389 protein-coding genes, 3 tRNA genes, 1 other RNA gene and 4 pseudogenes (1 of these 397 running past the window's edge) are annotated in these 406,618 nt (G+C 66.8%); 180 read left to right on the top strand and 217 right to left on the bottom strand.

The window, feature by feature from the left end; genetic code table 11:
- Window positions 1-539: 539 nt before the first annotated feature.
- Window positions 540-1,739 (bottom strand): tyrosine--tRNA ligase, encoded by a 1,200-nt coding sequence (gene tyrS / locus ACIGFL_RS15730; RefSeq protein ID WP_397497809.1) that lies wholly within the window; start codon window positions 1,737-1,739, stop codon window positions 540-542.
- 181 nt (window positions 1,740-1,920) lie between these two features.
- Between tyrS and ACIGFL_RS15725 the strand changes: the two genes are divergently transcribed.
- A complete protein-coding gene (locus tag ACIGFL_RS15725) occupies window positions 1,921-3,348 on the top strand; it encodes a peptidoglycan DD-metalloendopeptidase family protein (protein ID WP_397497808.1) in 1,428 nt (475 codons plus the stop codon).
- 3 nt (window positions 3,349-3,351) lie between these two features.
- A complete protein-coding gene (locus tag ACIGFL_RS15720; protein ID WP_397497807.1) occupies window positions 3,352-4,443 on the top strand; it encodes an anhydro-N-acetylmuramic acid kinase in 1,092 nt (363 codons plus the stop codon).
- 49 nt (window positions 4,444-4,492) lie between these two features.
- Here ACIGFL_RS15720 and erpA read toward each other — a convergent pair whose 3' ends face one another.
- The 4 genes from erpA to argC form a co-directional block, all read right to left on the bottom strand.
- Window positions 4,493-4,843, bottom strand: coding sequence for an iron-sulfur cluster insertion protein ErpA (gene erpA, locus ACIGFL_RS15715; RefSeq protein ID WP_021443725.1), 351 nt, complete (start codon window positions 4,841-4,843; stop codon window positions 4,493-4,495).
- Window positions 4,844-4,916: 73 nt separating this feature from the next.
- Window positions 4,917-5,327: a polymer-forming cytoskeletal protein gene (locus ACIGFL_RS15710; RefSeq protein WP_021443726.1), complete on the bottom strand. Its 411-nt coding sequence runs from the start codon at window positions 5,325-5,327 to the stop codon at window positions 4,917-4,919.
- 9 nt (window positions 5,328-5,336) lie between these two features.
- Window positions 5,337-6,059 (bottom strand): DUF6776 family protein, encoded by a 723-nt coding sequence (locus ACIGFL_RS15705; protein ID WP_256679243.1) that lies wholly within the window; start codon window positions 6,057-6,059, stop codon window positions 5,337-5,339.
- The gene (gene argC, locus ACIGFL_RS15700) at window positions 6,056-7,090 is read right to left on the bottom strand and encodes an N-acetyl-gamma-glutamyl-phosphate reductase (RefSeq protein WP_397497806.1); all 1,035 of its coding nucleotides are present in this window, start codon (window positions 7,088-7,090) and stop codon (window positions 6,056-6,058) included. Before argC ends, ACIGFL_RS15705 begins: the two co-directional genes overlap by 4 nt.
- Before the next feature lie 133 nt (window positions 7,091-7,223).
- On the opposite strand from argC, the gene hemJ reads away from it, so the two are divergent.
- The 5 genes from hemJ (at window position 7,224) to ACIGFL_RS15675 (ending at window position 11,748) form a co-directional block, all read left to right on the top strand.
- A complete protein-coding gene (hemJ, locus tag ACIGFL_RS15695; RefSeq protein WP_397497805.1) occupies window positions 7,224-7,652 on the top strand; it encodes a protoporphyrinogen oxidase HemJ in 429 nt (142 codons plus the stop codon).
- A gap of 10 nt (window positions 7,653-7,662) precedes the next feature.
- Complete coding sequence (locus ACIGFL_RS15690; RefSeq protein ID WP_397497804.1) at window positions 7,663-8,625, top strand: NAD(P)H-dependent flavin oxidoreductase; 963 nt, start codon at window positions 7,663-7,665, stop codon at window positions 8,623-8,625.
- Window positions 8,622-9,887 carry an alanine racemase gene (locus ACIGFL_RS15685; protein WP_397497803.1) on the top strand — a complete coding sequence of 422 codons (1,266 nt, stop codon included), beginning with the start codon at window positions 8,622-8,624 and terminating at the stop codon, window positions 9,885-9,887. Before ACIGFL_RS15690 ends, ACIGFL_RS15685 begins: the two co-directional genes overlap by 4 nt.
- Window positions 9,888-9,984: 97 nt before the next feature.
- The gene (locus ACIGFL_RS15680) at window positions 9,985-10,950 is read left to right on the top strand and encodes a DUF805 domain-containing protein (RefSeq protein ID WP_021443139.1); all 966 of its coding nucleotides are present in this window, start codon (window positions 9,985-9,987) and stop codon (window positions 10,948-10,950) included.
- A gap of 9 nt (window positions 10,951-10,959) precedes the next feature.
- Window positions 10,960-11,748 (top strand): SDR family NAD(P)-dependent oxidoreductase, encoded by a 789-nt coding sequence (locus ACIGFL_RS15675; protein WP_397497802.1) that lies wholly within the window; start codon window positions 10,960-10,962, stop codon window positions 11,746-11,748.
- A 149-nt stretch (window positions 11,749-11,897) separates the two neighbouring features.
- Here ACIGFL_RS15675 and ACIGFL_RS15670 read toward each other — a convergent pair whose 3' ends face one another.
- Complete coding sequence (locus ACIGFL_RS15670; RefSeq protein ID WP_397497801.1) at window positions 11,898-13,379, bottom strand: AAA family ATPase; 1,482 nt, start codon at window positions 13,377-13,379, stop codon at window positions 11,898-11,900.
- Window positions 13,380-13,469: 90 nt separating this feature from the next.
- Between ACIGFL_RS15670 and ACIGFL_RS15665 the strand changes: the two genes are divergently transcribed.
- Together ACIGFL_RS15665 and coq7 are read left to right on the top strand one after the other, a co-directional pair.
- On the top strand, window positions 13,470-13,808 hold the full coding sequence (locus ACIGFL_RS15665; RefSeq protein ID WP_021443136.1) for a histidine triad nucleotide-binding protein: 339 nt from the start codon (window positions 13,470-13,472) through the stop codon (window positions 13,806-13,808).
- A gap of 85 nt (window positions 13,809-13,893) precedes the next feature.
- Window positions 13,894-14,541, top strand: coding sequence for a 2-polyprenyl-3-methyl-6-methoxy-1,4-benzoquinone monooxygenase (coq7, locus tag ACIGFL_RS15660; protein WP_021443135.1), 648 nt, complete (start codon window positions 13,894-13,896; stop codon window positions 14,539-14,541).
- 47 nt (window positions 14,542-14,588) lie between these two features.
- On the opposite strand, the gene ACIGFL_RS15655 is transcribed toward coq7, so the two are convergent.
- Window positions 14,589-15,011, bottom strand: coding sequence for an OsmC family protein (locus ACIGFL_RS15655; protein WP_122110129.1), 423 nt, complete (start codon window positions 15,009-15,011; stop codon window positions 14,589-14,591).
- Window positions 15,012-15,246: 235 nt separating this feature from the next.
- On the opposite strand from ACIGFL_RS15655, the gene crp reads away from it, so the two are divergent.
- The gene (crp, locus tag ACIGFL_RS15650; RefSeq protein WP_021443133.1) at window positions 15,247-15,891 is read left to right on the top strand and encodes a cAMP-activated global transcriptional regulator CRP; all 645 of its coding nucleotides are present in this window, start codon (window positions 15,247-15,249) and stop codon (window positions 15,889-15,891) included.
- Between the two features lie 57 nt (window positions 15,892-15,948).
- Here crp and trpC read toward each other — a convergent pair whose 3' ends face one another.
- From trpC to ACIGFL_RS15600, 10 genes and pseudogenes are all read right to left on the bottom strand, one after another.
- Window positions 15,949-16,788 carry an indole-3-glycerol phosphate synthase TrpC gene (trpC, locus tag ACIGFL_RS15645; RefSeq protein ID WP_397497800.1) on the bottom strand — a complete coding sequence of 280 codons (840 nt, stop codon included), beginning with the start codon at window positions 16,786-16,788 and terminating at the stop codon, window positions 15,949-15,951.
- Window positions 16,785-17,831, bottom strand: a complete 1,047-nt coding sequence (gene trpD / locus ACIGFL_RS15640; protein ID WP_122110127.1) for an anthranilate phosphoribosyltransferase — start codon at window positions 17,829-17,831, stop codon at window positions 16,785-16,787. Before trpD ends, trpC begins: the two co-directional genes overlap by 4 nt.
- Window positions 17,828-18,424, bottom strand: a complete 597-nt coding sequence (locus tag ACIGFL_RS15635; protein WP_397497799.1) for an aminodeoxychorismate/anthranilate synthase component II — start codon at window positions 18,422-18,424, stop codon at window positions 17,828-17,830. Before ACIGFL_RS15635 ends, trpD begins: the two co-directional genes overlap by 4 nt.
- Before the next feature lie 12 nt (window positions 18,425-18,436).
- Window positions 18,437-19,915, bottom strand: a complete 1,479-nt coding sequence (gene trpE, locus ACIGFL_RS15630) for an anthranilate synthase component I (protein ID WP_397497798.1) — start codon at window positions 19,913-19,915, stop codon at window positions 18,437-18,439.
- A 66-nt stretch (window positions 19,916-19,981) separates the two neighbouring features.
- Window positions 19,982-20,802, bottom strand: a pseudogene (locus ACIGFL_RS15625) (phosphoglycolate phosphatase).
- On the bottom strand, window positions 20,799-21,473 hold the full coding sequence (gene rpe / locus ACIGFL_RS15620; RefSeq protein ID WP_021445645.1) for a ribulose-phosphate 3-epimerase: 675 nt from the start codon (window positions 21,471-21,473) through the stop codon (window positions 20,799-20,801). Before rpe ends, ACIGFL_RS15625 begins: the two are co-directional and overlap by 4 nt.
- A gap of 94 nt (window positions 21,474-21,567) precedes the next feature.
- Window positions 21,568-23,025, bottom strand: a complete 1,458-nt coding sequence (gene gabD / locus ACIGFL_RS15615) for an NADP-dependent succinate-semialdehyde dehydrogenase (RefSeq protein ID WP_397497797.1) — start codon at window positions 23,023-23,025, stop codon at window positions 21,568-21,570.
- A 63-nt stretch (window positions 23,026-23,088) separates the two neighbouring features.
- A complete protein-coding gene (locus tag ACIGFL_RS15610; RefSeq protein ID WP_397497796.1) occupies window positions 23,089-24,468 on the bottom strand; it encodes a hypothetical protein in 1,380 nt (459 codons plus the stop codon).
- Window positions 24,469-24,545: 77 nt separating this feature from the next.
- On the bottom strand, window positions 24,546-25,694 hold the full coding sequence (locus ACIGFL_RS15605; protein ID WP_021488783.1) for an iron-containing alcohol dehydrogenase: 1,149 nt from the start codon (window positions 25,692-25,694) through the stop codon (window positions 24,546-24,548).
- Between the two features lie 177 nt (window positions 25,695-25,871).
- Window positions 25,872-27,242: a sigma-54 interaction domain-containing protein gene (locus ACIGFL_RS15600; protein WP_397497795.1), complete on the bottom strand. Its 1,371-nt coding sequence runs from the start codon at window positions 27,240-27,242 to the stop codon at window positions 25,872-25,874.
- 259 nt (window positions 27,243-27,501) lie between these two features.
- Here ACIGFL_RS15600 and ACIGFL_RS15595 point away from each other — a divergent pair, with 259 nt between their 5' ends.
- Complete coding sequence (locus ACIGFL_RS15595) at window positions 27,502-28,479, top strand: alpha/beta hydrolase family protein (protein ID WP_397497794.1); 978 nt, start codon at window positions 27,502-27,504, stop codon at window positions 28,477-28,479.
- Here ACIGFL_RS15595 and ACIGFL_RS15590 read toward each other — a convergent pair.
- Genes ACIGFL_RS15590 through ACIGFL_RS15580 form a run of 3 tightly spaced genes read right to left on the bottom strand, consistent with a single transcriptional unit; the run spans window position 28,476 to window position 30,932 of the window.
- Window positions 28,476-29,237, bottom strand: coding sequence for a DnaJ domain-containing protein (locus ACIGFL_RS15590; protein ID WP_397497793.1), 762 nt, complete (start codon window positions 29,235-29,237; stop codon window positions 28,476-28,478). The two genes, ACIGFL_RS15595 and ACIGFL_RS15590, sit on opposite strands and share 4 nt — an antisense overlap.
- A gap of 1 nt (window position 29,238) precedes the next feature.
- Window positions 29,239-29,910, bottom strand: a complete 672-nt coding sequence (gene murU, locus ACIGFL_RS15585) for an N-acetylmuramate alpha-1-phosphate uridylyltransferase MurU (protein WP_397497792.1) — start codon at window positions 29,908-29,910, stop codon at window positions 29,239-29,241.
- On the bottom strand, window positions 29,907-30,932 hold the full coding sequence (locus tag ACIGFL_RS15580; protein WP_397497791.1) for an aminoglycoside phosphotransferase family protein: 1,026 nt from the start codon (window positions 30,930-30,932) through the stop codon (window positions 29,907-29,909). Before ACIGFL_RS15580 ends, murU begins: the two co-directional genes overlap by 4 nt.
- A gap of 125 nt (window positions 30,933-31,057) precedes the next feature.
- Between ACIGFL_RS15580 and ACIGFL_RS15575 the strand changes: the two genes are divergently transcribed.
- The 12 genes from ACIGFL_RS15575 to ACIGFL_RS15520 all read left to right on the top strand — a co-directional run bounded on the left by ACIGFL_RS15575 (window position 31,058) and on the right by ACIGFL_RS15520 (window position 45,816).
- Window positions 31,058-33,838, top strand: a complete 2,781-nt coding sequence (locus ACIGFL_RS15575; RefSeq protein ID WP_397497790.1) for an LPS-assembly protein LptD — start codon at window positions 31,058-31,060, stop codon at window positions 33,836-33,838.
- Window positions 33,819-35,111 carry a peptidylprolyl isomerase gene (locus tag ACIGFL_RS15570; RefSeq protein WP_122110119.1) on the top strand — a complete coding sequence of 431 codons (1,293 nt, stop codon included), beginning with the start codon at window positions 33,819-33,821 and terminating at the stop codon, window positions 35,109-35,111. Before ACIGFL_RS15575 ends, ACIGFL_RS15570 begins: the two co-directional genes overlap by 20 nt.
- A gap of 100 nt (window positions 35,112-35,211) precedes the next feature.
- Window positions 35,212-36,210 carry a 4-hydroxythreonine-4-phosphate dehydrogenase PdxA gene (pdxA, locus tag ACIGFL_RS15565; protein WP_397497789.1) on the top strand — a complete coding sequence of 333 codons (999 nt, stop codon included), beginning with the start codon at window positions 35,212-35,214 and terminating at the stop codon, window positions 36,208-36,210.
- A 130-nt stretch (window positions 36,211-36,340) separates the two neighbouring features.
- Window positions 36,341-37,150, top strand: a complete 810-nt coding sequence (gene rsmA / locus ACIGFL_RS15560) for a 16S rRNA (adenine(1518)-N(6)/adenine(1519)-N(6))-dimethyltransferase RsmA (protein ID WP_021444781.1) — start codon at window positions 36,341-36,343, stop codon at window positions 37,148-37,150.
- Window positions 37,151-37,178: 28 nt separating this feature from the next.
- Window positions 37,179-37,559, top strand: coding sequence for a Co2+/Mg2+ efflux protein ApaG (gene apaG / locus ACIGFL_RS15555; RefSeq protein WP_021444782.1), 381 nt, complete (start codon window positions 37,179-37,181; stop codon window positions 37,557-37,559).
- Window positions 37,559-38,383 (top strand): symmetrical bis(5'-nucleosyl)-tetraphosphatase, encoded by an 825-nt coding sequence (locus ACIGFL_RS15550; RefSeq protein ID WP_021444783.1) that lies wholly within the window; start codon window positions 37,559-37,561, stop codon window positions 38,381-38,383. The genes apaG and ACIGFL_RS15550 overlap by 1 nt, the downstream gene beginning before the upstream one ends.
- On the top strand, window positions 38,380-38,709 hold the full coding sequence (gene glpE / locus ACIGFL_RS15545; protein WP_021444784.1) for a thiosulfate sulfurtransferase GlpE: 330 nt from the start codon (window positions 38,380-38,382) through the stop codon (window positions 38,707-38,709). Before ACIGFL_RS15550 ends, glpE begins: the two co-directional genes overlap by 4 nt.
- A 359-nt stretch (window positions 38,710-39,068) precedes the next feature.
- Entirely contained in the window at window positions 39,069-40,991 is a 1,923-nt protein-coding gene (locus ACIGFL_RS15540; RefSeq protein WP_021444785.1) for a PrkA family serine protein kinase, read from the top strand.
- A 74-nt stretch (window positions 40,992-41,065) separates the two neighbouring features.
- Window positions 41,066-42,337 carry a YeaH/YhbH family protein gene (locus tag ACIGFL_RS15535; protein WP_122110114.1) on the top strand — a complete coding sequence of 424 codons (1,272 nt, stop codon included), beginning with the start codon at window positions 41,066-41,068 and terminating at the stop codon, window positions 42,335-42,337.
- A 12-nt stretch (window positions 42,338-42,349) separates the two neighbouring features.
- The gene (locus tag ACIGFL_RS15530) at window positions 42,350-43,915 is read left to right on the top strand and encodes a SpoVR family protein (RefSeq protein ID WP_021444787.1); all 1,566 of its coding nucleotides are present in this window, start codon (window positions 42,350-42,352) and stop codon (window positions 43,913-43,915) included.
- Window positions 43,916-43,976: 61 nt separating this feature from the next.
- A complete protein-coding gene (locus tag ACIGFL_RS15525) occupies window positions 43,977-44,489 on the top strand; it encodes a DUF4136 domain-containing protein (protein WP_122110113.1) in 513 nt (170 codons plus the stop codon).
- 97 nt (window positions 44,490-44,586) lie between these two features.
- Window positions 44,587-45,816 (top strand): multifunctional CCA addition/repair protein, encoded by a 1,230-nt coding sequence (locus ACIGFL_RS15520; RefSeq protein WP_122110112.1) that lies wholly within the window; start codon window positions 44,587-44,589, stop codon window positions 45,814-45,816.
- Between the two features lie 52 nt (window positions 45,817-45,868).
- Here ACIGFL_RS15520 and folK read toward each other — a convergent pair whose 3' ends face one another.
- Complete coding sequence (folK, locus tag ACIGFL_RS15515; RefSeq protein WP_122110111.1) at window positions 45,869-46,402, bottom strand: 2-amino-4-hydroxy-6-hydroxymethyldihydropteridine diphosphokinase; 534 nt, start codon at window positions 46,400-46,402, stop codon at window positions 45,869-45,871.
- Entirely contained in the window at window positions 46,393-46,749 is a 357-nt protein-coding gene (folB, locus tag ACIGFL_RS15510; protein WP_021444791.1) for a dihydroneopterin aldolase, read from the bottom strand. Before folB ends, folK begins: the two co-directional genes overlap by 10 nt.
- Window positions 46,750-46,824: 75 nt before the next feature.
- Between folB and plsY the strand changes: the two genes are divergently transcribed.
- Window positions 46,825-47,394 carry a glycerol-3-phosphate 1-O-acyltransferase PlsY gene (gene plsY / locus ACIGFL_RS15505; RefSeq protein WP_122110110.1) on the top strand — a complete coding sequence of 190 codons (570 nt, stop codon included), beginning with the start codon at window positions 46,825-46,827 and terminating at the stop codon, window positions 47,392-47,394.
- Here plsY and tsaD read toward each other — a convergent pair.
- Window positions 47,391-48,416, bottom strand: a complete 1,026-nt coding sequence (tsaD, locus tag ACIGFL_RS15500; protein ID WP_397497788.1) for a tRNA (adenosine(37)-N6)-threonylcarbamoyltransferase complex transferase subunit TsaD — start codon at window positions 48,414-48,416, stop codon at window positions 47,391-47,393. The two genes, plsY and tsaD, sit on opposite strands and share 4 nt — an antisense overlap.
- Window positions 48,417-48,619: 203 nt before the next feature.
- On the opposite strand from tsaD, the gene rpsU reads away from it, so the two are divergent.
- The 10 genes and pseudogenes from rpsU (at window position 48,620) to ACIGFL_RS15450 (ending at window position 62,444) form a co-directional block, all read left to right on the top strand.
- Entirely contained in the window at window positions 48,620-48,835 is a 216-nt protein-coding gene (gene rpsU / locus ACIGFL_RS15495; protein ID WP_003296736.1) for a 30S ribosomal protein S21, read from the top strand.
- Between the two features lie 147 nt (window positions 48,836-48,982).
- Window positions 48,983-50,965 carry a DNA primase gene (gene dnaG, locus ACIGFL_RS15490; RefSeq protein WP_122110108.1) on the top strand — a complete coding sequence of 661 codons (1,983 nt, stop codon included), beginning with the start codon at window positions 48,983-48,985 and terminating at the stop codon, window positions 50,963-50,965.
- Window positions 50,966-51,032: 67 nt separating this feature from the next.
- Window positions 51,033-52,880 (top strand): RNA polymerase sigma factor RpoD, encoded by a 1,848-nt coding sequence (rpoD, locus tag ACIGFL_RS15485; protein WP_031303673.1) that lies wholly within the window; start codon window positions 51,033-51,035, stop codon window positions 52,878-52,880.
- Window positions 52,881-53,154: 274 nt separating this feature from the next.
- Window positions 53,155-56,889: a bifunctional diguanylate cyclase/phosphodiesterase gene (locus ACIGFL_RS15480; RefSeq protein WP_397497787.1), complete on the top strand. Its 3,735-nt coding sequence runs from the start codon at window positions 53,155-53,157 to the stop codon at window positions 56,887-56,889.
- Window positions 56,890-56,905: 16 nt separating this feature from the next.
- A tRNA-Ile gene (locus tag ACIGFL_RS15475) sits at window positions 56,906-56,982 on the top strand.
- A 127-nt stretch (window positions 56,983-57,109) separates the two neighbouring features.
- A pseudogene (locus ACIGFL_RS15470) lies at window positions 57,110-57,199 on the top strand (integrase); the annotation flags it as partial.
- Between the two features lie 189 nt (window positions 57,200-57,388).
- Window positions 57,389-58,303 (top strand): hypothetical protein, encoded by a 915-nt coding sequence (locus ACIGFL_RS15465; RefSeq protein WP_397497786.1) that lies wholly within the window; start codon window positions 57,389-57,391, stop codon window positions 58,301-58,303.
- A gap of 3 nt (window positions 58,304-58,306) precedes the next feature.
- Window positions 58,307-60,292 (top strand): hypothetical protein, encoded by a 1,986-nt coding sequence (locus ACIGFL_RS15460; protein ID WP_397497785.1) that lies wholly within the window; start codon window positions 58,307-58,309, stop codon window positions 60,290-60,292.
- The gene (locus ACIGFL_RS15455; RefSeq protein WP_397497784.1) at window positions 60,292-61,179 is read left to right on the top strand and encodes a hypothetical protein; all 888 of its coding nucleotides are present in this window, start codon (window positions 60,292-60,294) and stop codon (window positions 61,177-61,179) included. The genes ACIGFL_RS15460 and ACIGFL_RS15455 overlap by 1 nt, the downstream gene beginning before the upstream one ends.
- Window positions 61,180-61,214: 35 nt before the next feature.
- Window positions 61,215-62,444 carry an Eco57I restriction-modification methylase domain-containing protein gene (locus ACIGFL_RS15450; protein ID WP_397497783.1) on the top strand — a complete coding sequence of 410 codons (1,230 nt, stop codon included), beginning with the start codon at window positions 61,215-61,217 and terminating at the stop codon, window positions 62,442-62,444.
- A gap of 326 nt (window positions 62,445-62,770) precedes the next feature.
- Here ACIGFL_RS15450 and ACIGFL_RS15445 read toward each other — a convergent pair whose 3' ends face one another.
- From ACIGFL_RS15445 to ACIGFL_RS15430, 4 genes are all read right to left on the bottom strand, one after another.
- Window positions 62,771-63,871: a GGDEF domain-containing protein gene (locus tag ACIGFL_RS15445; protein WP_397497815.1), complete on the bottom strand. Its 1,101-nt coding sequence runs from the start codon at window positions 63,869-63,871 to the stop codon at window positions 62,771-62,773.
- Window positions 63,872-63,967: 96 nt separating this feature from the next.
- The gene (locus ACIGFL_RS15440; protein ID WP_397497782.1) at window positions 63,968-65,263 is read right to left on the bottom strand and encodes a TRAP transporter large permease; all 1,296 of its coding nucleotides are present in this window, start codon (window positions 65,261-65,263) and stop codon (window positions 63,968-63,970) included.
- Window positions 65,253-65,729 (bottom strand): TRAP transporter small permease, encoded by a 477-nt coding sequence (locus tag ACIGFL_RS15435; RefSeq protein WP_397488790.1) that lies wholly within the window; start codon window positions 65,727-65,729, stop codon window positions 65,253-65,255. Before ACIGFL_RS15435 ends, ACIGFL_RS15440 begins: the two co-directional genes overlap by 11 nt.
- Before the next feature lie 154 nt (window positions 65,730-65,883).
- On the bottom strand, window positions 65,884-66,885 hold the full coding sequence (locus ACIGFL_RS15430; protein ID WP_397497781.1) for a DctP family TRAP transporter solute-binding subunit: 1,002 nt from the start codon (window positions 66,883-66,885) through the stop codon (window positions 65,884-65,886).
- 298 nt (window positions 66,886-67,183) lie between these two features.
- Here ACIGFL_RS15430 and ACIGFL_RS15425 point away from each other — a divergent pair, with 298 nt between their 5' ends.
- From ACIGFL_RS15425 to ACIGFL_RS15415, 3 genes are all read left to right on the top strand, one after another.
- Window positions 67,184-68,644, top strand: a complete 1,461-nt coding sequence (locus tag ACIGFL_RS15425) for a sigma-54 interaction domain-containing protein (protein ID WP_397497780.1) — start codon at window positions 67,184-67,186, stop codon at window positions 68,642-68,644.
- Window positions 68,645-69,197: 553 nt separating this feature from the next.
- The gene (locus tag ACIGFL_RS15420) at window positions 69,198-70,583 is read left to right on the top strand and encodes a GntP family permease (RefSeq protein ID WP_122110217.1); all 1,386 of its coding nucleotides are present in this window, start codon (window positions 69,198-69,200) and stop codon (window positions 70,581-70,583) included.
- A gap of 63 nt (window positions 70,584-70,646) precedes the next feature.
- Complete coding sequence (locus ACIGFL_RS15415; RefSeq protein WP_397497779.1) at window positions 70,647-72,206, top strand: acyl CoA:acetate/3-ketoacid CoA transferase; 1,560 nt, start codon at window positions 70,647-70,649, stop codon at window positions 72,204-72,206.
- A 223-nt stretch (window positions 72,207-72,429) separates the two neighbouring features.
- Here the strand turns inward: ACIGFL_RS15415 and speB are convergent, their stop codons facing one another.
- Both speB and ACIGFL_RS15405 read right to left on the bottom strand, forming a co-directional pair.
- Window positions 72,430-73,401, bottom strand: a complete 972-nt coding sequence (gene speB / locus ACIGFL_RS15410; protein ID WP_397497778.1) for an agmatinase — start codon at window positions 73,399-73,401, stop codon at window positions 72,430-72,432.
- Between the two features lie 10 nt (window positions 73,402-73,411).
- Entirely contained in the window at window positions 73,412-74,491 is a 1,080-nt protein-coding gene (locus ACIGFL_RS15405) for a polyamine ABC transporter substrate-binding protein (protein ID WP_397497777.1), read from the bottom strand.
- Window positions 74,492-74,606: 115 nt separating this feature from the next.
- Between ACIGFL_RS15405 and ACIGFL_RS15400 the strand changes: the two genes are divergently transcribed.
- Complete coding sequence (locus ACIGFL_RS15400; protein ID WP_397497776.1) at window positions 74,607-75,503, top strand: LysR family transcriptional regulator; 897 nt, start codon at window positions 74,607-74,609, stop codon at window positions 75,501-75,503.
- Here ACIGFL_RS15400 and ACIGFL_RS15395 read toward each other — a convergent pair.
- Complete coding sequence (locus ACIGFL_RS15395) at window positions 75,500-75,664, bottom strand: hypothetical protein (protein ID WP_021442510.1); 165 nt, start codon at window positions 75,662-75,664, stop codon at window positions 75,500-75,502. The genes ACIGFL_RS15400 and ACIGFL_RS15395 overlap by 4 nt on opposite strands.
- A gap of 221 nt (window positions 75,665-75,885) precedes the next feature.
- Between ACIGFL_RS15395 and ACIGFL_RS15390 the strand changes: the two genes are divergently transcribed.
- The 5 genes from ACIGFL_RS15390 to ACIGFL_RS15370 all read left to right on the top strand — a co-directional run bounded on the left by ACIGFL_RS15390 (window position 75,886) and on the right by ACIGFL_RS15370 (window position 80,022).
- The gene (locus tag ACIGFL_RS15390) at window positions 75,886-76,440 is read left to right on the top strand and encodes an NADPH-dependent FMN reductase (protein ID WP_021442511.1); all 555 of its coding nucleotides are present in this window, start codon (window positions 75,886-75,888) and stop codon (window positions 76,438-76,440) included.
- Window positions 76,441-76,494: 54 nt separating this feature from the next.
- Window positions 76,495-77,421: an ion channel gene (locus tag ACIGFL_RS15385; protein ID WP_397497775.1), complete on the top strand. Its 927-nt coding sequence runs from the start codon at window positions 76,495-76,497 to the stop codon at window positions 77,419-77,421.
- A gap of 76 nt (window positions 77,422-77,497) precedes the next feature.
- Window positions 77,498-78,073 (top strand): TetR/AcrR family transcriptional regulator, encoded by a 576-nt coding sequence (locus ACIGFL_RS15380; RefSeq protein ID WP_397497774.1) that lies wholly within the window; start codon window positions 77,498-77,500, stop codon window positions 78,071-78,073.
- On the top strand, window positions 78,070-78,957 hold the full coding sequence (locus ACIGFL_RS15375; protein WP_397497773.1) for an alpha/beta fold hydrolase: 888 nt from the start codon (window positions 78,070-78,072) through the stop codon (window positions 78,955-78,957). Before ACIGFL_RS15380 ends, ACIGFL_RS15375 begins: the two co-directional genes overlap by 4 nt.
- Before the next feature lie 405 nt (window positions 78,958-79,362).
- Window positions 79,363-80,022 (top strand): endonuclease, encoded by a 660-nt coding sequence (locus ACIGFL_RS15370; RefSeq protein WP_397497772.1) that lies wholly within the window; start codon window positions 79,363-79,365, stop codon window positions 80,020-80,022.
- A gap of 33 nt (window positions 80,023-80,055) precedes the next feature.
- Here ACIGFL_RS15370 and hutC read toward each other — a convergent pair whose 3' ends face one another.
- From hutC to hutI, 6 genes are all read right to left on the bottom strand, one after another.
- Entirely contained in the window at window positions 80,056-80,769 is a 714-nt protein-coding gene (gene hutC / locus ACIGFL_RS15365) for a histidine utilization repressor (protein WP_122110207.1), read from the bottom strand.
- A gap of 189 nt (window positions 80,770-80,958) precedes the next feature.
- Window positions 80,959-82,494 (bottom strand): histidine ammonia-lyase, encoded by a 1,536-nt coding sequence (gene hutH, locus ACIGFL_RS15360; protein ID WP_397497771.1) that lies wholly within the window; start codon window positions 82,492-82,494, stop codon window positions 80,959-80,961.
- Window positions 82,495-82,496: 2 nt separating this feature from the next.
- Window positions 82,497-84,167, bottom strand: a complete 1,671-nt coding sequence (gene hutU, locus ACIGFL_RS15355) for a urocanate hydratase (RefSeq protein WP_397497770.1) — start codon at window positions 84,165-84,167, stop codon at window positions 82,497-82,499.
- A gap of 39 nt (window positions 84,168-84,206) precedes the next feature.
- Window positions 84,207-85,532, bottom strand: coding sequence for a YjiH family protein (locus tag ACIGFL_RS15350; protein ID WP_397497769.1), 1,326 nt, complete (start codon window positions 85,530-85,532; stop codon window positions 84,207-84,209).
- Window positions 85,533-85,623: 91 nt separating this feature from the next.
- The gene (gene hutG, locus ACIGFL_RS15345) at window positions 85,624-86,559 is read right to left on the bottom strand and encodes a formimidoylglutamase (protein WP_397497768.1); all 936 of its coding nucleotides are present in this window, start codon (window positions 86,557-86,559) and stop codon (window positions 85,624-85,626) included.
- On the bottom strand, window positions 86,549-87,766 hold the full coding sequence (gene hutI, locus ACIGFL_RS15340) for an imidazolonepropionase (protein ID WP_397497767.1): 1,218 nt from the start codon (window positions 87,764-87,766) through the stop codon (window positions 86,549-86,551). Before hutI ends, hutG begins: the two co-directional genes overlap by 11 nt.
- A 244-nt stretch (window positions 87,767-88,010) precedes the next feature.
- On the opposite strand from hutI, the gene ACIGFL_RS15335 reads away from it, so the two are divergent.
- Window positions 88,011-88,604 carry a HutD family protein gene (locus tag ACIGFL_RS15335; protein WP_397497766.1) on the top strand — a complete coding sequence of 198 codons (594 nt, stop codon included), beginning with the start codon at window positions 88,011-88,013 and terminating at the stop codon, window positions 88,602-88,604.
- Window positions 88,605-88,689: 85 nt separating this feature from the next.
- On the opposite strand, the gene ACIGFL_RS15330 is transcribed toward ACIGFL_RS15335, so the two are convergent.
- From ACIGFL_RS15330 to ACIGFL_RS15320, 3 genes are read right to left on the bottom strand one after another with little or no spacing between them, the layout of a single operon-like run.
- Window positions 88,690-90,072 carry an aspartate aminotransferase family protein gene (locus tag ACIGFL_RS15330; RefSeq protein WP_397497765.1) on the bottom strand — a complete coding sequence of 461 codons (1,383 nt, stop codon included), beginning with the start codon at window positions 90,070-90,072 and terminating at the stop codon, window positions 88,690-88,692.
- A 60-nt stretch (window positions 90,073-90,132) separates the two neighbouring features.
- Window positions 90,133-91,554 carry an APC family permease gene (locus ACIGFL_RS15325; RefSeq protein WP_397497764.1) on the bottom strand — a complete coding sequence of 474 codons (1,422 nt, stop codon included), beginning with the start codon at window positions 91,552-91,554 and terminating at the stop codon, window positions 90,133-90,135.
- Between the two features lie 58 nt (window positions 91,555-91,612).
- Window positions 91,613-93,106 (bottom strand): aldehyde dehydrogenase, encoded by a 1,494-nt coding sequence (locus ACIGFL_RS15320; protein WP_397497763.1) that lies wholly within the window; start codon window positions 93,104-93,106, stop codon window positions 91,613-91,615.
- A 204-nt stretch (window positions 93,107-93,310) separates the two neighbouring features.
- On the opposite strand from ACIGFL_RS15320, the gene ACIGFL_RS15315 reads away from it, so the two are divergent.
- The gene (locus ACIGFL_RS15315; RefSeq protein ID WP_021442256.1) at window positions 93,311-94,225 is read left to right on the top strand and encodes a LysR substrate-binding domain-containing protein; all 915 of its coding nucleotides are present in this window, start codon (window positions 93,311-93,313) and stop codon (window positions 94,223-94,225) included.
- 184 nt (window positions 94,226-94,409) lie between these two features.
- Window positions 94,410-94,811: a GFA family protein gene (locus tag ACIGFL_RS15310; RefSeq protein WP_397497762.1), complete on the top strand. Its 402-nt coding sequence runs from the start codon at window positions 94,410-94,412 to the stop codon at window positions 94,809-94,811.
- A gap of 41 nt (window positions 94,812-94,852) precedes the next feature.
- On the opposite strand, the gene argE is transcribed toward ACIGFL_RS15310, so the two are convergent.
- The 15 genes from argE to bioB form a co-directional block, all read right to left on the bottom strand.
- Window positions 94,853-96,010 (bottom strand): acetylornithine deacetylase, encoded by a 1,158-nt coding sequence (argE, locus tag ACIGFL_RS15305; RefSeq protein WP_397497761.1) that lies wholly within the window; start codon window positions 96,008-96,010, stop codon window positions 94,853-94,855.
- 143 nt (window positions 96,011-96,153) lie between these two features.
- Window positions 96,154-96,828 (bottom strand): DUF1028 domain-containing protein, encoded by a 675-nt coding sequence (locus ACIGFL_RS15300; RefSeq protein ID WP_397497760.1) that lies wholly within the window; start codon window positions 96,826-96,828, stop codon window positions 96,154-96,156.
- A 10-nt stretch (window positions 96,829-96,838) separates the two neighbouring features.
- On the bottom strand, window positions 96,839-97,261 hold the full coding sequence (locus ACIGFL_RS15295; RefSeq protein ID WP_021442260.1) for a RidA family protein: 423 nt from the start codon (window positions 97,259-97,261) through the stop codon (window positions 96,839-96,841).
- A gap of 4 nt (window positions 97,262-97,265) precedes the next feature.
- On the bottom strand, window positions 97,266-98,606 hold the full coding sequence (locus ACIGFL_RS15290; RefSeq protein ID WP_397497759.1) for a flavin-containing monooxygenase: 1,341 nt from the start codon (window positions 98,604-98,606) through the stop codon (window positions 97,266-97,268).
- 299 nt (window positions 98,607-98,905) lie between these two features.
- A complete protein-coding gene (locus ACIGFL_RS15285) occupies window positions 98,906-100,684 on the bottom strand; it encodes an acyl-CoA dehydrogenase C-terminal domain-containing protein (RefSeq protein ID WP_397497758.1) in 1,779 nt (592 codons plus the stop codon).
- Between the two features lie 163 nt (window positions 100,685-100,847).
- Entirely contained in the window at window positions 100,848-102,641 is a 1,794-nt protein-coding gene (locus ACIGFL_RS15280; RefSeq protein WP_397497757.1) for an acyl-CoA dehydrogenase C-terminal domain-containing protein, read from the bottom strand.
- Window positions 102,642-102,745: 104 nt separating this feature from the next.
- A complete protein-coding gene (locus ACIGFL_RS15275; RefSeq protein ID WP_122110071.1) occupies window positions 102,746-104,032 on the bottom strand; it encodes a GGDEF domain-containing protein in 1,287 nt (428 codons plus the stop codon).
- 150 nt (window positions 104,033-104,182) lie between these two features.
- Complete coding sequence (locus tag ACIGFL_RS15270) at window positions 104,183-105,988, bottom strand: phenylacyl-CoA dehydrogenase (RefSeq protein WP_122110072.1); 1,806 nt, start codon at window positions 105,986-105,988, stop codon at window positions 104,183-104,185.
- Window positions 105,989-106,156: 168 nt separating this feature from the next.
- Window positions 106,157-106,852 carry a putative metalloprotease CJM1_0395 family protein gene (locus ACIGFL_RS15265; RefSeq protein WP_397497756.1) on the bottom strand — a complete coding sequence of 232 codons (696 nt, stop codon included), beginning with the start codon at window positions 106,850-106,852 and terminating at the stop codon, window positions 106,157-106,159.
- Window positions 106,853-107,146: 294 nt separating this feature from the next.
- Window positions 107,147-107,446 carry a hypothetical protein gene (locus ACIGFL_RS15260; RefSeq protein ID WP_397497755.1) on the bottom strand — a complete coding sequence of 100 codons (300 nt, stop codon included), beginning with the start codon at window positions 107,444-107,446 and terminating at the stop codon, window positions 107,147-107,149.
- 98 nt (window positions 107,447-107,544) lie between these two features.
- A complete protein-coding gene (bioD, locus tag ACIGFL_RS15255; protein WP_397497754.1) occupies window positions 107,545-108,231 on the bottom strand; it encodes a dethiobiotin synthase in 687 nt (228 codons plus the stop codon).
- Between the two features lie 82 nt (window positions 108,232-108,313).
- Complete coding sequence (gene bioC / locus ACIGFL_RS15250) at window positions 108,314-109,144, bottom strand: malonyl-ACP O-methyltransferase BioC (protein WP_397497753.1); 831 nt, start codon at window positions 109,142-109,144, stop codon at window positions 108,314-108,316.
- A gap of 30 nt (window positions 109,145-109,174) precedes the next feature.
- On the bottom strand, window positions 109,175-109,903 hold the full coding sequence (locus ACIGFL_RS15245) for an alpha/beta fold hydrolase (RefSeq protein WP_397497752.1): 729 nt from the start codon (window positions 109,901-109,903) through the stop codon (window positions 109,175-109,177).
- Window positions 109,896-111,065 carry an 8-amino-7-oxononanoate synthase gene (gene bioF, locus ACIGFL_RS15240; RefSeq protein ID WP_397497751.1) on the bottom strand — a complete coding sequence of 390 codons (1,170 nt, stop codon included), beginning with the start codon at window positions 111,063-111,065 and terminating at the stop codon, window positions 109,896-109,898. The genes ACIGFL_RS15245 and bioF overlap by 8 nt, the downstream gene beginning before the upstream one ends.
- A 92-nt stretch (window positions 111,066-111,157) precedes the next feature.
- Complete coding sequence (gene bioB / locus ACIGFL_RS15235) at window positions 111,158-112,213, bottom strand: biotin synthase BioB (protein ID WP_021444586.1); 1,056 nt, start codon at window positions 112,211-112,213, stop codon at window positions 111,158-111,160.
- 207 nt (window positions 112,214-112,420) lie between these two features.
- Here bioB and ACIGFL_RS15230 point away from each other — a divergent pair, with 207 nt between their 5' ends.
- The 5 genes from ACIGFL_RS15230 to rarD all read left to right on the top strand — a co-directional run bounded on the left by ACIGFL_RS15230 (window position 112,421) and on the right by rarD (window position 116,433).
- Complete coding sequence (locus ACIGFL_RS15230; protein WP_122110078.1) at window positions 112,421-112,714, top strand: hypothetical protein; 294 nt, start codon at window positions 112,421-112,423, stop codon at window positions 112,712-112,714.
- Between the two features lie 42 nt (window positions 112,715-112,756).
- Window positions 112,757-113,488 (top strand): ComF family protein, encoded by a 732-nt coding sequence (locus ACIGFL_RS15225; protein WP_397497750.1) that lies wholly within the window; start codon window positions 112,757-112,759, stop codon window positions 113,486-113,488.
- 60 nt (window positions 113,489-113,548) lie between these two features.
- The gene (locus ACIGFL_RS15220) at window positions 113,549-114,313 is read left to right on the top strand and encodes a TOBE domain-containing protein (RefSeq protein WP_122110080.1); all 765 of its coding nucleotides are present in this window, start codon (window positions 113,549-113,551) and stop codon (window positions 114,311-114,313) included.
- A 56-nt stretch (window positions 114,314-114,369) separates the two neighbouring features.
- A complete protein-coding gene (locus ACIGFL_RS15215; protein WP_397497749.1) occupies window positions 114,370-115,344 on the top strand; it encodes a serine/threonine protein kinase in 975 nt (324 codons plus the stop codon).
- Window positions 115,345-115,539: 195 nt separating this feature from the next.
- Window positions 115,540-116,433: an EamA family transporter RarD gene (gene rarD / locus ACIGFL_RS15210; RefSeq protein WP_122110082.1), complete on the top strand. Its 894-nt coding sequence runs from the start codon at window positions 115,540-115,542 to the stop codon at window positions 116,431-116,433.
- A gap of 239 nt (window positions 116,434-116,672) precedes the next feature.
- Here rarD and ACIGFL_RS15205 read toward each other — a convergent pair whose 3' ends face one another.
- Window positions 116,673-117,191, bottom strand: coding sequence for a glycine cleavage system protein R (locus tag ACIGFL_RS15205; protein WP_021442080.1), 519 nt, complete (start codon window positions 117,189-117,191; stop codon window positions 116,673-116,675).
- Between the two features lie 34 nt (window positions 117,192-117,225).
- Window positions 117,226-117,675, bottom strand: coding sequence for a GNAT family N-acetyltransferase (locus tag ACIGFL_RS15200; RefSeq protein WP_021442081.1), 450 nt, complete (start codon window positions 117,673-117,675; stop codon window positions 117,226-117,228).
- Window positions 117,676-118,178: 503 nt separating this feature from the next.
- Here ACIGFL_RS15200 and ACIGFL_RS15195 point away from each other — a divergent pair.
- Entirely contained in the window at window positions 118,179-120,356 is a 2,178-nt protein-coding gene (locus ACIGFL_RS15195) for a malate synthase G (RefSeq protein WP_397497748.1), read from the top strand.
- Between the two features lie 97 nt (window positions 120,357-120,453).
- On the opposite strand, the gene pgaD is transcribed toward ACIGFL_RS15195, so the two are convergent.
- The 4 genes from pgaD to pgaA are packed head-to-tail and all read right to left on the bottom strand — an operon-like array spanning window position 120,454 to window position 126,791.
- Window positions 120,454-120,969, bottom strand: a complete 516-nt coding sequence (gene pgaD, locus ACIGFL_RS15190; RefSeq protein WP_122110085.1) for a poly-beta-1,6-N-acetyl-D-glucosamine biosynthesis protein PgaD — start codon at window positions 120,967-120,969, stop codon at window positions 120,454-120,456.
- A complete protein-coding gene (gene pgaC / locus ACIGFL_RS15185; RefSeq protein ID WP_122110086.1) occupies window positions 120,966-122,318 on the bottom strand; it encodes a poly-beta-1,6-N-acetyl-D-glucosamine synthase in 1,353 nt (450 codons plus the stop codon). Before pgaC ends, pgaD begins: the two co-directional genes overlap by 4 nt.
- Window positions 122,315-124,318: a poly-beta-1,6-N-acetyl-D-glucosamine N-deacetylase PgaB gene (gene pgaB / locus ACIGFL_RS15180; RefSeq protein ID WP_397497747.1), complete on the bottom strand. Its 2,004-nt coding sequence runs from the start codon at window positions 124,316-124,318 to the stop codon at window positions 122,315-122,317. Before pgaB ends, pgaC begins: the two co-directional genes overlap by 4 nt.
- Window positions 124,319-124,328: 10 nt before the next feature.
- A complete protein-coding gene (pgaA, locus tag ACIGFL_RS15175; protein ID WP_397497746.1) occupies window positions 124,329-126,791 on the bottom strand; it encodes a poly-beta-1,6 N-acetyl-D-glucosamine export porin PgaA in 2,463 nt (820 codons plus the stop codon).
- A 229-nt stretch (window positions 126,792-127,020) separates the two neighbouring features.
- Here pgaA and ACIGFL_RS15170 point away from each other — a divergent pair, with 229 nt between their 5' ends.
- Window positions 127,021-128,952, top strand: a complete 1,932-nt coding sequence (locus tag ACIGFL_RS15170; protein ID WP_397497745.1) for a putative nucleotidyltransferase substrate binding domain-containing protein — start codon at window positions 127,021-127,023, stop codon at window positions 128,950-128,952.
- Window positions 128,949-129,653, top strand: a complete 705-nt coding sequence (locus tag ACIGFL_RS15165; RefSeq protein WP_397497744.1) for a PolC-type DNA polymerase III — start codon at window positions 128,949-128,951, stop codon at window positions 129,651-129,653. Before ACIGFL_RS15170 ends, ACIGFL_RS15165 begins: the two co-directional genes overlap by 4 nt.
- Before the next feature lie 108 nt (window positions 129,654-129,761).
- On the opposite strand, the gene yegQ is transcribed toward ACIGFL_RS15165, so the two are convergent.
- From yegQ to ACIGFL_RS15130, 7 genes are all read right to left on the bottom strand, one after another.
- Entirely contained in the window at window positions 129,762-131,069 is a 1,308-nt protein-coding gene (yegQ, locus tag ACIGFL_RS15160; RefSeq protein WP_397497743.1) for a tRNA 5-hydroxyuridine modification protein YegQ, read from the bottom strand.
- Between the two features lie 148 nt (window positions 131,070-131,217).
- Window positions 131,218-131,724 carry a hypothetical protein gene (locus ACIGFL_RS15155; RefSeq protein WP_397497742.1) on the bottom strand — a complete coding sequence of 169 codons (507 nt, stop codon included), beginning with the start codon at window positions 131,722-131,724 and terminating at the stop codon, window positions 131,218-131,220.
- A gap of 91 nt (window positions 131,725-131,815) precedes the next feature.
- Window positions 131,816-133,585 carry a sodium:solute symporter family protein gene (locus ACIGFL_RS15150; RefSeq protein ID WP_021442140.1) on the bottom strand — a complete coding sequence of 590 codons (1,770 nt, stop codon included), beginning with the start codon at window positions 133,583-133,585 and terminating at the stop codon, window positions 131,816-131,818.
- Window positions 133,586-133,591: 6 nt separating this feature from the next.
- Complete coding sequence (locus ACIGFL_RS15145) at window positions 133,592-133,852, bottom strand: DUF4212 domain-containing protein (protein ID WP_021442141.1); 261 nt, start codon at window positions 133,850-133,852, stop codon at window positions 133,592-133,594.
- 411 nt (window positions 133,853-134,263) lie between these two features.
- A complete protein-coding gene (locus tag ACIGFL_RS15140; RefSeq protein WP_397497741.1) occupies window positions 134,264-134,566 on the bottom strand; it encodes a hypothetical protein in 303 nt (100 codons plus the stop codon).
- 48 nt (window positions 134,567-134,614) lie between these two features.
- Window positions 134,615-135,958, bottom strand: coding sequence for a cell envelope integrity protein CreD (creD, locus tag ACIGFL_RS15135; RefSeq protein WP_397497740.1), 1,344 nt, complete (start codon window positions 135,956-135,958; stop codon window positions 134,615-134,617).
- Between the two features lie 182 nt (window positions 135,959-136,140).
- On the bottom strand, window positions 136,141-136,638 hold the full coding sequence (locus ACIGFL_RS15130; protein WP_397497739.1) for a phage infection protein: 498 nt from the start codon (window positions 136,636-136,638) through the stop codon (window positions 136,141-136,143).
- Between the two features lie 236 nt (window positions 136,639-136,874).
- Between ACIGFL_RS15130 and ACIGFL_RS15125 the strand changes: the two genes are divergently transcribed.
- The 3 genes from ACIGFL_RS15125 to ACIGFL_RS15115 are packed head-to-tail and all read left to right on the top strand — an operon-like array spanning window position 136,875 to window position 141,510.
- Window positions 136,875-138,506: a VRR-NUC domain-containing protein gene (locus ACIGFL_RS15125; protein WP_397497738.1), complete on the top strand. Its 1,632-nt coding sequence runs from the start codon at window positions 136,875-136,877 to the stop codon at window positions 138,504-138,506.
- Complete coding sequence (locus ACIGFL_RS15120; protein ID WP_397497737.1) at window positions 138,503-140,812, top strand: ATP-dependent DNA helicase; 2,310 nt, start codon at window positions 138,503-138,505, stop codon at window positions 140,810-140,812. Before ACIGFL_RS15125 ends, ACIGFL_RS15120 begins: the two co-directional genes overlap by 4 nt.
- A complete protein-coding gene (locus ACIGFL_RS15115; protein ID WP_397497736.1) occupies window positions 140,737-141,510 on the top strand; it encodes a hypothetical protein in 774 nt (257 codons plus the stop codon). Before ACIGFL_RS15120 ends, ACIGFL_RS15115 begins: the two co-directional genes overlap by 76 nt.
- A 190-nt stretch (window positions 141,511-141,700) precedes the next feature.
- Here ACIGFL_RS15115 and ACIGFL_RS15110 read toward each other — a convergent pair whose 3' ends face one another.
- Window positions 141,701-142,198, bottom strand: a complete 498-nt coding sequence (locus ACIGFL_RS15110) for a hypothetical protein (RefSeq protein ID WP_397497735.1) — start codon at window positions 142,196-142,198, stop codon at window positions 141,701-141,703.
- A 395-nt stretch (window positions 142,199-142,593) separates the two neighbouring features.
- On the opposite strand from ACIGFL_RS15110, the gene ACIGFL_RS15105 reads away from it, so the two are divergent.
- Window positions 142,594-143,037 (top strand): hypothetical protein, encoded by a 444-nt coding sequence (locus ACIGFL_RS15105; protein WP_397497734.1) that lies wholly within the window; start codon window positions 142,594-142,596, stop codon window positions 143,035-143,037.
- Between the two features lie 572 nt (window positions 143,038-143,609).
- On the opposite strand, the gene creC is transcribed toward ACIGFL_RS15105, so the two are convergent.
- The 4 genes from creC to ACIGFL_RS15085 form a co-directional block, all read right to left on the bottom strand.
- Window positions 143,610-145,034 carry a two-component system sensor histidine kinase CreC gene (gene creC / locus ACIGFL_RS15100; protein ID WP_397497733.1) on the bottom strand — a complete coding sequence of 475 codons (1,425 nt, stop codon included), beginning with the start codon at window positions 145,032-145,034 and terminating at the stop codon, window positions 143,610-143,612.
- Window positions 145,035-145,037: 3 nt separating this feature from the next.
- A complete protein-coding gene (creB, locus tag ACIGFL_RS15095) occupies window positions 145,038-145,724 on the bottom strand; it encodes a two-component system response regulator CreB (protein ID WP_397497732.1) in 687 nt (228 codons plus the stop codon).
- Between the two features lie 498 nt (window positions 145,725-146,222).
- Window positions 146,223-148,253, bottom strand: a complete 2,031-nt coding sequence (locus ACIGFL_RS15090; RefSeq protein WP_397497731.1) for a methyl-accepting chemotaxis protein — start codon at window positions 148,251-148,253, stop codon at window positions 146,223-146,225.
- Between the two features lie 276 nt (window positions 148,254-148,529).
- Window positions 148,530-149,042 carry an ATP-dependent zinc protease gene (locus tag ACIGFL_RS15085; RefSeq protein WP_397497730.1) on the bottom strand — a complete coding sequence of 171 codons (513 nt, stop codon included), beginning with the start codon at window positions 149,040-149,042 and terminating at the stop codon, window positions 148,530-148,532.
- A gap of 165 nt (window positions 149,043-149,207) precedes the next feature.
- Between ACIGFL_RS15085 and ACIGFL_RS15080 the strand changes: the two genes are divergently transcribed.
- Window positions 149,208-150,098 carry an acyltransferase gene (locus tag ACIGFL_RS15080; RefSeq protein WP_397497729.1) on the top strand — a complete coding sequence of 297 codons (891 nt, stop codon included), beginning with the start codon at window positions 149,208-149,210 and terminating at the stop codon, window positions 150,096-150,098.
- A gap of 128 nt (window positions 150,099-150,226) precedes the next feature.
- Here ACIGFL_RS15080 and fdhA read toward each other — a convergent pair whose 3' ends face one another.
- The 8 genes from fdhA to ACIGFL_RS15040 form a co-directional block, all read right to left on the bottom strand.
- Entirely contained in the window at window positions 150,227-151,426 is a 1,200-nt protein-coding gene (fdhA, locus tag ACIGFL_RS15075) for a formaldehyde dehydrogenase, glutathione-independent (protein ID WP_397497728.1), read from the bottom strand.
- 277 nt (window positions 151,427-151,703) lie between these two features.
- Window positions 151,704-152,567, bottom strand: a complete 864-nt coding sequence (gene purU / locus ACIGFL_RS15070; protein ID WP_122110102.1) for a formyltetrahydrofolate deformylase — start codon at window positions 152,565-152,567, stop codon at window positions 151,704-151,706.
- Between the two features lie 145 nt (window positions 152,568-152,712).
- Window positions 152,713-153,342 carry a sarcosine oxidase subunit gamma gene (locus ACIGFL_RS15065; RefSeq protein ID WP_031303135.1) on the bottom strand — a complete coding sequence of 210 codons (630 nt, stop codon included), beginning with the start codon at window positions 153,340-153,342 and terminating at the stop codon, window positions 152,713-152,715.
- Window positions 153,335-156,352 carry a sarcosine oxidase subunit alpha gene (locus ACIGFL_RS15060; protein ID WP_397497727.1) on the bottom strand — a complete coding sequence of 1,006 codons (3,018 nt, stop codon included), beginning with the start codon at window positions 156,350-156,352 and terminating at the stop codon, window positions 153,335-153,337. Before ACIGFL_RS15060 ends, ACIGFL_RS15065 begins: the two co-directional genes overlap by 8 nt.
- Window positions 156,349-156,675: a sarcosine oxidase subunit delta gene (locus ACIGFL_RS15055; RefSeq protein WP_397497726.1), complete on the bottom strand. Its 327-nt coding sequence runs from the start codon at window positions 156,673-156,675 to the stop codon at window positions 156,349-156,351. The genes ACIGFL_RS15060 and ACIGFL_RS15055 overlap by 4 nt, the downstream gene beginning before the upstream one ends.
- Before the next feature lie 55 nt (window positions 156,676-156,730).
- A complete protein-coding gene (locus tag ACIGFL_RS15050) occupies window positions 156,731-157,981 on the bottom strand; it encodes a sarcosine oxidase subunit beta family protein (protein ID WP_397497725.1) in 1,251 nt (416 codons plus the stop codon).
- A gap of 66 nt (window positions 157,982-158,047) precedes the next feature.
- Window positions 158,048-159,301, bottom strand: a complete 1,254-nt coding sequence (gene glyA / locus ACIGFL_RS15045; RefSeq protein WP_397497724.1) for a serine hydroxymethyltransferase — start codon at window positions 159,299-159,301, stop codon at window positions 158,048-158,050.
- Between the two features lie 855 nt (window positions 159,302-160,156).
- Window positions 160,157-160,456 carry a hypothetical protein gene (locus tag ACIGFL_RS15040; RefSeq protein WP_122109618.1) on the bottom strand — a complete coding sequence of 100 codons (300 nt, stop codon included), beginning with the start codon at window positions 160,454-160,456 and terminating at the stop codon, window positions 160,157-160,159.
- Window positions 160,457-160,686: 230 nt separating this feature from the next.
- Here ACIGFL_RS15040 and ACIGFL_RS15035 point away from each other — a divergent pair, with 230 nt between their 5' ends.
- The gene (locus tag ACIGFL_RS15035; protein WP_397497723.1) at window positions 160,687-161,727 is read left to right on the top strand and encodes a low specificity L-threonine aldolase; all 1,041 of its coding nucleotides are present in this window, start codon (window positions 160,687-160,689) and stop codon (window positions 161,725-161,727) included.
- Window positions 161,728-161,817: 90 nt separating this feature from the next.
- Here the strand turns inward: ACIGFL_RS15035 and ACIGFL_RS15030 are convergent, their stop codons facing one another.
- Together ACIGFL_RS15030 and gbcB are read right to left on the bottom strand one after the other, a co-directional pair.
- Window positions 161,818-165,882, bottom strand: coding sequence for an autotransporter-associated beta strand repeat-containing protein (locus ACIGFL_RS15030; protein WP_397497722.1), 4,065 nt, complete (start codon window positions 165,880-165,882; stop codon window positions 161,818-161,820).
- 277 nt (window positions 165,883-166,159) lie between these two features.
- Complete coding sequence (gene gbcB / locus ACIGFL_RS15025; protein ID WP_397497721.1) at window positions 166,160-167,263, bottom strand: glycine-betaine demethylase subunit GbcB; 1,104 nt, start codon at window positions 167,261-167,263, stop codon at window positions 166,160-166,162.
- A gap of 324 nt (window positions 167,264-167,587) precedes the next feature.
- On the opposite strand from gbcB, the gene gbcA reads away from it, so the two are divergent.
- A complete protein-coding gene (gbcA, locus tag ACIGFL_RS15020; RefSeq protein WP_021443787.1) occupies window positions 167,588-168,877 on the top strand; it encodes a glycine-betaine demethylase subunit GbcA in 1,290 nt (429 codons plus the stop codon).
- A gap of 351 nt (window positions 168,878-169,228) precedes the next feature.
- Here the strand turns inward: gbcA and typA are convergent, their stop codons facing one another.
- Window positions 169,229-171,052: a translational GTPase TypA gene (typA, locus tag ACIGFL_RS15015; protein ID WP_100547281.1), complete on the bottom strand. Its 1,824-nt coding sequence runs from the start codon at window positions 171,050-171,052 to the stop codon at window positions 169,229-169,231.
- Window positions 171,053-171,181: 129 nt separating this feature from the next.
- Window positions 171,182-172,636, bottom strand: a complete 1,455-nt coding sequence (thiI, locus tag ACIGFL_RS15010) for a tRNA uracil 4-sulfurtransferase ThiI (protein WP_397497720.1) — start codon at window positions 172,634-172,636, stop codon at window positions 171,182-171,184.
- 329 nt (window positions 172,637-172,965) lie between these two features.
- On the opposite strand from thiI, the gene glnA reads away from it, so the two are divergent.
- The 5 genes from glnA to ntrC all read left to right on the top strand — a co-directional run bounded on the left by glnA (window position 172,966) and on the right by ntrC (window position 178,506).
- The gene (gene glnA / locus ACIGFL_RS15005) at window positions 172,966-174,372 is read left to right on the top strand and encodes a glutamate--ammonia ligase (RefSeq protein WP_021443784.1); all 1,407 of its coding nucleotides are present in this window, start codon (window positions 172,966-172,968) and stop codon (window positions 174,370-174,372) included.
- 239 nt (window positions 174,373-174,611) lie between these two features.
- Window positions 174,612-175,178, top strand: coding sequence for a DUF4124 domain-containing protein (locus ACIGFL_RS15000; protein ID WP_397497719.1), 567 nt, complete (start codon window positions 174,612-174,614; stop codon window positions 175,176-175,178).
- Window positions 175,179-175,181: 3 nt separating this feature from the next.
- Window positions 175,182-175,799: a DUF4124 domain-containing protein gene (locus tag ACIGFL_RS14995; RefSeq protein WP_397497718.1), complete on the top strand. Its 618-nt coding sequence runs from the start codon at window positions 175,182-175,184 to the stop codon at window positions 175,797-175,799.
- A gap of 188 nt (window positions 175,800-175,987) precedes the next feature.
- Window positions 175,988-177,076, top strand: coding sequence for a nitrogen regulation protein NR(II) (gene glnL, locus ACIGFL_RS14990; RefSeq protein WP_021443781.1), 1,089 nt, complete (start codon window positions 175,988-175,990; stop codon window positions 177,074-177,076).
- Window positions 177,073-178,506 carry a nitrogen regulation protein NR(I) gene (gene ntrC, locus ACIGFL_RS14985; RefSeq protein WP_397497717.1) on the top strand — a complete coding sequence of 478 codons (1,434 nt, stop codon included), beginning with the start codon at window positions 177,073-177,075 and terminating at the stop codon, window positions 178,504-178,506. Before glnL ends, ntrC begins: the two co-directional genes overlap by 4 nt.
- Before the next feature lie 74 nt (window positions 178,507-178,580).
- Here the strand turns inward: ntrC and ACIGFL_RS14980 are convergent, their stop codons facing one another.
- A complete protein-coding gene (locus tag ACIGFL_RS14980; RefSeq protein ID WP_122109627.1) occupies window positions 178,581-178,979 on the bottom strand; it encodes a TM2 domain-containing protein in 399 nt (132 codons plus the stop codon).
- 136 nt (window positions 178,980-179,115) lie between these two features.
- Here ACIGFL_RS14980 and ACIGFL_RS14975 point away from each other — a divergent pair, with 136 nt between their 5' ends.
- Together ACIGFL_RS14975 and ACIGFL_RS14970 are read left to right on the top strand one after the other, a co-directional pair.
- Window positions 179,116-180,327, top strand: coding sequence for a putative DNA modification/repair radical SAM protein (locus tag ACIGFL_RS14975; protein ID WP_397497716.1), 1,212 nt, complete (start codon window positions 179,116-179,118; stop codon window positions 180,325-180,327).
- On the top strand, window positions 180,327-181,214 hold the full coding sequence (locus ACIGFL_RS14970) for a TIGR03915 family putative DNA repair protein (RefSeq protein WP_397497715.1): 888 nt from the start codon (window positions 180,327-180,329) through the stop codon (window positions 181,212-181,214). The genes ACIGFL_RS14975 and ACIGFL_RS14970 overlap by 1 nt, the downstream gene beginning before the upstream one ends.
- Here the strand turns inward: ACIGFL_RS14970 and ACIGFL_RS14965 are convergent.
- Entirely contained in the window at window positions 181,180-182,325 is a 1,146-nt protein-coding gene (locus ACIGFL_RS14965) for a PilT/PilU family type 4a pilus ATPase (protein WP_021443776.1), read from the bottom strand. The genes ACIGFL_RS14970 and ACIGFL_RS14965 overlap by 35 nt on opposite strands.
- Window positions 182,326-182,452: 127 nt before the next feature.
- On the bottom strand, window positions 182,453-183,487 hold the full coding sequence (pilT, locus tag ACIGFL_RS14960) for a type IV pilus twitching motility protein PilT (protein ID WP_397497714.1): 1,035 nt from the start codon (window positions 183,485-183,487) through the stop codon (window positions 182,453-182,455).
- Window positions 183,488-183,561: 74 nt separating this feature from the next.
- Between pilT and ACIGFL_RS14955 the strand changes: the two genes are divergently transcribed.
- The 11 genes from ACIGFL_RS14955 (at window position 183,562) to ACIGFL_RS14905 (ending at window position 192,577) form a co-directional block, all read left to right on the top strand.
- Window positions 183,562-184,257 carry a YggS family pyridoxal phosphate-dependent enzyme gene (locus ACIGFL_RS14955; RefSeq protein WP_397497713.1) on the top strand — a complete coding sequence of 232 codons (696 nt, stop codon included), beginning with the start codon at window positions 183,562-183,564 and terminating at the stop codon, window positions 184,255-184,257.
- A gap of 18 nt (window positions 184,258-184,275) precedes the next feature.
- Window positions 184,276-185,094: a pyrroline-5-carboxylate reductase gene (gene proC / locus ACIGFL_RS14950; protein WP_397497712.1), complete on the top strand. Its 819-nt coding sequence runs from the start codon at window positions 184,276-184,278 to the stop codon at window positions 185,092-185,094.
- A gap of 9 nt (window positions 185,095-185,103) precedes the next feature.
- The gene (locus tag ACIGFL_RS14945; RefSeq protein WP_397497711.1) at window positions 185,104-185,697 is read left to right on the top strand and encodes a YggT family protein; all 594 of its coding nucleotides are present in this window, start codon (window positions 185,104-185,106) and stop codon (window positions 185,695-185,697) included.
- Between the two features lies 1 nt (window position 185,698).
- Window positions 185,699-185,998, top strand: coding sequence for a DUF167 domain-containing protein (locus ACIGFL_RS14940; protein ID WP_397497710.1), 300 nt, complete (start codon window positions 185,699-185,701; stop codon window positions 185,996-185,998).
- 203 nt (window positions 185,999-186,201) lie between these two features.
- Window positions 186,202-188,184, top strand: coding sequence for a dynamin family protein (locus tag ACIGFL_RS14935; protein WP_397497709.1), 1,983 nt, complete (start codon window positions 186,202-186,204; stop codon window positions 188,182-188,184).
- Between the two features lie 96 nt (window positions 188,185-188,280).
- On the top strand, window positions 188,281-189,420 hold the full coding sequence (locus ACIGFL_RS14930; protein WP_021442011.1) for a homoserine O-acetyltransferase: 1,140 nt from the start codon (window positions 188,281-188,283) through the stop codon (window positions 189,418-189,420).
- A 2-nt stretch (window positions 189,421-189,422) separates the two neighbouring features.
- Window positions 189,423-190,019: a methionine biosynthesis protein MetW gene (metW, locus tag ACIGFL_RS14925; RefSeq protein ID WP_122109633.1), complete on the top strand. Its 597-nt coding sequence runs from the start codon at window positions 189,423-189,425 to the stop codon at window positions 190,017-190,019.
- 27 nt (window positions 190,020-190,046) lie between these two features.
- Entirely contained in the window at window positions 190,047-190,463 is a 417-nt protein-coding gene (locus ACIGFL_RS14920) for a DUF4426 domain-containing protein (RefSeq protein WP_021442009.1), read from the top strand.
- On the top strand, window positions 190,460-191,056 hold the full coding sequence (rdgB, locus tag ACIGFL_RS14915) for an RdgB/HAM1 family non-canonical purine NTP pyrophosphatase (protein WP_021442008.1): 597 nt from the start codon (window positions 190,460-190,462) through the stop codon (window positions 191,054-191,056). The genes ACIGFL_RS14920 and rdgB overlap by 4 nt, the downstream gene beginning before the upstream one ends.
- Window positions 191,053-192,237, top strand: a complete 1,185-nt coding sequence (gene hemW / locus ACIGFL_RS14910) for a radical SAM family heme chaperone HemW (RefSeq protein ID WP_397497708.1) — start codon at window positions 191,053-191,055, stop codon at window positions 192,235-192,237. The genes rdgB and hemW overlap by 4 nt, the downstream gene beginning before the upstream one ends.
- 16 nt (window positions 192,238-192,253) lie before the next feature.
- Window positions 192,254-192,577 carry a DUF3392 domain-containing protein gene (locus tag ACIGFL_RS14905; protein WP_021442006.1) on the top strand — a complete coding sequence of 108 codons (324 nt, stop codon included), beginning with the start codon at window positions 192,254-192,256 and terminating at the stop codon, window positions 192,575-192,577.
- A 123-nt stretch (window positions 192,578-192,700) separates the two neighbouring features.
- Here the strand turns inward: ACIGFL_RS14905 and ACIGFL_RS14900 are convergent, their stop codons facing one another.
- The 5 genes from ACIGFL_RS14900 to ACIGFL_RS14880 all read right to left on the bottom strand — a co-directional run bounded on the left by ACIGFL_RS14900 (window position 192,701) and on the right by ACIGFL_RS14880 (window position 196,434).
- A complete protein-coding gene (locus tag ACIGFL_RS14900) occupies window positions 192,701-194,044 on the bottom strand; it encodes a DUF1329 domain-containing protein (RefSeq protein ID WP_397497707.1) in 1,344 nt (447 codons plus the stop codon).
- Between the two features lie 173 nt (window positions 194,045-194,217).
- The gene (gene trmB / locus ACIGFL_RS14895) at window positions 194,218-194,934 is read right to left on the bottom strand and encodes a tRNA (guanosine(46)-N7)-methyltransferase TrmB (RefSeq protein ID WP_397497706.1); all 717 of its coding nucleotides are present in this window, start codon (window positions 194,932-194,934) and stop codon (window positions 194,218-194,220) included.
- A 10-nt stretch (window positions 194,935-194,944) separates the two neighbouring features.
- Window positions 194,945-195,739 carry a thiazole synthase gene (locus ACIGFL_RS14890; protein ID WP_122109636.1) on the bottom strand — a complete coding sequence of 265 codons (795 nt, stop codon included), beginning with the start codon at window positions 195,737-195,739 and terminating at the stop codon, window positions 194,945-194,947.
- A 20-nt stretch (window positions 195,740-195,759) separates the two neighbouring features.
- Entirely contained in the window at window positions 195,760-195,960 is a 201-nt protein-coding gene (gene thiS / locus ACIGFL_RS14885; RefSeq protein WP_397497705.1) for a sulfur carrier protein ThiS, read from the bottom strand.
- A gap of 102 nt (window positions 195,961-196,062) precedes the next feature.
- Window positions 196,063-196,434, bottom strand: coding sequence for a DUF423 domain-containing protein (locus tag ACIGFL_RS14880; RefSeq protein ID WP_021442001.1), 372 nt, complete (start codon window positions 196,432-196,434; stop codon window positions 196,063-196,065).
- Between the two features lie 233 nt (window positions 196,435-196,667).
- On the opposite strand from ACIGFL_RS14880, the gene mtgA reads away from it, so the two are divergent.
- A complete protein-coding gene (gene mtgA / locus ACIGFL_RS14875) occupies window positions 196,668-197,396 on the top strand; it encodes a monofunctional biosynthetic peptidoglycan transglycosylase (RefSeq protein ID WP_397497704.1) in 729 nt (242 codons plus the stop codon).
- 40 nt (window positions 197,397-197,436) lie between these two features.
- On the opposite strand, the gene ACIGFL_RS14870 is transcribed toward mtgA, so the two are convergent.
- The 5 genes from ACIGFL_RS14870 to ftsY form a co-directional block, all read right to left on the bottom strand.
- A complete protein-coding gene (locus tag ACIGFL_RS14870) occupies window positions 197,437-198,048 on the bottom strand; it encodes a hypothetical protein (protein WP_397497703.1) in 612 nt (203 codons plus the stop codon).
- Between the two features lie 61 nt (window positions 198,049-198,109).
- Window positions 198,110-198,964: an RNA polymerase sigma factor RpoH gene (rpoH, locus tag ACIGFL_RS14865; protein WP_031303194.1), complete on the bottom strand. Its 855-nt coding sequence runs from the start codon at window positions 198,962-198,964 to the stop codon at window positions 198,110-198,112.
- Window positions 198,965-199,075: 111 nt separating this feature from the next.
- Window positions 199,076-200,095 (bottom strand): permease-like cell division protein FtsX, encoded by a 1,020-nt coding sequence (gene ftsX, locus ACIGFL_RS14860; protein WP_397497702.1) that lies wholly within the window; start codon window positions 200,093-200,095, stop codon window positions 199,076-199,078.
- Window positions 200,095-200,763, bottom strand: coding sequence for a cell division ATP-binding protein FtsE (ftsE, locus tag ACIGFL_RS14855; RefSeq protein ID WP_021444353.1), 669 nt, complete (start codon window positions 200,761-200,763; stop codon window positions 200,095-200,097). The genes ftsX and ftsE overlap by 1 nt, the downstream gene beginning before the upstream one ends.
- Complete coding sequence (gene ftsY, locus ACIGFL_RS14850; protein WP_397497701.1) at window positions 200,760-202,211, bottom strand: signal recognition particle-docking protein FtsY; 1,452 nt, start codon at window positions 202,209-202,211, stop codon at window positions 200,760-200,762. The genes ftsE and ftsY overlap by 4 nt, the downstream gene beginning before the upstream one ends.
- A 142-nt stretch (window positions 202,212-202,353) precedes the next feature.
- Between ftsY and ACIGFL_RS14845 the strand changes: the two genes are divergently transcribed.
- The 4 genes from ACIGFL_RS14845 to ACIGFL_RS14830 all read left to right on the top strand — a co-directional run bounded on the left by ACIGFL_RS14845 (window position 202,354) and on the right by ACIGFL_RS14830 (window position 206,945).
- Complete coding sequence (locus ACIGFL_RS14845) at window positions 202,354-203,727, top strand: M16 family metallopeptidase (RefSeq protein WP_397497700.1); 1,374 nt, start codon at window positions 202,354-202,356, stop codon at window positions 203,725-203,727.
- The gene (locus ACIGFL_RS14840; RefSeq protein WP_397497699.1) at window positions 203,717-205,192 is read left to right on the top strand and encodes a M16 family metallopeptidase; all 1,476 of its coding nucleotides are present in this window, start codon (window positions 203,717-203,719) and stop codon (window positions 205,190-205,192) included. Before ACIGFL_RS14845 ends, ACIGFL_RS14840 begins: the two co-directional genes overlap by 11 nt.
- Window positions 205,192-205,803 carry a 16S rRNA (guanine(966)-N(2))-methyltransferase RsmD gene (rsmD, locus tag ACIGFL_RS14835; RefSeq protein ID WP_397497698.1) on the top strand — a complete coding sequence of 204 codons (612 nt, stop codon included), beginning with the start codon at window positions 205,192-205,194 and terminating at the stop codon, window positions 205,801-205,803. Before ACIGFL_RS14840 ends, rsmD begins: the two co-directional genes overlap by 1 nt.
- Before the next feature lie 155 nt (window positions 205,804-205,958).
- The gene (locus tag ACIGFL_RS14830; protein WP_122109645.1) at window positions 205,959-206,945 is read left to right on the top strand and encodes a hydrolase; all 987 of its coding nucleotides are present in this window, start codon (window positions 205,959-205,961) and stop codon (window positions 206,943-206,945) included.
- Window positions 206,946-207,000: 55 nt separating this feature from the next.
- Here ACIGFL_RS14830 and ACIGFL_RS14825 read toward each other — a convergent pair whose 3' ends face one another.
- Entirely contained in the window at window positions 207,001-207,660 is a 660-nt protein-coding gene (locus ACIGFL_RS14825; protein ID WP_021443410.1) for a TetR/AcrR family transcriptional regulator, read from the bottom strand.
- 224 nt (window positions 207,661-207,884) lie between these two features.
- Here ACIGFL_RS14825 and ACIGFL_RS14820 point away from each other — a divergent pair, with 224 nt between their 5' ends.
- The 7 genes from ACIGFL_RS14820 to ggt all read left to right on the top strand — a co-directional run bounded on the left by ACIGFL_RS14820 (window position 207,885) and on the right by ggt (window position 214,765).
- The gene (locus ACIGFL_RS14820) at window positions 207,885-209,315 is read left to right on the top strand and encodes a coniferyl aldehyde dehydrogenase (RefSeq protein ID WP_397497697.1); all 1,431 of its coding nucleotides are present in this window, start codon (window positions 207,885-207,887) and stop codon (window positions 209,313-209,315) included.
- A gap of 42 nt (window positions 209,316-209,357) precedes the next feature.
- Window positions 209,358-209,903, top strand: coding sequence for a twin-arginine translocation pathway signal protein (locus tag ACIGFL_RS14815; protein WP_397497696.1), 546 nt, complete (start codon window positions 209,358-209,360; stop codon window positions 209,901-209,903).
- Between the two features lie 129 nt (window positions 209,904-210,032).
- Window positions 210,033-211,625, top strand: a complete 1,593-nt coding sequence (locus ACIGFL_RS14810; RefSeq protein WP_021443413.1) for a GMC family oxidoreductase — start codon at window positions 210,033-210,035, stop codon at window positions 211,623-211,625.
- A gap of 1 nt (window position 211,626) precedes the next feature.
- The gene (locus ACIGFL_RS14805; protein WP_122109650.1) at window positions 211,627-211,998 is read left to right on the top strand and encodes a phosphopantetheine adenylyltransferase; all 372 of its coding nucleotides are present in this window, start codon (window positions 211,627-211,629) and stop codon (window positions 211,996-211,998) included.
- A 75-nt stretch (window positions 211,999-212,073) separates the two neighbouring features.
- Window positions 212,074-212,556: a pantetheine-phosphate adenylyltransferase gene (coaD, locus tag ACIGFL_RS14800; RefSeq protein ID WP_122109651.1), complete on the top strand. Its 483-nt coding sequence runs from the start codon at window positions 212,074-212,076 to the stop codon at window positions 212,554-212,556.
- Window positions 212,557-212,745: 189 nt separating this feature from the next.
- Window positions 212,746-212,997 (top strand): YfhL family 4Fe-4S dicluster ferredoxin, encoded by a 252-nt coding sequence (locus ACIGFL_RS14795; protein ID WP_004373873.1) that lies wholly within the window; start codon window positions 212,746-212,748, stop codon window positions 212,995-212,997.
- Between the two features lie 109 nt (window positions 212,998-213,106).
- Window positions 213,107-214,765: a gamma-glutamyltransferase gene (ggt, locus tag ACIGFL_RS14790; RefSeq protein ID WP_397497695.1), complete on the top strand. Its 1,659-nt coding sequence runs from the start codon at window positions 213,107-213,109 to the stop codon at window positions 214,763-214,765.
- A gap of 115 nt (window positions 214,766-214,880) precedes the next feature.
- Here ggt and ACIGFL_RS14785 read toward each other — a convergent pair whose 3' ends face one another.
- The 5 genes from ACIGFL_RS14785 to ACIGFL_RS14765 form a co-directional block, all read right to left on the bottom strand.
- On the bottom strand, window positions 214,881-216,719 hold the full coding sequence (locus tag ACIGFL_RS14785; protein ID WP_397497694.1) for a Na/Pi cotransporter family protein: 1,839 nt from the start codon (window positions 216,717-216,719) through the stop codon (window positions 214,881-214,883).
- 74 nt (window positions 216,720-216,793) lie between these two features.
- Entirely contained in the window at window positions 216,794-217,132 is a 339-nt protein-coding gene (locus ACIGFL_RS14780; protein ID WP_397497693.1) for a multidrug transporter, read from the bottom strand.
- A gap of 76 nt (window positions 217,133-217,208) precedes the next feature.
- On the bottom strand, window positions 217,209-217,787 hold the full coding sequence (locus tag ACIGFL_RS14775; protein WP_397497692.1) for a lysophospholipid acyltransferase family protein: 579 nt from the start codon (window positions 217,785-217,787) through the stop codon (window positions 217,209-217,211).
- A 177-nt stretch (window positions 217,788-217,964) separates the two neighbouring features.
- Window positions 217,965-218,777, bottom strand: a complete 813-nt coding sequence (gene mutM / locus ACIGFL_RS14770) for a bifunctional DNA-formamidopyrimidine glycosylase/DNA-(apurinic or apyrimidinic site) lyase (RefSeq protein WP_397497691.1) — start codon at window positions 218,775-218,777, stop codon at window positions 217,965-217,967.
- Window positions 218,778-218,843: 66 nt separating this feature from the next.
- Window positions 218,844-219,656: an HDOD domain-containing protein gene (locus tag ACIGFL_RS14765; protein ID WP_397497814.1), complete on the bottom strand. Its 813-nt coding sequence runs from the start codon at window positions 219,654-219,656 to the stop codon at window positions 218,844-218,846.
- 186 nt (window positions 219,657-219,842) lie between these two features.
- Here ACIGFL_RS14765 and ACIGFL_RS14760 point away from each other — a divergent pair, with 186 nt between their 5' ends.
- From ACIGFL_RS14760 to ACIGFL_RS14730, 7 genes are all read left to right on the top strand, one after another.
- Window positions 219,843-221,039, top strand: a complete 1,197-nt coding sequence (locus ACIGFL_RS14760) for a class I SAM-dependent rRNA methyltransferase (protein WP_397497690.1) — start codon at window positions 219,843-219,845, stop codon at window positions 221,037-221,039.
- A gap of 396 nt (window positions 221,040-221,435) precedes the next feature.
- Entirely contained in the window at window positions 221,436-222,554 is a 1,119-nt protein-coding gene (locus ACIGFL_RS14755; RefSeq protein ID WP_397497689.1) for an ABC transporter ATP-binding protein, read from the top strand.
- A gap of 34 nt (window positions 222,555-222,588) precedes the next feature.
- On the top strand, window positions 222,589-223,662 hold the full coding sequence (locus ACIGFL_RS14750; RefSeq protein ID WP_397497688.1) for an ABC transporter substrate-binding protein: 1,074 nt from the start codon (window positions 222,589-222,591) through the stop codon (window positions 223,660-223,662).
- Window positions 223,663-223,716: 54 nt separating this feature from the next.
- Window positions 223,717-224,952 carry an ABC transporter permease gene (locus tag ACIGFL_RS14745; RefSeq protein WP_021445658.1) on the top strand — a complete coding sequence of 412 codons (1,236 nt, stop codon included), beginning with the start codon at window positions 223,717-223,719 and terminating at the stop codon, window positions 224,950-224,952.
- Window positions 224,953-224,959: 7 nt separating this feature from the next.
- Window positions 224,960-225,814 carry an ABC transporter permease gene (locus tag ACIGFL_RS14740; protein WP_021445657.1) on the top strand — a complete coding sequence of 285 codons (855 nt, stop codon included), beginning with the start codon at window positions 224,960-224,962 and terminating at the stop codon, window positions 225,812-225,814.
- A 236-nt stretch (window positions 225,815-226,050) separates the two neighbouring features.
- Complete coding sequence (gene ilvD, locus ACIGFL_RS14735; protein WP_397497687.1) at window positions 226,051-227,889, top strand: dihydroxy-acid dehydratase; 1,839 nt, start codon at window positions 226,051-226,053, stop codon at window positions 227,887-227,889.
- A gap of 98 nt (window positions 227,890-227,987) precedes the next feature.
- Complete coding sequence (locus ACIGFL_RS14730; protein WP_397497686.1) at window positions 227,988-228,446, top strand: metallophosphoesterase family protein; 459 nt, start codon at window positions 227,988-227,990, stop codon at window positions 228,444-228,446.
- A 21-nt stretch (window positions 228,447-228,467) separates the two neighbouring features.
- On the opposite strand, the gene ACIGFL_RS14725 is transcribed toward ACIGFL_RS14730, so the two are convergent.
- The gene (locus ACIGFL_RS14725; protein ID WP_397486982.1) at window positions 228,468-229,001 is read right to left on the bottom strand and encodes a dihydrofolate reductase; all 534 of its coding nucleotides are present in this window, start codon (window positions 228,999-229,001) and stop codon (window positions 228,468-228,470) included.
- Window positions 229,002-229,145: 144 nt separating this feature from the next.
- Between ACIGFL_RS14725 and ACIGFL_RS14720 the strand changes: the two genes are divergently transcribed.
- The 3 genes from ACIGFL_RS14720 (at window position 229,146) to ACIGFL_RS14710 (ending at window position 233,290) form a co-directional block, all read left to right on the top strand.
- On the top strand, window positions 229,146-230,297 hold the full coding sequence (locus ACIGFL_RS14720; RefSeq protein ID WP_397497685.1) for a glycerophosphodiester phosphodiesterase: 1,152 nt from the start codon (window positions 229,146-229,148) through the stop codon (window positions 230,295-230,297).
- 104 nt (window positions 230,298-230,401) lie between these two features.
- Window positions 230,402-231,796 carry a DUF2868 domain-containing protein gene (locus ACIGFL_RS14715; RefSeq protein ID WP_397497684.1) on the top strand — a complete coding sequence of 465 codons (1,395 nt, stop codon included), beginning with the start codon at window positions 230,402-230,404 and terminating at the stop codon, window positions 231,794-231,796.
- Window positions 231,797-231,907: 111 nt separating this feature from the next.
- Window positions 231,908-233,290: a GTPase/DUF3482 domain-containing protein gene (locus ACIGFL_RS14710; protein WP_397497683.1), complete on the top strand. Its 1,383-nt coding sequence runs from the start codon at window positions 231,908-231,910 to the stop codon at window positions 233,288-233,290.
- Between the two features lie 44 nt (window positions 233,291-233,334).
- On the opposite strand, the gene ACIGFL_RS14705 is transcribed toward ACIGFL_RS14710, so the two are convergent.
- From ACIGFL_RS14705 to ACIGFL_RS14695, 3 genes are read right to left on the bottom strand one after another with little or no spacing between them, the layout of a single operon-like run.
- Window positions 233,335-234,129: a thymidylate synthase gene (locus ACIGFL_RS14705; RefSeq protein WP_397497682.1), complete on the bottom strand. Its 795-nt coding sequence runs from the start codon at window positions 234,127-234,129 to the stop codon at window positions 233,335-233,337.
- Window positions 234,126-234,929: a prolipoprotein diacylglyceryl transferase gene (lgt, locus tag ACIGFL_RS14700; protein ID WP_122109667.1), complete on the bottom strand. Its 804-nt coding sequence runs from the start codon at window positions 234,927-234,929 to the stop codon at window positions 234,126-234,128. The genes ACIGFL_RS14705 and lgt overlap by 4 nt, the downstream gene beginning before the upstream one ends.
- Before the next feature lie 10 nt (window positions 234,930-234,939).
- Window positions 234,940-235,722: a sulfite exporter TauE/SafE family protein gene (locus ACIGFL_RS14695; protein ID WP_397497681.1), complete on the bottom strand. Its 783-nt coding sequence runs from the start codon at window positions 235,720-235,722 to the stop codon at window positions 234,940-234,942.
- Window positions 235,723-235,872: 150 nt separating this feature from the next.
- Between ACIGFL_RS14695 and ACIGFL_RS14690 the strand changes: the two genes are divergently transcribed.
- Window positions 235,873-236,619: an NRDE family protein gene (locus ACIGFL_RS14690; RefSeq protein ID WP_021443807.1), complete on the top strand. Its 747-nt coding sequence runs from the start codon at window positions 235,873-235,875 to the stop codon at window positions 236,617-236,619.
- A 66-nt stretch (window positions 236,620-236,685) separates the two neighbouring features.
- Here ACIGFL_RS14690 and ptsP read toward each other — a convergent pair whose 3' ends face one another.
- Window positions 236,686-238,965, bottom strand: a complete 2,280-nt coding sequence (gene ptsP / locus ACIGFL_RS14685; protein WP_122109669.1) for a phosphoenolpyruvate--protein phosphotransferase — start codon at window positions 238,963-238,965, stop codon at window positions 236,686-236,688.
- A gap of 19 nt (window positions 238,966-238,984) precedes the next feature.
- Entirely contained in the window at window positions 238,985-239,464 is a 480-nt protein-coding gene (locus tag ACIGFL_RS14680) for an RNA pyrophosphohydrolase (RefSeq protein WP_122109670.1), read from the bottom strand.
- Window positions 239,465-239,607: 143 nt separating this feature from the next.
- Here ACIGFL_RS14680 and ACIGFL_RS14675 point away from each other — a divergent pair, with 143 nt between their 5' ends.
- Window positions 239,608-240,261 carry an HAD family phosphatase gene (locus ACIGFL_RS14675; protein ID WP_122109671.1) on the top strand — a complete coding sequence of 218 codons (654 nt, stop codon included), beginning with the start codon at window positions 239,608-239,610 and terminating at the stop codon, window positions 240,259-240,261.
- A 146-nt stretch (window positions 240,262-240,407) separates the two neighbouring features.
- Here the strand turns inward: ACIGFL_RS14675 and ACIGFL_RS14670 are convergent, their stop codons facing one another.
- Both ACIGFL_RS14670 and ilvA read right to left on the bottom strand, forming a co-directional pair.
- A complete protein-coding gene (locus ACIGFL_RS14670; protein WP_397497680.1) occupies window positions 240,408-240,848 on the bottom strand; it encodes a DUF2269 family protein in 441 nt (146 codons plus the stop codon).
- Window positions 240,849-240,861: 13 nt separating this feature from the next.
- Complete coding sequence (gene ilvA, locus ACIGFL_RS14665) at window positions 240,862-242,376, bottom strand: threonine ammonia-lyase, biosynthetic (protein WP_021442585.1); 1,515 nt, start codon at window positions 242,374-242,376, stop codon at window positions 240,862-240,864.
- A gap of 148 nt (window positions 242,377-242,524) precedes the next feature.
- Here ilvA and rpiA point away from each other — a divergent pair, with 148 nt between their 5' ends.
- Window positions 242,525-243,196, top strand: a complete 672-nt coding sequence (rpiA, locus tag ACIGFL_RS14660; RefSeq protein WP_021442584.1) for a ribose-5-phosphate isomerase RpiA — start codon at window positions 242,525-242,527, stop codon at window positions 243,194-243,196.
- 63 nt (window positions 243,197-243,259) lie between these two features.
- Window positions 243,260-243,595, top strand: coding sequence for a YegP family protein (locus ACIGFL_RS14655; RefSeq protein WP_122109674.1), 336 nt, complete (start codon window positions 243,260-243,262; stop codon window positions 243,593-243,595).
- Here ACIGFL_RS14655 and ACIGFL_RS14650 read toward each other — a convergent pair.
- From ACIGFL_RS14650 to ACIGFL_RS14630, 5 genes are all read right to left on the bottom strand, one after another.
- Window positions 243,592-244,506: an SdiA-regulated domain-containing protein gene (locus ACIGFL_RS14650; protein ID WP_397497679.1), complete on the bottom strand. Its 915-nt coding sequence runs from the start codon at window positions 244,504-244,506 to the stop codon at window positions 243,592-243,594. The two genes, ACIGFL_RS14655 and ACIGFL_RS14650, sit on opposite strands and share 4 nt — an antisense overlap.
- Before the next feature lie 73 nt (window positions 244,507-244,579).
- Entirely contained in the window at window positions 244,580-244,927 is a 348-nt protein-coding gene (locus tag ACIGFL_RS14645; protein ID WP_397487002.1) for a NirD/YgiW/YdeI family stress tolerance protein, read from the bottom strand.
- Between the two features lie 92 nt (window positions 244,928-245,019).
- Window positions 245,020-245,937 (bottom strand): SdiA-regulated domain-containing protein, encoded by a 918-nt coding sequence (locus tag ACIGFL_RS14640; RefSeq protein WP_397497678.1) that lies wholly within the window; start codon window positions 245,935-245,937, stop codon window positions 245,020-245,022.
- Window positions 245,938-246,097: 160 nt separating this feature from the next.
- Window positions 246,098-246,763, bottom strand: a complete 666-nt coding sequence (locus ACIGFL_RS14635) for a fumarylacetoacetate hydrolase family protein (RefSeq protein ID WP_397497677.1) — start codon at window positions 246,761-246,763, stop codon at window positions 246,098-246,100.
- A 116-nt stretch (window positions 246,764-246,879) separates the two neighbouring features.
- On the bottom strand, window positions 246,880-248,271 hold the full coding sequence (locus ACIGFL_RS14630) for an FAD-binding oxidoreductase (RefSeq protein ID WP_397497676.1): 1,392 nt from the start codon (window positions 248,269-248,271) through the stop codon (window positions 246,880-246,882).
- 181 nt (window positions 248,272-248,452) lie between these two features.
- On the opposite strand from ACIGFL_RS14630, the gene serA reads away from it, so the two are divergent.
- Window positions 248,453-249,682, top strand: a complete 1,230-nt coding sequence (gene serA / locus ACIGFL_RS14625; RefSeq protein WP_122109680.1) for a phosphoglycerate dehydrogenase — start codon at window positions 248,453-248,455, stop codon at window positions 249,680-249,682.
- Between the two features lie 72 nt (window positions 249,683-249,754).
- Here serA and ACIGFL_RS14620 read toward each other — a convergent pair whose 3' ends face one another.
- Entirely contained in the window at window positions 249,755-250,249 is a 495-nt protein-coding gene (locus tag ACIGFL_RS14620) for a DUF523 domain-containing protein (RefSeq protein ID WP_397497675.1), read from the bottom strand.
- A gap of 199 nt (window positions 250,250-250,448) precedes the next feature.
- Here ACIGFL_RS14620 and ACIGFL_RS14615 point away from each other — a divergent pair, with 199 nt between their 5' ends.
- Window positions 250,449-250,985 carry a DUF6160 family protein gene (locus tag ACIGFL_RS14615; RefSeq protein WP_397497674.1) on the top strand — a complete coding sequence of 179 codons (537 nt, stop codon included), beginning with the start codon at window positions 250,449-250,451 and terminating at the stop codon, window positions 250,983-250,985.
- 13 nt (window positions 250,986-250,998) lie between these two features.
- Here ACIGFL_RS14615 and ACIGFL_RS14610 read toward each other — a convergent pair whose 3' ends face one another.
- A complete protein-coding gene (locus tag ACIGFL_RS14610) occupies window positions 250,999-251,622 on the bottom strand; it encodes a 2OG-Fe(II) oxygenase (protein ID WP_122109683.1) in 624 nt (207 codons plus the stop codon).
- Between the two features lie 114 nt (window positions 251,623-251,736).
- On the opposite strand from ACIGFL_RS14610, the gene ACIGFL_RS14605 reads away from it, so the two are divergent.
- Window positions 251,737-252,504 (top strand): hypothetical protein, encoded by a 768-nt coding sequence (locus ACIGFL_RS14605; protein WP_122109684.1) that lies wholly within the window; start codon window positions 251,737-251,739, stop codon window positions 252,502-252,504.
- A 192-nt stretch (window positions 252,505-252,696) separates the two neighbouring features.
- Here ACIGFL_RS14605 and ACIGFL_RS14600 read toward each other — a convergent pair whose 3' ends face one another.
- On the bottom strand, window positions 252,697-253,638 hold the full coding sequence (locus ACIGFL_RS14600; RefSeq protein ID WP_397497673.1) for an alpha/beta hydrolase: 942 nt from the start codon (window positions 253,636-253,638) through the stop codon (window positions 252,697-252,699).
- A gap of 111 nt (window positions 253,639-253,749) precedes the next feature.
- Here ACIGFL_RS14600 and ACIGFL_RS14595 point away from each other — a divergent pair, with 111 nt between their 5' ends.
- Window positions 253,750-254,346: a DUF6436 domain-containing protein gene (locus ACIGFL_RS14595; RefSeq protein WP_397497672.1), complete on the top strand. Its 597-nt coding sequence runs from the start codon at window positions 253,750-253,752 to the stop codon at window positions 254,344-254,346.
- 155 nt (window positions 254,347-254,501) lie between these two features.
- On the opposite strand, the gene ACIGFL_RS14590 is transcribed toward ACIGFL_RS14595, so the two are convergent.
- From ACIGFL_RS14590 to ACIGFL_RS14440, 31 genes and pseudogenes are all read right to left on the bottom strand, one after another.
- A complete protein-coding gene (locus tag ACIGFL_RS14590; RefSeq protein ID WP_397497671.1) occupies window positions 254,502-255,092 on the bottom strand; it encodes a helix-turn-helix domain-containing protein in 591 nt (196 codons plus the stop codon).
- Between the two features lie 115 nt (window positions 255,093-255,207).
- Window positions 255,208-257,370 carry a hypothetical protein gene (locus ACIGFL_RS14585; RefSeq protein ID WP_397497670.1) on the bottom strand — a complete coding sequence of 721 codons (2,163 nt, stop codon included), beginning with the start codon at window positions 257,368-257,370 and terminating at the stop codon, window positions 255,208-255,210.
- Window positions 257,354-257,581 (bottom strand): hypothetical protein, encoded by a 228-nt coding sequence (locus ACIGFL_RS14580; protein WP_397497813.1) that lies wholly within the window; start codon window positions 257,579-257,581, stop codon window positions 257,354-257,356. The genes ACIGFL_RS14585 and ACIGFL_RS14580 overlap by 17 nt, the downstream gene beginning before the upstream one ends.
- Before the next feature lie 8 nt (window positions 257,582-257,589).
- On the bottom strand, window positions 257,590-257,820 hold the full coding sequence (locus tag ACIGFL_RS14575; protein WP_397497669.1) for a hypothetical protein: 231 nt from the start codon (window positions 257,818-257,820) through the stop codon (window positions 257,590-257,592).
- Window positions 257,821-257,822: 2 nt separating this feature from the next.
- Window positions 257,823-258,644 (bottom strand): phage BR0599 family protein, encoded by an 822-nt coding sequence (locus ACIGFL_RS14570; RefSeq protein WP_397497668.1) that lies wholly within the window; start codon window positions 258,642-258,644, stop codon window positions 257,823-257,825.
- Window positions 258,634-260,235, bottom strand: coding sequence for a hypothetical protein (locus ACIGFL_RS14565; protein WP_397497667.1), 1,602 nt, complete (start codon window positions 260,233-260,235; stop codon window positions 258,634-258,636). The genes ACIGFL_RS14570 and ACIGFL_RS14565 overlap by 11 nt, the downstream gene beginning before the upstream one ends.
- A gap of 108 nt (window positions 260,236-260,343) precedes the next feature.
- Window positions 260,344-261,252: a hypothetical protein gene (locus ACIGFL_RS14560; RefSeq protein ID WP_397497666.1), complete on the bottom strand. Its 909-nt coding sequence runs from the start codon at window positions 261,250-261,252 to the stop codon at window positions 260,344-260,346.
- Window positions 261,252-262,388, bottom strand: a complete 1,137-nt coding sequence (locus ACIGFL_RS14555; protein WP_397497665.1) for a hypothetical protein — start codon at window positions 262,386-262,388, stop codon at window positions 261,252-261,254. The genes ACIGFL_RS14560 and ACIGFL_RS14555 overlap by 1 nt, the downstream gene beginning before the upstream one ends.
- Window position 262,389: 1 nt before the next feature.
- A complete protein-coding gene (locus ACIGFL_RS14550; protein WP_397497664.1) occupies window positions 262,390-265,830 on the bottom strand; it encodes a phage tail length tape measure family protein in 3,441 nt (1,146 codons plus the stop codon).
- A 79-nt stretch (window positions 265,831-265,909) separates the two neighbouring features.
- Window positions 265,910-266,704 (bottom strand): DNA adenine methylase, encoded by a 795-nt coding sequence (locus tag ACIGFL_RS14545; protein WP_397497663.1) that lies wholly within the window; start codon window positions 266,702-266,704, stop codon window positions 265,910-265,912.
- Entirely contained in the window at window positions 266,674-266,880 is a 207-nt protein-coding gene (locus tag ACIGFL_RS14540; protein WP_397497662.1) for a Com family DNA-binding transcriptional regulator, read from the bottom strand. The genes ACIGFL_RS14545 and ACIGFL_RS14540 overlap by 31 nt, the downstream gene beginning before the upstream one ends.
- 373 nt (window positions 266,881-267,253) lie before the next feature.
- Window positions 267,254-267,760, bottom strand: a complete 507-nt coding sequence (locus tag ACIGFL_RS14535) for a DUF6631 family protein (RefSeq protein ID WP_397497661.1) — start codon at window positions 267,758-267,760, stop codon at window positions 267,254-267,256.
- Between the two features lie 3 nt (window positions 267,761-267,763).
- Window positions 267,764-268,531: a hypothetical protein gene (locus ACIGFL_RS14530; protein WP_397497660.1), complete on the bottom strand. Its 768-nt coding sequence runs from the start codon at window positions 268,529-268,531 to the stop codon at window positions 267,764-267,766.
- Window positions 268,532-268,542: 11 nt separating this feature from the next.
- Window positions 268,543-268,764 carry a hypothetical protein gene (locus tag ACIGFL_RS14525; RefSeq protein WP_397497659.1) on the bottom strand — a complete coding sequence of 74 codons (222 nt, stop codon included), beginning with the start codon at window positions 268,762-268,764 and terminating at the stop codon, window positions 268,543-268,545.
- Window positions 268,761-269,201, bottom strand: a complete 441-nt coding sequence (locus tag ACIGFL_RS14520) for a hypothetical protein (protein ID WP_397497658.1) — start codon at window positions 269,199-269,201, stop codon at window positions 268,761-268,763. The genes ACIGFL_RS14525 and ACIGFL_RS14520 overlap by 4 nt, the downstream gene beginning before the upstream one ends.
- Window positions 269,201-269,716 carry a gp436 family protein gene (locus ACIGFL_RS14515; RefSeq protein WP_397497657.1) on the bottom strand — a complete coding sequence of 172 codons (516 nt, stop codon included), beginning with the start codon at window positions 269,714-269,716 and terminating at the stop codon, window positions 269,201-269,203. The genes ACIGFL_RS14520 and ACIGFL_RS14515 overlap by 1 nt, the downstream gene beginning before the upstream one ends.
- Window positions 269,717-269,718: 2 nt before the next feature.
- Window positions 269,719-270,240, bottom strand: a complete 522-nt coding sequence (locus ACIGFL_RS14510) for a hypothetical protein (RefSeq protein ID WP_397497656.1) — start codon at window positions 270,238-270,240, stop codon at window positions 269,719-269,721.
- 12 nt (window positions 270,241-270,252) lie between these two features.
- The gene (locus tag ACIGFL_RS14505) at window positions 270,253-271,143 is read right to left on the bottom strand and encodes a Mu-like prophage major head subunit gpT family protein (protein ID WP_397497655.1); all 891 of its coding nucleotides are present in this window, start codon (window positions 271,141-271,143) and stop codon (window positions 270,253-270,255) included.
- 14 nt (window positions 271,144-271,157) lie between these two features.
- The gene (locus ACIGFL_RS14500; protein ID WP_397497654.1) at window positions 271,158-271,565 is read right to left on the bottom strand and encodes a hypothetical protein; all 408 of its coding nucleotides are present in this window, start codon (window positions 271,563-271,565) and stop codon (window positions 271,158-271,160) included.
- Window positions 271,566-271,568: 3 nt separating this feature from the next.
- Window positions 271,569-272,666, bottom strand: coding sequence for a phage protease (locus ACIGFL_RS14495; RefSeq protein WP_397497653.1), 1,098 nt, complete (start codon window positions 272,664-272,666; stop codon window positions 271,569-271,571).
- A gap of 217 nt (window positions 272,667-272,883) precedes the next feature.
- A complete protein-coding gene (locus ACIGFL_RS14490) occupies window positions 272,884-273,447 on the bottom strand; it encodes a phage virion morphogenesis protein (protein ID WP_397497652.1) in 564 nt (187 codons plus the stop codon).
- A gap of 3 nt (window positions 273,448-273,450) precedes the next feature.
- A complete protein-coding gene (locus ACIGFL_RS14485) occupies window positions 273,451-274,680 on the bottom strand; it encodes a PBECR2 nuclease fold domain-containing protein (RefSeq protein WP_397497651.1) in 1,230 nt (409 codons plus the stop codon).
- Window positions 274,670-276,235, bottom strand: coding sequence for a DUF935 domain-containing protein (locus tag ACIGFL_RS14480; protein WP_397497650.1), 1,566 nt, complete (start codon window positions 276,233-276,235; stop codon window positions 274,670-274,672). Before ACIGFL_RS14480 ends, ACIGFL_RS14485 begins: the two co-directional genes overlap by 11 nt.
- Window positions 276,229-277,887: a hypothetical protein gene (locus ACIGFL_RS14475; RefSeq protein WP_397497649.1), complete on the bottom strand. Its 1,659-nt coding sequence runs from the start codon at window positions 277,885-277,887 to the stop codon at window positions 276,229-276,231. Before ACIGFL_RS14475 ends, ACIGFL_RS14480 begins: the two co-directional genes overlap by 7 nt.
- Window positions 277,887-278,435: a phage protein Gp27 family protein gene (locus ACIGFL_RS14470; RefSeq protein WP_397497648.1), complete on the bottom strand. Its 549-nt coding sequence runs from the start codon at window positions 278,433-278,435 to the stop codon at window positions 277,887-277,889. The genes ACIGFL_RS14475 and ACIGFL_RS14470 overlap by 1 nt, the downstream gene beginning before the upstream one ends.
- Window positions 278,436-278,437: 2 nt before the next feature.
- Entirely contained in the window at window positions 278,438-278,734 is a 297-nt protein-coding gene (locus ACIGFL_RS14465; protein WP_397497647.1) for an ArsR family transcriptional regulator, read from the bottom strand.
- 7 nt (window positions 278,735-278,741) lie between these two features.
- Window positions 278,742-279,077: a DUF2730 family protein gene (locus ACIGFL_RS14460; RefSeq protein ID WP_101194145.1), complete on the bottom strand. Its 336-nt coding sequence runs from the start codon at window positions 279,075-279,077 to the stop codon at window positions 278,742-278,744.
- The gene (locus tag ACIGFL_RS14455) at window positions 279,077-279,238 is read right to left on the bottom strand and encodes a hypothetical protein (RefSeq protein ID WP_397497646.1); all 162 of its coding nucleotides are present in this window, start codon (window positions 279,236-279,238) and stop codon (window positions 279,077-279,079) included. The genes ACIGFL_RS14460 and ACIGFL_RS14455 overlap by 1 nt, the downstream gene beginning before the upstream one ends.
- Window positions 279,238-279,861 carry a lysis protein gene (locus ACIGFL_RS14450; RefSeq protein ID WP_397497645.1) on the bottom strand — a complete coding sequence of 208 codons (624 nt, stop codon included), beginning with the start codon at window positions 279,859-279,861 and terminating at the stop codon, window positions 279,238-279,240. The genes ACIGFL_RS14455 and ACIGFL_RS14450 overlap by 1 nt, the downstream gene beginning before the upstream one ends.
- Before the next feature lie 168 nt (window positions 279,862-280,029).
- Window positions 280,030-280,683, bottom strand: a pseudogene (locus ACIGFL_RS14445) (transglycosylase SLT domain-containing protein); the annotation flags it as partial.
- A gap of 14 nt (window positions 280,684-280,697) precedes the next feature.
- The gene (locus ACIGFL_RS14440; protein ID WP_397497644.1) at window positions 280,698-280,994 is read right to left on the bottom strand and encodes a putative holin; all 297 of its coding nucleotides are present in this window, start codon (window positions 280,992-280,994) and stop codon (window positions 280,698-280,700) included.
- Window positions 280,995-281,174: 180 nt separating this feature from the next.
- On the opposite strand from ACIGFL_RS14440, the gene ACIGFL_RS14435 reads away from it, so the two are divergent.
- On the top strand, window positions 281,175-281,714 hold the full coding sequence (locus tag ACIGFL_RS14435; RefSeq protein ID WP_397497643.1) for a hypothetical protein: 540 nt from the start codon (window positions 281,175-281,177) through the stop codon (window positions 281,712-281,714).
- Here the strand turns inward: ACIGFL_RS14435 and ACIGFL_RS14430 are convergent.
- From ACIGFL_RS14430 to ACIGFL_RS14415, 4 genes are read right to left on the bottom strand one after another with little or no spacing between them, the layout of a single operon-like run.
- A complete protein-coding gene (locus ACIGFL_RS14430) occupies window positions 281,687-281,890 on the bottom strand; it encodes a hypothetical protein (RefSeq protein ID WP_397497642.1) in 204 nt (67 codons plus the stop codon). The genes ACIGFL_RS14435 and ACIGFL_RS14430 overlap by 28 nt on opposite strands.
- A gap of 2 nt (window positions 281,891-281,892) precedes the next feature.
- Entirely contained in the window at window positions 281,893-282,390 is a 498-nt protein-coding gene (locus tag ACIGFL_RS14425; protein ID WP_397497641.1) for a hypothetical protein, read from the bottom strand.
- Window positions 282,391-282,407: 17 nt separating this feature from the next.
- Window positions 282,408-283,061: a hypothetical protein gene (locus ACIGFL_RS14420; RefSeq protein WP_397497640.1), complete on the bottom strand. Its 654-nt coding sequence runs from the start codon at window positions 283,059-283,061 to the stop codon at window positions 282,408-282,410.
- A 22-nt stretch (window positions 283,062-283,083) separates the two neighbouring features.
- Window positions 283,084-283,554 carry a helix-turn-helix domain-containing protein gene (locus tag ACIGFL_RS14415; RefSeq protein ID WP_397497639.1) on the bottom strand — a complete coding sequence of 157 codons (471 nt, stop codon included), beginning with the start codon at window positions 283,552-283,554 and terminating at the stop codon, window positions 283,084-283,086.
- A gap of 95 nt (window positions 283,555-283,649) precedes the next feature.
- On the opposite strand from ACIGFL_RS14415, the gene ACIGFL_RS14410 reads away from it, so the two are divergent.
- The 21 genes from ACIGFL_RS14410 (at window position 283,650) to ACIGFL_RS14310 (ending at window position 295,005) form a co-directional block, all read left to right on the top strand.
- Window positions 283,650-283,868 carry a DNA-binding protein gene (locus ACIGFL_RS14410; protein WP_397497638.1) on the top strand — a complete coding sequence of 73 codons (219 nt, stop codon included), beginning with the start codon at window positions 283,650-283,652 and terminating at the stop codon, window positions 283,866-283,868.
- A gap of 32 nt (window positions 283,869-283,900) precedes the next feature.
- Entirely contained in the window at window positions 283,901-284,482 is a 582-nt protein-coding gene (locus tag ACIGFL_RS14405; protein ID WP_397497637.1) for a hypothetical protein, read from the top strand.
- 100 nt (window positions 284,483-284,582) lie between these two features.
- Window positions 284,583-285,071: a hypothetical protein gene (locus ACIGFL_RS14400; protein WP_397497636.1), complete on the top strand. Its 489-nt coding sequence runs from the start codon at window positions 284,583-284,585 to the stop codon at window positions 285,069-285,071.
- Complete coding sequence (locus ACIGFL_RS14395) at window positions 285,064-285,324, top strand: hypothetical protein (RefSeq protein ID WP_397497635.1); 261 nt, start codon at window positions 285,064-285,066, stop codon at window positions 285,322-285,324. The genes ACIGFL_RS14400 and ACIGFL_RS14395 overlap by 8 nt, the downstream gene beginning before the upstream one ends.
- Complete coding sequence (locus tag ACIGFL_RS14390) at window positions 285,321-285,620, top strand: helix-turn-helix domain-containing protein (RefSeq protein ID WP_397497634.1); 300 nt, start codon at window positions 285,321-285,323, stop codon at window positions 285,618-285,620. The genes ACIGFL_RS14395 and ACIGFL_RS14390 overlap by 4 nt, the downstream gene beginning before the upstream one ends.
- Window positions 285,621-285,634: 14 nt before the next feature.
- Window positions 285,635-285,913 (top strand): hypothetical protein, encoded by a 279-nt coding sequence (locus ACIGFL_RS14385; RefSeq protein ID WP_397497633.1) that lies wholly within the window; start codon window positions 285,635-285,637, stop codon window positions 285,911-285,913.
- Entirely contained in the window at window positions 285,913-286,839 is a 927-nt protein-coding gene (locus ACIGFL_RS14380; protein ID WP_397497632.1) for a hypothetical protein, read from the top strand. Before ACIGFL_RS14385 ends, ACIGFL_RS14380 begins: the two co-directional genes overlap by 1 nt.
- A gap of 2 nt (window positions 286,840-286,841) precedes the next feature.
- Window positions 286,842-288,611, top strand: coding sequence for a DDE-type integrase/transposase/recombinase (locus ACIGFL_RS14375; protein ID WP_397497631.1), 1,770 nt, complete (start codon window positions 286,842-286,844; stop codon window positions 288,609-288,611).
- Window positions 288,611-288,856, top strand: coding sequence for a hypothetical protein (locus ACIGFL_RS14370; RefSeq protein WP_397497630.1), 246 nt, complete (start codon window positions 288,611-288,613; stop codon window positions 288,854-288,856). The genes ACIGFL_RS14375 and ACIGFL_RS14370 overlap by 1 nt, the downstream gene beginning before the upstream one ends.
- Window positions 288,853-290,022, top strand: a complete 1,170-nt coding sequence (locus tag ACIGFL_RS14365; RefSeq protein ID WP_397497629.1) for an ExeA family protein — start codon at window positions 288,853-288,855, stop codon at window positions 290,020-290,022. The genes ACIGFL_RS14370 and ACIGFL_RS14365 overlap by 4 nt, the downstream gene beginning before the upstream one ends.
- Window positions 290,023-290,024: 2 nt before the next feature.
- Window positions 290,025-290,498, top strand: a complete 474-nt coding sequence (locus tag ACIGFL_RS14360) for a hypothetical protein (RefSeq protein ID WP_397497628.1) — start codon at window positions 290,025-290,027, stop codon at window positions 290,496-290,498.
- A gap of 2 nt (window positions 290,499-290,500) precedes the next feature.
- On the top strand, window positions 290,501-290,848 hold the full coding sequence (locus ACIGFL_RS14355; RefSeq protein ID WP_397497627.1) for a hypothetical protein: 348 nt from the start codon (window positions 290,501-290,503) through the stop codon (window positions 290,846-290,848).
- A complete protein-coding gene (locus ACIGFL_RS14350; RefSeq protein ID WP_397497626.1) occupies window positions 290,845-291,099 on the top strand; it encodes a hypothetical protein in 255 nt (84 codons plus the stop codon). The genes ACIGFL_RS14355 and ACIGFL_RS14350 overlap by 4 nt, the downstream gene beginning before the upstream one ends.
- Window positions 291,100-291,193: 94 nt before the next feature.
- Window positions 291,194-291,607, top strand: coding sequence for a hypothetical protein (locus ACIGFL_RS14345; RefSeq protein WP_397497625.1), 414 nt, complete (start codon window positions 291,194-291,196; stop codon window positions 291,605-291,607).
- Entirely contained in the window at window positions 291,600-292,217 is a 618-nt protein-coding gene (locus ACIGFL_RS14340) for a DUF3164 family protein (RefSeq protein WP_397497624.1), read from the top strand. Before ACIGFL_RS14345 ends, ACIGFL_RS14340 begins: the two co-directional genes overlap by 8 nt.
- A gap of 1 nt (window position 292,218) precedes the next feature.
- Window positions 292,219-292,908 (top strand): DUF2786 domain-containing protein, encoded by a 690-nt coding sequence (locus ACIGFL_RS14335; RefSeq protein WP_397497623.1) that lies wholly within the window; start codon window positions 292,219-292,221, stop codon window positions 292,906-292,908.
- Between the two features lies 1 nt (window position 292,909).
- On the top strand, window positions 292,910-293,134 hold the full coding sequence (locus ACIGFL_RS14330; protein WP_397497622.1) for a hypothetical protein: 225 nt from the start codon (window positions 292,910-292,912) through the stop codon (window positions 293,132-293,134).
- 38 nt (window positions 293,135-293,172) lie between these two features.
- On the top strand, window positions 293,173-293,529 hold the full coding sequence (locus ACIGFL_RS14325) for a hypothetical protein (protein WP_397497621.1): 357 nt from the start codon (window positions 293,173-293,175) through the stop codon (window positions 293,527-293,529).
- Window positions 293,526-294,092 (top strand): gp16 family protein, encoded by a 567-nt coding sequence (locus ACIGFL_RS14320; RefSeq protein ID WP_397497620.1) that lies wholly within the window; start codon window positions 293,526-293,528, stop codon window positions 294,090-294,092. Before ACIGFL_RS14325 ends, ACIGFL_RS14320 begins: the two co-directional genes overlap by 4 nt.
- A complete protein-coding gene (locus tag ACIGFL_RS14315) occupies window positions 294,092-294,640 on the top strand; it encodes a hypothetical protein (protein WP_397497619.1) in 549 nt (182 codons plus the stop codon). The genes ACIGFL_RS14320 and ACIGFL_RS14315 overlap by 1 nt, the downstream gene beginning before the upstream one ends.
- Window positions 294,637-295,005, top strand: coding sequence for a Mor transcription activator family protein (locus tag ACIGFL_RS14310; RefSeq protein ID WP_397497618.1), 369 nt, complete (start codon window positions 294,637-294,639; stop codon window positions 295,003-295,005). Before ACIGFL_RS14315 ends, ACIGFL_RS14310 begins: the two co-directional genes overlap by 4 nt.
- A gap of 112 nt (window positions 295,006-295,117) precedes the next feature.
- On the opposite strand, the pseudogene ACIGFL_RS14305 reads toward ACIGFL_RS14310, so the two are convergent.
- Window positions 295,118-295,558: pseudogene (locus ACIGFL_RS14305) on the bottom strand (AraC family transcriptional regulator ligand-binding domain-containing protein); the annotation flags it as partial.
- A 116-nt stretch (window positions 295,559-295,674) separates the two neighbouring features.
- Between ACIGFL_RS14305 and ACIGFL_RS14300 the strand changes: the two are divergent.
- A complete protein-coding gene (locus tag ACIGFL_RS14300; RefSeq protein ID WP_397497617.1) occupies window positions 295,675-298,053 on the top strand; it encodes a penicillin acylase family protein in 2,379 nt (792 codons plus the stop codon).
- A gap of 283 nt (window positions 298,054-298,336) precedes the next feature.
- Here ACIGFL_RS14300 and ACIGFL_RS14295 read toward each other — a convergent pair whose 3' ends face one another.
- Window positions 298,337-298,792 (bottom strand): hypothetical protein, encoded by a 456-nt coding sequence (locus ACIGFL_RS14295; protein ID WP_397497616.1) that lies wholly within the window; start codon window positions 298,790-298,792, stop codon window positions 298,337-298,339.
- On the opposite strand from ACIGFL_RS14295, the gene trmL reads away from it, so the two are divergent.
- Window positions 298,779-299,240, top strand: coding sequence for a tRNA (uridine(34)/cytosine(34)/5-carboxymethylaminomethyluridine(34)-2'-O)-methyltransferase TrmL (gene trmL, locus ACIGFL_RS14290; RefSeq protein ID WP_397497615.1), 462 nt, complete (start codon window positions 298,779-298,781; stop codon window positions 299,238-299,240). The two genes, ACIGFL_RS14295 and trmL, sit on opposite strands and share 14 nt — an antisense overlap.
- A gap of 130 nt (window positions 299,241-299,370) precedes the next feature.
- On the opposite strand, the gene secB is transcribed toward trmL, so the two are convergent.
- Genes secB through ACIGFL_RS14275 form a run of 3 tightly spaced genes read right to left on the bottom strand, consistent with a single transcriptional unit; the run spans window position 299,371 to window position 300,563 of the window.
- Entirely contained in the window at window positions 299,371-299,862 is a 492-nt protein-coding gene (secB, locus tag ACIGFL_RS14285; RefSeq protein ID WP_397497614.1) for a protein-export chaperone SecB, read from the bottom strand.
- 25 nt (window positions 299,863-299,887) lie between these two features.
- Entirely contained in the window at window positions 299,888-300,148 is a 261-nt protein-coding gene (grxC, locus tag ACIGFL_RS14280; RefSeq protein ID WP_021442799.1) for a glutaredoxin 3, read from the bottom strand.
- 1 nt (window position 300,149) lies between these two features.
- Entirely contained in the window at window positions 300,150-300,563 is a 414-nt protein-coding gene (locus ACIGFL_RS14275; RefSeq protein WP_397497613.1) for a rhodanese-like domain-containing protein, read from the bottom strand.
- Window positions 300,564-300,709: 146 nt separating this feature from the next.
- On the opposite strand from ACIGFL_RS14275, the gene gpmI reads away from it, so the two are divergent.
- The 3 genes from gpmI (at window position 300,710) to ACIGFL_RS14260 (ending at window position 304,927) form a co-directional block, all read left to right on the top strand.
- Entirely contained in the window at window positions 300,710-302,242 is a 1,533-nt protein-coding gene (gene gpmI, locus ACIGFL_RS14270) for a 2,3-bisphosphoglycerate-independent phosphoglycerate mutase (protein ID WP_397497612.1), read from the top strand.
- Window positions 302,243-302,350: 108 nt separating this feature from the next.
- Window positions 302,351-303,592: a murein hydrolase activator EnvC family protein gene (locus ACIGFL_RS14265; protein ID WP_397497611.1), complete on the top strand. Its 1,242-nt coding sequence runs from the start codon at window positions 302,351-302,353 to the stop codon at window positions 303,590-303,592.
- 30 nt (window positions 303,593-303,622) lie between these two features.
- A complete protein-coding gene (locus ACIGFL_RS14260) occupies window positions 303,623-304,927 on the top strand; it encodes a S41 family peptidase (RefSeq protein WP_122109692.1) in 1,305 nt (434 codons plus the stop codon).
- Between the two features lie 127 nt (window positions 304,928-305,054).
- Here the strand turns inward: ACIGFL_RS14260 and ACIGFL_RS14255 are convergent, their stop codons facing one another.
- From ACIGFL_RS14255 to ACIGFL_RS14215, 9 genes are all read right to left on the bottom strand, one after another.
- Window positions 305,055-305,810 (bottom strand): ABC transporter substrate-binding protein, encoded by a 756-nt coding sequence (locus ACIGFL_RS14255; RefSeq protein ID WP_021443395.1) that lies wholly within the window; start codon window positions 305,808-305,810, stop codon window positions 305,055-305,057.
- Between the two features lie 129 nt (window positions 305,811-305,939).
- Window positions 305,940-306,695, bottom strand: a complete 756-nt coding sequence (locus ACIGFL_RS14250; protein ID WP_397497610.1) for a substrate-binding periplasmic protein — start codon at window positions 306,693-306,695, stop codon at window positions 305,940-305,942.
- Window positions 306,696-306,790: 95 nt separating this feature from the next.
- Window positions 306,791-307,525 (bottom strand): substrate-binding periplasmic protein, encoded by a 735-nt coding sequence (locus ACIGFL_RS14245; RefSeq protein WP_397497609.1) that lies wholly within the window; start codon window positions 307,523-307,525, stop codon window positions 306,791-306,793.
- 160 nt (window positions 307,526-307,685) lie between these two features.
- On the bottom strand, window positions 307,686-308,456 hold the full coding sequence (gene hisF / locus ACIGFL_RS14240) for an imidazole glycerol phosphate synthase subunit HisF (RefSeq protein WP_004374000.1): 771 nt from the start codon (window positions 308,454-308,456) through the stop codon (window positions 307,686-307,688).
- 76 nt (window positions 308,457-308,532) lie between these two features.
- Window positions 308,533-309,270, bottom strand: coding sequence for a 1-(5-phosphoribosyl)-5-[(5-phosphoribosylamino)methylideneamino]imidazole-4-carboxamide isomerase (hisA, locus tag ACIGFL_RS14235; RefSeq protein ID WP_012020037.1), 738 nt, complete (start codon window positions 309,268-309,270; stop codon window positions 308,533-308,535).
- Window positions 309,271-309,307: 37 nt separating this feature from the next.
- Window positions 309,308-309,562, bottom strand: coding sequence for a DUF2164 domain-containing protein (locus tag ACIGFL_RS14230; protein WP_397497608.1), 255 nt, complete (start codon window positions 309,560-309,562; stop codon window positions 309,308-309,310).
- Window positions 309,562-310,200 (bottom strand): imidazole glycerol phosphate synthase subunit HisH, encoded by a 639-nt coding sequence (hisH, locus tag ACIGFL_RS14225; protein WP_397497607.1) that lies wholly within the window; start codon window positions 310,198-310,200, stop codon window positions 309,562-309,564. The genes ACIGFL_RS14230 and hisH overlap by 1 nt, the downstream gene beginning before the upstream one ends.
- Window positions 310,201-310,794 carry an imidazoleglycerol-phosphate dehydratase HisB gene (hisB, locus tag ACIGFL_RS14220; protein ID WP_021443389.1) on the bottom strand — a complete coding sequence of 198 codons (594 nt, stop codon included), beginning with the start codon at window positions 310,792-310,794 and terminating at the stop codon, window positions 310,201-310,203. It lies immediately after the preceding gene.
- Window positions 310,795-310,935: 141 nt separating this feature from the next.
- Window positions 310,936-312,156, bottom strand: coding sequence for a sterol desaturase family protein (locus ACIGFL_RS14215; protein WP_397497606.1), 1,221 nt, complete (start codon window positions 312,154-312,156; stop codon window positions 310,936-310,938).
- Between the two features lie 94 nt (window positions 312,157-312,250).
- Here ACIGFL_RS14215 and ACIGFL_RS14210 point away from each other — a divergent pair, with 94 nt between their 5' ends.
- The 5 genes from ACIGFL_RS14210 (at window position 312,251) to ACIGFL_RS14190 (ending at window position 317,257) form a co-directional block, all read left to right on the top strand.
- Window positions 312,251-313,348: an NAD(P)/FAD-dependent oxidoreductase gene (locus ACIGFL_RS14210; RefSeq protein WP_397497605.1), complete on the top strand. Its 1,098-nt coding sequence runs from the start codon at window positions 312,251-312,253 to the stop codon at window positions 313,346-313,348.
- 85 nt (window positions 313,349-313,433) lie between these two features.
- Entirely contained in the window at window positions 313,434-315,659 is a 2,226-nt protein-coding gene (locus ACIGFL_RS14205; RefSeq protein WP_397497604.1) for an AsmA family protein, read from the top strand.
- Entirely contained in the window at window positions 315,656-316,723 is a 1,068-nt protein-coding gene (mutY, locus tag ACIGFL_RS14200; protein ID WP_397497603.1) for an A/G-specific adenine glycosylase, read from the top strand. Before ACIGFL_RS14205 ends, mutY begins: the two co-directional genes overlap by 4 nt.
- Window positions 316,720-316,992: an oxidative damage protection protein gene (locus ACIGFL_RS14195; protein ID WP_397497602.1), complete on the top strand. Its 273-nt coding sequence runs from the start codon at window positions 316,720-316,722 to the stop codon at window positions 316,990-316,992. Before mutY ends, ACIGFL_RS14195 begins: the two co-directional genes overlap by 4 nt.
- A 189-nt stretch (window positions 316,993-317,181) precedes the next feature.
- A tRNA-Phe gene (locus ACIGFL_RS14190) sits at window positions 317,182-317,257 on the top strand.
- Between the two features lie 119 nt (window positions 317,258-317,376).
- On the opposite strand, the gene ACIGFL_RS14185 is transcribed toward ACIGFL_RS14190, so the two are convergent.
- Genes ACIGFL_RS14185 through ACIGFL_RS14170 form a run of 4 tightly spaced genes read right to left on the bottom strand, consistent with a single transcriptional unit; the run spans window position 317,377 to window position 324,833 of the window.
- On the bottom strand, window positions 317,377-318,288 hold the full coding sequence (locus ACIGFL_RS14185; protein WP_397497601.1) for a restriction endonuclease: 912 nt from the start codon (window positions 318,286-318,288) through the stop codon (window positions 317,377-317,379).
- A gap of 28 nt (window positions 318,289-318,316) precedes the next feature.
- Window positions 318,317-321,502 carry a type I restriction endonuclease subunit R gene (locus tag ACIGFL_RS14180; protein ID WP_397497600.1) on the bottom strand — a complete coding sequence of 1,062 codons (3,186 nt, stop codon included), beginning with the start codon at window positions 321,500-321,502 and terminating at the stop codon, window positions 318,317-318,319.
- Window positions 321,502-322,854: a restriction endonuclease subunit S gene (locus ACIGFL_RS14175; RefSeq protein ID WP_397497599.1), complete on the bottom strand. Its 1,353-nt coding sequence runs from the start codon at window positions 322,852-322,854 to the stop codon at window positions 321,502-321,504. Before ACIGFL_RS14175 ends, ACIGFL_RS14180 begins: the two co-directional genes overlap by 1 nt.
- Entirely contained in the window at window positions 322,851-324,833 is a 1,983-nt protein-coding gene (locus tag ACIGFL_RS14170; RefSeq protein WP_397497598.1) for an N-6 DNA methylase, read from the bottom strand. Before ACIGFL_RS14170 ends, ACIGFL_RS14175 begins: the two co-directional genes overlap by 4 nt.
- Window positions 324,834-325,322: 489 nt before the next feature.
- Here ACIGFL_RS14170 and ACIGFL_RS14165 point away from each other — a divergent pair, with 489 nt between their 5' ends.
- The 15 genes from ACIGFL_RS14165 (at window position 325,323) to dctM (ending at window position 340,060) form a co-directional block, all read left to right on the top strand.
- Complete coding sequence (locus ACIGFL_RS14165; RefSeq protein ID WP_108232911.1) at window positions 325,323-326,096, top strand: ABC transporter ATP-binding protein; 774 nt, start codon at window positions 325,323-325,325, stop codon at window positions 326,094-326,096.
- Between the two features lie 15 nt (window positions 326,097-326,111).
- Window positions 326,112-326,864 (top strand): ABC transporter substrate-binding protein, encoded by a 753-nt coding sequence (locus ACIGFL_RS14160; protein WP_397497597.1) that lies wholly within the window; start codon window positions 326,112-326,114, stop codon window positions 326,862-326,864.
- Between the two features lie 53 nt (window positions 326,865-326,917).
- On the top strand, window positions 326,918-327,610 hold the full coding sequence (locus tag ACIGFL_RS14155) for an ABC transporter permease (RefSeq protein ID WP_397497596.1): 693 nt from the start codon (window positions 326,918-326,920) through the stop codon (window positions 327,608-327,610).
- Window positions 327,610-328,299, top strand: coding sequence for an ABC transporter permease (locus ACIGFL_RS14150; RefSeq protein WP_397487037.1), 690 nt, complete (start codon window positions 327,610-327,612; stop codon window positions 328,297-328,299). Before ACIGFL_RS14155 ends, ACIGFL_RS14150 begins: the two co-directional genes overlap by 1 nt.
- Window positions 328,300-328,379: 80 nt before the next feature.
- Window positions 328,380-329,594 (top strand): methyltransferase, encoded by a 1,215-nt coding sequence (locus ACIGFL_RS14145; RefSeq protein ID WP_397497595.1) that lies wholly within the window; start codon window positions 328,380-328,382, stop codon window positions 329,592-329,594.
- Between the two features lie 292 nt (window positions 329,595-329,886).
- A tRNA-Thr gene (locus tag ACIGFL_RS14140) sits at window positions 329,887-329,962 on the top strand.
- 133 nt (window positions 329,963-330,095) lie between these two features.
- A complete protein-coding gene (gene rfbB, locus ACIGFL_RS14135; RefSeq protein ID WP_397497594.1) occupies window positions 330,096-331,157 on the top strand; it encodes a dTDP-glucose 4,6-dehydratase in 1,062 nt (353 codons plus the stop codon).
- 12 nt (window positions 331,158-331,169) lie between these two features.
- Window positions 331,170-332,036: a glucose-1-phosphate thymidylyltransferase RfbA gene (rfbA, locus tag ACIGFL_RS14130; protein WP_397497593.1), complete on the top strand. Its 867-nt coding sequence runs from the start codon at window positions 331,170-331,172 to the stop codon at window positions 332,034-332,036.
- A 2-nt stretch (window positions 332,037-332,038) separates the two neighbouring features.
- On the top strand, window positions 332,039-332,587 hold the full coding sequence (rfbC, locus tag ACIGFL_RS14125) for a dTDP-4-dehydrorhamnose 3,5-epimerase (protein ID WP_397497592.1): 549 nt from the start codon (window positions 332,039-332,041) through the stop codon (window positions 332,585-332,587).
- The gene (rfbD, locus tag ACIGFL_RS14120) at window positions 332,584-333,447 is read left to right on the top strand and encodes a dTDP-4-dehydrorhamnose reductase (protein WP_397497590.1); all 864 of its coding nucleotides are present in this window, start codon (window positions 332,584-332,586) and stop codon (window positions 333,445-333,447) included. Before rfbC ends, rfbD begins: the two co-directional genes overlap by 4 nt.
- 52 nt (window positions 333,448-333,499) lie before the next feature.
- Window positions 333,500-335,314, top strand: a complete 1,815-nt coding sequence (locus tag ACIGFL_RS14115; RefSeq protein WP_397497589.1) for an ATP-binding protein — start codon at window positions 333,500-333,502, stop codon at window positions 335,312-335,314.
- Window positions 335,311-336,696, top strand: a complete 1,386-nt coding sequence (locus ACIGFL_RS14110) for a sigma-54-dependent transcriptional regulator (protein ID WP_397497588.1) — start codon at window positions 335,311-335,313, stop codon at window positions 336,694-336,696. Before ACIGFL_RS14115 ends, ACIGFL_RS14110 begins: the two co-directional genes overlap by 4 nt.
- Window positions 336,697-337,015: 319 nt before the next feature.
- Window positions 337,016-338,008 (top strand): C4-dicarboxylate TRAP substrate-binding protein DctP, encoded by a 993-nt coding sequence (gene dctP, locus ACIGFL_RS14105; RefSeq protein ID WP_397497587.1) that lies wholly within the window; start codon window positions 337,016-337,018, stop codon window positions 338,006-338,008.
- 142 nt (window positions 338,009-338,150) lie between these two features.
- Window positions 338,151-338,780 carry a TRAP transporter small permease gene (locus ACIGFL_RS14100; RefSeq protein ID WP_397497586.1) on the top strand — a complete coding sequence of 210 codons (630 nt, stop codon included), beginning with the start codon at window positions 338,151-338,153 and terminating at the stop codon, window positions 338,778-338,780.
- Window positions 338,777-340,060, top strand: coding sequence for a C4-dicarboxylate TRAP transporter large permease protein DctM (gene dctM, locus ACIGFL_RS14095; protein WP_397497585.1), 1,284 nt, complete (start codon window positions 338,777-338,779; stop codon window positions 340,058-340,060). The genes ACIGFL_RS14100 and dctM overlap by 4 nt, the downstream gene beginning before the upstream one ends.
- 289 nt (window positions 340,061-340,349) lie before the next feature.
- On the opposite strand, the gene ACIGFL_RS14090 is transcribed toward dctM, so the two are convergent.
- From ACIGFL_RS14090 to ACIGFL_RS14055, 8 genes are all read right to left on the bottom strand, one after another.
- Window positions 340,350-341,210 carry an ABC transporter permease subunit gene (locus ACIGFL_RS14090; RefSeq protein ID WP_122109706.1) on the bottom strand — a complete coding sequence of 287 codons (861 nt, stop codon included), beginning with the start codon at window positions 341,208-341,210 and terminating at the stop codon, window positions 340,350-340,352.
- A gap of 82 nt (window positions 341,211-341,292) precedes the next feature.
- On the bottom strand, window positions 341,293-342,174 hold the full coding sequence (locus ACIGFL_RS14085) for an ABC transporter permease subunit (RefSeq protein WP_177342867.1): 882 nt from the start codon (window positions 342,172-342,174) through the stop codon (window positions 341,293-341,295).
- A gap of 23 nt (window positions 342,175-342,197) precedes the next feature.
- Window positions 342,198-343,352 (bottom strand): polyamine ABC transporter ATP-binding protein, encoded by a 1,155-nt coding sequence (potA, locus tag ACIGFL_RS14080; RefSeq protein WP_397497584.1) that lies wholly within the window; start codon window positions 343,350-343,352, stop codon window positions 342,198-342,200.
- Window positions 343,353-343,404: 52 nt separating this feature from the next.
- On the bottom strand, window positions 343,405-344,499 hold the full coding sequence (locus tag ACIGFL_RS14075) for a polyamine ABC transporter substrate-binding protein (RefSeq protein ID WP_397497583.1): 1,095 nt from the start codon (window positions 344,497-344,499) through the stop codon (window positions 343,405-343,407).
- A 244-nt stretch (window positions 344,500-344,743) separates the two neighbouring features.
- Entirely contained in the window at window positions 344,744-345,838 is a 1,095-nt protein-coding gene (locus ACIGFL_RS14070; protein WP_397497582.1) for a polyamine ABC transporter substrate-binding protein, read from the bottom strand.
- A gap of 130 nt (window positions 345,839-345,968) precedes the next feature.
- Entirely contained in the window at window positions 345,969-347,330 is a 1,362-nt protein-coding gene (locus tag ACIGFL_RS14065; RefSeq protein WP_397497581.1) for an aspartate aminotransferase family protein, read from the bottom strand.
- 84 nt (window positions 347,331-347,414) lie between these two features.
- Entirely contained in the window at window positions 347,415-348,773 is a 1,359-nt protein-coding gene (locus ACIGFL_RS14060; RefSeq protein WP_021444035.1) for a glutamine synthetase family protein, read from the bottom strand.
- A gap of 41 nt (window positions 348,774-348,814) precedes the next feature.
- A complete protein-coding gene (locus ACIGFL_RS14055; protein ID WP_122109392.1) occupies window positions 348,815-349,567 on the bottom strand; it encodes a gamma-glutamyl-gamma-aminobutyrate hydrolase family protein in 753 nt (250 codons plus the stop codon).
- Between the two features lie 276 nt (window positions 349,568-349,843).
- On the opposite strand from ACIGFL_RS14055, the gene ACIGFL_RS14050 reads away from it, so the two are divergent.
- The 5 genes from ACIGFL_RS14050 to aguA all read left to right on the top strand — a co-directional run bounded on the left by ACIGFL_RS14050 (window position 349,844) and on the right by aguA (window position 355,536).
- On the top strand, window positions 349,844-351,223 hold the full coding sequence (locus ACIGFL_RS14050) for a glutamine synthetase family protein (protein ID WP_397497580.1): 1,380 nt from the start codon (window positions 349,844-349,846) through the stop codon (window positions 351,221-351,223).
- Window positions 351,224-351,334: 111 nt separating this feature from the next.
- On the top strand, window positions 351,335-352,393 hold the full coding sequence (locus ACIGFL_RS14045; protein ID WP_397497579.1) for an extracellular solute-binding protein: 1,059 nt from the start codon (window positions 351,335-351,337) through the stop codon (window positions 352,391-352,393).
- 110 nt (window positions 352,394-352,503) lie between these two features.
- Window positions 352,504-353,145, top strand: a complete 642-nt coding sequence (locus ACIGFL_RS14040) for a TetR/AcrR family transcriptional regulator (RefSeq protein ID WP_122109394.1) — start codon at window positions 352,504-352,506, stop codon at window positions 353,143-353,145.
- 354 nt (window positions 353,146-353,499) lie between these two features.
- Complete coding sequence (aguB, locus tag ACIGFL_RS14035) at window positions 353,500-354,381, top strand: N-carbamoylputrescine amidase (RefSeq protein WP_397497578.1); 882 nt, start codon at window positions 353,500-353,502, stop codon at window positions 354,379-354,381.
- A 48-nt stretch (window positions 354,382-354,429) separates the two neighbouring features.
- Window positions 354,430-355,536, top strand: coding sequence for an agmatine deiminase (aguA, locus tag ACIGFL_RS14030; RefSeq protein ID WP_397497577.1), 1,107 nt, complete (start codon window positions 354,430-354,432; stop codon window positions 355,534-355,536).
- A gap of 19 nt (window positions 355,537-355,555) precedes the next feature.
- On the opposite strand, the gene ACIGFL_RS14025 is transcribed toward aguA, so the two are convergent.
- From ACIGFL_RS14025 to ACIGFL_RS13960, 14 genes are all read right to left on the bottom strand, one after another.
- Window positions 355,556-357,304: a SulP family inorganic anion transporter gene (locus ACIGFL_RS14025; protein ID WP_397497576.1), complete on the bottom strand. Its 1,749-nt coding sequence runs from the start codon at window positions 357,302-357,304 to the stop codon at window positions 355,556-355,558.
- Window positions 357,301-358,164, bottom strand: a complete 864-nt coding sequence (locus ACIGFL_RS14020; protein ID WP_122109398.1) for an MBL fold metallo-hydrolase — start codon at window positions 358,162-358,164, stop codon at window positions 357,301-357,303. Before ACIGFL_RS14020 ends, ACIGFL_RS14025 begins: the two co-directional genes overlap by 4 nt.
- A 45-nt stretch (window positions 358,165-358,209) precedes the next feature.
- On the bottom strand, window positions 358,210-358,401 hold the full coding sequence (locus ACIGFL_RS14015) for a DUF2892 domain-containing protein (RefSeq protein WP_397497575.1): 192 nt from the start codon (window positions 358,399-358,401) through the stop codon (window positions 358,210-358,212).
- A gap of 14 nt (window positions 358,402-358,415) precedes the next feature.
- Complete coding sequence (locus tag ACIGFL_RS14010; RefSeq protein ID WP_397497574.1) at window positions 358,416-358,835, bottom strand: DUF6691 family protein; 420 nt, start codon at window positions 358,833-358,835, stop codon at window positions 358,416-358,418.
- 2 nt (window positions 358,836-358,837) lie between these two features.
- The gene (locus tag ACIGFL_RS14005) at window positions 358,838-359,272 is read right to left on the bottom strand and encodes a YeeE/YedE family protein (RefSeq protein WP_397497573.1); all 435 of its coding nucleotides are present in this window, start codon (window positions 359,270-359,272) and stop codon (window positions 358,838-358,840) included.
- Window positions 359,269-359,586, bottom strand: coding sequence for a helix-turn-helix transcriptional regulator (locus ACIGFL_RS14000; protein ID WP_021445356.1), 318 nt, complete (start codon window positions 359,584-359,586; stop codon window positions 359,269-359,271). Before ACIGFL_RS14000 ends, ACIGFL_RS14005 begins: the two co-directional genes overlap by 4 nt.
- A 139-nt stretch (window positions 359,587-359,725) precedes the next feature.
- Entirely contained in the window at window positions 359,726-360,115 is a 390-nt protein-coding gene (gcvH, locus tag ACIGFL_RS13995; protein WP_021445357.1) for a glycine cleavage system protein GcvH, read from the bottom strand.
- Between the two features lie 239 nt (window positions 360,116-360,354).
- The gene (gene gcvT, locus ACIGFL_RS13990) at window positions 360,355-361,452 is read right to left on the bottom strand and encodes a glycine cleavage system aminomethyltransferase GcvT (RefSeq protein ID WP_397497572.1); all 1,098 of its coding nucleotides are present in this window, start codon (window positions 361,450-361,452) and stop codon (window positions 360,355-360,357) included.
- Window positions 361,453-361,640: 188 nt separating this feature from the next.
- Window positions 361,641-363,257 carry an ABC transporter permease gene (locus ACIGFL_RS13985; protein ID WP_397497571.1) on the bottom strand — a complete coding sequence of 539 codons (1,617 nt, stop codon included), beginning with the start codon at window positions 363,255-363,257 and terminating at the stop codon, window positions 361,641-361,643.
- A gap of 121 nt (window positions 363,258-363,378) precedes the next feature.
- Window positions 363,379-364,380 carry an extracellular solute-binding protein gene (locus ACIGFL_RS13980; RefSeq protein WP_021444808.1) on the bottom strand — a complete coding sequence of 334 codons (1,002 nt, stop codon included), beginning with the start codon at window positions 364,378-364,380 and terminating at the stop codon, window positions 363,379-363,381.
- 94 nt (window positions 364,381-364,474) lie between these two features.
- Window positions 364,475-365,695 carry a 2-octaprenyl-3-methyl-6-methoxy-1,4-benzoquinol hydroxylase gene (locus ACIGFL_RS13975; protein ID WP_397497570.1) on the bottom strand — a complete coding sequence of 407 codons (1,221 nt, stop codon included), beginning with the start codon at window positions 365,693-365,695 and terminating at the stop codon, window positions 364,475-364,477.
- A gap of 43 nt (window positions 365,696-365,738) precedes the next feature.
- Window positions 365,739-366,923 carry a 2-octaprenyl-6-methoxyphenyl hydroxylase gene (ubiH, locus tag ACIGFL_RS13970; protein ID WP_397497569.1) on the bottom strand — a complete coding sequence of 395 codons (1,185 nt, stop codon included), beginning with the start codon at window positions 366,921-366,923 and terminating at the stop codon, window positions 365,739-365,741.
- Window positions 366,924-367,016: 93 nt separating this feature from the next.
- On the bottom strand, window positions 367,017-368,351 hold the full coding sequence (gene pepP / locus ACIGFL_RS13965) for a Xaa-Pro aminopeptidase (protein ID WP_397497568.1): 1,335 nt from the start codon (window positions 368,349-368,351) through the stop codon (window positions 367,017-367,019).
- 18 nt (window positions 368,352-368,369) lie between these two features.
- Entirely contained in the window at window positions 368,370-368,924 is a 555-nt protein-coding gene (locus ACIGFL_RS13960) for a YecA family protein (protein ID WP_021443352.1), read from the bottom strand.
- A 191-nt stretch (window positions 368,925-369,115) separates the two neighbouring features.
- Here ACIGFL_RS13960 and ACIGFL_RS13955 point away from each other — a divergent pair, with 191 nt between their 5' ends.
- From ACIGFL_RS13955 to ACIGFL_RS13940, 4 genes are all read left to right on the top strand, one after another.
- Window positions 369,116-369,325 carry a TIGR02449 family protein gene (locus ACIGFL_RS13955; protein ID WP_004373292.1) on the top strand — a complete coding sequence of 70 codons (210 nt, stop codon included), beginning with the start codon at window positions 369,116-369,118 and terminating at the stop codon, window positions 369,323-369,325.
- Entirely contained in the window at window positions 369,322-369,627 is a 306-nt protein-coding gene (locus tag ACIGFL_RS13950) for a cell division protein ZapA (RefSeq protein ID WP_397487072.1), read from the top strand. The genes ACIGFL_RS13955 and ACIGFL_RS13950 overlap by 4 nt, the downstream gene beginning before the upstream one ends.
- Before the next feature lie 65 nt (window positions 369,628-369,692).
- Window positions 369,693-369,871: non-coding RNA, 6S RNA (gene ssrS, locus ACIGFL_RS13945), on the top strand.
- A gap of 55 nt (window positions 369,872-369,926) precedes the next feature.
- Window positions 369,927-370,523 carry a 5-formyltetrahydrofolate cyclo-ligase gene (locus ACIGFL_RS13940; protein WP_021443353.1) on the top strand — a complete coding sequence of 199 codons (597 nt, stop codon included), beginning with the start codon at window positions 369,927-369,929 and terminating at the stop codon, window positions 370,521-370,523.
- Between the two features lie 55 nt (window positions 370,524-370,578).
- Here the strand turns inward: ACIGFL_RS13940 and ACIGFL_RS13935 are convergent, their stop codons facing one another.
- The gene (locus ACIGFL_RS13935) at window positions 370,579-370,710 is read right to left on the bottom strand and encodes a hypothetical protein (protein ID WP_021443354.1); all 132 of its coding nucleotides are present in this window, start codon (window positions 370,708-370,710) and stop codon (window positions 370,579-370,581) included.
- 197 nt (window positions 370,711-370,907) lie between these two features.
- Here ACIGFL_RS13935 and ACIGFL_RS13930 point away from each other — a divergent pair, with 197 nt between their 5' ends.
- Window positions 370,908-371,357 (top strand): EVE domain-containing protein, encoded by a 450-nt coding sequence (locus tag ACIGFL_RS13930; protein WP_021443355.1) that lies wholly within the window; start codon window positions 370,908-370,910, stop codon window positions 371,355-371,357.
- 51 nt (window positions 371,358-371,408) lie between these two features.
- Entirely contained in the window at window positions 371,409-373,253 is a 1,845-nt protein-coding gene (locus tag ACIGFL_RS13925) for a diguanylate cyclase (protein ID WP_397497567.1), read from the top strand.
- Between the two features lie 3 nt (window positions 373,254-373,256).
- On the opposite strand, the gene ACIGFL_RS13920 is transcribed toward ACIGFL_RS13925, so the two are convergent.
- The gene (locus ACIGFL_RS13920) at window positions 373,257-373,661 is read right to left on the bottom strand and encodes a flagellar basal body-associated protein FliL (RefSeq protein WP_031302947.1); all 405 of its coding nucleotides are present in this window, start codon (window positions 373,659-373,661) and stop codon (window positions 373,257-373,259) included.
- A 150-nt stretch (window positions 373,662-373,811) separates the two neighbouring features.
- On the opposite strand from ACIGFL_RS13920, the gene ACIGFL_RS13915 reads away from it, so the two are divergent.
- Window positions 373,812-374,792 (top strand): NADPH:quinone oxidoreductase family protein, encoded by a 981-nt coding sequence (locus ACIGFL_RS13915; protein ID WP_397497566.1) that lies wholly within the window; start codon window positions 373,812-373,814, stop codon window positions 374,790-374,792.
- Between the two features lie 77 nt (window positions 374,793-374,869).
- On the opposite strand, the gene ACIGFL_RS13910 is transcribed toward ACIGFL_RS13915, so the two are convergent.
- The 5 genes from ACIGFL_RS13910 to ACIGFL_RS13890 all read right to left on the bottom strand — a co-directional run bounded on the left by ACIGFL_RS13910 (window position 374,870) and on the right by ACIGFL_RS13890 (window position 380,054).
- Entirely contained in the window at window positions 374,870-375,838 is a 969-nt protein-coding gene (locus ACIGFL_RS13910; protein ID WP_397497565.1) for a CDP-6-deoxy-delta-3,4-glucoseen reductase, read from the bottom strand.
- Window positions 375,838-377,304 (bottom strand): 4-hydroxy-3-polyprenylbenzoate decarboxylase, encoded by a 1,467-nt coding sequence (ubiD, locus tag ACIGFL_RS13905; protein WP_397497564.1) that lies wholly within the window; start codon window positions 377,302-377,304, stop codon window positions 375,838-375,840. The genes ACIGFL_RS13910 and ubiD overlap by 1 nt, the downstream gene beginning before the upstream one ends.
- A gap of 132 nt (window positions 377,305-377,436) precedes the next feature.
- Complete coding sequence (rho, locus tag ACIGFL_RS13900; RefSeq protein WP_021443361.1) at window positions 377,437-378,696, bottom strand: transcription termination factor Rho; 1,260 nt, start codon at window positions 378,694-378,696, stop codon at window positions 377,437-377,439.
- Window positions 378,697-378,928: 232 nt separating this feature from the next.
- The gene (trxA, locus tag ACIGFL_RS13895) at window positions 378,929-379,255 is read right to left on the bottom strand and encodes a thioredoxin TrxA (protein ID WP_021443362.1); all 327 of its coding nucleotides are present in this window, start codon (window positions 379,253-379,255) and stop codon (window positions 378,929-378,931) included.
- A 94-nt stretch (window positions 379,256-379,349) separates the two neighbouring features.
- On the bottom strand, window positions 379,350-380,054 hold the full coding sequence (locus tag ACIGFL_RS13890; RefSeq protein WP_021443363.1) for a FadR/GntR family transcriptional regulator: 705 nt from the start codon (window positions 380,052-380,054) through the stop codon (window positions 379,350-379,352).
- 286 nt (window positions 380,055-380,340) lie between these two features.
- On the opposite strand from ACIGFL_RS13890, the gene ACIGFL_RS13885 reads away from it, so the two are divergent.
- From ACIGFL_RS13885 to ppx, 6 genes are all read left to right on the top strand, one after another.
- Window positions 380,341-381,126, top strand: a complete 786-nt coding sequence (locus ACIGFL_RS13885) for a transporter substrate-binding domain-containing protein (RefSeq protein WP_397497563.1) — start codon at window positions 380,341-380,343, stop codon at window positions 381,124-381,126.
- Window positions 381,127-381,146: 20 nt separating this feature from the next.
- Complete coding sequence (locus tag ACIGFL_RS13880) at window positions 381,147-381,812, top strand: amino acid ABC transporter permease (protein WP_021443365.1); 666 nt, start codon at window positions 381,147-381,149, stop codon at window positions 381,810-381,812.
- Window positions 381,809-382,459, top strand: coding sequence for an amino acid ABC transporter permease (locus tag ACIGFL_RS13875; RefSeq protein ID WP_397497812.1), 651 nt, complete (start codon window positions 381,809-381,811; stop codon window positions 382,457-382,459). The genes ACIGFL_RS13880 and ACIGFL_RS13875 overlap by 4 nt, the downstream gene beginning before the upstream one ends.
- Window positions 382,446-383,177: an amino acid ABC transporter ATP-binding protein gene (locus ACIGFL_RS13870; protein WP_397497562.1), complete on the top strand. Its 732-nt coding sequence runs from the start codon at window positions 382,446-382,448 to the stop codon at window positions 383,175-383,177. Before ACIGFL_RS13875 ends, ACIGFL_RS13870 begins: the two co-directional genes overlap by 14 nt.
- The gene (locus tag ACIGFL_RS13865; protein ID WP_397497561.1) at window positions 383,174-383,695 is read left to right on the top strand and encodes an ureidoglycolate lyase; all 522 of its coding nucleotides are present in this window, start codon (window positions 383,174-383,176) and stop codon (window positions 383,693-383,695) included. Before ACIGFL_RS13870 ends, ACIGFL_RS13865 begins: the two co-directional genes overlap by 4 nt.
- A gap of 86 nt (window positions 383,696-383,781) precedes the next feature.
- The gene (ppx, locus tag ACIGFL_RS13860; protein ID WP_397497560.1) at window positions 383,782-385,284 is read left to right on the top strand and encodes an exopolyphosphatase; all 1,503 of its coding nucleotides are present in this window, start codon (window positions 383,782-383,784) and stop codon (window positions 385,282-385,284) included.
- Between the two features lie 118 nt (window positions 385,285-385,402).
- On the opposite strand, the gene ppk1 is transcribed toward ppx, so the two are convergent.
- Both ppk1 and hemB read right to left on the bottom strand, forming a co-directional pair.
- Window positions 385,403-387,592 carry a polyphosphate kinase 1 gene (gene ppk1, locus ACIGFL_RS13855; RefSeq protein WP_397497559.1) on the bottom strand — a complete coding sequence of 730 codons (2,190 nt, stop codon included), beginning with the start codon at window positions 387,590-387,592 and terminating at the stop codon, window positions 385,403-385,405.
- A gap of 19 nt (window positions 387,593-387,611) precedes the next feature.
- Window positions 387,612-388,625, bottom strand: coding sequence for a porphobilinogen synthase (hemB, locus tag ACIGFL_RS13850; protein ID WP_021443371.1), 1,014 nt, complete (start codon window positions 388,623-388,625; stop codon window positions 387,612-387,614).
- 196 nt (window positions 388,626-388,821) lie between these two features.
- On the opposite strand from hemB, the gene ACIGFL_RS13845 reads away from it, so the two are divergent.
- Window positions 388,822-389,376 (top strand): DedA family protein, encoded by a 555-nt coding sequence (locus tag ACIGFL_RS13845; protein ID WP_397497558.1) that lies wholly within the window; start codon window positions 388,822-388,824, stop codon window positions 389,374-389,376.
- Here ACIGFL_RS13845 and ACIGFL_RS13840 read toward each other — a convergent pair.
- Window positions 389,344-390,594: a sterol desaturase family protein gene (locus ACIGFL_RS13840; protein ID WP_397497557.1), complete on the bottom strand. Its 1,251-nt coding sequence runs from the start codon at window positions 390,592-390,594 to the stop codon at window positions 389,344-389,346. The two genes, ACIGFL_RS13845 and ACIGFL_RS13840, sit on opposite strands and share 33 nt — an antisense overlap.
- Before the next feature lie 211 nt (window positions 390,595-390,805).
- Here ACIGFL_RS13840 and elbB point away from each other — a divergent pair, with 211 nt between their 5' ends.
- Both elbB and ACIGFL_RS13830 read left to right on the top strand, forming a co-directional pair.
- Window positions 390,806-391,465, top strand: a complete 660-nt coding sequence (gene elbB, locus ACIGFL_RS13835; RefSeq protein WP_021443374.1) for an isoprenoid biosynthesis glyoxalase ElbB — start codon at window positions 390,806-390,808, stop codon at window positions 391,463-391,465.
- A gap of 243 nt (window positions 391,466-391,708) precedes the next feature.
- A complete protein-coding gene (locus ACIGFL_RS13830) occupies window positions 391,709-392,176 on the top strand; it encodes a thioesterase family protein (RefSeq protein ID WP_397497556.1) in 468 nt (155 codons plus the stop codon).
- A 111-nt stretch (window positions 392,177-392,287) separates the two neighbouring features.
- On the opposite strand, the gene ACIGFL_RS13825 is transcribed toward ACIGFL_RS13830, so the two are convergent.
- Window positions 392,288-392,737 (bottom strand): YaiI/YqxD family protein, encoded by a 450-nt coding sequence (locus tag ACIGFL_RS13825; RefSeq protein ID WP_021443376.1) that lies wholly within the window; start codon window positions 392,735-392,737, stop codon window positions 392,288-392,290.
- A 66-nt stretch (window positions 392,738-392,803) separates the two neighbouring features.
- Between ACIGFL_RS13825 and ACIGFL_RS13820 the strand changes: the two genes are divergently transcribed.
- Window positions 392,804-393,577 (top strand): SDR family NAD(P)-dependent oxidoreductase, encoded by a 774-nt coding sequence (locus tag ACIGFL_RS13820; RefSeq protein ID WP_397497555.1) that lies wholly within the window; start codon window positions 392,804-392,806, stop codon window positions 393,575-393,577.
- A gap of 1 nt (window position 393,578) precedes the next feature.
- Here ACIGFL_RS13820 and ACIGFL_RS13815 read toward each other — a convergent pair whose 3' ends face one another.
- From ACIGFL_RS13815 to ACIGFL_RS13790, 6 genes are all read right to left on the bottom strand, one after another.
- The gene (locus ACIGFL_RS13815; protein WP_122109427.1) at window positions 393,579-393,914 is read right to left on the bottom strand and encodes an enhanced serine sensitivity protein SseB C-terminal domain-containing protein; all 336 of its coding nucleotides are present in this window, start codon (window positions 393,912-393,914) and stop codon (window positions 393,579-393,581) included.
- A 119-nt stretch (window positions 393,915-394,033) separates the two neighbouring features.
- The gene (locus ACIGFL_RS13810) at window positions 394,034-395,926 is read right to left on the bottom strand and encodes an FTR1 family protein (protein WP_397497554.1); all 1,893 of its coding nucleotides are present in this window, start codon (window positions 395,924-395,926) and stop codon (window positions 394,034-394,036) included.
- Window positions 395,927-396,093: 167 nt separating this feature from the next.
- The gene (locus ACIGFL_RS13805; RefSeq protein ID WP_122109429.1) at window positions 396,094-396,726 is read right to left on the bottom strand and encodes a LysE family transporter; all 633 of its coding nucleotides are present in this window, start codon (window positions 396,724-396,726) and stop codon (window positions 396,094-396,096) included.
- A gap of 58 nt (window positions 396,727-396,784) precedes the next feature.
- The gene (locus tag ACIGFL_RS13800) at window positions 396,785-397,552 is read right to left on the bottom strand and encodes a TerC family protein (protein WP_021444988.1); all 768 of its coding nucleotides are present in this window, start codon (window positions 397,550-397,552) and stop codon (window positions 396,785-396,787) included.
- A gap of 70 nt (window positions 397,553-397,622) precedes the next feature.
- Window positions 397,623-398,162 (bottom strand): mechanosensitive ion channel family protein, encoded by a 540-nt coding sequence (locus ACIGFL_RS13795; RefSeq protein ID WP_021444987.1) that lies wholly within the window; start codon window positions 398,160-398,162, stop codon window positions 397,623-397,625.
- Complete coding sequence (locus ACIGFL_RS13790) at window positions 398,162-400,072, bottom strand: ATP-binding cassette domain-containing protein (RefSeq protein WP_397497553.1); 1,911 nt, start codon at window positions 400,070-400,072, stop codon at window positions 398,162-398,164. The genes ACIGFL_RS13795 and ACIGFL_RS13790 overlap by 1 nt, the downstream gene beginning before the upstream one ends.
- A 38-nt stretch (window positions 400,073-400,110) precedes the next feature.
- Here ACIGFL_RS13790 and ACIGFL_RS13785 point away from each other — a divergent pair, with 38 nt between their 5' ends.
- A complete protein-coding gene (locus ACIGFL_RS13785; RefSeq protein ID WP_397497552.1) occupies window positions 400,111-400,551 on the top strand; it encodes a TIGR02444 family protein in 441 nt (146 codons plus the stop codon).
- Here the strand turns inward: ACIGFL_RS13785 and ACIGFL_RS13780 are convergent.
- On the bottom strand, window positions 400,548-401,516 hold the full coding sequence (locus ACIGFL_RS13780; protein WP_397497811.1) for an AlgP family protein: 969 nt from the start codon (window positions 401,514-401,516) through the stop codon (window positions 400,548-400,550). The genes ACIGFL_RS13785 and ACIGFL_RS13780 overlap by 4 nt on opposite strands.
- Before the next feature lie 136 nt (window positions 401,517-401,652).
- Between ACIGFL_RS13780 and ACIGFL_RS13775 the strand changes: the two genes are divergently transcribed.
- A complete protein-coding gene (locus ACIGFL_RS13775) occupies window positions 401,653-402,300 on the top strand; it encodes an FKBP-type peptidyl-prolyl cis-trans isomerase (RefSeq protein ID WP_021444669.1) in 648 nt (215 codons plus the stop codon).
- 94 nt (window positions 402,301-402,394) lie between these two features.
- On the opposite strand, the gene ACIGFL_RS13770 is transcribed toward ACIGFL_RS13775, so the two are convergent.
- From ACIGFL_RS13770 to ACIGFL_RS13750, 5 genes are all read right to left on the bottom strand, one after another.
- Window positions 402,395-402,868 (bottom strand): Rsd/AlgQ family anti-sigma factor, encoded by a 474-nt coding sequence (locus ACIGFL_RS13770; RefSeq protein WP_021444668.1) that lies wholly within the window; start codon window positions 402,866-402,868, stop codon window positions 402,395-402,397.
- A 307-nt stretch (window positions 402,869-403,175) separates the two neighbouring features.
- A complete protein-coding gene (locus ACIGFL_RS13765) occupies window positions 403,176-403,667 on the bottom strand; it encodes a disulfide bond formation protein B (RefSeq protein WP_021444667.1) in 492 nt (163 codons plus the stop codon).
- Between the two features lie 143 nt (window positions 403,668-403,810).
- The gene (locus ACIGFL_RS13760) at window positions 403,811-405,058 is read right to left on the bottom strand and encodes a heme biosynthesis HemY N-terminal domain-containing protein (protein ID WP_397497551.1); all 1,248 of its coding nucleotides are present in this window, start codon (window positions 405,056-405,058) and stop codon (window positions 403,811-403,813) included.
- Window positions 405,055-406,173: a uroporphyrinogen-III C-methyltransferase gene (locus ACIGFL_RS13755; protein ID WP_397497550.1), complete on the bottom strand. Its 1,119-nt coding sequence runs from the start codon at window positions 406,171-406,173 to the stop codon at window positions 405,055-405,057. The genes ACIGFL_RS13760 and ACIGFL_RS13755 overlap by 4 nt, the downstream gene beginning before the upstream one ends.
- A 13-nt stretch (window positions 406,174-406,186) precedes the next feature.
- A protein-coding gene (locus ACIGFL_RS13750; protein ID WP_397497549.1) for a uroporphyrinogen-III synthase crosses the window boundary here: on the bottom strand, window positions 406,187-406,618 show its 3' portion. It continues 342 nt past the right edge of the window; the window shows 432 of its 774 coding nt (coding positions 343-774); the start codon falls outside the window, past its right edge; its stop codon occupies window positions 406,187-406,189.

Raw genomic sequence — 406,618 nt, 5'->3', positions numbered from 1 at the left:
AGAAAACCCTAAACTTGGCTCAGCAATCGCAAAAAACTCTCGAATTCACGAGTGTTACTTGTGATGCTGATAATCAGTCGACTACCAGTCTTACCTCACAAGCACCCACACGAATTGCTTGATTCAGTTGTTAAAGAACAGTTGGTCAAGTCTTTCGCCTCAACCGAGGCGCGCATTCTACAGCACCTCATCTTTCCGTCAAGCTGTTTTTCGAATTTGTTTCCGGAGAAACTCTTTTCTACTCAACCGCTTGCGCCTTCGATCCGAACATCTTCTCGTCAGCGGGAGGCGCATTCTACAGCGTTCAAAACCGCTGTCAACCACCTCTTTTACCGCCTCGATCCATTCGACCGAAGCACCGACAGGATCCAACCACCACCCTGCCGACCGGCGCGCATTCTACACGCCAGATTCAGCTTTGCAACCCCTCTTTAAACTTAACTCATTGATTAACAAGAGGTTTTAGAAGAGCTTCAGCGCTGAAGTGGCGCGCATTCTACCGCCAGGAGAACGCGCGTCAAGCATAAATTGCAGTTTTCTTACTCAGCCTTGAGCGTGATGCGCGCAAAGGCCTTCTTGCCGGCCTGGCAAACGTGGGTCGCACCCACCTTGAACAGGAAGGCCCGATCGACTACTTCGCCATCCACGCGCACACCGCCAGAGCCCAGCAGATCGCGCGCAACGGCGGCGTTCTTCACCAACCCTGCCTTATTAAGGACGGAGGAAATCGGCATATCCTCGGCCGAGGCCAGCTCCACCTCGGGCAGATCCTCGGGCAGCTCGCCTTCTTTCATGCGGTTGCCGGCAGAACGATGCGCAGTGGCCGCCGCCTCTTCGCCATGAAAGCGGGCGACGATTTCTTCGGCCAGCTTGATCTTGATGTCGCGCGGATTGGCGCCCTGCTCGACGTCGCGCTTGAACTGCTCGATCTCTTCCATAGAGCGGAAGCTGAGCAGCTCGAAGTAACGCCACATCAGCGCATCCGGCATGGACACCAACTTGTTGTACATCACCCCCGGCGCTTCCTGGATGCCCACATAGTTACCCAGGGATTTGGACATCTTCTTCACGCCGTCCAGCCCTTCCAGCAGCGGCATGGTGACGATGCACTGCGACTCCTGACCATAAGCGCGCTGCAGCTCGCGCCCCATCAGCAGGTTGAACTTCTGATCGGTGCCGCCGAGCTCGACGTCGGCTTTCAGCGCCACCGAGTCGTAGCCCTGCACCAGCGGATAGAGGAACTCGTGAATGGCGATCGGCTGGTTGCTGGTGTAGCGCTTGTCGAAATCGTCGCGTTCGAGCATGCGCGCCACGGTGTACTGCGAGGCCAAACGAATGAAGTCGGCCGGCTTCAGCGCATCCATCCAGGTGGAGTTGAACGCGACCTCGGTCTTGGCCGGATCGAGTATCTTGAACACCTGCTGCTTATAGGTCTCGGCGTTATCCAGCACCTGATCACGGGTCAGCGGCGGGCGGGTGGCGCTCTTGCCGCTGGGGTCGCCAATCATGCCGGTGAAGTCGCCGATCAGGAAGATCACCTGATGCCCCAGCTCCTGGAACTGACGCAGCTTATTAATAAGCACGGTATGGCCGAGGTGCAGATCCGGCGCAGTCGGATCGAAACCGGCCTTGATCCGCAGCGGCTGACCCCGCTTGAGCTTCTCGACCAGCTCCGCTTCAACCAGAACCTCTTCCGCACCGCGCTTGATCAGCGCCAGCTGCTCTTCGACCGACTTCATGACAGGACTCGCGACCACTCGAAAATGAAAGGGAACCAACCATACAAGATCGCGAACTAATTACAAGTTTTGCCCGGGCAAGCGCCCATACGTCTCCGCTCGGCATGTCAAGGGTTGCCCCACGCCGATTTTGGTTATATTTTATACAGTTAATGCATATTCCAAGAAAACGCCTCACGCCATGACGCAAAATACTCCCAAAGCCCCGCCCTACCCGAAGAGCCATATCCTGGCCGCTAGCGGTGTAGCTGCGCTGCTGAGCCTGGCTCTGCTGGTGTTTCCTTCGCGCGAAGTCGAAGCGCAGAAGACCTTCCTCGACCTGGATCTCAGCAACGATGCCGAACTGGTACTGCAGGAAAAGGACGACCTCCGAGCGGGACAGCCCGCCACCGGCGCCGCCTCGCCTTTCGCCAAGATCGAGCAGGGTGCGGAGAACGCCGAACACAGCGCCGGACATGACGCTGATGATAAGAATCTCGCAACAGCCGACTCCCCCCCCACCGATCCCAGCCAACACAACGTCACCGTCAGCAATGGCGATACGCTGTCGACCCTGTTCGCCAAGGTAGGCCTGAGCGCCAACGACCTGCACGAAGCGCTCAACAGCAGCAAGGAAGCCAAGCGGTTCAGCCGCCTCAAGGTCGGCCAGGTGCTGGCGTTCGAACTGGACGAAGCCGGCAAGCTGAAGCACTTGCAGAGCAAGCTGAACGACCTGGAAACCATCCGCCTGAGTCGCAGCGACAAGGGCTTCGACTTCCAGCGCGACCTGGTCAAGCCGGAAGTGGTCACCACCTACAGCCATGGCGTGATCAACAGTTCGCTGTTCCTCTCCGCCAAGCGCGCCGGCCTCTCCCATGGCCTGACCATGGAGCTGGCCAACGTGTTCGGCTACGACATCGACTTCGCCATGGATATCCGCGAGGGCGACGAGTTCGAGCTGATCTACGAAGAGAAGGTGGTCAACGGCAAGCGCGTCGGCACCGGCAACATTCTCTCGGCGCGCTTCACCAATCGCGGCAAGACCTACACCGCGGTGCGCTACACCAGCAAGCAGGGCACCACCAGCTACTACAACGCCAACGGCGAAAGCATGCGCAAGGCGTTTATCCGCACCCCGGTGGACTTCGCCCGAATCAGCTCGCGCTTCTCCACCGGCCGCAAGCACCCGATCCTGAACAAGATTCGCGCGCACAAGGGCGTGGACTACGCGGCGCCGCGCGGCACGCCGATCAAGGCAGCCGGCGACGGTCGCGTCAGCCTGGCCGGCCGTCACGGCGGCTACGGCAACACCGTGATCATCCAGCACGGCCAGCGCTACCGCACCCTCTACGCCCACATGCAGGGTTTCGCCAAGGGCATCCGCAATGGCAGCACCGTCAAGCAGGGGCAGATCATCGGCTATATCGGCACCACTGGCCTGTCCACCGGACCGCACCTGCACTATGAATTCCAGGTCAACGGTGTGCACGTCGACCCGCTGAGCCAGAAGCTGCCGATGGCCGACCCAATCGCCGCCAGCGAGAAGCAACGCTTCATGCAACTGAGCAAACCGCTGATGGCGCGCATGGACCAGGAAAAGGCCACCATGCTGGCCGCCAACCAGCGCTAAGCCATGCCTCTCTATCTCGGCGTGATGTCCGGCACCAGCCTGGACGGACTGGACATCGCGCTGATCGAGCAAGAGCAGCACACGCGCCTGCTCGCCACCCTCTACCGGCCCATGCCGGATCGGCTACGCAGCGAACTGCTGGCATTGTGCGCCTCGGGCGCCGACGAGCTGGCACGCGCGGCGATGGCCGAACAACAGTGGGTCGAACTGGCCGCCGCCGCCATCAATGAGCTTCTGCAGCAGCAGAACCTGACTCCGCAACAGATTCGCGCCATCGGCAGCCACGGCCAGACTGTGCGCCATGAGCCGGCACGCGGTTTCACCATCCAGATCGGCAACCCCGCCCTGCTCGCCGAGCTGACTGCTATCGGCGTGGTCGCCGACTTCCGCCGTCGCGACGTTGCCGCCGGCGGCCAGGGCGCCCCGCTGGTACCGGCCTTCCACCAGGCACTGTTCGGCGATAGCGCACGACATATCGCGGTGCTTAACGTCGGCGGCTTCAGCAACCTCAGCCTGCTCTCGCCCGGGCAGGACGTGCTGGGCTTCGACAGCGGCCCGGGCAACATCCTGCTCGACGCCTGGATTCAGCACTGCCAGGGCCTCGCCTATGACCGCGATGGCGCCTGGGCGGCCAGCGGCAGGGTGCACCCCGAGTTGCTGAACCGGCTACTGAGCGATCCCTTCTTCGCGACACAAGGCCCCAAGAGCACCGGCCGCGAGCTGTTCAACCTCGCCTGGCTGCTTGGCCATCTGCAAGCACTGCCGCCGCTGGCCGCCGAGGACGTGCAGGCGACCCTGGTCGAGCTGACCGTGCGCAGCATAGTCGGCGCCCTGCGCAGCGCGCAGGGCCGTACCGACGCGCTGCTGGTATGCGGTGGCGGCGCGCACAACGCCTGCCTGATGCAGCGCTTGAGCGAGCTGCTGGCGGACACCGAAGTGAGCAGCACCGCCGCTCAGGGCGTCGATCCGGACTGGGTCGAAGCCATGGCCTTCGCCTGGCTGGCCCACTGCGCGCTGGAAGGCATTCCAGGCAACCGCCCGAGCGTTACCGGCGCGAAAGGATTGCGCATCCTCGGCGCCATCTATCCGGCTTGAAACGAAAACGCCGCGCTTCGAGCGCGGCGTTTGTCATCCTGCGAAAACTTCAGATCGAGAACGACGAACCGCAGCCGCAGGTGGTGGTGGCGTTGGGGTTCTTGATCACGAAGCGCGAACCTTCCAGACCTTCCTGATAGTCGACTTCGGAACCTGCCAGGTACTGGAAACTCATGGCATCGACCACCAGGCTGACGCCTTCGCGCTCGACTATGGTGTCGTCCTCGGCCACGTCCTCGTCGAAGGTGAAGCCGTACTGGAAGCCCGAGCAGCCGCCGCCCGTGACGAACACGCGCAGTTTCAGACGCGGGTTGCCCTCTTCATCGACCAGGGTCTTCACCTTGCTGGCCGCACCCTGGGTGAAGTGCAAAGGGGCGGGGGTGAAGGTTTCGACGCTCATGCTGTGACTCCCGGCGCCATGCGCCATACTGCGTTGGGCGTGCATTATCCGCTTGCCCTAGAAAATTGGTCAACTATTGCTCGGTGTCCAGCGTTTCGGGCAGCTCCAACGGCCGCACGCCGTCCTTCACATGGCACAGCCGGCCTTCGATCTGCGCGCCCATGGCCATTTCCATCAGGCTGTAATGCAGGTTGCCGCGCACCCGCGAGCGCGCGCCCAGCTCCAGATGGCCGCTGGCGAACACATCGCCGCTCACCTCGCCGTCGATCACTATATGGGGGGCGCGCACCTCGCCTTCAACCAGGCCGCCGACGCTCACCCGCACCAGCCCCTCGCTGGCCAGCAGATTGCCGGTGACCCGACCATCCACCTGTACCGCCCCCTGAAAACGCATATCGCCCACCAGTTCGGCACCGGCGGCGATCAGGCTGGTTTTGCCGCTGAAACGCTGCAAGTCGGGCTTGGCCTTGTCTTTATTCCACATTGGCGGATGTCACTCCTCATCAATCCATTCGAATGTACGGTCCAGCGGCTTGTCGCCCTTGACCTCGGCGCGAACCTTGACCTGACGCGGCTCGAAGCCTTCCGGCAGCTCCAGTTCGGCGAAGCGTCCGGCTTCGGGGAAGGACTGGAAGTGTTTGAAGGAGAAGGGAATCGCCGCCTCGCCCACTTCGTCGGACAGCGCCGACAGTTCCAGACTGACATCCTTGCCGCCCTGTCGCCCCTCGATGGTGACGCGCAGCTGCCCTTGCAGCGGCTCGTCGCCCGTGCCGACCCGGCTCAGCAGCAATTTGTAGCGGAAACGCCGCGGGACGTCCGTGGCCTGCAGCTCAAAGGCGCGAATGCGCAGGCCTTCGCGACGACTGGCAGGCGCCAGCACGCCCTTGTAGAAGGCCAGGTCCTGTTGCTGCTTGAAGATCTGCTCCTCGAGCAGCTTGATGGTACGGCGGTTCTGCTCCATGGCCTGCTGGGTGACCTTCTCGCTGCTGTCGACCACCGCCAGGCGCTGGCGCAGCAACTCCAGCTCCTGCTCCTGTTCGGCCAGGCGGGTGAGCTGGGCCTGGACCTCGGCCTGCTCGGCCTGTGTCTGCCGCTCGCCCCACCACAGGCCGAGGACAAAGGCCAGCGGCACGCTCAGCAGCAACAGGAGCAGCAGGACGCGGCGCCGGCGTTCGCGGCGCGGGTCGCTGACGCGGACCTCCCAGCCCGGTGTCACGGCAGCAGGGCCGCGTGCGACAGGCCGAGGCGCTCGTCGAGGCCGAAGAGGATGTTCATGTTCTGCACCGCCTGACCGGAGGCGCCCTTGACCAGGTTGTCGATCACCGACAGCACCACCACCAGCTCGCCGCCCTGCGGCCGGTGCACGGCGATGCGGCAAACGTTGCCGCCGCGCACGCTGCGGGTCTCCGGATGGCTGCCGGTCGGCATCACGTCGACGAAAGGCTCATTGGCGTAACGCTGCTCGAACAGCGCCTGCAGGTCGACCGCAGTGTCGGCCACGCGCGCATAGAGGGTGGCGTGGATGCCGCGGATCATCGGCGTCAGGTGCGGCACGAAGGTCAGGCCGACCTCGCCACCGGCGGCCAGGCGCAGACCCTGGCGGATCTCCGGCAGGTGGCGGTGGCCCTTGACCGAGTAGGCCTTCATGCTTTCGCCGGCTTCGCAGAACAGCGAACCGACGCTGGCGCCGCGCCCGGCGCCGCTGACGCCGCTCTTGCAGTCGGCGATCAGGCTGGCGCTGTCGGCCAGGCCGGCTTCCAGCAGCGGGATCAGACCGAGCTGGGTGGCGGTCGGGTAGCAGCCGGGCACGGCGATCAGGCGCGCGCCCTTGATCGCCTCGCGGTTGACCTCGGGCAGGCCGTACACCGCCTCGGCCAGCAGCTCCGGGGCACCGTGCGGCTGGCCGTACCACTTGGCCCACTCCTCGGCGTCCTGCAGGCGGAAGTCGGCGGACAGGTCGATCACCCGCGTGCCGGCGGCCAGCAGTTCGCCGGCCAGAGCATGGGCGACGCCGTGCGGGGTGGCGAAGAACACCACGTCGCAGGCGCCCAGGGTGGCGACGTCGGGCACGCTGAAGGCCAGCTCCGGGTAGTGCCCGCGCAGGTTGGGGTACATCTCGTCGATGCGCAGGCCGGCTTCGGAGCGCGAAGTGATCACCGCCACCTCCGCCTGCGGGTGCTGCGCCAGCAGACGCAGCAGTTCGACACCGGTGTAGCCCGTGCCGCCGACGATACCGACCTTGATCATCACATGCCCCTTTGCAAAAACCATTGGAAAGGTGCCGATGATAAAGCCGCATCGGCCAAGCTCCAACCGCGCAGGTGACGCAGGCCGTCGCCTGCCTCTACTATCGAGGACATTTTCTGCCCGAGGATCGGCAATGCTCTATCTGTGGCTCAAGGCTCTGCACATCGTCGCCATGGTCTGCTGGTTCGCCGGCCTGTTCTATCTGCCGCGGCTGTTCGTCTACCACGCCATGAGCACGGATGCCGCCAGCCACGAGCGTTTCTGCACCATGGAGCGCAAGCTCTATCGCGGCATCATGATGCCCTCGATGGTCGCCACCCTGGGCCTCGGCATCTGGCTGCTGAGCCTCAACCCCGGCTACTACTTCGCCCAGGGCTGGCTGCACGCCAAGCTCACCCTGGTGATCGCGCTGGTGGTCTATCAGCTCCTGTGCGGCGCCCAGCTCAAGCGTTTCGCCCGCGGCGAGAACACCCGTAGCCACGTGTTCTACCGCTGGTTCAACGAGGCGCCGGTGCTGGCGCTGCTGGGTATCGTCGTTCTGGTCGTCGTCCGCCCCTTCTGAGGAATCCGTCATGTCCCTGCCCGCCCTGCTCGAACAACGCCTGCGCCTGCCGCTGATCGCCGCGCCGATGTTTCTGGTGTCCAACCCGGCGCTGGTCGGCGCCTGCTGCAACGCCGGCATAGTCGGCAGCTTTCCCGCGCTCAATCAACGGGAAAGCGCCGGTTTTCGCGCCTGGCTCGACGAAATCCAGGCCAGCCTGAGCGCCGACGCCGCGCCCTACGCCGTCAACCTGATCGTCCATCACAGCAACCCGCGGTTGCAGGCGGACCTGGCGATCTGCGTCGAGCGTCGCGTGCCCATCGTCATCACCAGCCTCGGCGCGGTGAAGGAAGTGGTGGATGCGGTGCACGGCTACGGCGGCCTGGTGTTCCACGACGTGACCACCCGCCGTCATGCGGAAAAAGCCGCCGAAGCCGGCGTGGACGGGCTGATCGCGGTCGCCGCCGGCGCCGGCGGCCATGCCGGCACCTGGAGTCCCTTCGCCCTGCTCGCCGAGATCCGCCAGTTCTTCGACAAGACCCTGCTGCTGTCCGGCTGCCTCAACCACGGCCACGAGCTGCTCGCCGCGCAACTGCTCGGCGCCGACCTGGGCTACATGGGCACGCGCTTTATCGCCAGTCAGGAGAGCAACGCCTCCGACGATTACAAGCGCATGATCCTCGGCGCCCACGCCGCCGATATCGTCCACACCCCGGCGGTCTCCGGGGTGCCGGCCAGCTTCATGCGCCAGAGCCTGGAGCAGGCCGGCTACGACCTGAAGCAGCTGCAGAACAAGGCCGACATCAACTACGGCGAAAAACTCAAGCCGGTGGACGACGAGGCCAAGGCCTGGAAGACCGTGTGGTCGGCCGGCCAGGGCGTCGGCGGCATCGACGACCTGCCCGCGGTCGGCGAACTGGTGGCGCGCCTGGACGGCGAGTACCGTGCCGCCTTGCAGCAGGCCGGCAGGCTGGGGCAACGCTGGCCGCGATGAAACGCCGCCAGCTGCTCGGCCTCGCCGCCCTCGGCCTGCTCGGGGCCTGGGCGCTGCGGCCGCGCGACCGCGGCCAGGTGCACGACGCCTATTTCGCCGGCCTCAACCGCCTCATGCACGCCGAAGGCAACGGTATTGCGTCGCTGCTGCTCGATCTGGATCGCCTCGACGCCAACGCCGAACTGCTCGCCCAGCGGCTGCCCGAGCGCTTGGCGCTGCGTCTGGTGGCCAAGTCGCTGGCCAGCGCCGGGCTGCTCGACTACCTGGCCAAGCGCCTGCGCACCCAGCGCTTCATGGCGTTCCACCAGCCGCAGCTGAACCAGCTGGCGCGCAGCTTTCCGCAGGCCGACCTGCTGCTGGGCAAGCCGCTGCCGGCACAGGCGGCGCTGAACTTCTATCGCCAGCTGCCGCAGCACCTGGGCTTCGACCCCGCGCGCCAGCTGACCTGGCTGATCGACAGCGAGGCGCGCCTGAGCCAGTACGCCGAGCTGGCCAGGGCGCTGGGGCAACCACTGCGCATCGCCCTGGAAATCGATATCGGCCTGGCCCGCGGCGGCTTCGCCGATCCTCAGGCGCTGGGCCAGACCCTGCAACGGCTGCGCCGGCAACCGGGGCAGCTCCAGCTGCAGGGGTTGATGGGCTACGACGCCCAGGTCGCCCACGCCCCGCCCTGGCTGAGCCAGGAGCGTGCGTTCGCCCAGGCCAACGCGCGCTATCGCGAGTTCGTCGCGGTGGCGCGAGGCTTTACCGAGCTGTGGCCGGCGAAGCCGCTGCTCAACGGCGGCGGCAGCCTGACCTACGCCCTGCACAGCCGACTGGACAGCCCGCTCGGCGAAGTTGCCCTCGGCTCGGCCCTGCTCAAGCCGGGCGACTTCGATACGCCGCTGCTGGAGCAGCACCAAGCGGCACTGTGGATCGCCAGCCCGGTGCTCAAGGCGGTCGACGGCGCCCTGCCCTTCCTGCACGCGGCGCAACCGCTGCTCGCCGCCTGGAACCGCAATCGCCAGCGCGCCTACTACCTCCAAGGCGGCCGCTGGCCGGCGACGCCGGTATCGCCGCCCGGCCTCGCCTACGACTCGCTATACGGCCGCAGCGCCAACCAGGAACGCCTGATCGGCAGTGCCGCCAGCGGCCTGAGCACAGACGACTGGGTCTTTCTGCGCCCGGCGGTCAGCGAGGGCCTGCTCGGCGACTTCGGCGAACTGCAGCTGCTGCGAGGCGGCCGCCTGGTCGGACGCTGGGCCGCCCTGCCCGGCGGCTGAAAGACCGGCGCGAACTGCGGCGCAGGCCGCTTGTGTATTGGCCTGTCGGCACTCTAGGCTTAGCTGACCTCCACTTCCCGCAGACAAGGAAGCTCGCATGAATCAACCGCGCTACAAGATAGTGTTCGACGGCGAACTGATGCCCGAGATGACGCTGGAGTCGGTGAAGGACAACCTCGCCCGCCTGTTCAAGAGCGATATGGCGCGCATCAACGGCCTGTTCAGCGGCGCCCAGGTGGCCCTCAAGCGCGACCTCGGGGAAAACGAGGCCGACCAGTACCTCAGCGCCCTGCACAAGGCCGGCGCCAAGGTGCGCAAGGAGCTGGACCAGGCCGCCAGCCTGAGCCTGGTGTCTACCGACGACCACGCCGAGGCGGATGCCGCACCGACCGATACCGCCGCCGGCATGAGCTGTCCCAAGTGCGGCCATCGGCAACCCCAGGCGGACGAGTGCGCGGCCTGCGGCATCATCGTCGAGAAGTATCTCGCCCGTCAGGCGCAACTGAGCGCCATGAGCCAGCCGACGCCAGCGCCCGCCAGCGCCTCGCCCTACGCACCGCCGCAGGCCGACGTCGCCGAGCAACTGCCGCAATTCGGCGAGCTCAAGGCATTCGGCGTCAACGGCCGGATCGGCCGGGTGCGCTACCTGGGCTGGAGCATGGCCATGTTCCTCTGCGCGCTGCCGGTGCTGCTGCTGGGCATGGGCGCCGCCGCGCTGTCCGATGCCCTGGGCATGGTGCTGCTGGTGGCCGCCGGCCTGGCCATGATGGTGCTGAGTATCTGCTTCGGCGTGCAGCGCCTGCACGATATCGGCTGGTCCGGCTGGCTGTGGCTGATCAACTTCATCCCCCTGGTCGGCGGCGTGTTCGCCCTGCTGATGTTCATCGTTCCCGGCAACCAGGGGGTCAACCGCTTCGGCCCGCCGCCGCCGCCCAACAGCACCGCGGTCAAGCTGCTGGCCTGGTTGTGCCTGCTGGTGCCGATCAGCGGCATCCTCGCCGCCATCGCCATTCCGCAGTACCAGAGCTACGTCGAGCGCGCCGCCGAAATGCAGGGACAGTGACCCCGCGCCATGCCCAGTTATGCACTGATCACCGGCGCCTCCAGCGGCATCGGCCTGGCCCTGGCCGAAGCCCTGGCGCGCCGCGGGCGCAACCTGATCCTGGTGGCGCGGCGCCGCGACGCCCTGGAAAGCATCGCCTGCGAGTTGGCCCAGCGCTTCGGCGTCGAGGTGCTGTTTCGCCTCTGCGACCTCAGCGAACCGCTGCAACTGTCCGGCCTGCTGCTCGAACTGGAACAGGGCCAGTGGCGCATCGATCTGCTGGTGAACAACGCCGGCCTCGGCTGCGCCGGGCCCTTCCTCGAACAGGACTGGGGCCGCGAGCTGGAACAGCTGGAAGTCAACGTACTGGCCCTGACCCGGCTGTGCCACGCCATCGGCCAGCGCATGGCCGAACAGGGCGGTGGGCAGATCCTCAACGTCGCCTCGATCGCCGCCTTCCAGCCCGGCCCCTGGATGAGCAGCTACTACGCCAGCAAGGCCTATGTGCTGCATTTCTCCGAGGCGCTGCGCGAAGAACTGCGCGAGCAGGGCGTGCGCGTCTCGGTGCTGTGCCCGGGGCCGACGCGCAGCGCCTTCTTCCGCAGTGCGCAGATGAACGCCGCCCTTCTGGACGCCAGCAAGCTGCTGATGAGCGCCGAGGAAGTGGCGCTGCTCGCGGTGCGCGCGCTGGAGAAGAACCGCGCCATCATCGTCCCTGGCTGGCGCAACCGGCTGCTGACGCTGAGCCCACGCCTGGCGCCGCGCTGGCTGGTGCGCAAACTCAGCGGGCGGCTGACCCGGCCCTTCACCCGCGGTTGAGCAGCCCCAGAACCTGCTCCCGATCTCGCGAGCTAGAGATAAACAGCGGCGAAAGCGGCCGAGGAAGCGGAGTTTACGAAAGTAAATGAGCATTCCGAGGCTGTTTTCAACGCCGTTTAGCCGACGCGCAGCAGATCGTGAGCAGGTTCTCAGCCGGCGTTGACCGTGCGCCCATCAGCCCAGCGGCGCAGCGCCGCGAGCTGCTCGGCCATCACCACCGACAGCGGCGCCGTGCCTTGCAGCGCGTGCAGCAGCAGCGCCTGATCCACTGCCTGCTGCTGCGCCTGAGCGGCATACAGGGCGCTGACCACCGCCTGCTCGATCTCCGCCCCGGAAAATCCCGCGCTGGCCGCGGCCAGCTGCGCCAGGTCGAAGGCGCCAGGCTCCAGCTCGCGGCGCTGCAGGTGGATGCGGAAGATCTCCGCGCGCACCTCGGCAGCGGGCAGGTCGACGAAGAACAGCTCGTCGAAGCGGCCCTTGCGCACCAGCTCCGGCGGCAGGCGGTCGATGGCGTTGGCGGTGGCGACGACGAACACCGGCGCCTTGCGCTCGGCCATCCAGGTCAGCAGGGTGCCGAGCACGCGCTGGCTGACGCCGCCGTCGTGGTCGCCGCTGGCCAGGCCCTTCTCCACCTCGTCCATCCACAGCACGCAGGGCGCCATCTGCTCGGCCAGGCGCAGCGCCTCGCGCAGGTTGCGCTCGGTCTCGCCGAAGAACTTGTTGTACAGGCAGGCGAAATCCAGGCGCAGCAACGGCAGGCCCCAGAGCCCGGCCACCGCCTTGGCCGCCAGGCTCTTGCCGCCACCCTGCACGCCGACCAGCAACACCCCCTTGGGCGCATCGACGCCCTTGCCCTCGAGAAAGCCGACCTGGCGCTCGGCCAGCCAGCGCTTGAGGTTGAGCAGGCCGCCGACGTCGGCGAAGCGCGCGGTGTCGTACTCGAAACTGAGCACGCCCTCCAGATCCAGGAGCTGGAACTTGGTCTTGTTCAGTTCGGGGATGTCTTCCTGGGTGATCGCGCCGTCGTCGCAGATCACGTTGCGCGCCAGCGCCCGCGCCTCGGCGTGGCTGAGGCCGCGCAGGTTCTTCACCACCTGCTGCAGGGTGCGGTTGTCGGTGCGCACCCGCGCGCCGCGGTTGCGCTCGCTCCAGCGCGTGGCCTCGTCGCGGACGATGCTCAGCAGCTCATCTTCCGACGGTAATGCCAGGCTGAAGCGCGCGGCATGGCGCTGCACCTCGGCCGGCAGCCTGAGCGCGTGGGACACCAGCACCAGGGTCGGCTTGTGCGCCGCCTCGCTCATGGCGATCTCCTTGAGCAGGCGCACCAGGCGGGGATTGTCCTGCAGATACGGATGCAGGTCGCACATCACGTAGAGGTTCGGCTGCTGATCGGCCTTGATCAGCTTCAACGCCGCCTCCGGCTCCAGGCTCGCCTCCTCGCCCAGCGGCGCGCCGCCGAAACCCAGGCGCTGCAGGCCCTCGGTCACCGACCAGGTGTGCAGGCCGAGACCGCGCTTGACCGCCAGGCTGGTCAGGGTTTCCAGCACGCGCAGCTCGTCCCAGGACTCGATGACGACCAGCTTGACCTTGGAATCCAGCACCAGGCCGAGATCGTGGATATCGTTCTTCACCGCCGCTCCTTGTGGGCGCGCCGCCGATTGGCCGGCTTTGGCGCACGCGATTAAACTCAGGGCTTCCAGCAATGGCTCGGGAGCCTGCCCATGGACTGTCTGTTCTGCAAGATCGTCGCCGGTGAGATTCCGGCGCGCAAGCTCTACGAGGACGATCAGCTCGTCGCCTTCCACGATATCGGCCCGCAGGCGCCGGTGCATTTTCTGGTGATCCCCAAGCGCCACATCGCCACCCTCACCGACCTCACCGAAACCGACAAGGCGCTGGCCGGCCACCTGCTGTACACCGCCCAGCAGCTGGCCAGCGAGCAGGGCTGCGCCGAGGGCTTTCGCCTGGTGATGAACTGCAACGAGCTGGGCGGACAGACCGTCGGCCACATCCATATGCACGTGCTCGGCCAGCGCCAGCTGCACTGGCCGCCGGGCTGATGCGCCAGTCGGTCGCGGCGGCGAGGCGCACTCGCCGCCGCGCTTTGCAGTAAACTGGCGCCTTCGTGTTCCCCGGAGGTGCCCCATGGCCAGCGAACGCCAGTACTCCCCAGTCGACCGCCTGCTGCTGCAGGCCGATGCCGCCCTGCGCACCCTGCTGCCGTTCAGCGGCGCGTCGAGCCGTCCCTCGCCGGCCATCGTGGAGAACGAGGCCGAACTGTCCAGCGAGGAAACCCGCCATATCGCCGGGCTGATGCGCATCAACCACACCGGCGAGGTCTGCGCCCAGGCGCTGTACCAGGGTCAGGCGCTGACCGCCAAGCTGCCGCAGGTGCGCAGCGCCATGGAGCAGGCCGCCGATGAGGAGATCGATCACCTGGCCTGGTGCGAGCAGCGCATCCGCGAGCTCGGCAGCCAGCCGAGCCTGCTCAACCCGCTGTTCTATGGCCTGTCGTTCGGCGTCGGCGCGGTGGCCGGGCTGGTCAGCGACAAGGTCAGCCTGGGCTTCGTCGCCGCCACCGAGGATCAGGTGTGCAAGCACCTGGACGAGCATCTGGAGCAGATTCCCGAGCGTGACGCCAAGTCGCGGGCAATTCTCCAGCAGATGCGCATCGACGAGCAGCAGCACGCCGACAGCGCCCTGGACGCCGGCGGCCTGCGTTTTCCCGCACCGGTCAAGCTGGGCATGACCCTGCTGTCCAAGGTGATGACCAAGAGCACCTATCGCATCTGAACGACAAGGGCGCCGATTGGCGCCCTTGTCGTTTGCAGCGAAGCGATTCAGCCCAGCTCGATGATTTCGTAGTCATGGCTGATAGCCACCCCGGCACGGCCGAGCATGATCGAGGCCGAGCAGTACTTCTCCGCCGACAGCTCCACCGCGCGCTTGACCTGGGCCTCTTTCAGCCCGCGGCCCTTGACCACGAAATGCAGGTGGATCTTGGTGAACACCTTGGGCTCCTCGCCGGCGCGCTCGGCGTCGAGGAACACCTCGCAGCTCTCCACCGGCTGGCGCGACTTGCGCAGGATGCTGACCACGTCGAAGTTGCTGCAACCGCCGAGACCGACCAGCAGCATCTCCATCGGGCGGATGCCCAGGTTGCGGCCACCGGCTTCCGGCGGGCCGTCCATCACCACGGCATGGCCGCTGCCGGACTCGCCGAGAAACAGGGCTTCGCCGGCCCACTGCACACGCGCTTTCATCGATCCAGACTCCCTCGGTTGCAAAGATTCGCAGGTTAGCACAGGCGCCGAGCGAACCGATGGGCGGCCAGCGCGCTAAAGTTCCCCGGCGTTATGTTAGCCAGGTCGCAAAATACGCCCTGGTCATAGTATGTCTGTTAAGCTGGCGCCGGATTGCTGGCACACTGGTACGGATAACCAATAAGAAATTGCCTGTTGGACAAAGGCTTATCTTTTTTATATTCGGGACTCGGGCATGGTCGCTATTACCCTTACACCTAAAATCAAGAACCTCGACAAGCTCCTCGCACACTGTCACCGCCGCCGTTACACGGCGAAAAGCACCATCATCTATGCGGGCGACCGCTGCGAAACCCTGTTCTTCATCGTCAAGGGCTCGGTCACCATCCTGATCGAAGACGACGATGGCCGCGAAATGATCATCGCCTACCTCAACGCCGGCGACTTCTTCGGCGAGATGGGCCTGTTCGAGAAGGACGGCGCGGAGAAGGAACGCAGCGCCTGGGTACGCGCCAAGACCGAATGTGAAGTGGCGGAGCTGAGCTACGCCAAGTTCCGCGAACTGACCCAGCAGGACCCGGACATCCTCTACGCCCTCGGCAGCCAGATGGCCGAACGCCTGCGCAATACCACGCGCAAGGTCGGCGACCTGGCCTTCCTCGACGTCACCGGCCGCGTCGCCCGCACCCTGCTCGACCTGTGCAAGCAGCCGGACGCCATGACCCACCCGGACGGCATGCAGATCAAGATCACCCGCCAGGAAATCGGCCGCATCGTCGGCTGCTCGCGGGAGATGGTCGGCCGCGTGCTCAAGGCCCTGGAGGAACAGGGCCTGGTCCACGTCAAGGGCAAGACCATGGTGGTCTTCGGCACCCGCTGAAAAACAGCGCGTATAAAAAAGCCGGCAGGGATGCCGGCTTTTTTATGCACGCGGGTGTCAATCGGGATCCTTGCCGATCACCGCCGGCCGCCCGCGCTCGGGGAAGAACAGGCGCTGCAGTTCGCCGCCCGGGCTCTCGGCGCGCATAAAGGCCTCGCCGACCAGGAAGGCGTAGACCTCGTTGATCTCCATCAGCTCGACGTCGGCGCGGTTGAGTATGCCGCTCTCGGTCACCACCAGGCGCTCGCGCGGAATGCGCGGCAGCAGGTCCAGGGTGGTTTCCAGGGACACCTCGAAGCTATGCAGGTTGCGGTTGTTGATGCCCACCAGCGGCGTGTCCAGGGTCTTCAGCGCGCGCTCCAGCTCGTCGCCGTCATGCACCTCGACCAGCACGTCGAGGCCGACGTCCTTGGCCACCGCGGCCAGCTCGGCCATGCGTCCGTCGTCCAGGCAGGCGACGATCAGCAGTACACAGTCGGCGCCGAGGGCGCGGGCCTCGACGATCTGGTAGGGATCGACCATAAAGTCCTTGCGGATCACCGGCAGCGCACAGGCCGCGCGGGCCTGCTGCAGGTACGCATCGGCGCCCTGGAAGAAGTCGATATCGGTGAGCACCGACAGGCAGGTGGCGCCGCCGGCCTCGTAGCTGCGGGCGATATCGGCCGGCACGAAGTCGGCGCGCAACACGCCCTTGCTCGGCGAGGCCTTCTTGATCTCGGCGATCACCGCCGGCTGCTTGCGCGCGGCCTGCTCGAGCAGCGCACGGGCGAAGCCGCGCGGCGCATCGGCGCTACGCGCGGCGCGCTCGATCTCGGCGAAACTGACCTGGGCGCGACGCGCCGCCACTTCCTCGAACTTACGGGCGACGATCTTCTCCAGTACGGTTGGCACGCTCACCCTTCGTTCTCCTGTTTGAATACTGCGGTAAAGGACACCAGCTCCTCCAGCTTCTCCCGCGCCAGCCCGGTGTGCAGGGCGTCGTGAGCCAGCTGCATACCTTCGCGCAGGCTGCTGGCATGGTCGGCGGCGTAGAGCGCGGCGCCGGCGTTGAGCACTATCATGTCGGCGGCCTTCTGGCCGTTGTCGGTCTTGCGCCGGCCCAGCGCATCGCGGATCAGCTCCAGCGACTGCTGGGCGTTGTCGACGGTCAGGCCGATCAGGCTCTGGCTCTTGATGCCGAAGTCCTCGGGCTGGATGCGGTACTCGCTGACCACGCCGTCCTTGAGCTCGGCGACGAAGGTCGGCGCGGCCAGGCTGATCTCGTCCAGGCCGTCCTGCGCGTGCACCACCAGCACGTGCTGGCTGCCCAGACGCTGCAGCACCTCGGCCATCGGCCGGCACAGCGCCTGGCTGAACACGCCGATCACCTGATGCCTGGCACCGGCCGGGTTGGTCATCGGGCCGAGCATATTGAACAGGGTGCGCAGGCCCAGCTCGCGACGCGGGCCGATGGCGTGCTTCATCGCCCCGTGATGGGACGGCGCGAACATGAAACCGACGCCCACGCCTTCGACACAGCGCGCCACCTGCTCGGGCTTGAGCCCCAGGTAGACGCCGGCGGCTTCCAGCAGATCGGCGCTGCCACTCTTGCCGGAGACCGCGCGGTTGCCGTGCTTGGCCACCTTGCCGCCGGCCGCGGCGACGACGAAGGCCGCGGCGGTGGAGACGTTGAAGATGTTCATGCCGTCACCGCCGGTGCCGCAGGTGTCGACCAGGCGCTCGGCGTCGATCACCACCGGCGCGGCCAGCTCACGCATGACGCTGGCCGCGCCGACGATCTCGTCGATGGTCTCGCTCTTCATGCGCATGCCCATGAGGAAGGCGCCGATCTGCGCGTCGGTGCACTGCCCGGTCATGATCTCGCGCATCACGTCCTGCATTTCCTCGGTGCTCAGGTCGAGCTGGGCGACGATGCGGCCCAGGGCTTCCTTGATATTCATGCGCGCACGCCTCCGGTCTGCTTGAGGAAGTTGGCGAACAGTTCGTGGCCCTGCTCGGTGAGGATGGATTCGGGATGGAACTGCACACCCTCGATGTTCAGGGTCTTGTGGCGCAGGCCCATGATCTCGTCGACCGAGCCGTCGTCATGCTGGGTCCAGGCGGTGATTTCCAGGCAGTCCGGCAGGGTTTCGCGCTTGACCACCAAGGAATGATAGCGGGTCACGGTGAGCGGCTTGTTGAGGCCGGCGAACACGCCCTTGTCCTCGTGGAACACCGGGCTGGTCTTGCCATGCATCACCTGGCGCGCGCGCACCACGTCGCCGCCGTAGGCCTGGCCGATGCTCTGGTGGCCGAGGCAGACGCCGAGAATCGGCAGCTTGCCGGCGAAATGCAGGATGGCCTCGATGGACACACCCGCCTCGGTCGGCGTACAGGGACCGGGCGAGACCACGATGCGCTCGGGCTGCAACGCCTCGATCTCGGCAATGGTCAGCTCGTCGTTGCGGATCACGTGCACCTCGGCACCCAGCTCGCCGAGGTACTGCACCACGTTGTAGGTGAAGGAGTCGTAGTTATCGATCATCAGCAGCATGTCACGCTCCCCTTATTCGGCGGTCTGTTCGGCAAGGGCGACGGCGCGGAACATGGCGCGGCGCTTGTTCAGGGTTTCTTCCCACTCCAGGGCGGGCACCGAGTCGGCGACGATGCCGGCACCGGCCTGCACGTGCAGCTCGCCGTCCTTGATCACCGCGGTGCGAATGGCGATGGCGGTGTCCATATTGCCGTTCCACGCGTAGTAGCCGACCGCGCCGCCATAGACGCCGCGTTTGACCGGTTCCAGCTCGTCGATGATCTGCATGGCGCGGATCTTCGGCGCCCCGGACAGGGTGCCGGCCGGCAGGATGGCGCGCAGCGCGTCCATCGCCGACAGCTCGGGTTTGAGCTGGCCGGTGACGTTGGAGACGATGTGCATGACGTTGGAATAGCGCTCGATGACCATCTTCTCGGTGAGCTTGACCGAGCCGATCTGCGACACGCGGCCGGTGTCGTTGCGGCCCAGGTCGATCAGCATCAGGTGCTCGGCGATCTCCTTGGCGTCGGACAGCAGGTCCTCTTCCAGCGCCAGGTCGGCTTCTTCATTGGCGCCGCGCGGGCGGGTGCCGGCGATCGGGCGCACGGTGACCAGGCCGTCCTCGACCCGCACCAGTACCTCCGGCGAGGAGCCGACCACGTGGAAGTCGCCGAAGTTGAAGAAGTACATGTAGGGCGTCGGGTTGATGCAGCGCAGCGCGCGGTACAGGTCGATGGGCGCGGCCTTGAACGGGATCGACATGCGCTGGGAGATCACCACCTGCATGCAGTCGCCGGCGAGGATGTATTCCTTGATCGCACTGACCGCCGCCTCGTAGTCGTCACGGCTGTAGCTGGAACGAAACGCCGGCTCGGCGCCGGGCGGCGCGCCAAGATCCACGCCCAGACGCGGGGTGATCGGCTGGCGCAGCTGGCGCAGGATCTCGCCCAGGCGTGCCTGGCCCTGTTCGAAAGCATCCGGCTCGGCCGGATCGGCGAGGACGATGGCGTGCATCTTGCCGGCCAGGTTGTCGAACACCACCACGGCGTCGGAGACCATCAGCAGGATATCCGGCGTGCCCAGCGGATCGGGGTTGGGGCAGCTGGCCAGCTTCTGCTCGACGTAGCGCACGCTGTCGTAGCCGAAGTAGCCGACCAGGCCGCCGTTGAAACGCGGCAGACCGGCAATGGTCGGCACCTTGTAGCGCGCCTTGAACTGCTCGACGAAGGCCAGCGGATCGGCACTCTGCTGACGCTCGACCTCGACGCCGTCGGTGCTGACCAGGATGTCGTGGCCGTGCACGCGCAAGACGGTGCGCGCCGGCAGGCCGATGATCGAGTAACGCCCCCACTTCTCGCCGCCCTGCACGGATTCCAGCAGGTAGGAGTTGGGCGCATCGGCCAGTTTCAGGTAGATGGACAGCGGCGTGTCGAAATCCACCAGGGTTTCGCAGGCCAGGGGGATGCGGTTGTAGCCTTCGGCGGCTAAACGCAGGAATTCTTCATGGGTCATGATCAGCCTCATGGCTCGGGGAAAACGGTCGGGTACAAACGGGTCGCGCGCGGCGACCGGACGAAATCAGGCGCGCCAGCGCCAACGGGCCAGGGCCTTGATCACTTTCATCCAGAGTTTGCAGCTGACCACCACGGTGCGATCTCGACAGGCGGGGGAATAAGGAGAGCGGCCACGGTAGCGCAGCCGCTCGGCCTAAGCAACCGTCAGAGCAGTGCGGCCAGGCTATCGACCACCAGACTCGGCTGTTCCTCGGCAATCGGCCGACCGTGGTTGTAACCGTAGCTCACCGCCACGCAGGGCACGCCGGCGGCGCGCGCCGCCAGTACGTCATTGCGCGAGTCGCCGACGAACAGCGCCTGCGCCGCGTTGACGCCGGCCAGACGCATCACCTGCAGCAGCGCGGCCGGGTCCGGCTTCTGCTGCGGCAGGGTGTCGCCGCCGACTATCCAGCGAAAGTAGCCGCCCAGGCCGACCTGCTCCAGCAGCGGCGCAACGAAGCGCTCCGGCTTGTTGGTCACCACCGCCAGCTCCACCGCCGCCGTGCTCAGCGCCTCGAGCAGCTCGTGCACGCCCGGATAGAGCGCGGTCAGCTGGTGGCAGTCGGCGTAGATATCGAGAAAGCGCGCCAGCGCGGCGTCCGCTTCGGCCTCGCTCACCGCCGCATGCTCCAGGCCGCCGGCCAGGGCACGGCGCACCAGCACCCGCGCGCCGTTGCCGACCCAGTCGCGTACGCGATCGACGCCGGCCGGCTCGCGGCCCAGTTCGACCAGCATGCGGTCGACCGCAGCGGCCAGGTCCGGCACCGAATCCACCAGGGTGCCGTCCAGGTCGAACATCACCAGACGCGGCAGCTCGCCGCGGCACAGCGCGCGCAGCGGTTTCATCCGCGCACCTGGGCCAGCTCGGCGCGCATGGCGTCGATCACGGCCTTGTAGTCCGGCTGGTTGAAGATCGCCGAGCCGGCGACGAAGGTGTCGGCGCCCGCCGCAGCGATCTCGCGGATGTTCTGCACGTTGACCCCGCCGTCGATCTCCAGGCGGATCTCGCGGCCGCTGGCGTCGATCAGCGCGCGCGCCTCTTTGAGTTTATCCAGGGTGGCGGGAATGAACTTCTGCCCGCCGAAGCCGGGGTTGACGCTCATCAAAAGGATCATGTCGACCTTGTCCATCACGTACTTGAGCACGTCCAGCGGGGTGGCCGGGTTGAACACCAGGCCAGCCTTGGCGCCACCCGCCTTGATCAGCTGCAGTGAACGGTCGATGTGCTCGGACGCTTCCGGGTGGAAGGTGATATAGGAAGCGCCCGCCTCGATGAAGTCGCCGATGATGCGATCCACCGGCTTGACCATCAGGTGCGCGTCGATCGGCGCGGTGATGCCGTACTTGCGCAGCGCCGCGCAGACCATCGGGCCGATGGTCAGGTTGGGCACGTAGTGGTTGTCCATCACGTCGAAGTGAACGATGTCCGCCCCGGCGGCGAGCACGTTGTCGACTTCCTCGCCCAGACGGGCGAAGTCGGCGGAGAGGATCGACGGGGCGATGGCGAAGGGTTGCATGGCGCACCTCTGAGTGCTGAATCACGGTGGCGCGCATTGTAACGGTTGAGACGGCCGCTGGCAGCGCCACCAGACGGTGGCGCGCCAAAGTGACTCAGATACCCAGACAGAGATACTTGATCTCCAGATACTCATCCAGGCCGTACTTGGAGCCTTCGCGGCCGAGCCCCGAAGCCTTCATACCACCGAATGGCGCCACTTCGTTGGAGATCAGCCCGGTGTTGATGCCGACCATGCCGTACTCCAAGGCTTCGGCGACGCGGAAGGCACGGCCCAGGTCGCGGGTATAGAAGTAGCCAGCCAGACCGAACTCGGTGTCGTTGGCCTGACGCACCACTTCGGCTTCGTCACTGAAGCGAAACAGTGGCGCCAGCGGGCCGAAGGTCTCTTCGCGGGCCACACGCATATCCGCGGTGACACCGGCGATGACCGTGGGCTCGAAGAAATGCCCGCCCAACGCGTGCGGCTTGCCGCCCTGCAGCACCGTGGCGCCCTTCTCCAGCGCATCGGCCAGATGAGCCTGCACCTTGGCCACGGCATTGCCGTCGATCAGCGGGCCAATGACGACGCCTGCTTCATCACCCGGGCCAACCCGCAGTTTGGCCACGGCCGCGGCCAGTTTTTCGGCAAAGGCGTCGTAGACGGCCTCGTGCACATACAGACGATTGGCACAGACGCAGGTCTGCCCGGCGTTGCGGTACTTGGCCACCAGCGCACCTTCGACCGCAGCATCGAGATCGGCATCCTCGAAGACGATGAACGGCGCATTACCGCCCAGCTCCAGCGAGAGCTTCTTCAGGGTCGGCGCACATTGCTCCATCAATTTGATGCCAACGCCGGTGGAGCCGGTGAACGACAGCTTGCGCACGATGGGGTTGGCGCACAGCTCGGCGCCGACTTCGCGGGAACGCTCGGCATCGGCCGGCAGCACACTGAACAGCCCGGCCGGAATGCCCGCACGCTCGGCCAGCACCGCCAGCGCCAGGGCGCTGAAGGGTGTCTGCGGCGCCGGCTTGAGCACCATGGCGCAGCCAGCAGCCAGGGCCGGACCGGCCTTGCGGGTGATCATCGCCGCCGGGAAGTTCCAGGGCGTGATCGCCGCGGTCACGCCAATGGGTTCCTTGGTCACGATCAAGCGCTTGTCCGGCTGATGACCGGGAATGGTGTCGCCGTAGACACGCTTGGCTTCCTCGGCGAACCACTCGATGAAGGATGCCGCGTAAAGCACCTCACCGCGCGCCTCGGTCAGCGGCTTGCCCTGCTCGGCCGTCATGATCCGCGCCAGGTCTTCCTGATTGGCCAGCATCAGCTCGTACCATGTGCGCAGCCGCGCCGCGCGCTCCTTGGCCGTCAGCGCACGCCAGGCGGGTTGGGCAGCCTGCGCCGCCTCGATGGCCTGACGGGTCTGCGCGCCACCGATGTTCGGTACGCAGCCCAGCGACTTGCCGTTGGCGGGGTTGAAGATTTCAGTCACATCGCCATTGCTGGCGTCGCACCACTGGCCGTCGATATAGGCCTGGTGGCGCAGCAGATCGGGATCGTTCAGTTGCATGATTTTTCTCCTGCTGCCGAGGGAGGAGATCGTCCCTCGGCTGAATTAGGGATTGCAAAGGCCTCACTCGGCTGGCGGCAGATCCTTGGTAAAGGTCTGGTCGTTCTCGCCACGGAACATCCGTGCCCCATAGATCAGCGCGCACAGGCCCACGCCAATGGCGAAAGCCCAGCCGGCGCCCTTGATCGCCAGCACCGCACCGATCACCCCGGCGATGCCCAGGTCACGCTGGCTGCGTGCCTCCATGATGCCCAGACGCACGCTAACGTAGCCCTGGATCAACAGGGTCAGCGCCAGCGCAACGCCGAGAATCGGCTGCACCAGCGTCACCACCGGCAACAGCAGCAGACCGGTGTTGGTGCCCCAACGGAACGAGCCGACGCCGCCGTAGATGGACTTCATCGCTTTGGCGCCGCCCTTGAAGCGTTCGGTGATCACCACCTGCATGGCCGACCATTGCGGGCCACACATGGCCACGTCCGGCCCGAAGATGCTCATGAAGGCATTGCGCCCACCGAAGATCAGGTGCGAGCGGTTGGGGTTGAAGTCGACCTTCTCGTCACGCCGTACATGGTCGGCTTCGCCGAGGATCGCCCTGGCGCCGAGCACGTCGCCGAAGACCACCAGATAGGCGGCGAACACGGTGGGAATGGCAGTGACGAACATCATCAGTGGCGGCATGCCGAGGCCGAACACGGTGTATTCGCTCCACAGGGTGACGAAGTCCGGCTGGCTGATGCCCCACTCGATGCTGGGCCAGGGTGCCTCGCCGAAAATCGGCGCGACGATCACCGCCAGCAGAATGATCGGGAAGATGCCGAGCTTGGCGAAGTTCCACCAGAAGCGGTTGCGCTTCTTCAGATCCTGGAAATGGATGGAGAACACCAGGTAGAAGGCGATGCCGATGGCGATGGAAATGGTCCAGGGGAAGCTGTCGAAACGACCGCCCTCCTTGAATACCGTCACCACCGCGCTGAGGCCGGCGCCCATGATGATGCCGGCCTTGAGCGCAGAGGGCACCAAGGACACCACCTTGCGCGCCATGCCCGTCATGCCCAGCCCTATAGAGAACGCGCCCAGCATCAACTGGAAGGCAATCAGCGCATGCACCCGCTCCGGGCCCTCCGGAAACTGGCTGCAGTAGGCCATCAACAGAGGAATCGCCGGGGTGATCCAGCCCGGAACCACGGGGTCGCCCAGCAGGTGGTGGGTCAGGTACAGCAGGCCATTGAGTATGACCACCGCCAGCGCCACCTCGAAAGGCATGCCGAGGAATTCGGTCATCAGCGGAATCGCCGCCAGATCCACCGCGCACATGAGCAGGCCCTGCATGTAGTCGGAGACTTCGAAGCGGTAATGAATGAAAGGCAGACGCACCTTGAATGGCCCCACCGGCCAGTAGGGGGCTTCCACACCAAGGTCTTGCTGATGCAGTTCGGACATTTGGGTCACCCAACTTTATTAGAGTTGTATTTCAGCCGGTCCCAGCACACTGGGACCTTTCATCTTCGTTGCGGTAATCAGTAGGCAGCGCGGTAGATCTGTTCGATATCGCCTGCCGTCAGGCGCCGCGGATTGTTGCGCATCAGGCGGTCGATCTTGCTGGCTTCCTCGGCCATGGCCGGGATGGCGTCTTCCGGCACGCCGAAGCTGCGCATGCCCTTGGGAATGTCGACGCTGGCGCACAGCTCGGCCATGGCCTCGACGGCCAGGTCGGCGGCGGCCTTGTCGCTCAGGCCATGCGTTTGCACACCGAGAGCAGCAGCGATCTCGGCCATGCGCTCGACGCAGGCCAGCTTGTTCCAGGCCATCACGTAGGGCAGCAGCAAGGCATTGCTGACGCCATGAGCGATGTTGAAGCGCCCGCCCAGCGGATAGGCCAGCGCATGCACGGCGCCGACACCGGCATTGCCGAAGGCCATGCCGGCCATCAGGCTGGCGGTAGCCATGTCTTCGCGAGCTACCAGATCCGCCGGGTTGGCATAGGCCTTGGGCAGCGCCTTGGCGATCAGCTTGATCGCGCCAATGGCCAGGGCGTCGGTGATCGGCGAGGCATTGACCGACAGGTAGGACTCCACCGCGTGTACCAGTGCATCGACACCACTGGCAGCGGTCACGCCGCGCGGACAGGTCAGGGTCATCAGCGGGCTGACCAGGGCGACGTCGGGCAACAGATAATCGCTGACGATGCCCTTCTTCAGTTGCGCCTGCTTGTCGGAGAGGATCGACACGTTGGTCACTTCCGAACCGGTGCCGGCGGTGGTCGGGATGGCAATCAGCGGCGGCCCCTTGCGCTTGATCTGATCGACGCCGAACAGCTCTTCCAGCGCACCGTCATGCCCCACGTAACCGGCCACGGCCTTGGCGATATCGATGGCGCTGCCGCCACCGACACCGATCAGACCATCGTGACCGCCGTCGCGATAGACCTTGGCGCAGGCTTCGACGATGGCGATCTCCGGCTCCGGCTCGACACCGTCATAGATGCCATAGCGGCGCTCGCCGAGCTGCTTGAGGACATGCTCGACCGTACCGGACTTGATCAGGATGGCGTCGGTAACGATCAGCGGGTTGGTGATATTCAGTCGAGGCAGTTCGAGCGCCAGTTGCTCCACGGCCCCCTGGCCGGTCAGCAGCTTGTTGGCGATCTTGAATGCGGCAGTATTCATCAGCAGGCCCCTTATGCGTTGTTGTGCTGAACGGGTTCGGGGCTTGCCATAGCCATTCCTGTGCCAGCTCACTGAAAGTGGCGTGACAGAGGGCTTGCGTCGATTTGTCACAGCGCGCTGCGGGCTGCGCTTGATCAGAAAACCAATCAGAAGAGCCTATTTCGATCCATTTTCCAATCAACCCTGTTCCCAGCGCTTCATCTTCTGCACCAGCGTCGCCTGGCTCAGACCGAGCACCTTGGCCGCTTCGCGGGTGGTCTTGTGCTGCATCAGCGCACGGCGGATGAGGCGCCGCTCGAGGTTCTCCACCTGCTTGCGCAATGGCAACAGGTCGTCTTCGCTGGCGTCGCTGCGGGCGGTGCGCATCTCCTCCGGCAGATCGAACAGCTCGATGCATTCGCCACTGCAGGTGACCACCAGGCGCTCGACCAGATTGATCAGCTCGCGGATGTTGCCGGGCCAGGCGTAGTCGGTCAGTGCATCGAGCGCCTCGAGCTCCCAGCTCAGCGCTCGGCCATAACGCTGGTTGAATTCGCTCAGATAAAAGTCCAGCAGCGGTTGAATTTCCTCGGGGCGCTCGCGCAAGGCCGGGATGTGGATCGGCACCACGTTGAGCCGGTAGTAGAGGTCGGCGCGAAAACGCCCCTCGGCGACCATCGTGCGCAGGTCGTGGTGGGTGGCGGTGATGATGCGCACGTCCACCTCCTTCAACTCCAGGCCACCGACCGGAATGAAGCGGCTCTCCTCGATCACCTTGAGCAGCTTGACCTGCAGCGGCAGCGGCAGATCGCCGATCTCATCGAGAAAAACCGTGCCCTGGTGCGCCAGTTCCAGCAGACCGCGCTTGCCCTTGCTGCCGGCGCCGGTGAACGCGCCCGGCACATAGCCAAACAACTCGGCCTCGATCAGGTTCTCCGGCAGCGCACCGCAGTTCAGCGCCAGAAACGGCTGCGCCGCGCGCGGGCTGCTCTTGTGGATGTATTGGGCGACCAGGGTCTTGCCGACACCGGTCTCACCCTGCAGCAGCACCTTCACGTCGCTGGCCGCGACCTGCCGCGCCTGCATGAAGACTCGCCCCGAAGCGGGCTTGTCGGCAACCGGGGAGGCATCGAGCAGATCGTCACGCTGCCCGGCATGCAGCTTGGCCGTGCTGTTGCGCAGCTGCTTGAGTTGCTGCAGCTCGTCGCGCTCGTGCTTCATGCGCAGCAGCTCGGTCATGTCGCGCACGGTGCTGACCACGTAGCGCACCCGACCATCGGCAGCGAAGATCGGCGTGCCGCTGACCAGCAGGCGTTTGCCCTGGCTGACGCTCTGCATCAGCGACAGTGACTTGCCTTCCTTGAGCACGCGCAAGGACACCGACTGCGAGATCACGCCCTGCTCCACCAGCGCCTGCATGTGCTGGCCGACCAGATCCTCGCCACGCAGCCCGGTCAGGCGCTCATAGGCGCTGTTGACCATCAGGGTTATGCCGGCAGCGTCGGTGATGTAGACGCCGTCATGCAGCGCGTTGATCAGCTCGCAGAAGGCGGGAGCTTCTAGTTCCATCGTGTACCTCGGCAGGGTGGGACGCCGCCCCATCTTAACGCTTCCCGCCCCATTGCCCGGCAAGGCCTCGCCGCGCGCCCCTGCGTTCGCATAGCCCTAACGGCAAGACGAGGCAGGACGTTGTTTGGCGTGCCGCGGCAATGCGTGCGGATCCCACACCCCGCTCAGGTATTTGCCCGGATAAGCCCGAGTGGCCTGACAAGCGTCGGAGTGCAGATTAGGCTCAGCTACAAATCAGCACCGTTCCGGAGAGTTCCAGATGCTTCGCACGCCGCGCCTGCTGCCCGGTCTTTGCCTGCTCGTATCCCTGCAGTCATGGGCAGAGCCCCCCGCCACAGCAGAAACACCTTCCCCGGCCGAGAACTCTCTGTCGGCAGAGGAGGTTCGCCCTCCACTGCCCGAGCGCAGCGTCAGCGAGGCCCAGGCGCTGGAACAGCGTCTGGAGCAGCGCGAACAGCAGTGGCTGCAGGCCGGCGACGAGCGCTTCCTCGCCCTCTGGCTGCCGGCCAATGTCGGCGAACCCAGTGGCGCGGTGATCCTCTTGCCCGGCGATGCGGAAAACGCCGACGGCGCCACCGCCGTCGGCCCGTTGCGGCGCAAGCTGCCCGATGGCGGCTGGCACAGCCTGAGCCTGACCCTGCCCGATCCGGACCACGACGCTCCGCCGCTGCGTCTGCCTGAGCCGCCGACCAGCGCAGCCGCAGAGGCTGCGGTCGACGGCGAAGCCGAGACGGCGCCCAGCGCCGCGCCCGATCCTGCGGCGGACGACGCCGCCCGCCGCAGCGCCCATGCGCAGCGGGTGATGGCGCGCATCGACGCCGGCATCGCCTTCGCCCGCCAGCAGCAGGCCAGCCGCATCGTCCTGCTCGGCCACGGCAGCGGCGCCTACTGGGCCGCCCAATACCTGGCCGAACGCCAGCCGGAAGATATCCACAACCTGCTGCTGGTGGCCGCCGCCGTACCGGCCGGCTTTTCCCCGCCGCTGGACGAGCTGGTGCCGCAACTCGAACTGGCCACCGGCGACTTCTATTACAAGGACCAGGCCGGCGACCGCCAGGCCGCGCTCAGGCGCCTGCAGGCCAGCAAGAGGGTCAAGCACCCGACCTACGTGCAGGTGGCGATGAAGGCTCTGCCGGGCAATCGCGGCGTCGAGCAGGAACAACTGTATCGCCGCCTGCGCGGCTGGCTGAGCCTGAATATCCGCGCCGCGGCGCCGAGCGCGATGAGCGGCGGCTAACGCCAGCCACGCCGCTCGCGAATCAGCGCATAGGCCTGGTGCAGCTGGCGGGTGGTTTCGGTGGCTTCGCGCAGGCGCGCAGGCGACGCCCCGGCACCAGCCAGCTTGTCCGGATGGTGTCGACTGAGCAGACGGCGATAGGCGCGCTTGACCTGCTCGGGCTCGCTGTCCGCCGCCACCCCCAGCAGCCGCAACGCCTCCTTGTAGCTGCCGCCGGTGGCCACCGGCGGCTGACTGCGGCGCGGCGCGTACTCCTCGCCCAGGGCCTCCAGGCGAGCACCGTTCCAGCCAAGCCATTTGCCCCACAGCAGCATCAGCTCGTGCTCCGCCGCGCCGACCCGACCGTCGACCCAGGCCATGCGCCAGCAGGCGCGTAACAGGGCCTCGCCGCGCTCGGCCTGGCGCTGCAGCGGGGCGCGCAGGTTGTCGCGAGCGGTCTTGCCGCGGGAGAAGGCCTCGATGGCGCGGCGCTGGGCGAACTCGTCCAGGCCCAGGCGCTGCATCTCCGAGCGCGCCTGCTGGATATGGCTCGGCAGCACGCGGCCGTCGCTCTTGGCCAGGCGCCCGAGCATCAGAAACAGCAGCTCCTCGTCGGCCGGCGCCGGGCGCCCGCCGAGGCGCTCGCGCAGGCTGGCCCAGTCGTGCAGGCGCAGGCGGCGGTCCAGCACCTGGCCGAGCAGGCCGCCGAGCAGGGCGCCGGGAATGCTGGCCATCGCCAGACCGGCCACGGCGCCGAGCAGGGTCACCGGCCAGAGCACCTCAGCGCCCCTGCGCCAGCAGGCGCTCGACTTCGGCCAGGCGCTCGTGGGTGCCGACATCCACCCAGCGTCCGGCGTAGCGCTCGCCGCTCACCAGTCCCGCGGCCATGGCCCGGCGCAGCAGCGGCGCCAGCTTGAAGGCGCCCGGCTGGCAGTCGGCGAACAGTGCCGGCGACAGCACGGCCAGACCGCTGTAGGTCAGGCCCGTACCCGCGCCGTCGAGCTCGCCCACCCGGCCGTCGGCGAGGCGAAAATCGCCCTGGGCGTGGTGCGGCGGGTTGTCCACCAGCACCAGGTGGGCCAGCCCCTGCAGCGGACGGCGCAACTCGGCGAAGGGGTAGTCGGTGAAGATATCGCCGTTGACCAGCACGAAGGGCTCATCGCCCAGCAAGGGCAGCGCCTGGAAGATACCGCCGCCGGTTTCCAGCGGCTCGCCCTCGGCGGAATAGGCGATGCGCAGGCCGAAGCGCGCGCCGTCACCGAGATGCTCCTCGATCTGCCGGCCGAGCCAGGCATGGTTGATCACCAGCTCGGTGAAGCCGGCGGCGGCCAGGCCGCGCAGGTGATACTCGATCAACGGCACGCCGGCGACACGCACCAGCGGCTTGGGCGTATGCAGGGTCAGCGGGCGCAGGCGCTCGCCCTTGCCCGCGGCGAGAATCATGGCCTTCATGCGCGGGCGACCTCGGCCTGCGCCAGGCTGGCGAGCAGCGCGCCCAGCTCGGCCAGCTCTGGCCGGCGGGCCAGCACCGCCTCGATATAGGCGAAGAAGCGCGGCACGTCGCCGAGGTACTTGGGCTTGCCATCGCGGTGGCAGATGCGCGCGAAGATGCCGATCACCTTGAGATGGCGCTGCACGCCCATCAGGTCGCTGGCGCGCAGAAACTCGTCGAGCGAAGGCTGCACCGGGATGCCGGCCGCCTGCGCCCGCTCCCAGTAGCCCTGCAGCCAGCCCCGCACGCGCGCCTCGGGCCAGCTGAGGAAGGCGTCCTTGAACAGGCAGGTGATGTCGTAGGTGACCGGGCCGTAGACGGCGTCCTGAAAATCCAGCACACCGGGATTGGGCGTGCTCTGCATCAGGTTGCGCGGCATGAAGTCGCGGTGCACCAGCACCTTGGGCTGGGCCAGGGCGCTGTCGATCAGCAGGGCGCAGATGCGCTGCCAAGCCGCCTGCTGCTTCGCGTCGAACTCGTAGCCCAGATGGCGCTGCACGTACCACTCGGGGAACAGCTGCAGCTCGCGACGCAGCAGCGCCTCGTCGTAATGCGGCAGATCGCCGTCCAGCGGCAGGCGCTGCTGCAGCAGCAAGGCCTCGACAGCGTCGTCGAACAGGGTGTCGGCGTTGTGCTCGTCGATCACCTCCAGATAGGTCTGGTGGCCAAGATCGTCCAGGATCAGAAAGCCCTGCTCCAGATCGGCGGCCAGCACTTCGGGCACATGCACGCCAGCGCCGGCCAACAGCGCAGCGATGCGCACGAAGGGCGCGCAGTTCTCCTGCGGCGGCGGCGCGTCCATCAGGATCAGGCTGCGCTCGCCCGCCTGCCAGCGGAAATAGCGGCGAAAACTGGCGTCGCTGCTGGCGGGCGTCAGCTGCGCAGGCGGTACCGGGCCCCAGCCGCGAGCGGCGAACAGGGCGGGTAATTGCTGAGCGAGCCAGGTGTGCAGCTGTTGCAGACGTACATCGTGTTCAGGCATCAGGGGGGTCTCCGACGGCGCTAGCCGTTGCGCGGGTCATGCTTTATTATCCAGCATCTTTTTCAGCCCATCGAGAGGCGTGCGGCCCCTGGGCCGATAGCGCGCAGGAAGCCCGGACTAACAAGATGGCAGTAAAATACCCCGCGTTCCGCAAGAAATTCCCGCTGCTGGTCACCGGCAGCCTTCTGGCCCTACAACCCGCCGTCAGCCTACAGGTTTTCGCCGCCGAGCAGTTCGACTGCCAGGTGTCGCCCAGCGGCGGTTGGGCCTGCGCGCCCAAGGCCCCTGCCGCCAGCCTGCCGCCCCGTCCTCAGCACAGCACCAGCGCCGTCAGCGCGAGCGACGCCACCAGCGGCAAAGCCAGCGCCAAGCAGGAAACCACCACCCTGGTCACCGAGAGCAAGGGCCGCGCCCTGGCCTCGCGCAGCGCCGACTACAGCCACCTCGACTGGGTGCCGCGCGACAAGCTGACCGCCGCCCAGCTGGCCGAAGCCGGCCCTTACTGCGCCGGCGCCTATGTCGAGCCGCTGCGCCCGGGCATGGACGACGACACGCCGTTGGACGAAGCGCCGATGTTCGTCTCGGCCAAGGCCTCGCGTTACGAGCAGGAAAAGCAGGTGGCGACCCTCGCCGGCGACGTGATCCTGCGCCAGTCCGGCATGCAGGTGGAGGCCGACGAGGCCAGCCTGCACCAGACCGAGAACCGTGGCGAGCTGATCGGCAACGTGCGTCTGCGCGACAAGGGCATGCTGGTGGTCGGCGACCGCGCCGAGCTGCAACTGGACAACGGCGAAGCCAAGATCGACAACGCCGAGTACGTGATGCACGAAGCCCACGTCCGCGGCAGCGCACTCTATGCCAAGCGCGAAGAGACCGCGATCATCCGCCTCAAGGACGGTACCTACACCCGCTGCGAGCCGGGCGACAACGCCTGGCACCTGAAGGGCAACAACGTCACCCTGAACCCGGCCACCGGCTTCGGCACCGCGACCAACGTGACGCTGCGGGTCAAGGACATCCCGGTGTTCTACACCCCCTACATCTATTTCCCGATCGACGACCGTCGCCAGTCCGGCTTCCTGCCGCCGAGCATGGGCACCTCGAGCGACAACGGCTTCTCGCTGCAGACGCCCTACTACTTCAACCTGGCGCCGAACTACGACGCCACGCTCTACCCGACCTACATGGCCAACCGCGGCCTGTTGATGGAGGGCGAGTTCCGCTACCTGACCGAGAGCAGCGAAGGCCAGATCGGCGCCGCCTACCTCGACGACAGCGAAGACGAGCGCAAGCTGCAGTCCGAGTACGAAGACCAGCGCTGGCTGTACAGCTGGCAGCACAAGCAGGGCCTGAACTCGCGCCTGCTGGCCGAGGTCGACTACACCGACATCAGCGACCCCTACTACTTCCAGGACCTGGATACCGACCTGGGTATCGACACGCCCACCTACGTCAACCAGCGCGGCAGCCTGACCTACCGCGGCGACAGCTACCGCGCGCAGCTCAACCTGCATGCCTACGAGCTGGCCAATATCACCGACGTCACGCCGTACGACCGTCTGCCGCAGCTCACCCTGGACGGCAAGCTGCCGTTCAATCCGGGCGGCCTGGACTTCACCTACGGCAGCGAATACGTGCGCTTCGACCGCGACCTGCGCTCGGGCAACTTCATCAACGAAGACGGCGTGGCCGAACAGACCTGGTACGACACCCGTATTCGCGGCCTGGCCCGCGCCAACGGCGAGCGCCTGCACCTGGAGCCGGGCGTCGCCCTGCCGCTGGACTGGACCTGGGGCTTCCTCAAGCCGCAGATCAAGTACCGCCAGACCCACTACGACATCAGCCTGGATCAGCAGGGCAAGAACAGCCTGCTGGCCGAGCAGGAGTTCGACAGCACGCAGAACCGCGGCGTCGGCCTGTTCAGCGTCGACAGCGGCCTGTACTTCGACCGCAACACCCAGCTGTTCGGCAAGGACTTCCGCCAGACCCTGGAGCCGCGCGCCTTCTACCTCTATGTGCCGGAAGAAGACCAGACCGACATCCCGGTGTTCGACAGCGGCGAGCCGACCTTCAGCTACGCCTCGCTGTGGCGCGAGAACCGCTTCTCCGGCAAGGATCGCATCGGCGACGAGAACAAGCTGTCGCTGGGCGTGACCAGCCGCTGGATCGAGCCCAACGGCTTCGAGCGTCAGCGCTTCAGCATCGGCCAGGCCTTCTACTTCGAGGACCGCAAGGTGCAGCTGGCCGGTATCGACTACCGCACCCGTCCGGACGCCACCGCCGACGTCTCGCCCTATGCGCTGGAGTACCTGTACCGCTTCAACCGCGACTGGCGCGTGTCGTCGACCTTCAACTGGGACCCGGATACCCACCGCACCCGCTCGGGCAGCGCGATGTTCCACTACCAGCCGGAAGACAACCCGAACAAGGTGGTCAACCTCGGTTATCGCTACCGCAACGACACCGTGCGCTACGACCGCGACAGCGGCACCTGGACCACCAACCCGGACTACGGCAACCCGACCCTGGGCGACGGTTCGCCGAACCCGAACTACATCAAGAACTACTACAAGATCGACCAGCATGACTTCTCCGTCATCTGGCCGCTGGTTCCACAGTGGAGCCTGATCTCGCGCTGGCAGTACGACTACGGCCGCAACCGTACCCTGGAAGCCTTCGGCGGCTTCGAGTACGACAGCTGCTGCTGGAAGCTGCGCCTGATCAACCGCTACTGGATCGACTACGACGAAGTCAGCCTCAACCCGTCGCTCAACGACGAGGCCGACCGCGGCATCTTCCTGCAGATCGTCCTCAAGGGCCTCGGCGGCGTAGTGGGCAACAAGGTGGAAACTTTCCTCGACCAAGGCATTCAAGGTTACCGTGAACGTGAAGACCAAGCTTTCTGATTGCCTGCGCCCCCTGCTGTTGGGCGCAGCGCTGCTCGCGGCGACGGCCCAGGCCGACGTCCGTCCGCTGGACCGCGTGGTGGCCATCGTCGACAACGACGTGGTCATGCAGAGCCAGCTCGACGCCCGCCTGCGCGAGGTGCAGCAGACCATCGGCAAACGCGGCGGCGCACTGCCGCCCGAGCACGTGCTCAGCCAGCAGGTGCTCGAGCGCCTGATCATCGAGAACATCCAGCTGCAGATCGGCGACCGCTCCGGCATCCGCATCACCGACGAGGAACTGAACCAGGCCATGGGCACCATCGCCCAGCGTAACGGCATGAGCCTGGAGCAGTTCCGTCAGGCTCTGGCGCGCGACGGCCTGTCCTACGCCGACGCACGCGACCAGGTGCGCCGCGAGATGATCATCAGCCGCGTGCGCCAGCGCCGGGTCGCCGAGCGTATCCAGGTCACCGACCAGGAAGTGCAGAACTTCCTCGCCTCCGACCTGGGCAAGATGCAGCTGTCGGAAGAGTTCCGCCTGGCCAACATCCTCATCCCGGTCTCCGAAGGCGCCTCCTCCAGCGAGATCCAGGCAGCCGACCGCCAGGCCCGCGAGCTGTACCAACAATTGCAACAGGGCGCCGACTTCGCCCAGCTGGCGATTTCCCGCTCCGCCAGCGAAACCGCCCTGGAAGGCGGCGAGATGGGCTGGCGCAAGGCCGGCCAGCTGCCGCCGCCGTTCGACTCGATGGTCAGCGCGCTGAGCCCGGGCGAAGTGACCGAGCCGCTGCGCACGCCGGGCGGTTTCATCATCCTCAAGCTGCTGGAAAAGCGCGGCGGCGACACCCAGGTGCGCGACGAAGTGCACGTGCGCCATATCCTGATCAAGCCCAGCGAGATTCGCAGCGCCGAGGAAACCCGCCGTCTGGTCGAACGCCTGTACCAGCGCATCGTCGCCGGCGAGGACTTCGCCGAGCTGGCCAAGAGCTACTCGGAAGACCCGGGCTCGGCGCTCAACGGCGGCGACCTCAACTGGATCGACCCCAACGCGCTGGTGCCGGAGTTCCGTCAGGTGATGAGCGAGACCGCCAGCGGCGAGCTGTCCAAGCCGTTCCAGACCCAGTTCGGCTGGCACGTGCTGCAGGTCATGGGCCGTCGCGCCACCGACAGCAGCGCGCAGTTCCGCGAGCAACAGGCGGCCAACCTGCTGCGCAACCGCAAGTACGACGAGGAACTGCAGGCCTGGCTGCGCCAGATCCGCGACGAAGCCTACGTCGAGACCAAGCTGTGACGGTGGTTTCGCACGCAAGAGCCCGGCCCCGCGCCGGGCTTTTTCGTTATCGACCCAGGCAGCGTAAACTGGCGCCCCCGCGGCGCAACCGAGAATGCCCATGAGCGCACCCCGAGTCTTTGCCCTGACCCCCGGCGAACCGGCCGGCATCGGCCCCGACCTCTGCCTGCTGCTTGCCCGCCAGGCGCAGCCCGAGGCGCTGGTGGCCATCGCCAGCCGCCAGCTGCTCGGCGAGCGCGCCGCCCAGCTCGGCCTGCACATCGCGCTGCTGGATGTCGCCCCGGGCCGCTGGCCGAGTGCCCCCGCGCCGGCCGGCAGCCTGTATGTCTGGGACACCCCGCTGGCCGCCCCGAGCCAAGCCGGCCGGCTCGATCCGGCCAACGCCGGCTACGTGCTGGAAACCCTCACCCGTGCCGGTCAGGGCTGCCTGGACGGCAGCTTCGCCGCGATGATCACCGCACCGGTGCACAAGGGCGTGATCAACGAAGCCGGCATCGCCTTCTCCGGCCACACCGAGTTTCTCGCCGAGCTGACCCACACGGAGCAGGTGGTGATGATGCTCGCCACCCGCGGCCTGCGCGTCGCCCTGGTCACCACCCACCTGCCGCTCAAGGACGTCGCAGCAGCCATCACCGCCGAACGTCTGGAGCGTGTGACCCGCATCCTGCATGCCGATCTGCAGAGCAAGTTCGGCATCGCCGCGCCGCGCATCCTGATCTGTGGACTCAACCCCCATGCCGGCGAAGGCGGCCACCTCGGTCGCGAGGAAATCGAGATCATCGAGCCGACGCTGGAGCGCCTGCGCGGCGAAGGCATGACCCTGATCGGCCCGCTGCCGGCCGACACCCTGTTCACCCCCAAGTACCTGGAGCAGGCCGACGCAGTGCTGGCCATGTACCACGACCAGGGCCTGCCGGTGCTCAAGTTCAAGGGCTTCGGCGCGGCGCTCAACGTCACCCTGGGCCTGCCGATCATCCGCACCTCGGTGGATCACGGCACGGCGCTGGACCTTGCCGGCAGCGGCAATATCGATACCGGCAGCCTGCAGGTGGCCCTGGAAACCGCCTACCAGATGGCCGCCGCTACCAGCCGCAAGTAGACGGCAGCCCAGCCCGGATTGCATCCGGGCTACGGGTGTTGTCGCTTTTTGCCTTAAACTACCCGACTTCGTTTTTTCGCTTTGCGCTCTTGCTTGATGCTTGCAGCTTGAAGCCTGGAGCTGCCCTGCCATGTCCGAATACCAACACCGCGCGCGCAAGCGCTTCGGCCAGAACTTCCTGCACGATGCCGGCGTCATCGACCGCATCCTGCGCGCCATCCGCGCCAAGGAGGACGAGCGCCTGCTGGAGATCGGCCCGGGCCAGGGCGCGCTGACCGAGGGCCTGCTCGGCAGCGGCGCGCAGCTCGACGTGATCGAGCTGGACCTCGACCTGATCCCCATCCTGCAGAGCAAGTTCGGCGCCAACCCGCGCTTTCGCCTGAACCAGGGCGATGCGCTGAAGTTCGACTTCGCCCGCCTCGAGGCCGCCCCCGGCAGCCTACGGGTGGTCGGCAACCTGCCGTACAACATCTCCACCCCGCTGATCTTCCACCTGCTGGACAACGCGGCGCTGATCCGCGACATGCACTTCATGCTGCAGAAAGAGGTGGTGGAGCGTCTGGCCGCCGGCCCCGGCGGCGGCGACTGGGGCCGCCTGTCGATCATGGTGCAGTACCACTGCCGGGTCGAACACCTGTTCAACGTCGGCCCCGGCGCCTTCAATCCGCCGCCCAAGGTCGACTCGGCCATCGTCCGCCTGGTACCGCACGCGGTGCTGCCGCATCCGGCCAAGGATCATCGCCTGCTCGAGCGGGTGGTGCGCGAAGCCTTCAACCAGCGGCGCAAGACCCTGCGCAATACCCTCAAGCAACTGCTGCCGGCCGAGGCCATCGAGGCCGCCGGCGTCGATGGCAGCCTGCGCCCGGAACAGTTGGACCTGGCCGCCTTCGTTCGCCTGGCCGATCAACTGGCGGCGCACCTGGCCGCCAGCCAGGGCTAAACTGCCATACGCCACACGGGTTACTCGCATGTCCGACCCTCGTTACCAGATCGACGTCAGCGTCACCACCCGCTACCTGGCCGCGCAGTCGCAGCCGGAGCTGGGCCGCTACGCCTTCTCCTACACGGTGACCATCCGCAACCAGGGCCAGCTGCCGGCCAAGCTGCTGTCGCGCCACTGGATCATCACCGACGGCGACGGCCGCGTGCAGGAAGTGCGCGGCGCCGGCGTGGTCGGCCAGCAGCCGCAGATCGCCCCGGGCGCCAGCCACACCTACAGCAGCGGCACGGTGATGACCACCCAGGTCGGCACCATGCAGGGCAGCTACCAGATGCTCGCCGAGGACGGCAAACGCTTCGACGCCGTCATCGCGCCGTTTCGCCTGGCCGTGCCCGGAGCCCTGCACTGATGGCGCTGTATGCCGTCGGCGACATCCAGGGCTGCCTGCGACCGCTGCAATGCCTGCTCGAGCGGGTGGCCTTCGACCCGGCGCAGGACCAGCTGTGGCTGGTCGGCGACCTGGTCAACCGCGGCCCGCAATCGCTGGAAACCCTGCGTTTTCTCTATTCCATCCGCCAGGCGGTGACCTGCGTGCTGGGCAATCACGACCTGCACCTGCTGGCCGTGGCGCACAACATCGAGCGGCTGAAGAAGGGCGACACCCTGCGCGAGATCCTCGACGCGCCGGACCGCGCCGACCTGCTCGACTGGCTGCGCCTGCAGAAGCTGGTGCACCACGATGCCGAGCGCCGGGTGACCCTGGTGCATGCCGGCATCCCGCCGCAGTGGAGCCTGACCAAGGCGCTGCGCCGCGCCGCCGAGGTCGAGGAGGCGCTGCGCGACGACGCCCGCCTGCCGCTGTTTCTCGACGGCATGTACGGCAACGAACCGGCCAAATGGCACAAGGACCTGCACGGCGTCACCCGCCTGCGGGTGATCACCAACTATTTCACCCGCATGCGCTTCTGCAAGGCCGACGGTACCCTGGACCTGAAGAGCAAGGAAGGCGTCGGCAGCGCCCCGCCCGGCTACGCCCCCTGGTTCAGCCACCCGCAGCGCAAGATGCGCGGCGAGACCATCATCTTCGGCCACTGGGCCGCCCTCGAAGGCAACTGCCAGGAGCCCGGCCTGTATGCGCTGGACACCGGCTGCGTGTGGGGCGGCGCGATGACCCTGCTCAACGTCGACAGCGGCGAACGCCACCGCTGCACCTGCCCCAAGGAGCACCCATGAGCGAATTCCAGCGTATCTCTCCCCAGCAGGCCCAGGCCCTGCGCCAGCAAGGCGCCGTGGTCGTGGATATCCGCGACCCGCAAAGCTTCGCCGCCGGACATATCCAGGGCTCGCGCCACCTGGACAACCACTCGCTGCACGACTTCATCCACAACGCCGACCTCGACGCGCCGCTGATCGTCTCCTGCTACCACGGCAACTCCAGCCAGGGCGCCGCCGCCTACCTGGTCGGCCAGGGTTTCAGCCAGGTCTACAGCCTCGACGGCGGTTTCGAGCTGTGGCGCGCCACCTACCCCGACGACACCGCGCAGAGTCCCGCAGAATAATTTTTATGGCCTGCCGTCCCTGGCGGCCACCCTTCCGGGCCGTCGCTGCGCTACGTTAAAAATGGCTCCCGGCCATTTTTTTCCGAGCCGGCAGGCCGCGCCTCCTCTGGCCTGCCGATGATTCCCGACGGACGGTAACATCTGGTTATCCTTGTCCCCGCCTTGACCCTCGCCAGAAAGAACTATCCTGTAGCTCAGGCCATCCAACTCAAGGTAGAGCCGGCCAACCGGCATCGGGCCATCGGTAACGACCTTTAGGTGTTCTGGGGGATTCTTCCCGGCCAAGTCCCAGGCCGGGGCTACCAAGCACCCGCACGACCGAACCCGAACCGGCTTTCAGCATCGAGCGAGGTGAAGTCATGAGTATTTTCAGCCACTTCCAACAACGTTTCGAAGCGACCCGCCAGGAGGAGTACTCGCTGCAGGAGTACCTCGAACTGTGCAAACAGGATCGCAGCGCCTACGCCACTGCGGCCGAGCGCCTGCTGATGGCCATCGGCGAACCGGAGCTGCTCGACACCTCGACCAACTCGCGTCTGTCGCGCATCTTCTCCAACAAGGTGATCCGCCGTTACCCGGCCTTCGCCGACTTCCACGGCATGGAAGAGTGCATCGACCAGATCGTCTCCTACTTCCGCCATGCCGCGCAGGGCCTGGAAGAGAAGAAACAGATCCTCTACCTGCTCGGTCCGGTGGGCGGCGGCAAGTCGTCGCTGGCCGAGAAGCTCAAGCAACTGATGGAGAAGGTGCCCTTCTATGCCATCAAGGACTCGCCGGTGTTCGAGTCGCCGCTGGGGCTGTTCAACGCCGCCGAGGATGGCGCCATCCTCGAGGAGGACTACGGCATCCCGCGCCGCTACCTCAACTCGATCATGTCGCCCTGGGCCACCAAGCGCCTGCAGGAATTCGGCGGCGACATCAGCCAGTTCCGCGTGGTCAAGCTCTACCCCTCGATCCTCAACCAGATCGCCGTGGCCAAGACCGAGCCGGGCGACGAAAACAACCAAGACATCTCCGCGCTGGTCGGCAAGGTGGATATTCGCAAGCTGGAGGAATTCCCGCAGAACGACGCCGACGCCTACAGCTACTCGGGCGCGCTGTGCCGGGCCAACCAGGGCCTGATGGAATTCGTCGAGATGTTCAAGGCGCCGATCAAGGTGCTGCACCCGCTGCTGACCGCCACCCAGGAAGGCAACTACAACAGCACCGAAGGCCTCGGCGCGATTCCCTACAGCGGCATCCTGCTGGCCCACTCCAACGAATCCGAGTGGCACAGCTTCCGCAACAACAAGAACAACGAGGCCTTCATCGACCGCATCTACATCGTCAAGGTGCCCTACTGCCTGCGCGTCACCGACGAGGTGAAGATCTACGACAAGCTGCTGATCAACAGCTCGCTGGCCAAGGCCCACTGCGCCCCGGACACCCTGAAGATGCTCGCCCAGTTCAGCGTGCTGAGCCGCCTGAAGGAGCCGGAGAACTCCAACATCTACTCGAAGATGCGTGTCTACGACGGCGAGAACCTCAAGGACACCGATCCCAAGGCCAAGTCGATCCAGGAATACCGCGACAGCGCCGGCGTCGACGAGGGCATGACCGGCCTGTCGACCCGTTTCGCCTTCAAGATCCTGTCCAAGGTGTTCAACTTCGACCCGCACGAGATCGCCGCCAACCCGGTGCACCTGCTCTACGTGCTGGAGCAGCAGATCGAGCAGGAGCAGTTCCCCGCCGAAGTGCGCGAGCGCTACCTGCGCTATATCAAGGAATACCTGGCGCCGCGCTACATCGAGTTCATCGGCAAGGAGATCCAGACCGCCTACCTGGAGTCCTATAGCGAGTACGGACAGAACATCTTCGACCGCTACGTGCTGTACGCCGACTTCTGGATCCAGGACCAGGAATACCGCGACCCGGAAACCGGCGAGATCCTCAACCGCGTGGCGCTCAACGAGGAGCTGGAGAAGATCGAGAAACCGGCCGGCATCAGCAACCCGAAGGACTTCCGCAACGAGATCGTCAACTTCGTGCTGCGCGCCCGCGCCAACAACAACGGCAAGAACCCCACCTGGCTCAGCTACGAGAAGCTGCGCGTGGTCATCGAGAAGAAGATGTTCTCCAACACCGAGGACCTGCTCCCGGTCATCAGCTTCAACGCCAAGGGCAGCAAGGAGGAACAGCAGAAGCACAACGACTTCGTCAAACGCATGGTCGAGCGCGGCTACACCGAGAAGCAGGTGCGCCTGCTGTCGGAATGGTATCTGCGGGTACGCAAGTCGCAGTGATCCGCACCCGGCGCGCGCCGCGCGCCGGGCTATCCGCCGCACGCCCGTGGCCACGGGCGTGCTAGGGAGACGTCATGAGCTACGTGATCGACCGGCGCCTGAACGGCAAGAACAAGAGCACGGTAAACCGCCAGCGTTTCCTGCGGCGTTACCGCGAGCACATCAAGAAGGCGGTCGAGGAGGCCGTCAGCCGGCGTTCCATCACCGACATGGAGCACGGCGAGCAGATCAGCATTCCCGGCCGCGACATCGACGAGCCGGTGCTGCACCACGGCCGCGGCGGCAAGCAGACCATCGTTCACCCGGGCAACAAAGAGTTCACCGCCGGCGAACGCATCCCCCGCCCGCAGGGCGGTGGCGGCGGGCGTGGCAGCGGCAAGGCGAGCAACTCCGGCGAGGGCATGGACGAGTTCGTGTTCCAGATCACCCAGGAGGAATTCCTCGACTTCATGTTCGAGGACCTGGAACTGCCCAACCTGGTCAAACGCCACCTGACCGGCAGCGACACCTTCAAGACCGTGCGCGCCGGCATCAGCAACGAGGGCAACCCCTCACGCATCAATATCGTCCGCACCCTGCGCTCGGCCCATGCGCGACGCATCGCCCTGTCCGGCTCCAGCCGCGCCAAGCTGCGCGAGGCCAAGGCCGAACTGGAGCGCCTGCGCCGGGAAGAGCCGGATAACTTCGGCGATATCCAGGCAATAGAGGCGGAAATCGAACGCTTGAGCGCACGCATCCACCGCGTGCCCTTCCTCGACACCTTCGACCTCAAGTACAATCTGCTGGTCAAGCAGCCCAACCCCAGCTCCAAGGCGGTGATGTTCTGCCTGATGGACGTCTCCGGCTCCATGACCCAGGCCACCAAGGACATCGCCAAGCGCTTCTTCATCCTCCTCTACCTGTTCCTCAAGCGGAACTACGACAAGATCGAGGTGGTGTTTATCCGCCACCACACCAGCGCCAAGGAGGTGGACGAGGAGGAGTTCTTCTACTCCCGCGAGACCGGCGGCACCATCGTCTCCAGTGCGCTCAAGCTGATGCAGGAGACCATGGCCGCGCGCTACCCGATCAACGAGTGGAACATCTACGCCGCCCAGGCCTCGGACGGCGACAACTGGAACGACGACTCGCCGGTGTGCCGGGATATATTGATCAACCAGATCATGCCGTTCGTGCAGTACTTCACCTACGTCGAGATCACCCCGCGCGAACACCAGGCGCTGTGGTTCGAGTACGAGCAGGTGGCCGAGGCATTCGCCGACACCTTCGCCCAGCAGCAACTGGTGTCGGCGGCGGACATCTACCCGGTGTTCCGCGAGCTGTTCCAGCGCCGGCTCGCGACCTGAAGGAGGCGTGACATGAGTGCCAGCAGGAAGGAACGCAAGCCCATCTCCACCGGCTCGGAATGGACCTTCGAGCTGATCCGTCAGTACGACAAGGAAATCGCGCGCATCGCCGAGCGCTACGCGCTGGACACCTACCCCAACCAGATCGAGGTGATCACAGCCGAGCAGATGATGGACGCCTATGCCTCGGTGGGCATGCCGCTGGGCTACCACCACTGGTCCTACGGCAAGCACTTCCTGGCCACCGAGAAGGGCTACAAGCGCGGGCAGATGGGCCTGGCCTACGAGATCGTGATCAACTCCGACCCCTGCATCGCCTACCTGATGGAGGAGAACACCATCTGCATGCAGGCCCTGGTGATCGCCCACGCCTGCTACGGCCACAACAGCTTCTTCAAGGGCAACTACCTGTTCCGCACCTGGACCGATGCCAGTTCGATCATCGACTACCTGGTGTTCGCCAAGCAGTACATCATGCAGTGCGAGGAGCGCCACGGCATCGACGCGGTGGAGGAGCTGCTCGACTCCTGCCACGCCCTGATGAACTACGGCGTCGACCGCTACAAACGGCCCTACCCGATTTCCGCCGAGGAGGAGCGCAAGCGCCAGAAGGACCGCGAGGAGCACCTGCAGAAGCAGATCAACGACCTCTGGCGCACCATCCCCAAGAGCGCCGGCAAGCACAGCGACCAGGACAACAAGCGCTTTCCCGCCGAGCCGCAGGAAAACATCCTGTACTTCCTGGAAAAGCACGCGCCGCTGCTAGAGCCCTGGCAGCGCGAGGTGATCCGCATCGTGCGCAAGATCGCCCAGTACTTCTATCCGCAGCGCCAGACCCAGGTGATGAACGAGGGCTGGGCCACCTTCTGGCACTACACCCTGATGAACGACCTGTACGACGAGGGCCTGGTCACCGACGGTTTCATGATGGAATTCCTCCAGTCGCACACCAGCGTGGTCTACCAGCCGCCGTTCGACAGCCCCTACTACAGCGGCATCAACCCCTACGCCCTGGGTTTCGCCATGTACCGCGACATCCGCCGCATCTGCGAGGAGCCCACCGAGGAGGACAAGCACTGGTTCCCCGACATCGCCGGCAGCGACTGGCTGACCACCCTCAAGTTCGCCATGGCCAGCTTCAAGGACGAAAGCTTCATCCTGCAGTTCCTCTCGCCCAAGGTGATCCGCGACTTCAAGCTGTTCGGCATCCTCGACGACGACCAGAAGGACGAACTGCTGGTGCCGGCGATCCACGACGAGCCCGGCTACCGCACCATCCGCGAGCTGCTCGCGGCGCAGTACAACCTGGGCAACCGCGAGCCCAACGTGCAGATCTGGAGCATCGACCGCCGCGGCGACCGCTCGCTGACCCTGCGCCACCAGCAACACGACCGCAAGCCGCTGGGCGACTCCACCGAGGAAGTGCTCAAGCACCTGCACCGCCTGTGGGGTTTCGACATCCACCTGGAGGTGTGCCAGGGCGACCAGCTGATCACCACCCAGCACGTGCCGCCGCGCGGCGAGGCGGAGGGCGACGGCGACTACCCGCGCCTCGACCTGATCATTCCACCCATTTGATCGGTTGCCGGGCATGCGCCGCGCACTCAGCATCGGCGGCAGACTCCGCGAGACGCCGTGCATGCGTGTATTTCTGGTTTTCCTGCTGTGCCTGGGGCTGGCCACCTGCGCCAGCCATATCCCCCAGGCGCAGATCCTCAGCCCCGCCGACGCCGCGCTGGCCGGGCGCCACAGCTTCGAGCTGATCGACCCGCAGCACAGCCTGGCCGGCGAGCCGCCCTTCCCCGAGCGCTACCGCCAGCTGCCGCAGCTGCTGCGCCATGGCCTGTCGTCCCGCGGCTACCATGAAAGCCAGCAGCCGCAACTGCGCCTGTACTACTGGCTGGCGGTGCAGGACGGCCCGCTGACCTTCAGGGTCGACGTGCCGCCGCCCAACGCCCTTGGCCCCTACCAGGCGATCCATCGCCTGCGCGACGAAACCGGCACGCTGCGCCTGCGCCTCACCGACCTGGACCAGCGCGTGCTGTGGGAAGGGCTGATCAGCACCGGCCTGAGCCCGGCACGCGACAGCGCCGAACTGCTGGAACGTGCCGCCCAGGCGCTGATCGAGCAGATTCCCCAGGCCACGCCGTAGCCCGGAGGCAATCCGGCCGCGTAATCCCCGGAGTGCATCCGGGCTACCCCGCGCGGCCGGCCAGCCGCTATCCTCCGCACTCAGCGGAGGAACAACGATGCAGATCTACAAAGTCGGCGGCGCCGTGCGCGACCGCCTGCTCGGCCGCCCCGTCGAGGAAATCGACTGGGTGGTGGTGGGCGCCAGCGCCGAACAGATGCTCGAGCTGGGCTATCGGCCGGTGGGCGCCGACTTCCCGGTATTCCTGCATCCAGACAGCGGCGAGGAATATGCCCTGGCCCGCACCGAGCGCAAGAGCGGGCGCGGCTACGGCGGCTTCGTCTTCCACGCCAGCCCCGAGGTCACCCTGGAGCAAGACCTGATCCGCCGCGACCTGACCGTCAACGCCATGGCCGAAGACGACCAGGGCAGGCTGATCGACCCCTATGGCGGCCAGCGCGACCTGCAGGCGCGCGTGCTGCGCCACGTTTCCCCGGCCTTCGCCGAAGACCCGCTGCGGGTGCTGCGCGTCGCCCGCTTCGCTGCCCGCTATGCGCCGCTGGGCTTCAGCGTGGCGACGGAAACCCTGGCGCTGATGTGCCAACTGGCCGAGTCCGGCGAACTGGCCCACCTCACCGCGGAGCGCAGCTGGAAGGAAATCTCCCGTGCACTGCTGGAGCCGCGCCCGGACGTGTTCGTCCAGGTGCTGCGCGACTGCGGCGCCCTGGCCGCCCTGCTGCCGGAGGTCGACGCGCTGTTCGGCGTGCCGCAGCCGGCCGCTCATCACCCGGAGATCGACACCGGCGTGCATGTGCTGAGCGTGCTGCGCCAGTGCGCCGAACACGAGCAGCCGCTGACGGTGCGCTGGGCCTGCCTGCTGCACGACGTCGGCAAGGGGCTGACACCCGAGACGGAGTGGCCGCGGCATATCGCCCACGAGCCCAAGGGCCTGCGCCTGATCCAGGCCATCAACCAACGCTGCAAGGCGCCGCGCGACTGCGCCGAGCTGGCGCTGCTGGTCGGCGAATTCCACACCCACGGCCATCGCGCGCTGGAACTGAAGCCCTCGACCCTGCTGGAACTGCTGCAACGCTTCGACGTATTCCGCCGCCCGCAGCGTTTCGCCGAGTTCGTCGCCGCCTGCGAGATGGACGCCCGTGGCCGCCTGGGGCTGGAGCAACGCGAATACCCGCAGGCCGCCTACCTGCTCGGCGCCGCCGAGACGGCGCGCCAGGTGGCGGTCAAACCGCTGCTGGAAAAGGGCTTGAAGGGCGCGGAGCTGGGCGAGGCGCTCGCTCGCGAACGCCTGCGGGCGCTCAAGGCCTACCAGGATCAGCAGGCGCAGTAGCCCGGATGCAATCCGGGGCGGTTCCGGGGGCGAGTCCCGGATTGCAGCCGGGCTACGAAGAGCGCGTCCGCAACAGCGCTGCGGGCGTCAGCTCGACGCCGCGCCACTGGAAAGCAGCCGGCCACAGTTGCTGATCGATTTGCGCCGACGCCCACAACTCGGCGAACGAACGTCCATCCACCGGGTGCTGCAGCTGCGGCGCCAGCAGTGCCAGCGGCCAGAGCACGAAGGCGTTCTTGAGGATTTCCGCGCGCGGCAGCACCAGCCCGTTGAAGTTGCCGACCTGTTCGCCGTACAGCAGCACGTCGATGTCCAGCGGCAGGCCCCTGCGCTCCGGCGCGTAGCGGCCATTGTCGGCCTCGATGAACTTGAGCCGGCGGTCCAGCTCCAGCAGCGGCAGCTCGGTCTGCCCGGTCACCACCAGATTGAAGAAGTTGCCGCTCTTGATGCCCACCGCATGGCTCTCGAATACCGGCGAGCAGCGCATGTCGCCGAGCAGGTCGGCCAGCGCATCGAGCCCGGCGCCAAGGTGAGCCTCGCGCTCGATATTGCTGCCGAGGCCGAGGTAGACCCGAGTCAGAGGCATCCGCGCTCGATCTCCACGCCCACGCCGCCACGCGCGGCCGGTACTGCGCCGGGCTTGGTCAGCTTGAGGCGCATCCAGGGGATGTGGAACTCCTCCATCAGGGTCTGCACCAGGCGCTCAGCGAAGGTTTCCACCAGGATGAACTGCGACGCCTCGGCGAAGGCCTGCACCCGCGCGGCGACGCTGGCGTAGTCGAGCGCCTGGGCGAGGTCGTCACCGGCCGCGGCCGGACGGTTGTCCCAGCCCATCTGCAGGTCGAGACGCAGGCACTGGCGAATCTCGCGCTCCCAGTCGTAGGCGCCGATCACCGTATCGACCTCCAGGCCCTCGATAAATACTCTGTCCACCCGCACTCTCCGCGCCACGACAAGGGCGCCGCACCTCGTTAGAATCGGGCCACCCCATGCCCTGGAATGGCCACCATGTTCTGGCTTCTGGCGATCCTCGCCTACCTGCTCGGCTCGCTGTCCTTCGCCATCCTGCTCAGCCGCCTGGCCGGCGGCCCGGACCCACGCGCCAGCGGCTCGGGCAACCCCGGCGCCACCAACATGTTGCGCGTGGCCGGCAAGAAACTCGCCGGACTGACCCTGCTCGGCGACCTGCTCAAGGGCCTGCTGCCGATCCTGATCGCCAAACTGTTCGGCCTCGACCTGCAGCAACAGGCCTGGATCGGCCTGGCCGCGGTGCTCGGCCATCTCTACCCGCTGTACTTCCGCTTCCGCGGCGGCAAGGGCGTGGCCACCGCCGCCGGCATGCTGCTGGGCCTCTACCCGCCGGCCGCGCTGCTGGCCATCGGCGCCTGGCTGCTGGTGTTCGTGCTGACCCGCACCAGCTCGCTGGCCGCGCTGATCGCCACGCCGCTGACCCTGCCGCTGCTGGCCTGGCAGCAACCGGCGGCGCTGCTGCCGGTCTGCGTACTGACCGGGCTGATCGTCTGGCGCCACCGCGGCAACCTGCGCGATCTGTTCGCCGGCCGCGAGCGCCGCTTTTAAAGCGCCGGCAACGACTCCATCGGCCAACGCGCCTGCACCTTGATCGCCAGATCCTCGTGCTGCCCGGCCAGCAGCCGCTGGCAGCCGGCGTAGGCGATCATCGCGCCGTTGTCGGTGCAGAAACGCGGCCGGGCGTAGAACACCTTGCCCTTCAGCTCGCCCAGCATGCGTTCCAGATGCTCGCGCAGGGCCTTGTTGGCACTCACCCCGCCGGCGATCACCAGGCTGTTCAGCCCGGTCTGCTTGAGCGCGCGCTTGCACTTGATGGTGAGAGTCTCGACCACCGCCTGCTGGAAGGCCAGGGCGATGTCGCGGCGGGCTTGGTCGAGGTCGTCATCGCCGTCGCGGCACTGCTGCCAGGTGTTGAGGGCGAAGGTCTTCAGCCCGCTGAAACTGAAATCCAGGCCAGGGCGGTCGGTCATCGGCCGCGGGAAGACGAAACGCCCCGGCGTGCCCTGCTCGGCCAGCCGGGCGATCTCCGGGCCGCCGGGATAATTCAGGCCCATCAGCTTGGCGGTCTTGTCGAAGGCCTCACCGGCGGCGTCGTCCAGCGACTCGCCGAGCAGCTGGTACTGGCCGATGCCATCGACCCGCACCAGCTGGGTATGGCCACCGGACACCAGCAGGGCGACGAAGGGAAAGGCCGGCGGCTGCTCTTCGAGCATCGGCGCCAGCAGGTGACCTTCCATATGGTGCACGCCGACGGCCGGCACACCCCAGGCAAAGGCCAGGGCCTGGGCACAGGAGGCGCCCACCAGCAGCGCGCCGACCAGGCCGGGGCCGGCGGTGTAGGCCAGCGCATCGATATCGGCCGGCTCGCGCCCGGCCTCGTCCAGCACCTGGCGGATCAGCGGCAGCATGCGCTTGACGTGGTCGCGCGAGGCCAGTTCCGGCACCACGCCGCCATAGATGCGGTGCAGGTCGATCTGACTGAACAGCGCGTCGGCCAGCAGGCCGCGCTCGCTGTCATAGAGCGCGACGCCGGTTTCATCGCAGGAGGTTTCCAATCCCAGTACGAGCATGGAGCTTGAGCCTTGATTTGCCGCGGGGAACAAAGGCGCGCATGATAAGCGCCGCTCGGCGGAGCGGCTACTGCTTTTCGACCTAAGGCCTTTGCATTCCGCACGGCGAGGCGGTAACATCCGCAACCCTTAAAAACCGACGCAACCCGAGCCAATTTGCCGGGAACGCGTTCACCCCGGTAATTAATGAAGGTACGACCTGGATGCCAGCCGTCAAAGTTAAAGAGAACGAACCCTTCGACGTAGCCCTGCGTCGTTTCAAGCGCTCCTGCGAAAAGGCCGGTGTACTGGCCGAAGTTCGCAGCCGCGAATTCTACGAAAAGCCGACCTCCGAGCGTAAGCGCAAGGCTGCTGCCGCTGTTAAGCGTCACGCCAAGAAAGTGCAGCGCGAGCAGCGTCGCAGCGTCCGCCTGTACTAATCAGTACGCGCAACGCCCGAATGCCCGGCCTAGGCCGGGTATTGCATTTCAGGAAACTCCGCCTCGCCGTTCGGCGAATGAGCGGAGTTTTCTGCTTTCTGCCCGAGACTGTCCAGCCCCGCGCCACGACAGTATGCTGAGCACCCTATGGCCGGCCTGATTCCGCAATCCTTCATCGATGACCTGCTCAACCGCACCGACATCGTCGATGTGGTGAGTTCGCGCATCCAGCTGAAGAAGACCGGCAAGAACTACAGCGCCTGCTGCCCCTTCCACAAGGAAAAGACCCCCTCCTTCACCGTCAGCCCGGACAAGCAGTTCTACTACTGCTTCGGCTGCGGCGCCGGCGGCAACGCCCTCGGCTTCGTCATGGACCACGATCAGCTGGAGTTTCCCCAGGCGATCGAGGAACTGGCCAAGCGCGCCGGCATGGACGTGCCGCGCGAGGAAGGCGGTCGCGGGCGCACGCCGCGCCAGCCGGTGGACTCGCCGCTCTACCCGCTGCTGGAGGCCGCCGCCGAGCACTACCGCCAGGCGCTGAAGAGCCACCCGCAGCGCAAGTACGCGGTGGACTACCTCAAGGGTCGCGGCCTGACCGGCGAGATCGCCCGTGACTTCGGCCTCGGCTTCGCCCCGCCCGGCTGGGACAACCTGCTCAAGCAACTGGGCGGCGACGTCCTGCAGCAGAAGGCGATGATCGACGCCGGCCTGCTGATCGAGAACGCCGAGAACGGTCGGCGCTACGACCGCTTCCGCGACCGCATCATGTTCCCCATCCGCGACAGCCGCGGCCGGGTGATCGCCTTCGGCGGCCGGGTGCTGGGCGACGACAAGCCCAAGTACCTCAACTCGCCGGAAACCCCGGTGTTCCACAAGGGCCAGGAGCTCTATGGCCTGTTCGAGGCGCGCAGGCACAACCGCGACCTCGACGAGATCATGGTGGTCGAGGGCTATATGGACGTCATCGCCCTGGCCCAGCAGGGCCTGCGCAATGCCGTGGCCACCCTGGGTACCGCCACCAGCGAAGAGCACCTCAAGCGCCTGTTCCGCATCGTGCCCAGCGTGCTGTTCTGCTTCGACGGCGACGCCGCCGGGCGTAACGCCGCCTGGCGCGCCCTGGAGTCGACCCTGCCGAGCCTGCAGGACGGCCGCCGCGCGCGCTTTCTGTTCCTGCCCGAAGGCGAAGACCCGGACACCCTGGTGCGCGCCGAGGGTACCGACGCCTTCCGCGCCCGGATCAACCAGCACGCGCAGCCGCTGGCCGACTACTTCTTCCAGCAGCTGTCCGAAGAGGCCGACCCGCGCTCGCTGGAAGGCAAGGCGCACTTGGTCACCCTGGCCGCACCGCTGATCGACAAGATTCCCGGCAACAACCTGCGCGCTCTGATGCGCCAGCGCCTGAGCGAGATCACCGGCCTCTCCGGCGAAGCCCTCAGCCAGGTCGCCAGCGCCCCGCGCAGCCAGCCGAGCCACGCCAGCCCGGCGCCCGGCGGCGACTACCCGGACTACGCCGACATCCCCGACAGTGCCTTTTACGACGCCGCGCCGGATCTGGGCGGCTACGAGCAGCCGGCGTCCGCGCCGAGCTACGAACGCAGCACCGGCAAGGGCAAGGGTGGCTGGAAGAAGGACGGCGGCAAGTGGAGCAAGAAGGGCCAGGGCGACTTCGCCCCGCGCGCGCCGCGCACCGCGGTCAGCGTCGAATCGCCGCACCTCAGCGCCCTGCGCACCCTGCTGCACCATCCGCAGCTGGCGCAGAAGGTCGAGGACGTCAGCCACTTCGCCGACGAAGACGACACCTACGCCCAGTTGCTGGTGGCCCTGGTCGGCGCCCTGCAGAAAAATCCCGGGCTGCGTTCGCTGCAGTTGATCGCACGCTGGCACGGCACCGAACAGGGCCGTCTACTGCGGGCCCTGGCGGAAAAGGAATGGCTGATTTCAGCGGACAACCTTGAACAACAGTTTTTCGACACTATAACTACTCTTGCAGCCCGCCAACGCGAGCGCAGCCTTGAACAACTGCTGCGCAAGGCCCGTCTAAGTGAGTTGAGCGCAGAGGAAAAAGATCAGCTGCGCGCCCTGCTAAGCCGTAACGCATCACCAGTCTCCCCCTCCCCAACTGGCGCGTAAGGGTCTTAATCAGGTATAATCCGCGGCTTGTTTTCAGCCCGCCAAGACCTTCAGTGGATAGGGTGTTATGTCCGTAAAAGCGCAACAGCAATCTCGTTTGAAAGAATTGATCAGCCGCGGTCGCGAGCAGGGCTACCTGACGTACGCGGAGGTCAATGACCACCTGCCGGAAGATATTTCCGATCCGGAACAGGTGGAAGACATCATCCGCATGATCAACGACATGGGGATCAACGTATTCGAGAGTGCTCCGGATGCGGACGCCCTGTTGTTGGCCGAAGCCGACACCGACGAAGCCGCGGCCGAAGAAGCCGCTGCCGCCCTCGCCGCCGTTGAGACCGATATCGGCCGCACCACCGACCCGGTGCGCATGTACATGCGCGAAATGGGTACCGTGGAACTGCTGACCCGCGAAGGCGAGATCGAAATCGCCAAACGCATCGAGGAAGGCATCCGCGAGGTGATGAGCGCCATCGCCCACTTCCCCGGCACCGTCGACGGCATCCTCGCCGAGTACACCCGCGTCACCACCGAGGGCGGCCGTCTGGCCGAAATCCTCAGTGGCTATATCGACCCGGATGACGGCAGCGTACCCGACGAAGCCGCCGCCCCCGTCCCCGTCAAGGAAGGCGCCGCCGCCGCAGACAGCGACGACGACGAGGAAGAAGAGAGCAGCGACGACGAGGAAGAAGAAGGCGACGGCGGTCCGGACCCGGAAGAGGCGGCGCGCCGCTTCAATGCCGTGGCCGAGCAGCTGGACAAGGTGCAGAAGGCGCTGAAGAAGCATGGCCGTGGCAGCAAGCAGGCCACCGAAGAGCTGGCCGCGCTGGCCGAGCTGTTCATGCCGATCAAGCTGGTGCCCAAGCAGTACGACGCCCTGGTCAGCCAGGTGCGCGACGCCCTCGACCGTCTGCGTGCACAAGAGCGCGCCATCATGCAGCTGTGCGTCCGCGATGCGCGCATGCCGCGTGCCGACTTCCTGCGCCTGTTCCCGGGCAACGAAATCGACATGGCCTGGGCCACCGACCTGGCCAAGGGCAAGGCCAAGTACGCCGAAGCCCTGGGCAACCTGCAGGCCGACATCCAGCGCTGCCAGCAGAAGCTGGCCGACCTGGAAGCCGAGTGCAGCCTGAGCCTGGCCGAGATCAAGGACATCAACCGGCGCATGTCCATCGGCGAAGCCAAGGCTCGCCGCGCCAAGAAGGAAATGGTCGAGGCGAACCTGCGTCTGGTGATTTCCATCGCCAAGAAGTACACCAACCGCGGCCTGCAGTTCCTCGACCTGATCCAGGAAGGCAACATCGGCCTGATGAAGGCGGTGGACAAGTTCGAATACCGTCGCGGCTACAAGTTCTCGACCTACGCCACCTGGTGGATCCGCCAGGCGATCACCCGCTCGATCGCCGACCAGGCGCGCACCATCCGTATCCCGGTGCACATGATCGAGACGATCAACAAGCTCAACCGCATCTCCCGGCAGATGCTCCAGGAAATGGGTCGCGAGCCCACTCCGGAAGAGCTGGGCGAGCGCATGGAGATGCCCGAGGACAAGATCCGCAAGGTGTTGAAGATCGCCAAAGAGCCGATCTCCATGGAAACCCCGATCGGCGACGACGAAGATTCGCACCTGGGCGACTTCATCGAGGACAGCACCATGCAGTCCCCGATCGACGTAGCCACGGTCGAAAGCCTCAAGGAAGCCACCCGCGAAGTGCTGGCCGGTCTCACTGCCCGTGAAGCCAAGGTCCTGCGCATGCGCTTCGGGATCGACATGAACACCGACCACACCCTCGAGGAAGTGGGCAAGCAGTTCGATGTCACCCGCGAGCGTATCCGGCAGATCGAAGCCAAGGCGCTGCGCAAGCTGCGCCACCCGACGCGCAGCGAGCATCTACGCTCCTTCCTCGACGAGTGACAACAGAACCCCCGGCCCAGGCCGGGGGTTTTGCTTTGGCGCTGTCCCAGTCAGCTGTTGCCAGGGCCCCAAGCAAGGCTCGGGGGTCTTAGGCGCGATGCGCCGTGGCCCACGCCAGCCGCCATTGCCGGGCTAAAGCCCAGCCTACGGGCCTTTGCCCCCACTCCCGAGCATTGATGCAGACATCGCCTCTGCTTTAGTGCGCAGGCAAACTGCCATCTATGCGGCAGCCGGTCTACACTGCGACAGGTACTGGTTCCGAAACGAGGCTGTTATGCCACGCTTGCCGGCCATTCTGTTGTTGTGCCTGGCGTACTGGACGACCCCGGCCTCGGCTCTGACCCTCAGCGAGGAGGAACGCCGCTGGCTGGCGGCCCATCCCGAGCTGCGCCTGGGCGTCGATGCCTCCTGGCCGCCCTTCGAATTCCGCGATGATCAGGGTCAGTACCAGGGTCTGGCCGCCGATTACGTGCGGCTGATCGAAAGCCGCCTGGGCGTGCGCCTGCAACCGGTCGAGCCGAGCAGCTGGAGCGAAGTGCTGGCGCAGGCCCGCGCCGGCGAAATCGACCTGCTGCCCGGCATCATGTCGACCCCGGAACGGCAGACCTACCTGGCCTTCACCCGCCCCTACCTGGATTTCCCCATCGTCATCCTGGCGCGCAACGGCGGCCCGCAACCCAGGCGCATGGACGACCTCTACGGCCTGAAGGTCGCCGTGGTGGCCAACTACGCGCCGCACGAGCTGCTGCGCCAGCGCCACCCCGACCTCAACCTGCAGCCGCTGCCCAGCGTCGCCGCGGCCCTGCAGGCGCTGGCCACCGGACAGGCCGACGCCCTGGTCGGCGACCTCGCCTCCAGCGTCTGGAGCCTGCGCCAGCTCAAGCTCGACGGCCTGTTCATCAGCGGCGAAACGCCCTACCGCTACCAGCTGGCCATGGCCACCCCGCGCGACCAGCCGGTGCTGATCGGCATCCTCGACAAGCTGTTCGCCGAACTCAGCCCCAGCGAGATAGCCGTGCTCCAGGCGCCCTGGGTCGGCGGCGTGCTGGATCGCCGCAGCATCTGGCGCGAGGTGCTGCTCTATGGCCTGCCGGCGCTGCTCGGCCTGCTGGCGGTGATCGCGATCATCCTGCGCATCAACCGCCACCTGCACAGCGAGATGCAGCGCCGCGCCGAGCTGGAACAGGAGCTGCGCAGCCGCGAGCAGCACTTTCGCGACCTGGTGGAAAGCCTCTCGGCCATCGCCTGGGAGGCCGAGCCGGGCGACCTGCGCTTCACCTACGTCTCGCCGCATGCCGAGAAGCTGCTCGGCTACCCGCAAGGCGACTGGCTGCAGCCGGGCTTCTGGCAGCAGCACCTGCACCCGGACGACCACCAGCGCACCCTGCGCCAGTGCCTGGAGCACTGCAGCGCCGGCCAGGATCATGTCCTCGAATACCGCCTGCAGGCCGCCGACGGCCGCAGCGTGTGGGTGCGCGACATCATCACCCTGCTGCAGCGCGGCGAACGCCAGGTGGTGCGCGGCCTGATGATCGACATCAGCGAGACCAAGCAGACCGAGCAGGCGCTGCGCCTGTCGGAACAGAAGTTCGCCTCGGTTTTCCAGCAGTGCCCGGACATCCTGGTCATCGCCCGCCGCGCCGACGGCGTGCTGCTCGAGGTCAACGCCGCGTTCACCGAGCAGACCGGCGTCAGCGTCGAACGGGCGATCGGCAAGACCGCCACCGAACTGGACATCTGGGGCGTGCCCGGCATCGGCCCGAACCTGCTGCTGCGCCTGCAGAACGAGACCCTGCGCAACCTCGAGCTGCCCTTCCGCCGCGCCGACGGCAGCCTGTTCACCGGGCTGATCTCGGCCGAGGCCTTCCAGCTCGCCGACACCCCCGCGCTGGTGGTGGTGGTGCGCGACATCAGCCAGCTCAAGGCCATCCAGGAGCAGCTGCAGATTTCCGAGGAGAAGTTCGCCAAGGCCTTCCACGCCTCGCCCGACGGCCTGCTGATCACCCGCCTGCGCGACGGCCTGCTGGTCGAAGCCAACGAGGGCTTCAGCCGCATCACCGGCTACCGCCTCGACGAGATCGCCGAGCAGAGCACCCTGAGCCTGGGCATCTGGGCCGACCCGCGGGATCGCCAGCGCCTGGTCGACGCCATCCGCCTGCGCGGCCGGGTGCGCGAGATGATCGCCCCGGTGCGCACCAAGGACGGCCAGCTGCGCCTGTGCGAGCTGTCGGCGCAGCCCTTGCCGATCGGCGGCGAAGACTGCCTGCTGACCATCGCCCGCGACATCACCGAGCGCCAGCAGATGCAGGAGGAACTGCAGCAGGCCGCCACCGTGTTCGAGAGCACCGCCGAAGGGGTGATGATCACCGACCTGGAGCAGCGCATCACCGCGGTCAACCGCGCCTTCACCCAGATCACCGGCTACGCCGAGGCCGAGGCGCTCGGCCAGCGCCCCAGCCTGCTCGCCTCCGGCCAGCACGACAGCGCCTTCTACGCCGCCATGTGGCACAGCCTGGCGGCCAACGGCCACTGGCAGGGCGAGATCTGGAACCGGCGCAAGAACGGCGAGCTCTACCCCGAATGGCTGACCATCAGCGCGGTGCGCAACGCCGAGGACCGGGTCACCCACTTCGTCGGGGTGTTCGCCGACATCTCCAGCCTCAAGCACGCCCAGGCCCGCCTCGACCACCAGGCCCACCACGACCCGCTGACCGGCCTGCCCAACCGCCTGCTGTTCGAGAACCGCCTGCGCAGCGCCCTGGAGGGCTCGCGCGCCGACGACCAGCTGGGCGCCGTGCTGTTCCTCGACCTCGACCGCTTCAAGCAGATCAACGACAGCCTCGGCCACCCGGTCGGCGACCTGCTGCTCAAGGCCATCGCCGAGCGCCTCAAGCTGCAGCTGCGCGACATCGACACCGTGGCCCGCCTCGGCGGCGACGAGTTCATCATCCTGCTGCCCGGCCTGCACCAGCCGCAGGACGCCGAGCAGGTCGCGCAGAAGCTGCTGGAGTGCTTCGCCGCGCCCTTCCAGATCGACAACCACGAGTTCTTCATCAGCGCCAGCATCGGCATCAGCCTCTACCCCAAGGACGGCGCCGACGTCGCCACCCTGGTGAAGAACGCCGACGCCGCCATGTACCAATCCAAGGCCAAGGGGCGCAACCGCAGCGAACGCTACACCCGCTCGCTGACCTTCCAGGTCAACGAACGCATGGCCATGGAACAGGAACTGCGCCGCGCCCTGGAGCGCGACGAGCTGTGCCTCCATTACCAGCCGAAACTCTGCCTGCGCAGCCAGCGCCTGGTCGGCGCCGAGGCCCTGGTGCGCTGGCCGCACCCGGTGTTCGGCGACATCCCGCCGGATCGCTTCATCCCGGTGGCCGAGGAAAGCGGGCTGATCCTGCCGCTGGGCGACTGGGTGCTGCAGCAAGCCTGCCGCCAGCTGCAGCACTGGCAGGAGGAACACGGCAGCTTCGGCCCGCTGTCGGTCAACCTGGCCGGCGCCCAGCTGCACCAGGCCAACCTGCTCGCACGCATCGACGAACTGCTGCAACAGCACGGCCTGGCGCCGCAGCGGCTGCAGCTGGAGATCACCGAAAACTTCATCATGAACCAGGCCGAGGAAGCGCTGGGCATCCTCCACCAGCTCAAGCAGCTCGGCGTGCAACTGGCCATCGACGACTTCGGCACCGGCTACTCCTCCCTCAGCTACCTCAAGCGCCTGCCGCTGGACGTGCTGAAGATCGACCAGTCCTTCGTCCGCGGCCTGCCGGACGACCCGCACGACCTGGCGATCACCCGCGCCATCATCGCCCTGGGCCACAGCATGCAGCTGACGGTGATCGCCGAAGGGGTGGAAACCAAGGCCCAGGAGCTCTGCCTGGCCGCCGAGGGTTGCCTGCAGATCCAGGGCTACGTGGTCAGCCGCCCCCTGCCCGCCGACGCCTTCGCCCGCAAGTTTCTCTCGCCCGGTCACGCGGTTGGCACTGGCGAGAGCGCGCCGGTATAATCCGCCGGCCTTCTGGGGGCCTATAGCTCAGTTGGTTAGAGCACTCGACTCATAATCGATTGGTCGCAGGTTCAAGTCCTGCTGGGCCCACCACCTTCAAAGCCGCGCATTGCGCGGCTTTAAGCTTTTTAGGGTTGTGGCATCTGGATCAGCCTATGGTCCGAAGGTACAAAATCGGTACAGTACTGGTTAGCCAGTCTGCCTTTGGAGTCCTTATCTGATGGCAACAATCGTCAAAAACCCTGCCGGCACATGGAAAGCCGTAGTCCGCAAAACGGGCTGGCCGACCAACGCCAAAACCTTCCGCACCTTGTGCTCAAAGCCGCCTACTCCGTTAGAATCCAAGCCATCCTTACCATCGGAGCGGTATCGTGATGGAACACCTATGCATGATTTTCACTCGATTTAATATTTCGCCCACCCATCAGTGCGTAAATATTAAATTTCACCCTGCAGAATACTCGACACAAATATCCATTAACTCTTCGGAGGGTGCAATATGAGCGTACTCTCCGGCGAGAATGGAATAATTTTCTTCGAAAATGTCATAACCTCGACGAAAACACTCATAAGCTCAGGACTATGGAAAGAAGTTAATCTACGCACATTACAAGACTGGATAGAGCACTTTGAGACCGATCAAGAAAAGGTTCTCTGCGGGCTACTCTTAGACTCCTTGATATTCAGATCAAGAGCTCAGACTCAAGCTTTACTTTCCAACGTAATTGAAAAATCCATACCGCAACTTATCCAAAGCTCTCATCCCGAAGTCGCAAGCAGCCTGCATAAAACCTTGACTGCAAAATACCCAGGAAAAGAAAGAGAAAAAATCATAATCGTACCGGTTATTAGAGACATTGACCCGCCGACCAAAAGCGGCCCGCTAGTAGCAAGACTCTATAAAAAAGACATTGGGGTTAATGAAAAATTCATGGAATGGCCATGGAAACTCCAAACCAAAGCAGAGCAAGCAAACATCGTTATTTTTATAGACGACTTCGTGGGGACTGGAGATCAGTTCTTAGAATTTTTTAAGCTTTTCTTCCCAAACCAGACTACTCATAAGGATATTGAATATATCTACGCACCTCTAGGAGCTTGTAAAACCGGCCTTGACAAAATCAAAGAAGAAATACCAAGAATCAAAATTTGCCAAGCCGAAACGATACTGCCAGAAAACAAATTCTTCTCCGGATTGCCCATGAGATATAAGGGGCTTGACGAAGAATTTGTACAATCCATGAAAGTGACTTACGAAGAATTTCTAAAAAAAGTTGGACTAGGGAAGCTAAAAGATAAATTTGGCTATGGCGAACTAGAGCTAACATACGCTTACGCACACGGCACGCCTAACGCCACACTACCAATACTTTGGGCAGCAAACGAACAGTACCAACCTATATTTTCGAGGTGAGCAATGGAACTCAACTACCAAGACAGCCTTAGCGCAGTGCTCGCCAACAACCGAAGCGAACATATAGGGATGGATGTTTGGGAAGACTTCGTCCTTCCTTATTTCTACACAAAAATTGACTTCAACAGCAGCTTCCCGCTTCGACTGGAAGGGGGGAGAGGTAGCGGCAAGACCATGCTCTTACGATACCTCTCTTATCACAGCAGATTCTCCGAAAAAAGAAAGAATATCCCAATTAACGAACTAGAGGCTGTTGGTTTGTATTTGCGAGCCGACACACAATTTCTTAGGCAACTTCAAAAGCGCGGAATTGAAGAGGAGAAATGGCATTCAATTTTCTCCCATTACATCAACACATGCCTCCTGACCGAAATTTGCAGCGCTCTTATAAAGATGTCCAAGGCGAGCTACGCAGATGGAGAGGTCTTTGAAGCAGACACAACGCAGCTGAAATCACTAAAGGTCTATGGCGATAAATTTTGCGGGACAGCGCAGGAGCTTCTTGAAGAGTTTAGAACAGAAAGAAAACGCTGCGAGCTCGCTGTTGCGAACCCACGACTGATAGAAGAGCTGTTAATACTGCCAGACTCCACCCTTACGGACATTATCACAGAAATAAAAGACTCCATAAGCCCCAGAAAAATCAAGTTCAAAGTGTATTTTGATGAGTATGAAAACCTCCTAAAATATCAACAACTCATCATCAACACTAGAATGAAACATTCAGAGCCCCCTCTAATATTCAACATAGCTGCAAAGCTAAATGGAGTACCGCACTCAGAAACAACTGGAAACGAATCACTCTCCTACAAGCACGACTACACCATTGAAAACTTAGACAACCATTTAGCAGGAGACTCTTTTGAGTGCTTTGCAGCTGAGATCCTATTTCTCCGCCTTTCCAAAAGCGACCCAAAATATCGAGAGATATTCGCTGGCGTACAATTAAACTCCGTGGATGACCTTAAAAAGAGGCTAGACGACAATTACAAAGAGAGGGTGCTAAAAAGCGCTCGGAGTCTACTGCCTGGAAAAAGCCATGAAGACCTAGCAGAGGAAATATTCTCCGAGCCAAAGCTACTAAAAAAACTGAATGGCGAGATTGAGGCCGGACTGAAGACAAAGTCTTCACGGCTAGCCCCAGAACAGTTCATTGACCACAGCAACAAAAAAGCCTCTATTGTCGCATCCTCATTAATGTTCAGAAAAAAACTCTCTGCCGAGGAGATCCTAAACAACATAGAATTACTGAAGGCAGGAAAGGATAATAAATTTACAGGAAGCACATCTTGGATACAAAATTTCTTCATCGGCAGTTACTTGAAACTCCTGCGCTCCTTCAAAACAGAATCCACATTCTACGCTGGCTTCGACGTCTATGTTCACCTCGCCAACGGGAATATGCGGCACTTTCTAGAGCTATGCCGTACAGCGTTTTCTAATTTCTCAATAAAGAGCGACGACAACATTTCGATTGACTTTCGCTCCCAGCATATATCAGCGATGCAAACAAGTGAGATTCTCTTCAGAGAGATATCCAGCTTCATGCCTCACGGAAAGAGGCTAAAAACATTTTGCGGACGGCTTGGTGAGATTTTCGGATTATTCCAAGAGAGAAACTCCCAAAGCGAGCCAGAAATCACTCATTTCAATATAAAAGGCGGACTCCAGTCTCTCGAGAGCGAAGACCAAGAATTCCTAAAGGAAGCTGAAAAGTGGGGCATTCTCACTACTACCACCTCAACAAAAGGGAAAAGCCTTGACCGTAAAGATGATTGCGACTGGGTACTAAACCCAATCTATTCACCATATTTTTTCATTAGCTATCGAAAGATCAGGAAAACATACTTTGAGCCGGAGGAACTTAACGCCATAATTTCTGAGTCCGGAGATAAATTTGATGCAGTCCGCAATGCGAGGAGAAAGAAGCTAGAGGTCAGCGACGAATCCGACACTGGTGAAGCCACGTACCAGCGGGGGCTTTTCTAATGGATGTATTAGAATATAAAAGCCTTCAAGACCTCGCCGAAAACAAGTGGGACATAGCTTTGCATGGCAAACACTCCGATGACCGAGACAAGGAAATAAGGTCTTTCCTCGAAGCAGCTTGCGCAGAGATGTACAACTTCAGCTACATACCCCATGACATGCTTTCATTTCTTAACGGAGCACCGGTAGAACTACATTATTTGAGTGATGAACTTAAGATTTTTGCAGGGCGCAAAATTGTTATTGACGCAACATCATTCGACGTTGCTGAACTAGCTATATTATGCACGGCATTAAACGATTCAGACCTGAAGAATTTTGATGTGATTTATGCCGAACCTCACGAGTACTCACACGACTCAAACAATGGCGAGAAGAGCTTTAATTTATCAGAGAGCCTTCTAGGCTTTGAAGAGGCAGGGATACCAGGAATATCCAGAGCAATCCCAAGCGACGAGCCAAAATTATTTATCTTTTTCATGGGTTATGAAGGAGATAGATTCAGAAACGCCCTAGAACTCTCTGAACTTTCGGGAAAAGAATGCAGCCTTGTTTTCGGCGTCCCTGCCTTTAAATTCGGCTGGGACAAAAACTCTCTACTCAGCAGTGCTCGCGCAATACTAGAAAACAACCTTCAAGATGCTTTCCTATTTTGCGGGGCAACCAACATCTCGGGTGTAAACCGCCTTCTACAAGAGCTTCGCCAAAAACATCAGAACGAATTATTTTTCCTAGTACCACTAGGGCCGAAGCCAATGAGTGTAGGAGCAATCAAATTTCTATGTAGTGATAAAAATACTGCGTTGCTGTATGATCACCCCGCAAGATCTAGCAATAGATCTACGGGTATCGCCAGCATCCATCTCGCCCGAGGGTTCCTTAGTTGACGAGCTGCTATTTCTTCCCTACGCCCGACACTGTAGTGCAGTCAATTATTAAAAATGAAGCACACGGTGACTTTGCTCGCGTACTCGAGCCAGCCGTTGGGGATGGAGCTCTTCTTAAAGCCATTGGGAACAACTACAAAGAGTTATTAGCTTTCGACATAAACCAAGAAAACCTTTCGACGGTATCAAAAACAGTAGACCCTACTCGAGTAAAGCTATCGTGCGAGGATTTTCTTAGCTCCGAAGTGCAGGGGAGCTTTGACCTAATACTATCCAACCCACCATTTAACAACAATCTCGCTCACCATGTCGCACACAATAACAAAAAGACGCCAATAGAGGCTGCTTTTGTAGTGAAGTGCTTAACGCATTTGAGTCAAGATGGGAAAGCCATTTTCATTTTGCCATCATCAATTATTAATGGCGACAAAACCAGATGGCTCAGAGAGCGCATAATTTCAAATCACAAAATAACCTCTATCTACAAGCTTCCAAAATTCTCCTTTAAGAAGGTCGAAGGAAGCTTTTATGTACTATGTTTGGAAAATACAAAATCCAAAAACTACGATATTCGATTCTACAAGAGCTGCAACCTCAGCTACATCTTAAACTCTAGCGAGGTAATCTCTCAAAACTACAACCTAGACCCCGAGCTACTTTCTAAAACCAGCGAATATGAAAGGGTCCTTGAATGCTTGGGCAGAGTTAAACTTTCCTCCCTAGCATCCATAAATAGAGGAAACATTTGCGCGACCGGAAAGAAACATTCGCTATACCACTCTACAGACTTTAAAAGTCACATAGCCAGGCCCAAAACCATCTCCCATGGCCTAGTAAGCTCTGCCTCCACTACAAATCTAAACCTTCTATTGAAGCGCGTCGGCCGTCTAGCAAGCAAAAGCCTTTCCATATACTACGGCAAAGAAGAAATTCCTTGCAGTGACTGCATAATAACGATCACCCCTAACGCCGCAGGGGAGTCAAGTTCACTTAGCCTCTTGCTTATGCTTCGCGTTTCTATCGCGCTAGGTGCTGATGCTGTCTTTGAGATATCAGGAAGCGGTGCGAACTATATTTCACTATCAAGGCTAAAAACTCTTGACATACCCCTGCATGCAATATTCAAAGATCCAGAAACAATAAATAGCTATAAAAAACTTATAATTTCAGAATCCCGCGCGGAAGCGTCTCTATTTGAAGAAAAAATAGCAGATCACATAATTGCACAGACGGACATCGCAAAAATAGCTACCGCGGACTGCTAAGTGGACGAAAGCTACGTTCCTGTCTTGTAGCCCACACGCGGAAGCGGCAAGTCAAGGGGAGTGGCACGGTACAAATGCAGTACAGTTGTCAGCTAATGAAAACTCGGTCAAATCACGCTTACCCTAGTTATTGCGCTTCTTTGCACTCGCTGTACTTTCGCTCAAATAAGTAAGATTTTATTAGGCTTTAAGCATTTCTAGGCAACTCATAATCCTTTGGTCAACGGTTCGAGACCGTGTGGGCCCACCACTCAAATAGAGAACTCAGGCCAGCCTTCGGCTGGCCTTTTTCTTACCGAGAGCGTCCCCACGTCCCCGGGCCGTTCTCACAAGCGCAGATCGAACTTATCCAGCAGCAACTCCCCCGGCAGATCGCCGCTGACCAGCTGGTTGCGCCCGCGCGCCTTGCCGCTGTACAGGCGGCGGTCGGCGCTGCGGTAGAGTTCGGCGGCGCTGCGGCCGTCCCTGGGCCAGGCTGCCAGGCCGAAGGTGGCGGACAGGGGGATCGGCTGGCCGTCGTATTGCAGCGGTTGTTCGGCGATCTGCTGGCGCAGGCTTTCCACCAGCGGGTCGGCGCCGGCGCTGTCGGTGTGACGCAGCAGCAGGCCGAATTCCTCGCCGCCCAGGCGGCCGAGCAGGTCGGTGACGCGCAGGCGCTGCTGGAGGATCTGGCAGATATGCTGCAGCGCCATATCGCCGGCCTCGTGGCCCCAGCGGTCGTTGACCTGCTTGAAGTGGTCGACGTCGAGCAGCACCAGCACCAGTTGCCCGTGGCTGCGTTCGGCCTCCTGAATGCTGAGTTGCAGGGCGTGCTGGAAGCTGCCGCGGCTGGCCACGCCGGTCAGCGAGTCGGTCTGCGCCAGGCGCTCCAGCTCTTCGTAGGCCTGCATGCGCAGGCCGTCGTAGATGTGCACGAAGACCAGGATCAGCACGCCGCAGAGAGTGGCGTTGCCCAGATCGATCAGGCCGGCGGCGTCCAGCTGCAGGTGGTTGTCGGCGAAGTACAGCAGCAGCGCCGCCAGCATGAAGGGCGCGGTCAGCACGAAGCCGCGCTTCTTGCCCAGCAGCAGGTAGGCCAGCAGCGGGATCATGTAGACCCAGACGAAGGCGGCGGACGAGGCGTCCGGCATGACGATGATGTAGAGAATGAAGGCGAAGGTGGGGATCAGGTAGAGGTACACCCACAGGTCCAGGTGGCGCGCCCGTTCGATGCGCCAGCCGCCGAACAGCAGCACCACCGTGCAGAGCAATTCGAGGATGGCGAAGGGGTAGTTGCCGGCCAGCGTCTGCAGCACGGCGAAGCCGCCCAGGGTCAGGCCGGTGGCGAGCAGGATGGTGCGCATCAGCGCGCGCTTGCCGGCTTCGCGCAGGCCCGCGCAGTGCCCCGTCGTCAGGTCCTTGTCGTCGTCTCGCTTGCCATCGACCATCAGTCCGCCCAGCACCGCCGCCGTCGTTGGTGCGCGGCCCCCCGCCACGCACTCTCACCCAACTATAGACGGCAAACCGCCAGTACCCAGCCGGCGCTACACCGCGTAGCCGAGCACACGCGGCAGCCACAGGGCGATTTCCGGGAAGATCGCCACCAGCAGTAGGGCGCTGGACATCACCAGGACGAACAGCAAGGCCCAGCCTACGGTCTGCTCCAGACGGATCTTGGCCACCTCGGCGGTGACCATCAGGTTGATCGCCACCGGCGGGGTGAACTGGCCGATGGCGATGTTCATCGCCAGCAGGATGCCGAACCACACCGGGTTCCAGCCGAAGTGCTGCATCACCGGAATCAGGATCGGCATCAGGATCAGGTAGATGGAGATGGCATCGAGCAGCATGCCGGCCAGCAGCACGGCGAGCATCACCAGCGCCAGCAGCACCCAGCCGTTGTCCGACAGCGAGATCAGCCATTCGGCCAGGTGGCGGAAGGTGCCGAGCATGGTGCCGGCCCAGGCGAAGATGCCGGCCAGGGCGATGATCAGCATGACCACGCCGGAGATCACCGCCGCCTCGCCGCAGAGCTTCCACAGGCTGCGCCAGTTCAGCTCGCGGGTGAGCAGCAGGCCGACCAGCACGCCGTAGGCCACCCCGGCCACCGCCGCTTCGGTGGGGGTGAACAGGCCGCTGCGCAGGCCGCCGAGGATCAGCACCGGGGCGAACAGCGCCGGCAGCGCCTGCTTGAAGCTCGCGCCCAGCGGTGGCCGCTCGCCCTGCTCCGGGGATTCCCAACCATAACGACGCGACAGCAGCCAGGCCGGCAGCAGCAGCACCAGGCCGGCGAGGATGCCGGGGAACAGGCCGGCGGCGAACAGCGCGCGCAGGTCCACGCCCGGCACCACGATGGAGTAGAGGATCAGCGCGATGGACGGCGGAATCAGGATCGCGGTGGAGGCGGACGCGGCGATCAGCGTCGCCGAGAACGGCTTGGGATAGCCGGCCTTGGTCATGCTCGGCAGCATCACCATGGCCACCGCCGCCGCATCGGCCGGGCCGGAGCCGCTCATGCCGCCCATGATCAGGCACACCAGCACCGCGACCAGGGCCAGGCCGCCATGACGCGGGCCGATCAGCGCCTGGGCGAAACGTACCAGGCGCAGCGCCACCCCGGCCTTCTCGAACACCAGGCCGGTGAGGATGAACAGCGGAATGGCGATCAGCGGGTACTTGGCCACGCCGTTGTAGGTGTTGGTGCCGAGGGTGGCGAGCATGTCCGGCGACAGCCCGGCGATGATGCCGACGGCGCCGGACAGGCCGAGGGCGAAGGCCACCGGCACACCGAGCGCCAGCAGCACGGCGAAACTGAGGATCAGCCAGAGATCAGGGCTCATCGCCGAGCCTCCCGCGCAGGCGGTCGAGGGTCATCTGGCTCAGGCGCACCAACAGCAGCAGCGCCAGGAGCGGCAGCCAGACCACGTACCACCAGTTGGGCAGGCCGAGGCCGGGCGACTCCGAGTCCCACTGGTATTCCTCCCAGGCGAACTGGCCGCCGTACCAGCACACCAGAGCCAGCACCAGCACGCCGGCCAGCCACTGCAGCAGGATCAGCGGCGTGCGCAGGCGCGGGAACAGGCGCTCGAGCAGGCCGATGCGGATATGCCGGTTGCTGCGCATGGCCACCGAGGCGCCGGCGAAGGTGAGGATGACCAGCAGAAACACCGAGATTTCCTCGGTGAAGGCGAAGGATGCATCGGTGAAATAACGCACCACCACGTTGGCCAGGCTGATCAGGCTGATGATCACCAGGGCCAGGGTGGCGAGCACGCGCTCCAGCGGCGCGTCGATTGGCTTGCTCATAGGAACCTCGAACGACCGTGTTGGCGTGGTTCAGCGGCGGCTGTTCGCCCTCCCCCCTCGCCCATAAATGGGCGAGGGGAGCGGATCGGTGTCGCGCCACAGACCTCCAGCACCCCGCCCCAGAGCCCTGGGACTTGCGGTCAGATAAAGCGAATCAGGGCTGGGCCACGGCCTGGCGGGCGGCGTCCATCAGCGCCTCGCCGATACGCGGCGCCCACTTCTCTTGCACGCCGGCGGTGGCTGCGGCGAAGGCGGCACGCTCGGCCTCGCTCAGTTCGATCACCTCCACGCCGCGCTCGCGGATATCGGCCAGGCGCTGGGCCTGGGCGCTGCGCGACAGCTCGATCTCCCACTTGCCGGCATCGATGGCGGCCTGGCTGAGCAGCTCGCGATCGGCCTCGGGCAGGGCTTTCCACACGCGCTGGTTGACCGCGAAGATCAGCGGGTCGGCCATGTAGTCCCACAGGGTCAGGTACTTCTGCCCGACCTGGTCGATGCGCGCCACGTCGAACACCGACAGCGGGTTCTCCTGGCCGTCCACCGCGCCGGTGGTCAGCGCCGGCTTGGCGTCGGCCCAGCTCATCTGCGTGGGGTTGGCGCCGAGGGCGTTGAAGGTGTCCTGGAACAGCGGCGAGCCGACCACGCGGATCTTCAGGCCGGCCAGGTCGGCCGGGCTGCGCACCGGCTTGGCCGAGTTGGACAGCTGGCGGAAGCCGTTCTCGCCCCAGGCCAGCGGCACGATGCCGCGCTGCTCGATGGCGGCGAAGGCCAGCTTGCCGGCCTCGCCCTGGGTGATGGCGTCGAGGTCGGCGTCGCCCTGCATCAGAAACGGCAGGGAGAACAGGTTGAGCTCCGGCACCTGCGGCGACCAGTTGATGGTCGAGCCCACGGCCATGTCGATCAGCCCGGAGCGCATGGCGGAGAATTCCTTGGTCTGGTCGCCGGCGACCAGCTGCGCATTGGGATAGACGCGCAGGGTGATGCGCCCCGCGGAGCGCTCGTTGACCAGGTCGGCCCATTTCTGCGCGGCCTGGCCCCAGGGGAAGGCGTCCGACAGCACGGTGGAGACGGAGTATTCGCGCGCCTGCGCGGTGGCGCACAGGGCGGTCAGCGCGGCGCCGGCGGCCAGCGCGGAGAAGAGTCGCTTGAGTTTCATCGGGGGCGTCCTTGTATGGATCTTGGTCGTTGTCGTTGTGGCACCGCAAAGCGGTGCGGATCCAGCGGCGAGCGGGTGGCTCGCCTGGCGCGCCTGGTCGGCGCGCGAAGGGGACACGGCGGGTGTCACAACTGCCGGGCAGGCCTTGTGGGCGAACGGCAGGGGCCAGCGGGTTACGCTTAGCCGCCTAACTATTCCAGAAGCGCGCGGCGAATGCCATTGTCCGATGTCTGTTAACGTTGCCCGGCCGAACGAGCCCCACCCATAATCGCCGACACCTGATTTCGGACCTTTGCCCATGGCCATTTCCCGCGACGACCTCGACCAGCACGGCCTGATCATCGGCGTGTCGCCCGAGCGCTTTCGCGCCGTGGCCATGCCGCTGCTGTTCGACCACCTCGATGCCCAGTGCGAAGGCACCATCGCGGTCAACCGCCAGGCGCGCATCGTCTGGATCAACGACAAGTACGCGCAGAAGGTCGGCATCAGCGACCCGCGCAGCGCGCTGGGCAAGGAGGTCGAAGAGGTGCTGCCGGCCAGCCGCCTGCGCGAGGTGGTGGAAAGCGGTCAGCCGAGCATGCTCGACCTGATGGCCTTCGGCGACGAGCACTTCGTGGTCACCCGCATTCCCCTGCGCGACGCGGACGGCACCCTGGTCGGCGCCCTCGGCTTCGTGCTGTTCGACCGCGCCCGCCATCTCAAGCCGCTGATGGCCAAGTACAACCAGCTGCAGAGCCAGCTGCTCGCCACCCAGCACGAGCTGGCCAAGGCCCGTCGCGCGCGCTACACCATCGCCGGCTTCATCGGTGCCAGCGCGGCGGCCAGCGAGGTCAAGCGCCAGGCGCGCCGCGCCGCGCAGCTGGACGCCACGGTGCTGCTGCGCGGCGAGACCGGCACCGGCAAGGAGCTGCTGGCCCAGGGCATCCACAACCTGTCGCCGCGGGCCAACGGCCCCTTCGTCGCGGTCAACGTCGCGGCGATTCCGGAAACCCTGGTCGAGGCCGAGCTGTTCGGCACCGCGCCGGGCGCCTTCACCGGCGCCGAACGCAAGGCGCGGATCGGCAAGTTCGAGGTGGCCAACGGCGGCACCCTGTTTCTCGACGAGATCGGCGACCTGCCGCTGCCGCTGCAGGCCAAGCTGCTGCGGGTGCTGCAGGAGCAGGAGGTGGAGCCGCTCGGCTCCAACCAGGTCAAGCCGCTCAACGTGCGGGTGATCGCCGCCACCCATATCGACCTGGAGGCCAAGGTGGCCACCGGGCAGTTTCGCGACGACCTGTACTACCGCCTCAACGTCCTGGCCCTGCGCGTACCGCCGCTGCGCGAGCGCGCCGGCGACATTCCCGCACTGATCGAGCATCTGCTCGACGACCTGGCCAACCGCTCCGGCCTGGCGCCGCTGGAGCTGAGCGACGACGCCCTGGCCCTGCTCTGCGCCCAGCCCTGGCGCGGCAACGTGCGCGAGCTGCGCAACCTGCTGGAACGGGCGCAGCTGGCGGTCGACGGGCGACTGGATGGCGCGGCCTTGCGCGCTCTGCTGGTCGATCCGGTGGCGCCGAGTGCGCAGATCCCCGTCGCCCCCGTCGCGATGGCCGGCGCACGGACGCTGGCCGAGCAGCTGGCGCAGGCCGAACGCCAGGCCCTGCAGGCGGCGCTGGACGCCACCGGCGGCAACCGCCAGCAGGCCGCCGAACGCCTGGGCATTTCCCGCGCCGGCTTCTACGCCAAGCTGGCGCAGCATGGGCTGGGGCGCCGGGGCTAATTCTGCTCATTTGTGGGAGCGGCTGGGCGGCATTCCGCTTCAGCCGCGAATGCCGTCGCGCCAAGCTTCGCGGCTAAAGCCGCGCCTACAGAAGGCGTTGTGGGCCGCAGTTAGGTAGCCCGGATGAAATCCGGGAATCGACGCCCCCAAAGCCCCGGATTGCATCCGGGCTACGACTCGGGCGTAGGGTGGATCACGCTTTATCGATCCACCATGGGCTACCCCGCGGAACGCAACGGTGGAAATGAACAGCGATTTCCACCCTGCAACACGCTCCAGAAATCCAGATATCTGGACAACCTTCGACCTTTCAATTCCATGAATCTGGACTATATCCAGAAAACTGGACGCCCTCTCGCACCTCTCCTGCTTTCCCGCGCTCGGTCTGAAAGCCTGAAAACCCCTGGCCATAGGCCCTCCCGCCCTATCGACCAAAGTCGTAACGCCCTCTGGCACGACTCTGGCTCTATATCCGGCAAGGGCGCGCTGCCGTATCCGCGTCTTCTCGATAAACGGCCCAGAGCCGCTAGAACAACAACAAAAGGAACCACCCATGGGTACCCTAGGTATTCTGATTTCCCTCGCGCTGCTGATGTACCTCGCCTACCGCGGCATCAACGTGCTGATCCTCGCTCCCCTGCTGGCCCTGCTGGCGTTGCTGTTCGCCGGCGACATCGGCCTGCTGCTGCCCACCTACACCCAGGTGTTCATGAAGGCCATGGGCGGCTACGTGATCCAGTTCTTCCCGCTGTTCCTGCTCGGCGCGCTGTTTGGCAAGCTGATGGACGACTCGGGCTCGGCCCGCGCCATCGCCCACGGCATAGTCGCGAAAGTGGGCAGCGAGCGCGCCATCCTGGCCATAGTGCTGGCCTGCGGCATCCTCACCTACGGCGGCGTGTCGCTGTTCGTGGTGGCCTTCGCCGTGTACCCGATCGGCGCCGCGCTGTTTCGCGAGGCGGGCATTCCCAAGCGCCTGATCCCCGGCGCCATCGCCCTTGGCTCGTTCACCTTCACCATGACCGCGCTGCCCGGCACCCCGGCGATCCAGAACGCCATTCCCAACCCCTTCTTCGGCACCGATGCCTTCGCCGCGCCGGGTCTGGGCGTCATCGCCGGGCTGATCATGTTCGGCCTCGGCACCTGGTGGCTCACCGCCCAGTCGCGCAAGCTGATGGCCGCCGGCGAAGGCTACGGCGAACACCGCGACGACCCGGTTGCCGAGGACAAGCGCGACATTCCCGGCTTCTGGCTGGCGCTGCTGCCGATCTTCGTGGTGATCGCGCTGAACTTCCTGATGGCCAAGCAGATCCTGCCTAGCCTCGACACCAGCTACCTGGCCAAGCCGGAATTCGGCGGCCTGCAGGATGCCAAGTCGCTGATCGGCATCTGGTCGATCATCGTCGCCCTCGGCGCCGCCATCCTGCTGCTGATCGCCCTGCACTGGCGGCGCTGGATGGACCTGAAGCAGAGCGTCAACGACGGCGCCTTCGGCTCCATGCTGCCGATCCTCAACACCGCCGCCGAGGTGGGTTACGGCACGGTGATCGCCTCCCTGGCCGGCTTCGTCATCATCCGCGACCTGGTGCTGGGCGTATCGAGCAACCCGCTGATCTCCGAGGCGGTGGCGGTGAACATCCTCGCCGGCATCACCGGCTCGGCCTCCGGCGGCATGTCCATCGCACTGAAGACCCTGGGCGAGCAGTACCTGACCCTGGCCAACGCCGCCGGCATCAGCCCCGAGCTGCTGCACCGCGTCGCCGCCATGGCCTCGGGCTGCATGGACACATTGCCGCACAACGGCGCGGTGATCTCGCTGCTGGCGATCTGCAAGCTCACCCACCGCGAGTCGTACAAGTTCATCTTCGTCAACACCGTGGCCTTCCCGCTGGTGGCGCTGGTTGTCGTCATCACCCTGGGCACGCTGTTTGGCAGTTTCTGACCAGGCCCTGCAGGAGCAGCTCCCGGCCGCTCCTGCAGCCCCCGTTCTCCACGAGTACCCGCAATGAGCAAGATCATGACCGCCGCCGAAGCCGTGGCGCGCATCCCGGACAACGCCAACCTGGCCACCGGCGGCTTCGTCGGCATCGGCTTCGCCGAGGAAATCGCCATCGCCCTGGAGCGGCGTTTTCTCGCCGAACGGGCGCCGCGCGACCTGACCCTGGTGTACGCCGCCGGCCAGGGTGACGGCAAGGGCCGCGGCCTCAATCACCTGGCCCATGAGGGCCTGGTGCGGCGGGTGATCGGCGGTCACTGGGGCCTGGTGCCGGGGCTGCAGAAGCTGGCGGTGGACAACCGCATCGAGGCCTACAACCTGCCGCAGGGAGTGATCTCCCAGCTGTTTCGCGACATCGCCGCCGGCAAGCCGGGGCAGCTGTCGCGGGTCGGCCTGGGCACCTACGTCGACCCGCGCCACGGCGGCGGCAAGCTCAATGCGCGCACCACCACCGAGCTGGTGCGGCTGATGCCCATCGACGGGCAGGACTACCTGTTCTACCCGACCTTTCCCATCGACGTGGCGGTGGTGCGCGCCACCAGCAGCGATCCCGACGGCAACCTCAGCTTCGAGCGCGAGGCGCTGACCATCGAGAGCCTGGCCATCGCCATGGCCGCGCACAACAGCGGCGGCCTGGTGATCGCCCAAGTCGAGCGCCTGGTCGAGCGCGGCTCGCTGAATGCGCGCGAGGTGAAGATCCCCGGCATCCTGGTGGACTGCGTGGTGCAGGCCGAGCCGGCCAATCACCAGCAGACCTTCGCCACCGCCTACAACCCGGCCTTCGCCGCCGAGACCCGGGTGCCGGTGGACAGCCTGGCGCCGCTGCCGCTGGACGTACGCAAGCTGATCGCCCGCCGCGCGGCGCTGGAGCTCAAGGCCGGCGCGGTGGTCAACCTTGGCATCGGCATGCCCGAGGGCGTCGCCGCGGTGGCCGCCGAGGAAGGGGTGATCGAGCGCCTGACCCTGACCGCCGAGCCCGGCGTGATCGGCGGCATCCCCGCATCCGGGCTGGACTTTGGCGCGGCGAGCAACCACAGCGCGCTGCTGGATCAGCCCTACCAGTTCGACTTCTACGACGGCGGCGGCCTGAATATCGCCTTCCTCGGCCTGGCCCAGGCCGATGCCGCGGGCAACCTCAATGTGTCCAAGTTCGGCTCGCGCCTGGCCGGCGCCGGCGGTTTTATCAATATCAGCCAGAACGCCAAGCAGGTGGTGTTCGTCGGCACCTTCAGCGCCGGCGCGCAGGACATCCGCATCGAAGGCGGCCAGCTGCGCATCGTGCAGGACGGCGCGCTGCGCAAGTTCGTCGCCGAGGTAGAGCACCGCACCTTCGCCGGCCGCCTGGCCGCCGAACGCGGCCAGCCGGTGCTCTACGTCACCGAGCGCTGCGTATTCCGCCTGAGCCTGGACGGCCTGGAGCTGATCGAGGTGGCGCCGGGGGTGGATATCCAGCGCGACATCCTCGCGCGCATGGACTTCGCGCCGATCGTGCGCGAGCCGAAGTTGATGGACGCGCGGCTGTTTCGCCCAGAGCCCATCGGCCTGGCCCAGTGCCTACAAAATCTTTGAGCGTGAACTTACGGGCCTAACAGGCCCGATTATTTGCCGGAATGCTTAAGGTGCTCACGCCTCATCGATCCACCCTGGGCAATCGAGGCGAACGCCCCGAGATAGCGCCCCCGGATTTCATCCGGGCTACGCCGGTTAGACCGTAGGGTGGACCACGCTTCATCGGTCCACCATGGGCAATCGAGACAAAGGCTCATGGTGGAAATGAACAGCGATTTCCACCCTACGTCCTTTCCCCCAGCTTATGCCGCGCGGCATACAGGCAAACCATCTCCATGGCCACCGTGGCGCCGGCCAGGGCGGTGATCTCGGCGTGGTCGTAGGGCGGCGAGACCTCCACCACATCCATGCCCACCAGGTTGATGCCGCGCAGGCCACGCAGGATCTCCAGCGCCTGGTGGGTACTCAGGCCGCCGCACACCGGGGTGCCGGTGCCGGGGGCGAAGGCCGGGTCGAGGCAGTCGATATCGAAGGTCAGGTAGACCGGGTGGTCGCCGACCCGGGCGCGGATCAGCTCGGCGATCTGCTGCGGGCCGCGGCGATGCACCTCGGGCGCGTCCAGCACCTGGAAGCCCAGGGTGTCGTCATTGGTGGTGCGCAGGCCGATCTGCACCGAGCGCGCCGGGTCCACCAGGCCCTGGCGGGCGGCGTGGTAGAACATGGTGCCGTGGCTGACGCCCTGTTCGCTGGCATCGCTATCCGGCCAGGTGTCGCTGTGGGCATCGAAGTGCACCAGCGACAGCGCGCCATGCCGCTTGGCATGGGCCTTGAGCAGCGGGTAGCTGATGAAATGGTCGCCGCCCAGGGTCAGCAGGCCACAGCCGGCGGCAACGATCCGCTCGGCATGCGCCTCGATGGCCGCCGGAATCCTGTGCGGCAGGGCGTGATCGAAGTTGCAGTCGCCGTAGTCGATCACCGCCAGCTGGTCGAAGGGGTCGAATTCCCAGGGGTAGTGGCGTTCCCAGGCGCTGGTCACCGAGGCGGCGCGGATCGCCCGCGGGCCGAAGCGGCTGCCGGGCCTGTTGGTAGTGGCGGTGTCGAAGGGCACGCCGCTGACCACCAGATCGACACCCTCCAGGTCGCGCGAGTAGCGCCGGCGCATAAAGCTGGTGACGCCGGCGTAGGTCGGCTCCGAATAGGTGCCGTAGAGGCTGTCGCGGGTGATCGCCAGGTCGTTGCCTAGGAATGCTTCCATTGCCTTGTCCTCAATACTGACTGCGAAAGGTGGTCCAGATACGGGTGCGCTCGCGCTGCTGGCGCAGCGGCATCAGCTGCTCGCTGAACAGGCGCGCGCGGACTTCGGCCGGCGGGTAGATATCCGGATCGCCGGCGATGGCCTCGTCCACCAGCGCGGTGGCGGCCTGGTTGGCGTTGGCGAAGAACACGCTGTTGGTCAGCTCGGCGATGGCTTCGGGACGCAGCATGAAGTCGATAAAGGCATGGGCGGCCTGCGGATGCGGCGCGTCGGCGGGGATGGCCATGGTGTCGAACCAGATCAGCGTGCCTTCGACCGGCACGCGGTACTCCACGCTGAACGGCTGGCCGGCCTCGCGGGCATTGTCGGCGGCCATAAAGGCGTCGCCGTTGTAGGTCAGCGCCAGGCAGATCTCGCCCTTGGCCAGGTCGTCGATATGCCGGCCGCTGCCGACGTAGCGCAGGCTGGGCTGCAGGCCGGCGAGCAGTTGCTGCACCGCGGCCAGGTCGGCCTTGTCGCTGCTGTAGGGGTCCTTGCCCAGGTAGTGCAGGGCGATGCTGATCACCTCCTGGGGCGAGTCGATCACGGCGATGCCGCAGTCCTTGAGCCGGCTGGCGTATTCGGGCTTGAACAGCAGATCCAGGCTGTTGCTCGGCACGCCCGGCAGGCGCTGCGCCAGCGCCTCCTTGTTGTAACCCAGGCCGACCGTGCCCCAGGTGTAGGGCACGCCGTAGCGGTTGCCGGGGTCGGCCGCGGCCAGCTTAGCCAGCAGCTCGCCGTCCAGGTTGCCCAGGTTGCTCAGCCGGCGGCGCTCGACCGGCTGCACGGCGCCGGCCTGGATCGCCCGGGCCAGGCCGCTGGAGGCGGGAAAGACGACGTCATAGCCGCTGCCGCCGGTGAGCAGCTTGCTGTCCAGGGCCTCGGCGCTGTCGAAGATGTCGTACTTGACCCGGATGCCGGTCTCGTCCTTGAAGCGCTGCAGCGCCTGCTCGGGGATATAGGCCGACCAGCTGTAGAGATTCAGGGCCTTGTCTTCGGCCTGCACGGCGAAGGCGCTGCACAGCAGCAGGGGGAGGATGACCTGGCGCATCGGGTATGGCCTCGTGGTGGTGATGGGCTGGGGGTCATCCTGCGCCCGGCGTTGCTTCGAATAAATACGAAGTGATCTACTCTGGCATCGACAACCATCAATGTATGGAGCCGCCATGCTCAGCCAATTGCGCGACCTCGACCTGCAGCTGCTGCGCCTGTTCGTCACCGTGGTGGAGAGCGGCGGCTTCAGCGCGGCGCAGGGCGAGCTGGGCATCGGCCAGTCGACCATCAGCACGCAGATGGCCAAGCTGGAGACGCGCCTGGGCTTTCGCCTGTGCGAACGGGGCAAGGCCGGCTTTCGCCTGACCGCCAAGGGCGAGCAGGTGCTGGCCGCCACGCGCAAGCTGTTCGGCGCCATCGAGACCTTCAAGGGCGAGGCCCAAGGCATGGCCGACAAACTGCTCGGCGAACTGCGCATCGGCCTCTCCGAGGCGCTCTCGGACCAGGTGCTGGAACGCCTCGGCGAGGCCATCGGGCGTTTCCGCCAGCGCAACCAGGCGGTGCAGATCGAGCTGCTCAGCGCCATGCCCGCCGAGCTGGAACGGCGCCTGCTGCAGGACCAGCTGCAACTGGCCATCGGCTATTTCTCCGGCAGCCAGACGGCGCTGGACTACCGGCCGCTGTTCGCCGAGCGCCAGCGCCTGTACTGCGGGCGCCAGCACCCGCTGTTCGGGCGCGAGACGGTCGCGGCCAGCGACCTGGAGGACGGCGACCGGGTGCTGCACCCCTACCGCTTCGGCGCCGCCGGCGAGCCCTGGCAGTCCAGCGTCAGCAGCGCGCGCTGCGAACAGGTCGAGGGCAGCCTGGCCTTCGTCCTCTCCGGCGCCCACCTGGGTTACCTGCCCGAGCATATCGCCGCGCCCTGGGTGGCGCGCGGCAAGCTGCGCTGCCTGCCGGACAGCTGGGACTTCACCGTGCAGTTCCGCCTCGCCAGCCACCGCGGCCATAGCCCCGGCGAAGCGCAGCTGGCCTTCGCCGAGGACCTGCTGACGGCCTTCGGAGCGGACTAGGGGCGCTGCGCGCCAGGCTCCCCGGCCGTCCTCAGCTCGGCGGCCAGGGCTTCCAGCGCAGCGAGGATCGCCACGATCTCGGCATGCAGGTCGCGTTCGTCGGGGATTTCCGCTTCCAGTTGCAACTGTGGATCGAAGCCCAGGGGGATATGGATGCCCATAACGTTGTCCTCGTCGGCGCAGGCCGAACATGGCTGAAGGATAGTTGGGCAGGGGATGAGCCGAACGGCTCGAAACGGAATGCTGCACATCAGACTGTGCTCGCAACATGACGCCTTTATGACCCTGATCGGTAGCGAGGCTCAAGCTAGAGCGTCCGGCAAGCGATAAACGGCGGTCTATAGTTGCTCACTCCCATTCGTTCTCGCCGCAAGGAGTTCCCATGAGCAAGACCTACCACGTCGCCGTGCTGGTCGGCAGCCTGCGCAAGGCCTCGATCAACCGCAAGCTGGCGCTGGCCCTGGCTCAGCTGGCACCGCCCTCGCTGAAGCTGGAGATAGTCGAGATCGGCGACCTGCCGCTGTACAACGAGGACATCGACCAGGGCAGCCCGCCCGAGGCCTACGTCGCCTTTCGCGCCAAGCTCAAGGGCGCCGACGCGCTGCTGTTCGTCACCCCGGAGTACAACCGCTCGATGCCCGGGGCGCTGAAGAACGCCATCGACGTCGGCTCGCGGCCCTACGGCCAGAGCGCCTTCAGCGGCAAGCCCGGCGCCGTGCTGAGCGCCTCGCCGGGGGCCATCGGCGGCTTCGGCGCCAACCATGCGCTGCGCCAGTGCATGGTGTTTCTCGACGTCTACATGATGCAGCAGCCGGAGGCCTACCTCGGCGGCGCCGGCAGCTTCTTCGAGGAGGCCGGCATGCTCGGCGACGGCATCAGGCCCTTCCTGCAGAAGTTCATCGACGCCTATGCCGCCTGGGTGGCGCAGCACGCCTGACATCGGGGCGGGCGGCACGGGCTAGGCTTGAGGAAAGCGCCACGAGGCTCGGCCATGGCAACCACCCAGCCCGACGAGGGCTTCTGGCAGGACGCCGAAACGGACAAGCAGCACGCCGCACTGCGCGCCGCCCTCGAACAGCGCGCGCGCAGCGGCCAGCCGATGCTCGGCTTCCAGCTGAAGAAGGCCGAGCTGGCCGGCATCGATCTGGTCAACCACGGCAGCCGCGCCGGTTTCGTCCTGCGCGATGCCGACCTGTACCGCGCCGACCTGCAGCACGCCCATCTGTTCGCCCTCGACCTGCGCGGCAGCTCGCTGATGAAGGCCGACCTGCGCCAGGCCAACCTGCACTGCGTCGACCTGCGCGACTGCAACCTGCTGGGCGTGCGCCTGGAAGGCGCGCGACTGGACAACGTGGTGTGGGATCGCCAACTGCTGCAGGAGCGGGTGGCGCGCGAGCTGCTGCGCCGCGGCGACGCCAGCGCGGCGCAGCAGCAGTTTCAGGAGGCCGAGGAAACCTATCGCAACCTGCGCCTGCACCTGGAACAGGCCGGGCTGTTCGAGCAGGCCGGCTACTTCTTCCACCGCGAGATGCTCATGCGGCGCCTGCAGATGCCACGGCTCTCGGCGCGGCGCCTGCTGTCCTGGCTGGTCGACCTGTTCTGCGGCTACGGCGAGAAACCGCTCAACGTGGTGCTGTTCTCCCTCGGCCTGATCGGCGTCTGCGGCCTGCTGTACTTCCTCACCGGGGTCAACCAGGGCGGCCAGACACTGGGCCTGAGCCTCGACCGCAGCCTGCTGGCCAACCTGCAGGACCTGCTCGCCTGTCTCTACTACAGCGTGGTCACCTTCACCACCCTGGGCTACGGCGACATCACGCCCGGCGGCCTGGCGCGGCTGATCGCCGCCGTCGAAGCCTTCGTCGGCAGCTTCACCATGGCCCTGTTTGTGGTGGTGTTCGTAAAGAAGATGACTCGCTAGCCTGGCGCATTTGCCGCCAGACGCGACCGGAATGCCGCTTGCCCGCCTAGACCGACCGGTCTACATAATCTCTCCCATGAACAAGACCACCCGCGACAAGTTGATCGACGCCATGATCGACGCCCTGCAGCGCAAGGGCCTGCACGGCGTCGGCCTGAGCGAACTGCTGGCCGACGCCGGCGCGCCCAAGGGCAGTCTCTATCACCACTTTCCCGGCGGCAAGAGCGAGCTGGCGGTGGCCGCCATCGAGCGCATCGGCCAGCGCGCCGAACAGGCCTTCGCCGCGCTGTTCGAGCACCAGCCCGAGCCGCTCGACGCCCTCGCCGCCTGGCTGCATGGCGCCCTCGGCCAGTTGCAGGGCAGCGCCTTCGAGCGCGGCTGTCCGCTGGCCACGGTGGCGCTGGAAAGCGGCCCCGAGGACGAGGACATCCGCGCCGCCCTGGCCACGGCCTTCGCCGCCATTCGCCGGGCGCTGCAACGCCAATTGCAGGCACACGGTTACCCCGAGGCCGAAAGCCTCGCCGCGCTGTTCGTCGCCCTCTACGAAGGCGGCCTGCTGCAGGCCCGCGTCGCCGGCAGCGCCGAGCCGCTGCGCCTGGCCGCCGACGCCCTGTTCCACCTGACCCGCCAGCAACGAGTGCCACTGCCATGAACCACGACCGCCCGACCATCCTCAGCGAAGCCGTAGTACTGGCGGCCCGCGACGGCTACCCGCTGACCGCCACCCTGTACCACGCGCGCGCCCCCCGCGCGCAGTTGCTGATCGCCGGCGCCACCGGGGTGCCGCAGGGCTTCTACCGGCGTTTCGCCGAACACGCCGCCGCCCGCGGCTTCAGCACCCTGACCCTGGACTACCGCGGCGTCGGCCAGTCCAAGCCGGCCAGCCTGCGCGGCTTCGACATGGACTACCTGGACTGGGCGCACCTCGACCTGGCCGCCGCGGTGGATCAGCATCGGCATACCGAACGCCCGCTGTTCATGGTTGGCCACTCCTTCGGCGGCCATGCCTTCGGCCTGCTGCCCAACCATGATCAGGTGACCGGCTTCTACACCTTCGGCACCGGCGCCGGCTGGCACGGCTGGATGCCCAAGGCCGAGCAAGTGCGGGTGCTGGCCATGTGGCGGCTGATCGGCCCGCTGATGACGCGCTACAAGGGCTACCTGGCCTGGAGCAAGCTGGGCATGGGCGAGGACCTGCCCATGGGCGTGTACCGCCAGTGGAAGCGCTGGTGCCGCTACCCGCGCTACTTCTTCGACGACCCGCAGATGCCTGGCCTGGCCGAACGCTTCGCCCGAGTCACCACGCCCATGGTGGCGCTCAATACCCTGGACGACCTGTGGGCGCCGCCCGCCTCGCGCGATGCCTTCATGGCTGCCTACGTCAACGCGCCCTACCAGGCGCGCACGCTCGATTCGCAGGCCGAGGGCCTGGGCACTATTGGTCATATGGGTTACTTCCGCCCCGCCGCCCAGCGCCTGTGGGACGAGACGCTGGACTGGTTCGAGCGACTGCACGCCGAGCGACGCGCGGCCTGAGCCGATAGTGGTAGGGATGGGTGTGCGCGGCGCACCCTGCGGCGAGTTAGGCCAGCAGCGCGGGAATCCGAAGAGGTCGGGCGAACGCCCCAAAAAAGAAAACCCCGCGTTTGCGGGGCCTTGCAGACTGTAGTCCTGACATCCTTGATCTGCTCACCGTCCTGGCGGCTGTCCAGTGTGTCCCTGTTCGTTTGTGCGCTTCCTGCGCTGAATCCGTAAGCAGAAGAGTACGCCCGTGCCGAATCGCCCGACAGTGGCGATAAGCGGCAGCCTGTGTAAGCCATGGCTTACAGGCAACCAACCAAGCATTCGCTCGGGGTTATCTTGTGACGCGCGTCTTGCTAGACTCCGGCTTGTCCTACAAAAACAACAGACTCCGTCAACGGCGGTCATTGGGGCTCGATCATGCGCGCAGTCACCCTGATTCTCGGTTGCCTGGCAACAGCTTTTGGCACGTTCGTCATGGCTTCTGGCCAGACTCAACTGGGCGATCCCAAGCAGGCCATCGCACAGGCCTTCTGGCAGGATCTCTACGGCGCCGGCGGCACCACGCTGTATTGCGCCAAGCCCTTCGACGGCGAGAGCGGCACCGTCACCGCCAGCCCGATCTACAGCAGCAAGCAGCTCAAGAGCGCGCTGCGCTGCGTCACCGACCGTCAGTGCACCATCATGAATCCGCGCTATCCCTATATCGCCGCGGACCTGCACAACCACTATCCGGCGCTGACCCGCGTCGAGCCGGCGCGGCGCAACGCCCAGTTCGCCGACCTGGCCGACGATGTGCCGAGCAAGTTCGCCGACATCGGCTGCGACCTGAAGACCAGCTTCCAACTGGTGGAACCGCGCGACGAGGCCAAGGGCAATATCGCCCGGGCGATCTTCTACATGCACGTCGAGTACGACCTGCCCATCGTCGGCCTGGTGCCGATGTACAAGGCCTGGCACCGGCTGGATCCGCCGGATGCCGAGGAGAAGGCGCGCAACGACAAGATCGAGGCGCTGCAGGGCACCCGCAACCGCTTTATCGACGATCCGGCGTTGGTGGATCAGCTAATCAGCGATTGACGCGGGGGGTGCCGCGCGCACCCTACGGGCGGGTTATCCCCGGCGTTTATGCAGCGACCGCAGCTTGTAGCGATCGCCGGGATGGATCAGCCGCGCGTAGCTGATCAGGTGATCCTCCGACCAGGTGCGGCGGATCACGCTCAAACAAGGCATCGCCGGGTCGATCTGCAGCAGTTCGGCGGTAGGTGCATCCACCAGCACCGCCTCGACCACGTGCTCGATGTCCGAGATCGGGCAGCTGGCCACCAGCACCTCGTTGGGCGTGTGCTGGCTGAAGTCGGTGTCCAGGTAATGCGGCACCCAGCGCGGGTTGACGAAGCGATCCTCGAGCTGGATCGGCAGGCCGTCCTGCAGGTGCACCAGGATGCTGTGAAATACCTCCGCGCCCAGGCGCAGGCCGAGACGCAGGGCCACCTCGTCGTCGGCGGCGATGGCCTCGCAGCGCACCACCCGGTTGCCGTAGACATGGCCGCGGCCGCGTACCTCGGCGGCGATGTTCATCACCTCATGCAGCGGCGACTCGGCCTTGCGGTCGGTGACGAAGGTGCCGAGTCCGGCCTGGCGCACCAGATAGCCCTGCTGCACCAGATTCTGGATCGCCTTGTTGGCGGTCATCCGGCTGACACTGAAATCGCGCGCCAGCTGCTCCTCCGGCGGGATCTGGTGGTTGACCGGATAGGCGCCGTCGCGGATGCGCTCGAGGAGAAAATCCTCGATGGCCTTGTAGCGCGGGGTGGGACTGGTCACGACGGCTCCTTGGAAATGCCCGGTGCGCGGATGATAGCGCCCGCCTCCACCGGCGGGCAGCCCCATGCCCGCGTCGGCGCCAGGGATTGACGTAGGTTGGGTTGAGCGCAGCGAAGCCCAACAGGTGCAGTCAACCGCGCGGCCTTTCAGTCAGCTGTTGGGCTTAGTCGCGCTGCTCCTCAACCCAACCTATGCCACCGACGGCAGCAGCCCGGCCGGCAGCAGCGGCGTCAGCACCCGCTCGGCCAGCAGCGCGTCGGCGGCGGCGATATCCGGGGCGAAGAAGCGGTCCTCGACGTAGTAGGGCACCCTGGCACGCAGGATCGCGCGGGCCTGTTCCAGCGCCGGCGAGCTGTGCAGCCCCTCGCGGAAGTCCAGGCCCTGGCAGGCGCCCAGCCATTCCACGGCGAGTACGCCGCGGGTGTTGGCGGCCATGTCCCACAGGCGCTTGCCGGCGTTCGGCGCCATCGACACATGGTCTTCCTGGTTGGCCGAAGTAGGCAGGCTGTCGACGCTGTGCGGATGGGCCAGGGCCTTGTTGTCGCTGGCCAGGGCTGCGGCGGTGACCTGGGCGATCATGAAGCCGGAGTTCACCCCGCCGTTGGCCACCAGGAAGGGCGGCAGTTGCGACATGTGCTTGTCCATCATCAGCGAGATGCGCCGCTCGGACAGCGAGCCGATCTCGGCGATGGCCAGGGCGATATTGTCGGCCGCCATGGCCACCGGCTCGGCGTGGAAGTTGCCACCGGAGATCACCTCGCCCTCGGCGGCGAACACCAGCGGGTTGTCCGACACCGCGTTGGCCTCCACCGCCAGCACCTCGGCGGCCTGGCGCAGTTGGGTCAGGCAGGCGCCCATCACCTGCGGCTGGCAGCGCAGCGAATAGGGGTCCTGCACCTTGTCGCAGGCGGCATGGGAGCGGCCGACTTCGCTGCTGGCGCCGAGCAGATGGCGGTAGGCAGCAGCCGCGTCGATCTGGCCTTTCTGCCCACGGGCGACATGGATGCGCGCATCGAAGGGCGCCCGCGAGCCCAGCGCCGCTTCCACGGTGAGGGCGCCGCAGACGCTGGCGGCGGCGTACAGGTCCTCGGCCTCGAACAACCCGCGCAGGGCGTAGGCGGTGGACACCTGGGTGCCGTTGAGCAGGGCCAGGCCCTCCTTGGCGGCCAGGGTCATCGGCTCCAGGCCGGCGATGGCCAGCGCCTCGGTCGCCGGCAGCCACTGGCCCTTGTGCCGCGCCTGGCTCTCGCCGAGCAGCACCAGCGACATATGCGCCAACGGCGCCAGGTCACCGGAAGCCCCCACCGAGCCTTTCAGCGGGATATGCGGGTAGACCTCGGCGTTGACCAGGGCGATCAGCGCCTCGATCACCTTGCGCCGGATACCGGAGAAGCCACGCGCCAGGCTGTTGATCTTCAGCAGCATGATCAGCCGCACCATCGCATCACTCAGCGGCTCGCCGATGCCGGCGGCATGCGACAGCACCAGCGAACGCTGCAGCTTCTCCAGGTCGGCGTTGGCGATGCGGGTCGAGGCCAGCAGGCCGAAACCGGTGTTGATGCCGTAGGCGGTGCGGCCCTCGGCGATGATCTGGTTGACGCAGGCGACGCTGGCGTCGATGGCCTCATGGGCTGCGGCGTCCAGGGTCAGGCGCACGGGGGCCTGGTAGGCGGCGCGCAGGTCGGCCAGGGTCAGCTGGCCGGGGTACAGATTCAGGGCAGTCACGTTCACTCTCCTTTACCGATCATCGGCAGGTTCAGGCCCTGCTCTTTGGCGCAATCGATGGCGATCTGGTAGCCGGCATCGGCGTGGCGCATCACCCCGGTGCCCGGGTCGTTGGTCAGCACGCGGGCGATGCGCGCGGCCGCTTCATCGGTGCCATCGCAGACGATGACCATACCCGAATGCTGGGAGAAGCCCATGCCCACGCCGCCGCCATGGTGCAAGGACACCCAGGTGGCGCCGCTGGCGGTGTTGAGCAGGGCGTTGAGCAGCGGCCAGTCGGACACGGCGTCGGAGCCATCCATCATCGCCTCGGTCTCGCGGTTGGGGCTGGATACCGAGCCGGAGTCGAGGTGGTCGCGGCCGATCACGATCGGCGCCGACAGCTCACCGGACCGCACCATCTCGTTGAAGGCCAGGCCGAGCTTGGCACGCTGGCCCAGGCCGACCCAGCAGATACGTGCCGGCAGCCCCTGGAACGAAATACGTTCCCTGGCCATATCCAGCCAGCGGTGCAGGTGAGCGTCGTCGGGAATCAGCTCTTTGACTTTGGCGTCGGTCTTGTAGATGTCCTGCGGATCGCCGGACAGCGCGGCCCAGCGGAACGGGCCGATGCCGCGGCAGAACAGCGGTCGGATATAGGCCGGGACGAAGCCGGGGAAGTCGAAGGCGTTGGCCACGCCCTCCTCTTTCGCCATCTGGCGGATATTGTTGCCGTAGTCGAAGGTCGGTACGCCCATCTTCTGGAAGTCGAGCATGGCGCGCACGTGCACCGCCATCGACTGTTTGGCGGCCTTGACCACCGCGGCCGGGTCGGTCTGCGCGCGGTCGCGGTACTGTTCCCAGCTCCAGCCGATCGGCAGGTAGCCGTTGAGCGGGTCATGGGCGCTGGTCTGGTCGGTGACCATATCCGGGCGAACCCCGCGCTTGACCAGCTCCGGCAGGATCTCGGCGGCGTTGCCCAGCAGGGCCACGGAGATGGCCTTGCCTTCGCTGGTGTACTTGGCGATGCGCGCCAGAGCGTCGTCGAGGTCGGTGGCCTGCTCGTCGACATAGCGGCTGCGCAGGCGGAAGTCGATGCGCGACTGCTGGCACTCGATGTTCAGCGAGCAGGCGCCGGCCAGGGTGGCGGCCAGCGGCTGGGCGCCGCCCATACCGCCCAATCCCGCAGTCAACACCCAGCGGCCGCTGAGATTGCCGCCGTAGTGCTGACGACCAGCCTCGACGAAGGTCTCGTAGGTGCCCTGGACGATGCCCTGGCTGCCGATATAGATCCACGAACCGGCGGTCATCTGACCGTACATGGCCAGGCCCTTGGCATCCAGCTCGTTGAAGTGTTCCCAGGTGGCCCAGTGCGGCACCAGGTTGGAGTTGGCGATCAGCACGCGCGGCGCATTGCTGTGGGTCTTGAACACGCCGACCGGCTTGCCGGACTGCACCAGCAGGGTCTCGTCGTCGTTCAGCTCCTTCAGGGTCTCGACGATCTTGTCGTAGCACTCCCAGTTGCGCGCGGCGCGGCCGATGCCGCCGTACACCACCAGCTCCTTGGGGTTCTCGGCCACCTCGGGGTCGAGGTTGTTCATCAGCATGCGCAGCGGCGCTTCGGTCAGCCAGCTCTTGGCGGTCAGCTGATTGCCGCGCGGGGCGCGGATTTCGGTATCGCGGAACTTGGTCATCTTGCGGGCTCCTGTGGAGAACGAGTTGAGGGTGGGCGGTCAGAGCCAGCCCAGAAATTGTGCGAGGTAGGCCAGGGGAATGGCGAACAGCAGGCTGAGCAGGGTGCGCTGCAGCCAGATCAGCAGCAGGTGGCCCAGGCTCAGGGGAATCCGCGTGGCCAGCACGCAGGGAATCGAGGCGGAGAGAAACAGCACGCTGCTGACCGAGACGATGGCGGTGACGAACTTCACCAGCACGTCGGCGTCCTTGAGCAGCATCGCCGGCAGGAACATCTCCGCCAGGCCGGCGGAAATGGCGCGGGCCACCTGCATCGGCTCGTCCAGGCCGAACAGCCAGGTCAGCGGGTAGAGCAGCACGCCGAGCGCATCGAACAGCGGGGTGTACTTGGCCGCGAGCAGCCCGAGCAGGCCGACGGCGAGAATGCTCGGCAGGATCGCCGCGGTCATGCGCAGGCCATCGAGGAAGGTTTCACGCAGGGCCGAGCCCAGCGATGGCGCGTTGCTCGCCTGCTCCACCCCGGCGCGCCAGGCGCTGCCCAGGCGGCTTTCACCGGGCTGCAGCGGCGCCTCGGGCGTGGATTCGGACGGCAGCCGCGACAGCGGGTAGATGCGCGCGCTGACCGCCGTCACGGCGAAGGTCACCGCCATGGCGCCCCAGAAGTACAGGTTCCACTGACCCATCAGGCCCAGGGTCTTGGCGATGATCACCATGAACGGCGCCGACACGGTGGAGAAGCCGGTGGCGATGATCGCCGCCTCGCGCACGCTGTAGTGCCCCTGCTGGTACATGCGGTCGGTGATCAGCAGGCCCACCGAGTAGCTGCCGACGAAGGAGGCCACGGCGTCGATGGCCGACTTGCCCGGCGTGCGCCAGATCGGTCGCATCACCGGCTGCATCAGTACGCCGATCAGCTCCAGCAGGCCGAAGCCGATCAGGAACACCAGCGCCAGCGAGCCCAGCGGCACGATCAGCGCCAGGCTGAGCACCAATTTCTCGAACAGAAACGGCAGCATGTCCGGCTGATACAGCGCCTGCGGGCCGAGTTGCAGCAGGTAGGCGGCGCCGATCAGCAGGCCGAACACCTTGAGCACGCTGAACACGCTGTGGGTCAGGCTGCGGCGCCAGCTGCCGTCGAACCAGGGCGCCAGCGCGCCGTAGAGCATGAACAGCAGCGCCACGCCGATCACCAGCGGCCGCGCATGCAGCTGCAAAGCGCTGGCGGCGTGGTCGAGGAGGATGGTCGAACGCCCGCCGAGCTCGAACGGCACGAAGAACAGCAGCAGGCCGATCAGGCTGTAGCCGAGCAGGCGCGCCAGGGCCCGCGAGCGCGACACGCCGGCGCTCAAAGGCAGGGACTCAGACATGGCGCGGCTCCTGGCCGCGGCGGCGGGCGGTGGTGAACATGGTGGTTTCCTCGTAGTTGTTGTTGTGCGGGAAAGGGCCGGGCTTGCGTGCTCAGAGGCTGAGCAGGTGAATCAGCCGCGCCGCCACCTTGGCGGTGCGGTTGTCGATGTCGTATTCGGGGTTGAGCTCGGCGAGATCGGCCAGGCGCAGCTTGCCGCTGCCCTTGAGCCGCTCGATCAAGGGCTCGAGCAGCTCCAGGCGCACCCCGCGCGCGGCCGGGGCGCTGACCCCGGGGGCCTCGCAGGCCGGCAGCACGTCGATGTCGATGGTCAGGTAGAGCACGTCGCAGGCGGCGGCAAAGGCCTCCAGCTCGGCGCCGATGGCGTCGAGGCTCGACTCGCGAATCTCGCGGTCCTCGCGCACCAGCACGCCGAGGTCGGCGGCCCGCTGGAACAGCGCGCGGGTATTGCTGGCGCGGCTGACACCGAGGCAGGCGTAGCGAAACGGCCAGCCGCGCGCGGCGCACTGCTCGGCGATCTGGGCGAAGGGGGTGCCGGAGGAATGCACATGGGCCGGGTCGCGCAGGTCGAAATGGGCGTCGAAGTTGACGATGCCGATCCGCGGGGCATGGTTGCCGGAGAGGTGCTCGGCCAGGCCGGACCAGCTGCCGAAGGCCACTTCGTGGCCGCCGCCGAGCACCACGGGGAAATGGCCGGCATCCAGCAGCGCGCAGACGGTGCGCCCGAGGCGGGCCTGGGCCGCTTCCAGGTCGCCGTCCTCGCAGACCACGTCGCCAGCATCGTAGGCCGGCGCCTGGCGGTGCCAGGCCAGGTTGGCCAGGGCCTTGCGCATCGCCAGCGGCGCGGCGGCGGCGCCGACCCGACCATGGTTGCGGCGCACGCCCTCGTCGCAGGCGAAGCCGAGCAGGGCCAGGCCCGGCTGGCTGTCGCGGCCAAGGGCGCGAATGCGCTGGTGCCAGCGCGGGCTGTCCGGCTCGGGGTCGGTACGCCCGCCCCAGGCCTCCATGGAATGGCGATCAGCGTGCATGAACGAGTTCTCCGTTGAAGATGCGCTGGCGCAGGCGGCCGGCCTGGACGGCGTAGGCCAGTTCGGCCGGGGACTGCACATCCCACAGGCACAGGTCGGCGGGCGACCCGACCTCGATCCGCCCCAGGTCGGGGCGGCCGAGGGTGCGGGCGGCCTGGGCGGTCATGCCGCTCAGCGCCTCGCGCGGGGTCAAGCGAAACAGGGTGCAGGCCAGGTTGGCCATCAGCGTGGGCAGGCAGATCGGCGAGGTGCCGGGGTTGGCGTCGCTGGCCACGGCCATCGGCACACCGTACTGACGCAGCAGCTCGATGGGCGGCAGCTGGGTTTCGCGCAGCACGTGGAAGGCGCCGGGCAGCAGCACGGCAACGGTGCCGGCCTCGGCCATGGCGCGCACGCCGGCTTCGTCGAGGTACTCGATATGGTCGGCCGACAGCGCGCCGTAGCGCGCGGCCAGGGCGCTGCCGCCGAGGTTGGACAGTTGCTCGGCATGCGCCTTGAGCGCCAGGCCATGGGCCTGGGCCGCCTGGAAGATGCGCTCGCACTGCGCCGGGGAGAAGCCGATGCCCTCGCAGAACACGTCCACCGCATCGGCCAGGCCCTCGGCGGCGGCCGCCGGGATCATCACGTCGCAGACCAGGGCCACGTAGTCGTCGGCGCGGCCGGCGTACTCCGGCGGCAGCGCATGGGCGCCGAGCAGGGTGGTGATCACCCGCACCGGACGCAGCTGGCCGAGGCGCCGGGCGACGCGCAGCATCTTCAGCTCGTCCGCCAACGTCAGGCCGTAGCCGGACTTGATTTCGACCGTGGTCACGCCATCGGCCAGCAGCGCATCGAGGCGCGGCAGGCTGGCGGCGATCAGCTCGTCCTCGCTGGCCGCGCGGGTAGCGCGCACGCTGCTGAGAATGCCGCCGCCGGCGCGGGCGATCTCTTCGTAGCTCGCCCCTTCCAGACGCTGCTCGAACTCGCCGGCACGGTTACCGGCGTAGACCAGGTGGGTGTGGCAATCGACCAGGCCGGGGGTCATCACCCCGCCGCGACCGGCGCAGGCGGCGCCCTGGGCGAACGCCTCGTCGAACTCGCGCACCGGCCACAGGCCGGCGATGCGCTCGCCTTCGACCAGCAGATTCATCGGCTCGTCCAGCTGGGTCAGGCCATCGAAGACCCGCACGTCGCGCCACAGCTGTTTCGGGGTTGGGAATGCCGGCATGGGATTCTCCGCATTTATTTTGTATATACAATATGTGCCATCCGGGCGAGCGTCAAGCCATGCGAGGGAAAATGACCAGATGGTCACAGGGCCTTTTAAAACCGATGGATACTGGCTGAATCCGCCTAAATAGAGCGATCAAAGCCGCCAAACAAGGTGGCAACGACCGCACGCCGAGCAATGACCGCTGGTCGCCCGAACGCAATGTATATACATTAAACTGAAGATCGCCTAGGAGGCTGCCATGCCCCATAGCCTGCTCGACCTCGCCACCGCCCGTGCCATGCCCTGGAAGAATGGCGGCGGCGAAACCCTGGAACTGGCCATCGCCCCGGCGGGCGCCGGCCTGGACGACTTCGCCTGGCGTATCAGCAGCGCGCGGGTCGCGGCGGACGGGGCGTTCTCGCGCTTTGCCGGCGTCGATCGCAGCCTGGCGTTGCTCGGTGGCGCGGGGCTGCGCCTGCAGCGGGGCGACGGACGGGTCGAGGAGCTGCACGCCGGCGGCGCGGTGGCACGATTTACCGGCGAGGAGGCGATCGCCGCGACGCTGGTGGACGGCCCGGTCGGCGACCTCAACCTGATGACCCGACGCGGTGTCTGGCGCCATCGCCTGGCCCCACAGCGGCTGCATGGGCGGCAGGAATTGCACAACGATGCGGCGGTGATGCTGCTCTGGTGCCAGGCTGGCGCGGGCATCGAGTGCCGGCTGCCGGACGGCGAGATGCAGCGGCTGGAAAGCGGCCAGGGATTGCTGCTGGAAGACCAGCCCGGGCCACTGGCGCTGCAGGTGCCGCAGCCCGCCCTGCTCTATCTGGCCTGGCTGTATCGGCAGGGTTGACGCCCGCGGCACCTGTCCCGCGCCCGCGAACGAAAAAAGGCGCAGCCCCTTGCGAAGCTGCGCCTCGGTCCTGCCACGCTGGCAGCTAGAGCACGCCGATCTCCCGCGCGGTCTGGTCCACCGCCAGCTTGGTCTTGCTGACCAGCTCGTCCAGGTCGCTGCGCGTGGCCACCAGCGCCGGGGCCATGATCATACGCCCGCCGGTGGCGCGGATGATCAGGCCGTTGTCGAAGCCGATGCTGCGGCAGCGCCAGGTCAGCTCGGTTTCGTTGGCAAAGCGCTTGCGGCTGGCCTTGTCCTCGCTGAACTGCAGCGCCGCGACCAGACCGCTGCCCTGGATCTCGCCGATCAGCGGGTGGCCGGCGAACGCCTCGCGCAGGCACTGCTGCAGGTAGGGGCCGGTATCGACCTTGACCCGCTCGACCACGCCTTCGTCGCGCAGCGCCTTGATATTGGCGATGGCCACCGCCGCCGCCACCGGGTGGCCGGAGTAGGTCAGGCCGTGGGCATAGACCCCGCCCTGCTCCACCAGGGTGTCGGCGATGCGCTTGGAGAGCACCAGACCGCCCATGGGGATATAGCCCGAGGTCAGGCCCTTGGCGATGGACAGGGTGTCGGGCTGGAAGCCGAAGTGCTGGTGGGCGAACCACTCGCCGGTGCGGCCGAAGCCGCCGATCACCTCATCGGCGCACAGCAGCACGTCGTACTGGCGGCAGATGCGCTGGATCTCTGGCCAGTAGCTTTGCGGCGGGAAGATCATGCCGCCGGCGCCCTGGAAGGGCTCGGCAATGAACGCTGCGACGTTCTCGGCGCCCAGTTCGAGAATCTTCTCCTCCAGCTGCAGCGCGCAACGCCGGCCGAACTCAGCCGGGCTCAGCTCGCCGCCGGCGGCGAACCAGTATGGTTCGTCGATATGCGCAATATCGGGGATCAGTCCCCCCATCTCGTGCATAAATTTCATCCCGCCCAGCGCGGTGCTGGCCAGTGTCGAGCCGTGGTAGCCGTTCCAGCGGCCGATCATCACCTTCTTCTGCGGCTTGCCGACAATCTGCCAGTAGCGGCGCACGGTGCGGATCATTACCTCGTTGGCCTCCGATCCGGAGTTGGTGTAGACGGCGTGGCTGTAGTGGCTCGGCAGCAGGCTGAACAGCTGCTCGGAGAGCTCCACCACCGCCGGGTGGGTGGTGTGGAAGAACATGTTGTAGTACGGCAGCTGCTCCAGCTGGCGGCTGGCGGCGGCGGCCAGGTCCTTGCGGCCGTAGCCGAGGTTAGTGCACCACAGGCCGGACATGCCGTCGAGGTAGCGCTGGCCGTCGTTGTCCCACAGCTGCAGGCCTTCGCCGCGCACCATGACCCGCGGGCCTTCGGCATTCAGCGCCTTCTGGTCGACGAAGGCATGGATGTGGTGGGCCGCGTCCAGTTGCTGATAGTCGCGGGTGGTACGGCTGGGGATGTGGGGGACTGTCATGGCAGTGACCTCGCCTCGATGGGTTGTGGGGTGCCGGGGCCAGGCCCCGGCGGAAATCGGTTAGTTACGGGCCAGCACCTGCTCCAGCGGCTCCGGGGTGAACAGCGGTTTGCGCATCACCAGCTTGATCCACAGCACTGCGATCAGCGACACCAGGCCGAGCACCGCGCCGGCGCTGTAGAAGATGCTCGCGGTCATCTCCGGGCTGGGCGAGACGTAGTAGATCGACACCAGCATGCCGGCGATGCCGAGCAGCTGCGGCAGCGGGTAGAACGGCGTCTTGAACGGCCGCGCCAGGTCCGGGTAGTGGCGACGCAGGGCGATCACGTCGAGGTGGCAGATGATGTAGGCCAGCAGCCAGGCGATGGCCGCGGCCAGCAGCAGCAGGCCGATGGCGCCCGGGTCGTCGCCCATCAGCAGCACCGGTGCGCCGGTGATGGCGGCGACGAACAGCACCGCCACCCAGGGCGTGTTGAAGCGCTTGCTGAGCCGCTTGAACTGCGGGAAGGCCTGACCGTTGACCGCCATGCCCAGCAGCATGCGCGGGATGGCCGCCAGCGAGGTGTTGACCGTGCTGCAGGTGGCGGTGACCGCGGCGATCACCAGGAAGATCTTGCCGCCCTCGCCGAGCAGCGCGGTGGCGAACAGGTAGTGCGGCAGCGCGGCGCCGGCCAGCTCCGCCTGCGGCACGTAGAACAGCGCGCCGATGGAGTACAGGGCGATGGTGACGAAGATCACCCCGACGCCGAGCATCATCGACCAGGGAATGTTGCGCTCCGGCTGCTTGGATTCCTCCACCAGCGGGCAGACGAACTCGGCGCCGACGAAGCCCCAGATGGCCAGCGCCACCAGGGTCAGCACCCCGGCGCCGAGCGGGTTCCAGTCGTTGCTCAGCACCCCCTCCAGCGCCGGCTGGCTGCCGCTGCCGGTCACCGCGGTCAGGCCCAGGGCCAGCAGCACTATCACCATCACCAGCGCCAGGGCCGACTGCAGGCGGGCGAACAGGTCGATGCCGAGCAGGTTGAGCAGGGTGAACAGGATCAGCACGCCATAGGCGATGCTCATGCTGGGGAACACCCCGGGGTAGACCTCGCCGATGATCAGGTCGAGCAGCAGCAACTCGGCCGACAAGGCGAACATCGCCACCACCACGTAGCCGGAGAAGGTGGCGAGGATCGCCGGGAAGTGCCCCAGGGCCACCTCGGTGTAGCTGCTCAGACTGCCGGCGCGGGGAATCATCAGCGCCAGTTCGGAGAACGACATGACGTAGGTCAGAGCGAGCAGGAAAGCCAGGGTCAGCGGGATCAGAAAGCCCAGCCCGGCGATGCCGGCGCCCTGGAGCATCAGCACCATCACGCCCTGCGACACCACCAGGCCGATGGCCACGGCGAGCAGGGCGCCGAGGCCGAGGCGGGCCCGGGACTTGGCGACGGGCCGCTCCGTGGCCAGGGTGGAAGCGAGGCTGATATCGGGATCGATCATGGTGGTTCTCCTGCAATCTTGTTGTTGTGACAGGTGGAACGACGGGCCCGCGCGCGGCTCAGCCGCGCAGTTGAACCCAGGTGGTTTTCAGCTGGCTGTACTTGTCGAAGGCGTGCAGCGACAGGTCGCGACCGAAGCCGGATTGCTTGCAGCCGCCGAACGGCACGCAGACGTCGAGGGCGTCCACGGTGTTCACCGACACGGTGCCGGCGCGCAGGCGCCGGGCCACGCGGTGGGCGCGGTTGAGGTCGTCGGTCCACAGCGAGGCGGCCAGGCCGTAGCAGCTGTCGTTGGCCAGGCGCAGGGCCTCGTCCTCGCTGTCGAAGGCGCTGACCGCCAGCACCGGGCCGAACACCTCCTCGCGGGCCAGGCGCATCTGCGGCCGCACGCCGGTGAAGATGGTCGGGGTGATGAAGTTGTCCGAGTCGCCCACGCGCAGGCGCTGGCCACCGCAGGCCAGCCGCGCGCCCTCGCCCTGGGCCTGGTCGATAAAGGCCATGATCCGTTCGGTCTGCCGCGCCTCGACTATGGCGCCCATGCGGCTGGCCGGGTCCAGCGGGTCGCCCGGCTGCCAGTCGCGCGCCTTGGCCAGCAGGCGTTCGACGAACTGGTCGTGGATGGAGCGCTCGATCAGCAGCCGCGAGTTGGCCGAGCACACCTCGCCCTGGTTGAAGAAGATGGCGAAGGCGGCCTTCTCCGCCGCCAGGTCGAGGTCCTGGCAGTCGGCGAACACCAGGTTGGGGCTCTTGCCGCCGCACTCCAGCCACACCTGCTTGAGGTTCGACTGCGCGGCGTAGGCCATAAAGTACTTGCCCACCTCGGTGGAGCCGGTGAAGGCCAGGCAGTCGACATCCATATGCAGGCCGAGGGCCTTGCCGGCCGTTTCGCCCAGACCCGGCACCACGTTGAGCACGCCTTCCGGCAGGCCGGCCTCCAGCGCCAGCTGGGCCAGGCGCAGGGCGGAGAACGGCGACTGCTCGGCGGGCTTCAAGACCACCGAGTTGCCGGCGGCCAGCGCCGGGGCCAGCTTCCAGGCGGCCAGGTCGAGGGGGAAGTTCCACGGCACCACCGCGCCGATCACCCCCAGCGGTTCGCGGCCGATGGTGGCCAGGGCATTGCTGGCGGTGGGCGCGACCTGGTCGTAGAGCTTGTCCAGCGCCTCGGCGTACCAGGCGAAGACCTGCGCGGCGCCCGGCACGTCGAGGTTGTAGGCATCCAGCACCGGCTTGCCCATGTTCAGCGAATCGAGCAGCGCCAGCTCCTCGCGGTGGGCCAGGATCAGCTCGGCCAGGCGCAGCAGCACCGCCTTGCGTTCGCGCGGCGCCATGCGCGGCCAGGGCCCCTGCTCGAAGGCGCGGCGGGCGCTGGCCACGGCGGCGTCGACATCGGCGCCGTCGCAGGCGGCGACATTGGCCAGCAGCTTGTTGGTCGCCGGGTTGATCGACGCGAAACTGGCGCCGGATGCGGCCGGGCGCAGACGCCCGTCGATCAGTGCGCCGGTGGGGAAAGCCTGGGCGGCAGCCCGCTGCTGCCAGTCGGAGAGTTGCAACATCGCCTCGATCCTCGCCACGGCCGTGATGGGCGGCCCTTGTTGTTGTCGAGGTCGATGGTGGCGCAGGGGGGAAAACAGCGAAATTAGTAAATATATGCTCGCGACTTATGAAAAAACTGGGCTGCTGGCGACGGGCGCTGGAGTATGTTGAGGCCTCGAAATCCATGACAAGACGGGTCTGCAGATCCGCGCCGGAGGAGCCCAATGGCCACCTACACCTTGCGTCAGCTCAAGTACTTCGTGACCACCGTGGAATGCGGCAGCGTGGCCGAGGCCTCGCGCAAGCTGTATATCGCCCAGCCGTCGATCTCCACCGCGATCAAGGGCCTGGAGGACAGCTTCGGCCTGCAGCTGTTTATCCGCCACCATGCCCAGGGCGTGTCGCTGACCCCCGGCGGCGCGCGCTTCTACAAGAAGGCCCAGGAACTGCTGCGCATGGCCCGCGAGTTCGAGCAGAACGCCCTGGCCGACAACGACGTGATCGCCGGGCAGATCGATATCGGCTGCTTCGAGACCGTCGCCCCGCTCTACCTGCCGCGCCTGATCGCCGGCTTCAACGCGCTCTACCCCGGGGTGGAGATCCGCATCCGCGACGGCGAGCAGCAGGAGCTGGTGCAGGGCCTGACCGCCGGGCGCTTCGACCTGGCCATCCTCTACGCCCACGACCTCGACGCCACCATCGACAGCGAACCGCTGATGGCGCCGCAGAAACCCTACGCCCTGCTCCCCGAAGGCCACCGCTTCACCGGCCAGGCCCAGGTGTCGCTGCGCGACCTGTGCCTGGAGCCGATGATCCTGCTCGACGTGCTGCCGAGCCGCACCTACTTCGTCAGCCTGTTCGAGGAGCTGGGCCTGACGCCCAACATCGTCTTCAGCTCGCCGTCGATCGAGATGGTGCGCGGCATGGTCGGCCAGGGTTTCGGCTTCTCCCTGCTGGTCACCCGCCCGCACTCGGAATGCACCTACGACGGGCGCAAGGTGGTGATGGTGGACATCGCCGAAGAGGTCAGCGGCTCCGGCCTGGTCGCCGCCTGGCTCAAGCGCGCGCAACTGACCAAGCCGGCGCAGCTGTTCGTCGAGTACTGCAAGGAGCAGTTGGCGGCGGGAGACAGGGGCTAAGTGCTGGACCATTCGGCCCGGGCATCGGCGCCGGCACCCAGCGCCGCGCCGGCATAGCGGGCTGGCAAGATGCGTGATGCCCTGACCGCACCAGCGCACCCGCCCTCGACCGGGAGCGGCGCTTTGCCCAGGCGCCGCGCGCGGTCTAGGCTTGCCTCCAGGTCTGTCGCCCGGAGACGCCGCCATGCTCAAGACCTATCGCGGCAGCTGCCATTGCGGCGCCGTGCAGTTCGAGGCCGAGCTCGATCTCGAACAGGACTCCTACCGTTGCAACTGCTCGATCTGCCGGCGCACGCGCTTCTGGGTCGCGGTCGCCAGACCCGAGGGCTTTCGCCTGCTGGCTGGCGCGGACATGCTGAGCGAGTACCGCTTCCATAGCCGCAAGAACCAGCATCTGTTCTGCAAGCACTGTGGCGTACGCGCCTTCGGTATCGGCAACGACACGCCCATCGGCACTATGTACGGCGTCAATATCGGTTGCCTGGAAGGACTGAGCGAGGAGGCGCTGGCACGCATCCCGATCCGCTGTGTCGATGGCCTCAACGACCACTGGCAGACGGCGCCGGCGTTCTGCGCCCACCTGTAGGCGGTGGTTGCGAAGGCTCCCGGATGCCATCCGTGGGCGTTTCAGGCGTCCTGCTGCAGCCACTGCGCCAGCCGCGCCAGCAGCGCGTCGCAGGCGTCCAGCTGGGCCAGGCTGACGAACTCGTCGGGTTTATGGCCCTGCTCCATGCTGCCGGGGCCGCAGATCACCGTGGCGATGCCGGCTTCGTCGAACAGCCCGCCCTCGGTGCCGAAGGCCACGGTGCTGAAGTCCCGAGAGCCGCTGAGCAGCGCCAGCAGCTCGGCGGCTTCGCCCTGCGGGTCGGTGGCCAGCCCCGGGTAGGCCGACAACGCCTGGAACTCGATGGCGCTGGCCGCGCTCACCGCACGCATCTGCGGCAGCAGCTCGGTTTCGGCGTAGGTGCGCAGATCATGCGCCACCTGCTGCGGATCGTCGGCCGGCAGCGCGCGCACCTCGAAGTCGAACTGGCATTCGGCCGGGACTATGTTCAGCGCCCGGCCGCCCTGGATCAGGCCGGTCTGCACCGTCGAATAGGGCGGGTCGAAACGTGCGTCGCGGCGCGCCGGCGCGGCCAGCTGCGCGCCGATCTCGACGAGCTTGCCGATCAGCTTGGCGGCGTATTCGATGGCGTTGACCCCCTGCGGCGCATAGGCCGAGTGGCAGGCGGCGCCGTACACCTGGCAGCGCATCGCCAGCTTGCCCTTGTGGCCGAGCACCGGGCGCATCTCGGTGGGTTCGCCGATCAGGCAGATGGCCGGGCGCTCGGGGCTGGCGCGCAGGCGTTCGACCAGGCTGCGCACGCCGAGGCAGCCGACCTCCTCGTCGTAGGAGAAGGCGATATGCAGCGGCCGGCGCAACGGTAGCGCGAGCAAGCGCGGCACGGCGGCCAGCACGCAGGCGATAAAGCCCTTCATGTCCGCCGCGCCGCGGCCGTACAGCAGGCCGTCGCGCTCGGTCAGCGCGAAGGCCGGCACGCTCCAGGCCTGACCGTCCACCGGCACCACGTCGCTGTGTCCGGAGAGCATCACCCCGCCGCCGCCGGCCGGGCCGAGGCGGGCATGGAGGTTGGCCTTGCTGCGCTCGGCGTTGTAGTCCAGCTCGCAGCTCAGGCCGAGGCCCTCCAGGTAGTCGCGGACGAAATCGATCAGCGCCAGGTTGGAGTCGCGGCTGACGGTGGGAAAGGCGATCAGGCGGGCGAGCAGGTCGCGACTGGTGAGCATGGGCTGTTTTCCCTGAAAAAATGGGGCTCGAAGGGCTGGTGGACGAGAAAAGCGTCGTCCACCCTACTGGGCATCACGCCGGCAATTCGTAGGGTGGATGACGCTTCATCCATCCACCAAACAATGCCAGATCATCGTCCGCCCTACTCGTCCCCCGGCACGCCATAGCTGGGCGCGGCGGTGGGGTCGAGGGCGCGGGTCAGGTAGTCCTGCATCTGCGGGGCATAGGCCTGCCAGAGTTTGTCCAGCTCGCCGATGGGGTCCTGCTCGGCCCAGTCGACGCGCAGGTCGACCATCGGCCAGGTCAGGTCGCCGACCACCTTGAGCGCCGCCGAATGCACCGGCCCGGCTTCGCCGCCGGCGGCCATGGCCGCGTGCATCGCCGCCAGCAGGCGCTCGGCCAGTTGCCCCGGGCTCTGTTCGAAGGCGCTGACCAGCGCCTCGATCACCGCTGCGGAGGCCAGCAGGTTGCCGGCGGCCACGCATTGTTCGCCGGCCAGGGCGTTATGCACGCCGAGCGCCTGGCTGCCGGAAAACAGCGCGCTGCGGCCCTGGCCGTCGAGCACCGCGACCTGGCGGTACTGGCTGTAGCCGTTGCGGGCCAGGGCCTGGTCCAGCGCCGCGGCAGGCTCGTGGCCGGCCTCGAGCAAATCGAGGATCTGCGGGCCGAGGGCCGGCAGGGTGACGTTCTGCGACGCCACCGCGCCGACCCCGGCGCGCAGCCAGGGGCAACGCGCGCCGACGGCGATGCTCGAGGAGCTGATGGCGATGCCCAGCTGGCCGGTGTCACTGCAGCGGCCGACGATGGAAAAGGTCATGGGCGGCTCCTTAGCGTTGCCAGTCGTCCGGGATCACCGCGATCACGTCGATCTCCATCAGCCACTGCGGCTGGCCGAGGGCCGAGACCACCAGGCCGGTGGAGATCGGGAACACGCCCTTGAGCCACTTGCCGACCTCCTGGTAGACCGCCTCGCGGTAGCGCGGGTCGATCAGGTAGGTGGTGGTCTTGACGATGTGCGACAGGTCGCTGCCGGCCTCTTCCAGCAGCTGCTTGACGTTCTTCATCGCCTGCTCGGTCTGCGCGCGGGCGTCGCCGAGGCCGACCAGACGGCCCTCGAAGTCGGTGCCGACCTGGCCGCGCACGTACACGGTGTTGCCGGCGCGCACCGCCTGGCACAGGTCGTTGTCCAGGCTCTGGTTCGGGTAGGTGTCTTTGGTGTTGAACATGCGGATGCGGGTATGGGTAGGCATCGACTTACTCCCAGGAGGCGGCTTGTTGGACGGTGCTGGCCTGACGCTGCGCGGGGTCGCGGTACTCGGCGTACTTGCGCTGCGTGGCGATGTGGTCGGCGATGTGCTTGGCGTCGTGCCACACGCCCCAGATGAAGGTGGAACCGCGGCGCGACAGCCAGGGCAGGCCGACGAAGTACACCCCCGGCTCGCTGGACACGCCACGCTGGTGCGCAGGCTTGCCCGCCGCGTCGAAGGCGTCGACCTGCAGCCAGCTGAAATCCACGGCGTAGCCGGTGGCCCAGATGATCGAAGCGATGCCGGCGGCGGCCAGGTCGAGTGCGCGAATCGGCTGGCGGATGCACTCGGCGTCCGGGTAGATCCGGCGCGCCTCGGGCTCCTCCGGCAGGTCGAGGCCGTTACGGGCGATATAGGCGTCGGCGGCATCGAGCAGCGCCAGGTAGTTCTCGTCGCCACGCGCCAGGTTGTCCGCCAGGTCGTCCTGGAAGCGCACCAGGCCGCCGTCGAACGCCTGGGTCAGGCCGACCAGGGTCATGCCCTGCTGGGCCAGGCGGCGAAAATCGATGGTCTCGCCGCCGCGCGCGCCGCTGACGGCGATGGTCACGTGCTCCTTGCCCGGCTGCGCGGCCTCGGCGTCCCACAGGCCGAGCACGCCCAGCCACCAGCAGAAGTCGCGGTTGCGGTAGCTGCGCGGCGGCCGGTCGTGCGGGCCCACCGAAAGGTAGACGCGGCGCCCGGCGCGCATCAGCTCGTCGGCGATCTGCACCCCCGAGGAGCCGGCGCCGACCACCAGCACGCCTCCCTCCGGCAGTTGCCCGGGGTTGCGGTAGGCGGCCGAGTGAATCTGGTAGAGCGATTCGTCCTTGGGCGCGATGGCCGGGATCACCGGGCGCTGGAAGGGGCCGGTGGCGGAGACCACGCGGTTGGCCTGGATCACCCCGGCAGAGGTCTCCACCGTGAAGCCGGCGCGGTCGGGGTTGCGCCGCACGCGCCGCACCTCCACGCCGGTGCGGATCGGCGCGTCGAACTGGCGGGCGTAGGCCTCGAAGTAGTCCGCCACCTGGTCCTTGGCGGCGAAGGCGTCGGGGTCGAGGTCGAATTCCCGGCCGGGGAAACGGTCGTGCCAGGCCGGGCCGTTGGCCACCAGCGAATCCCAGCGCCCGCTGCGCCAGGCTTCGGCGATGCGGTTCTTCTCCAGCACCAGGTGCGGCACGCCGAGCTTGCTCAGGTGCTCGCTGACGGCCACGCCGGCCTGGCCGGCGCCGACCACCAGGGTGTCGATTGCCACGGGCACGGCCGTCGCATCCCGATAGGGCTGAAAGGCAGTTTGATTCAGGTCGGTCATGGCAGGGTTCCTCGGACGCTGATCGTTGTTGTTGTGCTGTCGCGGCTAGCCGCTGGGTGTTGGCCGCATTCTGTGCAGCGCGAGGGATTCGCGAAATTATGTTTTTTGTCGTCGCTGGCGAGGAAAAAGCTGCAGGCACACCAAGCCCGCGGCCTGCGGGGCGAATGCCGGGGGCTATAGGATTTTTAGCGTTAGCAGCGACAAATCGGCGATGGGCCTGGTGTGCGCGGCGCACCAGGGGGCGAAAACGCAAAAACCCCGGCACTGGGGCCGGGGCTTTTGGGTGTCGCCGGAGGCGCTTAGAACTGCGCGGCGTCGAGCAGGTACAGGCTCTCGCTACCGGCCTTGACCGAGGCGGTGAGCGAGTGGATGCGCGGCAGCAGGCGGGCGAAGTAGAAGCGTGCGGTGCCCAGCTTGCTGGCGTAGAACTCGTCCTGCCCTTCCTTGCCCAGCGACGCCCGCGCCATCAACGCCCACATATAGGCGTAGGCGGTATAGCCGAACACCTGCAGGTACTCCACCGACGCAGCACCGATCTCGTTGGGGTTGCCCTTGGCGCGGTCCAGCACCCAGGCGGTCAGCTCATCCAGGTTCTGCACGGCAGCTGCCAGCGGCTTGGTGAACTCGTCGAGATTGGCATCGGCCGAAGCGACGAAGGCTTTGATCTCGTCGGCCAGGTGCTTGTAGTAGCTGCCGCCGCTGCCGACTATCTTGCGCCCCATCAGGTCCAGCGACTGGATGCCGTTGGTGCCTTCGTAGATCTGGGTGATGCGGCAGTCGCGCACCAGCTGCTCCTGGCCCCACTCGCGGATGAAGCCGTGGCCGCCGAAGATCTGCTGGCCGTGCACCGTGGTTTCCAGCGCCATGTCGGTGAGGAAGGCCTTGGCCACCGGGGTCAGCAGCGCCACCAGTTCCTCGGCACGCTTGGCGGTGTCCTTGTCCTCGCTGTACTTGGCGGTATCCAGCTGCATGGCGACGTAGCTGGAGAAGGCGCGACCGCCCTCGTTCAGCGCCTTCATGGTCAGCAGCATGCGGCGCACGTCCGGATGCACGATGATCGGGTCAGCAGCTTTGTCCTGGGCCACCGGGCCGGTCGGCGCGCGGCTCTGGATGCGCTCGCGGGCGTATTCCACGGCGCTCTGGTAGCTGCGCTCGCCCAGGGCCAGGCCCTGGATGCCGACGCCCAGGCGCTCGTAGTTCATCATGGTGAACATGGCCGCCAGGCCCTTGTTCACTTCGCCCACCAGGTAACCGGTGGCGCCGTCGAAGTTCATCACGCAGGTAGCCGAGGCCTTGATGCCCATCTTGTGTTCGATGGAGCCGCAGGAAACGGCGTTCTTCTCGCCCAGCGAGCCGTCGGCACCCACCATCACCTTGGGCACCAGGAACAGCGAGATGCCCTTCGGCCCGGCCGGTGCGTCCGGCAACTTGGCCAGCACCAGGTGGATGATGTTCTCGGTCAGGTCGTGTTCCCCGCCGGTGATGAAGATCTTGGTGCCACTGATCTTGTAGCTGCCGTCGGCCTGGGGTTCGGCGCGGGTTCTGATGATGCCGAGGTCGGTACCGGCGTGTGGCTCGGTCAGGCACATGGAACCGGCCCAGACGCCGGCGTACATGTTCGGCAGGTACTGCGCCTTGAGCGCTTCGCTGGCGTGGTTGAGGATCGACAGGCAGGCGCCGGCGGTGAGCATCGGGTACAGGCCGAAGGACAGGTTGGCCGAGTTGACCATTTCCTCGACCTGGGCGCCGATCACCTTGGGCATGCCCATGCCGCCGAACTCCGGCGAGCCGCCGACACCGACCCAGCCGCCTTCGGCGTAGGTCTGGTAGGCCTCGGGGAAACCGGCCGGGGTTTTCACCGCGCCGCCTTCCCAGCTGCAGCCTTCCTCGTCGCCGCTGCGGTTCAGCGGGGCGATGCTGCCGGCGGTGACCTTGCCGGCTTCTTCGAGGATGGCGCTGGCGGTCTCGGCATCGACCACCTCGGCCAGGGCCGGCAGCTCGGCCCAGAGCTTGGAGACTTCGAAAACTTCATTGAGCACGAAGCGCATGTCGCGCAGGGGGGCTTGGTAATCGGCCATGGCACATCCTCGGAAAACGGAGTTACGTGAGGACTCCGAGTTTAATGGAACAACTTTATAGACACATAGGGTCGTGTTGTGACCAATTATTCACTAAAAGTTCGCATCCGCTTGATATGAAAAAGCCCGCCAACAGGCGGGCTCCAGTGACCACGACCGCCGGTCAGAAGGCGAAGTGTTCGGCCGGCAGTTCCATCATGCAGGCGCTGCCGGCGGCCAGGGCCAGGCGGTGCGCCTCGGTCCGCGGCAGCAGGCGCTGGAAGTAGAAGGCGCAGGTGGCCAGCTTGGCCTGGTGGAAGCCGTCGTCGTCTCCAGCCGCCAGCTTCTCCTGGGCCACCACGGCCATGCGCAGCCAGAAATAGGCCAGGGTCAGGTAGCCCGAATACATCAGGTAGTCGACGGAGGCGGCGCCGACCTCGTCCGGATTCTTCATCGCCGCCATACCGACCTGCTGGGTCAGCTCGCCCCATTGCTGGTTCAATGCGGCCAGCTGGGCCACCTTTGCGCCGAGCTGCGGATGCCCGGCCTGAGCCTCGCAGAACTTGTGGACGATCTTGGTGAAGCCGCGCAGCAGCTTGCCCTGACTGCCGAGCACCTTGCGCCCGAGCAGGTCCAGCGCCTGGATGCCGTTGGTGCCCTCGTAGATCGGCGCGATGCGGCAGTCGCGCACCAGCTGCTCCATGCCCCATTCGCGGATATAGCCGTGGCCGCCGAACACCTGCATGCCGAGGTTGGTCGCCTCCAGCCCGGTCTCGGTCATGAAGGCCTTGCAGATCGGGGTGAGGAAGGCCAGCAGGTTCTCCGCCTCCTCTCGCGCCTCGGCGCTTTCGGCCTGGTGCGCCACGTCGAGCAATTGCGCGGTGAAATAGGCCAGCGCGCGGTTGCCCTCGTTGAAGGCCTTCATGGTCAGCAGCATGCGGCGCACGTCGGGATGCACGATGATCGGGTCGGCGGCCTTGTCCGGCGCCTTCGGTCCGCTCAGCGCGCGCATCTGCAGGCGTTCGTTAGCGTATTTCAGCGCACCCTGGAAGCTCGCCTCGCCGAGACACAGGCCCTGCATGCCGGTGCCCAGGCGCGCGTGGTTCATCATGGTGAACATGCAGGCCAGGCCCTTGTTGGCCTCGCCGATCAGGTAGCCGCTGGCGCCGTCGAAGTTGATCACGCAGGTGGCCGATGCCTTGATACCCATCTTGTGCTCGATGGCGCCGCAGCTCACCGCGTTGCGCGCGCCGGCTTCGCCTGCCGCATCGGGCAGGAACTTGGGCACGATAAACAGCGAGATGCCGCGGGTGCCGGCCGGCGCGTCGGGCAGCTTGGCCAGCACCAGATGGACGATGTTCTCGCTCATGTCGTGCTCGCCGGCAGAGATGAAGATCTTGCTGCCGCTGATCCGGTAGCTGCCGTCGGCCTGGGGCACGGCGCGGGTCTTGATCAGGCCCAGGTCGGTGCCGCAGTGCGCCTCGGTCAGGCACATGGTGCCGGTCCAGCGGCCTTCGCTCATGCGGCTCAGGTAAGTCTGCTTCTGCGCCTCGCTGCCATGGGCATGGATCGCCGACATGGCGCCGTGGGTCAGGCCCGGGTACATGGCCCAGGACTGATTCGCCGAGGCGACCATCTCGCTGACGATCAGCCCCAGCGACTGCGGCAGGCCCTGGCCGCCGTAGGCCGGGTCGGCCGCCAGGCCCATCCAGCCGCCCTCGGCGTACTGGGCGAAGGCCTCCTTGAAACCCTTGGGCGTGCTCACCTGGCCCGCGTCGAAGCGGCAGCCCTCCTCGTCGCCGCTGCGGTTGAGCGGCGCCAGCACCTGCTCGCAGAACTTGGCGCCTTCCTCGAGGATGGCGCCGAGCATGTCGGGGCTCGCCTCGCTGGCGCCGAGTGCGGCGTAGTGGGCGGGAAAGGCGAAGACGTCGTCGATCAGAAAGCGCATATCTCGCAGCGGGGCCTTGTACTCGGGCATGGCGGTTCTCCAGTCGGGCAGCGGTCAGGTCGCCCCACGCTACTGCCGCACGGCGGCCGGCAACAACGACAGTTGGCCGGCTGAATGCGCGGCCATAAGCGGCCTCAGTCGGCTTCGCCGGCCAGCTTCACCGCGCCGCGGCGCTGGCCGGCGCTGCGGATGCAGTTGCGCCCGGCGGCCTTGGCGCTGTACAGCGCCTTGTCCGCCGCCTTGATCACCGCCTGCGGGCTGCGCTGCTCGGCCTGGCGCGCGGCCACGCCCATGCTGACGGTCACCGACACCTCGCTCGCGCCCTTGCCGCCGCGGCGCTGCTTGCCCTGCTGGTCGCTGCGCGGACGACTCTGCTTGTCGCGCAGCTGCATGCGGTAGTGCTCGATGGCCAGGCGCACCGCCTCCAGATGGGGCTGGCACTGCTCGAGGCTCTTGCCGGGAAACAGCAGGGTGAATTCCTCGCCGCCGTAACGGTAGGCCTTGCCGCCGCCCCCGACCTTGCGCAGCTGGCTGGCGACCAGGCGCAGCACCTGGTCGCCGACGTCGTGGCCGTGAGTGTCGTTGAAGTTCTTGAAGTGGTCGACGTCGACCATGGCGATCACGTAGTCGCGGCCCAGGCGCTGCAGGCGTTCGTTCAGCGCGCGCCGCCCCGGCAGCCCGGTGAGCTCGTCGCGAAAGGCCATCTGGTAGGCCTCGTGGGCCACCGCGGCGACCAGCATGAGCATCGCCAGGCTGCTCATCACCTGCAGCGCGTGGGGCAGGATGAACACCTGCGGCAGCATCCACAGCACGCCGAGCAGGCCGCACAGCTGCGCCGCGTGCAACGGCCGCGGCTGCCGCAGGTACTGCAGCAGCAGGGCGACGAAGGCCAGCAGAAACAGCGGATAGGCCAGTTGCGCCAGGCTCATCCAGGCGCCGTGCAGGCTCGGCCAGTGGATCGCCGCCAGCCACTCGGCCAGCCCCTGCGGATAGCGCCGCGCCAGGCCCAGCGCCAGTCCCCCCAGCGCCAGCAGCACGGCGCCGCGGGCGAGCAGGTCCTGGGCCAGATGCGAGCGCTCCTCCCAACACCCGTAGAGGGCATAGAACAGCGGCAACAGCAGGCAGACCAGGTGGAACACCAGGGCCGCATCCTCGCGCACCTGGCCGCCGGCGCGGAAATGGTCGACCTGGATGTCGAGCAGGAAATAGGCGAGGTACAGCACCAGCAGCAGGAACAGCTCGCGCTGACGACCGTAGCCCAGGCAGAAGGCGCCGCCGAGCAGCAGCAACAGGGTCGGCAGTACATTGAACAGCGAGACGAAGAACTCGCTCAGCACCGGCAAACGCGCCGCCAGCAGCCCGCCGAGCAGCAGCGGCAGCGAAGACAGGAAATGGCTGAGGCGCAGGCTGGCGAGACGCATCGCGGCAACGTCCATCACGGAGATGACGGCATTTTGCCTGCTTGCTGCGGCGAAAACAGCGACGGGTTGCGACATTCCGTTATCGCCAGCGCGCCGGCATAAAAAACGCCGCCCCGAGGGGCGGCGTTCTTCGACCAGCGGATGGCAGGCTTAGAAGCCCAGGGCGAAGTGCTCTTCGTCCATGTCCATCAGGTTGCTGGCGCCGGACAGCATGGCTTCGACGTGCATGCGGGTACGCGGCAGGATGCGCGCGTAGTAGAAGCGTGCGGTCTGCAGCTTGGCCTTGTAGAAGGCCTCGTCGCCGCTGCCGGCCGCCAGTTTCTCGGCCGCCAGGCGCGCCATGTCGGCCCAGAAGTAGGCCAGGCAGGCGTAGCCGGAGTACATCAGGTAGTCCACCGAAGCGGCCCCGACTTCCTCGCGGTCCTTCATCGCCGCCATGCCGACCTTCATGGTGATATCGCCCCACTCCTTGTTCAGCTTGGCCAGCGGCTCGACGAACTCCTTGACGGCATCGTTGGCCTCGTTGGCCTGGCAGAACTTGTGCACGATCTTGGTGAAGTTCTTCAGCGCGCCGCCCTGGGTCATGAGGATCTTGCGACCCAGCAGGTCGAGGGCCTGCACACCGGTGGTGCCTTCGTACATCATCGAGATGCGGCAGTCGCGCAGGTTCTGCTCCATGCCCCACTCGCTGATGAAGCCGTGGCCACCGTAGATCTGCATGCCGTGGGAGGCGGACTCGAAGCCCACTTCGGTCATGAAGGCCTTGGCGATCGGGGTGAGGAAAGCCAGCAGTTCGTCGGCGGCTTTCTTCTCTTCTTCGTTCTGGCTGTGCTGAACGATGTCGACCTGCTTGGCGGTGAAGTAGACCATGGCGCGGTTGCCTTCGGCGAAGGCCTTCATGGTCAGCAGCATGCGGCGCACGTCCGGATGCACGATGATCGGGTCGGCGGCTTTTTCCGGCGCTTTCGGGCCGGTCAGCGAACGCATCTGCAGACGCTCGCGGGCGTACTTGATGCCACCCTGGAAGCCGACTTCGGCGTGGGCCAGGCCTTGCAGCGCGGTACCCAGGCGAGCGGTGTTCATGAAGGTGAACATGCAGTTCAGGCCCTTGTTGGCCGGGCCGATCAGGAAGCCGGTGGCGCCGTCGAAGTTCATCACGCAGGTGGCGTTGCCGTGGATGCCCATCTTGTGCTCGATCGAGCCACAGGACACCGCGTTGCGCTCACCGACGCCGCCGTCGGCCGAGGGCAGGAACTTCGGCACGATGAACAGCGAGATACCCTTGGTACCGGCCGGCGCATCGGGCAGGCGGGCCAGGACGATATGGACGATGTTGTCGGCCATGTCGTGCTCGCCAGCGGAGATGAAGATCTTGGTGCCGGAAACCTTGTAGCTGCCGTCGGCCTGCGGTTCGGCCTTGGTGCGCAGCATGCCCAGGTCGGTGCCGCAATGCGGCTCGGTCAGGCACATGGTGCCGGTCCACTCGCCGGACACCAGCTTGGTCAGGTAGGTGTGCTTCTGCTCGTCGGTGCCGTGGGCGCTCAGGGTGTTCATCGCACCGTGGGACAGGCCCGGGTACATGCCCCAGGACCAGTTGGCCGAACCGACCATCTCGCTGATGGCCAGGCCGAGGGATTCCGGCAGGCCCTGGCCGCCGTGCTCGACGTCGTGCGCCAGGCTCGGCCAGCCGCCTTCGACGAACTGCTGATAGGCCTCTTTGAAGCCGGTCGGGGTCTTCACGCCGGATTCGCTCCAGGTGCAGCCCTCGATGTCACCCACACGGTTCAGCGGCGACAGCACCTGCTCGCAGAACTTGGCGCCTTCTTCGAGGATGGCGTCGACCATGTCCGGAGTGGCGTCCTGGCAGCCAGGCAGGCTCTGATAGTGCGCTTCGTAGCCCAGCAGTTCGTCACGGACGAAACGAATATCACGCAAGGGGGCCTTGTAATCAGGCATAGCGGTAAACCTCTGCGGTGGATTCCTAGTAGTTGGGGTGACCGGCTTGTCGGTCGCTTTCGGGATCACTCCCGGCTGCTGGGCCACGCATTCGCGGCCCAGCAATCAAACAGGCGTTTGAAACATACGTTTACGCCACCCCCTTGTCAAGCGCTGCCAATCGCCCGGCTAGGCGAGCAGATCGATGCGCGAATCCGGCGCCGGCCATTCGCCCAGGCGCCGATACAGCTCAAGGCTAGGCGCTGGCGGCAAGGGCTGCTGCGCGGCGCGGTCTTCTTCGTCGCCTTCCTCGGCGTCCCGCTCGGCCTGGCGCGCCTCGGCCGCGGCGACGGCCTCCGCGCGGCGCAGCTCGGCCAGTTCCACCCGCGCCTGAGCCGCCTGCGCCTGGGCCTGGGCGGCGACGCGCAGGTCCTGCGCGGACGGCTCGACCGGCGCCAGCGCGGCACGCAGGACCACCTCCATCTTGCGCAGGGTGGCTTCGGGATCATTGGGCACGGGGGCGGTGTCGATGCTGACTTCGCCGGAAACGGCGTAGCGCTGGCCGTCCGGGCCGCGCTTGAAGCTGTAGCTGGGCGCCCCGGCGTACTGCCCGCCCACCGCGGCATGGGCCTGCTCGTGGGCGCGCACTTCACGGTCGCGCTGGCTCAGCTCGGCGATTTCCAGTTGTTCGAGACGTTGCTGCTGCGCACTGGGCTCGCCGTCGCCACGGCCATCGCGCTCGGCCGAGCGATCCGCCTCCTGCGTCGGGACGGCAGGCGGCTGATCGGCGCGAGCGATATCGGGGGAAACTGCGGCCGAGAGTGGCCGGGCCGGCGCGACGGGCGGCGAGGGGACGAACGACGGCAGGCTGCTGCCGATCTGCATATGCTCCCTCCTACCCCGCAATTGGCCGCATCCGCGGCCGGGGTAATGAACTTAGAGCCTATTCACGATCCGGCGAGCTAGAGCCATGCAAGGCGCTACGTTAGTAACAGCCTCCGGCTGGTCAAAACAGGCGAAGGCCGGTCGGAGTCGCGCTCGACTTTACGAGCTGTAAATGAGCAGTACTCGCTTCGCTCGCCCCTCCGGGGCCGCACTGAAGTGCGTTAGCCGCAAGCGGCTTGCTGAGCCTGTTTTTAACGCAGCAGGGCCGACGCACAGCAGATCGTGGATAGGCTCTCAGGCACGCGTATCGATCAGGGTGCCAAGCACCTCGTCGGCGGTTTCCACAACGCGCGCACTGGCGCGCACCTCGTTCTCGCCGACGCGCAGGGCGACCAGGCTTTGCGCCAGGTCAGGGCGAGTCTGTTCGGCGGCTTGCGGCGCCGGATTGACCTGATTCTGCGGCGGGGTCTGGCTGCCTTGCGGCGGCTGACTGACGGCGTTGCTGGCGATCTCGCTGGCTGCCTGTTCGACACGGCGCTGCCCGGCCTGAATGCCGCTCAGACCCGAGTTGAATGCGTTGGCGGAGATTTCCATCAGCAGCTCCCGGCGCGATTAGAACCTAATGGCCAGTATTGAATCAGAAACTGCCTAAAAAACGTACAGGCAAAAGGCTATGGTCGGGTAACTGCTTATTACCGGCGGACCAGCCGGTCGAGATCCAGATGCGCCGCCACCGCCGCCGGGCTTGCCTGGGCCAGACGCGGCACGCGCCCCAGGCAGGGCGCCGCCAGGCGTTCGGCGAGGGTGACGAGGTTTTCCTCCAGGCGCGAGGTCTGCGCATCGACCACATTGGCCACCCAGCCGGCCAGGCGCAGGCCGTCGCGCTCGATGGCCTCCATGCTGAGCACGGCGTGGTTGATGCAGCCCAGGCGCACGCCGACCACCAGGATCACCGGCAGGCCCAGGGCCACGGCCAGGTCGGAGAGGTTCTCGCCGCCGGCCAGCGGCACGCGCCAGCCGCCGGCGCCTTCCACCAGGGAAAAATCGGCACCCTTGGCCAGGATCGCGCGCACCGGGCCGAGCAGGCTGGCCACATCCAGCTGCACCCCGGCCTCGCGCGCCGCCAGGTGCGGGGCGATGGCCGGGGCGAAGGCCAGCGGATTGACCTCCTCGTAGCGCAGCGCCAGCGAGCATTCGCCGAGCAGGGCCAGGGCATCGTCGTTGCGCAGGCCGTCTGCGGTCATGGCGCAACCGGAGGCCACCGGCTTGGCCGCCGCAGTGCTCAGTCCGCGCCGGCGAGCGGCATGCAGCAAGCCGGCGGCGATGGTGGTCTTGCCGATTTCCGTGTCCGTTCCGGTAACGAAGTAGGCTTGAGTCATCAGTCGAACCCTCTGCCGAAGTGGTCTTGCCGGCTTCTCATGCCGAGCCGGGTATCCGTTCCGGTGACGAAGTAGGCGTGGGTCACTGCGGGTGCTCCATTCGATCCACGCTCAACGGCTTCTGCAGCACGCCATAGACCACCTGGTAGGTGGCCGGCAGCCCCTCGGCCTGACGGAAGCCCTCGTAGGCCTCGATCAGCGCGCGAATCCGCGCGCGCCCGGTCAGCCCGCCCGGCCGCCCCGGGTTGAGGTTGTGCGCGCCGAGGTCCTTGAGCGAGGCGGTCAGGCTGCGCAGGTCGGGAAAATGCAGCACCTCGGCCTGGCGCTGCAGGCTCAGCAGCTGCAGCTCGCCGGCGGCGCACAGACGCTGGTAGTCCTCGAAGCGGCGAAAGCGGTTGACATGGACGAAGCCGTCCACCGCCTGCCAGCTGCCCTGCAGCTCCTGCAGGGTGCCGACGCACAGACTGGAAAAGGCCAGCACGCCGCCCGGGCGCAGCACCCGCGCCGCCTCGCGGAGCACCTGCGGGAAATCGGCGCACCACTGCAGCGCCAGGCTGGAGAACAGCAGGTCGAGGCTGGCGGCCTGCAGCGGCAGCGCCTCGGCATCGCCGGCGACGAAATGCGCGGCGCCACCCAGCGGCCGGGCATGGCGCAGCATGCCCTCGGCGATATCCACGGCCAGGCCCTCGCTCCGCGGGAAGCGTGCGCCCAGGGCGCGGGTGAAATGCCCGGTGCCGCAGCCCAGGTCCAGCCAGCGCGCCGGCTGCAGCGAGGCGGGCAGGCGCTCGAGCAGCTGCGCGCCGACGCTGCGCTGCAGCTCGGCCACCGCGTCGTAACTGTCCGCCGCACGGGAGAAGGAGGCCGCGACCTGGCGCTTGTCCGGCAGACCGCCGGGCTGGGCATGCTCGCTCATGGTCGGCCCCCGCGGAAGAAAGCCAGCACCCTACGACTCGCCATCACTGGCCTCGCGGATAAAGTCGAGCAACAGCGCCGCCAGGACCTGTGGCTGTTCCAGCACGAAGGCATGGCCGCAGCCTTCCAGCACATCCACCTCGCCGGCCGGCAGCAGGGCCAGCAGCGCTGCGCCGGCCGCGGCCGGTACCAGGGCGTCCTGCTCGGCCAGCAGGTGCAACTGCGGCCCGGTGAAGGCGGCCAGCGCCGCGCGGTTGTCCAGGCTCGCCAGCACCCGAAGCCCGGCCAGCAATTGCGCGCCATCCGCCTTGGTCAGCGCCGCCTGCAGGCGGCGCGCCAGGGCGCGGGCGTCGCTTGCGCCCTGAGCGCAGAGCATGGCGAAACGCTTGAGGGTGGCGCCGGCGTCCTGCGCGCAGCCGGCCTCGAACGCGGCGAAGGTCTCGACCGGCATGGCGCTCGGCCAGTCCTCGCGGGCGACAAAGCAGGCATTGGCGGCCAGGCTGATCAGCCCCCGGCAACGCGCGCCGCGGCGCGCCGCCAGCGCGGTGGCGAGCATGCCGCCGAGCGACCAGCCGGCCAGCCAGTAGTCTTGCGGCAGGCGCGCGTCCAGCTCATCGAGCCAATCGTCCACTGCCGCCGAGGTCAGCGCCGGCAGTTCGCCCCATTCAACCCGCAGCTGGTCACCCAGCGCCTCGGCCAACGGCTGCAACAGGGCGCTGTCCAGGCCCCAGCCGGGCAGCAGGATCAGTCGTTCAGTCATGCTCTTGCACCTGCGGCCAGCACTCGGCCAACGCCTCCAGCAGCAGCTCCAGCTGCGCCTCGCTGTGCGCCGCGGACAGGGTCACCCGCAGCCGCGCGCCGCCGACCGGCACGGTGGGCGGGCGGATGGCGCCGACCAGCAGGCCGCGCGCCTTGAGCAGTGCCGAAAGCTTGAGGGCACGGGCACTGTCGCCGACCAGGATCGGCTGGATCGGCGTCGGGCTGTCCATCAGGCTCAGGCCGATCTCGGCGGCGCCGGCACTAAAGCGCGCGATCAACTGGTTCAGGTGCTCGCGGCGCCAGCCTTCGCTGCGCAGCAACTCCAGGCTCTTCAGGGTGGCGCAGGCCACCGCCGGCGGCTGGCTGGTGGTGTAGATATAGGGGCGGGCGAACTGGATCAGGGTCTCGATCAGTTCCTCGCTGCCGGCGACGAAGGCCCCGGCGGTGCCGAACGCCTTGCCCAGGGTGCCGACCAGCACCTGTACCTCGTCCAGGCCCAGGCCGAAGTGTTCGACTATGCCGCCGCCGGTGGCGCCCAGCGGGCCGAAGCCATGGGCGTCGTCGACCATCACCCAGGCCTGCGTGGCGCGCGCCTCGGCGCACAGCGCGGGCAGATCGGCGAGGTCGCCGTCCATGCTGAACACGCCGTCGCTGACCACCAGGCAGTTACCGCTGGCCTTGCGCAGGCGATTGGCCAGGCTCACCGCATCGTTGTGCAGATAACGCGAGAAGCGCGCCCCCGATAGCAGGCCGGCATCCAGCAGCGAGGCGTGGTTGAGGCGGTCCTGCAGCACGCTGTCGCCCTGCCCGACCAGCGCGGTGACCACCGCCAGGTTGGCCATATAGCCGGTGGAGAACAGCAGCGCGCGCGGCCGCCCGGTGAACTCGGCCAGCGCCTCTTCCAGCTGGTGGTGCGGCGTGCTGTGGCCGATCACCAGGTGCGAGGCGCCGCCGCCGACGCCCCACTTCTCGGCGCCGGCGCGCATGGCCGCGATCACCTCGGGGTGATTGGCCAGGCCCAGGTAATCGTTGGAGCAGAAGGCCAGCAGCTCGCGGCCATCGACCTGCACCAGCGGCCCCTGCGCTGATTCAAGCAGCGGGCGTTGGCGATAGAGGTTGGCGGCGCGGCGCTCGGCGAGGCGAGTGGCAAGATCGAAGCTCATGGCAAGACCTGGTGGATAACCGCAAGCGGGTTATCCACCCTACAGAAGGACTACGTAGGGTGGATGACGCGAAGCTCATCCACCGCCTGACTTCAGACCGCGGCGTTATAGAACAGCTTGGAATCGCGCTGCTCGACCAGGGCCTGCTCGATGGCGGCCTGGTGCACCTCGTCGGCATGCTCCTCGCGCTCCTCCGGCTTGATGCCGAGGCGCTTGAACAGGGCCATGTCCTTGTCCGCCTGGGGGTTGGCGGTGGTCAGCAGCTTCTCGCCGTAGAAGATCGAGTTGGCGCCAGCCATAAAGGCCAGGGCCTGCATCTGCTCGTTCATCTGCTCGCGGCCGGCGGACAGGCGCACGTGGGATTTCGGCATCATGATCCGCGCCACGGCCAGGGTGCGGATGAAGTCGAACGGATCGACGTCCTTCTCCTCGGCCAGCGGCGTGCCCTTGACCTTGACCAGCATGTTGATCGGCACGCTCTCCGGGTGCTCCGGCAGGTTGGCCAGCTGGATCAGCAGGCCGGCGCGGTCGTCCACCGATTCGCCCATGCCGAGGATGCCGCCGGAGCAGATCTTCATCCCCGCCTCGCGCACGTAGGCCAGGGTCTGCAGGCGCTCGCCGTAGGTACGGGTGGTGATGATGTTGCCGTAGAACTCCGGCGAGGTATCCAGGTTGTGGTTGTAGTAGTCCAGCCCCGCCTCGGCCAGCGCCTGGGTCTGCTCCTGATCCAGCTTGCCCAGGGTCATGCAGGTTTCCAGGCCGAGTTTCTTCACGCCCTTCACCATCTCCAGCACGTAGGGCATGTCCTTGGCCGACGGGTGCTTCCACGCCGCGCCCATGCAGAAACGCGTGGAGCCGATGGCCTTGGCCTCGGCGGCGGCCTTGAGCACCTTCTCCACCTCCATCAGCTTTTCCTTGTCCAGGCCGGTGTTGTAGTGGCCGGACTGCGGGCAGTACTTGCAGTCTTCCGGGCAGGCGCCGGTCTTGATCGACAACAGCGTCGAGACCTGCACGCGGTTGGCGTCGAAGTGCGCGCGGTGCACCGTCTGCGCCTGGAACAGCAGGTCGTTGAACGGCTGCTCGAACAGCGCGCGGACTTCGGCCAGCGACCAGTCGTGGCGGGTGGGGGTGGCGGCGGTTGCACTCATCGGGAGCTTCCTTCGACGCTAGGCGGCGTCTGTTGTCGGGGCCCGCACACGGGGCGACGGGACGTTCAGGCTTAGGGCATCATAAGTGGCCTTTGGATGCTGTCAACCGGCAACAAGACACAGGTTTACCATTGATCGTTTATTGATCAATCGAACTTTCATACTGGCACCTGGCCAAACCCCTATCGCGTCATCGGAATCTTCTGCATGCAGCTAACCGGCTTTTTCGACTGGCTGGGCCACACCCTGGGCAGCGCCATCCGCTTTATCGTCGATCTGTTCTCCGGCGCCCTGGGCGCGGTGGCCGACGCCATCGATGCGTTCCTCGGCGGCATGGCGCGGGCCATCGGCATGGACGTGTCGATCTTCAGCCTGGTCCTGCTGATCCTCGGCCTGCTGTTTCTCTACAAGGGCGTGCGCGCGCTGCTGCGCAAAGCCATCTTCGCCGGGGTGATCTGGCTGCTGCTGGGCCTGGTGCTGATGGGCTGGCTGATCCGCTGAGCGCCGACTAGGCTCAGGGCTTTCGCTCACGGACGAGCCGTCATGCCCCTGCTCCCCCTCAAGCTTCCCGCCTGGCTGCAACCGCGCCGCCATTGCCAGCTCTGCGACGAGCCCGCCGACCACCCCCGACACGCCATCTGCAGCGCCTGCGAGACCGAGCTGCCCTGGCTCGGCGCGCAGTGCCAGGTGTGCGCGGTGCCGCTGCCGATGGCCGGCCTGATCTGCGGCGCCTGCCAGCGCCAGACGCCGAGCTTCGCCCGGGTGGAGGCGCCGTGGCGCTATGCCTTTCCGGTGGACAACCTGATCACCCGCTTCAAGCACCAGGGCCAGTGGCCGCACGGCCGGCTGCTCGCCGAGCTGCTGGCCGAACACCTGCAGCACGCCTACGACGAAGGTTTGCCCAGGCCGCAGGCGCTGCTGCCGGTGCCCCTGGCGCGGCGCCGCCAGCGTCGCCGCGGTTTCAACCAGGCGCAGATGCTCGCCGACTGGCTCGGCCGCCGCCTGCAGTTGCCGGTACACGACGACTGGCTGCAACGGCGCCTGGACACCCCGGCGCAGCAGGGGCTGGACGCCGCCACGCGCAAGCGCAACCTGCGCCAGGCCTTCGCCCTCGACGCCGGCGCCGAACTCGCCGGGCGCCACCTGGCGCTGGTCGACGACGTGCTCACCACCGGCGCCACCGCCGGCATCCTCGCCCTCCTGCTGCGCCGCGCCGGCGCCGCGCGGGTCGACGTCTACTGCCTGGCGCGCACGCCGCGCCCCGGCGACGGCTGACTTGACTTGCCGGTCAGAGTCGCGCAACGTGCCGCCCATCGCCCTTGCCATCCGCAGCCCATGGCCCAGCCCGATCCCCTCGCCCAACTGCTCAGCCGCCGCCCGCAACGCCTGGCCCTGCTCGAGCAGATCGCCGTACAAGGCTCGATCACCCGCGCCGCCAAGGCCGCCGGACTCAGCTACAAGGCCGCCTGGGACGCCATCGACGAACTCAACAACCTCGCCGAACAGCCGCTGGTCAGCCGCAGCGTCGGCGGCAAGGGCGGCGGCGGCGCGCGCCTGACCCCGGCCGGCGCACGCCTGCTGGCCCTGCATCGGCGGGTGCAGGCACTGCAGGCGCAGCTGCTGCAGGCTGCCGAGGACGACGCCGACCTGCAGCTGCTCGGCCGCCTGCTGCTGCGCACCAGCGCGCGCAACCAGCTGAGCGGCCGGGTGCGGGCGATCCAGGCACAGGGACGCAACGATCTGGTCGAACTGGAACTGCCGGGCGGCGCGCTGATCCGCGCGCAGATCACCCGCGACAGCACCGAGAAACTCGAACTGAGTGCCGGCGCCGGCGTGGTGGCGCTGATCAAGGCCGGCTGGCTGGAACTGCAGCCGCTGTCGGCGCCGCCCGATCCCGCACGCAATGCCCTGGACGGCTGGATCGAGCAGGTCCTGGCGGCGGACGACGGCCCCAGCGAAGTGCGCATCGGCCTGGCCAGCGGCCAGACCCTGTGCGCCCTGGTCGACCCCGCGCGCCTGGCGCAGCTGGGCCTGCGCGCCGGCGACCCGGTGCGCGCGCAGTTCGCCGCCAGCCAGGTATTGCTCGGCACCCAGGTCTGACCCCGCTGGCCGGGGACAAAGGGCTACACTGTGCGCCCTAGCGCGCGGAGCCTGTCATGAGCCATCCCTTCTCCACCCTCACCCCGGACCTGGTGCTCGACGCCGTGGAGAGCCTCGGTTACCTCAGCGACGCCCGCGTGCTGGCGCTCAACAGCTACGAGAACCGCGTCTACCAGGTGGGCATCGAGGACGAGGCGCCGCTGATCGCCAAGTTCTACCGTCCCGACCGCTGGAGCGATGCGGCGATCCGCGAGGAGCACAGCTTCAGCTTCGAGCTGGCCGAATGCGAGGTGCCGCTGGTGGCGCCGCTGCTGCGTGACGGCGAGACCCTGTTCGAGCACGGCGGTTTCCGCTTCGCCCTGTTCCCGCGCCGCGGCGGGCGCGCGCCGGAGCCGGGCAACCTGGATCAGCTGTACCGCCTCGGCCAGTTGCTCGGCCGCCTGCACGCGGTCGGCGCCAGCCGCCCCTTCGCCCACCGCGAAACCCTGGCGGTGGACAATTTCGGTCACGCCTCGCTGGCCACCCTGCTCGGCGGCGGCTTCGTCCCGCGCAGCCTGCTGCCGGCCTACGAGTCGGTGGCGCGCGACCTGCTGGCGCGCCTCGATCAGCTGTTCGCCCGCGTGCGCTACCAGCCGATCCGCCTGCACGGCGACTGCCACCCCGGCAACCTGCTGTGCCGCGACGACAGCTTCCACATCCTTGACCTCGACGACTGCCGCATGGGCCCGGCGGTGCAGGACCTGTGGATGATGCTGGCCGGCGAGCGCCACGAGCGCCTCGGTCAACTGGCCGAGCTGATGGACGGCTACCAGGAATTCCACGACTTCGACGCCCGCGAGCTGCCGCTGATCGAGGGCCTGCGCGCGCTGCGCCTGATGCACCACAGCGCCTGGATCGCCCGACGCTGGGACGACCCGGCCTTCCCCCTGGCCTTCCCCTGGTTCGCCGGCGAGCGCTACTGGGGCGACCAGATCCTCTCCTTGCGCGAGCAACTGGCGGCGCTGGACGAGGAGCCGCTGCGGCTGTTCTGAGACGTAGCCCGGATGAACCTTGCAATGATCGCCGGCAAGCCGGCCCAGACCGATACAGTTGCCCGCGCCGCGTAAACTTTGCCTTACGACTTTCCCGGCACGCGGCCATGAAGAAAAACTGAACGAACAGACAAGCCCGGGGGCCGGGGACTAGAATTCCGCGGCTACCGTTAGCTGCCTAAGCAAGGACTCCGCATGGCCACCGCCAACCCGCGACGCGGGTATCTCCTCGGCCTCACCGCCTACGTCATCTGGGGCCTGTTCCCGCTCTACTTCAAGGCCATCCAGAGCGTGCCGGCACTGGAAATCATCGTCCACCGGGTGCTCTGGTCGGCACTGTTCGGCGGCCTGCTGCTGCTCGTGTGGAAACACCCGAGCTGGTGGCGCGAGCTGCGCGACCATCCCAAGCGCCTGGCGGTGCTGGCCGGCTGCGGCCTGCTGATCGCCACCAACTGGCTGGTCTACGTCTGGGCGGTGAACAACGAGCGGATGATCGAGGCCAGCCTGGGTTACTACATCAACCCGCTGATCAACGTGCTGCTCGGCCTGCTGATTCTCGGCGAGCGCCTGCGCCGCCTGCAGTGGCTGGCCGTCGGCCTGGCCGCCCTCGGCGTGCTGCAGCAGGTCTGGCAGCTGGGCAGCCTGCCCTGGGTGTCGCTGGTGCTGGCGCTGACCTTCGGCTTCTACGGGCTGATCCGCAAACAGGCGCCGGTCGCCGCCCTGCCCGGTCTGGTGGTGGAGACCTGGCTACTGCTGCCGGTGGCGCTGGCCTGGCTGGCCCTGCACCCGGCGGCGGCGAGCAGCCAGGCGAGCTTCTGGACCAGTAGCGAGGCGCTGTGGCTGGCGGCCGCCGGGCCCATCACCCTGGTGCCGCTGGTGTGCTTCAACGCCGCAGCGCGCCACCTGCCCTACACCACCCTGGGCTTTCTGCAGTACATCGCGCCGACCCTGGTGCTGCTGCAGGCGATCCTGCTGTTCGACGAGCATTTCGCCCCCAGCACCCTGCTGGCCTTCGCTTGCATCTGGGCCGGGTTGGCGGTGTACAGCCTGGATATCTGGCTGAGCCTGCGCAAACGTCCGAGCGTGTAAGGGGGGGCGCACAGCGCACGCACTCGGCTGAGCAGAAAACACCCAACCGCCGCCAGGCTGCGTCAGCCCTGGCGCGGCGCCTTTCGGCCCCGACTCAGCCACAGCTCCCCCCGGCATTTGCGCACAAACCTTTGATCCTGCTGATTTTTTAGCCAGGCAAAGAAAAGCCCCGGGGCACTAGTGGGTGCGCCGGGGCTCCCCAGCTTATCCACAGGCTGATCCACGCCAGCCGTGGATATTCAGTCCTCCTGACGCAGATTCAGCTCCACCATCAGGTCGTCGGCCAGGGTCTCCAGGCGCGCCTGCAACTGCTCCAGCGGCAGCGTCTCCGGCACCGCCAGCAGCGCCTCGGCGGTGAACAGCAGCTCGCCGCTCATCGGCGCCGGCGCCACTTCGGTCAGCAGGCTTTCCAGGTTGACCCCCTGCTCGGCCAACAAGCGGGTGATGTCGCGCACGATACCGGGGCGGTCGTTGCCCACCAGCTCCAGGCGGATCGCGGTGAAGCGTCCGCCCGGCTCGCTGCCGCTGACCGCCAGTTGCACACGAATGCCCTGCGCACCGAGCGCCTCCAGGGCCTTGATCAGACCGCCGTGCGCCTCGGCCGGCACGTCCACCCGCACGATGCCGGCGAACTGCCCGGCCATGCGCGCCATGCGACTTTCCAGCCAGTTGCCGCCGTGTTCGGCGACGCAGGCGGCGAGGCGCTCGACCAGCCCCGGTTGATCCTCGGCAATCACCGTCAGTACCAGATGATCCATGTACTACCTCACTCGTTCACAGGATTGGAAAGGCTCAGCCGCGCAGCGCCAGCCAGTAGGTGAGAAATTGCTCGTCGCGCACATAGCCCAGGCGCTCGTACAGGCGCTGCCCGGCCAGGTTGGTCTTCGCCGTTTCCAGCTGCAGGCCGCAGGCGCCGCTGGCCTCGGCATGAGCACGGGCGGCGTTCATCAGCGCCGCGCCGACGCCGGCGCGGCGAGCCGACTCGTCGACATAGAGATCGCTGAGCAGCCAGGCCGGTTCCAGCGCCAGGGACGAGTGGAAGGGATAGAGCTGGACGAAGCCCTGGGCCGCGCCCCGCTCGTCGCGGGCGATCAGCAGCTGCGAGTCGCCGCGCTGCAGACGCTGGCGGAGAAAGGCGGCGATCTCCGTCTCGGCCCGCGGCACCTGGTAAAAGGCCAGGTAGCCGGCGAACAGGCGGGTGAGGTCGACGAGGTCGGCGGCAACGGCGGCGGATACCGGCATGGCAGGCTCCAGAACGGGTCAGCGCAGTATAGGCGAAGGCGGCGTAGGCCATATTCGCCCTCTTGTCAGTAGCCCGCGCAATTAATCGTGTACGTTTTTACAATTTTTATGAAACAATAGCGCACTTTTTTGCATACACAACGTATTCAACGTGACCGCGCAGAGCCTTCCGGTCGCAGACTGACGCACACCCACTGCATTTCCCCGGAATCTTGATGTAGTATGCCGCGCCTCGGACTACAAGACGGCAAACCCGTCTCCGACGAGCCCCTCTAAAAACGTAGGCGAGGTAGCCAGCGCCAGGCGCAACGACCAACGGGAGTAACAGCCGAAGGCTGGCCCGAAGGGTGAGCGCCAGCGAATCGAACGGGCGAAGAAGCGGAGTTTACTTGGTGTAAATGAGCCTTCTGAGCCTGTTGCTAACGCAGCGATGGCAACGCAGGTAGTTTTTAGAGGGGCCCGAAGCGGCTATTGAGTAGAGCTCAGAGAGAGTGAGGCAAGTGATGACTGAACGCGTTCAAGTCGGTGGCCTGCAGGTCGCCAAAGTCCTGTACGACTTCGTGAACAACGAAGCCATCCCCGGTACCGGCATCGCTGCCGACCAGTTCTGGGCCGGTGCCGCCGCGGTCATCAAGGACCTGGCACCGAAGAACCGTGCCCTGCTGGCCAAACGCGACGAACTGCAGGCGCAGATCGATGCCTGGCACCAGGCGCGCCAGGGTCAGGCCCATGACGCCGCTGCCTACAAGGCCTTCCTCCAGGAAATCGGCTATCTGTTGCCGGAGCCGGAAGACTTCCAGGCCACCACCGCCAACGTCGACGAAGAGATCGCCCGCCTGGCCGGCCCGCAGCTGGTGGTGCCGGTGATGAACGCGCGCTTCGCCCTGAACGCCTCCAACGCCCGCTGGGGCTCGCTGTACGACGCCCTCTACGGCACCGACGTGATCAGCGAAGAAGGCGGCGCCGAGAAGGGCAAGGGCTACAACAAGGTGCGCGGCGACAAGGTCATCGCCTTCGCCCGCGCCTTCCTCGACGAGGCCGCGCCGCTGGCCGCCGGCTCCCATGTCGACTCCACCGGCTACAAGATCGTTGACGGCAAGCTGGTGGTTTCGCTCAAGGGCGGCAGCAACAGCGGTCTGCGCGACGACGCGCAACTGATCGGCTTCCAGGGCGAGGCCAGTGCGCCGGTCGCCGTGCTGCTCAAGCACAACGGCCTGCACTTCGAGATCCAGATCGACGCCGCCAGCCCCATCGGCAGCACCGACGCCGCCGGCGTGAAAGACGTGCTGATGGAAGCCGCGCTGACCACCATCATGGACTGCGAAGACTCGGTCGCCGCCGTCGATGCCGACGACAAGGTGGTGGTCTACAAGAACTGGCTGGGCCTGATGAAGGGCGACCTGGCCGAGCAAGTCGCCAAGGGCGGCCAGACCTTCACCCGCACCATGAACCCGGATCGCGTCTACACCAAGGTCGACGGCTCCGAGCTGACCCTGCATGGCCGCTCGCTGCTGTTCGTGCGCAACGTCGGCCACCTGATGACCAACCCGGCCATCCTCGACGCCGAAGGCAACGAGATTCCGGAAGGCATCCAGGACGCGCTGTTCACCAGCCTGATCGCGGTGCACAACCTGATCGGCAACACCACGCGCAAGAACACCCGCACCGGCAGCGTGTACATCGTCAAGCCAAAGATGCACGGCCCGGAAGAAGTCGCCTTCGCCAGCGAAATCTTCGCCCGCGTTGAGGAGGTGCTGGGCCTGGCCCGCAACACCCTCAAGGTCGGCATCATGGACGAGGAGCGCCGCACCACCGTCAACCTGAAAGCCTGTATCAAAGCGGCTTCGGAACGCGTGGTATTTATCAACACCGGCTTCCTCGACCGCACCGGTGACGAGATCCACACCTCCATGGAAGCCGGCGCCGTGGTGCGCAAGGCCGCCATGAAGAGCGAGACCTGGATCGGCGCCTACGAGAACAACAACGTCGACGTCGGCCTGGCCACCGGCCTGCAGGGCCGCGCGCAGATCGGCAAGGGCATGTGGGCCATGCCCGATCTGATGGCCGCCATGCTCGAGCAGAAGATCGCCCACCCGCTGTCCGGCGCCAACACCGCCTGGGTCCCCTCGCCGACCGCCGCCACCCTGCACGCCCTGCACTACCACAAGGTCGACGTGTTCGCCCGTCAGGCCGAACTGGCCAAGCGTACTCCGGCGTCGGTGGACGACATCCTGACCATCCCGCTGGCCAAGGACACCAGCTGGTCAGCAGAAGAAATCCGCAACGAGCTGGACAACAACTCGCAGGGCATCCTCGGCTACGTGGTGCGCTGGATCGACCAGGGCGTCGGCTGCTCCAAGGTGCCGGACATCAACGACGTCGGCCTGATGGAAGACCGCGCCACCCTGCGCATCTCCAGCCAGCTGCTGGCCAACTGGCTGCGCCACGGCATCGTCAGCGAAGCCCAGGTGATCGAAAGCCTCAAGCGCATGGCGCCGGTGGTCGACCGGCAGAACGCCAGCGACCCGCTGTACCGCCCGCTGGCCCCGGACTTCGACAACAACGTCGCCTTCCAGGCCGCGCTGGAGCTGGTGATCGAAGGCACCAAGCAGCCCAACGGCTACACCGAGCCGGTGCTGCACCGCCGTCGTCGCGAGTTCAAGGCGAAGAACGGTCTCTGATTCGCCCCGGCTCGACAAAGAAATCCCCGCCGCGACCGCTCGCTGCGGGGATTTTCTTTTCCCAGGGCGCCGTTGTCGCCGACGCCAGAGGCTGCGCTCAGCCCGCCAGCGGCTCGGCGCTCGGCGCCTCTTCGCTGCGCAGCGACTCGAGCAGCTCGTCGCTGGCCAGGGCCGGCAGGCGCAGCGCGGTACCGGGGAACTCGATGGCAGCCAGCGCACCGTCCTCGCCATTGTGCAGAATCAGCACCTGCTGACGTTGCAGGCAATCGAGGATCGCCAGGGAGACCTGGAAATTGGCCGCCAGAGTCTCCTCGGCGATGTCCGGCATGCGCGAACGGCGCTGGTACCAGCCGGCGCGGCGTTCGTTGTACTTGGCCCAGGCCAGCAGGATGGTGCCGAGCCCCAGCGCCACCAGCAGGTAGATCAGCAGGGTATCGAGCGTCGGCATGATTTCCGCTACCAGGGCCGGCCGCGGTCCATGCCGGCCGCTGGCCAGCAGCGAGGCCACGCCCTGCACCAGCAGATAGGCCATCGCCGCCCAGGCGGAGAGTGTCAGCAGCACATCGACGGCGCGCCCCAGACGGCTCTGTTGGCTACGAATCAACAGACTCATGACGGCTTCCTTGCGTTGAGGGTATTGATCCCGCGATCCGGGCTGACCCAGCGCGCCCGTTGCTGACGCCGCTTGAGCATGACCTTGGGGAAGCTGACCAGGGTGGTGAACAGGGTGATCATCCAGAACGCCAGGGGATACCAGATGATCCAGAACAACGCGCGCGCCAGCCCGGTTTCGTAGCGTCGCTCGATGAACAGGCTGAGGCTGAACTGCAGCAGGCATACGCAGGCCAGCACCAGGCCGGTAAAGGCCGGCGGCATGATGCTGCTGACCTGCAACTCGGCCGGCAGCTCGACCAGCTGGCCGACCAGCCACAGCAGGATCGACAGGGCGAAGGTGAAGGCCCAGATCGCCGACAAGGCGAACTCGATCAGCAGCGGCCACATGTAGCGAAAGCGCCAGGCCCAGATGGTGCCGATGTTCTTCAGCAGCACCTCGGCGCCGCCCTGCGCCCAGCGCAGGCGCTGCTTCCACAGGCCGCGCAGGGTTTCCGGCATAAGGATCCAGCACAGCGCGCGCGGCTCGTAGAAGATCGACCAGTGATCGAGCTGCAGCTTCCAGCTGACGTCGATGTCCTCGGTGATCATGTCCGCGCTCCAGTAATCGATGCGGTTCAGCGCGCTGCGGCGGAACGCGGCGATCACCCCGGACACCGTGAAGACGCGGCCATAGACCCGCTGGGTCCGCTTGATCAGGCCGATGATGGAGGAGAACTCGCCCACCTGGATGCGTCCGACCAGCGTCGAGCGGGTACGAATGCGCGGGTTGCCGGTGACGGCGCCGACCCGCGGGTTGTCGATCAGCGGCGCCACCAGGTAGGCCACGGCGTCCCGATCGAGCAGGGCGTCGCCATCGATGCACACCAGGTATTCGCTGCGCGCCGCCAGGGCGCCCATGCGCAGGGCCACGGCCTTGCCCTGGTTCTGCGCCAGGTGCAGCACGCGCAGGCGCGGCTCGGCGGCCGCCAGGCGATCGAGCACCGCGGCGGTGTCGTCGCGAGAGCCGTCGTTGATGGCGATCACCTCGATGGCCGGGTAGCGCTGCGCCAGGGCCGCCCCTATGGTTTCCCGGGCGTGCTCGCCCTCGTTGAAGCACGGTACCAGGATCGACACCAGTGGTTCGCCGGCCAGCGGCGGCGGCAGCACCTCGCCGCTGTCGGACCAGGGCCAGTGGCGCTCCCAGTGCAGCCAGAAGTAGCTGCCGCCAGCCATCCACAGTGCCGACATGAACAGCGGGTAGAAGAACACGAAGTCCAGCAGCACGTCCCCGGTCAGGGCCAGGGCCACCCCGACCGGGGCGCCGAGCACCAGCAGCAGGATCAGCAGGGCGTAGATGCGATCGATCATGGCAGGGGATACCAGGCATTGGAGAGCGCCGGCCGAATCGTCTGCAGACGCGGCTGGTCGCTATGGAAGTCGTCCGGGTAGTAACCGAAGTGGCGCACGCCCTGCCATTGCAGGCGGCGCATCCACTGGGCCAGCAGCTGTGAGTCGATCGGCCCCTGGCTGCCGCGACGCCAGTCGCGCGCCTGCAGCTCGAACACCGTGCGCTGCAACGCGCCCGGACGCCTGGCGATCTGCTGCACCAGCTGGTCCAGCCAGGCATTGGCCTGCTGCGCCTCGACGCCCTCCATGAAGGGCATGGCCATGGGTGCGGTCCAGTCGTAGCTGGCGAGGAAGTCGTCGAGGTTCTGCGCGAACCAGGTCTCGCTGTAGGGGTTGATGACCGGCTGCGCATAGAGGTTGCGTGCGGTCTTCACCTGCGGGCCGCGGATGGCACGCATCCTGGCCGTCAGCTCGGCGGTGAAGTCGATCAGGTAACGGCTCTTGAAACGTGTCCAGCGCTGCAGGTTGTCCTCGTCGGCGCGCAGCCGGGCGATCTCTCCGGGCAGACCGGCAGCGCGATAGGCCGCCAGGGCCGCCGGGCTGGCGTCCTCGAAATCCGAGAGCAGCGCATCGTCGTGATACAGCACGCCGGCGAAATTGGCGTGACGCGCCAGGTCCTCGTAGATCTCGCCGATCTGCCGGCGCACCTCGGGATCGAAGGGCGACAGGCGACGGTACTGCGCCTCGTCCACCTGCGGCGCGGCATCGGCGGACCAGCGCAGCACCCGCGGCAGGGCGGGATCGAGGTCGAAGCTGAGCACCGGCATCCAGGCGAACACCTCGACCTTGGCGCGGGTGCGCAGCTGCCAGGCGACGCGGTTGAACAGGTCGGCACGCACCGGCAGGTGGCGGTTGGGGAAGTACAGCGACTTGACCAGGCCGTCGCCCTCGGGGTCGGCATAGGCCTGCAGGAACACCGTGCTGATGCGCAGGTCGGCGATGCGCTGCACCAGCTTGCCGAGGTTGGCGTCCATCTGCTGCGGGTCGGGGTCGTAGACGTAATCCAGGTCGACATGGGCGACGCGCATCAGCTTCTGCTCCTCGACCCGGCTGACCGCCAGGGCCAGGTTGCTGGTATCCGGGTCGCCGCTGAGCAGCATGCGCGGGCCCTGCTGCAGGTTGGCGAAGTCGCCCAGGCCGTTCTCCAGGGTCAGGGCCAGCTCGTAGCCGTTGTCGCCGACGATGCGCAGGGCACTGCCGCTGGCCTCCCCGTAGGGCCAGACCCAGACCCGCGGCGCCCGGCCGCTGGCGGCCTGGATCTTGGCGCTGATGCGTTCGACATCGCGGGCGATGCGCGCGTCATGCTCGGCATCGCTTTCGTAACGCCGGCGCGCCGGATCGTACAGGCGCGTGGCCGCCGCCGGCTGCAGGTTGCCCTGCGGATTGGCCTGCGCGCCATAGTGCAGGGCGTCGGTATGCGCGGCGATCTCGACCAGGCCGCTGGCGGCGATCTCGCCGATCTGCTGCCAGCTGAGGAAGCGCTCGCGCGCCACCGGTGCGCCGCCGAAATCCACCGGCTGGTCCGCCGGCGTATCCAGCCAGACGCCCACCGGGGCCAGCACCGCCGGCCACTGATAGGCCCGAAGGATGGGCAGCACGCGCTCGTAGAAGCTGACGTAGCCGTCGTCGAAGCTGAGCAGCAGCGGCTTGTCCGGCAGCGCCGGGCCGCCCTGCCGGGCAGCCAGCAGCTGATCCACCGATACGGCCTGAAAGCCGCTGGCCTTGAGCCAGGCCAGCTGCTCGATCAGATTGGCGGTGCGTACCGACATGAAGCGCTGGTCGGCCTCGCCGTCCTCGACATCGTGATAGGCCAGTGCCAGGACGCGCCCCTGCGGCCAGGGGCTCTCCGCGGCAGCCCGCGGGCGCTCCAGCGGCGGGGTGAAGGGCGGCGCTTCGACGGCGCAGGCGGCGAGCAGCAGGGCACTCAGCCCGAGCAGCAGCCAACGAGGGAAATAGGCCATGGGATGGTCCTTAGAAGCGGTAATTGAGATCGAGCAGCACGCTCATTTCGCGCTCGCGGTCGCCGTCGTACTCGCGGCTCAGGGCCGACACGGTGATACCGCCATCGAAACGGTCATCCAGGCGCAGGCGCTGGCCGTAGCCGATCAGGCCGACCGCCGCGCTGCCGTAGTCGCGCTGGCTGTTGCTACCGAGGCCCAGCTGCAGCTGCTGGCTCCAGGCGGTCTGGTAGCGCCGGTAGAGGCTGTGCGAAAGACTCAGGCTGGGCAGCACGCCGAACTCGGCCGCGGGATTGAAGTAGGGCACGTCGGCCGAGCCGCTGTTGTGGGCAGCGGAGAACTCCAACCCCAGGTCGGCCTGCCAGGTCGGCGCGGTGTACAGACGCTCGCTGCCGGCCAGCAGCAGGCCCAGACGGTCGTTGCCGTCGCTGAAATGCGCGGCAGCCAGGGAGGCCCGCCATTCGCGTCGCTCGTCGGCACGCCAGCGCAGGAAGCCGCTCAGGCTGTCGGCGCTGATGTCGGCGTTCAGCGCCCGCAGCGGCGTCTCGCTCGACAAGGACTGCGCCGACCAGCCGTACTGCCAGTGATCGTCGATGTCGTGCCAGCCGTTCAGGCGCAGGCCCAGCTTGTCGCCGTGGCCGTAGTCGTGGCGGGACACCTCGGCCTCCAGGCGCTGGTTGCGCACCCGCCACTCGAGTCCGCCGCGCTGCCAGCGATGATGGCCGCGCCCTTCCTCGAAATCCGCGCTGGCATAACCGGCACCGCCGAACAGGCGCCAGTCGTCGTGCAGCGGCTCGCTGTAGAGGACGCTGTCGATGCCCAGGTCATGGCCGCCGGATACGCTGCTGCCCGAGCCCAGGCCGCGGTAGGCGGTAATCCGCAACTCGGCCATGTGATGCACCCGCCGCAGCTTGTCCAGACGCTGCGCCTGCAGGTTTTCCGGGTAGCGGCGGATCACGTCGTCGGTCAGCAGGTCGAGCTGGCGCCACTCCTGCAGCTGCAGCGCTCCCAGGCCCTGCTGCACCTCCAGGCTCAGATGCCGCGGTGCCGTGCTCTCCACCACCTTCAGCTCGTCCTCGGCACGTCGCGGCCAGCCGCGGACCTGGTACAGGCTGGCGAGCGAGGTGCGCAACGAACTGTTGTTCGGCGCGTTCCCGGCCAACTGGGCGAATGCCTGGGTGGCTGCCGGCGTGTCGTTCAGGTACAGCTCGGCGTTGGCCTGCATGACCTGCGCCTCCAGCCAACGCGCATTGGGCTCGGCCTCGGGGTTGCCCGGCTGGTACAGCCGCGGCGGCTGCTGCGCCGCCAGCCGCGTGGCGAGCCGATGGGCCTCCTCCAGCTGCTCGCTTTCCACCAGCGCGTAGAACAGCCCTTGATGGTCGGCCAGCCAGAGCGGGTGCTTGTCGTTTTCCCCGGCGATCACCCGCCGGTAGAGCTCGGCCGCCTGCTCCGGCTCGCGCAGGTACAGCAGCGCGGAGGCGACCCAGCGCAGGGCATAGCCCGGCAACTCGACGCCTTCGGCCTGCAACTGCCGGTAGTGCTCCAGCAGCTCGGCCATGCGTACCCGCGCATGCAGGGCGCCGAGCCGATCGATACGCACCCGCAGACTATCGGGGCGCGCCTGCGGCAACTCGGCCCAGGCCTGGAGCAGGCGTTCGGCCTCGGCCAGGGCCTGGTCGGCGAGACGAAAGCGCTCGACCTCGCCACGCGTCGCCATGTCCGCCATGCGCACCAGCGCGGCCAGCGCGTCGGCCTGCAGCTGGCGCTGCCGAGCGGCGTCGAGCAGCTCGGGATGAGCCAGGGCGAACGCCAGCGCCTGCTCGGCCAGACCGGCGCGCTGCAAAGCGGTCAGGTACTCGCTGGCGACATCGCTGCGCTGCGGCGCCAACTCGCGGGCGCGGTCGATCTGAAACAGCGCGGCATGGGGCTGGCCGTCGCGCAGGTGGGCGTAGCCCAGCGCCAGCCGGCGCTCGGCGTCCTGCGGCGCCTGCTGCACCAGGCGCAGACCGCGGCGTACCGCCTGTTGCGTCTGGCCGGCATCGGCCATGACCAGCACCTGACCGAGCGCCATCGGCGGATGGTCGGGGAAATGCGTCAGCCCCCGCTCGTAGACTGCCAACGCCGGCTGCCACAGGCGCAGATTGCGATAGGCCCGAGCCACGCCGGTCAGCACGTCGGCAGACAAGGCGACCTGCGCGCCATAGCCCTCATAGAGTCTGACGACCTCGGCATCCTCGCCCGCCCAGCCGGCGATCAGCAGGTGATCGGGTAGGTAGCGAGGCGAGGCCCAGCCCCCCACCTGCCCGCGCAGAAAGCTCAGCGCCGGTTGGTAATGCCCGGCACGGGCCTGCTCGAGCAAGGCGTCGTAATGCGGCTGGGCCTGCAGGCAGGCACTCAGCAGCAGGGTGTTGACAAACAGCGTGGCGCGGCGCGCCCCACACGGCACGACGCGCCCTCTTCTTTTGCTCAGGTTCACGCACTACATCCAGATATGTTCGGGCGGCCGCGACATGCGGAAAGACGAGCCGCCGGCGAAAAGATGGCATTTTGACATATGCCTGCACCTTATCACATATCAGTATTTCAGGCGTCATTTTTATGACAAAAACAGAAAAAAGAGCGACCTCCCCCTACTTAGGTGCAATGGCCAAGGCCCACGCGCGCGGCCACACTGGCAGCATCTCGAAACTGCGAGGCGCAAGCCCATGAGCAAGGCCGACGCCCTGGCCGATGCGGGCAAGACCGCGGTGCTGCAGAACATCCACGGCACCATGGAGCTCCTGCAGAAGTTTCCGCCCTTCAACCAGATGGACACCGCCCACCTGGCGTTTCTGGTCGAGCATTGCCAGCTGCGCTTCTACGGCGAGGGCGAGTCGATCATCAAGCCGAGCGACGGCCCGGTCGAGCACTTCTACATCGTCAAGCAGGGCCGGGTGCATGGCGAGCGCCCGCACAGCGCGCGGCGCGGCACCGAGACCACTTTCGAGATCACCGCCGGCGAATGCTTCCCGCTGGCCGCGCTGATCGGCGAACGCGCCACCCGCACCGAACACCTGGCCGCCGAGGACACCTTCTGCCTGCTGCTGGCCAAGCACGCCTTCGTCAAGCTGTTCGCCGTGTCCAACCCGCTGCGCGACTTCGCCCTGCGCGGGGTCAGCAGCCTGCTCGACCAGGTCAACCAGCAGGTGCAGTTGCGCGCGGTGGAGACCCTCGGCGCGCAGTATTCGCTGGATACCCGCCTGGGCGAACTGGCCATGCGCCAACCCATCGGCTGCGCCCCTGTCACGCCGCTGCGCGAGGCCGTGCGGCTGATGCACGAACAGCATGTGGGCAGCATCGTCATCGTCGATCCGGCCGAGCGGCCGCTGGGCATCTTCACCCTGCGCGACCTGCGCCGGGTGGTGGCCGACGGCGTCGACCTGGCCCAGCCGATCAGCAACCTGATGACCCCCAAACCCTTCCACCTGGCACCGGACGCCAGCGCCTTCGACGCCGCCATCGCCATGACCGAGCGGCATATCGCCCACGTCTGCCTGGTGGAACACGAGCGGCTCTGCGGGGTGATTTCCGAGCGCGACCTGTTCAGCCTGCAGCGCGTCGACCTGGTACACCTGGCGCGCACCATCCGCCACGCCGGCAAGGTCGAGACCCTGGCCGGGCTGCGCAGCGACATCCGCCTGCTGGTCGACCGCATGCTGGCCCACGGCGCCAGCTCGACGCAGATCACCCATATCGTCACCCTGCTCAACGACCACACCGTGTGCCGGGTGATCGAGCTGACGATCGAGGAAATGGGCGACCCGGGCGTGCCCTTCACCTGGCTGTGCTTCGGCAGCGAAGGCCGCCGCGAGCAGACTCTGCACACCGACCAGGACAACGGCATCCTCTTCGAGGCGACCGACGCCGCCGAGGCCGCGGCCATCCGCGGGCGCCTGCTGCCGCTGGCCGCCACCATCAACCAGCGCCTGGCGCAGTGCGGCTTCACCCTGTGCAAGGGCAACATCATGGCCAGCAACCCGGAGCTGTGCCTGTCGCGTCAGGAATGGTCGCGGCGCTTCGCCGGCTTCGTCCTCGAGGCCACCCCGGAAAACCTGCTGAGCTCGACCATCTACTTCGACCTGCGGGCGATCTGGGGCCCGGACGAGGGTTGCGAGCAGCTGCGCGAGGAACTGCTCGGGCGTATCGGCAACAACAGCCTGTTCCAGCAGATGATGGCCGAGAACGCCCTGCGTCAGCGTCCGCCGGTGGGGCGTTTTCGCGACTTCGTGGTGGTCCGCTCCGGCGCCGACAAGGACACCCTCGACCTCAAGGTGCAGGGCCTGACCCCCTTCGTCGATGGCGCCCGCCTGCTCGCCCTGGCCCACAACGTCGCCGCGGTCGGCACCCTGGAGCGCCTGCGCGCGCTGGTGGCCAAGGGCGTGATCGAGGCCCTGGACGGTGCCGCCTTCGAGGAGGCCTACCACTTCATCCAGCAGACCCGCATGCAGCAGCACCAGCTGCAGGCGCGCGACGAGCTGCCCTACTCCAACCGGGTCGACCCCGACCGCCTCAACCACCTGGACCGGCGCATCCTGCGCGAGTCCTTCCGCCAGGCGCAGCGGCTGCAGAGCAGCCTGGCCCTGAGGTATCAGCTATGAGCAAGTTCACCTGGTTCACCGGGCGCGGCCCGGCCCTGACCCAGCGCCAGCTGGAGCGCCGCCGCGAGCTGGCGGCCCCGGCCGCGCTCGACGAGCGGCCGCTGCACGCGCAACGTTTCGTCGTCCTCGACCTGGAGACCAGCGGCCTGAATATGCGCCGCGACCAGGTGCTGTCGATCGGCGCGGTGGTGATCGAGCACGGCGCCATCGACCTCAGCCAGCAGTTCGAGTGCACCCTGCAGCGCGACGGCCACCAGGCCAGCGCCAGCACCCTGATCCACGGCATCGCCCCCAGCGAGATCGCCCGCGGCGAGGAGCCGGCCGAGGCCCTGCTGGCCTTCATGGAGTTCGTCGGCGACAGCCCGTTGCTGGCCTACCACGCCGAGTTCGACCAGCGCATGCTCGCCCGCGCGCTCAAGGAAAGCCTGGGCCAGCGCCTGCAGCACGCCTTCTTCGACGTCGCCGAACTGGCCCCGCTGCTGTGCCCCAAGGCCAAGCTGGCGCACGCCGGGCTGGACGAATGGACCCGGCATTTCGGCCTGCAGGTGCAGCAGCGCCACCACGCCAGCGCCGACGCCCTGGTCACCGCCGAGCTGGCCCTGATCCTGCTGAGCAAGGCCCGCCAGCAGGGCCTCGACAGCCTGCCGGCGCTGCTCCAGGCGCTCAACAGCCGGCGTCGCCAGCGCGCCTATTCGCTGTAGCCTGCGCCGACATCCGGGCGTAGGGTGGATAACGCTCTTTTTATCCACCACGGGGCAGCCGCCGACAATCCTGGTGGATGGGTAAAGCGTCATCCACCCTACGCAGCCCTACAGGTCGCGCAGCAGCAGGCCGTATTCCAGCGGCAGATTCTCCGGCAACGGCAGATAGAGCACATGACCGTCGCCCGGGGCCACGTCCACCGCCTGGCCCTGGCGGTTCTCCAGCTGCGCCAGGGAAAAACGCCGATTGCCCTGCGGGGTCATCAACTCCAGCCAGTCGCCGAGGGCGAAGCGATTCTTCACCCGCACCTCGGCCAGCGCGCCGCGACGTTCGCCGGTCAGCTCACCGACGAACTGCTGGCGCTCGGCGCGCGAGCTGCCGCGCTCATAGTTCTGGTACTCGTCGTGCACGTGACGGCGCAGGAAACCCTCGGTGTAGCCGCGGTTGGCCAGTGACTCCAGGCGCTGCATCAGGCCCCTGTCGAAGGGCCGTCCGGCCAGGGCGTCGTCGATGGCCTGACGGTAGGCCTGGGCGGTGCGCGCCACGTAGAAATGACTCTTGGTGCGCCCCTCGATCTTCAGCGAATGCACCCCCATGCGCAGCAGACGCTCGACGTGCTGCACCGCGCGCAGGTCCTTGGAGTTCATGATGTAGGTGCCGTGCTCGTCTTCGAACGCGGTCATTTCATCATCCGGTCGCCCAGCCTCCTGCAGCACGAATGCCTGGGTGGTTGGCGTGCCCTGGCCCAGGGTCGGCTCGACCACACGAACGATTTCGCCGAGTTGGTTCTCGCCAGCCGGCGTCGCCTGGTACTGCCAGCGACAGGCATTGGTGCAGCTGCCCTGGTTGGGGTCGCGGCGGTTGATGTAGCCCGACAGCAGGCAGCGCCCGGAATAGGCCATGCACAGCGCGCCGTGGACGAACACCTCCAGCTCCATGCCGGGCACCTGGCTGCGGATTTCCTCGATCTCTTCCAGCGCCAGCTCGCGCGACAGGATCACCCGGCTCAGCCCCTGCTGCTGCCAGAACCGCACGCTGGCCCAGTTCACCGCATTGGCCTGCACCGACAGATGGATCGGCATCTGCGGGAAGTGCTCGCGCACCAGCATGATCAGCCCGGGGTCGGACATGATCAGCGCATCCGGGCCCATCGCGATCACCGGTTCCAGGTCCTTGAGAAAGGTCCTGAGCTTGGCGTTGTGCGGGGCGATATTGACCACCACGTAGAAGCGCTTGCCCTGGGCATGGGCTTCGGCAATGCCCAGGGCCAGGTTGGCGTGGTCGAACTCGTTGTTGCGCACGCGCAGGCTGTAGCGCGGCTGCCCGGCATAGACCGCGTCGGCGCCGTAGGCGAAGGCGTAGCGCATGTTCTTCAGGCTGCCGGCCGGCGACAGCAGTTCGGGAAAACGGGGCATGACCGCAAGCTCGAAAAATCGGGGGCTGGCGATTCTAGAGAGCTGGCCGACGCAGACATTGATCTGGGTCTATCGGGCGCGCAAAAGCGCCCGGGCGAGACGATGGGTCAGGATGGTGCGCCGTGCGCGTTCACCGCAAAGCGGCGCGCTAGCGACACACCTGCAGGTAGAGCGGATCGTCCTTGGCGATGCGCTTGAGCTGATCGAGCTGCGGCTGCTTCTGCGCGTTCAGCGGCAGCAGTTCGGCGCTGTCGCAGTTGAGCAGGTGCGCCTGATGCGCGACGTGATCGATGTGCTGCTTCTCGAAGCGGTAGAGCATGAATTCGGCGACCACCCGGCCGTCGAGCTCGCGCGTCACCACGCTCGTGCTATCGAGCACGGTAAAGGCCGTGATCATCGGCACGAAGTAGCTCCAGGGGCGCCAGAACACGTGGCCGGCCTCGCTGGCCACCACCACCGACTCCTGCGGCTGGCGCTGCTGCTGATGCTCGAACCAGGAATACTCGTAGAAGATCTGGTAGCCCAGCATCCCCAGGCCGCCGAACAGCGGCACTATCCACTTCGGCAGTTTGTTGCGCGTCAGCTTTCGCAGCAGCAGGGCGATACCGGCAGCGCCGAGCCCCGCCACCACGATGGCAAGCAAAGTCCATAACATTCGACTGTTCCTGAAATAAGACGGGCCTCCACTGGAGGCCCGTCCGTTAGACCCTGAACCATCGACCGATGGCCTCAGGCCTGGATTATGCTCAGTGGCTCAGCGCGCCACCAGCACCTTTCGGAGTACGCACGCTTTCCACCAGGTCCTGGATTTCCTGCGGCGGAGCGGTGGTCAGCATCGCCACGGCATAGGCCACGCCGAAGTTGATCAGCGCACCGATGGTACCGAAGGACGCCGGGGAGATACCCATGAACCACTGGTCCGGGGTATTGGGCAGCATGTTGGTCTCCGGAATGAAGAACCAGCCCAGGTAGGTGAAGATGTACAGCAGGGTCACCACCAGACCGGCGACCATGCCGCAGATCGCGCCCTTGTCGTTCACCCGCTTGGAGAAGATGCCCATCATCAGCACCGGGAACAGCGTGGCCGCGGCGATACCGAAGGCCAGCGCCACCACCTGCGCGGCGAAGCCTGGTGGATTCAGGCCCAGGTAGGTCGCCAGCAGAATCGCGGCAGCCATGGAGATCCGCGCCGCATGCATCTCGTTCTTCTCGCTGATCTTCGGATTGATCAAGGTCTTGATCAGGTCGTGACTGATCGCCGAAGAAATCGCCAGCAACAGCCCCGCCGCCGTCGACAGTGCCGCGGCGATGGCGCCCGCCGCGATCAGCCCCACCACCCAGCCGGGCAGGTTGGCGATCTCCGGGTTGGCCAGTACCAGGATGTCGTTGTTGACGGTCAGCTCGTTGCCGTTCCAGCCACGCTCCTGAGCGGTCGCGGTGAAGGCCGGGGCGGCATCGTTGTACATCTGGATGCGGCCGTCGCCGTTCTTGTCCTGCCAGGCGATCAGACCGGTCTGCTCCCAGGTCTTGACCCATTCCGGACGCTCTTCGTAGGCCAGGGCCGGGGCAGTAGCACCTTCCGGATAAATGGTGGTCGCCAGGTTCAGGCGCGCCATCGAGGCCACGGCCGGCGCGGTGAGGTACAGCAGGGCGATGAAGATCAGGGTCCAGCCGGCGGACCAACGGGCGTCGGCCACCTTCGGCACGGTGAAGAAACGGATGATCACGTGCGGCAGGCCGGCGGTACCGATCATCAGCGACATGGTGAACAGCACCATGTTCAGCTTGTTGTCGACATCGGCGGTGTAGGCGGCGAAGCCCAGTTCACGCACCACTTCGTCGAGCTTCTGCAGCAGCGGCACGCCGGAGTCGACGTGGTCGCCGAACAGGCCCAGCGGCGGGATCGGGTTGCCGGTCAGCTGCAGGGAGATGAAGATCGCCGGGATGGTGTAGGCGATGATCAGCACCACGTACTGCGCCACCTGGGTGTAGGTGATGCCCTTCATGCCGCCGAATACGGCATAGGCGAACACCACGGCCGCGGCGATCCAGATGCCGGTCGAGTTGCTCACTTCGAGGAAGCGCGAGAAGGCCACACCGGCACCGGCCATCTGCCCGATCACGTAGGTGACCGAGATGATCACCAGGCAGATCACTGCCGTCAGGCGTGCGCCGCGGCTATAGAAGCGATCACCGATGAAATCCGGCACGGTGAACTTGCCGAACTTGCGCAGGTAGGGCGCCAGCAGCATGGCCAGCAGCACGTAGCCGCCGGTCCAGCCCATGAGGAAGGTGGAGTTGGCGTAACCGCCGGCGGCGATCAGACCGGCCATGGAGATGAAGGACGCGGCCGACATCCAGTCGGCGGCGGTGGCCATGCCGTTGGTGACCGGGTGCACGCCGCCACCGGCGACGTAGAACTCCTTGGTCGAGCCCGCGCGGGCCCAGATGGCGATACCGATGTAGAGCGCGAAGGACGCACCCACGAACAGCATGTTGATGACGAATTGGCTCATGACCTCTTACTCCTCGACGCCGAATTCTTTATCGAGTCTGTTCAGTCTCCACGCGTAGTGAAAAATGAGGCCGATAAATACGAGAATGGAGCCCTGCTGAGCGAACCAGAATCCGAGGTCAGCGCCGCCGATCATGATGCCCGCGAGCATGGGTCGGAGAATCATGGCGAAGCCGTAGGAAACCAGCGCCCAGACAACCAGGCTCCAGGTGATGAGCCGCACATTGGCCTTCCAGTAGGCCGCGGCATTTGCTTTTTCAGAAGTCATAGACGCCTCCGGTTATTGTTATTCTGATGCAGCTTCAAACTAGCAGCAGGCCCCGGCAAACCGACAGATAGACATTGGTATTAGCCGCCTGGGGACGTTCCGAGCGTAGTTGTCTTTCCCCAGCTAACAGGCACTTGCACCAGCGTCGGCGGCCTAAAATCAACGGGGACGACTTTGGTCTAAGGAAACGCTGAAATAGCCGTCATTCCCGCGCAGGCGGGACAGCAGCTTTATCGCTGAACCGCGCTTGCGCTGGCCCGCAGGGGAATAATCCAGAACCTGCGTAATCCCTGGCCCCCCGTGCAGATTCGCCGCGCAATCGCCCCTGCCGCGCCTGCGCGAACAACCCGGCGATACGCCGCGCCAACAGATGCCCGGCACGCGCCTCCTCGCGCAGACCTATATGCCCGCTCATGGCCGATACCACAGGCGCATAAAGCCCAGCGCCAGCAGCAGGCCGACCTGGCCCAGCGCCGCACAGAGCGAGAGGAAGGAGCGCAGCGTGCCGTTGTTCGCCGAGTCCTGTATGCCGGTCAGGGCATTCCAGAAGCCCTCGGGCAACAGCATCAGGCTCACGTGGGCGAGCGGTTTGCCGGTCAGCAGCAGGCCGTCGATCAGGTCGAACCAGCCGGCGAACATCAGGCCGATGAGGATCATCACCGCCACCACCAGGCCCAGGGCCAGGCAGGCGGAAAACTGCATGAACAGACGCATGGGATCAGCTCCAGGGAAGGGGCGCGGCCCACGCCGCGCCGATCGGATTCAGGCGTGCGGAGCAGTGCGGCCGACGCCGTACCAGTCCAGCTTGCGGGTCAGCACCATGACGCTGGCGAGCACACCGAACACCAGCAGCGAGCCCATCAGCAGGGCATGGTCCTCGGCGCTGAGCAGGCCGTAGAGCATGGCGTACAGCGCCGCCAGCAAGGCGCCAAAGCCCAGGCCGCGCCGCCAGCTGTGCAGCACGAAGCTGACGTAGAAGCCGATCAGGCCGACGCAGGCACTGGCGGACAGGCCATAGGCCAGGGCGAACGCCAGGTGCTCGGACAGCGACAAGAGCAGCAGGTAGAACAGCGCCAGCGCCAGGCCCACCAGGGCGTACTGCACCGGGTGCACCGCCAGGCGCTTGAGCACCTCGAAGAGGAAGAAGGCGGCGAAGGTCAGGGCGATGAACAGCAGCGCGTATTTGATCGCGCGGTCGGTCTTCAGGTACTGGTCCACCGGGTCGACGAAGCTGACCCCGAAGTTGCGGCCGAGCAGCGCGTGACACTGCTCGCGGCCCACGCAGTCGGCCAGCGCCTCCTCCAGGTTGGTGGCGAAGAAGCTGGTCTGCCACTGCGCGCTAAAGCCCTGCGCGTTCACCTCGCGCTGGCCCGGCAGGTACTCGCCGACGAAGCTCGGGTGCGGCCAGTCGGAACTCAGGCTGACCCGGCTGTCGCGCCCCACCGGCACCACGGCGAGCTGCTCGGTGCCCTGCAGCTTGAGGTCGAAGGCGAACTCCAGCAGCTGCCCGCCCTGCGCGTCGAGCGCCGGCAGCGGCGCATGCACGCCGGCACCGAAACTGGGGTCGCCGCTGCCCGGGGCGAAGCCCAGGGTCTGGCCGTTGAGGCGCAGCTGCAGGTCGTTGCCGATGCCACGGATATCGCTGATGCCGACGGAAAGGAAGGGCTTGTCGAAGCGGTAGAAACCCAGCTCGTCGCCCAGCCCCAGGCGCGGCGGCAGGCGGAACTGGCCGCTGACCTGGCTATCGCTGCGGTACAGGCGCGCCTGGTAGATGCCGCGCGCGCGCAGCTCGGTGCTCACCTGGCCGTCGAGCACGAAGCGCTCCGGCAGAAAATACAGGCGCCCGCGCTGCTGGCGCTCCTGCTGGTAACGCTCGCCGGTCTTGTCGTGGGTCTTCCATTCGTGGGTGGTCTTGACGTAGGGCAGCACCAGGATCGGCCCAGTGATCTGCTGGCGGTAGCTGGAGCTGCGGGCGATGTCCTGCAGCACCTGGTGGCGCAGGTTCTGACGTTCGTCGACCAGGCCGTCGATCATCAGCAGGGGAATCAGCAACAGCAGGATCAACAGGGCGATGGCGCCCAGCTTGAAGCTCAGGGTGCGGCTCATGGCGCGGCTCTCCGTAGCGAGTGAAGGTACGGCAGAGTCTGGGCAGCGCAGGTGGGGGCTTTATGGGGGGAATGTGGAGATTGCGTGGAGAAAGCGGAAAAGCATCAGGGCGCCGATTGCGGGCGCCCTGATTAACTGCTGCTGTGCGGCATCGAACTGCTCCCGCCAGAAGGGTTGGCGGGTCAGACGATGCGGTTGATACCTACGCGGTCGGCGCCGTCGGCGGCGATGCGGTTGACGCCTACACGGTCGGCACCGTCAGCGGCGATGCGGTTGACGCCTACACGGTCGGCACCATCGGCGGCGATGCGGTTGACGCCTACGCGGTCGGCACCATCGGCGGCGATGCGGTTGACACCCACGCGGTCGGCGCCATCGGCGGCGATGCGGTTGACGCCTACGCGGTCGGCGCCATCGGCGGCGATGCGGTTGACGCCTACGCGGTCGGCGCCATCGGCAGCGATGCGGTTGACGCCTACGCGGTCGGCGCCGTCGGCGGCGATGCGGTTGACACCTACGCGGTCGGCGCCGTCGGCGGCGATGCGGTTGGTGCCTACGCGGTCGGCGCCGTCAGCGGCAACCGCCGGGGCGTTGGACTGCTCGACGGAGACCTGCGGCAGGGCGAACGCACCGGCGGACAGGCTGGCAATAACGAGGCTGGCGAGGATTTGCTTTTTCATGATCGGGCTCCTGGGTGGGGCTGGAAAGTGGCTACGGGGCCCATGTTACGCACGCCCCAATTTGGCAAAAGGGACATGTCTCGATAGCGACCATCGACGCCATCGATACCCGGAAAATTTCTTATCGATCATGGACATAGTAGTGATAGGCGGGAGCCGCCCATCCGTCCCGCCGCCGTTGCGCGACAGGGCGCACCCTGGTATCTGTACAAAAAACCAGTACCCAGCAGTGCGCCATGCCCCTCCTCGACGCCCCCGAACTCTATTACCTGGCCAACTTCCGCAAGGCCCTCGACTGGCTCGACGCCCATCACCGCGAGCTGATGGACGAGGCCGAGCAGACCTTCATCGCCAGCTTCATCCAGCTGACGCTGCCGGCCCAGGCCCTGCTGGTACGCCTGGTGATGCGCAAGGGCGTGCACTTTCGCGCGAGCAAATTGCGCTACGCCGAGATCGGCGACATCGCGACCGCCGCCGCGCCGCTGCTGGCGCAGGGCTGGCTGATCGACGACGCCGCGCTGACCTTCGACGAGCTCGGCGCCCTGCTGCTCAAGGACGAACTGGCCGCGCATTTCGCCGCCGACCTGCCGGGCGGCGCGCTGAAAAAGAGCGAACTGCTGGCGCATCTGCGCGAGCTGCATGTCGAGCCGCGCAGCCTGGCCGGCTGGTGCCCGCGCCTGGAAGACCGTCTGCTGAGCCTGGCCATCGGGCCGCTGTGCGACCGCCTGCGGCTGATGTTCTTCGGCAACCTGGCGCAGGACTGGTCGGAATTCGTCCTGGCCGACCTGGGCATCTTCCGCTACGAGCAGGTGCCGATCACCCCAGGCTCGCGCGGCTTCCGCAGCCGCCAGGATGTCGACCACTACCTGCATCTGCGCGCCTGCCGCGACGCCTTCGACGCGGGCATGGCGGTAACCGAGGTGCTGCAACTGCTCGGCGATTTCTCCACCGACAATCCGCATATCGGCGAGCGCCACCAGCGCCTGCTGCTGCGCCTGGCCCAGCAGCTGGAGCGCGCCGGCGAGCTGGAGTCGGCGCTGGCGCTGTACCGCGACACCGCCGCGCTCGGCTCACGGCAGCGGCAGATCCGCGTGCTGGAGCGCCTGGGCCACGATGCCGAGGCGCTGGTCCTGGCCGAACGGGTAATCACAGCGCCGCACAACGGCGAGGAGGCGCAGCTGGCCGAACGGGCGCGCACCCGGCTGCGCAGGCGCCTCGGCCTGCCGCCAGCGGCCAAGGCGGCGAAGCCGCTCGAGGATCGCCTCGACCTGCGCCTGCCGCGCGCCGCCAGCGTCGAGCTGGCCGTGGCCGCGCACCTGGCCGAGCCGGAGGCGCCGGTGCATTACGTGGAGAACACGCTGATCTGCGGGCTGTTCGGCCTGCTCTGCTGGGAGGCGATCTTCGCCCCGCTGCCCGGCGCCTTCTTCCACCCCTTCCACGCCGGCCCGGTGGACCTGCACCGCGCCGACTTCCACGCGCGCCGCGCTCCGCTGTTCGCCGCCTGCCTGGCACGCCTGGACGACGGTAGCTACGTCGAGGCCATGCGCCGCACCCATGCCGAGAAGTTCGGCATCCAGTCGCCCTTCGTGTTCTGGGAGCTGCTCGACGCCGAGCGTCTGGAGCAGGCGCTGGCCTGCCTGCCGCCGGCGCACCTGGGCGCCTGGTTCCGCCGCCTGCTCGCCGACATCCGCGAGAACCGCGCCGGCATGCCCGACCTGATCCAGTTCTGGCCGACCGAGCGGCGCTACCGGATGATCGAGGTGAAAGGCCCCGGCGACCGCCTGCAGGACAATCAGAAACGCTGGCTGGCGTTCTGCGCCGAGCACGGCATGCCGGTCAGCGTCTGCTACGTGGAGTGGAGCGATTGAGCCTGCGCATCGCCGTGCGCGAGCTGTGCGAGTTCACCGCCAAGGAGGGCGACCTCGACCTGCGCTTCACCCCCTCGCCCACCGCTCAAGAGGGTATCGCGGGGCACGCCACGGTGGTCGCCAGGCGCGGCCCCGACTATATGTCCGAGTTGGCGGTAAGTGGCGAGTTCGAGGAACTGGCGGTCAGCGGCCGCATCGACGGCTTCGACCCGCAGTTTCGCCTGCTGGAGGAGATCAAGACCCACCGCGGCGACGTCGCGCGCATCCCGGCCAACCACCGCCTGCTGCACTGGGCGCAGGTCAAGGTCTACGGCTGGCTGCTGTGCCAGGCGCTGGAACTCGATGAGTTGGACCTGGCGGTGGTGTACTTCAACGTCATCAGCCAGAAGGAAACGGTGTTTCGCGAGCGCCATAGCGCTGAGGCATTGCGCCAGTTCTTCGAGCTGCAGTGCCGCCGCTATATCCACTGGGCGCGCCAGGAGCAGGCCCACCGCCTGGCGCGCGACGCGGCGCTGACCGCGCTGCGCTTTCCCTACGACGAGTTCCGTCATGGCCAGCGGCAACTGGCCGAGGCCGTGTACCGCGCCGCGCGCGACGGCCACTACCTGCTGGCGCAGGCCACCACCGGCATCGGCAAGACCCTCGGCACCCTGTTCCCGCAGCTCAAGGCCATGCCCGGCCAGCAGCTCGACCGCCTGTTTTTCCTCAGCGCCAAGACCCCGGGCCGGCGCCTGGCCCTGGATGCCCTGCAGCGCCTGCGCCAGCCCGAGACGCCGCTGCGGGTGCTGGAGCACGTGGCCCGCGACAAGGCCTGCGAACACCCGAGCAAGGCCTGCCATGGCGACTCCTGTCCGCTGGCCAAGGGCTTCTACGACCGCCTGCCGGCGGCGCGCAGCGCGGCGCTGAAGGAACGCTGGCTGGATCAGCAGGCGGTGCGCGCCATCGCCCTCGCCCACGGCATCTGCCCCTACTACCTGAGCCAGGAGCTGTGCCGCTGGAGCGACGTGGTGGTGGGCGACTACAACTACTACTTCGACCTCGGCGCTCTGCTGCACAGCCTGACCCTGGTCAACCAGTGGCGCGTCTGCCTGCTGGTGGACGAGGCGCACAACCTGGTCGAACGCGGCCGCAGCATGTACAGCGCCGAGCTGGACCAGGCGCGCTTCAAGGCCATGCGCCGCGACGCGCCGGCCAAGCTGAAAGGCGTGCTGGAGCGGGTCGACCGCCACTGGAACCAGCTGCACCGCGAGCAGCAGGTGCCCTATCAGGTCCATCCGCTGGCGCCGGACCTGCTGCTGGCCGCGCTGGGCAAGGCAGTCAGCGCCATCACCGATCTGCTCACCGACCAGCCCGAGGGCAACGCCGGCGAGCTGCTCAGCTTTTATCTGGACGCCATGCTGTTCTGCCGCCTGGCCGAGAGCTTCGGCCCGCACTCGCTGTTCGATATCAGCCGCGTCGAAGCCGGCAACGGCCGCAGCTACTCCACCCTGTGCATCCGCAACGTCCTGCCGGCGCCCTTCCTCGGCCCGCGCTTCGAGGACGCGCACAGCGCCACGCTGTTCTCCGCCACCCTCAGCCCCAGCCACTACTACCTCGACCTGCTCGGCCTGCCGGAGGAGACCCAGTGCCTGGACGTCGCCTCGCCCTTCACCGCCGCGCAGCTGCAGGTGCGCGCGGTGCGCAACCTGTCCACCCGCTACCGCGACCGCGAGGCCTCGCTGGCGCCGATCTGCCGGCTGATCGCCCGCCAGTACGGCGAACGCCCCGGCAACTACCTGGCCTTCTTCAGCAGCTACCAGTACCTGCAACAGGTGCTGGACCTGCTGGCTCGCGAGCATCCCGAGATCCCCCTTTGGGTGCAGTCGCGGCAGATGGACGAGGCGGCGCGCCAGGGCTTTCTCGAACGCTTCCAGGTCGGCGGGCGCGGCATCGGCTTCGCCGTGCTCGGCGGGGTGTTCGGCGAGGGCGTCGACCTGCCCGGCGACCGCCTGATCGGCGCCTTCGTCGCCACCCTCGGCCTGGCCCAGGTCAACCCGATCAACGAGGAAATCCGCCAGCGCATGCACGCGCTGTTCGGCAACGGCTACGACTACACCTACCTCTACCCCGGCCTGCAGAAGGTGGTGCAGGCCGCCGGCCGGGTGATCCGCACGCCGGAAGACGAGGGCGTGCTCTACCTGATCGACGACCGCTTCGCCCGCCCGCAAGTGCGCGACCTGCTGCCGAGCTGGTGGCAGGTCGAGGCCATGCGCCTGCCGGCGGAAACGACGAAGGCGCCCGAGCGGGCGCCTTCAGTCGAAACCTGAGCGAGGCGGCATCAGCCGATACGGCTGGCCCCGACGCGGTCGGCGCCATCGGCGGCGATACGGTTGATCCCGACGCGATCCGCACCGTCGGCGGCGACGCGATTGGCACCGACACGATCCGCACCATCGGCGGCAACGCGATTGGCACCGACGCGATCCGCACCGTCGGCGGCAACGCGATTGGCACCGACGCGATCCGCACCATCGGCGGCAACGCGATTGGCACCGACACGATCCGCACCATCGGCGGCGATACGATTGGCACCGACGCGATCCGCGCCATCGGCAGCGATACGATTGGCCCCGACACGATCCGCACCATCGGCGGCAACGCGATTGGCACCGACACGGTCCGCACCATCGGCGGCGATACGATTGGCACCGACGCGATCCGCACCATCGGCGGCGACGCGATTGACGCCTACGCGGTCGGCGCCGCCTTCGGCCACCAGCGGCGCAGCGCCGGATTGAACGGAAGACTGCGCCGCGGCGAAGGCACTGGCAGACAGGGCGGCGATAACGAGGCTGGCGAGGATGTGCTTTTTCATGGTCAGGCTCCGGGGCGGGCTGGAAGGTGGCTACGGAACCTATGCTACTCGCACGAAATTGATAAAAAAGCGCAAATAAACAATCTAAACAATCGAATCAGTAGATACAAAGCTGAAACAAAACCCCGCTCCAAGGTTTCAGTCAGGTAATTCGACGGGCGGGAAGCGCAGGGCCAGGCCGTTGCTCGCCGTGCGGCTAGCAGGCTGTTGAAAAACTACCTGCGTTGCCATTGCGGCGTTAAAAACAGGCTCAAAATGCTCATTTACAACTCGTAAACTGCGCTTTTTCGCCTGTTTTTGCCTTGCACTGGCTGCCTCGCCTACGTTTTTCAACGGCCTGCTAGACGCGGCTGCCCGGGGTGCGGCGTGCGTGCTTCTGCTGCAGGATCAGCGAGGCTTCGTTGTAGGCCGTCTGGAAGGCGTCGCTGCCGATCCATTCCACCGCCGCGTCCTCGTCTTCATCGTGGAAGATCCCGCGATAGACGATCAGCAGGCCCATCATAAAGTCGGTGGCCGCATCTTCCGCTTCCTCGGCGACCACCAGCTCCAGCACCGGGTACTGCAGGAACACCAGACACAGCGCCAGCAGGCTGATGCCCTCGCCGACCCGCATCGCCTGGAACAGGTCGTCGAAGTCCGCCGGATCGAAACCGTTCTCCTCGATGTCCTTGAAGTCGAAGGTGCTCAGGTCGATGGCGACATCGTCGAACGGCTCGTCGATCAGCGGATTGGCCAGCAGCGGATGCACCAGATTGGCCTTGGGCTTGCCCACGCGGTTCTGCTTGGCCTTGGCTTTGGCCCGCTGGGCGCGCTTTTTCTGTTTATCCGGGGAGGCCATGGCGGCGGGTTCCTTGTTCGAGACAGCCATATGCATGGCCCAGGTTGATCGGGGGCGTATTGTAGGCGGGTCTTGGCTGGGGGCGTTGGGCAACATAGTTTTTTCCTACTCTAAACACCCCAGTCGGTCGTTAGAGCACGTTGGGAGACGACTGCTGACGCCCCAGACCGGCCGTTCGAGGCGTCAGCGAAGCACGGGGAGTTTTAGGTTCCTACTATTTCCGATGGGCAAGCGTGGTGAACTCTCAGTTTCTAAATGGCTTCCCAGCATTCCAATCCAGTCCCTAGATTCAAGAGCGGCGGATTACCATAACTAGCGATCCGGTCTACATTTACCGATTACCGAACAGACTGGTTTAGGGCTCTCTGATCACCATAATAATGAGGAGGTGAAAGATGATGCGTGCTATAGCAGCAGGATTGCTTTTACTAATGCTTGTTGGGTGTGCAGCAAAAATTGTTCCAGCGAGACTGTACGACCTGTCAACCGCTGAAGTGATAAATGCAAATTTCGAGTTTTCAGGTTCGACTCAAGGCGCAATCGAATTTGAATTGCCATCGGGTGAAATTTTCAGAGGCGAATATCAAACAATTCGAGGAGGAAGTGTAGCTTGGGGAACGGTATATGGCACGGTATGGGGTGGCAATGGCAGCGCTTCCGGTGTAAGTAATAGCTATATGACTAGCAGGCCTACGGAATATTTTGGGACTGCTGTGGCCGCAAGCAATTTTGGACGAACTATCGTTTGTGAATATATTTCCAACACATCTCGTGGGGAGCCACACGGCCAAGGAGCATGCAAAGATAATTCTGGGAAAATTTACAGATTGATGTACTGAGCCTGATGGGTTCAATGTTTCTCGGCACCAACCAAAACAGACTTGACAAATGAAACGACATCGACCGATCAAGCGGGCATTAATCTCACTCAGCAAGGCAGAGCAGAGATTTCGCCGCGGCCTATACCGGCGTGGCAACGCATGCATAGCACTATTCGGTCTTGAAGTTGCACATGGTTCATTTACAGAGACAGAGGCTAAAGAGGTATTACGGGCTTTGCAGGGCCATGGCCTGCTAGGACTGGATGACGCAGAGGGGTTCTGGAGCCGATTCGCATGTGTGGCTGACCGACAAAGGACAAAGCTCCATTCGTTGAGTGCATTAATGATACAGATGACTAGTTTTCGTCTATAGATCACTCTCGATATGAATGGACTAGGTAGTAGACCACGCTGGCTGGCATATTCGAGTCAGAAGCAAGTGCTGCTCACTACCCGTTCAATTGACTGGTCAGACGAAGACAATCGCGCATTAGCCTGGTAGCCCGGATGCAATCCGGGGAACCGTTTGCCAGGCGACGAATTGCCCCCGGATTACTTCCAGGCTGCGGATGACACCTCGATCTTCCGCCTCACGCCCCTGGCAAGCTGAGGCGCACCTCCACCCCACCCTCGACATTGCCAATGTGCAGCTCGCCGCCATGCAGCTCGGCCACTTCCTGGACGAAGTTGAGGCCCAGGCCGGTGCTTTTGCGGCCGCTGCCGGGGCGCGGCAGGGAGTAGAAGCGTTCGGTCAGGCGCGCCAGGGCGTAGTCGGGGATCGCCTGGCCCTGGTTGAACAGGCGCAGCGTCACCCGCTGGCCCTGGCGTTCGGCACCGATGCGGATCGTGCCGCCGGGCGGGGTGAAGTCCAGGGCGTTGTCGAGCAGGTTGGCCAGCGCCTGGCGCAGCAGAAAGCGCTCGCCGCGCAGACTCAGGTGCGCCGGCACGGCCTGCTCGACCCGCAGGGCGGCGGCAAGGATGCGCGCCTGCTGCGCCTGCAGCAGTTCGTCCACCAGCGCCGCCAGCGGCAGCGCCACCCGCTCCTCCAGGCCCTGGCGCTGTTCCACCTGGGCCAGGTGCAGCAGGCGTTCGATCAGTTGCTGCAGGCGCGCGCTTTCCTGCTGGATATTGGCCACGAAGCGCTGGCGCTGCGCGGCCGGCATCTCGCCGTCGAGCAGTTCGGCGGCGCCGCGGATGGCCGCCAGCGGGCTCTTCAGCTCGTGGGTCAGGGTGTGCACGTAGCGCTCGACGTAGGCCTTGCCCTCCAGCTCGGTGCGCATGCGCTCCACCGCCACGGCCAGCTGGCCCAGCTCGCCGCCGCGCACCCGTGGCGCCTCGGCGCGACGGCCCTCGCTGACCGCCTGGGCATAGCGGGTGAGCTTGCCCAGCGCGGCGCCGAGCCACCAGGACAGCGCCGCGCCGATCAGCAAACCGAGGCCGATCAGGCCGGCGCCGAGCCAGCCCAGGCGGGTCTGCGAGCGCTCGATATAGGGCTGCAGGCTGCGGTTGGGCTTGGCCACCGAGACCACGCCGATGATCCGCTCGCCGTCCTTGATCGGCGCCGCCACGTACATCACCGAGGAATCCGGATCGCTGGGGTCTTCCCTGGTCGAGCGCGCGCCGTACTCGCCGCGCAGGGTCAGCAGCACGTCGTTCCAGCGCGAGTAGTCCTGGCCGACGGCCTGGCCGCTGGAGTCGAGCAGGACGATGCCCCGGGCGTCGGTGACGTAGATGCGGTGGTTGACCTGGGCCTTGCTCACGCCCCAGATATTCGCCCCGGGCTGGCGCCGGCCGTAGGCCTCCAGCGCCTCGGGCAGGCGGCTGTGCTGCAGGCTGCCGGCCTTGACCTCGTCGCGCAGAATCTCGGCCAGCAGGTTGGCGGTGTCGACCAGGGTTTCCTCGGTGCTCTGGCGCACGCCGGGGCGGATCTCGTCCATCACCGTGCTCAGCACGAACCAGCCGGCCAGGCCGACGAAGAGGAAATAGACGAGAAAGATGCGAACGCCCAAGGGCATGGTTCAGCCCTCCGGATCGTAGCTGTAGCCCAGGCCGCGGTGGGTCTGGATCGGCTCGGCGGCGGCCGCCACCGCGCGCAGCTTGGCGCGCAGGCTCTTGATATGGCTGTCGATATTGCGCTCGTAGCCGGCCTCGCTGGCCACGCCGAGGGCGTCGAGCAACTGCTCGCGGGAGAACACCCGCCGCGGCTGGCCGAGCAGGGTCTGCAGCAGGCGGAACTCGTGGCGGGTCAGGGCCAGGGGCTGGCCGTGGAAGGCGATCTGGTAGCGCGCCAGGTCGAGGCGAAAGGGCCCGGTCGCGGCGTTATCCACAGGCGCGGCGGCGCGTGGCGCCACCCGTTTGAGGATGGCCTTGACCCTGGCGGCCACCTCGCGCGGGCTGAACGGCTTGACCACGTAGTCGTCGGCGCCGATCTCCAGGCCCACCACGCGGTCGATCTCCTCGCTGCGCGCGGTGAGGAAGATCACCGGCACCTCGGAGAAGCGCCGCAGCCGCTTGCAGGCCTCGAAGCCGCTGATGTCCGGCAGGCCGACATCGAGTATCGCCAGGTCGAAGGCCTGGTTTTCCAGCAGCGCCAGCGCCTCGCCGGCGAGCGTCACCCAGCGGGTGGCGAAGCCTTCGGCCTGCAGCGCGTAGACCAGGGTGTCGGCAATCGCGGCTTCGTCTTCGACTATCAGTATCTGCGGCATCGGGCGTCCTGCTCGGCGGGGCGGTCACGGCCGGCAGACTGCGCCAGCCCGAACAGCCCGTCAAGGCGGCGCAATCGATGCACAGAAACTGGGGATGGCGCTGTGGATAAGCTTGGAGCAGTTGGCGCCGGGCCAGGCGGCGTCTGGCTCGGCGGCGGTTGGCTGATTTCTGCGCGGCGCCGAGCATTCAGGCGAGACAGCGGTGCACATCGCGCCCTCAGGGACGTTCACAAACCCACAGAAGCTGGGGGCCAAGTTGTTGATAACCTTGGAGTAATGCGCTGCAGGCGGCGCTGGCCGGGGGCTGCGGGCGATTGTGCGATTTGTGTACGGCGAGGGTGGCGCAGGGTTAGTCACAGGTGCTGCGTGCGGCGCCCCTCAGGAGCCCTGGCTATGCACAGATACTGGGGACGGCGCTGTGGATAAGCTCGGGATGCTCGCCGCCAGGCCCGGCGCCGCGGGGGCTGCGCCGGGCTGGCGGTTTTCTGCGCAACGGCGCTAACCGAGCTGGAAACGCCCGGTGTTCTGCGCCAATCCCTCGCTGCCGCGGCGCAGCTGTTCGGCGGCGCTGCTCACTGCCTGGGCGCCGTCGAGCAGCTGGCCGGCGGCCTGGTCGACCTGCTGGATATTGCCGCTGACCTCGTCGGCGGTGGCGGCCTGCTGTTCGGCGGCGGTGGCGATCTGCGCCAGGCGGTCGCTGACCCGCTGCACCGACTCGACTATGGCCTGCAGGTCGTCGCCCATGGCCAGCACGCTGCCGATATCGCCGTCGGCCTGGCTGCAGGCCTCCTCCATCAGGCTCACCGACTGGCCGACCACGCGCTGCAGGTTGTCCACCGTCTGGGCGATTTCCTGGGTGGAGTCCTGGGTGCGCTTGGACAGCGAGCGCACCTCGTCGGCGACCACGGCGAAACCGCGCCCGGCCTCGCCGGCACGCGCCGCCTCGATTGCCGCGTTGAGCGCGAGCAGGTTGGTCTGCTCGGCGATGCCCTTGATCACCTCCACCACCCGGTTGATCTGCTGGGTCTGCTCGCGCAGCTGCTGCAGCGCCGCGGCGCTGTCGCCCAGGCGGCTGCTGAGTTGGCGCATGCTGGCGCTGGTGCGGGCGCTGCGCTGGTTGCTGCCCAGCGCCACCTCGCGGGTCTGCTGCGCCTCCACCGCGGCCTGCTCGCAGCTCTGCGCCACGCTCTGCGCGGTGGCGGCCATCTGCGTGGCGGCGGTGGCGATCTGGCTCATCTGCGCCTGCTGCTGCTCCACCGCATCCAGCGCGTCGCGGGCCTGGCCGCCGAGCAGCTGCACCGTGTCGTCGAGCTGACGGCTCTCACGGCCGACGCCCTGCAGCGAGTCGCGCAGCTGCGCCACGGCGCTGTTCAGCGCCTGGGCGATGGAGGCCAGGTCGTCGGCGCCATGCACCTGCATGCGCACGCGCAGGTCGCCGTCGCGCAGGCTTTCCGCCGCTTCGATGATGCCAGCGGTGCTACGGCGGATCGAGGCGTTGAGGCACAGCAGCACGTAGAGCGCCAGCAGGGTGAGCAGGACGAAGGCGCCGATCACCTCGACCATGGTCAGCAGCGCGCGCTGGCGATGCTGCCCCAGGCTCGCGGCGAACTGGTCGTAGACCGCTTGCTGCAACCCCTGCAACTGCGCCTCCAGGGCCTCGACGCGCTGCACGAACTGCTCCGGGGTCAGCGCCATGGGGCTGGCCTCGAACATGTCGCGGTCGATCTGCGCGAGGAACTGGTCGAAGCCGGCCAGCGCCGCCTCGAACGGCCCGGCCAGCTGGCGCATGGCCTGCGGCGCCTCGCGCTGCAGGGTGCTCTGCGCCTTGATCAGCTGCGCGCGCTGCTCGTCGAGGCCGCGGCGCAGGTCGCGGATCAGCACCCGGCTCTGCAGGGTGAAATGCTGCGACACCACCGCACCATGGCCCTGGGCGGCGAAGGTACCGAGCTGCTCGAGCAGGCGCGGCAGGATGTAGGTGAGCTGCTCCATCATCAGGTAGGTGGCCAGGCGCGGATCGAGGATCAGGCCGCTGTCGGTGGCCACCTGTTCGCGCAGGGCGAGCAGGTGCAGCAGGGTCTTCTGGTAACGCTCCAGCGCATCCGGTAACGCCACAGGGGCCAGGGCCTGCGCCTGAAGCCCAGCGCGTTCGGCTTGCAGCGCCTGGAAATGTTCGCGCGCCTGGGCGCCGATCAGCGCGCTCTGCAGTGGCACAGCGGCCTGCTGCAGGGCCTCGTCGAGCTGCGCCTCGCGCTGACGCAGCAGCCCCTCGGCGGCGTTATCGGTGCCCTTCCAGCGCGCCAGCAGGGTGCGCTGGGCGATCAGCTCGCGCTGCACCAGGGCCATGGACTGCAGCGCCTGCGCGCCTTCCAGCTCGTGGTCGATGGCCTGCAGGCGACCCAGGTAGTCGCTGCCGATCACCCACAGGGCGTAGCCCAGCGGCAGGGCGAACAGCAGGAACACCAGCTGAAACTTGCGCGCGAAGCTGAACCGCTCCAGCAGCCGCACACCCGGTTTGAGTACTCCAGTCATCGCGACACCTCAACGAGTTCCACGGGCCCTCGCGGGCCAGGTAAGAAACTGCATCAAGCAAGAAACAGGCCGCCATCCTGGAGCACTCGGCGACCGCGGGCATGGGGCTATGGCCCCGTGCCCGCAGTCTAGGTTCTGCACGAAAAGTGCCTGCGCTCGGTGATGCTTCGTTAAAAATCGGTTCGGAATGCTCATGTACAGCTCGTACACTCCGCTTCCTCACCGTTTTTTGCCTTGCCTGACCTTCGCTCGACGACTTTTCGTACTGAACCTAGTTCAGCACTGCGGCCGCTCGCGGGTGTAGCGTTCGGCGGGGTTCACCGCCGCGCCGAAATCGCGCAGGGCGCTGGCACCGATCAGCAGGGGGTAGTTGAAGGTGCTGCGGTCGGTGAGGTTGACCTCGATGGTGCGCCGCTGCTCGCCCAGGCACACCGGCAGCTCGATCACCGGGCGCTGCGAGGCCGCCGCCGTCTTCAGCGGCTGGCCGGCCAGCTCCTCGCTGCGCGTCTTGATCTCGGCGATGCGCACCAGCGGGTGCTCATGCACACGCTGCTCGGCGCCGTCCACCGCCAGGCGAAAGCGCACCCAGTCCTCGCCGTCGCGCTCGAAGCGCTGGATGTCCTTGGCCGACAGCGAGGCGGTCATGGCGCCGGTGTCCATCTTGGCCTTGAGGGTCTGGCCCAGCTCGGGCAGTGCGATCAGCTCGTAACGGCCGTACAGCGTGGGTTGCTGATTGGCCAGGGCCGGCAGGCTGAGCAGCGCGGCCAGCAGGATCAGGACATGGTTCAAGGTCGGTACTCCTGTAAGGGGATAGACCGGATTTCCGACCGCCCCCGGCGCCGCCCTGTTCCCCGGGCGGCGTGACAAGGTGTTACCAAGCGGCCCGCCGCCGCCCTTGGAGGCCGCGCCGCGCCTTGCTTATCATGGCCGGCCACCGCCCATCATGGAGTCGATATGCGCCCGCTGCTGACCGGCCTTGCCAACCTCGTGCTGTTGCTCGCCAACACCCTGATCCTGATCGGCCCGCTGCTGCTGATCGCCCTGGCCAAGTTCGTCCTGCCCGGCCAGAAGGCGCGCGACGCCTGCTCGCGCGGGGTGATGTGGGTGGCCGAGTTCTGGGCGGAGAACTGCAAGCGCATCTTCGCCCTGACCACCCCAACCCACTGGGACATCCGCGGCAACGCCGAGCTGCGCCGCGACCGCTCCTACCTGGTGATCAGCAACCACCAGTCCTGGGTCGATATCCCGGCGCTGGTGCAGGCGTTCAACCGCAAGACGCCCTACTTCAAGTTCTTCCTCAAGCAGCAGCTGATCTGGGTGCCCTTGCTCGGCCTGGCCTTCTGGGCGCTCGACTACCCCTTTATGAAGCGCTATTCGAAAGCGTTTCTGGAGAAGAATCCGCAGATGAAGGGCAAGGACCTGGAGATCACCAGGGCCGCCTGCGAGAAGTTCAAGCGCCTGCCGGTGACCGTGGTCAACTACCTCGAAGGCACCCGCTTCACCCCGGCCAAGCAGGCGCAGCAGGGCTCGCCCTACCAGCATCTGCTCAAGCCCAAGGCCGGCGGCGTGGCCTTCGTCCTCGCCACCCTGGGCGAGCAGATCGACGCCGTGCTGGACGTCACCCTGGTCTATCCGGGCCGCGACGTACCGGGCTTCTGGGCACTGCTCAGCGGTCAGGTGGCGAAGGTCATAGTGGATATCCAGACCCGCGAGCTGGACCCGGCGCTGTGGCAGGGCGACTACGAGAACGACGGCGAATTTCGCCAGTACCTGCAGGGCTGGGTGACGCAGTTGTGGCAGGACAAGGACGCGCGCATCGCGCAGATTCGCGCCGAGGGCGCGTGACGCCGGCACGAAAAAAGGGAGCCCGCAGGCTCCCGAAAAAAGGCGCGGACCAATGCGCCTGGCCGTAGCACCAACATTGAATCGGGGCGGACGGGCACGCGGCCCGTCCACCGTGCAGCGCAGCGCGATCAGGCCGCGCTGAAGGTCTTGTGCGGGTCGATGACGAATTTCTTCGGCACCCCGGCATCGAACTCGTGGTAGCCGTTGGGGGCCTGGTCCAGGCTGATGACCTGCACGCCGACCACCTCGGCGATGTTGATGCGATCCCACATGATGGCCTGCATCAGCGCACGGTTGTACTTCATCACCGGGGTCTGGCCGGTGTGGAAGCTGTGCGACTTGGCCCAGCCGAGGCCGAAGCGGATGCTCAGGGCACCGATCTTCGCCGCCGCGTCCACCGCGCCCGGGTCTTCGGTGACGTAGAGGCCGGGAATGCCGATCTTGCCGGCCACGCGGGTGACCTGCATCAGCGAGTTGAGCACGGTGGCCGGAGCCTCGTGCTGCACGCCGTCATGGCCGTGACCGCGGGCCTCGAAGCCTACGCAGTCGATGGCGCAGTCGACTTCCGGCTCGCCGAGCAGCTCGGCGATCTGCTCATGCAGCGGAGTGTCCTTGGACAGGTCGGCGATCTCGAAGCCCACCGCCTTGGCATGGGCCAGGCGCACCGGGTTGACGTCGCCGACTATGACCACGGCGGCGCCGAGCAGACGCGCCGAAGCGGCGGCGGCCAGGCCGACCGGGCCGGCGCCGGCGACGTAGACGGTGCTGCCGGGGCCGACCCCGGCGGTGACCGCGCCGTGGTAGCCGGTGGGCAGGATGTCGGACAGGCAGGTCAGGTCGCGGATCTTCTCCATGGCCTTGTCGCGATCCGGCAGCTTGAGCAGGTTGAAGTCGGCGTAGGGCACCAGCACGTATTCGGCCTGGCCGCCGGTCCAGTCGCCCATGTCGACGTAGCCGTAGGCGCCGCCGGCACGGGCCGGGTTGACGGTCAGGCAGACGCCGGTGTGCTGTTCCTTGCAGCTGCGGCAGCGGCCGCAGGCGACGTTGAACGGCACCGAAACCAGGTCGCCGATCTGCAGGCGCTCGACGTCGCGGCCCTTCTCGATCACCTCGCCGGTGATCTCGTGGCCCAGCACCAGGCCGACCTGGGCGGTGGTACGGCCGCGCACCATATGCTGGTCGGAGCCGCAGATATTGGTGGAAACCACTTTCAGGATGACCCCGTGCTCGATCTTCTTGCCGCGCGGGTCCTGCATTTTCGGGTAGTCGATCTTCTGCACTTCGACCTTGCCCGTACCGAGATAAACCACACCACGATTACCAGACATGCGTCACTCTCCTTTGTTGTTGTGGATACAAGACGCGACCGACGGGCCGCGCGGCCTTGCACTGGAGCTTTTCGTCTGTTGCCGGACACCGCCGGTGAAGCCTGGCAGAGCGGTGACCGCAGGGTGCGCCGTGCGCACCTATGTTCTTGCGTTGACTCCCGGTGCGCGCGGCGATACTCGCGACCGTTTTGAGTAGGGTGGGTCGGGCGGCGATCCGCTTCAGCCCACCGAAAAAGCCTGTGGGCTGAAGCCCACCCTACGCGACTGCGATTGCCCCTCAGGGGTTGAGCACCACCGTGCGGTTGGCGTTGAGGAACACGCGGCGGTCGATGTGGTAGCCGACGGCGCGGGCCAGGGTCAGGCACTCGATGTCGCGGCCCTTGGCGATCAGGTCCTCGGGATAGTGGGCGTGGTCCACTGCCTCCACGCCCTGGGCGATGATCGGCCCCTCGTCGAGGTGGTCGTTGACATAGTGGGCGGTGGCGCCGACCAGCTTGACCCCCTTCTGATAGGCCTGGTGGTAGGGCTTGGCGCCCTTGAAGCCGGGCAGCAGCGAGTGGTGGATATTGATCGCCCAGCCGTCCAGCTTGCGGCACAGCTCGGGCGACAGCACCTGCATGTAGCGGGCGAGCACCACCAGCTCGGCGCCGGTGTCCTCGACCACCTGCATGACCTTGCGCTCCTGCGCCGGCTTGTCGGCCGGGTCGAGCGGGAAGTGGTGATAGGGGATGCCGTGCCAGCGCGCCAGCGGCTCCAGATCCGGGTGGTTGGACACCACCGCCACCACGTCCATGGCCAGCTGGCCGATGCGCTGGCGGTAGAGCAGGTCGTTCAGGCAGTGGTCGGCCTTGGACACCATCAGCACCACCTTGGCCCGGTAGCCCGGCGGGGTCAGCTCCACCTGCATGGCGAAGGGCGCCAGGCGCTCGGCCACGCCGGCGCGGAAGGCGGCCTCGTCGAAGCCGTCCGGCTGGCGGAACTCGACGCGGATAAAGAAGCGCGAGGACAGCCGGTCATCGAAACTGTGGTGCTCGGTGACGTAGCAGCGCTGCTCGAACAGAAAGCGCGTCACCGCATCCACCGTGCCGAGCACGCTCGGGCAGTGGGCGGTGAGGATCCAGGTATCGGGGGTGCGGCTCATGTCGATCTCCAAAGCGCAACGACGTAGGTTGGGCTGAGCTTGCGAAGCCCAACAAGGGGCGCACGGCGCTCCCTGCGGCCTTCCGGGGCTCCCTGCGTTGGGCCTCGCTGCGCTCGGCACCAACCTACCCAGAGCCCCTTGTCGATCAGGCTTCTACCGCCAGCCCGTACTCGGCGCTGGCGTCCTGCAGCCACAGCCAGAAGTAGTCGGAGAAGCTGCGGCGGATCAGCAGTTCCCAGGTTTCCTCGGCGGTATGACGGATGATCAGCTGCGACTTGGCGAACACCGTGCCCACCGCCTTGCCCACCGGGAAGTTGCTCGGGTGCACGTCGTAGCTGCTGGACTTCATCAGCAGCTCGCGCACCTTGGGCCCGGACAGCTCGAGCAGGGTCTGCCCGCCGCTGACGTTGACCACCGAAATGTGCTGGCCGGCCAGCGCCTCGCGCAGCTTGGCCTCGACCTCGAACTCCGTGCCGCCGGGCACGATCAGCAGCCACTCGTCCGGCCCCAGCCACTGCAGCGAGCTGTCGCCGCTGGCCACCAGGGTCAGCGCCACCGGCAGCTCCAGGCCCAGGGCCTTGTGCACGCCGCCGGCGAACTCGGCATCGTCGGCGTCGCCGCGCAGGATCAGGTGACCCAGCAGCTTCTTCTCGCGCAGGGTCACCCCGGCGCGCTTGGGGCCCTTGCCGGCCAGCTCGTGCAGGCCGGCGTGGTGCAGCGGCGATTGCCCGGCGATGTCGGCGGGGCGTTGCTGGTAAACGTTCACGTTAGACATTCTGGCGATCCCCTTTCGGGTCATAGAACACGGGGCTGACGATTTCGGCTTCGATCACGCTGCCATCGGCCAGCGGCGCGAACACGCGCTCGCCGATCCGCGAGAGGCCGCCCCGCACCAGGGCCATGGCGAAGCTGTAACCCATGGCCGCGCTCATGTAGCTGGAGGTGACGTGACCGACCATGGTCATCGGCACCGGCTGCTTGGGGTCGAACACCAGCTGCGCGCCTTCCGGCAGGACCTTGTTCGGGTCCAGGGGCTTGAGGCCGATCAGCTGCTTGCGGTTTTCCTTGAGGCAGTCCTCGCGGTTCATGCCGCGCCAGCCGATCCAGGAGAACGGCTTGGTGCGACCGACGCACCAGCCCATGCCCAGATCGTCCGGGGTGACCGAGCCGTCGGTGTCCTGGCCGATGATGATGAAACCCTTCTCGGCACGCAGCACGTGCATGGTCTCGGTGCCGTAGGGGGTCAGGCCGTGCTTCTGGCCGGCGGCGATGATCTTCTCCCACACGCCGAGGGCGTAGTTGGCCTGCACGTTGACCTCGTAGGACAGCTCGCCGGTGAAGGAGATGCGGAACACCCGCGCCGGTACGCCGCCGACCTTGCCTTCCTTCCAGCTCATGAAGGGGAAGGCGTCCTTATCGAGATCGATATCCGTCACTTCCGCCAGCAGCTTGCGGCTATTGGGGCCGGACAGGGTCATGGTCGCCCAGTGGTCGGTGACCGAGGTGAAGTACACCTTCAGCTCCGGCCACTCGGTCTGGTGGTAGATCTCCAGCCACTCCATCACCCGGGCGGCGCCGCCGGTGGTGGTGGTCATGACGAAATGGTTGTCGGCCAGACAGGCGGTGACGCCGTCGTCGAAGACCATGCCGTCTTCCTTGCACATCAGGCCGTAGCGGGCCTTGCCCACGTCCAGCTTGGTCCAGGCGTTGGTGTAGACGCGGTTGAGGAACTCGCGCGCATCCGGGCCCTGGATGTCGATCTTGCCCAGGGTCGAGGCGTCGAGGATGCCCACCGCGTTGCGCACCGCCAGGCACTCGCGGGCCACGGCGGCGTGCATGTCCTCGCCGTTCTTGGGGAAGTACCAGGGACGCTTCCACTGGCCGACGTCCTCGAACTCGGCGCCGTTCTCCAGGTGCCACTTGTGCATGGCGGTGTAGCGCTTGGGCTCGAACAGCTCGCCGCAATGACGGCCGGCGATGGCGCCGAAGGTCACCGGGGTGTAGTTCGGGCGGAACATGGTGGTGCCCATCTCGGCGATGCTGATGCCCAGCGAACGCGCGGCGATGGCCAGGCCGTTGATGTTGCCCAGCTTGCCCTGGTCGGTGCCGAAGCCCAGCGCGGTGTAGCGCTTGACGTGCTCGACCGACTCGAAGCCCTCGCGGGTGGCCAGCTCGATGCCGGCGGCGGTGACGTCGTTCTGCTGGTCGACGAACTGCTTCGGCGCCCGTGCGGTGCCCTTGTCGTGCGGCACCTGGAACAGCGCCACCGCGGCTTCCTCGATGCGCTTCTCGGCCTTCGGCAGGCTGCCGGCGACGGCCTTGAAGCCGGCTTCGGCGGCGGCCTTGGCGCCGGCCTCGAAACCGTCGGCGAGGCTGTCGCCGAGGCCGAACACGCCGTTGACCGCACCGGCGCAATAGCGCTTCTGGAAGCCTTCGCCGGGGACGAAGGCGAGGATGTCTTCGCGCCACAGCGGACGGCCGCCGAGGTGCGAGGCCAGGTGCACCACCGGGCTGTAGCCGCCGGAGCTGGCGATCAGGTCGCAGTCGAGCATTTCGCCGGGGCTGCTGACCTTGTGCTTGGCCAGGTCGATGGCGCAGATGCGCGCACCGGTGACGCGCTTGCTGCCGCGCGCCTCGACCACCGCACTGCCGGTGAGCACGCGCACGCCACGCCGGCGCGCTTCCTCGACCCAGCTGCCGCGCGGGTTGCTGCGCGCATCGGCGACCGCCACCACCTGCAGGCCGGCGTCCAGCCAGTCGAGCACCACGCGGTAGGCGTAATCGTTGTTGGTCGACAGCACCAGCTTCTGCCCGGGTGCCACGCCGTAGCGGCGCACGTAGGTGGATACCGCATCGGCCAGCATGTTGCCGGGCACGTCGTTGCCGGCGTACACCAGCGGCCGCTCATGGGCGCCGGTGGCCAGCACCACGCGACCGGCACGCACGCGGTGCATGCGCTGACGCGCCTGGCCCATGGGCGCGACTTCGCCGAGGTGATCGGTGAGACGCTGATGGATGGTGAGGAAGTTGTGGTCGTGGTAACCGTTGACCGTGGCGCGCGGCAGCAGGGTCACTTCCGGCATCTTTTCCAGCTCGGCGATGGCCTTGGCGGCCCAGTCGGCGGCCGGCTTGCCGTCGAGGGTCTCGCGGGTGGAGAGCAGGCTGCCGCCGAACTCTTCCTGTTCGTCGGCGAGGATCACCCGCGCGCCGCTGCGCCCGGCGGCCAGGGCCGCAGCCAGACCGGCGGGGCCGGCGCCGACCACCAGCACGTCGCAGTGCTGGTTCATGTAGTCGTAGATGTCCGGGTCGTTTTCCTTCGGCGCACGGCCCAGGCCTGCGGCCTTACGGATGTACTTCTCGTAGGTCAGCCAGAGGTTCTGCGGGTACATGAAGGTCTTGTAGTAGAAGCCGGGCGGCATCATGCCGCCGCCGACCTTGCCGAGAATGCCCATCAGGTCGGTGTTGACGCTCGGCCAGCCGTTGGTGCTGGCGGCCGTCAGGCCCTGGTACAGCGCCTGCTGGGTGGCACGCACGTTGGGGATCTGGGTGGCCTCGCTGGAGCCGATCTGCAGCACGGCATTGGGCTCTTCGGCACCGGCGGCGACTATGCCGCGCGGACGCGAGTACTTGAAGCTGCGGCCGACCACGTCGACGCCGTTGGCCAGCAGGGCAGCGGCCAGGGTATCGCCGGCGTAACCCTGAAAGGTCTGACCGTTGAAGCTGAAAGTCAGGGGCTGGCTGCGGTCGATGCGGCCGCCCTGGGCAAGACGATTGACCTGGCTCATGCCGTTACTCCTTGGTCGACGGCCTTCTTCGCGGCGAGGGAGGCCTCAGTCACGCTGGGGCGTTCGCCGATCTTGTAGGTTTCGAGGATTTCGTAGCTCACCGTGTGACGGGTGACGTTGAAGTACTGGCGGCAGCCCGCCGCGTGGATCCACAGCTCGTGGTGGATGCCGCGCGGGTTGTCGCGGAAGAACAGGTACTCGCCCCACTCCTCGTCGGTGCAGGCGTTCGGGTCCAGCGGGCGGGCGATGTGCGCCTGGCCGCTGACGTGAAACTCTTCTTCGGAACGCAATTCGCCACAGTGAGGGCAGAAGATGTGCAGCATGCTCGGTACCTCCAGAGAACCATCGTCCCTCTCTCAGCGAGCGAGGGCGCCAAAATCAGTGCGCCACACCGGCCGCGCCGTGCTCATCGATCAGCGCACCGTTGTGGAAGCGCTCGATGGAGAAGGGCTTGGCCAGCGGATGCATCTCGCCCTTGGCCAGACTGGCAGCGAACACGTTGCCCGAGCCCGGTGTGGCCTTGAAGCCGCCGGTACCCCAACCGCAGTTGATGAACAGGTTCTTCACCGGCGTCTTGGCGATGATCGGGCAGGCATCCGGCGTGGTGTCGACGATGCCGCCCCACTGGCGGTTCATGCGCACGCGCGACAGCACCGGGAACATCTCGACGATGGCCTGCAGGGTGTGCTCGATGGTCGGGTAGGAACCGCGTTGGCCGTAGCCGTTGTAGCCGTCGATACCGGCGCCGATGACCAGGTCGCCCTTGTCCGACTGGCTGATGTAGCCGTGCACGGCGTTGGACATGATCACGGTGTCGATGATCGGTTTGATCGGCTCGGAAACCAGCGCCTGCAGCGGGTGCGACTCCAGCGGCAGGCGGAAGCCGGCGAGCTTGGCCAGGTGCCCGGAGTTACCGGCAGCGACCACGCCGACGCGCTTGGCGCCAATGAAGCCCTTGCTGGTTTCCACGCCGATCACCGCACCGTTTTCCTTGCGGAAGCCGATCACTTCGGTCTGCTGGATCAGGTCAACACCCAGGGCGTCGGCGGCACGGGCGAAGCCCCAGGCCACGGCGTCGTGACGGGCCACGCCGCCACGGCGCTGCAGCGAGGCGCCGAGAATCGGGTAACGGGTGTTCTTCGAGCAATCCAGGTAGGGGATCATCTCCGCCACCTGCTTGGCGTCCACCACCTCGCCGTCGATACCGTTGAGGCGGTTGGCGCTGACGCGGCGCTCGATGTCACGCATGTCCTGCAGGGTGTGACCGAGGTTGAACACGCCACGCTGGGAGAACATGACGTTGTAGTTGAGGTCTTGCGACAGACCTTCCCACAGCTTCATCGCGTGCTCGTACAGGTGCGCCGACTCGTCCCACAGGTAGTTGGAACGCACGATGGTGGTATTGCGCGCGGTGTTGCCACCGCCAAGCCAGCCCTTCTCCACCACGGCGACGTTCTTCACGCCGAATTCCTTGGCCAGGTAGTAGGCTGTGGCCAGGCCATGGCCGCCACCGCCGACGATGATCACGTCGTAAACCGGCTTGGGCGTTGGATTACGCCACATGCGCTGCCAGTTCTCATGATGGCTGAACGAGTGCTTGAACAGGCCGAAGCCGGAATAACGTTGCATGGGCATGCTCCAGGGTTCTACTGCCCTCTCGCGACTGCGCGAGAGGGACCGAGCGAGAAGGTTGGCTTAGCGATAGACCGGGTAATCCGCGCACAGCCCGGCGACCAGCTTGGCCACCTGCGCCTCGACATCGGCATCGCCGAGGTGGTCGAGGATGTCGCAGATCCAGCCAGCCAGCGCCTGGCACTGGGCGACCTTGAAGCCACGGGTGGTGACGGCCGGGGTACCGATACGGATACCGGAGGTCACGAACGGCGACTGCGGGTCGTTCGGCACGGCGTTCTTGTTCACGGTAATGCCGGCGCGACCCAGGGCAGCATCGGCCTCCTTACCGGTCAGGCCCTGCTTGATCAGGCTGAGCAGGAACAGGTGGTTGTCGGTACCACCGGAAACCACCTCGTAACCGCGCTCGACGAAGACCTTGGCCATAGCCTGAGCGTTGTCGATCACCTGCTGCTGGTAAGCCTTGAACTCAGGCTCCATGGCTTCCTTGAAGCACACCGCCTTGGCGGCGATGACGTGCATCAGCGGGCCGCCCTGGGCGCCCGGGAACACGGCGGAGTTGAGCTTCTTCTCGATCTCTTCGTTGGCCTTGGCCAGGATCAGACCACCACGCGGGCCGCGCAAGGTCTTGTGGGTGGTGGTGGTGACCACGTCGGCGAAGGGAATCGGGTTCGGATACAGGCCAGCGGCAACCAGACCGGCAACGTGAGCCATGTCGACGAACAGCAGCGCGCCAACCTTGTCGGCGATGGCGCGGAAACGCGGGAAATCCAGGGTCTTGGAGTAGGCGGAGAAGCCGGCAACGATCATCTTCGGCTTGTGCTCGACAGCCAGGCGCTCGACCTCGTCGTAGTCGATCAGGCCGGTGGCCGGGTTCAGGCCATACTGCACGGCGTTGTACAGCTTGCCCGAGGACGACACCTTGGCACCGTGGGTCAGGTGGCCACCGTGAGCCAGGCTCATGCCGAGAATGGTGTCACCGGCATTGAGCAGCGCCAGATAGACAGCGGCGTTGGCGGACGAACCGGAGTGCGGCTGGACGTTGGCGAAGTCGGCGCCGAACAGCTGCTTGGCGCGATCGATGGCAAGCTGCTCGACCTTGTCGACGTACTCGCAACCACCGTAATAACGCTTGCCCGGATAGCCCTCGGCATACTTGTTGGTCAGCCCGCTGCCCTGGGCCTCCATCACGCGCTGGCTGCAGTAGTTTTCCGAGGCGATCAGCTCGATATGGTCTTCCTGACGACGCTCTTCCTGGTCGATGGCGGCGAGCAATTCATCGTCGTAACCCTGGATCTGATCCTGCTTGCTGAACATCTCGATTCTCCTGCGGCGCCCGAAGGCAGCGGTATTGGACGGGGGCGCGAATGGCCTGTGCAGCGATGGTATGGCCGCCCCTGGCACCCCAGATGCCTGCCAACGCCGCAAGGGCATTCGTTTGCGACATGCCGCTGTCGCAAACAGGCGCGCCCTCTGCGGGGCCGCGCTACGCACAATTAACGGGGATCAAGCTGTGGATAAGCCGTGCGCAGAAGCCGCCGGGCCAGGCCCATCAAGGCCTGCCGTGAATCGTGTATTTATTGAACGATATCAAGCAGTTAATAGATCAGACCATGCACAGATACTGTGCACCAGGCTGTGTATAAGCTGTGATCAGTCGGCGCCAGCCCCTACCGGCACTGGACTTGCCGCGGCTGGCCGAGAAACAGCCAGGCGCGACGGCGCGGCGACTTATCCACCCGCGACAGCCGGCGCCAGGCTGCGGCGCGGTGGACTATGCACAGATGCTGTGGAGCAAACTGTGCATAGGCTGTTCGGCCCAGGCTGCAACCCAGGCCGCACAGGGCCTTCCGGCAATCGTGCAAAAATCGAGCAGAATCAATTAGATAGAAGATGCTTGTGCACAAATGCTGTGCGCCGTTCTGTGCACAGCCTGTGGGCAGGCGGCGCCAGGCCAGGCCCTGCGGGGCCTGGGCCCGGGCGCGCGTTATTTGCTCAATCAAGCGGCAGAACCTGGAGAAGCCGCGGGGATGCCTGACTCCTGCCGGCAATCGCGGCACAGGAGCGCCGGCAAGCCGGCTCCTCCAGGGCCAATCACGCCGCACCACCGTCAGCGCACCAGGCCACCCCGCAGGGTATCGCCAGCCGCGCGCTTTGGCTTAGGGCATTGACCTAGGGCTTGAGCTTGCCGGCGCAGCTGCCGGTGGCTTCGACCAGACGCTGCTGCAGCGCCGCATCGGGCGGCGACTGGCGACTGATCGCCTGCACTTCGGCCTCGCTGAACTCCCGACTGACCTTGTCGGCGGCGCAGTCGCAATAGGCCTGCAGCTGCGGCTGCTCGTAGCCGGCCGGCGCGCCGTTGATGCAGTGCTGAACGAATTCGGTTTTCGCCTGCGCCGTCCACTCGGCCGCAGACAACGGCAGGGCAACGGCCAGCGGCAGGGCGAAGGCGAGCAGGTGGCGATGGTTCATAAGACACTCCTTTTCGATGACAGGCGGCAAACCGCCGCCCTGGGGTTGTGAACCCCCGGCGTCGCCATGAGTTCCGCCGATTGGTCGAACGGTGGTCCGGATAGCGACCCTGCAGTACGCATGAACACAACAAGTTGTCGCCCTGGCGGCCCCAGGCCAGGGCCCGCGCGGAGTAAAGTAGCGCCATCCGCCGGTGCTCCCTGCCGGCCCCGCTCGAGAAGGAACGCCCCATGCCCGACAACGCCCAGCAATTTGCCAGCGACAACTATTCCGGCATCTGCCCCGAGGCCTGGGCCGCCATGGCCGAGGCCAACCAGGGCCACCAGCGCGCCTATGGCGACGACGAATGGACGGCGCGCGCCGCCGACCACTTCCGCCGCCTGTTCGAGACCGACTGCGAGGTGTTCTTCGCCTTCAACGGCACCGCAGCCAACTCCCTGGCCCTGGCCTCGCTGTGCCAGAGCTACCACAGCGTGATCTGCTCGGAGACCGCCCACGTCGAGACCGACGAATGCGGCGCCCCGGAATTCTTCTCCAACGGTTCCAAGCTGCTGCTAGCGCGTACCGAGAACGGCAAGCTGACGCCCGCGGCGATCCGCGAAGTGGCGCTCAAGCGCCAGGACATCCACTACCCCAAGCCGCGCGTGGTGACCCTGACCCAGGCCACCGAGGTCGGCACCGTGTACCGCCCGGACGAGGTGCGCGCGATCAGCCAGACCTGCAAGGAGCTGGGGCTGAACCTGCACATGGACGGCGCGCGCTTCTCCAACGCCTGCGCCTCCCTCGGCTGCAGCCCGGCCGAGCTGACCTGGAAGGCCGGCGTCGATGTGCTGTGCTTCGGCGGCACCAAGAACGGCATGGCGGTGGGCGAGGCCATCCTGTTCTTCAACAAGGCCCTGGCCGAGGACTTCGACTACCGCTGCAAGCAGGCCGGCCAGCTGGCCTCGAAGATGCGCTACCTGTCGGCGCCCTGGGTCGGCATCCTGCAGGACGACGCCTGGCTGCGCTACGCCGGCCATGCCAACCGCTGCGCCCAGTTGCTGGCCTCGCTGGTCGAAGACGTGCCCGGCGTCAGCCTGATGTTCCCGGTTGAGGCCAATGGCGTGTTCCTGCAACTGTCGGAACCGGCGCTCGCCGCCCTCACCGCCCGCGGCTGGCGCTTCTACACCTTCATCGGCGCCGGCGGCGCTCGCTTCATGTGCAGCTGGGACACCGACGAGACGCGGGTGCGCCAGCTGGCGGCCGATATCCGCGAGGTGATGAGCGCCTGAGTGCAGGCCCCCTCCACCTAGGCGCTTACGGCTGGCGCCGCGGCGCGACGCCAGTAAGGCCGGTACGCGCGGCGCCCGCGGCGCACCGGCCTACATCTTCCAGCGCAGGTTGAAGGCGATATTGTTGGCTTCGCTGCTGTCGCTGAACACGCCGTTGTAATCGACGTCGAGGACGATGTTCGGGGTGATCGAGTAGTCGAGGTTGAGCTCGACCAGGAAGCTGTTGCGCGGTAACTCGGTACCCAACACGCGAAACTTGTCGCCGCCCTCCAATTGCAGGTCCAGTTCCGGGCGCAGGTCGCCGTTGATCTGCCGCCAGGTGAACGAGCCGTTGAGCAGCAGATCGCGCTCGGCCAGCTGGAACAGCTGCTGGCCGCGCACACCAAGGCTGGTGCTGAGCAGCTCGTTGCGCTGGCTGTCCGCAGACAGTGCGGCGGCTCCGCCCTGCTCGCTGAAGCTGTCGCTGCGCTGGTCGATCAGCAGCAGGCCGACGAAGGGCTCGACATAGGCCGGCTCGTCGAACTTCAGGTGCCAGGCCAGCTCGCCGAAGCCCTGCGCGGTGTTGACGTCGTACTGGCGGGTCAGGCGCTCCGGGCCGTCGATCAGGCGCACGTCGCGCTGGCTGTCGATCTGGTGCTGGCTGTAGCCGCCACCGCCGAACAGCTTGAGCGTACCTCGCGACAGTTCGACATCGCGGCCGCCGTACAGCGCGTAGCGGTAGCTGTCGGAGTCGGCCTTGGCGTCACGCGAATCGACATCCAGCTGCTCCTGGCCGTAGCCGAAGGCGCCACCCAGGCGCCAGTCGCCGTATACCGGCCAGTCGCCACCGAACAGCATGCTCTCGTGATCCTGGATGATCTCGCCGGCGTTGCCGTCGTCGTCGATGCGCTGGCGCCCGCCGCCCACCTGCACCCAGTAGGGCAGCGCGCGCTCGGGCGAGGCGAGGTTGCGGCGCAGGTTGCCCAGCGGCGCACGCGACAGGTTGAGGTCGTCGAACATCACCGCCGAGGCGATGCTGGCATGAGCGTCGCCGGACAGCTTGTTGAAGGTGTCGGCCACCTCGTCCTCGCCCAGGTCGAGCAGGGTGCGGTAGACCTCGTTGTCCTCGTCCAGGCTCTCGGCCGCTTGAGCGAAAGCCAGCTGGTTGGGGGTACGCGCCAGGCTGGAGAAGCTGGTGTCGTTGCGCGTCAGGGTCAGGGTCACGGCGTTGCCGGCGTAGCTCAGGCTGGGGTCGAGAAAGGCCAGGTTGGAGCTGACGCTGTCGAACTGGCCGCTCAACTGCCCGGCGCTGAGGATGCCGTAGCTGGTGGCCGGCGCGTAGGTGCCGTTCTCCGCCAGCACCTGCACGGTGCCGGCCAGGCTGGCCAGGCCGCTGACCAGCACCTGATCGGCATTGCCGGCGGCATCGGTCTCCACCTGGTAGACCGAGCCGGGGCTGAAGATCAGGTCACCGGCGACGTTCAGCGTGCCGATGGAGTTGCCCGGCGCCAGGGCGCCACCGCTGTTGACCAGTACGTTGCCGACGCTGCCGGCACCACCCAGGGTGCCACCGCTCTGCACCTGGATAGCGGAAAGCAGCGAGCCATTGACCGCCAGGGTGCCACCGCGGACTTCGGTGATGCCATCGATGCCGTGGCTGCCGCCGAGGTCGAGCGTACCGGGGCCATCCTTGATGAAGGCCCCCGAACCGAGGATGGCGCCGGCGAAGCTGGTATCGCTCGCCTGATCGACCGTCAGCGTCGCACCACTCAGCGCCACCTGCCCGCCGGCGCCCGCCAGTGCACTCATGCTCAGGTCGAAACCGCCGAGATCCAGCACTCCGCCGCCCAGCTCATAGGCCCCACCGGACACCAGGCCGCCGGCCGAATCCTGGCGCAAGGTGCCAGCCTCCACCCGCGTAACACCGCTGTAGCTGTTGTTGCCGGACAGCGTCAACGTCCCGCCGCCCTGCTTGATCAGGCCGCCGCTGCCGCTGATGACGCCGAGGAAGCTGCCGTCGACGGCCTGCACCAGGGTCAGGTCGGCGCTGCCCAGCGCCACCTCGCCGCCGTTGCCGGACAGCGAGCCCATGCTCAGGGCGAAGTCGTTGAGGTCGAGCACGCCGCCATCGATGACGTAGTCGCCACCCGAGACGAATGCCCCGGGACTGCCCTGCAGCAGGGTGCCGCCGCGCAGTTGCGTGGCGCCGCTGTAACTGCTGTCGCCAGACAACATCAACAAGCCGTCGCCCTGCTTGATCAGGCTGCCGCTGCCGCTGATCGAACCGGAAAAGTTGCCGCTCGACTCCATGGCCAGGGTCAGGTCTGCGGAACCCAGCGCCACTTCGCCTCCGCCACCGGTCAGCGCGCTCATGCTCAGGTCGAAACCGTTGAGATCGAGGACGCCGAACTCGACCACATAGACCCCGCCATCGACGAATGCGCCGGCACTGCCCTGGCGCAGCGTGCCACCGGTGACCTGGGTTACGCCGCCATAGCTGTTGGCGCCGGCCAGCACCAGCGTCCCGTCGCCAGACTTGCGCAATCCGCCGCTGCCGCCGATCACCCCGGAGAAGGTGCCGTCCACTGCCTGCTCGATGCCCAGGTTGGCGGCGCCCAGCGCCACTTCGCCGCCGCTGCCGGACAGCGAGCCCATGTCCAGGTCGAAGCCATTGAGGTCGAGTACCCCGGCGTTGATGGCGTAGTCGCCTCCGGCCAAGGCGCCGGCCGCGCCCTGGCGCAAGGTACCGCCGTCGATCCGGGTGGTGCCGCTGTAACTGTTGGCGCCGGATAGCAGCAACAGCCCATCGCCCTGCTTGATCAGGCCGCCGCTGCCGCTGATCACGCCGGAAAAACTGCTGTCCGACGTCTGCACCAGGGTCAGGTCGGCGCCGCCCAGTGCCACCTCGCCGCCGCTGCCGGACAGCGAGCCCATGCTCAGATCGAAGCCGTTGAGATCGAGCACGCCGCCACTGACCAGGTAGCTGCCGCCGGCGACGAAGGCCCCCGCACCGCCCTGACGCAGCGTGCCGTCGCCCACCTGGGTGAGGCCGCTGTAGTCGTTCTCGCCCTCGAGCAGCAACAGTCCTGCCCCCAGCTTGGATAGGCCGCCGCTGCCGCTGATAGCGCCCGCGTAGCTGGTATCAAGGGCCTGATCGACCACCAGATCGGCGCTACCCAGCAGCACCTGACCGCCGCTGCCGGACAGCGACCCCATGCTCAGGCCGACACTGTTGAGGTCGAGCGCGCCGCCATCGATGACATAGGCGCCGTTCTGCACGAAGCCCCCGCTGCTGCCCTGACGCAGGGTGCCGGCCTGGACTATGGTGGCGCCGCTGTAGCTGGCCGGCCCCAGCAGGTCGAGTACGCCCGCGCCGGTTTTAGTCAGCGAGCCACTGCCGCCGATGGCGCCAGAGAGCAGCACATCGTTGCCGTTGGTATCGAAGGTGCCACCCGCTGCGCCCAGCGCCTCGAGCCGCGAGGAAATATCGAAGGAGGAGGCATCGCCCCACTGCAGCCCGCCGCCATCAAGCACGATGCTGCCGCTGCCCAGGCTGTCGCCGCCGTCGAAGTTGATCAGCCCGCCCTCGATGCGAATGGCGCTAGCGAAGCTGTTGGCGTTCTCGCCGCGCACCGTCAGCGTGCCGCTACCGACCTTGATCAGGGTGCCGTCCACATCGCCGCTGAGGGAGCCGGTCACCTGCGTATTCAGGTTGTTGCTGCCGACCGCCACCACTGCCGAACCGAGTTCGAAACTACCGTTGCCCTCGATCGAGCCGACGCTGAAGCGCCCCGCACCATCGGGCCCCTGCGCCTCGGAGAAGTCGACCACGCCGCTGTTCTCCGCGACCAGCCGGGCCGTGCCCCCGTCGCTGTTGTCGGTGAAGAGCGTGCGACCCTCCTCGCCACTGATGATCAGCGCATTGCCAGCGCTGCTCTGCCCGGCGAAGATCGTCGCGCCGCCGTTCTCGCTGCGGATAGTCGCGCTGCCGGCCGTGCTCTGATCGTTGAAGAAGGTCAGGCCACTGAAACTGTTGGTGATGGTGGCGCTGCCGGCCGTGCTCTGGTCGTTGAAATTGACGCCTTCGATGGTGTTGTCGATGACGGCGTCGCCGGCCGATTCGTTGCCGTTGAAATCGATGGCCGCCGCCGGCAGGGCCAGCGCATTCAAGGCCACCCCGCCACACACCAGCACCGCCCAGGGAAGACGGCCGCCAGCCCGCACCGCCCCCCGCCCGCGTCTTTTGTTGCACCCCATCCCGAGGCCCCCTGCACGCAATATGGGGAAACAGCTGCGCGACTTGCGCGCCGCATGCAGCCCCGGCAAAGGGAACGAACGCCGTCCGTTCCCGCCCATGCCCCTGGGAACACCTCTACTGCGGGATGAAGACTACGCGCCGGGAGCCCTGTGAAGACTAGCCAAATCCCCGCCAGCCGCCAGCGCCGGGCGCCACTCAGTAATCGATCGCCACGTCACCCTTGGGCACGCTGCAGCAGGACAGGATGTAGCCCTCGGCAACGTCCTCGTCGGTGATCCCGCCGTTGTGCTCCATGTCCACCTCGCCGGCGGTCTTCATCACCTTGCAGGTGCCGCAGATGCCCATGCCGCACGCCTTGGGGATGTGCAGGCCGAGCTTGGCGGCGGCGGCGTGCACGGTTTCGCCGGGGGCGACGCGGATGCTCTTGCCGGTGCTGACGAACTCCACCTGGTTGAGGTCGGCCGCCGGTATCTCCGGCGCGTCGGCGGCCTCGGCGGCGTGCTCCAGGGCATCGGCCTTGGCCTCGGGCGGCGTCGCGCCGAAGGATTCCTCGTGGTAACGACGCATGTCGAAGCCGTTGGCCTCGAGCAGGCGCTTGACCGCACTCATATAGGGCGTCGGGCCGCAGCAGAACACCTCACGCTCCATGAAGTCCGGGGCGATCAGCTCCAGCATCTTCTGGTTGAGGTAACCGCGGTAGCCGGACCAGGTTTCGCCGATCTCGTACTTCTCGCAGATCAGGTGCAGCTTGAAGTTGTTGATGCGCGAGGCCATGTGGCGCAATTCGCGGTGGTAGATGATGTCCTTGGGCGTGCGCGCGCTGTGCACGAAGCACATGTCCACCGCACCGTTGGTGTCGAAGAACCAGCGCGCCATCGACATCACCGGGGTGATGCCGACGCCGCCGGACAGCAGCAGCACCTTGTCGGAGGGGAAATCGATGGCGTTGAACAGCCCCACCGGACCGTGCACCGGCAGTTGGTCGCCCTCGTTGAGGTTGTCGTGCAGCCAGTTCGACACCTTGCCGCCCGGCACCCGCTTGACGGTGATGGAGAAGCTGTAGGGCACCGACGGCGAGCTGGAGATGGTGTAGGAGCGCATGATCGGCGCACCCTCGATCTCCAGCTCCAGGGTGACGAACTGTCCCGGCTTGAAGAAGAACAGTACCGGCTGATCGGCCATGAAACAGAAGGTGCGCACGTCCCAGGTTTCCTGGATCACCTTGACGCAACGCACCAGATGGCGGCCGTTGCTCCAGGTCTGGGTGGTAACCGGGTTGAGGAAGGCGTTGGTGGTCATGAACGGCTCTCCACGCGGCCGGACATCGGCCTATATGGCATCGATTGTGCGAAACGCCGCGGGCCCTCATTTATCTGCCAGCGACATCGGCATGCTCATCGCGACCTGCCGCTTGGCACGGGGCCTGGCGCGTCGGAAACGCATTCGGCCATGTCGCCCATGGATAAGGTTTCGCGGCGCGGCGAATCCACACTCAGCCTCAGAGCAAACCCGACAACGCGCGGCCGCCGAACCGCTCGCAGCAGCCGCCACAACGCCTTGCGTCACCACCGTATCAGCCACTTTTGCGGCTGCCGCCCCCGCGCCAGCCATGAGGAGTCACCGATGGACTGCACCCACACCCTGAGCCTGGGCGACCCGCTGGAGCCCGCACGCAAGGCCACCGCCGGCATGCTGCGCGAGCGCGAGCGCACCTTCTCGCTGCCACAACCCTTCTACAACGACGAGCGGCTGTTCCAGATCGACATGCAGGAGATCTTCCACAAGGAGTGGTTGATCGCCGGCATGACCTGCGAAATCCCGGCCAAGGGCAACTTCCTCACCCTGCAGCTCGGCGACAACCCGATTCTCGTGGTCCGCGGCGCCGAGGGGCAGATCCATGCCTTCCACAACGTCTGCCGCCACCGCGGCTCGCGCCTGTGCGTGAGCGACAAGGGCAAGGTGGCCAAGCTGGTCTGCCCCTACCACCAGTGGACCTATGAACTGGACGGCCGCCTGCTGTTCGCCGGCACCGAGATGGGCGCCGACTTCGACCTCAAGGACTACAGCCTCAAGCCGGTGCACTGCAAGAGCGCCGGTGGTTTCATCTTCATCAGCCTGGCGGAAAACCCGCCGGCGATCGACGAGTTCCTCGCCACCCTGGCTCACTACATGGAGCCGTACGACATGGAGAACACCAAGGTCGCGGTGCAGAGCACCATGAAGGAGAAAGCCAACTGGAAGCTGGTGATCGAGAACAACCGCGAGTGCTACCACTGCAACGGCTCGCACCCGGAGCTGCTCAACACCCTGCTGGAGTGGGACGACACCAACGACCCGCGCGCGACCCAGGAATTCAAGGATCACGTCGCCGAATGCGCCGCCGCCTGGGACGCGGAGAAGATTCCCTACGCGCATGCCGGCTTCGGCCTGCGTAACCGCATCGTACGCATGCCGCTGCTCAAGGGCACCGTGTCCATGACCATGGACGGCAAGCAGGGCTGCAAGAAGCTGATGGGGCGGATCAAGAACCCGGACCTGGGCTCCATGCGCATCCTCCACCTGCCCCATTCGTGGAACCACTGCATGGGCGACCACCTGATCAACTTCACCGTGTGGCCGATCAGCGCCCAGGAAACGGTGGTGATCACCAAGTGGCTGGTGCACAAGGACGCGGTGGAAGGCGTCGATTACGACGTCGAGCGCCTGCGTCAGGTGTGGGACGCCACCAACGACCAGGACCGTCGCCTCGGCGAGGAAAACCAGCGCGGCATCAACTCCACCGCCTACCAGCCCGGCCCCTACTCGAAGACCTACGAGTTCGGCGTGGTCAACTTCATCGACTGGTACAGCGAACGCATGCTCAACAACCTCGGCGAAGCCCCGGCGCAGTTGCGCCAGGTGGCCGGCGAGTGATGACGCTGAGCCTGCTGCTGGTGATCGGCTTGGCGGCCTACGGGCTGCTGGCCTGTCGTCCACGGCGCGGCTGAATCAGCCTGCAGGCCCCGGCATCCTGGCGGATGCCGGGGCTTTCTTTTGGCGGCGCCACGCCCAAACGCTAGGAGCGGCGGACGGCGAACCGATTTAGTCGCGAGAATCCCTGCCCCCAACAAAACAGGAAGAGCGGGAGACCAAGGCCGCGCAGGAGCTTCGCAGCCGCAGCCGCTCCGACAGGGGCACAACGACTAACGGTGCCCCCAACAAAAAGCCCCGCCAGATCGCTCTGGCGGGGCTTTTCATTAACAGCTCGAGGCTAGCCGCTATGGGTCAGGCCTTGTTGGCTTTCTTGGCAGCGCGGGTGCGCTCGCCTTCGTCGAGGATCTTCTTGCGCAGACGGATCGACTTTGGCGTCACTTCGCACAGCTCGTCGTCCTGGATGAATTCCAGAGCCTGCTCCAGGGTGAAGCGCACCGGCGGCACCAGGGCAATGGTTTCGTCCTTGCCCGAAGCGCGCATGTTGTCGAGCTTCTTGCCCTTGGTGGGGTTGACGCCCAGGTCGTTGTCGCGGCTGTTCAGGCCGACGATCTGACCATTGTAGATTTCCTGGCCGTGCTCGACGAACAGCTTGCCGCGCGCCTGCAGGGTTTCCAGGGAGTAGGTCAGCGCCTTGCCGGTATCGATCGATACCAGTACGCCGTTCTGACGGCCAGACATGCTGCCCGGCTTGACGGTGTCATAACGGTCGAAGATCGAGGTCAGGATGCCCGCGCCGTTGGTCAGGGTCAGGAACTGGTTACGGAAGCCGATCAGACCGCGCGCCGGGATGTTGTATTCCAGACGCACGCGACCTTTGCCGTCCGGCGACATGTTGGTCAGGTCGCCCTTACGCAGGCCCATTTCTTCCATGACCTTGCCCTGGGATTCTTCAGGGATGTCGATGGTGACGTTCTCGTACGGCTCCTGCTTGACGCCGTTGACTTCACGGATGATCACTTCCGGGCGGCCAACGCCCATTTCGAAACCTTCGCGGCGCATGGTTTCGATCAGCACCGACAGGTGCAGCTCGCCACGACCGGAGACCTTGAACTTGTCGGCGCTGTCGCCTTCCTCGACACGCAGGGCCACGTTGTACAGCAGCTCTTTGTCCAGGCGCTCCTTGATGTTGCGGCTGGTGACGAACTTGCCTTCCTTGCCGCAGAACGGCGAGTCGTTGACCTGGAAGGTCATGGAGACGGTCGGCTCGTCGACGGTCAGCGGCTTCATCGCTTCGACGTGGTTGATGTCGCACAGGGTGTCGGAGATGAACAGCTGGTCCATACCGCTGACGCAGACGATGTCGCCGGCGGTGGCTTCTTCGACGTCGACGCGGTGCAGGCCGTGGTGGCCCATCAGCTTGAGGATACGGCCGTTACGCTTCTTGCCGTCGACGTCGATGGCAGTCACCGGGGTGTTCGGCTTGATCTTGCCACGGGCAATACGGCCAACGCCGATGATGCCGAGGAAGCTGTTGTAGTCCAGCGCGGAAATCTGCATCTGGAACGGGCCGTCGAGGTCGACGTTCGGCGCCGGCACGTGGTCGACGATGGCCTGGTACAGCGGGGTCAGGTCTTCGGCCATGGCGGTGTGGTCGAGACCGGCAATACCGTTCAGGGCGCTGGCGTAGACGACCTGGAAGTCGAGCTGCTCATCGGTGGCGCCGAGGTTGTCGAACAGGTCGAAGATCTGGTCCATGACCCAGTCCGGACGCGCGCCGGGACGGTCGATCTTGTTGATCACGACGATCGGCTTGAGACCGGCTTCGAAGGCCTTCTTGGTCACGAAACGGGTTTGCGGCATCGGGCCGTCCTGGGCGTCGACCACCAGCAGTACGGAGTCGACCATCGACATCACGCGCTCGACTTCGCCGCCGAAGTCGGCGTGGCCGGGGGTGTCGACGATGTTGATGCGGTAGTCGTTCCACTTGATGGCGGTGTTCTTGGCCAGAATGGTAATGCCGCGCTCTTTTTCCTGGTCGTTGCTGTCCATCACGCGCTCGTCGTTGAGCTCGTTGCGTTCCAGGGTGCCGGACTGACGCAGCAGGGCGTCGACGAGGGTGGTCTTGCCATGGTCGACGTGGGCGATGATGGCGATGTTGCGCAGATTTTCGATCACTGTGTGTATCTCGATCAGAGGATGCGGTGTGTCGCCCAGTGTGGACGACGAATATGAAGAAAACGGGATCAGCAGGCAGAGCGGTCGGGAGGGCGGTGGCGGATACTGCCGCCGTTCAGCCCGGGCGTCTTATGCCGGACGATAAACGCGCACATTGGCATGCCCCTCGCTCAGCAGGTGGTGGGCATGCAGGCGGCTCATCACGCCCTTGTCGCAATACAGCAGGTACTGGCGGTTCTCATCCAGTTCCTTGAACTTGTTGTTCAGCGCGTAGAACGGCAGCACCTGCACCTCGATGCCGGGCAACTCGAGCGGCTCGTCCTCGGCGGCATCGGGGTGGCGGATGTCGATGACGATCTGCCCGGCCAGCGCCTCGCGCACCTCCTCGACCTGCACGTCCTTGCCCAGCTCGTCGATCACCCGGTCGATGGGCAGCAGGGTGGCGCGCTCCAGGGCACGCTCGAGGATGGCCATGTCGAACTGCGCTTCTTCGCGCTCGATGCGATAACCGCGGGCCTTGGTGGTCGGGTTGACCGAAATCACCCCGCAATACTCGGGCATGTGCTTGGCGAACTCGGCGGTGCCGATGCGCGTGGCGGTGTCGATGATGTCCTGCTTGTGGCTGGCGATCAGCGGGCGCATCACCAGCATGTCGGTGGCCGCGTCGATCACCGCCAGGTTGGTCAGGGTCTGGCTGGAGACCTGGCTGATCGCCTCGCCGGTGACCAGCGCCTCGATCTCCAGGCGCTCGGCCATGCGGGTGGCGGCGCGCAGCATCATGCGCTTGAGGATCACGCCCATCTGGCTGTTGTCGACCTTGCCGAGGATCTCGCCGACCACCTCTTCGAACGGCACGCTGATAAACAGCACGCGCTGCGAACGGCCGAACTTCTGCCACAGGTAGTGGGCCACTTCCATCACGCCAAGCTCGTGGGCGCGACCGCCGAGGTTGAAGAAGCAGAAGTGGCTGACCAGGCCGCGGCGCATCATCTGGTAGGCCGCCACGGTGGAGTCGAAGCCGCCGCTCATCAGCACCAGGGTCTGCTCCAGCGAGCCCAGCGGGTAGCCGCCGAGGCCTTCGTGGCGGTGATGGACGACGAACAGACGCTGGTCGCGAATCTCCATGCGCACTTCGACTTCCGGCCTCTTCAGGTCGATGCCAGCCGCATTGCACTCCTGGCGCAGGCGCGAGCCGACGTGGCGCTCGACGTCGATGGAGCTGAAGGCGTGCTTGCCGCCGCGCTTGCAGCGCACGGCGAAGATCTTGCCCGGCAGCTGGTCGGCGTAGTGGCGCTTGCAGTGCTCGGTGATGTCGTCCAGATCACCCAGCGGGTACTCGTTGACCTCGAGGAACAGGCCGATACCCGGAGTGCAGCGCAGGCGCTCGGTCATCTCGGCCAGCAGGCGCGGATCGTCCAGGTCGGTCTCGACCTCCAGGTTGTCCCACACACCGGTGACCTTCAACTCGGGGTCGAGGTCGCGCAGCACGGTGCGGATGTTCTTCCCCAACTGGCGGATGAACTGCTTGCGCACCGGGCGGCTCTTGATGGTGATTTCCGGGAAAACTTTGACGATCAGCTTCATGAATTGGGCGCCTGCAGGGGCGACGGAAAAACAGGGGCGCGGATTATAGCGGAAATTGCTCAAGCTTTGACCAAAAATACTGCACGCCTTACCGGTCGCACCAAAATAGTACGCCGCGATATTTGACAGCCCTCAAATGGTGCAAATATTCCTGCGCATGCCCCATGCAGGCCGCGCAGCGCCTGAGTTTTCGGGCCTCCGTCCATTCCGGGGCACTGGCATGCAATTTGCTCCCTTGTGAGGCAGGTTGCCCTGGAGGACTATCCCGCCGGGCTTCACCGCACATATCGGGGCTCCACGAAGCGAGCCTTTTCCACCTGGAGGACAACATGTCTAAGGCTGTTCAACTGATCAAAGAACACGACGTGAAGTGGGTAGACCTGCGCTTCACCGATACCAAGGGCAAGCAGCACCACGTGACCATGCCGGCTCGCGACGCCCTGGACGACGATTTCTTCGAACACGGCAAGATGTTCGACGGCTCCTCCATTCATGGCTGGAAAGGCATCGAAGCCTCCGACATGATCCTGATGCCGGTCGACGACACCGCCGTGCTCGACCCCTTCACCGAAGAGCCGACCCTGATCCTGGTCTGCGACATCATCGAGCCGAGCACCATGCAAGGCTACGACCGCGACCCGCGCTCGATCGCCAAGCGCGCCGAAGAGTTCCTCAAGACCACCGGCATCGGCGACACCGTGTTCGTCGGCCCGGAGCCGGAGTTCTTCATCTTCGACGAAGTGAAGTTCAAGTCCGACATCTCCGGCTCGATGTTCAAGATCTACTCCGAGCAAGGCTCCTGGATGACCGACGGCGACGTCGAAGGCGGCAACAAGGGCCACCGCCCGGCCGTCAAGGGCGGTTACTTCCCGGTTCCGCCGTGCGACCACGACCACGAAATCCGTACCGCCATGTGCAACGCCATGGAAGAAATGGGCCTGGTCGTCGAAGTGCACCACCACGAAGTGGCCACTGCCGGTCAGAACGAGATCGGCGTGAAGTTCAACACCCTGGTGGCCAAGGCTGACGAAGTTCAGACCCTGAAGTACTGCGTGCACAACGTCGCCGACGCCTACGGCAAGACCGCGACCTTCATGCCGAAGCCGCTGTACGGCGACAACGGCTCGGGCATGCACGTGCACATGTCGATCTCCAAGGACGGCAAGAACACCTTCGCTGGCGAAGGCTATGCCGGTCTGTCCGAGACCGCCCTGTACTTCATCGGCGGCATCATCAAGCACGGTAAGGCCCTGAACGGCTTCACCAACCCGTCGACCAACTCCTACAAGCGTCTGGTTCCGGGCTTCGAAGCCCCGGTCATGCTGGCCTACTCGGCCCGTAACCGCTCCGCCTCGATCCGTATCCCTTACGTATCCAGCCCGAAAGCCCGCCGCATCGAAGCGCGCTTCCCGGACCCGGCGGCCAACCCCTACCTGTGCTTCGCCGCGCTGCTGATGGCCGGCCTGGACGGCATCCAGAACAAGATCCACCCCGGCGATGCCGCCGACAAGAACCTGTACGATCTGCCGCCGGAAGAAGGCAAGCTGATCCCGCAGGTGTGCGGCAGCCTGAAGGAAGCCCTGGAAGAGCTGGACAAGGGCCGCGCGTTCCTGACCAAGGGCGGCGTGTTCTCCGACGACTTCATCGATGCCTACATCGAGCTGAAGAGCGAAGAAGAAATCAAGGTGCGCACCTTCGTGCACCCGCTGGAATACGACCTGTACTACAGCGTCTAAGCCAGACTCGCGCCGCCCTGTGCGGCGCACTCGAAAGCCCCGCCCGGCCCTGCCTGGCGGGGCTTTTTTGCACCTGCACCGCACACACCAAAATACCCGCCCACGTTTTCGGATCCTCGGCGCCCCCGACGCCCCCTGCCCCGCTTTCATCTTATGCATCACAACGCCACAGCACGGCACTTGCCAGGGCGCCTTGCCGGTGCAAGGCTTAGCCGCATCACCCAGGGAGGAAATGGCCCATGCGCCCGTTGCTCGCTTGCCTGCTGCTCGGCCTGGCCCTGCCGGCCGCCGCGCAGATCTACAAGTACACCGATGCCAACGGCAACACGGTGTTCACCAACCAGCCGCCGGACGGCACCGCCGCCGAGAGCGTCAGCCTGCCGCCGACCAACACGGTGGAAATGCAGGCGCCCAGCGCGCCGGCCGCCGGCAGCGAACCGACCGCGCAGGCCGAGGCGCCCTACTCGGTGCTGAGCCTGACCGGCATCCCCGACGATGAAGCCATGCGCGCCAACAACGGCACCTTCAGCGTCGGCGTCGACATCCAGCCGCGCCTGGCCGCCGGCCACCGCCTGCGCCTGCTGCTGGACGGCCAGCCGCACGGCCAGGCGAGCAACGTGCCGCGCCTGCAACTGGTCAACGTCGACCGCGGCGAACACAGCCTGGCAGTCGAGGTGCTCAGCGGCGACCGGGCGATCCAGCAGAGCGCCAGCGTCACCTTCACCGTGCAGCGGGTCAACACCAGCAGCCCGGCGCTGCGGCCGCCACCCCCACCGCCCAAACCCACTCCGAAACCGGCGAACTGACCCATGCGTCCACTGCTTCTCTGCCTGCTACTGATCGCCCAGGGCGCCCTGGCGCAGGTCTACACCTACGTCGACGCCGAGGGTAACCGGGTGTTCACCGACAAGCCGCGCAGCAACAGCGCGCAGCCGGTGATCCTCGCCCCCTCCAACAGCGTGCAGCTCAGCCAGCCGGGCAGCGCAGCGGCGCCCGCGGCCCCCGCCGCGGTGAGCAAGATGGCCATCCACTACCAGCTGCTGCGCATCCTGGTGCCCGAGCCGGACGCCTCGGTGCACAACGCCTCGGGCGACCTGATCGTCACCGCCACCAGCGAACCCGGCCTGCTGCCCGGGCACAGCTACCGCCTGCTGCTCGACGGCCAGGTGCAGGGCGAACCGAGCCGCAGCCCGGTGTTTCCACTGCAGCACGTCGACCGCGGCACCCACCTGCTGGCCGTGGAGATCATCGACGCCGCCGGCCTGACCGTGGAGCGCACCCCGCCCCAGCCCTTCCATATGCACCGCATGTCGCTGGCACAGAAACGCAAGGTCAACCCCTGCCAGAAGGACGACTACGGCGTGCGCCCCGAGTGCCCGCTGAAGGACAAGCCCAAGGAAGAAGTCAGCATCCTGCCCTTCCTCTGAACGCCATTGCACCTTTGTGGTGCAATGGCGCGCACCACCTCCTAAGCTGTCCCTATTTTGGGTCGTAATTGCCCGCCCCACTGCGCCGCAACCCCGCGAAAACCCGCCAGGGCGCAGAGAACATGCGTCTTTTCGGGGCTTTGGTTTGCTTCTTGCATTTTCCTGCCCATTGCCGGAACGCGCTGCCTATGACCATCAACGACGCCCTGCACCGCCTGCTACTCGACAACCTGACCACCGCCACCCTGCTGCTCGACAGCCAGCTGCGCCTCGAGTACATGAACCCGGCGGCGGAAATGCTCCTGGCCGTCAGCGGCCAGCGCAGCCATGGCCAGTTCATCAGCGAGCTGTTCACCGAATCGCCCGAGGCGCTGTCGTCGCTGCGCCAGGCGGTGGAACAGGCGCACCCGTTCAACAAGCGCGAGGCGGTGCTGACCTCGGTCACCGGCCAGACCCTGACCGTCGACTACGCCGTCACCCCGCTGTTCAACCGCGGCCAGACCCTGCTGCTGCTGGAAGTGCACCCGCGCGACCGCCTGCTGCGCATCACCAAGGAAGAGGCGCAGCTGTCCAAGCAGGAAACCACCAAGCTGCTGGTGCGTGGCCTGGCCCACGAGATCAAGAACCCGCTCGGCGGCATCCGCGGCGCGGCCCAGCTGCTGGCGCGCGAGCTGCCGGAAGAGCACCTGAAGGACTACACCAACGTCATCATCGAGGAAGCCGACCGGCTGAGAAATCTCGTGGACCGTATGCTCGGCTCGAACAAGCTGCCGTCGCTGGCGATGACCAATATCCACGAGGTGCTGGAGCGGGTCGCCAACCTGATCGAGGCGGAGAGCCAGGGCGGCATCACTTTGGTGCGCGACTACGACCCGAGCATCCCCGACCTGCTGATCGACCGCGAGCAGCTGATCCAGGCGGTGCTCAACATAGTGCGCAACGCCATGCAGGCCATCGCCGGGCAGAAACACGACATGGGCCTGGGCCGCATCAGCCTGCGCACCCGCACCCTGCGCCAGTTCACCATCGGCCACACCCGCCACCGCCTGGTGGTCAAGGTGGAGATCATCGACAACGGCCCGGGCATCCCCGCCGAGCTGCAGGAAACCATCTTCTACCCCATGGTCAGCGGGCGGGCCGACGGCACCGGCCTGGGCCTGGCCATCACCCAGAACATCATCAGTCAGCACCAGGGCCTGATCGAATGCGAGAGCCACCCCGGCCACACCGTGTTCTCGATCTTCCTGCCGCTGGAACAAGGAGCAACCTCGCCATGAGCCGCAGTGAAACCGTCTGGATTGTCGACGACGATCGTTCCATCCGCTGGGTGCTGGAAAAGGCGCTGCAGCAGGAAGGCATGACCACCCAGAGCTTCGACAGTGCCGACGGTGTACTCAGCCGCCTGACCCGCCAGCAACCGGACGTGATCATCTCCGACATTCGCATGCCCGGCGCCAGCGGCCTCGACCTGCTGGCACGCATCCGCGAGCTGTACCCGCGCCTGCCGGTGATCATCATGACCGCACACTCGGACCTCGACAGCGCGGTGGCCAGCTACCAGGGCGGCGCCTTCGAGTACCTGCCCAAGCCGTTCGACGTCGACGAGGCGGTGTCCCTGGTCAAGCGCGCCTTCCAGCACGCCCAGGAGCAGCAGAGCCTGGCCGCCCCGGCCGCCCAGGCGCGCACCCCGGAAATCATCGGCGAGGCGCCGGCGATGCAGGAGGTGTTCCGCGCCATCGGCCGCCTCAGCCACTCCAATATCACCGTGCTGATCAACGGCGAATCCGGTACCGGCAAGGAGCTGGTGGCCCACGCCCTGCACCGCCACAGCCCGCGCGCGGCATCGCCCTTTATCGCGCTGAACATGGCGGCCATCCCCAAGGACCTGATGGAATCGGAGCTATTCGGCCACGAGAAGGGTGCCTTCACCGGCGCCGCCAACCAGCGCCGCGGCCGCTTCGAGCAGGCCGACGGCGGCACCCTGTTCCTCGACGAGATCGGCGACATGCCGGCCGACACCCAGACGCGCCTGCTGCGCGTGCTGGCCGACGGCGAATTCTACCGGGTCGGCGGGCATACCCCGGTCAAGGTGGACGTGCGCATCATCGCCGCCACCCACCAGAACCTGGAAACCCTGGTGCAGGCCGGCAAGTTCCGTGAGGACCTGTTCCACCGCCTCAACGTCATCCGCATCCATATCCCGCGCCTGGCCGACCGCCGCGAGGACATCCCTACCCTGGCCCATCACTTCCTCGCCCGCGCCGCGCAGGAACTGGCGGTCGAGCCCAAACTGCTCAAGGGCGAGACCGAGGACTACCTCAAGCACCTGCCCTGGCCGGGCAACGTGCGCCAGCTGGAGAACACCTGCCGCTGGATCACGGTGATGGCCTCGGGCCGCGAAGTGCACGTCGACGACCTGCCGCCGGAGCTGCTCAGCCAGCCGCAGGACGCCGCACCGGTGACCAACTGGGAACAGGCCCTGCGCCTGTGGGCCGACCAGGCCCTGGCGCGCGGCCAATCCAACCTGCTCGACAGCGCCGTGCCGGCGTTCGAGCGGATCATGATCGAGACCGCGCTCAAGCACACCGCCGGCCGCCGCCGCGACGCCGCCCTGCTGCTGGGCTGGGGCCGCAACACCCTGACGCGCAAGATCAAGGAACTGGGCATGAAGGTCGACGGCGCCGACGAGGACGACGGCGACGATTGATCCGCCGCGCGCAACAAAAAAGGGCATCCCGCGGGATGCCCTTTTTCGTAGGGTGCGCCGTGCGCACCACGCGATCAACCGCGCTGCGCGTTCTTGATCGAGATCTGCGTATTCAGCGTCCAGAAGTCGTAGAGCACGCCGAGCAGGAACAGGCCGCCGGTCAGCAGATAGAGGATTCCGGTGAGCCACTTGCCCTGGTACATGCGGTGCACGCCGAAGATGCCGAGGAAGGTCAGCAGGATCCAGGCGACGTTGTAGTCGGTATCACCGGCGGTAAAGCGCAGGTCGGCCTCGCGGTCCATCGAAGGGATCAGGAACAGGTCGATTATCCAGCCGATGAACAGCAGGCCGAGGGTGAAGAACCAGATGGTGCCGGTCACCGGCCTGCCGTAGTAGAAACGGTGCGAACCGAGGAAGCCGAAAATCCACAGCAGGTAGCCGATCAGCTTGCTGTGGGTGTCCTGTCGTTGCATGGCAATCTCCTTGTGCGATGGACAGTGTCAGACGCCCCACTCTACGCAAGGTTTCCCCCGCCCGCCCAGTGCCAATGACTTGATAGGGCCGCGACGCCCATATACTGTATATAAAAACAGCATTCGAGCGCCCGCCATGCAACTGATCGAGAAGCTCACCATCCTCGCCGACGCTGCCAAGTACGACGCCTCCTGCGCCAGCAGCGGCGCGCCCAAGCGCAGCTCCAAGGGCCAGGACGGCATCGGTTCGACCAACGGCATGGGCATCTGCCACAGCTACACGCCGGACGGCCGCTGCGTGGCGCTGCTGAAGATCCTGCTGACCAACTTCTGCCTGTACGACTGCCAGTACTGCATCAACCGCCGCTCCAGCGACGTGCCGCGTGCGCGCTTCACCCCCGAGGAAGTGGTCACCCTGACCCTGGACTTCTACAAACGCAACTGCATCAGCGGCCTGTTCCTCAGCTCCGGCATCATCCGCTCGGCCGACTACACCATGGAGCAGCTGATCCGCGTCGCCAAGCTGCTGCGCCAGGAGCACCAGTTCCGTGGCTACATTCATCTGAAGACCATCCCCGATGCCGCGCCGGAGCTGATCGCCGAGGCCGGCCTGTATGCCGACCGCCTCAGCGTCAATATCGAACTGCCCACCGAAACCAGCCTGGTGCGCCTGGCGCCGGAAAAGAACGTCGCCAGCATTCACCAGGCCATGCACAGCATCCACCAGGGCGAGCGCGAGGCCCAGGAAGAGCGCCGCGCGCCGCGCTTCGCTCCGGCCGGGCAGAGCACGCAGATGATCGTCGGCGCCGACGCCACCGACGACAGCACCATCCTGCACAACGCCCAGAGCCTCTATCACGACTACCGCCTGCGCCGCGTCTACTACTCGGCCTTCAGCCCGATTCCGCAGAGCCCGAAGACGGTGCCCTTCGAGGCGCCACCGCTGCTGCGCGAACATCGCCTGTACCAGGCGGATTTCCTCATGCGCGGCTATGGCTTCAGCGCCAGCGAACTGCTGGCCGGCCCCGGCAACCTGGCGCTGGACATCGACCCCAAGCTGGCCTGGGCGCTGGCCAATCGCGAGCAGTTTCCGGTGGATCTGAACCGCGCCGATGAATCATTGATCGCCCGCGTACCGGGCATCGGCGTGCTCAGCGCCAGGCGCCTGGGCGCACTGCGCCGCGAACGGCGCATCCGCTATGAGGACCTCACGCGCCTGCGCTGCGCGCTGGAAAAGGCCAAGCCCTTTATCGTCACCCAGGACTACCGCCCGCCGCGGGCCGAGCACGAATCCCTGGTGCTGCGCCAGCAACTGCGCGACACCCCGGCGCAGATGGCCCTGTGGTGATGCACAGCCTGCGCTTCGACGGCAGCTTCGCCACCTGGCGCCAGGTCGCGCGGCGCGCCCTGTTGCAGGGCTTGGCGCCGCATCAGTTGCAATGGCTGGACGAAGAGGCGGCGCCCGGCCTGTTCGACCAACCCGCCGAACGCGCGCCGCAGCCCAGCGACCGTCTGCGTGTGTCGCCCGAGCTGCTGCAATTGCTGGAAAGCGCCGCGCAGTACCGTGGCGACGAGCGCTGGAGCCTGCTCTACCGCGTGCTCTGGCGCTTCGTGCAGGGCGAACGCAGCGCCGTGCTGGCCGGCGACCCCGACGGCAGCGAGCTGCATCGCCGGCTCAAGGCGGTGCGCCGCGAAGCCCATCACCTGCATGCTTTCGTGCGTTTCCAGCCCTGCAAGGCATCAGGTGCGCCGGACTTCGTCGCCTGGTTCGAACCGGCGCACGACATTCTCGCCGCGGCCAGCGGCCACTTCGCCGAGCGCCTGGGAAAGCACAGCTGGCTGATCGCCACGCCGCGTGACGGCGTGTACTGGGACGGCCAGCGCCTGCAGCACGAGCGCCGCTGCCCGGCGCAGTGGCAAGCCTGGGCAGAGCAGCCCGAGGATGGCGGCCAGGCCCTGTGGCGTGCCTATTACGGCAGCACCTTCAACCCGGCCCGGCTCAACCGCTCGGTGCTGCAGCAGCACCTGCCGCTGAGATTCTGGAAGCACCTGCCGGAAGGGCCATTGATCCCGCAACTGATGAGCGAAGCGCGCGCCGGCGCGCAACGCGATGGCCAGGCATTGGTGCTGGCGGGCAGGAAGGGCAAACGCATTGGCGGGACAAACGAAGGGGACGCAGCGCGTCCCCCGTCTGGCAGCGTCAGCGGAAGCGACGCCCCGGATCTTCCTCGCTGACCTCCAGCGCCAGGCCCTGGGACATGCTGGTCAGGTGGTCGCCGTCGGTTTCCGAGCCGAGCTTGATCATCAGCCGCAGGTCGTTGGCCGAGTCGGCGTAGAGCAGCGCGTCTTCGTAGGTGATCTCGCCCTGGGTGTAGAGGTTGTACAGTGCCTGGTCGAAGGTCTGCATGCCCTGCTCGGTGGAGCGCTTCATCAGGCCCTTGAGCTCGTGCACCTCGCCCTTGCGGATCAGGTCGGCGGCCAGCGGGGTGTTGATCAACACCTCGATCACCGCGCGGCGACCTTTGCCATCCGGGGTTGGAATCAGTTGCTGAGCGACGATGGCCTTGAGGTTGAGCGACAGGTCCATCCACACCTGGTTCTGCCGATCCGCCGGGAAGAAGTTGATGATGCGGTCCAGCGCCTGGTTGGCGTTGTTGGCATGCAGGGTGGCCAGACACAGGTGGCCGGTTTCGGCGAAAGCCACGGCGTGGTCCATGGTCTCGCGGGTGCGCACCTCGCCGATCAGGATCACGTCCGGCGCCTGGCGCAGGGTGTTCTTCAGCGCCACCTCGAAGGACTCGGTGTCGATGCCCACCTCGCGCTGGGTGACGATGCAGTTCTGGTGCTGGTGGATGTATTCGATCGGGTCTTCGATGGAGATGATGTGGCCGCTGCTGTTCTTGTTGCGGTAGCCGATCATCGCCGCCAGCGAGGTGGACTTGCCGGTGCCGGTGGCGCCGACGAACAGCACCAGGCCGCGCTTGGTCAGCGCCAGCTTCTTGAGGATTTCCGGCAGCTTGAGGTCGTCGATGGTGGGGATGTTGGTCTCGATGCGGCGCAGCACCATGCCCACCAGGTTGCGCTGATAGAAGGCGCTGACGCGGAAACGGCCGATGCCGCGGGCGCTGATGGCGAAGTTGCACTCGTGGTTCTCGGCAAAATCGCGGCGCTGCGCCTCGTTCATCACGCCGAGCACGGTCTCGCGGGTCTGCTCCGGCGACATGGCGTTCTTGGTCACCGGCATGATCTTGCCGTTGACCTTCATCGACGGCGGTACGCCAGCGGTGATGAACAGGTCGGAGCCGCCTTTTTCCACCATCAGACGCAGCAGTTTTTCGAATTCCATGGTCGTTCTCGCAGCTTGGTGTGCAATGCCGTTCGGCAGCCATCTGCCGAATCGTAGGAGCGAGCTCTGCTCGCGAACAGGGTAACGCCAAAAGCTTCGCTCGCGATGCTCGCTCCTACACCAGTTCCTAGAGGCTTTCCGGGCTCTTGGCCTTCTCGCGCGCGTTGTCGCGGCTGACCAGGCCCTTGGCCACCAGGGTCTTGAGGCAGGCGTCGAGGGTCTGCATGCCCAGCGAGCCACCGGTCTGGATCGCCGAGTACATCTGCGCCACCTTGTCCTCGCGGATCAGGTTACGGATCGCCGGGGTGCCGATCATGATCTCGTGGGCCGCCACCCGGCCGCCGCCGATCTTCTTCAGCAGGGTCTGCGAGATCACCGCCTGCAGCGATTCCGAGAGCATGGAGCGGACCATGGATTTTTCTTCGGCGGGGAACACGTCGACCACCCGGTCGATGGTCTTCGCCGCGCTGGTGGTGTGCAGGGTGCCGAACACCAGGTGACCGGTTTCCGCGGCGGTCAGCGCCAGGCGGATGGTTTCCAGGTCGCGCATCTCGCCCACCAGGATGATGTCCGGGTCTTCCCGCAGCGCCGAACGCAGGGCCTCGGAGAAGCCGTGGGTATCGCGGTGCACCTCGCGCTGGTTGACCAGGCACTTCTTCGACTCGTGAACGAATTCGATCGGGTCTTCGATGGTGAGGATGTGGTGGTACTTGTTGCTGTTGAGGTAGTCGAGCATCGCCGCCAGGGTGGTCGACTTGCCCGAACCGGTGGGACCGGTGACCAGCACCAGGCCGCGCGGCACGTCGGTGATCTTGCGGAATACCTCGCCCATGCCGAGGTCTTCCATGGTCAGTACCTTCGACGGAATGGTCCGGAACACCGCGCCGGCGCCGCGGTTCTGGTTGAAGGCGTTGACCCGGAAACGCGCCACGCCCGGCACCTCGAAGGAGAAGTCGGTCTCGAGGAACTCTTCGAAGTCCTTGCGCTGCTTGTCGTTCATGATGTCGTAGATCAGCGCGTGCACCTGCTTGTGGTCCAGCGGCGGCAGGTTGATCCGGCGTACGTCGCCGTCGACGCGGATCATCGGCGGCAGACCGGCCGAGAGGTGCAAATCCGACGCGCCTTGCTTGGCGCTGAAGGCAAGCAGCTCGGTAATATCCATGGGACTCCCCAATTACAAGCAAGCAGGTAGAATGCCGCGAACCCTCAAACGGCCGGGCTGATAGAGCGCAGGTAATGTCCACGATAGCAGAGAATATTGCAAAGGTCGGAACGCGCATCCGTGAGGCGGCGCAAGCCTCGCAGCGCAATCCGCTGGATATCGGCCTGCTCGCGGTGAGCAAGACCAAACCCGCCGCCGCCATCCGCGAAGCCCATGCCGCCGGCCTGCGCGACTTCGGCGAAAACTACCTGCAGGAAGCGCTGGACAAACAGGCCGAACTGACCGACCTGCCCTTGATCTGGCACTTCATCGGCCCCATTCAGTCGAACAAGACCCGTCCCATCGCCGAGCATTTCGCCTGGGTACACTCCGTGGATCGCCTGAAGATCGCCCAACGCCTGTCCGAGCAGCGCCCGGCGCAGCTGCCGCCGCTGAATATCTGCCTGCAGGTCAACGTCAGCGGCGAGCCCAGCAAGTCCGGCTGCAGCCCGGACGAGCTCCCGGCCCTGGCACAGGCGGTTACACAACTGGCCAACCTGCGCCTGCGCGGATTGATGACAATCCCCGAGCCGACCGACGACGTCGCCGCCCAACACCAAGCCTTCGCCCGCCTGCGCCAGTTGCGCGATGATCTGGCACTGAACCTCGACTGCCTGTCCATGGGCATGAGCCATGACCTGGAGGCCGCCATCGCCGAGGGCGCCACCTGGGTGCGCATCGGCACCGCGCTGTTCGGCGCCCGCGATTACGGCCAGTCCGCCGCCCACTGATATAAAGGAAGCCACCGCATGAGCAACCCGATCATCGCCTTCGTCGGCGCCGGCAACATGGCCGCCAGCCTGATCGGCGGCCTGCGCGCCCAGGGCACCCCGGCCAGCGCGATCCGCGCCAGCGAACCGAACGCCGAGCAGCGCCAGCGCCTGCACGCCGAGCACGGCATCGCCCTGTTCGAAAGCAATGCCGAGGCCATCGCCGGCGCCGAGCTGATCGTCCTGGCGGTCAAGCCGCAGGTGATGAAGACGGTGTGCCTGGACCTGGCGCCGCACCTGCAACCCGGCCAGCTGATCGTCTCCATCGCCGCCGGCATCGGCTGCGCCAGCCTGGAGCGCTGGCTGGGTCAGCGCCCCGTGGTGCGCTGCATGCCCAATACCCCGGCGCTGCTGCGCCAGGGCGTTTCCGGACTGTACGCCAACGCCCGGGTCAGCGCCGCACAGAAGGCCCAGGCCGAACAGCTGCTGAGCGCCGTGGGCCTGGCCCTGTGGCTGGACGACGAAGCGCAGCTCGACGCGGTGACCGCGGTGTCCGGCAGCGGCCCGGCCTATTTCTTCCTGCTGATCGAGGCCATGACCGCCGCCGGCGAGCGGCTCGGCCTGCCGCGTGAGACCGCCGCCCGCCTGAGCATCCACACCGCGCTGGGCGCCGCGCGCATGGCCAGCGAGAGCGATGTCGACGCGGCCGAGCTGCGCCGCCGCGTGACCTCGCCGAACGGCACCACCGAGGCGGCGATCAAGACGTTCCAGGCCGGCGGCTTCGAAGCGCTGGTGCAACAGGCGCTGAATGCCGCCGCCAACCGTTCGGCCGAACTGGCCGAGCAACTGGGTCAATAAGGAGTTTGCATGTCCGGATTCATCGAAGCCCTCATCTACATCATCCAGACCCTCGGCAGCCTGTACCTGCTGATCGTGCTGCTGCGCTTCATCCTGCAACTGGTGCGCGCCGATTTCTACAACCCGCTCAGCCAGTTCATCGTCAAGGCCACCCAGCCGCTGCTGACCCCGCTGCGCCGGGTGATCCCCGGGATCGCCGGACTGGACCTGGCCTCGCTGGTGCTGGCCATCCTGGTGCAGCTGCTGCTGATGCTGGTGACCCTGACGCTGATGGGCTACAACGCCGGCGGCTTCCTCCTGCAACTGCTGGTGTGGTCGGTGATCGGCGTCACCTCGCTGTTCCTCAAGGTGTTCTTCTTCGCCCTGATCATCAGCGTGATCCTCTCCTGGGTCGCCCCGGGCAGCTACAACCCCGGCGCGCAACTGGTCAACCAGATCTGCGAGCCGGTGCTGGCGCCGTTTCGCAAGCTGCTGCCGAACCTCGGCGGCCTGGACATCTCGCCGATCTTCGCCTTTATCGCGATCAACCTGGTGGACCGCTTCGTCATCGGCAACCTGGCCGCCATGACCGGCCTGCCGCCGATGCTCAGCCCCTTCCTGTGAGATGAGCTGGTACCGCTGGGACGGCGAGGACCTGATCCTCGACTGTCACCTGCAGCCCAAGGCGAGCAGCGATGCGTTCGCCGGGCTGCACGGCGACCGCCTGAAGATCCGCCTCACCGCGCCGCCGGTCGAGGGCCAGGCCAACGCCCAGCTGCAGGCCTTCCTGGCCGAGGCCTTCGGCGTGGCGAAAAGCCAGGTGAGCCTGCAGAGCGGCCAGCTGAACCGCCACAAGCGCCTGCGCATCCAGGCCCCGCGCTGCCTGCCGGCGCTGCCGGGACTGGCGCGCCCCGACAGCGCATGACCGTCCGGCGCTCGCCACCGGCCGTAAGGCGGGACTCGGCAGACGGGCGATTGACGGCCGCCGCGGCCACCGCATAATGCGGAGTATTCAGGCGAACGCCGTGCGTTCTGGCGGCAAACCGACGCGAACCGTCGCCCAGGCGGTGCCGGTCGCCAGCGCCCCGACCACTAGCCGCCGCACGCGTTGCCCAGAGGAGAGCCAGGATGAGCATGGAACGTCTCAGCCAGCAGGTCGATGCCTACGTCGCCTGGAAGCGCGAGCTGATGCGCGAGATCACCCGCTACCGCAGCTGGCTGGAGCACAATCGGCTCAACTCCGAGGCGGTGCAGGCCAAGCTCGAACGCGCGCTCAAGCTGCTGCGCACCGACCACATCACCCTGGCCTTCGTCGGCGAGTTCTCCCGCGGCAAGACCGAACTGATCAACAGCCTGTTCTTCTCCGAGTACGGCCAGCGCATGCTGCCCTCGCATGCCGGGCGCACCACCATGTGCCCCACCGAGCTGTTCTTCGACCCGCGCTCGGAGCGCTCCTACATCCGCCTGCTGCCGATCGAGACGCGCACCGCCTCGGCCAGCGTCGCCCAGTTCAAGCGCATCCCGCGGCACTGGGTGAACATCCCCCTGGACACCAGCGACCCGGCCAACATGGCCCTGGCCTTCAGCCAGGTGGCCAAGACCAAGCCGATGCCGGTGGAGCAGGCGATCCAGCTCGGCTTTCACCCGGACATGCTCGAAGGCACCGGCAAGCGCGGCCAGGTGCTGGTGCCGGCCTGGCGCCACGCCATGGTCAACTTCGACCACCCGCTGCTGCGCCAGGGCCTGCGCATCCTCGACACCCCGGGCCTCAACGCGCTCGGCAGCGAGCCGGAACTGACCCTGTCGATGCTGCCCAGCGCCCAGGCGATCATCTTCCTGCTGGCCGCCGACACCGGCGTCACCGCCAGCGACATGAGCATCTGGCAGCAACACATCCGCCAGCTCGACGAGGACACCCAGACCTGCCTGTTCGCCGTGCTGAACAAGATCGACGTGCTGTGGGACGACCTGGCCGGCGAGGCCTTCGTGCAGAACGCCATCGGCCAGATCCAGGCCGCCACCGCGCGCCAGCTGGGCATCGGCAAGGACGAGGTGCTGCCGCTGTCGGCCAAGCAGGCGCTGCTGGCCAAGGTGCGCAAGGACGAGGAGCTGCTGGCCCGCAGCCAGATGGCCAACCTCGAGACCCTGCTCTGCGAACGCATCGTCGCGCAGAAGGAACGCCTGATCGAAGACCGCGTGGTGCGCCAGGTGCTGGCCCTGCTCAACAACAGCCAGCACGTGCTGGGCCTGCGCCTGGAAAAGGTCGGCGAACAGCTCGCCCTGCTCGGCAACCACCAGCAGGACAACGGCCAGCTGCTGTTCGAGCTGACCGCCAAGACCAAGGAAGACCACAGCCTGCACCACAAGCGCCTGCTCGGGCTGAAGACCAACCAGCGCCTGGTCCAGCGCCAGGGCGAGCTGCTGCGCCACGCCGCGCGCGCCGAACGCCTGGAAGAACACCTGGACCAGGTCCGCCGCAACCTCACCGGCAGCTGGACCACGCTGGGCATCAACCAGGCCATCCTGCACTTCTTCCGCGCCGTGGAGCACGACCTGCACGGCCTGGAGCAGGAAGCCGAGATGGCCAACAAGATGGTCGCCGCCATCTACCGCCGGCACAACGAGGACAACCCGCTGCACGGCGTCGACGCACCGCAGTTCCAGGCCCAGCGCTACCTGCGCGAGCTGAAGAAACTGCAGGCCAAGGGCGACCAGTTCCGCCTGCACGTCAAGACCCTGCTCACCGAGCAGCGCAGCCTGACCCGACGCTTCTTCGCCACCCTCGCCCAGGAGGTGATCGGCCTGCACCAGCGCCTGCGCCAGGACGCCGAACAGTGGGCCGGCGACGCCCTGATGCCGCTGATGCAGCACACCCTGGAACACAAGCAGATGCTGGAAACCCATATGCTGCGGCTCAAATCCCTGGCCCAGGAAACCCAGCAGACGCGCAAGCGCAGCCAGCAACTGGCGCACTACCAGCAGGAGCTGGAACAGCAACTGGCCCAGGCCGCCGACATGCTGCGCATCCTGCGCCGGCCGGCGCCGGTACAGCGCCAGGGCAAGGTGGTCAGCCTGCCCTCGGCGATAGGCGCGCAGGCCGGCGGCGAATAGCCGCGCACTGTGGCCGGAGCGGGCGCCAGCTCGCTTGCCGCTGCCGGCGGCGCTCTTTAGACTGGCGCCCTCCTCCGATTCGATAGCAGCGCCTCAATGCCCACTGCCTTTCCCGAAGACTCCGTAGGCCTGGTCAGCCCCCAGGTGCAGCGCTTCAGCGAGCCGCTGGCGCTGGCCTGCGGACGCAGCCTGGCCGAGTACGAACTGGTCGTCGAAACCTACGGCGAACTGAATGCCGCACGCAGCAACGCGGTGCTGATCTGCCACGCCCTGTCCGGCCATCATCATGCCGCCGGCTACCACAGCCCGGACGACCGCAAGCCCGGCTGGTGGGACAGCTGCATCGGTCCCGGCAAGCCGATTGACACGCGCAAGTTCTTCGTCGTCAGCCTCAACAACCTCGGCGGCTGCAACGGCTCGACCGGTCCGAGCAGCGCCAACCCGGCCACCGGCAAGCCCTACGGCGCCGACTTCCCGGTGATGACCGTGGAAGACTGGGTGCACAGCCAGGCGCGCCTGGCCGACCGCCTGGGCATCGCGCAGTGGGCCGCGGTGATCGGCGGCAGCCTCGGCGGCATGCAGGCGCTGCAGTGGACCATCAGCTACCCCGAGCGCGTGCGCCACTGCCTGGCGATCGCCTCGGCGCCCAAGCTGTCGGCGCAGAACATCGCCTTCAACGAAGTCGCGCGCCAGGCCATCCTCACCGATCCGGAGTTCCACGGCGGGCATTTCCAGGAGCGCGGCGTGATCCCCAAGCGCGGCCTGATGCTGGCGCGCATGGTCGGCCATATCACCTACCTGTCCGACGACGCCATGGGCGAGAAATTCGGCCGCGGCCTGAAGAGCGAGAAGCTCAACTACGACTTCCACAGCGTCGAGTTCCAGGTCGAGAGCTACCTGCGTTACCAGGGCGAGGAGTTTTCCGGGCGCTTCGACGCCAACACCTACCTGCTGATGACCAAGGCGCTGGACTACTTCGACCCGGCCGCCGCCCATGACGGCGACCTGGCCAAGACCCTGGCCGCGGCCCAGGCGGATTTCTGCGTGATGTCCTTCACCACCGACTGGCGTTTCTCCCCGGCCCGCTCGCGGGAGATAGTCGATGCGCTATTGGCGGCGAAGAAGAACGTCTGCTACCTGGAGATCGACGCGCCGCAGGGCCACGACGCCTTCCTCATGCCGATCCCGCGCTACCTGCAGGCGTTCGGCAGCTACATGAAGCGGATCGAGGTATGAGCATGCGAGCGGATCTGGACATCATCCAGGAATGGATCGCCCCGGGCAGCCGCGTGCTCGACCTGGGCTGCGGCGACGGCGAGCTGCTGGCCTGGCTGCGCGAGCACAAGCAGGTGGCCGGCTACGGCCTGGAGATCGACGCGGAGAAGATCGCCACCTGCATCGAGCGCGGGGTCAACGTGATCGAGCAGAACCTCGACGAAGGCCTGGGCAACTTCGCCAGCGACAGCTTCGACGTGGTGGTCATGACCCAGTCGCTGCAGGCGCTGCACTACCCGGACAAGGTGTTGGCGGAGATGCTGCGGGTCGGCAAGACCTGCATCATCACCTTCCCCAACTTCGGCCACTGGCGCTGCCGCTGGTACCTGACCACCAAGGGCCGCATGCCGGTGTCGGATTTCTTGCCCTACACCTGGTACAACACGCCGAACATCCACTTCTGCACCTTCGAGGACTTCGAACGCCTGTGCCACGCCCAGGGCGCGCGGGTCGAGGAGCGCCTGGCGGTGGATCGCGACCACCGCCACGGTTGGGCCAGCCGAGTCTGGCCTAATCTATTGGGTGAGATCGGCATCTATCGCATCAGCGGTGCGAACTGAGCCATCGCCTGCCCGAGGAGAACCATCATGCGTCGCATCATCCCCTTCCTGATCGCCCTGTGCCTGGCCCTGCCGGCGGTCGCCGAACGCAAGCAGAGCTTCGGCGATCTCGACGTGCACTACAGCGTGTTCAACTCCAGCTTCCTGCAGCCGGACATCGCCGCGGCCGCCGGCCTGACCCGCAGCAAGACCCAGGGCGTGGTCAACGTCGCCGTGCTCAAGGCCGGCAAGGCCAGCACCGCGCAGGTCGGCGGCCAGGTGAAGAACCTGCTCGGGCAGATCACGCCCCTGACCTTCAAGCAGGTCACGGAAAGCGGCGCCATCTACTACCTGGCGCAGTTCCCCTTCTCCAGCCGCGAGGTGCTGAGCTTCACCCTCGAGGTGCAGCAGGGCGGCAACCCGCACAGTTTCAGCTTCAACCAGGAAATGTTCCCCGACGAATGACAGCCTTCAACGAACTGGTGCTGGCCAGCCACAACGCCGGCAAACTCAAGGAACTGCAGGCCATGCTCGGCGACGCCGTGCGCCTGCGCTCGATCGGCGAATTCTCCAGCGTCGAGCCGGAGGAAACCGGCCTGTCGTTCGTCGAGAACGCCATCCTCAAGGCACGCAACGCCGCACGCATCTCCGGCCTGCCGGCGCTGGCCGACGATTCCGGTCTGGCGGTGGATCATCTCGGCGGCGCCCCCGGCATCTACTCGGCGCGCTACGCGGACGGCCGGGGCGATGCGGCGAACAACGCCAAGCTGCTCGATGCCCTGAAAGATGTGCCGGACGCCCAGCGCGGCGCCCAGTTCGTCTGCGCCCTGGCCCTGGTGCGGCACGCCGACGACCCGCTGCCGATCCTCTGCGAGGGCCTCTGGCACGGCCGCATCCTGCACCAGGCGCGCGGCGAGCAGGGTTTCGGCTACGACCCGCTGTTCTGGGTAGAAGACTGTCAGCGCTCGGCCGCCGAACTGCCGGCGGCGGAAAAGAACCGCCTGAGCCACCGCGCCCGCGCCATGGCCCTGCTCAAGCAGCGGCTGGGGCTGGCGTGAGCCAGCACCCTGCGCCCCACTCCCCCGGCGCTGGGGAACGGGGCTTCGAGCTGCCGCCTCTGGCGCTCTATGTCCATATCCCCTGGTGCGTGAAGAAGTGCCCCTACTGCGACTTCAACTCCCACGCGGCCGGGCCGACGCTGCCGGAAGAGGAGTACGTCGACGCCCTGCTGGCCGACCTCGACGCCGACCTGGGCCAGGTGCATGGCCGGCCGCTGAGCTCGATCTTCTTCGGCGGCGGCACCCCCAGCCTGTTCTCCGACCGCGCCCTGGGCCGCCTGCTGGAAGGCGTCGAGCGCCGCGTGGCGTTCGCCGGCGACATCGAGATCACCCTGGAAGCCAACCCCGGCACCTTCGAGCAGGCCAAGTTCAAGGGCTACCGGGCGCTGGGCATCAATCGCCTGTCGATCGGCGTGCAGAGTTTCCAGGAGGCCAAGCTCAAGGCGCTGGGGCGCATCCACGACGGCAATGAGGCCGTGCGGGCCGCCGATATGGCGCGCGCCGCCGGCTTCGACAACTTCAACCTCGACCTGATGCACGGCCTGCCCGAACAGAACCTCGAGGACGCCCTGTTCGACCTGCGCACCGCCATCGCCCAGGCGCCGACGCACCTGTCCTGGTACCAGCTGACCATGGAGCCGAACACGCTGTTCTGGAGCCAGCCGCCGGTGCTGCCCGAAGACGATCTGCTGTGGGACATCCAGGAGGCCGGCCAGGCCCTGCTGGCTGCTGAGGGCTACGCCCAGTACGAGGTGTCCGCCTACGCCCAGCCCGGCAAGCAGGCGCGGCACAACCTCAACTACTGGACCTTCGGCGATTTCCTCGGCATCGGCGCCGGCGCCCACGCCAAGCTCAGCGACCCGCACGGGCGCATCCTGCGCACCTGGAAGACCCGCCTGCCCAAGGACTACCTGGACGCGGCCAAAGCCTTCCAGGCCGGCGAGCGTCTGCTCGGCGCCGACGAGCTGCCCTTCGAATTTCTCATGAACGTGCTGCGCCTCACCGACGGCGTGCCGGCGAGCCTGTTCACTGAGCGCACCGGTCTGCCCCTGGCCAGCCTGGACGCAGCCCGCACCGAGGCGCAGGCGCGCAAGCTGCTGCGCACCGAGCCCAAGCGGCTGTGCGCCACCGCCGAGGGCCAGCTGTTTCTCAACGATTTGCTGCAACACTTCTTGCCCTGATGGCTAAGGACACCGGATGGATCTCGTACTGGACCTGATCGTCACCCTCTCGCGCTGGAGCCGCAGCCACCTCGGCGACATTTCCCTGGCCATCATGGCCACCCTGCTGGTGCTGTTCGGCCCGGCCATCAACGCCTGGGTCCAGCGCACCATCGGCAACCTCAACTTCGTCCTGCGCACCCTGCTGTTCGTGGTGTTCTGCGCGGTAGGCTACGGCCTGGCCATCGTCTTCCTCACCCCCTGGCTGGCCAAGGGCCTGGCGCATTTCAACAACTTCACCCTGGCGCCGGTGCTGATCCTGATCTTCGTGGTGATCGGCATATTGGCCGACCGCAACTAAGGCCGGCCGCAGCGCATACCGAGTAACGGCGCCAACCAGGCCCAACACCGCCATAAAAAACGCCGCGACCCGGTAAAGGCGTCGCGGCGTTTCGCTCGAACATGCGGCCTGCGGCCGCGCGCCTCAGTTGCCTTCGCGGCGCAGCGCCTGCGGGGTGAAGTCGCGCGGGGTCAGCTTGGCGTCGAAGTCGTACATCTTCTCGTTGTTGTCCAGACCGTCGGCGAAGTAGCGGCTGCCCTTGAAGTCGTAGATGGTCTCCAGGGTCGAGCCGAACATCGGCACCTCGTAGTAGCTGATCGGGTGAGCTTCCTGCAGGCCGATCAGTTCGCCGTGCCTGTCGTACAGGTCGACGGCGAGGATCTGCCAGCTGTCCTCGTCCAGGTAGAAGCGGCGCTTGGCGTAGGGATGACTGAAACCGGTGCGCAGGTCCGCTTCGACCACCCAGACGCGGTGCAGCTCGTAGCGCAGCAGCTCGGGATTGACGTGCTTGGCCTGGAGGATATCGCCGTAGGCGATGCCCTTCTGGTGCACGGCGTAGCTGTTGTAGGGCACCAGCATCTCGCGCTTGCCCAGCAGCTGCCACTCGTAGCGATCCGGCGCGCCGTTGTAGGCGTCGACCTGGTCGGCGGTGGCCATGCCGTTGGTGTCCGGCTGCAGGGTGTCGTAGGCCAGCATCGGCAGGCGCCGCACGCGGCGCTCGCCGCGGTTGAAGCGCCAGGCCTTGCGGATGGCGAGGATCTGGTCGAGGGTCTCCTGCACCACCAGGGCCGAACCGGCCAGCTTGGCCGGCGCCACCACCTTGTACTTGTAGTAGAACAGGGTGTTGTCCAGGTCCTGCGGCGCGACGCCGTCGCGACCGTAGAGGAAATAGATGTCGCGCTCGAGCTTGAGCAGGTTGTAGCTGCCGTTGCTGAGCACCGCGGCCTGGTTGGTGGCCATGCTGATCTGGTCGCCACGGTAGCGCATGATGTGGTTCCAGATCGCTTCCTGGCCGTTCTGCGGCAACGGGAAGGGCACGCCGGAGGCGGCGCCCTGCACCCCGTTGCCGCCGGAGATCAGCTCGGCGTTGAGCACGTTGAAGCGGGTGGCATCGTAGATGCGCTGCGGCGCCGCGGCGCTGCGCCGGGTGGGGAACACCCGCAGATAGTAGCCGGGGTTCTGTTGCAGCAGGGCCTTGAGCCCCAGCGGCAGCTGTTGTTCATGCTGCGCCAGGTTGCCGGCGTCGACCCGATACTGCACGGCGTCGGCGGCATAGGGATCGGGGTGGTGCATGCCCGGCTGGTAATTGGCCGGCGGCGTGGCCAGGCCGCCGCTCCAGGCGGGAATGGTGCCGGCGGCATTGCCGGCGCGTTCGCCGCCCAGCGGTGTCAGCTCCTGGCCCAGGCGCGCGGCCTGGCTCGCATCGACCTTGGCCTGGGCCTGCAGGGCCAGGGCGCTCAGCAGCAGAATGGAAACCGATCTCAACACAATGCTCTCCTCACGGCGCCGTGGCAGCGGCGCCGCTGTTATCCGCGCGGCCCGCGGCCGCGCTTATCGTTTTGTTGTGTCTGCGGTGAGGTGCCGTCCTGGCCGTCGGGTTATCCCGATCTGCTTAGGCGTCCTGCCATTTTTGGCGAAGCGGTGGGGATGTGCAGCGGTGATCACTCCTGGCGCTGGAACTTGAGGTCCCATACGCCATGACCGAGGCGTTCGCCGCGGCGCTCGAACTTAGTTACCGGGCGCTCCTCGGGGCGCGGCACGTAGCTGCCGTCGGCGGCCAGGTTGCGGTAGCCCGGCGCGGCGTTCATCACCTCGAGCATATGCTCGGCGTAGTTCTGCCAGTCGGTGGCCATGTGCAGCACGCCGCCGATCTTCAGCTTGCTGCGCACCAGCTCGGCGAAGGCCGGCTGAACGATGCGCCGCTTGTGGTGCCGGGCCTTGTGCCAGGGATCGGGGAAGAACAGCAGCACGCGATCCAGGCTGGCATCGGCCACGCACTGGCGCAGCACTTCCAGGGCATCGCAGCTGTACACCCGGACGTTGCCCAGGTTCTGCGCCATCACGCCGTTGAGCAGGGCGCCGACGCCGGGCTTGTGCACCTCGACGCCGATGAAGTCCTGCTCCGGCGCGGCGGCGGCCATCTCCAGGGTGGAATGGCCCATGCCGAAGCCGATCTCGAAGGTGCGCGGCGCGCGGCGCCCGAACACCTGGTCGAAATCGCGCAGGCCGTCTTCCAGCTCCAGGCCGAACAGCGGCCAGCCCTTGTCCAGGCCGCGCTGCTGACCCTCGGTCATGCGCCCGGCGCGCATCACGAAGCTCTTGATGGTGCGGAGCCGGCGACCGTCTTCGGTTGTTTCGGGCTGTTGCGTGTCAGTCATGCGGAACTCGTTATTTGATCAGGCCATCCAGCGGCGACGACGCGCTAGCATAGAGTTTCTTCGGCATGCGCCCGGCCAGATAGGCCAGGCGCCCGGCTTCCACCGCGTACTTCATGGCCTGGGCCATGAGCACGGGGTTGTCGGCATGGGCGATGGCGCTGTTCATCAGCACCGCCTCGCAGCCCAGCTCCATGGCGATGGTGGCGTCGGAGGCGGTGCCCACGCCGGCATCGACCAGCACCGGCACCTTGGCCTCTTCGAGGATGATGCGCAGGTTGTAGGGGTTGCAGATGCCCAGGCCCGAGCCGATCAGGCCGGCCAGCGGCATCACCGCGACGCAGCCCATGTCCGCCAGCTGACGGGCGATGATCGGGTCGTCGCTGGTGTAGACCATCACGTCGAAACCGTCCTTGACCAGGATCTCGGCGGCCTTGAGGGTCTCGATCACGTTGGGGAACAGGGTCTTCTGGTCGGCCAGCACTTCCAGCTTGACCAGCTTGTGGCCGTCGAGCAGCTCGCGCGCCAGGCGGCAGGTGCGCACGGCGTCGGCGGCGTCGTAGCAGCCGGCGGTGTTGGGCAGGATGGTGTACTGGTCGGGGCTGATCACGTCGAGCAGGTTCGGCTCGCCCGGATTCTGGCCGATATTGGTGCGGCGCACCGCCACGGTGACGATCTCGGCGCCGGAGGCGGCGATGGCGTCGCGGGTCTCGTCCATATCCTTGTACTTGCCGGTGCCGACCAGCAGACGCGACTGGTAGGTGCGGCCGGCCAGGGTGAAGGGCTTGTCGCTGCGAACTTGGCTCATGGAGAAACTCCTCAAGGGGATCAACCGCCGCCGATGGCGTGCACCACTTCCACCTGGTCGCCCTCGGCGAGCCGGGTGCTGTCGTGCTGGCTGCGTGGAACTATGTCCAGATTGAGCTCGACCGCCACGCGGCGCCCGGCCAGGTCGAGACGGGCCAGCAGGTCCGCGACGCTCTGGTTGTCGGACAGCTCGAAGGGTTCACCATTCAACTGAATGCGCATGACGGCTCGGTCACAACTAGGAAGAGGGCCGGCATTCTAGCCCGATAGCCAGCCGCGACCAAGGCTAAAAGGCGCCATTCGTCCTCAAATCTGACGCCCGAGTCAGGTCAATTTCCAGGCCGCCAGGCCCAGGCACAGCCAGCCCAGCAGAAAGGCGACACCGCCGAAGGGGGTGACGATGCCCAGCTTGCCGATGCCGCTCAGGGTCAGCAGATAGAGGCTGCCGGAGAACAGCAGGATACCCAGGGCGAAGGCGCCGCCGGCCAGGTTGACCAGGCGCCCCGGTGCCTGCAGCGCCAGCAGGCCGACGCCGAACAGGGCCAGGGCATGGATCAGCTGGTAGTGGCTGCCGGTCTGGAACACCGCCAGATGCTCCGGACTCAGGCGCGCCTTGAGGCCGTGGGCGGCGAAGGCGCCGAGGGCGACGCCGGTAAAGCCGGCGAAGGCCGATAGCAACAACCAGAGACGAGCCATATACCCTCCAGGGCGCAGTGGAAAATCGACGCAGTTTAACCGTTGAACCGACCTGCCCAGGGATTGCCAGTGTCGCACCCACGGCCGCCGGGGCCCCAACCATTGAAAACTCCGCAAAAAAACGCGTCGTTCTTGTTGCCTGCCATCCCAGCAGGCCGCCAAAGGCAACGTCAAAAATTGCTCCCGGCATTTTTTTGATTTAATAGCGCCTTTCTCGCTCACCCCGGACTCCAATGCTCCGCACCCTGACCCGCCGCCTGCTGAAACTCGTGCTCTGGCTGATGCTGGCCAGCGCGCTGCTGGTGCTCGCCCTGCGCTGGCTGCCGCCGCCCGGCACGGCGCTGATGCTCGAGCGCAAGCTCGCGTCCTGGGGCACGCAACAACCGCTGGAGCTCAAGCGCCAGTGGCGGCCCTGGAACCAGCTGCCGGATAACCTGAAGATGGCGGTGATCGCCGCCGAAGACCAGAAATTCGCCGAACACTGGGGCTTCGACCTCGGCGCCATCCAGGCCGCGCTGGCGCACAACCAGAGCGGCGGCTCGCTGCGCGGCGCCAGCACCCTCAGCCAGCAGGTGGCCAAGAACCTGTTCCTCTGGTCCGGCCGCAGCTGGCTGCGCAAGGGCCTGGAGGCCTGGTTCACCGCGCTAATCGAGCTGCTCTGGTCGAAGGAGCGCATCCTCGAGGTCTACCTCAACAGCGTCGAATGGGGCGACGGTATCTTCGGCGCCGAGGCGGCCGCGCAGCACCACTTCGGCGTCGGCGCGCCCTATCTGGATCGCCAGCAGGCCAGCCAGCTGGCGGCGGTGCTGCCCAACCCGCTGCGCTGGAGCGCCGGCCGCCCGGATCGCTATGTCGCCCGCCGCGCCGCCTGGATTCGCCAGCAGATGACGCAACTGGGCGGCGGGCACTACCTCAACCAGCTCAAGCCGGTCAGGCCCAGCTGGTGGCCGAAATGGCTGTAGCATGCGCCGGGTGACGCCGCTTTAATCGGTGCGCGACAGCCTAGGGACGAGGCGCGAACGCGCGCTTGGGCACGGCATGCAGCAGTTCGACCTCATCGCCCTGCAAATGCACCGTCAGCCCCCATTGTGGATAGACCCAGGCCTGCCCCGCGGCCAGTTCCAGGCTCAGCCGCGGCTGACCCAGCGTCGCCGCCACGCGCTCGGCGGCCAGAGCGGCCGGCGGTTTGAGACTCACCGCGCGTACGACAAACCCCGCCATCTGCTCGGCCAGCGCCGCACCCAGCAGTTGCTCGGCATCGCCGGCGCGCAAGCCCTGGGCGGCCAGCAGGCTGTCGCCCTGGACCTCGCTAAGGGCCAGCTCGGCCTCCAGCGCCCAGCCGCCCTCGGCCCCCGCCAGCTCCGCCCGGTGCAGCAGCCGCGCGCCATCCAGGCGCGGCTGCAACCAAAGCTCCCCAGGCGCCAGCGCCTGCACCTCGCGCAGCGCCAGGCGCTCTTCCGCCAACGGCTGCAGCAGGGCGTCGCGCCACCGCGGCAGATCGGCCACCGGCGTCACCTCGCCGCTGCGCATCAGCCAGGCGCCCCAGGCGAAGAACAGCGCGGCGACGAGGCCAAACAGCAGCCAGTGCTGCGCTTTCAACGGCGGTCTGTTCACAGGCATTTTCTCCGGACAGAAAAAAGCCGCACCCGGGTGCGGCTTGATTCGCGTGCATGCCTCAAGCGGCGATGGAACCCTTGAGCTTGTTCATGGCGTTCTTCTCGAGCTGACGGATACGCTCGGCCGAGACGTTGTACTTGGCGGCCAGGTCATGCAGGGTCGCCTTCTCCTCGGCCAGCCAGCGCTGGTAGAGGATGTCGCGGCTGCGCTCGTCGAGGCTTTCCAGGGCCTCGTGCAGGTTGCTGCTGGAGCTGTCGCTCCAGTCGGCGTCCTCCAGCTGGCGGGCCGGGTCGTAGCGGTGGTCTTCCAGATAATGCGCGGGCGACTGGAAGGCGCTGTCGTCGTCGGCGTCGGCGGCCGGGTCGAAGGCCATGTCCTGGCCGGTCAGGCGGCTTTCCATCTCGCGCACTTCGTGCGGCTCGACGCCCAGGCTCTTGGCCACGGCGGTGACTTCGTCGTTGTTCAGCCAGGCCAGACGCTTCTTCTGGCTGCGCAGGTTGAAGAACAGCTTGCGCTGCGCCTTGGTGGTGGCGACCTTGACGATGCGCCAGTTCTTCAGGATGAACTCGTGGATCTCGGCGCGGATCCAGTGCACGGCGAAGGACACCAGGCGCACGCCCATTTCCGGGTTGAAGCGCTTGACCGCCTTCATCAGGCCGACGTTGCCTTCCTGGATCAGGTCGGCCTGGGCCAGGCCGTAGCCGGCGTAGCTGCGGGCGATATGTACGACGAAACGCAGGTGGGCCAGCACCATCTGCCGGGCGGCCTCGAGATCCTGCTGGTAGTAGAGACTCTCGGCCAGCTCGCGCTCCTGCTCCGGCGTCAGCAGCGGGATGCTGTTGACCGCATGCACGTAAGCCTCCAGGTTGGCGCCTGGAACCAAAGCATGAACAGGTTGCAAGGAAGTGGACATTCGAATCCTCCGATTCACGAAACTCGTGCAGTTTAGCACTGCGCCATCTGACGCGGATCCTGTGGATAAGTTCCGTTACAGATAGACAATATCAATTAAAACAATGACTTATCACCGTGGCGCCAATTCGTTGAGATGACGCGCCACGGCCAGCCAGGCGCCAATATAGCCCAAGAGCACGGCGCCGAGCAGCAGGGACAGACCATCGGACGGGGGCACCCCGCCGAGGGCGAAATCGCTGCCGTACAAGCCGGCCAACCGTACCACCGCATCGTTCAGCCAATCCAGGCCGAAAGCCAGCAGCAGCCAGGCGAATATGCCGGCGCCGATGCCGTACAGCGCGCCCATATAAAGGAAGGGCCGGCGCACGTAGCCGTCGGTGCCGCCGACCAGCTTGATCACCTCGATCTCGGCGCGGCGGTTCTCGATATGCAGGCGGATGGTGTTGCCGATCACCAACAGCAGGGCAAGGATCAGCAGCAGGCTGAGGCCGAAGACGAAACGGTCGCCGAGCTTGAGGATGGCCGTCAGGCGCTCGACCCAGACCAGGTCGAGCTGCGCCTGCTGCACCCGCGGCAACTCGGCCAGGCGCAGGCGCAGGGCCTCCAGCTTGGCCTTGTCGACCTCCACCGGGGTCACCAGGATCACTCCCGGCAGCGGGTTCTGCGGCAGCTCCTTGAGCGCCTCGCCCAGCCCGGACAGCTGCTGGAACTCCTCCAGCGCCTGCTCGCGGCTGATCCACTCGACCTCGGCGACGTCGTCCATCGCCGCGATCTGCTCGCGCAGGGCCTGACCCTCGCGCTCGCCGGCCTCCAGTTCGAGGAACAGGGAAATCTGCGCCGCGCGCTGCCAGGAGCCGCCGAGCTTCTCGACGTTGTCCAGCAGCAGCGCCAGGCCCATGGGCAGGCTCAGCGCCACGGCCATCACCAGGCAGGTGAAGAAGCTGCCGATGGGCTGCCGGGCCAGGCGGCGCAGGCTGTCGACCAGGCTGGCGCGGTGGCTTTCCAGCCAGGCATGCAGCAGGGTGCGAAAATCCGGGCCGTCTTCCGGCAGCTGGTCGCTGACCTTGTTGCGTGGCGCCGCGCCGACCCGTTCGGCCGGCTGCGGTGGCGGCATCTTCGACGCGCTCATCAGGCAGCCTCCCCGTCGCCGATCAGGCGACCGCGTTGCAGGGTGAGCATGCGGTGGCGCATGCGCGCGATCAGCGCCAGGTCGTGACTGGCGATCAATACGGTGGTGCCAAGCCGGTTGATGTCCTCGAACACCCCCATGATCTCCGCGGCCAGGCGCGGGTCGAGGTTGCCGGTGGGTTCGTCCGCCAGCAGCAGAGCCGGGCGGTGGACGATGGCGCGGGCGATGCCGACGCGCTGCTGCTGGCCGGTGGACAGATCCCCGGGCGCCTGCGCGGCCTTGTCGCTGAGGCTGACCCGCTCCAGCGCGGCGCCGACCCGTTTGGCGATCTCCGGCTTGGCCAGGCCGAGGATCTGCAGCGGCAGGGCGACGTTGTCGTACACGGTGCGGTCGAACAGCAGCTGGTGATTCTGGAACACCACGCCGATCTGCCGACGCAGGAAGGGAATCTGCGCATTGGTGATGGTGGAGAGGTCATGCCCGGCCAGCATCAGCTTGCCGCTGGTCGGCCGCTCCATCGCCAGCAGCAGGCGCAGCAAGGTGCTCTTGCCGGCGCCGGAGTGGCCGGTGACGAAGAGAAATTCGCCGGGGCGAACGCGAAAACTCAGCTCGTGCAGCCCGACATGGCCATTGGCATAACGCTTGGCGACCTGCTCGAATCGGATCATCCCTGCTCGCGCTCCTCGAAAAGTGCCTGGACGAAGGCCTGCGCCTGGAACGGCCGCAGGTCGTCGATGCCCTCGCCGACGCCGATATAGCGGATCGGCAGGCCGAACTGCTTGGCCAGGGCGAAGATCACCCCGCCCTTGGCGGTGCCGTCCAGCTTGGTCAGCGCCAGGCCGGTGAGGCTCACCGTCTGGTCGAACTGCTTGGCCTGGTTGATGGCGTTCTGCCCGGTGCCGGCGTCGAGCACCAGCAGCACTTCGTGCGGCGCCGTGTCGTCCAGCTTGCCGATCACCCGACGGACCTTCTTCAGTTCTTCCATCAGGTTGTCCTTGGTGTGCAGACGCCCGGCGGTGTCGGCGATCAGCACGTCGATGCCGCGCGACTTGGCCGCCTGCACCGCATCGAAGATCACCGAGGCCGAGTCGGCGCCGGTGTGCTGGGCGATCACCGCGATCTGGTTGCGCTCGCCCCACACCTGCAGCTGCTCCACCGCGGCAGCGCGGAAGGTGTCGCCGGCGGCGAGCATGACCTTCTTGCCTTCCAGTTGCAGCTTCTTGGCCAGCTTGCCGATGGTGGTGGTCTTGCCCACGCCGTTCACCCCGACCACGAGGATCACGTAGGGCTGCTTGCCGGCGTCGATCACCAGCGGCTGTTCGACCGGCTTGAGCAGGCCGACCAACTCCTCCTGCAGCGCCTTGTACAGCGCGCCGCTGTCGGCCAGCTCCTTGCGCGCCACGCGGCGGGTCAGGTTGCCGATGATCGCGGTGGTGGCCTCGACGCCGACGTCGGCGGTGAGCAGGCGGGTTTCCAGCTCGTCGAGCAACTCGTCGTCGATGGCCTTCTTGCCGAGGAACAGGCTGGCCATGCCCTCGCCGAGGCTGGCGCTGGTCTTGCTCAGGCCCTGCTTGAGGCGGGCGAAGAAGCTGGGTTTGTCCTGGGTGGCCGGCAGCGGCGCGGCGACCGCCGTCTCGCTGGGCGGAACGACGGGCGCGGCCACGGGCTCAGGGGCGACGGGCACCTCGGCAGCCGGTGGCACGGGGGCGTTGTCGCCGCCGAGCAGGCGCGAGAAGAAGCCGGGCTTGTCGTCGGCGCGCGGCGCAGGGGCTGCGCCGGCCGCCGCTTCGTCGATGGCGGCGGGCTGCGCAGGCAGGCTGGGCGCAATTTCGACAGGCACCGGTTCGGCCGGCGCTTGCAGCTGCGCTTCGGCGACCGGCAGCGGCGCGGGCTCGGCCGCCGGCTGGGCGGGGGCCTGCGGCTCGATGGCGAGCGACTCGATGCTCGGCGCCGGTACCGCGTCCGGCGCGCTCGAGGGCGCCTCGGCGGCGGGCGCGGCGGACTCGGCCGGCTTCTTGCGCAGCCAGCCGAACAAGGATTTCTTTTCTTCGGTCACAGGCGGGGTCTGCGCGCCGGCCGCGGCCGGCGACTTCTTGTCGTCATTGGAACCAAACATGGGTCGCTTGCATCTCAAGGGGGCGGTCGCTTACAGCCTGATACGCCCGGCTGCGCCGCCCCGGAAAAGGATGGGGTATCCTAGCACCTCTTCGCCCGCCGGCGGTACGACCGCCCAGGCCATCCGACAGGTCAGACTCTCGATGAATGCCATTGCCCGCCGCTCCCTCGGCCTGCTGTTCGGCGCCCTCTGCGTGCCCCTGACGGCGCTGGCCGCCGCCCCGCAACCGACCCATGAATTCAGCCTGGACAACGGCCTCAAGGTCATAGTCCGCGAGGATCACCGCGCCCCGGTGGTGGTCAGCCAGCTCTGGTACAAGGTCGGCTCCAGCTACGAGACCGCCGGCTCCACCGGCCTGTCCCACGCCCTCGAGCACATGATGTTCAAGGGCAGCCGCAAGCTTGGCCCCGGCGAAGCCTCGCGCATCCTGCGCGAACTGGGCGCCGAGGAGAACGCCTTCACCAGCGACGACTACACCGCCTACTACCAGGTGCTGGCGCGCGACCGCCTGGGCGTCGCCCTGGAGCTGGAGGCCGACCGCCTGGCCAGCCTGCAGCTGCCGGCCGCGGAGTTCGCCAAGGAGATCGAGGTGATCAAGGAGGAGCGCCGCCTGCGCACCGACGACCGTCCCTCCTCGCTGGCTTTTGAGCGCTTCAAGGCCATGGCCTATCCGGCCAGCGGCTACAGCATCCCCACCATCGGCTGGATGGCCGACCTCGAGCGCATGCAGATCGACGAGCTGCGCGCCTGGTATCGACAGTGGTACGCGCCGAACAACGCCACCCTGGTGGTGGTCGGCGACGTCAGCGCCGCCGAGGTGAAGATTCTCGCCGAACGCTATTTCGGCGCCATCGAGCGCCGCGCGGTGCCCAGCGCCAAGCTACCGCTGGAACTGCCGGCCGCCGGCGAGCGGCGCACCACCCTGCATCTGAAGACTCAGCTGCCGAGCCTGCTGATGGGTTTCAACGTGCCCGGCCTGGCCACCGCCGAGACGCCGCGCCAGGCCTACGCCCTGCGCCTGGCCGCGGCCCTGCTCGACGGCGGCTACAGCGCGCGGCTGTCCAGCCGCCTGGAGCGTGGCGAGGAACTGGTTTCCGGCGCCAGCGCCTGGTACAACGCCTTCGCCCGCGGCGACAGCCTGTTCGTGCTGAGCGCCACGCCCAACGTGCAGAAGCAGCGCAGCCTGGCCGAGGCCGAAGCCGGGCTGTGGCGCGAGCTGGAGGAGCTGAAGAACAGCCCGCCGTCCGCCGAAGAGCTGGCCCGCGTGCGCGCCCAGGTGATCGCCGGGCTGGTCTACGAGCGCGACTCCATCACCAGCCAGGCCACCAGCATCGGCCAGCTGGAGACCGTCGGCCTGTCCTGGCAGCTGATCGACCAGGAGCTGGCCGAGCTGGAAGCCGTCACCCCCGAGGACATCCAGCAGGCCGCCCGCACCTTCTTCGTCCGCGACCGCCTGAGCGTCGCCCATGTATTGCCCGAGGACGCTCGTCATGAGGAGTCTCGCCATGAAGACTGAGCACCTGCGCATCGCCCTGCTCGGCCTGGCCCTGAGCACCACCCTGGCCCTGAGCGGCTGCGACCGCCAACCCGATGAGGCCAAGGCGACCGCCAACAACACCGAGGCGCCGGCCAAGCTGGAATCGCTCGCCGAGCTGAACGGCCAGGCGCCGACCCGACGCAGCCTGGATATCCAGACCTGGCACACCGAACAGGGCGCCAAGGTGCTGTTCGTCGAAGCGCGCGAGCTGCCGATGTTCGACCTGCGCCTGACCTTCGCCGCCGGCAGCAGCCAAGACGACGGCGTGCCCGGCCTGGCCACCCTGACCAACGCCATGCTCAACGAGGGCGTGCCGGGCAAGGACGTCGGCGCCATCGCCGCCGGCTTCGAGGGCCTCGGCGCCGAGTTCGGCAACGGCGCCTACCGCGACATGGCGGTGGCCAGCCTGCGCAGCCTGAGCGCGAAAGAGCAGCGCGAACCGGCGCTGGCGCTGTTCGCCGAGGTGCTCGGCCAGCCGACCTTCCCCGAAGAGGCCCTGGCGCGGATCAAGAACCAGCTGCTGGCCGGCTTCGAGTTCCAGAAGCAGAACCCCGGCAAGCTGGCCAGCCTGGAGCTGTTCCAGCGCCTGTACGGCGACCACCCCTATGCCCACCCGAGCGACGGCAACGCCGAGTCCATCCCGGCGATCGAGCGCGAGCAGCTCGCCGCCTTCCACGCCCGCGCCTATGCCGCCGGCAACGCGGTGATCGCCCTGGTCGGCGACCTGTCGCGCGAGCAGGCCGAGGCCATCGCCGCGCAGGTCTCCGCCGCCCTGCCGCAGGGCCCGGCGCTGCCGCGCATCGCCCAGCCGCAGCCGCCGGCGCCCGGCCCCAGCCATATCGAGTTCCCCTCCAACCAGACCCACCTGATGATCGCCCAGCTCGGCATCGACCGCCGCGATCCGGACTACGCCGCGCTCTACCTGGGCAACCAGATCTTCGGCGGCGGCGGCTTCGGCACCCGCCTGATGAGCGAGGTGCGCGAGAAGCGCGGGCTGACCTACGGCGTCTACTCCGGCTTCAGCGCCATGCAGGCGCGCGGCCCGTTCATGATCAACCTGCAGACCCGCGCCGAGCTGAGCGAGGGCACCCTCAAGCTGGTCAAGCAGCTGCTCGCCGACTACCTGCAGAGCGGCCCGACCCAGGAAGAGCTGGACAACGCCAAGCGCGAGCTGGCCGGCAGCTTCCCGCTGTCGACCGCGAGCAACGCCGATATCGTCGGCCAGCTGGCCAGCATGGGCTTCTACGACCTGCCGCTGAGCTACCTGGACGACTTTATGCGCGACGTCCAGGCGCTGAGCGTCGAACAGGTGAAAGCGGCAATGGCCAAGCACCTCGACCCCGAGTCGCTGCTGGTGGTGACGGCCGGCCCGACCGTGGCCCAGCAGGAACTGCCGCCGCCCAGCGACAAGCCGGCCGAGCTACCCAGCGCGGTGCCGCACTGATGCGCGGCCGCACTCCGCCCAAGCCGGCCGCCAAGCCCCACGGCGGCCAGGGCCAGCTGCGCATCATCGGCGGCCAGTGGCGCTCGCGGCGCTTCGCCTTCCCCGACGGCCCGGGCCTGCGCCCGACGCCGGATCGGGTGCGCGAAACCCTGTTCAACTGGCTGGCGCCCTATGTCGAAGGCGCCCATGTGCTCGATCCCTTCGCCGGCAGCGGCGCACTGCTGCTCGAGGCGCTGTCGCGCGGCGCCGCCAGCGGCCTGGCCTGCGACCTCAACCCGGCCTCGGTGGCGGCGTTGCGCGGCCATCTGGCGACGCTGCAGTGCAGGGATGGCGAGATCCAGCAGGGCGACGCCCTGCAACTGCTGACGCGGCCGGCGCCGCGGCGTTTCGATATCGTCCTGCTCGACCCGCCGTTCCACCAGGATCTGCTGCAGAATGCCTGCAACCTGCTGGAAACCCAGGGCTGGCTGGCCGACGACGCCTGGATCTACACCGAAAGCGAAACGGCGCCCTCGACCCTCGGCCTGCCCGGCAACTGGCGCCTGCACCGCGAGAAGCACACCGGCCAGGTGCATTACGCGCTGTGGCAGCGCAGCACTGCACCCGCGTAGGGTAGACATCGATGTGGTGGACAAGCCATTGGCATGCCTACCCTACAAAGCTGGAACCTGCGTAGCCTGGATGCAGCCCTTGGTTGGCCCGCCGAGGCTTCTGTTTTACCGACAAAGCCTCTAGCCTGAAGCCCTGCTCACCTTTCGTCCTCGCCATGACCAACAGCTTTCAACCCGCCTGGTGGCTCCCCGGCCCGCATCTGCAGACGCTGTGGAACCCGCTGTGCCGCAAGCCGCCACACCTGGAGCGCAGGCGCGAGCGGCTGTGGCTGGACGACGGCGATTTTCTCGATCTCGACTGGCACGGCCCGCACGAGGCCCGCACGCCGTTGGTGCTGGTGCTGCACGGGCTGACCGGCAGTTCCAGTTCGCTCTACGTGCTCGGCCTGCAGCAGGCGCTGGCCGCGCGCGGCTGGGCCAGCGTGGCACTGAACTGGCGCGGCTGCTCCGGCGAGCCCAACCTGCTGCCGCGCGGCTACCATTCCGGCGCCAGCGAGGACCTGGCCGCTGCCGTGGCCCATCTGCGCGCGCAGCGGCCGATGGCGCCGCTCTATGCGGTGGGCTATTCGCTGGGCGGCAACGTGCTGCTCAAGTACCTCGGCGAGAGCGGCGCGCAAAGCCAGGTGCTGGGCGCGGTGGCGGTGTCGGTGCCGTTTCGCCTGGATCAGTGCGCCGACCGCATCGGCCTGGGCTTCTCGCGGGTCTACCAGGCGCACTTCATGCGCGAGATGGTCGCCTACGTCAGCAACAAGCAGCGCCTGTTCGCCGCCCAGGGCCAGGGCGAACGCCTGTCGGTGCTGGAACGCCTCGGGCCGCTGCACGGCATGCGCACCTTCTGGGACTTCGACGGGCGCGTCACCGCCCCGCTGCACGGCTATGCCGACGCCCAGGACTACTACCGGCGCGCCTCCAGCCGTTTCTACCTCGGCGCGATCCGCACGCGGACGCTGATCATCCAGGCCGAGGACGATCCCTTCATCTTCCGCCACAGCCTGCCGGAGGCCGGCGAACTGGCGCCCGGCACCGAGTTCGAACTGCACGCCCGCGGCGGCCATGTCGGCTTCGTCGACGGCAGCCCGCGCCGGCCCGGGTATTACCTGGAACGGCGGATTCCCGAGTGGTTGGCAGCACTGGGCGCCTGACCTGCCGTAGCCCGGATGCAGTCCGGGCTAAGGGGGGCGTCACGGCGCCAGCCGATCACCCCAACACCTGCTCCAGCGGCACATGCAGGCGGCCGTACAGGGCTTCGACCGCCTCGCGCGCGGCGGGAGCGATATAGCCGCCCTCCAGCGCCAGCACCTGGTAGATACCGCGGCGCAGCATGTCCTGGCTGAGGTTGTCCGGGCTGGCGCCGGCGGTGCAGAGAAAGCGCACCCAGGAGGTCATGATGATCCAGCTGTTGAGCGTCAGCGCCTCGATCTGCGCCGGGCTCATCAGCAGGATGCCGGCCTCGACGAAACCCTGGTAGATCGCCTGGGCGCCCACCAGGCAGCGGCGGGCGAAGGCGCGGTAGCGCGCGGCCAGCTCGACGTCGGCCTCCAGCAGGTGTTCGAGGTCGCGGTGCAGGAAGCGGTAGTGCCACATCGCCGCCAGCAGCGCCTCCAGGTAGAAGGTCTTGTCTTCCACCGTCAGCGCGCGCCCCTCGGGCCGGCGCAGAAAACCGTCGACCTGCGCCTCGTACTGGGCGAACAGCTCGGCGATGATCGCCTGCTTGTTGCGGAAGTGGTAGTACAGGTTGCCCGGCGAAATCCCCAGGTGCGCGGCGATATGGTTGGTGGTGACGCTGCGTTCGCCCTGGCTGTTGAACAGCTCCAGGCTGGCTTGAACGATGCGCTCGCGGGTCTTGGGTGGCGCCATGGCGCGGCTCGGTCTCGTGGTGGGAAAGCGGCAAAGGTACAGGCAGAAACGCCCTGGGTGTTACCCCCAGCCCTCGATCGGCGCACCGCTGACCTTTGGTTAGGCTGCGGCAACGCGCTTGGCGCGGCATGCTATTTGACACATTAGAGCAATTGCTCTAAAAATCCAGCACGCCCACGCGCCCCGTCGCGCATCGCCCAGCTGGACCGTCGAGGAGAAACCCCATGGTCGCCGACATCGCCTACCTGCAGCACAGCCAACAGCAGATCAACCAGCTGGAACGCACCTTCGCCCTGCAACGCGCCGCCTTCGCCGCCAACCCCATGCCATCGGCCGAGCAACGCATGCAGTGGCTGAAATCCCTGCGCGAGCTGCTGACCCAGCAGCAGGACGCACTGGTGGCGGCGATCTCCGAAGACTTCAGCAACCGTTCGGCCGACGAAACCCTGCTCGCCGAGCTGATGCCCAGCCTGCATGGCATCCACTACGCGAGCAAACGCATCAAGCAGTGGATGAAGCCGTCGCGGCGCAGCGTCGGCCTGCAGTTCATGCCCGCCGCGGCCAAGGTCGTCTACCAGCCGCTGGGCGTGGTCGGCGTCATAGTGCCGTGGAACTACCCGCTGTTTCTCGCCATCGGCCCGCTGGTTGGCGCGCTGGCGGCCGGCAACCGGGTGATGATCAAGATGAGCGAATCCACCCCGGCCACCTCGCAGCTGGTCAAGGACCTGCTGGCGCGCATCTTCCCCGAGGATCTGGTCAGCGTCACCCTGGGCGAGGCGGAAGTCGGCATGGCCTTCTCCAAGCTGCCGTTCGACCACCTGCTGTTCACCGGCGCCACCAGCATCGGCCGGCACGTGATGCGCGCCGCCGCGGAGAACCTCACCCCGGTGACCCTGGAGCTGGGCGGCAAGTCGCCGGCCATCGTTTCGGCCGACGTGCCGCTGGAGCACGCCGCCGAGCGCATCGCCTTCGGCAAGACCCTGAACGCCGGGCAGACCTGCGTGGCACCGGACTATGTGCTGGTGCCCAAAGACCGGGTGGAGGGCTTTGTCGCCGCCTACCGCGAGGTGGTGCTGCGTTTCTACCCGGCGCTCAAGGACAACCCCGACTACACCGCGATCATCAACGAGCGCCAGCTGGCGCGTCTGACCGGCTACCTGCAGGACGCCGAGGCCAAGGGCGCGCGCATCGTCGCGCTGTACCCCGAGGCCCAGGGCCGGCGCCTGCCGCAGAGCCTGGTGCTGGACGTCAACGACGAGATGAAGTTGATGCAGGACGAGATCTTCGGCCCGCTGCTGCCGGTGGTGCCCTACGACCGCCTGGAAGACGCCTTCGCCTACGTCAACGCACGGCCACGGCCGCTGGCGCTGTACTACTTCGGCTACGACAGGCGCGAGCAGCAGCGCGTGCTGCACGAGACCCACTCAGGCGGCGTGTGCCTGAACGACACCCTGCTGCACGTGGCCCAGGACGACATGCCGTTCGGCGGCATCGGCCCCTCCGGCATGGGCCATTACCACGGCCACGAGGGTTTCCTGACCTTCAGCAAGGCCAAGGGCGTATTTATCAAGCAGCGCTTCAATGCCGCGCGGCTGATCTACCCGCCCTACGGCAAGGCGATCCAGAAGCTGGTCTACAAGCTGTTCCTACGCTGATCCACGCGGGCAACGCCCGTTCCAAGCCTGGTGACAACAACAATGAACGACACCACCCTCCACGCGCCGCAACTGTCGCGGCGCAGCCTGCTCAAGGTCGGCCTGCTGGGCACGGCGCTGCTCGGCACCGCCGGGCTGACCGCCAGCCTGAGCGGCTGCTCGGCCAGCACGCCGGCCAGCGGCTACCTGATCCTGCGCAGCAGCGATATGCCCTTTCTGCGCGCGCTGATCCCGGTGATGCTCGATGGCGCCGTCAATGCCGGCCAGATGCCGCAGGCCATCGACGGCACGCTCAAGAGCCTCGACAACAGCCTGGCGCACCTGTCGCCGGAAATGCTCAAACTCACGGTGCAGCTGTTCGACGTGCTGGCCCTGCCCGTCACCCGCGGCCCGCTGACCGGGGTCTGGGGCAGCTGGGACAACGCCAGTGGCGATGACGTGCGGCAGTTCCTCATCCGCTGGCAGAACAGCAGCCTGAGCCTGCTGCGCATGGGCCACGCCTCGCTGCTGCAACTGGTGATGATGGCCTGGTACAGCCGGCCGGAGTCCTGGGCCCATTGCGGCTATCCGGGGCCGCCTAAGGTCTAACGACCTGTCGCGGATGTCGTAGGGTGCGCCGCGCGCACCATGAAAGCGACGCGGGTACCTCGGTGCGCACAGCCTAGGCGGCCTCGCGACACGCTACGGCCTGTGTGAATTACAAGAAGAGAGCCTGAAATGCCTGTACCCGATTTGTTCAAGCAAGGCCTGGCCAAGGGCTGGAAGACATACGACGGCTCGCGTCTGGAAAACGACCTGAGCCTGGAAGCCGACGTCGCCATCGTCGGCAGCGGCGCCGGCGGCGGCACCACCGCGGAGATCCTCAGCGCCGCCGGCTACAAGGTGCTGCTGATCGAGGAAGGCCCGCTGAAGACCAGCGACGACTTCAGGATGCAGGAGGCCGAAGCCTACCCGTCGCTGTACCAGGAAGGCATCGGCCGCATGAGCAAGGACGGCGCCATCACCATCCTCCAGGGCCGCGCCGTCGGTGGCACCACCCTGGTCAACTGGACCAGCAGCTTCCGCACCCCGCCGCAGACCCTGGCCCACTGGGCCGAGGTGCACGGCGTGCAGGGCCACGACGCCGAGGCCATGGCGCCCTGGTTCGAGCAGATGGAACGGCGCCTGGGCGTCGCCCCCTGGGCGGTACCGCCGAACGCCAACAACGAGGTGATCCGCGCCGGCTGCGACAAGCTCGGCTACCACTGGGCGGCGATCCCGCGCAACGTGCGCGGCTGCTGGAACCTCGGCTACTGCGGCATGGGCTGCCCGACCAACGCCAAGCAGTCGATGCTGGTCACCACCATCCCCGCCACCCTCGACGCCGGTGGCGAGCTGCTCTACCTGGCGCGCGCCGACAAGCTGCTGATCGAAGGCGACCAGGTGGTCGGCCTCGACTGCCTGGGCATGGACCCGCGCTGCGTGGCGCCCAACGGCAAGCGCATCCGGGTCAGGGCGCGGCACTACGTGCTGGCCGGCGGCGGCATCAACACACCGGGCATCCTGCTGCGCTCGGCGGCGCCCGACCCGCACCAGCGGGTCGGCCGACGCACCTACCTGCACCTGGTCAATTTCTCCGCCGCGCAGTTCGAGCAGGTCATCAACCCCTTCTACGGCGCGCCGCAGTCGCTCTACTCCGACCACTTCCAGTGGGACGACGGCACCGCCGGACGCCTCTCCTACAAGCTAGAGGTGCCGCCGCTGCAGCCGGCACTGACCGCCACATTGCTCGGCGACTTCGGCCGCGAGAACGCCCTGCGCATGGAGCAGTTGCCGCACACCAACGTGATGCTCGCCCTGCTGCGCGACGGCTTCCACGAAGACAGCGCCGAGGGCCGGGTCGAGCTGCGCGGCGACGGCAGCCCGGTGCTCGACTACCGGATGACCGACTACAGCTGGGACGGCGTGCGCCGCGCCTTCCTGAGCATGGCCGAAATCCAGTTCGCCGCCGGCGCCCGCGCGGTGATGCCGATGCACGCCGACGCCAGTTACGTGAAGACGTGGAAGCAAGCCAAGGACCTGATCGAGCACCTCGACCTGGCGCTGTACCGCACCCGCCTGGGCAGCGCCCACGTGATGGGCGGCTGCGCCATGGGCGAAGACCCGCGGCAGGCGGTGGTCGACAGCCTGGGCCGGCATCACCAGCTGGCCAACCTGTCGATTCACGACGGCTCGCTGTTCCCCACCAGCATCGGCGCCAACCCGCAGCTGTCGATCTACGGCCTCACCGCCAAGCTCGCCACCCTGCTGGGCGAACGCCTGAAGACCTGAGATGAGCAAGCTGATCGGCTTTCTGCTGCTGGTGGCGGGGGTCATCCACCTGCTGCCGCTGGTCGGCGTTCTGGGTGGCGAACGCCTCAATGCGCTGTACGGCATCGCCCTGGACGAGCCCAACCTGCAGATCCTCATGCGCCACCGCGCCGTGCTGTTCGGCCTGCTCGGCGCCCTGCTGGTCGCCGCGGCGTTCGTCCCGGCGTTACGCGGCGCGGCCCTGATCGGCGGGCTGGTCAGCGTGCTCGCCTTCCTCCTGCTGGCATGGAGCGCTCCCGTCTACAATGAGGCTTTGCGCCGAGTGGTGATCGCCGACTGGATCGCCCTGGCCTGCCTGGTGCCCGCACTCGTCCTGCACCTGCGCAGCAGCTGAGCTGTCGTCACGCTTGGCCCTGAGGGAAGCGCTGCGCTACCATCCGACTCCTTTTCGACCCGCCAGGACGTCCCGATGAATCGAGTGTTATACCCCGGCACCTTCGACCCCATCACCAAGGGCCATGGCGATCTGGTCGAACGCGCCTCTCGGCTGTTCGATCACGTCATCATCGCCGTCGCCGCCAGCCCGAAGAAGAACCCGCTGTTCCCCCTGGAACAACGGGTGGAGCTGGCCCGCGAGGTCACCAAGCACCTGCCCAACGTCGAAGTGGTGGGGTTCTCCACCCTGCTCGCGCACTTCGCCAAGGAACAGGGCGCCAACGTGTTCCTGCGCGGCCTGCGCGCGGTGTCGGACTTCGAGTACGAATTCCAGCTGGCCAATATGAACCGCCAGCTGGCGCCGGACGTGGAAAGCCTGTTCCTCACCCCGTCGGAGAAATACTCCTTTATCTCCTCGACCCTGGTGCGCGAGATCGCGGCCCTCGGCGGCGACATCTCCAAGTTCGTCCATCCGGCCGTGGCCGCTGCGCTGAACGAGCGCTTTCGCCAGCGCTGACCAGCCCCTGTGGGAGCGGCTTCAGCCGCGAATGACTCGGCCGCTCGCGGCTGAAGCCGCTCCCACAAAGGCCGCGCCCACCGACTCCGCCTCTCGCTCAGCACATGGCGCGCCACCGCCCAATCCGGCACAATTCGCCTACCGTTGTCCGATAGTGTCGCGGCGTCCCGCCTCGACAGGAGTTGTTCCATGTCCCTGATCATCACCGACGACTGCATCAACTGCGACGTCTGCGAACCCGAGTGCCCCAACGGCGCGATTTCCCAGGGCGAGGAGATCTACGTGATCGACCCCAACCTGTGCACCGAATGCGTCGGCCACTACGACGAGCCGCAGTGCCAGCAGGTGTGCCCGGTGGACTGCATCCCGCTCGACGAGAACAACGTCGAGAGCAAGGACGAGCTGATGCAGAAGTACCGGATCATCACCGGCAAGGCCTGACCGCCCCCGGGGCGAACCGCCGCACGAGCGGTTCGCCGCCTGCCACACCCGCACGACAAACCAAGGCTGCTAAGCTTCGCCCTTTCCCCAGCCGCCTTCGGTAGATCGCATGTTGCGCCACCTCCTGCTCTCGACCCTGCTGCTCGCCGCCAGCCTGCTGGCCCAGGCCGCGCCGCAGCAGGCCGCCATCGCCACCGCCCACCCCGCCGCCACGGCCGCCGCGCAGCAGATGCTGGACGCCGGCGGCAACGCCTTCGACGCCGCGGTGGCGGCCAGCGCCGCCCTGGCGGTGGTCGAGCCCTATGGCTCGGGCCTCGGCGGCGGCGGCTTCTTTCTCCTGCGCACGGCCGGCGACAGGCCGAGCTACGACTTTCTCGACGCCCGCGAGCGCGCGCCGCTGCAGGCCAAGGCCGATATGTACCAGCGCCAAGGCAAGGCGCAGCGCGAGCTGTCGCTCAACGGCGCCCTGGCCGCCGCCATCCCGGGGCTGCCGGCGGCGCTGGTGGAGCTGGCCGAACGCCACGGCCGCCTGCCGCTGAAAACCAGCCTGGCCCCGGCCATTGCCCTGGCCAACGAGGGCTTCGCCGTCGACCGCGTCTACCGCGAGCGCGCCGCCTGGCGCCTGGCGGCGCTGCGCGACGATAGCGAAAGCGCGCGGCTGTTCCTCGACCGCGGCGAAGTGCCGGCCGAGGGCTATCGGCTGCGCCAACCGGAGCTGGCCGCCACCCTGCAGACGATCGCCGCCCAGGGCCATGCCGGGTTCTACGCCGGCCACCTGGCCGAGCGCCTGGTCGCCGGCGTGCGCAAGGCCGGCGGCATCTGGAGCCTGGACGACCTGAGGGAGTACCGCAGCGTGCGCCGCGCGCCGCTGCGTTTCCCCCTGGCGGACGGTCGCGAGCTGATCAGCGCGCCGCCGCCCTCGGCCGGCGGCGTGGCCCTGGCGCAGAGCCTGGCGATTCTCGGCCAGCTGCCCTGGCGCGAGGCCGAGCCGCTGCAGCGCGTGCACTATGTGGTCGAGGCGCTGCGCCGCGCCTACCGCGACCGCGGCCTGCTCGGCGACCCGGATTTCGTCGCCAACCCGCTCGAACGACTGCTGTCGCCCGGTCACCTGGCGGTGCTGGCCGGCAGCATCGACCCCGAACGCGCCACCCCCAGCGCCAGCCTGCCGCCGGCCGGCACCTGGCACGAAGGCGACCACACCACCCACTTCGCCGTGCTCGACGCCGAGGGCAATGCGGTGGCCGCCACCCTGTCGATCAACCTGCCGTTCGGCGCCGCCTTCACCGTGCCCGGCACCGGCGTGCTGCTCAACGACGAGATGGACGACTTCGCCGCCGATATCCAGGGCGCCAACGCCTACGGCCTGGCCGGCAGCCAGGCCAACGCCATCGCCGCCGGCAAGCGGCCGCTGTCGTCCATGAGCCCGAGCTTTATCGAGAGCGACGCGGCCTTCGCCGCCTTCGGCACCCCAGGCGGCAGCCGCATCCCCAGCATGGTGCTGCTGGCCATGCTCGAATACCTGGACGGCCAGCCCATCGCGCGCTGGCCGGCGGTGGCGCGCTACCACCACCAGTTCCTGCCGGATGTGATCGAGCACGAACCGGATACCTTCAGCACCGCGCAGATCGCCGAGCTGCAGGCCCGCGGCCACCAGCTCAAGGCACTGGAGCGGCAGTACGGCAACCAGCAGGTGCTGCTGTGGGACAAGGTCAGCGGCGAGGTGCAGGCGGCCAGCGACCCGCGCGGTATCGGCGAGGCCATGCCCTAGGGGGGCGCCGTGCGCACCGCAAGGCCCCATTCGCGACGGCAGCCGGTGTAGCCCGGATGCCCCGGGGAACTGCCGACAGACGCCCCTGGATTGCCTCCGGGCCAGGGCCTGTCGGTCAAGGCGAGAGGATCAGCGGCCCACTGCTTTCATCGCCCAGCCGCCGCAATTCGCGGAACAACGCCTGCTCGTCGCCGAGCATCAGCACGTTGCGCAGGCTCTGGAAGATGCGGCTGACATAACCCAGGTCGTTCATCAGCGAGCTGGTCTGCAGGCCGTCCAGGCGGCCGCTACGCACCTCGGCGAACAGACGCTGGCGAAACGTCGCGTCGAACTCCGCCGCCTGCTCGTCGAGCCAGCGCAAACGCGCCTGCCAGGCCTCCTCGGGCAGCTCCGAGCGGGCCAGTTCGCGCACCTCGTGCAGGGTGACGAGCAGGTGGCGGCGCAGTTCCACATAGGCCTCGCGCACCGCCGAGGGCGGCGCGTCGAGGTAGTGGCCGAGGTTCTTCTGCAGGTGCTTGGCGTCCTTGACCGCGTCCACCAGTTGCAACGCGGCCAGCTGGCAGCTGACCCAGAACCGCTGGTGCGCCTCGTCCATCGGCAGCTCCATGCGCCCCATGAAGCTCAGCAGGTCGCCGTACACCCCCTTGATATGGAACTGGTAGAGGTGCTCGGCATCGAAACCGCCGTGCGCCGGCCCGGCCTGCAGCAGCTGGTCGTCGACCCGGCTGCGCGCCAGCTGATCCACCGGCAGGTAGAGCGCATGACAGATCACCTCCAGGCTCAGCCGGCCGAGGTGGCCGAGCTCCTGCACCACCGCGCCGGAGGCGGCGTCCACCGAATCCAGGGCGCGCTCGCTGAGGTAGCGGGCGCGGGTGCGCTCGGGCTCGGCGACCGGCTCGGCCGCCAGTTCGGTGATCAGCACCTGCGGCTCGGCCCGCTCCGGCAGCCAGCGGATCAGCCGCTGCGCCAGGCGTCCCTGCAGCGGCCAGAACAGCGCCACGCCCAGGGCGTTGAACAGGGTGTGGAACATCGCCAGCTGGATCAGGCTGTTGTCGCCGAGGCCCAAGGGCTCGGCCAGGGCCTGCACCAGCCAGGTCAGCGGACCGAGCAGACAGAAGGCCAGCACCCCGGTGGTGATGTTGAACAGCACATGGGCCAGGGCCAGGCGCTGACCGCTGCGGTTGCCGCCCAGCGAGCCGACGAAGGCGGTGGTGACGCTGCTGCCGATATTGGAGCCGATGGCGATCGCCAGGCTCTGGCCCAGCTCCAGCTGGCCGCCGGCCAGCGCCGCCAGGGTCAGCATCAGGGCGGCGTGGCTCGATTGCAGCACCACGGTGATCGCCAGGCCGATGGCGGTGAACAGCAGCGCGCCGCGCAGGCCGCTCGCCTGATAGCCGCTCATGTCCAGGCCGTCGCCGAAGCTGGCGAAGCCGTCCTTGATCTGGTCGATGCCGATAAAGATGAAGGCGACGCCCAGCACGATGCGCCCGGCCGCCTTGCTCTTCGGCCCGGCGAAACCGGCCAGCACGCCGAATACCAGCAGCGGCAGGGCGAAGGGACTGAGGCTGAGGTTCTGCCCGGCCAGCGCCAGCAACCAGATGCCGCTGGTGGCGCCGAGGTTGGCGCCGAACAGGATGGCGATGCCGCCGGCCAGCTGGATCAGCCCGGTGCTGATAAAGGCGATGGTCAGCAGCGAAACCAGGGTGCTGGATTGCAGCAGCAGGGTGCCGCCGACGCCGAACAGCAGGCTCTTGAAGGGCGTCGCGGTGCTGCGCCCGAGGATCTGCTCCAGCTTGCTGCCGGCCAGCTGACGCAGCCCCTCCTCCAGGCACTGCATGCCGAACAGGAACACCGCCAGCCCGGCGCACAGCTGCAGCCAGCCCTCGCTGAACCAGAACGAGGCGGCCAAGCCCAGCACCACCAGCAGCAGGATCACCCAGCGCAGATAACGCATCGCCCGCCCTCCCTAACGCAAACGGCCCCTCGCCCCGTTAGGGAGCGAGAGGCCGCGGTCATGCAACGAACGAATCAGTCGTGCTTGTAGCCGCTGCTGGTGCAGCCCAGGCAGCGCACGAAGGCTTCCTTGCCCGGCTCGACCACCAGCGCCTCGGCCGCCTCGCCGACGTTGCCGCCCAGGGCGGTGAACGGCAGGCTGACGACGAAGGCCGCGACGCCGATGGCGGTGGCGCCGATCAGCAGCGGACGGGCGATCACCAGGTCGCCGATCATGGAGAAGGCTTTGGGCGCCTCGACGGTATACAGGGGGTCGCCACTGACGTTCTGCTGCACCACTTCCGCCTGCGCCGGCAGTGCCAGCAGGCCAGAGGTCAGCGCCAGGACAGCAGCGGTCGTGCGAAACGGTTTCATGGGGCGATCCTTCAGGTTATTCGGGAAAGTGCCAGTAACTATAACAGCGCATTGGTAATTGTCAGCGTGACGGGCGTCAATCGCCATGAAAGGCGTATTGCGGCTTTTTCGGCACGTAGGGGCGGAAAAACGCCAGCATCGCCGCCAGATCGGCCTGCTCGTCGCCGGTGGGCTGGAAGGTCGGACCGATCACCACGCGGCGGTTCTGGTAGTCCAGCGCGCCCAGCACTATGGGCACGCCCGCGCCCAGGGCGATATGGTAGAAGCCCATCTTCCAGCGCTCGACCTTCTTGCGCGTGCCCTCGGGCGACAGCACCAGGATGAATTCGCGGTTGTCCCGAAACGCCTGCACCGCTTGCTCCACGGTGTTGCGCTGCCGTTCGCGGCGGATCGGGATGCCGCCCCAGGCGCGCATCAGGCCGCCGAACGGCCAGCGAAAGAGGCTGTGCTTGCCGAACCAGCGGGCGTTCAGGCGCAGGACGAACTTCAGCGCGATAAAGATCACGAAGTCCCAGTTGGAGGTGTGGTGGGCGCCGATGGCGACGAACTTGTCGAGCCGGGGCAACTGCCCCTCGATGCGCCACCCCATGAGTTTCAGCACGCTGCGCCCCAGCCATTCGGCGGCCGGATTGCGCGGCAAATAGTTACCGGACATCGATCAACCTCGGTATTTCTTGTTGTTGTCATATCAGAACGTGTTTTACGAGCTCGCGAGCTAGAGCCATACAAGGCAAAAACAGGCGAGGACGCGGAGTTTACGAGCTGTAAATGAGCAGTCCGAGCCTGTTTTTAACGCAGTGAGGCCGACGCGCAGCAGGTCGTAAACAGGTTCTCAGCGCTGGCACTTGGGACAGTAGACGCTGGCGCGCTGGCCCAGCTTGACCTCGCGCAGGGTGCTGCCGCACAGCTTGCAGAATTCGCCGCCGCGACCGTAGACGAACAGCTCCTGCTGGAAGTAGCCGGGCTGGCCATCGCCGCCGACGAAGTCGCGCAAGGTGGTGCCGCCGCGCTCGATGGCATGGGCGAGGATGCGCTTGATCGCCTCCGCCAGTTTCAGGTAGCGCGCCCGCGAGATCGAGCCGGCCGCGCGGCGCGGGTCGATGCCGGCGGCGAACAGCGCCTCGCTGGCGTAGATATTGCCGACCCCGACCACCACGGCGTTGTCCATGATGAAGGGCTTGACCGCCATGCTGCGCCCGCGCGACAGCTGGAACAGGCGCTCGCCGTCGAAGTCCGCGCCCAGCGGTTCCGGGCCGAGCTTGCTGAGCAACTCGTGATGCAGCGGGTCCTCGCTCCACAGCAGGGCGCCGAAACGCCGCGGATCGGTGTAGCGCAGGGCCAGGCCGGACTCCAGCTCGATGTCGACGTGCTCGTGCTTGGCCGCCGGCAGGCCGCACTCGACCAGGCGCAAGCTGCCGGACATGCCCAGGTGGCCGATCAGGCTGCCGCTTTCGGCCTTGATCAGCAGGTACTTGGCGCGGCGCTCGACGCATTCGATGCGCTGGCCGGACAGGCGCACGTCCAGATCCTCGGGGATAGGCCAACGCAAGCGGCGCTCGCGCACTATCACGCGGCTGACGCGCTCACCGATCAGGTAGGGGGCGATACCGCGGCAGGTGGTTTCGACTTCGGGCAATTCGGGCATGGCAGTACGGCTGGGAAAACGGCGGAGCGCCACCTTAGCAGGAGCGGCGCGTACAACGGTAGGCCGCTACAGCACCGCCAGGTCGCGAATGCTTTCGCGCAGGTTCTCGAAGTCGTAGGCGGACAGTCCCATGTACTCCAGGATCGGCTGCTCGATATGCCGCCACTCCAGGTCCTCCGGCTGGGCGCCGAGCACCCGGTGGCTCTCGCAGATGTGCTCGGCCATCTTGAGGATCGCCAGCAGGGTCTTCAGCGGCGCGTCGCGGCCGGTTTCGTCGGCGAAGATCGACAGCGCGTTGTGGTGGTTGGCGATCACCTCGCACAGCGCTTCGGGCAGGCGCCAGGAGCGTGCGGTGAAGTAGCCGACCACCGCATGGTTGGTGTTGAGCAGGCGGTTCTCGGTGTCGACCACGCGGCGCTCGTCGCTGGCGCTGGCGTAGGCCTCCTCCAGCACCGTCATGTAGCTGGGGAAGCGCTTGATCATCAGCGGAATGCCGCAGTTGTGGAACAGCCCGAGGGTGTAGGCCTCGTCCGGCGAGTGGTAACCGAGGCGCTTGGCCAGGGTCAGGCAGGTCATGGCCACGTCCTGGGCGGTGTCCCAGAAACGGTTGAGCACCAGGATCGCCTCGTCGGTCAGCTCGCCCTTGATCGACTGCGCGTTGATCAGGTTGATCACCGTGTGGCAGCCGAGCAGGTTGACCGCCTGCTGGATCGAGGCGATGCGGTTGGCCAGGCCGAAATGCGGCGAGTTGACGATCTTCAGCAGCGCGCCGGACAGCCCGGGGTCCTGGCTGATCAGCTTGGCGATGCTCTTCAGATCCGGGTTGGGCATGACCTGCTCCATCTGCAGGTCCACCATGATCTGCGGCTGCGGCGGCACGCTGATGCCCTGGAGGGCTTGCTGGATCTGTTCGGCGGTAAGTTCGTAGGCCATGGGACGCAGGTGCCAGGTGAGAAATGCGCCACAGTTTAGCCAAAGCACCGGGTCCCCCGCAGCCGACTTTTGCAACTGCCGGGCGCCCGCGCGAGCCGCTATAATCCCGCTCTTTTTCCCCGGAGCCCGCCCATGTCCCTGCCCAGCCTGCGCCTGAAAGCCAACGCCGATCGACGCCTGCGCGCCGGCCACCTGTGGGTCTACAGCAACGAGATCGACGTCGCCGCCACCCCGCTGCACGGCTTTGCCGCCGGCGACCAGGCCGTGCTCGAAGCCGCCGGCGGCAAGCCGCTGGGCGTGGTCGCCATGAGCCCGAACAACCTGATCTGCGCCCGCCTGCTGTCGCGCGACGTCAAGCACCGCCTGGACAAGTCCCTGCTGGTGCACCGGCTCAACGTCGCCCTGAGCCTGCGCGAGCGCCTGTTCGACCAGCCCTGCTACCGCCTGGTGTATGGCGACTCCGACCTGCTGCCGGGGCTGGTGGTCGACCGCTTCTTCGACATCCTCGTCGTGCAGCTGGCCTCGGCCACCATGGAAGCGCACAAGGACGAGGTGCTCGCCGCGCTGATCCAGGTGTGCAAGCCCAGCGGCGTGCTGTTCAAGAACGACTCCAGCGCGCGCGACGCCGAGGGCCTGCAGCGCTACGTGGAAACCGCCCACGGCCAGGTGCCGGAATGGGTCGCCCTGGAAGAGAACGGGGTGAAATTCGAGGCACCGGTGATCGCAGGGCAGAAGACCGGCTGGTTCTACGACCACCGCATGAACCGCGCGCGCCTGGCACCCTACGTCAAGGGCAAGCGGGTGCTCGACCTGTTCAGCTACATCGGCGGCTGGGGCGTGCAGGCCGCGGCCTTCGGCGCCAGCGAGGTGTTCTGCGTCGACGCCTCGGCCTTCGCCCTCGACGGCGTCGAGCGCAACGCCGCGCTCAATGGCGTCGGTGAGAAGGTGACGTGCGTGGAGGGCGACGCCTTCGCCGCCCTGCGCGAGCTGAAGAGCGCCGAGGAGCGCTTCGACGTGGTGATCGCCGACCCGCCCGCCTTCATCAAGCGCAAGAAGGACCTGAAAAACGGCGAGGCCGCCTACCGCCGCCTCAACGAGACCGCCATGCGCCTGCTCTCCAAGGACGGCATCCTGGTCAGCGCCAGCTGCTCCATGCACCTGCCCGAGGACGACCTGCAGAACATCCTGCTGACCAGCGCGCGCCACCTCGACCGCAATATCCAGCTGCTCGAACGCGGCGCCCAGGGCCCGGATCACCCGGTACACCCGGCGATCAACGAGACCCGCTACATCAAGAGCCTGACCGTGCGCCTGCTGCCCAATAGCTGAGAAAGGCGTAGCCCGGTGCCATCCACCGGGCCACACAGGCGGCGCGGCGAGCCAAGCAGGTGCGCCGCATCGCCCACCACGCGACCACGAGTCGTACCGATAGGCGCACCCGCCGCCCAATGCCCGAGCGGCGTGCACCTGCCGAGTGCGTGTCGCCAGGTGCCTCCCGCCCCGCTCGCGGTTACCTCCCCCCACACCGTCCTCGCATCCCGCCCAGGCTGGACTAGGCTTTAACCTGCGGAGCAGAGCGCCGCCGGCCAACCGTTCGTCGGCTGGCGTGCTTATTGCTTTTGGTTATTTACATAACGATCGGACCACACGACAGGGACGAATCGACTCAAGCAGTACGGGCGAGGCCACAAGCCGAGCCTGTCTTGATGGGCAATGGGGAGGACTATGGCTGCGCAGGCTGGGAACGACGCGTTCCTGCGATTCACCAATGTGAAGAAGACCTACGACCACAAGACGCTGGTGGTCAAGGACTTCAACCTCAACGTGGCCAAGGGCGAGTTCATCACCCTGCTCGGCCCCTCCGGTTCGGGCAAGACCACCTGCCTGATGATGCTCGCCGGCTTCGAGGACGTGACCAGCGGCGAGATCCTGATCAACGGCCGCAACGTCACCAGCATCGCCCCCTACGACCGCAACATCGGCATGGTCTTCCAGCAGTACGCGCTGTTCCCGCACATGACCATCCGCGAGAACCTCGCCTACCCGCTGAAGATCCGCAAGCTGGCCAAGGACGAGATCCGCGCCAAGGTCGAGGACTACCTCGCCCTGGTCGAGCTGCAGGCCTTCGGCGGCCGCTACCCCGGCCAGCTCTCCGGCGGCCAGCGCCAGCGCGTGGCCCTGGCCCGCGCGCTGATCTTCGCCCCGGACATCGTGCTGATGGACGAGCCGCTCGGCGCCCTGGACAAGAAGCTGCGCGAGCAGATGCAGTTCGAGATCAAGCGCCTGCACGAGCAGCTCGGCTTCACCGTGATCTACGTCACCCACGACCAGACCGAAGCGCTGACCATGAGCGACCGCATCGCCGTGTTCAACAACGGCGCGGTGCAGCAGTGCGCGCCGCCCCACGTGCTCTACGAGCGCCCGGCCAATCTGTTCGTCGCCGACTTCATCGGCGAGAGCAACAAGCTGGCCGGGGTGATCGAAAGCGTCGGCGAGGAACGCGTCGAGGTGCGCCTGGCCGACGGCGGCCTGGTCAGCACGCTCAAGGCCAACTGCACCGAGGTCGGCCAGCCGACCACGGTGTCGGTACGCCCGGAGAAGCTCAACTTCACCGACCGCCTGGGCGGCGCCGGCAACCAGGTCAAGGCGCGCTTCGTCACCCGCCACTACGTCGGCGAGTACATCCGCTATCACTTCGAGACCGCCAGCGGCAGCGAGCTGGTGGTGAAGAACCTGAACGACAGTTCAGCCCCCAGGCTCAGCGCCCAGGAAGAGGTCGACCTGGCCTGGCTGCCGGAAGACAGCCAGGCCCTGGATCGCCCCGCAGTGCCGACGACGCCCTGACCCCACAACTAGTAGAAGCAAATGGAGCACAGCAATGGCTAGATCACTGACTACCAGCTTTTCCACCTTCGCCCTGTTGGCGGCCCTGGGGCTCGCGGCGGGCGGCGCCAGCGCCCAGGACAGCCTCACCGTGGTCTCCTGGGGCGGCGCCTACGGCGCAGCGCAGCAGAAACACGTGATCGATCCCTACCAGAAGGACAGCGGGGTCAAGGTGCTGTTCGAGGACTATTCCGGCGGCGTGGCCGAGATCAAGGCCCAGGTCGAGTCCGGCAATATCCAGTGGGACGTGGTCGACTTCGAGGTGATCGACCTCGAGCGCGCCTGTTCCGAAGGCCTGCTGGAAAGCCTCGACCACAGCACCCTGCCGCCGGGCATCGACGGCACCGCGGCCGCCCAGGACTTCATCCCCGAGGCCCTGGCCAGCGAGTGCGCGGTGGGCAATATCGTCTGGTCGGTGGTATTCGCCTACAACCAGAACACCATAGGCGCGACCAAGGCGGCGAGCATCGAGGACTTCTTCGACACCGCCAAGATTCCCGGCAAGCGCGCCATGCGCAAGCGCCCGCAGGTGAACATGGAGTGGGCGCTGCTGGCCGACGGCGTGGCCCCGGAAGAGGTCTACGAAGTGCTGGCCACCCCGGAAGGCCAGCAACGCGCCTTCGACAAGCTGGCCAGCATCAAGAACGACATCGTCTGGTTCGACTCCTGGTCGCAGGCGCCGCAGCTGCTCAACGACGGCGGCGCGGTGCTGGTGCAGTCGGCCAACGGGCGGTTTTACGACTCCATCGTGCGCGAGAACAAGCCGTTCGAGATCGTCTGGGACGGCCACGTCTACGACCTCGACGCCTGGGCCATCGTCAAGGGCTCGCCGAAGAAGGACCTGGCGATGGAGTTCATCAAGTACGCCACCGGTTCCAAGCCGCTGGCCGGCATGCCGGACGTGGCCTACGGCCCGACCCGCAAGTCGTCCATGCCGCTGGCCGACCAGAGCGCCACGCCGCACCTGCCCACCGCCCACCTGGACAAGGGCATCCAGGCCGGCTCGGAGTTCTGGGCCGACTACGGCGAGTCGCTCGGCGAGAAGTTCAACGAGTGGCTGTTGAAGTAACCCGCACCGACCCCTCTTCCTGTGGAAGAGGGGTCCGCTTTACGGAGTAGCGCCTTGTCATCCCTGACCACCAGCGAAGCCGGCCAAGCCGCCAGCGCCCGTCGCAAGAAACGCCTCGCCGCCTTTCTCTTCGTGGTGCCGCTGCTGGCCTTTATCCTGCTGACCTTCGTCGCCCCGATCGGCAGCATGCTGTGGCGCAGCGTGCACCACCCGACCGTGGCCGAACTGATTCCGCTGACCCTGGCCGAACTCGAGCGCTGGGAAGATCAAAGGCAACTGCCGGACGAGCAGACCCTGCGGGTGTTCGCCGGCGAGCTGCACAGCCTCGACGAGCAGCGCCTGTCCGGCAAGCTGGCCGAGGAGTTCAACCGCGCCTTCGCCGGCATGTCCAGCGTGGTCAAGTCCAGCGCCCGGCGCATCGGCCGACTGGACGCCGAGGCCCTGCCGGAGCGCGGCGTCGAGACCCTGCTGGCGGCCCACGGCAACTGGAGCAAGCCCGAGCTGTGGTACGCCATCGCCCGCGCCGGCCAGCGCTACACCTACGACTACTACCTCACCGCGCTGGACCTGGAACTGCACCCGGAACAGGGCATCCAGGTGCGCGAGGACACGCAGATCTACCTGCAGCTGTATTCCAAGACCCTGAACATGGCGCTGGTGATCACCCTGCTCTGCGCCCTGCTCGGCTACCCGCTGGCCTACTACCTGGCGCAGCTGCCGGAAAACCGCGCCAACCTGCTGCTGGTGCTGGTGCTGCTGCCGTTCTGGACCTCGCTCCTGGTACGCACCACGGCCTGGATCGCCCTGCTGCAGACCAACGGCGTGATCAACTCCTTCCTCATCGGCATCGGTGCCATCGGCCAGCCCTTCGAGATGCTCTACACCTCGTTCGCCACAGTCGTGGCGATGACCCACATCCTCCTGCCGTTCATGATCCTGCCGCTGTACAGCGTGATGCGCGGCATCGACCCCAGCTACCTGCGCGCCGCCCTGAGCCTGGGCGACAAGCCGATCCCGGCGTTCGCCCGCATCTACTTTCCGATGACCCTGCCGGGCCTCAGCGCCGGCGCGCTCTTGGTGTTCATCATCTCGGTTGGCTACTACATCACCCCGGCGCTGGTCGGCGGCACCGACGGCCAGATGATCAGCAACATCATCGCCTTCCACATGCAGCGCTCGAACAACTGGGAGCTGGCCGCCGCGCTCGGCTCGCTGCTGCTGGGGCTGATCCTGCTGCTGTACTGGGTCTACGACCGCTTCGTCGGCGCCAGCAATATCAAGTTGGGATGAATACAGGATGAAGACCCCCGCCTACTACGGCTTCTGGCATCACCTCGGCAGCTGGCTGCTCAAGGCCAGCTCCTGGCTGGTGCTGCTGTTTCTGATCCTGCCGATCCTGGTCATAGTGCCGCTGTCGTTCAACGCCGAGCCCTTCTTCAGCTTCACCGAGGGCATGCTCACCCTGCAGCCGGAGGCCTACTCGCTGCGCTGGTACGAGCAGATCCTCAACGACCCGAAATGGATACTGGCGATCCAGAACAGCTTCTTCATCGGCATTCTCGCCACCGTCATCGCCACCGCCCTGGGCACCTGCGCCGCGGTGGGCCTGGCCCGCGACGACATGCCCTACCGCCGCTTCATCACCGCGCTGCTGCTGTCGCCGATGATAGTGCCGCTGATCATCACCGCCGCCGGCATGTTCTTCTTCTACTCCAACCTCGGCCTGGCCGGCAGCTACCTGGGGGTGATCCTGGCCCACGCGGCGCTCGGCACGCCCTTCGTCATCATCACCGTCACCGCCACCCTCACCGGCTTCGACTACAGCCTGGCGCGCGCCGCGCTGAACCTCGGCGCCACGCCGCTGCGGGTATTCTTCGACATCATCATGCCGCTGATCCGCCCCGGAGTGATTTCCGGCGCGCTGTTCGCCTTCATCACCTCCTTCGACGAGGTGGTGGTGATCCTGTTCATGGCAGGTCCCCAGCAACGCACCATCCCGCGGCAGATGTTCTCGGGCCTGCGCGAGCAGATCAACCCGAGCATCCTGGCCATCGCCACCCTGCTGATCCTAGTGTCCATCGCCCTGCTGGTGACCATCGAACTGCTGCGCCGCCGCGCCGAGCGCCTGCGCGGCATCGAAATCCCCAACTGAGCGGCGCGCGGCTGCGCCGGCAATCGCCCGCGCCTTGGCTCGGCGGCGACAGCGGGCGTAGAATCCATGCATTCCTCGCCACCCATCCCCTGGCGGGCCCTGAGCACGGGTCAGACGCGCGGCCACCCCGCGACGTCCGGTGACCCCCGCCGAACGCACGGCCATCTCCCGTTTGCATCCGGTCCAGTCGACGCTCACCATACGAACATCACCTGATCAGCCGCAGGAACCGTGTCATGCCCGATTACCGCTCGAAAACCTCCACCCAAGGTCGCAACATGGCCGGCGCCCGCGCCCTGTGGCGCGCCACCGGGATGAAGGACGAAGACTTCAAGAAGCCGATCATCGCCGTCGCCAACTCCTTCACCCAGTTCGTGCCCGGCCACGTGCACCTGAAGGACATGGGCCAGCTGGTCGCCCGCGAGATCGAGAAGGCCGGCGGCGTGGCGAAGGAATTCAACACCATCGCCGTCGACGACGGCATCGCCATGGGCCACGACGGCATGCTCTATTCGCTGCCGAGCCGCGAGATCATCGCCGACTCCGTGGAATACATGGTCAACGCCCACTGCGCCGACGCCATCGTCTGCATCAGCAACTGCGACAAGATCACCCCTGGCATGCTGATGGCCGCCCTGCGCCTGAACATCCCGGTGGTGTTCGTCTCCGGCGGGCCGATGGAGGCCGGCAAGACCAAGCTGGCCAACCACGGCCTGGACCTGGTCGACGCCATGGTCATCGCCGCCGACGACAGCGCCAGCGACGAGAAGGTCGCCGAGTACGAGCGCAGCGCCTGCCCGACCTGCGGCAGCTGCTCCGGCATGTTCACCGCCAACTCGATGAACTGCCTGACCGAGGCCCTCGGCCTGTCGCTGCCGGGCAACGGCTCGACCCTGGCCACCCACAGCGACCGCGAGCAGCTGTTCCTGCGCGCCGGGCGCCTGGCGGTGGAGCTGTGCCAGCGCTACTACGGCGAGAACGACGACTCCGTGCTGCCGCGCAATATCGCCAACTTCAAGGCGTTCGAGAACGCCATGATGCTGGACATCGCCATGGGCGGCTCGACCAACACCATCCTCCACCTGCTGGCCGCCGCCCAGGAAGCCGAGATCGATTTCGACCTGCGCGATATCGACCGCCTGTCCCGCATCGTGCCGCAGCTGTGCAAAGTGGCGCCGAACATCCAGAAGTACCACATGGAAGACGTGCACCGCGCCGGCGGCGTCTTCAGCATCCTCGGCGAGCTGGCACGCGGCGGCCTGCTGCACACCGACGTGGCCACCGTGCACAGCCCGAGCATGGCCGACGCCATCGCCCAGTGGGACATCACCCAGACCCGCGACGAGCAGGTGCACACCTTCTTCAAGGCCGGCCCGGCCGGTATCCCGACCCAGACCGCGTTCAGCCAGAGCACCCGCTGGCCGAGCCTGGACGATGACCGCGAGAACGGCTGCATCCGCAGCGTCAAGCACGCCTACTCCCAGGAAGGCGGCCTGGCGGTGCTGTACGGCAACATCGCCCTCGACGGCTGCGTGGTGAAGACCGCCGGCGTGGATGAATCGATCCACGTGTTCGAAGGCACCGCGAAGATTTTCGAGAGCCAGGACGCCGCCGTGAAAGGCATTCTCGCCGACGAGGTCAAGGCCGGTGATGTGGTGATCATTCGCTACGAAGGCCCGAAAGGTGGCCCGGGCATGCAGGAAATGCTCTACCCGACCAGCTACCTGAAATCCAAGGGCCTGGGCAAGGCCTGCGCCCTGCTCACCGATGGCCGTTTCTCCGGCGGCACCTCCGGCCTGTCCATCGGCCACGCCTCGCCGGAAGCCGCTGCCGGCGGCGCCATCGGGCTGGTGGAAGACGGCGACAAGATCCATATCGACATCCACAATCGCACCATCCAACTGCTGGTCAGCGATGAAGAGCTGTCGCACCGCCGTCACGTCCAGGACAAGAAGGGCTGGAAGCCGGTGGAACAGCGTCCGCGCAAGGTCACCACGGCGCTCAAGGCCTACGCCCTGCTCGCCACCAGCGCCGACAAGGGCGCGGTGCGCAACAAGGCACTGCTGGACGGCTAAGCGCAAGCACCAGCGAACCCGAGAGCCCGGCCCCGTGCCGGGCTTTTGCTTTGTCCCCGCTGCCGCTTGCGCAGGAGGGACGGGGGAAGAGGGAAGACATGAAAATCGGCCTGATCAGCGACACCCACGGCCTGCTGCGCCCCAAGGCGCTGGATGCCCTGCAGGGCTGCGATCACATCCTGCATGCCGGCGATATCGGCAAGCCGGAGATTCTCGACGCATTGGGCGAAATCGCGCCGCTCAGCGCGGTGCGCGGCAATAACGACGAGGGCCTGGACTGGGCGACGGAACTGCCGGAATCGCTCGAGCTGGGCCTGGCCGGAGTGCGCCTGTTCATGGTTCATGACGCGGCCCACCTGCCCGGCGACCTGGCCGCCCGCGGCATCCACGTCGCCGTCTGCGGCCATAGCCACAAGCCGCTGGCGGAACCGCGCGACGGCCTGTTGCTGGTCAACCCCGGCAGCGCCGGGCCGCGGCGCTTCAAGCTGCCGATCTGCCTGGCGCTGCTGTATCTGCAGGATGGACAGATCCGCGTGGAGCACATCGATCTGATCTAGGCGGCGCCGCGCGCACCTATGTCATTGCGCCGAACGCCGTTCCCACACCTCGAAATCGTAGGCCGGCGACTCTGCCGTGGCCGGATGTTCCTCATGGGCCTCGCGCGTCCACTCGGCTTCACTAAATTCGGGAAACCAGGCATCGCCGATCGGACGCAGGCCAACCCGTGTCAGGTAGAGGCGCTCAGCCAGAACCAAGCCCTGCTCGTAGAGTTGGGCACCACCAATCAGCATCAGCTCGTCCATGCCCTGCTCGCGGGCCCATTGGTCGGCGCGTGTGATCGCCGCGTCCAGAGTCGGGAAGACTTCAGCGCCGTCGAGCCGAAGATCTGCCTGGCGGCTGACCACCAGATTGAGCCGCCCCGGCAGCGGCCGCCCGAGCGAATCCCAGGTCTTGCGCCCCATGATGATCGGCTTGCCCAGGGTCAGGGCCTTGAAGTGCTTGAGGTCCGCCGGCAGGTGCCAGGGCAGCTGATTGTCGCGACCGATCACGCGGTTGTCGGCGAGGGCGGCGATCAGGCAGAGGGGAAGAGTCGTTTTCATGGCTGGGAGCATAGCAGAGCGCTCGGCACGGACGCAGCCCGGCTGCAGCGGTGCCGACCAACGCACAGAACCGTCTAGGCTTGGACCTCTGTAGCAGAATCGTCACCCTTGCCGGTGCAGGCTCGGGTTTCCATCCCTGTGCAAGGAGGTACCACCATGTTGACCAAACCGCTTCGCAGCTGGCTGCTCTGCGCCGGTCTGTTATTACCGAGCCTCGGCCTCGCCGCGCCCGCCACGCCCGATAGCGTGCAGGCCGCCATCGACTGGGCCCAGCAGCAGCCCGGCGCCCACCCGGGCAAACCCCGCGGCGAGGCCAGGCCGCTGGTCATCGCCCACCGCGGCGCCAGCGGCTACGTGCCCGAGCACACCCTGGCGGCCTACGCCCTGGCCGTGCTGCAGGGCGCCGACTATATCGAGCCGGACCTGGTGATGACCCGCGACGGCCAGCTGGTGGCGCGCCACGACAACGAGCTGGGGCTGACCACCGACGTCTCCCAGCGCCCCGAGTTCGCCAATCGCAAGCGCACCCAGACGGTCGACGGCGTCAGCCTGGAGGGCTGGTTCAGCGAGGACTTCAGCCTGGCCGAACTCAAGACCCTGCGCGCCATCGAGCGCATCCCGCAGCTGCGCCCGGGCAACACGCGCTTCGACGGCCAGTTCGAGATCCCCAGCCTGCAGGAGATCATCGACCTGGTGAAGAGCCTGCAGCTCAGCCAGCAACGGGTGATCGGCCTGTACCCGGAAACCAAGCACCCGACCCACTTCCAGCAGATCGGCCTGGCGATGGAGCAGTCGCTGGTCAAGGTGCTCAAGCGCAACGGCTACCACAGCGCCAAGGCGCCGGTGTACATCCAGTCCTTCGAGGTGGAGAACCTCAAGACCCTGAGCCGTCTGACCCAGGTACGCCTGGTGCAGCTGCTGTGGACCGAGGGCCAGCCCTATGACCAGCAGGTGCTCGGCAGCGGCCTTACCTACGCGCAGATGAGCACCCCGGCCGGGCTCAGGGCCATCGCCCGCTACGCCGCCGGCATCGGCCCGGAGAAGAGCCAGATCATCCCGCGCGACGCCGCCGGCAAGCTCACCGCGCCGACCCGCCTGGTGCGCGACGCCCATGCCGCCAAGCTCAAGGTGCACCCCTACACCTTCCGCGCCGAGAACGCCTTCCTGCCGACCGACCTGCGCAGCGGCGGCGAACCGGCCGAGCGCGGCGATATCGAGGCCGAGCTGCGCGCCTTCCTCGCCACCGGCATCGATGGCCTGTTCATCGACCAGCCGGACATCGCCGTGCGCCTGCGCCAACGCGACTGATCAATGGCTCTCTCCGCCGCGGGAGAAGGCCACGGCTGCTGCCATTCGCACCCGACCGGATCAGGGGTTATCCTCAGCCCCTGATCTGGCCGACGAGACGCCGCGTGACTGACGCCGCCCCGCAACCCGACACCCTGCACCGCCTCTGGCTCAGCGAGGCGATCCGCCTGCGCGAGGAACACGCCGGCGCGCTGGACGACGCCGAGGCCAATCGCCTGGCCCGCGCCAGCGGTGGCGACCTGAGCGCGCGTATCCAGCAACGCGCCCTGCTGCTGGCGCGCCGTGACGGCCAGTGGCAGGCCCTGCTGCACTGGCTGCAGGGCGCCCGCCTGGCCCTCTTCGCCCTCGCCACCCTGGCCCTGCTCAGCGGTATCGGCCTGGCCCTGGCCGGTCTCGGCGACGGCAGCCGGCCGGTCAACGTGTTCTGGGCCCTGGGCAGCCTGCTCGGCCTCAATCTGCTGCTGCTACTCGGCTGGCTGCTCGGCCTGCTGCTGGCCCGCGACAGCGCCGGTGCCCTCGGTCGTCTGTGGCTGTGGCTCAGCGAAAAGCTCGCCCGCGACGCCGCCGCCGTGCAGCTGGCCCCCGCCCTGCTGCTGCTCCTGCAGCGCCAGCGCCTGAGCCGCTGGGGCCTCGGGGTGCTGGTGCACGGCCTGTGGGCCCTGGCCATGCTCGCCGCACTGGCCAGCCTGCTGCTGCTGCTCGCCACCCGCCGCTACGGTTTCGTCTGGGAAACCACCATCCTCGGCGGCGACAGCTTCATCGCCCTGACCCGGGCGCTCGGCGCCCTGCCCGCCCTGCTCGGCTTCAGCCTGCCGGACGCCGAGCTGATCCGCGCCAGCGGCGAGGCCGCCCTGCTCGACGAGGCCGCGCGGCAGAGCTGGGCCGGCTGGCTGGTCGGCGTGGTGCTGGTCTACGGCCTGCTGCCGCGCCTGCTGCTGATGCTGCTATGCCTGTGGCGCTGGCAATCGGGCAAGGCGGCGCTGCGCCTGGACCTCGACCTGCCCGGCTACGGCCTGCTGCGCCAGCGCCTGCAGCCGGACAGCGAGCGCCTCGGCGTCTGCGACCTGGCGCCGGCGGCCCTGTACCAGCCGGCAGGCGGCGCCCACGCGGACGGCGGTAGCGGCGCCCTGCTGCTCGGCCTGGAGCTGGACGAGCGCCGCCCCTGGCCACCGGCTCAGCTGCCCAGGGGCGTGCTGGACGCCGGGGTGATCGACAGCCGCGAGCAGCGCCGCCAGCTGCTCGACCAACTGACCCGCTTTCCCCCCGAGCGCCTGGCCATCGCCTGCGACCCGCGCCGCTCGCCGGACCGCGGCAGCCTGGCGCTGCTCGGCGAACTGGCGCGCTCGGCCTCCGCCACGCGCATCTGGCTGCTGCCGCCCGCGCCCGGCGAAACCCTGGACAGCGCACGCCTGGCCGACTGGCACCAGGCGCTGGACAAATTGCAACTGGCGCACGGCGACACGGCGCCGTTGAACTGGCTGGAGAGCGGCCATGATTGAAGCCCGATATACCCGTAGGGTGGATGACGCTTCACCCATCCACCATTGGCGACGGTGGATGAAAAAAGCGTCATCCACCCTACGAAGTCTCACGACGCCGAGATCCGCACCATGAGCCAGCCGCTACGACTCGCCCTGGTCGGCCACACCAACGTCGGCAAGACCTCGCTGCTGCGCACCCTGACCCGCGACGTGGAGTTCGGCGAGGTGTCGCCGCGCGCCAGCACCACGCGCCATGTCGAAGGCGCGCGCCTGTCGGTCGACGGCACCGCGCTGCTGGAGCTGTACGACACCCCCGGTCTGGAAGACGCCATCGCCCTGCTCGACCATCTGGAGCGCCTCGACCGCCCCGGCGAACGCCTGGACGGCCCGGCGCGCCTGGCCCGCTTTCTCGAGGGCAGCGAGGCGCGCCAGCGCTACGAGCAGGAGGCCAAGGTGCTGCGCCAGCTGCTGGCTTCCGACGCCGGGCTGTACGTGATCGACGTGCGCGAGCCGGTGCTGGCCAAGTACCGTGACGAGCTGGCAGTGCTGGCCATGTGCGGCCGGCCGCTGCTGCCGGTACTGAATTTCGTCGCCAGCGGCGAACACCGCACCGCCGACTGGCGCGACGCCCTGGCGCGTCTCGGCCTGCACGCCCTGGTGGCCTTCGACAGCGTGGCCCCGCCCGAGGACGGCGAACGCCGCCTGTACGAGAGCCTGGCCCTGCTGCTGGAGCGCTCGCGCCCGCAATTGCAGCGCCTGATCGAGGATCACCAGGTGCAGCGCCGGGCGCGGCACCAGGCCGGCGCGCGACTGGTCGCCGAACTGCTGCTCGACTGCGCCGCCTGCCGGCGCAGCGTGGCCGCTCAGCCAGTGCTGGAGCAGGCCGCCATCGCCGCGCTGCGCGAGACCATCCGCCAGCGCGAGCAGCTCTGCGTCGAGGCCCTGCTGCGCCTCTACGCCTTCCGCCCGAGCGATGCCCAGGCCGGCGACCTGCCGCTGCTGGACGGCCGCTGGGGCGACGACCTGTTCAATCCGGAAACCCTCAAGCAGCTCGGCATCAAGGTCGGCGGCGGCATGGCGGCCGGCGCGGCCACCGGCGTCGGCGTCGACCTGCTGGTCGGCGGCCTCACCCTGGGAGCGGCCGCCGCGCTGGGCGCGGTGATCGGCGGCAGCGCGCAGACCCTGCGCAATTACGGGGAAAGGCTTAAAGGCAAATTGAAGGGCCAACGCGAGCTGACCGTGGACGATGCCGTGCTGCGCCTGCTCGCCCTGCGCCAGCAGCAACTGCTGCGCGCCCTGGACGCCCGCGGTCATGCGGCGATGGAGGCCATCACCCTCAGTGCCCCGCAGGAAACCCTGTGGCGCCAAGGCAAGTTACCCGCGCCACTGAACCTGGCCCGCGCCCATCCCGAATGGTCGTCGCTCAACCCCGGTGCTCGCCTGGAAGAGGCCGAGCGCGCCGAACAGGTGGAGCGGCTGCGCAGTGAAATCGCCGTGCAGCCGGTGGGCTAAAGCCCACCCTACGCCCACCTGCGTCGCCACAAGCTCCGTCTGCGTCAGACCGCCACCGGCGCCTTGATATGCGGGTGCGCTTCGTAGCCGACCAGCTCGAAGTCCTCGAACTTGAAGGCCAGCAGATCCTTCACTTCGGGGTTGAGCTTCATGGTCGGCAGCGGCAGCGGCTGGCGGGAAAGCTGGATGTCTGCCTGAGCCAGATGGTTGGCGTACAGGTGGCAGTCGCCGCCGGTCCAGATGAACTCGCCCGGCTCGAGGTCGCAGACCTGCGCCACCATCAGGGTCAGCAGGGCGTAGCTGGCGATATTGAAGGGCACGCCCAGGAAGATATCGGCCGAGCGCTGGTAGAGCTGGCAGCTGAGCTTGCCGTTCGCCACGTAGAACTGGAACAGCGCGTGGCACGGCGGCAGGGCCATCTTCTCGACCAGCGCCGGGTTCCAGGCCGAGACGATCAGCCGGCGCGAGTCCGGGTTGCTCTTGATCATCGCGATCAGCTTGGCGATCTGGTCGATCGACTCGCCGTTGGGCGCCGGCCAGCTGCGCCACTGGTAGCCGTACACCGGGCCGAGGTCGCCGTTCTCGTCGGCCCATTCGTCCCAGATGGACACGCCGTTTTCCTTCAGGTAACGGATGTTGGTGTCGCCCTGCAGGAACCACAGCAGCTCGTGGATGATCGAGCGCAGGTGGCACTTCTTGGTGGTGACCAGGGGGAAGCCGTCGGCCAGGTCGAAGCGCATCTGGTAGCCGAACACGCTGTAGGTGCCGGTGCCGGTGCGGTCCTCCTTGAAGGTGCCGTGCTCACGCACGTGGCGCATCAGGTCGAGGTACTGTTTCATCGGGCGGCTCCTTGAACAGGCTGGCGCTTGTAGGCGTAAAGAATCAGGCCGATACCGCCGAGGATCATCGGCAGGCACAGCACCTGGCCCATGGTCAGCCAGTTCCAGGCCAGGTAGCCGAGCTGGGCGTCCGGCACGCGGACGAACTCGACGATAAAGCGGAACAGCCCGTAGCAGGCGGCGAACAGGCCGGACACCGCCATGGTCGGGCGCGGCTTGCGCGAGTAGAACCAGAGGATGGCGAACAGCGCCACGCCCTCCAGGGCGAACTGGTACAGCTGCGAGGGATGCCGCGCCAGTTGCTGCGGGTCGGTGGGAAACACCATGGCCCAGGGCAGGTCGGTGGCCTTGCCCCACAGCTCGGCGTTGATGAAGTTGCCGATGCGCCCGGCGCCCAGGCCGATCGGCACCAGCGGGGCGATAAAGTCCATCAGTTCGAAGAAGCTCTTGCCGTTGCGCTTGCCGAACCACCAGGTGGCCAGCATCACCCCGAGCAGCCCGCCGTGGAACGACATACCGCCTTCCCAGACCCGCAGGATCTTCGCCGGTTCGGCGATATAGGCCGCGAAGTCGTAGAAGAACACGTAGCCCAGACGGCCGCCGAGTATCACCCCCATGGCCACCCAGAACACCAGGTCGGAGAGCTTCTCCTTGTTCCAGCCGGCGTCGAAGCGGGCCAGCCGGCGCGAGGCCAGCCACCAGGCGCCACCGATGCCGACCAGGTACATCAGGCCGTACCAGTGGATTTTCAGCGGGCCCAGGGCGATGGCCACCGGGTCGATCTGCGGGTAAGGCAGCATCAATCACTCCTTAGATCAAAAAACTCAGGCCCACGCTGAACAGCAGCAGGGCGAACAGACGCTTGAGCAGACGCGGCGACAGGCGATGGGCCAGGCGCGCGCCGAAGCGGGCGAAAAACATGCTGGTGACGGCGATCCCGACCAGCGCCGGCAGGTAAACGAAACCGACGCTCCACTGCGGCAGATTGGGATTCCCCCAGCCGGTAAACATGAAACTCAGCGCGCCGGCGAGGGCGATCGGCAGACCGCAGGCCGCCGAGGTGGCCACCGCCTGCTGCATCGGCACGCTGCGCCAGACCAAGAAGGGCACGGTCAGCGAGCCGCCGCCGATACCGAAGATCGCCGAGGCCCAGCCGATCACCCCGCCGGCCGCCGCCAAACCCGGCTTGCCTGGGACAGCGCGGCTGGCCCTGGGTTTCAGGTCCAAGGCCATCTGCGCGGCGATGATCAGGGCGAACACGCCGATGATCTTCTGCAACCAGCCGCCCTCGATGGCCGCCGCGGTCAGCGCGCCCAGCGCCGCGCCGAACAGGATGCCCAGGCTCAGCCAGCGAAACAGCGGCCAACGCACCGCGCCCTGACGCTGATGCTCGAGCGCGGAGTTGATCGAGGTGAAGACGATGGTGGCCAGCGAAGTGCCCACCGCCAGGTGGGTGAGAATCTCCGCCGGCATGCCCTGCGCGGCGAAGCTGAAGACCAGCACCGGCACTATGATCAACCCGCCGCCCACGCCGAACAGGCCGGCCAGCACGCCGGCGGCCGCGCCCAGCAGCAGGTAGAGCAGCAGTTCCATCGACACCCCCGAAAACAAAGCGGCATGGTAGCGGAATTGCCCCGGCAGCGGCAGGCTCCGGGCGTCGGCCACCGGGAGCCGGGGCGGATCCACTCCGCCGTTTCGGCTTCGTGCTAGCCTGCTAGGCACACTCCGTACAAGGATCGTCCCATGTGCCTGATCGTTTTCGCCTGGCGTCCAGATCACCCGCAGCCGCTGCTGTTGGCGGCCAACCGCGACGAGTTCTACGCCCGCCCCAGCTGGCCGCTGCGCGAGTGGGACGACGCGCCGGGGCTGTTCGCCGGACGCGACCTGCAGGCCGGCGGCACCTGGCTGGGGATGAGCGCGGACGGCCGCTTCGCCGCGCTGACCAATATCCGCGACCCCAGCCAGGAGCCCGGGCAGCGCTCGCGCGGCGAGCTGCCGGTGGCCTTCCTACGCGGCACGCTGACGCCGCAGGCCTACCTCGCGCAGATCGCGGCCAGGGCCAGCGACTACGCCGGCTTCAACCTGTTGCTCGGCGATGCGCGCCAGCTCTGGTACTACAACAGCCGCGAGGACGACCCGCGCCCCCTGGCGGAGGGGCTCTACGGCCTGTCCAACGCCAGCCTCGACAGCCCCTGGCCCAAGCTGCAGCGGGCCAAGGCGACGCTGGAGAACTGTCTCGACGCGCCCGACAGCCAGCGTCTGCTGGCCCTGCTGGCCGACACCACGCAACCACCCGAGCACCTGCTGCCCGACACCGGCGTCGGCCCGGCGGTCGAGCGCCTGCTGGCCACCGCCTTTATCGCCAGCGCCAACTACGGCACCCGCGCCAGCACCGCGCTGCTGCTCAACGCCGACGACAGCTGGGAGCTGGTCGAGCGCAGCTTCGGTCCGCAAGGCAGGCCGCTGGGCGAGGTGGCTGTACGCAGGTAAGGGGCGCCACGCGCGACCTAACGGGTAGCCCGGATGTCACCCGGGCTACTAGATAGAAACACCGGCTCAGGCCTGGATATTCGACGCGGGGTTGATCACCCGGCCCAGGCCGAGGTTGCGCAGGGCCAGGTGCAGGGTGCTGTAGATCAGGTGCGGGTTGTCCATGGTCATCACCTGGCCGAGCAGCTCCCTGGCCTTGCTCAGGGTGATCTGGCGCAGCAGCCACTTGACCTTGGGCAGGTTGGTGGCGTTCATCGACAGCGAGTCGAAGCCCATCGCCAGCAGCAGCACGGCAGCGGCCGGGTCGCCGGCCATCTCGCCACAGATGCTCACCGGCTTGCCTTCGGCATGGGCATCGTGGATCACCTTCTGCAGCGCCTGCAGCACCGCCGGGTGGAGGAAGTCGTAGAGGTCGGCGACCCGCGGGTTGTTGCGGTCCACCGCCAGCAGGTACTGGGTCAGGTCGTTGGAGCCGACCGAGAGGAAGTCCACCTGGCGCGCCAGCTCGCGGGTCTGGTAGACCGCGGCGGGGATCTCGATCATCACGCCGATGGGCGGCAGCGGCACGTCGGTGCCTTCGTCGCGCACCTCGCCCCAGGCGCGGTGGATCAGGTGCAGCGCCTCCTCCAGCTCCTGGGTGCCGGAGATCATCGGCAGCAGGATGCGCAGGTTGTTCAGCCCTTCGCTGGCCTTGAGCATGGCGCGGGTCTGCACCAGGAAGATTTCCGGGTGGTCGAGGGTGACGCGGATGCCGCGCCAGCCGAGGAAGGGATTCTCTTCCTTGATCGGGAAGTAGGACAGCGCCTTGTCGCCGCCGATATCCAGGGTGCGCATGGTCACCGGCAGCGGGTGGAAGGCCTGCAGCTGCTCGCGGTAGGTGGCCAGCTGCTCCTTCTCGCTGGGGAAGCGCTCGTTGACCATGAACGGCACTTCGGTGCGGTACAGGCCGACGCCCTCGGCGCCGCGCTGCTGGGCGCGGGCGACGTCGGCGAGCAGGCCGGTGTTGACCCACAGCGGCATGCGCTGGCCGTCGAGGGTCTCGCAGGGCAGCGCGCGCAGGGCGTCGAGGCCCTCGGTGAGCTGGCGCTCCTCCTCGACCACCTCGGCGTATTGCTTGCTCAGCAGTTCGCTGGGGTTGGTGAACACCTCGCCGTGGTAGCCGTCGACGATCAGCTTGATGCCGTCGATCTTCGAATAGGGCAGGTCGACCACCCCCATCACCGTGGGGATGCCCATGGCGCGGGCGAAGATCGCCACGTGCGAGTTGCCCGAGCCGGTCACCGAGATCAGGCCGGCCAGCTTGCCCTCCGGCACTTCGCCGAGCATCGCCGGCGACAGCTCCTCGCTGACCAGGATGGTGTTGTCCGGGTAGACCAGGGCGCTCTTGCGCTCCTCCTGCAGGTAGGCGAGCAGGCGCCGGCCGAGGTCGCGCACGTCGCTGGCGCGCTCGCGCAGGTAGGCGTCGTCCATCAGCTCGAAACGCTGCACGTGGTCGAGCACCACCTGGCGCAGGGCGCCCTGCGCCCACTGGCCGGTCTTGATGACCTTGCGCACCTCGTTACCCAGGGCGGCGTCGTCGAGCATCATCAGGTAGACGTCGAACAGCGCGCGTTCTTCCTTGCGCAGCTGGGTGGCGAGCTTGGCGGACAGCTCGTGCATGTCCTCGCGCACCCAGCCCAGGGCCTTGTCGAACAGCTCCAGCTCGGCGGCGATGTCGTCCACCGCACGATCCGGCACCACGTTGAGGTCGGCCGGCGGCAGCACCACCACCGCGGTGCCGACGCCGGCGCCGGGGGCGCCGGGCACGCCGACGAACTTGGCCTCCTGCACGCCCTTGCCCTGACGGCCGAGGCCGCGGATCGAGCCGGTGGCCTCGGCATGGGCGATGACCCCGGCGAGCTGGGCGCTCATGGTGACCAGAAAGGCTTCCTCGCCCTCGTCGAACTGGCGGCGCTCCTTCTGCTGCACCACCAGCACGCCCATCACCCGCCGGTGGTGGATGATCGGCGCGCCGAGGAAGGAGGCGTAGCGCTCCTCGCCGGTCTCGGCAAAGTAGCGGTAGCGCGGGTGGTCGGCGGCGTTTTCCAGGTTCAGCGGCTCCTCGCGGGTGCCGACCAGGCCGACCAGACCTTCGTTGGGGGCCATGCTGACCTTGCCGATGGAGCGCTTATTGAGGCCCTCGGTGGCCATCAGCACGAAGCGGTTGGTTTCCGGGTCGAGCAGGTAGACCGAGCAGACCTGGCTGCCCATGGCCTCCTTGACCCGCTGCACGATGATCGATAACGCCGCCTTGAGATCCTTGGCGGCGTTAACTTCCTGGACGATCTTGCGCAGCGTATTGAGCATGGCTCGGTTCTAGTCCGTATCAGTCGCGCACCAGCAGGCGCGGGGCGAGTTCCTTGAGGGCGCGGCGGTACACCTCGCGCTTGAATGTGACCACCTGACCCAGCGGATACCAGTAACTGACCCAGCGCCAGCCGTCGAACTCGGGCTTGCCGGTCAGATCCATGCGCACCCGCTCTTCGGCGCCGGTCAGGCGCAGCAGGAACCACTTCTGCTTCTGGCCGATGCACAGCGGCTGGCTGTGGGTGCGCACCAGGCGCTGCGGCAGACGATAACGCAACCAGCCGCGGGTGCAGGCGAGGATCTTCACATCCTGCTCCTCGAGGCCGACTTCTTCGTTGAGTTCGCGGTACAGCGCCTCTTCCGGCGATTCGCGGTCGTTGATCCCGCCCTGGGGAAACTGCCAGGCATCCTGGTTGATGCGCCGCGCCCAGAGCACCTGGCCGACATCATTGGTCAGGATGATGCCGACATTCGGGCGGAAACCATCAGAATCGATCACGGCAAGCAACCTCGTACGCGCAAGTTCCGGCATTGTTCCACAAAGCCGGCGACAGCGGCAACGCGGCCTGCGGCGCGGTAGGAAAGGTCGTCTAAAGCGGCTATTCTGGCGCGCCCAACCGGTTTCCCACGAAGGTACTCAAGGTGCGCCTGGCCCTATTCGATCTCGACAACACCCTGCTCGCCGGCGACAGCGATCACAGCTGGGGCGACTTCATCTGCCAGCGCGGCCTGGTCGACGCCGACGAATACCAGGCGCGCAACGATGCCTTCTATGCCGACTACTGCGCCGGCAAGCTGGACGTGGTGGCCTACCAGAACTTCAGCCAGGCGATTCTCGGCCGCACCGGCATGGAGCAGCTGGCGCAGTGGCACCGCGAGTTCATGGCCGAGGTGATCGAGCCGATCATCCTGGCCAAGGGCGAGGCGCTGCTGGAAGAACACCGCAAAGCCGGCGACAAGCTGGTGATCATCACCGCCACCAACCGTTTCGTCACCGCGCCCATCGCCGCGCGCCTCGGCGTCGAGACGCTGATCGCCACCGAATGCGGCATGGAAGGCGGCCGTTACACCGGGCAGATCGCCGGCGTGCCCTGCTACCAGCAGGGCAAGGTGACGCGGCTGCACGAGTGGCTGGCGCAGACCGGCCACAGCCTGGACGGCAGCTACTTCTACAGCGACTCGCGCAACGACCTGCCGCTGCTGGAAGTCGCCAGCCAGCCGGTGGCGGTGGACCCGGACGAGGTGCTGCGCGCCACCGCCGTCGAGCGCGGCTGGCCGGTGATTTCGCTGCGTTGAATCCAGCGCTTCGCGGCTGCAGCCGCTCCTACGCGCCGCGCGTAAGGCCCTGTAGCCGGATGCAATCCGGGAAGCCGATGCCCCGGATTGCCCCGGGCTACGCCCATGCGCACCGGGCGCATGAGAGGCGGCGCCCGCGACGCCGCCTACGCCGGCTTGGCGCCCATCAAGGCCATGATGGCGATCAACAGCACCAGGATCAGCGCCGCGTAGATCAGGCACAGGCGCCCCAGCGCGGTCGGCGCCGGGGCGTCGCCCAGCGCGCGCCAGGCGGCCAGACGCCCGGCCAGCAGCAGGCCGAGCAGCATCAGCACGGCGTAGAGGATGCTGCCCAGCAGCAGCCAGGTCTGTCCCAGCGGCCAGCCGACGTTGTCCACCAGCCACCAGCCGGTCAGCGGCAGGCTCAGCGCCAGCACGGCGAAGGCCGGCAGGCTGTACAGCAGGGTCACGCGCAGCTTGCGCGCCAGCACCGCGGCATCGCCTGCGCGCTGCGCCTTGAACAGCATCACGCCGTGAGCGATCAGGCCGAGCAGCAGCAGGATGCCCGGGGCACCGTGGAGAATGCGGACCAGCAGGTAGTGTTCCATCAGACTTTCCTTATCAACCCAGAAACAGGGAATAGGCGGGGTTGTCGCTCTCGTCCCAATAGGGGTAGCCGATGGCGTCCAGCGCCTCGGCCACCAGGTGGCGCTCGCTGTCCGGCACCTGCAGGCCGGCCACCACGCGGCCGTCGGCGGCGCCGTGGTTGCGGTAGTGGAACATCGAGATGTTCCAGCGCCCGCCGAGTTTCTGCAGGAAGTTGAACAGCGCGCCCGGCCGCTCGGGGAACTCGAAGCGGAACACCATCTCGTCGCTGACCCGCGCGGCGTGGCCGCCGACCATATGGCGGATATGCAGCTTGGCCAGCTCGTTGTCGGTCAGGTCCAGCACCGGGAAGCCCTGGGCGCGCAAGCCTTCGACCAGTGCCGCGCGCGGGTCGCTGTCGGGGTGGGTCTGCACGCCGACGAAGATGTGCGCCTCGCGATCGGTGTGGTAGCGGTAGTTGAACTCGGTGATCTGCCGCTTGCCGATGGCCTCGCAGAAGGCCTTGAAGCTGCCCGGCTGCTCGGGGATGGTCACGGCGATGATCGCCTCGCGCTTCTCGCCCAGCTCGGCGCGTTCGGCGACGTGGCGCAGGCGGTCGAAGTTGACGTTGGCGCCCGAATCGATGCCCACCAGCACCTTGCCCTGGGCGCGCTCGCGCTCGACGTACTTCTTGATCCCGGCCACGGCCAGGGCGCCGGCCGGCTCGGTGATCGAGCGGGTGTCGTCGTAGATGTCCTTGATCGCCGCACAGATCTCGTCGCTGCTGACGGTGATCACCTCGTCGACGTATTGCTTGCAGATATCGAAGGTGTGCGCGCCGATCTGCGCCACCGCCACGCCGTCGGCGAACAGCCCGACGCTCGGCAGCACCACCCGTTCGCCGGCGGCCATGGCGGCCTGCAGGCAGTTGGAGTCGTCCGGCTCGACGCCGATCACCTTGATTTCCGGACGCAGGTACTTGACGTAGGCGGCGATGCCGGCGATCAGGCCGCCGCCGCCCACCGGCACGAAGATGGCGTCCAGCTGGCCCGGGTGCTGGCGCAGCACCTCCATGGCCACGGTGCCCTGGCCGGCGATCACCAGCGGGTCGTCGTAAGGGTGGATATAGGTGTAGCCCTTCTCCTCCACCAGCTTCAGCGAATGCGCCAGCGCCTCGGGGAAGGCGTCGCCGTGCAGCACCACCTTGCCGCCGCGCGAGCGCACGCCCTGCACCTTCAATTCCGGCGTGGTGCGCGGCATGACGATGGTCGCCTTCACCCCCAGGTGCTTGGCCGCCAGGGCCAGGCCCTGGGCGTGGTTGCCGGCCGAGGCGGTGACCACGCCGCGTTCCAGTTCCTCGGCCGACAGCTGGGCCAGCTTGTTGTAGGCGCCACGAATCTTGAACGAGTACACCGGCTGCAGATCCTCGCGCTTGAGCAGAATCTGGTTACCGAGCCGCTCGGACAGCTGGCGGGCCGGTTGCAGCGGGGTTTCCACCGCGACGTCGTAGACGCGCGAGGTGAGGATCTTCTTCACGTACTGTTCGAGCATGGCGAGTTCGCAGGCGGTCGGGCTTGGAGGGGACTGCCGAGTCTACCCCAGCGCTTCGCCGTGCGACCACAGAGAGTGCGGGGTTTTTGCCCGCCATGCGGCTATAATTCCCGCCTCTTTTCCCTCCCTTGCCAGGCGCACCCCCGCGATGAACCAGGATCAGCTGAAACAGGCCGTGGCCCAGGCCGCCGTCGACCACATTCTTCCCCGCCTCGACAGCAAGAGCGTCATCGGCGTGGGCACCGGCTCAACCGCCAACTTCTTCATCGACGCCCTGGCCAAGCACCGGATGGAATTCGACGGCGCGGTGGCCAGCTCCGAAGCCACCGCCGCGCGGCTCAAGGGCCACGGCATCCCGGTGTACGACCTGAACACGGTGAGCGAACTGGAGTTCTACGTCGACGGCGCCGACGAGAGCGACGAGCACCTCCACCTGATCAAGGGCGGCGGCGCCGCGCTGACCCGCGAGAAGATAGTCGCCGCGGTGGCGCGCACCTTCATCTGCATCGCCGACGCCAGCAAGCTGGTGCCGGTGCTCGGCGCCTTCCCGCTGCCGGTCGAGGTGATCCCCATGGCGCGCAGCCACGTGGCGCGCGAGCTGGTCAAGCTGGGCGGCGACCCGGTGTACCGCGAGGGCGTGCTGACCGACAACGGCAACATCATCCTCGACGTGCACAACATGAGCATCGTCGACCCGGTGAAGCTGGAAGCGGACATCAACGCCATAGTCGGGGTGGTCACCAACGGCCTGTTCGCCGCCCGCCCGGCCGACCTGCTGTTGCTGGGGACTGCCGAGGGCGTCAAGCGCATCAGCCGCTGAAACTGGCCGGATAGGCAGGAGGGGCTAGGCTAAAGCCGAATCCCCCCTCACCAGGAGTGCCTCATGTCCGGCAAGTTCGAGCTGAAGAAGGCCAAAGACGGCCAGTTCCATTTCAACCTGCTGGCCGGCAACGGCCAGGTCATCCTCACCAGCGAGCTGTACAAGGCCAGGGATTCGGCGCTGAACGGCATCGACTCGGTACGCAAGAACGCGCAGCGCGCCGGCGCCTTCGAGACCAAGGCCGCGAGCAACGACAAGCACTACTTCGTGCTCAAGGCCACCAACGGCCAGGTGGTCGGCCAGAGCCAGATGTACGCCAGTGCCGCCAGCTGCCAGAACGGCATCGAATCGGTGCAGAAGAATGCACCGGACGCCGCCCTGGACGATCAGACGGCCTAATCGGCCGCCTTCCTGAACAGATAGAACAGGTTCGGCTCGCTGATCAGGTAGAGGTTGCCGGCGTCGTCGGTGGCCACCCCCTCGGCCTGCGGCACACCGCGCCGCAGGCCGTGCTGGCCGGCCAGCAGCGACAGGGTGCTGACCGGCTTGCCCGCCGCGTTCAGTTCGATCACCAGGCGCGACTCGTCCGACAGCGCCAGCAGGTGGCCGGTGGCGCTGTCGAAATCCAGGCTCGACAGGTCGCGCACGAACAGCCGCGCATCGCGCTTGGGGTCGGTGTTGACCTGCAGCGCCAGCGGCTTGCCCGCATCGACATGGGGGAAGCCGAGCACCTCGAAGATGCGCACCGGGTCGCGCTCCTTGGCCACCAGCAGGCGCTGGTTCTTGGCGTCGTAGGCCAGCCCCTCGAAGCCCTTGTTGCCGCCCGCGCCAATGCCCAGCGACAGCTGCTGAAAATCGGCGGCGTCGAGCACCCGGGTGGCGTCGTCGATGCGTACCTTGACCAGACGCTGCTCGCGCTCGTCGGCGATCACGTAGGTGCCCGGCGCCACGTACTCGATGGCCTCGGGGTCGCCGAAGCCTTGCAGGTCGATGCTGCGCTTGAGCTGCCCGTCCAGGCTCAGCTCGATCACCCGCGCCGGTTTGTTGGTGACGCTGAACAGGCTGGTGCGATCCGGGTCGTAGGTCAGCGCCGAGACGTCGCTGATGTCGCCGATCGGCTTGGCGTCGATCACCACCCGGTAGTCGCCCAGCCACAGCGAGCGCTCGCGCCACTCTCCGCCGTGCCGCCACTCCTGCACCACGAACCAGGCGCGCTCGAACAGACGGTATTGCTGGCCCAGCACGGCGCCGACCAGCAGCAGGAACAACAGGATGTAGAGCCAGGGGTTGAAACTCAGCAGACGGCGCATGACGACTCTCTCTGACGACAACGAAAAAGCCCGCCACGGAACGGGCCGTGGCGGGTTAGCAGAAAACCTTCGATCAGTTGATCAGCTCGACGCGGTCGACATCGATCTCGCGGCTGTTGAAATCCTTGTCCACTTCGCCGGTCAGGCGCACCTTGGCGGTTTCCGAGACGGTCTGGTTCGGCCAGTCTTCGTCGTCGATCTCCACCTGGATGGTGCCGCTGGCGTCCTTGAATTCGTAGAGTTCGTCCTGCAGACGCTTGACGATCTGACCTTCGAGCACCACCTGGGTGTCGTCGGCCGCCTGCAGCGCGGCGGAAACGCTGGTGACCTGCGGCGTGGCGCCCGGGCCGGTGTAGCCGGTGGCGAAGGCGGCGGAGCTGAGCAGCGGCAGAACCAGCAGAGCGAGAGCGGTAGGTTTCATGGTGTTGACCTCGTTGTTCGTAAGTGACGGGGTCAGATTAGGGCGGCAAGCTGAAGCCAGACTGAATCGGCGCTTAAGCCAAGCTGAACGGCTCAGCCGGCGTCCGGCGCCGACTTGCTGAACACGTAGAACAGATTGGGCTCGGCGACGATATAGATGTTGCCCTGCTCGTCCATGGTCACCCCTTCGGCCTGCTCGATGGCCCGCTCCAGGCCGTTGCGGCCGCCGCTGAGGCTGAGGAAGCTGACCGGCTGGCCGGCGCGGTCGAGCTCCAGCAGCATGCGCGATTCGTCGGACAGCACCAGGGTATGGCCGGTGCGCGCATCGATGCTCAGCGAGGAGATATCGCGCATGCCCAGGTGCTTGTAGCTCAGCGGCTGCAGCACACCGGCGGCGCCGTCCTCGCCGGGGAACGGCAGGCTGAACAGACCCAGCGGGCTGCGCTCCTTGCCCAGCAGCAGGCTGCGGCTGCGCGCATCCCAGGCAATGCCCTCGAAGCCCTTGTTGCCGGCATCGACGAAGCCCAGGTCGAAACCGGGGAAGTCGGCGGCGTCCAGACTCAGTTCGTCCTCGCCGAGGGTGAAGGCGGTGAGCTGGCGGCGGCGCTCGTCGATGATCGCCATGCGCCCGCCGTCGAGCATCTCCACCCCTTCCGGGTCGGCGAAGCCGGTCAGTTCGATGCGCCGCAGCACCTCGCCCTCGCGCGACAGTTCGACCAGCAGCGGATGCTTGCCGGTGACGGTGAACAGGGTGCCAGTGGCGGGGTTGTAGGTCAGCCCGGAGGTTTCGTCCTCCTCCAGGCCGGCCAACATCTTGGCCTGGATCACCGCGCGGTAGCCGGGCAGCCAGACGCTGGCCAGGCGATCCACCAGGGGCGTGCGGCCCTCCTGCCACCAGAGCAGCGCGCGGTCGTCCCAGTGCAGGGCATGCACCGCCAGCGCCAGCGTTGCCGCGGCAGCGCCGGCGAGCCAGTAGCGAGGACGGAACACGGGGGAACGGCGAGAGGACATGGGCGACGGCTCGGCTGCTTGATGGCAATCCGACATCCGCTGTCGAATGGAGTTCCGCCGCCCGTCGGGCGGCGGTTGGTGTAGAACCTGTGCACGATCTTACGAGCTAGAGCCTGTTTTTAACGCCGCAGGGCCGACGCGCAGCAGATCGTGGGCGGTTCTATAGCACGCGGCTGGTGAAACTACTGTGACCGACCAACTCCAGCACCAGCTCGTCGCCCTTGTGCAGCGCGCCGACGCCCACCGGGGTGCCGGTGAGGATGACGTCGCCCGGCTGCAGGGCGAAGTGCCCGGCCATGTGCTGGACCATCGCGACTATGGGGTTGAGCATGTCGCGGCTGTTGCCGTCCTGGCGGATGTCGCCGTTGATCGACAGGCGGATGCCGATATCGGCCAGGTCTTCGATGGCATCGCCGGGCACGAAGGGCGCCAGCACGCAGGCGCCGTCGAAACTCTTGGCGATTTCCCAGGGGTAGCCCTTCTCCTTGAGCTTGCTCTGCAGGTCGCGCAGGGTCAGGTCGAGCGCCGGGGCGAAACCGCTGATGGCGTCGCGCACTTCCTCGGCGTCCGGCTTCTTCGACAGCGGCTTGCCGATCAGCACGGCGATTTCCGCCTCGTAGTGCACCGCGCCGCGATCGTCGGGAATGGCGAAGCCTTCGTCCAGCGGCACCACGCAGGAGCCCGGCTTGATGAACAGCAGCGGTTCGCTGGGCACCGGGTTGTTCAGCTCCTTGGCGTGTTCGGCGTAGTTGCGCCCGATGCACACGACCTTGCCGAGGGGAAAGTGGACGGTGGTTCCGTCGACATACTGGTGCTGATAGCTCATCACCGACTCCTGTGTTGTTCGTATTGTGGACATCTCGGCTTGTGGCCGGTCAGGTACCTTAACCGACGCGAGGGCGGATACGAAAACGCCCGCTGTAAAGCGGGCGTCTGCGTCGATCAGGCGAAGATCTTGCCGGGGTTCATGATGCCGTTCGGGTCGAACACCGCCTTGACCGCCTTCATGCAGGCGATTTCCGCTGGCGAACGGCTGTAGTGCAGGTAATCGCGCTTGGTCATGCCCACGCCGTGTTCGGCGCTGATCGAGCCGTTGTACTTCTGCACGGTCTCGAACACCCACTTGTTGACCACCGCGCACTTGGCGAAGAACTCGTCCTTGGACAGGTTCTCGGGCTTCAAGATATTCAGGTGCAGGTTGCCGTCGCCGATATGGCCGAACCACACCACCTCGAAGTCCGGGTAGTTGGCTTCGACTATGGCGTCGATGTCCTTGAGGAAGGCCGGCACCTGACTGACGGTGACCGAGATGTCGTTCTTGTACGGCGTCCAGTGGCTGATGGTCTCGGAGATGTACTCGCGCAGCTTCCACAGGTTGTGCAGCTGCTGCTCGCTCTGGCTCATCACGCCGTCGACCACCCAGCCCTGCTCGACGCAGTGCTCGAAGGTTTCCAGGGCCTGGTTGGCCACCTCCTCGGTGGTCGCCTCGAACTCCAGCAGGGCGTAGAAGGGGCACTCGCTGTCGAAGGGCGCCGGCACGTCGCCGCGGGCGAGGATCTTGGCCAGGGCCTTGTCGGAGAAGAACTCGAAGGCGGTTAGGTCCAGCTTGCCCTGGAAGGCGTGCAGCACCGGCATGATCGAGTCGAAATCCGGGGTGCCGAGCACCATCGCGGTGAGGTTCTTCGGCGCCCGGTCCAGACGCATGGTGGCCTCGACCACGAAGCCCAAAGTCCCTTCGGCGCCGATAAACAGCTGGCGCAGGTCGTAGCCGGTGGCGTTCTTGATCAGGTCGCGGTTCAGTTCCAGCAGCTCGCCGGTGCCGGTGACCACCTTCAGGCCGGCCACCCAGTTGCGGGTCATGCCGTAGCGAATCACCTTGATCCCGCCGGCATTGGTGCCGATATTGCCGCCAATCTGGCTGGAACCCGAGGAGGCGAAGTCCACCGGGTAGTACAGGCCCTTGTCCTCGGCGAACAGCTGCAGCTGCTTGGTCACCACGCCCGGCTGGCACACCGCGGTGCGGTCGTACTCATTGAAGGCGAGAATCTGGTTCATGTAGTCGAACGCCACCACCACCTCGCCATTGGCCGCCACCGCCGCCGCCGACAGCCCGGTGCGACCACCCGAGGGCACCAGGGCGATTCTGTGCGCATTGGCCCAACGCACGATGGCCTGCACCTGCTCGATGCTCTTGGGGAAGACGATGGCCGAAGGCGCCGGGGCGAAATGCTTGGTCCAGTCCTTGCCGTAGGCCTCGAGGGAATCGGCGTCGGTCAGCACCTTGCCGGGTTCAACCAGGGTCTTCAGCTCTTCGATCTGGGCAGAGGTGGTCATCTACAGAACTCTCAAAGGATTCATGGTCGCCCTGAGAACCATTCAGGTCGCGACCGAGCATTGAAAAAGGCGAACATGCTAGCATACGCACCCCGTGAATCGAGCCATGCAGCGATCTACGGGCGCTGGCTGAGTTTCTCGGCCCTTCCCTGAAAACATCCCTGGGACAACAGGTACTCCGATGAGCAAGACCTCTCTCGACAAGAGCAAGATCAAGTTCCTTCTTCTCGAAGGCGTCCACCAGAATGCCGTGGACACCCTGAAGGCCGCCGGCTACACCAACATCGAGTACCTCAAGGGCGCGCTGTCGGGCGAAGAGCTCAAGGAAAAGATCGCCGAAGCCCATTTCATCGGTATCCGCTCGCGCACCCAGCTGACCGCCGAGGTCTTCGACTGCGCCAAGAAGCTGGTCGCTGTCGGCTGCTTCTGCATCGGCACCAACCAGGTCGACCTGGACGCCGCCCGCGAGCGCGGCATCGCCGTGTTCAACGCGCCCTACTCCAACACCCGTTCGGTGGCCGAACTGGTGCTGGCCGAGGCCATCCTGCTGCTGCGCGGCATCCCCGAGAAGAACGCCTCCTGCCATCGCGGTGGCTGGATCAAGTCGGCGGCCAACTCCTTCGAGATCCGCGGCAAGAAGCTGGGCATCATCGGCTACGGCTCCATCGGCACCCAGCTCTCGGTGCTGGCCGAGGCCCTGGGCATGCAGGTGTACTTCTACGACACAGTGACCAAGCTGCCGCTGGGCAACGCCACGCAGATCGGTGACCTCTACGAGCTGCTGGGCCTGTGCGACATCGTGTCCCTGCACGTGCCGGAGCTGCCGTCCACCCAGTGGATGATCGGCGAGAAGGAAATCCGCGCCATGAAGAAGGGCGGCATCCTGATCAATGCCGCGCGCGGCACCGTGGTCGAGCTGGATCACCTGGCTCAGGCGATCAAGGACGAGCACCTGATCGGCGCCGCCATCGACGTGTTCCCGGTCGAGCCCAAGTCCAACGACGAGGAGTTCGAGAGCCCGCTGCGCGGCCTGGATCGGGTGATCCTCACCCCGCACATCGGCGGCTCGACTGCCGAGGCGCAGGCCAACATCGGCCTGGAAGTGGCCGAGAAGCTGGTCAAGTACAGCGACAACGGTACCTCGGTGTCCTCGGTCAACTTCCCCGAAGTGGCCCTGCCGGCGCACCCGGGCAAGCACCGCCTGCTGCACATCCACGCCAACGTGCCGGGCGTGATGAGCGAGATCAACAAGGTGTTCGCCGACAACGGCATCAACATCTCCGGCCAGTTCCTGCAGACCAACGACAAGGTCGGCTACGTGGTGATCGACGTCGACGCCGAGTACTCCGACCTGGCCCTGGAAAAACTCCAGCACGTCAACGGCACCATCCGCAGCCGCGTCCTGTTCTAAGCCCGCGGCAGCAAGCGAAAAGGGGAGGCTTCGGCCTCCCCTTTTTCGTTCGTCGCCCGGATGCCATCCGGGCTACTGGCCAGCATCCAGCCGTGCCAGCTCGGCGGCGGCCTCATCCAGTTGCGCCTCGTTGAACACCTTGACCCCGGCGCGGCGCAACAAGGCGGCGGTCACGCCTTCGCCCGGCACGCGCACGCCGCTGAAGCTGCCATCGTAGTTCTCCAGATTGCCGCAGGACGGGCTGCGCGCCTTGAGCAGGGCCAGGCGGATGCCGTGCTCGCGCACCAGCGCCAGCGCCTGTTCGGCACCACTGACGAAAGCGGCGGTGACGTCCGCGCCCTCCACCGTCAGCACCGGCAGTTGTCCGTCCAGCACCAGGGCGCCCTGGCCGCCGCGGATTTCCGCCGGCGGCCGCGGCGTCGGCAGGCCGCCGGCCACCTCCGGGCACAGCGCCACCACCCGCCCTTCGTCCAGCCACTGCTGCAGCTGGTCGAAGGGGCCATGGGCGCCGCCGTCGTAACGCACCCGATGGCCGAGCAGGCAGCGACTGACCAATATCTTCTGCATCGACTCTCTCCATTACCGCCACCAGAGTAACCGCCGGTAACAGCGCCGTCAGCCCTCGCTCCGGCACGCGGAAATGCGCCCGCACGCCGCCGTTTTCGGGGCCTGGCGGCCTATCCTTCGGCGGGAAGCGACATTGCCCCGTGGCCAAGCGGGCAGCGCCCCAGCAGACTGGCGCGGCCAACCAGGGAGGTACCCGCTCATGTCCCAGCCGTTTCGCCCGCTCGCCCTGTCACTGCTGTGCGGCCTGGCGCTGCTCGCCCCGTCCGCGCAGGCCGCCCTGCTCGCCCTCGAAGACGCCAGCCTGAGCCAGATCAGCGGCCAGGCCGGCATCAGCATCCGCCTCGACCTGATGGCGCGCATCGACGAGATCCGCTGGCAGGACGACGGCGGCAGCCTGTCGCTGCGCAACGTCAAGATCGACAACGGCTGCCTCAAACCCAGCGACTGCGACGGCTATGCCCTGGGCCCGGCCCAGCTGGGCGCCAGCGTGCCGATCCTCGGCATCGAGGTGCCGACCCTGGAGGTGGACGTGGTCAAGGGCGGCAACGGCCAGAGCCAGCTGCAGCTCAAGCTGCCCAACCTCACCGCGATCAACCAGCAGCTCGGTCCGCTGGGCAAGCTGGTGATCCGCGCCCGCGTGGCCAGCGACCTGTATATCGGCGACACCAGCATCGGCAACGTCGCCCTGCGCGATATCCGCGACATCAATGGCACCATCAAGGTCTGGGGCCACTGAGCGGAGCAAACCCTCAGCTCAGGTCACTACCGCGGCGCCTGAACCAGCCGGTCAGCGACAGTCGCTCGCGAGTGGCCGGCAGCACCTCGTGGGGCATCTCGGCGGAGAGGAACAGCGCCAGGGTGCCGGCCTGCGGCAGCACGTCATGCTCGCGGCCGTCGGCCAGGTACAGGCGCAACGCGCCGCCCTGCTCGGCCTGCCAATCCTCGTTGAGGTAGAACACCGCCGACACGCTGCGGCGGTCGTCGTCGCGAAAGCGGTCCAGGTGCTTCTGGTAGTAGGCGCCCGGCGCATAGAACGCGAAGTGGCTCTCGTAGTCCTCGAGGCCCAGATACAGTGCCTGATTCAGCGCCCGGCGCAAGCCGTCCATCAGCTGCAGATACTGGTCGCAGGCATGGCTCTGGCCAGGCTCCAGCCATTGGATGCGATCCCCACGAATCCCCTCCTGCACCTGCTGGGCGCTGCCGCGGCCGACGCCGGCGGCACTGAGTTCGCCGCTTTGTGCACGTCTGCGGCACTCGGCGGCCAGTTCGCGGGTCAGAAGCTCAGGGGCGAAAAGCGCCCGTTGCGACCAGCCCTGGCTGGCGAGGTCGTCGATAAGGCTGGCGAAGAGGTGGTGCTGGCTGGATTCGGTCATGGCGGCGATTGTATCAGCGCCAGTCAGTCCGCTCGACAAGCCCCGGCCGGCCGCCGAAAATAGCCGCCCGCTGCCCCCAGCGGACGGCCAGGCCCGTTTGCCAAGGAGTTCTCGATGCGCCTTCTGTTTGCCCTGTTGCTGTTCGGCCTGGCCCTGCCGAGCCTGGCCGACGACCACCTGCGCCTGTACCAGGCGGCCGGCTGGCCGCAACAACGCGAGCACTTCAACCAGGCCCTCGACGCCGCCCAGCAGCGCTACCGCAGCACCCTGCCGCCGGCGGTGTATCAGGCGCTGGTGGACAACAGCAACCGCCGCTTCGCCGCCGCCGCCATCGACAGCCGCGCCCAGCACAGCCTGCGCATGCAGCTGGCCGATCCGCAGCCGGCGCTGGCCTTCTTCCAGTCCGAACTGGGGCGCAAGATAGTCGCCGCCGAGCAGCTGGCCACCCGCAGCGACCAGCTGGCGCGCTACGCCGACGGCCTGCCGCGCAGCGAGGCCGATGCCACCCGGCGCCTGCTGATCCGGCACCTGGCCCAGGCCCTGCCGGCCAAGGAGGCCGGCGCCGAGGTCAGCCTGGCGCTGGCCGGCGTCGCCGCCGACAGCCTCAGCCAGATGCTCCCCGGCCTGCTCGGCGGTGCCCAGGCGCAGAGCCTGCTCAACGGCCAGCGCCAGCGCCTGATGGCGCAGATCGAGCAGGATCTGGACAACACCCTGCTGCACGTCTACCGCGAGCTGAGCGACCCGGAGCTGGAGCAGTTCGTCGAATTCGCCCAGTCGGCGGACGGCCAGGCCTACTACCAGGCCGCCCTGCAAGCGCTGCGCGCCGGGCTGGCAGTGGGCATGAGCACGGCCGAGCTGGAGCCGGCGCCGCAGGGAATCTAAAGCGGCGAGGCAGACGACAGCTAGGCTGGGTTAGGCGCCTGCCGCGGCGGTCGATGCGCCGAAGCCATTCGTTGCGCCTTAACCCAGCGATGGTGCCCGCCGGTATATCGCTGGGCGGGCGGACGCCGGGCGGAGCGCTGCGCACTCCCCGTTGGGCTTCGCTGCGCTCAACGGATCGCAGCCCGGCCCAACCTACGCCAAATGCTCGCGCAGGAAATCGAAATAGCGCTGGCGCAGCGCCTCGCTTTCGTTGGCCAGGTGATGACGCGCTTCGGGCAGGCGCAGGATGCTCGGCCGGCCGAACTTGTCCTGCAGCACCTCGAGGTTGTGCCGCCAGTCCACCGTCATGTCCGCCTCGCCCTGCACGATCAGCGGGCTGTGCGCGCTGCGCGGCGCCGCCTCGATGCGCGGCACCCACTGCGCCAGGGCGCCGACCCAGGCGGTGGGCAGGTTGCGCGGCTGCAGCGGGTCGAGGTTATGGACGAAGTCGATGAACGCGGCGTCGCTGGAATTCTCGCTGAAGCGCCGCGGAATCTCGCGCACGAAGGGGCGCAGCAGGCGGTAGCTGAGCTTCGACCAGGCCCAGGCGCGCGGCCGCACCAGCGGCGCCAGCAGGATGCTCTGGCCCAGCTCGGGGCGTTTGCCGTCGGTCAGCAGGTAGTCCAGCAGGATCGCCCCGCCGGTGCTCTGTCCACATAGATGCCAGGGCTGCGGCAACTGCAGTTCGGCGGCCTGCTCGAACAGCCCGGCAAGCACCAGCTGGTACTCGGCGAAGTCGCCGATGCTGGCCCGCGCGCCGCTGGACAGGCCGTGGCCGGGCAGGTCGCAGGCCAGCACGGCCAGATTCAGCGCCAACGCCCAGTCGATCACGTGGCGGTACAGGCCCATATGGTCGTAGTAGCCGTGCAGCAGCAGCAGGGTGCCGCGCGGCTCGGCCGGCGCCCACAGCTGCACGGCGATCTGGTAGCCGGCGGCGGCGAAGCTGCCGAGGCGATGATCCAGCCCGGCGTGGCGGCCGCCCAGGTCGAGGCCGTAGAAGCTGCGGTAGGCCTGCACCGCCGGCAGCTCCAGACGCGCTGCGGCCAAGGGTCGCAGCAGGGGGCGCAGTTGTTCGGGGCGAAACGGCTCTGGCATGGGGCCTTCCCTAGAGTGCGGCGCGAACCGCGGGGCATTCCTCGAAACCTCGATCTTCAGCTGCCGCACGCGGCGTGGCAAGCTACACACCCTTTTCGCCCGCAGCCGTCCATGCCTCGTCCCTCGCCCAAGACCCTGCTCGCCGCCCTGCTCGCCCTCGTCTGGCTGGGCGGCATGCTGCTGGCCTTCTGGTGGTTCGAGGCGCGCTACCTGCGCCCCTTCGACGAGCGCGCCGCGCTGTTTTCCGGCGCCGAGCTGCGCCTGCCGGCCGAACTGGCCGGCCCCGGGGCGATCCGCCTGGTGCACTTCTGGGACCCGGCCTGCCCGTGCAACGTCGGCAACCAGCAGCACCTGGCCGAGCTGGTCGCGCGCTACGCGCCGCGCGGCGTCGAGTTCCATGCCGTGCAGAAGCCCGGCAGCCAGGGCCGCCTGCCAGCCGAACTGGCCGCGCTCAAGCCGATCGCGGCCCTGCCCGGCAGCGCCGCACTGCCCGCCAGCCCGGCGGTGGCGATCTGGGACGCCCAGGGCCAGCTGGCCTACTTCGGCCCCTACAGCGAAGGCCTGACCTGCAACTCGAGCAACAGCTTTATCGAGCCGATTCTCGAAGCCCTGGCCGCAGGACGCACAGTCGACGCCAGCAATACCCTGGCGGTAGGCTGCTTCTGCGACTGGGCCGACCAGCGACTGACGAGGCCCGAGCAACCGTAGGGTGGGTTAGCCGCCGGTCGCGCTTACCGGTCGATTAGCCCTGTTTGACGCGGCGTAACCCACCATCGGCGCAATACGATCTACCGCCTGGTGGGTTCCGCGACGCACCACCTCCGCGGCGTTTGTCGATCCATTTCCGGCGTCGCTAACCCACCCTACGAACGCTCTTCACTCGCCAGTTGCTCCGTGGCGCGATACAGGCCGCGCGGCGTGCCGCCCTGCCAGCGGCGAAAGGCACGGTAGAAGGGCGACAGCTCGGCGAACCCGCAGGCCCGCGCCACCTCGCGCACACCCAGGCCCTGCTCCAGCAGACGCAGGGCGCGCAGCCGGCGCACCTCGTCGTGCAGCGCGCGGAAGCTGCTGCCCTGCTCGCTCAACGCCCGCTGCAAGGCGCCGCGGCTGCTGTCCAGGGCGCTGGCGCAGGCCGCCAGGCTGCAGGCGGCGCCGCCCAGGTTGAGCTCCAGCCAGTAGCGCACGCGGGCCAGCAAGCGGTTTTCCACCAGCTCGGCCAGCTGCCGTTCGGCTTCCGCGCCGAGCACCTCGAACAGCCGCGGGCTGGCGCTGCGCGACGGCCGGGCGAGCAGCGCGCGCGGCAGGATCAGCACGTCGTGAGGCTGGGCGAAGCGCGGCTCGACGCCGAGCAGGCGGCGGTGCTCGTGCAGACGCCGGGGCGCGGCATGGCGGAAGTCGACGCCGAGCAGCGGCAACTCGCCGCCGGCCGCCGCCAGCATCTTCGGCAGCAACACCGCCAGGCACTCCATCTGCTGACGCAGCGTGTAGCGCCGCGCGAAAAACCGCAGCGCTGTGCGCGATAAATGCTGTGGGCTGATTCTTCCACATACGGCAACTGAATTGCCAAACTCACGGCGGTGGAGGGTTCGAATGGTCGAACTGCCACCGCTGTCTCTGCTGGCTTTCAATCCCTCCCCGCACCGACCACACCTCGGCGATGACCTGGCCCACATAGGTGGTCGTCAGGGTTGCGGTGGTGCCGCTGATCCCAGTCTCGCTATCGAGCACCGCGCTGGTGTCGGCGCGTAGGAGGAGGCAGCTGTAGGTGGTGCCCGCCTCGGGGCCGATGCTGCTCAGTGTGGTGTCGATCAGCTGGTCGGCCTGTCCCAATCTATCGCGGTGGGCCCAGGCCAGTACCACGTCGCCCTCGATGCTGGCCGGCCAGCTGCCGCTGCCGATGGTGAGCTGCCCAGGCGGATACGGCCGCCCCTGGCGCCCACCCAGCAGCAGGCTGTCAGTGCCGGCCAGGCCTGGGGCGAGCTGGCCGATGCTGGTGTTGGTCAGCAGTTGGGCCTGCATGGTGACGCCCGAGGAGTACTCCGTTTCGTCCGCCCCCTCGAAGCCATCGTAGAACCACACCCGCGCCCCGGCGGCATGCGCAGCGGGCACGGTATCGGCGCAGCCGCGGCCGAGGGTGATGGCGCCTGTCACCAGGTCGATGGCATCCACCCGCACGATCTCGTCATCAAGCAGCGCCGCCTGGCCGAGGGTGACGCGATCGAGGTCGACGCCGCCGGTCAGGGTGGCCGAGGTGGCCGAGATGCTGAGCGCGCCCACCAGCTGTGCAGTCGGGCACCAGTCGGCCACACCGCGATCGATGAACGCACCGCTGGCACCTGGTCGCGTGGTGAGGTTGTAGCTCAGCGACAGGCCAGTGGGCTTGGCTGCCAGGGTCGACAGCCAGGCCGCCGTCACGTCCACCAGCGCCAGGTTGGCCGGGTCGATCAGCCCGGCCAGCTCGCGATACGGCACCTCCATCAGCCGGCGCAGGCTGACGGCCTGCGGCGTGCGATCGGGCGGCACGTAACCGCTGGGCGGTACCGCGACGAAGGATGCCGAGGGCAGGCCGAACACATCCTCCAGGGCGGTGACGGTGATCGCCCCGGATGCCAGGGTGCCGTCCTCGATCCGCCCAGCGCGCAGCACGATGGTCTCGATACCGCGTTTGAGCGAGCGCACGCGGAATGGTTTGGCCGGGCCGAGCTTCGAGCCGCGGCGGTCGAGGCGCACCTTGAACTTGCGCAGGTTGCTGCCCTTGACGCGCATGTCGCGCCCAGCGACTCGTCCGGCCAGCTCGGCGGTCGGCAGGCCTGGGTAGCTGACCACCTCGCCGGCCGGGCCGCCCTGAGCCTGGGCGATGGGCGCATTGATCGCGCGGGCACGGCGGGTCTCGCCAGTGATGGCGTCGGTGTACTCGACGAACAGCTGGCTCGGTGCGATCAGCGCGCTGCTGGTCTCGTCCTCCTCGATGCTCAGCAGCCCGGAGTCCTCATCGAACAGCGGCAACGTCTCGACGTCGTAGTCGTCGCGGATCAGCGTCAGGGTGATCAGCCCGGTGGTCCGATCGGGCCCGACATAGGCGCCGACATGGTCGGTGATCTGGTCGCGGAACTCGCTGAGCGACGTCGAGCGCTTCCATTCCAGACACAGGCCGAAGCCCTCGTTGAACAACTGGAGCGCGCCGGCGCGAAACGCCGCGTCGTCCATCAAGCTGCGATCGAGGCCACGGGCCCAATCGCGGTTGGTGTAGGTCTCGTAGAGGATGTGCGCCGGATTCATCGCCCGGATCTGCCCGCCAGAGAGGTCGATCGCGCAGGTCTCCGGGTACCAGGGCTCGCCGTCCCAACCCTTCAGGCGCCGGTAGCGCAACAGCTCCCACGGCTTGGGGTACGGATTGATCGAGGTCACCAGGCCGCTGAAGAAGCCGCCGCAGAATCCACGGAACGCCGGCACCAGGCCGCCCAGCGCAGCAGCCAGACGACTGTTCACCGGCTGATCCTCCTCGCCAAACATCACGTCGAGCTGACCCTGGATGCCGCCTTCGCCCTTGTCGCCGCCGAACAGGTTGGGCGCGTCGATGTTGATGGTCTGGTTGCTGGTGACGTTGCCGGTCCAGGCATTCTTGCCGCTGGCGCGGATGGCCAGCAGGCCGTCCATGGCCTTGCCGATGGCGAAATGAATGTCGAACGAATAGCGAAATCCGACCGTGACCGACTTACTCTTGCTGCCCATTGGCGGCCTCCATGTTGCGCGCGTGCTCAACCAGGTGCGCGGCCAGCGCATTGCCGGTGGCCAGCAGCACCTCGGCGGCGATGCCCTCGCGGACGAACGCCAGCCAGTCGAGGCCATGCTCGGCGAAGAACGCGCGGCTCTGCCGGGCGCAGTAGCCGGTACGGGTGGTCCAGGTCGGCACCGTATGCAGGTGCTGGATGGTCACGATCAGCTCGCCGCTCACTTCTTGCCCCCCTTGCTCTTGATTGCCTGGCTACGCTGGTTGCGCACGCTCAGTACCATCCAGTCCTTCGTCCAGACCTGGCCGAACAGCACCGATTTCTCGGTGCCTTCATCGGCGCGCGGGAAGTCGAAATCGGCGAACGCGGCCGGCTTCGGTTTCTTGGGCTTGGGCTGGGTGGCGTACTGGATGAGGTAGGACGCCACCAAAATCGCGATCTGTACCCACATGGCTAGAACACCTGCTCGCCGTCGAATGGGCTCTTGCCGTCCATATGCGGCACGGCCCGGAGGTTGGGGAGGTTGTCGAATTTGGTATCGCAGGTGCCGGCGAGGAAATCGCAACCGGGGTACACGCGGATCGCCTGCCCGGCCGCCAGCCCGGCCACGCCGCCGAGCAGCTGCAGCACCGAGCCGGCATGCGACTCGATATGCCGGCTGTCGAACTCGCCGGAGCCGATCGACCACTCGACGTAGCCACCGTTGAACCAGCCGTCCGGGTAGCTGGCAAACGCACCGGAGCTGATGGCGAGGCCGTCCAGGCTCTGGATGGTGGTCTCCACCCTGTACACATTGCGATCGACCCCGCACTGCAGCGAATACAGCGTGGTGGTGCAGGTGCGGCTGTAGGTATCGATCAGCCCCGGCCTGTCCATGGAACTCTCGATGTCCTGGCAGGTGATTGTGCAGCTATCCAACCTCGGCCACTTGACGCCGGCGATCGAGCCGGTGAAACGGCTGACGATCTCACCATCGCCATAGTGCATATCGCGCACGCGCAGGTAGATCTCCGCACTGGGCCTACCGCCGCGCCACGGCTGGGCGACCTCGATGTCGGCCGGCGCGGTGATGACGAAGGCATCTTGCTTGCTCACCCCGCTCTGGCGGAGACCGTCATCGCTGATACCGCCGCGCAGGGTGCGAAACACCTGGGTGCTCACGCTGATATCGCGGTCGCTGCTGTTGTACAACCAGCGCAGCACGCCACGGCTGAACTCGTAGAGACGGATCGGCGCGCCACTGGCGAGCGAATGCTCGCGGCTGTCAAAACTCATCGTCACGCTCCTCCCTAAACACCGTTGCCCAGGCGGCAACGCCTTCGCTGTCGGTCATGTGCTCGATATCCTGGGTATCGCTGTCGAAGCGCATCAGGTTCATCCAGCTGATGCGCGCGACCTGGTGCGGCTGCACCTCGACGCCCAGGGCGCTGTCCAGGGCGACGCGTTCGACTTGGCTGTCGAGCTCGTTCGAACCGATCAGCCGGCGCATCAGCACCGAGCCGTCGATCAGCTCGATGCGGATATCGCGCCGCCCGGCCTTGCCGTTGCCGAAGCGGGTGTAGCCGATGTTCTCGACATCCAGGGTGGTGGCCAGCGCGGACACGGTGGCCACCAGGGTCAGGTCATCCATATGGGTCGGCACCCACACCACCTGCTGCCGGCCGCGCATGCCGTAGATAAACGAGCGCACCAGGGCACGCGCCTCGCGGCCGAGATCGAGGTGGCGCTGGCCGAGCAGCTGCAGCGCCCGCCGAGCGGTGTCAGTGATCAGCGGCTGGGCGAATCCGCTGTCGAGCGTCGAGCGCAGGCGCTGCGCGGCGTGGGTTAGGTTGTCGGTGTCATCCGGGCGCCGATCCCACACCGGCCGTCCTCTATATAAGGTGGCCGGCAGCCACTCCGGCCAGTCGCTGGCCTCGACCACCAGGAAACGCACCTCGGCCTCGGCCAGGCGATCGGTGAGTTTTGCCAGCGACGGCTCCTCGAGCAGCTGCGCAGCGCGCGCCGGGTACAGCCGCGAGCCAGCCGGCCAGGCCTGCTGGGTATTGCGCTTGAGCTGCAGGCCGTTGCTCAGTACGTCGAGGATCTCCACCGTCTCGCTGGTGAAGGCATCCTCACCGCGCAGCATGGCCAGGCCACCGTCGCGAAAGTCCAGGTGCTCGGTGCTGCAGGGGATGAAGTCGGCATCTGCGGCGATGCCGGCTGCCAGCAGCTGGATGTCGGGCCACACCGGCATCGACCAGATGCGATCGCTCCAGCCGAACAGGGCCAGGTCAAGCAACTGCCGCTCGCGGCCCTCGGCATACATCGGCCCGCTGAACTCACGGCGCGGCGCCAGGCGCAGCTGGCGGCGCTGGCTCGCGGCCGACTCGCTCTGCAGGATATCGGTGGAGGCCGTCAGGCGCTCGCGGATGCCATCGCCCCAGTCGGGCACGAAGGTCCAGGCGATGATGCGGTTGGCGCTGATGCGTAGGCCGGCCGAACGGCCGTTGTCGAACTCCCACGCCACCACGGTGTCGAGCACCGGCTGGCCATCCGGGGTTACGGTGACCTGCCAATTCAGCTCCTTCAGCGCTGGGAACAGCAGCGGCGGCGCAGGCTGGCCGCTGACCGAAAGCCCCTCGGCAACCCCGGAGATCGCCGTCAGGGTGCGGTTCTCCAGAAATGCGTTCCAAAGCAACACCGGAGTGGTCTGGGCGGACACGACGTTGCCCAGGTCGAGCTGCTGCGGGTTGATGTGGATGCGGTGGTAGTAGTCGTCACTGTAGGTGATGGCGGCGACACCAGACAGCCCCCCACCGTTGGCCTCAACCGGCCAGTGAGTGACTAGCGGCTGAATAGGAGCCTCGCTGACCAGCGTCTCGCCCACCGGCCACCCGATGATGCCGGAGAAGCCCTCGAAATCTGAAGATAGGTTCGGGTTGGCGTCAGGCCATACGGTAGATTGCGGCAAAAGACCACTGAGCACGGCCATTGGTTATGGCCCGTCGTATCGAACAGCCCAGCCGAACGTACCGGTATGGGAGATACCGTTACCGCCGTTGGGCACAGCGCCGTTCTTTTTGTACCAGGGCAGAATCTTCCAGCGATCAGGCCCAAGCGTGAGAATCTGTCCTGGATCGTAGTTATTGAGACGCACATATCGCGCGTTGAGAAGATCGCAGGCCAGCGAGCGCTTGCTGCTCGCTCGGCACACAAAAACCTGGATGGGGATCAACATCGACTCGCCATTCCAAGAGGCGGGTGTGCGCTCGATGTGAGGCGCCGCGCAGGTGACGGCATTAGGGGCGCCTATAGTGGTGAGCAAGTTCTGTGGCTTCCCTGGCCCCCACCCCAACCCGTCGAAATCATGGTGGATATAGGCGTTCTGTGCATAAACTGTGGTCCAGAAAAGGGCGGCCGACGTGGGGAACGGCCCACCTTCTGCAGTTCCACCTCCCGTAGCAGAAATCCAGATTGATCCAGCCGTAGAATCTGACGATGTGGCGCCGAACCACAGCCCGGTTCCTGGTACGCCCGATATCGCAGAGATCCCAAATGCCAACCAGTAGTAACGGTCGACGTTACTGTTAACCACCAGAAAAACTTCGTCTGGCTCCTCGAAGAGGAAGATCTCGTAACTAGATGGCCAGGCCAGCGCTACGCTGGAATTCAACTCCCCTAACCGGACGCTGTATGGCGACGCACCGCTTACAGTAGTACCCGAAACACCCGTACCGCCGCGCACGAATAGGCTGTTCCCTGAAACCGTGACGGCGACGTAAGCACTGCCCTTCTGCAGTACATTGCCGCCCCCAACGACAGACCATCCATGCGCTATACATGCGGCCTGCAGCGCCGATAGGATGTCGGCCAAACTGTTGGCAGATCCCGAGTAGTACGCCATCAATCCATCCTCAGCGCATAGTAGTCGTTGAACCCGGTGCGCCAGACGTCCTGGATCACCACCCAGGTTTTGCCATCGACCACCAGGGTGTTCTCCACCGCATTGTTGAAGCCGGATATCTGCCGAACACCTTCCAACTCGCCGTAGACGCCCGAGGCGTCGCTTAGCACCACGGCCAGCAGCGGATAATTCGTACCGGTCTCGCGTTGCTGGGCCGTTCCTCCAGCAACATAGGCGTTGTTCCATGGCCAGCATTCCGGTTGCTTCCAAGTGCCATCGACGAAGCGCTGGCGCATGTTGTCCCGATTGCCCTTGTAGGGAATCGAATGGCTGGTATCGCTGAATCGAGTGGCCGGGGTACCGCTGAGCATGCCGGCGGCGATCACCGGGTACGGGTACTGGCTCGGCCGGGCATAGGGCAGGAACTTGCCCACGTAGCAGCTCTCGTACACCGGCGTGCCGACCTTCATCGCCAGGGCAATGCGCTGCGGGTTTACCGTCAGCCAGTAGTCGATGCGGTTGTTGTGCGCCGGCACGCCGGAGAGCATGGCGCCGGGCTGGGTGTCGAACGTGTTGCTGGCGACATAACCGGTGAAGCCGGCCGCGGCCAGGTTGTAGTAGTCGGCGCCGGCGTCCTGGTAGGTGCGAAAGCCGACGAAGATCTCCTCCTCGCCGGTGTAGCCCTTGCCCTTGAGGATCATCGCGCGGTTGGCCGAGACGGTGTCGTAACGCAGCACCTCCCACTCGGCATTGGCGGCCGAGGCGGCGCCCTGGGTGACGGGGATGGTGAAGGCATCGGAGACAACGAAGTCCGCGCTGCCGTCGACCAGGGTGAACTTGATCAGGCCGTTATCGTAGGGCGTGCCCACCACTGCGTCGGCCTGGGCGCCGGATACCGACCCGACCACCGAGAACGTACCGCCATTGGCCGCGGCGGCGGTGCAGGTGACGGTCCAGGTCTCGGTCACCGCAGCGGGCGCTGCCTCGACGCTGGTCAGCGTGCCATTGCCGGTGCCGGCATAGCCGATGGCGCCCAGGTCACCGAAGCCGCCGGCGACGTGGCGGATCTGCGCCAGCATGTTGTAGTGGGCCCACAGGCCGTTGCTGTTGTCGACGAAGCCGATTTTGTGTGGCATGTCAGAGCCCCAGTAGCTGGCGCACTTCGGCGCCGTGTTGTTGCAGGTAAACCATGAAGTGCTCCTGGCCGGCCTTGCCCCAGGCCATGCCGGCCACGTCCTCGGGGCGCTGCACGGCGTAGAGGTTCACGTTGGTCTTGAGGCTGGTACCCATGCCCTTGGCCGGCTCGGCCAGGCGGGTGTTGCCCAGGCTTGGCGACGCCAGTGCGGGGGCTGGCACGCCGGCCAGGCCGCCGGTGCTGTGGTGGTACGCGGATTGGAAGGCCCAGTCGTACAGCGCCTGCATGCCGCGGGCGTTGAAGTCGAGCAGGAAGTCAGTGGCTCCAGGCTGCATTGCAGATGCAGCACGGATCACCACCTCTTCGGTGGAGAGCGCGGCCAGGATGGAGTCGCTGGTCGGCGTGCCGGGGCCCCTGACCTTGCCGCCCTCGGCGAAGCCGAAGGCGCCGGTGTAGGTGCTGGCACCGCCGGCACCACCGCCGCCGCTGAACACGGACAACAGCCCGCCCAAGCCACCAGCGCCACCGCCACCGCCGGCCGATCCTGCGTTGGCAGCGGCCAGGCTGGCTGCCGCCGCCTGGATGGCGGCGGCGCCAGTAAGAAGCGTTGCGCCGGCGGCGCTGAGCGCGCCGGCCGAGGTGGTGACCGCCGCGGCGCCAGTGGCCAGCCCTGCGCCCTGGTCACCGCCACCGCCGAACAGCCCCATAACCCCGCCCGCGATGGACTGCGCCAGGTTCTCGGCGGCCATCCGGGTCAGCGCATCGAGCACGCTCTGGCCGAGGGCGGTGACGGCGTCGCGTAGCGTCATCGTGCCGTTGGCCAGGCCGGTCAGGGCTTCGGTGAGGCCGGAGGTGATGCCCTCACGCAGAGTCTCCTGCAGCTTGGTGGTGGTGGCGAGCAGGCGCTGCTGCTGAGCCTCTAGCTCTGCATATGCACGAGATGCTGCTTCACCAACTGCGCCAGGCTGTTGAGCAAGTTCCGCTAGGACGGGCTTCATTTGCTCCAGCTCGGCATAGGTCTGCCGATGGATCTCCAGGATGCGTTCGCGTGCCTGCAACTCGGTGATCAGCCCGGCGTCCTGTTGCACGTTCACCGACTGCTCCTGGCGCTGTTGCTCGCCCTGGATGCGCGCCATCTCGCGCTGCACGTCGTCCACGCGCACCTTGGCCTCGGCCACCGGGATCAGTTTGTCGAGCCAGGCCAGGCCGGCCTCGTTGCCGACCTGCTCGAACTCGGCGCGCATGCCATCGAAGCGGGCGCGGATCTCCAGCAGCGCAGCGTCGGTCTCGCGCCCGGCGGCGCGCAGGAACTCGGCCTCCAGGCCGACATTGGTGCGGGCGTTGGCATCAGCCTGGCGCTGGGCCTCGGCGGCATCGATCAGCACCAGGGCGGCCTGGGCGCGATCAAGCATGGCGTTGGCCAGGCCCTTCTCGGCCAGCTCGTACTGGCGCACCTCAGCGGCGGTCAGGCCGAGCTTGGCCGCCTGATCCTCTAGGCCCTCCACGTAGCTCAGCTGCTGGCGAATGCTCTGCTCGGTGGCGCGTAGCGCGGCCTGGGCGGCGCGCTCCTGCTCGCGCAGCGCCTGGCTGGCCTTACGCTGCTCCTCGGTGGACTTGCGCTTGGCATCCGCCTCGGCCTCATTGGCGGCGCGCTGCTGATCGGTGGCCTCGGCCGCAGCCAGCATGCGCTGGCCCAGCTCGCTGGTGGCCTCGATGTTCTGTTCCAGCATCACCCGCTGCGCGCGCTCGACGTTGGTCAGGTTCTGCAGGCTCTGCAGCTGCGCCTCGGCGCCTTTGACGAAGGCGTCGGCGGCCTTGGTGCGTTCTTGGGTGGCGGCGATCGCCTCGCGGTTGGCCGCGGCGGCTTCGCCCTCCTGCTTGGCCTGCTCGTCGCGCAGGCGGATCTGCTCGCGCAGGCCTTGCTCCTCGGCCTGCAGGCGCGCCTCAAGGGCGGGATCGATGCCGGCGCCGGGCCGATCGCCGCGCACACCGAACATCGCCGCCTGGCGCTGCTGGGCGATGGCGGCGAGCTTGTCCTCCAGGGTGTCAGCGCGGCCGATATCGAGCATGGCATCCCAGGCTTCGGCGGCCACGTTCTTGACGGCCTCCCAGGCCGACTCGACCAGACCGAGATTGCCGGCGATATCGGCGGCACGACCCTGCATCGCTTCAGCCAGCGCTTCCATGGCCACCTGAGCCGCGCCGGCCTGGTCGCCCTGAGCCTCCAGGGCGGCGATCTGCTCGTATACGGCCAGGGTGAGGTAGTTGTACTGCTCGTTGAGCTTGGCCGAGGCCTCGGCCGGCTCCTCGGCCAGGCGCTTGAATTCGTCGACCGTGGCGCTGACGGCGCGCCCGATGCTGTTCTCCATCACCACGGCCGTGGTGGCGATCAGCTCGATCTGCTTGGCAGTGAATTTGCCGGCGGCGGTTACTTCGGCGAGCGCTGCGGCCGCCTGCCGCTGGGTACCGGAAACGCCATCGATCTGACGGGCCATGGCCGCCAGCTGGTCCGAGGTGATGCCGGCTGAGTTACCCGTCAGGGCAATGGCCTTTTCATACTCGTAGGTCTCAGCCGCGCCCTGGACGGCGGCGATCACCGTGGCACCGATGGCGGCGGTGACGCTGGCGATCGCCAGGGTCAGTGGGTTGATGGTACTGACCAACGCTCGGCCGGCGTTGGCCCAGCCGCCGAACGAATCCTTGATCTGCCCGCCTTGCTGCACCGCCACCAACCAGATCGGCATGCCGCTGGCCAGGCTGGTGGTGATGTCGGTGATCTGCATCGGCAGTTGGCGCATCGCCTGCTGGTACTGGCCGGCGCTGATGCTGGCAGCGCGCATTGTGTCGGACGTGCCCGTGAGCGCGGCGCGCTGCGCCTGCAGCTTGGCGTTGAACTCGTCGAAGGCCTCCAGGTCGATCTGGCCCGAGCTGCGCGCGCGGCGCAGTTGCTGCTCCATGTTATCCAGCTCGTCGAGCTTGCGGATCACCGGGTCTATCTTGCCCAGCAGCTGCTGCAGCTCCTGGCCCTCCTTCTCCGCCGCAGCGGCGGCCTGGGCGGCTGCCTCTGCAGCGCGGGCGTCGGCCTGGGCCTTCTGCTCGGCTGCGCGCTCGGCATTGTGGTAGGCGTTCATCGCCTCGGTCTGCGCCGCGGCGGTGCGCTGCCAGGTGGTGTTGGCCTGCTGGGCAACGGTGTTGCCACGCTCGACACTACTGGCCAGGGCATCGGCGGCGGCCTGCTGCTGCAGGCTGGCTTCGACCATAACGCGGATGCGCGCGGCCTGCTGCTCGGCGGACTCGCCGACCTGGCCGAGTTGGGTGCTGCTGGTGGCGGCCGCGGCGCCGACCTCCTCGACGGACTCGGCGAGCCCCTGCAGCTCGCGCTGACCCTGTTCCAGGTCAGTGCGCAGGCGCAGGGCAAACTCGATATCGCCGCGGTTTTTCATCGGTCAGCATCCAGATGGGAGGGATGCCGACATGCTCGCGCGCGCGAGGCGGGATGTAATTTTGACGAGGCAAAAACCGCTAGAACAGACCGGCTGGCTCGGCTGCGATATCCCAGCTGAAGATCAGCACCTCGCGCGCCTCGCTGCCCTTGCCGCCGCCAACGGTGTAGGTGATATCCGTGCTTTCGATGTGGTACCGACTGAATACCCGGCGGATATCGGGGTGGTCGTTGAGGCTGATGATGGCCTTGCCCTTGATCTTGCCGATCAGCTCGGCCATCTCCTCGTACTGCTCGAATCCGAATGGCACACCGTAGCCCTCGGTCTGCCAGTAGGGCGGGTCGCAATAGAACAGGGTATGCGGCCGGTCGTAGCGGCGAATGCACTCAGCCCAGCTCAGGTGCTCGATATAGGTGTTGCTCAGCCGCAGGTGCGCGGCCGACAGCGCCTCCTCGATCCGCAGCAGATTGAGGCCTGGCGGCTGAGTCGTGGCGGTACCGTAGCTCTGGCCATCCACCCGGCCACCGAAGGCACTCTGCTGCAGGTAGTAGAACCTCGCCGCCCGCTGGATATCAGTCAGCGTCTCGGGCCTCGTCTCCTGCAGCCACTTGAACACCTGGCGGCTGCTCAGCGCCCACTTGAACTGGCGGACAAACTCCTCCAGATGGTGCTGCACGACTCGGTACAGATTGACCAGATCACCGTTGATGTCGTTGAGCACCTCGACCTCGGCCGGGACCGGGCGCAGGAAGTAAAGCGCCGCGCCACCCGCGAACGGTTCGACGTAGCAGCTGTGGCGCGGGAACAGCGGGAAGATGCGATCGGCGAGACGGCGTTTGCCGCCTATCCAGGGGATGATGGGTTGGGCTTGCATGAGGCCTCCTGGCCAGCGCTGGTCGGCGCTGTGGGGAGGCTCTCGGCCTTCACGTTATTGATGGCCCGGCAACGCGGGCACTTGATCTGCAACACATCGAACCGGCCAACCTTGGCCAGCAACCGGTGACAACCGCCACAACGTAAGTCTTTCACTCTCGGCAACACCTTTACCATTTGCTAGGCTCGCCTGGCTCGCCTGGCTCGCGCGTGAGCGGAGGGCCTTGGCTGGGCTGGCACGGTATTGCCTGTTCGGCGCCTGGTCCTGGTGTTAGCGCACCAGGGCCAGGCGCCCTTCTTCCATCAATTTGCTGCGTCGGGCGCCTGCTCCTGCAGCTGCTCGATCGCCTCACGGCACTCGGTCGCCGTGGTGCGCTGCAATTCGGCAATGGCCTGTTTCATGGTGCCTCCTACTGGGTCAGCTTCTTCAGGTGCTTCTCGGCAGCCTCACCGCCGGCAAACGCCTGGTTGATGTCGATCAGCGCCTCGGCGCGTTCCTGGCGCCGCAGGCGGCGCTCGGTCTCATATAGCAGCAGTATCTGGCGCTGCGTCAGCCGGCCGATTCGCTCGATGTCGCCGTAGCCGGCCCGGACGAGGGTAGCGTAGACGTCGCTCCAGCGCGGAGCCTTGCCACCTCGCGCTCGGCCCGAATCCGGTCGAGGACGCAGCGATAGAAGAAAGGGCCGTTGGCCGTCCACCAGTACGTCAGCAGGTTACGGCCTTCGATCTGGCTCTTGAGGCTCTGCAGCTCCTCCAGCTCGACATCGGCCGCTACGGCCACCGCTTCGAGTACTGCGTCCTTGTTGCGGGCCATTAGCGCGATGATCTGATCCAGCGCCGGAATCGAATTTGCGCTCACCAGCTCGTACAGCCCATCCAGGAACGGCTGCAGCAGCGGCTGCAGCCGCAGGCCCTCGACGAAGCCATACTCGCGCACCGTCACCTGGCGGCCGTTGAGCGGGGCCACCAGGTTGGGGTGCATCACCTGCAGGTCGTTGGCGCCTTCGGCAGCGCGGGCCTCGGGCGCCTTGATGACACCGCTCTTCCTCCTGGCCATGCGTTACACCAGCTCGATGTAGCGGCCGAACTGGCCGAGGTCGCCGGTGGCGGGCTTGCTGGTGTCAATCAGCGAGCTGAAGGTCACCGGCGAACCGGCCAACTGGTTGCCGCTGGTGATCAGCGAGAGCGACTGCAGCAGGCCGGCGGACACCTTGTACAGCTCCACCATGCACTGCGCGCCGTTTTCGGCCAGGTTCACGCCCTTGTAGCGCAGCGAGTAGTACTTGTCCTCGCCGGCGAGGAAGGCCGCTTGCTTGGTGGCGCCGTAGGAATACGCAGCCAGCAGCGGCTGGGTCGGCGCAGGCGAGGTGGGCAGCGCCAGGATCTCGACCTCGCCGAAGACGTCGTAGATGTAGTGGGTACCCTCGACCAGAGTGGCCGGGGTCGGCGTCAGGCTGTCGGTGATCACCAGGTCGCTGACGTTCATGTTGTCGAGCAGGATCTTGTCGCCGTTGGCCGTCGGGTTGGGGAACTCCTCGGCCGAGGCAGTACCGGCGCTGGTCGAGCTGGCCTTGGCCAGGGTGAAGCGGCCGACGTTGTCCACGTCCAGCTGATGCAGGGTGGCGTTCCAGGTCATGCCCCGCTCGATGCCGAAATCACGCGCCATGGACTTCTTGCCGCTGAAGGACTCGCGGTGCTGGATGCGGGTTTCACCGAACTGGCCGGTGAGTTCGGACACGTCGCCGAGCCAGATATAGGCGCCGACAACGCCGGCGGTGATCTCTGCCAGCTCGAACTTGCCCTGGCCGTAGTAGTACTTCTCAGACATGGTTCACCTCGTTATTCGGCTGCCGGAGCGGCGGCTTCGGTGGTGGCTTCAGATGCGATCACCCCATGCTTGCGCAGAAAGTCGCGCTCCGGTGCGGTGACCGAGATGGTGGCGCCTTTCGGCATCGGATCACCGCCGTGCTTGTGCTCCTTGAGCAGCTTCACCCTGAACAGCTCGGGCTTGGCGGCGGGTTTGGCGGCGGGTTTGGCGGCGGTTTCGGGTTGCTTGCTCACGGGGTGCCCCCTAGTACGTGGGTGGTGTGGTAAACGTCGATCCAGAGCACGCGGTCCTGATCGCTATCGAGCACCTGGCCCTTGAGCCAGATGCAGGGGGACCAGTTGCCTGGTGTCCAGCCGATCAGCGCCTCGCGGCCCTTACCGGCAAAAATCGTGGCCTCGTCCATGGCCGCTTCCGCGTGCGGATCGCGGTAGTTCCTGGTGCACATCACCACGCCGAACACTGCCGAAGCGGCGGCCTTGCGGCGCGGCTGGCCACCGTCGGCGGCCGGGTTGCTCTCGGCGGCCAGCACCACGTAGCAAGTGCCGGTGCGGAAATCCTGCAGGCCCTTGAGCGTGTGATAGGCCGCGGCGCCATTGACCTCCTCGAACTCGGGCACCTGCTCGCGCAGGCGCTGCTCGATCAACGAGGTATCCAGGGGCGCGAAGCTCATCAGAATGCCCGCCTGCTGGTGCGATCGAACACGCTCGGTGCGGACTCGAAGCGCACGTCGAGCTGGTTCGGGTTGCTGGCGATCGGATCCTCGCCGCCCAAGCCGAACTTACCGTCGACGATCAGGCCCAGGAACTTCAGCGCGTCCTTGTAGTTGCGCACGATTGGGTCGCTGTCTTCCTTGCCGCCGCGGTCCTTGTGCAGCAGGTAGCGGGCGATATCGCGCACCCAGCCGGTGACCAGCTTCGGCACCGGGCTGAGCGGCAGCGGATAGCTGCGCTTGGCCAGGTAGCCGTCGATCAGGCTTTCGGCCTCGGTGACGGCGTCCTGGATGCGCTGCAGGGCATCATCGGCCACGGCGACCTGGTCGGCCGGCCACGCGCTGCGGTCACCACCGCGCAGGGTGGCTTCCATCAGGTCGGTGGCCACCTGCTTGGCATGCTCCGGGGTGGCCACCTGGGCCAGCTCGCGGGCACCGGGGCGCTCGGCCAGGTCGTCGAGGCTGATGTACTGCATGGTCAGTTCACGCGGTCGCCGACACGGCCGGAGAAGATGCCGCGCTCAACCTTGAGGTTGGGCTCGTTCTCCAGCTGCTCGATCTGCTCGGCCGTCAGCGCGTCCAGGGCGATGCCGAAGCCTTCCCGGGTAAAGCGATAGCCGCAGCGGCGGAAGCCCTGCTCGGGGATGGCGGTGATCCACAGCCCTTCGATATCGCCGTCGTCGTCCTGGTCGTCGTCATCACCAGGTGCAGCGGCATCGCCCACAGACGCCTCGGGCGCGGCAGATGCCGGTTGACTGGTGGTGGCCGCGGCATCGGCTGCGGCCTGGTCGGTATAGGTCGGGGCTTCCTGCCCCATGGAACCGTTCTCCAGAACGGATGCTTCTTTCACGGGTTGTTCAGTGCTGGTCGGGGCGGTCACCTCGGTCGACGCAGCGTTGTCGGTAGGTGCCGCCGGCTGGGTGGCCAGCTGTTCGGCGGCCGCAGGGGCAGCCGCAGCGGCTGCCTGGTCTGCTTTCTGGGTGGTCGACTTACGCGCCATGCATCACCCCCCTTACAGCCACGGCGTGACGAGCACGTCCACGGCGTTGCGGTTGATGTTGGTGGCGCCGTTGGCACCGCGCTCGGCCTGGACGATCTCCAGAGCCTGGGTGCGCAGGGTCGACGGCACAACCAACAGGGTCGGCTTGATGCCCAGCTTCTTGCCCTTGTCGCCGGTCATGGCCTGCATGGCCGCGTAGGCGGCGTTGAAGCTGGCGGCGTCGAGGGTCTGCTTGGAGCCATAGGCCAGTTGCCACAAGCCGTAGCCCGCGTTGAGGCGGGCGTCCACGCCATAGATGTACTCCTTGCGCATGAACACGTTCTCGTCGGTCTCCTTGTCCATGGAGACGAAGTTGTAGTTCTTGCGCTTCTGCAGGATCAGCGGCTTCATCACCCGGCTGGTGTCCAGCAGGTACCAGGCGGTACCGGCGCCGCCCTGGAAGTTGCTCACACTGACTTCCGCGCCGGCCTGATTGGTCACCGGGTGGTCGGTGTCGAAGAAGAACTGGCCGTCGTAGCACTTGCTGGCGAAACCGCCCGCCAGCAAGTCATAGATCAGCGTGGAGGGATGGCTGGCAGCGTCCTGGCCGAGCTGACCCATCAGCGGATTGAAGATCCCGAAGCTGTCGTCCTCGATGTTCTCGCGGGGCACGCCCACGGTGTTCTCGAACGACTTGTTCTTGATGCTGTAGTCATGCAGCACCAGGTTCTGGATCACCCGGTCACCCAGCCATTCGCGGAAGGCGGTGCTGTTGCCCAGCCAGCCGTACTGCTCGACGGAGTTGACCGAGTTCACCTCCAGGGTGAACGGCATGAAGTCAGGCTTGACGCCGGCGAAGGCGTTCTGAAAAGAGGCCTTGTAGCCGGTGAACAGCAGGTTCAGGTTTGCGCGGTTGATGATCATCTGAGTCTTGCTCCTTAGATTTCGACCCAGACGCCTGCGTCATCCACATCGCGGATGATGCCGGCAACCGAGCGGGTGGAAGTGCCATCGGTCTTGGCGACCGTCTGGTCGTCGACGATGTAGGCACTGGCGCCGATATCGGCACGGGTGATCTCGTCGGCCGCGGCACTGTTGGCGAACGGGAACACGCCGCGGCGGGTCTCGATGCGCAGGTCGCCGGCCGCGCCGGCCGAGTTGTCGACCTGCTCCTGGGCGACGCCGCGCGCCTTCAGCGTGGTGGCGGTGGAGCCGGGTACGGCGTTACCGGCCGCGTTCAGGCACACCAGCGAGCCCGCGAAAATTCGGGTGGCAGCGGCTACCGGGTCGGAGAACTGCACGCCATCACGGCGCGCGGTGTTGCGGTCTTTGGTCAGGGCTGCCATCGCTTAGGCCTCCTTCGCGGCTTTGAACTGCTCGGCGGTCAGGCCCATGGCCGAGCAAACCGCCAGCTCGTCCTGGGTCAGGCCAGTTTTCTCGTCCTCGACCGGCGGCTGGCCGCGGGTCTGGCTGCCACCCAGCGCGGCGATCGGCGCGGCCTTGTCCAGGTAGGCGGTCAGCGCTGCGCGGTTGCTCTTGCCGAGTTCGCGCGCCCAGCCCTCCATGGTCTTGTGCAGGCGGCCGTCTTCCAGAGCGGCGGCGATCTGGCCGTCGAGATCCTTCTCGTCGCGCTCGCCCAGGCGGGCGGTCAGCGCGGCCAGCTCGGCCTTGAGGCCATCGACAACCGACAGCGGTACGGACTGAGCCGGGTCGACACTGGCGGCGGCCTTGGCCTTGAGGCCGGTGCAGGCGGCGAGCATCGCTTCGCCACCGGCCTTGTCGTCCAGGCCCAGCAGCGTGCGCAGGTTGGTGGTGTGGGCGGAGAGCGCGGCGACTGCCTGCTCCTCGGTGGTGTTCTCGGCCAGGCCGAGGGCGCCGATCAGCGCCAGCAGCAGTGGGTTCACGGGGTTTTCCTCTGGAGAGTCATCGAAACAGCCGAACGACGCCGCGGCGCGCAGGCTGAGTTCCTGCATGCCGTCGATTGCCGGGGCATTGGTGAGCGCGCCCATCTGCACGTCCAGGACGTCGCCGGTGGTCGGGTGGTAAAGGAACACGGGGGAGAAATACTGGTACTCGCCATCGGCGATGTACTGCGCGGCGCGGGCGGTCAGCTGCACCTGGGCGAACAGGCCTTGGCCTTCGCGCCATTCCAGCGCCTGGTACCAACCGGCAGCGGGGGCGGGCTGGCCGTTCTCTTCCTTGCGCAGGGTCTGGTGCTCGTAGTCGACCACGCGCTTGGTCTTGGTGGAGTGGAAGCGCTCGATCACCTTGCTGGCCACCGCCTGGTTGATATGCCAGGACGGCACCTTGATTTCACGACCATCCGCCGGCTTGAAGTGACCCGCGGGGGTCACCTGCAGCCAGATGGTGTTGTCGTCAGCGACCGCGCCCAGCGAGTAACTGCAGGCGGCGAGTGCTACGGCGAGAGGGAGGCGTTTTCTGTTCATGCCGGCAGCTTGGCGCCGCCGGGCGGGGAAGTAATTTTGACGGGGCAAAAATCTTGCGGCAGGTGTTTTTCGCCGGTTCGCGCGAAGGTGAACCACTGCCAGCCCGCCCACCGTGTTTATAAACGCCCAAACAGCCCCGGAAACGGCAAGAAGCGTCCGTACGCATACAACGGCAGCCCCCAAACGCCTCCAGGGGCCTTCCTGGCGCGTTTTGGCGTTATGCCTCGTTCGGCATCAGGTAACGGTTGGCGATGCCGGCGATGGCGTAGTTGTCGTCGTCGCTGATACCCAGCCAGGGGCGCGCCGGGATCTGGATGGTGTAGGCACCAATGGTGACCCACTGGGCGAAGTTGCTCTTGCGCTTGCTGACGAAGGTGTTGCCCACATCGCCCGTGCGGCCGTCCTGACGGAAGTAGGCCTGCTGACTGCGGGCGGCGATATCGATACTGCCACCGAAGTGCATCATGGCGCCGTAGATGCGGTTGGTGCCGAACAGCAGCTCGTTGTCGCCCACCTGGTAGCGCAGGGTGTTCTTCAGGAAGCCATCGAGCACCAGGATCTTGTCCGGGTTCTTCCGCTTACGCTTGAGGTACCGCGGCGAAAGCGCCCGCCACGGCGTGCCGTCCGGCGAGGCCTGGCTGGCAAAGCGGCGGTCATGGGCGATCAGCAGGTACTCGCCGATATCGCGCAGCATCGGCGCCGGGTCGGCCAGCGCGGCGGCGGCCTCATTGACCACCGCCAGCGCGGCAACCGCATCGAACTCAAGCGTAGCCCCGGCCATGCCTCACTCCTCGCGCCGGTACAGGCGCACGCCCTGGCGCACCAGCTCGGCCAGGCCGCCGCGATCCGGCTCGATATCCCAGCTCCAGGCGTTGCCGGCCAGCTCGATCACCACCAGCTGGGTCAGCTGCTGGCCCAGGTTGAAGCGGCCCAGGTAGCGGCGCAGCACCTGGGATTTGCGCAGCGGCTCGGAGTACTCCAGGCGCGTCCAGATCTCGTCCGGCTGTAACAGCGTTTCCGCCAGCAGTGGCAGCAGCTCGCCTTGGTCCTTGATGGCCGGCGCGCCCGACGGCTGCTCGAACATCGACGGGCCAACGGCGATGCGCTCGCCGAGCACGTCGGTAACCAGCTCGGCGGCATCGAGCAGGGCGCCGAAGGCATCCAGCGCGCGGCGGGCGTACTCCGCATCGGTCATGCCTGCAGGCGGCAGGCTGGCCGGGTCGACTACGCGGGGCGTAGGCAGCGCATCAGGCGCCGGACGGTTGGGCAGGCCTGGCGTGGCTGCGGGAATCAGTTCCTCACCGGCGCGCGGTACCGGCACCCGGCTCTCCAGCCGCGACTGGCCGGGAATGTGCTCGAAGCCGGGGTCGATGCCCACCGGCACCTCGACGGTGCGCGGGCCCTGCGGGCTGCGCTGGCCGATGGTGCGCTGCTCGAACACGATCGGCGGCGCGGTGTCCGGCCCCGTCTTGCCCATGCGCACCAGGTCGTCATAGCTCAGCGCCCGCACGCTGCACTGGCAGCCCCAGGCGTTGACCGGGAAGTGGTACTGCCACCACGGGTCATCCCAGCGCAGCACCATGCCATTCCAGGCCTCGTGCTCCTCGCGCGGGAACTCCACCGCATCGCTGTGCAGGTACTGCCAGAACGGGCGCTCCTGGCGCACGGCCATCAGCTGCTCATAGCGGCCGGCCATGTAGCTGCTGCGCATGTTGGTCTCGTAGATCACCCGCGAGCGCCAGTTGCGGCCGCCGTTGTAGCTCCAGCCGTACTTGGCCACGATGCGGTCGAAGTCCTGGCGGAACTGCTCCAGGGTGGTGCCGCCCTCGATGGCACGCTGCACCGCCTGGTGGAAGTCGGCCACCAGGTCGTCTCGGTTGGCGCCGGCCACGGTGAAGGCGTAGTCGTGCTCGCGGCCGTATACGTCCGTCCAGCCGTTGGTGGGCAGGTTGAGCTTGCGGCGCAGGAACTCGTTCTGCTCGCGGAACGGCAGCGACGTGGCGCTAACGGCCATTGGCGGCCTCCTGGACGATGTCCAGGCGCCCCTGTAGGGCAGCGGCAGCCAGCGCCTGGGCCATGGCCTCGGCGTACTGCTCGATGCTCATGTCCGGCAGCAGCTCGGCCAGGCCATCGCGGATCTGCTCCAGGCTCTCGGCCCGCTCCACCAGCTGGCGAATGCGCGCGATCCACTGGCCCGTCAGCGGCTGCAGGTCATCGTCCAGGCGATCGGCGGCGGTGGTGGCCGGCTTCTGTGCGGTGGCCGCCGCACGCACTGCAGGCGGCTCGGGTGGTGTCGGCACCGATAGCTCGGCCTGCAGCTGCAGCACGTCCTCGTTGTCGGCCGGCTCGGGGATGGCCACCTTCTCCTGGGCCCACTGGCGCGGGATCTTGAAGCCGAGCTTGACCAGGCTGGGCAGCGCATCGGCGTAGACCTTGAGATCCTCGGGCTCCTGGGTGGGGAACACCAGGCGCGGGCAGCGCTTCCAGTTGTCCACCAGGCCGTTGAGCACGGCGATCGGGTACACCAGGTCACGGCTGATGGTGGCGGCCAGCTGCTTGGCGTCGGAGTCGCGCAGGTCCAGGCGCACCTCGTTGTGCACGTTGCCCAGGGCGTTGGTGTTGGTGCCGTCGCCGGTACCGCTGGTGAGCGTGCCGCCCAGGATCACCTTGCTCTGGGTGCGCTCGCACCAGTCGATCATCAGCTTGAACGCGGCCGGGTCGCCCTGGGCGGCGTTGAGGAACTCCATCTCCATGCCGATCGGGATGATGCCCGCCGCGCTGTGCCCGAGCTGGGCCAGCGCCCGCAGCAGGGTCAGCTTCTCATTCTGGGTCGCGCCGCCTGGGTATTTGCCCACGCGCATGGGGATGCCGTAGATCTCCAGGAACTCGGCCAGGTCGCCCACGCTGTAGTTCTTGAACAGGTACGGCCACACCAGCACGCGCATCAGGGCGCTGCGCTCCAGGTAGCCGCTCTTGGCCTTGTGGATGTGGGTGATCCAGGTCATCGGCTGCAGCGGCTCGCCACCCATGGCGCCGCGCAGGCGGATTTCCTGGCGCTTGCCGCGCACCAGCTGGAACCAGGTCTGCGGCCGGTGATCGATGCCCTTCGGCAGCCAGTCGCCGTCCACCCGGTGCCAGCCGTCGAACTCCAGGCAGGCAAAGCCCTTGCCGATGGCGTCGGTCACGTCGAACAGCATGGCCTCGAAGTCATCCAGCCCGGCCAGCAGGCTCTCCAGCGCAGCGGCGGCGTCCTTCTCCTTGGCGGTGGGGTTGGCTGGCGGCACGATCTGCCACTCCAGCTGGGCCACCGCGCGGCGGCGCTTGCCCATCTCGGCGAAGACGTGGCCGTCCTTCTCCTCGATGTCCTCGAACAGCTCGTACTGGGCAACGATGTCGCCTTGCTCGGCGGCATCGAGCAGCGCGGCCAGGCGGCTGGGCGTGAGGCCGCGCGAGGGGTGGTTGCCCACCTCGTGGTGCAGGCTGGTCAGGTGGGCGGTCTGCGGCTCGCGGATCTCGGCCAGGCTGATCGGCTGGCCATCGGGGCCCAGGATGCGGGATGTGGTCACCATGCTGAAGGTTCCGGAAGAGTGAGGTCGGAGTCGTTGTCGTCGACGTTGTCGAAGCCGCGGCTGTGACGCGGAAGAGCGGTGAACTCGATGGCGCCGCCTTCCATGAAGCTGGCCCGCACCGCCATGGCCAGCGACACGGCGCTGTCGCCGTGCCGCTTGGCCTTGCTGTCCTGCGCCTGCAGATCCTTGGTGCGGCCCTTCTCGATAACCGGCACGCCCTTGTCCACCTTGATCGACAACAGATCGTCGAGGCGGGTCTGGTGGCGGGCGATCTGCAGGTTGAAGGCCTCCAGCTCGCCCTTGAGCTTGGGCATCCACAGCGCGTACCAGGCCAGGCTGAGCTGCACCTGGTCGACAATGCCGGCGCCATAGCGCAGCGCGGCCTGCTCGGCCAGGTAGCCGCCGTTGCCGGTGGCGTCGAACGCCAGGCCGCTGAGCCGCGGCAGTCGATCGCAGATGTAGAACATGACCTGCCGCTGCGCCTCGTAGGTGAGGTTGCGCAGCTCGACCTCGAAGGGCACGCGCTTGCGCAGCAGCGGGTCGATCTGCAGCGGCGTGAAAACCGTGAGGTCGCCACGGCGGGCAAAGTCCTCGCCGAAGGTGTGGCGATTGCGCGGGTTGAGGCGAGCCAGCTCAGGCGCCAGGTTCTCCTCGCACCAGGCGAGGATCTCGGCCTCACGCATCTGCGGGGTCCACTGCTCGAAGCCCTCGGGTGCCTCGTAGCGGTAAATGCGGATGGAGTGGTCATTGACCATCGCCTGCTCGATCAGCACCCGACTGAGGTAGGTGCCGCCCGATTTCTTCGGTACGCAGCCGTACTCCTCGTCGGCCGACTCTACGTTGGGGGCATTGCGGTACAGCTTGTCGCGCCATTCCTTCTGGGCTTCAGGCGACCACTCCTGGTTGGTGACATAGCAGATCCGCTTGTACAGCCCCTGGGCCAGAGCGTCGTCGAGGGTAATGCGGTGGATGCTGTAATCCTTGCGGCCCTCGCGTGCGTCCTGGATGTAGCTGTTGAACGCGTTGTCGACGCCGTTGTGGGTGCTGATCAGGCGCACCTTGTTGCCCCACATGGTCAACGCCAGGGCGGCCTTGAGCAGCTCCTCCAGGGATTCATGGAACGCCGCCTCATCGATCACCACATCGCCCTGCAGGCCGCGCAGGTTGCTCGGGCGCGAGCTGAGCGCCTGGATTTTGAAGCCGCTCTTGGGGAAGCGGATCATGTACGCGAGGATCTCCTCGCGGCGCCCATCGTCCCAGAAGGTCTGCTCGTAGACGTCGGCCTGGGCCATTTCGTTGAAGGCGCGGGCGAACAGCGCGCAGGCGGCGATGTATTCCAGCGCCATCTCCTGCTTGCTGCCCACGTAGAAGGTGTTGCACCCGCCCCGGCGCCGCGGCTTGGCGGCATTGATCACGTTGCGGCCGGCCTCGGCCCAGGTCAGGCCGGTACGGCGCGACTTCTCGGCGATCATGATCTGGCTGGTATCGTCGAACCAGCGCTGCTGGTACGGCAGGAAAACGCCCTCGGCCTCCGGTACCGCATCGGCCATGTCCTGGGGCACGACTACGCCATGCAGCTCCAGCTCGGCGGCGAGATCGATCTTGCGGGGCTTGGTCAGCGCCTTGAGCGCCTTGGCTTCTGGCTCGCTCATCAGGCTTTACCCATCAGCACGCGGCGGATTCGATCTTCGAACTCCTCGCTCATGCCATCGCTGCCGCGCATCTCCTCCAGGCGCTGTTCCTGCTCGGCCAGCAGCGCCTCGCGGGCCTCACGCTCGATCGCCTTGCGTTCCTCGCGGCTGGCCTTGCTGGCCTGCAGCACGTCCTTTGCGGCGCGGGCGAGCTTGCGCACGTCGTCGATGGTGGTCTCGTCGTCCACCTGGGCGCCCAGGGCGGCGTGCGTGGTCAGCGTCTGGATCGACTGCACCATCAACGCGCCGGCCTTGTCGTTGGGGTTCTCGCCCAGCTCCTCGACCAGCAGGCTGGCCATGGCCTGCTGCTCGCGCAGCCGCTTGGCCATCTCGTCGAAGCTGACCTTGTAGCGGCCGATCGCCGAGCGGCTGGGCTTTTCCGCGCTGGGGAAGTGCTCGTGCAGATCCTCGATCAGCTCGTCCAGGGTGAGGCGACGCTCGCGCAGGCGCTTCTCGATGTGCGTGCGGACTGCCGGATCTAGCCGGTCGATGCTCGACTTGCGCCCCATGGTCAGGGCCTCGGCTTGCTGACGCCCGGCACCGAGGCGCGGCCGGCGGCCACGTCGCCACCGCGCTCGGTCAGGGTCACGACCAGGACGGAGCCGATGTCCTCGATCGACACCAGGCCCTGCTCGCCGAGCCATACGAGGTCGCCCTTCACCTGGTCGCGGCTCGGGTGATGCCCGAACTGGCCCAGCAGGCTGGCGATCACCGAGGAGTTGGAGCGGTACTGCGGCACCTCGGAGAGGATGCGCAGCATCACCAGGCGTTGATCCTGGCGCAGAAAGTCAGCGTATTGAGTGCTCATCGCGGCCTCACTTGTTGTTCAACAGGTATTCGTTCATGCGCTCAACCGCGCGGGCCAAAGGGTCGAGCGCCTTGGTTACCCCCGCGATCTCGACCTTGATCGCCTTCATGTCGCCGGCCAGGTCGGCCAGTTCGCCCGCCAGTTCGGTCAGTTGCTCGCTATCGGGCAGGTGGTTCATGCGCTGTTCCAGCACCAGGATGCGGTTGTCCTGCCCGTTGAGCCGGCCGGCCAGCTGCTCGGCATCGGCCTTGGAGCTGGCCTTGCGGGCGCTGCTGATGGAGAACAGCCCCACCGCAACGGTGAAAACGAACTGGCCGGCGCGCAGCATGTAGTCGAGATCCATCAGGCCCCCTGCATTACGAGATAGATGGCGCCGACCAGCAGCAGAGCTGCCGTTGCGACCCTCCACTTCCTGCGCCGGTAGGGCTTCTCCGTCAGGAGCACCCAAAGCAGGGATGCCAGAGCAACGAACGCCAGTTCGCACCATTCCTTCAGCCGTTTCATCAGCGTTTGTCCTTGTCGTGGAGGTCGATCAGCGCGTTCAGCTGCGCAAGGTTGGCGAGCGCCCAAGCGCCGTAGTCACGCGCATGGGCCAGGATGTCAGCCGCGGCAATGCCGCTTTCCAGTAGTTCGGCGTCAGAGCCGGGGGCGGGCCAGGCCGCCGCTTGAGAGCCGGCGTAGGCTCGGCAGCTGGGTGGAGCTGGGGCAGTGGCTCCAAGGGCTGTGTTGAAGTCGCGCAGCCAGCCACAAGTGACAACGAAGCGAGGAGCAGCCACAGGGGCAGCGCCACGCGCGGGCGTGTATTGGGTCGAGACACGGGCAATGCGCTCCTGTGTGAGTTGTTGCTTGAGTCGGCCGATCTCTTCCTGGGCATCCAGGAACACCCGCTCGGCCTGGTTGGCGCGCTCCACCTGCTGGCGGTAGAGCACCAGGTTCTGCTCGGCGGCGTCGGCGCGTAGGGTCTGGTGCTCCAGGCGCAACGCGGCCAAGGCTTCGGCGCCCTCGGCCTTGGCAGTGCGGTGGCCTAGGTCGTACTGGGCTCGGCCGTACGACCACATCTGAAACATCAGCACGGCGAACAGCGCGAAGTACCAGTGCTCAATGAGCCAACCGATCACCTTTCTCATCGCCGCCCCTTACGCCTGAACTTGCGCGGCAGCCGCGGCGCGTGGCGCTCGCGGGGCGGTGGCGAGGCGAACAGCTCGGCGGCAGCCAACCAGTTCCGGGAGCAGGCGGCAGGCGAACTGCTGGTCAACATGGCGAGCAGAAACAGCGTTGGGATCTTCATGGCGGCTATACCTGTCGGCGCACACGCCAGGGCCCCAGCCGGCAGCCGCATACATGGGCTCCCAGCGCAGCAGGATGGCGCGCGGGTAATGGCGGTTCTCGCGGAAGTTGCTGGCCGAGCGGCCGGAATTGTGCCGCTCGACTTGACCGAACCAGGCCAGCGGATCGGCCCCCATAGCCGATGCCAGCCTGCGGTCGCGGTTCACCCAACCCTGCCCGCCGTTGTAGCCGGACAGCACGAACGCCCAGCGATCGCACTCGCTGATGGCCTGGTTTCTCTCGTACAGCCACAGGTCGAACGCCACCATGGCGCGCAATGCCCAACCCGGGTTGTACGGCTGCGCCGGGCCCAGGCTGCGCGGGTACAGCTCGGCCATCCAATCGGCGGTGGCGGGCATGAACTGCGCCAGGCCCTGGGCGCCGACGGGCGAGCGAGCGTCGACGCGCCAGGCGCTTTCCTGATGCACCTGGGCGGCGAAAGTGGCGATCGGCGCATCCAGGCCCCAGCCGGCATGCGCAGCGCGCACCAGGGTGCGGCGATGCTGCTCGGCGGCGCTCGGGATGCTGGCGACGGCCGGCTGGCAGCTCGCTACCAAGAGCGCGATCGCGAGCAGCAGCCAGCCGAGCACGCTGCCGACCACCGATACCAATACACACCACATCACGGCGCGCATGGTCAGAGCCCCAGCGTCATGCCGAGCACACAGGCCAGCACGATCACTGCGCGACGCATCCAGGCGCCAACAATGTGGATGCCACCGATGCACTGGTGCGGGCGGTCGGCGTAGGGGTACAGCGAGCGGTCGATCCAGTAGGCCAGCGTGGCGGCGATGGTCACCAGGGCGGCCTTGTACAGCACCACCTGGAGCTGCTCGGGGCGGATGAAATACAGGGCCAGCAGCAGGCCGACGCTGATGATCGTCCACAGCCACATGCGCGGCAGGCGCTGGCTGGGCGTGCAGGATTTGGACATGGTGTGCGCTCCGGGTTCGGCCATCCGTGGCCTGTGGCTGTGCTCATACCGGCAATCCGACCGGGGGAGAGATCACAGCTTCACCTCGCGCGCGCGCGGAGTAATTTGGACGCGGCAAAAATACATAGCCGCATAGAGGGGCGCAGGATCAGCCATCCGTAACCAACAGAGGGCGACCCCATGCACAAGATCGACGCCGAACGCCTGGCGATTCTTCGCCAGATTGTCGACTACAGCATTCAGTCAGGTGAGAGCCTGGCCAGCTTCAGGGCGCGGGCCGAGGCGATATTGCGCGAGCCCGACCAGCCTACTCAGAGCCTGCTTGAGCGGGCCTTGGAGTTACATCGCGCAGCGCCGGCCAGGCGCACCGCCGTTGAAGAAGAGGCGCAGCGCAGGCTTGCCGATAAGGGTGAAAACACGCCCGCAGGCGACTACGTGGCGGAACTCGCCAGCAGGCTGTTCATGGAGCAGATACGGCTCAATCCTGATCTGTGCCGCCAGATTCTCGGTATAGATCAGCAGCAACCGCCATCAGAGACAGAGCCTGTCAACGTCCTCGAGGTCGCCGCTCGCATCATTGCCCTGTTACGCGAACACCTGGCAGGGACGAATGATGGCGACCTGCAGGACGCCCTCTGGCTGGCGTTCCTGGGGCTGCACGGGCCTGGCGCGGCCAGTGCAGCGCTGGAGCGTTACCGGGTCATTGTCCCCAGCAAGTGATCGTAAAGCGCCTCGACGATCTCAGGCAGGCTATGGCCTGCCTGCTTTTCCTCCATTCCCAGCCATTGCAGGTCGCGTAGGTTTAATACCTCGTTGCGGTTTTTCACATAGCTCTGCGTCAACTGCACGGCCAGCTTCAACACTTCACGCTTGGTCTCTTCGGTCAAGTCACTCATCTTCACTGCCCCATGATCATCCGATACCGGCGCTTGTACTCCTCGTAGCTCAGCCCCGGCGTGTTCTGCAGCTCCAGCAGCTGCTGCTCCTTGGTCGCGCCTGTCACGGTACTGACCGGAGCAGCCGCTTGACTGGCAGGGGCTAGCGGCATGCTGTGCTCTTGCTGCCGGCCGGCGTAGTTGCAGCGCTGCCGCGACTTGGCGTCGCTGAGCTGGGCCAGGCGCTTGTTGGCGCTGTCCACGGCGGCGTCGCGCTCCATCAGGTTGCCGATGCCGAAGTCGCCCAGGAACGACAGCACCGAGCGGCCGTCGAACTTGGCCTCCTGGCGCACGTGCGAGAGAAAGCCATGCACCTTGGCTTCCTCCAGGTCGATCTCGCGGCAGGTCATCGTCTGCCGCTCGAACGAGGTCAGCTCGGGCTGCCGCCCGTAGTTCTTGGTGGAGCACCCCGTAATAGCCGCCACTGCCGCCAGCCCTAGCACCATCGCCTTCTTGTTCATTCCCTAGCCCCTCGCTCTCAGAAAATACGGCCGATCACGACGCCGGCCAGCAGTACCGCACTCATATGCCATGGGTGGGCCACCGCCAACTGCCGGAAACCGCCGACCGACAGCGGCGCGGCCACGTGCCGTGGCGCCTGGTATTCGTCCACATAGCGCAGCACCGCCTTGAGCTGCTCGGGCCTGAGCCGGGTCAGTGAGGTGCTGCCAAATTCGCGCGAGCAGAAGCGCATCATCTGCTGGTAGATGCCCCGCTGCTTGGCCACTTCTTCCACCTCGTCCACCAGGCGCTTGGCGTGCGCCTGTGCATGCAGCTGCTCGGCATGGTCGAGCAGCGCTTGCTCGGCCTCGGCGAATTTGTCCCGCGGGATGTCCTCGATGGAGCTGACACCGGTACGGGTATGCACCACCTCTTTCCAGAGCAGGCGCGGGTCAGCCTGGTGCTCAGTGCTGATCTCGGTGACCAGCCGGTTGAGCCGGCGCCGCTGCTCGGGCGACAACAAGTCAGGCGCGGGCGCGCTGTTGATGTTCACCTGCGTGCCGCCCAGGTTGATATGGCCACCGCCCTTGATTTTGATCGGCGCCGCCGCCGGCGGGCACTCCTCGGGCAGCTCGCCCCGTTCGTCCTTCAGCATCTCGGCCAGCTTGGCCAAACGATCGTCGCTCTGCATGACAGCTCCTTCCCTTGCTACTTCAGCGATTCACCACCAGCTTCAAAATCCGTTCGACCTTGGGCTCATCCAGGGCCGGTTCGTCTGCCAACACGTTGTAGACCTCCGCCGCCACCGCCACCAGGCGTTTGGCCGGCCAGCGCCGGCCGGCCTGCGAGGCATAGGCCTCCAGCAGGTCAACGATGCGTGCCAGACGCTCTGCATCGATCAGTGGCACCGCGCCTGGACCCGTGACCGGATTACCCATTTCAGTCACAACGGTCGTCGTCGACCGATGTGACTGACCAGTCACAGTCGATGCGCGTTGACCCGTAACGACATAGAGCACGTCCATTCCAACCCCTGCCAGCACCTCTAGCTGCGCTGCCGTGGGTGAAGAAACCCCTTTCTCCCAGTCAATGACTGTCCTCTTGGCCGCCCCTGCAACCTCAGCCAGCAGCGGCTGGGTAAGGCCTAGCCGCTTGCGTTCTTCTTTCAGTCGCTCACCAAGCATGCAGTTATCCGCACTTTTTCTTGACAGGTGCAGATATCCGCACCATCATCAATCACACAACCAACATTCATCTTTGCATCACAGGAGCCACCGCCATGGCCACTGCAACCAAAGCCCTAACCGCCGAGCAGGTGAAGCAACGCTTCAAGGCTCGCGGCAAAACCTTCACTGCCTGGGCCGAGGAGAACGGTTACACCCGCAACGAGGTGTACCGCGTGCTCAACGGCCAGGCCAAAGCCAACTACGGCAAGGCTCATGAAATCGCCGTGAAGCTCGGCATGAAGCTCCCGGACGAAGAAGCTGCCGCCGCTTAACCGCCAACCACCACCGAGCGAGGGACACCGCCATGTCCAACCAGCCGCAAGTCGTGACCGAAGAGATCGAACTGACTCCCCATCCCATGGACGCCTGGCGCGCCGCGCTCGATGCGCTGATCGCCTGCGCCCCCGGCGATGAAACTGCCATTGCCTGGCACCTGCTCGATGCCAGCAGCCAGCTGCCGGCCAACCGCGGCGCCATCGAGCAGCTGCTGCATGAGGCTACCCGCGCCAACGGCAAGTGCCTGCTGACCGAGGCGCAAGCTAAGCAGCGCCTGGAGCAGAGGTTCGCCGGTTGCGCGTTGGATGCGCTTGGCTTCACTCGTCTAGCCCCGTGGATAGGTATCGATCTCTCTGCTGCCGGTTCTCGCGAGCAACAGCCAACTGGTCAATCAGGTACTGCATCGTCCGGTGAGCATGAGGCTCAAACGCCGCCCCATTCCAATGCGCCGACAACAACGATCGCTCTGTCGATTCAGGCGCAAGCGTCCCCTGGACTTCTAGTGCAGCAGCTATGTGAAGCCAGGCGCGAGCCAGAGCGTGAATCTGCCCCTCGATCTGCAGCAGGCGAATCTCTTCTACGTCCATTAGGCGGCTCCTCATGCCGGTGAATGTACCCCAACAGGCTGGCCTTTTGGTAACGCCTTTGCCAAGGGCGAAACAGCGTTTTTGTTTAGAAGCCGCGTAGACGGCTGAAAGGAGCCCCATCCAATGTCCCGCCGCAATTGGAAACACTGGGTACCACGCTCGCCCGCCGAGGCGATGGAGGGCTGTGCTCAACGCGCCCTGGAGCGCCACAACCGTGGCATCGAGCGCCTGGCCTGCGACCACCTCGGGCAGAACAACGCCAGCACCCTCTACAAGTGGATGGGCAACGGCAAGTTGCCGCTGAGCCTGATCCTGCCGCTGGAGCATGCCTGCGGGCTGCCGCTGATTACCCGCTACCTGGCCGCCGCCCACGGCAAGCTGCTGGTGGACATCCCCGTGGGCAAGGCCTGCAACGCCAGCGACGTGCAGCAGCTGCAGGGCGTGCTGCACAACGCCACCGGCGCGCTGATGGCCTTCTACGCCGGCCAGCAAACCGCCGAGCAAACGCTGGACGCCATCCGCGCCGGCCTCGAATCCCTCGCCTGGCACCACGGCAACGTGGCCCAGCACGACCACCCGCAACTCGACCTCGGAGGCCCCGACGATGAGTAAGCCGACCAACATCGTGGCGCTGCTGCGCCGCCTGGACGAACAGGCCCTGGAGCAGCTTTGCCAGGAGGTGACGCGCCTCGACGAAGAGAACGCCAGCCTGCGCACCGAACTGGCCCGCATGGAGGACAACGCCGAAGGCTGGCGTGAAGAGGCCATGAGCCTGCACGAGCAGCTGGCAACCGCCCTCGGCGGCCAGCCCGGCATAACCCAAGCCGGCGCTCTGGTCGTCGTCCCTATGGAGCGCCGCGCATGACCACCAAACGCACCCACGACAGCGTCCGCCGTGCCATGCGCCTGCTCAAGGCCCTGCGCGGCCACACCCTGACCGGCCTCAGCAATGTCGAACTGGCCAAGGCCCTGGACGAGAGCGCGGCGAACGTCACCCGCTACGTCGACACCCTGGAAGAGGAAGGCTGGGTGACGCGGCTGCCCACCGGGCGCATCGCGCCGGGGCTGATGTTCCTGCAATACGCCATGGCCACCGCCGAAGAGTTGCAGCGGGGACAGGCACGTATCACTGAAATCCAGGCGCGCATCAGCGCCCACTGACCGAGGAGCACCACATGGACTACCTGAAACTGGCCGCCGCACTGCTGAAGGACGAGCCACCGCGCAGCGAACCGTTTCGCCAGGGCCTGGCAGCAGTACTACGCAACCGCATCGACCAAACCCTGGTGAACAGCCCGTACCAGCCGGGCAGCGTCGAGGACGATGCCTTTTTCGCCGGCCGCATGCGCGCCCACAACGAGTTCCGCAATGCCTTGATCGAGGCCAACGGCAACCGCTACCAGGCCATCCTGCGCCTGCAGCGCCTGGCCGGTGAAGAACGGAGGGTTGCCTGATGGCTCGCAACCCCTCAACCGAAATCGAGCTGCAGGCCGACAACACCGAGCAAGGCCAAACCCTGCTGGCCGCCCAGCAGCAGGTAGCCACGCTCACCGCCGAGCACGAGCAGCAGGTGCGCGCCGTGGCCGCCCAAATGGGCTACCAGCTGCCGGCCGACTGCACCGACCCGGATCTGATCCAGCGCGATATTGCCGCCAATATGCGCCGCAGCGTCGAGGCCTGCCTGGAAGTTGGGCGCGGGCTGCAGGTGCTCAAGACAGCGTGCGGCTACGGCAACTTCCAGGAGCGACTCGACACGCTGGGCATTGATGACGGCGTGGCACGTAAGTTCATGCGTTCAGCTGTGCGCTTCGCCAGCCTGGGCAGCAACTCCGCTCTGACCAAGGCCATTGGCAACCAGGCCAAGCTGTTCGAGATGCTCGTCCTGGAAGACGAGGAAATCCAGGAGCTGGAACTCACCGGCCAGACCGGCGAGCTGACTCTCGACGACGTGGCCACGATGAGCGTCAAGGAACTGCGCAAGGCCCTGCGCGAGGCCCGCGAAACCGTCAGCGCCAAGGAACGGGTGATGGCGGACATCACCGCCAAGAACAACCAGCTGGCCACCGAGCTGGCCAAAAAGCCCAAGGTCATCGTCGTGCAGCCCATCGAGGAGGCCAAGCAGCTGCGCCAGGAGGTGGTGGCCACCGCCTACGAGGTGGAAGGCACCCTGCAGGGCACCCTGCGCAAGGCCTTCGCTGACCTGGAGCAGTTGGCCCAGCAGACGGGGGAGGATCACCGCAGCTTCAAGGCCGCCCTGGTGCGCAACCTGGAGGTGACGCTGATGGCCATCCGCAGCGAGTTCCACCTGCCCGAGCTGCACCCTGACCAGTTGCCCGGCTGGCAGAACCTGCTCGGCCTCGACGACCTGGCCGAGGGCTGACCATGAACCCCATCCATGCCCAGGAGATTCTGGCGGCCTATGGCCAGGCCCAGCAGGCCGGCGCCAACCGCACCGCGCTGTATGCGGCCACGGCGGCACGGCTGGGCATGTCGCTGGCCACCCTGTACCGCAAACTGGAGGTACTGACCGTGAAGGACAAACCGCGCAAGCAGCGCAGCGATGCCGGCAACACCAGCATCCCGCTGCGCGAGCTGCAGCTGCTCTCCGCCCTGCTGGTGGAGAGCATCCGTAAAAACGAAAAGCAGTTGTCATCCATCAAGCTGGCGGTGGCGCGGCTGCGCGCCAACGGCCTGATCCGCGCCGAGGCGCTGGACAGGAAAACCGGCGAGCTGCGGCCGATGAGCGAAAGCGCCATCACCCGCGCGCTGTACCAGCACAACCTGCACCCCTCGCAACTGCTGGCCCCTGCGCCGGCCGTACCGCTGTCGAGCAAGCACCCCAACCACGTGTGGCAGATCGACGCCTCGATCTCCACCCAGTTCTACCTGGACGACGACGGCGCCCGCACCATCAACCCGGCCGAATACTACGACGGCAAGCCGGCCAACCTGAAGAAGATCGAGCGCAAGCGCCTGTGGCGCTATGTGATCACCGACCACGCCAGCGGCGCCATCTACGTGCAGTACGTGCTCGGCGCCGAGAGCGCGGAGAACCTCTGCCACGTGCTGATCTGCGCCATGCAGAAGCGCGGCGAGAGCGACCCGTTCCACGGCGTGCCCTTCATGATCATGACCGACCCCGGCGCGGCCATGACCTCGGCGATGTTCCGCAACCTGTGCCAGGCCCTGGGCATCGAGCTGATCATCAACAAGGTGGGCAACGCCCGCGCCAAGGGCCAGGTGGAGCAAGCCCACAACATCGTCGAATGCGAGTTCGAGAGTGGCCTGAAGCTGGAGAAGGCCGAGAGCCTGGCGCACATCAACGCCCGCGCCGGCGAGTGGATGCGCGCGTTCAACGCCACCGCCATTCACAACCGCACCCGCCGCACCCGTTATGGCGTGTGGATGCTGATCAAGCCCGAGCAGCTGCGCATCGCCCCGCCAGCCGAGGTGTGCCGGGAGATGGCCACCTGCGCGCCGGAGCAGCGCCAGGTCAATGTACTGCAGCAGGTGTCGTACCGCGGCGCGCTGTACGACGTCAGCAGCGTGCCAAGGGTGATGGTGCACGCCAAGCTGCTGATCACCCGCAACCCCTGGCGCGACGCGGAGAGCGCCCAGGTGGTGCTGCGCGACGAGCACGGCCACCAGACCCTGTACGTGGTCGAGCGCCTGGACCGCGACGAGCACGGCTTCGTCGAAGGCTCGGCGATGATCGGCGAGGAGCACAAGAGCCGCGCCGAAACCCCGGCCCAGGTGGCGCGCAAGGTGCTGGAGCAACTGGCCACCGGCGCCGACAGCGAGGAAGGCGCCGAGCAGGCGCGCAAGGCCAAGGTCACGCCGTTCGGCAGCGCCATCGATCCGCACAAGCACCTCACCGACACCACACTGCCGGCCTACCTGCCCAAGCGCGGTACCGAGCTGGAAACCCGCGTCAGCCTGGCCGGCCTGGCCTCGGTGGAGCTGCCCAAGCTCAACCGCATCGAGCTGGCCAAGGCGCTGCGCGCCCGCCTGGGATCGGCCTGGACGCCCGAGTCCATGGAATGGCTCAAGGCCAACTACCCCGATGGCGCCATGGAGGAGCAGCTCGACAGCATCGTCGCCCAGCTGCAGGCGCCAGTACGGACTGGTCTGCGCCTGGTTGGGGGTGAGTGATGACCGGATTCAGCGTATCGCCGCACAAGATCCTGGTGCAGAAGTGCTGCGCCAACGGCTTCGCGGGCGAGTTCTACCGGGATGAGAAGTCCGCAGCCATGCAACTTCTCTGGGTGCACTTGGTACACGCCGAAGACCAGCGAGCCGCACTGTCCTCTTTGCGCGCGGATCTTGAAAGCCATCTGGCGGATTTTTCCCGCGAGTGGCTTGAGCCGCAGCCTGCCGACCAGGGAGATGAGCCATGAAACGCCTCAAGCACGTACTGGCCAGCGTAGGCAAGGGCCAGGCCGACCTGGCCAGGGCGGTGAAGCTCAGCCCGGCGGCGATCGCCCAACTGATCAACCACAACCAGTGGCCCAAGAGCATCCCGCAAAACCAGATGGCCTGGGCCATCGTCGAGTACCTGATGCAGAACGGTGCGCAGTTCGATACCGCCCGCTCTGCATTCGAAGAAGTGGAGCCGCCGCGCGCCAACGCGGCGGCCCCTGCAACCCCGGAAACCAATCACGAAAACCAGGAGTGCCCCGACATGCTAATGGCTAAACAAGTGCTGCGACCAGACACCAAGCGGGCCTTCGGCTTGCACCGCGACCCGTTCGACGAGCTGAAGGCCGCCGATGAGATGTACCTCAGCGGCGATATCCGCTACATCCGCGAGAGCATGTACCAGACCGCGCGCCATGACGGCTTCCTGGCCGTGGTGGGCGAGTCCGGCGCCGGTAAGAGCACCCTGCGCCGCGACCTGGCGCACCGCCTACGCAATGAGCCGGTGATCGCCATCGAGCCCTACGTGCTGGGCATGGAGGACAACGACACCCGCGGCAAGACCCTCAAGGCCACCCACATCGCCGAGTCGGTGATGGCCGCCGTGGCGCCGCTGGAGAAGGCCAAGTCCAGCCCCGAGGCGCGCTTCGCGCAGATGCACGCCACCCTCAAGGCCAGCCACGGTGCGGGCTTCCGCCACGTGCTGATCATCGAGGAGGCGCATTCGCTGCCCATCCCCACGCTCAAGCACCTCAAGCGCATGCGCGACCAGCTGGAGCACGGCTTCGACAAGCTGCTCAGCATCATCCTGATCGGTCAGCCCGAGCTGCTGATCAAGCTCAGCCCGCGCAACGGCGACGTGCGCGAGGTGGCCCAGCGCATCGAGATCGCCCAGCTGCAGCCCATCCCCAAGGGCGAGCTGGAGCAGCACCTGGCGTTCCGCTGCGGCCACGCCGGCAAGAAGCTCGACGAGCTGATCGACGCCAGCGGCATCCACGCCATCATCGAACGCCTCGGCAGCTCCGGCCGCGACGGCGCCAGCCAGCTCTACCCGCTGGCGATCGGCAACCTGTTCAACGCCGCGCTCAACCTGGCCGCCGAGATCGGCGAGAGCCGCGTGACGGCTGATGTTGTGAAGGGGGTGTAGTCATGGCCACCAAGCAAGAGCGAATCCAGGCGTACCAGGACTACATCACCCGCGAGACTTCATTTGGCGTCAAGCACCTGGACTACTTCTGCCCGCACTGCCGCTTCGAGCTGAAGACGCGGCAGCCGGCGGATGGCGAAGCCTGGGACTCCCTGAGTACTTGCCCCAGTTGCGACGGCCTGTTCTACCGCTGGGCGCGCGATCAGTCGGTCGAGGTGCATGTTGAAGGCATGCGCACGATGCACAACCAGGAGCTGATGGACCTGTTGATGGATGACAGCCGCCACGGGTCTCTGCTGCATGCCTTCCTTTTTACCGCCATCGGCCACTACTGCGACGGCATCGCGATGTCTCCGGCCGGCTTCATGGATGGTCACCTGGTCGATGAAGAGTCCTGGCGGGCGATCGCCAAGCACGTCGGCGGGTTTATCAAACAACGTCCGCTGGTGAAGGACGCCGAATACGAGGAGGAATGACCATGCCTGCCGCCAACATCGTTCCCCTCAGCGCCCAGGTCGCCGCCGATATGGCCCGCCAACATGCGCTGCCGATGTGCACCGTGCTCACCCCTGAACTGGCCGACAAGCTCCGGGCCGTCAACGACATGACCCGCCTGCGCGCGGTGGGCGTGCGCGTCGAGGCGGCATCGCCGCTCGACGCCACGCTGTTCATCAACGCCGAAGACTCCGACCAACTGGCTGCCGCGTTCCGCAGCGAATGGCGCAGCCCGACCTGGAGTACCCGGGGCACCAACACCATCAACCGCGTCCGCCTCGGCGGCTGCCAGATCTGCTGGCTGACGCCGGCAAAGGGGCTGCCGTCATGAACCAGGCCGAGCAACTGCAGCAAGAGCTGGCCGATATGCAGGAGTCCCTGCGCCGCATGGACGATCGCTACAACCTGCTGTCGATGGCGCTCCAGCAGCTCACCCAGGCCAGCAATCTGCTCTGCAACCAGATCGCGGTGATGTGCGAGGCCCATATGGCCGGCGATAACGCGCTGGTCATGCGCCAGGTCGAGCAGTTCACCAACGCGTACCGCGCCAACCTCAAACCCGCTGACGGGAGGGTGCACTGATGCTCGCCCTGACCTGGTTCATCTACGGCTACCTGCTGCGCCGGCCACTGCGGCGCCTGCAGGTGGTCTGGCACACCAACAGGGAGGTTCTCCCATGACCAGCATGACCAAATCCGCCGTCCAGCTCACCGTCGAACGCCGCCTGCGCGAGGCCCTGGAGCTGCTCAAGCGCAGCGCCGGCTACGCCTCGTCCTACCCGAGCATCGGCGGCCACAAGCTCAACGACGAGATATGCCAGTTCCGCCACGACGTACTGGCCGAACTCGACCACGCCACCCACGAAGCCGAGAAAGGCCAGGCCTCGGCAGCCCTAGCCTGGCCTTCCTCGGCAGAAGGCGTCGTGCAGATGCTCCACGAACCCCACAACCGCGCCATGTGGCACACCAACTGCGCGATTGGCCGGTTCGACTCCCCCATGCGCCCGGTCGGCGCCGAGTGGGAGTGCGTCTGCTGCGGCGCTCGTGCTGCCTATCCGAAACCTAAGAAGGAGGAGCCATCCCATGGCTGATACCAACATCCCCGCGGGCTTCGTCAAGAACGCCGCCGGCCACCTGGTGCCGGAGCACCAGGTGCGCGAGCACGACAAGCTGCGCGACAGCATCGCCCGCGAGCTGGCCAACCAAGCCGTGGCCATCAGCGAAGCCCTGGCGGCATTCAAGAAAAAGGCCCTGGCCGATATCGACGACCTGATCGCCATCTCCCTGGAGCGTTACAACGTCAAGCTGGGTGGCAAGAAGGGCAACGTATCCATCACCACCTACGACGGCGAGTTCAAGATCGAGAAGGCCCTGGCTGATCGGCTGTGCTTCACCGAAGAGATCCTCGCCGCCAAGGAACTGATCTACACCTGTATCCGCAAATGGAGCAAAGGCGCCGACGACGACCGGCACCTGATGGCTGTGGTTGACCGCGCCTTTACTGGCCGCAACGGCGAGATCCGCACCAACGATGTCCTCAGCCTTCTGCGTCTGGAGATCGATGCCCCTGAGTGGAAAACCGCGATGCGCGCCCTGAAGGATGCCATCCAGGTCAACGGCAAGGCCGTCTACATCCGCATCTACAAACGCACCGGAGACGACCGCTACGAGCCCATCAACCTGAGCCTGGCGGGGGTGTGACATGGACCAGGATCGCATTCTCGAGAAGATCAAGAAGTGCCTGGAGATGGCCAAGGGCAAGGGTTCCAACCCTAACGAAGCCCAGATTGCCATGCGCCAGGCTCAGAAGATGATGGAGGCCTACAAGCTGGAGATGGGCGACGTACTGGCCAGTATGGCCGGCGAAGCCAAAGTGCCAGCCGGCTCCGATGGCGAGCCTCCGGCCTGGCGCACCCGCCTGGCAGGCGTCTGCGCCGATGCATTCGGCACTCACCTGATCATCACCACCCACTGGCTGGAGCCGGCCGGCTTCAAGTTCATCGGCTGTGGCGCCGCACCGGAGCTGTCCGGCTACGCCTACCAGGTGCTGGAGCGCCAGCTGCAGAAGGCCCGCAAGGAGTTCCTGAGCACGCAGAAGCGCTGCAAACGTTCGACCAAAGTAGCGCGTGGCGATGCCTTCGCCCACGGCTGGATCGATGCGGTGTACCTCAAGGTTCAGGAGTTCGCCGGGGTCGAGGACAACATCGCCGAGGCCATCCAGGCGTACATGGCCAAGCATTACCCGAACCTGGGCCAGGCCAAGATGAAGCGCCGCAAACTCAAGGCCCGCGACGAGGGTGCAAGCGACGCCGGCTATCGCGCGGGCAAGAGCGCTCAACTCCACCAAGGCCTCGGCCACCAACCAGTCGCCCGACTGACGCAGGGGGTGTGACATGCCAACCCTCGAATGCACCGTGAAGTACTACATGGGTGCCTACCAGACCAACACCGTGCGCAGCCAACGCGCCAGCTGCAGCCACTCCGAGGATGAGGCCGTGCGCCACCTGGGCGTCAAGCTGTTCGGCGAGCAACTCGACCACGTCGAGCGCATCGACCTCAAGCCCAGCGACAAGCCAGGCATGAGCCGCTGGCTGATCGTCGGTCGGGAGGTGCAGTGATGGGCCATCCAATTTTCCAAGACGCACCCTCCAGGGACATGACCAAGGCCCAGGAACGCCAGGCCGAGCTGGATGCACAGATCGAGGCTTTCCTGGCCAAAGGCGGCGAGATCAGGGCCTTCGACAACTTCCGTCGTCCGGTCGAGAGTGGCCCGTGGCGCTCCAAGTCGATCCACCCGGAGCAGCAGAAGCCTGTCCAGGCAGCGCCGATCAAGGCGAAGCCGGCCAAGCCTGTTGCTCCGGTGAAGGCCAAGCCGGTTCCGCAGGAACCAGCCCAGCCAGTGGTGGTGGCCACCATCGATGTCAGTGCTGAGCTGCGCGCGTTGCGCAAGCAGACGGCAGCCATCAAGCGCCGCCTGAATCGCCTGAGCTGCTCTGCAGGTGGTCGGGCATGAGTATCTCGAAAGGTGTACTCAGCAAGATCCACATCGCCAAGGGCCAGCTGGGCATGGATGACGACAGCTACCGCGCTCTGCTGCGCCGCGTGGCGGGCGTCGAGTCGGCAAAAGATCTGAACACGCGCCAGGCCGGGCGCCTGATGGTCGAGCTGGAGCGGCTTGGCTTCAAGCCGAAGCCAAGCAGCAAGGCAGCCGGCAAACCGCACAACGCCAAGCAGCTCGGGCCGCGTATCGACAAGATCGAGGCGCAGTTGGCCGACATGGGCCTACCCTGGGCCTATGCCGATGCCCTGGCGCGGCAGATGTTCAAGGTGCAGCGGGTGGCCTGGCTGAAAAAGGCCGACCAGCTCGATGCCCTGATCGCCGCGCTGCATGTCGAGCAAGAGAAGCGCGGGCTGCTGGGCAACGTGGAAGAGCTGCTCAAGCTACTAGGCGAGCACGATCCAAACTGGCGGGCGGATCTGGAAAGCCTGCCCGAGGGCTGGGAGCGACGCCGTCCAATCCTCAGGAGCCTGGTCGAAACGCTACGCGCGGCGGCATCTGCTCGGGGGCTTCTGTAATGCAGCTGCAATGCCCTTGCTGCGGTGAGCAGTTCCCGATCGAGGCTGGCTTCGCGGATGCGGACGGCAAGAAGCTGGCGGCGCTGTTCGCCGGCCTCGATCCGAAGCTGGGCCGTGCGGTGCTCAACTACCTGCGTCTGTTCAGCCCAGCCAAGCGCGGCCTGCGCATGACCCGCGCGATCAAGCTGGCGGAGGATCTGCTCGACCTGGTCAACGCCGGCACGGTGCAGAAGGACGCCCGCACCAATGACACCAAGCCGGCGCCGCCACGGCTGTGGGCCGCTGGCATCGAGCAGATGGTCACCGGCCGCGATCGCCTGCAGCTGCCGCTGGAGAACCACAACTACCTGCGCGCGGTGGTCTACGGCATCGCCAGCGACCCCGCCCAGGCCCAAGCCGGCGCGCCGGCCAAGCCGCCGCGTGCGGCTGCGACGTCGCAGCAGATCCTGCAGGACGCAGTCGGCCGCATCGAAGCCGATCGCCGCCTGGGCCTAATAGATGAAGAGGAAGCCGATCGCCGCATTCAGGCGGCAAGGGGGAACGCATGAGCACGAAGCCCACAGCGATGGCGCAGAAGCGCCACGAACTACTCAGCGATATCGCCGACCACGTGGCGGCGGTGATCCAGGATCACGGCGTGGCGGCGGTGATCGCCGAGCAGGCCGGCGCCGCGGTGGTCGAGCATCTCTCGAACACCTGGGCCGGTTCCTGTGTGACGTTTCCGAAGGATTTCCGCTGGCGGATCACCCAGCGGGATTTGGAGATCCTGGGCAAGTTCAACGGCCGCAACCACCATGCGCTGGCCGTTGAGTACGACATGACAGAGAACGCGATCTACAAGCTGCTCAAGAGAACGCAGGACAGGAAGTTCGACCGCGACCAGCACAAACTCGACCTCGGCGACGGCCTGTAACCCCGGCCGCCGCCGTTTCACCTACGGCAACACCGTTACAAACCCCGTCCCGCTATTTTCCCCTTCGTTCCTTTATATCCCGCCTTTATCGCGCTTTCCCTGTCATATCTTTCTCAAGCCTGCACAGCAGCGAGCCGATGCCGCGGTAGTTGAGGTCGATCACCAGGCGCGCCTCGTCGCCCTCCTCCTCCAGGCGCGCGGCGAAGCCGCCGGAGAGGATGTGCTGAAAGCGCACGAAGGCCTGCAGCCCCTGGCGCAGGTCGCGCGCCGCCAGCAGCAGGTAGCCGACCACGTCCATCGGCCGCGGGCGCATCACTTCGCCCAGGTGCAGGCCGATATCGGCGTCGCCGCTGATGCCGGCCAGCGCCTGCCAGAAGCGCGGCGCGCTGTCGTGGTCCTCGCGCGCCTCCAGCAGCGGCACCGTCAGCGGCATGCCGGCGTAGGCGTGGCGGTAGGTGTCGGTAGGGTCCAGGCCCAGCTCGGCCAGCGCCTCGTAGAGCAGGCGGCGCAGGGTCGAGGAATGGGTCAGGGCGACCTGGGGGGCTTCGCTCATGGCGTCTCCACGCGGTGATTGACCATAGACTTTCAGCGCCGCGGCATTTGGTCAATGCCGCGACGGCCGCGCCTGCGCAGAATGCGGGCCGACCATAACAACAAGGATCGCCCGCGATGAAACGCGCCCTGACTGCCCTCGCCCTGCTGGTCGCCGCCGCGGCCGGCGGCCTGACCTGGTACCTGCACGGCAAGCAGCCGCTGCGCGACGGCGAACTGCGCCTCAGTGCGCTGCAGGCGCCGGTCACGGTGCGCTATGACGAGCGCGGCGTGCCGCATATCCGCGCCGAGCACGAAGCCGATATGTACCGCGCGCTTGGCTACGTGCACGCCCAGGACCGCCTGTTCCAGATGGAAATGCTGCGCCGCCTGGCCCGCGGCGAACTGGCCGAGGTGCTCGGCGCGCAGCTGGTGGACACCGACCGCCTGTTCCGCACCCTGGGCATTCGCGCCCATGCCGACGAATACGCCAGCCGCTTCGACGGCGACAGCCCGGCCGGGCGCGCCCTGCTGGCCTACCTCGACGGCATCAACCAGTACCAGGCCAGCCGCCCGCGGCCGCTGGAATTCGACCTGCTGGGCATTTCTCCGCGCCCCTTCACGGTCGCCGACACCCTGAGCGTCGCCGGCTACATGGCCTACAGCTTCGCCGCCGCCTTCCGCACCGAGCCGGTGCTGAGCCATGTGCGCGAGCGCCTCGGCGCCGACTACCTCAAGGTCTTCGACCTCGACTGGCGCCCGCAAGGCGTGGTCGGCACGTCGCTGGCCGCCGGCGACTGGCAGGACCTGGCCGCCATCGCCCGGCTCAGCCACGCGGCGCTGGAGGGCAGCGGCCTGCCGCAGTTCGAGGGCAGCAACGCCTGGGCCGTGGCCGGCAGCCGCACCGCCAGCGGCAAGCCGCTGCTGGCCGGCGACCCGCATATCCGCTTCGCCGTGCCGGCGGTGTGGTACGAGGCGCACCTGCAGGCGCCCGGCTTCGAGCTGTATGGCTACCACCAGGCGCTCAACCCGGTCGCCTCGCTGGGCCACAACCGCGACTTCGCCTGGAGCCTGACCATGTTCCAGAACGACGACGTCGACCTGATCGCCGAGCGGGTCAACCCGGACAACCCCGAACAGGTCTGGTACCAGGGGCGCTGGGTGGAGCTCGAACGGCGCACGGAAAGCATCGCGGTCAAGGGCGCCGCACCGGTCGAGCTGAGCCTGCGCCGCTCGCCGCACGGGCCGATCGTCAACGACGCCCTCGGCCAGGCCGCCGGCAGCACGCCGATCGCCCTGTGGTGGGCCTTTCTCGAGACCGCCAACCCGATTCTCGACGCCTTCTACCAGCTCAATCGCGCCGACAGCCTGGACAAGGCCCGCGCCGCCGCCGAGCTGATCGAGGCGCCCGGGCTCAACGTGGTCTGGGCCAATGCCGCCGGCGACATCGGCTGGTGGGCGGCGGCCAAGCTGCCGCTGCGCCCGGCCGGGGTCAACCCGAGCTTTATCCTCGACGGCGCCGGCGGCGAGGCGGACAAGCCCGGCTGGCAGCCCTTCGCCGCCAACCCGCAGGAGGAGAACCCGGCGCGCGGCTATATCCTCTCGGCCAACTACCAGCCGCTGGCGACCAGCGGCATCGAGGTGCCCGGCTACTACAACCTGGCCGACCGCGGCCAGCGCCTGGACCTGCATCTGAGCGACGCCGCGGTGAAATGGGATAGCGCCAACAGCCAGGCGCTGCAACTCGATAGCGGCAGCGGCTACGGCCCGCGCCTGCTGGCACCGATTGCGGACGAGCTGCGCGCCGCTGCGGCCGACGAGCGGGAGCGGGCGCTGGTGGAACAACTGGCCGCCTGGGACGGCGATCACCGGCTCGACTCGCAGGCCGCCACCCTGTTCAATCAGTTGACCTACCAGCTGGCCCGCGAGGCCATGGCCGACGAGCTGGGCGAGACCTTCTTCGACAGCCTGCTGTATACCCGCGTGCTGGACAGTGCCCTGCCGCGCCTGACCGCCGACGCCGACTCGCCCTGGTGGAACCGCCAGGGCAGCGAAACGCGCGAGAGCCGCGCGCAGATAGTCGCCGACGCCTGGCGCGGCAGCCTCGAGCATCTGCGCGGCCAGTTCGGCGATGACCCCGGCGACTGGGCCTGGGGCCGCGCCCATACCCTGACCCACGGCCACCCGCTGGGCCAGCAGCCGCTGCTGGCCTGGCTGCTCAACGTCGGCCCGTTCGCCGCGCCGGGCGGTCACGAGATGCCGAACAACCTGTCGCACAAGGTCGGTCCGGCACCCTGGCCGGTGGTCTACGGGCCTTCGACCCGGCGCCTGGTCGATCTGGCCGATGCCGAGCGCGCCCTGGGCGGCATTCCGGTGGGGCAGAGCGGCGTGCCCCTCGACGCCCACTACGACGACCAGGCCGCCGCCCACGTGGCCGACCAGTACCAGCCGCAGCACCTGAGCGAGACGGACGTGGCGGCGCACAGCCGCGGCACGCTGCGCCTGCTGCCGCGCTGAGGGCGACCGATAGCGGCTAGCGGAGGCAGGGCGGACAGCGTGACGCTTGTCCGCCCTGCCCGGCGGCATACGCGCGCGATGCGACGCCGCGTGCACCATTCGGGGCGCAGGGCGCACCCTACTGAGGCAGGCCGGGCCCCGGGCCGGTCGTCGCAAAAGCCTGGCCGACCCAGCAAAGCCGCGGCTTTCGGCCTTGGTAATAAAATTGGCACACAGCCTGCATAAGCTAAGGCAAGCCCAGTTTCGGGGACCTTGGTACAGGCAGGCCGGGGAATCCCCTCTTTTATTCGCGGCGCAGGGTCAGACGCACCCGCCAGCGCCCATCCACCTCCGCACCGCGCCACCCCCCGCCCAACGGGCGGGCCGCCACCAGCATCAGGCGCAGATCCCGTCCTTCCCGCTGAATCCGCCAGTTGACCGGAGTGCCATCCAGGTCGAGGCGACCCTGGCGTTCGCGGCCGTAGGCATCGACGAAGCGATAGCTCAGCGCGCCCTGGACGTGCTCGGCGAGCGCCTCCGGTTCACGGTTGAACCAGACCTGCAGGCCCGCGGCCCAGGGCTCGGCGTCCTCGATGCGCAGCGGCGCCGGCTCGAACAGGCGGCCGAGCATGCTGCCGAGGAGGAACGCCAGCAGCGCCAGCGACGCCATGAAGCGCCAGCGAATTCGCGGCCTGGGGTCCTCGACCGGCGTAGAATGGCCGTCGTCCCTGCGCTCGGAGCCCTGCATGTTCCACGTCATCCTCTTTCAACCGGAAATCCCGCCCAATACCGGCAACATTATCAGGCTGTGCGCCAACAGCGGCTGCCAGCTGCACCTGATCGAACCCTTGGGCTTCGAGCTGGACGACAAGCGCCTGCGTCGCGCCGGCCTGGACTACCACGAATACGCCACCCTCGAGCGCCATCCCGACCTCGCCAGCTGCCTGGCAAGCCTCGGCCAGCCGCGCCTGTTCGCCTTCACCACCAAGGGCTCGCACGCCTTTCACGAGGTCGCCTACCAGCCCGGCGACGCCTTCCTGTTCGGCCCGGAGAGCCGCGGCCTGCCGGAGGAGGTGCGCAACGCCCTGCCGCCCGAGCAACGCCTGCGCCTGCCGATGCGCGCCGGCTGCCGCAGCCTGAATCTGTCCAATACCGTGGCGGTGACCGTCTACGAGGCCTGGCGGCAGAACGGCTTCGCCGAGGCCTAGGGTGGATGACGCTTTTTTCATCCACCATGCCTCCCGGTCATGGTGGATCGGTGAAGCGTGATCCACCCTACAAAAGCAAAACGCCGCGAACCCTATGACGGGAACGCGGCGTTTGCGAGCGGAGCGTCGCTTAGTGCGCGGTGGCTTCGCCCTGCGCCGCCTGCTGCTGACGCTGTAGCTCCTGGGCGTACAGCGCGTCGAAGTTCACCGGAGCGAGCATCAGCGCCGGGAAGGAGCCGCGGATGACCAGGCTGTCCAGCGCCTCGCGGGCGTAGGGGAAGAGGATGTTCGGGCAGAAGGCGCCGAGGGTGTGGCTCATCGAGGCGGCGTCCAGACCCTTGATCAGGAAGATGCCGGCCTGCTGCACTTCGGCGATGAAGGCCACTTCTTCGCCGTTCTTCACCGTGACCGAGAGGGTCAGCACCACTTCGTGGAAGTCGCCGTCCAGGCTCTTCTGCCGGGTGTTGAGGTCCAGGCCGACGCTCGGCGTCCACTCCTGACGGAAGATTTCCGGGCTCTTCGGCGCCTCGAAGGACAGGTCCTTGACGTAGATGCGCTGCAGGGAGAATTGCGGATTCTGCTGTTCGCCGGCGGCGGCGCCGTTGTTTGCTGGTTCGGTCATGGCCTTTGCCTTCTGGTCTTGAGGTTTATGCGGGGCTCTGCAGCAGCGCATCGAGCTTGCCGGCGCGCTCCAGGGCGTAGAGGTCGTCGCAGCCACCGACATGGGTGCTGCCGATCCAGATCTGCGGTACCGAGGTGCGGCCGGCCTTGCGGGTCATCTCGGCGCGCAGCGCGGGCTGGCCGTCGACGCGCACTTCGTCGAAGTCCACGCCCTTGCGCGTCAGCAGCTGCTTGGCGCGGATGCAGTAGGGGCACCAGTCGCTGGAATAGATGAGCACCTCGCTCATGTCACTTCACCAGCGGCAGGTTGTCGCCACGCCAGCTGGCGATGCCGCCGGACAGCTTGGCCGCGGTGTAGCCGGCCTTCTTCAGCTCGCGGGCGATACTGCCGGCGTGCTGGCCCATGGCGTCGACCACCACTATGGTCTTGGCCTTGTGCTTCTCCAGTTCGGCGATACGCGCGGCAACCTTGTCGTAGGGGATGTGCAGGGAATCGACGATATGCCCGGCGGAGAAGTCCTTCTGCGCACGCACGTCGAGCACCACGCCCTGCTCGCTGTTGACCAGCGCGGTGAGTTCGCGGCTGGACAGGTTCTGTCCGCCCTTGCGCATCTCGGAGACGATCAGCGCCACCAGCAGGACGACGAACAATCCGCTCAGTACATAGTGGTTAATGACGAATTCAATCAGGTTGGCGAGCATCTATATGACCCAGGACGGTAAAATGCCGGCCAGTATACACAGCCCCACAGGTCGGCCAAACCCCGTCCGGCAGTGACGCGCCAGGCGCTTGACCGTAAAATGCCCGGCCTTGTTTCCCGCCCATCGACCCAGAGCGAGTCTGCTGCATGAGCGCCACGCCCAAACCCTTGGTTCTGATCATCCTCGACGGCTTCGGTCACAGCGACAACCCCGAGCACAACGCCATCCACGCCGCCAACACGCCGGTCTACGACCGCCTGCGCGCCAGCTATCCGCACGGCCTGATCTCGGGCAGCGGCATGGACGTCGGCCTGCCGGACGGACAGATGGGCAACTCCGAGGTCGGCCATATGAACCTCGGCGCCGGCCGCGTGGTGTACCAGGACTTCACCCGGGTGACCAAGGCCATCCGCGACGGCGAGTTCTTCGACAACGCCGCGATCAACCAGGCGGTGGACAAGGCCGTGGGCGCCGGCAAGGCCGTGCACATCCTCGGCCTGCTCTCCGACGGCGGCGTGCACAGCCACCAGGATCACCTGGTGGCCATGGCCGAGCTGGCCGTGCGCCGCGGCGCCGAGAAGATCTACCTGCACGCCTTTCTCGACGGCCGCGACACCCCGCCGAAGAGCGCGCAGAGCTCCATCGAGCTGCTCGACGCCGCCTTCGCCCGCCTCGGCAAGGGCCGCATCGCCAGCCTGATCGGCCGCTACTTCGCCATGGACCGCGACAACCGCTGGGACCGCGTCGAACAGGCCTACCAGCTGATCGTCGAGGGCAATGCCCAGTTCAGCGCCGCCAGCGCCGTGGAGGGGCTGAACGCCGCCTACGCGCGCGGCGAGAGCGACGAGTTCGTCAAGGCCACCGGCATCGGCGCGCCGGTCCGGGTGGAAGACGGCGACGCCGTGGTATTCATGAACTTCCGCGCGGACAGGGCGAGAGAATTGACCCGCACCTTCGTCGAGCCGGGGTTCAAGGAATTCGAGCGCCAGCGCGTGCCGCAGGTCGGCTTCGTCATGCTCACCCAGTACGCCGCGAGCATCCCGGCGCCGGCCGCCTTCGCCCCCGAGGCGCTGACCAACGTGCTCGGCGAATACCTGGCGAAGAACGGCAAGACCCAGCTGCGCATCGCCGAGACCGAGAAGTACGCCCACGTCACCTTCTTCTTCTCCGGCGGCCGCGAGGAGCCGTTCGAGGGCGAAGAACGCATCCTCATCCCCTCGCCGAACGTCGCCACCTACGACCTCAAGCCGGAAATGAGCGCGCCGGAAGTCACCGACAAGATCGTCGATGCCATCGACAACCAGCGCTATGACGTGATCATCGTCAACTACGCCAACGGCGATATGGTCGGCCATACGGGAGTCTTTGCAGCCGCGGTCAAGGCCGTGGAATGCCTGGACGCCTGCGTCGGCCGCATCGTCGATGCATTGGACAAGGTCGGCGGCGAAGCGCTGATCACCGCCGACCACGGCAACGTCGAGCAGATGGAAGACGAGTGCACCGGCCAGGCGCACACCGCGCACACCTGCGAGCCGGTGCCGTTCATCTACGTCGGCAAGCGCCCGGCGCGCATCCGCGCCGGCGGCGTGCTGGCCGACGTGGCGCCGACCCTGCTGAGCCTGATGGGCCTGGAAAAACCGGCGGAAATGACCGGTACGTCCATCGTCCTGCTCGACTGAACGTCGATAATCCGCCAAACGCCCCGCGCCTTGAGGCCCGGGGCGTTTTTTTTGCCCGGCGGCGCGGGCATACTAGGGCCCATTCCACCGCCAGGTGTCGCCCCGCCCATGCTCCGCATCCTCGCCCTGATCCTGCTCAGCAGCCTGATCGCCCCCGTCCTTGCCGACCAGCGCGCCGACACCCAGCGCCAGCTGGAAGCCGCACGTCAGGACGTGGCCGAGCTGAAGAAGCTGCTGGAGAAACTGCAGCAGGAGAAATCCGGCGTGCAGCAACAGCTGAAGAAGACCGAAACCGAGATGGGCGCGCTGGAAGGCCAGGTCAAGGAGCTGCAGCGCGAACTCAAGGGCAGCGAACAGGAAATCCAGCGCCTGGATCAGGAGAAAAAAAAACTCCAGAGCGCACGCACTGAACAGCAGCGGCTGATCGCTATCCAGGCCCGCGCCGCCTACCAGAGCGGCCGCCAGGAGTACGTCAAGCTGCTGCTCAACCAGCAGAACCCGGAAAAGTTCTCGCGCACCCTGACCTACTACGACTATCTCAGCCAGGCGCGCCTGGAACAGCTCGCGGCGTTCAACGAGACCCTGCGCCAGCTGGCCAACGTCGAGCAGGAAATCGCCAACCACCAGGCCCAGCTGCAGGCGCAGAAGGCCGGCCTCGACGAGCGCCACGCCAAGCTCGCCGAGGCGCGCAAGGAGCGCCAGCAGGCGCTGGCCAAGCTCAGCAGCGAATTCGCCAGCCGCGACCAGCGGCTCAAGGCGCGCCAGCAGGAACAGGCCGAGCTGGGCCGCGTGCTGAAGACCATCGAAGAGACCCTGGCGCGTCAGGCGCGCGAGGCCGAAGAGGCGCGCAAACGCGCTCTGCTGGCGCAGCAGGCAGAGCAGGCACGGCCGGGCAACCCGCCGCCGAGCGGCCCGCAGGTCAGCTCCGGCGCCACCTATGGCGGGCCTTTCGCCAACGCCCGCGGCAAGTTGCCCTGGCCGGTCGATGGCCGTTTGGTGGCACGCTACGGAACCCCGCGCGGCGGCGACGCTCGTACTAAATGGGACGGCGTGCTGATCGGCGCGCCGGCCGGCAGCCAGGTGCGCGCCGTACACGGCGGCCGCGTGGTGTTCGCCGACTGGTTGCGCGGCGCCGGTCTACTGGTCATTCTCGACCATGGCAACGGCTACCTGAGCCTCTACGGTCACAACCAGAACCTGCTGAAGAACGCCGGCGACCTGGTCAAGGCCGGCGAAGCCATCGCCACCGTGGGTACCAGCGGCGGCCAGGATACGCCGGCACTGTATTTCGCCATTCGCCAGCAGGGTCGCCCCAGCGACCCGGCGCAATGGTGCCGCGCGCAGGGATAGGCGCCGTTTTTCGCTAATTAGGAGTTCGACATGTCGCATCGCTTCCGTCCCACCTGCCTGGCGCTGGCCCTCGGCCTGCTGCTCGGCGCGCCCGCCCTGCAGGCGGCCGAGCCCGCCCCCGCGGCGGCGAGCAGCAAGGCGCCGCTGCCGCTGGACGACCTGCGCACCTTCGCCGAGGTGATGGACCGGATCAAGGCCGCCTATGTCGAACCGGTCAGCGACAAGACCCTGCTGGAGAACGCCATCAAGGGCATGCTCAGCAACCTCGACCCGCACTCGGCCTACCTCGAGCCGGAGGCCTTCCTCGAACTGCAGGAGAGCACCAGCGGCGAGTTCGGCGGCCTGGGCATCGAGGTCGGCATGGAAGACGGCTTCGTCAAGGTGGTCTCGCCCATCGACGACACTCCGGCGTCCCAAGCCGGCATCCAGCCGGGCGATCTGATCGTCAAGATCGACGGCCAGCCGACCAAGGGCCTGTCGATGATGGAAGCGGTGGACAAGATGCGCGGCAAGGCCGGCAGCAAGATCGAGCTGACCCTGGTGCGCGACGGCGGCCGCCCCTTCGACCTGACCCTGACCCGCGCGGTGATCAAGGTGCGCAGCGTCAAGAGCCAGATGCTCGAGGACGGCTACGGCTACCTGCGTATCTCGCAGTTCCAGGTCAACACCGGCGAGGAAGTCGGCAAGGCGCTGACCAGACTGCGCAAGGACAACGGCGACAAGAAGCTGCGCGGCCTGGTCATGGACCTGCGCAATAACCCCGGCGGCGTGTTGCAGGCGGCGGTGGAGGTCACCGACCATTTCCTCAAGAAAGGCCTGATCGTCTACACCGAGGGCCGCCTGGCCAACTCCGAACTGCGTTTCAACGCCGACCCGGCCGACGCCAGCGAAGGCGTGCCGCTGGTGGTGCTGATCAACGGCGGCAGTGCCTCGGCCTCGGAGATCGTCGCCGGCGCCCTGCAGGACCACAAGCGCGCGGTGCTGATGGGCACCGACAGCTTCGGCAAGGGCTCGGTGCAGACCGTGCTGCCGCTGAACAACGACCGCGCGCTGAAACTGACCACGGCGCTGTACTTCACCCCCAACGGTCGCTCGATCCAGGCCCAGGGCATCGTTCCCGACATCGAGGTGGCGCGCGCCAAGCTGACCCGCGAACAGGACAACGAGGGCATCAAGGAAGCCGACCTGCAGGGCCACCTGGGCAACGGCAACGGCGGCGCCGACCGCCCGAGCAAGGCCAAAGCGGCCCAACCGCAGCGCCCGCAGGACGACGACTACCAGCTGAGCCAGGCGCTCAACCTGCTCAAGGGCCTGAGCGTGACCCGCGGCGGCTGAGGCGAAGCGGCGATACGAAAAAAGCCCGGACATCATGTCCGGGCTTTTTCTTGGCTTCGTCCCAGGGGGCGCCGTGCGCACCGAATAAACGGCTGGTGCGCGCGGCGCCCCTAGGCTGCGGGCCCGGTTACAGGTAATTGGCGGTGATATCGTCGATATAACCCTCGGCGCGCAGCTCGTCCAGGGCCTTCTGCAGGCGCTCGACCACCTCGTCCGGGGTGTCCTTGTTCAGCGCCAGATAGAGCTCGGCATCGTTGAAGCGTAGCACGGTGGTCAGGCCGCTGACGTCCTCCTGCTTGGCCAGGTAGCGGCCCACCGGGTCGGTGGTGGCCCACAGGTCGATCTGCCCGCGCACCAGCTTCTTCACGTTCTCCTGATCGCGCAGGGCGTTGACCGGCTGCAGGCCCTGGCTCTCCAGATGCTGGCTGACCGCATCGTTCTTGTAGGCGCCGATGCGGTATTGCGCGGCGTCCTTGAGGCTGGCCACGCTGAGGTTGTTGCCGGGCGCGGCGAGCAGCACCCAGCCGGTCTTGGCGATCGGCCCGACCCACTTGAACAGCGGCTGGCGCTCGGGCGTGAAGGTGGTGGAGAACAGGCCGTAGTTGGGCTTGTCCAGGGTCAGGCGGTAGAGGCGATCCCAGGGGAAGCGCAGGGTCAGGGTGTAGTCGATGCCGGCACGCTTGAACATCTCGCGCACGATATCGGCGCTGATGCCGTCGATGCCGTCGTCGCGGGCGAAGTTCTTGTCGTCCACCGCCATGTTGAAGGGCGGGAAGTTCTCGGTCAGCAGCACCACCTTGTAGTCCGGCGGCAGCTGCGCATGGGCGAAACCGCTGCCAAGCAGCAGGGCGACAAACAGGCTTTTCTTCAGAGTGTTCAGCATAAGACGTACCGCTCGCATGATTTGTGGTTATGGCTAGCGACATCCTTGCGTGGACCCGAGTCCGGTGATTGGCACTCGAAGGTTCTGCCGTCCATGGCAAGCGACCGGCTTTTGGCCGGTCGCAGGGTCTTACAGGTAGCTATTGAGGATATCGTCGACGAAGCCCTCGGCGCGCATCTGGTCCAGCGCGGCCTGCAGCTTGGCGACTATCTCGTCGGGCATTTCCTTGTTCAGCGCCAGGTACAGCTCTGCGCTGTCGAAGCGCAGCACCGTCTTCAGCCCGGAGATGCCTTCCTGCTTGGCCAGGTAGCGCCCGGCCGGATCGCCGGTGGCCCACAGATCGATCTGCCCGGCCATCAGCTTCTTGGCGTTCTCCTGATCACGCAGCGCGGTCAGCGGCTGCAGGCCCTTCTCCACCAAGTGCTCGGCGATGGCGTCGCCCTTGTAGGCGCCGACCTTGTATTGCTTGGCTTCATCCAGGTTGTTCAGGCTTATCGGGCTGTCGCCCTTGGCCAGCATCACCCAGTCGTCCGGGCCGATCGGGCCGACCCACTTGAACAGCTGCTCGCGCTCGGGCAGACGAGCAGTGACGAACACGCCGTAGCCGGGTTTCTCCAGCGCCAGCTTGTAGATGCGATCCCAGGGGAAGCGCAGGGTCAGGCTGTACTTGACCCCGGCACGCTTGAACATCTCCCTGACGATATCCACGGCGATGCCGTCGATATTGTCTTCCTGGGCGAAGTTCTTGCCGTTGATGGCCATGTTGTAGGGCGGGAAATTCTCGGTCAGCAGCACCACGCTGTAGTCCGGGTCCACTTCGGCGCGCGCGGCAGCAGTCAGCACCACAAGGGTGCCGCCAAGCGCGAGGAGCAGGCGTTTGAACATAGATCTTCTCGTTCTTCTGAAAAGGCAGACCCCGCCAGAATAACCAGCACTTATGCCGCAGCACAGTGCCGGCGTGACAATCCTGGCAAATTGCCTCAATACCGGGCCTCGATGGCCTGCAGCACACCCTCGGCGCGCAGGGCGTCCAGAGCCGTCTGCAACTTCTGCACCAGCTCGTCGGGGGTCTGCCTGTTCAGTGCCAGGTAGAGCTCGGCGGTATGCAGGCGCTGCACCACCCTGAGGTTGTCGATGCCCTCCTGGCGGGCCATGTAGCGCCCCGCCTGGTCGGAGGTGACCCACAGGTCGATCTGCCCCTTGTCCAGTTTCCGGACGTTCTCGTTGTCGCGCAGCGTGGTCTGCACGCTCAGGCCGCGGTCGAGGAGGAACTGGGTCTTGGCGTCGCCCTTGTAGCCGCCGATGCGGTAACGCGCGGCGTCCTGCAGGTTGGCCAGTTGGATCGGGCTGTCGCCCCTGGCCAGCAGCACCCAGTGATTGGTGGCGATGGGGCCGACCCACTTGAACAGCGCCTCGCGCTCCTGGGTGCGCGCGGTGGAGAACAGGCCGTAGCCGCCGTCCTCGAGGGTCTGCTGGTAGACCCGCTGCCAGGGGAAGCGCAGGATCTGCTGGCACTCGACCTCGGCGCGCTGGCACACCGCGCGCAGGATATCGGCACTGATGCCGCTGACCCCCTCGCCCTTGGCGAAGTTGCTGCCGTTGACCGACATGTTGAAGGGCGCCAGGTTCTCGGTGAGCAGCACCAGCGCCTCGGCGCGCGCCAGACTGGCGCCGCAGAACAGGAAAACAACGGCAAATAGCCGGAAAGCGGACATAGGGACTCCGTGTCGGGAAAGTTCGGGATGCAGGGCGCGCAGCCGCACCGGGCGGCGGCCGGAGGGCCTGGGCGCAGGGGCGCCATGCTAGCGCCATCGATGGCATTGTGCCGTCGACTCGCCCGCAGCTTTGGCCGGCAGAACGCCGGCCAGCAGAGGGTCAGCGCACGACGATGCCGCGGCTGGCCAGATAGGCCTTGGCTTCCGGCACTGTGTATTCGCCGAAGTGGAAGATGCTCGCCGCCAGCACGGCGTCGGCCTTGCCTTCGAGGATGCCGTCGGCCAGGTGCTGCAGGTTGCCGACGCCGCCGGAGGCGATCACCGGCACCCGCACCGCCTCGCTGATGGCGCGGGTCACGCCGAGGTCGTAACCGCTCTTGACGCCGTCCTGATCCATGCTGGTGAGCAGGATCTCGCCGGCGCCCAGGCCTTCCATCTTGCGCGCCCACTCCACCGCATCCAGACCGGTGGGCTTGCGCCCGCCGTGGGTGAAGATTTCCCAGCGGCCCGGCTCGCCCGGCGCGGAGACGCGCTTGGCGTCGATGGCGACGACTATGCACTGCGAGCCGAAACGCGCCGCCGCTTCGCCGACGAACTCGGGGTTGAACACCGCGGCGGTGTTGATCGACACCTTGTCGGCGCCGGCATTGAGCAGGTTGCGGATGTCCTGCACGGTGCGCACGCCGCCACCGACGGTGAGCGGGATAAACACCTGGCTGGCCATGCGCTCGACCGTGTGCAGGGTGGTGTCGCGACCGTCGACGCTGGCGGTGATGTCGAGGAAGGTGATCTCGTCGGCGCCCTGCTCGTCGTAGCGGCGGGCGATTTCGACGGGGTCCCCCGCGTCGCGGATATTCTCGAACTTGACGCCCTTGACCACGCGGCCGTTGTCCACGTCGAGGCAGGGGATAATGCGTTTGGCCAGTGCCATGGCGACTTCTCTCGTAGGGTGCGCGGTGCGCACCGGTAACCCGTCAGGGGTGCGCACGGCGCACCCTGCCCAACTCTCAGCCCTTGAAGCTGTCGCAGAAGGCCTGCGCTTCGGCCACGTCCAGGGTGCCCTCGTAGATGGCACGGCCGGTGATGGCGCCGATGATGCCGGGCGAGCGCGCCAGCAGCAGCTTCTCGATATCGCCGAGGTTGTGGATGCCGCCCGACGCGATCACCGGAATCTTGCTGGCGGCGGCCAGCGCGGCGGTGGCTTCGACGTTACAGCCCTGCATCATGCCGTCTTTGGCGATGTCGGTATAAACGATTGCCGAGACGCCATCGGCCTCGAAGCGCTTGGCCAGGTCGGTGGCCTGCACGCTGGAAACCTCGGCCCAGCCGTCGGTGGCGACGAAACCGTCCTTGGCATCCAGGCCGACGATCACCTTGCCGGGGAAGGCCTTGCACGCCTCAGTGACGAACTCGGGCTCTTTCACCGCCTTGGTGCCGATGATCACGTAGCTGACCCCGGCGCGCACGTAGTGCTCGATGGTTTCCAGGGTGCGAATGCCGCCGCCGATCTGGATCGGCAGGTTCGGGTAGCGTTTGGCGATGGCGGTGACCACCTCGCCGTTGACCGGCTGCCCCTCGAAGGCGCCGTTGAGGTCGACCAGGTGCAGCCGACGGCAACCGCCCTCGACCCACTTGGCGGCCATGCTCACCGGGTCATCGGAGAACACCGTGGAGTCTTCCATGCGGCCCTGACGCAGGCGCACGCAGGCGCCGTCCTTCAGATCGATAGCGGGGATAATCAGCATCGGTTGAACCTGCTCAAGTTTGAAAACGGTAAGGCGCTCAGCTCTTCTCGAGCGCCCAGAGGTCGCTCTCGATGCTGTCGAACCTGTCCTTCAGGTGCGCCTGCACGTCGAGAATCGCCTTGTTGTAGTAGTGCGGTGCCAGCTCGCGCGTGATCAGGTCGAGCACTTCCTGCACCTCGAAGGTGCCCAGCTGCAGCTCGAAACGCTGGTCGAGAAAGCGCTGCAACAGCAGCAGCGCGGCCTGCTCCTGGGCAGGCTCCAGCGCCAGGCTCGGCACCTTGGCGCGAACCATTACCAGCGGCCGTCCCAGGCGGCGAAGTTCTGCAGCAGCTGCAGGCCGTGGGTATGGCTCTTCTCCGGGTGGAACTGCACGGCGAAGCGCGAACCCTCGGCCAGCGCGGCGGCGAAGTCCTTGCCGTAGTGACCGCGACCGACCACCTGCTGCGGCTTGCCGGCCTCGATGTAATAGCTGTGCACGAAGTAGAAGCGCGCGTGATCCGGAATGTCGTGCCACAGCGGGTGCTTGACCGTCTGCGCCACCTCGTTCCAGCCCATGTGCGGCACCTTGAGGCGCTCGCCGTCTTCGCTCAGGTCCTTGCCGAAGAAGCGCACCTGGCCGGGGAACAGGCCGATGCAGTCGACGCCGTCGTTCTCCTCACTGCGCTCGAGCAGCGCCTGCATGCCGACGCAGATGCCGAGGAAGGGACGGTCGGCGCTGACCTCGCGCACCAGCTCGTCGAAGCCCAGGCGCCTGATCTCGGCCATGCAGTCGCGGATCGCGCCGACCCCGGGGAACACCACGCGGTCGGCCTCGCGGATCACCTTGGCGTCCGAGGTCACCAGCACGCGGCCGGCGCCGACGTGCTCCAGCGCCTTGGCCACCGAGTGCAGGTTGCCCATGCCATAGTCGATTACGGCTACCGTCTGCATTTACAGGCAGCCCTTGGTCGACGGCATCTGCCCGGCCATGCGCGGGTCCAGCTCCACGGCCATGCGCAACGCGCGGCCGAAGGCCTTGAACACGGTCTCGATCTGGTGGTGGGTGTTGTGCCCACGCAGGTTGTCGATGTGCAGCGACACCAGGGCGTGGTTGACGAAGCCCTGGAAGAATTCCTGGAACAGGTCGACGTCGAAGTTGCCGACCACGGCGCGGGTGAAGGGCACGTGCATCTGCAAGCCGGGACGACCGGAGAAGTCGATCACCACGCGCGACAGTGCCTCGTCCAGCGGCACGTAGGAATGCCCGTAGCGGGTCATGCCCTTCTTGTCGCCGACCGCCTTGGCGAAGGCCTGGCCGAGGGTGATACCGACGTCCTCGACGGTGTGGTGGTCGTCGATATGCAGATCGCCCTTGCACTCGATATCGAGGTCGATCAGGCCATGGCGGGCGATCTGGTCGAGCATGTGCTCGAGAAAGGGCACGCCGATGTCGAAGCGCGCCTTGCCGCTGCCATCCAGGTTGATCGAGACCTTGACCTGGGTCTCCAGGGTGTTGCGCTCGACGAATGCCGTACGTTCGGCCATCACCAGCTCCACAAATTGCCAACGGAAAAAGGCCAGCATTATAGGCGGGCCAGGGGCCGTGCGGCTACCGGCGGCGGTCGGATCGCCAGGCCATGGGCGCGATAGCCGGCCGTGATGCGTCAGCCAGGCGACGCCGCGGGCTCACCCGCCGGATACCGGCACTCGCATCGGCCGCGCCAGCAAGCGCCACAGCCAGCCCAGACTGGCCAGGCCAGCGAGCGCGACCGCCAGCGCCCAGCCCCACTGCCCCGGCGCCAGCCACTGCGCCCAGGCCAGCGCCAACGCGGCCATGGCCAGCTGGCGCGCCAGCTCCAGGCGCCAGAAGGCGCGCCCCTCGAACAGCAGGCCGAGGCTGACGCAGCCGGCGAGGATCAGCCCCGCCAGCAGCCAGGGCTCCCAGAACGCGGCGCGCGCCAGGCTGAGCAGGAAACCCAGGGCCAGCGCGTTGATCAGCAGGAACTGCACCAGGGCGTAGGCCTTGAGTGCGGCCGGGTAGGCGCAGTCGAACTTCTCCGCGCCCATCTTCGGCCAGGGCAGCTGGCGCACGTCGGCCGGGCGCCAGCCGGTGGGCATCCACCACAGGCGCAGGCGATCCCACCAGGAGTGGGTGGCCCGCGCATCGGCCCAGAGCAGACGCCACCAGGAGAACTGCAGATGGATCGGATCGAAGGTGCGCACCGGCGTGGTCACCCCGTAGCGCACCGGCTCGCGCTCCTCGGCGAAGGTGCCGAACAGCTTGTCCCAGAGGATGAACACGCCGCCGTGGTTCTTGTCGATGTAGCAGTCGTTCTGCCCGTGGTGCACGCGATGCAGCGAGGGCGTGACCAGCACCCGCTCCAGCCAGCCGAGGCGGCCGACGTGCTGGCTGTGAATCCAGAACTGATAGCCCAGCTGCACGCCGAGCAGCAGCAGGAACAGCGGCAATGGCAGGCCGAGCAGCGCCAGCGGCAGGTAGAAGGGCCAGTCGAAGGCGGTCTGGAAAGCGCCCTTGCGCAGCGCGGTGGAGAGGTTGAAGTCCTCGCTGGAATGATGCGGCTGGTGCGCGCCCCACAGCAGGTTGTAGCGATGCAGGCTGCGGTGCGCCCAGTAGAAGCACAGGTCCACCGCGACGAAGCCGAGCAGCCAGGTCCAGGGCGAGGCCGCGTCCAGCGTCCACAGCCGCGCGTGCTCGTAGAGCCAGGCATAGGGCAGGATCAGCAGCAGGCGCAACGGCCCCTCCAGCAGCAGGCGCAGCACCGCGGTGTTGACGCTGGTGGCGGCGTCGGCCAGGCGCCAGGTGTGGCGGCCGCTGTGCCGCTCGTAGGCCAGCTCCAGCAGGATCAGCAGGATGTACAGGGGCAAGGCGAGTACCGCGACGTTCATGACCACCTCGTGCTTCTTGTTATGCTGCCAGCCTAATCCGCGAACGCCGCCCGCGCGGCAGCCAAACCCGCCAAACAGCAGCACCGAACACGCCATGCACAGCATCGACACCCTGATCATCGGCGCCGGCGCCCTCGGCCTGGCCTGCGCCGCGCGCCTGGCCGAAGCCGGCCGCGACACGCTGATCCTCGAAGCCGAGGCCCTGATCGGCAGCCACGCCTCCAGCCGCAATTCCGAGGTGATCCACGCCGGCCTCTACTACCCGCCCGACTCGCTCAAGGCCGAGCTGTGCCTGGAGGGCCGCGAGCGCCTGTACGCCTGGTGCGCGCAGCACGGCGTGGCGCAGCGGCGCATCGGCAAGCTGCTGGTGGCGGTGGAAGAAGACGAGATCGCCAAGCTCGACGCCCTCGCGGCCAACGCCGAGGCCTGCGGCGTGGGCGACCTGCAGGCCGTCGACCAGGCCCGCCTGCGCGAGCTGGAACCGGCGCTGCGCGGCGTGCGCGCGCTGCTCTCGCCGAGCACCGGGATCATCGACAGCCACGCCTATCTGCAGTCGCTGCTGGCGGTGGCCGAGAGTCGCGGCGCGCAGCTGATCCTGCACAGCCGCGTCGAGCGCCTGCGCCGCGACGGCGACGCCTGGCTCGCCAGCGGTCACAGCGCCGGCGAGCCGTTCGAGCTGCGCGCGCAACGGGTGGTCAACGCCGGCGGCCCATTCGCCCAGCGCCTCGCGGCCACGCTCGACGGCCTGCCGGTGCCGCCGCTGCATTTGTGCCAGGGCCGCTACTTCGGCTACAGCGGCCGCGCGCCGTTTTCCCGGCTGATCTACCCCATGCCGGAAGCCAACACCGCCGGCCTGGGCATCCACGCCACCCTCGACCTGGCCGGCCAGCTGCGCTTCGGCCCCGACGTGCACTGGCTGGACGCCCTCGACTACCGGGTCGACGAGCGCCTGCGCGCGCCCTTCGCCGCCGCCATCGGTCGCTACTTCCCGGCGCTCGACGCCGCGCGTCTGCAACCCGGCTACGCCGGCGTGCGCGCCAAGCTCAGCGGCCCGGGGGAACCGCCCGCCGACTTCCTGATCCAAACCCCTGCCGATCACCGCCTGCCCGGCCTGGTCAATCTGTTCGGCATCGAGTCGCCGGGGCTGACCGCCAGCCTGGCCATCGCCGAGCGGGTCGCCGCGGCCCTGTAACGCTATACTCGGCGCCCATATCGACGGCCGCCCGCGCCCGACGCGCAGGCCGCCCGCAATCCGTTATCGAAACAAGGACTCGTCCATGAAAGCGCTCGGCAAGATCCTGGGTCTCTTCCTCCTCGGGCTGCTGCTGCTCATAGTGGCGCTGCTGTTCGCCCTGACCCACCTGTTCGACCCCAACGACTACAAGGACGAGATCCGCCAGCTGGCCCGCGACAAGGCCAATCTGGAGCTGCAGCTCAAGGGCGATATCGGCTGGAGCCTGTTCCCCTGGCTGGGCCTGGAGCTGACCGACGCCACCCTGGCCAGCGCCGACACCCCGGAGCAGCCCTTCGCCGACCTGCGCCTGCTCGGCCTGTCGGTGCGGGTGCTGCCGCTGCTGCGCAAGGAAGTGCAGATGAGCGACATCCGCATCGACGGCCTCAACCTCAACCTGCAGCGCGACGCCAAGGGCCGCGGCAACTGGGAAGGCATAGGCAAGCCGGCGCAGGCCAGCGCAGCGGCGCAAACGCCGAGCGAACAGCCGCCAGCCAGCGACGCCCCCAGCGAGACGAAGACCGACAAGCCCGCCGGCCAGCCGATCAAGCTGGATATCGACAGCCTGACCCTGAGCAACTCGCGCATCGACTACCACGACGCGCAGCAGGACCAGCAATTCACCCTGGAAAACATCGAGCTGAAGACCGGCGCCATCCGCGAGGGCGCGGCCATCCCGCTCAAGCTCGGCGCCTTCTTCGGCACCAACCAGCCGCTGCTGCGCGCGCGCAGCGAGCTGGAGGGCCAGCTGCGCTTCGATCGCGCGCTCAAGCGCTACCAGTTCGAAGACCTCAAGCTGGCAGGCGAAGCCTCGGGCGAGCCGCTCAAGGGCAAGACGCTGAACTTCGCCGCCCAGGGGCAGCTGCTGGTCGACCTGGCGGCCAACGTCGCCGAATGGAACGGCCTGAAACTGTCCGCCAACCAGCTGCGCGCGCTCGGCGAACTGAAACTGCGCGAGCTGGACAAGGACGCCAAGCTGGCCGGTGGCCTGTCCATCGCCGCGCTCAACCTGCGCGAATTCCTCACCGGCATCGGCGTCGAACTGCCGGCCATGCAGGACGCCGACAGCCTCGGCCAGTTCGAACTGGCCAGCCGCCTGAGCGGCTCGACCAAGGGCGTGATGCTGGAAGAACTCAACCTCAAGCTGGACGGCAGCACCTTCACCGGCAGCCTCGGAGTGGCCGACTTCGCCCGCCAGGCGCTGCGCGCCGACCTCAAGGGCGACAAACTCGACCTCGACCGCTACCTGCCGCCGAAAGCCCAGGACAGTGCCGGCGCCGCACGCAAGGCCGAGGTCAAGGACAGCATCGCCGGCGCCGGCAAGGACGGCACCACGCCGCTGCCCAAGGCGCCGACCCAGCAGGCCTGGAGCGACGAGAAGGTGCTACCGGTGGACCAGCTGCGCAAGCTCGACCTGCAACTGGCACTGGGCCTGGGCCAGCTGACCTATGACAAGCAGCAGTTCGAGGATGTCCGCATCAAGGCCAACGGCCGCGGCGGCCTGATCACGGTGGAAGAGCTGCGCGGCAAGCTGCAGGGTGGCAGCTTCGTCAGCAGCGGGCGCATCGATGTGCGTCAGGCCGAGCCGATGCTGAGCCTGGAACAGCGCTTCAGCCGCATGCCGCTGGAGCCGCTGCTGAAGAAGGACGACCAACCCTCGCCGATCAAGGGCCAGCTCGACCTGGACGCCAAGTTCAACAGCCGCGGCAACAGCCAGAAAGCCTGGGTCGAGGCGCTCAATGGCAACGCCAGCTTCGTCCTCAACGACGGCGTGCTGGTCGACGCCAACCTCGAGCAGCAGCTGTGCCGCGGCATCGCCACCCTCAACCGCAAGGTGCCGAGCAACCCGCCGACCGGCAAGGACACGCCGTTCCGCGAACTCAAGGGCAGTCTCAACGTGCGTGACGGCGTCGCCCACAACCCCGATCTCAAGGCGCTGGTACCGGGCCTGGCGGTCAGCGGCAATGGCGATCTCGACCTGCGCGTGCTCGGTCTCGACTACAAGGTCGGCATCACCCTGCAGGGCGACCAGCGCGAGATGCCGGACCCGGCCTGCCAGGTCAACGAGCGCTACGTCGGCATCGAATGGCCGCTGCGCTGCCGCGGTCCGCTGGAGCTGGGCGCCAAGGCCTGCCGTCTGGATCAGGACGGTCTCGGCAAGATCGCCGCACGCCTGGCCGGCAACAAGCTGACCGAGAAGCTGGAAGAGAAACTCGGCGACAAGGTCAGCCCGGAACTGAAAGATGCACTCAAGGGCCTGTTCAACCGATGAGCCCCGAGCAGTTCAACGGCGCCGTGCTGGCCTGGTACGACCAGCACGGGCGCAAGGATCTGCCCTGGCAGCAGAACATCACGCCCTACCGTGTGTGGGTTTCGGAAATCATGCTGCAGCAGACCCAGGTCAGCACCGTGCTCGGCTACTTCGACCGTTTTATGGCCGCGCTGCCCACGGTGCGCGACCTGGCCGAAGCACCGGAAGACGAAGTGCTGCACCTGTGGACGGGCCTGGGCTACTACACCCGCGCGCGCAACCTGCAGAAGACCGCGCAGATCGTCATGCGCGAGCACGGCGGCGAGTTCCCGCGCAGCGTCGAGGCGCTCAGCGAGCTGCCCGGCATCGGCCGCTCCACCGCCGGCGCCATCGCCAGCCTGAGCATGGGTGTGCGTGCGCCTATCCTCGACGGCAACGTCAAGCGCGTGCTGGCGCGCTACGTCGCGCAGGAGGGTTATCCCGGCGAGCCGAAGGTGGCCAAGCAGCTGTGGGATGTGGCCGAGCGCCTCACCCCGCACGCGCGGGTCAACCACTACACCCAGGCGATGATGGACCTCGGCGCCACCCTCTGCACCCGCAGCAAACCCAGCTGCCTGCTGTGCCCGGTGCGCAGCGGCTGCCAGGCGCACCTGCTCGGCCTGGAAATCCGCTACCCGGTGGCCAAGCCGCGCAAAACACTGCCGCAGAAACGCACGCTGATGCCGCTGCTGGTCAACGCTGCCGGTGACATCCTGCTCTATCGCCGCCCCTCCACCGGGCTGTGGGGCGGGCTGTGGAGCCTGCCAGAGCTGGACGACCTCGAACAGCTCGACGCCCTCGGCCAGCAGCAACAGCTCGAGCTTGGCCAACGCCGAGAACTGGAAGGCCTGACCCACACCTTCAGCCACTTCCAACTGGCCATCGAACCCTGGCTGGTGCAGGTGACCGAGCAGCCGAGTCGCGTGACCGAGGGCGACTGGCTCTGGTATAACCTCGCCACCCCGCCGCGCCTGGGCCTCGCCGCCCCGGTGAAGAAGCTGCTCAAGCGCGCGGCGCAAGTCATCAATGCTGGAGAACCGACATGACCCGCACCGTGCTGTGCCGCAAATACAAAGAGCAACTGCCCGGCCTGGATCGCGCGCCCTACCCCGGCCCCAAGGGTGAAGACATCTTCAATAACGTGTCCAAACAGGCCTGGGACGAGTGGCAAAAACACCAGACCATGCTGATCAACGAACGCCGGCTGAACATGATGAACGCCGAGGACCGCAAGTTCCTCCAGACCGAGATGGACAAGTTCCTCTCCGGTGAGGAATACGCCCAGGCCGAAGGCTACGTGCCGCCGAGCGAATGAAGCACCCCGTGGGAGGGGCTTTAGCCGCGACAGAGTGCTGGTAACCCTGCATGCCAGCCACCAGGCGCTCAAGCGCGGTGCGCACGGCGCACCCTACCCGCCACGAACCTAAGCGCCCGAAATAATTAAATATTTTTCAAACCCGCGCTTGACACCGATCCTTCAAATCCGTCTAATAGCGCCCCGTTGGCCCAGGTAGCTCAGTTGGTAGAGCAGGGGATTGAAAATCCCCGTGTCGGCGGTTCGATTCCGTCCCTGGGCACCATATACAGCAATCAGATGGTTTAAGTACTTTCTGAAGGCAATAAGAAACCGGCCGCTGAGCCGGTTTTTTATTGCCTGAACTTTCGTTTGAAGCGAACTAAACCAGCCGCCCCATCACAATCACTCTTCGGCGAAATAGTCGCTGTCGAGCTGCTTCACCTCGTACACCTGCTTGACGCTCACCCCCAGGTTGTTCTCCACCATCAGGCGCGCCAGCTCCACGCCGTCGATCAGCACCACCTTGATATCCAGCCCCAGCGCCGCCTCGCGGGCGCCTGTGGAGAAGTCTGAGGTGGTGATGAAAACGCCCTTGCGCGCCCTCTGCCGGGTCAATGCGCCGATGAATTTGTCGATTTCGGGCCGATGTACCGTATTGGACCAGCGCTTGGCCTGCAGATAGATCACGTCGAGGCCGAGCTTGTCTTCCTTGATGATGCCGTCGATTCCGTCGTCGTTGGTGGCCTGGGTCGCCTTGCCGGCCTCCTTGCGCGAGCCGCCGTAACCCATGGCCAACATTAGATCGACCACCAGTTGCTCGAAGAAGCTCGGCGTCGCTGCCCGCACCTGCGCTAGCAGCTCATCAGCCAGCGACTGCACAAGAGCCTGATGGGCCTCGGCCAGCTGCTCATCCGGCGTCGTTTCGGCGGCATCGAGCGCCACCATTGCCGGCGCATCAACCGCGTGTGGCTTGACGGTATGGAAGTCGGCGAACTCGGGGAACTGCTTCAACCAGCCCACGGTGATGCGCTGTGGACCGCTGGCCAGGGCGTCACGGCCGCGCGCAGTGATCTGCACCATGCCCTTGGCCGGAATGCACAGCAGGCCAGCCTTATTCAGGTAGGTTCGCGCCCAGCCCACACGATTGTTGATCACGGTCTGGTGGCCGGACGGCAGGCGCTCCTTGCGCTCTTCCTCGCTCAGCTGGAATTGATCGGCAACACGCTCGCGCAGCTCGTTGAGCGGCAGTGGCGCACCGTCCTGCACGGTGGCCAGCACGGGGCGCATCACGCTCTGAAAATCCGGAATCGCCATCTCTACTCCCTCTCCCTGTTGTCAGCGCTCATACGCCGCGCAAGCTGCTCTCATCGAGCCCCGCCCGCTGCGTCAGCATCTTCAAGATCACCAACGCAAAAGCCCGGCTCTTGGTCTCGTTATCCAGCACTTCCAGCGACAGCTTCTCGTGGTCAGTCATGGCATCGAGCACGGTGTCGAGTACGCGCTTGGGGAACAGGCCGTGCATCACTTGCTCGACCGAGTGGTTGTTGACCTGAGCCATCACATCCTCCTGCCGACTGATGCGATTGGCGATGCCGGTGAGGAACTGCAGCTGGTCTTCATCGCTGACTTCCGCGCCGAAGATGTCGTTCAGCGCCTCGATGATTTCCGATAGCCGCTTCTTCTCCGGATCATGGGGCTTGCCGCTGCCCAGCCCGGTGGCCGGATCGAGGCCGTAGTCGCCTTGCTCCTCGCTCAAGCGCAGCTGGTGCTCGGCACGCTTGGTCAGGCGGTAGTGGGTCAATTGCAGTTCGCCCACGTCCACGCCTTCCTGCTCCAGGCGATCCACGCGTAGCAGCGGGTGCAGGTGCTTGGCGTATACGCACAGCTGCTCCAGCTCGCGATCCTCGTAGGGGATGATCTGCGAGAGGAACTCGTACAGGCGCACGAAGCTCTGCAGGTTCTTCTTGAACAGGTCGAGCTGATCCACCTGCTCGCCGGCTTCCTTCACGGCCGCCTCGGCCTTTTTCAAGCCGGCGCTGTCGCCGTTCTGCTCGGCGGTGCGCTTGAAGTCCAACGCCTGCTGGCGTGACTCCCGGGCCAGCTTGTAGCGCTTGCCGAAGCGCTCCTTGGCCGGCGCGCAGTAGTAGCTGAGTTTGCTGGCGGCTGCCTTGGGATCGAAGAAGGCCAGCGCGAAAGCCGTCACCTCCTCCCAGTGGTAGATGCCCTCGGCATCCAGCTTCTTCTGCAGGTCATAGATGAGCTGCGGGTCGGTCACGTCGGTCAGCTCGGCCTTGGTGTAGTACGGCAGAAAGGCATCGAGAATGTCCTGGGCGTCGTTAAAGAAGTCGAGGATGAAGGTCGGCTTGCTGTCGCCGAAGGTGCGGTTCAGGCGCGACAGGGTTTGCACGCAGTCCACGCCCTGCAGCTTCTTGTCCACGTACATGGCGCACAGCTTGGGCTGATCGAAGCCGGTCTGGTACTTGTTGGCGGCGATCATCACGTTGAAGTCCTGGGTGTCGAAGGCTTCCGCCAGATCGCGCCCGTTCAGGCCGGGGTTGAGCAGGCTGCTGCTTTCCGTCACCTCTTCGGGGATCACCCCGTCCGGCAACACGCTGCCGGAGAAGGCCACCAGCGGGTGCACATCGGCGTAGCCCATCTGCTTCACATAGGCCTGCACCGCCAACTGGTAGCGCACCGCCTCCTGCCGACTGCTGGTGACCACCATGGCCTTGGCCTGGCCGCCCAGCAGGTGGCGGATATTGGCGCGGAAGTGCTCGACGATCACCTCCACTTTCTGACTGATGTTGTATGGATGCAGGCGCACCCAGCGCGCCAGCTTCATGCGCGCCTTTTTCGAGTCCACTTCCTCGTCGTCGCCGTCCGGGTGGGCGATCTTCCAGGCGGTGCTGTAGGTGGTGTAGTTCTGCAGCACATCGAGGATGAAGCCTTCCTCGATGGCCTGGCGCATGGAGTACAGGTGGAACGCCTCGGGCTTGTTGTCGGCGCTCGCTGGCAGCGCCGGGTTGGCCTGGCGACCGAACAGCTCCAGAGTCTTGGCCTTGGGTGTGGCGGTAAAGGCGTAGTAGCTGATGCTCTCGTTGGGCGCGCGGGCGGCCACGGCGGCATCCAGCAGCTCTTCGGCGCTGATCTCTTCAGCATCCGGGGCATCGCTGCCGAGAATCTGCTTGAGCTTGCTGGCCGATGAGCCGGTCTGCGAGGAATGCGCCTCGTCGGCGATCACCGCGTAGCGACCGCCGGCCAGCTTGGGGTACTTGTCCAGCGCATCGAACAGCGCCGGGAAGGTCTGGATGGTGACGATGATGATGCGCGTCTGCTCGGCCAGCGCCTCGGCCAGTTGTTCGGACTTGCTCTGGTTACCGATATCGCGGGTGATGCACTTGACCACGCCCTGGGCGTGCTCGAACTGGTAGATGGTGTCCTGCAGCTGCTTGTCCAGCACGGTGCGGTCGGTAATCACGATCACCGAGTTGAACAGTCGCTGGCCTTCGGCATCGTAGAGCGAGGCCAGTTGATGCGCCGTCCAGGCAATCGAGTTGGATTTGCCGGAACCGGCACTGTGCTGGATCAGGTAGCGCTTGCCCGGCCCCTCATTGCGGGTGGTCTCGATGAGCGTGTTGACCACTTCCCACTGGTGGTAGCGCGGGAAGATCAGGGTTTCCTTGGTGACGCGGTTGCCGTCGGCATCCTCTTTCACGCTCTTCTGCAGGTGCAGGAAGCGGCCCAGCACCTTGAGCCAGGCATCGGGCTGGAACAGGCGCTGCCACAGGTAGCCGGTGGCGTACTGGCTGTCATCCGGCGCTGGCGGGTTGCCGGCACCGCCGTCGAGGCTGCCGAGGTTGAACGGCAGGAAGAAGGTGTCTTTGCCGGCCAGTTTGGTGGTCATCGCCACCTCATCCTGGCTCACGGCAAAGTGCACCAGCGCGCCGCGCTTGAAGGTCAGCAGCGGCTCGGGCTTGCGCGTCAGCGGGTCTTTCACCGGGCGGTCGTAGCGGTACTGGCGCTTGGCGTTTTCCACCGACTGCTTGAACTGGCTTTTCAGCTCCAGGGTCGCGGTGGGGATGCCGTTGACGAACAGCACCAGATCCAGACGCGGGTTGTACTCGCCCTCGCGGTAGTGAGGGGAATATGACACCTCCGGCACCACACGCAGGCGGTTGCACTGGTAGCGCTTGAGGGTGTCCGGGTTCATGCCGTGGTCGGGCTTGAAGCTGCACACCTCGACCTTCACCTGCGGCACCTTGAAACCATGGCGCAGCACCTCCAGGGTGCCGTCCTGCTCCAGCTCGCGTGCCAGCTTCTGCACCAGCACGCCTTCCGGGTTATTCGGGTTGGCCTTGGCGAACTTGTCCCAACGCTCAGGCCAGGCGTCCTTGAAGTATCCGAGAAAGTCCTCGGTATACAGCGCAGTGCGCCGGTCATAGCCGCTGGCCGGGCCTGTCAGCCAGCCCTGGGCGGTCATGGCAGTGATGATGTCCTGCTGAAATTGCGCTTCCTTGCTGTCTGCCATTACACGGCCTCTGCTACAAGTAATTCGGGGGCTTGGGTGCTGGTCGGTGGCTGCCAGCCGCGCACATCGACCTTGCCGGTGACTGCGGCGGAGATTAGGGCGGAGCGGCGCTCTTGGAGTAGTCCCATGGCATCGGCTGACTCGTTGATTAAGCTATCCAAATTTCGGAGTGTCTTATTCAAATAGTTGGAAATGCGAGCCTGCTCCTCCTGCGGAGGAATCATCATCTGAAAATTGATGATGGTTGATATGTTCACATGAGGCGATGTGGCTCCAACCGTATCGACCTCACCCTGCCCATAAACGGCAATAGAGTTGAGCTGGAACATAAAATATTCAGGGCAAACTTGATCACTCACCCTGAACTGCATCATTCTCTGCCCGAGCGCATATAGATCAGACTCCGGAACCAAGGCCGCATGCCCCCACCTTTCGCCCTCGCGCCCATAAACAACATCATTCATTTCTAAAGATGATCTGCGAGTACGACGCACATATTCATCCTTATCTAAACGATACATTTGCTCGGGTTTTAGAATACCCTGATCAAGATCTGCCGTCCGAATAACAAGGTAATTGCCGTCTGGATTGTAGTTTGGAGTTTCATGAGGGCAATCAACAACGCGATCCGTAATGAACTTCAACTTTGATACACCCCAATGTGCAGGCACTTCGCCCAGCCACTCCACCCCGGAGTCTTTCATCGGCACCGTAGGGTCGAGGCCTTTGGTGACCGCGTGTGAGATAACGGCCTGGCGCTTTTCCTTGAGCAGTTCGATCAGGCGCTGCTGCTCTTCGATCAGCGCGTCAATGCGGGCGGTTTCGTGGTCGAGGAAGCGGGCGATTTGGGTTTGTTCTTGAAATGAGGGCAGCAATACAGACATGCGCGAGTGTTGCTGCGGCTCCAAGTCCCACTGATTTACGCGTATACCCTTCGAGTTTGCTAGATAGCCCGCTATGTACTCATTGCACCGAAAAAGATGATGTAGATATTGAGGCGCTTCTGAATGGCCAGGTGCATAAACATGGTAAGCAGGGCTGACGATTCCTTTGTAGCTAGCTATGCCTACGGAACCTTGCCACGCCTTCATTTTATTAATCACCAAGTCACCAACCTGAACAAGTTGATACGCACCCAAGTCGTCTGAAGGCTTGTTGAAATTGTCATCGCGCGATGCCTTTGGAATGACGCCATAGTCGCGATATACAGATAGCAATTGCTCATCAGGAAAGCCCGTAAGCTTATGCCTCCGAAACAAAGCCCAAAGAGGCTTAATGCTCCACCCTTCAGGAATTTCGCCCAACCAATCAACCCCAGAGTCTTTATACGCCGGATAAGCAGGAAAACTCATGCCGACAACCCTTCAATCATCTGCTTGATGCGGTCGGTGCAGGCCTTCAGGTCGCGGTCGATCTCTTCCAGCGGGCGCGGCGGCTGGAACACGTAGAAGTGGCGGTTGAAGGGAATCTCGAAGCCGACCACGCCGACTTCGCCGTCCTGCTCGTCCGTCTTGCTGGTGTCGATCCAGGCATCCGGCACATGGGGTTTCACTTCGCGCTCGAAGTAGTCGTAGATCGACTCGCCCAGCGGCACGTTTTCGTTGTCGCGCAGGCCGGCATCGGCTTCCGGCTGGCCCTTGACCATGCAGATATCCGCCTCGGGGTCGCGCTCGCTCAAGGCGTTGAGGATGGCCTTCAGCTCGGGCGTGCTGGGCGATAAATCATGGGCGCTGAGGGTCTTCTTCAGCAGCTTGCTGAACTGCTCGCGGTTGCGGTGCAGCAGGCTGGCGTCCATGGCCTGCAGGGCTTCAATCAGGCGCTGGCGAGCTGGAGCTTCCAGCTTATCGATGGCTTTTTCTTCCCGCACTTTTTCGATGCGCTCGGCGCTGGTCTGGAAATTCAAACGCAGCGGACGCTCGACGGTGATGCGCCGATAGCCGAAGGCTTCGACGGGGAAGATCTTGCTCTGCGGGGTTTGCTCGAAGCGGCCATACAGGCGCACCAGATCGTCGATCTGCTCCTCGGTGATGTACTGGCGCTTGCTGCCGAGGGATTTGCGCATCTTGGCAAAGTGCTGGCTGCCATCGATCAACTGCACCTTGCCCTGGCGCACGGCGGCCTTGCGGTTGGAGAGCACCCACACATAGGTGGCGATGCCGGTGTTGTAGAACATGTCGGTGGGCAGGGCGATGATGGCTTCGACCAGATCGTTCTGCAGCAGGTAGCGGCGAATCTCCGACTCGCCCGAACCGGCGCCACCGGTAAACAGCGGCGAGCCGTTGAGGATGATGCCGATGCGCGAGCCACCTTCACGCGGGTCACGCATCTTGCTGACCAGGTGCAGGAGGAACAGCAGCGAGCCATCGGACACACGCGGCAGGCCAGGGCCGAAGCGGCCGTTGAAGCCCTTTTCCGTGTGCTCGTCGGTGATCTGCTTCTGCACCTTCTTCCACTCCACGCCGAACGGCGGGTTGCTGAGCATGAAGTCGAAGCGGTGCTCGGGGCCGGCCAGTTGGTCGTTGGACAGGGTGTTGCCGAGCTTGATGTTCTCGACCTTCTGCCCCTTGATCAGCATGTCCGCCTTGCAGATGGCGTAGGACTCGGGATTGAGCTCCTGGCCATGCAGCGACACGGTGACCTGGTCGCTGATCGACTGAATGTACTCGTCGCCCTCGGAGAGAAAGCCGCCAGTGCCTGCCGTCGGATCGTAGATGGTGACGATGCGGTTGGGCGCCAGCTTGTGATCCTGATCGGTGATCACCAGCGAGGTGGCCAGGTGCACGATATCGCGCGGGGTGAAGTGTTCCCCGGCGGTTTCGTTGGAGCTTTCCGCGAACTTGCGGATCAGTTCTTCGAAGATGATGCCCATGCCGAAGTTGCTGATGCGCTTGGGGCTGAGGTCGGCGGCGGCGAAACGTTGAGTGACCTGGTACAGCAGGTTGGCGCTGGCCAGCTGCTGAACGAAGTCTTCAAAGTGGAAGTGCTCGAAGATCTCGCGGGCGTCCTTGCTGAAAGACTGCACGTAGCTCAGCAGGTCGTCGGCCGTCTGTTTGTCCGAAAGCGTGTCGAGGGTCAGTTTCGAGGCGTTGAAGAACGGTTGACCGGCGGCGCGCAGTAGAAGCATCTCGCGCACATGATCGGGGCGACCTTCCTGTGCATAGGACTCACGGACCACCGCTTCCTTGGTCGGCGCCAGCACACACTCCATCCGCCGCAGCAGGGTGAACGGCAGGATGATGCGACCGTACTGCGACTGCTTGAAGTCACCGCGCAGCAGGTCGGCAATCGACCAGAGAAAGGCGGCGGTCTGGGAATGGTTTTCCGTGTTCACGCAACAACTCCAAATACGCGGAAAAATAAAACCGCAAGACTACCCGCTGGCCTATCGGCCGCCCAGCCTTAAATCCAGCGTAGCGCCTGGGGCTGCCCGCCCCGTAGCCAGCAGCCGAATGACAGCTATCTCGCCTCAAATACGGGGAGCTCAGTGGCAAATACAGGTGACTTACCCTGCAAATACGAGTGACCTCTGAGCAAATTCAGGTGACCTCGGCGTAAATACGAGTGACCTCTCCAAAGCATTGCTCAAAATACGAACAGTACTTGATGACAGGGGCGAGCAGAATGTGAACGAAATAAGTTGATCCCCCCGTTTTGCATCTGCGCGACAACCATCTGCAGCCAGGCGACACCCTGACCATAGAGCAAGCCATAGGCCAGCAAACGGCTTGGCGGTCACGGAAACGCTATGCTAGCTTGGCCGCCAGCCAGGACGGCCCGCAGCACGCCGGAGCGCTTTCGAAGAAGAAGAGGATCACACCCCATGGCCGAGGCGACGCCCGCGCTGGAAATCCGCAACCTGCACAAACGCTACGGCGACCTCGAAGTGCTCAAGGGCATTTCCCTGACGGCCAAAGACGGCGACGTCATCTCCATTCTCGGCTCTTCCGGCTCCGGCAAGTCCACCTTCCTGCGCTGCATCAACCTGCTGGAAAACCCGCATCAGGGGCAGATCTTCGTCGCCGGCGAGGAGCTCAAGCTCAAGGCCGCGAAGAACGGCGACCTGGTCGCCGCCGACAACAAGCAGATCAATCGCCTGCGCAGCGAGATCGGCTTCGTCTTCCAGAATTTCAACCTGTGGCCGCACATGAGCGTGCTCGACAACATCATCGAGGCGCCGCGCCGCGTGCTCGGCCAGAGCAAGGCCGAGGCCATCGAGGTGGCCGAGGCGCTGCTGGCCAAGGTCGGCATCGCCGACAAGCGCCACGTCTACCCCAACCAGCTGTCCGGCGGCCAGCAGCAGCGCGCGGCCATCGCCCGCACCCTGGCCATGCAGCCGAAGGTGATCCTGTTCGACGAGCCCACCTCGGCGCTGGACCCGGAGATGGTACAAGAAGTGCTTAACGTGATCCGCGCGCTCGCCGACGAGGGCCGCACCATGTTGCTGGTCACCCACGAGATGAGCTTCGCCCGCCAGGTGTCCAGCGAGGTGGTGTTCCTCCACCAGGGCCTGGTCGAAGAACAGGGGCCACCGGCTCAGGTATTTGACAACCCGCAATCGGCACGCTGTAAACAATTCATGTCCAGCAATCGCTAACACGGAGCAACATGCATGCAGAACTATAAGAAGATCCTGCTGGCCGCGGCCGCCACCCTGGCCTTCGGCACCAGCGCTGTCGCCGCCGACAAGCTGAAACTCGGTACCGAAGGCGCCTACCCACCCTTCAACCTGATCGACGCCAGCGGCAAGGTCACCGGCTTCGACGTGGAAATCGGCCAGGCGCTGTGCGCCAAGATGCAGGCCGAGTGCGAGGTGGTCACCTCCGACTGGGATGGCATCATCCCGGCGCTGAACGCCAAGAAGTTCGACTTCCTGATCGCCTCGATGTCGATCACCGAGGAGCGCAAGGCGGCGGTGGACTTCACCGAGCCCTACTACACCAACAAGCTGCAGTTCATCGCGCCCAAGTCGGCCGACTTCAAGACCGACGAAGCCAGCCTCAAGGGCAAGGTGATCGGCGCCCAGCGCGCCACCATCGCCGGCACCTGGCTGGAGGACAACCTGGGCAAGGTGGTCGACATCAAGCTCTACGACACCCAGGAGAACGCCTACCTCGACCTGGCCTCCGGTCGCCTCGACGGCGTGCTGGCCGACACCTTCGTCAACTGGGAATGGCTCAAGAGCGACGCCGGCAAGGACTTCGAGTTCAAGGGCGACCCGGTGTTCGACAACGACAAGATCGGCATCGCCGTGCGCAAGGGCGACCCGCTGCGCGAGAAGCTGAACACTGCGCTGCAGGCCATCATCGAAGACGGTACCTACAAGCAGATCAACGACAAGTACTTCCCGTTCAGCATCTACTGATGACCTGACGGCCCTGCGCCGCCAGCAGGCGGCGCAGCGGCCCGAGCCCTCCGATGATTTTCGACCTCCACGGATTCGGCCCCGCCCTGGCCGCCGGCACCCTGATGACCATCCAACTGGCGCTCTCCGCGCTGGCGGTGGGTCTGGTCCTCGGCCTGCTCGGCGCGCTGGCCAAGACTTCGCCGTACAAGCCGCTGCAGTGGCTCGGCGGCAGCTATTCGACCATCGTGCGCGGTGTGCCCGAGTTGCTCTGGGTGCTGCTGATCTATTTCGGCACGGTCAACCTGATGCGCAGCCTGGCCGACCTGCTCGGTGTCGAGAGCCTCGAACTCTCCGCCTTCGCCGCCGGCACCATCGCCCTCGGCCTGTGCTTCGGCGCCTACGCCACCGAGGTGTTCCGCGGCGCCATCCTGGCCATTCCCAAGGGCCACCGCGAAGCGGGCCTGGCCCTCGGCATGTCCAAGGGACGCATCCTCTGGAAGCTGATCCTGCCGCAGATGTGGCGCATCGCCCTGCCCGGCCTGGGCAATCTGTTCATGATCCTGATGAAGGACACCGCGCTGGTCTCGGTGATCGGCCTGGAAGAGATCATGCGCCGCTCGCAGATCGCCGTGACCGCCAGCAAAGAGCCCTTCACCTTCTATATGGTCGCCGCCTTCATCTACCTGGGCCTGACCATTCTCGCCATGATCGGCCTGCATTTCCTCGAGAAGCGCGCCAGTCGCGGCTTCATCCGGAGCGCCTGATGAACTGGGAAGTCATCCTCAAGTGGCTGCCACGCCTGTCCGAAGGCGCGCTGCTGACCCTGGAGCTGGTGGCCATCGCCGTGGTCGCCGGTCTGATCCTCGCCCTGCCCATGGGCATCGCTCGCGCCTCCAAGCACTGGTACGTGCGCGCCCTGCCCTACGGCTACATCTTCTTCTTCCGCGGCACGCCGCTGCTGGTGCAGCTGTTTCTGGTCTACTACGGCCTGGCCCAGTTCGACGCCGTGCGCCAGGGCCCGCTTTGGCCCTATCTGCGCGACCCCTACTGGTGCGCGATCATCACCATGACCCTGCACACCGCCGCCTATATCGCCGAGATCCTGCGCGGCGCCATCCAGGCGGTGCCGCCGGGCGAGGTGGAGGCCGCGCGCGCGCTGGGCATGTCGCGGGCCAAGACCCTGTTCTACATCGTCCTGCCACGCGCCGCGCGCATCGGCCTGCCGGCCTACAGCAACGAGGTGATCCTGATGCTCAAGGCCAGCGCCCTGGCCAGCACCGTGACCCTGCTGGAGCTGACCGGCATGGCGCGCACCATCATCGCCCGCACCTACCTGCCGGTGGAGATCTTCTTCGCCGCCGGGCTGTTCTACCTGGCCATCGCCTTCGTCCTGGTACGCGCTTTCCGCCTGCTGGAACGCTGGCTGCGCGTCGACGCCTGCCAGGGCCGCTGAGCAGCGCCGGGCCGTCGCCCTCGACGGCCCGCCGCGCAAAACCTAGAATCCGCGGCTCCCGGTTCCGCCCGCCGCGCACCATGACCGAGCCCATCCTCTCCACCGAGCAGCTGCTCGCCCGCTTCCAGGCGCTGGACGTCTTTCTCGTCCGTCACCAGGCGCTGTGGCGGCCCAAGCCCTTCGTCCAGCTGCAACTGCCCTGGGAGCGCGAACTGCCGCAACTGGCCGCCTGGCTGCGCACGCGCACGCTGCAGCAGGCCGAAGCCAGCCACGGCAGGCCCTGGGAGTTGGACGCACCGGCGCCCTTCGCCGCACTGGCGGCCCAGGCCAAGGCGCTCGCCGCATTGGGCGAGCTGCCGCAGACGCCAGTCGACGCGCGCCCGGCCCGCCTTGGCGTCGACGTGCCCGGACGCAAGCTGGAGCAGATCCAGGCCTTCGCCAGCCGCCTGCAGTTCGCCACGCCGGCCAGCCACTGGCTCGACTGGTGCGCAGGCAAGGGCCACCTCGGCCGCTGGCTGGCGCATGAGGGCCAGCGTCTGACCTGCCTGGAACACGATCCCGCACTGGTGGCGTCCGGCGCCGCCCTGAGTCACCGCCAGGGCCTGGATGCCCGCCACCTGCAACAGGATGTGCTCGCGGCAAACTGCAGCGAGCGCGTGCTGGCGGAACATACGCCGGTGGCCCTGCACGCCTGCGGCGACCTGCACGTGCGCCTGCTGCAACTGGCCAGCGCGCGTGGCTGCCGACAGCTGGCGGTGGCGCCCTGCTGCTATAACCGCATCGCCACGCCGCACTACCAGCCGCTGTCCACGGCTGCCCAGGGCTCGTCCCTGCAGCTGTCGCGCGACGACCTCGGCCTGCCGCTGAGCGAAACCGTCACCGCCGGCGCCCGCGTGCGCCGCCAGCGCGACCAGTCGATGGCCTGGCGCCTGGCCTTCGACCTGCTGCAGCGCCAGTTGCGCGGCGTCGATCAGTACCTGCCCACCCCGCCGCTGGCCGCCGACTGGCTGGCCAAGCCCTTCGCCCGCTTCTGCCGCGATCTCGCCGCCCTGCGCGGCGTGCCGGCACCCGGCGAGCAGGACTGGGCCGAACTGCAAGCCCGCGGCTGGCAGCGCCTGGCCGAAGTACGCAACCTGGAGCTGCTGCGCCACCTGTTCCGCCGCCCGCTGGAACTCTGGCTGTTGCTCGACCGCGCCCTGTATCTGCAGGAGCAGGGCTACGCGGTGAGACTGGGCAGCTTCTGCGACTACCGGCTGAGCCCGCGCAACCTGCTGCTGCTGGCCGAGCGCGCCTGAGTTGCTCACAGAAGCTGTGGATAACTCTGTTGATGCTTTCTGGGCAAATGCCGCAAGCGCCCTGCCGAATGGCCCCGGAAACGACTGATCATTTCTTGATCAGTATTTTTAGCCCAGTAAAAACAATAACTTGCATAAATCCGTGACGCACCGCACAGAGACCACACACGGGCGTGTCAAGTGCATCGCCATTGTGCATAAGCGAAACCCTGCTGATAGCCGAGCCCGCAACCAAGCACCCCGCACAAGCTTTACTCGCTCTGGCGAATGGATATAATGGCGGCCCTTCCGTGCCGGTATAGCTCAGCTGGTAGAGCAACTGACTTGTAATCAGTAGGTCCCGGGTTCGACTCCTGGTGCCGGCACCACTTAGTATCCTAGGCCTGCATCGATGCAGGCCTTTTTCATTTTTGCAGCGACCAATCTTCTGTAGCTTGCTCGTTACGTTTCCTGGTTCCGCAAGCTCTTATAGCGAAGGCTGCATAACTAGAGGACGAGTACATGCGCATCCTGATCACCGGCGGCGCCGGCTTTATCGGCTCGGCTCTGATCCGTCATCTGCTGCAGCACACCGAGCACCAGGTGCTCAACCTCGACAAGCTGACCTATGCCGGCAACCTGGAATCGCTCGCCGAAGTGGCCGCCAGCCCGCGCTATCGCTTCGTCCAGGCCGATATCGCCGACAGCGCGCAGGTGGCGCAGACCCTGGCCGAATTCCAGCCGGACGCGATCATGCACCTGGCCGCCGAATCCCACGTCGACCGCTCCATCGACGGCCCCGCCGCCTTTATCCAGACCAATATCGTCGGCACCTATGCCCTGCTGGAAAGCACCCGCGCCTACTGGCTCGGCCTGAGCGAGGAGCGCAAGGCGGCCTTCCGCTTCCACCATATTTCCACCGATGAGGTGTACGGCGACCTGCACGGGGTGGACGAGCTGTTCGTCGAAACCACCCCCTACGCGCCCAGCTCGCCCTATTCGGCGAGCAAGGCGGCCTCCGATCACCTGGTGCGCGCCTGGCAACGCACCTACGGCCTGCCGGTGCTGATCACCAACTGCTCGAACAACTACGGCCCCTATCATTTCCCCGAGAAGCTGATCCCGCTGATGATCCTCAATGCCTTGGCGGGCAAGCCGCTGCCGGTGTACGGCAACGGTCAGCAGGTGCGCGACTGGCTCTATGTCGAGGATCATGCGCGCGCGCTGCTCAAGGTGGTCTGCGAAGGCCAGGTCGGCGAGACCTACAACATCGGCGGCCACAACGAGCAGAAGAACCTCGACGTGGTGCAGGCCGTCTGCGCCCTGCTGGAAGAGCTGGCCCCCAGCAAGCCGGCCGGCGTGGATCGCTACGCCGACCTGATCACCTATGTGCAGGACCGTCCTGGGCACGATCTGCGTTACGCCATCGACGCCGGCAAGATCCAGCGCGAGCTGGGCTGGGTGCCGCAGGAAACCTTCGCAAGCGGTCTGCGCAAGACCGTGCAGTGGTACCTGGACAACCTCGACTGGTGCCGCCGCGTGCAGGATGGCAGCTATCAGGGTCAGCGACTCGGCGCACTCTAAGGAGCAGGAACAATGAAAGGCATCATCCTCGCCGGCGGCTCCGGCACCCGGCTGCATCCCATCACCCTCGGCGTGTCCAAGCAGCTGCTGCCGATCTACGACAAGCCGATGATCTACTACCCGCTGTCGGTGCTGATGCTCGCCGGCATCCGCGAGATCCTGATCATCTCCACCCCGGAAGACCTGCCCAACTTCCAGAAGATGCTCGGCGACGGCAGCCCGTTCGGCGTCCACCTGCAGTATGCCGAGCAGCCCTCGCCGGACGGCCTGGCCCAGGCCTTCCTGATCGGCGAATCCTTTATCGGCGACGATTCGGTGTGCCTGATCCTCGGCGACAACATCTTCCACGGCCAGCACTTCACCGAGATGCTGCTGCGTGCCGCCAGCCATGCCAGCGGCGCCACGGTATTCGGCTACTGGGTCAGCGACCCCGAACGCTTCGGCGTGGTGGAGTTCGACGCCACCGGCAACGCCCTGTCGATCGAGGAGAAGCCGGCCCAGCCGAAGTCCAGCTACGCGGTCACCGGCCTGTACTTCTACGACAACGACGTGGTGCGCATCGCCAAGGCGGTGAAGCCCTCGCCACGCGGCGAGCTGGAGATCACCGACGTCAACAACGCCTACCTGGCGCGCGGCGACCTGCGCGTGGAGCGCTTCGGCCGCGGCTTCGCCTGGCTCGACACCGGCACCCACGACAGCCTGCTGGACGCCTCGCAGTACGTGCAGACCATCGAGCACCGCCAGGGCCTGAAGGTCGCCTGCCTCGAGGAGATCGCCTACCAGCACGGCTGGATCGACCGCGAGCAGCTGCTGCGGCGCGCCAAGGCCTTCGGCAAGACCGGTTACGGCCAATACCTGTACAAGCTGGCGGAGGAATGAACATGCAGGTGATCCAGACCCGCCTGCCCGAGGTGCTGATCCTCGAGCCCCAGGTGTTCGGCGACGAGCGCGGCTTCTTCTACGAGAGTTTCAATGCCCGCCGCTTCGCCGAGGCCACCGGGGTGAGCCGCGACTTCGTCCAGGACAACCATTCGCGCTCGGCCCGCGGCGTGCTGCGCGGCCTGCACTACCAGCTGCAGCAGGCCCAGGGCAAGCTGGTGCGGGTCAGCGCCGGCGAGGTCTACGACGTGGCGGTGGACCTGCGCCGCAGTTCGCCGACCTTCGGCCAGTGGGTCGGTGCGCACCTGTCGGCCGAGAACAAGCGCCAGCTGTGGGTGCCGGAAGGTTTCGCCCACGGCTTCCTGGTGCTCAGCGAGCATGCCGAGTTCCTCTACAAGACCACCGACTACTACGCCCCGGCCCATGAACGCTGCATCCGCTGGGACGATGCCAGCCTGGCCATCGACTGGCCGCTGGATGGCCTCACCCCGCAACTGTCGGCCAAGGACCAGCAGGGCCTGAGCCTGCAGGACGCCGAGACCTTCCCATGAAGATCCTGATCAGCGGCCACACCGGCCAGGTCGCCCGCGAACTGCAACTGGCCCTGCAGGGGCATGAACTGCTCAGCCTGGGTCGCCAGGCCTTCGACCTGGCCCGCCCGGCCAGCCTGCGCGAGATCATCCTGCGCGAGCGCCCGCAGCTGCTGATCAACGCCGCCGCCCATACCGCGGTGGATCAGGCCGAGCAGGAGCGCGAGCTGGCCTTCGCCATCAACGCCGAGGCCCCCGGCGTCATGGCGCAGGCTTGCGCCGAGCTGGGTATACCGCTGCTGCACTACTCCACCGACTACGTGTTCGACGGCAGCAAAGACGCGCCCTACGTCGAGAGCGACGCGCCCAATCCGCTGGGGGTGTACGGCGCCAGCAAGCTGGCCGGCGAACGGGCGGTGGCGGCCAGCGGCTGCGACCACCTGATCCTGCGCACCAGCTGGGTCTACTCGCGGCACGGCAAGAACTTCCTGCTGACCATGCAGCGCCTGCTGCAGGAGCGCGACCAGCTCAAGGTGGTGGCCGACCAGATCGGCGCGCCGACCTGGGCCGGCAGCATCGCTGCCGCCACCGCCGAGCTGATCGCGGCCTGGCAGGCGGGCAACCGCCACTGGGGCACCTACCACCTGAGCTGCCAGGGCGAGACCAGCTGGTTCGGCTTCGCCCAGGCCATCGGCGAACGCCTGCGCGCCGCCGGCAGGCCCTGCGCCGAGCTGCTGGCGATCCCTTCCAGCGACTACCCGACGCCGGCGCGTCGGCCGCTCAACTCGCGCCTGGACGGCAGCAAGCTGGCGCGCGACTGGCAGGTGCGCCTGCCCGCCTGGCAGGCGGCGCTGGACGCCTGCCTGCAACGCGCGGACTGAAGGCGCCCGGCGGAATGTGCATAATGCGCCGATCATCCCGGCGCAGTTTTCCATGAGCACGACCCCCGCCTCCCCGCGACGCCCCCGCTGGCGCAGCCTGCTGCTGCTGGCGCTGCTGCTCGCGCCGCTGCTGTGGCCGGTGCACTACCTGGCCGAGCGTTACTACCGCGAGGTGCTGATCGAGCAGAACCGGCAGACCCTCGACCTCTACGTCGCCAACCTGCTCGGCACCCTGCGGCGCTACGAGGTGCTGCCGCAGATCCTCGGCGACCTGCCGGGGCTGCGCGCCGCCCTGCATGCCCCCGACGACCCCGCCGTGCTGGACAGCGCCAATCGCCTGCTGACGCGGGTGCGCGAGCAGACCGGCGCCGACGTGATCTACCTGATGACCCCACGCGGCGTCACCCTGGCCGCCTCCAACTGGGACAAACCGGACAGCTTCGTCGCCGGCAACTTCGCCTTCCGCCCCTACTTCCGCGAGGCGCTGGCCGGGCGCCTGGGGCGCTTCTTCGGCCTCGGCACCACTTCCGGCAAGCGCGGCTACTACTTCGCCTACGCGGTGCGCGAAAACCAGCAGAACATCGGCGCGCTGGTGGTCAAGGTCGACCTCGACCATACCGAAACCCTGTGGGGCAACACCCCGGAACAGCTGCTGGTGACCGACACCAACGGCGTGGTGATCCTCACCTCGCGCCCGGACTGGCGCTTCCACGCCAGCCGCCCGCTGGATCGCGTCGAGCAGGCCGCCATCGCCGCCAACCAGCCCTACCCGACCCAGGCGCCGCCGGCGCTGAACCTCGACCCCGGCGCCTGGCTGACGCAGAGCCGCGCACTGGAGGAAACCGGCTGGGCGGTGAGCATCCTCGCCCCGCGCATCCTCCTCGACCGCCCGGTGCGCAGCGCCGTGGCGGTCGGCGCCGCCGCCCTGCTGGCACTGCTGCTGCTGCTCGGCCTGCTGATGCAGCGTCGTCGCCACTACCTCGAACGCATCGCCCTGGACAGCCGCGCCAAGGCCGAACTGGAGCAGCGCGTGGCCGAGCGCACCCAGGACCTGGAGCTGCTCAACAGCCGCCTCAAGCAGGAGGTGCTGGAACGCGAACAGGCGCAGCAGGAACTGGTGCGCGCCCAGGACGAGCTGGTCCAGGCCGGCAAGCTGTCGGCCCTCGGCACCATGAGTGCGAGCATCAGCCACGAGCTCAACCAGCCGCTGGCGGCGATCCGCAGCTACGCCGAGAACGCCGCCACCCTGCTCGACCACCAGCGCGGCGAGGACGCCCGCGCCAACCTCAAGCTGATCAGCGAACTGACCGAGCGCATGGCCTCGATCATCGCCCACCTGCGCGCCTTCGCCCGCCGCGACCGCCACGCTCCGGAACGGGTGGCCCTGCAGCCGGCGCTGGACGACGCCCTGGCGCTGCTGGCCAAGCGTCGCCGGGCGATGGACGTGGAGCTGATCCGCGACCTGCCGGATGCCACCCTGTGGGTCCAGGCCGGCGAGACGCGCCTGCGCCAGGTGCTCGGCAACCTGCTCGGCAACGCCCTCGACGCCCTGGTCGCCAAGGCGCCGCCGCGACGCATCTGGATCAGTGCCCGGCAGCAGGACGACCAGCTCGAACTGCTGCTGCGCGACAATGGCCCGGGCTTCTCGACCGAATCCCTGGCCCGCGCCCGCGAACCCTTCTTCACCACCAAGACCAGCGCCCAGGGCCTGGGGCTTGGCCTGGCCATCTGCGACAGCCTGATGCGCGCCCTGGGCGGCGAGCTGCTGCTGGCCAACCACCCGGACGGCGGCGCCCTGATCACCCTGCGCCTGCGCCTCGCCAGCCCCGGCGTCAACCTGCAACCCCCGGAGGACCCCTCGCCATGACCAGCGACAGCGCCATCGACAGCCGCACCCAGGTTCTGCTGATCGACGACGACGCCCACCTGCGCCAGGCACTCAGCCAGACCCTCGACCTGGCCGGACTCAAGGTGCTCAGCCTGGGCGATGCCCAGGGCCTGGCCGCGCGTATTCCGCCCGGCTGGCCGGGGGTGGTGGTCAGCGACATCCGCATGCCCGGCATCGACGGCCTGCAGCTGCTCGCCCAGCTGCGCGAGCGCGACGCCGAACTGCCGGTACTGCTGATCACCGGCCACGGCGACGTGCCGCTGGCGGTGCAGGCGATGCGCGCCGGCGCCTACGACTTCCTGGAAAAGCCCTTCGCCAACGACGACCTGCTCGACAGCGTGCGCCGCGCCCTCGATCTGCGCCGCCTGGTGCTGGACAACCGCAGCCTGCGCCTGGCGCTGACCGATCGCCAGCAGCTGGCCGGGCGCCTGGTCGGCCAGTCGCCGGCGATGCAGCGCCTGCGCGAGCAGATCGGCGCGCTGGCCGGAATCGCCACCGACGTGCTGATCCTCGGCGAGACCGGTGCCGGCAAGGAGGTGGTGGCGCGCGCCCTGCACGACCTGTCCAGCCGCCGCGACGGCCCCTTCGTCGCCATCAACGCCGGCGCCCTGGCCGAGTCGGTGGTGGAAAGCGAGCTGTTCGGCCACGAGGCCGGCGCCTTCACCGGCGCGCAGAAACGCCGCATCGGCAAGTTCGAGTTCGCCAACGGCGGCACCCTGTTCCTCGACGAGATCGAGAGCATGAGCCTGGACGTGCAGGTCAAGCTGCTGCGCCTGCTGCAGGAACGGGTGGTCGAACGCCTCGGCGGCAACCAGCTGATCCCGCTGGACATTCGCGTCATCGCCGCGACCAAGGAAGACCTGCGCCAGGCCGCCGATGCCGGGCGCTTCCGCGCCGACCTCTACTACCGGCTGAACGTCGCGCCGCTGTCCATCCCGCCGCTGCGCGAGCGCGGCGAGGACGCCCTGCTGCTGTTCCAGCACTTCGCCGAAGGCGCCACCGCGCGCCACGGCCTGCCGCCCCGCGAACTGCAGCCGGGACAGCGCGCACTGCTGCTGCGCCACCCCTGGCCGGGCAACGTGCGCGAGCTGCAGAACGCCGCCGAGCGCTTCGCCCTCGGTCTGGAGCTGGCCCTGGACAGCAACGCGCCGAACCTGCCGCCGGTCAGCGGCGGCCTCGGCGAACAGGTCGAAGCCTTCGAGCGGGCGCTGATCGCCGCCGAACTCAGCCGCCCGCACGGCTCGCTGCGCAGCCTGGCCGAGGCCCTCGGCCTGCCGCGCAAAACCCTGCACGACAAACTGCGCAAGCACGGCCTGCATTTCTCCGGCGCTGGCGGAAGCTCGCCAGAGGACTTCGACTGACTGGCGAGAAACCGCCAACGCCAGCCTCGCCCACCGCCATTTGCAGCCGCCGGCCGCCCTCGCCGGCCGCTCACGCAACGCCAGACAGGCCCCTGACCACGGGCCCTGGCGCCTTCCCCCCGACTTACCGCGCGATCGCCTACGGCAGCCTGGCACAAGGGTTGCTCTAGGCAATGCCCAAGCGAACCCACAAGTACAAGTCCAGGCCTCGCTGCCCTCAGCCGGCGTTTTCCCCCAAGCCGCCTAGACTTGCTCTTGTCCGTTCGTCAGCAGCGCCCCTGGCGCCAATGCGATAAACACAACAAGAGGAAGCATCCGCATGTTCAAACTGACTGCCAAGGCGCTGGCTTGCGCCCTGTCCCTGTCCATCGCCGGCATGGCCCAGGCCGCCGACCCCATTGTCATCAAGTTCTCCCACGTGGTTGCCGAGCACACCCCGAAAGGTCAGGGTGCGCTGCTGTTCAAGCAACTGGCCGAAGAGCGCCTGAGCGACAAGGTGCGCGTGGAGGTCTACCCGAACTCCTCGCTGTTCGGCGACGGCAAGGAAATGGAAGCGCTGCTGCTCGGCGACGTGCAGATCATCGCCCCGTCGCTGGCCAAGTTCGAGCACTACACCAAGCAGATCCAGATCTTCGACCTGCCGTTCCTGTTCGACGACATGGCCGCGGTCGACCGCTTCCAGAAGGGCCCGGAAGGCCAGAAGCTGCTGACCTCCATGACCGACAAGGGCATCACCGGCCTGGGCTACTGGCACAACGGCCTCAAGCAGCTGTCGGCCAACAAGGCGCTGCTCGAGCCCAAGGATGCCCGCGGCCTGAAGTTCCGCGTACAGGCTTCCGCGGTACTGGAAGAGCAGTTCAAGGCAGTGCGCGCCAACCCGCGCAAGATGAGCTTCGCCGAGGTCTACCAGGGCCTGCAGACCGGCGTGGTCAACGGTGCCGAGAACCCCTACTCGAACATCTACAGCCAGAAGATGCACGAGGTGCAGAAGTTCATCACCGAGTCCAACCACGGCCTGCTCGACTACATGGTGATCACCAACACCAAGTTCTGGGACGGTCTGCCGGCGGACGTGCGTGACGAGCTGAGCAGGATCATGGCCGAGGTCACCGTCGAGGTGAACAAGCAGGCCGACGCCCTCAACGAAGGCGACAAGCAGCGCATCCTCGAGGCCGGCACCACCGAAATCCTCACCCTGACCCCGGAGCAGCGTGCCCTGTGGCGCGACGCCATGCAGCCGGTGTGGAAGAAGTTCGAAGGCGAGATCGGTGCCGACCTGATCAAAGCCGCTCAGGCCGCCAACCAGCAGTAAGGCCGGAGAGCCGTAGGGTGGGCGACGCCGCGACTAGCGCCAGCCCACCGCGATGCCCACTGGGCATCGCCACGCTGCAACCGGTGGGTCGGCCGCACATGGCCGCCCCGCCCTACGCCCTTTCCATTCGGGAGAACCGACCATGAACGCCTTGCGGCGCGTCTGGGAGCACTTCGAGGAAGGCTTTATCGCCTTTCTCCTGGCGGCCATGACGCTGATCACCTTCGTCTACGTGATCCTCAACAACCTCTACACCGTTTTCTACTGGCTGGGCGACAGCTTCGGCGGCAACGAGTTTCTGCTCGGTATCGGCGACGCCATCCTCGACCTGGCTCAGGCGATGACCTGGAGCAACGCCCTGACCAAGGCCCTGTTCGGCTGGCTGATCTTCTTCGGTCTGGCCTACGGCGTGCGCACCGCCGGCCATATCGGCGTCGACGCCCTGGTCAAGCTGGCCAGCCGCCCGGTGCAGCGCGTCATCGGCATCGTCGCCTGCCTGTGCTGCCTGGGCTACGCCGGGCTGATCGCGGTCGGCAGCTACGACTGGGTACGCACCCTGTTCATCGCCGGCATCGGTGCCGAAGACCTCGGCCACTACGGCATCCAACAATGGCATATCGCGATGATCGTGCCCTTCGGCTACGCCATGGTGTTCGTCCGCTTCCTGGAAATCTTCGTGCGCATCCTGCGCAACGAGCAGACCGGCCTGGGCCTGGCCGACGAAGCCGCCGACGCCCTGAAGATCAATGAGCACGAGGAGCCCAAGCAATGACCGTTCTGTTCCTCTTCCTCCTGCTGTTCCTGCTGATGTTCATCGGCGTGCCGATCGCCGCCTCGCTCGGCCTGGCCGGCTCGGTCACCATCATGCTGTTCAGCCCCGACTCGGTGCGTTCGCTGGCGATCAAGCTGTTCGAGACCAGCGAGCACTACACCCTGTTGGCGATTCCGTTCTTCCTCCTGTCCGGCGCCTTCATGACCACCGGCGGCGTGGCCAAGCGCCTGATCGACTTCGCCAACGCCTGTGTCGGCCATATCCGTGGCGGCCTGGCCATCGGCGCGGTGCTGGCGTGCATGCTGTTCGCCGCGCTGTCCGGCTCCTCGCCGGCCACCGTGGCCGCGGTCGGCTCGATTGCCATCGCCGGCATGGTGCGCTCGGGCTACCCGCAGGCGTTCGGCGCCGGCATCGTGTGCAACGCCGGTACCCTGGGTATCCTGATTCCGCCGTCGATCGTGATGGTGGTGTACGCCGCCGCCACCGAGCAGTCGGTGGGCAAGCTGTTTATGGCCGGGGTGATCCCCGGGATCATGCTCGGCGTGGCGCTGATGGTGGCGATCTACATAGTCGCAAGGGTCAAGAAGCTGCCGGCCCTGCCGCGCGCCAGCCTGCGCGAATGGCTGCGTTCGGCGCGCGAGGCGATCTGGGGCCTGTCGCTGATGGTGATCATCCTCGGCGGTATCTACAGCGGCATGTTCACCCCCACCGAGGCGGCTGCGGTGGCCGCGGTGTACGCCGGCTTCGTCGCCCTGTTCATCTACAAGGACCTGACCTGGCGCGAATGCCCGAAGGTGCTGCTGGAGTCCGGCAAGCTGACCATCATGCTGATGTTCATCATCGCCAACGCCATGCTCTTCGCCCACGTGCTGACCACCGAGCAGATCCCGCAGACCATCACCGCCTGGGTGGTCGACCTCGGCCTGCAGCCCTGGCAGTTCCTGCTGGTGGTGAACATCGTGCTGCTGATCGCCGGCGCCTTCATGGAGCCCTCGGCGATCATCCTGATCCTCGCGCCGATCCTGTTCCCCATCGCCATGCAGCTGGGCATCGACCCGATCCACCTGGGCATCATCATGGTGGTGAACATGGAGATCGGTTTGATCACCCCACCGGTGGGGCTCAACCTGTTCGTCACCTCGGCGGTGACCGGCATGCCGCTGACCCACGTGATCCGCGCCGCCCTGCCGTGGCTGATGATGCTGATCGGCTTCCTCATGGTGATCACCTACATCCCGGCCGTGTCCCTGGCCCTGCCGAACTGGCTGGGCATGAGCTAGTCCGCATCCACGCTGCTACTTTGGTACTTTGTGTACCCACTCCGCCCGGCCTTAGCGCCGGGCTTTTTTTGCCTTGGCGCAAGGCGGCCCCGCGACATCCGCCAGCGGGTGCGCTACGCCGCGGCGCAGTCCCGTAGGGTGGGCTTCAGCCCACCAACGGGGGTCAGCGTGGGCTAAGGCGGATCGCCAGGCCCCCGATCCTGCCCTGGGGCGCCCGGCCACAGCTCACTCAGACATAGCCATAAAAAACGGGCCCATCGGGCCCGTTGTTTATCGCGCTAGCGGTCGTTCAGCTGCGGCTAGCGGCCGGCTGCCAGACGGTCTCGTCCATGGCCTGCTGCAGGGCCTTCTTGCGCCGCTCCTCGGCGCGCTGGGCGAAGAACCAGGCGAGGAAGGTGGCGAAGGACACCGCCAGCAGGATCAGGCTGGCCACCGCGTTGATCTCCGGCTTCACCCCCAGGCGCACGGCGGAGAAGATCTCCATTGGCAGGGTGGTGGAGCCGGGACCGGAGACGAAGCTGGCCAGCACCAGGTCGTCCAGCGACAGGGCGAAGGACATCATCGCCCCGGCCGCCAGCGACGGCGCGATCATCGGCACGGTGATCAGGAAGAACACCTTCCACGGCTTGGCGCCCAGGTCCATGGCCGCCTCCTCGATGGACAGATCCAGCTCGCGCAGGCGCGCCGACACCACCACCGCCACGTAGGCCGAGCAGAAGGTGGTGTGGGCGATCCAGATGGTGGTCATGCCGCGCTGCGCCGGCCAGCCGATCAGCTGCGCCATCAGCACGAACAGCAGCAGCAGCGACAGACCGGTGATCACCTCGGGCATCACCAGCGGCGCGGTGACCAGGCCGCCGAACAGAGTACGGCCCTTGAAGTGGGTGACCCGGGTCAGCACGAAGGCCGCCAGGGTGCCCAGCGCCACCGCGGCGATGGCGGTGTAGCAGGCGATCTCCAGCGAGCGCATCACCGAGTTCATCAGCTGGGTGTTGTCGAGCAGACCGACGTACCACTTCACCGACCAGCCGCCCCACACCGTCACCAGCCGCGAAGCGTTGAACGAGTAGATCACCAGGATGACCATGGGCAGGTAGATGAACAGCAGGCCGGCCCAGAGCATGATGTTGGAGAAACTGAAACGCTTCATGGCCGTCCCTCCAGCTCTTTGGCCCCGATTCTGGTTGGAAAGCCGGTTGAACAAAATGCTGGGCTCAATGTGATTGAACGAATCATGGCCGGCCCTCCAGCTCTTTCGCCTGGTTACGGTTGAACAGAATGATGGGCACGATCAGGATCGCCAGCATCACCACTGCCAGGGCCGAGGCCACCGGCCAGTCGCGGTTGTTGAAGAACTCCTGCCACAGCACCTTGCCGATCATCAGGGTCTCCGGGCCGCCGAGCAGTTCGGGGATGACGAACTCGCCGACCACCGGGATGAACACCAGCATGGAGCCGGCGATGATGCCGTTCTTCGACAGCGGCACGGTGATCTTCCAGAAGTTGTTGAAGTTGCTCGAACCCAGGTCGGAGGCGGCCTCCAGCAGGCTGAGGTCGTGCTTCACCAGGTTGGCGTAGAGCGGCAGGATCATGAACGGCAGGTAGGAGTAGACCACGCCGATATAGACCGCCACGTTGGTGTTGAGGATCTGCAGCGGCGTGTCGATCAGGCCGATGCCCATCAGCAGGCTGTTGAGCAGGCCGTTGTTACCGAGAATGCCCATCCAGGCATAGACGCGGATCAGGATCGCGGTCCAGGTCGGCATCATGATCAGCAGCAGCAGCACCGTCTGGTGTTCCTTCGGCGCGCGGGCGATGGCGTAGGCCATGGGGTAGCCGATCAGCAGGCACAGCAAGGTGCTGAAGAAGGCGACCTGCAGCGAGCCGAGGTAGGCCGACAGGTACAGCGCGTCCTCGGTGAGGAAGATGTAGTTGCCCAGGTTCAGCACGATCTGCAACTGGTTGTTGGCCCAGCTGTAGATCTCGGTGTAGGGCGGAATCGCCACGTCGGCTTCGGCGAAGCTGATCTTCAGCACGATGACGAAGGGCAGCAGGAAGAACAGGAACAACCAGAGGAAGGGGATGCCGATCACGGCATGCCGCCCGCTGGGCAGGTAGCGCGAGAGTTTGGCCAGTTTCATGATTGCAGTACCACGCCGCTGTCGTCTTCCCAGTACACCACCACCGGATCGTCCCAGGTCGGGCGCTTGCCGCGGCGCTCGGCGTTGGCGATGAAGCACTGCACGATCTGCCCGGAGGTGAGTTTGACGTGGTACACCGAGTGGCCGCCGAGGTAGGCGATGTCGTGCACGTGGCCGCGGCTCCAGTTGTACTCGGGGTGCTCGTGATCGGCCGGCAGCTCGCTGGCCATCAGCAGTTTTTCCGGGCGCAGGGCGTAGCTGACCTTCTTGTCCTCGGCGCGGGTGGTGACGCCGTGGCCGATGTAGATCGGCTTGTCCAGCTGCGGGCAGTCGATGATCGCGTGGTCGGCCTCATCGCTGCTGATCTGCCCGTCGAACAGGTTGACGCTGCCGATGAACTCGCACACCAGGCGGCTGGCCGGGGTCTCGTAGATGTCCACCGGGCTGCCGGTCTGGGCGATCCAGCCCAGGTGCATGATGGCGATGCGCTGGGCCATGGTCATGGCCTCTTCCTGGTCGTGGGTGACCATCACGCAGGTCACGCCGACCCGCTCGATGATCTCCACCAGCTCCAGCTGCATCTGCGAACGCAGCTTCTTGTCCAGCGCGCCCATCGGCTCGTCGAGCAGCAGCAGCTTGGGACGCTTGGCCAGCGAACGGGCCAGGGCCACGCGCTGACGCTGGCCGCCGGACAGCTGGTGCGGCTTGCGCTTGGCGTACTGGCTCATGTGCACCAGCTTGAGCATCTCGGCCACGCGCGCCTCGATCTCGGCCTTGGGCAGGCCGTCCTGCTTGAGGCCGAAGGCGATGTTGTCGGCCACGCTCATGTGCGGAAACAGCGCGTAGGACTGGAACATCATGTTGATCGGCCGCTGGTAGGGCGGCATGTCGGTGATGTCGACGCCATCGAGAATGATGCGCCCGGAGGTGGGCCGCTCGAAGCCGGCGAGCATGCGCAGCAGGGTCGACTTGCCCGAGCCGGAACCACCGAGGAGGGCGAAGATCTCGCCCTTGTTGATGGTCAGCGAGACGTCGTCGACCGCCACGGTCTCGTCGAACTTCTTGGTCACCCGATCGATCTTGACCAGCACCTCTTTCGGTGTCTGGTCCCCCTCGAGGGCTTTTTTGTAGGCGCTGGAGGCAACAGCCATTTAGGAAAACTCCCGGAAGTAACGCCCGACCCCTGCGGCCGGGCGGGAAGGGTTACTGACCCGACTTGATCTTGGTCCAGCTACGGGTCATCAGACGCTGCACCTTGACCGGCAATTCGGCCGAGATGAACAGCTTGTCCAGTACCGCCTGCGGCGGGTACACGGACGGGTCGTTACGCACCTCCTGGTCCATCAGCGCGCCCGCCAGGGTATTGGGGTTGGCGTAGCCGACGTAGTCGCTGACTTCGGCTATCACCTGCGGCTGGAGGAGGAAATCGATAAAGGCATGGGCCTGCTCGACGTTCGCCGCGTCGGCCGGAATGGCCAGCATGTCGAACCACAGGTTGCCGCCTTCCTTGGGAATGCTGTAGGCGATCTCGATGCCCTTGCCGGCTTCCTCGGCGCGATCCGCGGCCTGCAGGATGTCGCCGGAGAAGCCGGCGGCGACGCAGATCTCGCCGTTGGCCAGGTCGCCGATGTACTTGGAGCTGTGGAAGTAGGTGACATGGGGACGCACCGCCAGCAGCTTGGCCTCGGCCTTGGCATAGTCATCCGGATTGGTGCTGTTGGGGTCGAGGCCCAGGTAGTTGAGCACCGAGGGGATCATCTCGTCCGCCGAATCGAGGAAGGCCACGCCACACTGGCTAAGCTTGGCCATGTTCTCCGGCTCGAAGAGCACCGCCCAGGAGTCGATGCTGTCGACGCCGAGCACCGCCTTGACCTTCTCGACGTTGTAGCCGATGCCGTTGGTGCCCCACAGGTAGGGCACGGCGTACTGGTTGCCGGGGTCGTTGGCTTCCAGCTGCTTGAGCAGCGCCGGGTCGAGGTTGCTCCAGTTCGGCAGCTTGGCCTTGTCCAGCTTCTGGAAGGCGCCGGCCTTGATCTGCTTGCCGAGGAAATGGTTGGAAGGCACCACGATGTCGTAGCCGGAACGGCCGGCGAGCAGCTTGCCTTCGAGGGTCTCGTTGGAGTCGAACACGTCGTACAGCGGCTTGATGGCGGTGGCCGCCTCGAACTGGGCCAGGGTGTCCTCGCCGATGTAGTCGCTCCAGTTGTAGATGTGTACCGTCCCCGCCGCCTGGGCCAGGGTATTCAGGCCCAGCGCCAGGGCACTGGTGATCAGGGTCTTGCCGCAGGAAATTCGCACACGCAGATCCTCTTTCTATCGGGCCGCCCGCAAAAGGGCCGGCACTTTAGCGGAAATATCCGTCCTGTTCAGCGTTTCGCGCAGGGCGCTATCCCGCGCGGGAAACGACTGCCGGGTCGCAGAGGGACATTCCGATCGGCTCGGCCAGACGGCCCGCCGCAAGGGTCGAACAACGCATACAAGCTTCCTTTTATTGTTAGGGTCTGCGGCGGGCATGCCCACCGCAGACAGGTTGCTGCTGCCGTTAGCGGCCGGACTTGACCTTGGTCCAGCTGCGGGTGATGGCGCGCTGCACCGAGGGGCTCAGCTCGGAGAAGGTGTAGAGCTTCTTCGAGGCTTCCTCGGTCGGGTAGATGCCAGGGTTGTTGCGGATTTCCTCGGCGACCAGCGGGGTGGCCTTGGCGTTGCCGTTAGGGTAGGCGACGTAGTCGGAGATCGGCGCGATCACTTCCGGGGTCAGGATGTAGTTGAGGAAGGTGTGCGCGGCGTCGACGTTCTTGGCATCGGCGGGGATGGCCATCATGTCGAAGAAGGAGGCGGCGCCTTCCTTGGGAATGGCATAGGCCACCGGCACGCCGTTCTTCGCTTCCTCGGCGCGGGCCTGCGCCTGGAACACGTCGCCGGACCAGCCCAGGGCCACGCAGATCTCGCCGTTGGCCAGGTCGGAGATGTACTTGGAGCTGTGGAAGTAGGTGACGTAGGGGCGCACCTTCATCAGCAGCTCTTCGGCCTTGGCCACCTCGTCGGTGCTGGTCGGGTTGGGGTTCAGGCCCTGGTAGTGCAGCGCGGCGGCATAGACTTCGTCCGGGGCGTCGAGCATGGCCACGCCGCAGGATTTCAGCTTCTCCATGTTCTCCGGCTTGAACAGCACGTCCCAGGAGTCGATGGTGTCGACGCCGAGGGCGGCCTTGACCTTCTCCGGGTTGTAGCCGATGCCGGTGGTGCCCCACAGGTAGGGGAAGGCGTACTGGTTGCCCGGGTCGGCGTTTTCCAGCGCCTTCATCAGGTCGGGGTTGAGGTTCTGCCAGTTGGGCAGCTTGGACTTGTCCAGCTTCTGGAATACGCCGGCCTTGATCTGCTTGGCGAGGAACTGGTTGGACGGCACCACCACGTCGTAGCCCGAGCCGCCGGAGAGCAGCTTGGCTTCCAGCACTTCGTTGCTGTCGAAGACGTCGTAGACCACCTTGATGCCGGTTTCCTTCTGGAAGTTGTCCAGGGTGTCCTCGGCGATGTAGTCGGACCAGTTGTAGACGTGCAGCACCTTGTCCTCGGCCTGAGCGGTGCCGGCCACGGCGGCGGCCAATGACAACGCTAGAAGGGTTTTGCCGAATGTTTTCATGCGTACAGCTCCTGTTGTTGTGTCGGTATTCCGGAAGGTGCGCAGGCCCTTCCGGTGAGGCTGGCCAACGCACTGGCGCAGTCTGGCAAGGTCATGGCACCGCTGACAACTTTACGTGGCCGCCGGCCGTTCAGGCCGACAGGTCACGCAGGGTCAGGTCCAGGCACTTGCGTGCTTTTTCCACCAGTTCGTCGATCTCCGCACGACTGATCACCAGCGGCGGCGCAATGATCATGGTGTCGCCCACGGCGCGCATGATCAGACCATTAGTAAAGCAGTGTCCGCGGCAGACCATGCCCGCCGCCACCGCATCCGGGTAGCGCGAGCGCGTCGCCTTGTCCCGCACCAGCTCGATGGCGCCGAGCATGCCGACACCGCGCACCTCGCCCACCAGCGGATGCTCGGCCAGCTCGCGCAGACGTTGCTGCAAATAGGGTGCCGTTTCCGTCCTGACCCGCTCGACTATGCCTTCTTCCTTGAGCAGGCGCAGGTTGGCCAGGCCCACCGCCGCCGCCACCGGGTGGCCGGAGTAGGTGAAGCCGTGGTTGAAGTCGCCGTGCGCCTCGATGACGTCGAACACCTGGTCGCTGACGATCAGCCCGCCCATGGGCACGTAGCCCGAGGTCAGGCCCTTGGCGATGGTCATCAGATCGGGCTTGAGGCCGTAGTAGTCGCTGCCGAACCACTGGCCGGTACGGCCGAAGCCGCAGATCACCTCGTCGGCGACGAACAAAATGTCGTACTTGGCCAGGATTTCCTTGATCCGCGGCCAGTAGCTCTCGGGCGGGATGATCACGCCGCCGGCGCCCTGGATCGGCTCGGCGATAAAGGCGGCGACATTCTCCACGCCCAGCTCGAGAATCTTCGCCTCCAGCTGGTCGGCGGCCCACAGGCCGAACTCGGCCGGGCTCTTGTCGCCACCCTCGCCGAACCAGTAAGGCTGCGGGATATGGGCGATGCCGGGGATCGGCAGGTCGCCCTGCTCGTGCATGCCCTTCATCCCGCCGAGGCTGGCGCCGGCCACGGTGGAGCCGTGGTAGCCGTTCTCGCGGGCGATGATGATCTTCTTGGCAGGCTTGCCCTGACACGCCCAGTAGTGGCGCACCAGGCGCAGCATGGTGTCGTTGCCTTCCGAGCCGGAACCGGTGAAGAACACGTGGTTCATGCCTTCGGGGGCCAGTTCGGCGATGGCCTGGGCCAGCTCCAGCACCGGCGGGTGGGCGGTCTGGAAGAAGGTGTTGTAGAACGGCAGCTGGCGCATCTGCGTCGCCGCGGCCTCGACCAGTTCCTCGCGACCGTAGCCGACGGCCACGCACCAGAGCCCGGCCATGCCGTCGAGGATCTTGTGACCCTCGCTGTCCCACAGGTAGACGCCCTTGGCCTCGGTGATGATGCGCGGGCCCTTCTCGGCCAGCTGTTTGTAGTCGCTGAACGGCGCCAGGTGATGGGCGCGGCTCATGGCCTGCCACTGGGCGGTTTTCGGGTTGGTCATGACAACACCTTTTATTACGCGGGTCGCCGGCGGCGGCCCGATGAAATCGATGGCAACGGGCGCGGCCAGCCGCGCCCGCCCCGGTCACACCGACAGCAGCAGGAACTCGCGTTCCCAGGAACTGATCACGCGCTTGAAGTTCTCGTGCTCGGCGCGTTTCACCGCGACATAGCCGCGCATGAACTTCTCGCCCAGGTACTTCTCGGCGGCCTTGCACGCCTCCATGCGCTCCAGCGCCGCCTCGATGGTCAGCGGTAGACGCAGGTTGCGCCGCTCGTAGCCGCGGCCCTTGACCGGCGCGCTGGGCTTGATGCCCTCGACCATGCCGATGTAGCCGCACAGCAGGGAGGCGGCCAGCACCAGGTAGGGGTTGGCGTCGGCACCGGCCAGGCGGTTCTCCACCCGGCGGTTCTGCGGCCCGGCTTCCGGCACGCGCAGGCCCACGGTGCGGTTCTCCTCGCCCCACTCGACGTTCACCGGCGCCGAGGTGTCGGGCAGGAAGCGGCGGAACGAGTTGACGTTCGGCGCGAACAGCGGCAGCACCTCGGGGATGTACTTCTGCAGGCCGCCGATGTGGTGCATGAACAGCTCGCTCATGGTGCCGTCGTCGTTGGAGAAGATGTTCTTGCCGGTCTTGATGTCCACCACGCTCTGGTGGATGTGCATGGCGCTACCCGGCTGGTCGGTGATCGGCTTGGCCATGAAGGTCGCCGCCACGTCGTGCTTGAGCGCGGCCTCGCGCATGGTGCGCTTGAACACGGTGATCTGGTCGGCCAGGTGCAGGGCCTCGCCGTGACGGAAGTTGATTTCCATCTGCGCCGGGCCGTCTTCGTGGATCAGCGTGTCGAGGTCCAGATCCTGCAGCTCGCACCAGTCGTAGACGTCCTCGAACAGCGGATCGAATTCGTTGGCGGCGTCGATGGAGAACGACTGCCGGCCCACTTCCGGGCGCCCGGAGCGGCCCATCGGCGCCACCAGCGGGAAGTCCGGGTCGCTGTTGCGCTTGGTCAGGTAGAACTCCATCTCCGGCGCGACGATCGGCCGCCAGCCCTTGTCGGCGTAGAGCTTGAGCACGTTCTTGAGGATGTTGCGCGGCGACAGCTCGATCGGGTTGCCCTGCTTGTCGAAGGTGTCGTGGATCACCATCGCGGTCGGCTCGATGGCCCAGGGCACGAGGAACACAGCGTTCTCGTCGGGGCGACAGAACATGTCGATGTCCGCCTCGTCGAGCAGCTCGTAATAGATGTCGTCCTCGACGTAGTCGCCGGTCACGGTCTGCAGCAGCACGCTCTCGGGGAGGCGCATGCCCTTCTCGTCGAGGAACTTGTTGGTCGGCGAGATCTTGCCGCGGGCAATGCCGGTCAGGTCGCTGACCAGGCACTCGACTTCGGTGATTTTGCGTTCTTTCAGCCAGCTCGTGAGCTGGTCTAGCTTGGTACTCATAGAGACCTCAGGGTTGGAGAATCCGACTAGGTATAGTCGGTTCAGCGTTGCCCCGCCCTCTCCCTGCAAGCCTCACCAAAGGCCTGGAAGATGGCGAGATAATTCGGATTGGATGCTACCTGCCACTCGGGGTGCCATTGCACCCCCAGCGCGAAGCTTTTTGCACCTTCGACGGAAAAAGCTTCGACCAACCCGTCGGGCGCCAGAGCTTCTACGCGAAGGCCCGGCGCCAGACGTGCAACGCCCTGGCCATGAATGGAATTGATCTGGAACTCGCGCGGCAAGCCGATGCCGTCGAGCAGCCCGCCGGGCTGCACCTGCAGTGCATGGCGCGGGCCGTACTGCACCTCGACCGGCTGCTCCTTCGGCTCGCGGTGATCCAGCAGCCCTGGGATCTCGTGCACGCGCTGGTGCAAGGTGCCGCCGAAGGCCACGTTGATTTCCTGGAAGCCGCGGCAGATGCCCAGCAGCGGCACGCCGGCGTCGAGCGCCGCGCGGATCAGCGGCAGCGTGGTGGCATCGCGTGCGCTATCGTGCAAGGTACCGGGTGCGCTGGCGGCGCCAGCGTAATGATGAGGTTCGACGTTGGACGGCGAGCCGGTGAACAGCAGGCCGTCGAGCTGTTCGAGTAGCTGCGGCAGCGCCAGCAGCTCGCCGAGTGCCGGCACGATCAGCGGCATGCCACCGGCGCCGACCACCACCGCGCGCAAATACTTGTCGCCGGCAGTGTGATAGAGGTTGTGACCGATCTGCTTGGTGCAGGCACTGACGCCGACTATCGGCAGGCGAGACATGAGACACCCGTTTTATTGCTGTTATGGGTTTGAGCCGAGCTTAGCCTTGTTCATTTTTTTACACAATAGCCCTGTAAAAAATTGAACACACCCGACTGAGCACCCCGGCCGGCCAGGCGTTTCAGCCAGGCGCAATGCCCTGAAACGCCCCAAAACTGGCCGTGCAGCCCTCTTTTAGGGCATCATAGGGCTCTCTTGACAGCCATGGGTGTTTCCGATTGACTCACACCCATGCAGTTGCATGATTGATATTTTTAACAATAAAGGTGTTGCATCATGTCGGTACCCCCGCGTGCCGTTCAGCTTAACGAAGCGAACGCGTTCCTTAAGGAACATCCTGAGGTCCTGTTCGTCGACCTTCTTATTGCAGATATGAACGGCGTGGTGCGCGGCAAGCGCATCGACCGTAACGCCCTGCACAAGGTGTACGAGAAAGGCATCAACCTGCCGGCGTCGCTGTTCGCCCTCGACATCAATGGCGCCACCGTGGAAAGCACCGGCCTGGGCCTGGACATCGGCGATGCCGACCGCATCTGCTTCCCCATCCCCAATACCCTGTGCAACGAACCCTGGCAGAAGCGCCCCACCGCGCAGCTGCTGATGACCATGCACGAACTGGATGGCACCCCCTTCTTCGCCGACCCGCGCGAAGTGCTGCGCCAGGTGGTGCAGAAGTTCGACGACATGGGCCTGAAGATCTGCGCCGCCTTCGAGCTGGAGTTCTACCTGATCGACCAGGAGAACGTGAACGGCCGGCCGCAGCCGCCGCGCTCGCCGATCTCCGGCAAGCGCCCGCATTCGACCCAGGTGTACCTGATCGACGACCTCGACGAATACGTCGACTGCCTGCAGGACATGCTCGAAGCCGCCAAGGAGCAGGGCATCCCGGCCGACGCCATCGTCAAGGAAAGCGCCCCGGCGCAGTTCGAGGTCAACCTGCACCACGTCGAGGACGCCATCAAGGCCTGCGACTACGCGCTGCTGCTCAAGCGCCTGATCAAGAACATCGCCTACGACCACGAGATGGACAGCACCTTTATGGCCAAGCCCTACCCGGGCCAGGCCGGCAACGGCCTGCACGTGCACATCTCGCTGCTGGACAAGAAGACCGGCAAGAACATCTTCGCCTCCGACGACCCGCTGCAGAACCAGCCGCTGCGCCACGCCATCGGCGGCATTCTCGACACCATGGCCGCGAGCATGGCCTTCCTCTGCCCCAACGTGAACTCCTACCGCCGCTTCGGCGCGCAGTTCTACGTGCCCAACGCGCCGAGCTGGGCGCTGGACAACCGCACCGTGGCCGTGCGCGTGCCCACCGGCAGCGCCGACGCCGTGCGCATCGAACACCGGGTGGCCGGCGCCGACGCCAACCCCTACCTGATGCTGGCGTCGATCCTCGCCGGCATCCACCACGGCCTGACCAACCAGATCGACCCGGGCGAGCCGATCGAAGGCAACTCCTACGAGCAGCTCGAGCAGAGCCTGCCGAACAACCTGCGCGACGCGCTGCGCGAGCTGGACGACAGCGAGGTGCTGAACAAGTACATCAGCCCGGACTACATCGACATCTTCGTCGCCTGCAAGGAAGCCGAGCTGCAGGAGTTCGAGACCACCATCTCCGACCTCGAGTACAACTGGTACCTGCATACCGTCTGATGCAATGCCCGACGCCGGCCCTAGTGCCGGCGTTGTTTTGTCTGCCACCCACGCTCTGCCGAACCGCCCGCGCCATGCGCAGCGGCGAAGCCATGCCTCGAGGAGGTCGTCATGTTTCGCGTTCTCGCTCCGCTACTGCTGGCCCTGGCTCCCGGACTGACGGCCGCCGCCGACAGCATCCGCGTCTACAACTGGAACGACTACATCGCCCCGCAGGTGCTGGAGAGTTTCACCCGTGACACCGGCATCGCCGTGGAGTACCGCACCTTCAGCAGCGCCGAGGAACTGGCCAACGCCCTGGCCAGCGGCGAGTCCATCGACGTCGCGGTGCCCTCGCACAACGACCTGCCGGCGCTGATTGCCGCCGGCGGCATCCAGCCGCTGGACCTGCGCCTGCTGCCCAACCGCAAGCACCTGGACAAGCAGCTGCTGAGCAAGCTGGCCGCGGTCGACCCGCAGAACCGCCACGCCGTGCCCTACCTGTGGGGCGCGGTGGGCCTGGCGATCAACGTGCCGCAGGCCGAGGCCGCCTACGGCGGGCCGCTGCCGGACAGCTGGAGCCTGCTGTTCGACGCCGCGCAGAGCGCGCGCCTGGCCAGTTGCGGCGTCAGCGTGCTGGACGCCCCGGACGAGACCCTGGCGCTGCTGCTCAACTACCAGGGCCGCAGCCTGGCGCGCAGCGCTCCGAGCCGCATCGAGCGCGCCGGCAACCTGCTCGACGGCCTGCGCCCGCACCTGCGCTACGTCGACAGCGAACGCTATATCGACGACCTCAGCCACGGCCGCCTGTGCCTGGCCATGGCCTGGGTCGGCGACGCCCTGGCCGCCGCCGACGCCGGCCAGCCGGTGCGCTTCCTGGTGCCCGAGGAAGGCTCGGTGCTGTTTATCGACAACCTGGTGATCCCAGCCAGCGCACGGCGCGCCGACCTGGCCCATCGTTTCATCGACTACCTGATGCAGCCGCAGGTGGCTGCGCTGATCACCGCCGAGACCCTCTACCCCAACGGCAATGCCGATTCCGCGCAGTTCCTCGACGCCGCCCTGCTCAACCAGCCCGGGCTCTATCCGGACCAGGACACCAAGCGCCGCCTGCACGCCCTGGAGGTGCTGCCGGAGAAACACGCAGAAGTGCGCGACCGGGTCTGGCAGCGCTTTCGCGCCGGCGGCTGAAGGGCTGACGCTGAAGCCAGGCGCGGCCAAGGCCCATTGCGGTGGCGAACGACTTGCCTCGGCAGCGCCGCCTGGCATCCAATAGCGCCTCCTTGCCCCCGGAGTTCGCCATGTCGCGCCCCGCCAGCCCCCGCAAACCGCGCGCCAGCAGCCAGGCGCGGATCGCCGTGATCCTCCAGGCCGCACGTGCGCTGCTGGCCGAGCAGGGCGTGGCCAACCTGTCGATCTATGCCGTGGCCGAGCGTGCGGCGATTCCGCCGTCCTCGGTCTACCACTTCTTCGCCAGCGTGCCGGCGCTGCTCGAAGGCCTCACCGCCGACGTCCACGCCGCCTTCCGTGCCTGCCTGCAGCAGCCGGTGGAACACGCCGCGCTGCGCAGCTGGCACGACCTGTCGCGCCTCGTCGAGCAGCGCATGCTGGCGATCTACGCCGCCGACGCCGCCGCGCGCCAGCTGATCCTCGCCCAGCACGGCCTGGCCGAGGTGACCCAGGCCGACCGCCAGCACGACGTGGAACTGGGGCGACTGATGCAGGCGCTGTTCGAGCGCCACTTCCCCCTGCCGCAACTGCCGAGCGATATCGAGGTGTTCGCCCTGGCCATGGAGCTGGGCGACCGCGTCTACGCCCGCTCGGTGCAGCTGCACGGCGCCATCACCCCGCGCCTGGCCGAGGAAGGCATGCGTGTGTTCGACGCCTACCTCGGCCTCTACCTGCCCGCCGCCCTGCCGAAACGCCCCGCGCCGCTTACCTAGGGTGTCGCGGGGCCGCCTAGGCCGCGCGCACCGCTGACCATTAGGCCTGCTGCGCACAGCGCGCCATAGCCCTGCAGGGGCGCATTTGTTCACGCACGACCTTGGCCCGGCGCGCGGCCCTGTTCGCGGATGACTCCGCGTCTCCCCAAGCGGGCTCGGCCAGGAACCAGACTGACGGATATTAATCCGATAAAAATCCGAAATATTTTGCCTTTCCTACCTTCTCAACCTTCTAAATTCGATTTTTATCGGATATAAATCGAGCATCTCGCCATGATCGATGTTCTGCCATGGCTTCCCGAGCAGGCCTCCGCGAGCCCGGAGCCGCCTGCCCACAAGTCCAAGAGGTGCTGTATGTCCCGTATCGTCACCGTCGCCGCGACCCAGATGGCCTGTTCCTGGGATGTCGCCGGCAATATCGCCAACGCCGAGAAGCTGGTGCGCCAGGCCGCTGCCCGGGGCGCGCAGATCATCCTGATCCAGGAGCTGTTCGAGACCCCCTACTTCTGCCAGAAGCCCAATGCCGACTACACCCAGCTGGCCACCCCGGCAGAGGAAAACCCGGCGATCCTGCACTTCCAGAAGGTCGCCGCCGAACTGCGAGTGGTGCTGCCGATCAGCTTCTTCGAGCGCGCCGGTCGCGCCCGCTTCAACAGCATCGCGATCATCGACGCCGACGGCAGCAACCTCGGGATTTATCGGAAAAGCCATATCCCGGACGGCCCCGGCTACCACGAGAAGTACTACTTCAACCCGGGCGATAGCGGCTTCAAGGTGTGGGACACCGCCTACGCCAGGATCGGCGTCGGCATCTGCTGGGACCAGTGGTTCCCCGAATGCGCGCGCAGCATGGCGCTGCTGGGCGCGGAAATCCTGTTCTACCCCACCGCCATCGGCAGCGAGCCGCACGACCCCGCCATCAACTCGCGCGAGCACTGGCAGCGCGTGCAGCAGGGCCACGCCGGCGCCAACCTGATGCCGCTGGTGGCCAGCAACCGCATCGGCCGCGAGGAGCAGGACGGCTACGCCATCAGCTTCTACGGCAGCTCCTTTATCGCCAACCAGTTCGGCGAGAAGGTCGAGGAGCTGGATCAGAGCGAGGAAGGCGCGCTGGTGCACAGCTTCGATCTGACCGAGCTGGAGAAGGTGCGCAGCGCCTGGGGCGTATTCCGCGACCGCCGGCCGAACCTATACTGGCCGCTGGCGACCCTCGACGGCGAGAGCCTCTCCGAGTAACCCCCCATACCTTCGCCGGTGCGCACGACGCACCCTACGGATCGAACCATGACCACCCTGAACAGCACTCCACGCGCCGACGGTTTCCGCATGCCGGCGGAATGGGAACCCCACAGCCAGACCTGGATGGTCTGGCCCGAACGCCCGGACAACTGGCGCCTCGGCGGCAAGCCGGCGCAGGCCGCCTTCGCCGCGGTGGCCCGCGCCATCGCCGAGTTCGAACCGGTGACCGTCTGCGTGTCCGCCGCGCAGTACGAGAACGCCCGCGCGCGCCTGGACGACGACAACATCCGCCTGGTGGAAATCAGCACCGACGACGCCTGGGTGCGCGACACCGGGCCGACCTTCGTCACCAACGCCAGCGGCGAAGTGCGCGGCGTGGACTGGACCTTCAACGCCTGGGGCGGCTTCGACGGCGGCCTGTACTGGCCCTGGCAGCGCGACGATCAGGTGGCGCGCAAGATCCTCGAGATCGAGCGCGCAGGCCGCTACCGCACCGAGGGCTTCGTGCTCGAGGGCGGCTCGATCCACGTCGACGGCGACGGCACCCTGATCACCACAGAGGAATGCCTGCTCAACCAGAACCGCAACCCGCACCTCTCCCGCGAACAGATCGAGGCGCAGCTAGCGGAGCAGCTGGCCATCGATACGGTGATCTGGCTGCCGGACGGCCTGTACAACGACGAGACCGACGGCCACGTTGACAACTTCTGCTGCTACGTGCGCCCCGGTGAGGTGCTGCTGGCCTGGACCGACGATCAGAACGATCCCAACTACCCGCGCTGCCAGGCCGCCATGCGCGTGCTGGAAAGCGCGCGCGACGCCAAGGGTCGCCAGCTGATCGTGCACAAGATGCCGATCCCCGGGCCGATCCACGCCACTGAGGAAGAGTGCGCCGGCGTCGACGCCGCCGAAGGCAGCCAGGCACGCGATCCGTCGATCCGCCTGGCCGGCTCCTACGTCAACTTCCTCATCGTCAACGGCGGCATCGTCGCGCCGAGCTTCGACGACGCCAAGGACGCCGAGGCCCGCGCCATCCTCGAGCGGGTCTTCCCCGCGCACCGCGTGGTGATGGTGCCCGGCCGCGAGATCCTCCTCGGCGGCGGCAATATCCACTGCATCACCCAGCAGCAGCCGGCGCCGCAAGGGCGCTGAAGCGTCGGGCGGGCCGCGCTCAGCGGCCCGCCTGCAACGCCCGCCTGGTACTCAGCGGGTCCAGCTGGCGCAGCGCCTGGTAGTGGCTGACGAACACCTGGCCGCCGAAACGCTGGAGAAAATCCGAGCGGCCGAGCTGGTCCATCACCGGCCCCTTGACCTCCGACAGGTGCAGCTGCACCCCGGCGGCGCGCAGGCGCTCGGCGATGGCCTCCAGCGACTCCAGGGCGCTGGCGTCGATCAGGTTGATCCCCGGGCACATCAGCACCAGGTGACGCACCTGCGGCCGCGCGGCGACCAGCGCGGCGACGCGGTCCTCGAGATAACGCGCATTGGGAAAATACAGGCTCTCGTCGACCCGCAGCGACAGCACGCTGGGGCTCTCGATCACCTGGAAGCGCTCGACGTTGCGAAAGTGCTCGCTGCCCGGCACCTGGCCGACCACGGCGATATGCGGGCGGCTGGTGCGCCAGAGAAACAGCAGCAGCGACAGGCCGACGCCGAGGACGATGCCGGTCTCGACGCCGAGCAGCAGCACCGCGGCCAGGGTCGCCGCCTGCGCCGCGCCGTCCTGCCGCGAATAGCGCCAGGTGCGCGCCAGACCGTGCAGGTCGATCAGCCCCCACACCGCGACGACGATGATCGCCGCCAGCGCCGCCTGTGGCAGCCGCTGCAGCAGCGGCGCCAGCAGCAGCGCGCCGAGGGCGATGCCGACGGCGCTGAACACCCCGGCCATGGGCGTCCGCGCGCCGGCCTCGAAGTTGACCTGGGAACGGGCGATGCCGCCGGTCACCGGCAGGCCGCCGCTGAAGGCCGCCGCCAGGTTGGCCGCGCCGAGGCCGAGCAGCTCGCTGTCCGGCTCGATACGCTGGCGCCGCCTGGCCGCCAGGGTCTGCGCCACCGCCATCGACTCGACGAAGCCCACCAGGCTGATCAGCAGCGCCGCCGGCAGCAGCTGCCGCGCCAGCTCGAGATCCAGCGGCGGCAGGCTCGGTACCGGCAGGCCGGCGGCGATGCTGCCGACCACCCGCACGCCGCGCTCATCCAGTTGCCACAGCCAGACCGCGCCGGTGGCCAGGATCATCGCCAGCACCGGCACCGCCCGGCTCAGGTTGCCGGCCCAGGCCTGGTCCAGGCCGCAGCGTTGCAACAGCGGCGGCATGCCGCGCCGCGCCCAGAACAGCAGCACCAGGCAGCCGACGCCGAGCAGCAGGGTCGGCCCGTGACTGGCCGGCAGGCCCCGCGCCAGCGCCGGCAGCAGTTGGCCCAGGGTCGCGCCGGCGGCGGCGATGCCGAGCAGCGGCGCCAGCTGGCCGAGGACGATCAGCAGGGCGGCGCCGCTGATAAAGCCGGAGATCACCGGATGGCTGAGGAAGTTGGCGATAAAGCCCAGGCGCAGCAGTGCCATGCCACAGAGCAGCGCGCCGGACAGCAGCGCCAGCAGCAGGGCGGCGCCGGCGTACTCGGCGCTGCCGGCGGGAAACAGCGGCTGCAGGGCCGCCGCGGTCATCAGCGAGACCACCGCCACCGGGCCCACGGCCAGGGTGCGGCTGCTGCCGAACAGGGCGTAGGCCAGCAACGGCAGCATGCTGGCGTAGAGCCCGGCAGCCGGTGGCAGGCCGGCGAGCATGGCATAGGCCAGGCTCTGCGGAATCAACAGCAGGGTGACGATCAGCGCCGCCAGGGCATCGCCGGCCGCGGTCTGCCGATCATAGTGCCGGCCCCACTCCAGCCAGGGCAGCCAACGGCGCAGCGACGAGGCTTTCATAGGCGGTCCAGGGGAATCTTCAGGTAGCGCACGCCGTTGTCCTCGGCCGGCGGCAGCTGCCCGGCGCGCATGTTGACCTGCACCGCCGGCAGCATCAGGGTCGGCACCTCCAGCGTGGCATCACGCGCCTGGCGCATGGCGACGAAGGCGTCCTCGCCGATGCCCTCGTGCACGTGCAGGTTGTGCGCGCGCTGCTCGGCCACCGTGGTCTCGCAGCAGAAATCGGCGCGCCCCGGCGCCTTGTAGTCGTGGCAGAGAAACAGGCGGGTGGCGTCCGGCAGTTCGAACAGGCGGCGGATCGAACGGTACAGGGTGCGCGCATCGCCGCCGGGAAAATCGCAGCGCGCGGTGCCGTAGTCCGGCATGAACAGGGTGTCGCCGACGAAGACGGCGTCGCCGATCACGTAGCTCATGCAGGCCGGCGTGTGCCCCGGGGTGTGCAGGGCGAAGGCCTCGATGGCGCCGATCTGGAAGCGCTCGCCGTCGCGCAGGAGGCGGTCGAACTGGGAACCGTCGGTGGCGAACTCGCGGCCGGCGTTGAACAGCTGGCCGAAGGTGCTCTGCACCTGGGTGATGCGCTCGCCGATGGCCAGCCGGCCGCCCAGCTCGCGCTGCAGGTAGGGCGCGGCCGACAGGTGGTCGGCGTGCACATGGGTTTCCAGCAGCCAGTCCACCGTCAGGCCCTGCTCGCGCACGTGGGCGACGATGCGTGCGGCGCCGGCATGCGAGGTACGCCCGGCGGCCGGGTCGTAGTCCAGCACCGAATCGACGATGGCGCAGCGGCGGCTGGACGGGTCGGCGACCACGTAGCTGTAGGTGAAGGTGGCGGGATCGAAGAAGGGGGTGATGACGGGCGACATGCCGGCTCCCGGGCGGACGACGGCGAGTCGCCCGCCCCCTGCGATTCAGGATTTGGATTTACAAGTATTGACGCCTAACAGCGGATAGGCCGGACAGAAGCGGAAGATTCCGCTGGCCAGCAGCAGCAGGCCGATCCAGCCCCACAGGCCGATGACGCCGGACAGGCTGAGGCCGATCAGGATCAGCCCGGCGGCGATGCGCAGGCTGCGGTCGAGGTTCCCTACGTTGCGTTGCATGACGACCTCCTCGGTCAGTGGCCGCGCCGGCCCTCCAGCGCGGCAAAGATCAGCATCCCGGCGAGCAGCGCGGCGACGAACAGCGGCGCCTGCCAGTGCCCGCTGAGCAGAATGGCCACGGCCGGCCCCGGGCAAATGCCGGCGATGCCCCAGCCGAGGCCGAACAGCAGGCTGCCGCCGACCAACCGGGCATCCAGCTCGCGCCGCCTCGGCAATTGCATGGCGCCGCCCAGCAGCGCGCGGGAACGCCGCCCCGCCAGGTGCAAGGGCAGGGCCGCGACGGCGATGGCGCCGACCATCACCAGCGCCAGCGAGGGATCCCAGGCGCCGGCCAGGTCGAGGAAGGCCAGCACCTTGGCCGGGTTGGCCATGCCGGCCAGCAGCAACCCCAGGCCGAACAGCAGGCCGCAGGCGAATGCACTGAGTCTGGCCATATTCAGCCCCCCAACAGATGACGCAGGACAAACACCGTGGCGAAACCCGCGGCCATGAAGCACAGGGTCGCCACCAGCGAGCGCGGCGACAGGCGGGCAATCCCGCATACGCCATGGCCGCTGGTGCAACCGCTGGCGTAGCGGGTGCCAATCCCCACCAGCAGACCGGCGCCGATCAGCCCGAGGGCGCCGCTGTCGAACTCGATCGCCGGCAGGGCGGCGAACAGGCCCCACAGCACGGGCGCGACCAGCAGCCCGAGGAGGAACAGCGCCGCCTCGCCACGGCCCTGCGCGCTCGGCTGCAGCAGGCTGCCGAGCAGGCCGCTGATGCCGGCGATGCGGCCGTTGGCCAGGGCGAAGATGGCCGCCGCCAGGCCGATCAGCGCGCCGCCAGCCAGCGCGCTCCAAGGCGTGAAATTGAGCCAGTCGATGCTCATTGCTCCTGGCCCTCGCAGAACAGCCGGTACAGCGTCTCGATCACCGCCAGCGCCGCCGGGCTGCTGATGCGGTAATGGATCTGCTTGCCGTCGCGGCGGGTTGCCACCAGTCCTTCGCGGCGCAGCACGGCCAGCTGCTGCGACAGGGTCGGCTGCTGGATGCCGAGCAGCGCCTCCAGCTCGCTGACGTTGCGCTCGCCCTGGGCCAGCTGGCACAGCAGCAGCAGGCGATCCGGGTTGGCCAGGGCCTTGAGCAGCTGGCCGGCGGCATCGGCATTGGCGCGCAGCTGCTGGATATCGAGGGCGTCGGTCATGGCTACACCTTAGGCAAATACAATATGTATTTTTATATATTGTATTTTTGAAAAGTGTTACCCAAGGCGACCAACGGTCAAGGCGTACGCCATAAACGCAAAAACCCGCCGAAGCGGGTTCTCTGGGCGTTGCCGCCGATCAGGAATCGGCGTCGGCAGCGGCCTGGTAGGCGGCGGCGTCGAGTAGCTTGTTCAGCTCGCTGGCATCGCTCGGCTTGAGCTTGAAGAACCAGCTGCCGTAGGGGTCGCTGTTGACGCTCTCGGGGCTGTCGGCCAGCGCCTCGTTGATCGCGATCACCTCGCCGCCGATCGGCGCGTAGATGTCGGAGGCGGCCTTGACCGACTCCACCACCCCGGCTTCCTGGCCGGCGTCCAGCTGCTTGCCGAGCTCCGGCAGCTCGATGAACACCACATCACCGAGGGCTTCCTGGGCGTGGTCGGAAATGCCCACGGTCACGCTGCCGTCGGCCTCCAGGCGCGCCCACTCGTGGCTGGCGGCGTAACGCAGATCGGCGGGAATATTGCTCATGTGTCGTTCCTCGTAAGCGATGACGGCAAGCGGGCCGTCAGGACAATTTAGCAGGCCGCGGCGGGAGCGAAAGCCGGCGCCGTGGCCCAAAAAGATTCAGAACCTGTTTACGATCTCGCGAGCTAGAGCCATGCAAGGCAAAAACAGGCGAGGAAGCGGAGTTTACGAGCTGTAAATGAGCATTCCGAGCCTGTTTTTAACGCAGCAGGGCCGACGCGCAGCAGATCGTAGACAGGTTCTTAGATCAGGGTTTTGCCGTTACGTACAAAGCTCGGCTTGACCACCCGCACCGGGTACCACTTGCCACGGATTTCCACTTCGGCGCGCTCGCCGGTGGCCGCCGGCACGCGGGCCAGGGCGATGGACTTGTTCAGCGTCGGCGAGAAGCTGCCGCTGGTGATCTCGCCGTCGCCGACGCCCTCGACGCGCACCACCTGATGCGCGCGCAGCACGCCGCGCTCCTCCAGCACCAGGCCGACCAGCTTGCTCGGGCAACCGGCGGCGCGCTGCGCCTCCAGTGCGGCGCGGCCGATGAAGTCGCGCGCGGCCGGCTCCCAGGCGATGGTCCAGGCCAGGTTGGCGGCCAGCGGCGAGACGCTCTCGTCCATGTCCTGGCCGTAGAGGTTCATCCCCGCCTCCAGGCGCAGGGTGTCGCGCGCGCCGAGGCCGATGGGGGCGATGCCGGCGCCGACCAGTTCGTTGAGGAAGGCGACGACTTCGCTGGCCGGCAGGATGATCTCCAGGCCGTCCTCGCCGGTGTAGCCGGTGCGGGCGATAAACCAGTCGCCCTCGGGCAGGCCCTGGAACGGCTTGAGTTCGTGGATCAGCGCAGCGCGCGCCTGGGTCACCAGCTCGGCGACGCGGGCGCGGGCGCGCGGGCCCTGGATGGCGAGCATGGCCAGATCGCGGCGCTCGCGCAGCTCGACGGCGAAATCGCCGGCCTGGGCGTGCATCCAGGCCAGGTCCTTGTCGCGGGTGCCGGCGTTGACCACCAGGCGATAGCCCTGCTCCTGGGAAGAAGAGCTGGTGAGGTAGACGATCAGGTCGTCGATCACCCCGCCCTGCTCGTTGAGCATGGCGCTGTACAGCGCCTTGCCGACGCCCTCCAGGCGCGCCACGTCGTTGGCCAGCAGGCGCTGCAGATAGGCCTGCGCCTGGCTGCCGGCGACGTCCACCACGCACATGTGCGAGACGTCGAACACGCCGCACTCGCGGCGCACCTGATGATGTTCCTCCACCTGCGAGCCGTAGTGCAGCGGCATGTCCCAGCCGCCGAAATCGACCATCTTGGCGCCCAGCGCCAGATGCAGGTCATAGAGGGGGGTACGCTGTCCCATGGGTTTCTCCTTCCGGGCTTGGCGAAGCGATTCAGGCCCCGAGAAGCTGGCTGCGTTGCCATTGCTGCGTTGCACTGGCCGCCGCGCTTACGCTTCTCGACACACCTGCCGGTTACCCCGGCTCGCGAATGGCGCGCATTGTAGCCGCAAGGTCGGCAGGGGTCATCCTGACCGAAGGTCGCCCTCGGTTAGCCGATCCGCCGCGCCGAACGGCGGATCAGCAGGATCACCGGCAGCAGGCCGACCAGTATCAGGGTCAGCGCCGGCAACGCTGCGCGCGCCCATTCGCCTTCGCTGGTCATCTCGAATACCCGCACCGACAGGGTGTCCCAGCCGAAGGGGCGCATCAGCAGGGTGGCCGGCATTTCCTTGAGCACGTCGACGAACACCAGCAGCGCAGCGGACAGGGTGCCCGGCAGCAGCAGCGGCAGATAGACCCGCAAGAACAGGCCGATGCCGCCGACGCCGAGGCTGCGCGAGGCCTCCGGCAGCGACGGGCGGATGCGCGCCAGGCTGGTTTCCAGCGGGCCGAAGGCCACCGCCATGAAGCGGATCAGGTAGGCCACCAGCAGCGCCGCCAGGCTGCCCAGCAACAGCGGCTTGCCGGCACCGCCCAGGGCGCCGGACAGCGGGATCACCAGTTCGCGGTCGAGGAAACTGAACGCCAGCATGATCGCCACCGCCAGCACCGAGCCCGGCAGGGCGTAGCCGATATTGCCCAGGGCCACGCCGACGCGCACCCCGCGGGTCGGCGCCTGGCGCCGGGCGAAGGCCAGCAGCATGGCCACCGCGACCGTGATCAAGGCCGCCATGCCGCCCAGGTAGAGGCTGTGCAGGATCAGCCCGGCGTAGCGCTCGTCGAGGTCGAAGCGGCCGCGCTGCCAGAACCACACCAGCAGCTGCAGCAGCGGGATGACGAAGGCGCAGGCGAACACCAGGCCGCACCAGGCGCTGGCGGCGAACGCCTGCCAGCCGTGCAGCTGGTACAGCGCCTGGCCGCGCGGGCGTTCGTTGGCCGGCCGCGCGGCGCCCCGGGCGCGGCGCTCGCCATAGAGCACCAGGGCCACCGCCAGCAGCAGCAGGCTGGCCAGCTGGGTGGCGCTGGTCAGGCTGTAAAAGCTGTACCAGGTCTTGTAGATGGCGGTGGTGAAGGTGTCGAAGTTGAACACCGACACCGCGCCGAAATCGGCCAGGGTCTCCATGATCGCCAGGGCCAGGCCGGCGCCGATGGCCGGCCGCGCCATGGGCAGGGCGACGCGCCAGAAGGCCTGCCAGGGACTCTGCCCGAGCACCCGCGCGGCCTCCATCAGGCCCTTGCCCTGGGCCAGGAAGGCGCCGCGGGCGAGCAGGTAGACGTAGGGGTAGAACACCAGCACCAGGACGATGATCACCCCGCCGGTGGAGCGCACCCGCGGCAGGCGCAGGCCGCTGCCGAACCACTCGCGCAGCAGGCTCTGCAGCGGCCCGGCGAAATCCAGCAGGCCGACGAAAACGAAGGCCAGGACATAGGCGGGAATGGCGAAGGGCAGCATCAGCGCCCAGTCCAGCCAGCGCCGCCCGGGAAACTCGCAGAGGCTGGTGAGCCAGGCCAGGCTGACGCCGAGCAGGGTCACGCCGATGCCGACGCCGAGTACCAGGGTCAGGGTATTGCCGATCAGCCGCGCCATCTGCGTCTGCCACAGGTGCGCCCAGATCTGCGCATCCACCTCGTGCCAGCTGAGCAGCAGCACCGACAGCGGCAGCAGCACCAGCAGGGCAACGGCGAAGACGATGGGGTACCAGCGACGCTGGACGGGATGCGGCACGCGGATTCCTCGACGGCGGAAAAGACGACGCCCCGGCTGGGCGGGGCGTCGAAGTATAACGGCAGCGGCGCGGATCACCGAGGGTACGCCGTGACGCACCGGCGGCGTTCTCGCCAGCAGCTTACTGCCAGCCGGCGCGATCCATCAGCATGGTCGCTTCGGCCTGGCGCTTGCCGGCCACTTCGGTGGCGATGGAGTCGGCCTTGAAGCTGCCCCAGGCGGCCACTTCCTCGGACGGCGCAACTGCCGGGTTGGCAGGGAATTCCTGGTTGACGCCGGCGAAGATGCTCTGCGCTTCCGGGGTGGTCATCCACTCCAGCAGCTTGCGCGCCTGCTCCGGGTGCGGCGCGTGCTTGGTCACGCCGGCGCCGGCCAGGTTGACGTGCACGCCACGGTCGTTCTGGTTCGGCCAGAACGGCTTGACCTTCAGATCCGGCTGCTGCTTGTGCAGACGGCCGTAGTAGTAGGTGTTGGTGATGCCGACGTCGCACTGGCCGGCGTCGATGGCCTGCAGCAGCGCGGTGTCGTCGGCGAACACGTCGGTGGCCAGGTTGTTCACCCAGCCCTTGACGATCTGCTCGGTCTTCTCGGCGCCGTGGGTCTCGATCAGGGTGGCGGTCAGCGACTGGTTGTACACCTTCTTGCTGGTGCGCAGGCACAGGCGGCCTTCCCAGTTCTTGTCGGCCAGCGCCTCGTAGGTGGACAGCTCTTCCGGCTTGACCCGCTCGGTGGAGTAGAAGATGGTCCGCGCGCGCAGCGACAGGCCGGTCCAGCTGTCGCTGCTGGAACGGTACTGGGCGGGGATATTGGCGGCGATCAGGTCCGACTTGGTCGGCTGCAGCACGCCTTCCTGCTCGGCCTGCCAGAGGTTGCCGGCGTCGACGGTGATCAGCAGGTCGGCCGGGGTGTTGGCGCCTTCGGCCTTGAGGCGGGCGATCAGCGGGGCTTCCTTGTCGGTGATGAACTTCACCTTGACCCCGGTCTTTTCGGTGTAGAGATCGAATACCGGCTTGATCAGCTCGTCGATACGGGCGGAGTAGACCACCACCTCATCGGCGGCCTGGACGGCGCTTGCCAGGGTGCCGAGGGTGAATGCAGCGAGCAGCGCGTTGCGAGCCTTCATGGGACCAGCCTCTTGTGGATGAAAAAAGTGGCTGAATAGTAGTGAATGTTATTTGCCTTCTCAACGTAAATACGTCAACAAAAGTCAACGAGTGTTACAAGGCGCGCGCCAGCTCCGGCAGGTCGCCGCTCAGCCCCAGCGCCTGACGCACGAACAGCGCCTTGGCCTCGGCCTGGCCATCGACCAGATCGAGGCCGACGTTGCGCAGCAGCCGCACCGGCAAGGGGTCGGCCTGGAACAGGCGCTGGAAGCCCTCCATCGCCGCCATCATCGCCAGGTTGTGCGGCATGCGCCGGCGCTCGAAGCGGCTCAGCACGCGCTCCTCACTCAGGTTCTCGCCACGCTCGGCGGCATGCAGCAGCACCTCGGCCAGCACCGCGGCGTCGAGAAAACCCAGGTTGACCCCCTGCCCCGCCAGCGGGTGGATGGTATGCGCGGCGTCGCCGATCAGCGCCAGCCCCGGCTCGACGTAACGCTTGGCATGACGCTGACGCAGCGGGATGCACAGGCGACGGTCGGCATGCAGCACCTGGCCGAGGCGGTGCTCGAAGGCCTTGCCCAGCTCGATGCAGAAGGCTTCATCGTCCAGTGCCATCAACCGCTCGGCCTCGCTCGGCAGGGTCGACCAGACGATCGAGCACCAGTGCTCGCCCGCCGCGCCGGCCAGCGGCAGGAAGGCCAACGGGCCGTCGTCGGTGAAGCGCTGCCAGGCGGTGGCCTGGTGCGGGCGCTCGACCCGCACGCTGGTGACGATGGCGTGGTGCAGGTAATCCCACTCGCGGCTGGCGCAGCCGGCCAGGCGGCGCACCGCGGAGTTGGCGCCATCGGCCGCCACCAGCAGCGGCGCGCGCAGCTGGCGACCGCCCTCCAGGGTCAGCAGCCAGTCGTCGCCGCTGCGGCGCAGCTGCTCCAGACGTGCGCCGGGCAGCAGGCCGAGCTGACTGTCGTGCAAACGCTCGAGCAGGGCGTCCTGCACCACGCGGTTCTCGACTATGTGGCCGAGGGTTTCGGCATGCACGCTGGCCGCGGCGAAATGGATGCTGCCGGTGCCGCTGCCGTCCCACACGCGCATCTCGCCATAGGCGCAGGCGCGCCGCGCGGCGATGCCGTCCCAGGCGCCGAGGCGTGCAAGGATGCGCTGGCTGGCCATGGACAGGGCGCTGACCCGCGGCTCGAAGGCGGCAGCCGGATCGAACGGCGCCAGGCGCAGCGGGCTGCCGTCCACCACCAGAATTTCCAGGCCGCTGTGCTCCAGGGCCAGCGCCAGGGCGCTGCCGACCATACCGGCACCGACGATGATCAGATCCGCGCGCATATCCATTCCTGCGTCAATCATGAGTAGGGTGTCGCGGGGCCAGTCACAGATTGCGCGTCCCCAGGCCCATGGCCTGGCGAGCGAACCAGCGCTTGGCCGGCGGCAGCAGGTCGAGGCCGAGCAAACCGAGGTTGCGTCCGGCGGTCAGCAGCGGCTGGGCATTGCTGAACAGCCGGGTGACCCGGTCGGAGAAGCCCAGGGTCAGCTGCTGGTCCAGTTGCTGGCGCTGCAGGTAGCCCTGCAGGGTGGCGAAGTCGCCGAGCGGCGCGGTGGCGGCCTGCAGCACCTCGGCCAGCGCCAGGGTATCGCGCAGCGACAGGTTGTAGCCCTGCCCGGCGATGGGGTGCAGGCTGTGCGCCGCGTTGCCCAGCACCACCAGGTGCGGCCGCACCTGCTCCTGCGCCTCGACCAGGCTCAGCGGATAGAGATGGCGTGCGCCGACCTGGCGCAAGGCGCCCAGGCGATAACCGAAGGCCTGCTGCAGCTCGGCGAGAAAGGCCGCGTCGCTCAGCCTGAGCAGGCGCTCGGCATCGGCGGCGGCGCGAGTCCAGACCAGCGCGCAGCGGTTGTCGGTGAGCGGCAGCAGGGCCATCGGCCCGTCGTCGGTGAAACGCTCGAAGGCCTGACCGCGATGGGCCTCCAGCGGCGTGACATTGGCGATCAGCGCGCTCTGCCCGTAGGGCCGCTGGCTGACGCCGATGCCCAGTTGCTCGCGCAGGCCGGAACGGCCGCCGTCGGCCAGCACGGCCAGGTCGCAGTCGAGCTGGCGTTCGTCGCTCAGACTCAGGCGGTAGCCGTCGTCCAGACGCTGCAACCCGGTCACCTCGGCCGGGCAGTACCACTGCACAACCTCGGCATCGAGCGCCTGCCACAGGCAATGGCCGATCCAGGCGTTCTCCACCACGTAGCCGAGCGCCGGCACCCCTTCCTCGATGGCTTGCAGGCGCGCGGCACCGAAACGGCCGCGATCGGAGACGTGAATCTGCTGGATCGCCTCGGCGCGCTGGGCGATGGCCTGCCACAGACCCAGGCGTTCGTAGATCAGCCGGCTGCCGTAGGACAGCGCGGTGGAACGCGCGTCGTAGCTGGGCTGATAGCTGCTGCCGGGGGCGAAGGGTTCGATCAGGGCGATGCGCCAGCCGCGCTGGCGCGCCGTGTCCTGCAGGGCCAGGGCCAGGCTCGCGCCGACCAGGCCGCCGCCGATAATGGCCAGCTGTACCCGCGCCATCAACGCAGTCCCGCCGCCAGGGCCAGGCTGGCACCGAGCCGTCTCCCAACAGCCCCGCCACCGATAATCGCCAGCTGCACGCGATTCATCGGCTCAGGCGGCCTGACTGCGCGCGGCGGCCATCAGCGCCTCGATCTCGGCGACGGTCTTGGGCACGCCGTTGGTGAGAATCTCGCAGCCGCTCTTGGTCACCACCACGTCGTCCTCGATGCGCACGCCGATACCGCGCCACTTCTTGGCGACCTTTTCATTGTCCACGGCGATATAGATGCCCGGCTCGACCGTCATCGCCATGCCCGGCTCGAGCACGCGCCACTCGCCGCCGACCTTGTAGTCGCCGACGTCGTGCACGTCCATGCCCAGCCAGTGACCGGCGCGGTGCATGTAGAAGGCCTTGTAGGCCTCGCTGGCGATCAGCGCCTCGACCTCGCCCTCGAGCAGGCCAAGTTCGACCAGGCCGGCGGTGATCACCCGCACGGTGGCCTCGTGCGCCTCGTTCCAGTGCCTGCCCGGGGCGATCTCCTTGAAGGCGGCCTCCTGCGCGGCCAACACCAGCTCATAGATGGCCCTCTGCTCGGCGGAGAACTTGCCGCCGACCGGGAAGGTGCGGGTGATGTCGCTGGCGTAGCAGTCGATCTCGCAGCCGGCGTCGATCAGCACCAGATCGCCGTCCTTGAGCGCCGCGTCGTTCTCGCGGTAGTGCAGGATGCAGGCGTTCTTGCCGGCGGCGACGATGCTGCCGTAGGCCGGCATCTTCGCCCCACCCTTGCGGAACTCGTAATCCAGCTCGGCTTCCAGGTGGTACTCGAACAGCCCGGCGCGGCTGGCCTGCATGGCACGCACGTGGGCGCGCGCGCTGATCTCGGCGGCCTCCTTCATCACCTTCACCTCGGCGGCCGACTTGTACAGGCGCATGTCGTGCAGCAGGTGGTCGAGGGCGACGAACTCGTTGGGCGGCGTGGCGCCCTGGCGGGCCTTGGCGCGGATATGGTTGATCCACTCCATCAGCCGGTGATCGAACTCCTGGTTGCAGCCGATGGCGTAGTAGACGCGCTCGCGCCCCTCGATCAGGCCGGGCAGGATGTCGTCGATGTCGCCGATGGGGAAGGCGTCGTCGGCACCGTAGTTGGCGATCGCGCCGTCCTGGCCGGCGCGCAGGCCGTCCCACAGCTCACGCTCGGGGTCGCGCTCGCGGCAGAACAACACGTACTCGCCATGCTCGCGACCGGGGATCAGCGCCATCACCGCTTCCGGCTCGGGGAAGCCGGTGAGGTACTGGAAGTCGCTGTCCTGGCGGTAGACGTGCTCGACGTCGCGGTTGCGGATATACACCGGCGCGGCCGGCAGGATGGCGATGCTGTTGGGCTCCATCTGCGCCATCAGCGCCTTGCGCCGGCGGGCATACTCGGACTTGGGGATGCTGATCAAGACGGGCTCCGGAAGAACTCAGTGCAGGGAGGGTTTGGCCGCAGGCGCCGCGGGCTTGGCGCACTCGGCGAACAGCAGCAGCGGCGCCACGCGCAGGTATTCCATGACTTCCATGTAATCGCTCTCGCCGTCCTCGGATTCCTCCAGGGCGCTCTGCACCTGGGCGATGGCGGACAGGTCCTGCAACACTTCCATGGCCTCGCCGCTCAGCGCGCCGTCGCGGGCGGTCAGGCCGAAGCCGCCGAGAAAGCCTTGGCACCACTGGCCGAGGGCGACGGCGCGCTGCGCCAGCGGCGCCTCGTCGTCCGGCAGCAGCAGGACCACGGTGACGTCTTCGCTGCACAGCTCGCCCTTGACCATCTCCTGCAGGCCGATCAGCGCCTGGCGCACGTTGTCCTGCGGCTCGCTGCCGAGCAGCTCGGCGGCGTCGAGCAGCCAGGCCTCGGCCTCGAAGCCGGCGCCGGCGCAACTGCGGCCGAGCAGCAGGCCGTGCAGTTCGGCGGGGGAAACGGAATGCCCGGCGCTGCTCAGCAGGGCGGCGAAGGCGGCGTAGGGGGAGCTGGGAGTCGACATAGATAGCTAGGCGCCAGGCGGCGCAATCTCTAGAATGGAGGCCTCGTATCCTAGCACCGGCAGGCGCGCCAAGACCATCCGAGGCCGCCGGGGCGCCCGCGACGTGTTCGTCACGCCGCAGCCGCCAGGGTTTGACCCGCCGCCGCGACACGCCTATATAGTCCAGCCATTCCCTCCCGAAGCGAGAGCCCATGGAAGACGCCGATCTGCACGTATTGACCGCCAAGCTGGAACTGCTGATCCAGCGCGTCGAGCAGCTCAAGGCTCACAACCGACTCCTGCTGGCGAATGAACAGGCCTGGCGCGAGGAACGCGCCCATCTGATCGAAAAGAACGAATTGGCCCGGCACAAGGTCGAATCGATGATTTCGCGCCTCAAAGCCCTGGAGCAGGACACATGACCCAGTCGAACACCGTGACCGTCCATATCCTGGACAAAGAATATTGCATCGCCTGCCCGCAGGACGAACGCGCCAACCTGGAAAGCGCCGCCCGTTATCTCGACGGCAAGATGCGCGAGATCCGCACCAGCGGCAAGGTGATCGGCGCCGACCGCGTGGCGGTGATGGCCGCGCTGAACATCACCCACGACCTGCTGCACAAGCAGCAACGCCTGGATCAGGACGCCAGTTCGACGCGCCAGCAGGTGCGTGACCTGCTTGATCGCGTCGACCAGGCGCTGACCGACGACCAGGCCTCCTGAGCCGCCATGCCTGCCACTTCGTCGCAGGCCGCCCCTCGGCTGCGGGGTTCGGGTATACTGGCCGCCACTTCCTGGGGTGTGCGCCAGTTGGGGATGTCCCTGAGCCGATACGCACAACCACGGGGGTTGCATGTTGGGGCCGGTGTGCATGTCCGCCTGACGGAAAGCCTTAACGCCTCCTGCATCCTCCACCTTGAACTTTCGGGTTCAAGGGCTAAACCGACAGCGGCACGCCGGGAAGTCATCCTTTCAGCCAGCGCCCACCCGGGCCGCCGCGCCCCGCTCCGCAGCCTCCATTCATGACCGCCAGCGCCGCCCCCAGTCGCCCGCAATTGCGCCGCCTGCTGCGTCAGCGCCGCCGCAGCCTCAGCCGCAGCCAGCAACGCCGCGCCGCCCGCGGCCTGTATCGCCAGCTGGCGCAACACCCGCGCTTTCGCCGCGCCCGCGATATCGCCCTGTACCTGCCCACCGACGGCGAGATCGATCCACGGCCGCTGCTGGCCGCGGCGCAGAAGCGCGGCAAGCGCACCTACCTGCCGGTGCTCAGCGCCTGGCCGCGCACCAAGATGGTGTTCCAGCGCGTCACCCGGCACGAGAAACTGGCTGGCAATCGCTTCCGCATCCTCGAGCCGCGCCCGCAGCCGGCGCGCCAGCGCAAGGTCTGGGCGCTGGACCTGGTGCTGCTGCCGCTGGTGGGCTTCGACGCGCGCGGCGGCCGCCTGGGCATGGGCGGCGGTTTCTACGACCGCAGCCTGGCCTACCTGCACAGGCGCAAAAATTGGCACAAGCCGACGCTATTGGGCCTGGCGCACGAATGTCAGCGGGTGGACGAGCTGGCGCTGGCCAGCTGGGACGTGCCCTTGCAGGCGACGGTAACGGACAGGGCTTGGTACTGAAGGCGGGGAAGTGGCACCGCGTTCCCTGCGGCGCTGGAAGCTGGCGACCCGAAACTCAGGGCTGCTGCGTTACATTGACCGGGACGTCCTGCTGACGCTCCCAAAGGCTCTGGGTGTAACCCGTGGTAACCACGCCCAGGCTGAACAGCACTACGAGAACCCACAAAAGATCTGGCTTGCGTTTCATCTATTGCCTCCCCCTTCAAGGCAACTGCGCACGTTGATCGCGGCGTTATTGTTTTATGCAATCCGACGTCGCCAAGCGTTAAGCCGGGCATTTTCCGCCAGTGCCGAGCACTGTGCAATTTCCGGCGCCAACCGGCCGTCGGAGATCTCCACTCAAACGAGCGTCCGCGTACGGACCGGTCTGCAGGAGCAAAGTTCATGCCTTATTGGCTGATGAAATCCGAACCCGACGAATTATCCATCCACGACCTGCAGCGCCTGGGCCGTGCGCGCTGGGACGGCGTACGCAATTACCAGGCGCGCAACTTCCTGCGCGCCATGGCGCCGGGCGAGCTGTTCTTCTTCTACCACTCCAGCTGCCCGCAGCCGGGTATCGCCGGCATCGGCCGCATCGCCGGCCCGGCCTACCCCGACCCCACCGCGCTGGAGCCGCACAGCCACTATTTCGACGCCAAGGCCAGCGCCGAGAAGAATCCCTGGAGCGCGCTGGACGTGGAGTTCGTCGAGGCCTTCGCCGAGGTGCTGCCGCTGCCGCAGTTGAAGAACAATCCACTGCTGGCCGAACTGGCGCTGGTGCAGCGCGGCAGCCGGCTGTCGGTGATGCCGGTGGGCGCGGCCGAATGGGCGGCGATTCTCGCCATGCGTTGAGTCGCAGCCGGCACTGTGCTATCACCACGGGGAAGCCTTCGGAGTCCGCCCATGCCGGCACTTTCCGCCTGGCCGGCGCGCCTGGCGCTGGCCCTCCTCCTCGTGGTGCTGAGCAGTGCCAGCGTGCTGCTCTGGCGTCAGCTCGAGGGCGAGCGGCAGCAGCGTCTGGAGGAGCGCCTCGGCTACCAGGCGCGCAGCCTGGCCCGTCAGCTGGAGAGTACCCTGCACCTGGAGGTCGCCAGCCTCGAACGCATCGCCCGTCTGTGGAACAGCCTGGGCCGGCTGCCGCGGGCCAGCTGGGAGGAGGAGGTGGCCCACGCGCTGCGCGGTTTCCCCGCCTATCAATCGATCCAGTGGGTCGGCGACGACCTGCGCATGCGCTGGCTGCTGCCGCTGGCCGGCAACGAGGCGGCGCTGAACTTTCGTCTCACCGCCGATCACCCCAACTACCCGCTGGCCATGCAGGCGCGCGACAGCGGCGAGCAGCGTTTCTCCAACAGCTTCGAGCTGGTCCAGGGCGGCCGCGGCTTCGTCCTCTACACCCCGCTGTACCGCGACGAGGGCGGCGCGCGGGTGTTCGACGGTTTCCTCCAGGGGGTGTTTCGCGTCGAGCCGCTGATGCAGCAGCTGCTCGGCCAGATCGACCGCGACGCCTTCAACCTGGAGCTGCTGGAAAACGGCCACAGCCTGTTTCGCCACGGCCAGGTCGACGGCGCCCCGGGGCTGAGCCAGCGAGTCGACCTGCAACTGCTCAACAACCGCGGCTTCAGCTTGCGCCTGAGCCCCACCGCGCAACTGCTGGCGCAGCTGAACACGCCGCTACCCGGCGTGGTGCTGGGCGCCGGCCTGGCGATCAGCCTGCTGCTGGTCGCCGCCCTGGCCCTGGCCCTGGAGAACAGCCGGCGCGCCCACGCCCTGCAGGTGGCCAACCGGCGCTTCAAGGTGGAGGCGACGCGCCGCGAGGAAACCGAGCAGCGCCTGTCGGAGAACCGCGAACGCCTGCAGCTGGTGCTCGACCTGACCGACTCCAGCCATGACGGCCTGTTCATCTTCGACAGCGCCAGCCGCGAGCTGCTGCACATGAATCAGGCCACCTACGCCAGCCTCGGCTATCGCCCCGAGCAGTTCGCCCAGCTGCTGCGCGACGACCCGGAAAAACTCCTGCCCGGCTTTCACCGCTGGCTGGAGCAGGCGCGCCAGGCGCAGCGCGACAACCTCTCGCGAATCTTCCAGCGCGAGCTGATCCGCCGCGACGGCAGCCGCCAGCCGGCCGAGATCAACACCCAGCTGGTGCAGCTGCACGGCCGCGAGTACCTGATCGCGGTGTCGCGCGACAACAGCGAGCGCCTGCAACTGGAGGCCCAGCTGCAGCGCCTGTCGCAGCTCGACGGCCTGACCGGGCTGTACAACCGGCGCTACTTCGACCAGCAGCTGCAGGCCGAGTGGCGTCGCCTGCGGCGGATCGGCGCGCCGCTGGCGCTGCTGATGCTGGATATCGACCACTTCAAGGCCTACAACGACGCGCTCGGCCACCTGGCCGGCGACGACGCCCTGCGCAAGGTCAGCACGGTGTTGCAGGAGAGCCTGCAGCGCGAGGGCGACGTGGCCTGCCGCTACGGCGGCGAGGAGTTCGCCATCATCCTCGCCAACACCGGCCTGGAGGGTGGCGAACACGTCGCCGCGCGCATCCACGCGGCCATCGCCCACCTCGACATCGCCCATCCGGCCAGCCCGCTGGGGCGCCTGAGCCTGAGCATCGGCCTGACCGTGGTCGACCCGGTCAGCGACGAGGCGCCCGGCGAGCTGCTCGCCCAGGGCGACCAGGCGCTGTACCGGGCCAAGCACGGGGGGCGCAACCGCACCTGCCTGTGGCAGCCCGCGGCGACGCCGGAATGAGCGCTACTGGATGATCAGGTTGTTGAACAGCAGGTCTTCCACCACCGGCTTGCCCTCCTCCGCCTCGAGCGCCTGCTGCACCTGCTTGAGCGCTTCCTGACGCAGCTTCTCGCGGCCGTCGGGGGCGTTGATGGTTTCGCTGGTCTGGGCGGAGAACAGCAGCACCAGTTGATGGCGGATCAGCGGGTCGTGGTGCTTGATCCGCGCCTCGGCCTCGGCGCCGCTGACGCGCAGGGCCACGTCGGCCTTGAAGAACTTCAGCCGATTGCCGCCGTCGCCGAGGTTGCCGATCAGTGCCGGCACCAAGTTGTAATAGAGCGTCTGCGGCGCTTCTTCCTTCTGCTCCTCCTCGGCCAGGGCGGGCAGGCACAACGACAGGCTCAGCAACAGGGCGCTCATCACTTTCACGGGCAATCACTCCATCGGGGTTGCGCCTAGCATAGCCATCCGCGCGCGCGCACCCAAGGCTTATGCCGAGCTATCAGGGCCGGGCATGCTCGTTGACCGCCCCGGGCGCCCTCCTACACTGCAAGCCACCTTTGTGGAGGAAGCCATCCGATGAAAGCCCTGCTGTGCAAAGCCTTCGGCCCCGCCGAAACCCTGGTGCTGGAAGACATCGCCAGCCCCGAGCCGAAAAAGAACGAAGTGCTGATCGAGGTTCACGCCGCCGGGGTCAACTTTCCCGACACCCTGATCATCGAGGGCAAGTACCAGTTCAAGCCGCCCTTCCCCTTCGCCCCGGGCGGCGAGGCGGCCGGCGTGGTCAAGGCGGTGGGCGAGAAGGTCAGCCACCTGCGCGCCGGTGATCGGGTGATGGCGCTGACCGGCTGGGGCGGCTTCGCCGAGGAAGTGGCGGTGCCGGCCTACAACGTGCTGCCGGTGCCCAAGAGCATGGACCTGACCACCGCGGCCGCCTTCGGCATGACCTACGGCACCTCGATGCACGCGCTCAAGCAGCGCGCCAATCTGCAGCCGGGCGAGACCCTGCTGGTGCTCGGCGCCTCCGGCGGCGTCGGCCTGGCGGCGGTGGAAATCGGCAAGGCCATGGGCGCCAAGGTGATCGCCGCGGCCAGCACGGCGGAGAAACTGGAGGTGGCGCGCCAGGCCGGCGCCGACGAGCTGATCAACTACAGCGAGCAGAGCCTGAAGGACGAGGTGAAGAAGCTCACCGGCGGCCAGGGCGTCGACGTGATCTACGACCCGGTGGGCGGTGCGCTGTTCGAGGAAGCCTTCCGCAGCATCGCCTGGAACGGCCGCTTCCTGGTGGTCGGCTTCGCCGCCGGCGGCGGCATCCCGACGCTGCCGGCCAACCTGCCGCTGCTCAAGGGTGCGTCGCTGGTGGGCGTGTTCTGGGGTTCCTTCGCCCAGCGCCAACCGCAGGACAACGCCGAGAACTTCCAGCAGCTGTTCGCCTGGCACGCCGAAGGCAAACTCAAACCGCTGGTGTCGCAGAGCTTCCCGTTGGCGCGGGGCGGCGAGGCGATCGACGCCCTCGGCCAGCGCAAGGCGGTGGGCAAGGTGGTGGTGCAGGTTCGCTAGGGTGCGCCATGCGCACCGAGCCTGACTCGGTGTGCACGCCGGCATGAGCAAAGCCGCCCTGGGGCGGCTTTTTCAATTCAGCCTCTTGGCGCGTAGGCGAATACGTCGGCGCGCATCTGGTGGGCGTCCATGCCGGCTTCGACCAGCGCATCGAGGGTGGCGTAGACCATCGCCGGCGAGCCGCTGGCGTAGACGTGCAGCGCCTTGAGGTCGGCAAAGTCCTCGCGCACCGCCTCGTGCAGCAGGCCGCAACGGCCCGCCCAGGTACCCGAATCGCTGACCACCTGATGCAGGTGCAGGTTGGTCAGGCGCTGCCAGTCGCTCCAGTGCGGCAGGGCGTAGAAGTCCTCGGGCCGCCGCGCGCCCCAGTACAGGTGCACCGGATGGGCGAAACCGGCGGCGCGACAGTGTTCGATCAGGCTGTGCATCTGCGCCATGCCGGTGCCGGCGGCGATCAGCACCAGCGGTCCGTCCGGCAACTCGGCCAGGTGGGTGTCGCCGAACGGCAGCTGCACGCGGGCCAGCCCCTGCTCACGCAGATAGACGAGCAATGCCCGGGTGTTGTCGTCGCGCGCCAGGATATGCAGCTCCAGCTCGCGCCCGCAGTGCGGTGCCGAGGCCAGGGAGAAGGCCGCCATCTCGCCGTCGTGCCGCTGCAACAGCAGGTATTGCCCGGCGTGGTAGCGCGGCGCCTTGCCGGCCGGCGCGCGCAGGCGTACGCGGAACACGTCGCCACCGACGTCCTGGCATTCGATCAGCTGGCAACTGAGTTCGCGCACCGGCAGCTCACCCGGCGCCAGCACGCCGTCCCAGTGCAGCACGCAGTCTTGCAGCGGCTCGGCCAGGCAGGTGAACAGCTCGCCGTGATCCAGCTCGGCGCCGTTCTGCCGCACCCGCCCTTCCACCAGCAAGGCGGCGCAGATATGGCAGTTGCCGTTGCGGCAGCTCTGCGGGCAGTCGTAGCCGAGGCGGCGGGCGCCGTCGAGGATGCGCTCGCCGGGCTGCAGGGCGAGGGTGACGCCGGAGGGTTGCAGGGTGACGTTCATCAATCGATTCCCAGCTCACCCCAGAGTGCGTCGACGCGCGCCACCACGGCCGCATCCTTCTCGATCACCCGCCCCCATTCGCGACTGGTCTCGCCCGGCCACTTGTGGGTGGCGTCGAGGCCCATCTTCGAGCCGAGGCCGGAGATCGGCGAGGCGAAGTCGAGGTAGTCGATCGGCGTGTTGTCGATCATCACGGTGTCGCGCTTGGGGTCCATGCGCGTGGTAATCGCCCAGATCACGTCGTTCCAGTCCCGTGCGTTGATGTCGTCGTCGGTGACGATAACGAACTTGGTGTACATGAACTGTCGCAGGAACGACCACACCCCCAACATTACGCGCTTGGCGTGGCCCGGGTACTGCTTCTTCATGGTCACCACCGCCATGCGGTAGGAGCAGCCCTCCGGCGGCAGGTAGAAGTCGGTGATCTCGGGGAACTGCTTCTGCAGGATCGGCACGAACACCTCGTTCAGCGCCACGCCGAGAATCGCCGGCTCGTCCGGCGGCCGGCCGGTGTAGGTGCTGTGGTAGATCGGCTGGCGACGACGGGTGATGCGCTCGACGGTGAACACCGGGAAGGTGTCGACCTCGTTGTAGTAGCCGGTGTGATCGCCGTAGGGACCTTCCGGCGCGGTCTCGCCCGGATGGATCACGCCTTCCAGCACGATCTCGGCGCTGGCCGGCACCTGCAGGTCCGAGCCGATGGCCTTGATCAGCTCGGTGCGATGACCGCGCAGCAGGCCGGCGAAGGCGTATTCGGACAGGGTATCCGGCACCGGGGTGACGGCGCCGAGGATGGTCGCCGGGTCGGCGCCCAGGGCCACGCATACCGGGTAGGGCTGGTCCGGGTGCTTCTGGCACCACTCGCGGTAATCCAGGGCGCCGCCACGGTGGCTGAGCCAGCGCATGATCACCTTGTTGCGGCCGATCACCTGCTGGCGATAGATGCCGAGATTCTGCCGCTCCTTGTTCGGCCCCTTGGTGATGGTCAGGCCCCAGGTGATCAGCGGCGCTACGTCGCCCGGCCAGCAGTGCTGGATCGGCAGCCGGTTCAGATCGACCTCGTCACCCTCCTCGATCACTTCGTGGCAGGGCGCGTCCTTGACCACCTTGGGTGCCATGGAAATGACCTTCTTGAAGATCGGCAGCTTGCTCCAGGCATCCTTGAGGCCTTTCGGCGGCTCCGGCTCTTTCAGGAACGCCAGCAGCTTGCCGATCTCGCGCAGCTCGCCCACATCCTCGGCGCCCATGCCCAGGGCCACGCGCTTGGGGGTGCCGAACAGGTTGCCGAGCACCGGCACGTCGAAGCCGGTGGGCTGCTCGAACAGCAGCGCCGGACCGCCCTTGCGCAAGGTGCGATCGCAGATTTCGGTCATTTCCAGGATGGGCGAAACCGGGGTCTGGATGCGCTTGAGTTCGCCGCGCTGTTCAAGTTCGCGGATGAAGTCGCGTAGGTCGCGATACTGCATGCAGGAGCCTCGTGTCGGGCTGGCTGGAGTCGGGCGCAAAGTTTAGCGCCGAAGTCGGGCTTTCAGAAGGCGCGGCGGGAGCGCAGATAGCAAAAGGCCGGGTTTCCCCGGCCTGGTGACAAGACGCGACGCTTACTTGCGCTTCATCGACAGGAAGAACTCGTCGTTGGTCTTGGTCGCTTTCAGCTTGTCGATGAGGAACTCGATGGCGGCGATTTCGTCCATCGGGTGCAACAGCTTGCGCAGGATCCACATGCGCGACAGCTCTTCCTCGCCGGTCAGCAGCTCTTCGCGACGGGTGCCGGACTTGTTGATGTTGATCGCCGGGAACACGCGCTTCTCGGAGACGCGGCGGTCGAGGATCAGCTCCATGTTGCCGGTGCCCTTGAATTCCTCGTAGATCACCTCGTCCATCTTCGAGCCGGTTTCCACCAGCGCGGTGGCGATGATGGTCAGCGAGCCGCCCTCCTCGATGTTGCGCGCGGCGCCGAAGAAGCGCTTGGGCTTCTCCAGGGCGTGGGCATCGACACCACCGGTGAGTACCTTGCCGGAGCTGGGGATCACGGTGTTGTAGGCGCGCGCCAGGCGGGTGATGGAGTCGAGCAGGATGACCACGTCCTTCTTGTGCTCGACCAGGCGCTTGGCCTTCTCGATCACCATCTCGGCGACCTGCACGTGGCGGGTCGGCGGTTCGTCGAAGGTGGAGGCGACCACTTCGCCGCGCACGGTGCGCTGCATTTCGGTCACTTCTTCCGGGCGCTCGTCGATCAGCAGAACGATCAGGTGGCACTCGGGGTTATTGCGGGTGATGTTCGAGGCGATGTTCTGCAGCATGATGGTCTTGCCCGCCTTCGGCGGGGCGACGATCAGGCCGCGCTGGCCCTTGCCGATCGGCGCGCAGAGGTCGATCACCCGGCCGGTGATGTCCTCGGTGGAGCCGTTGCCGGCCTCCATGGTCAGGCGCTTGGTCGGAAACAGCGGCGTCAGGTTCTCGAACAGGATCTTGTTCTTGGCGTTTTCCGGACGATCGAAGTTGATGCTGTCGACCTTGAGCAGGGCGAAATATCGCTCGCCTTCCTTCGGCGGACGGATCTTGCCGACGATGGTGTCACCGGTACGCAGGTTGAAACGGCGGATCTGGCTGGGCGAGACGTAGATATCGTCGGGGCCGGCCAGGTAGGAGGAGTCGGCGCTACGGAGGAAGCCGAAACCGTCCTGGAGAATCTCCAGCACGCCGTCACCGGAAATTTCCTCGCCGCTTTTGGCATGCTTTTTCAGCAGGGCGAAGATGATGTCCTGCTTGCGCGAACGGGCCATGTTTTCCAGGCCCATCTGTTCGGCCATGTCCAGCAGTTCGGCAATCGGCTTTTGCTTGAGTTCGGTCAGATTCATAGGAATGACGTGATCATCGAGAGGAGAAGAAAGCTGTTAGCTTGAGAGGCCGCGCCGCAGGGAAGGCGACAGGATCGCGAACGAGTTCGTATAGGAATGAGTCGGCGACGGCATGCAGAGGGCTGCATAGGAAATGCAGCGAGGCCGAATTTAACACCGTGAAAAATCAGCGTCTAGCCCCGAAAACGAAAAAACCCCGCACCAGGCGGGGCTTCTTCACGAGCGACGAAACTCAGATATTGCTGTCGAGGAAGGCCGCCAGTTGCGACTTGGACAGCGCGCCGACCTTGGTCGCCTCGACGTTGCCGTTCTTGAACAGCATCAGGGTCGGGATGCCGCGTACGCCGAACTTCGGCGGGGTTTCCTGATTCTCGTCGATGTTCAGCTTGCACACCTTGAGCTTGCCCTGGTAGTCCTTGGCGATCTCGTCGAGCACCGGCGCGATCATCTTGCACGGGCCGCACCACTCAGCCCAGTAGTCGACCAGAACCGGACCCTCGGCCTGGAGGACGTCCTGGTCGAAGCTGGCATCGCTGACGTTGGTGATGAATTCGCTCATGGGGAGTCTCCGTGATCGGAAGCAAAAAGTGGCGCCATCATAGCCCGGCTTGCCTGACACCGAAAGGCACTGGCGATTGAGCCACTCAATAGTTTCAATCACCAAGCGTGATGAAGGCTATTCCAGTGCGCAGCGCGGCGGCGCGAATGTGCTGCTGCATGGCCTTCTGCGCCGGGCCCGCGGCATGCCGGGCCAGGGCCTTGAGGATCTTGCGGTGCTCCTGCCAGGTTTCCATGGCCCGCTCCGGGCGGATGAACGGCAGCTTCTGGCTCTCCAGGAAAATCTCGGCGCTGGAGGCCACCAGGGCGAACATCGCCTGGTTGCCGCTGGCGGCGAGGATGCGCTGGTGGAACTCGAAATCCAGCCGCGCCGCCCGTTCGAAGTCGCCGGCGCGCAGCTCGCGGCGCATCTGCTCGACGTTGTCTTCGAGCAGGTCCAGCTCCTGCGCGGTCAGCACCCCGGCCGCCAGGCCGCAGGCGAAGCCCTCCAGAGCGAAGCGCAGCTGGAAGGTATCGGCCGCCGACACCTGCGCGGCGAAGGGCCAGACGAAAGCGCCGGCCGCCTCGCCCTTGGCCGGTTCCTGGACGAACACGCCTTTGCCGGCCTGCACGCTGACCAGGCCCAGCGCGCTGAGCGACGACAACGCCTCGCGCAATGACGCACGGCTGACGCCCAGGCGTTCGGCCAGGTCGCGCTGCGACGGCAGCGCATCGCCCGGGCGATAGCCCTCGCTCTCGATCAGCTGACGGATCGCCTGCAGGGCGTATTCGGGTACGGCACGGGGAGCGGTGGCGTGCATGACTGTTCGGGCCGGTCAGTCCAGTGAAGCCGCCTTTGTACGGCCAGACGCCCACTCCAGGCAAGCGACGCCCCCTTGTGGAACAGCACTCCGCGCGAACGCACCGAGATGGCACAGCCCCTCCCTGACCAACTGGTCAGCTACGCCAACTGTTCAGACCAGTAAGACCTTGTTTCCACTCGCCTGCAGCGATGCAGGCCCTGATTTCATTGAATTTGGCACAGGCAATGCACTGCACGAGCCAGGCAAAACGCTGCAGTTTTCGTTTATTCATCGGGAGTTCGACATGCGCACATTTCACCGCACCCTGCTGGGTACCCTGTTCGCCGCCCTGGCCTTCGGCGCCAGCACCGTTCACGCCGATGCGCTCGACGACATCAGCAAGGCCGGCGTGCTGAAAGTCGCCGTGCCGCAGGATTTCCCGCCGTTCGGCTCGGTCGGCCCGGACCTGCAGCCGCGCGGCCTGGATATCGACACCGCACAGCTCTTGGCCGACAAGCTGGCGGTGAAGCTGGAGCTGACCCCGGTCAACAGCACCAACCGCATTCCCTTCCTCACCACCGGCAAGGTCGACCTGGTGATCTCCAGCCTCGGCAAGAACCCCGAGCGTGAAGCGGTGATCGACTTCTCCGCCGCCTATGCGCCCTTCTACCTTGGCGTGTTCGGCCCGGAGGACGCCGCCATCGCCAGCCTCGACGACCTGGCCGGCAAGACCATCAGCGTCACCCGCGGCTCCATCGAGGACATCGAACTGAGCAAGGTCGCGCCGCAAGACGTCACCATCAAGCGCTTCGAGGACAACAACTCGACCATCGCCGCCTACCTGTCCGGCCAGGTCGAGCTGATCGCCAGCGGCAACGTGGTGATGGTGGCCATCGCCGAACGCAATCCCAAGCGCATTCCGAGCATGAAACTCAAGCTCAAGGACTCGCCGGTCTACGTCGGTGTGAACAAGAACCAGGCCGCGTTGCTGGACAAGGTCAATGCCGTCATCGCCGCCGCCAAGGCCGACGGCAGCCTCGAGGCGATCAGCCAGAAGTGGCTGAAGCAGCCGCTGCCGGCCGACCTCTGAGCCGCGCGGAGCGCTGAGCCATGGCCTACCAGTTCGACTTCGCCGCCGTCCTGCAGCAGGCCGACCTGCTGCTGCAGGGCGCGGCCTTCACCCTCGGCCTGACCGCCGTCGGCACAGTGCTTGGCGTCGGCCTGGGCATAGTCGGGGCGATACTGCGCGCCTGGCGCATCCGTCCGTTCGACCGCCTGTTCGGCGTCTACGTGGAGCTGATCCGCAACACGCCCTTCATCGTCCAGCTGTTCTTCATCTTCTTCGGCCTGCCCTCGCTCGGCGTGCGCCTGAGCGAATGGGAAGCCGCGGTGCTGGCCATGGTGATCAACCTCGGCGCCTACTCCACCGAGATCATCCGCGCCGGCATCCAGGCGATTCCCCACGGCCAGCTGGAAGCCGCGGCGGCACTGGCCATGAGCCGCTTCGAGAGCTTCCGCCACGTGGTGCTGCGCCCGGCGCTGGGCAAGGTATGGCCGGCGCTATCGAGCCAGATCATCATCGTCATGCTGGGTTCGGCGGTGTGCTCGCAGATCTCCACCGAGGAGCTGTCGTTCGCCGCCAACTTCATCCAGTCGCGCAACTTCCGCGCCTTCGAGACCTACCTGCTGACCACCGCGCTGTACCTGCTCATGGCCATCCTGATTCGCCAGCTGCTGGCCTGGATCGGCCGGCGCTTCGTCATGGGAGAGCGCTGATGGACTTCACCCTCTGGGACATCCTGCGCAACCTGCTCACCGGCCTGCAGTGGACGCTGTTGCTGTCGCTGGTGGCCTTCGTCTGCGGCGGCATCGCCGGCCTGCTGGTGCTGCTGGCGCGTATCGCCCCGCTACGGGTGCCGCGCCTGTTGGCCAAGGGCTATATCGAACTGTTCCAGGGCACGCCGCTGCTGATGCAGCTGTTCCTGGTGTTCTTCGGCATCGCCCTGCTCAGCATCGACGTGTCGCCCTGGCTGGCCGCCGCCTGCGCCCTGACCCTGTTCACCAGCGCCTTTCTCGCCGAGATCTGGCGCGGCTGCGTCGAGGCCGTCGGCCGCGGCCAGTGGGAGGCCGCCGAGAGCCTGGCCATGAGCCGCCTGGAAACCTTGCGCCATGTGGTGCTGCCGCAGGCGCTGCGCATCGCCGTGGCGCCCACCGTGGGCTTCTCGGTGCAGGTGGTCAAGGGCACCGCGGTGACCTCGATCATCGGCTTCACCGAGCTGACCAAGACCGGCAGCATGCTGGCCAACGCCACCTTCGAGCCCTTCATGGTCTACGGCTTCGTCGCCCTCGGCTACTTCCTGCTCTGCTACCCGCTCTCGCTCGCCGCATACCGCCTGGAAAGGAGGCTGAATGTCACTGCTTAACGTCACCGCCCTGCACAAGTATTACGGCGACAACCACGTGCTCAAGGGCATCGACCTGGCGGTCGAGGAAGGCGAAGTGGTCGCCATCATCGGGCGCAGCGGCTCGGGCAAGAGCACCTTCCTGCGCACCCTGAACGGCCTGGAATCGATCAACGACGGCGTGATCGAAGTGGACGGCGACTACATCGACGCCGCCCGCGCCGACCTGCGCAGCCTGCGGCAGAAGGTCGGCATGGTGTTCCAGCAGTTCAACCTGTTTCCCCACCTGACGGTCGGCGAGAACGTCATGCTGGCGCCGCAGGTGGTGAAGAAGATCCCGCGCGCCGAAGCCGAGAAAGTCGCGCGGCAGATGCTCGAACGGGTCGGCCTGGCGGAGAAGTTCGACGCCTACCCCGAGCGCCTGTCCGGCGGCCAGCAGCAGCGCGTGGCCATCGCCCGCGCCCTGGCGATGTCGCCGAAGGTGCTGCTGTGCGACGAGATCACCTCGGCGCTCGACCCGGAGCTGGTCAACGAAGTGTTGGCGGTGGTCAAGCAGCTGGCCAGCGAGGGCATGACCCTGATCATGGTCACCCACGAGATGCGCTTCGCCCGCGAGGTCGGCGACAAGCTGGTGTTCATGCACCAGGGCAAGGTGCACGAGATCGGCGACCCCAGGGCGCTGTTCGCCGCGCCGCAGACCGAGGAGCTGCGCAACTTTATCGGCTCGGTGAACCTGTGAACGCGCCGGCGCCCCTGGCGCTGCGCATCGAGCCGCTGAGCCGCGAAGCCTTCGCCGCCTTCGGCGAGGTGATCGAAGCGGCCGGCGCCACATCCTTTGCGATCAACGCCGGCACCACCACCCGCTACCACGACCTGGCCCGCATCGAGGCGGCCGGGAGCGCATCACGGGTGCTGCTGAGCCTGTTCGAGGGCCAGGCCTGGCACGCGCCTATCGAGATCCGCATGCTCGAACGCCACCCGCTGGGCAGCCAGGCCTTCTACCCGGTGGACGGCGCGCGCATGCTGATCGTCGTCGCCCCGCCCGGCGCGCTGGACGAGTCGAAGATCCGCGCCTTCGTCAGCGCACCGGATCAGGGCGTCAACTATGCCCGCGGCACCTGGCACCACCCGCTGCTGTGCCTGGAGCGCCCCGGGCGCTTCCTGGTGGTGGATCGCGGCGGCGCCGGGTCCAACTGCGACGAGCAGTACCTGCGGCAGCCCTTGCTGGCGCTGGCGCTCGGGGCGCCAGCGGTCTAGACCAGTTTCATGCGACATCCGTATGCGTTGGCTCATCCGCTCAGTCGTGGCACGATGGCGCGGATATCGACCGAGATGCCGCCACCATGCCCCAAGCCCCCGCCGAGAGTTTTCCCCTGATCGCCGCCATCGACCTGGGCTCGAACAGCTTCCATATGGTGCTGGCCAAGGCCGACCATGGCGAGATCCGCATCCTCGAGCGCCTCGGCGACAAGGTGCAGCTGGCCGCCGGCATCGACGACGAGCGCCAGCTCAGCGAAGAAGCCATGCAACGCGGGCTCGACTGCCTGCGCCGCTTCGCCCAGCTCACCGCCAGCCTGCCGGAAGGCGCGGTGCGCATCGTCGGCACCAACGCCCTGCGCGAGGCGCGCAACCGCGCGGTGTTTATCCGTCGCGCCGAGGAGATTCTCGGCCACCAGGTGGAGGTGATCTCCGGCCGCGAGGAAGCGCGGCTGATCTACCTCGGCGTGTCGCACAGCATCGCCGACACCCCCGGCAGGCGCCTGGTCGCCGATATCGGCGGCGGCAGCACCGAGTTCATCATCGGCCAGCGCTTCGAGCCGCTGCTGCGCGAGAGCCTGCAAATGGGCTGCGTCAGCTACACCCAACGCTATTTCAAGGACGGCAAGATCACCCCGGCGCGCTACGCCCAGGCCTATACCGCGGCGCGCCTGGAACTGATGGGCATCGAGCAGGGCCTGCGCCGGCTCGGCTGGGAGGACGCCGTCGGCGCCTCCGGCACCATCAAGGCCATCGGCCTGACCATCAAGGGCGCCGGCCTGGGCAACGGCGAGGTCAACGCCGAGGGCCTGGCCTGGCTCAAGCGCAAGGTGTTCAAGCTGGGCGAGGTGGACAAGCTCGAACTCGACGGCATCAAGCCGGACCGGCGCAGCATCTTCCCCGCCGGCCTGGCGATCCTCGAGGCGATCTTCGACGCCTGCGAGATCCAGCGCATGAGCCACTCCGAAGGCGCGCTGCGCGAAGGCGTGCTCTACGACCTGCTCGGTCGTCACCAGCACGAGGACGTGCGCGAACGCACCCTGTCGGCCTTTATGGAGCGCTACCACGTCGATGTGGATCAGGCCGCACGGGTCGAGGCCAAGGCGCTCTCGGCGCTGGACAAGGTGGCCGACGACTGGGGGCTGAACGACGACTGGCACCGCGAACTGCTGAGCTGGGGCGCCAAGGTGCACGAGGTGGGCCTGGACATCGCCCACTACCAGTACCACAAGCACGGCGCCTACCTGATCGAGCACTCCGACCTGTCCGGCTTCTCCCGCCAGGATCAGCAGATGCTCGCCCTGCTGGTGCGCGGCCACCGGCGCAACATCCCCAAGGACAAGTTCGCCGAGTTCGGCGAGGAAGGCGTCAAGCTGATGCGCCTGTGCGTGCTGCTGCGCTTCGCCATCCTCTTCCACCATATCCGCGGCAGCCAGGACATGCCGCAGGTGCAGCTCAAGGCCGGCGACAACAGCCTGGAGATTCACTTCCCCGACGGCTGGCTGGCGGCCAACCCGCTGACCCAGGCGGACTTCGAGGCCGAAGCGGCCTGGCTCAAGCGCATCGACCTGGACCTGAGCGTCAGCTAATCACTTGAGCCAGCGGGATTCGTCACCCCTCTTCCGTTTACGGGAGAGGGGCTGGGGGAGAGGGCCACAAACACCGTGAAACAGGGCCACGAAGCCCTCTCCCGGCCTGCGGCCTTTTTTATCGAGCGCTGATCAGCGGTGCGGTGAGCTTCTCCAACAAGCCGGACTGCGCGCTGCGCGGGTTCTGGTTGCCGGTGGGCTGCAGGCGCAGGTAGCGGCCGTCGGGCTGCAGCACCCAGGCCTGGGTGTTGTCGGTCAGGTAGGCCTCCAGCTCCTTCTTCACCCGCAGGATCAGCTTCTTGCCCTCCACCGGGAAGCAGGTCTCGACGCGCTTGTCGAGGTTGCGCTCCATCCAGTCGGCGCTGGACAGGTAGATCTTCTCGTCGCCACCGTTGAGGAAGTAGAACACCCGGGTGTGCTCAAGGAAGCGGCCGATGATCGAGCGCACCTGGATGTTGTGCGACACCCCGGCGATGCCCGGGCGCAGGCAGCACATGCCGCGCACCACCAGGTCGATCTTCACCCCGGTCTGGCTGGCCTTGTACAGCGCGCGGATCACCTTGGGGTCGGTCAGCGAGTTGAACTTGGCGATGATCTGCGCCGGCTTGCCCTCGGCGGCCGCCGCGGTTTCCTTGGCGATCAGCTCGAGCAGGGTCTTCTTCAGGGTGAAGGGCGCGTGCAGCAGCTTCTTCATGCGCAAGGTCTTGCCCATGCCGATCAGCTGGCTGAACAGCTTGGCCACGTCCTCACCCAGCGCCACGTCGGCGGTCAGCAGGCTGTAGTCGGTGTACAGGCGGGCGTTGCCGGCGTGGTAGTTGCCGGTGCCGAGGTGGGCGTAGCGGACGATCTCGCCGTTCTCACGGCGCAGGATCAGCATCATCTTGGCGTGGGTCTTGAAGCCGACCACGCCGTAGATCACCACCGCGCCGGCCTGCTGCAGGCGGCTGGCCAGCTGCAGGTTGGACTCCTCGTCGAAACGCGCACGCAGCTCGATCACCGCGGTGACCTCCTTGCCGTTGCGCGCCGCTTCCACCAGGGCATCGACTATCTCCGAGTTGGCCCCGGAGCGGTACAGGGTCTGCTTGATCGCCAGCACGTGCGGGTCCTTGGCGGCCTGGCGCAGCAGGTCGACCACCGGGGTGAAGGACTCGAAGGGGTGCAGCAGGAGGATGTCCTGCTTGCTGACCACGCTGAAGATGTTCTCGGCGTTCTGCAGCAGCTTGGGGATCACCGGGGTGAACGGCGTGTACTGCAGCTCCGGGTGGCTGTCCAGGCCGGTGATGCTGAACAGGCGGGTCAGGTTGACCGGGCCGTTGACCTGGTACAACTCGTGCTCGGTCAGGCCGAACTGCTTGAGCAGGTGGTCGCGCAGGTGCTTCGGGCAGGTGTCGACCACCTCCAGGCGCACCGCATCGCCGTAGCGGCGGGAAAACAGCTCGCCGCGCAGGGCACGGGCCAGGTCCTCGACGTCCTCGGTGTCCACCGACAGGTCGGCGTTGCGGGTCAGGCGGAACTGGTAGCAACCCTTGACCTTCATGCCCTGGAACAGGTCGTCGGCGTGGGCATGGATCATCGAGGAGAGGAACACGTAGTTGTCGCCGGCACCGCCGACCTCCTCCGGCACCCGGATGATCCGCGGCAGCAGGCGCGGCGCCGGGATGATCGCCAGACCGGAATCGCGACCGAAGGCATCCACGCCTTCCAGCTCGACGATGAAGTTCAGGCTCTTGTTCACCAGCAGCGGGAAGGGGTGGGTCGGGTCGAGACCGATGGGGGTGATGATCGGCGCGATCTCGTCGCGGAAATAACGCCGCACCCAGGCCTTGAGCTTGGTGGTCCAGAAGCGCCGGCGGATGAAGTTGATATTGTGCTTGGCCAGGGCCGGGAACAGGGTGTCGTTGAGGATGGCGTACTGCCGCTCGACCTGTTCGTGCACCAGCTCGCTGATGCGCGCCAGCGCCTGGTGCGGCTGCAGGCCGTCGGCGCCGGCCTGCTCGCGGGCGAAGTTGATCTGCTTCTTCAGGCCGGCGACGCGAATCTCGAAGAACTCGTCGAGGTTGCTGGAGAAGATCAACAGGAACTTCAGCCGCTCCAGCAGCGGGTAGGACTCGTCCAGCGCCTGCTCCAGCACGCGGATATTGAATTGCAGCTGCGACAGCTCGCGGTGGATGTACAGACTGCTGTCGTCCAGGCTGGGCACCGCCACCGGTGCCGGCGGCGGGCTTTCCACCGCGGGCGGATCGACCGTCACCTCCGCCGGCACCAGGGGTGCGTCGAGCAATTCGCTACTGAGTCCTTCGGTGTTCATTGCTGGGTTCCTGGGGGCGTCAGCGCCCCTGTTGCAAGAGTTCTGCCGCACGTACGGCGAAGTAGGTGAGGATGCCATCGGCGCCGGCGCGTTTGAAGGCGGTCAGCGATTCCAGTATGACCGCCTCGGACAGCCAGCCGTTCTCGATCGCCGCCATGTGCATGGCGTACTCGCCGCTGACCTGGTAGACGAAGGTCGGCACCTTGTAGGCGTCCTTCACCCGCCAGAGGATGTCCAGGTAGGGCATGCCGGGCTTGACCATGACCATGTCGGCGCCTTCGGCCAGGTCGGCGGCCACTTCGTGCAGGGCCTCGTCGCCGTTGGCCGGGTCCATCTGGTAGCCGAGCTTGTTGCCCTTGCCGAGGTTGGCGGCCGAGCCCACCGCGTCGCGGAACGGGCCGTAGTAGGCGCTGGCGTACTTGGCCGAGTAGGCCATGATGCGCACGTTGGGGTGATCGGCCAGCTCCAGCGCCTCGCGGATCGCCTGCACGCGGCCGTCCATCATGTCCGAGGGGGCGACCACCTGGGCGCCGGCCTCGGCGTGCGACAGCGCCTGCTTGACCAGCGCATCGACGGTGATGTCGTTCTGCACGTAGCCGGACTCGTCGAGGATGCCGTCCTGGCCGTGGGTGGTGAAGGGGTCCAGGGCCACATCGCTGATCACCCCCAGCTCGGGGAATTTCGCCCGCAGGGCGCGAATCGCACGCTGGGCGATGCCGTCCGGGTTCCACGCCTCGGCGCCGTCGAGGGATTTCTTCTCCAGCGGCGTGACCGGGAACAGCGCCAGCGCCGGAATGCCCAGCGCCACCCAGTGCTCGGCCTCTTGCAGCAGCAGGTCGATGGACAGCCGCTCGACGCCCGGCATCGACGGCACGACCTCGCGGCGGTTGTCGCCGTCGAGGACGAACACCGGCAGGATCAGGTCGTCGACGCTCAGGCGATGCTCGCGCACCAGGCGGCGGGAGAATTCGTCGCGGCGGTTGCGGCGCAGGCGGGTGGCGGGGAACAGGCGATTGGCGGGGGTAACGCTCACGGCAAACTCCAGAGCCCGCACGGGCGGGCCAGTGTGACGGTTATAAGCGGCCATTATGACCAAATGATGACAGCTGGATGACCGGATGCGACGGCGGGTCGCACGCTTTGCCGGGCATTGTGGCATGCGCCGGCGCTTTTCGGGCGCACCGCGGCAGGAGTAGGCTGAGCGCCTTTCCCATAGGCGCAGACCGTCCATGCTGCACGACCTGATCCGCCAGTTCGGCTACCCGGCGCTGATCCTCGGCACCTTCCTCGAAGGCGAGGTATCGCTGCTGCTGGCCGCCTACCTGGCGGTGCGCGACCTGCTGAAGATCGAATGGGTGGCGCTGTGCGCCTTCCTCGGCACCTTCGCCAGCGACCAGCTGTGGTTCCACCTCGGCCGCCGTCACGGCCGCGCGCTGCTCGCCCGGCGCCCGCGCTGGCAACCGCTGGGCGAGCGCGCCAGCGCCCTGCTGCGGCGTCATCCGGATCTGTGGGTGCTGGGCTTTCGCTTCCTCTATGGGCTGCGCACGGTGATGCCGCTGGCCATCGGCCTGTCCGGTTATTCCTGGCGCCGCTACCTGCTGCTCGACGCCATCGGCGCCGGGCTCTGGGCCGGCGGCCTGAGCCTGCTGGCCTACAGCCTGGGCCACGCCATGGAGGGCCTGCTCGACGAGCTGCGCCGCTACCAGCTGTACCTGCTCGGCGGCCTGGCCCTGCTGCTGACGCTGACCTGGCTATACCGGCGGCGCCAGGGCCGCAGTGGCTGAGCCGCGCGAGCGCGCCAGCCAGATTGCCAGCAGGCTGGCCAGGCTGTAGGCGGCCAGCGCGCACCAGGCGGCCAGGTCCATGCTCAGCAGACCGAGCACCTCGGCAAGCCAGAACGCCGGCAGATTCAAGCCCAGCCGCAGGCACTCCAGGCGCACGGCGCCAGCGCGATTCTCCAGCCACAGGCCGATGCTGGACAGACCCAGGCCCAGCCACAGGCACGCCAGCAGCACGCCGCCCACTGCCAACGAATCGCCCCGCGCCAGCAGCCACACCCCGGCCAGCAGGTAGCAGACGAACTGCAGCAAGGCATAGAGCTGCGCACCGCGCCCCAGCGTCACCTCGAACTGGCGAAAGCGGCTCAGGTCCGGCTTCTCCTGCGGGTAGCGCGCCGCCACATCGGCCGGGCGCCAGCCGGTGGGCATAAACCAGATGCGCAAGCGGTCCCACCAGGACGCCGCGCGCCGCGCATCGCGCCACAGCCCGGCATAGACCTGCAGATTGGCCCATAGCGGGTTCCAGCTGGCCAACGGCGTGGTCACGCCGAAGATCACCGGTTCGTCGTCCAGCTCCTCCTGGAAGGTGGCGAACATTCGATCCCAGACAATGAACACGCCGCCGTAATTGCGATCCATGTACACAGGGTTCTGCGCATGATGCACGCGGTGGTTGGAGGGCGTGATGAACAGCCACTCGAACCAGCCCAGCTTGGGGATATGCCGGGTATGCACCCAGAACTGATAGAGCAGGTTGAGCGCCGCCACCGTGAGGAACACCAGCGGCGGCACACCGGCCACCGCCATCGGCAGGTAGAACAGCCAGCCGAAGACGAAGCCGGTGCTGGTCTGGCGCAGCGCGGTGGAGAGGTTGTAGTCCTCGCTCTGGTGGTGCACCGCATGGGCCGCCCAGAGCACGTTGCGTTCGTGGCCCAGGCGATGGTTCCAGTAGTAGCAGAAGTCGTAGAAGACGAAGGCCAGCAGCCACACCCACAGGCTATCGGCGGAAAGCTCGAACAACGCCAGCTGTTGCCAGGCGAAGGTGTAGGTGAGCAGGCCGACCGCCTTGGTCAGCAGCCCGGTGGCCTGCGACAGCACCCCGGTGCTGAGGCTGCTGACGGCATCGGCCAGGCGATAGCTGCGCATGCCGCGCCAGTGATCGGCGAGCAGTTCGAGGCCGATCAGGAGAAAGAAGAAGGGCACCGCATAGAGGACGTAATTCATGGCCGAGCCGTATCGTTGTGCTTGTCTTGGGGCTAGTCTGTTATTCATCCTAGTCCTCGGACCGCCGCGGCTCGCGGCGGCAAATGACAGTCTGAGCGGCATTTGACGACAGCATGCGCACGCCTCGCCGCCACCCCGCATCGGCAACAGCCGCCGCCCGCCGCACCCAGGTGCCGGCGCGGGCGACCTTTACCCTCACCAGGAGTCGAGCATGAACAAAAAAGTCGCAGTGATTCTGTCCGGCTGCGGCGTCTACGACGGCGCCGAAATCCATGAAAGCGTGATCACCCTGCTGCGCCTCGACCAGCGCGGCGCCACGGTGCAGTGCTTCGCCCCCAACGTGACGCAGCTGCACGTGGTCGATCACTACAGCGGCGACGAGATGGACGAGACGCGCAACGTGCTGGTGGAGTCCGCGCGCATCGCCCGCGGCAAGATCAAGGACGTCAAGGAGCTGCACGTGGCCGACTTCGACGCACTGATCCTGCCCGGCGGCTTCGGCGTGGCGAAGAACCTCTCCGACTTCGCCATCAGCGGCGCCGCCTGCAGCGTGCAGCCCGACGTGCTCGCCGCGTGCAAGGCCTTCGCCAGCGCCGGCAAGCCGCTCGGCCTGATCTGCATCGCCCCGGCCCTGGCGGCGAAGATCTTCGGCGCCGGGGTGATCTGCACCATCGGCACCGACCACGACACCGCCGCCGCGCTGACCCAGATGGGCGCCGAGCACCATGAATGCGAAGTCAGCGAAATCGTCGAGGACCACGCGCACAAGCTGGTCACCACCCCCGCGTACATGCTCGCCCAGTCCATCGCCGAGGCGGCGTCGGGCATCAACAAGCTGGTCGACCGGGTGCTGGAGCTGGCGCACCACTGACGGGTTGGAGCGCGCAGGTGGCGTTACGCTTTACTGGGCGATAACGCCAAGCCGGGCCCTGTAGAGTGGGCTTTAGCCCACATTGAGCACCATTGGTGGGCTAAAGCGGAACGCCGCCCGACCCACCCTACAGGCTGCCAGCCGAGGCCGATCCGGCCAATGCTCAGGGTACTCCTGCATTGCCTCTGGCCAAGCCTGGCGCGCTGCGGCAGCGTGGCGACAGGATTTCCCGGAGCCCCTGCCATGTCCCAGCCCTTCGTCCTCAGCCCCGACCTGCAACAGGCGGTGGCCGGCTTCTTCCAGCGCATCCCGTTCAACCAGGTGCTCGGCATCGAGCTGGACGAACTGAGCCTGGAGCGGGTGACCATGCACCTGCCGATGAAGCCCGAGCTGATCGGCAACTTCGTCCACGGCATCCTCCACGGCGGGGTGATCTCCTCGCTGCTCGACGTCTGCGGTGGCGCCATGGCGTTGATCGGCGCCTTCGCCAACCACCAGCACCTGCCGGCCGCCGAGCGCATGGCCAAGCTGTCCAAGCTGGGCACCATCGACCTGCGCATCGACTACCTGCGCCCCGGCCGCGGCCAGCGCTTCACCGCCACCGCGGTGCCGCTGCGCGCCGGCAACAAGGTGGCGGTGGTGCGCATGGAGCTGCACAGCGACGACGGCACCCTGGTGGCGGTGGGCACCGGCACCTATCTGTGTGGGTAGCGATGTCCAGGCATTGTGGGAGGGGCTTTAGCCGCGACTGGCCCCACCTCGATCGCCGCTAAAGCGCCTCCCGCCGAAGCTGTCCGTAGCCCGGATGCGATCCGGAACGAGTTACCGGCTCAAACGGGTCAGGATCCGATCCAGCGCATTGGCGAAGGCCTGCCGATCCTTTTCCGCGTAAGGCGCCTGGCCGCCGCCGACCTGGCCCTGCTCGCGCAGGTCGGTGAACAGGTTGCGCACCGCCAGGCGCTCGCCCATGTTGCGCTCGTCGAACTCGCGGCCGCGCGGATCGAGCGCCGCCACGCCCTTCTTCACCAGGCGGTCGGCCAGCGGCACGTCGCTGCAGATCACCAGCTCGCCGGGCTGGGCGTGTTCGACCAGATGATCGTCGGCGGCGTCCGGGCCGCTGGGCACCACGACCAGTTTGACGCAGGCGAAATTCGGCCGCGCCACCGCCTGGCCCGCCACCAGCACCACCTCGAACCCCCGCTTGAGGGCGAACTTCACCACCTGGTCCCGCGCCGCCCGAGGGCAGGCGTCGGCATCGATCCACACGCGCATGCTGCACTATCCTGAACAAGCCAGCGGCCAGTATGCCAGCTGCGCCCCCACCAGCAGGAGCACCCCATGACGTTCTGGCAGCGCCTGTCCACCCCCGCCGAAGTGCTGATCTGCGGCGCCAGCCGCGGCATCGGCCTGGCCCTGACCGAGCGCTTGCTGGCGCGCGATGACGTCGCCCGGGTGTGGGCGCTGGCGCGCCATGCCAGCCAGTCGGCGCCGCTCGACGACCTCGCCGGGCGCCACGGCGAACGCCTGCAATGCCTGGACGTGGACGCCTGCGACGAACGCGAACTGCACAGCCTGAGCCGCCACCTGCAGAACGCCGAGGTGCGCCTGAACCTGCTGCTGTGCAGCGTCGGCACCCTGCAGGAAGGCGCCAGCCGCGCCGAGAAGACCCTCGCCCAGCTCGACCTGGCCGGTCTGCAGGCGACCTTCGAGCGCAACACCTTCGCCCCCATCCTGCTGCTCAAGCACCTGCTGCCGCTGCTGCGCGGCCAGCACCCTTGCACCGTGGCGGCGCTGTCGGCGCGGGTCGGTTCGATCGGCGACAACCGCCTCGGCGGCTGGTACAGCTACCGTGCCAGCAAGGCGGCGCTGAACCAGCTGCTGCGCAGCGCCAGCATCGAACTGCGCCGGCTCAACCCGCAAAGCTGCGTGCTGGCGCTGCACCCGGGCACCACCGACACCGAGCTGTCGCGGCCGTTCCAGGCCAACGTGCCGGCGGACCAGCTGTTCACCCCGGCCTTCGCCGCCGAATGTCTGCTCGCCGTGCTGGAAGGCCAGGGCCCGGAACAGAGCGGCAGCTTCTGGGCCTGGGACGGCCAGCCGATTCCCTGGTGACTCAGGCCGGGTAGAAGGCCTGGCAACGCTCGCGCACCGCACGCGACAGGTTGTCGTCGGCCAGCTCGATCAGGTCCAGCTCGACCTCGTCCGGCAGCAGCTCGGCCACCAGCGCCGCCAGGCGCCGCTGCACCCGCACGTCGGCGCCGGCCACCGCCAGCAGCAGGCGCGGCTGCGGACCGATGGCCGGGTCGCGCAGCGCCGCCAGATAAGCCTGCCGCACCGCCAGCTCGGCACAGGCGGCAGACAGCGCCTGCTCCAGCGGCGGATGACGCAACGCCGCCAGGGCCAGGTCGGGACTGTCGGCGTAATGGGTGGAGTTAATGGTGGAAGACATGCGCGCACTCGCCAGAGGGAAATCGGATCAGCCTAGGCGCACTGAGACCGGCTGTCGTGGCGGCGGTTCACGCTCTCGGCATGCGCAGGCGACGCACGGCCGCCTGCACTCGCCTCGCCTCAATCCAGCGCCGCTACCCGATGCCGCTCGGCCAGCCGGCTACGCCCATACAGCAGGGCGATGGCGGCCAGCGCCAGGCCCTGGGCCGATAGGCTCCAGGCGTCGGCGTGGATGCCCAGCCAGTCGAACTCGAAGAAGGCCACCGGCCGCGTGCCGAGCACCCCGGCCTCCTGCAGCGCCGCCACGCCATGGCCGGCGAACACCACCGAGAGCAGGCACAGCAGCACCGCGTTGACGCCGAAGAAGGTCGCCAGCGGCAGCCTGCGCGAGCCGCGCAGGATCGCCCAGGCCAGGCCGAGCAGCAGCACCAACGCCGCCGCCGCACCGGCCAGCACCGCGCCGTGGCCCTGCGGCCCGGCCTGCAGCCAGAGGGTCTCGTAGAACAGGATGACCTCGAACAGCTCGCGATAGACCGAGAAGAACGCCAGCACGGCGAAGCCGAAACGGCCGCCGCCGCCGACCAGGCTGCTGTTGATGTAATCCTGCCAGGCCGCGGCGTGGCGACGGTCGTGCATCCACACCCCGACCCACAGCAGCACCGCACTGGCGAACAGCGCCGTGGCGCCTTCCAGCAGTTCGCGCTGGGCGCCGCTGATGTCGATCAGGTAGGCCGCCACCGCCCAGGTGGCGAGGCCGGCCAGCAGTGCCAGGCCCCAGCCGACATGCACGCTGCGCAGCGCCTGCGGCTGGCCGGTGTTGCGCAGGAAGGCGAGGATCGCCGCCAGCACCAGGATCGCCTCCAGGCCTTCGCGCAGCAGGATCAGCAGGCTGGCGAAGAAGCTCAGGCTGCCATCCATGGCGCCATCGGCCAGCAGCGCGGCGGACTTGTCCAGCTCCACCCTCGCCTGTTCCAGCGCCTGCGCCGCCTGCGCCACGCTGGCGCCGTCCTGCAGCACCTGGCGGTAGGCCATCAAGGCGCGCTCGGTGGTCTTGCGCTGGACCGCATCGAGGTTGTCGAGGGCGCTTTCCACCAGCTCGAAGCCCTCCAGATAGGCGCCGACGGAGAGGTCGTAGGCCTGCTCCCGGTCGCCCGCGCGATAGGCCGCCAGGCTGCTCTGCAGGGTGCTGCGGCTGTAGTCGATCAGCGCCTGCGGGCCGCGCTGCTGCAGCGGCGGATGGCTGCGCTGGGCGCGGAAGGCGGCCGCATCACCGCCGTCGGCCGCCACCTCGGCGGGCGTGCGCGCGGCCAGTTGCGCCAGGCTGAAGCCGGCCGGCCCGACCGCCTGGGGCGGCGCGCTGAAGCCGGCGATATAGCTGGCCAGATCCCAGCGCTGGCGTTCGTCCAGCTGATCGGCGAAGGCCGGCATATCGGTGCCATCGATGCCCAGGCCGAGGGTGTTGAACAGGTCGTACAGACTCAGTCGATCCAGCCGCGCGGCATCGCCCAGGTTGGCCGGCGGCGGCTCGAGGCCGAGCCCGGCCGGGCCGTCGCCGGCGCCGTGGTCGCCGTGGCAGACCGCGCAGTGCTGGGCGTAGAGCGGCGCGCCGCGCGCGGGGTCGGGGGTCAGCGCCGGCGTCTGCGCGACCCGGTACAGCTCGGCCAGACGCGCGGCGAGCCGCCGCGCCGCGCCGGCCACCTGCTCGCCGGGTTGGCGCCGGGCGATGGCCTGGCGCAGGGCAGCAGCACCCTGCTCCAGCTCGGCGCGCTCGGCCTGGGCCGGCAGGGCGAGGATCAGCCCCTGCAGCACATCGAGAAACTCCAGCTGTTCCTGGTATTCCGCGGGGTCGACCACCTGGCCGGCGGCCACGCTGGCAGGGTAGTCGGCGCCGATATAGCCGAGCAGGTGCAGGGCCTGGGCGGCGCCGTCGAGGGGTTCGCCGAGGGTGAGAAAACTGAGACTGGCCAGCAGCGGCAGCAGCAGCCAGGCCAACAGGGATCGAGAACGACTCATCAATGCATCCCAAACGAGAATGGGTGGCATTAAATTGTTGCCGTCCTAAGGATCTCGCACAAGGACAATCTGACACATCTGGTAACAATCAGGCGAACGGACTGTTCGAAGAAGCGCCGGCACCCCGCACCTCGGCCGCCATTGCGGCGGCCGAACGGGGGCAGGCGTCACACCGCGGCGCGCTTGACCGTGGCCAGCAGCCCGGCGGCGGCGACGAACAGCGCGGCGAAGCTGCGGTTCATCAGGCGCTGCTGACGCGGCGTGCGCAGCACCCGCAGCACGCGCGAGGCGAGGCCGGTGTAGCCGGCCATGACGATCAGGTCGACCACTATCATGGTCGCGCCCATCAGCAGGTACTGCGGCAGCAGCGGCTGCTGCGGGGCGATGAACTGCGGCAGCACGGCGAGCATGAAGACGATCGCCTTGGGGTTGCTGGCGTTGACCAAAAAGCCACGCAGCACCAGGGTCAGCGGCCGGCCGCTGGGACGCTCGGCGGCGCCGGTGGCGAGGTCGCTGGGCAGCGCGATCCACTGCCGGTAGGCCAGGTACACCAGGTAGGCGACGCCGAACCACTTGATCAGGCTGAAGGCCAGCGCCGAGGCGGCGAGGATGGCGCCGACACCGGCGGCGACTATGGCGATCTGCAGGGCCAGGCCCAGTTGCAGGCCGAGGGCGTTCCAGTAGCCGCGCCAGAAACCGTATTGCAGGCCGGCGGACATGGAGGCCACGGCACCGGCGCCGGGCGACAGGCTGATCACCCAGCAGGCGACGAAGAAAGCGAGCCAGGTTTCCAGGGCCATGGCGGATTACCTCGGGAGGGAAGAACGGGAGCAGGCCCTACAGCCTACTCCCGGCCGCTCAATCCGGCGAGCCCTTGCGCAGCTGCACCGGCTCCAGCTCCTCCTTGCGCGCCCGCGCCTGGGCGCTGCGCAGGCGGATGTTGATCGCCTCCACGGCCAGCGAGAAGGCCATGGCGAAGTAGACGTAGCCCTTGGGCACGTGCACGCCGAAGCTCTCGGCGATCAGCACGGTGCCGACCACGATGAGGAACGACAGCGCCAGCATCTTCAGGCTCGGGTGCTTGTCGATGAAGGCGCTGATGGTGCCGGCCGACAGCATCATGACGATCACCGAGATGACGATGGCCGCCACCATCACCGGCACGTGCTGCACCAGGCCGACGGCGGTGATCACCGAGTCGAGGCTGAAGACGATGTCGATGATGGCGATCTGGATGATGATGCCCATGAAGCCGTAGCTCTTCTTCGGCCCGCCCTGCGCGGCCTCCTCGGCGCCTTCCAGGCTGTGGTAGATCTCCGCGGTGCTCTTGAACAGCAGGAACAGGCCGCCGAAGAACAGGATCAGGTCGCGCCCGGAAATCCCCTGCTCGAAGACGTGGAACAGGTCGTCGGTCAGGCGCATCACCCAGGTGATCGACAGCAGCAGCAGGATGCGCGTGCCCATGGCCAGGGCCAGGCCGAAGAAGCGCGCCTTCGGCTGCTGCTCGACCGGCAGGCGGCTGACCAGGATCGAGATGAAGATGATGTTGTCGATGCCGAGGACGATCTCCAGGGCGGTCAGGGTCAGAAACGCGACCCAGATTTCCGGGTTGCTCAGCCATTCCATTCAGGGATGCTCCAATGAGTTCAGGTTGTGTAGGAAAGGTGCCGCATATGGGGCAGCTTTCGTGCAAAACCTAGCGCCAGCGGCGCACGGATTTCTGGAAGAACAGGCTGTTGGGCACCTGCAGCAGCGCGCCGGCGGCCTCTTCGCTGACATCCTGCAGCGTGGTGTAGAACAGGTTGATGGCCAGCACCCGCCCCTTCACGCCGGGTTTGTCGGCGCTCTCGATCACCTCCACGGTATCGCCCAGGCGGAACGGCCCCATGGCGAAGATCAGCAGCGCGCAGAACATGTTCGACAGCACGCTCCAGATGGCGAAGAAGGCCACCGCCGCCACGGCGGTGAAGCCGGTGATGGCGGTCCACAGCACCGTGGCCGACACGCCCAGGCGCTCGAGCACCAGCATGAAGGCGCTGCCCAGAATCAACCAGCGCAGCAGGCCGCGCAGCGGCAGCAGCACCTCCTGCGGCAGCAGGCTGTAGCGCGCGCCGAGGCGGCTGATGGCGCGGGTCAGGATGCGCTGGGCGAGCCACGCCAGCAGCAGGATCAGCAGCACCTGGCCGGCGCGGATCAGCGGTTCGCGCCAGGCCGTGAGCAGTTCCAGCGATTCCATCACTCGGTCTCCTCCAGTTGCTGCTGCAGCGCTTCGAGCGTCTCCAGGGCCAGCAGCCAGCTTTCCTCCAGCTCGGCCTCGCGCGCCTTGAGCGTCGCCTGCTCGGCCAGGCGTTCGCGCAGCTCGTCCTTGCGCGCCGCCTCGTACAGGCCGCTATCGGCCAGCTGCGCTTCCACCTTGGCCAGGGCCTGGTGCAGCTTGCTCAGCTCCTGCTCGAGCTTGTCGGCCTGTTTCTTGTGCGGCGCCAGCTGCTGGCGCAGGGCAGCGGCGGCCTGGCGCTGGGCGCGCTTGTCGGTCTTGTCCGCCGCCGGGGTCGCCGCGCTCGGCGGCTGCTGGCGGGCGCGGAAGTCGATCAGCCAGCGCGCGTAGTCGTCGAGATCGCCCTCGAACGGCTGGATGCGGCCGTCGGCCACCAGGAGGAATTCGTCGGTGGTGCTTTTCAGCAGGTGGCGGTCGTGCGACACCACCAGCACGGCGCCGGCGAACTCCTGCAACGCCATGGTCAGGGCCAGGCGCATTTCCAGGTCGAGGTGGTTGGTCGGTTCGTCGAGCAGCAGCAGGTTGGGCTTCTGCCAGGCGATCAGGGCCAGGGCCAGGCGCGCCTTCTCGCCACCGGAGAAATTCAGCACCGGCTCGTCGCAGCGCTCGCCGCGGAAATCGAAGCCGCCGAGGAAGTCGCGCAGGGTCTGCTCGCGCTCGCTCGGCGCCAGGCGCTGCACGTGCAGCAGCGGGCTGGCCTTGGGGTCCAGCGCATCGAGCTGGTGCTGGGCGAAGTAGCCGATGGCCAGGTTCTCGCCGCGGGCCAGTTCGCCGCCGAGCGCGGCGAGGTCGCCGGCCAGGGTCTTGATCAGGGTCGACTTGCCGGCGCCGTTGGGCCCCAGCAGGCCGATACGCGCGCCGGGCGCCAGGCTCAGCTTGACCTTGTCCAGCACCACCTTGTCGCCGTAGCCGAGGCGCGCCTCGGACAGGTTGAGCAGCGGACTGGAGACCTTGTCGGCTTCACGGAAGACGAAGTCGAAGGGCGAGTCGACATGCGCCGGGGCCAGCTCCTCCAGACGTTCCAGGGCCTTGATCCGGCTCTGCGCCTGGCGCGCCTTGGTCGCCTGGGCCTTGAAGCGGGCGATGTACTTTTCCATGTGCGCGCGCTGCGCCTGCTGCTTCTCGTAGGCCTGCTGCTGCTGCGCCAGGCGCTCGGCGCGGGTGCGCTCGAAGGCCGAGTAGCCGCCGCGGTAGAGGGTCAGCTTCTGCTGCTCCAGGTGCGCCACATGGTCGACCACGGCATCGAGGAAGTCGCGGTCGTGGGAGATCAGCAGCAGGGTGCCGGGATAGCCCTTGAGCCACTCTTCCAGCCAGAGGATGGCATCGAGATCCAGGTGGTTGGTCGGCTCGTCGAGCAGCAGCAGCTCGGACGGGCACATCAGCGCCTGGGCCAGGTTCAGGCGCATGCGCCAGCCGCCGGAGAAGTCGCCGACGCGCCTGTCCATCTGCTCGCTGGTGAAACCGAGGCCGGCCAGCAGCTTGCGCGCGCGGGCGTCGGCCGTGTAGCCCTGGGCGTTGTCCAGTTCGCTGTGCAGGCGGGCGATGGCGGCGCCGTCGTGGACCGCCTCGGCCCGGGCCAGCTCGGCCTGGATCGCGCGCAGGTGCAGGTCGCCGTCGAGCACGTAGTCCACCGCCAGGCGCTCGAGGTTGTCCACCTCCTGGCGCATATGGGCGATGCGCCAGTCCGGAGGCAGCCGGCAGTCGCCGGCGTCGGGGCCGAGTTCGCCGCGCAGCAGGGCGAACAGGCTGGACTTGCCGGCGCCGTTGGCACCGATCAGGCCGACCTTCTGGCCGGCGTGCAGGGTCAGCTCGGCGCCTTCGAGCAGGCGCTGCGGACCACGCTGTAGAGTGAGGTTCTGGAGTCGGATCATAATGGCGGCGGAGTCTATCAAATCGCCCTGGAGGCCGCGTGCAGGATCTGTGGAATTTCGCCGTACGGCTCTATGCCCGACCGGGCGTGGAAGACGCCTGCCTGCAGCTGCAGGAGGCCGGCGGCGACGTCTGCCTGTTGCTCGCCGGCGCCTGGCTGCAACGCCGCGGCGTGCCCTGTCGCGCGCCCTACCTCGAGGCGCTGCAGGCGCTGGCCGAACCCTGGCAGCGCGAGGTGGTCGCGCCGCTGCGCCAGTTGCGGTGCGACTGGCGCACGGCCGCCGCCGCGGACGCCGAGCTGGCGACGCTGCGTGAACGGATCAAGCAACTGGAACTGGAAGCCGAACGGCTGCTGTTGCAGCGGATCGAGACGCTGGTGGAGAACTGGCCGCGCGAGGACGGCGAAAACGACTGGCTGAGTCGCCTGGCGGGAGACGACAGCGCCGCGCTGCAGGTGCTGCGCGGCGCCGCCGATTCTTAAGAGGCGCTCGGCGCCGTCGCACCATTGCTGGCGACGGGTGCCACGGCGGCTGCCGGGACCTCCGGCTTGGCCGGCGCAGCAGCGGGGGCGGCGGCGGCCGGTTTCGCCGCGGGCTTGGCCGGGGCCTTCTTCACAGCGGCCTTGGGCGCCGCCGGCTTCTTCACCGCGACCGGCTTGCTGGCGGCCTTGGCTGCCGGTTTGGCAGGTGCGGCCTTGGTCGCCGGTTTGGCGGCAGCCGGCTTGGCGGCAGCAGGTTTAGCGACAGGCTTGGCCGCCGCTGGCTTGGCCGGTGCTTTGGCGGCGGGCTTACCGGCAGCAGGCTTGGCAGCGGCTTTGGCGGCCACGGGTTTCGCCGCGGCCTTAGCTGCCACGGCTTTGCTCGCAACCGCTTTGCTGGCGGCCGCCTTGCTGGCCACCGGTTTGGCGGCGGGCTTGCTTGCTGCGGCGGGCTTGGCCGCGGCAGGTTTGGCGGTGGCCTTCTTCGCCGGCGCCTTCGCGGCAGCGGGTTTCTTTGCCGCCACGGCTTTGCCGGCCGGTTTCGCGGCCGGGGCGGCCGCCTTGGCCTCGCGACCATCGAGCGCCTTGCCGGCGGCTTCCTTGACCTTGCCCACGCCCTGGGCCAGCTTCAGGCTCTCCTGGGCGTCGCGCTTGAGCTGCAGGATATAGGCGCGGGTCTCGCTCTGACGGGCCTTGAGAGCGTCGAGCAGCTCTTCCAGCTCGGCCACGGCGTCCTTGGCCTTGGCCTGCGCCTTGGCCTTGCCGGCGACGGCAGCGTCCTGCAGCTTGCTGCGTGCCTTGTGCAGTTTTTCCTGGGCCTTGCCGCGCTGCTTCTCCAGCTTGGCGAGCAGTTTCTCGGCATCGACCAGCGCTTGCGAGCAGGCATTTTCCAGGTGCTCGAGCAGGCTGGTGGAGAGTTGGTGCAGCAGGTGCAAAGGGGTACTGATGGTCTTCTTCTTGGCCGACATGGCGCGCCTCCTGGCGGATGTGGATGCGCCCATACTAGACGCCCGCGCCCGACCCTGCCATAGGCCTTTTGGCGACCCGGGCAGGCAGCCGCGCGGGCTGGCATAATCGCCGCCATCTTGATCGGGAGACATCGCCATGAGCCGCGCCGCCTTCGCCCTCTTCGTTCTCTGCGCGAGCCTCGCGGCACAGGCCGACAGTCACCAGCAGGATCTGGCCTACAGCCTCGGCGCACGTCTGGGCGAACGCCTGCGCGAGGAGGTGCCGCAACTGCCGCTGAGCGACCTGCTGGAAGGTCTGCGCCAGGCCTACGCCGGCCAGCCGCTGCGCCTGGAAGAGGCGCGCATCGAAGAGTTGCTCGACCAGCACGAGGCGCGCATCGCCGCCGACCCGCAGCGCCATGCCCAGGCCATCGCCGCGCAGCGACGCTTTCTCGCCGAGCAGCGAATCCGCCCCAATGTGCGGGTGATCGAGGGCGGCGTGCTGGTCAGCGAGCTGCGCGCCGGCAGCGGCGCCAAGCCCGGTCCCGGCAGCCGGGTGCAGGTGCGTTACCGCGGCACCCTGGCCGACGGCAGCCCGTTCGACGAGAGCAGCGAACCGCAGTGGTTTCGCCTGGACAGCCTGATCGCCGGCTGGCGCAGCGCGCTGCTGCAGATGCCCAGCGGGGCACGCTGGCGCCTGGTGGTACCGTCGGATCAGGCTTACGGGGAAGAGGGCGCGGGCGATCTGATTCCGCCCCATGCGCCGCTGGTATTCGATCTGGAACTGCTCGACGTGGCCGACTGAACGTCGGCCCGGCTGACAGCTTCTGGCCCGGATGCAAGCCAGGGCCGCCGACCTGCTGCCCGGGATGCATCCGGGCTAAGCGGCCGTCGCAGGCTCAGAGCGCCGGCGCGGCCTGCTCCTGGTGGGCGTTGTGCAGCACCTCGATCAGGCAGTCTTCCAGCTCGAAACGTTCGTGCAGCAACTGTCCCAGGCGACCCAGCTCGGCTACCAGCGACACGCTGTCGCGGCAGTCGCCGTTGTCGCAGTGATCGTTGAAGGCCAGCGCCACCTCGGTGATGGCTTCGATGCGCGGGTAGATCTGCTTGGCCAGTTCCAGGCCGCGCTGGTCGTTGAACGCCTTGGCCTCGCTGGTGAGCTGCTCGTAGACCTCGAAGTGACCGGCCGAGACGTAATCCACCAGGATTTCGCAGAAGCCCTGCAGGGCCTCGCCGTTAGCCGCCGGCGCCTGTGGCGACTCGACCAGGGCACTGTAGGCCTGCACCAGTTCATGGCGCTCGCCCAGCCAGCGATCGATCAGTTGGTGGACCCCACCCCAGCGTTCCTGTGCGTTCTGGCAACTTTCGAGCATGATGGACCTCGCTTCCCTTATCGCTAATGCCTGTTATGCGTCCGCTCCCGAGACGATTTTTCTGTGGCCTACCGGCGGCCAGCCTGCGCGGGGCGTCGCACTCGACGCCACAAATCGCTCCCGACGCTTTTTTGTCAATCGGTGCTTGGCTTTGGGAAGGCAACCGCGAAACGGCGTTTTTCCGGCGGTGCGTGCGAGCCAGATTATGCCCGTGGGCAGGCGCCATCAAGGCACCGCCGGGAGATAATTTCATACGAGCGTTTAATCGACGACCCGCGACAGCCGTGGCCTGGGCGATGGACCGCGATCAGCTGCGACGCAGCAACTGGAACAGGCAGAAACCGAGCATGGCGACGAAACCGAGCAGGCTCCACTCGGGAATGCTCATGCCGAACAGGCTCCACTTGACCTCGGCGCAGTCGGCGCTGCCCTGGAACACCAGGCGCACGATGTCCTGCATCGGCAGGGCCTGCATCATGAATTCCAGGCTCGGCAGGCAGGCCTCCAACTGGTCGGCCGGCACGCTCTGCAGCCAGATCTGCCGACCGGCCGTGGCGGCGCCGGCGCCGGCGAACAGCAGCGCCAGCAACGCATAGACCCGCCGGCCGAAGCGCGCCGGGCCGTGCACGGCGGCCACCAGGCAGACCAGGCCGAAGGCGATCACGCAGATGCGCTGCAGCACGCACATCGGACAGGGCTCCAGGCCGACCACGTGTTCCAGGTACAGGGCCGCCGCCATCAGCAGCAGACTGCCGACGAATGCCAGGAAGAACAGGGGACGCGGACTGGCCAGGTACATGGAGGCTCCGGGGGAGAGAAATCGAGGGCAGTTACGGTAGAGGAAAGCGCGGGCGCCTTTCAAGGCGCCTCACGCACTGCCGCGCGCTGTTCGTCCACCCAGCGCGCCCCTTCGTCCGCTGCGCGACGATCGGCCGCAGCGGCTCAGGCGCGCACGCCCTGCGGCTGCGGCAGCGCCGGCAGGCCCTGATGGAGCAGGCCGAGGCTCTCCTGCAGCAGCTGGTTGCTGCGCTCCAGCTCGCCCAACTGGGCCAGCAGGCGCGCCAGCTCGGCGCAGGTTTCCGGGTGGCGCTCCAGCTTCAGGCTGGTCTCGAAGTAGTCGCGCGCCTTGCCCCACAGCTGGTTCTGCAGGCACAGGCGACCGAGGGTCAGCAGCAGCGCCGGGTCCTGCGGGTGCTGCTTGAGCCAGAGCTCGGCGGTGTGCAGCTGCTGCGCCGGATCGGCGCCGCGCAGCACGCCGTAGAAGCGCGCCAGGCGGCTGTCGTAGGCGCGCCTGAGGGCGCTGCGCAGCACCTGTTCGGCCTCTTCCTGGGCGCCCAGGCGACGCAGCTGCTCGACGTAGGCGGCGATCAGCTCGGGCTCCTGGCGCAGCGGCGCGGAGAGCTGTTGCCAGGCCTGGGTCAGCGGCTGCAGGGCGGTTTCGCCATGGCCCAGACCGGCCTGCCCGGCATCGCCCAGGCGACCGCGCCAGGTCGCGCGCTCCAGCTCGTCCAGCTCGGTGGCCGGCAGGGCCTTCTCCTTGCGCAGCTCCGGCAGCAGGCCGAGCAGCGCCGACCAGTCCTGGCGCTGCAGGTACAGGCGCTGCAGCTGGCGCAACACCAGGTGATGGCCGGGATGACGCTCGCGCATCGCTTGCAGGGTCTCCAGCGCCGCGTCGCTCTCGCCGCGGCTCTGCTGCAGTTCGGCATGGGCCAGGGCGATGGCCAGTTCGGCCTGCGGCTGGCGCGCCAGGGCGCGCTCGAGCATGGCGTCGCTCTGCTCGTGCTGGCCCAGCTTGTGCGCCGCGCGGGCGGCGCCGAGGTAGTACATCAGCGGCTGTGGTTCGTCTTCGGCGGCCCGGCTCAGCTGGCGCAGCGCGCGCGCCCAGCGGCCCTCGGCCAGGTCGAGCAGGCCCTGCTGCGAGGCCAGCCGCGCCCGGCGGTGACGATGCAGGCGCGACCAGGGGTTGGCCAGGCGCGTCGAGGCGAGCAACAGGCGCAGGCTGGCGCGCAGCAGGTAGAGCAGCAGCACCACCACCAGCACCAGGGCGAGGAAGGCCCACAGCCCGGACTGATAGCGGAAGCCCTGGTAGGCGAACAGCACGTAGCCGCGGTCGGCCTGGATCGCCAGGCCGAGCAGATACAGCAGGCCGCCGACGGCGAGCAGGAGCAGCAACCAGAGCAGGCGCTTCATGGCGCCTCCCCGGCCGCGGCGGCCCCCTGCCGGCGCTGCGCCTGCTTGCGCTGCAGGTAGGCCTGCAGCGCCTCGAGCGACTCGCTCAGATCCGGCACCTGCACCTCGACCCGCTCGTCGGCCAGCTCGGCGAAGCGCTGACGCAGGGCGCGACTATCGGGGTTGTCCAGATTGAAATGGGCGTCGAGGATCTCCCCGGCCTGCTTCAGCGCCTGCCGATAGACCCCGCTCTGGCCATGCAGCGCGGCCCACTGCGCCTGCTCCAGGGCCAGCGACAGGCTCAGGCGCACCTGGCTCAGGCTCTGCCCGGAGAGCAGCGGACGGATGTTGCGGTCGGCGTCGAACTCGATGCGGAAGTACTGCGCCAGGGTCGCCAGCCATTCGCTCCACCAGGCGCGGCCATCGCCCTCGGCGGCCAGGTCGGCGAGCACGTCGCCCTGCCCCGCGAAACTCGGCGCCAGCGGGTTGAGGCTGGCGGCCTGCTCGCGCAGCGCGGCCAGTTGCAGGAACAGGCCGACGCGATCCGGCCGCTGGGTGGTGCGCAGCGCTTCCAGGCTGCGGCTGAGCTGCTCGCGGGCGGCGAAGGCGGCGGGGTCGTCCTGCTCGCGGAGGATCTCGTCGGCGGCCAGCACCAGGGCCTCGGCGCTGGCCACGTCCTGCAGCGCGGACAGGCGCAGGGTGGCCAGGCGCAGCAGGTGCTCGGCCTCGTCCAGCCGCCAGTCCTGGCGGCTGCCGTCGAGCACGCTTTCCAGGCGCTGGCTGAGGCGCTGCTGATCGCCCTGCAGATTGGCCAGCAGACGCCGGCGCTCGTCCAGCTCATCGGCGCTGGGCAGCCGGTTCAGACGGCGTTCGAGTTGCCCGATCAGCTCGCCGACCTTGCCGCTCTCGGCGCGCGCGCTCTGCAGCTGATCGCGCTGCTGCTGATCCTGCTGCTGCAACTGCTGCAGCTGCCACAGGCTCCAGCCACCGGCACCGGCGCCACCCAGGCCGACCAGCAGGGCGAACGCGGCGAGGCCGCGGCCGGCGCTGCGCGGGGCCTTGGCGGGAGCTGCGGGGGGAATGGCGGTGGCCTCGCTGGCCGGCGTCTGGTCTTGCGGGGTGGCTGCTTCGCTCACGTATCCATCCTTTCTAGAGGGCAGCGGCCGGGTATCGTTCCAGCGCTGCCAGCAAGGCCGCGGCGCTGGCGCCGCGACAATCCACAACGATCTGTGCACCCGCGCGGCGTGCCTGCTCGGCGACCCGCGGGCTGGGCAGGAACAAGGGTAGCCGAGCCAGCTCGGGCCAGTCGGCAGCGGCCAGTTCGATCAGGTGCTCGAGCCCCTGCCCACTGCTGACCACCAGGGCGTTCAGGCGTTCCGCACGCACCCGTGCGGCCAGTTCGCCCGGCGCGTAGCTGGGCAGCAGGCGGAGGTACAGTGGCAGATAGTCGACCGTCGCACCTTGGCCGCGCAAGCGTTCGGCGAGGAATTCTCGGCCACCCTCGCCGCGCAGGATCAGCACCCGCGGCGCCGGCACGGCGGCCAGCGCCTGCTGCAGACGCGGCAGGGCCAGCAGCGCCTC

This window comes from Pseudomonas sp. NPDC077649 (assembly GCF_044542855.1).
GTDB lineage: Bacteria > Pseudomonadota > Gammaproteobacteria > Pseudomonadales > Pseudomonadaceae > Aquipseudomonas.
The sequence above is the reverse complement of the archived record's forward strand: the minus strand, read 5'-3'. Positions and strand labels throughout refer to the sequence as shown.

What these genes read in the sequence shown, in the direction of transcription:
- tyrS (WP_397497809.1), bottom strand. Translation starts at nt 1,739, where the DNA reads ATGAAGTCGGTCGAAGAGCAGCTGGCGCTGATCAAGCGCGGTGCGGAA.
- ACIGFL_RS15725 (WP_397497808.1), top strand. Translation starts at nt 1,921, where the DNA reads ATGACGCAAAATACTCCCAAAGCCCCGCCCTACCCGAAGAGCCATATC.
- ACIGFL_RS15720 (WP_397497807.1), top strand. Translation starts at nt 3,352, where the DNA reads ATGCCTCTCTATCTCGGCGTGATGTCCGGCACCAGCCTGGACGGACTG.
- erpA (WP_021443725.1), bottom strand. Translation starts at nt 4,843, where the DNA reads ATGAGCGTCGAAACCTTCACCCCCGCCCCTTTGCACTTCACCCAGGGT.
- ACIGFL_RS15710 (WP_021443726.1), bottom strand. Translation starts at nt 5,327, where the DNA reads ATGTGGAATAAAGACAAGGCCAAGCCCGACTTGCAGCGTTTCAGCGGC.
- argC (WP_397497806.1), bottom strand. Translation starts at nt 7,090, where the DNA reads ATGATCAAGGTCGGTATCGTCGGCGGCACGGGCTACACCGGTGTCGAA.
- hemJ (WP_397497805.1), top strand. Translation starts at nt 7,224, where the DNA reads ATGCTCTATCTGTGGCTCAAGGCTCTGCACATCGTCGCCATGGTCTGC.
- ACIGFL_RS15690 (WP_397497804.1), top strand. Translation starts at nt 7,663, where the DNA reads ATGTCCCTGCCCGCCCTGCTCGAACAACGCCTGCGCCTGCCGCTGATC.
- ACIGFL_RS15685 (WP_397497803.1), top strand. Translation starts at nt 8,622, where the DNA reads ATGAAACGCCGCCAGCTGCTCGGCCTCGCCGCCCTCGGCCTGCTCGGG.
- ACIGFL_RS15680 (WP_021443139.1), top strand. Translation starts at nt 9,985, where the DNA reads ATGAATCAACCGCGCTACAAGATAGTGTTCGACGGCGAACTGATGCCC.
- ACIGFL_RS15675 (WP_397497802.1), top strand. Translation starts at nt 10,960, where the DNA reads ATGCCCAGTTATGCACTGATCACCGGCGCCTCCAGCGGCATCGGCCTG.
- ACIGFL_RS15665 (WP_021443136.1), top strand. Translation starts at nt 13,470, where the DNA reads ATGGACTGTCTGTTCTGCAAGATCGTCGCCGGTGAGATTCCGGCGCGC.
- coq7 (WP_021443135.1), top strand. Translation starts at nt 13,894, where the DNA reads ATGGCCAGCGAACGCCAGTACTCCCCAGTCGACCGCCTGCTGCTGCAG.
- ACIGFL_RS15655 (WP_122110129.1), bottom strand. Translation starts at nt 15,011, where the DNA reads ATGAAAGCGCGTGTGCAGTGGGCCGGCGAAGCCCTGTTTCTCGGCGAG.
- crp (WP_021443133.1), top strand. Translation starts at nt 15,247, where the DNA reads ATGGTCGCTATTACCCTTACACCTAAAATCAAGAACCTCGACAAGCTC.
- trpD (WP_122110127.1), bottom strand. Translation starts at nt 17,831, where the DNA reads ATGAATATCAAGGAAGCCCTGGGCCGCATCGTCGCCCAGCTCGACCTG.
- ACIGFL_RS15635 (WP_397497799.1), bottom strand. Translation starts at nt 18,424, where the DNA reads ATGCTGCTGATGATCGATAACTACGACTCCTTCACCTACAACGTGGTG.
- trpE (WP_397497798.1), bottom strand. Translation starts at nt 19,915, where the DNA reads ATGACCCATGAAGAATTCCTGCGTTTAGCCGCCGAAGGCTACAACCGC.
- rpe (WP_021445645.1), bottom strand. Translation starts at nt 21,473, where the DNA reads ATGCAACCCTTCGCCATCGCCCCGTCGATCCTCTCCGCCGACTTCGCC.
- gabD (WP_397497797.1), bottom strand. Translation starts at nt 23,025, where the DNA reads ATGCAACTGAACGATCCCGATCTGCTGCGCCACCAGGCCTATATCGAC.
- ACIGFL_RS15610 (WP_397497796.1), bottom strand. Translation starts at nt 24,468, where the DNA reads ATGTCCGAACTGCATCAGCAAGACCTTGGTGTGGAAGCCCCCTACTGG.
- ACIGFL_RS15605 (WP_021488783.1), bottom strand. Translation starts at nt 25,694, where the DNA reads ATGAATACTGCCGCATTCAAGATCGCCAACAAGCTGCTGACCGGCCAG.
- ACIGFL_RS15600 (WP_397497795.1), bottom strand. Translation starts at nt 27,242, where the DNA reads ATGGAACTAGAAGCTCCCGCCTTCTGCGAGCTGATCAACGCGCTGCAT.
- ACIGFL_RS15595 (WP_397497794.1), top strand. Translation starts at nt 27,502, where the DNA reads ATGCTTCGCACGCCGCGCCTGCTGCCCGGTCTTTGCCTGCTCGTATCC.
- murU (WP_397497792.1), bottom strand. Translation starts at nt 29,910, where the DNA reads ATGAAGGCCATGATTCTCGCCGCGGGCAAGGGCGAGCGCCTGCGCCCG.
- ACIGFL_RS15580 (WP_397497791.1), bottom strand. Translation starts at nt 30,932, where the DNA reads ATGCCTGAACACGATGTACGTCTGCAACAGCTGCACACCTGGCTCGCT.
- ACIGFL_RS15575 (WP_397497790.1), top strand. Translation starts at nt 31,058, where the DNA reads ATGGCAGTAAAATACCCCGCGTTCCGCAAGAAATTCCCGCTGCTGGTC.
- pdxA (WP_397497789.1), top strand. Translation starts at nt 35,212, where the DNA reads ATGAGCGCACCCCGAGTCTTTGCCCTGACCCCCGGCGAACCGGCCGGC.
- rsmA (WP_021444781.1), top strand. Translation starts at nt 36,341, where the DNA reads ATGTCCGAATACCAACACCGCGCGCGCAAGCGCTTCGGCCAGAACTTC.
- apaG (WP_021444782.1), top strand. Translation starts at nt 37,179, where the DNA reads ATGTCCGACCCTCGTTACCAGATCGACGTCAGCGTCACCACCCGCTAC.
- ACIGFL_RS15550 (WP_021444783.1), top strand. Translation starts at nt 37,559, where the DNA reads ATGGCGCTGTATGCCGTCGGCGACATCCAGGGCTGCCTGCGACCGCTG.
- glpE (WP_021444784.1), top strand. Translation starts at nt 38,380, where the DNA reads ATGAGCGAATTCCAGCGTATCTCTCCCCAGCAGGCCCAGGCCCTGCGC.
- ACIGFL_RS15540 (WP_021444785.1), top strand. Translation starts at nt 39,069, where the DNA reads ATGAGTATTTTCAGCCACTTCCAACAACGTTTCGAAGCGACCCGCCAG.
- ACIGFL_RS15535 (WP_122110114.1), top strand. Translation starts at nt 41,066, where the DNA reads ATGAGCTACGTGATCGACCGGCGCCTGAACGGCAAGAACAAGAGCACG.
- ACIGFL_RS15530 (WP_021444787.1), top strand. Translation starts at nt 42,350, where the DNA reads ATGAGTGCCAGCAGGAAGGAACGCAAGCCCATCTCCACCGGCTCGGAA.
- ACIGFL_RS15525 (WP_122110113.1), top strand. Translation starts at nt 43,977, where the DNA reads ATGCGTGTATTTCTGGTTTTCCTGCTGTGCCTGGGGCTGGCCACCTGC.
- ACIGFL_RS15520 (WP_122110112.1), top strand. Translation starts at nt 44,587, where the DNA reads ATGCAGATCTACAAAGTCGGCGGCGCCGTGCGCGACCGCCTGCTCGGC.
- folK (WP_122110111.1), bottom strand. Translation starts at nt 46,402, where the DNA reads ATGCCTCTGACTCGGGTCTACCTCGGCCTCGGCAGCAATATCGAGCGC.
- plsY (WP_122110110.1), top strand. Translation starts at nt 46,825, where the DNA reads ATGTTCTGGCTTCTGGCGATCCTCGCCTACCTGCTCGGCTCGCTGTCC.
- tsaD (WP_397497788.1), bottom strand. Translation starts at nt 48,416, where the DNA reads ATGCTCGTACTGGGATTGGAAACCTCCTGCGATGAAACCGGCGTCGCG.
- rpsU (WP_003296736.1), top strand. Translation starts at nt 48,620, where the DNA reads ATGCCAGCCGTCAAAGTTAAAGAGAACGAACCCTTCGACGTAGCCCTG.
- dnaG (WP_122110108.1), top strand. Translation starts at nt 48,983, where the DNA reads ATGGCCGGCCTGATTCCGCAATCCTTCATCGATGACCTGCTCAACCGC.
- rpoD (WP_031303673.1), top strand. Translation starts at nt 51,033, where the DNA reads ATGTCCGTAAAAGCGCAACAGCAATCTCGTTTGAAAGAATTGATCAGC.
- ACIGFL_RS15480 (WP_397497787.1), top strand. Translation starts at nt 53,155, where the DNA reads ATGCCACGCTTGCCGGCCATTCTGTTGTTGTGCCTGGCGTACTGGACG.
- ACIGFL_RS15465 (WP_397497786.1), top strand. Translation starts at nt 57,389, where the DNA reads ATGAGCGTACTCTCCGGCGAGAATGGAATAATTTTCTTCGAAAATGTC.
- ACIGFL_RS15460 (WP_397497785.1), top strand. Translation starts at nt 58,307, where the DNA reads ATGGAACTCAACTACCAAGACAGCCTTAGCGCAGTGCTCGCCAACAAC.
- ACIGFL_RS15455 (WP_397497784.1), top strand. Translation starts at nt 60,292, where the DNA reads ATGGATGTATTAGAATATAAAAGCCTTCAAGACCTCGCCGAAAACAAG.
- ACIGFL_RS15445 (WP_397497815.1), bottom strand. Translation starts at nt 63,871, where the DNA reads ATGGTCGATGGCAAGCGAGACGACGACAAGGACCTGACGACGGGGCAC.
- ACIGFL_RS15440 (WP_397497782.1), bottom strand. Translation starts at nt 65,263, where the DNA reads ATGAGCCCTGATCTCTGGCTGATCCTCAGTTTCGCCGTGCTGCTGGCG.
- ACIGFL_RS15435 (WP_397488790.1), bottom strand. Translation starts at nt 65,729, where the DNA reads ATGAGCAAGCCAATCGACGCGCCGCTGGAGCGCGTGCTCGCCACCCTG.
- ACIGFL_RS15430 (WP_397497781.1), bottom strand. Translation starts at nt 66,885, where the DNA reads ATGAAACTCAAGCGACTCTTCTCCGCGCTGGCCGCCGGCGCCGCGCTG.
- ACIGFL_RS15425 (WP_397497780.1), top strand. Translation starts at nt 67,184, where the DNA reads ATGGCCATTTCCCGCGACGACCTCGACCAGCACGGCCTGATCATCGGC.
- ACIGFL_RS15420 (WP_122110217.1), top strand. Translation starts at nt 69,198, where the DNA reads ATGGGTACCCTAGGTATTCTGATTTCCCTCGCGCTGCTGATGTACCTC.
- ACIGFL_RS15415 (WP_397497779.1), top strand. Translation starts at nt 70,647, where the DNA reads ATGAGCAAGATCATGACCGCCGCCGAAGCCGTGGCGCGCATCCCGGAC.
- speB (WP_397497778.1), bottom strand. Translation starts at nt 73,401, where the DNA reads ATGGAAGCATTCCTAGGCAACGACCTGGCGATCACCCGCGACAGCCTC.
- ACIGFL_RS15405 (WP_397497777.1), bottom strand. Translation starts at nt 74,491, where the DNA reads ATGCGCCAGGTCATCCTCCCCCTGCTGCTGTGCAGCGCCTTCGCCGTG.
- ACIGFL_RS15400 (WP_397497776.1), top strand. Translation starts at nt 74,607, where the DNA reads ATGCTCAGCCAATTGCGCGACCTCGACCTGCAGCTGCTGCGCCTGTTC.
- ACIGFL_RS15395 (WP_021442510.1), bottom strand. Translation starts at nt 75,664, where the DNA reads ATGGGCATCCATATCCCCCTGGGCTTCGATCCACAGTTGCAACTGGAA.
- ACIGFL_RS15390 (WP_021442511.1), top strand. Translation starts at nt 75,886, where the DNA reads ATGAGCAAGACCTACCACGTCGCCGTGCTGGTCGGCAGCCTGCGCAAG.
- ACIGFL_RS15385 (WP_397497775.1), top strand. Translation starts at nt 76,495, where the DNA reads ATGGCAACCACCCAGCCCGACGAGGGCTTCTGGCAGGACGCCGAAACG.
- ACIGFL_RS15380 (WP_397497774.1), top strand. Translation starts at nt 77,498, where the DNA reads ATGAACAAGACCACCCGCGACAAGTTGATCGACGCCATGATCGACGCC.
- ACIGFL_RS15375 (WP_397497773.1), top strand. Translation starts at nt 78,070, where the DNA reads ATGAACCACGACCGCCCGACCATCCTCAGCGAAGCCGTAGTACTGGCG.
- ACIGFL_RS15370 (WP_397497772.1), top strand. Translation starts at nt 79,363, where the DNA reads ATGCGCGCAGTCACCCTGATTCTCGGTTGCCTGGCAACAGCTTTTGGC.
- hutU (WP_397497770.1), bottom strand. Translation starts at nt 84,167, where the DNA reads ATGACCAAGTTCCGCGATACCGAAATCCGCGCCCCGCGCGGCAATCAG.
- ACIGFL_RS15350 (WP_397497769.1), bottom strand. Translation starts at nt 85,532, where the DNA reads ATGTCTGAGTCCCTGCCTTTGAGCGCCGGCGTGTCGCGCTCGCGGGCC.
- hutG (WP_397497768.1), bottom strand. Translation starts at nt 86,559, where the DNA reads ATGCACGCTGATCGCCATTCCATGGAGGCCTGGGGCGGGCGTACCGAC.
- hutI (WP_397497767.1), bottom strand. Translation starts at nt 87,766, where the DNA reads ATGCCGGCATTCCCAACCCCGAAACAGCTGTGGCGCGACGTGCGGGTC.
- ACIGFL_RS15335 (WP_397497766.1), top strand. Translation starts at nt 88,011, where the DNA reads ATGCCCCATAGCCTGCTCGACCTCGCCACCGCCCGTGCCATGCCCTGG.
- ACIGFL_RS15330 (WP_397497765.1), bottom strand. Translation starts at nt 90,072, where the DNA reads ATGACAGTCCCCCACATCCCCAGCCGTACCACCCGCGACTATCAGCAA.
- ACIGFL_RS15325 (WP_397497764.1), bottom strand. Translation starts at nt 91,554, where the DNA reads ATGATCGATCCCGATATCAGCCTCGCTTCCACCCTGGCCACGGAGCGG.
- ACIGFL_RS15320 (WP_397497763.1), bottom strand. Translation starts at nt 93,106, where the DNA reads ATGTTGCAACTCTCCGACTGGCAGCAGCGGGCTGCCGCCCAGGCTTTC.
- ACIGFL_RS15315 (WP_021442256.1), top strand. Translation starts at nt 93,311, where the DNA reads ATGGCCACCTACACCTTGCGTCAGCTCAAGTACTTCGTGACCACCGTG.
- ACIGFL_RS15310 (WP_397497762.1), top strand. Translation starts at nt 94,410, where the DNA reads ATGCTCAAGACCTATCGCGGCAGCTGCCATTGCGGCGCCGTGCAGTTC.
- argE (WP_397497761.1), bottom strand. Translation starts at nt 96,010, where the DNA reads ATGCTCACCAGTCGCGACCTGCTCGCCCGCCTGATCGCCTTTCCCACC.
- ACIGFL_RS15300 (WP_397497760.1), bottom strand. Translation starts at nt 96,828, where the DNA reads ATGACCTTTTCCATCGTCGGCCGCTGCAGTGACACCGGCCAGCTGGGC.
- ACIGFL_RS15295 (WP_021442260.1), bottom strand. Translation starts at nt 97,261, where the DNA reads ATGCCTACCCATACCCGCATCCGCATGTTCAACACCAAAGACACCTAC.
- ACIGFL_RS15290 (WP_397497759.1), bottom strand. Translation starts at nt 98,606, where the DNA reads ATGACCGACCTGAATCAAACTGCCTTTCAGCCCTATCGGGATGCGACG.
- ACIGFL_RS15285 (WP_397497758.1), bottom strand. Translation starts at nt 100,684, where the DNA reads ATGGCCGATTACCAAGCCCCCCTGCGCGACATGCGCTTCGTGCTCAAT.
- ACIGFL_RS15280 (WP_397497757.1), bottom strand. Translation starts at nt 102,641, where the DNA reads ATGCCCGAGTACAAGGCCCCGCTGCGAGATATGCGCTTTCTGATCGAC.
- ACIGFL_RS15275 (WP_122110071.1), bottom strand. Translation starts at nt 104,032, where the DNA reads ATGCGTCTCGCCAGCCTGCGCCTCAGCCATTTCCTGTCTTCGCTGCCG.
- ACIGFL_RS15270 (WP_122110072.1), bottom strand. Translation starts at nt 105,988, where the DNA reads ATGCCTGATTACAAGGCCCCCTTGCGTGATATTCGTTTCGTCCGTGAC.
- ACIGFL_RS15265 (WP_397497756.1), bottom strand. Translation starts at nt 106,852, where the DNA reads ATGCAGATCGGCAGCAGCCTGCCGTCGTTCGTCCCCTCGCCGCCCGTC.
- ACIGFL_RS15260 (WP_397497755.1), bottom strand. Translation starts at nt 107,446, where the DNA reads ATGGAAATCTCCGCCAACGCATTCAACTCGGGTCTGAGCGGCATTCAG.
- bioD (WP_397497754.1), bottom strand. Translation starts at nt 108,231, where the DNA reads ATGACTCAAGCCTACTTCGTTACCGGAACGGACACGGAAATCGGCAAG.
- bioC (WP_397497753.1), bottom strand. Translation starts at nt 109,144, where the DNA reads ATGAGCGAGCATGCCCAGCCCGGCGGTCTGCCGGACAAGCGCCAGGTC.
- ACIGFL_RS15245 (WP_397497752.1), bottom strand. Translation starts at nt 109,903, where the DNA reads ATGACTGAACGACTGATCCTGCTGCCCGGCTGGGGCCTGGACAGCGCC.
- bioF (WP_397497751.1), bottom strand. Translation starts at nt 111,065, where the DNA reads ATGAGCTTCGATCTTGCCACTCGCCTCGCCGAGCGCCGCGCCGCCAAC.
- bioB (WP_021444586.1), bottom strand. Translation starts at nt 112,213, where the DNA reads ATGAGTGCAACCGCCGCCACCCCCACCCGCCACGACTGGTCGCTGGCC.
- ACIGFL_RS15230 (WP_122110078.1), top strand. Translation starts at nt 112,421, where the DNA reads ATGCAGCTAACCGGCTTTTTCGACTGGCTGGGCCACACCCTGGGCAGC.
- ACIGFL_RS15225 (WP_397497750.1), top strand. Translation starts at nt 112,757, where the DNA reads ATGCCCCTGCTCCCCCTCAAGCTTCCCGCCTGGCTGCAACCGCGCCGC.
- ACIGFL_RS15220 (WP_122110080.1), top strand. Translation starts at nt 113,549, where the DNA reads ATGGCCCAGCCCGATCCCCTCGCCCAACTGCTCAGCCGCCGCCCGCAA.
- ACIGFL_RS15215 (WP_397497749.1), top strand. Translation starts at nt 114,370, where the DNA reads ATGAGCCATCCCTTCTCCACCCTCACCCCGGACCTGGTGCTCGACGCC.
- rarD (WP_122110082.1), top strand. Translation starts at nt 115,540, where the DNA reads ATGGCCACCGCCAACCCGCGACGCGGGTATCTCCTCGGCCTCACCGCC.
- ACIGFL_RS15205 (WP_021442080.1), bottom strand. Translation starts at nt 117,191, where the DNA reads ATGGATCATCTGGTACTGACGGTGATTGCCGAGGATCAACCGGGGCTG.
- ACIGFL_RS15200 (WP_021442081.1), bottom strand. Translation starts at nt 117,675, where the DNA reads ATGCCGGTATCCGCCGCCGTTGCCGCCGACCTCGTCGACCTCACCCGC.
- ACIGFL_RS15195 (WP_397497748.1), top strand. Translation starts at nt 118,179, where the DNA reads ATGACTGAACGCGTTCAAGTCGGTGGCCTGCAGGTCGCCAAAGTCCTG.
- pgaD (WP_122110085.1), bottom strand. Translation starts at nt 120,969, where the DNA reads ATGAGTCTGTTGATTCGTAGCCAACAGAGCCGTCTGGGGCGCGCCGTC.
- pgaC (WP_122110086.1), bottom strand. Translation starts at nt 122,318, where the DNA reads ATGATCGATCGCATCTACGCCCTGCTGATCCTGCTGCTGGTGCTCGGC.
- pgaB (WP_397497747.1), bottom strand. Translation starts at nt 124,318, where the DNA reads ATGGCCTATTTCCCTCGTTGGCTGCTGCTCGGGCTGAGTGCCCTGCTG.
- ACIGFL_RS15170 (WP_397497745.1), top strand. Translation starts at nt 127,021, where the DNA reads ATGAGCAAGGCCGACGCCCTGGCCGATGCGGGCAAGACCGCGGTGCTG.
- ACIGFL_RS15165 (WP_397497744.1), top strand. Translation starts at nt 128,949, where the DNA reads ATGAGCAAGTTCACCTGGTTCACCGGGCGCGGCCCGGCCCTGACCCAG.
- yegQ (WP_397497743.1), bottom strand. Translation starts at nt 131,069, where the DNA reads ATGCCCCGTTTTCCCGAACTGCTGTCGCCGGCCGGCAGCCTGAAGAAC.
- ACIGFL_RS15155 (WP_397497742.1), bottom strand. Translation starts at nt 131,724, where the DNA reads ATGTTATGGACTTTGCTTGCCATCGTGGTGGCGGGGCTCGGCGCTGCC.
- ACIGFL_RS15150 (WP_021442140.1), bottom strand. Translation starts at nt 133,585, where the DNA reads ATGAGCCAATTCGTCATCAACATGCTGTTCGTGGGTGCGTCCTTCGCG.
- ACIGFL_RS15145 (WP_021442141.1), bottom strand. Translation starts at nt 133,852, where the DNA reads ATGACTTCTGAAAAAGCAAATGCCGCGGCCTACTGGAAGGCCAATGTG.
- ACIGFL_RS15140 (WP_397497741.1), bottom strand. Translation starts at nt 134,566, where the DNA reads ATGCGTCTGTTCATGCAGTTTTCCGCCTGCCTGGCCCTGGGCCTGGTG.
- creD (WP_397497740.1), bottom strand. Translation starts at nt 135,958, where the DNA reads ATGAGCCGCACCCTGAGCTTCAAGCTGGGCGCCATCGCCCTGTTGATC.
- ACIGFL_RS15130 (WP_397497739.1), bottom strand. Translation starts at nt 136,638, where the DNA reads ATGAAAAAGCAAATCCTCGCCAGCCTCGTTATTGCCAGCCTGTCCGCC.
- ACIGFL_RS15125 (WP_397497738.1), top strand. Translation starts at nt 136,875, where the DNA reads ATGCCCCTCCTCGACGCCCCCGAACTCTATTACCTGGCCAACTTCCGC.
- ACIGFL_RS15110 (WP_397497735.1), bottom strand. Translation starts at nt 142,198, where the DNA reads ATGGCCTCCCCGGATAAACAGAAAAAGCGCGCCCAGCGGGCCAAAGCC.
- ACIGFL_RS15105 (WP_397497734.1), top strand. Translation starts at nt 142,594, where the DNA reads ATGATGCGTGCTATAGCAGCAGGATTGCTTTTACTAATGCTTGTTGGG.
- creC (WP_397497733.1), bottom strand. Translation starts at nt 145,034, where the DNA reads ATGCCCTTGGGCGTTCGCATCTTTCTCGTCTATTTCCTCTTCGTCGGC.
- creB (WP_397497732.1), bottom strand. Translation starts at nt 145,724, where the DNA reads ATGCCGCAGATACTGATAGTCGAAGACGAAGCCGCGATTGCCGACACC.
- ACIGFL_RS15090 (WP_397497731.1), bottom strand. Translation starts at nt 148,253, where the DNA reads ATGACTGGAGTACTCAAACCGGGTGTGCGGCTGCTGGAGCGGTTCAGC.
- ACIGFL_RS15080 (WP_397497729.1), top strand. Translation starts at nt 149,208, where the DNA reads ATGCGCCCGCTGCTGACCGGCCTTGCCAACCTCGTGCTGTTGCTCGCC.
- fdhA (WP_397497728.1), bottom strand. Translation starts at nt 151,426, where the DNA reads ATGTCTGGTAATCGTGGTGTGGTTTATCTCGGTACGGGCAAGGTCGAA.
- purU (WP_122110102.1), bottom strand. Translation starts at nt 152,567, where the DNA reads ATGAGCCGCACCCCCGATACCTGGATCCTCACCGCCCACTGCCCGAGC.
- ACIGFL_RS15065 (WP_031303135.1), bottom strand. Translation starts at nt 153,342, where the DNA reads ATGTCTAACGTGAACGTTTACCAGCAACGCCCCGCCGACATCGCCGGG.
- ACIGFL_RS15060 (WP_397497727.1), bottom strand. Translation starts at nt 156,352, where the DNA reads ATGAGCCAGGTCAATCGTCTTGCCCAGGGCGGCCGCATCGACCGCAGC.
- ACIGFL_RS15055 (WP_397497726.1), bottom strand. Translation starts at nt 156,675, where the DNA reads ATGCTGCACATCTTCTGCCCTCACTGTGGCGAATTGCGTTCCGAAGAA.
- ACIGFL_RS15050 (WP_397497725.1), bottom strand. Translation starts at nt 157,981, where the DNA reads ATGCAACGTTATTCCGGCTTCGGCCTGTTCAAGCACTCGTTCAGCCAT.
- glyA (WP_397497724.1), bottom strand. Translation starts at nt 159,301, where the DNA reads ATGTTCAGCAAGCAGGATCAGATCCAGGGTTACGACGATGAATTGCTC.
- ACIGFL_RS15040 (WP_122109618.1), bottom strand. Translation starts at nt 160,456, where the DNA reads ATGAACCATCGCCACCTGCTCGCCTTCGCCCTGCCGCTGGCCGTTGCC.
- ACIGFL_RS15035 (WP_397497723.1), top strand. Translation starts at nt 160,687, where the DNA reads ATGCCCGACAACGCCCAGCAATTTGCCAGCGACAACTATTCCGGCATC.
- gbcB (WP_397497721.1), bottom strand. Translation starts at nt 167,263, where the DNA reads ATGACCACCAACGCCTTCCTCAACCCGGTTACCACCCAGACCTGGAGC.
- gbcA (WP_021443787.1), top strand. Translation starts at nt 167,588, where the DNA reads ATGGACTGCACCCACACCCTGAGCCTGGGCGACCCGCTGGAGCCCGCA.
- thiI (WP_397497720.1), bottom strand. Translation starts at nt 172,636, where the DNA reads ATGAAGCTGATCGTCAAAGTTTTCCCGGAAATCACCATCAAGAGCCGC.
- glnA (WP_021443784.1), top strand. Translation starts at nt 172,966, where the DNA reads ATGTCTAAGGCTGTTCAACTGATCAAAGAACACGACGTGAAGTGGGTA.
- ACIGFL_RS15000 (WP_397497719.1), top strand. Translation starts at nt 174,612, where the DNA reads ATGCGCCCGTTGCTCGCTTGCCTGCTGCTCGGCCTGGCCCTGCCGGCC.
- ACIGFL_RS14995 (WP_397497718.1), top strand. Translation starts at nt 175,182, where the DNA reads ATGCGTCCACTGCTTCTCTGCCTGCTACTGATCGCCCAGGGCGCCCTG.
- glnL (WP_021443781.1), top strand. Translation starts at nt 175,988, where the DNA reads ATGACCATCAACGACGCCCTGCACCGCCTGCTACTCGACAACCTGACC.
- ntrC (WP_397497717.1), top strand. Translation starts at nt 177,073, where the DNA reads ATGAGCCGCAGTGAAACCGTCTGGATTGTCGACGACGATCGTTCCATC.
- ACIGFL_RS14980 (WP_122109627.1), bottom strand. Translation starts at nt 178,979, where the DNA reads ATGCAACGACAGGACACCCACAGCAAGCTGATCGGCTACCTGCTGTGG.
- ACIGFL_RS14975 (WP_397497716.1), top strand. Translation starts at nt 179,116, where the DNA reads ATGCAACTGATCGAGAAGCTCACCATCCTCGCCGACGCTGCCAAGTAC.
- ACIGFL_RS14970 (WP_397497715.1), top strand. Translation starts at nt 180,327, where the DNA reads ATGCACAGCCTGCGCTTCGACGGCAGCTTCGCCACCTGGCGCCAGGTC.
- ACIGFL_RS14965 (WP_021443776.1), bottom strand. Translation starts at nt 182,325, where the DNA reads ATGGAATTCGAAAAACTGCTGCGTCTGATGGTGGAAAAAGGCGGCTCC.
- pilT (WP_397497714.1), bottom strand. Translation starts at nt 183,487, where the DNA reads ATGGATATTACCGAGCTGCTTGCCTTCAGCGCCAAGCAAGGCGCGTCG.
- ACIGFL_RS14955 (WP_397497713.1), top strand. Translation starts at nt 183,562, where the DNA reads ATGTCCACGATAGCAGAGAATATTGCAAAGGTCGGAACGCGCATCCGT.
- proC (WP_397497712.1), top strand. Translation starts at nt 184,276, where the DNA reads ATGAGCAACCCGATCATCGCCTTCGTCGGCGCCGGCAACATGGCCGCC.
- ACIGFL_RS14945 (WP_397497711.1), top strand. Translation starts at nt 185,104, where the DNA reads ATGTCCGGATTCATCGAAGCCCTCATCTACATCATCCAGACCCTCGGC.
- ACIGFL_RS14940 (WP_397497710.1), top strand. Translation starts at nt 185,699, where the DNA reads ATGAGCTGGTACCGCTGGGACGGCGAGGACCTGATCCTCGACTGTCAC.
- ACIGFL_RS14935 (WP_397497709.1), top strand. Translation starts at nt 186,202, where the DNA reads ATGAGCATGGAACGTCTCAGCCAGCAGGTCGATGCCTACGTCGCCTGG.
- ACIGFL_RS14930 (WP_021442011.1), top strand. Translation starts at nt 188,281, where the DNA reads ATGCCCACTGCCTTTCCCGAAGACTCCGTAGGCCTGGTCAGCCCCCAG.
- metW (WP_122109633.1), top strand. Translation starts at nt 189,423, where the DNA reads ATGCGAGCGGATCTGGACATCATCCAGGAATGGATCGCCCCGGGCAGC.
- ACIGFL_RS14920 (WP_021442009.1), top strand. Translation starts at nt 190,047, where the DNA reads ATGCGTCGCATCATCCCCTTCCTGATCGCCCTGTGCCTGGCCCTGCCG.
- rdgB (WP_021442008.1), top strand. Translation starts at nt 190,460, where the DNA reads ATGACAGCCTTCAACGAACTGGTGCTGGCCAGCCACAACGCCGGCAAA.
- ACIGFL_RS14905 (WP_021442006.1), top strand. Translation starts at nt 192,254, where the DNA reads ATGGATCTCGTACTGGACCTGATCGTCACCCTCTCGCGCTGGAGCCGC.
- trmB (WP_397497706.1), bottom strand. Translation starts at nt 194,934, where the DNA reads ATGACTGACACGCAACAGCCCGAAACAACCGAAGACGGTCGCCGGCTC.
- ACIGFL_RS14890 (WP_122109636.1), bottom strand. Translation starts at nt 195,739, where the DNA reads ATGAGCCAAGTTCGCAGCGACAAGCCCTTCACCCTGGCCGGCCGCACC.
- thiS (WP_397497705.1), bottom strand. Translation starts at nt 195,960, where the DNA reads ATGCGCATTCAGTTGAATGGTGAACCCTTCGAGCTGTCCGACAACCAG.
- ACIGFL_RS14880 (WP_021442001.1), bottom strand. Translation starts at nt 196,434, where the DNA reads ATGGCTCGTCTCTGGTTGTTGCTATCGGCCTTCGCCGGCTTTACCGGC.
- mtgA (WP_397497704.1), top strand. Translation starts at nt 196,668, where the DNA reads ATGCTCCGCACCCTGACCCGCCGCCTGCTGAAACTCGTGCTCTGGCTG.
- rpoH (WP_031303194.1), bottom strand. Translation starts at nt 198,964, where the DNA reads ATGTCCACTTCCTTGCAACCTGTTCATGCTTTGGTTCCAGGCGCCAAC.
- ftsX (WP_397497702.1), bottom strand. Translation starts at nt 200,095, where the DNA reads ATGAGCGCGTCGAAGATGCCGCCACCGCAGCCGGCCGAACGGGTCGGC.
- ftsE (WP_021444353.1), bottom strand. Translation starts at nt 200,763, where the DNA reads ATGATCCGATTCGAGCAGGTCGCCAAGCGTTATGCCAATGGCCATGTC.
- ftsY (WP_397497701.1), bottom strand. Translation starts at nt 202,211, where the DNA reads ATGTTTGGTTCCAATGACGACAAGAAGTCGCCGGCCGCGGCCGGCGCG.
- ACIGFL_RS14845 (WP_397497700.1), top strand. Translation starts at nt 202,354, where the DNA reads ATGAATGCCATTGCCCGCCGCTCCCTCGGCCTGCTGTTCGGCGCCCTC.
- ACIGFL_RS14840 (WP_397497699.1), top strand. Translation starts at nt 203,717, where the DNA reads ATGAAGACTGAGCACCTGCGCATCGCCCTGCTCGGCCTGGCCCTGAGC.
- rsmD (WP_397497698.1), top strand. Translation starts at nt 205,192, where the DNA reads ATGCGCGGCCGCACTCCGCCCAAGCCGGCCGCCAAGCCCCACGGCGGC.
- ACIGFL_RS14830 (WP_122109645.1), top strand. Translation starts at nt 205,959, where the DNA reads ATGACCAACAGCTTTCAACCCGCCTGGTGGCTCCCCGGCCCGCATCTG.
- ACIGFL_RS14825 (WP_021443410.1), bottom strand. Translation starts at nt 207,660, where the DNA reads ATGGCGCCACCCAAGACCCGCGAGCGCATCGTTCAAGCCAGCCTGGAG.
- ACIGFL_RS14820 (WP_397497697.1), top strand. Translation starts at nt 207,885, where the DNA reads ATGGTCGCCGACATCGCCTACCTGCAGCACAGCCAACAGCAGATCAAC.
- ACIGFL_RS14815 (WP_397497696.1), top strand. Translation starts at nt 209,358, where the DNA reads ATGAACGACACCACCCTCCACGCGCCGCAACTGTCGCGGCGCAGCCTG.
- ACIGFL_RS14810 (WP_021443413.1), top strand. Translation starts at nt 210,033, where the DNA reads ATGCCTGTACCCGATTTGTTCAAGCAAGGCCTGGCCAAGGGCTGGAAG.
- ACIGFL_RS14805 (WP_122109650.1), top strand. Translation starts at nt 211,627, where the DNA reads ATGAGCAAGCTGATCGGCTTTCTGCTGCTGGTGGCGGGGGTCATCCAC.
- coaD (WP_122109651.1), top strand. Translation starts at nt 212,074, where the DNA reads ATGAATCGAGTGTTATACCCCGGCACCTTCGACCCCATCACCAAGGGC.
- ACIGFL_RS14795 (WP_004373873.1), top strand. Translation starts at nt 212,746, where the DNA reads ATGTCCCTGATCATCACCGACGACTGCATCAACTGCGACGTCTGCGAA.
- ggt (WP_397497695.1), top strand. Translation starts at nt 213,107, where the DNA reads ATGTTGCGCCACCTCCTGCTCTCGACCCTGCTGCTCGCCGCCAGCCTG.
- ACIGFL_RS14785 (WP_397497694.1), bottom strand. Translation starts at nt 216,719, where the DNA reads ATGCGTTATCTGCGCTGGGTGATCCTGCTGCTGGTGGTGCTGGGCTTG.
- ACIGFL_RS14780 (WP_397497693.1), bottom strand. Translation starts at nt 217,132, where the DNA reads ATGAAACCGTTTCGCACGACCGCTGCTGTCCTGGCGCTGACCTCTGGC.
- ACIGFL_RS14775 (WP_397497692.1), bottom strand. Translation starts at nt 217,787, where the DNA reads ATGTCCGGTAACTATTTGCCGCGCAATCCGGCCGCCGAATGGCTGGGG.
- mutM (WP_397497691.1), bottom strand. Translation starts at nt 218,777, where the DNA reads ATGCCCGAATTGCCCGAAGTCGAAACCACCTGCCGCGGTATCGCCCCC.
- ACIGFL_RS14760 (WP_397497690.1), top strand. Translation starts at nt 219,843, where the DNA reads ATGTCCCTGCCCAGCCTGCGCCTGAAAGCCAACGCCGATCGACGCCTG.
- ACIGFL_RS14755 (WP_397497689.1), top strand. Translation starts at nt 221,436, where the DNA reads ATGGCTGCGCAGGCTGGGAACGACGCGTTCCTGCGATTCACCAATGTG.
- ACIGFL_RS14750 (WP_397497688.1), top strand. Translation starts at nt 222,589, where the DNA reads ATGGCTAGATCACTGACTACCAGCTTTTCCACCTTCGCCCTGTTGGCG.
- ACIGFL_RS14740 (WP_021445657.1), top strand. Translation starts at nt 224,960, where the DNA reads ATGAAGACCCCCGCCTACTACGGCTTCTGGCATCACCTCGGCAGCTGG.
- ilvD (WP_397497687.1), top strand. Translation starts at nt 226,051, where the DNA reads ATGCCCGATTACCGCTCGAAAACCTCCACCCAAGGTCGCAACATGGCC.
- ACIGFL_RS14730 (WP_397497686.1), top strand. Translation starts at nt 227,988, where the DNA reads ATGAAAATCGGCCTGATCAGCGACACCCACGGCCTGCTGCGCCCCAAG.
- ACIGFL_RS14725 (WP_397486982.1), bottom strand. Translation starts at nt 229,001, where the DNA reads ATGCTCCCAGCCATGAAAACGACTCTTCCCCTCTGCCTGATCGCCGCC.
- ACIGFL_RS14720 (WP_397497685.1), top strand. Translation starts at nt 229,146, where the DNA reads ATGTTGACCAAACCGCTTCGCAGCTGGCTGCTCTGCGCCGGTCTGTTA.
- ACIGFL_RS14710 (WP_397497683.1), top strand. Translation starts at nt 231,908, where the DNA reads ATGAGCCAGCCGCTACGACTCGCCCTGGTCGGCCACACCAACGTCGGC.
- ACIGFL_RS14705 (WP_397497682.1), bottom strand. Translation starts at nt 234,129, where the DNA reads ATGAAACAGTACCTCGACCTGATGCGCCACGTGCGTGAGCACGGCACC.
- lgt (WP_122109667.1), bottom strand. Translation starts at nt 234,929, where the DNA reads ATGCTGCCTTACCCGCAGATCGACCCGGTGGCCATCGCCCTGGGCCCG.
- ACIGFL_RS14695 (WP_397497681.1), bottom strand. Translation starts at nt 235,722, where the DNA reads ATGGAACTGCTGCTCTACCTGCTGCTGGGCGCGGCCGCCGGCGTGCTG.
- ACIGFL_RS14690 (WP_021443807.1), top strand. Translation starts at nt 235,873, where the DNA reads ATGTGCCTGATCGTTTTCGCCTGGCGTCCAGATCACCCGCAGCCGCTG.
- ptsP (WP_122109669.1), bottom strand. Translation starts at nt 238,965, where the DNA reads ATGCTCAATACGCTGCGCAAGATCGTCCAGGAAGTTAACGCCGCCAAG.
- ACIGFL_RS14670 (WP_397497680.1), bottom strand. Translation starts at nt 240,848, where the DNA reads ATGGAACACTACCTGCTGGTCCGCATTCTCCACGGTGCCCCGGGCATC.
- ilvA (WP_021442585.1), bottom strand. Translation starts at nt 242,376, where the DNA reads ATGCTCGAACAGTACGTGAAGAAGATCCTCACCTCGCGCGTCTACGAC.
- rpiA (WP_021442584.1), top strand. Translation starts at nt 242,525, where the DNA reads ATGAACCAGGATCAGCTGAAACAGGCCGTGGCCCAGGCCGCCGTCGAC.
- ACIGFL_RS14655 (WP_122109674.1), top strand. Translation starts at nt 243,260, where the DNA reads ATGTCCGGCAAGTTCGAGCTGAAGAAGGCCAAAGACGGCCAGTTCCAT.
- ACIGFL_RS14650 (WP_397497679.1), bottom strand. Translation starts at nt 244,506, where the DNA reads ATGCGCCGTCTGCTGAGTTTCAACCCCTGGCTCTACATCCTGTTGTTC.
- ACIGFL_RS14645 (WP_397487002.1), bottom strand. Translation starts at nt 244,927, where the DNA reads ATGAAACCTACCGCTCTCGCTCTGCTGGTTCTGCCGCTGCTCAGCTCC.
- ACIGFL_RS14640 (WP_397497678.1), bottom strand. Translation starts at nt 245,937, where the DNA reads ATGTCCTCTCGCCGTTCCCCCGTGTTCCGTCCTCGCTACTGGCTCGCC.
- ACIGFL_RS14635 (WP_397497677.1), bottom strand. Translation starts at nt 246,763, where the DNA reads ATGAGCTATCAGCACCAGTATGTCGACGGAACCACCGTCCACTTTCCC.
- ACIGFL_RS14630 (WP_397497676.1), bottom strand. Translation starts at nt 248,271, where the DNA reads ATGACCACCTCTGCCCAGATCGAAGAGCTGAAGACCCTGGTTGAACCC.
- serA (WP_122109680.1), top strand. Translation starts at nt 248,453, where the DNA reads ATGAGCAAGACCTCTCTCGACAAGAGCAAGATCAAGTTCCTTCTTCTC.
- ACIGFL_RS14620 (WP_397497675.1), bottom strand. Translation starts at nt 250,249, where the DNA reads ATGCAGAAGATATTGGTCAGTCGCTGCCTGCTCGGCCATCGGGTGCGT.
- ACIGFL_RS14615 (WP_397497674.1), top strand. Translation starts at nt 250,449, where the DNA reads ATGTCCCAGCCGTTTCGCCCGCTCGCCCTGTCACTGCTGTGCGGCCTG.
- ACIGFL_RS14610 (WP_122109683.1), bottom strand. Translation starts at nt 251,622, where the DNA reads ATGACCGAATCCAGCCAGCACCACCTCTTCGCCAGCCTTATCGACGAC.
- ACIGFL_RS14605 (WP_122109684.1), top strand. Translation starts at nt 251,737, where the DNA reads ATGCGCCTTCTGTTTGCCCTGTTGCTGTTCGGCCTGGCCCTGCCGAGC.
- ACIGFL_RS14600 (WP_397497673.1), bottom strand. Translation starts at nt 253,638, where the DNA reads ATGCCAGAGCCGTTTCGCCCCGAACAACTGCGCCCCCTGCTGCGACCC.
- ACIGFL_RS14595 (WP_397497672.1), top strand. Translation starts at nt 253,750, where the DNA reads ATGCCTCGTCCCTCGCCCAAGACCCTGCTCGCCGCCCTGCTCGCCCTC.
- ACIGFL_RS14585 (WP_397497670.1), bottom strand. Translation starts at nt 257,370, where the DNA reads ATGGGCAGCAAGAGTAAGTCGGTCACGGTCGGATTTCGCTATTCGTTC.
- ACIGFL_RS14575 (WP_397497669.1), bottom strand. Translation starts at nt 257,820, where the DNA reads ATGTGGGTACAGATCGCGATTTTGGTGGCGTCCTACCTCATCCAGTAC.
- ACIGFL_RS14570 (WP_397497668.1), bottom strand. Translation starts at nt 258,644, where the DNA reads ATGAGTTTTGACAGCCGCGAGCATTCGCTCGCCAGTGGCGCGCCGATC.
- ACIGFL_RS14560 (WP_397497666.1), bottom strand. Translation starts at nt 261,252, where the DNA reads ATGGCGTACTACTCGGGATCTGCCAACAGTTTGGCCGACATCCTATCG.
- ACIGFL_RS14555 (WP_397497665.1), bottom strand. Translation starts at nt 262,388, where the DNA reads ATGCCACACAAAATCGGCTTCGTCGACAACAGCAACGGCCTGTGGGCC.
- ACIGFL_RS14550 (WP_397497664.1), bottom strand. Translation starts at nt 265,830, where the DNA reads ATGAAAAACCGCGGCGATATCGAGTTTGCCCTGCGCCTGCGCACTGAC.
- ACIGFL_RS14545 (WP_397497663.1), bottom strand. Translation starts at nt 266,704, where the DNA reads ATGCAAGCCCAACCCATCATCCCCTGGATAGGCGGCAAACGCCGTCTC.
- ACIGFL_RS14540 (WP_397497662.1), bottom strand. Translation starts at nt 266,880, where the DNA reads ATGGTAAAGGTGTTGCCGAGAGTGAAAGACTTACGTTGTGGCGGTTGT.
- ACIGFL_RS14535 (WP_397497661.1), bottom strand. Translation starts at nt 267,760, where the DNA reads ATGGCCAGGAGGAAGAGCGGTGTCATCAAGGCGCCCGAGGCCCGCGCT.
- ACIGFL_RS14530 (WP_397497660.1), bottom strand. Translation starts at nt 268,531, where the DNA reads ATGTCTGAGAAGTACTACTACGGCCAGGGCAAGTTCGAGCTGGCAGAG.
- ACIGFL_RS14520 (WP_397497658.1), bottom strand. Translation starts at nt 269,201, where the DNA reads ATGAGCTTCGCGCCCCTGGATACCTCGTTGATCGAGCAGCGCCTGCGC.
- ACIGFL_RS14515 (WP_397497657.1), bottom strand. Translation starts at nt 269,716, where the DNA reads ATGCAGTACATCAGCCTCGACGACCTGGCCGAGCGCCCCGGTGCCCGC.
- ACIGFL_RS14510 (WP_397497656.1), bottom strand. Translation starts at nt 270,240, where the DNA reads ATGGCGCGTAAGTCGACCACCCAGAAAGCAGACCAGGCAGCCGCTGCG.
- ACIGFL_RS14505 (WP_397497655.1), bottom strand. Translation starts at nt 271,143, where the DNA reads ATGATCATCAACCGCGCAAACCTGAACCTGCTGTTCACCGGCTACAAG.
- ACIGFL_RS14500 (WP_397497654.1), bottom strand. Translation starts at nt 271,565, where the DNA reads ATGGCAGCCCTGACCAAAGACCGCAACACCGCGCGCCGTGATGGCGTG.
- ACIGFL_RS14495 (WP_397497653.1), bottom strand. Translation starts at nt 272,666, where the DNA reads ATGAACAGAAAACGCCTCCCTCTCGCCGTAGCACTCGCCGCCTGCAGT.
- ACIGFL_RS14490 (WP_397497652.1), bottom strand. Translation starts at nt 273,447, where the DNA reads ATGGCCGGGGCTACGCTTGAGTTCGATGCGGTTGCCGCGCTGGCGGTG.
- ACIGFL_RS14485 (WP_397497651.1), bottom strand. Translation starts at nt 274,680, where the DNA reads ATGGCCGTTAGCGCCACGTCGCTGCCGTTCCGCGAGCAGAACGAGTTC.
- ACIGFL_RS14480 (WP_397497650.1), bottom strand. Translation starts at nt 276,235, where the DNA reads ATGGTGACCACATCCCGCATCCTGGGCCCCGATGGCCAGCCGATCAGC.
- ACIGFL_RS14475 (WP_397497649.1), bottom strand. Translation starts at nt 277,887, where the DNA reads ATGAGCGAGCCAGAAGCCAAGGCGCTCAAGGCGCTGACCAAGCCCCGC.
- ACIGFL_RS14470 (WP_397497648.1), bottom strand. Translation starts at nt 278,435, where the DNA reads ATGGGGCGCAAGTCGAGCATCGACCGGCTAGATCCGGCAGTCCGCACG.
- ACIGFL_RS14465 (WP_397497647.1), bottom strand. Translation starts at nt 278,734, where the DNA reads ATGAGCACTCAATACGCTGACTTTCTGCGCCAGGATCAACGCCTGGTG.
- ACIGFL_RS14460 (WP_101194145.1), bottom strand. Translation starts at nt 279,077, where the DNA reads ATGGATCTCGACTACATGCTGCGCGCCGGCCAGTTCGTTTTCACCGTT.
- ACIGFL_RS14455 (WP_397497646.1), bottom strand. Translation starts at nt 279,238, where the DNA reads ATGAAACGGCTGAAGGAATGGTGCGAACTGGCGTTCGTTGCTCTGGCA.
- ACIGFL_RS14450 (WP_397497645.1), bottom strand. Translation starts at nt 279,861, where the DNA reads ATGAGAAAGGTGATCGGTTGGCTCATTGAGCACTGGTACTTCGCGCTG.
- ACIGFL_RS14440 (WP_397497644.1), bottom strand. Translation starts at nt 280,994, where the DNA reads ATGTCCAAATCCTGCACGCCCAGCCAGCGCCTGCCGCGCATGTGGCTG.
- ACIGFL_RS14435 (WP_397497643.1), top strand. Translation starts at nt 281,175, where the DNA reads ATGCACAAGATCGACGCCGAACGCCTGGCGATTCTTCGCCAGATTGTC.
- ACIGFL_RS14430 (WP_397497642.1), bottom strand. Translation starts at nt 281,890, where the DNA reads ATGAGTGACTTGACCGAAGAGACCAAGCGTGAAGTGTTGAAGCTGGCC.
- ACIGFL_RS14425 (WP_397497641.1), bottom strand. Translation starts at nt 282,390, where the DNA reads ATGAACAAGAAGGCGATGGTGCTAGGGCTGGCGGCAGTGGCGGCTATT.
- ACIGFL_RS14420 (WP_397497640.1), bottom strand. Translation starts at nt 283,061, where the DNA reads ATGCAGAGCGACGATCGTTTGGCCAAGCTGGCCGAGATGCTGAAGGAC.
- ACIGFL_RS14415 (WP_397497639.1), bottom strand. Translation starts at nt 283,554, where the DNA reads ATGCTTGGTGAGCGACTGAAAGAAGAACGCAAGCGGCTAGGCCTTACC.
- ACIGFL_RS14410 (WP_397497638.1), top strand. Translation starts at nt 283,650, where the DNA reads ATGGCCACTGCAACCAAAGCCCTAACCGCCGAGCAGGTGAAGCAACGC.
- ACIGFL_RS14405 (WP_397497637.1), top strand. Translation starts at nt 283,901, where the DNA reads ATGTCCAACCAGCCGCAAGTCGTGACCGAAGAGATCGAACTGACTCCC.
- ACIGFL_RS14400 (WP_397497636.1), top strand. Translation starts at nt 284,583, where the DNA reads ATGTCCCGCCGCAATTGGAAACACTGGGTACCACGCTCGCCCGCCGAG.
- ACIGFL_RS14395 (WP_397497635.1), top strand. Translation starts at nt 285,064, where the DNA reads ATGAGTAAGCCGACCAACATCGTGGCGCTGCTGCGCCGCCTGGACGAA.
- ACIGFL_RS14390 (WP_397497634.1), top strand. Translation starts at nt 285,321, where the DNA reads ATGACCACCAAACGCACCCACGACAGCGTCCGCCGTGCCATGCGCCTG.
- ACIGFL_RS14385 (WP_397497633.1), top strand. Translation starts at nt 285,635, where the DNA reads ATGGACTACCTGAAACTGGCCGCCGCACTGCTGAAGGACGAGCCACCG.
- ACIGFL_RS14380 (WP_397497632.1), top strand. Translation starts at nt 285,913, where the DNA reads ATGGCTCGCAACCCCTCAACCGAAATCGAGCTGCAGGCCGACAACACC.
- ACIGFL_RS14375 (WP_397497631.1), top strand. Translation starts at nt 286,842, where the DNA reads ATGAACCCCATCCATGCCCAGGAGATTCTGGCGGCCTATGGCCAGGCC.
- ACIGFL_RS14370 (WP_397497630.1), top strand. Translation starts at nt 288,611, where the DNA reads ATGACCGGATTCAGCGTATCGCCGCACAAGATCCTGGTGCAGAAGTGC.
- ACIGFL_RS14365 (WP_397497629.1), top strand. Translation starts at nt 288,853, where the DNA reads ATGAAACGCCTCAAGCACGTACTGGCCAGCGTAGGCAAGGGCCAGGCC.
- ACIGFL_RS14360 (WP_397497628.1), top strand. Translation starts at nt 290,025, where the DNA reads ATGGCCACCAAGCAAGAGCGAATCCAGGCGTACCAGGACTACATCACC.
- ACIGFL_RS14355 (WP_397497627.1), top strand. Translation starts at nt 290,501, where the DNA reads ATGCCTGCCGCCAACATCGTTCCCCTCAGCGCCCAGGTCGCCGCCGAT.
- ACIGFL_RS14350 (WP_397497626.1), top strand. Translation starts at nt 290,845, where the DNA reads ATGAACCAGGCCGAGCAACTGCAGCAAGAGCTGGCCGATATGCAGGAG.
- ACIGFL_RS14345 (WP_397497625.1), top strand. Translation starts at nt 291,194, where the DNA reads ATGACCAGCATGACCAAATCCGCCGTCCAGCTCACCGTCGAACGCCGC.
- ACIGFL_RS14340 (WP_397497624.1), top strand. Translation starts at nt 291,600, where the DNA reads ATGGCTGATACCAACATCCCCGCGGGCTTCGTCAAGAACGCCGCCGGC.
- ACIGFL_RS14335 (WP_397497623.1), top strand. Translation starts at nt 292,219, where the DNA reads ATGGACCAGGATCGCATTCTCGAGAAGATCAAGAAGTGCCTGGAGATG.
- ACIGFL_RS14330 (WP_397497622.1), top strand. Translation starts at nt 292,910, where the DNA reads ATGCCAACCCTCGAATGCACCGTGAAGTACTACATGGGTGCCTACCAG.
- ACIGFL_RS14325 (WP_397497621.1), top strand. Translation starts at nt 293,173, where the DNA reads ATGACCAAGGCCCAGGAACGCCAGGCCGAGCTGGATGCACAGATCGAG.
- ACIGFL_RS14320 (WP_397497620.1), top strand. Translation starts at nt 293,526, where the DNA reads ATGAGTATCTCGAAAGGTGTACTCAGCAAGATCCACATCGCCAAGGGC.
- ACIGFL_RS14315 (WP_397497619.1), top strand. Translation starts at nt 294,092, where the DNA reads ATGCAGCTGCAATGCCCTTGCTGCGGTGAGCAGTTCCCGATCGAGGCT.
- ACIGFL_RS14310 (WP_397497618.1), top strand. Translation starts at nt 294,637, where the DNA reads ATGAGCACGAAGCCCACAGCGATGGCGCAGAAGCGCCACGAACTACTC.
- ACIGFL_RS14300 (WP_397497617.1), top strand. Translation starts at nt 295,675, where the DNA reads ATGAAACGCGCCCTGACTGCCCTCGCCCTGCTGGTCGCCGCCGCGGCC.
- trmL (WP_397497615.1), top strand. Translation starts at nt 298,779, where the DNA reads ATGTTCCACGTCATCCTCTTTCAACCGGAAATCCCGCCCAATACCGGC.
- ACIGFL_RS14295 (WP_397497616.1), bottom strand. Translation starts at nt 298,792, where the DNA reads ATGACGTGGAACATGCAGGGCTCCGAGCGCAGGGACGACGGCCATTCT.
- secB (WP_397497614.1), bottom strand. Translation starts at nt 299,862, where the DNA reads ATGACCGAACCAGCAAACAACGGCGCCGCCGCCGGCGAACAGCAGAAT.
- grxC (WP_021442799.1), bottom strand. Translation starts at nt 300,148, where the DNA reads ATGAGCGAGGTGCTCATCTATTCCAGCGACTGGTGCCCCTACTGCATC.
- ACIGFL_RS14275 (WP_397497613.1), bottom strand. Translation starts at nt 300,563, where the DNA reads ATGCTCGCCAACCTGATTGAATTCGTCATTAACCACTATGTACTGAGC.
- gpmI (WP_397497612.1), top strand. Translation starts at nt 300,710, where the DNA reads ATGAGCGCCACGCCCAAACCCTTGGTTCTGATCATCCTCGACGGCTTC.
- ACIGFL_RS14265 (WP_397497611.1), top strand. Translation starts at nt 302,351, where the DNA reads ATGCTCCGCATCCTCGCCCTGATCCTGCTCAGCAGCCTGATCGCCCCC.
- ACIGFL_RS14260 (WP_122109692.1), top strand. Translation starts at nt 303,623, where the DNA reads ATGTCGCATCGCTTCCGTCCCACCTGCCTGGCGCTGGCCCTCGGCCTG.
- ACIGFL_RS14255 (WP_021443395.1), bottom strand. Translation starts at nt 305,810, where the DNA reads ATGCTGAACACTCTGAAGAAAAGCCTGTTTGTCGCCCTGCTGCTTGGC.
- ACIGFL_RS14250 (WP_397497610.1), bottom strand. Translation starts at nt 306,695, where the DNA reads ATGTTCAAACGCCTGCTCCTCGCGCTTGGCGGCACCCTTGTGGTGCTG.
- ACIGFL_RS14245 (WP_397497609.1), bottom strand. Translation starts at nt 307,525, where the DNA reads ATGTCCGCTTTCCGGCTATTTGCCGTTGTTTTCCTGTTCTGCGGCGCC.
- hisF (WP_004374000.1), bottom strand. Translation starts at nt 308,456, where the DNA reads ATGGCACTGGCCAAACGCATTATCCCCTGCCTCGACGTGGACAACGGC.
- hisA (WP_012020037.1), bottom strand. Translation starts at nt 309,270, where the DNA reads ATGCTGATTATCCCCGCTATCGATCTGAAGGACGGCGCCTGCGTGCGC.
- ACIGFL_RS14230 (WP_397497608.1), bottom strand. Translation starts at nt 309,562, where the DNA reads ATGGTTCGCGCCAAGGTGCCGAGCCTGGCGCTGGAGCCTGCCCAGGAG.
- hisH (WP_397497607.1), bottom strand. Translation starts at nt 310,200, where the DNA reads ATGCAGACGGTAGCCGTAATCGACTATGGCATGGGCAACCTGCACTCG.
- hisB (WP_021443389.1), bottom strand. Translation starts at nt 310,794, where the DNA reads ATGGCCGAACGTACGGCATTCGTCGAGCGCAACACCCTGGAGACCCAG.
- ACIGFL_RS14215 (WP_397497606.1), bottom strand. Translation starts at nt 312,156, where the DNA reads ATGAACGTCGCGGTACTCGCCTTGCCCCTGTACATCCTGCTGATCCTG.
- ACIGFL_RS14210 (WP_397497605.1), top strand. Translation starts at nt 312,251, where the DNA reads ATGCACAGCATCGACACCCTGATCATCGGCGCCGGCGCCCTCGGCCTG.
- ACIGFL_RS14205 (WP_397497604.1), top strand. Translation starts at nt 313,434, where the DNA reads ATGAAAGCGCTCGGCAAGATCCTGGGTCTCTTCCTCCTCGGGCTGCTG.
- mutY (WP_397497603.1), top strand. Translation starts at nt 315,656, where the DNA reads ATGAGCCCCGAGCAGTTCAACGGCGCCGTGCTGGCCTGGTACGACCAG.
- ACIGFL_RS14195 (WP_397497602.1), top strand. Translation starts at nt 316,720, where the DNA reads ATGACCCGCACCGTGCTGTGCCGCAAATACAAAGAGCAACTGCCCGGC.
- ACIGFL_RS14185 (WP_397497601.1), bottom strand. Translation starts at nt 318,288, where the DNA reads ATGGCGATTCCGGATTTTCAGAGCGTGATGCGCCCCGTGCTGGCCACC.
- ACIGFL_RS14180 (WP_397497600.1), bottom strand. Translation starts at nt 321,502, where the DNA reads ATGGCAGACAGCAAGGAAGCGCAATTTCAGCAGGACATCATCACTGCC.
- ACIGFL_RS14175 (WP_397497599.1), bottom strand. Translation starts at nt 322,854, where the DNA reads ATGAGTTTTCCTGCTTATCCGGCGTATAAAGACTCTGGGGTTGATTGG.
- ACIGFL_RS14165 (WP_108232911.1), top strand. Translation starts at nt 325,323, where the DNA reads ATGGCCGAGGCGACGCCCGCGCTGGAAATCCGCAACCTGCACAAACGC.
- ACIGFL_RS14160 (WP_397497597.1), top strand. Translation starts at nt 326,112, where the DNA reads ATGCAGAACTATAAGAAGATCCTGCTGGCCGCGGCCGCCACCCTGGCC.
- ACIGFL_RS14155 (WP_397497596.1), top strand. Translation starts at nt 326,918, where the DNA reads ATGATTTTCGACCTCCACGGATTCGGCCCCGCCCTGGCCGCCGGCACC.
- ACIGFL_RS14150 (WP_397487037.1), top strand. Translation starts at nt 327,610, where the DNA reads ATGAACTGGGAAGTCATCCTCAAGTGGCTGCCACGCCTGTCCGAAGGC.
- ACIGFL_RS14145 (WP_397497595.1), top strand. Translation starts at nt 328,380, where the DNA reads ATGACCGAGCCCATCCTCTCCACCGAGCAGCTGCTCGCCCGCTTCCAG.
- rfbB (WP_397497594.1), top strand. Translation starts at nt 330,096, where the DNA reads ATGCGCATCCTGATCACCGGCGGCGCCGGCTTTATCGGCTCGGCTCTG.
- rfbA (WP_397497593.1), top strand. Translation starts at nt 331,170, where the DNA reads ATGAAAGGCATCATCCTCGCCGGCGGCTCCGGCACCCGGCTGCATCCC.
- rfbC (WP_397497592.1), top strand. Translation starts at nt 332,039, where the DNA reads ATGCAGGTGATCCAGACCCGCCTGCCCGAGGTGCTGATCCTCGAGCCC.
- rfbD (WP_397497590.1), top strand. Translation starts at nt 332,584, where the DNA reads ATGAAGATCCTGATCAGCGGCCACACCGGCCAGGTCGCCCGCGAACTG.
- ACIGFL_RS14115 (WP_397497589.1), top strand. Translation starts at nt 333,500, where the DNA reads ATGAGCACGACCCCCGCCTCCCCGCGACGCCCCCGCTGGCGCAGCCTG.
- ACIGFL_RS14110 (WP_397497588.1), top strand. Translation starts at nt 335,311, where the DNA reads ATGACCAGCGACAGCGCCATCGACAGCCGCACCCAGGTTCTGCTGATC.
- dctP (WP_397497587.1), top strand. Translation starts at nt 337,016, where the DNA reads ATGTTCAAACTGACTGCCAAGGCGCTGGCTTGCGCCCTGTCCCTGTCC.
- ACIGFL_RS14100 (WP_397497586.1), top strand. Translation starts at nt 338,151, where the DNA reads ATGAACGCCTTGCGGCGCGTCTGGGAGCACTTCGAGGAAGGCTTTATC.
- dctM (WP_397497585.1), top strand. Translation starts at nt 338,777, where the DNA reads ATGACCGTTCTGTTCCTCTTCCTCCTGCTGTTCCTGCTGATGTTCATC.
- ACIGFL_RS14090 (WP_122109706.1), bottom strand. Translation starts at nt 341,210, where the DNA reads ATGAAGCGTTTCAGTTTCTCCAACATCATGCTCTGGGCCGGCCTGCTG.
- potA (WP_397497584.1), bottom strand. Translation starts at nt 343,352, where the DNA reads ATGGCTGTTGCCTCCAGCGCCTACAAAAAAGCCCTCGAGGGGGACCAG.
- ACIGFL_RS14070 (WP_397497582.1), bottom strand. Translation starts at nt 345,838, where the DNA reads ATGAAAACATTCGGCAAAACCCTTCTAGCGTTGTCATTGGCCGCCGCC.
- ACIGFL_RS14065 (WP_397497581.1), bottom strand. Translation starts at nt 347,330, where the DNA reads ATGACCAACCCGAAAACCGCCCAGTGGCAGGCCATGAGCCGCGCCCAT.
- ACIGFL_RS14060 (WP_021444035.1), bottom strand. Translation starts at nt 348,773, where the DNA reads ATGAGTACCAAGCTAGACCAGCTCACGAGCTGGCTGAAAGAACGCAAA.
- ACIGFL_RS14055 (WP_122109392.1), bottom strand. Translation starts at nt 349,567, where the DNA reads ATGTCTCGCCTGCCGATAGTCGGCGTCAGTGCCTGCACCAAGCAGATC.
- ACIGFL_RS14050 (WP_397497580.1), top strand. Translation starts at nt 349,844, where the DNA reads ATGTCGGTACCCCCGCGTGCCGTTCAGCTTAACGAAGCGAACGCGTTC.
- ACIGFL_RS14045 (WP_397497579.1), top strand. Translation starts at nt 351,335, where the DNA reads ATGTTTCGCGTTCTCGCTCCGCTACTGCTGGCCCTGGCTCCCGGACTG.
- ACIGFL_RS14040 (WP_122109394.1), top strand. Translation starts at nt 352,504, where the DNA reads ATGTCGCGCCCCGCCAGCCCCCGCAAACCGCGCGCCAGCAGCCAGGCG.
- aguB (WP_397497578.1), top strand. Translation starts at nt 353,500, where the DNA reads ATGTCCCGTATCGTCACCGTCGCCGCGACCCAGATGGCCTGTTCCTGG.
- aguA (WP_397497577.1), top strand. Translation starts at nt 354,430, where the DNA reads ATGACCACCCTGAACAGCACTCCACGCGCCGACGGTTTCCGCATGCCG.
- ACIGFL_RS14025 (WP_397497576.1), bottom strand. Translation starts at nt 357,304, where the DNA reads ATGAAAGCCTCGTCGCTGCGCCGTTGGCTGCCCTGGCTGGAGTGGGGC.
- ACIGFL_RS14020 (WP_122109398.1), bottom strand. Translation starts at nt 358,164, where the DNA reads ATGTCGCCCGTCATCACCCCCTTCTTCGATCCCGCCACCTTCACCTAC.
- ACIGFL_RS14015 (WP_397497575.1), bottom strand. Translation starts at nt 358,401, where the DNA reads ATGCAACGCAACGTAGGGAACCTCGACCGCAGCCTGCGCATCGCCGCC.
- ACIGFL_RS14010 (WP_397497574.1), bottom strand. Translation starts at nt 358,835, where the DNA reads ATGGCCAGACTCAGTGCATTCGCCTGCGGCCTGCTGTTCGGCCTGGGG.
- ACIGFL_RS14005 (WP_397497573.1), bottom strand. Translation starts at nt 359,272, where the DNA reads ATGAGCATCGACTGGCTCAATTTCACGCCTTGGAGCGCGCTGGCTGGC.
- ACIGFL_RS14000 (WP_021445356.1), bottom strand. Translation starts at nt 359,586, where the DNA reads ATGACCGACGCCCTCGATATCCAGCAGCTGCGCGCCAATGCCGATGCC.
- gcvH (WP_021445357.1), bottom strand. Translation starts at nt 360,115, where the DNA reads ATGAGCAATATTCCCGCCGATCTGCGTTACGCCGCCAGCCACGAGTGG.
- gcvT (WP_397497572.1), bottom strand. Translation starts at nt 361,452, where the DNA reads ATGGGACAGCGTACCCCCCTCTATGACCTGCATCTGGCGCTGGGCGCC.
- ACIGFL_RS13980 (WP_021444808.1), bottom strand. Translation starts at nt 364,380, where the DNA reads ATGAAGGCTCGCAACGCGCTGCTCGCTGCATTCACCCTCGGCACCCTG.
- ACIGFL_RS13975 (WP_397497570.1), bottom strand. Translation starts at nt 365,695, where the DNA reads ATGCGCGCGGATCTGATCATCGTCGGTGCCGGTATGGTCGGCAGCGCC.
- ubiH (WP_397497569.1), bottom strand. Translation starts at nt 366,923, where the DNA reads ATGGCGCGGGTACAGCTGGCCATTATCGGCGGCGGCCTGGTCGGCGCG.
- ACIGFL_RS13960 (WP_021443352.1), bottom strand. Translation starts at nt 368,924, where the DNA reads ATGTCGACTCCCAGCTCCCCCTACGCCGCCTTCGCCGCCCTGCTGAGC.
- ACIGFL_RS13955 (WP_004373292.1), top strand. Translation starts at nt 369,116, where the DNA reads ATGGAAGACGCCGATCTGCACGTATTGACCGCCAAGCTGGAACTGCTG.
- ACIGFL_RS13950 (WP_397487072.1), top strand. Translation starts at nt 369,322, where the DNA reads ATGACCCAGTCGAACACCGTGACCGTCCATATCCTGGACAAAGAATAT.
- ACIGFL_RS13940 (WP_021443353.1), top strand. Translation starts at nt 369,927, where the DNA reads ATGACCGCCAGCGCCGCCCCCAGTCGCCCGCAATTGCGCCGCCTGCTG.
- ACIGFL_RS13935 (WP_021443354.1), bottom strand. Translation starts at nt 370,710, where the DNA reads ATGAAACGCAAGCCAGATCTTTTGTGGGTTCTCGTAGTGCTGTTCAGC.
- ACIGFL_RS13930 (WP_021443355.1), top strand. Translation starts at nt 370,908, where the DNA reads ATGCCTTATTGGCTGATGAAATCCGAACCCGACGAATTATCCATCCAC.
- ACIGFL_RS13925 (WP_397497567.1), top strand. Translation starts at nt 371,409, where the DNA reads ATGCCGGCACTTTCCGCCTGGCCGGCGCGCCTGGCGCTGGCCCTCCTC.
- ACIGFL_RS13915 (WP_397497566.1), top strand. Translation starts at nt 373,812, where the DNA reads ATGAAAGCCCTGCTGTGCAAAGCCTTCGGCCCCGCCGAAACCCTGGTG.
- ACIGFL_RS13910 (WP_397497565.1), bottom strand. Translation starts at nt 375,838, where the DNA reads ATGAACGTCACCCTGCAACCCTCCGGCGTCACCCTCGCCCTGCAGCCC.
- ubiD (WP_397497564.1), bottom strand. Translation starts at nt 377,304, where the DNA reads ATGCAGTATCGCGACCTACGCGACTTCATCCGCGAACTTGAACAGCGC.
- rho (WP_021443361.1), bottom strand. Translation starts at nt 378,696, where the DNA reads ATGAATCTGACCGAACTCAAGCAAAAGCCGATTGCCGAACTGCTGGAC.
- trxA (WP_021443362.1), bottom strand. Translation starts at nt 379,255, where the DNA reads ATGAGCGAATTCATCACCAACGTCAGCGATGCCAGCTTCGACCAGGAC.
- ACIGFL_RS13890 (WP_021443363.1), bottom strand. Translation starts at nt 380,054, where the DNA reads ATGCACGCCACCGCTCCCCGTGCCGTACCCGAATACGCCCTGCAGGCG.
- ACIGFL_RS13885 (WP_397497563.1), top strand. Translation starts at nt 380,341, where the DNA reads ATGCGCACATTTCACCGCACCCTGCTGGGTACCCTGTTCGCCGCCCTG.
- ACIGFL_RS13880 (WP_021443365.1), top strand. Translation starts at nt 381,147, where the DNA reads ATGGCCTACCAGTTCGACTTCGCCGCCGTCCTGCAGCAGGCCGACCTG.
- ACIGFL_RS13870 (WP_397497562.1), top strand. Translation starts at nt 382,446, where the DNA reads ATGTCACTGCTTAACGTCACCGCCCTGCACAAGTATTACGGCGACAAC.
- ppx (WP_397497560.1), top strand. Translation starts at nt 383,782, where the DNA reads ATGCCCCAAGCCCCCGCCGAGAGTTTTCCCCTGATCGCCGCCATCGAC.
- ppk1 (WP_397497559.1), bottom strand. Translation starts at nt 387,592, where the DNA reads ATGAACACCGAAGGACTCAGTAGCGAATTGCTCGACGCACCCCTGGTG.
- ACIGFL_RS13845 (WP_397497558.1), top strand. Translation starts at nt 388,822, where the DNA reads ATGCTGCACGACCTGATCCGCCAGTTCGGCTACCCGGCGCTGATCCTC.
- ACIGFL_RS13840 (WP_397497557.1), bottom strand. Translation starts at nt 390,594, where the DNA reads ATGAATTACGTCCTCTATGCGGTGCCCTTCTTCTTTCTCCTGATCGGC.
- elbB (WP_021443374.1), top strand. Translation starts at nt 390,806, where the DNA reads ATGAACAAAAAAGTCGCAGTGATTCTGTCCGGCTGCGGCGTCTACGAC.
- ACIGFL_RS13830 (WP_397497556.1), top strand. Translation starts at nt 391,709, where the DNA reads ATGTCCCAGCCCTTCGTCCTCAGCCCCGACCTGCAACAGGCGGTGGCC.
- ACIGFL_RS13825 (WP_021443376.1), bottom strand. Translation starts at nt 392,737, where the DNA reads ATGCGCGTGTGGATCGATGCCGACGCCTGCCCTCGGGCGGCGCGGGAC.
- ACIGFL_RS13820 (WP_397497555.1), top strand. Translation starts at nt 392,804, where the DNA reads ATGACGTTCTGGCAGCGCCTGTCCACCCCCGCCGAAGTGCTGATCTGC.
- ACIGFL_RS13815 (WP_122109427.1), bottom strand. Translation starts at nt 393,914, where the DNA reads ATGTCTTCCACCATTAACTCCACCCATTACGCCGACAGTCCCGACCTG.
- ACIGFL_RS13810 (WP_397497554.1), bottom strand. Translation starts at nt 395,926, where the DNA reads ATGAGTCGTTCTCGATCCCTGTTGGCCTGGCTGCTGCTGCCGCTGCTG.
- ACIGFL_RS13805 (WP_122109429.1), bottom strand. Translation starts at nt 396,726, where the DNA reads ATGGCCCTGGAAACCTGGCTCGCTTTCTTCGTCGCCTGCTGGGTGATC.
- ACIGFL_RS13800 (WP_021444988.1), bottom strand. Translation starts at nt 397,552, where the DNA reads ATGGAATGGCTGAGCAACCCGGAAATCTGGGTCGCGTTTCTGACCCTG.
- ACIGFL_RS13795 (WP_021444987.1), bottom strand. Translation starts at nt 398,162, where the DNA reads ATGGAATCGCTGGAACTGCTCACGGCCTGGCGCGAACCGCTGATCCGC.
- ACIGFL_RS13790 (WP_397497553.1), bottom strand. Translation starts at nt 400,072, where the DNA reads ATGATCCGACTCCAGAACCTCACTCTACAGCGTGGTCCGCAGCGCCTG.
- ACIGFL_RS13780 (WP_397497811.1), bottom strand. Translation starts at nt 401,516, where the DNA reads ATGTCGGCCAAGAAGAAGACCATCAGTACCCCTTTGCACCTGCTGCAC.
- ACIGFL_RS13775 (WP_021444669.1), top strand. Translation starts at nt 401,653, where the DNA reads ATGAGCCGCGCCGCCTTCGCCCTCTTCGTTCTCTGCGCGAGCCTCGCG.
- ACIGFL_RS13770 (WP_021444668.1), bottom strand. Translation starts at nt 402,868, where the DNA reads ATGCTCGAAAGTTGCCAGAACGCACAGGAACGCTGGGGTGGGGTCCAC.
- ACIGFL_RS13765 (WP_021444667.1), bottom strand. Translation starts at nt 403,667, where the DNA reads ATGTACCTGGCCAGTCCGCGTCCCCTGTTCTTCCTGGCATTCGTCGGC.
- ACIGFL_RS13760 (WP_397497551.1), bottom strand. Translation starts at nt 405,058, where the DNA reads ATGAAGCGCCTGCTCTGGTTGCTGCTCCTGCTCGCCGTCGGCGGCCTG.